Origin of the sequence: Pseudoalteromonas sp. KAN5 (assembly GCF_022846535.1) — a bacterium.
Taxonomy (GTDB): Bacteria; Pseudomonadota; Gammaproteobacteria; order Enterobacterales; family Alteromonadaceae; genus Pseudoalteromonas; species Pseudoalteromonas haloplanktis.
Map to the genome: position 1 here is coordinate 1960832 of NZ_AP025589.1, position 461373 is coordinate 2422204.

Here is a 461373-nt window from a genome sequence, read left to right on the forward strand (position 1 = left end):
TGAACGCCAATCTGCTAATTTAAATTGGCAACAACAGGAAGCATTAAACCAATTAATTCTCACTAGTTTTATCGGTACCCGTGTTTTGGCATTAACTCAAAATAGTGACGGTGCTGAACTTGAATACGATGATGAAGTTTATCATGATGTAAACGCATCACGTCTCCTTGCGAGACTTACAGGGTTTACCATCCCAATGGACAGGGCTGATGACTGGTTAAAAGGCACCGTTATTGATTCAAGCCTACAGGTTGATGAACTTGGTCGCGCAAAGAGCGTAACTTGGCATGCAGCGGATGGTGCTCAATGGCAAATCAATTACGCTGACTACCAACAATATGCCGGTTTTTGGCTGCCGAAAAAGCTGACTTTAAAACACCGCGATATTAAAATAAAAATTCAACTCTATGAGTGGCACTTTGACTAACATAAATAAACACACTATGACTTCATTTTCTTTACTCGCTCCGGCAAAACTGAATTTATTTTTACACATAAATGGTCGCCGTGATGATGGCTATCATGAGCTTGAAACCCTATTTACATTTTTAAATTATGGCGATCAACTCACCTTTACTTTGAGTGAAACAACAGAGATTGAAATCACAGGCGATACCTTTGATATCCCCCTGCAAGATAATTTAATCTATAAAGCGGCTGTTTTATTACAAAAACACACCAATTCTTCGCAGGGTGTAAAAATAAATTTAACTAAAATTTTGCCTATGGGTGGCGGTGTTGGCGGAGGTTCTTCCGATGCAGCAAGCACGCTTTTAGCGCTTAATAAATTATGGCACTGCCAATTATCGCTGCTTGAATTAGCAGAACTGGGGGTGCAGCTAGGTGCCGATGTGCCTGTATTTATAAATGGCAAAAGCGCTCTAGCTCAAGGTATTGGCGAGAAGTTGCTCGATGTTGAGCTGCCGTCAAAATGGTATTGTGTGGTTCATCCTAGTGAACATGTAAGCACAGCCAAAATATTTACTCACCCCGATTTAAAACGTGATACACCGAAGCTAAAAGGTGATTGGCAACAGCAAACATTAAGCAACGATTGTGAGCCTTTAGTCAAAAAGCTCTGCCCTGAGGTTGAAAAGACCCTCCAGTGGTTGCTAAAATACGCTCCGTCGAAGATGACTGGCACAGGTTCATGCTGTTTTGTTGAATTTGCCACGCAAAAAGAAGCACAACATGTTCTTGAAAATCTCCCCCATAATTGGGACGGTTTTATTGCCAGCAGCGTTAATATCTCTCCTGCCCATACGCAGTTGAACGCTATTCATTTAAGCAATGAAGTAACGTACAAGTAAATTAGTTTAAGTTAATAAGCAGTACTTTATGTATCACTTATTAGTCCAAAAATTCAGTGCCTGAGGAACCCTACCGTGCCTGACATGAAGCTCTTCGCTGGTAACGCAACACCTGAGTTAGCTCAAAAAGTTGCAAAACGTTTATATATTGAAGTAGGCGATGCTGTTGTTGGCCGTTTTAGCGACGGTGAGATCAGTGTTCAAATTAATGAAAATGTTCGTGGCTCGGATGTTTTTATTGTGCAATCAACCTGTGCCCCTACAAACGATAACTTGATGGAGCTTATCGTTATGGTTGATGCCTTACGTCGTGCATCTGCAGGTCGTATTACAGCCGTCATTCCTTATTTTGGTTATGCACGTCAAGACCGTCGAGTACGTTCTGCCCGTGTGCCAATCACAGCAAAAGTTGTTGCCGATTTCTTATCAAGTGTAGGTGTTGACCGTGTTCTTACGGTTGATTTACACGCTGAGCAAATCCAAGGCTTCTTTGATGTACCAGTTGATAACGTATTTGGTAGCCCAGTGCTACTTGATGATATGAAAGAGCGTCAGTTTGATGATGTTGTTGTTGTATCACCAGATATCGGCGGCGTAGTGCGTGCTCGTGCTATTGCTAAGCTTTTAAACGATACCGACCTTGCAATTATTGATAAACGTCGTCCACAAGCGAATGTTTCTCAAGTTATGCATATTATTGGTGACGTTGAAGGTCGTGACTGTATTATCGTTGATGATATGATCGACACTGGCGGTACTTTATGTAAAGCAGCTGAAGCACTTAAAGAACATGGCGCTAAGCGTGTATTTGCATACGCAACCCACCCTGTACTTTCTGGTAAAGCCGTAGAAAATATTCGTAACTCTGTTATTGATGAAGTAATTGTTACTGATTCAATTCCACTGTCTGCTGAATTAAAAGCAATTGATAAAATTAAAGTGTTAACACTTGCAGACATGTTAGCGGAAACGATTCGTCGTATTAGTAATGAAGAGTCAATCTCTGCGATGTTCGAACACTAAGCCGTGTAGTGACATTGTATACTGACTTATTAAAGCGCCTCATTGGCGCTTTTTTTATCTGTCGTGTTTCTTTTAATTGATGGTGGTGGTATGATAGCGCGCCTTTTGGCTAGGGACCTTGGTCGCAAAGGCCCTACACTATTTATTTATTGGAGACATCATGTCTAACGAAACATATACATTTAATGCAGAATTACGCACAGAAATAGGTACAGGTGCGAGCCGCCGCCTACGTCGTGAAGATAAAGTTCCTGCTATCCTTTACGGTGCTGACAAAGAAGCTGCATCACTTACTTTTGAACACAAAGACATTATCAAAGCACAAGAAAGTGAAGGTTTCTACACTCACATTCTTACTCTTGATATCGCTGGTGAAAAAGTTGAAGCTATCCTTAAAGATATCCAACGTCACCCGTTCAAGCCAAAAATCACTCACCTTGACTTCCAACGTGTAGATGCTGCTCACAAACTTCACACTAAAGTGCCAGTTCACTTCATCGGTGAAGACGTAGTAACTAAAGCAGGTAACACTGTAGTTCACCAATTAACTGAAATCGAAATCACGTGTCTTCCTAAGTCACTTCCTGAGTTCGTTGAAGTTAACGTATCTGGCCTAGTTGCTGGTGATTCACTACACATCTCTGACGTTAAACTTCCTGCAGGTGTTTCATCTGTTGATTTAGCGAAAGGTGCTGATCACGACCAGTCTATCGTAACTATCAAAGCTAACAAAGCTGCGCCAGTTGAAGACGAAGCTGCAGAATAATTTTTAAGGTTTGCACCTTGAATTCTATTCAAATGCTTGTGGGCCTGGCTAATCCAGGCCCCGAATACGCAAACACTCGCCACAATGCAGGTGCTTGGTTCATCGAGCAACTCGCTGCACGCTACAACTGTACGCTAAAACACGAGCCTAAGTATCACGGCCTTACAGGTAAAGTGATCATCCAAGGTCAAGAATTCAAATTACTGATCCCCACCACTTATATGAATTTAAGTGGTAAAGCAGTCGGTAGTTTAGCCAACTTTTTCAAAATCCCTGTTGAGAGCATTTTAGTTGCCCATGACGAAATGGATTTAGAACCCGGTGTTGCCAAATTAAAGAAAGGTGGCGGACACGGTGGCCATAATGGCTTAAAAGACATTATTGCAAAAATGGCAAATCAAAAAGATTTCATGCGTTTACGCGTTGGTATTGGTCATCCTGGACATCGTGAAATGGTCACCGGATGGGTGCTTGGAAAAGCAGCCAAAGAAGACCAAGAAAAAATGGATGCCGCAGTAGATGAAGCAGTTCGTTGTATGGAAATACTTGCAAAAGATGGTGTGTTAAAAGCACAAAACAGACTACATTCGTTTAAGCCATAATCGGTTAAGCGGATCTAAACAAGGTATCTTAACTATGGGTTTCAAATGTGGCATCGTCGGTTTGCCTAATGTTGGTAAATCAACACTTTTTAATGCATTAACCAAAGCGGGTATCGAAGCCGCTAACTTTCCTTTTTGTACCATTGAGCCGAACACGGGTGTGGTACCGGTACCAGATCCTCGTCTTGACGAACTTGCAAAAATTGTTAACCCGCAACGTATCCTAACCACCAGTATGGAATTTGTGGACATTGCAGGTCTAGTAAAAGGTGCATCAAAGGGTGAAGGCCTTGGTAATCAGTTTTTAGCTAATATTCGTGAAACCGATGCAATTGGTCACGTAGTTCGCTGCTTTGAAGATGAAAACGTCATTCATGTAGCGGGAACAATTGATCCTGCAGATGATATTGACGTGATCAATACCGAGCTAGTACTTGCCGATATGGATAGCGCTGACAAAGCAATTTTCCGTAATGCAAAAAAAGCCAAAGGTGGCGATAAAGACGCCAAAGAACAAAATGCTGTTCTTGAAAAAGTAAAAGCACACCTTGATGAAGGCCTAACGTTGCGCTCTTTAGCACTAACTAAAGAAGAAAAAGCAGCCATTAGTTCGGTTAACTTCTTAACGATTAAGCCAACAATGTATATTGCTAACGTTGCCGAAGATGGTTTTGAAAATAACCCGCACCTTGATCGCGTACGTGAAATTGCTGCTGCTGAAAATGCTGTTGTTGTACCAGTGTGTGCCGCAATAGAATCTGAGCTTTCTGAGCTTGATGAAGAAGATAAGCTAGAGTTTATGGCTGATCTTGGTCTTGAAGAGCCTGGCCTTAACCTTGTGATCCGCGGTGGTTATGAGCTACTGCAATTACAAACCTACTTCACAGCAGGTGTTAAAGAAGTACGTGCATGGACAATTCCTATTGGCGCAACGGCTCCACAGGCTGCCGGTAAGATTCATACTGATTTCGAGCGTGGCTTTATTCGTGCACAAACTATCGCCTTTGATGACTATATCACTTATAAAGGTGAAAGTGGTGCAAAAGAAGCAGGCAAGATGCGCCAAGAAGGTAAAGAATACATAGTTAAAGACGGCGATGTAATGAACTTCTTGTTCAATGTGTAACAACATGCCACTGTAACTTACCACTGTTAATAATTTTAAAGGCTCGTTTTTACGGGCCTTTTTTATTTCTCCTCTATCATTAAAAAAATAAGTCTCGTTAAATCAGTTAAAAAAACACCGTTTTTAATAAAAAATAGCCGGCTTAGCTTAATTTTCCTGCAAACAAACCCTGATAAGTGTTTTTTTGCAAAAAAGGTGTTGACGGATTTGGGTCATATCAGCATAATACGCCCCGCACTCAGCGATGAAGTGCTAACAAAAAAGATGGCTAAGTAGCTCAGCTGGTTAGAGCACATCACTCATAATGATGGGGTCACAGGTTCAAATCCCGTCTTAGCCACCATTTATTTTTTGTTGCTCAATGAAGAGTTTAAAATAACTACCATGTGTTTAATTACACATATGCAGAAGTGGCGGAATTAGCAGTGGTCTTGAATTAGACGCTTGATTTAGGTTCCAAAATATTAAAATCTGCATAAAGAACTGCGGGAGTGGCGGAATTGGTAGACGCGCTGGATTTAGGTTCCAGTAACTTCGGTTGTGAGAGTTCAAGTCTCTCCTTCCGCACCATGTTCTTGATAAGAACTAAAATTATCAATTGTTTTCTGTTGGGATATCGCCAAGCGGTAAGGCACCAGGTTTTGATCCTGGCATTCCCAGGTTCAAATCCTGGTATCCCAGCCAACAATGGCTAAGTAGCTCAGCTGGTTAGAGCACATCACTCATAATGATGGGGTCACAGGTTCAAATCCCGTCTTAGCCACCATTTCTTCTTTTAGAATTGGCTCTGCAAGAGTTAAATTGCACTCAATGAAGAGTTTAAAATAACTACCATTTCTTTGATTAATTCAAAGAGATAATGCGGGAGTGGCGGAATTGGCAGTGGTCTTGAATTAGACGCTGGATTTAGGTTCCAAAGCATTAAAATCTGCATTTAAAGAACTGCGGGAGTGGCGGAATTGGTAGACGCGCTGGATTTAGGTTCCAGTAACTTCGGTTGTGAGAGTTCAAGTCTCTCCTTCCGCACCATGTTCTTGATAAGAACTCAAACTATCAAACAATTCTTAGTTGGGATATCGCCAAGCGGTAAGGCACCAGGTTTTGATCCTGGCATTCCCAGGTTCAAATCCTGGTATCCCAGCCAACTTCTTCTACCAAAGAATGTTGCTAAAGAATAACTCTTTATGAGTATAAAAACTGTATGCGGGAGTGGCGGAATTGGCAGTTGTCTTGAATTAGGCGCTGGATTTAGGTTCCAAAACATTAAAATCTGCATTAAGGAACTGCGGGAGTGGCGGAATTGGTAGACGCGCTGGATTTAGGTTCCAGTAACTTCGGTTGTGAGAGTTCAAGTCTCTCCTTCCGCACCATGTTCTTGATAAGAACTCAAACTATCAAATAATTCTTAGTTGGGATATCGCCAAGCGGTAAGGCACCAGGTTTTGATCCTGGCATTCCCAGGTTCAAATCCTGGTATCCCAGCCAACTTCTTCTACCAAAGAGTGTTGTGAAAGAATAACTCTAGCTACGAGTATAAACAGCACCCCTATTGATGCGGGAGTGGCGGAATTGGCAGTGGTCTTGAATTAGACGCTGGATTTAGGTTCCAAAACATTGAAATCTGCATTAAAGAACTGCGGGAGTGGCGGAATTGGTAGACGCGCTGGATTTAGGTTCCAGTAACTTCGGTTGTGAGAGTTCAAGTCTCTCCTTCCGCACCATGTTCTTAATTAGAACTAAAACTCATCCAAATTTAGAGTTGGGATATCGCCAAGCGGTAAGGCACCAGGTTTTGATCCTGGCATTCCCAGGTTCAAATCCTGGTATCCCAGCCAACTTCCTAGAGAACCTTCTTTAATCTTTAATCTTTAATCTTTAATCTTTAATCTTTAATCAAATATTATTTGAGTGAGCCTTCACCCACTCTATCGATAATAGACGCTTTTTATACCAATCGTGTTAAGTTACTGACCATTTATAGCGACAGATAAATGGAGTGATAACAAGGCATAAATTTTGACATCTAGTTGTTCTCGGCAATTGCTCCTGCATTGCTCTACCTCCTGCATCCATGCAGTCGTACATGAAAAATTTATAACGCAGTTAGCGCTTTATTTAGCCCGCTAGAATGGTTAAATATTTAAGTCGATTGGTATTAGCCTACTTTGCCACTAATTGCATACTTTAATACCCAATTTTTTACCAGTCCGGTGTTATTTGCCATTTTTAAAAAGCGACTACGCGCCCATTGTAATGGTGTAACTTGGTTGGAGAAACCAAAATAACACGCATCCATCATGCTCATCATTAATAAGTTTGCTTTACGGCGTGTATGCTCATACTGTTGCAAATGTTGTGAAGCACCGATATCGTCAGCATTATTGAGTTTATCAGCAAGCGCGACAACATCTTGAAAACCTAAGTTAACGCCCTGCCCTGCAAGCGGGTTAATAGTGTGTGCTGCATCACCAACAAGCACTATACGCCCTTGTGAGTAATGGTTTGCATGTTGACGTGCCAAAGGAAAAACAGCATGTTCAATCACCTCAAAATCTCCTACAAGCGGGGGAAAGTTATCTAGGACTTGCTGTTTCAACTCTGCAGCAGGTAGTTTTTTTAAACCCTGTAATTTGCTGCTATCGTCATACCAAATAAGATTAGCGTATGGTGCCTGCATAGGTAAAAATGCAACGGGGCCGGTGGGCTTAAATTGCTGCCACGTTTTTACTTGTTGTGGAGCATCAAGTTTAATAAGCACGCCCATACAATGTTGGCCATACTGCCAACCTGTAACACCAATACCCGCTTTTTGGCGCAACATTGATTGCCCACCATCGGCTGCAACGACTAAGTCAGCACAAAACTGTTGTTCTGCGTAATGTAATGTTACTTGTTGATCATCTTGTTCAATCGCGGATAACGGGTGGCTAATCTCAAGCACCTCAATATCATGCGCTGGAAACTGTTGCCAGAGACTTGCTTGGATTAAGTTATTTTCAATTAAATGACCTAAATGAGTGGTATTAATATCAAGACAATCAAACAACAAACTATCACCCGAACGTTCAAATGCTTCGAGCTGTTGATAAGGTGCGTGACGATGCGCGCGCAATGAAGCCATGGCACCGAGTTCATCTAATAAATTTTCTGAAAAACGATTAATTGCCGATACGCGAATATCAACTTTGTCGCTAGCAAGAACCTCAGCGGCATTAATTACGCGCTGCTCAATCACCTTTACTTGGCATCCTTGTTTTGCAAGCTTTACTGCAGTAGCTGCACCGACCATCCCGCCGCCGACAACAATAACCTTATTTTTCATCATTTTTGCATCACTAATCTGGCTATTTTCAGTGTGTTTGATTGTATCGTACTTCTATTTGCAAGTGCGAGTGAGTTTCATCTTAATCGGCTATTAAAGACGCTTTGTTTGACATCAATCCACAAACATAAAAACTATACTTGGATCTGGGCGGGTATCCAGCTAAAATACGCGTCCTTTAAGTAAGCGAACGTGCCACTTATCCTGTTTAGCGCGCTATCGTGCCACTACCGAATTGAAAACGAGGCTATATTTCAATGAGTAAAAAGCTGCATATTAAAACCTGGGGTTGTCAGATGAATGAGTACGACTCTCAGAAAATGGCGGATCTCCTCGATGCAACCAACGGCTATCAGTTAACCGAAGAAGCTGAGGATGCCGATGTCATCCTACTCAATACCTGTTCAATTCGCGAAAAAGCACAGGAAAAAGTATTTCATCAACTAGGTCGTTGGAAATTATTGAAAGATGATAAACCCGATCTGATCATTGGTGTTGGCGGCTGTGTTGCATCGCAAGAAGGTGATTCTATTCGCCAACGTGCGCCATTTGTAGACGTGATTTTCGGCCCGCAAACTCTACACCGCTTACCTGAAATGATCAAACAAGTACAAGGCAATAAAGGCAGCTCTGTGGTTGATATTTCATTCCCAGAGATTGAAAAATTTGATCGCTTACCAGAACCAAAAGCTGATGGCCCAACAGCCTTCGTTTCAATTATGGAAGGCTGCTCAAAATACTGCACATTCTGCGTGGTACCTTACACCCGTGGTGAAGAAGTTAGCCGCCCGCTTGATGATGTTTTACTTGAAGTTGCTCAGCTTGCGGAACAAGGTGTTCGTGAAGTTAACCTACTAGGGCAGAACGTGAATGCTTATCGCGGTGAAACCCATGATGGTGAAATTTGTTATTTCTCTGACCTGATTCGTTATGTAGCAGCTATTGATGGTATTGACCGCATTCGTTACACCACATCACACCCTGTAGAGTTTACTCCTGATATCATCGACGCTTATGCTGATGTGCCTGAGCTTGTAGATCATTTACATTTACCAGTACAAAGTGGTTCAGATCGCATTTTGAATTTAATGAAGCGCGGCCATACTGCACTTGAGTACAAATCTACAATTCGTAAGTTACGTAAAATTCGTCCTAACTTAAGCATGTCGTCTGATTTTATCATAGGTTTCCCTGGCGAAAGCAAAATGGACTTTGAAGCCACCATGAACCTGATTAACGATATCGGTTTTGATATGAGCTTTAGCTTTATCTACAGCGCTCGCCCTGGCACCCCAGCGGCGGATTTACCTGACGATGTAAGCGAACAAGAAAAGAAAGAACGTTTATATCTGTTACAAAATCGTATTACCCAAATGGCTCAGCAAATTAGCCGCCAAATGTTTAATACTGAGCAACGTATCTTAGTTGAAGGGCCATCGAAGAAAAACCCGATGGAGTTACGTGGCCGAACTGAAAACAACCGTGTAGTAAACTTTATTGGCCCGCACACTGTGATCGGTCAGTTTGTTGATGTACGTATCACTGAAGCACTACCAAACTCTTTACGTGGTGACTTAATTCGTACAGAATCGCAAATGAACTTACGCCGCGCGGTTGCTCCTGCTGATATTTTGAGTAAAGCAGCACAGCCTGAACCACAAGCAACGCCAAATGAGATTGGTGTCGCTACATTCGTTCCGTAGGCGACACTTACTGTGCCAGCCTTGCTGGCACATAAAAATAGGAAGTAATTTTGAGTAATCAATTAAAAAAATTAGAGATTTATTTAGAACCCTCCGACAACAAACGTCTTTCATCTTTATGTGGCCCGTTTGACGAAAACATCAAGCACATTGAGCGCCGTTTAGGTGTTGAAATTACTCATCGCGACAACTATTTTAAAATCACCGGAAAAACCACCTGCGCGTTTGCCGCAATGGAAATTCTCAAAGACTTATACGTCGAGACTCAGCCGATTCGTGGTGTTATTACTGAAATTGAAGCTAATACAGTACACCTTGCTATCAGTGAATCAAATGCCCTTGAGCAAGATGAACTGAACGCTTATGGCAAAGAAGTTATGATCAAAACTCGCCGTGGTGTAATTAAACCGCGTAACGATAACCAAGGTCACTACGTATCAAATATCTTCCGTCACGATATCTCTTTTGGTATCGGGCCTGCTGGTACAGGTAAAACTTACCTTGCTGTTGCCGCGGCCGTTGATGCATTAGAGCGCCAAGAAATACGCCGGATTTTATTGACCCGTCCTGCCGTTGAAGCGGGTGAACGACTGGGCTTTCTACCCGGTGATTTAAGTCAAAAAATCGATCCTTATCTGCGTCCCTTATACGATGCATTGTTTGAAATGCTCGGCTTTGAAAAAGTTGAAAAACTACTCGAACAAAATGTAATTGAAGTTGCACCACTTGCCTTTATGCGTGGTCGCACACTAAACGACGCTTTTATTATTTTAGATGAAAGCCAAAACACCACGGTTGAACAGATGAAAATGTTCTTAACGCGGATTGGCTTTAATTCAAAAGCAGTGATCACCGGTGATATAACACAGGTTGACTTGCCGCGCGGTGCGCGGTCAGGGCTTCGTCACGCTATAGAAGTACTGAGTGATGTAGATGAAATAAGCTTTAACTTTTTTCAATCTCAAGACGTGGTACGCCACCCTGTGGTAGCGCGTATTGTTGAAGCGTATGAGCGCAACGATGAAGCAGAGCGACAAAAGCGCGCTGAAAAACAACGCGCTAAAGATTTGCTCGCTAATCAAGAGCAAACGCAAGCTGCGACTAAAGAGTAATAACGTGAACACTGAATTAGATTTACAAATAGCCTGTGAGTTTGACAACTTACCTAGCCTTGAGCAATTTGCACTATGGGCAAACAAAGCTCTGAGTCAATACCGTGATGAGTCAGAGTTGAGCATCGTCATTGCCGATGAGGCGCAAAGCCAACAACTCAATAATGACTACCGTGGTAAAAATAAGCCAACCAATGTGTTGTCGTTTGAATTCGAAGCGCCAGCAGGAATCGAATTGCCCTTAGTTGGCGATTTAGTGATATGTCCAGCCATTGTATTAGCTGAGTCAATAGAGCAAGAAAAGTCATTTCATGACCACTTTGCCCATATGGTGATCCACGGATGCTTGCATTTACTTGGATTTGACCATATAAAGGAGGAAGATGCGAAAGAGATGGAAAGCATTGAAAAGCAATTGCTTGCCGAGTTAGGCATAGCAGACCCATATCGGGACGATATTTAAATTTACGGAGCAAATAGACGCAATGAGCGACGATAACTCGCAGACTAGCCAGGGTTCTTCTGGCAAGACCTGGTTGGGTAGAATTACCCAAATGTTGCAAGGGGAACCCCAGAATAGAGAAGAGCTGGCTGAAGTAATTGCCGATGCGCAAGTTCGGGATGTCATTGATCCTGAAACCAAAGAGATGATCGAAGGTGTGCTCGGTGTGTCAGAGTTAAAAGTGCGAGACATCATGATCCCGCGCTCACAAATGATCACTCTCGAAGTAGACGCACCACTGGAGGAACTCATTCCAATGATGGTCGATTCAACACATTCACGTTTTCCTGTGGTATGTGAAGATAAGGACCACATTGAAGGCATTCTACTGGCAAAAGATCTACTACCACTTATTCTTAACAAAGATGAACTACTGCCGTCATTACGTAATTATTTACGCCCAGCAGTCGTTGTCCCAGAGAGTAAGCGTGTCGATACACTACTGAATGAATTTCGCCAACAGCGCTATCACATGGCATTAGTTATTGACGAGTACGGCGGTGTGTCAGGCTTAGTGACAATCGAAGATATACTTGAGCTTATCGTCGGTGAAATTGAAGATGAACACGACGAAGAAGATCAACAAGATATTCGTCAAGTTGCAAAACACGTGTTCGTTGTTCAAGCCCTTACACCCGTTGATGATTTTAACGAATACTTTAAAACCGGCTACAGCACACAAGAAGCAGATACCATAGGCGGTACTGTACTGCACGCCTTTGGTCACATGCCAAGTCGTGGTGAGCTTATTGAGATTGATGGCTTTCAATTTAAAGTAACTAATGCCGATAATCGCCGATTATTGCAATTACAAGTTACTGTGCCAAAGGCTGATGATAACGACAGTGAAGACATTTCTGACTAACTGCCTGAATTTAGCAAAAGACAAAAAAGCATGGCTCGCACTGGTTGCGGGCCTTCTTTTAACTTTCAGCTATGCTCCTTTTGAGGCTTGGCCCCTCACCTTTGCCTGCTTAGCACTGGCAATTTACACCACTCAAACGACAAAACCTAAACCACAATATGGTAAGTTAGCCAGCAAACGTGCCACTAAATATGGTTTTATATTTGGCCTTGGCTGGTTTGGCGCAGGCATAAGCTGGGTGCATGTTTCAATTGCCACCTTTGGCGGTATGCCATTGATTGCCTCAATATTACTAATGGTGTTGTTATGCGCTTATCTCGCCATTTACCCTGCACTGGCCTTTATGTTTGCCACACGCTTTGCCAGCGGCCCTAATAGCTATGGTTTATTGTTACTCAGCGGTTTTGCCATCACCGAGTATTTGCGTGGCGTGGTAATGACCGGTTTCCCTTGGCTAAGCTTTGGTTATACGCAAACCGATAGCCCATTAAATCAACTTGCCCCAGTGATTGGTGAATTTGGCTTAACCCTTGTTTGTATCGCTATTGGCTTTGCGCTCTACCGCCTGCTGTTTACTCGTGACTTCAAAGCAGCAGTAGCCAGTTTAGTGGCTCTCGCTTTATTGTTTGGTATTACTCATTATACGCGAACTAACAGCTACAGTAACAAAACCATTAGTACCTTATTGGTACAAGGCAATATCAAACAACACCTGCGTTTTGACCCAAGTGAATTTTGGACCACGATGAGTAAGTACCAAGATATGACTCGCCCGCATTGGGATGCAGACTTAATCGTTTGGCCAGAAGCCGCCGTGCCGGAAATAGAAGCCCTTGCAGATAGCTATTTAGCCGGTCTTGATAGCGCAGCTTCATTTAACAACACCGCCCTCATTACTGGTATAGTTGACTATCAACGCGACACTAAAGCTATCTTCAACACCTTGATTGTAGTTGGTAATAAAGAGCACGACGACGAGCATGGCCATTATCAATACCTAGGTAAAAACCGTTACCAAAAACACCAATTACTGCCTATTGGTGAGTTTGTGCCGTTTGAAGATATATTGCGCCCTATCGCTCCCTTATTTGATTTGCCCATGTCATCATTTTCTCGCGGCGACAAAGTGCAAAATAACTTACGCGCTAATGGCTTAAATATCTTACCGGCCATTTGCTATGAAATAGCTTTTGCTGATTTAGTGCGTGGTAATTACCACAATGATTCAGATATTTTATTTACCGTCAGTAACGATGCCTGGTTTGGTGCCTCCCACGGCCCTCACCAACATATGCAAATAGCCCGAATGCGCGCCCTTGAATTACAACGCCCGCTGATACGGGTTACAAACAATGGTATCAGTGGTGTTTACGACCCTATCAGTCAAACACAAGTCAGCATGCCACAGTTTGAAGCCGATACCTTAAAAGTGAACGTTAAGCTCATTCAAGGCGACAGCATCTATAGTCAATATGGCAACTTACCAGTGTGGATAGTCGTGGTATTGATGGGAGTTGTAGGGATAGCAATAAGCAATAAGCGGTAAGCGGTAAGCGGTAAGCGGTAAGCGGTAAGCGGTAAGCGGTAAGCGGTAAGCGGTAAGCGGTAAGCGGTAAGCGGTAACGAGTTTATTCGTAGGTTGGGTTGAGTGCAACGAAACCCAACAATTAAATGTATAATACTCAATCTTTTTCAAGGATAGAATAAATGTCACACATTAAAAAAGTTGCTCACAACTCCCATACCATATCCATGCTTATGTGCTGTACGCTGATGTTGGTTTTCATAGCTGCTTTTTCCCTAGTGCATTGATTGTTGATAATGAGCTTGGACTTAAACCTGAACATATTCTTTCAGCAATTATTAGCTTATTAATGTTTTTAATAACAATCGTTACTGGCTTGATTGCTTTTAAATCTTACCAAATAGCAAAGGCAGCAAATGAGTTAAGTGAGAGAATATTTACATCGCAATAAGAACAAATAGAATCTCAAGATTTTTCACGGCTATATGAAAGATTTGAAAAAAGAATTAATCTAATTGAAAAGCAAAAAAATGTTACTATTTATTGCGAAGGTTTAATTCAAGAATATTTCTCAGCCGGCAGATTCGTTAAGGGTAAATATGAACCTACTGAATTAGAATTGAAAAATGCGATAGAAATGAGTAAGCCTATTAACAGCTTTTACGAAGAAGTCTCAGATAGATGTAAAAACGTTAAAGCAAATATCCCAAACAAGTCATTAACTAAGGATTGGATAAATTCAACTTTTGGTCAGCTAAAAATAATAGGTAAAACGGACCCTATTTATGATTCCTTTATGAGTACTCCTGATGAAGACTTAGTGTCAATTATTAAAGATTGTCATCCAATTCCTGTGAAACGAACTAACCCTCTTTATTATGCTGAAATTCATCGCCTTATTATTTCATCATTATTAGTAACAATGAACCAGCATAAATTGGTAATACCAAACTTGAATAACGAAACAATAGATAATGATTTTTTGATTAAAATAGACGAACTTATTTGGGGACAATAAACGGAGAATAAATAAAACAACATTTAAATTTGTACAAAATATACAATTGTACTGACCATAAACGTAATAAAACCAGTAGAACCTTTACTTTGAGCGCTTCATTAGCTTTTTATACACTGCATCTTTATCTCGTTTGCCGATAGCGAGTACATATACTACAACTTCATCATCAATCACTTCATAGGCAAGCCTGTAGCCTGCTGTGCGCAATTTTATTTTATATACGCTATCAAAACCCCTCAGTTTCGATGCAGGTACATGAGGATTTTCCAAACGCTCTATGAGTTTCTTTTTAAACTGACTTTTTATCGGTGGAGCAAGCTTGTTCCACTCTTTTTGCGCTGCGGGTAAAAATTTGAGCTTATAAGTCATCAATATTAACTTCAACCGCCTCTGATAAGTCTGCTCTGCGACTTTCGACAATTTTTGCTAATTCGATATCGTCGATCAGTTCCATTAGGAACTCATACGTTTGCGCAGGTACTAAATAAGCTGCTGGTTTATTGTGATTTAGAATAGCTATCGCTGAACCATCAGCTTCATTTAATAACGCTGTCGGATTTTTCTTTAATTCTGAAATACTTGCTGAACAGTCTGCTAATATTTGTCTCATAACTCACCAAAAAGACCATAAATATGAGCTAACTTTAGACCTTTTTTAGTTTTATAGCTAGCGCTTTTTGTAGCCTTTTATTTCCTATACACGCTATTTCGTAAATAACTTTTCAAACAATCGCTTTGCATGTTTTAAGCCATCATCCGTAAGGATGACTGATTTGGCTTTACCTACCGGGTCGCCTATTAAACCTTTTTCATGCAGCCGATTGGTTACGTCCCAATCAATTTGTTTCCATGCACGGCAATGGTCGTGCAAGGTTAAATACATCAGTGCTAATGCAGCGTCGTCTATTTTATCTGTGTCTATTTGCATATGCTGATCCACTATTGACTAAAGTTTTACTTATATTGTCATTTTAAAAGTAGCCGTTCAACAGCCACCATTATAATTTACCCAGCTAAAAATCGTCACGCAGCTCAAATTCATACTTGTTACGCTTTATTTCACTGGTTTGTAATTAATCATTAGGTCATACCAAGATTACTTGAGACAATCACCACCGTCATTTTTAAATAGAGTTCATTATGAAACTATTAGTCAGAAATTTAGCACGCACCACTAGCGAACACGATATTCGCACACTATTTACCGTTCACGGTAAAGTTACTAACTGTAATTTAGTCCTAGATAAAGAAACTGGCCAATCAAAAGGCTTCGCGTTTGTTGAGATGCCAGACAATGCTGAAGCGAATGCAGCAATCACAGCGTTAAATCAAACCAGTGTTGATAAAAGCAAAATACGCGTAAAATTAGCCGATGCTTAATGTAAGGAGTTGATAAAACACTTACGCTTGTATAAACAATAATGGCTTGAATCTACAAGCCATTTTTATTACTTATGCATTACGCGTTTTTACGGTGCCGCTGGGTGCTCAACAACAAAGTCTCTGCTTTAGCACCTAAATACACATAAATCGCCAGTGCAATTAATAACCCAACGACTGCTAACATCATGTAAATAGCCGGTAATAAATATTGAGATTGACCCAGTGCTGCTTTAAACATGGTTAGTAAAGCTTCAATAGACACCGCAATCAAAATGGTCGAAATAAATCGCGTGATTGTTCGCCGTGTAGAGCTGTGCCTAAAGATGTCTTTATGCATCAGAATTTCTTCTTCTAGAATAGTTTTACCCAAATCGAATATTGCTAACGCTAAAGTAATAAAAATAATAATACTAAATGGCTCAAGCGGATCCTCTGCTAACGACGTGGTAAAGAGTAAATTATAAATATCGCCAAATACCCGATAAAGTAAAAATAATACTAAACAAAATAAGCAGCTAACAATAATGCCATAGCCAGCTTTAAAAAATGGCGTCATATTTGCGCGAGTACGATCCCCCATAATAAACTCAATTAATTGAGTTAAGCATACATCAATAACTAAATACGCTTGCTCGCCATGAGGGTGATCAAGCGCTTTAACTGCTGATATACATAAGTGATTTGTCGCTATCGAGATATAGGGCGCAGTAAAACGAGTTTGTGATTGCTGTTGAATATCTTGAAAATAAGGGCGTTCACTTAAATCTTGTGCGTCACCACGATTGTTTAAGGTTTTCATATACTGGCGTTTAAAACAAACATTGTTGCCCAACTGCACCCCGTTTTTATCTAAACAATACTGCAATTCCAAAAATGGATATTGAGCCACTAAATGACGGTTATCTTGTTGCTTTTTAACGCCATCGGCAAGGCTTGCTAAAATTGAATCGAGTAATTCATGAATAACAGGTTGATACTCTTGATAACGCTCAACACTACTGATGTAACTCATTCTGGCCATAATTGGAGCTCCTAACTACATTATTAGGATCCAAAGCAATTACAGAACCAACTTTAAAAAAACATAAAAATCAATGCACTATGTTATTTTATAAATAATAACAAACTATTTTGCACCACGTGCGTGCATAGTGCGGTGCAATAAATTTAGCTTGCAAAAAACTAAGGGAGCAAGGTTAGGGATTTTACACTTATCGTAGCTGTGCCGCCGTGCTCATCGGTTAGATCCGGCACTAAATAAATTGCATTGATATGTTCCAGTATCATACCTACATCAATTGATTCAACAGGTGTCCAACTAGGACGCGAAAAATCATCTAATGTAAAACACCGCGTTGTCCAATTATCAGCTGGCGCTAACTTATGTTGATAATGAGCATAACTTTTATCCCCCAGCCCACCATAATCTTGCTGTGACAATTTAACGACTAAGCCGGTACTGCTTTTATATTCCAGTGCAATAGTGGCCACCGCTGCCAATGATTTATTTGGTAAATCATAAATCAATTCAACCCATGAATTACTTTTAGCATTTAACCGTGGCACACGAGAAAACTGGATCCAAATATGATCATCATTAATCAGTTGTGATTTTGTTTGTACACTGCTACCAATGGCATCCGTTGCGTAATGCCAATCGTTTTGTACAACAGAGTTGACTTTCAAGCTCGTGGGGCAATTGTGTTGTGCACTTAGCGGTAATGACGTAGTAACTAGTACGCCACAACTATATAAAGCCACTAGTAGCGGGTAAAGCATATGCATCCTTTTTATTGTTTTTCTTATCCAGTCTTAGGGCTAGTTTGCAGTATTTTGATCGTAAAGTCTGTACCTATTAGGTTATTTTTGACACAAAAAATGGGCTATTCAGCCCATTCTTTAGTAAATCAATTACTTTTAAACTTCATCATCAAAATCTTGCACTTGACGTTGCGCAGCTCGCGCAATGATTTCAACATAGAAAGATTCTAAGCCTTGCTTTTCAATCTCGCTAATTGAATTACTGATTTCAGCAACATGTACTACTTGTGCATCTTCGGCCGTGTTGCCAAATTTACAATCAAATGCCCAGTAATCAGCATCAACTGGCAATGTTTTGTTACGCTCTCTTTTCAAATACTTTTTAACTTCATGCTTTGCAGCATCTACCATACGTGGGTATTTGATTTTCTCATGATTCAGCGTGAATGTTTTCTTCATTACGTTCCTAATTACCTTGATTTAATGATGATGACATTTACACCAAGTAAGTTGGAAATGCCATTTCGGTCATTATAGCAATTGCATTTAGTTTTTGGATGCTTTTTTTACCCGAAAGTAAATAAATCTGCTTGCTGATAATGATATCAGCCTAACATCACGCCTGTGCAAGGTGCAAGGGTTGATGGAGATCGTCATTATTAAGGCTATCGTAGAATGCAACTGCATCCATTTGTGGGTGATCTAATTGGCTTTCTTTATTTAAATGACGCTTGCGTACAACGGGTTCGCAGTTATCAATTACTAGCAGTGGAATATGGTTTTTATCATCGCGGATCACTAATGGCTCAGGTGTAAGGCATGAGCGTAAACGAATATCCGCCATCCCCCCTTGCTGTAATCGCTGCGCATTATGTTGCCCAATTAGCATATCAAATTGCGCAGGTGCCAGTGCTTGCTCAGGACCTGCCCCTAAGTATTTGCGTAATTGAGTTTCACTTTGTGTTGTCGCATGAGTATCAACGGACGTCTTAGGTAAATGAAACTGACTAAAATCGAGCGCATCATGTGAGAGCATTGCCAATAATAATGCAAACTCACCACGGCGTGATTCACTCACACTTTTGGCAAGACGATTATTAAGTTGACTCTCTGTGATTAACAAATCATCGATTTGCATAGACTTTAGCCGATTAAAGTAGGGAATAGATATTTATCGGCATTATTTGCTATTTCTTTAGCTTTTTTCTTTACTTAAATACTCACTTTGCTATTATCAGCGCCGTTGCATTGGAGGGGTTCCCGAGCGGCCAAAGGGATCAGACTGTAAATCTGACGGCTCAGCCTTCGCTGGTTCGAATCCAGCTCCCTCCACCACTTTTCTATCGCTCAGTTAAGTGGGGTCAAATGTAACAAAATTAGTGTGGAGGGGTTCCCGAGCGGCCAAAGGGATCAGACTGTAAATCTGACGGCTCAGCCTTCGCTGGTTCGAATCCAGCTCCCTCCACCACTTTTCTTCTCAAGTATTATCCTTATACCAATCGACTTAAATATTTAACCATTCTAGCGGGCTAAATAAAGCGCTATCTGCGTTATAAATTTTTCATGTAGAACAACTAGATGTCAAAATTTATGCCTTGTTATCACTCCATTTATCTGTAATAACCTAACGCTATTCAATCACCCATTGTAAACCCGCACCATGCTCTTTGAGCCAGGTTGTTGCTTGCTTATATTCAGGGTAAAACTCACCTACTCGCTGCCAAAACGCAGCACTATGATTTAAATACTTTAAATGGGCAAGTTCATGCACAATCACATAGTCAATAATCGTGTGAGGTGCACTAGCAAGTAACAAATTAAAGGTCAGCGCCCGTCGTCGATTACAACTCCCCCAACGACGTTTATAAGTATGAATACGAATACTGCTTGGTAATGCCTCTGCCATTTTTATACAATACTGTTGTACTCGCATTTCTATATAACTTTCTAGTTGCTCATGTAAAAAAGCTTCAATCAGGCTTTGATACATAGCGTGCTGGTGTTTAACACGTCGAGATAAATTTAACTGCAAAGTTGGCTGCACCTGATTATTATCTAAGCGCCACTCACAACGTGTTCCAGTGCCATACACCAGTGTTATAGGCTGATCAAAAACAAGAACTCTATTATCTTTTAAAAGATACTGGCGTGTATCAAGCAACTGACTTTGCTTATAGAGCTGCTCATTTATCCAGCCACTTTTACTCACTAACCAGCCCTCAAGCTCCTCAATAGCAACCCCTACAGGGGCATACACTGTCACACTCTGTTGCTGGACTTTAATAGCCACGGTTTTGCGGCGACGACTACGCTTTAACTTATATTCAAACAAACCTGACTCTTGTAACTGTTCGACAGTCATTTAACTAATTACAGGGTGGCTATATTACCTCGCGAAATAACTGCTAATCTATAACTAAGTGGAATTAAATAAAGCGACGTCACAGATGCCAGATAAGCCTTGTTGTAATTATACTTCTCCTGATGGCCATAATTGCCAAGAAACTGACATGGGTTCAGGCTTCTGCTTTTGGCATGATGGAAAGTTTGATAAGTCAGGTTTAGATCTCACCCAGAAATTAGAACGCTATGCAAAAAAGGAGGATTATTACAAGGGTTACAATTACAACGCGCCAACCTAACCGGACTTAGCTTAATAAAGCAGGATGATGAAGATGGCTTTGATTTATCCTACAGCAATTTTTATCGCGCAACGTTAACACACGCTCACCTATTTAATAATAAAATAGCTCACAGCTCGCTCATGAAAGCCACTTTACATGATGCCAGCCTACATTATTGTAATTTACAAGACACTAACCTGTTGGGTATAAAGCTCAACAACACTCGTATAGATAACATAGATTTAGGCACTGAATTATTACAAGAAAAACAAGCCAAAGCCGCGTTAAAAGATGCCGACCGTACTGCAGCACTTGACCTATTTGAACAATCTGAAGAGATATTTCGTAATTTACGAAAAGCATCTGAGCAGCAAGGGTTATTTGAATTGGCTGGCAATTTCACTTATAAAGAGCTAAGGATGCGGCATGCGCAATACCCTAAAGGCTCAAAAAAACGGTTGGCATCAAGCTTTATTGATATGTTATGCGGCTACGGCGAAAAGCCCGAAAACGTGATCCGCTTTAGTTTGTCACTAATCATCTGCTGTGCCCTGTGTTATTTTATCTTTGGCGTGATGGATGCCAGAGGATTAATGCAGCTAAATACTGGGGCATCATTGGGCGATAATTTATCAGCGCTGTTAAATAGCGTTTATTTTAGCGTGGTTACATTTACAACTTTAGGCTATGGCGATATAACACCTGTCGGTTTTTCGCGCTTAATTGCCGCAATAGAAGCATTTTGTGGTAGTTTTTCATTGGCGCTGTTCGTTGTGGTATTTGTGAAACGGATGACACGTTAACTGGTGACTATTTTACAAACAAAAAAATCACTAGTTAGTGATAAATAGTCGCTATAAAATTGGTTATAAATAGTGCTATCATTATGCCCAATAAAACTTAGTAACTTGATTTTACAAAGATTTTAATTTTGTTAAATTTTATAGTTGAAAATGTAAATAACAACTAAGCAACTCACATGCATTTAAACTTTTATCAACATAAATTTCAGATAGCGTTAAGCGCTGAAATAAACTAAATTGAGCCGTTATGCTTTCAGCTTTTTTTATTACAGATCAAGATCCTAGCCTTATTATCAATGGTGTATATGACCCGTTCCTAGTAACACTGTCTGTTTTAACTGCTATTTTTGCAGCATTTTTTGCAGCTTACCTAATTGATCTCGCTAAAGAAACACGCTTTAAAAGTTATCAAAGATTGGCCAACTCCACAGCTTCCTTAGTGTTAGCTGGCGGTATTTGGAGTATGCACTTTATTGGCATGCTCGCATTCTCACTCTGTACAAATATTAGTTATGATCCAATACTCACTTTATTCTCATTCATTCCTGCATTTTTCGCTTGCTTAGCAGCTGGATCATTACTTGTTAAAAGCAACAATACAATTGCTAGTTTAATAATACCATCTATCCTACTTGGCGCTGGCATCGGCACTATGCATTACAGCGGTATGGCTGCCATGCAATTAAGTCCTTTGTTACGCTACGACCCACTGACATTTGGGCTATCAATCATAGTCGCTGTAGTACTGGCATTCATTTCTTTATATTCGCGTTTTAATATCAGTAAGTACTTTCCATCTTTTACTGCTGCGCAAACACGATTGCTCAGTGCCACCATTTTAGGTTTTGCAGTTGCAGGCATGCATTACATGGGGATGGCCGCTACGCGATTTGTCGCAACTTCGCCATTAATTGGTGATGGTAGTGATAGCTCACAGCTTACTTTTGTTGCCATTAGTGTGGTATTTGCAACCATTATTTTAACTGCGGTTGTTGCGATTATTAATGGCATGGTGCGCTACCGCATGTTACTTGAAGAAAAAACGGGCAACGAATCTCGCTTAGAAGCGATTTTATCGACCGCCATAGATGGCATTGTAACCATTGATCATCGCGGTCACATTTTAAGCTTTAATAACGCAGCGCAAAATATTTTTGGCTGGCGCCAATCTGACGTACAAGGCAAAAATGTAAAAATGCTGATGGCAGATGACATTGCCGTCCATCATGATGAGTACCTTTCAAAGGCGGGTCACATCGATTTAGGAAAAGTCATTGGCATCAATCGAGATGTACTTGCAAAACACAAAGATGGCCATTTATTCCCTATTCGTTTAGGAATTGGCGAAGCAACCCAACCTGGTCAGGACTCAATATTTGTTGGCTTTATTACCGATTTAACCGAGCAGCGAAAACTACAAAAAAATCTCATCGAAAAAGAACAACAATACCGTTCGCTGATGGACAATATGCCAGGTGTGGTATTTCGCTGCGAGTTAAATAAAAACTGGAGTATGATTTTTATCAGCCCTAGCATTAATGAAGTAACAGGCTACGTACCTTCAGAGTTTATTAATAAGCATATAGAATTTGGTGATTTAATTTTCAAAGACGACACCGATCGTATCAATGAAGCAATCGCCCAAGCCGTTGCAGATAAATCACAATACTCAATTGAATATCGACTGCGCCACCGTAATGGCAAACTTATTTGGGTGCTTGAAAAAGGCAGCTTTGAGTTTAACAATCAAGGTGAAGCGGTTTGGATTGACGGCGTTATTGTTGATATTAGTGAACGTCGTGAATACGAAGATAAGCTAAAACTAGCCAAATTAGCGGCTGAAGAGGCAGCGCAAGCGAAGCAATCATTTATGGCAAATATGAGCCACGAAATTCGTACTCCAATGAACTCTATTATTGGTTTTAGTGACTTATTAATGGATACACCGCTTGATCAAGAGCAACAAAAGCATTTGATCACCGTCAACAATGCCGCTCGTTCGCTGCTGCGCCTATTAAACGAAATACTGGACTCGGCGAAACTAGAAAAAGGTAAGCTGACCATAGAACCAGTACATTTTAATCTTCAGCCCGTTCTTGATAGTATTATTTCCACCTTTTGGCTAGAAGCTAAAAAGAAAGATCTTGAACTAACACTAACTATTAAAGAGTCTGTTCACTCTGCTTACTATGGTGATCCGGATCGAATTCGCCAAGTGTTAACTAATTTAATTGGCAATGCGATTAAATTTACAGCACAAGGTTCTGTAAATGTAACGGTCAGTACAACCCAAAATAATTACTTATTTTTTGAAGTACAAGATACCGGTATTGGCATTGCTAAAGATCGCCTTAAAGCCGTATTTCAACCTTTTGTACAAGCTGATGGCACCACCACTCGCCGATTCGGTGGTACTGGACTGGGCACCACGATCAGTAAACAGCTCGTCGAACTGATGGGTGGCATAATCAATGTAGTAAGTGAAGAAGATAAAGGCAGTTGCTTTTACTTTTCATTACCTTTAGAGCCTAGTGATGAAACAAAGATCAACTACTTTGATGAGTTACACACTCAATTACCGCAACTGCGCATTTTAGTCGTTGACGATATAGAGCAAAATGTTGAGTTATTGCAACTACTATTATCGCGAGATCAACATATTATCAGCACTGCAAGCAATGGTTTAGAAGCACTTGCTATCTTTGAAAGCCAAGATTTTGATGTTATTTTGATGGATATCCACATGCCTGAGTGTGACGGTATTACTGCAACACATAGAATTCGTGAAATCGAACAGCAACGACAATTAAAGAACACACCAATCATTGCCCTTACTGCCAGTGTATTACAACAAGATAAGTTAACTGCGAAAAAAGCAGGCATGAATGGTTTTGCAAACAAACCTGTTGATATTAACCAATTGAATCAAGAAATTGCCCAAGTACTTGGTTTTGGCCTAAATAAAGAGACTCTGATTGCACAAAGTGACCCCACGGCACAGCATATTGACTTTAAAAAAGGGCAACAACTGTGGGGCAGTAAATGTAAACAATTGACCGAAATACACCGTTTTCTTAAAGAACAAAAAGAAGTATTTGAGGTCATTTTTAATGATGGATTAAATGCGTTAAAAGATTTTAAAGGCACATTACATACGCTTAAAGGACTTTCAGGTAATCTAGGTTTACCAACAATGATGAAATTATTCTCAGCATTAGAAAAAAGTGAGTCGGCGCAGCAACAAGTACAAGTAATTAAGCAATTAGAACTAGAATTCAATGCGGTAAGTGAGTTTTTGGCTGAAAAAACTCTAGCATGTATGCCCGCAACAAATGTTGAGCAAAGTAGCGAAACATTATCACTGAGTGCATTTAAGGTGATCTGTGAGCAACTACATAAAGATGCTGAAAATGCTGAACTAAACGATGAATTGCTCGCAAAAATCGAAGCTAATGCGCCAATTGTGTACCAAAGTGACGTGGTAGCATTGGTCGAATATTTTGACCAATTTGATTTTGATAGTGCGCAGAGTCACTTGGCAGCATTAATTGAATTACTCAATCAAACAGAAAACGTGGATGCATAATCATGGACTTAATCACTGAACGCCCTCGAATTCTTATTGTTGATGATGAACCTGCCAATCTTAAAGTTATGCGCGAAGTATTAGGCAATCAATATCGCCTTTCTTTCGCCAAATCAGGAGATGCGGCGCTTGCATTAGTCGAAAAAGAATTACCGAAACTCATTTTACTCGATATTATGATGCCTAATATGAGTGGGTTTGAAGTATGCCAACAACTTAAACAGAATCCAGTCACCCAACATATCCCCATTATTTTTGTCACCGCGCTGGCAGATGAAAGTGATGAATTTAAAGGTTTTGAAATTGGCGCGGTAGATTACATTACCAAACCTATCAGCCCAGCGATTGTACGTGCTCGTGTTAAAACCCATTTATCCTTGGTGCAAGCTGAGCAGTTAAAGCAAGCCCATGTCGATTTAGTTCATCGCTTAGGTTGTGCCGCAGAGTACAAAGATACAGATACTGGCGAACACATAATAAGAATGAGTAAATACAGTAAAATTTTAGCGCTGGCCTATGGGATGGATGAGCAGCACGCTGAACTTCTCAAACAAGCCGCCCCCATGCACGACATAGGCAAAATTGGCATTCCCGATGCAATTTTACTCAAGCCTGGAAAGTTAACCGACGAGGAATTTGCGCATATGAAAGAACATGCGCAAATAGGTGCAAAAATTTTAGCGAATTCAACCTCACCATTACTGCAATTAGCTCACCTACTTGCTATGGAACACCACGAAAAGTGGGATGGTACAGGCTACCCCAATGGTTTAAAAGCAGAACAAATATCTATAGAAGGGAGAATTGTGGCAATTGCAGATGTATTTGATGCATTGACATCTAAACGCCCTTATAAACAAGCTTGGAGCGTTGATGAAGCGATTTCTCATATGCGTACACAAGCGGGCAAACACTTTGATCCTCAACTGATTGCTTTATTTGAAGGTCAACTAGATGCAATTTTAGAGGTCTATTTAGCTTATCAAGATTGAGCTAAATATGAGCTGCTATATATAAATAGTCATGAGACGTTATTTCATGACTATTACCACTTAAATCTTGAAAGTAAACAGAGTACGTTACTTTATGATCCGCCACTACGGTTTTAACTCCTAAATCAGCAAAGTGTTTAAGCCAGGCAATAAACTGCTCTCCTGTCGCACCAAATGCAACACCTTTACTAGTCCCTTCTCGCTCAAATAATGCTAAACGAACGCTCGCAGCTGAGTCTTGTAATGTTAACGGCCCTTTACCTTCATCCCAAAAAGCCAACTCTGGCACAACATGAAACCCTAACACAGCTTTGTACCAAACGACGGCATCAGTTAAATTAACCACATTCAAATGGCAATGATCAATACCGGATAATGAAGGAAGCGTCATATTAGCCAATCTCAGATTTTAGCTGGGCGATAAATGCGTGCATATATTCAGTACGACGCGCAGCTTCTGCTTTTGCAGATGGCGTATTCATACTGTTTGCGATGTGTAACAGCTTGATGAAAAAGTGGTCAAGTGTATAAAGAGTATCATTAGGGGTTCGCTGCGCACAGAATGGGTCGACAGGATCATACAAATTACGCCCTATTGAGCCACCAACCTTCATACAGCGGCTAACTCCTATTGCCCCTAACGCATCCATACGATCGGCATCTTGTACAATTTGTGCCTCCACAGTTTCAATTGCAATATTAGCGCTGAAACTATGTGCTGCAATGGCGTGGTGAATTGCGTCAAAATAGTGTGAGTCATGGCCAATTGAAGTTAAGAATGTGATCGCCTTATCCGCGGCCATTGTCGACGCTTTAGCACGATCAGGATGGTTCTTCGCAACAGCAACACAATCATGTAACCATGCAGCTGGTAAAACAATATTCATATCAGCTTGCTCAGCAATACATAACTGCTTAGCAACTCTCACAACACGCTCAATATGGGTAATATCATGCGCTACATCAGCACTGACTAGCGACATAATAAAGTTACGGCAATGATTTTCTAATTGCTGCAATGAATCACTCAGCGCTAAAACGGGCAAAGATTGTTCCATAGTTCCTATAATTTCAAATTAATACATTGAATTATAGTTACTTTACCGCGGTTATAGGGGGCGATGCAAAACATTCATTGTATGTTCGAGCCTGCTTCACTAAAATACGCCCTTAATTTATCTGTAATGAGAAGCCTAATGTCATCTGCTATATACCTACAAGCTGGTCGTGAAAAATCACTGAAAAGAAAACACCCATGGTTGTTTTCAAAAGCCATCAAAAAAATAAAAGGTAAACCAAGTTTAGGTGACACAGTAACCATTCACGATAACGACGGTAAATTTTTAGCTACTGCAGCTTACAGCCCACATTCACAAATCCGCGCCCGAGTGTGGAGTTTTGATGAAAAAGAAGTGATCGACCAAGCATTTTTTGAACGTCGTTTACGCCGAGCGCTTGCTGCTCGCGAGCAAGTAATCACTGAAGGTGGTTTAACCGGTTTTCGTTTATGTGCTGCAGAATCAGACTTTTTACCTGGCGTTACTATTGATAAGTTTGACAATTTTTTAGTGTGCCAGTTATTAAGTGCTGGTGCAGAGCGCCATAAGGGCGAAATAGTCGGTGCTTTGCTCGCTATTTTCCCAGGCTGTGATGTCTATGAACGCTCTGATGTCGATGTACGAAGCAAAGAAGGTTTGGAGCCAACTATGGGCGTGTTATGGGGTAACAAACCAGAGCAACCCGTGTTAATAGAAGAAAATGGCTTTAAAATTGAAGTTGATATTCTTGAAGGCCATAAAACCGGTTTTTACCTTGATCAGCGCGATAGCCGAGCAGCACTAGAGCGTTTTGTAAAAAATAAAAAAGTGCTTAACTGCTTTAGCTACACAGGGACATTTTCATTATATGCACTACGCGGCGGCTGCGAACATGTCACTAACGTTGATGTATCACAACCCGCTCTTGATACCGCTAAGCGCAATGTTGAGCACAACGAGTTAGATTTAAACCGTGTTGATTTTATCAAACAAGATGTGTTTAAGTTATTACGTCAATACCGTGAAGAAGGCGTGCTATTTGACACGATTGTGATGGACCCACCAAAGTTTGCTGATAACAAAGCACAGCTTACAGGTGCATGCCGAGGCTATAAAGATATCAACATGATTGCCATGCAAATTTTAAAACCTGGCGGCACGTTACTCACATTCTCATGTTCAGGGTTAATGGATCAGAACTTATTTCAAAAAGTCGTCGCTGATGCTGCCCTCGATGCCGGTAAAGACTTATTGATCATGGAGCGTTTAAATCAAGCTGCTGATCACCCCATTGCAGGTAGCTATCCTGAAGGTTTTTACCTAAAAGGTCTGATCTGTAAAGTGTATTAAACTGACCGCAACGAATTAACCTGAGCTCATCAGGTTAATTGAACTGCATTATTTCTAGTCCTGCGGTCACCGTGCCATCACACTCTTTGCTAGCACGGATCACTTTGGCGGTTGCATCAAGTGGTGCAATCGCAGGGCTAGTTGAAGCTATGTTCACTTTAACAATGGTGCCCAATTCAAGTAATTCATCCAAATGAACTGATAATCCCGTTGCACTTAAATCAACACAGACTACATCAAATTGTTGGCCAGCAATTGGCTCAAGTGTCGTTAGTTTGGCATCTGCATTTAACTGCATTCGCCTAAAGTTACGTTTATCTTCATTGAGCATTTAGCCCCCTTACATCACCGTTTTTATTTTCTCTAACAACCCCACCACTGAAAAAGGTTTAACTACATAAGCATCGCAACCGGCATCAAACCCAGCCTGTTGTTCTTGCGCTGACTCTAAACCTGACACCATCACAATTGGAATATTGCGAGTTTCAGGGGTATTTTTCAACATTCTACAAGTATCATAGCCATCTAAGCCTGGCATACAGACATCTAACAAAATAGCATCCGGCGGATTTGCTATTGCCGATGACAAGCAGCTCTTACCTGATTCTGCATAACTGAGCTCAAAGTTAGTTGATAGAGCGACTTTAAGCATCTCAAAATTAAAATACTCGTCGTCTACAACTAGTAAACGCAAGGGTGTTTTAGCGGATGAGCGCATGGTTAATTTCGTTCCTTCTCATCTTCAAATTTTTCCTTTGAGCTAGGTCTAATAAATAACCCTAGCTCAATCAATTTCCTTTATAGCATTGAGCACACGTTTTGCTGAAATCGGATATGGTGTGCCTAATGTTTGTGCAAATAGTGAAACTCTTAGTTCCTGCTGCATCCAAAAAATATCCTGTAATTGTTGTGGTACAGGCATTCCTGGCGGTACTTTTTTCAACAGTTTTTGATACTCTTGAGCAACTTTATCTAATTCGAGTACACATAATCTGTCACGATTTGGGTCAACAGGCAACTTTTCTAAGCGTTTTTCTATCGCTTTTAAATAGCGAATTAAATCACTGAGCTTATCGGCTCCATGACTTGAAACAAACCCTTTAAATATTAAAGATTCGAGTTGGCTTTTTATATCACCGTGCGCGGTGATCATGGTTAAATCAACACGGCCTTTCATCTTTTTATGCAACGCATGAGCGATGCTAAGCACTTGTTCAACTTGTGTAGCAATCGCCACAACTGTATCACCAAGCTCCCCACGGATCTGCTCTTTAACCTTTTCAAACGCTTGCTCAGTTCGAACATCGCCAAGCGAAACTAATAAGCTATCAACCCCAGCGGCGATACAGTCATCAATTAAATCAGCCACTTTACCAAACGGATTAAAATATAGACCTAATTTTGCCTTATTGGGTAAATGTTGTTGTAAATATTTTATCGGCGATGGCACATTTAACAAGACTAAACGGCGTAACCCTTGTTGGTGAGCTGCTTGTGCTTTTATTTCATTATCAAATAGTTCAACAGCCGCAGAAGACTTTTTATCCACCAGCGCTGGGTACGCTTTGATCTCATACTGACCTTGTTTTTTAACATAGGATACGGGTAACTTACCAAAGTCCCATTGTATGAGCTCACTTTTCTCTATGCCTTTATCCGCAACCTTAGACAAAGTTTGCGTCACTTTACCTTGTAATTGTGCTTTGAGCTTCGCTAAATCCATGCCCCGTGCAAGCACATTATTCTTATCATCACGTACTTCAAACTGTAAGCGTAGATGAGTTGCCAGTGTGGTGAGATCCCACGCATCTGGCTCCACGCTTACCCCAGTCATTCGCAATAACCGCGTCGTTAACGCTTCAATAAAATTACCTTGCATTGGCTCAATAGCGGCCAATACGGCATCCGCATAATTTGGTGCAGGCACAAAGTTACGACGCAATGATTTTGGTAACGATTTAATTAAGCCGGTGATCAACTCATGACGAAATGCAGGGATATGCCAATCAAAACCAGTCTCTTCCACTTGGTTTAACAAAGCCACGGGAATGTGTACCGCCACCCCATCAACAGCTTGACCCGGATCAAAATGATAACTCAGAGGTAGCATTAGGTTACCTTGCTGCCATACATCAGGGTAATCAAACTCAGTAACGCTATCTGCGCCATGCTGCATTAAATCATCACGGGTCATATGCAAATAGTGTTTATCTTGTTGTTTTTGCGTTTTATACCATTTATTAAATGCTGCACGATTGTTTATTTGCGCAGGGATCTTCTTATCATAAAACTCATACAAGGTTTGCTCATCAACCAAAATATCCCGACGTCGACTTTTGTTTTCAAGGGTTTGGATATCTTCAATTAATTCACGATTAAATTGTAAAAAGCCTTCATTTTGACCTAAATCCTGCTCAACTAATGCGCTGCGAATAAACAACTCGCGGCTTACTTTTGGGTCTATATTGCTATAAACACAGCGGCGTTTAGACACAATTACAAGCCCGTATAACACTTGCTGTTCAAAAGCAATCACTGCCCCCGGCTTTTTCTCCCAATGAGGTTCACTGTAACTGCGTTTTACTAAATGCTGTGCAAGTGGTTCAACCCAATCGATATTAATTTTGGCATTAATACGTGCATACAGTTTACTGGTTTCAACTAATTCAGCCGACATCAACCATTTTGGACTTTTTTTGAATAACCCTGAACCTGGAAAAATATGAAACTGGCTATTGCGCGCGCCTTTATAAAGTTGTTTATCATCTTTAAAACCAATGTGACTTAGCATGCCACTAAGTAAGGCTTGATGAATTTTATCGCCATCAGCAACATTCGTGGTGGCTTTCATGCCCATCTCATTACACACAGTGCTCAACTGATAAACAATATCTTGCCACTCACGAATACGCATGTAGGCCAACATATCTTTTTGACACAATTTCCTAAACTGGCTATTACTCAATTCACTTTGTTGTTCTTCAAGGTAATTCCACAAATTTAAAAATGCGATAAAATCTGAATCAGGATCATCAAAGCGACCATGTTTTTCATTCGCCACAGCGCGTTTTTCTTGTGGGCGCTCTCGCGGATCTTGAATCGACAATGCCGCGACAATAATAATTACCTCGCGCAGCGCACCTATCTTTTGTGCTGTTAGCACCATTTTTGCTAACCGCGGGTCCACCGGCAAGCGACTGAGCTCTAGTCCCGATTTAGTAAGTTGAGTCGTGCTTTTGTGTCGTCCTGGTTTTACCGCTTCAAGTTCTTCAAGCAAAGTTAAACCATCGTTAATATTTCGGCTATCTGGGGCTTGCACAAACGGGAATTGCGCCATATCACCTAAACCTAGACCTAGCATTTTTAAAATTACAGACGCTAAATTTGTACGCAGTATTTCTGGATCGGTGAACTCTGGCCGTGAATTAAAATCTTCTTCTGAATAAAGACGAATACAAATACCCGCTTCAACACGACCACAGCGCCCTTTTCGTTGATTAGCACTAGCTTGAGAAATAGCTTCAATAGGCAAACGCTGCACCTTAGTGCGATAGCTATAACGGCTAATTCGCGCAGTACCCGGATCTATTACATAGCGAATACCGGGTACGGTCAGTGATGTTTCAGCAACGTTGGTTGATAAAATAATATGGCGACGGCTATGCGGGGCAAAAATTCGATTTTGCTCTGCATTTGATAATCGAGAATAAAGAGGTAATACGTCAGCCCCTTTTAAATTACGCTTACTAAGTGCATCAGCTGTGTCTCGGATCTCTCGCTCACCATTTAGGAAGATTAATATATCACCTGGCCCTTCTTGGCAGAGTTCGTCAACGGCATCGAATATCCCTTGCAACTGGTCGCCTTCGGCTTCCATGTCATTTTTATCAATGTCAACCAGCGGTCTATAGCGTACATCGACTGGAAATGTCCGCCCTGATACTTCAATGATTGGCGCATCATTAAAGTGCTTTGAAAAACGTTCTGGATCGATGGTTGCTGAGGTAATGATCACCTTTAAATCAGGGCGCTTTGGTAATAGGTTTTTGAGATAACCTAAAATAAAGTCAATGTTTAAACTACGCTCATGGGCTTCATCTATAATAATAGTATCGTATTGATTCAAAAATCGATCTTGTTGAATTTCAGCCAATAAAATACCGTCGGTCATTAATTTTATGTAGCTATTATCAGAAACTTGATCGCTAAAACGTATTTTAAAACCGACTTGCTGGCCAAGTTCACATTGCATCTCATGAGCGATACGATCCGCGACACTACGGGCTGCAAGTCGCCTAGGTTGCGTATGTCCAATATAACCATCAACACCACGGCCAAGTTCTAAGCACATTTTTGGAATTTGTGTCGTTTTACCAGAACCCGTTTCGCCTGCAATAATCACCACTTGGTTATGCGCTATTGCTTGTTTAATGTCGTCTTTTTTCTGACTAACAGGCAATTGCTCCGGGTAAGTTACTGTCGGCAATTGAGCTAAGCGCACTTCACGCAAATCTTGGCTGCGGGTAATATCCGCGGTGATTTTTTCAACAACGGCCGCTTGTTTTGTTTCATCGGTTATTTTTTTTATGCCATGAAGGCGTTTTTTAAAGATGAATTGATCTTTTCTTAGACACGTTTTTAGCTCACCAAACAATTGACCTAGGTTAACCACCCGCACTACCTTATAATATTTGAAAAAAGACGCACAATTATACCCAAGCTACCTCAAGATGCGAGCGTCGTTGAAATTAAAAGCGATTTTGACAAGACATTGAATACAGATTATGGCTACTCCTTTTTAAAATTAGTCACTTACAAAACTAGTGTAATGTTGACCTGATAAAAGGGAGTAGCGAAATAACCCAGCTAGTTATGCCAAGCGACTTAACTATTTAACTACTGAAGTAACCTAAATAAAGCACTAACTGCGTGAGTCATTTTCAAATGGAACAATAATTATCGTTACTTAATTGCTGCAACGACTGAAATTTCAACTAACAAGGCATCACGTGCCATTTTAGCTTCAACACAGGCGCGTGCTGGCGCATGCCCTTCAGGTACCCACGCATCCCACACCGCATTCATATCTGCAAAATATTCCATGCTTTTTACATAAATGGTGGCACTGAGCATGTGCTCTTTAGAGCTCCCCGCTTCATTAAGCAATACTTCAACTTTATCAAGCATGGTTTGTGTTTGTTCGGTGATATTCTTTTCTGCATCAGCGCACACTTGGCCGCATAAATAAACGGTGCCGTTGTGTTTAACGATGCGGCTCATTCGCGCACCTGTTTGCAGGCGTTCAATTGTCATAGTTAATCTCAGCTATAATTAGTGTGGCGCTAATTTAGCAAATTTTGACATGAACGCAAGGTTACATATGAGTTAGACTTCAACGTTGCTTGGAGCGTGAATACTGAGGTATTGGCTGCGTTGATTATTTTCGTCGTAACTTATCACCGCGACAGCCCCTGTATTAAAAATAGGCATGTTTCCGGTGCTGAGTTGATCAACTAAATAGCTAACTATTGGCATATGTGCCACCACTAACCAGGTATCACATTCAGGGTGCATGGCTATCAAAGTTTCCAAATAATCACCTGCAATTTGTGGATTACCTTCTGGTACTATGTCCGCACAGGTCTCCTCAAATAAAAAAGCATTATGCTTTTTTACGCCTGCAGCAGTTTGCTGGGCACGAATATATGGACTTACTAATAAGGCACTAGGGGCATGCGTTGCTTGCAACCACAAACCCATTTTTTCAGCCTGTTGTTGGCCAACCGAGGTCAAATTTCTACTAGCATCGTCGGCTTGCATTGGTGTCGCTTCGCCGTGGCGCATTATTAGGATTGTTTTCATAAAAAATCAACCAATTAAAGAATATAAAACAGTAGCCAGTTTGCCTGTTTGTCCGCTATATTAAAACAACGTCATACATTTTCGCTCATGATATTCAGGTAGAAATCGCTAGCCATTAAATCGTAATCCTGAAGCTATCATTGTTGTTAACGAGTAAACTTAACGTTTCAGGAGCATCATTTGAATATCAGCCGCAATGATAACAGAACATACCGTGCCCTTACACTGGACAATGGTCTAAAAGTACTGTTAGTGCAAGATAAAGATTCAACTAAAGCCGCCGCATCGATGGCAGTCAATGCAGGACATTTTGACGATCCGCTTGACAGACAAGGGCTCGCGCACTTTTTAGAGCATATGCTTTTTTTAGGAACAGATCAATTTCCTGAGTCTGGAGGCTTTGGCAATTTTGTTTCTCAAGCCGGTGGTAATACCAACGCATGGACGGGAACTGAACACACCTGTTACTTCTTTGATATTAATAATCAAGAGTTTGAGCATGCACTGCATCAATTCAGTCGGTTTTTCATTGCCCCATTACTCAATCCAGCTGAAACCGAAAAAGAGCGAAATGCTATTGATGCAGAATTTAAATTAAAAATAAAAGATGATGGCCGACGAATTTATCAAGCACATAAAGAAACCGTCAATCCCGCTCATCCGTTTGCTAAATTTTCCGTAGGCAATCAACAAACCTTAGCTGATCGCAATGGTTGTGTAAGCAAAGAGTTACGCCACTTTTTTGAAGAACATTATCAAGCGCAATGGATGAGCCTAGTGATCTGCTCCGATGCAGATATAGACACTATGGTGCAATGGGTTAATACCCTGTTTAGTGATATTAAAGGTCAAGCTAAGCCAAAACCTGTGATTGCAGCCTCTTTATATCGCCAACAAGATCTCTGTAAAGTGCTGCATATAGAGCCACATAAGCATATGCAAAAACTAATTGTAAGTTTTGCCATGCCTAATATTGATGAGTTTTATCGCCACAAAACGGTGAGTTTTATTGCCCACTTATTAGGTTACGAAGGGCAAGGCTCACTGTATTCGATTTTAAAAGCACAAGGCTGGATCAACGCACTTTCAGCTGGCGGCGGCATTAACGGCAGTAATTTTAAAGACTTTAATATCAGTATGGCATTGACTGATGAAGGGATTGAATACTATGAAGACATCGTTGAAATGGTGTTTGAGTATATTTGTTTAATTAACCAAAACATCGATAAATTACCACGCTTATACCAAGATAAAAAAAATCTATTGCAAATTGCCTTTGATAACCAAGAAAAAGCGCGATTAATAGACTGGGTTAGTAACCTAAGTATTAATATGCAGCACTACGATGAAGCCAACTATGTACAAGGTGACTACCTAATGGATGGCTTTAATCAAACCGCACACCAAACCGCTATGCAATGGTTAACACCTCATAATATGCGCTTGGTATTGATCCACCCTGATGTTGAGCCTGAACACACAACTCAGTGGTACCATACGCCATATCGAGTCGAGAGTATCTCAAGCTGCTGGCTTGAAGCACTGTGTGAAATCAATGCACCATTACCTGAAATGCTGTTACCCACAGCAAACCCTTATTTGAGCAAAGAAGTCTTACTCTATGATGTTGAACAGGCATATTCACACCCAAGATTGCTAGTCAAAGAGCCCGGATTCGATTTTTGGTTCAAGCAAGACAGCACCTTTCGAGTAGCCAAAGGCCATTTTTATTTAGCAATGGATTCCGACTTTGCTGTTAAAGACATCAAGCACATGGCACTGACGCGTTTATTTGCTGACTTATTTATGGACAGTGTTGCAGAGCAATTTTACCCCGCTGAACTTGCAGGATTAAGTTACCACTTAACATCACATCAAGGCGGCTTAACCTTACACACCGCCGGATTGTCATCTAGTCAATTGGAGTTGGTTGATGAACTACTCGAAGCATTGTTTAATGTCGATATTTGCGCCAAGCGCTTTGCAGAATATAAAAAGCAGCTAGTGCGCCACTGGCGTAACAGTAACCAAAATAAACCCGTCGGCGAACTATTTAGCGTACTTGGCGCAAAAATAATGCCCTGGAACCCTGAGCCAGAGCAACTTGCTGTGGCACTGAAAGATACCAGTTTCCAGCAATTTAATTGTTTTCGTCGCGAATTTTTTAATGCCTTGCATGTTGAGTCATTTTTACATGGTAATTGGCGCGAAAGTGATGCGACTGAGTTTCAAAAGAAAGTGGCTCACCATTTAGCCAAGTCAGCCACAATTGAAGATTTGGCTCGGCCATTATTTGAAATTGAACAAATCACCCGCTCAGCGCAGACCCTTAACTGTAACGATTATGCGATGGTTATTTACTATCAAGCGCAAACCGATGATGTCACTGAAAAAGTTAAAATGATGGCACTCAACCATCTTATTAATCAAGACTACTTTAACGAGTTACGCACCAAACAACAGCTAGGTTATTTAGTCGGTGCCGGTTACGCGCCCTTTAATACCCGTGCTGGGATTGCTTTTTATGTACAGTCGCCAAATTATTCAGCAAACGCGCTGCTTGAGCGCCACAATGCATTTATTGAGCATTATTTAGATTCATTACAACAACTCAACGAAGAGCAGTGGCAACAACAAAAGCATGGTTTAATCACCCATATTGCCGAAAAAGATAAAAACTTACGACTACGTTCGCAACGTTTATGGCTTGCTATTGGTAACCAAGATCATCATTTTCATATGCAACAAAAACTGCTGGAAGCACTCGACAGCCTCAGCTTAGCGCAAATAACAGCCTATATTCGCGAAACTTTTAGCGGATCTAGACCAAGATATGAACTAACAAGTGTGCCAAAAACAAGTAAGTCGACAAAAACAGTACTTTCTTCGCAATCTCTTTGACACAACAGCGTGCTTCTATTAGATTATCAGGTGCAAAAAACAGAAGTGCACAATGATAATAAAAAAAATAAAAGCCAACGCATCCATATTCGTCACATTATTACTGTGCTATAGCCCACTGAGCCATAGCACTGAGGTTGTCGATTTTCATACCATAATGGTGTACTTACCTAGTGCCTTTGTTGCACTGGTACTTCCGTATTTGTTGTTCACTATTCACAAGTTACGCCGCTCACGACAGCAATTAAGTATTTCTGAACGACGCTTAAAAAGCACCGTTGAAGGCAGTGGTGACACCCTTTGGGATTGGAATATAAAAACCGGTGAAGTGCTGCGCATAAACGATAAATATAGGATGGATAAAAATACCATCATTGACGTTCCCCCCAATAAAGCGCTGATCCACCCAAATGACATAGCGCAGGTAGAGCTACTTTTAAAACAGCATTTTGCAGAGCAAACGGCCTTTTTTGAAGCCAGTTACCGAATAAAAGACAGCTTTGATCGTTGGCACTGGGTACTCGATAGAGGCAAAATAATAGAAAAAGACGCCAACTTAAACCCGCTCCGTATGACCGGCACAGTGCGTGATATTACCCAATTAAAATCAACCGAGGCGCGACTCAATCTATTTGCTAAATGTGTTGAATCACTCACCGATGCACTGGCAATTTATGATAAAAACTTTAACTTGGTTGATCTTAACCCTAGCTTTTTGACCCAGTTTGGCGGTAATCGAGATAATTACTTAAATAAACCATTTACCCTCCCCGGCTACGAACAAAGTTATATTGATGATATTAAAGACACGGTACGTGCAACAGAACACTGGCAACAAGAAGTAAAATTACGCAATAGTGAGCGAAAACTACTCCCGATTGAGATCTCAATTGATGAAATTAAAAACGAACATAATCAAATTTGTAATTATGTAATTGTTTTTTCTGATTTAACCGAACGTAAAAAAGCAGAGTCGCAGCTACATAATTTATCAAACCGAGACCGCACAACCGGTTTGCCAAACCGTAATCTCTTTTTTACTGATTTAAAAAAGCTTGCAAAAAAAGACAACCACCATGCATTGCTGGTCTTTGATCTAGATAACTTTAAAAAGATTAATGACTCATTAGGCCACCAGTTGGGCGATAGCTTACTGGCTAAACTGGCAATGCGGTTAAACAAATTAACCCGTGAAAAGGATGTATTTTATCGTTTAGGGGGGATGAGTTTGCACTTGTTATGTCTGGCACTAACGATATCCATACCATCACCCGTATGGCAAAACAGTTTTTAGCAGCCATTGCTACGCCATTTAAAATGGCTGGTCATGAATTAGTGATCACCTCCAGTGTCGGTATCGTGTTATTCCCAGAAGACGGTAATACCCCTGAACTGTTGCTAAAAAATGCCGATACCGCGATGTATCATGCGAAAAAGAAAGGCAATAGCTACTTATTCTTCAACGACACCATGAACCGCCAAGCCGTGAAACGTTTACAGATTGAAAACCTGATGCGCTTTGGTTTAAAAGAAGATCACTTTGAAGTGTACTACCAACCAAAAATGAACATTCGCACGGGTAAATTCACCGGTATGGAAGCCCTTGTACGCTTTATTACCCCGAAAAAAGGTATTATCAGTCCGGGCGTGTTTATTCCTATTGCAGAAGAAACCGGGCAAATTATTGAAATTGGTGAAGTGGTACTCAATAAAGCGTGCCGCGATGTGAAAGCTTGGCTGGACGCGGGTTTATTTAATGGCCGTGTTGCCGTGAATTTATCTGCTAAGCAGTTCAGCCTACCAGATCTAACTACCCGTATTGATGTAATTTTGCAAAATCATGCTTTGCCATCATACTTTTTAGAACTTGAAATCACCGAAGGCACGGTAATGGACGACCCACAAGATGCGATTGCGATTATGCGTTCACTCAGCGCCCGTGGTATCCATTTAGCAATGGATGACTTTGGTACCGGTTACTCATCATTGGCATATTTAAAACAATTTCCATTGAATACTTTAAAAGTAGATAAAGCCTTTATCGATGATATGCAAACCGAGCGTGGACGCAATATGGTGGACTCTATTGTCACTATTGCCCATAACTTAGACTTACATGTTGTCGCTGAAGGGGTGGAACAGGCGGATCAAATTGCGATATTAGAAGAGCTAAATTGCGAAACAATGCAAGGCTATTATTATTCAAAACCGCTCTCACGAATTGAATTTACTGAATTTTTGCAAAAACAACAAAACCAAGCAGCGTTGAGTTTAGTACAACAAGCATAATGCCTTGTATCTTAAGCGCGCCAAGCACATGCACGGATACCCACACAGCGCAGTAATGCGCGACGATAATGTAAATTAAATAAACACCATGCAACGGGCCCTAACAGCCCACCAAGCACAACCCAGCGCTTAACTGGCATGCCTTTTTTAATCACTTCTAATACCAATCGTGTTAAGTTACTGACCATTTATAGCGACAGATAAATACAGTGATAACAAGGCCTAAATTTTGACATGTAGTTGTTCTACATGAAAAATTTATAACGCAGTTAGCGCTTTATTTAGCCCGCTAGAATGGTTAAATATTTAAGTCGATTGGTATAAATACATGATGGCAATAAATGCAGTGCAGATCAAAAAATACAAACGAGGCCCATTATACCAATCGTGTTAAGTTACTGACCATTTATAGCGACAGATAAATGGAGTGATAACAAGGCATAAATTTTGACATGTAGTTGTTCTACATGAAAAATTTATAACGCAGTTAGCGCTTTATTTAGCCCGCTAGAATGGTTAAATATTTAAGCCGATTGGTATTAGCTTATTAAAATCGAGCGCGCAGTGTAACGAAAGTATTGGCGAGTTTAAAGCCACATGGACAAATAGTGAACATAAATAATGGTGATATAAAAAACCGGCACTGATGCCGGTTTTTTATAAGTAAGCTATAAGCGCGATTACTTTTCAGCACGACCCATAAATTTATGCTCAGCCGTATTGATACGGATACGATCACCAGTAGAAATATGTTCAGGTACTTGAATCGTTAAACCTGTTGATAAACGAGCTGGTTTTGAGCGTGCGCTTGCTGAAGCACCTTTGATTGATGGATCTGTTTCTTCAACCACAAGTTCAACGCTTGACGGTAAATCTAAACCCACTGGCGCGCCATCAATGACAATAACGTGCACACCTTGTGTTTCTTCGTTTACAAATAAAATCTCTTCGCTGATCGCGTTTTTATTCAGGTTATATGGTGTGTAATCTTCGTTATCCATAAACACATATTCTTCACCGTCCACGTACGAGAACATTGCTTCGCGACGCGTTAAATCGGCTAATTTTAGCATGTCGCTGTCTTTGAATGTTTCATCTACTTTGCTGCCTGTGACAACATCGTACAAACGCATGCGATATAAGCTTCCACCAGCACGACCTTGTGGCACAGAGCGAACAATATCTTTAACCACTAAAACACGGCCATTGAACTCAATAGCAGTACCTTTTTTAACTTCACTTGCCTTTGGCATCAGTGTCTTCCTATAATTTATAAATCCCGTGAAACATACCACGAACTGGGTTTTCTTCAATAAGAAAATATCGCTTATCACAGTTTTTCTACTAGAGTCTGTATTTACTAATAAATTTTACCTATTGATCGATTTTTCATGACTAAACTACGAAAAAGCTGCTATGGTTAATTTACCATAAATGACTTCAAGGACTGGATCATGGATCAACACACAGCACATGAGTATTTATCTAAAAAACCTCTGGTTATGGTTACCCAACCATTTGGCCAAGAAGTTGATGTATATAAAGTAAACCATAAAATGTTTGCAACGTTGTCAGTTGGCAATGAAGGGCAAACAGATGAAGACGGTAATCCACTTTGGTGGATGAATTTGAAATGCGACCCTGATGAAGCGCAAGCTCTTCGGGACATGTTTCCTTCGGTTATACCTGGCTATCATATGAATAAACGGTTATGGAATACTGTTATTCTAGATGGCTCAATTCCACAAGGTGAAATTGAGCGTATGATCGATAATTCATTTAACTTAGTGGTTGCCAACATGCCTGATAAAGATCGTAAGGCAATTGAAATCCATATGTAACAACCCGTTGTACTGTTCAAAACACTTGAACAGTACAACCTACGTTTTACTTGTACAGTCTAACAAGTAATGGTGATCATCAATTAGCACGCCAGCAATTTCGTAGGCTAAAGGCTCAACGTTCACAAACTTAAAGCCACATTTTACGAGCACTTTCTCCGAGCCAATATTCCCTGCACTAACCACGGCTTTTATTGACTGAATATTAAACTCCCCTCTCGCCCATGTTAAAAATGCATCAAGAGCTTCCGTTGCATAGCCACGACCATAAAACGCTGGTAGTAATAGATAACCCACTTCCTGCGTCTGTGCCGTTTGCGATGCAGTAAACCCAGTTACGCCAACTGGCTTATTGCTGCATTTCTCATGAATAACCATACACAAGGGGCGACTTGAATTTGGCTGCCAAGGCTTTAAACGCTCATTAAATTTTGCGCGTATTTGCACCTCAGAGGGCTTATCGAAGCATTTTTCAATTACCTGAGCATCATTATGCAATGCAAAGAATAGCGGCCAATCGTCAGCCGTTAATAACTTTAGCGTTAGTCTAGGTGTGTTGAGTTGCATAAATAGTTTCTTAGTACTCCTTTGCTAACGACCACTTGGCGCAAGTATGTTATACCAATCGTGTTAAGTTACTGACCATTTATAGCGACAGATAAACGCCGTTAGCGCTTTATTTAGCCCGCTAGAATGGTTAAATATTTAAGTCGATTGGTATTATATCAATCAATAAGCATAAAAAAACGCACTTAAAGTGCGTTTTTATAACAAATAAAGCTCAAAGACTATTTCTTTTCTTTGCTGCTATCTGCAGTATCAGGTTCTGCCACTTCTTCGCTATCAGTTGCTAACACTGGTGTATTTTGTTCATCAAGCTGTTCATTATCCGTGTCATTGGATGTGACCGTAGGACTCTCTGTTGCAGTAACGTCGTCCTGCACTACCTCTTGTTGATTTGCAGGTTTAGCATGTTGAACAGGCGTGACTTGATAAAAGCTTGCGCCAGTATCCGCCATCGCAACTAATGGTGCACACGGGGCGAATACCGCATTATAGTTTGCAAAAGTGGCCATTTCTGAACTGACTTTATCCGCGCCCAACTTGTCCATATAACTAAATGGACCGCCTAAGAACGGCGGGAAGCCGATACCAAATATAGCACCAATATCACCATCACGCGGGCTGGCAATAATGCCTTCATCTAAACATCGAGCAGCTTCATTAAGCATTTGCGATACACAGCGTTTCGCAATTTCACTTTTGTTTAAACGTGGCGATGGGCTAACACCTAACAATTCATAGACTGATTCATCCACTTTTTTGCTCTTTTTATCATAAAGATAAAAACCGCGACCCGTTTTACGGCCTAAGCGTTTAGCATCAATCAAACGTGAAAATGCATCAGGGGCTTTAAAGCGATCGCCCAGTTCCTTTTCAAGTATTGGGGCAATTTTAGAGCCAATATCAATACCCACTTCGTCAAGTAAAGCAAGTGGTCCAACTGGGAAACCAAATTCAACAAGTGCCGCATCTATCTTCTCGATAGGCTCACCAGCAAGTAATAAGTTAGCCGCTTCATTCACATACGGGGCAAGAATACGGTTTACATAAAATCCTGCTTTGTCTTTTACCACTATCGGCGTTTTACCTTGCTTACGGGCAAAGTTTACAATCCGCGCGATGGTCTCTTGTGAAGTACCTTCGTGTGGGATGATTTCAACCAATGGCATTTTTTCAACCGGTGAGAAATAATGTAAGCCTATTACATTCTCTGGGCGGGCAGCTTCTGCTGCAATTTGTGAGATCGGCAATGATGAGGTGTTACTCGCAAAAATAGTGTTATCTTGGCATTCACGTTCAACATCCGCCACCATGCCTTGTTTAAGGCTTAAGTCTTCAAATACCGCTTCGATCACCAAATCAATGTGCTTAAAGCCACTGTAATTAGTAGTACCGGTAATTTTGCTCATGGTTTGTTGCAGGTCAGCTTTAGATAAAATGCGGCGTTTTTGCTTTTTATCTAAAATCTTATAGCTGTAATTCATGGCATTACTAATACCCTGCTCGGCTACATCTTTAATACGCACTGGCACACCGGCTTTAACGGCACTAACATGTGCAATACCAGCGCCCATTAAACCGCCACCCAGTACAGCTGTTTTGGTGATTGCAGGTGCATCCTCGTTACGCCATTCTTTTTTCATTTCGGTGGTAGCGAAAAAGATCCCACGTAATGACTTAGACTCACTGCTCATTACTAACGTAGCAAACCCTTCAGCCTCTGTTTTATAGGCTTTGAGTTCATCAAGCTCAACACTTGCACGTATTGCTTTGATGATCGCCAGTGGCGCAGGATAATGACCACCGGTTTTTTTCAGCACATTTTCTTGCGCTTTTTTAAAGATGATATTGCGACCAAATGGGTTTGACTCAAGCAATTGGCTTAAACGGTCAAGCTTTGGTTTACTCGCTTTAGCTTTGCCTTTTAAAGCAAACTCTTTAGCAACACGTAACAACACAGTTTGTGGTACGCAGTCATCAACTAAACCCGACTTTTTAGCCTGTTTAGCGCGTATTTGCTTACCTGTTAAGGTCCACTCTAAGGCTTTTTGCAAGCCAACTAGTTTAGGTAATCGTTGTGTACCCCCACCACCTGGTAACAAGCCAAGCTGTACTTCAGGCAAGCCTAGTTTGGTAATATCACTGTCGGTACATACGCGGTAATCACAGGCTAACGCGAACTCTAACCCACCGCCTAATGCTGGGCCATGAATAGCGCTTACAGTGGGAAACGGCAATTTTTTCATATCAAAAAAAGCACGGTGGCACAGCTCACTAATTGCTAATGCATCTTCACGCTTTTCAACATTATCGAGCATTTTTACATCAGCACCGGCGATAAAGTTATCACTTTTACCGCTAATAAATACCATGCCTTTTACTGATTGCTGCTTTGCATCAGTAAGCAATGCTTGCAAGTCATCTGCAAAGCTGTCGCGCAGGGTATTCATTTTTTCACCCGGCACGTCGATAGTTACAACAGCAAGTTTTTGCTCATCTATTTCTAAACTAAATACTGAATCTGTCATTACGCACTCTCCAATACAAAGGCTGCACCTAATCCACCAGCCGCACAGGCTGTTGTAAGGGCTAAACCACCGCCGCGACGGTTAAGTTCATGTAAACTTTGGGTGATAAGTCGTGCGCCGGTGGCCGCAAATGGGTGACCATAAGCAAGCGAGCCGCCCATCACGTTAAACTTATCCATGTTAATTTCACCAATGGCTTTATTACGGCCAAGCTTTTCTTGAGCAAACTTATCTGAGGCAAACATTTTCATGTTCGCCAAGGTTTGCGCGGCAAATGCTTCATGCATTTCAATTAAATCAAGATCTGCCAGTGTGATACCTGCTCTATCTAATGCAATAGGCGTTGAGTGTGCAGGTCCCATCAACATGTCTTCATGCACACCAATTGCAGAAAATGCAAAGCTACGTACGTAACCTAAAATGTTATAGCCTAACGCTTTTGCTTTGCTTTCGCTCATCATTAATACCGCTGCGGCACCATCTGTTAATGGTGTTGAGTTTGCAGCAGTTACAGAACCATGTTGACGGTCAAAAGCCGGCTTTAATTTAGCATAGCCTTCAACGGTTGAGTTATGGCGAATATTGTTATCTTGCTCGATAAAGCTTTTATACGGCGCCACATGCGCAGTCATTACTTCATTAGCAAGTTTACCATCAGCCCATGCTTGGCTAGCAAGCGTGTGCGAGCGATGTGCTAAAGCGTCTTGATCTTCACGGCTAATGTTATGGGTTTTTGCCATTTGCTCAGCTGTTTGCCCCATCGATAAACCGGTAGAATATTCTGCAACGGCTGGCGGTACAGGGAGTAAATCTTTTAAGCGCAGCTTTGAAAATATTTTTAAACGCTGACCTAAGGTACGTGCTTTATTTAAATCAACCAGACTACCTGCTAATTTTTTACTCACGCCAATGGGGAGTACAGATGACGAATCAGCGCCACCGGCGATACCCACTTGCACGGAGCCTGCCATGATTGACTCGGCCACATTGGCAATCGCTTGAAAACTAGTCGCACAAGCGCGTGATACTGAATACGCATCAACAGAAACCGGCATACCTGTCCCTAATACGATTTCACGGGCGATATTCGGTGCTTCTGGCATTTGCACCACTTGACCGAATACCAGTTGATCAATTTCAGATTTATCAAAATTAAGACGTTCAAGCATTTCGTTAACCACTAACTTACCCATATCAAGAGCCGGTACATGGTGAAATGCTGTCGCTTGCTTAGCGAACGGCGTACGTAAACCACTGACGATGGCGATACGATCGCCCTTTGCTGTTTTTAGTATGTTTTGCTCAGACATTAATGCTCTCCCGCTGACAGGTCTGACCTGTTTGTTTTCCTCGATTCTAAACAACCCGTGTACTAAAGCCAATAGCGAAATTGAAAATAGTATAATTAGTTACCAACAATAGGCTTTTTTTAACGTATTTACAAAAAATAGTGTGATTTGTGTGCTAGGGTAAAAATCGTTAAAAAATAACGAACTATTTTGTAAATTTAAGTCTAACACTTGTGTTATAGAACAATAATCCCAATAACCATTAAAGCTTTTTATAAACCTTGCTAATCAGGACAGTTTTTTTACTATGGCCACTAACGTATTTTCACAATTAAAAACTTATTTAGACAGCCAAATTATTGGCCAGCCAGAACTAACGCAAGCACTCCTTATCGCTATTTTAGCCGATGGCCACTTATTAGTAGAAGGTCCTCCTGGACTTGCTAAAACCCGAGCTGTTAATGCGCTAGCAAAAGGCGTAGAGGGTTCATTTCAACGCGTACAATTCACCCCAGACTTATTACCTGCTGACGTCACGGGTACTGATATTTATCGTCAACAGACCAGCGAATTCGTGTTTGAAAAAGGCCCTTTATTCCATAACCTCATCTTAGCCGATGAAATTAACCGTGCTCCTGCGAAAGTACAATCAGCATTATTAGAAGCCATGGCTGAACGTCAGGTTACCGTTGGCAAAAATACCTACCCACTGTCTGACTTATTTATGGTTATGGCTACTCAAAACCCGCTTGAACAAGAAGGGACTTACCCCCTTCCTGAAGCGCAATTAGACCGCTTTTTATTACACTTGAGCATTGACTACCCAGGCGCAGAACATGAGCTTGATATTTTACGCCTTACCCGCGGTGAAGCACTGAGCGAGCATCAAGCACCAGCACAACAAATTAGCCAAAGTGACTTATTTGCTTCACGCAAAGCAATTTTAGGCCTGCATTTAGCTGAGCCGCTTGAGCAATATTTAGTGCAATTGATCATTGCCACCCGTGAAGGGGCTAAATTGGATGCGCAACTGGGCAGCTGGATTGAGTATGGCGCAAGTCCACGTGCGACAATCGCGCTTGATAAATGTGCCCGTGCACATGCTTGGTTACAAGGCCGTGATTTTGTTGCCCCCGATGATATTCAAGCTGTACTACATAACGTGCTGCGCCATCGCATTATCTTAAGTTATGAAGCACAAGCTGATGGTGTTACTAAAGATCAGGTTATTAGCCGTATTCTAGAACTCGTTGCCGTACCATAAGCCATGCAAAAGCAATTAGATAATCAACAGTGGCTCCGTTTAAGTCATAGCCATGGGGTCGACTTAGGGTTAAAAGAGCTCATGTATTACAAAGCGAAAGCCCGCTTACTTGAGCTTGCTCCAAAAGTTAAGATCAGAAATAGTCTAACCGGTCAGTATCTTGCTCCCCATAAAGGTCGCGGTATGGAATTTGCCGAAGTACGCCATTATCAACACGGCGATGATATTCGCTCAATTGATTGGCGGGTTACAGCTCGCACCGGTGAAACCCACACAAAACTTTTTCAAGAAGAAAAAGAACGCCCTGTATTTGTGTTTACCGACTTTTCTAATTCCATGTTATTTGGTTCTAAACTGTTACTTAAATCTGTGCAGGCGGCACATATTAGTGCTTTAGTTGCATGGTCAGCATGCCAGCGTGGCGATCGCATTGGCGGTATTGTGTTTAATCAACACGGTCATTTAGAGCTAAAACCCAGCGCACGTGAAAAGGCGGTACTAAAACTGTGTCACAATTTATGTGATAGTCACCACCAAGCCCTGAGCCAAATTGACGACGTTGCCACTAATAAACTAAGCGATAACCTAAAACGCTTAAACCACTTAGCCAAACCGGGCAGCTTAGTGTATTTAGTCTCTGATTTTAGCGCCCTCGATGATGCCAGTTTTAAACAACTCGAAATACTCAGTCGGCACTGCGAGTTGATCGGCTGCCATATTAGCGATCCATTCGAACACCAGCTTCCAGCGTTTAAACAAACCGTTACGGTCAGCGCCAACGGCAGTGATTTTGCCCTGCCACTGATGGATAAAAGCTTTCGAGATAAGTTTGCTAAAACTGCTGCACAAGCCTTTGCTGCACGTTTAGAGCGCTTAACTAAGTCGGGTCTTAATTTAATATCATTCAATGCAGCCACACCACTTGAGCTGCAATTAGTGAGAAAGTAACATGCAAACCTCTCCTTTAGATGGCCTACATGATGTCATTGTCCCAACTCAGGTGTCTTGGTGGCCTTTGGCCCCCATTTGGTGGGTCATTATTGCCATACTGCTACTTACTATTAGCTTTACAGGTTATAAGTTGTATCAAACCTACCAATTTAAAAAAGCCAAGCGACACGCTGTGCTATTGAGTAATCAATATGATGACGATGCTCAACAGTTACATATTTTAATCAAGCGTTTGGTTTTACATTACTACGGTCAAAGCGCAGCATCACAAGGCACAAAGCAATGGTGTAAAACTATTAATAAGCTGACCGGACAACAATTTACTGAAGGTGAACTAATGAGCCTTTATCAAGCTAACAGTGAGCAGAGTGCGCTGGCAGATAAATTAAAACTCGCCATCTCACAATTTAAATTAAAGGAGCCACTGAATGTTTGAATTTAGCTGGCCTTGGCTCTTTGTATTATTACCACTACCTTGGTTATTGCGCTTTTTAAAGCCTGTTCACACTGAAGGAAATACCCGATTACGTATTCCAAGTTTTGCCAAACATAATTTAGCCACACAAGTCGCTCATCAACACACCCGCAGTATTAGCGCATTCGAGTGGCTGATCTGGGCTTTATTAGTGAGTGCACTGGCCAACCCAACTTGGCTTGACGAACCAATTACGTTACCTAATGAAGGCCGCGATATCATGCTCGCAGTAGATTTATCAGGATCTATGACCGAGCAAGATATGGCATATCAAGGCCAATATGTTGACCGTTTAACCATGGTAAAAGCAGTGTTAAGTGACTTTATTGAGCAGCGCCAAGGTGACCGTTTAGGACTGATTTTATTTGGCGATACGGCCTTTTTACAAACCCCACTAACACGGGATGTAAAAACAGTGAGCCAAATGCTCTCTGAAACGCAAATTGGCTTAGTTGGCCGTGCAACAGCTATCGGTGATGCCCTAGGTTTATCAGTAAAACGCTTTGCTAATAAAGATGAAAGTAACCGTATCGTGGTGCTATTAACCGATGGCCAAAATACAGCGGGCAATTTAGATCCAGAAGAAGCTCTATTACTTGCTCGTGAAGAAGGCATAAAAGTCTATACCATAGGGGTAGGCTCAGATAACCCTCGCGGTTTTAGCTTATTTAATATGGGTGGCATGAGCGGCGGCAGCCTAGATGAAAGATTATTAAAACGCATTGCAGAACAAACCGGTGGTCTGTATTTTCGTGCTAAAGACGTTGCGGGCTTACAACAAATTTACCAAGAGCTAGATAAACTAGAGCCCATCAGTGCTGACGAGCAAACGTTTCGCCCACAAAGCGCTTTATTCTATTTCCCTTTATTAATTGCACTGGGTTTGATTGCTTTACGCATTATGTTTATTAGCGCAAAAACACTAAGACAGGAGGCCTAATGGACTTTGAATTTATCCGACCAACCGTTTTGTGGCTATTAGTGCCTGTGTGTGTCGTATTTGCTATTGCAATGTTAAAACACAAAAATGCTAAGCAAGCTGAGTTAATTGCTCCTCATTTAGCAAAGTTTGTGATCAGCAACAATACTCAACAACATAGCCAACCTATGTGGCTAATTGCATTATTTGCAGTGTTAGCCGTTATTTTTAGCGCAGGTCCTAGTTTTGAAGAAAAACAAGTACCAGTATTTCAAAGTAAAAATGCCCGGGTGATTGTAATGGATATGTCGCTGTCTATGTACAGTACCGACATAGCGCCTAGTCGTTTAGTGCAAGCACGCTTTAAAGCACTGGATATGATTAAGTTATTCAAAGAAGGTGACACCGCTTTAGTTGCGTATGCGGGCACTGCGTATACGATTTCACCCTTAACCACCGATGCTACCACGCTCGAGAACCTGATCCCCAGCTTAAGCCCAGATATTATGCCCGATAAAGGCTCTAACGTACTGGCAGGCCTTGATACTGCCAAAGAGCTATTGACCCAAGCAGGTTACCTTGAAGGTGACATTATCTTAGTGACCGATGGGATTGAGCAAAGTGAACAAAATGACATTAGTCAATTTACCGGCAATAACCCGTATCGCTTAAATATTTATGGGGTTGGAACAGAGCAAGGTGCGCCAATCAAGCTTCCTGAGGGGGGATTTTTAAAAGACAGTTACGGGCAAATCGTGGTGCCAACTATCAATACAAGTTTACTTAATAGCTTGGCTAAAAATAGCGGTGGTAAGTTTACCACATACCAGACCAGCGCTCGGGATATTCAAACATTTGCACCCAGTGCAAATAGTGAAGTGCTTAAAAATGAAAAACAAAGCCAAGCATTATGGCGTATAGATGCTGGGATCTATGGCCTGTTCATATTGTTGCCAATGATGATGTGGATTTTTCGCCGTGGTGCATTTGCCGCTGCATTTTTAGTGGTGTGCTTTTTACCACAACAAAATGCGTATGCTGTAGCGCTTCCAACACTCTTTAAAAACCAAGATCAACGTGCCCTAGATGCATATCAACAAGGTGAATATGAACAAGCTGCGACTGCTGATTCAAGTCAATTAAAAGGCGCGGCACTGTATCAGCAAGGGAATTTTGATGCGGCATTAGCCCAATTTAGCGAGGATAAAAGCCCCACTGGTTTATATAATTACGGCAATGCCCTAGCCAAAGCTGGCAAACTAGAAGAAGCCATTAACGCCTACCAGCAAGCGCAACAGTTGCAAGATAACTTTACTCAAGCAAAGGAAAATCAAGCATTAGTTGAGCAACTACTGCAGCAGCAGGAGCAGCAACAACAGCAAGAAGGTCAAGACGGCGAACAAAATCAAGACCAAGACTCTCAAGATGGCGAGCAAGGCCAAGATCAGCAAAATAAAGATAAATCACAACAAGGTGAGCAAGCCGATCAGGATGAACAATCTCAACAAAATGATGAATCCCAGCAAAGTGATGAGCAACAAGATGGGAAACCATCAGGCCAGCAATCTGATGAACAAAATGACCCGCAAATGGAAGCTGAGCCTGAGCAAGCTGATGAGAATGACGCACAACAAACGGATGCTCAAAGCGAAGCAAAAGATGAACCCGAAAATGATGAACCACAAGCACAACTGAGTCCTGAACAACAGCAACAGGCTGAAGAAGCGGCCAAACAGCAAGCCATGCAAGCACACACCGCTGAGCTGACTAATGAAGAAAAAGAGAAAGCGCAACAATTGAGTCAGTTGTTGCGCAAAGTGCCCGATGATCCCGCTATTTTATTACGTAACAAAATGCAATTAGAAGCCCAAAAACGAAACTATCAACGCCGTCCACAAGGAGTCGAAAAATCATGGTAATGCGATTAATCTGTTGTTTATTGCTTATCAGCGCTATGCCCTCGTGGGCGATTACACAACTACAAGCCAGTGTTGATAAAAACCCCGTATTAGCGGGTGAATTTTTTATGCTCAGTATCAGTGCGGACGACAATATTAAAGATGACCAACCAGATACATCGGTGCTGTTAAAAGACTTTGTTGTTGGCCGAACGACTGTTAGCACTCGTACCAATATTATTAATGGCAGTATTTCAAAACAAACAAACTGGTCTGTTAAACTAATGACTCGCGATGCTGGGAATTATACTATCCCCGCATTCACTGTAGCCGGTGTCAGCTCTGATCCCATAGAGTTAAAAGTTGCCCAGCGTAGCCAAGATGCTGAGCAAAACAACGATATATTTATCAAAGCATCGCTTTCTAGCGACAGCTTATTCGTGCAAGAAGCCGGACTGTATACTGTAAAACTCTACCTCGCAAAAGAGTTGCTTGATGGTAATTTAAGCACCCCAACGATGCCTGATGCGCAGCTAAGCCAAATAGGTAAACAAGCTGAAGATTACGAACTAATTGATGGAAAACGTTACTTAGTCATCACGCGAGAGTATTTAGTACAACCACAAAAAAGTGGCAGCTACACAATTCAAGCACCCGCCTTTCAGGGGCGAATTCGCCAAGATTACCGCCAATTAGATGTCTCAGCATTGGGTGAAGATGTAAACGTTGAGATAAAACCAATTCCCAATGACTACCAAGGTGCTTGGTTACCAAGCGAGTTAGTCAGTTTAGATGAGCAATGGCAGCCAGAGGATGACACAGTAGAAGTTGGCACACCAATAACACGAACGCTGACATTAACCGCACTTGGCATCACCAAAGAGCAACTACCCGATATTGATTTACCTGAAATAAAAGGTATACGCAGCTATCCCGATGAAAAGGAAAACAACCACTTAGTCAGAGATGGCCGTGTTATTTCACAACAAACTGCATCGTATGCTCTACTACCACAATTGCCTGGCACCTATACATTGCCAGAAGTGAGCGTTCCTTGGTATAACACTAAAATTAACCGTATTAGCTATGCAACCTTGCCAGCGCGTACCATTACCGTAACGCCAAGCAGTAACGACGTAGTCCCCCCACCCCTGCGGCGCCGACCTCGGCATTACCAACATCCGAAGCGCCAAGCTCGCTAACTTCACAACCAATCCAGGTAAGCCATATCCCTATTTGGTTAGTTATTGTTAGCGTGATTGGTTATTTATTGTGGCTGATCACGTTAATTTTATGGTTACGAAGCCGTTCTGTACGCACAGCTGTTAGCAGTCAGCCTAAAGTACTAAAAAAAGATTCATCGACATCCCTGAATGAACTTAAGAAGGCTAGTAAAAACAATGATATAAATGCGTTTTATCAGGCATTGAACCGTTATGCGGTGCAGCAGACAAAACAATCGCATAGTGCGATAGACAAGTTAATGCTCGACGTTGATAATATTCAACTTAGTCAACATATTGCGAAACTGCAGTCAGCCCTCTATAGTCCTAATAGTACCGAGGTAGACTTGGCAGCCATTGTAAATCTGTTAGAAGAACAGCGTAATAGACAGAGTAAATCTCAACAAGCTGTATTAAAAGGACTTTATAAATAGAGTTTAAGTGCGTAGCAATTCTCCTCGCACTTGGACAGCGGATTACTTAAAATAAATAAAAAAGTGCTTATGCTTGGAAATAAAAACGCGAATAGTCAGGTCTTAGTTGATATGGCAGAGAAAAAAACACGCTATGAAAAACTAGTTCATGTTTATCATAGTGAATTATATCGTTTTGCCTATTGGCTATGCCGTGACCCTAATATTGCTGAAGATCTGGTCCAGGAAACGTTTTTACGTGCTTGGCGAGCGCTTGATTCATTATTAGATCAAAAAGCCGCAAAACCATGGCTACTGACGATTTTACGCCGGGAAAATGCCCGCCGTTTTGAACGCAAACAATTTGATTATAGCGATGTTGAAAACGATACCTTAGTTGATGATACAAGCGTCAGCTTAGATGACGAAATGGAGCAAACAGTGATCCAACGTCAAATCGCTAAGCTTACTGATGAATATCGAGAGCCATTACTATTACAGGTAGTGATGGGTTGCTCCGGTGAAGAGATAGCAGAAATATTAGATTTAAATAAAAATACCGTAATGACGCGTTTATACCGCGCCAGAAACCAGTTAAAAGAGGCTTTAAGCCGTGATGATGAACAACTTAAAGGGGCATCAAAATAATGGATGATCTCGAGTTTCGTCGCCGAGTTAGCGCACAGCCAAACAGCACAGAGAAGGAGCTTTTAGACTTTGCAGAGCAGCACCCTGAGCGACAAGCATTTATAGATGACATGCAAGCATTTGATACACAGCTTGCCGAGGCACTTGATATTCCTGTGCCAAAAGGTCTTGCTGAGCGTATTTTAGCAAATACCGCAGCCCATGCAGAAAACGAAGTACCCAATAGTGAATCGCAGTTTACAGCGCAAACTGATGCAAGTATGCAACAGCCAACTGATAATGTCATTGAGGCAAGCTCACGCTTTAAACTAGGTCGTTTGCCGCTTGCCATGGCAGCCTCTTTATTGGTGGCCGTAGGTGCATTTTTCTTTAGCAGTGAGCAAAATGTTTCATATGCCGCAGGGGAACATGCGCTTGCGCATGTTTACTATGAAATTAATTCGTTACAAAAAACTGAAGCAATCAGTTTAGAAACAGTCAACGAAAAGTTTGCTGTTCTTGGTGGCCACTTAGATGAGCTTCCCGGTAAAGTAACCTATTTGATGTTTTGTGACTTTAAAGGTCAAAAAGGCCTGCATCTGGTGTTTGAATCGGAGCACGGCCCCATGACGGTATTTATCGTGCCATCAAAGGATCAATCTTTTGGCATTGGCGCAGATGATTTTCAAGACGATCGCTTTGAAGGTCATATAAATCGAGGCCCAGAGGCTGATACTATTTTAGTTGCCAGTTTAGGGGTGCCGTTAGAACACTACAACGATCGCATTAACCATGCCATTCGCTGGTTAAATTAAGGATTAAATTGCATTGTCGTTGTAACGACGGCAATGCAATTTACACTTCCTCTCTCCCTTTATTAATTGCTTTAAAATTAGTCAACTATCAACGTTGATAAGCTATTTTAAGCTTAATTAACTTTGTCCCTATTTATCTATTTCTTGAACTGATTTAGAATCGCGCTTCTAATTTGTTTTAAGGAATTTCATGAAAAATCTGATAGTTATATTTTCATTACTTGCTTTGCTGTGCACTGCAAGCTTTGATGTTGAAGCACGTAAAAAATTCGGCAGTAAAAAGCGTGGTCAAACGCCAGAAACACAGCAAACTGCACAAAAACAACAAACAGATACCAACACACTCGCACCTGCTGCAAAGCCAAAATCAAGTAAAAAAGGCATGATGGCAGGTATTTTTGGTGGCTTATTAGCGGGAGGCTTAATTGCCTCGATGATGGGGGATGATTTTGAGGGAATGCAAATCTTCGAAATGATTTTAATGGCCGGTATTGCCTTTATCATCTTTAAACTGGTAATGGGTATTGTGCGCCGCAAAAGTGCCCCAGCGATGGCGCATTCGCAAGGCGGGTTCAATACTGGGCAGATGAAGCAAACTATCCCAGAGCACGCTACAGCAACGGGTTTTAATCACACCAATAGCGTACCATTTAACTTACCGCCTAATTTTGATATGAATGGCTTTTTACAAGGCGCTCGTAGCCATTACCACACTTTACAAACTGCGTGGAATAATGCTGATTATGTAACGATGGCTGAGTATTTAAGCCCCGAGTTGGTCGCTGAATTTAAGACTGAGCGTGAGGGCATTGAGAGCGTAGCTACTGAAGTAATGTTTATTGATGCTGAACTTGTTCGAGCGGATACACACCCTCAAAAATGGCAAGTCAGCGTGCGCTTCAAAGGTAAATACCGCGATCTTGGTGATAATAAAGAGGAGCCAATCTTAGAGATATGGCACTTAGAGCGTCTGACGACAGCTGATGCGCCTTGGTTAATTGTTGGCGTTGAAGACTTAATTGACAGTTAGAGCTAGATGCTAGGCAAAATAAAACCGCACAACAACAAGTGAGTGCGGTTTTTTTAGTCAATAAAACAATTAAATTGGATTATTTACAAACATCTGCAACGGCATTTGCAAAATAATCGATATTTGCTTGACTGATACCAGCTACGTTTACACGGCTAGAACCAACGATATAAATACCATACTCTTTTTGTAAGCGTGTAATTTGCTCTTTATTAATACCTAGGAAAGAGAACATGCCATTTTGACGATCAATAAATGAGAAGTCTTGAGCGATACCTTTTGCTGCTAAGCTATCTTTGATCAAAGTACGTAGGCCGTTAATGCGGTTACGCATTTCATCAAGCTCACTGTGCCACTGCTGTGTAAGCTCAGTGCTGCTTAAAATTGTATTTACAATATCAGCACCATGTGCAGGTGGCATTGAGTAAATACTACGAACCACACTTAACATTACTGAGTTTGAAATATCCGCTGTTGCGCTATCTTTTGCGATGATTGAACATGCACCAACACGCTCACGGTATAAACCAAAGTTTTTCGAGCAAGACGAACAAATAATTAGCTCTTCAACCGCATTCGCTAAAATGCGTAAGCCATTTGCATCTTCCTCAAGGCTTGAACCAAAACCTTGATATGCAATATCAACAAGTGGCGTAAAACCAACTTCTTTAGCCAGCTCTGCAACCGTGTTCCACTGTGTTTCGTTTAAGTCCATACCACTTGGGTTATGACAACATGCATGTACTAAAACAACATCACCTTTAGGCACTTGCTTAAGTGTGGCGATCATTTCATCAAATAATAGATCTTTATTTTCGTAGTCGTAGTACGGGTATTCTTTAACTGTCAGCCCAGCCGCTTCAAATAAGCTAATGTGGTTTGCCCACGTAGGGTTGGTTACCCAAATAGTCGCGTTTGGGTTACAACGAGCAATAAATTCAGCAGCAACACGAAGTGCGCCTGTACCACCTGGGGCTTGCGCCGTACGTACACGATTAGCAAGTAATGCTTGGTGCTCACCTAATAATAGGTTTTCCATTTTTTGACAAAAATCTAAGTTACCCGCTAAACCAATGTATGATTTGCTGGTTTCATTTTCTAAGCGAAATGCTTCTGCTTTTTTAACAGCACTTAGCACTGGCGTGTTGCCAAATTCATCTTTATAAACACCAACCCCTAAGTCAATCTTATTTGGGTTAGTATCTTGCTTATAGGCCGCCATAAGGCCAAGAATAGGATCAGTTGGTAATGGTTTTAATACTGAGAACATTGACTATCTCTTTCGTTATTTAGGGGTTAGCTGTTGCACTTAGCTTAACATAAAAGCTCACTAGATTGACTAGTGTTATTTACACTAAAAAGTGAGGAATTTTAATACAGCACGCAATTAATAGCGCTAATATTTTTTGATTGAAAAAATCGTTATTAAAGGCTTCGCCATCGACGATTCCAACGCAGCGATTTTCGCTATCAAAAAGCGGTAAACAGGCCTCGGATTTTACTTTCGGGTCGCAAGTATAGTACTCCCCACCCTTCGCTAAATATTGCTCAACGTTATTGATCACCCGACCTTTACTGCTCAGCGCCACTTGCACATTGTTACTACCGGCGGCAAATGCTTCAGTTAGGGGAAATAACGGCCTACTTGGTGCGCCAAAATAGGCAAGTTTAAGTAGTTGCTCACCCTCTGGTGTTGCAGTGCTTTGGTAGATGCCGTACCAATCTACATTGGTTTGTGCGACAACGTAATCAACAATCAACTGTAATTGAGCAAGTTTATGGCTGGTTTGCTGGTCTTGCTGTAAAAAATCAGTCAGTTTAAACGGCTCATCCTGTAAATAACCAAATAAGCTACACGCCCCACCCTCACCAAGTTCAGGGATTTGATACTGCCAACGAACAGCAGGAAGCGGGTGACTTGATAAATAATTTTCGAGCTTAATAAGCTCATCAGCGACTAACTGAGCAGGCACATCTAACTGTGCATGAGATAAATAAGAAGAAATCATTTAGCCATCCAAACATCTAAAAGAAGCAAATCATAGCATGGCTAAGCAACCACGACTAGCTTTGTTATTACTGTAATTTATAACACATTTCAATTTGGTTACCCGATGCGTTATAAGTCACCTGCTCTGCGATTTCTTCTAAAATAGAGAGGCCACGACCATGCTCTCGATTATTACTGGTAGCACTACTATCTGTGTTTGAAAAACCATTACCCGAATCACAAATAGTAAAATATAGGCTCAATGTTTCAGGGCAATAGCGTATATCGACAATGATCAGGGCATCCACTAACTTTGCCAGAGTGGCTTCTCTGAGTTGGTAATACTCAATAAAACCATCCTCTTTATTTTTAATCGCAGAATCAAGGCCTAACACGCCATGATCAAGCGCATTATTATAAGCCTCCGACAGCAACAAAAAAATATCTGAGCGATGCGCTTTAAGCCCGCCAACTTGCGACAAAACCTCGACAATTTCCAGCACCGGATCGGTTTGTTTTATTTGCTGAGAATTGAGTGTTAACGAAAAATTAAACGGTAATCGTGAGTACGGCTCTTGCTCTTCAGCCAAAGGAGGAACCGCAACACAATTAAACAACACTAAACTAAGATCATCTTGTTGTGCACTGCCATGAGCAAACTGTGTCACTTTAGCGATCACATCATGACTATTCACTTTCGCCTTACTGGCCAATGCCTCAATAAAACGCTGCTCGCCAAAAAATTCATCTTGCGCATTGGTGGTTTCAATTATGCCATCGGTAGCTAATACCAAGCGCATGCTCTCGTCTACTTCAAAATGAACTAATTCTCGCTCAAACTCATCGCTGTCTAAAACCCCCAATGCCATATGTTGTGACTCTAAGGTTTTTAGCACATTGCCATTTTGATCAATTAAATAAGCATCTGGTAGACCGCCAAGCCAGGCTGAAATACTTTTCCCTGAACTGCTTAACTCAATAATCGTCGCCGCACAAAACATATTACCTGGCAGTAATTGCGCTAGTATCGCATTAACTTCAGTGGCAATATCACTGACCGCCATGCCTTTATTAACCATAGTGTAAAAAACTTTAGACGCCGGTAACGCCCCCACAGCTGCTGCTAAGCCGTGGCCGGTAAAATCCCCCAGCATACAATACAAACTGCCAATCGGACTTTGCGCAATCAAGCACATATCACCATTAAACATCGAGGCGGGTGACAGATGAAAATCAATATTGTCAGTAAATTTATCTTGGTTCTCTAGCGCATTATTAAAAATATGCTCAACGATTTCGTGTTCGCGCTCGGTTTGATTGTAATGATATTCTAAAAGCTTATTTTGCTCGTGAGTTTTTAAGCTTAATTTGCGGGTACGGCTGTGGGCTTTTATTTTTGCGGTTAAAATAACTTTATCGAACGGTTTATGAATAAAGTCATCGCCCCCCACTTCTAAACAGCGCTCAAAACTACTTTGGTCTTCTAACGAGGTAATAAAAATAACCGGTAGGTGTACTTCATTATAACGCTGTTTAATTTTTGCAGCGGTTTCGTAGCCATCCATAATAGGCATAATGACATCGAGTAACACAATATCAATGCTTTGCTGCTCTAATATAGCTAGCGCCTCAACGCCATTCTCGGCAGTGGATACCTGATAATCTTGTTGATCCAACATCACTTTTAACAGCGTACAATTAAGAGGTTGATCATCAACAACAAGAATGTGCATCAATCAATATCAAACTTTTTATCAAATCGAGATATTTGTAGGATCTTCTTTAATTGTGGCTGACAATTACTAATTTGAATTGCATCAACAGAAGTGCCCAAAGTTTTTTTCATGTTTAATAGCATGCCAAGCGCCGAACTATCCATGTAATCGGTCTCACGCAGATCAATCACAATTTTAGCGGTTTTTTCGCTTATATCGGCATAGGCCTGTCGAAACGACTGCACTAAATTAAAGTCAAATTTCCCTTTAATTTGAATAGTGAGTGTCGCACCATCAGCTGAGGCACTCTTGCTTAAACTCATTAGTTAACTCCTGATCAGATTATCCATTCTTAATGAGTATTAAATATAACTGCTTAATGATAAATCAGCAAAAATAAAACCCGCCACACACAAATTTGTTATTAGATTTGTTATTATCTACTTCATTGTTTATTTAACTTTTTCAATGCAGGTTAAGCATGAGTGATAGTAATCTCGTTTATTCAACCGAAACAGGCCGGATCAGCCAACCCAAGCCAAGTAAAGAAGTGGCAAGTAAAGTATTTAAAGACGGCGCCCTGCGCATCGAACGCCAAACCAAAGGCCGTAAAGGCAAAGGTGTTATGTTAGTCACCGGCATCGACAGCGAACAACACGATCTAAAAAAACTCGCCAAAACAATCAAAAGTAAAATGGGCCAAGGCGGCGCAGTAAAAGACGGCATCATTGAAGTCCAAGGCGACGACCGCGAAAAACTCAAAGCCATCCTAGAAGCACTTAAATTCAAAGTAAAAATTGCCGGGGGCTAAGCCCCTCGGTTTTATAGTGTTTACGGGTATTTAATGAGTAATTCATGACAATCTGAGCGACGAGTTTGAGCGATAACCGGCCACTGAAAAATTAAATTTATTCCTGTGTTTTGAGTCGGAACCTAATTTTGTCCGATAACATTATTAAACGCCGCTTTGGTGTGTTCTAAACCATCACAATGGTGTTTAAAGCTGTTATGCGTGAAAGGAGCAGAAATTGAACAAAAGAGTAATGTTTCAAGTTATAAATGCTAAAGGTTTAGTGGATACATCAATAGGTCGAAAAACTATTGATGTTTTAGAACTAAAAGAACTTTATAAGAGTTTTGAAGTAATTCATTTTTTGCAGCCTATCTCATATGCTTACGAGACTATCGAGAGAAACGTTAAAGATCTGGAGAATTTCATTTGTCGAATATCTGACCCCAATAACGGATTAGTTGACGGTATTATGAATCATATGGAGGCTATCAGTTCGCTGGCTGAAGTTCAGCAAAGGTTTACTAACTTACTATCTTCAGGTAATGCATTTTTAAATCTCGCAGAAGCAAAATTAAAGTCAGAATTTGGAGAAAAATCGCAAAAATTATCAAGTTGGAATGCTTACAGAAGGAAACTCCATAAAGAGAATATAAGTTATCGTCTCATGTATGAACTGAGAAATTATGCGCTGCATTATGGTCTTCCTGTAACCTCACTGAAATTCGATATGAACAACCTTGCAAGTGCTCTTCCTCAAAAAAAGGTAAAGCTGAATCTTTCTAAGGTAAAAATACTTAACTCTAATTACAATTGGAGAAGCGTTAGAGTAGATATTGAGGCCCTAGAGGACGATGCAAATCTAACGGAGTTGATTTTTGGATATGCGGATATTATAAGTCGCATATACCAATTTTTATTAAAAGTATTTGATTCAGAATTGAGCGTTTGTAAAAATCGTATCCTAGCATTCTACGAAACGAATAATATTCCTTCCGAATGTACGGCACAGATTATTACGGACTGGAACGAAGGCGATGGTCTTTCGAATATCAAATATGAATATTTACCTGTAAATGAACTTGCATGGCTTGTGCGTGGCAATGCATAATAAAAGCTGCGCTCGGAAACATTTTATACTACTACAGCCATTTTTAGCCCCTTAGCAAAGCGTTACCAATGTCTGCAATTGGCACTTTGAAGACAATCGATAATTCTAATTCCTAGTTTACGTCAGGCACTGTTATTAGCTGTCAGCAATTAGCGTATATTTTATAATGCCCAAAGCGCGAGATAAACTCGCGCCTACAACATACTCTCCTAGCTCCTAGTTACCTTGTATCTACGGCCTTTAATTTAACACCGCGCAAACTGACAGCTTACGGCTAACCACTTACAGCTTATAGCTACTTACCGCTGCGCTCAAAACACCACCGCTTTGCCGCGCCCTGAGGCTTCTGAGCCGGCATCAAGCTTGCCATCGCGTTCGATGATCACGTGCATATCACCAAAACGGCGTTCATCAAGTGTATAACCCATTTTTTCAAGCGCTTTGACAACGCCGGCATCTAAACCTGGGTGATGACGAATAACGTTTTTAGGCCAAAGTTGATGATGAAAGCGTGGGCTGTTTACGACGTCATCAGCAGTCATATTAAATTCCACCGCGTTTAATATAGATTCATACACTGAGCTAATAATGGTGGTGCCACCTGGTGAGCCGGTGACCATTTTTACTTTATTATCTTTGAGTAAAATAGTTGGCGTCATTGAGCTAAGCATGCGCTTATGCGGCTGTATTTCGTTGGCTTTGCCGCCGAGCGCGCCAAATACGTTCATCACCCCAGGTTTTGCGCTAAAGTCATCCATTTCATCATTAAGCAAAAAACCTGCACCTGCGACCACTACGCCACTGCCGTAACCTAAGTTAATGGTAGTGGTATTTGATACTGCATTGCCCCATTTATCAACAATCGAAAAATGCGTGGTTTGTTCGCTTTCATATAGACCAGGTTTAATATCTTCGGTGGTCGATATTTTATCAAGGGTAATGGTACTACTGCGCTTTTTAAGGTAATCACTGGCGATTAACTCTGCTTTTGGTACATCGAAAAAGTCAGGATCGCCTAAGTACTCTGCTCTATCGGCAAATACCCGTTTACCAATTTCAGCTAATAAATGAATATAGCCAGTCGAGTTATGTTCAAGGCCGGCGGCAGGTTTAGTCAACTCATACATTTTTAACCATTGTACAATTGCAATGCCGCCTGAACTTGGTGGTGGTGATGTCAGTACTTCATAACCATTCCAAGTTGCTTTCATTGGTGTACGTGACTTTGCTTGATACGCTTTTAAATCAGCAGCAGTGATAATCCCACCATGCTCACTCATAAAGTCTGCAATGATCTTGGCTGTTTCGCCTTCATAAAAGCCTGCTTTACCTTGGTCGCGAATACGTTTTAAAGTAGCTGCAAGCTCTGGCTGCTTAAAGTTTTCATTGGCTTTGGCACTGGCGAAATAATCAGCAAAGTTAATCGTTACGTCTTTTTTGGCCATACGCGCAATATAGCGCTCAATGCTGTTGGCCAGTTTTGGATGGACGATAAAGCCCTGTTCGGCGAGCTTAACAGCGGGCTGTACAAGGGTTTTCCAGTCAAGCGTGCCGTGTTTTTGGTGGGCAAGCCACATACCAGCTACGCTGCCAGGTACGCCACTGGCGTGAATACCGTAAACCGATTTATTGGCAATCACATTGCCTTTATCATCCAAGTACATATCACGGTGCGCCGCACTGGGGGCAGTTTCACGATAATCAATAAAGTCGCCTTGCCCGTCTTTTTGGATCAGCATAAAACCACCGCCTCCAATATTACCCGCCTCAGGTAAAGTAACCGCTAACACAAACTGGGCTGCAATTGCCGCATCAACAGCGTTGCCACCCTGCTCTAAAATAGCTCTGGCGGTATCACTACTATAACTATCGGGCATAGCAACAGCGGCTTGCGCGGTTTTGCCCGCAGCCAGTACCGTTATTTGTACTTGCATAATAACAAGACTGAAAATCAGCAAATGCTTAGCGCCTGAAAACATATTAAATTCCTTGTTCTTTCTATTTTTAAAATTATTTTATTACACTCATTAATACACACTCTGCAAACCTAGGTCAAACAACTCTATGCTGATTTAAACAAACTTACGATATAACACGGCGGGTAACTCACCAAACTCATCGCTATGTGAGTAATGTTCAACAAACTGCATACCGAGTTTTTCCATGACTTTAATCGAGGCGCGATTAGCTTCTAATGCCGTAGCACTAAGTGTATGTATAGCGTTGTGCTTTATAACTGCATCAGCAACGGCAGCTGCTGCTTCACTGGCATAGCCTTTTCCCCAACTTGCCCGCTTGAAGCGCCAACCAATTTCGATATCACTATGATCCGGCTGATCTGTAAAAAATCCCATAGGTCGAATCAGCACCCAACCTATAAAGGAATTACTTTCTGTTAGGTTTACTTGCCAAAGCCCCCAGCCTAGTGATGGATTTCGATAAGCTTGCATCCGTGGCATAAATATCTCTTTGATGGTGTCTATGGTACTTACCTTGCCACGCGTTAAGTGTGCCATCACTTGTGGATCACTATCTAGTTCAAGTAATAAGGCACTGTCATTTTCATCCATTAATTTAAAGTGCAAGCGTGCTGTTCTAGGTACATTCATTTTATAGCCTGTATATTGCTTGTTTTGAGATTGTCATTAATACTGTACCTAAGGAAATACTCCTTAGTAAATCAATCCTTTTATTAGAGAACCAATATGAACAAATTAGTAAGCTTAGTTTTATTAGGATGTGTGGCGTTAACTGGCTGTGAAGATGCCGACGAAGTAAAAAAAGATGCAGCAGAAGCCAAAGCACAAGCTCAGCAAGCGCTCAATGATGCTTGGGATGAAGTGAAAGAAACCACCAATGAATTTAAAGGTGAAACACTTGAGGAATTACTACAGGAGAGTAAAAAACTTGGCCTTGATATGTACGACGATGGCAAAGAAGTGGCCCTTGATGCCTGGATTGAAAGTAAAGAAGCCGCTGGCGAATTAACAGAGAAAACCAAGCAAAAAGCGCAAGAACTCGCTGACGAGTTAAAAGCCGCACGCGAAGAGCGCGAACAAGAAAATAACAATTAATACTTATACTGTTAGGCTGTCATTGTGACAGCCTAACTAATTCATTATCATTAAAACACCATCCTACTTTCTTTTACCATCTATAGCGTCCCGCGTACTTTGTTAAACCTATAATTAAAAACACTAAATCAATGTAAATTTGTCGATAATTTACGTGTTTACTCCTATACTCCAGCTGAAATCAACATACAAAACTAGTAGGATACACAATGAAAAAACTGCCTATCGCAATTGCAATTTGCGCAGCCTGTTTATCTGCCCCCTCATATGCAGAAATACGTATAAATGGTTTTGCTTCCATCGTTGGCGGTAAAACACTGGATGATGATTCGTCACTGTATGGGTACGACAACGACATTTCATTTAAAAATGAGAGCGTGTTTGCTTTACAGTTATCAGCAGATCTGCAAGACAAACTCAGTGCGACAGCACAAATTGTTGCTCGCGGTGAAAATGATTTTGATGCCGAATTTGAATGGGCTTACTTAACATACGAGTTTACCGATGAGCTGCAACTCAGTGCGGGTAAAATGCGTGTGCCTTTTTATCGTTATTCTGACTTTTTGGATGTGGGTTATGCCTACCGCTGGGTAAGACCTCCTCAATCAGTTTATAACATTCCATTTTCTACCTATGAAGGTTTGAGCTTACTTCATACCTCACAACTCGGTGACTGGGACTCAACAGTGCAAGTTATTTACGGAGGCTATGACGGTACTATTGCGGTTGTATCTGTAAATGGTGACACAGAGCTTAATGATATTGCCGGTATTAACTGGACCTTGAGCTACGACTGGTTTAGTGCTCGCGCAGCCTATTTTGTAGCTGACACCTCTATTGCTATCGAAAATGATACGCCAACAGGGGTCGCCCTTAATGAATTAGAAGAAGCCCTTCGTAACGCGGGGTTTGTTGATCAAGCAAATAACATTGCTGTGGACGAAGACGACGGCTCTTTTCTTGCTTTAGGGGTTTCAATTGATTACAACAACTTGTTATTTGATGCCGAATACACGGAGTTTGAAGTTGATAACAGCGCTTTGGCGAAACAAACTCAGTATTATACCTCTGTGGGGTATCGAATGGATGAGTGGATCGTTCATTTAACTTACGAAAACAACGACGATAAACATGAAAGTAACCGCTATAACGCACTACCCGCTGTGCCACCACTTAATCAAGGCATTAATTTAGTGTTAGAAGGCTCAAAAGCTAAAAGTAACGTATACACTATTGGCACACGTTATGACTTCCATCCATCTGCAGCGCTAAAGGTTGATTTTAGTCGTTTTAAAGATGATATTTCTGATACTGAAACGGATGTGATTGCCGTTGCTGTTGATTTAGTTTTTTAAGGGGAATAGTCATGAAAAAACTAATTTTAGCAGGACTACTTTCTGTATGTTCGTTTAGCGTACTGGCCGATATTGCAGTGATCGTCAATGCAAATAATGGTAATGCTATAGACCAAACTGAGATCAAAAAAATCTACCTTGGTAAAAGCAAATCTTTCGCAGATGGTACGAAAGTAAATCCGGTCAATCAAAACGGCAATAACGTGGCTGATGAATTTAATGACAAAGTAGTTGGTAAATCAAGTAGCCAACTTAATGCCTATTGGTCAAAACTGGTGTTTACTGGTAAAGGCACGCCACCAGAAAAGTTAGATAATGATCAAGCTGTAATCGATTTTGTTAGCAGTAATGCTGATTCAATTGGCTATATTGATAGCAGCAAAGTAACTGATAGCGTAAAAGTTATCGCGACGTTTTAATCGTTTTAACGCTTTTTAACTCGAAAACAACGCCTTGTGGTTATAAATCATAAGGCGTTGTTTATTTTTTTGCGTAGTGAAAATAAAGTTTACTTACTCCACTTTGAATTTAGCGGTGGCATCTAATAAATTATCAGAGAGGTAATGAAGGTTTTTAGCAACATCACGCACAGCGGTAAGCGATGCCATGGTATCTTCAAACGACATATGCATATTAGAGACGTTTTCAACGACCATTGCCGCAACCGATGTTTGCTCCTCCGTGGCTGCTGCAATTTGCGAATTCATACCATTAATTTCAAGCATTTGCTCCGCAATTTTTTCAATTGATATACCCGTGTTTTCTGCTGCTTTTGCATTATTACCGGCCATATCGCGTGCAGTTGTCATGGCGCTGACCGATTCATTTGCAGCACTGGTTAGGGTATTTAATAACTCACGGATTTCGTTGGTTGATTTTGCAGTACGTGAAGCAAGCTCTCTTACTTCGTCTGCAACGACTGCGAAACCACGCCCTTGCTCACCCGCTCTTGCCGCCTCAATTGCTGCGTTAAGCGCTAATAGGTTTGTTTGTTCGGCAATTGCAGTGATCACATTGAGTATTTGCGTCACATTTTTTGTGTCATCCGCTAACTTATTAATTGTTGTAGCAGCACGATTAATTTCAGCACTTAAGGTTTGCGACTGTGATACCGATGTTTGAATTTGCGAACGGCTTTGCTCAACTTCTTGTTCAGCCATTTGTGCTGCACGTGACGCACTTGCCGCTGAATGTGAGATATCCCCTACACTTTGTTTCATTTCTTCCATTGACTGCTTAACTATCTCTGCATCCGCGGTTTGCTTGCTCGTCGCCTTTTCCGCTTGCTCCATCCCCTGTACTAAACGGGTTGAATTTTCCATTAGTGGTTCACACACTGCCATCACTTCTAATACTGATTCTTTAAGCAAAGCAATAAAGGTATTAAAATTAATCGAGACTTGGCCGATTTCATCTTCACTTCGCACCGTAAGCTGCGTGCTCAAAGAGCCTTTACCCTCGCCTAACAAGTGTAAATTTGCCGCGGCATCACTGGCTGCAGCGGCAATACCACGTGCAATCCAAATTGCCATAAATAATAGTAATAACAAGGAGACGGATGAAACAACTAACATTAAGGTTAATGCCTGATCTGAACGTGATTTGGTATTTTTTACTAATTCAAAAAAGCGATCATCGGCACGTTGCTGAGCGACTTTAAGGCTTTGCAACACGGAATTATACATATTCGTTTTAGCTTGAGCTTGTTGTTGGATTTTACTAAAGTCGGCTGTACCGCTGATCATATCATTAGCAATTTTTGATGAAATAGCAGCGTAGTCAGTTAATTGTTTGCGTGTTTGGCTGTCAATGTAGTTGCTATTAATATTGTTTATCGCATCAAGGTTTGCTGTTAGTAAAGTCAAGGTCTCTTTAGCTTTATCAACAAGATCCTGCTCACCAAATGTAACGGCTTGAGTATAAAGCTCGTCTAACTTCTCAAGTAACCCTACATTGGCAGAAGTTAGTTTTACTACTTGATAAGAGGTCTTTTCAAGTTCGTCCAATGAACCTCGATTGTCTTTCATAGCAATATAATTAATCAACACAATTACTATAAAAGCAATAACTGCAATGCATGTTATAGCGTGAATTTTTTTACTGATGCTTAGGTTTTGAAAAGACAAACTTGAAGCCATGCTATTTACCCTATTATTTTAACTGTGTGTATTATCGGCCTATTACCTGTAAGTGTTAACTATATTTTTAATTTATCTAGCTTTATTGCCCAAAAAGCATAAAAACAATAAAAAAGTAAAATGACACCTTGCCGAGCTAAAAACTTAATTATGAAATCAATCGCTTACTTTGTGATTTATAGACTATTATTTAAGCGTTGAATTATTTGCCACGTTTGGCAATATAATTACAGACCACCTCGATATATAACACCATATTGAGCTTGTTTAGCATACGTACCGGAAATACAAATGAAAGGAGTATCAACCTTGGCTATTAAACACTTTTTAAAACCTTTGCTATTAAGCGGCGCTTTAGCAGCTGTTTTAACCGGTTGTCAGCTTACACAACCGAGCTTACCCGCCATTAGCGATAGCGGCACTAAACAACTCGGGCACGTTGTTTGGCACGACTTAGTAACACCCGACCTAAAGCAATCACAAACTTTCTATCAAGCTGTATTCGATTGGCAGTTCCGAGCTGTTAATGATGATTACGTTTTAGTCAGTACAAATGGGCAAGTCATTGCTGGTATGGCTAAGTTAGATAACAAACAAAATAATAGCCACTGGCTTGCACTCGTGTCAGTTGCTGATGTTGATAGCGTGATCAATGCCACTCGCTCAGCAGGTGGTAAAACCTTAATTGGTAAAACAACGATTACAGGACGAGGAGATATTGCGGTACTTGAAGATCCACAAGGTGCTTTATTCTCTGTCATTAACACGATCAATGGCGATCCAAGCCTAACCATAAATAACAATAGTTGGATCTGGCAAGAAGTATGGAGTGATGATCCCGCTGCCAGCAGCGCATTTTATCAGCAGCTTGCAGGGTATAGCACGGCACAGAAAACACTGTTTGGAGCCAACTATTCGTTCTTAAAAATAAACAGCAGCCCTGCTTTTGGATTTGTAAAAAAACCAGACACTGAAATAGGTAATACGTGGGTTAACTATATTAAGGTAGCTGATGTTGATGCAACGATATTAAAAGTAACGGCCGCAGGCGGACAAGTGCTAATGGCCCCTAATGATGCAGTCCGTAATGGTACTGTTGCAATAATTCGTGATCCAGCAGGCGCTGGTTTAGTGATTCAGGAGACTACAAAATGAAAAAGCGATTAATAAAAATAGCCAGCATAAGCGCCATGACTCTTTTATTAGCTTCATGCAGCCCTTACGCAAGTTTAAATGTAAGCGCCCCTTTTAAAGTAGGCCCTGTGTACGTAAACCCAAGCATTGGGGTTGGTGGTTCATTGTAAAACAATAGGCACACTCATGTGTGCCTATATCAGATAATAGTTACACATTGATTTTACACTTTTTTAGTAATATAGTATTGGTTTTCAGGGAATGGAATCATTATGGACATCAATAAACTGTCACAGCACAATCAGGGCAATCTATCTTTTTATAACGACGGTAGTTTCTCGCCGTTATTTATTGTCTCAAAAGAATACAATGTACTCATGGTAAAGTACGCCACTCTTTCTACACTCTCTAGTCAAGAACAAATCGCTAATTTCATGCAGCTATCTGATTGCATATCCTTAGCTATTTTTGATGTACCAAAAGAAGAGTTTCCTAAAAGCTTGAAAGATTGGCCAAACCTCAAGGGGATTTTCTATCAAGATACGAACCTAACAGTTATTAATCAAGGTTTACAAGCGATAAACCAAGGTGAGTTGTGGTTTCCTCGTGCAATCACAGATAATTGGATGCGTGAATACTTAGCTAATGAAGAGCTTAGCAACGCAAAATCAGTTAATTTAACCACTAAAGAGCTCAAAGTATTAAATCTATTAAACAGTGGTTTAAGCAGTGTTGAAATCGCTGATAAACTATTTATAAGCGAAGGCACTGTTCGGGTTCACTTACATAAGATTTATACCAAACTCGCCGTTAAAAATAAGCAACAGGCAATTAAATGGTGCCAGCATAATAGCGATAAAATCAGTAGTGTAATGGGCTAATACTGATCCTAATTATATCTTCGTAACTTCCTGCGGGCCGTTTACTTATATCTTTTATCAACACTTTGAGTGGTAAAAATAGCTCCGCAGATGATGCCTCACTATTAATAGTCAGTCGCTGTGTTTTATTCAGCTCGTACCAGGTTTGATTTACATTGAGTTGATAATCAATCTGGTGCTGTTGTTTATAGATGGTATTTTGTAAAAAGCCAGCATTTTCAGAATCAATGGTCATTTGTACATCAGAGTTGGTAACCACTTTTAGAGTGGGTAAGTTTGTGTATTCTTGCCCAGTGTAAAGCTCACCTAATTGCACCGTATGGTCTGTACTATTGAAGCCTAATAGCGATAGGCTCACATTTGGTTCTACTAGGGTATTAACTGATATTTCTTGTACATCAAGCTCTTGCTGCTTGTCACTGAATAACCTAAATGTAAGCATGTCAGAATATGCACCAGCTTTTACAAATGTTCCGCTTTTTAATATTAAATTAATTGCTAGTTCTAATTGCGCTAGATTAAAAACAGGTTGTTTTACACTGCCAAGATTAGTTGCAGGCGATTCAATAAAAAATTCAAAACGATTAGCATCAGAGATAAAAAAGTTATGATTTTCACTTTCAACCATGACTTTAAGTTGGCATTCGTCATTGTTAATTACGTTAACCGAAAACTCTATTTTTGAATCATAAGACTGTGACTGCCGGTAGGCGGCTATGTCATCATTGTTTTGACTAATATTCGCAAAACGAGCGTCGCACTGGGCAACACTATTTAAACTGAACAAGGTTATAAGTAAAAGGCTTTTACTGTACATGGATCTCTCCTAAACGTTGTAGTTGTTCACCATCAACAATTGTTAATTTAAACTCTTTAAGCGTTTTGTCAGTCCAACTAATAACATAGTCACATGGGATCAGCCCTGTAATAGCAAATCGCCCTTTCTTATTTGTAAAAAATATTTTTTCTTTAAATTCAGGGTGTTCTGGACACGTAGCGGTGCCAACAGCTGCTGCTATTGGTAAACCATCTTTTGCGATAACTTTTGCAACAACGGTTATATTCGCATTCGATCCTATCGTTACTGTATAGCCTGACTTATAGCTTGATTTAAATGCTAAAATACCAGAGCCCAGATCGTAACCTGGCTCTAAGTCGTCTATATCAATCGCTAATGTTGTTTCATCGTACGAATTAATATCACTAAATAAGATGGGACCTAACTGATCATTTGCGGCTCGATAATACTCTTGGGAGCGCCCAAGCTTTATATTCTTATCTTGAATCGACTGATGAGCTTGTACTAAAGCAAAACTATCACTAATTGGTTTGCCAAATGCAACATCAGTCTCAGCGAATGCTAAAGCAGTCGAAAAGTTAACTCTAGATTGATGAATACCAGATTCGCCAAATTGCATGTAATCACTGGCATGATCAGCGCCAATTAAGAATCTATTAGCATTGTATTGAGCATTAAAATCAATAGCTGCTTGCTGGGAATCATTGTGCTCTAAGCCCAAACGAATAGTTTTAGAGTCCACGAACTGTTGGTTTCCAGTATAACTATAATCTAACCTTTGTTTATCATTACGCGAATCTAGAGCAAGGTTATAACGTGTATTTTGATCAAATCGATAATTAATAGATAACGCAAAATTTAGATCATCTTGTTCATTTAAGTTATCCCAGTTAGCCCGTATACTCCAGCGCCAGTCATTAGAGAATGGGCCACTTGTTGAAATGCCATATACTTGTGAAAACTCATCTTCTTGATATTTTTGTTGTAACCTAGCACTCAAGCCAAATTGCATCGACTCGCCAAAATAGTAGTTATAATTTCCCTGCAGAGTATGTTTTATAGTTTGCAAAGTTAGTAACGAATTCGGCTCAGCTTTTAAAGCTGTAAAATCTTCAGATAAATATTCATAACCCATACTGATATTATGGTTTGAACTACTACCATTAGTGAAGTTTTGATATACAAACCTAAATGCACTCCCTAGCTCCTCCGCATAACTGAGCGCGCCTTCAAATGATACTTGCCCAAGCTCAATGGCAACAATATTTTTAGCCGTTAACTGCTGTGTATAACTGTTTGCTTGCAGGCTTGCACCTACTGACCAGCTAGGCGATACACCATAATCAAAGTAACTACTTAAAAATGGCTCTTCATTTAAATATTCAAGCCCGTCAAATGCGAGTGTTGAGGGAATTCCCAGGTTAAACCGATACTCTAATTCTCCCTCGGCCAACAAGTCCAAACCAGTCGTTACATCAAAATCAACCACCCGGGTTATGCCCGCACTATCAGTAATGCGCAAACGGATCTGGTTACTGCCTTGCTCTATAGGAATGTCATTTAAAGAATACACGCCGGGTGATAAATTAAGTCTGTCGACAACAACACCAGAGACAATAATTTCGACTGAAGAAGAACTCTCTAAGATAAAGCTTTGTGATGCAGTGGGTTTTATTTGCCGATCCGACATCATAGAAAAATCCCTCGCCAATGCCAGCCCTAAAAATCGAACAGAAGACTGAAAGTAACTGCCAATACCATAGTTATCACCCAACGAGAGACGCGTTCCATACTCTGGTAAATCATAAATAATGCGTGACGATGTTCGTCTACCGTGAGCATCTGTGCTATTAGAACTAGAAAAATATTCAAATTCATTTTCAATAACTAAGTTTGAAATATTAACTACAGAGTCAAAACGTGAGTTTAATTGTTGATCAGTTTCAGCATTATCGGTTTTCTGGCGGATTGCATTCGCATACCAGTTTAAGTAACCGCTTATTTTAGCTTGTTTAGATACCTTTAAATTACGAGGTTTGCGTTTTAAACTAAGTGCTTGCGGTTTAATTAATGCAGAGGGTACACGCAAATATAAAGAGAAACTGGCCATATCAAAATCAACCATGATACCAAGATCCTGCAGTTGATCAGCCGTTATTCTTTGGTTTTTTACCAAGCTACGCAGTCCACTCACTTCATCATAGTACATAAATTTATCGAAGCTTGCTTCGAGCTCAAGCCATGGCATTGCAAACTCATCACTAGGAGAGATACTCAACGTTATTTGACCAATTGGTGCATTATTTATATAGCTTTCAACTGTAAGTTCAATCGTTTTATTACTGGGGTTAATCTTACTGTAGCCATCTATACTCACTAAAAGTAACAAGCAAAATAATATGTGTTTCATCAGGGGACCAAACGCAAATTATATGGTAACCCTTGTCGTGACTCAGTAAGAGAACTTGGAAGTGGTATCCTTACCTTGCTAATCGTCCCTGGCGCTAAAAACACTTCTATTCCTAATCGCTTTAATTGTTGTTTTTTGTAAAGAGTTATAAAAGAAGAGCTTTCTGTTAGCTCATCTTTTTTTGAAAACGCAATCTCATAATTACTCAATCTAGCATTGCCTTTGCCCATATTTTCTATAAGCGCGACAATTTCATTTTTTTCAATCCAACTTTTACGCAATAATAAATTCGCGTTTAGTGTTGGGTTTTCTAAATGAACAACTAGATTAAAGTTAAATAGCATTTTCACACTGTTTGCGGATAAATCAGTGGCAAGATCTTGTTCAACAAGTGTCACCATATAACTTTCGTCGTTCTCTGGCGGTATATTAGCTAGCCATTGGATCTGTACTTTTTGACTTTGGCCTTTTTTCAAAAATGCAGCTGGTGGAAAGATGAAAAAAGGTGGGTCTTCTTGTAACTCTAAAAAATGCCCATCAGCTAGAAAGTTAATTTTATAAACCTCAACATCAAAGGCAAAATCACGATTTAGCGTATTTGTAATAATACTGCTTGCACTAAATGGTCCGTTTTTAGCATCAATAGTAAGCACCATTGGTGATAACTCGATTGCATTAGCAGTATTGAATATAAAAAATAAACTTAAATATACAAACTTAGTTAGTTGTCGCATCCAGTTTTATCTCTAATTGACTGCGCGAAATATCAAATTTTTCAGGTACTTTAAGTGTTACTTTAAGTTTAGAGTTTGGCATCAGCAGCTTACCTATGAGCGCATCGCTGAGCTCCCTTCCCTCTAAAGTATAAACTTCACTATCTTGTTGAATTAGCCATTTTTCTTGTGCAAGCCTTACGTAGCGATTGCCTTTATTTTCAAGCTCAATTTCCCACACACCTTTAGAAACCATGGTTTTATTCATAATTTCAATATTCGGCCGTGCGCCTTCTGGAACAACATTAAATAAAGTTTGAAAACTCAGTGTCATACCAACACCCGACGTATTCATCTGCGCTAAATCAACGGCTACTTGGTCAACAATAATGCGATAGCTCTTAGACTCTGCGAGCATTGGCTCACCAATGTAACGGATTAATACTGATTGGCTTTTGCCTACAGGAATAACTGTCGTCATTGGCAGAATAAGAAAGTCATCTTCATTTTCAGTTAACAGTTCATTTCCTGCTGCATCTAATGTTAAGTTATTAGCGCTAATTTCAACTGTAAGTGGCTGTTTTGATGTATTAAGTATTCGCATTGTGCGTTGTGATTGTGAGCCTAAACTCTCCAATTCGGCAACCATAGGTTTTACTTGGAAGGCGGCTACGTTAAAGCAAGTGCATAAAAAAAGTGTGACAAGTAACAGTCTCATTGAAGAACCTTAAATATAAAAGGCAGCAACAAGCTGCCTTTAAAGGAGAAGAAAAGTTATTTAGCTGTTATAGCAATCTGTAACGTATCTGTGTAAGTACCTGCGAATACAGCTTCTTCAAGTAGCTCAAGTACTAAAGTGCCTGGTACGCCTTGTGCTAAAGCAACAGAACCTGGGCTTGTGCCTGTAACTGATAGATCATTATCACCATTAATCCAGTTTGTAGGGACTAAAGCAAAATCAAAATCACCCGCTTTAAAGGTAGCTTGGTATGCAATACCTTGATCTTCATGATCAGAACTTTCTAATAAGCCTTCTGTTGATTTAAGAGTGATTTCAGCACCATCAGAATCATTACATTGAACTGTAATGTTGTGTTGAGCGGTGTGACCAATTGCTAATGCACTAAAAGTATTAACAGAGTCAACGCCTGAAATTTGACAAACAGGCTCAACAACACCGCTTAGGCTAACACTTGCAGCCATTGCAGAACCTGTGAAAGCAGTCGCGATTGCAGTTAAAACGAGTAATTTTTTCATTTTATTATTCCTTAAATTTTTTAAAATAATCTTTGCCCTAACGGTTAAATGCCACCTATTAGTGCTGATGGAGTCACTTCTATGCGGAGTACATCATTGTATTCTCCAGCAAATAGCAGTGGCTTTTCTAACTGAAATTCTAATTGCGCTGTTGTATCGAAAAATATTTCATCTATAACGTATGACTTTTCCAGCATTAGGTCCTTCGCCTGCTCGGTGATATCCATATCACTACCTGGTAATTTCATTGTGAAGAAATATGCTTCAATTAAATTGCTTTGTTGATGACGCAAACCACCATTTTTTGACAGTAAAGCAATTTTTATTGGCGCATTACAATTTATAGTTAGTTCTGTGTTAGCAAAACCGGTGGCATCAAATAGAAGTGATTCGGCTGCAGTTGAAAATTCACATCGAGGCGTGATTTTTCCTGCTAGCCTTATGTTGACTTCATCGCTTGCACCACTCATAGGAATGTAACAAGCAAGAGAAAATAACATCGCTTTCATCATCCTTGTTAAACCCTAATCGCTGCCTTGCTAAGTTGGGTAGATAATAGGAGTAAAACTACCTATAGGGGAGTTGGTTTTTGTTTATTGTGGAATATGCAAATATAGCAACAGAGCTAAATACTCTAATTAAAGTTTATACAAATGTTTATATTTTAGGTGGGATTTTTTTCTTAGCGAATAAATACCAATCGACTTAAATATTTAATCATTCTAACAAGCTAAACAAAGCGCTAACTGCGGTATAAATTTTTCATATAAAACAACTATATGTCAAAGTTTATGCCTTATTATCACGCTATTTACCTGTCGTTATAAATGGTCAGTAACGTAACACAATTGATATAACAAGATTAAACAGCTTAGTAGAAAAACTAAACTAATATATTAAAACACTAAAAATAAAGAGCTTAATGGAGATAGAGATAAATAACTTACGCAGATAAATTTGCGCCTCAATTATTTAGATAACGTTCAGCTTGAAATGGAGTGAAAATAAAAAGCAAAAAGCCAGTAACATGACTGTTACTGGCTTTTCTAATATGGTGCGGTTGGGGGGACTTGAACCCCCACGCCCGAAAGCACTACCCCCTCAAGGTAGCGTGTCTACCAATTCCACCACAACCGCATTTTTTAAGCTTTCGCTAAATTGTTAAACTCAATGATTTATCTGAGGAGTATAAATCGTTTAACTATACCTTTTTCAAGTATTAATTTGGTACGTCAGATTGCTCTTTAGTTGATGTTACTGGAACATCATCAGCTGCAGGAGTGACTGTTTCAACTACCGGCGCTGCTTCTAGGTTTTCCCACTCATCAGTCTTTTTGATCTGACCTGCAGTTAAGTTACCTAATACAATGCTTAGCACAAAGAAAACACTGGCTAAGATAGTCGTTGTTTTAGTCATAAAGTTACCAGCACCAGATGAACCGAATACAGTTCCTGAGGCTCCAGCACCAAATGATGACCCCATATCTGCGCCTTTACCTTGTTGAATTAAAACCATACCAACAAGTGCTAAAGCGACAACTAAATAAACTACTAATAAAATTTCGTACATCTTATACGGTCCTTTTTGCACTATTGCAGATTGCAGTGAATGAATCTGCTTTTAGACTAGCACCGCCAATCAGGCCGCCGTCTATATCTGGTTGTGCAAATAATAATTCGCTATTTTTTTCATTCACGCTGCCACCGTAAAGAATGGTCAGCCCTTGTGCTAAATCACTATCTAAAGAAGCAATTTTATCACGGATAAATTTGTGCACATGCTGTGCTTGTTCAGGCGATGCAGTCTTACCTGTGCCAATGGCCCAAACGGGCTCGTATGCTACCACAGAATCTTTCAGTGCTGCTAGACCTAATTTATTAATTACTGCATCAATTTGTGCAGCAACGACTAATTCAGTTTGACCTTGTTCACGCTCTTGCTCACTTTCGCCTACACATAAAACAGGTGTTAAACCTACTTGCTGTGCACGTGCAAACTTAGCTGCCACAATGTCATTACTTTCGCCATATATACTACGGCGTTCAGAATGGCCAACTAATGTATATTCGCCACCTAAATCTTTAATTAATTGCGCATCAACTTCACCAGTAAATGCACCCGGTTCATTTTCAGAAACCGTTTGCGCTCCTGTTGCTACCCCGGTTGCCGTTAGCATTGGTAACAATGGATATGGTGGAAACACCACAACGTTGATCTCATCTGATTTTACGTTGTTGATTGCCTCAGATAATTGCTGTACTAACTCTTTAGAGCCGTTCATTTTCCAATTGCCTGCGACCATCGGCTTGCGTATTGCCATTTTCCCACTCCATATTAGAAAGCGGGCGAGATAGTAACTCGACTCGCCCAAAGTTACAAGAGGTTATTGTTATTAATCAGTTTGTTTGCTCATAGATTCGACAACTGCAGCAATTTTTTGTGCATTATCAAGTACTACTTTCTCTTCTTCGGCTTCAACCATGACACGAACAACCGGTTCAGTACCCGATTTACGTAATAATACACGGCCTTTTCCTGCAAGTTGCTCTTCTACTTGAGCAACTGCAGCAATAACTGCTGGGGCTTGTGTTGGATCAGTGCCTGCCTTATAACGCACATTAATCATCTTCATCGGGTATTTTACAAAGCCTGCACCTAAATCTTTAAGAGTGCGATTTTGTGCAACCATTGCAGCGAGTACTTGCAGACTTGAAATAATGCCGTCACCAGTACTTATCAGATCAAGGTTTAATACGTGACCAGAACTTTCGCCGCCAATCTTCCAACCTTTTTCTTGCAATAGTTCCATTACATAACGATCACCCACTTTACTACGTGCAAACTCAATGCCTTTTGCTTTGAGTGCATTTTCAAGGCCCATATTTGACATTACAGTTCCAACAACGCCACCACCTAGCATGTCATCGTTCGCTGCTTGGCAGGCAATAATGTAAACAATATCGTCGCCGTCAAATACACGCCCATTGTGATCAACCATCATTACGCGGTCCCCATCACCGTCGTAGGCAATACCGACGTCCGCGTTATGCTCTAATACTTTACGTTTTAGTGCATCAACATGAGTAGCACCACACTCTAGGTTGATATTTACGCCATTAGGCTCGCATGCATGACAAATTATCTCAGCGCCCAGCTCGCGCATCACTGAAGGTGCTATATGATAAGTTGCACCATTAGCGCAATCTAAAACTATTTTTAAGCCTTCTAACGATAAGCCTTGTGGGAACTGGCTTTTACAAAATTCAATATAGCGACCATCAGCACTTTCTAAACGACGAGCCTTACCCAATTTGTCAGACGCTACACACGTCATTGGCTCATCAAGCATCGCTTCAATTTGTTGTTCAACTTCATCAGCTAATTTTAAGCCTCGACCACAAAAGAACTTAATGCCATTATCATGATAAGGGTTATGAGAAGCACTGATCACAATACCCGCTTCAGCACGGAAGGTCTGCGTTAAATATGCAACAGCCGGTGTTGGCATAGGGCCAAGTAATACCACATCAATACCTGCAGCAATTAATCCTGCCTCAAGTGAGGTTTCTAACATATAGCCTGAAATACGGGTATCTTTGCCTATGATGACTTTTTTAGTGCCATTTTGTGACAAGACTCGGCCTGCCGCCCAGCCTAACTTAAGTGCAAATTCTGGGGTAATTGGGTATTCACCCACCATGCCACGTACACCATCGGTGCCAAAATATTTTCTTTCACTCATTGTTTAATTCCTTGTTCGCATGCTTGCCATACGCCAAGCACATCTGCGGTTTCTTTTACATCATGTACACGAATAATTTTTGCGCCGTTTTGCGCTGCTATTAATGCCCCTGCCAAACTTCCAGCAAGGCGTTCGTTTGTTTGTCTATTTAATAAGTTGCCAATCATTGACTTGCGCGAGAGCCCTGCCAGAACGGGTAAACCAAAGTGGTTAAATTCATCAAATCGTGCCAGTAATTGGTAGTTATGGCTGAGAGTTTTACCAAAGCCAAATCCGGGGTCTAGAATAAGTTGCCGCCGCTGAATCCCCGCTGTTTCGCATGCTTTGATCCGCTGCGTAAAAAAATCATTTATTTCACGGAATAAATCATCATACTGTGGAGCTGTCTGCATACTACGTGGCTGCCCTTGCATATGCATTAAGCACACAGCAACATCAGGGTGCTGTGCAACGGTTGCCAGCGCATTTAGCTCTTGAAGTGCACGTACATCATTAACTATATCTGCACCCGCGAAAATGGCTTGACGCATTACTTCACTTTTACTGGTATCAATCGAAATGATGCAATTATTAACGGTACTGTCACTGTGGCTACGAATTGCCTCAATTGCAGGGATAACTCTGGCTAATTCATCATCCAGACTTACATCTGGCGCGCCTGGACGCGTTGATTCACCGCCAATATCGAGTATGGTAGCGCCGTCGGCTAATAAGGTTTGAGCTTTTATGACAGCGCTGTCTGTTTGATAGTAGCGACCGCCGTCTGAGAAAGAATCAGGAGTGACATTTAAAATCCCCATTATGACTGGGGTAGTGAGGTGTAAACTGCGACCTCTTGGTAAATCAACTGTGGTCATCTATCACCTTCAATACATCCATTGCATTGATATTTATACTTTATTTATTCTGTAACAAAAAAAGCCCCGACAATCGGGGCTTTTCGTTCTGCTATTTTAACTGTTATTCAGCTTTATCATCAAGATTTGTTTCATCTTTTTGAGCTGATTTGTCGTCTTTTTCAGCAACTGGCTGCACTTTTGTCTCTTCAACGACAGGTTTTTTATCTGACGTATCACGACGGTCATGAGCATCGCGTGGCTCACGCACTGGCTGACGAGCCATTAGATCGTCAATTTGCTTCGCATCAATTGTTTCATATTTCATTAATGCATCTTTCATAGCATGTAAGATATCAATATGATCTTTTAAGATTTGCTCGGCACGCTGATAGTTTCGATCTGATAGCAAACGCACTTCCGCATCAATTTCTTTAGCCGTTTCATCTGACATGCTCATAGCACGGCTACTACCGCCGCCCATGTACATCTCATTTTGGTCTTCAGTGTACATTAACGGACCTAACTTCTCACTAAGGCCCCACTGAGTAACCATTTTACGGGCAATATCTGTTGCTCGTTCAATATCGTTACTTGCACCTGTAGTGACTTTATCTTCACCGTAAATAAGCGCTTCCGCGATTCGACCACCGTATAAACTTGAAATCATAGACTCCAATAGTTCTTTAGAGTGACTAACACGGTCTTGCTCAGGTAAGTACATAGTCACACCAAGAGCACGGCCACGTGGAATAATTGATACTTTATAAACAGGATCATGTTCCGGCACGATGCGACCAACGATTGCGTGACCTGCTTCATGGTACGCAGTCATTTCTTTTTCTTTCTCGCTCATCACCATGGTTTTGCGTTCGGCACCCATCATGATTTTATCTTTAGCGGCATCAAATTCAGCCATGCTAACAACACGTTTATTACCACGTGCAGCATAAAGCGCAGCTTCATTAACTAAGTTTGCTAAATCAGCGCCAGAGAAACCGGGTGTACCACGCGCAATAACTGAGGCTTCAACGTTGTCACCTAATGGTACTTTACGCATATGTACTTTAAGGATTTGTTCACGACCACGAATATCAGGTAAACCCACCACAACTTGACGGTCAAAACGACCAGGGCGAAGTAGCGCTGGATCAAGTACATCAGGACGGTTAGTCGCGGCAATCACGATAATCCCTTCGTTACCTTCAAAGCCATCCATCTCAACTAGCATTTGGTTAAGTGTTTGCTCACGCTCGTCGTGACCACCACCCATACCAGCGCCACGCTTGCGGCCAACAGCATCAATTTCATCGATAAAGATAATACACGGCGCTGCTTTTTTCGCTTGTTCGAACATATCACGAACACGGGATGCACCAACACCTACAAACATTTCTACGAAATCAGAACCTGAAATAGTAAAGAATGGGACTTTCGCTTCACCAGCAACGGCTTTAGCAAGCAAAGTTTTACCAGTACCAGGAGGACCTACCATCAGTACGCCTTTAGGAATACTGCCGCCGAGTTTTTGAAACTTCGATGGGTCACGTAAGAAATCAACCAGCTCTGTGACGTCTTCTTTTGCTTCATCGCAACCTGCTACATCGGCAAAGGTGGTTTTAATTTGATCTTCGCTCATTAGTCGCGCTTTACTCTTACCAAACGACATGGCTCCTTTGCCACCACCGCCTTGCATTTGGCGCATGAAGAAAATCCATACCCCAATCAGTAATAACATCGGGAACCATGAAATTAAGATGCTAGCTAAGAACGATTGCTCTTCAGGTTTAACACCTTTTACATCCGCACCATTTTTTATTAAATCGTTGAGAATGTATTCATCATAAATAGGCATGATGGTTTGAAAACGCTCACCATTTGATTTTACGCCTGTGATCGTACCTGTGGTTCTATCCATTGATACGTCTTGTATAGAGCCACTACGAGCCTCTTTTACAAATTGACTGTAACTAGTTTGACGATCTGCTTGATCGCCGCCATTAAAGCTCTGAAACACTGACATTAGCACAACTGCAATGACCAGCCAGAGTATTAGATTTTTCGCCATATCGCTCAAGGGGTTAACCTCTTGTATCCAATTAATTTAAATTCAACTAAACGCCTGACAACTGTACTACAGTTTGTAGCCTGTCGCTACTATATATACTTCACGCGATCGTGCACGCGAGGCGTCGGGTTTACGGATTTTTACAGTTTTAAAGCTATCACGCACTGTTTTTAAGAACTCATCAAAGCCTTCACCTTGGAATACTTTAACCACAAATGCACCATTTTTCTTTAAAACTTGACTACACATATCTAATGCTAATTCCACTAAATACATACTGCCAGCTTGGTCAACTGAGCTATTACCACTCATATTCGGTGCCATATCAGAGAGCACCACATCAACATTCTTACCATCAATGCGATTTAATAACGCATCTAAAACAGCTTCTTCTCGGAAATCTCCTTGTAAAAAATCAACGCCGGCCAGTGAGTCCATAGGCAAAATATCACAAGCAATAACTTGCCCTTTATCGCCTACTTTCTCAGCTAAATACTGTGACCAGCTTCCAGGGGCAGCTCCCAAATCAACCACCGTCATGGCTGGGCGTAGTAATTTATCTTTATTTTGGATCTCGTCGAGTTTAAAAATCGCACGAGAACGCCAACCTTTCTTTTGTGCCTCGTGAACATAAGGATCATCAAAATGTTCCTTCAACCATCGCTGTGAACTGGCCGAAAGTTTTTTATTCGTCATAAATTAACACGCAACTAATTAGTAATATTCTTTAGATGGCGTTAGAATACCCTTAATTCAAGCCATATTCAGCAAAATTTGTAACAACATGAAATTATCGAACAAACAAAAGCAGTTTTTAAAAGGTCAAGCACACTCTCTAAAACCTGTTGTACTACTAGGTTCTAACGGTTTAACAGAGGGTGTATTAGTTGAAATTCAAAGCGCCTTAGAAATTCACGAACTTATCAAGGTAAAAGTACCAACAGATGATCGTGAAACTAAAGCCCTGATTTTTGAAGCTATTATTCGTGAGACGGGTGCTGAGAAATTACAGTCAATCGGTCACACACTTGTACTTTATCGCCAAAGTGAAGAAAAGAAAATTCAATTACCACGTAATTAATTATTTCTCCATTTGAAAAAAAAACCAGCTTTCGCTGGTTTTTTTATGTCTGCGCTTAGCTACCAATAAATTGTAAAGAAATATATTGAGGTGCTTAAAAATTCATCTTCAAACTTCTTAACTGATAGCCTTGTTCCGCTTTTTGTAAGATAAAATAGCGATCAAATTCAGTTTCTGGCATTTTTTCAACAGGCACTTGCGCTATTAACTGCGCTAATTGTGGGGTGGTATTACTGTGCCCCACAATAACCACGATGCCGCTTTGGGCAAGTACCGTTTTTGTAAATTGAGCTAAATCACCTGGCTTATACGTGTTAACACTCAGGCCAAAATATTCTGCCAAAGGAGCGGCGGTCTCAATGGTACGATTATAATCTGTGCTATAGATGGTGCTTGGTTTTACCTCACCAAACAAATTGAACAAGCGTTCGGCTCTTTGCCTACCGGCCTCTGAAAGAGGTGGGTTTTTACCTGCTAACTTTTCACTATGGCGAAATAAAAAAATAGCGTCGGGTGCTGCGCTTATGTTAGCTGCAAATAAAAAGAGTAAACTTGCTAAAACATAATTCATTTATTTTCCTCTTGATACGCCGTAACTTGCTGCGCACGTTTGTAAGCTAATGCGCGATCAATAAACTCTGTGGTTAATTCATTAATAAGGCCAGTTTCGGCATTGAGGATCAAACTAAAGCCTATATTTAAGTGCGGAATTACAACAAGGTCGCTACGATACCCCTGTACCCAACCACTATGATAATAAAGCGTTTCGTTGTCATAATCATACACTCGCCACCCTAAACCATAATAGGCTTCAGTAAGATGTTTTTTCCATACTCTACGGCGTAACTCTTTTTTAGTATGTGTGTAAGGTCTTGTTTGCGTAGCTAACTCGTCGCTTGATAAGACGGTTGGAAAATAGCCTAATTGGGCTTTTAACCATATAGCCATATCACTCGCACTGGCATTAACCCCTGCGGCTGGCAGTACTTTATAATAATTTTTTTTCAATTTAGCGGTATGCCAACGTTTTCGTCCTCTTACATGGGGATAGGCATAGTTATCATCAATTACCATGGCTGCGTAGCCTAGGCTGGCATCTTTCATACGCAGCGGCGAGAAGATAAACTCATTTAGCCACCGCGAATAATCCATCTGTGTACTGGCTTGGATCACTTCATCAATTAGGCTAAACATCACATTTTGATAACCATAACATTGCCCTGGCTGACAAATTGGCTTAACACTTAGCAACTTTTCAACAATATCAGGGTAACTCATTCTTGACTCAATTAGATTGTCATACGCATTTGGCACCAATCCGCTAGAGTGACTCAATAAATGAAAGATTTTTAAATCATTTTTATATCCAGTATTGATAAAGGCAGGGATGTACTTACTTACCGGATCATCTAAAGAAAATTTGCCTTCAACAGCTAGCTTTGCACTAAGTGAGCCTGCAAATGTTTTAGAAACCGATGCTAAACGAAATCGAGTATGCGCATTAACTGGTAACCCTTTATTCAGCTTTGTAACACCAAAACCCTGCACATAGCTCTGATCTGGGCCATTAACAATCGATAAAGCAGCCCCTGGGATCCCCTTACTTTTTAACTTATGTTCAAGATGTTGATTATAATCTTTGATGAGTTCACGCCACTGTTGATCATCGGCATAAACCAGTGTCGGGAATAACACTAAACAGACAAGTAAAGAAAAAGCATATATAAACGGTACTAGGGTCTTCATTATTTTATTATTTTAATCTAAATTAAGACGTTTGTGGCTTCATAATACCATGAAGTTTTACTAAGACTAACGTACAATATCGTGATTATTGAGTTTTTAAAGGGTTTTACAGTGTTTATTCGTTATTTATCAATTGTATTTTTCACTTTCATTACAACAGCCTGTGTGACTGCGCCCCCCCCTGCTGCGCCTTTAGAAATGCCAGTCAAACCGCAATTAAAAAGCCAAAGCTATCAAGTTTCTTATGAAACGGAGCACGCTTCACCAAAAGTAAAATCTGTACAATTACCTGCCCATAAAATAACGCGTAATCAAACAGTGAAAGTCGTTGCTGATAAAGCGAGTGTGACAGATACTTTGTTCCAACAAATTACCGATGCATTAACAACGATGAATCTGCGCGTAATTGACCAAGGTGATAGTGATTACACACTTGCTATACACCAGTTAGAACTTAACTTTATCGAAGATACTAAATATAAAATTCAGCCACCGGTAAAACCCTATGCTTTATTTGATAACGTTGCCCAGCTATACCCTATTCAACAGTGCGCAACAATCAATGGTGAAGTTAGCATGCGACTTATTCATCGAGCCTCTGGTGATGTTGTGTGGTTTGGTAAGTCATCAATTGATAGCGCCAGTTTTCACCGTGAGCCACTCATCTATAGCTTTAGTGAAGAGCAAGTAATTAGTAATGAGTTAGAGGTAGCCACATTTGTCCATCAACAAAACACTGACCAAGCACGTTTAGCACGAGCAACTCAAGAAGTTGATATCCCTAAATATAAAACAATATCAAAAATGACCAGTTTAACGAAACTGCAAGGACCGTGTAATCGTACTGAAGTGAGTGCCCTAACGCCGATGATGCACTATTATTTAAGCAGTATTTTGATCGATAAAATTAAAGTACATTGAGCCAATGTTTAGATAACCACTACTGGCTACAATTTTTTACAGTTCAAGGGTACTCTTTGACAATATAATACAAGTTAATAACTGCTTAATTAATTTTGGATCATTGATGCAACGTAACCTACTCCCCCTACAGAAACTACTGTTATTATTGATCTGTGTGGGTGTATGGAGTACTGATAGTCATGCGAGTAACCGTTATTATGCCGATAATACCTTAGAGCCAACGTCAGGTTTCGCATGGGACTGGAGTGCTGGAACGGGCTATTACATTGAAGATTCTTATTTAGTTGGCATGGACTCGTACAGTGATGGTCTAGAACTTGATATTAACCTTGCCGTTTCCTACGAACGTTTTTACTTAGATATTGACCACAGCCAACTAAGCGGCGGTATTATTATTGGTTATAGCATAATCAATAAATATGATTGGGATCTAGATATTCTGGGCACTAATGTGCAAGCCGGATTTGATGAAACCGGACTCGACTTTTATAATACCGGGGTTGTACCAGAGCTAAAAGGAATACGTAGCCGTAAATATGATTTTGATACCGGCCTGCGACTCACCCGCCGTTTTGAAAACTCGCAAATTTCTTTCGAATATTTACATGATATTTCCAATGCACATAACGGTTGGGTCATAAATAGCTTTTTTAGCCATATCTTACCTTGGCAAAATTGGGAATTTCGTACAGGTGTTGGCTTAAGTGCTTACTCGGCTGATTTTACCAACTATTATTTTGGCATCACTGCAGATGAAGCAACCGCAACACGCCCCGTTTATCAAACGGATGATGCCGCTGTCAGTTTTATTTTTGAGTTTCATGCTGAATACCCACTAAATCAACATTGGGTGTTTCTTGGCGGCTGGCTATCTACTTGGTTTTCGGATGAAATAACCAACAGCCCTATCGTTTCACAAGGCTATCAGCACAAAGCCATGGTAGGCGTGCGTTATGTATTTTAAAGCTTCCGCCATCATCTGCTTATTACTAAGCGCTAAGCCAGTATTAGCCAATGATGAGCAGACTCAAGACTCGTCATTAATTGCTTTGCCCGATACCTGTGTAGCGCTGCGTGAGGGACGCAACTGTTATGCTGATATTGAGTTAAACTGGCAACAGGACGACATAGGTAACTACTGCTTACGTGACGCCACCTCTAAGCATATAATGCAATGTTGGCTCAGGCAAAAAAGCGGTCAACTAAATTATGCTTTTGACTCAGTTGAAAGTATTTCATTTGAATTAATTAACAGTGATAACGGTAAAACCATTGCTACAACACAAGTACAGTTGCAATGGGTTTATCAAAATCGCCAAAAGAAACGCCGCTGGCGCCTTTTTTAAAACGAGAATAGTATGAATAATTACGGCACAATATTACTTGTTGAAGATGACAGCTCGTTAGCTCAATGGGTGGCAGAGTATTTAACCGATCAAGGCTACACAACACATATTTGTGAGCGTGGCGATCAAGTGGTTAGTCATGTTAAAGAACTAAAACCAGACTTAATTTTACTCGACATTATGTTACCCGGCCAAGATGGTATAAGTGTTTGCCGCGAACTGCGTCAATTTTATCAACATCCAATTATCATGCTCACCGCCAGAGACGAAGAAATGGATGAAGTTATTGGTCTTGAAGTGGGTGCCAGCGATTATATTATGAAACCCGTACGACCACGCGCCTTACTAGCTCGTATAAAAGCAGCACTGCGCACAACAAACGACAACTCAGAGCCGACAACGGATGAAACAATTGTGCAGGTGGGCTCTTTAAAAATCGATACCCAGTCTCGCAATGTCTTTATTAATGACATTGAGCAAGGTGTTTCTAGCGCCGAATATTTATTGCTGCATTACTTAGCCTGTAATGCGGGACAAGTGGTCTCCCGCGATGCTGTGTTTAAAGCCACTAAAGGGCGAGAGTACGATGGACTTGATCGCAGCGTTGATGTGCTTATTTCAGCGCTGCGCAAAAAGTTTAACGATGATCCACAACACCCTGAAAAAATCAAAACAATTTGGGGCCGAGGCTATTTATTGGTCGCCAACGCATGGTAGTGACCACTAAAAAAGCTTGGTTCATCATACTATGAAAAAGTTTTATTTATCTTTACTAGGCAGTGCGTTACTTTCAATTGTGGTGTTAGGCTGGCTCATTGATGCATTTAGCCAACAAACCCATACCAGCCAAGATGAATTTGCACTGCAAAGCAAATTGCTAATGGGCTTTAGCCAACAAATTGCGGCTCAACCAGTACAACAAAGAGCTGAACATACGGCCATGCTTGCAGAGCAATTTTCATTAGGGTTGAGCTATCGGGCCACACAGTCATTAGCACTGCCACCTTCGTTATTAGAGCAAATCAATGCCGATGGCGGATTAACTCTAGAAGATCAAGAAGGCTTTTACCTGCTTTACAGTAATGATGCGCTCGCCCCTTTTCACCTAAAACTACGTCTAGAAAAGCCCCATGAACAAGACCAGCAAAATGATATGCTACTTACCCTGCTGTTTTATGCTGGCTTATGTGTGTTCATGGGATTTATTATCGCCCCTTTAGCGAAACGACTAGGAGTGGTCAACGAAGCCGCTAAAAAGTTTGCCAACGGCGATTTACATGCCCGCATTCGAGTATCACATTTTACCTATATAAAAGATGTTGAACTTACATTTAATCGCATGGCAAGTCAGATAGAAAAATTACTCGATGAAAACAAGCTTATGGCAACGAGCTTATCTCATGATATTCGCACACCTATTGCTTGCCTGCGGTTTGGTCTTGATGCAGCGCTGGATAGCCCTAACCAAGAGAAGATAAAACATTACCTACATCGTATGGAAGCTGACTTAGACCAAATGGAGTCCATGCTTAAAAGCTATTTAGCCTTTGCTACTTTAGAACAAAAAGCCAATCAGCTAACTTATTCAGATACCGAATCAAGTAGTTACTTAAACACTATAGTACAACAGCTGGAGCCCAAATTACTGCAACGACAGCTGGATTTGCAAGTGATTTGCGATAACAGCCAGATCCATGCTGATTTACATTGGCTGGCTCGTGCCATTACCAACTTATTATCTAATGCCTGTGACTTTGCAAAACACAAAATCATTTTAACCGCCTATAGCAAAGAACAAACGCTCATCATAACCGTTGAAGATGATGGCCCAGGTATCGCAGAAAAAAATTGGCATAAAGTGTTCAGCCCTTTCTTTCAAGAGCAAACTCACCGTAACCGAGCAGATAAAAGTTATGGCTTAGGTCTGGCTATTGTTGCTAAAGTGGTTGATTGGCATCACGGTGAAATCACGGTAAACCGCAGTAAAAAACTAGCAGGTGCGTGTTTTACGCTCAAAATACATAACGCACAGCAATTGTAACTTTAATGTTACAGTTTACAGTGGCTAACTTTGAATATATTAATATAAAACAAATGGATAGCGTGTTTTCATGGATACCACTCAATAGCGATCACTATTTATAAATTGCTATTGCATACAGTACCTTGAAAATCTACTCAATAAGAGCTTTTTATTTTTTAACAATTACAGTAGATTGTCAGCGCCGTCACAAAATAGAGAAGAATTAATAATTATGAGCGCAGTCAGAGGGGAGTTTAGCTCCCGTTTTGGATTCATTATGGCCGCAGCAGGTTCTGCTGTAGGGCTTGGTAATATTTGGGGCTTTCCAACCCAAACCGCGAGCAATGGGGGCGCCGCTTTTTTGATTGCGTACCTCATTTTAGCATTTTGTTTAGCGTATCCAGCATTGATGGCAGAACTTACAATTGGCCGTCACGGCCAAGCCAATGCGGTGAGTTCATTACGTAAAATTTCAAATTCATCAAGCCAAAAGCGGTTTGCGTTTATAGTTGGTTTTGGTGGTATTATTTGTGCCGGTTTGATTCTTAGCTTTTATGCTATTGTGGCTGGTTGGATGATCAGTGCAACCATTGAACCTATTGCCACGCTAGCAGGCAGCGAAACCGCTTCAACATGGTTAAGTGAACAATCACTATCAAGAAACCTCATATTTACAGCCGGGTTTATCATTCTCACTGTGGCAATTATTAGTCGCGGGGTTGAAAATGGCATAGAAAAGTGGTCAAAACGTTTAATGCCTGCGTTGTTATCAATTTTATTTGCATTGATTGTTTATGTCATGCTGCAAGAAGGGGCGATGACAGGCCTAAAAGCTTACTTAGTACCTGATTTTAAATCAATTTTAGACCCTGAGTTGCTAGTTAGTGCCCTTGGCCAAGCCTTTTTCTCATTATCGCTAGGCACCAGTGTAATGATTATTTACGGCTCTTATATTAGCAAAAAAGAAAACCTCGTCTCTCTTAGTGCCTATGTTACCCTTATTGATGTATTTATCGCCTTTGTTGCCGGCTTACTAATTATTCCTGCGATGTATGTTGCACAAGCGCAAGGAGTTGAAATATTCTCGGCCAACGGCAAGTTACTTTCTGAAGACACCTTAGTTTTTCAAGTATTACCTGCACTATTTGATGGCATGGGCATGATGGGCTTATTCGTTGCCTTTGCATTTTTTGCGTTGATGAGTATCGCCGCATTAACCTCGTCTATTTCAATGCTAGAAGCCCCAGTATCTTATGCAGTAGAACGTTTTGCGCTTGGTCGTGTTACTGCAACTTGGTTAATTGGTATTATCATTATGCTGATCAGCTTTAGCATCGTGCTTAACCTTGAAACATTATTTGGATTAGTTGTTTCGCTAACCACTAAATTTGGTCAGCCTATTCTAGGCTTGATGTGCTGTTTATTTGTCGGCTGGATCTGGTATCGCAATTCATTACTTAATGAAATTAAGCAAGGTTGCCCAGACGTAGCTAACAGCCTATTTTGGAAAATATGGCCATGGTATATTAAGTTTATTTGCCCTATCGCCATTGGTTTGGTATTTACCAGCTCACTGCTAGGCTAAATTAATCACAAACCACGCTGAACTAGAAAACCGCTCTACACTGAGCGGTTTTTTAAAATCATATCTTGATGTTCAATACCATCTTCTAAATAAGGCTCACCAGTACTCTGAAAGCCCAGAGACTGATAAAAACTCAGTAAATATGTTTGCGCACCTATGTATATGTCTTTACTTGGCCAATGAGTAAAGCAACACTGAATAGCTTCTTTAACCAACAATGCCGCAAATCCCTGTCCTCGCTGAGATTTTTCAATTAACACACGGCCAATCGCACTGTACTGCTCATTTTTATTATAACAACGGGCATAAGCACCTAACTGCTGCGACGCTATCCAATAAAGGTGCTGTGTGGTTGCCATACAATCAACATCGTCTAATTCAGGATAAGGGCACTGCTGCTCAACCACAAACACATCTACTCGAGTACGCATAATAGCAAACAGCTCAGGTGTATTAAGCTCTGAAAATACCTTAGCAACTAACTGCATAGAAACTCCTAACATAAAAAAGCCCAGTCAAAGCTGGGCTACCGATCAAATGAAAACTAATTAGCTATGCAAGTAAACGTTCTAACTGATCACATAAATGCGACAGGTTTACATGGTCATGCTCTATAGTTAAATCTACATAACCATCGCCACGAAAACCACGGTCAAGTTCAATTAACACGTGTGTTTTGTGAGCCTCTGGCACAAATGACAACTCAATTTCTTGAATGCCAAATAAGCTGCGGCTATTTGGTTTATATTCCAGCTCTTGGTAGCACCCAGAAACAGAGTTAAATGTGCTGGCACGTAAAAAGCCTTTTTCAACATCCGCTTTAAGCAAGCTAAAGCCCAATTTTTCCATTGCTTGCATAAACGTCGTTACTGCGTCATTTGGATAAATATGCAACGGGTCTTTATCTTTAGGATCGAGCGCTAAATCAATGTCCAACCCCGTTTCTAGCCAAACGTGTGAGTGATTATACCCTGCATTGATTTCGGTGATCGGAGTTTCAGAATGTAAGCGAGCTTCAAATGGAATATGTCTTTGCTGCCCCGGCTCAATAGTGCCTATCTCTGTAATACGCCACTTATCAATAATATGATTAGTAAAATAAGCACCGTCTTCACCTTCAACTTTGACTCGCGTCATTAGCGCTAGATCTAGACCTGTAATTTCTTGGCTTACATCCCCTGCGGTGATAACGATCTGGGCATTAAAAAGCTGCCCAGGCTGCAAATGCTCAGTCTCAAGCACTGTATCCACTTTAGCTGCACCAATACCGACTGATGCAAGAATCTTTTTAAACATATTTTTCTCCTTAAGCCTAATTCGCTTAACCCTAAATCACGCTTAAATTCCTTTGTTACTGCATCTTAACCATATTTAAAAGCTGCTGTCAGTGAAAAAATAGCTATTTATTGACTTTTTATATGAATAACTGACTAACTGCACATTTTTCATACACAACTCACCGCTATGGGTCTACTTTATACGCACAATATGCACGAATGATTTTCATAAATGCTGATATTTCGCTACACTGACACCCCAAATGAAGTGATACTAAGAATTATGGAACTATTATATTTTGCAGTCGCATTTGTGTGTGGCTTTGCCGTTTATCAACTGAAACTCCCCCCACTAATCGGCTTTCTAATTGCTGGCTTTGTGCTCAACCTATCAGGCTTTAAAACCACGGAGTTACTTAATACGATAGCTAATTTAGGGGTCACATTACTGCTATTTAGTATTGGTTTAAAACTAAAGGTAGGCCAGCTTATGAAACCCCAGGTTTGGGCGCCTGCCTCGTTGCATATTATTCTTAGTAGCGCTATTTTTTGCAGTTTAATGCTGCTACTTGGTGCTCTTTCATTACCATTATTTGTTGATCTTAGCTGGCAAAGTGCGTTACTTGTTGGTTTTGCTTTTAGCTTTTCCAGCACCGTATTTGCCGTTAAAGTACTTGAAGAGCGCGGCGAAATGGCCAGTCTACATGGTAAAATTGCCATTGGTATCTTGGTTATGCAAGATATCTTCGCCGTCATCTTTCTTGCTATCAGCACAGGTAAAACACCTAATGGTTGGGCCTTTGCTCTTTTAGTGGCCTTACCGTTATTAAGACCTGTCATGTTTTGGGTGTTAAATCGCTCTAAACACGGTGAGTTACTTCCACTATTTGGCTTTTTCTTTGCACTGGTAGTTGGTTACAACGCGTTTGAGTTTGCTGGCTTAAAAGGCGACTTAGGCGCGTTAATCATAGGGATGATTTTTGCTCCTCATAAAAAAGCCAGCGAACTTGCCAAATCATTACTTAACCTAAAGGAAATTCTCCTAGTCGGGTTTTTCTTAACCATAGGCTTAGGTGCAGAACTGACCATTAACTCTCTTATGATAGCGACTATCATTGTATTGGTTCTACCAATTAAAGTGGTTTTATATTATGTATTAACAAATGCCTTTAAATTACGCGCGCGGACTTCTTTATTAACCTCGTTTAGCCTTGCTAATTATAGTGAGTTTGGTCTTATCGTCTGCATGGTAGCAGCCAGTAGTGGTTTAATTACCGCAGAGTGGCTTGCAGTAATGGCGATTGCCGTATCTATCACCTTTATTGTCGCTTCTCCGCTGAATAAGCGCTCTAACGAAATTTATGTAAAAATAGAAGCGTGGTTGATGCGTTTTGAAAGTCCAACCCGTTTAGCTGAAGAACTCCCCGTAAATTTAAATGATACCAAAATAGTTATTTTTGGTATGGGTCGAATTGGCACTGGTGCGTACGAAACTATCCATATTACTCACCCAGGTGTTGTAGCTGGTGTAGACATCAAACCCGAAGTTGTTGAAAAACATGTTAGTCGCGGGCGCAAAGTACTATTAGCTGATGCCACCGATCCAGACTTCTGGCAGCGGGTAAACCATTCCCATGTAGAGATGATCATGCTGGCGATGCCAAAGCATATGCAAAATATTTTTGCCTTAGAGCAACTAAAAGCATCGGGCTATCAAGGTCAAGTTACAGCGATTGCCAACTACCCTGATCAACAAAAAGAACTGGAAGATATGGGCGTTGATTCCACCTATAACTTCTATTTAGAAGCTGGTAGTGGTTTTGCTGAACATATAAAACAAAAATTATTTTCTTAATGTAAATATCGTTCTCAGTATCAGGCTAGGTACTGAGAACTATTTTCATCTAATTATCATAACCTTACATCTAGACGTCTAAAACAACTCTTTAATGGTTCCTAAATAAGAGTCAAGCGCATTTACAAAGCTTTACATCCAGATTAGCATTTAGCCATGAAAAAAGAGTACACTGCGTTTGTTGGTTAATCCGTAAGTATCTCTTTTTAGCACAAAAATAACTTTGCCATGCTTTAACATACGTATTCATCAACACTTTACTCTTTGCTATTAAATAAGGTTTTTAGATGAAAAATAAGTTTGCTACAAAGTTTCAAGCCGTGGCGGATGATTTAACCAATCCAAAACTGGTTGAACTTCAAAATCGCCTTGATGAAATACAAAGAAATGGGATGACAGCGTTAACAATGCGCGCTGTATTATTCCAAAAAATGCTTGATGCGTACCAAGTACCAGAAGATCATTTTTTGCGTGACAGTGAAACTCCAAATCGCATTGATGATCCATCAATTATAAACAGACTCGAACAACTCGGATTTTCTAAAAAACAACAACATCAAATCCACTAGTAAATAATGAGGGCCTACTTCCCTCATTAAATAGGCTGTTTCATGCCCGTCACAGCCTATTTTCTTCCCCTCATTTGTAATACACTACTTACCTGAACTAGCAATCAAAGCCCTGTTATGGATCCCGAACTTTTAAAAATAGCGATCAATACTAAAATGCCATTTGGGAAATATGCTGGTCGTCCATTATTGTTATTACCTGAGCCATATTTAGTCTGGTTTAAGCAACAAGGTTTTCCTCATGGAACCTTAGGTGCACAATTAGCGATGATGTATGAAGTAAAGCTCAATGGTTTAGAAGAAATGCTGATGCCGTTATTAGAAAATAAAAAAAGAAATTAAAAAATTATGGAACTTAGCAACATTTAGCCGGTCTATTATATTGCTACTTGTTGATTTTGGTTTTAACCGTTGAAAAGCGCCTTGATGGCGCTTTTTTTTTCGCTATATCTTACTTAGGTAAGCTAATCGTAAATTTAGCCCCACCGAGCTGCGAATATGATAATTCGCAACTCCCTTGATGCCAAGAAACTATTTTTGCCACAATTGCTAAACCGAGCCCGAAGCCACCGGTTTTTTTATCGCGACTTTTATCAAGTCGGGCAAAGGGTTTAAATACCATATCCCACTGCTCTTGCTCTATGCCGGGACCATCATCTTCGACACTTATAATTACTTGCTGGGCATTTTCTATAAGGCTGACCCTTACCTCATGGCGGGCATATTTAAGTGCATTGCCTACTAAATTTTGTACACAACGAGCAATAAAATGACTATCACAAACGTATGTGCACTGTTGCGGTAGCTGTGTATTAAGTTGGATCTGGGTTGCAAAATCAAGCTTAGCAATAACACTTTCTAACAATTGCACTAGATTACATGTCTGTACTTTCAGATTTGGTTGTTGGCTATCAAGGCGAGCATAATCGAGCATTTCTTTAACTAGCGACTCTAACTCGATAATATCTTGTTGCATATTATCAATATAATCAAATGCTTTTTCATCAGTTACTCTATCTTCTAGCATAGCTAAAGCAAATTTTAAGCGGGCCAGTGGTGTTCTAAATTCATGTGAAACTGATGATGTCAGTTCTTGCTGCGCGGTTAATAAATGCTGTATGCGCTGCTGCATTGCATTTAACGTATCTGTGATTGGTAAGAAGAACGATTTAGAGGTCTCGCTCAATTCAAAATCTTGCGAACCATCAACAGCTTCACACGCCAAACGTAATTTGGCAAAGTCGCGCCATAGCAAAAAACTCCACAAACCGACTGGAATGCCTACTACACAAAGCAGTAACAAATATGGCCAAACCGATGGAAATACAGGCGAAGCGACAACAATTGGCCCCACCTGCAATAATTTCTCATCACTCAGTGTAATATACCAAATAGCACGTTGCTGCTGATCAAATACATAAATATAGTGGTTCTGGGTGAGTTCTTGCTGTTGCTCTGTAGGCAGCATGAGGTCTTGCTTTTGAACTATTTCGCTGTCAAATCGCAAAGCGATATTGTCAAGGCCTTCAGGACTTTGTGTTAATAGCCAAAGAGATTGGCCAAACTCATCGTCGAGTGAAAGCTGCTGTTGGGTATCTTCGTAAGGCCAAAGTTGTTCAATCACCCCACTGACTAAAAACAGGGAAACTATAATATACAAATATAAACTTGCGAATAGTTTCCCCATTAACAGTTACAAACCCCAAGCGTCGGAAACAAATAGATAGCCTTGCCCCCAAACCGTTTTTATGCGGTAAGGTTTATCGCTGTTATCACCGAGCTTCTTACGAATCCGCGATACACGAACGTCAACGGTACGATCTAAGCCATCATACTGGCGGCCTATCATGTGTTGATGTACATGTTCGCGACTCAATACTTCACCTGCATTTGAAGCTAATAACCAAAGTAGTTCAAATTCATGGGAAGTAAGTGTAATTTCGTTATTTTTTAATCGCACAATACGACTGGTTTTATCAATCGCTAAATCACCAAATTGTAGTTCTTCTGGCGCTTTTACTGAGGCTTGCCCGCGACGTAGAAGTGCGCTAATACGGGCTAGTAATACTCTTGGTTCCGCGGGCTTGATAACATAATCGTCTGCACCTAACTCTAAACCGATCACCTGGTCAAAGTCTTCACCTTTAGCAGTTAACATCAATATAGGGAGACTAAATTTGTCGCGCACTTGTCGGCAAACACTAAAGCCATCTTTACCAGGTAGCATAACGTCAAGGATCATTAAATCAACAGGATTGTTCTCTAGATAAGTAAATACTTCATCGCCACGGTCTAACACCGCCACTTCAAGGCCATTATTTTCAAGATAATCACGAGTTAATTGCTGTAACCCTAAATCATCTTCTACAAGTAAGATCTTTGCCATTTGCAGCTCCAAGATTAAAAAAAGCTCCACGGTGAACGTAATCTGCGCCGAGTGGTTTTAGCGCGAGTACTCTGTACTTCAATACGTGTTGTCGCCAGCAGTTCATCCGTGTGAGGATTAATTAGGGAGTATATTGTTTCAACCTGAACACGCGCTTTATGATTGAAGTGCTCTGTGGTAACTTGTTGCCAACATTGTATTTTTTGCTGTTCATGATACAAACATACATCCATTTTATAGGGTATATTTAGAGCAAATTTCAAATCAAGATCACAGAATTCTTGTTGTTCGGAAACCACACAGACTTTTGGGGATACTGTTAATATATCTTTTTTTGCGACCGCCTGCTTTGGCCAAGCTAGCAAAAAAACGATGCACACACCAAGTTGTAAATACTTCATATTAAAAAATATGATCGAATCCTATAAAGGCAGTCATGGAATACGTTTGCTCAAACAGCGGACTGTCATCTAAGGCCGAATAATCATAATAAGCCAAATGGAAACGCAAAGAGTTGGTGCCATTAAATGGCCAACGGGCATCTATTTTAGCATAAGGCTGCCAGCTACTACCAACCTCAATTGCACCCGTTGAAGACTCTTTTTCCTTTACACCATAAAAATACGTATTCAGTGCTGCCGATTTATACCAAATCCCTATACTTGGTTTAATAGCAAGTTCACCAATGTTGTTATGCATTTGCCATTGCAATGCTGCACGCCAGCCTTCATAAACACCAGATATATCTGCTAATGTCTGTACTGAAAAAACATGTTGCTGGTTCACATAATGATAGCTCACGCCTGCATCAAGTGCCCATTTACGTTTCTCTAACTGAGCAATTTCAAGTCGAGGCTGTTGAATTTGTAATTCATTATTACTCGTTGCTAATGAATTAGCAGACGTTAATGGAAAAATATTGCTAGGATGCCAATCTACAAAAAACCGCGTTTCTGGATTAAATTCACTTACGATATTAAATACATGCGAAGCATCTTCTGTCAGGCTATAACCTAGGCGACCGTTATCAAAAAAGAATTGTTCGCCATAATAAGCTACTTCAGGGATCACGACCAAAGGGAGATCATCTCCGCCGGATAACGGATTACTCATCACACCTAAGCCAAAATTAAGACTCAAATGCCACTGATCCGTAGTGATGTTTTGCACAGGGTCCGTTTCTGACTGCTGCGCAACACAAGGCGTAGCAAGCCAAAAAGACATGCAAAGTACAAAATGAGTATAAATATTCAACTTCATTATTATTATTTATGCCAAGAAAGCCCAAGCTAGTGGCCTATAATAGCAAGCTATTAATAACTAATCCCTAGCTGATTACAATCATTTACACTTTTGATACATGTGGGTTTATTTCAGGTAAACTCGACGGTTATCAGGCAAGCCTTTAAAGCATAAATCAATTACCTAAGCTATTGACATCTTTTAACGATTGCGCGATTTCCCACAACGCCTTTAATGCCGCGTCAGGTAATGCTTTATGTAACACAGCCAAACCAATTTCAAAACCGGGTGGCGCTTCTTTTTGATCGCTTAAAATCTGCACACGGTCTTTCAACGGGCTATTATCTAATACAATTTTTGGCACCATGGCAATACCTAAGCCTAAACTCACCATAGATACCATCGCTTCATGTCCTGCCACTTGTGCGTATATCTTGGCGTTAATACCATGTTTACGCCACCATTGCTCTAACCGCTGACGGGTAAACCCCTGCTCCGGTACTATAAACTCCAGTTCAGACCAATCAATTTTATCGCCAAACTGAGCCAGCTTTTGCGTGATCAATGATGCATTGCGCGGGGCTATAAACACCAAGGACGAATAACCAATACTCGCAAATGCAATTTGTGCAGGTAACTTATCGGGTTTCGCAGCAATTGCCATAGCTTCATGGCCATCCAGTACACGATTAATGGCAACAGCCGGATCGCCGGTATTGAGTTTTATTTCAATATGCTGATGTTGCAAACGCAATTGCTCTAACATGTGATGTAAAAAACTATAAGATGCCGTAACCGAGCAATAAATACTCACTTTTCCATAAATAGTCTGCTCCGGATCTTGTACATTCGAGCGAAAACGCTGCCAGTTAGTCAAGGTCGCATTTGCATAATCAATAAACGATTCTCCCTCGCGGGTTAACTTTACACTGCGATTATCACGGCTGAATAAGGTTACTCCCACTTCATCTTCGAGCTGTTTAATATTACGACTAAGTGTTGGCGCACTAATATGACAAAGTTCACTTGCCCGAGCAAAATGCAAAGTTTTCGCTAAAGCTAAAAAGTAATGTAAGCGTTTATGATCCATTCGACTCTCTCATTGGCATTCTAAAATCACCATGTTTCATTTTATGAAATACTCTAATGCAAATATATCATTTTACGCAAGGCTAAATTTTCCTTATGGTAGCTTTAAGCAAGGCAAAATGCTTTGCATCTAACAAAATATGAAATAGATAGGATACTAACAATGGCGAATTATTTTAATACTCTTCCTTTACGTGAGCAGCTAGCACAACTAGCACAATGTGAATTTATGGACCCGGCTGAATTTGCCGATGGCGTTGATGCACTTAAAGGTAAAAAGTTAGTGATTGTTGGTTGTGGCGCACAAGGTTTAAACCAAGGCCTTAACTTACGTGATTCGGGCTTAGATGTATCATACACATTACGTGATTCCGCGATTAGCGAACGTCGTCAATCATTTTTAAATGCATCAGAAAATGGTTTTACTGTTGGCACTTACGAAGAGTTGATTCCAACTGCTGATGTAGTTTTAAACCTAACACCTGATAAGCAACATACAGCCGTCGTAAATGCAATCATGCCTATGATGAAACAAGGCTCAACGCTTGCGTACTCACATGGTTTCAACATTGTTGAAGAAGGTATGCAAATACGCGAAGACATCACTGTTATTATGGTTGCCCCTAAGTGTCCAGGCTCTGAAGTACGTGAAGAATATAAACGCGGTTTTGGTGTACCAACACTAATCGCTGTTCATCCTGAAAATGACCCACAAGGGCATGGTTTAGCGCAAGCGAAAGCCTACGCTGCTGGCACCGGTGGCCACCGTGCAGGGGTATTAAAATCATCATTTATTGCTGAAGTTAAGTCTGATTTAATGGGCGAACAAACCATCCTTTGCGGTATGTTACAAACAGGCTCAATCTTATGTTTTGATAAAATGATTGAAAAAGGCATTGATGCAGGTTACGCGTCAAAACTTATTCAATATGGTTGGGAAGTGATCACCGAAGCACTTAAATATGGTGGTGTTACCAATATGCTTGACCGTCTATCAAACCCTGCAAAAGTGAAAGCGTTTGAATTAAGTGAAGAATTAAAAGTCATCATGCGTCCACTTTATAACAAACATCAGGACGACATCATCGACGGCACATTCTCTCGTGTAATGATGGAAGATTGGGCAAATGATGATGCAAACCTATTAAAATGGCGTGCTGAAACTGCTGAAACTAATTTTGAAAAGACCCCTGCTGGTGATGTTGAAATCACTGAGCAAGAGTTTTTCGATAACGGTATTCTAATGGTTGCAATGGTTAAAGCTGGTGTTGAACTTGCGTTTGAAACTATGACAGCTGCAGGCATTATTGCTGAATCTGCATATTATGAGTCACTGCATGAAACACCTTTAATTGCTAACACCATTGCACGTAAAAAATTATTCGAAATGAATCGTACCATTTCCGATACTGCTGAATATGGCTGTTACTTATATAACCATGCATGCTTACCACTGTTGCAAGACTTTATGCAAAATATCGACACCGATGTTATTGGTCGCGGTTTAGGTGAGCGTTGTAACCATGTTGATAACCAAACCTTAATTGCCATCAACAAATCGCTGCGTGAGCACCCGGTTGAAATCATTGGTACTAAGTTACGCGGCTATATGTCTGCGATGAAAAAGATTGTTTAATACCCTGGACAATAAAAGTTTCGCTTGTTAGAAACCAAGCCCACATGCTAAATGCAGTGGGCTTTTTCTATTGTGTTTACAATTAAACTAAAACCTTGATTAAGTTGCTTCGTGAGTTATTACTCTATTTGGTTATAGAACAATCAGCAAAAACCATGCTAAAATGTACCCAATAGTTTGTAACTTTAGTACCCACAATGTCTTATCAACGTCTTACTATCACCCGAAAAATCACGATGCTTGGGATCATAATTGCGTTATCTGTTGCCAGCTTAATCGGGATCACCGCACTGTTATCAGCCAAAACGATTATTGAACAACGCATGATCCAATCAGAACTCCCCAGTAAATTACAGGCGATCGATAATTACATTAGTCTAGAAATTAATAAATTACTCAGCGCTGCGGAGCAATTATCGAGTAACACGTTTATTTTAGAATGGGCAAAAAGTGGCAATAGCAATGATCAAACGTTAGTCACTGAGTTAAACCGAGTGGTAAAACAATACGACCTCGCTACAGCTTCGTGGGCTAATCGCGATACAGCACAGTATTGGAATCAAGAGGGCTTTTTACGTGTATTAGATCGCCAACAAGATAATTGGTTTTTTGATTTTAAAAATTCGCAACTCCCCTACTCTATTAGTCTGTACCAAGAACCTAATGGTGATATGAAAATGTTTGTTAATCATCAGCAAACAAATGGTATTGGCTTAACAGGGCTTGCGAAAAGTATTGATGATATGCAAGCGCTGCTAAATAAATTTACAATCGAGCAAACTGGTTTTGTATTTATAGCTGACAATGACGGCTCGATTAAACTCCACCAAGATGCCAACATTGTGGGCAAAACAAGCCTATATTCTTTGTATGGTACGCAAGTTAGTCGTCGGTTATTAACTAATAATGAGTTTAACTTACAAGAAGTTGAACTCAATGGCGATACATTTTTCATAGCAGCCAGCCCGATAAAAAATACACAGCTATATGTGATTGCTCAGGTGTCAAAAAATGAAGTATTTGCTGGGATCACAACCTTACAATGGCAAATTTTAAGTTTCGCCATTGTTATTGCACTACTTGCATGTGTGATCAGTTTTTTACTTGCCCGCTCCTTAGCTTCACCACTGTCAAAAATGGCAGAGTTATTCACCCGTTTAGGTTCTGGCGATGCGAATTTAGCCTATCGCTTACCACACAGTGAGCAACCAGAGCTAGCCGCGTTGGGAAATGGATTTAATCAGTTCATTAATAAAATTGAAACTGCAATTGCTCAAGTATCGCACGAGAGTTTAGAAATTCGTCAAAGCTCAGATCAGGTCTTTACTCAAGCTAAACGAAATTCTCAAGCGATGGACAATCAAAAAGTGCAAACAATTTCAGTTGCAGCGGCTATCAACGAAATGGGAGCCACGGTACAAGAAATTGCCCACAGCGCCGCAACCGCAGCAAAACTTACCGAAGACAGTAAAGCAACAACGTTACAAAGCCACCAGCAAGTAATGGAAAGCCAGCAAAGTATTACGGCGCTTGCCAGTGAAATAGATACAATTACAGGGCAAGTCAGCGAGCTTGCAAATAAAACCCAAACAATTGCGAGTATCGTTGACTCTATTCGCGGTATCTCAGAGCAAACAAATTTATTAGCACTTAATGCCGCTATTGAGTCTGCTCGGGCTGGAGAGCACGGTAGAGGCTTTGCTGTCGTCGCTGATGAAGTAAGGGCACTGGCTAATCGGACATCGCAGTCAACTACCGAAATTCAAACTATGATTGAAGAGCTGGCAACAACAGCAACAAATGTAGTAGAACACATTGCCCAGTCAAAAACCAAGGCACAACACAGCGTATCGGCGATGCAAAACTCTGTGCAGTTGCTTGATGAAATTACCAATACAGCTAATGAGATCAATGATATGGCCACATTAATTGCTACCGCCACTGAAGAGCAAAGTAGCGTAGTTGCAGATGTGGGACGTAATATTGAGCAAATTAGTGAGATAAGTGACATAGCAATGCGTGAGCAAATTGATACCGAACAAGCAATAAAAGGGCTCGCCACAAGTGCACAAACATTAGCGCGCTTAGTTGCCACCTTTGAAAAACACTGACACAGTTTGTAACAGTTAAAATCCACGCCAACTAAAAATAGACTAAACTTAATAAGTCAGTATTTAGTTGGGGTGTGATTATGACAACATTAACTAGCTCTTCTAAGTTAGCCGTTATTTGCGTATTGTGCTTTTTATCAGCTTGCACTAATACATCTAATATCCCATTACTCACTGCACCGATAGTGGCAAATAACCCATCCTTCACGGTCTACCCAGTAGAGAGCCATGCTGAAATATTCGCTTTAAACGATAAAATAACTCAACAGCTTGATTTAGCCTTTCCAAGTAATAAGCGCAATCTAAATAACACTAAGAAATTGTTAAACTTTTTACTAGAAAATGGTGATGCATCATTATCATATCAAGCTGGGGCGACCTTAACAGCCAATCAAGCATACAATGATTTAAACGCCAATTGTTTATCTTTATCAATTTTAGCTTATAGCATGGCGGAATATTTAGGCCTGCACGGACAATTTCAGACAGTGCATATTCCAGAGTATTGGGCAGTAAGTAACGGCTATAATTTATTAACTGGGCATATAAACTTAGTGGTTAAGCAGCAACGTAATACTTCTACCAGCAGCAATGTTACTTATCTTTATAATAATGAAAACTCACTCATTATTGACTTTGATCCCAACTCGCGTAGTGAGAAGTTTAAAACAACACCAATCACAAAGCAGCGAATTACAGCTATGTTTTATAATAACAAAGGCGCAACAGCGATGCTAAATGGTCTGTACGACTTAGCTTACAGCTATTATTTAGCCGCTACTAAAGTAGATGAAAGTTATTCAGGTGCTTGGGGGAACTTAGCGGTGTTGCTGCGCTTACATTCACAATACGCGAACGCCGAACTAGCCTATAACTTTGCAATAGCACTAAACCCTGACAATAACACTGCACTGGGCAATTTAGCACTGCTGTATCAACTTACCGAACGAGGTGAGCTTGCTGATGAGATTTTGACTAAGCTTGACTTAAAACGTCAAACTAATCCCTATTATCATGTTGCTTTAGGTAACGATGCGTACCTGATTAAAAACTATCAAGATGCTATTAAACACTTTAACAAAGCCAAACTTATTGATAGACAGATCCATGATAGCTACTTTGGTTTGGCACGTACCTATTATCAATTAGGTGATTTTAAGCAAGCATATATGCAACTGCGTTTTGCTAATAAGTACGCTGATTTTGATCACGACAAACAGCGTTATCAAAATAAACTACAGGCTCTCAGTGAAATGACTGCCAAGGTGGATAACCATTAAGCTAATTATTCTGATCCTGAGTATTCTATTTTCTGTTACCGCTTATGCAAACAATGCAAACCAGCAACTCATTTGTGACTTAAATTACCTAAGCTCAGCGGCCTTAAATGGCCGTAAAACTAATACGCCTGATGCCGTTGCCAGCGCTGAGTATATTAATCGACGCTTGCAGCAACTTGGCTATCAAAGTCAGTTACAACCGTTTAGCTATACCGCTGGTTTTTTTACTGAAATGTCAGGGCAGAATGTAGTGGCCACTTTAATGCCCTCACACCCCGTCAAAGCTCATGTGATACTCACAGCTCATTACGATCATTTAGGTAAGCAAGGTGATAGCTTATATGCTGGCGCCAATGACAATGCCAGTGGTGTTAGCGCGTTACTATTTTTAGCTGCACAGTTTGCTGAAACAATCCTACCCTTTCAAATTAGTTTTGTTGCAACCGATGCTGAGGAAAATGGCTTACATGGGGCAAAATTTTTTGTAAGCCAGTTACCCCCTGACGATTCCGTCACCATACTCAACATTAATTTAGATATGTTAGCCGTGAGTAGAGCAGATAAGACCTTGTACGCATTTACATCCTATGCACAGCGCCATGCATTACAAAGTCAATTATCTGCTATCACCAGCGATACGATAAAGATTAAAGTTACCAGTTCCGCTAATACGATGAACCGGCTCAATCAAGGAAGTAATATAGATTGGCGCCGAGCAAGCGACCATTATGCTTTTGCTAAAGCAGGGTTTGCTTATATCTACTTTGGGATGGGTTATGATCCGCATCACCACCAACGCTCTGATCTGCTAAGTAATATTGATCAAAACTTATACATTGAGGCGGTCAATTATATTACACAATTTATTCAGCAACTTGATATGACTAAACTGACGGAAGCTGCCCAGTAGCAACAAATTCGCGTTTTTGCGCTTTGCTTAATTGTTTAATTTTTATTTCAAGCTTTGTCGCCTCACTTCGAGAGCCCACTTCACATTGATAAATGAGTATCAACGGCCCTTTTCCTTTTAAGTTTTTGGCTCCCTTACCGGCCTGATGTGTAGCAAAACGTTTCGCTACATTTGTACTGATCCCTGTATACCAATGGCCGAAACGAGTTTGTACAATATAAAGCGACCAAATCGCGATATTGATTTGTGTACTATTTCTCGCGTTAGTTAAACTTTTAGCTGACTGCGAGGTCAAAATTATGCTCCAAACATCAATAGTTAAAATTAAGTCACAAACAATTGCCTAAAAGGGTTTTACCTTAAGTGACTAATCGGTATCATGCAGTTTATAAAAAATAAGGATCCAAACAAACAATGCAGTCGTTAAAAACTTTTTCTCTTTGGCTTATCGTTGCTCTCACATTAAGTGCAACCGCAGGTTGTTCTAGTTGGGTTTATCGTATCAATATCCCACAAGGTAACTTTTTAGAACAAAGCGATGTTGATAAACTTCGCGTCAGCATGACCCGAGAGCAAGTACTTTATGTATTAGGCAAACCCGTTGCTGAAGACGCTTTCGATAAAAACACGTGGCACTATTTATACTCTTTTAACCTTGGCCGTGATAATGAACAACGCAAATCACTGACGGTTGTATTTGAAAATGAAAAACTGCAGTCAATTAGCGGTGACTATGAACAACCAGCTGAGTTTAACACTCCGCTTGAACAGTAGTGCGAAAAGTGCACAAAATGATAACAAAAAGGTTAGCTACAGCTAACCTTTTTTAGTTTTATACCAATCGTGTTAAGTTACTGACCATTTATAGCGACAGATAAATGGAGTGATAACAAGGCATAAATTTTGACATGTAGTTGTTCTCGGCAATTGCTCCTGCATTGCTCTACCTCCTGCATCCATGCAGTCGTACATGAAAAATTTATAACGCAGTTAGCGCTTTATTTAGCCCGCTAGAATGGTTAAATATTTAAGTCGATTGGTATTATCACTTCGTTTTATCCAAAGGCCGCCCACCGGTGACTTTATTTGCACGACCTTCGTCTTTTGCTTTTTCAGCACGTTTACGCCTCGCGTCTTTAGGGTCTGCAATTAAAGGTCGATAAATTTCAATTCGGTCACCATCCTCAACCACTTGGTTAAGCTTACAGGTACGATTCCAAATACCTAAGGTAAGTGCTAAACCATCAATCTCTGGGCACTTAGCAAGAATACCTGATTGGATCACAGCCTCTTCAGCCGTTGTCCCTGCTGGCACTTCAACGAGTAAACTGGTTGCGGTTGTTGGCAACGCATATACTACTTCAACTTTTATCATCATCGTGGTCCATATACTTGTTTCGCTCGCTGAGTAAAGGCATTTACCATGTTTTTTGCAACATCATTAAATACTCTACCAAATGCCAGCTCAATAAGCTTACTGGCAAATTCAAACTCAAGCTGTAACTGAACTTTACAGGCATTATCATCTAACACTTGAAAATGCCAACGCCCTTGTAGCGCTTTAAATGGGCCATCCACTAAACGCAATATCACGGTATTTTCGTCTTCAAATGTGTTTTCTGTCGTAAACCATTTTTTTATGCCTGCTTTAGAGATTTCTAAACTGGCGGTCATGGTATTGTCTTGCAAAGCGATAACTTTCGCATCTGAGCAATGGGGTAAAAACTCAGGATAAGCATCCACATCATTGACTAAATCAAACATTTCTTTGCTGCTATACATTACTAGCGCACTTTTTTCTATTTGTGGCATACTCACTCCCAACTGTGTGGGCGAATTTTAGCAAGCTTTGCGTTTTTCCCCAAACTTTCCTGGCGCTTTATTTACAGACATTTTTTTACAGGCAAAAATAAAAAATCGATGTAAAAAGCAGAGCTTTACGTATAATATGGGCCACTATGGCTAAGAAAAATTCTAAATCGACAAGTAATACTATCGCGCTCAATAAAAAGGCGCGTCATGAGTATTTTTTACACGACAAGTTTGAGGCAGGTGTTGAACTGCAAGGCTGGGAAGTAAAAAGCATCCGAGCGGGCAAAGTAAACATCTCTGAAACGTACATTCACCTTAAAAATGGCGAAGCGTTTTTGCTTGGCAGTCAAATACAGCCACTCAATAGCGCTTCAACCCATGTTATTTGCGATCCATTACGTTATCGCAAGTTATTATTAAGCAGACGCGAGCTGGACCGTTTAGTTGGTGCAACTGAGCGTGACGGCTATTCATTGATCGCCACTGCCATGTATTGGAAAAAATGCTGGGTGAAACTAGAGTTCCACTTAGGTAAAGGTAAAAAAATGCATGACAAACGCGAAGACGGCAAAAACAAAGACTGGTCTCGCGAAAAAGAACGGTTAATGAAGCACAAAGTTTAATATACATCTTACCCCCTAAAAACGCCTAACTCAGTTAGGCGTTTTTATTTTCTTCCTTAAAAACTCTTAGTAACTGTATTGATTACAGCTCCAAATTTAAACAGCTTGATAACATAATAATTACATGATATTCATATTACCGGTTTCAGTACCAATTATAATTATCATGACAACAAGGATTTAAGGATGAAGAACAGAATACTCCCATTTAAACCAAAGCTCACCGCTTGTGTAACTCTGGCACTTTCAACAGCAGGTTATACTTCTCAATCACTTGCTGCTGACGAAGCAAAAACAGTTGAACGCATTGAAGTCACGGGCTCTCGAATAAAACGTACTGATATTGAAGGCCCTTCCCCAGTACAATCAATTAGCCGCGCCGATATTGATAATATGGGTTATGACAACCTACAACAGTTACTGGAAAGAATGCCTGTTGCTGGCAATGGCACATTCTCTACCCGCGGTAACAACCAAGATTCTACAGCCAATGGTTCTGCGGCAGTATCACTACGTGGTCTTGGCGCAGATGCAACGCTTGTGTTGATTAATGGTCGTCGAGTGGCTATCAGCGCATTTGCTGAGAGTATCACTAACTCATTTGTTGATATCAACAGCATCCCAGTTTCGGCTATTGAGCGTATTGATATTCTGAAAGACGGTGCCTCTGCAATTTATGGTTCCGATGCCGTTGCCGGTGTAGTGAATATTATCTTGAAAAAAGATATCGATGGTTTAGAAGTGAATTTAGGTTACGGCGGCACTGACGGCCCTAACTATGAAGAAACCTCGGCAAGTATTGTTTGGGGGACATCAAACGAAAAAAGCAGCGCGTCAGTGATCGTTGATTATTTTAAAAATACCTCTTTATCGTCAAGTGAAATGGGCCGCTTAGGCACAGCCGATCAAACAGCGAATGGTGGTGAAGACTTTCGATCATCTCGTGGCTTTCCTGGTTATTTCTACGTTGACGGCGTAAAGACTATCGACCCAGATTGTCCAGCTGAAAGTGCCACATCTAGTGGCAGTTGCTTATTCGATTACGGCCCATTTGGCTATATTGCCCCTGCTTCTGAGCGTGTTGGTGCTATTTCTCAGTTTGAATATAACTTTGATAACGGAATAACCGCTTTTATGGAAATGGCTGTTCAACATAATACTTCGATTGCAGCAGGTGCTCCAACACCACTGGATGAAGACGCAGGTTTAACAGTTCCGGGAAGTCACCCTAACAACCCGTTTGGCCAGGATATAGAAATAGGCCGTTACCGAACAGTAGATGCAGGTGCCCGTCAATGGGATATTGAATCTGATACATTGCGTTTTGTTGCAGGCCTTCGTGGCGAAATTAGCGATTGGAGTTGGGAAGCTGCAGTACAAAAAGGCCGTAGTAAATCTATGCAAACTGGCGATAGAACTCAAGGCTGGGTAAGAACTGATTTTTTACAGCAAGAAATAAATGCTGGTAACTACAACCCTTTTGGCGGCACTTATAATGATCCTGCCGTCATTGATCGTATTACCACTAGTTTAGTTCGCCGTGGTGAATCACATATGACTTCATTTGATGCCAACATTACCGGGGAAGCGTTTAGCTTTGGTGACAATATAGTTATGATGGCAGCCGGTATAGAGTACCGCGAAGAGGATGTCAGTGATATTCCAGATGATCAATTTCAACGCGGCCTAATTTTTGGTACTGAGTCCGTGTCTGCGGCCGCTGAGCGCGATCAGTACGCAGCCTATGTTGAGTTCTCTATTCCATTAGCGGATAGCTTAGAATTACAACTAGCTGGGCGTTACGATGATTATAGCGATTTTGGCACCACAACAAACCCTAAAGTAGCACTGCGCTGGGCTCCTAGCGATGAAATTACCGTTCGCGGCTCATGGGCACAAGGTTTTAGAGCCCCTTCACTAGCACAAATTGGCCTAGGTCCTTCAGAAGAAAGTCAGTTCTTCATTGATAGTTACCGCTGTGCTGCAACAGGAGAAGATTGTGGTGTTCTTGATTACAACATCCAATTTGCGGGTAACCCTGATTTACAAGCTGAAGAGTCTGAATCATGGAACGTTGGCTTTATTTGGGCGCCAATGGCTGAACTTGGCTTTAGCATTGATGTATGGAGTATTACTCAAGATAATAAAATCGATGAACAGGCATTCGGCCCAATTTATGATGCAGAATGTAACAACCAAAATAGTACCATCTGCGTTCGCCTGCCTCCGCAAGGTGGGCAAAGTTTAGGGGTGATCCAAAAAATTCACAGTACTTTTGAGAATGTCTCGTCGCAGGAAGTGTCTGGTGTTGATTTCTCAGCAAATTATAACCATTCATTAGATGATTTAGGTTTACTTAAGTTCAACTTAGAATGGGCATACCAAGATAAGTTTGAAAAAGATGACCGCGATTATACCGGTGAATATGGTTACCCTGAACATCGTTGGATGTTTTCAACTAATTGGGAGCTTGGCGAATTCAATACTAATGTAAATATCAGTTATATTGGTGAGTTTGAAGATACCCCAGATATTGATTTTGACGGCACGCTGGATTTTGATAGCAACACATCGAGAATGGTTGATTCGCAAGTTCTAGTTGACTTGCAAACGGCTTATCGTATTACCGAGTCAACCAAAATTTCGATTGGTGTAAATAACTTATTTGATGAAGAGCCACCATTTGCTATCGGTGATGGCGATAGTGATTTATATGGCTATGTATCGGCAGTACATAATCCGCGTGGTCGTTATATTTACACTAAAGTGTCGTTTTCTTTCTAGTTTTACTCGCTAACAAAAAAACCCGCCATTTGGCGGGTTTTTATTAAAAACAAGAGCCTAGATTATAGGTCGCCTTCGTTTTCAGAAAGGAACTTAGCAACGCCTGCAGGGCTTGCATCCATACCTTTTTTACCTTCAGTCCAACCAGCAGGACATACTTCACCGTGCTCGCTGTGGAACGCTAGCGCGTCAACCATGCGTAGCATCTCATCGATATTACGACCTAGCGGTAAGTCATTTACTACTTGGTGACGTACGTTACCTTCTTCATCAATTAAGAATGAGCCACGAAACGCAACGCCAGCTTCTGGATGCTCAACATCATACGCTTTACAGATTTCGTGTTTAACGTCTGCAACTAGTGCATATTTAACTGCGCCAATACCACCATCAGCAACAGCCGTGTTACGCCATGCGTTGTGTGAGAATTGTGAATCAATTGAAACACCAATTACTTCAACGCCACGCTTTTGGAATTCTTCATAACGCTTGTCAAAAGCAATTAATTCAGAAGGACATACGAAAGTGAAATCTAGTGGGTAAAAGAAGATAACTGCTTTTTTACCTTTGATTGTTTCGTGAAGATTGTAGCTATCTACGATCTCGCCGTTACCTAATACTGCTGCAGCGGTAAAGTCTGGTGCCTGGCGGCCTACTAATACACCCATTTTATTCTCCAAATATTTGAGTTTGCTTTTAATTGCTTACGCAATGCTTGCCTTTAATATGGGATCTAAAAATAAAATACCAAGGGCTGACATGCATAATTGTCAAAATATTTTAGAGACTAGTGACTTAAAAGAACAATCGTATTTTCCGATGTCGGCCATCGAAAATATAGAACATGGCGTGAAAGGATTAAAAAAGCCTGCTGAAGCAGGCTTTTTTAGCAGTGGGGATTACTAATCCATAATATTTTCGGGCATATCACCACGAATTTTTTGCCAAATCTCACCTGTTTGATGACCATATTTACGCATCATGGAAATAGCGCCATCATGTTCACGTTTTTCAGCAAGTATCGTTAAGTCTTTATAAAACTGGCGTGCTAGTTGGCGAGTGCCTGGATCTGAGAAGTAATGACAGCCAATTTTCGAGTAAAAACCTTTAAAACCATTGAGAATAAGCACATAAATACGATTATTTCCAGCAACCGCAAGCTCATGATGCACTTTGTAATCATAATCAGCAAATGCTTGTGCACTATCTTCGAGATCATCGCTTTGAGATAAAATTTCAATCACTCTATCAGGTGCCAGTTTAATTGCCGCCCGAGTATAAATAGCGCTAATATTAGTGCGGGCAGAAAGTAATTGGTCTGTCAGCTCTGGCATTTTATCTTCATCAAGACGCGCTAATGTTTCAAGAATATTAAGCCCTGATGTTTCCCAGAAGTTATTAACACGCGTTGGCTTGCCATGTTGAATTGTCAGCCAACCATCACGGGCTAAACGCTGCAATACTTCACGTAAGGTGGTTCGTGTAACACCTATTAATTCTGATAACTCGCGCTCAGCAGGAAGAATAGAACCCGGAGGGAAATCCCCATTCCAAATTGACTCAACAATATACTCTTCTGCAAATCCAGCTGGACTTTTCGCTTTAAAAATTCTCATTCAATTCCCACTCGAGTTATCACACTACTTCACTTAAAAACGATTAACTGACTGATTGTACCAGATGAAGCAAAACTAACAAGTAAAGTCACTTCATTAAATCATTAATGGCCACTGCGCAATATATGTCTGCCAGTATTTTTATAATTACTCTCCCCCTCACGTGCAGAAACAAACACTCCATCAAGCAAATAACTGAAACTTATTTACATAAACGTAATTAAACAGCCGCCATAAATATGCTTTTATAGTCACAAAGCATATTTACCCTTGCGCCTAGTTTAATGACTAAGTCATAATCTCATTGATATATTAATATTTGGAAATACTATGAATTGGTTAGCAAATTTAGCGCAACAACGCACACCTTGGGTTTTATTAGCAGTAACAGCATTTACATTTGAAGTGGTTGCTTTATTTTTTCAGTACCAAATGGGCTTAGAGCCATGCATTATGTGTATCTATCAACGAACCGCAATGTTAGGCCTACTCTTTGCAGGCATTATTGGCGCAATAAAGCCTACTAACATGATAATCCGTGTTAGCGCTTTATTAAGCTGGGCCGTTGCCAGTATTTGGGGTTATCTGATTGCTCGCCAACATATCGAGATGCAAACCACAACCGACCCTTTTGCATTTAGCTGTGAGTTTGAGCCAAATTTCCCAATCCCACTGCATGAATGGATCCCTCAGTTTTTTGCAGCTACCGGGGACTGTGGCAATATTGATTGGCAGTTTGCAGGTTTGAGTATGCCTGCTTGGATGGAAGTGATTTTTGGTGCATTTACATTGGTACTAATAAGCGTTGTCGCAAGCCGCTTAATCATTAAAAAGTCACTGTGATGATGACATTTTTTTCAAGCCAAGTGACGCCATTAAAACCATTTAAAATACGCCAACGTCAGCAAATTATTGCCTTAGCTTTAAGTCACTTAACGCCGATGCAAAAAATCAGTTTGCGTATTTTAAAGTTACTTTTATTGACCCCTGTATTTTTATCGTTAGCGTATATTGAAGGTTGGTTGCTGTTACCAGCATTACTACTAACCGGTGTAGCTTACCCTTTACTAACTACCCCTTTAGAGATCCAATTTGCTAAAGGTCATTTACAGCACGCGATTAAAGAGTTTACACAGGGCGAATAGTTCGCCCTGTTCTTAATGTTTAACTAATTAATATTTAACTGCTTAAAACTTAACTTTCCCTTCTAATTTAGCGACGAGTTTATCGCCAATTCCTTTCACCTGTGCCAAATCAGCAACTGATTTAAATTTACCTTGCTTAGTACGGTAGTCAACAATCGCTTGTGCTTTAGATTTACCTATACCCGGTAGCTGACTAAGTTGCTCAACGGTTGCTTGATTAACATTGATTAGCTGTGTTTTTCCTGCACTTTCGGTTGCCTCTACTTTACTCACAGCTGCATTACTAGGTAATGAAATAGCAAGACCGAATACAACGACTATTAAAGTTAAAAACTTCATGCTTTTCCTCCATGATATCCATACGTGGACTCAGTTAATAGTTGATAAAAGCGCCCTCACTTTTGGACTACATCCAAATAAAGTCATACTGAAAAAGTGCGGCTATTTAAATAAAGTAAAGTTGTACCCATTTGTCAATGTACCCAAAGTAAAAAAATAAAAATGTCTCCTTGCAAAAAGACCAACAAACCATTACTGTACATAAAAACAGTAATCAATCAAGGTGAAGGTATTATTCACCAAGCAAATTGGCAGGAGAAATCATGGCTGTTGTTGTTAAATATGTTGTAGAAAGAAACGGAGTCGAGCGTATGACGTTTACTACTAAAAAAGAAGCAGATGCATATGACAAGATGCTTGATATAGCAGAGTCACTTGAAGTAATGCTAGAAAAAGTAGATGTCCCTTTAAGTGAACAACAAATTGAATCGCTTGCTCTAGAGATTGCTAAGAGTAAAGACGATTTTATCAATGTTCTCAAAGGCGCAAAAGATATAGCCCCCGCTAAAGCAGCCCCGGCTAAAACAAAGAAAGCAGCTGAGAATGTATCTGACTTAAAAGCAAACACGGATAAGGCTGCCAGCTAAAATGGTTAAATATTTAAGTCGATTGGGATAAGTAGTACACACCTGATTGATAAAAAAAGGAGCTTACCTAAGCTCCTTTTTTTGTTATACCTGTTGTAGTTGTTAACTCAACGAGCCCTCAACTTCATCAAATAACTGTGTGATCGCTTTACTAGGAGGTGGTGTTGATAAGCTAACCACTATAATTGCGATACTTGATAAAATAAAGCCAGGAATAATTTCATAAATTATACTGCTTAGTGACTGACCGTTAATGGTTATAGGCGCATAAATCCAAACCAAAACAGTAGCAGCACCCACTACCATACCACTTATTGCACCCTGAAGGTTCATTCTTTTCCAATAAAGGCTAAGCAATACTAATGGGCCAAATGCAGCGCCAAAACCTGCCCAGGCATTACTCACTAAGTCTAAAATCGAACTATCGCGATCATAGGCCAAATAAATAGCGAATACGGCCACTAACAACACACTAATTCGGCCCACTAGAACTAATTCTGTTTGTGATGCACTGCGGTTTAAGTAGATTTTATAGAAATCTTCAGTCAGTGAGCTTGAACATACTAATAGCTGAGAGGAGATAGTACTCATGATCGCAGCTAAAATAGCTGCAAGTAAAAAACCAGCAATTAACGGATGAAATACTAATTCTGATAATACTAAAAAGATGGTTTCTTTGTCATCAATCAGCATTTGATTTTCAATCATATAAGCTGCACCAAACAATCCTGTTAACACTGCACCAATAGCCGAAAGCGTCATCCACGACATACCAATTCGACGCATCGTTGGCATATCTTTCACTGAACGTACAGACATAAAACGTACAATAATATGCGGTTGACCAAAATAACCTAAACCCCATGCTAGGGCTGAAATTATGGCGATAACTGAACCACCAGCAAACCAGTTAAGCATATCCAATGGTACTTGTTCACTTGGTTTCGGATTACTAAGCAATAGATCATAGGTTGCTGTAGAAAGCGTATCAACGACTGAGTTGTCTAACATGCTATAAGTTACTAAAGGCACGATTAACAAGGATAAAAACATAATACACCCTTGCACAAAGTCCGTCAGGCTTACAGCTAAAAAGCCGCCAAATAGCGTATAAACAACCACAACACCAGTGGTTACATACAAGCCCATTTCATAACTCATGCCAAACGAATTTTCAAATAATTTACCGCCAGCAACTACGCCTGATGAGGTGTATAAAGTAAAGAATAAAATGATTATGATTGCAGAAATAACACGAAGAATATTTTTATTATCTACAAAACGATTTGCGAAGTAATCCGGTATCGTAATTGAGTCATTTGCTTTTTCAGTATAAACACGTAATCGAGGGGCGACTAAAAAGTAATTAGCCCAAGCGCCGAGTACTAACCCTATAGCAATCCATACTTTACTCAAACCAAATAGATACATCGCACCGGGTAATCCCATAAGTAACCAACCACTCATGTCCGATGCACCGGCTGACAGCGCAGCTACGCTTGGAGATAAATTTCGTCCGCCCAGCATATAACCAGATACATCGGCAGTCGACTGCTTATATGCATATAAGCCAATACCTAGCATTACGATAAAATACGCAGCTAAAGAAATAATCATTCCAGTTTCCAAATTTGCCTCCAACTCTGAAGTTAAAATCTGGCTTTCAATCCTAATAATGACTCACAATTTTTTAAAGCCAATGTAATATAAAGTCATTATTGGTGTAAAAACCATCCTAGAAATTTACTATATCATGCCAAGGGTGAATAACTCCAATTGCTGCGCTCATCATACAACTGTAGCTGGTAAAGCTGTTTTTACGAGTTGAACAATAATTTAACTATTGAATATGGTAATTAATGCTTAATTACCCTAGGATTAGATCAATGATTACTTAAATAATCAATACTTTAGTATTTATATTGTGAAGATAATTAATGCTATTTATGCGGTTTTACCTTATATTGCCCAAGTACTCGTTTAACTGATGTGGATCCATTGTTTATGTATTTTTATGCTGCACGCCAACCAATTTTAGACCGAAACAAAGAACTTGTAGGTTATGAGTTACTCTTTCGTGACGGCGTTGATAATGTATTCCCTGATATAGATGGCGATGAGGCAACAACGAGGCTAATTGAAGGGAGTCAATTTAATTTTGGCTTGGAAGATCTCACCGATAATAAACCTGCGTATATCAATTTTACTCTTGAGACATTACAAAAAGGCTACCCAACCCTACTGGGTAAAGACCAAATTGTTGTAGAAATACTTGAAACAATTCAACCCGGTAAGCGTTTGCTCGCAATAGTTAAAGAATTAAAAGAAAAAGGCTACACATTGGCATTGGATGACTATATTCATCAACCTGTGTGGCGTCATTTTTACCCTTATATAGATATTATTAAAATAGATTTTCTAAGTTGCGAATTGGCTACCATTAATACCATCATCGAAGAAATTAAACCCTACCCGCATATAAAGTTATTAGCTGAAAAAGTAGAAACTTATGAAAAGTACCAATTAGCGTTAGACCTTGGCTTTACTTACTTTCAAGGTTTTTTCTTTTCCAAACCAGAAATGGTGCAAAGTAAAACCCTACCGCCATCTGAAATCGCGTTAGCAGAGCTACTTTATGAGACGTCTGTTGTTGAGATAAATTTAAAGAAAGTTACCGAAGTATTTGAGCGAGATGTCAATCTGTCTTATAAATTATTACGTTATAGTAATTCTGCAGCATTTACACGCAGAGCGGAGATCAGCACTATAAAACAGGCACTTATCGTATTAGGTGCACAAGAGATCAAAAAGTTCTTATCATTATTATTTGCCGCCCAAGTCGCGGGTGATAAACCAGCAGAATTAATACGGCTTTCCCTAACGAGGGCACGTTTTACTGAGCTATTAGCAATAAACCATAATAAACTAAAAGACACAGGAATGGCTTTTCTCACCGGGATGATGTCATTAATGGATGCAATCTTAGATGAGGACATGGCAAGCGTAATGAAAAAGCTGCCATTATCAAATGACATCAAGTTAGCATTATTAAATGATGAAGGCTTATTGGCCCAGTATTTACGGTTAGTGAAACAGTATGAGCAAGCTAATTGGCAAGGTGCAAATGCAATTCAAGCTGAGTTAGGCTTAGCCGCTGAAAAAGTACCTGATGCTTACCACGATGCTGTTAGCTGGGCGAATGAACAAATGAAAATACTGGGTAATAGTTAGCCCATAATGGTAGCTACCCCAAAACAGAATATAAAATGCCAGCTTGAAGCTGGCATTTTTAGTTATCACTTTCAGATTAAAGGCTTTCTAAAAAGTCTTCATCGAAATCTTTAGGCTCTTCTTCGATCGGTGGGTTCCCGTCATGTAATTCGTATAGCTGACGCTGGAAGTAAATATCCTTCATAAAAATATACGGATCGAGTGACTCATTTAGTAAACTTTCTTGCGGAATTAAAGATGCACGTGCTTCAACAGCTTTTAGTGCAAATACAAGTATGGTTTGCGGGGTTGTTAAGGCAATCTCGGGTAGCACAAAGTTATCAACCACATCACCGGTTAAGTTACGTGCTGTTGAAGGGCCCATGCCAGGCAGCATAAGGTAAGCACCATCACCAATTCCCCATACACCTAGTGTTTGTCCAAAGTCTTCGTCAACAATTGTTAAACCCAGTGAGGTAGCGACATCAAACAAGCCAAAAATACCCACGGTTGAATTAACTAAGAATCGCGCAACACTAATTCCTGCATTCGCGGGCTTACCTTGCAAGGTGGCATTAATAACATCCGTTGGCGCACTAATATTATCTGTAAAATTAACAACACTACGGCGCACCGGTGTCGGTGTTACAGCGACATAACCAACAGCGACAGGACGCAACACATATGCATCTAGCACATCCATATTAAAGTCATACATTGGACGGTTAAATGATTGTAACGGATCCCGTTCATCTATTTTTTCATCAGGGACTTGTGCGCATCCACCAAGCACAAGGAACCCCAATAAAACTAAACTCTGTCTTAACATCTTTGATCCTTTTAAGGTATTAATTCATTGATAAGTAAATCATAGGCCTTGGTCTGGCTGCGCTTTAATACAGCTGAACGCCCTTCTAACTCACCCGTTGAAGGCATCACCGAAGCATCTTTCGAAATACGAGCTGTTAAGGTTATTTCCTCAACACTTGAGAGGGTTAAACCCGCTACCATGGCATTGCTATCACTTAACTGTACTGTAATTGGAAAACGGTAATCTGTTAACTTTACGACCGCCAAAGGCATAGCTGGGCCACTCGCCGCTTTAGCAAATACGAACAAGGTCCCTTGCTCCGGTTGCTTATCAACTAATTGCGGATCAAGTTCAATCGTGATGTTAATAGCGCTCGTTGCAGCATTTGCATTATCTTTCTCCCCTTGCGCGTGAGGTTGTGCTACCGGTGTAAGTTGAGCGTTTTGTTCACTATTTTCAGCTGCTATCTTTTGTTCAATTTCAGTAACGCGCTGAGCAATCATGCTATAACGCGAGTCTTGCTCATCCATGCTATTTAACAGTACTTCAAAAGCCGCTTTTGCCTGAAGCCAATCATGACGCTCATAAGCAATTAACGCTAATAAGGAAATTGCATCTAGATTAGTTGGATCAGCTTTTAACACTTTTGAGAGCATTCCTGCTGCACGCGTCATATTCGCTTCACTACCGTCCAGTAAAAGCACTTGGCTATAACTGATTAGCACAGACATATTATCCGGATCCATACGCAACACTTTATCAAATGACTGCTGGGCCATGTCTAATTCGTTTAATGACATAGCAACCCGACCTAACAGCATCCACGCAACTTGATCATCACCGTTTTGCGCGAGCTTAGTTCTCAACCCTAAAGCAAATGCCTGTAATTCATTTTGTGTTAGTGGCTCACCTTGCTGCATTACGGCTCGCTCACCATAAGCAGGTAAATTATCCATGGCAGTGTGCCAATTTTGTAATTGCTGCTGCGATCCCGTTGCGGTATAGAAAATAGCCGTAAAGACCACTAGAAACGCACTTCCTGTGAATGCAAAAATACGGTTATTACCTTTACTCATCAATGATTTTTCAGGCGATAACTCATTAAGTAAACGGCGTTTAACTTCAACCACTGATTCATCATGATTAACTTGATCAATACGTTGGTTTGCTAACTCACCAGCTAACTCACCAAGACGCTGATGATAAATAGCAATAAGCTCAGAGTTAGCATTATAAGTAAGGCTTTGTACCCGCTCTTTACTTAAAAAAGGCAGAGCGACAAACGCCACAGCTAATAAGGTTAATAATGCAAAAGCAACCCACATTAGTATCATTTAAATCTGCTCCTGACGTTCATTTTGAGCGATAAGCTTGGCTAATAATGCCTCATCTTGTTCACTCCAAGTTTGTTTAACTGCGGCCTTTCGCTGACGAAAAATAATGGAGCTAAAACCAAATACCACAATCAAAACAGGTAATACCCATAACACTAGAGTCGCTGGTGTTACAGGAGGATCGTAATGAACAAAATAACCATAGCGGTCAATCATATATTCAATTACATCGTCTTTGGATTTACCTTCTTTCACTAAAGCTAACACTTTTTCGCGAAGATCTTTGGCAACCACGGCGTCTGAGTCGGCAATATTTTGATTTTGACACTTAGGGCAACGTAATTCTTTGGTCAACTCTGCAAAACGTTGTGCTTGTTCGTTATTATCGAACTGGTAACGATCTTGCTCAGCCATAACCATGCCGCTGATAAGTAACATTGAAACAACTAAAATATATTTCATGGCTGTAACTCCTGCATCAGAGGCGCAAATTTAGCGCGCCAAACTCGCGGGTTAATATCGCCAGTATGATGTAATAAAATAGTGCCTTTACTATCCACTAAAAAAGTCTCCGGTGCACCAGAGACACCTAAATCAAGTGCAAGCGTACGGTGTAAATCAAGCATGTTAAATTGATACGGATCACCGGCACGACTTAACATCGATGTTACTTCTTCGCGTAGTGCTGATATATCAAATTCACCATCAAAGTCAGCATCATAGCTCTGTACATAGTAAAGCCCGATAATTTTAACGCCCTGCTCACGTAGTTGAGTTAAATAATCCAATTCAGCTAAACAGGTCGGGCACCAAGTACCCCATACGTTAAGCAAATACACTTCACCTTTTAATTGGCTATCTTGCCAACGCTTTGAATCCTGCATTAGATCAGGTAAATCAAAAGCGGGCATTGGCTGACCTAAACGCCCCGTTTGAATTTCGCGTGGGTTAGAAAACAACCCCTGAAATAAAAACACACAAACTAAAACAAATGCCAACAAAGGTAGCAGCGCTAATAATTTACGATTCATATTAACTGCTCCTTTGATTTATCAGACTTCTTTTTACTCGTGCGGTAGCGTCTATCACCTAAAATCATAAAACCTGCCAATGAAATTAACACACCACCAATCCACATCCAGCGCACGAACGGTTTATGATAGATACGTAATGACCATCCGCCGTTACTTAGCTGTTCACCCAGCGCAAGGTATAAGTCACGGGTAAAGCCGGCATCTATCGCAGCCTCAGTCATAAACTGCATACCAATATCATAACGACGCTTTTCAGCATGCAATATAGTGACTAACTTATCATTTTTTAGCACGCTAACTTCTCCGGCATGGCCACTGTAGTTTGCCCCGCGAATTGTATTAACGCCTTCAAAGCGATATTGATACTGGTTTAATTGCACTATTTCACCCGGCTTCATTGAGACATCGCGCTCAACAGAGTACGCAGAAGTTAAGGTAACGCCTGCAATAACAAAAGCGATACCTACATGCCCTAATACCATGGCCCAATAACTCAACCCTAAGCGTCTCAAGCCTTGACTGAAACTAGTTTGTACACTTGCTTTTGTATATAGATCAACGCCTGTAGTAATAACAATCCAGGCCGCAAGTGTGGTTGCTAATAATGTAAGCGGGGCTACAACGGCATAACTTGAAAACAACCAAGCAGCGGTAATTACAATGCTCATAAGCGCTGCAATAAGTAATTTATTTTGTAAAAAAGCCCACTTATTTTGCTTCCAACGTAACAAGGGCCCTATGCCCATTAAAATGGCGAAAGGAACGAGTAAAATCGCAAACATTTTATTAAAGAATGGTTCACCAATAGAAATACTACCAAGCCCAAGTTCTTTATGCACCATAGGCAGTAAAGTCCCTAGTAGCACAATAAAGGTTGCTACCACTAAGAAGATATTATTTAGCCACAGTGATACTTCTCGTGACACTAATTTGTAACGTCCTTCACTGCGTACTTGCGCAACTCTAAAGGCATATAAAGTAAGTGCACCACCCACAACAATTGCTAAAAAGGCCAAAATAAACAAGCCGCGGTCAGGATCGGTGGCAAAAGCATGTACAGATACAATAATGCCTGAACGAACAATAAAAGTGCCCAATAAGCTCAGTGAAAATGCAGCAATGGCAAGTAGTACGGTCCAAGATTTAAACACACCTCGTTTTTCAGTCACTGACAGTGAATGTAACAACGCGGTCGCGACTAACCACGGCATAAGTGATGCGTTTTCAACTGGATCCCAGAACCACCAACCGCCCCAGCCAAGCTCGGCATAAGCCCACCAGCTACCAATTGTAATACCTAACGTTAAAAAGCCCCATGCGGTCATAGTCCACGGACGTGACCACTTTGCCCAAGTATTATCAAGCTTACCGGTTAATAGCGCGGCAATAGCGAATGAAAATGAAACAGATAACCCAACATAGCCCATATATAACAATGGCGGGTGAATGATCATACCTGGATCTTGCAATAACGGATTAAGATCGCGCCCTTCCACAGGGTAATAAGGCAACAATAGCTCAAATGGGTTCGACATCCAGAGGGTATAAAGCATAAAGCCAACCCCTAAAAAACCCAGTACGCCGAGAACACGAGCACGCAAAATCCAAGGCAATGAAGTAGAGCGCAGTGCAACCACCGCAGTCCAACCTGCTTGCATCACTAACCACAACAAAATAGCGCCTTCATGGCCGCCCCACGTTGAGGTGATTTTATAGTACCAAGGCAGGGTACTGCTTGAATGATATGCGACATACGCAACAGTAAAGTCATCCGTTAAACTTGCATAAATTAGCGCCGCAAACGAAATTAATACAAATACAAATTGCCCAACAGCTAATGAAGGCGCAGCCCGCATTAACCGTAAATTACCAGTATGGGCACCCCATAACGGAAAAATACATAATAAAACACTAAGCACCATGGCCAGTGTAAGGGAAAAATAACCGATTTCTGGGATCATCTTAATTGCCACTTTCTAAGTTGTATTTAGGTTTTTCATGTTTGATCCCTTTCACCGCTTCAGCAACTTCGGCTGGCATGTATTCTTCATCATGCTTTGCCAAAACCTCAAACGCTTCAATTACATTAGGTTCAACCAACACACCTTGAGCTACAATCCCTTGTCCCTCACGAAATAAGTCAGGCAAAATACCTTGGTATTTAATGGTCACCAAAGGGCCTGTATCAATTAACTTAAAGCTCACTTGTAAACTGGTTTCATCTCTTATCACAGAGCCCGGTACTACCATGCCACCAATACGTAATTTTTGACCAATATGGGGTTTTTCTTTATTTGGGCCTTTACCCTCGACTAATTCACTCGGGGTATAAAATAAATTGATATTCTCTTGTAACGCGTACAGCACCAAACCAATCACAGCGCCAACACCAAATACAATCGCTGTTACAGCTAACAAACGTTTTTTGCGTCTTGGGTTCATACCTGTTGCTCCTGTTTAGCCTGCTGAATACGTGCTTCACGTTCAGCTTGTTGCTGCACAGAAGCCATAATTCGCCTAGTATCGTTTAAAGAACTTAATAAAATACCCAATAAAATCAATGCACATGTACCAAAAGAAAGCCATACATAAAAGCCGTAACCGCCCATGGCAATAAAATCAGAAAAAGAATCAAACTGCATAATTAGCCCCTATTTAACAACTGACGCACCCAAGGGCGGTGCTTCTCACGTTGTAAAATTTCATTTTTAAGACGCATCAATGTCACCGTGCCAACAAAGCCAGCAAAGGCGACTATATTTACCATTAATGGCCAAAACATACTGGAATCAATGGCTTTCGTGTCAAACTTAGTAATCGTGGCACCTTGATGCAGGGTGTTCCACCACTCAACCGAAAAATGGATAATTGGCAGGTTTATAACCCCAACAATCGCCAAAATAGATGCAGCTCGACCCGCTGCTTTTTTATCTTCAAAGGCATGATAAAGAGACAACACACCTAAGTATAAAAACAATAGAATAAGCTCTGAAGTAAGCCGAGCATCCCAAACCCACCATGCGCCCCACATAGGTTTACCCCATGCAGCTCCAGTTATAAGTGCTATTGCTGTCACACATGCACCGACAGGTGCAATGGCTATTACTGCTAACTCGGCATTACGAAGTTGCCATACCAAGGCGATCACTGCGGCAATGGCCATTGATGAATAAGCCCCCATCGATAAAATAGCTGAAGGAACATGAATAAAGATAATGCGATAACTGTCTTTTTGCTGATAGTCGGCAGGCGCATAGGCTAACCCCCAGACCCAACCAACAAGCATGCAGACTACCGTTATCACGGCAAAATAAGGCAGTAACGTATTACATAATTGATATGCACGCTCTGCTTTAGCGTAGGGATGTAACCACTTCCACATATTAACTTACACTCACTTTCAATGCTGACGATATGGCGATTGGTGCGCTAATTACGGCAATAACGAGCATCGCACCAAGGATGGCAAGCTGCCCGCTATAATCCAGTGACATAGTACTGGTATCAATAGCCGACGTTGCAAAAATTAATACTGGGATATACAAAGGTAACACAAGCAGACTCATCAAAATTCCGCCTTTTTGTAACCCCACGGTAAGCCCTGCGCCTATGGCGCCGATAAAACTCAGTAATGGCGTACCTAACAACAAGGTAAGCACCGTTGCTAGCAATGCTTGATTATCTAAATTTAATAACAAAGCAAATAACGGCGTCATTAGCACCAAAGGCACACCCGTGATGATCCAGTGAGCGACAACTTTGCCAAGCACAGTCAAGGATAACGGGTATGATGAGGCGATCAGCTGCTCTAAACTGCCATCATTAAAATCTTCACGAAATAACTTATCCAGGCCCAGCATAGTAGATAGCAAAGCAGCGACCCAAATAATCCCAGGTGCCATACGCGCGAGTAGACCGGGCTCAGGGCCAATTGCTAACGGAAATAAGGTAATCACAATTAAGAAAAAAAGGAGAGGGTTTACTATTTCAGCGCGCTGACGAAATGCCAACTGTAAATCTTTTTTGCATACAGCACTAAACAGCTGCCAATATGAATGCTGACGTAACATCAGTGTCGGTACTCCAAAGTTACTGTTTGTAACTCATTAAAGTGTGTTGTTAAGTCTTGATGGGTGGTTAATAAAATTGCTCCACCTTGCGCTAAATGGGATAAAAAACGCTGCTGTAAAAATGCAATACCTGCTTTATCTAACGCTGTAAAAGGTTCATCAAGCACCCATAACTTGGCATTATTAAGCCATAACCTGATCAGCGCAACACGGCGTTGTTGCCCCGCAGATAAAGTACGAACCGGTACATCTTCAAGCCCTACTAAGCCTATTTTAGCCAATAGCGAGTAGAGATCTTGCTTTGTGTTATAACCTTGTATTTGTAACCAAAACCGTACATTTTCAATCGCACTCAGCTGACCATTCACGCCAGTTTTATGACCTATAAACAATAACTCACGGGCAAACTCATCATAATTTTTTGCAATAGATTCACCTTGCCAAATCACTTGTCCTTCATCGGGCGTAGAGAAACCCGCGATTATACGCAATAATGATGTTTTACCAGCCCCATTTGGGCCTGCCAATTGCATAATTTGACCTGATTTCAAACGGAAATTAAGATCCGCAAATAAACAACGGTCTTGCTTGATGCAGGTGACGGACTTAATGTGTAACAAGATGATGATTCTCTATACCCAAAATTAGGCGTTAGTCTAGCATAATGATAGGGTAATACGAATAATGCTTTGCACCGATTAGTGAAAAACTTGATTTAAAATAATGAATAAACCTACACAGATAACATTAGCAAATTCGCTTTCTGTCAGCCATTCGTCACACAATGCTACAGCACAGCAAATACCCGACCTGAGCGATCAAACGCTCAGTGCTAAAAATATTGTGTTTACTAAAGGCTCAGTACAAATGGAGGTGTACCTGGACAAGCATTGGCAAACCCTCCGCTTAGCCACCACTGAATCGCAAAGCAACCTTCCTAAAATTGCCAGTGCCGATATTCAGCTCAGCCAAGATGGAAAACAACTCTCCATTACCCCAAAACAAGTTGAAATTAGCCTGCGTCAGACTAACCAATTACAAAGTCTTTTAAACTTTATAAACACTGGTGAGCAGGTTGATAATAAACCTTTGCCATTACAGATCACGCTACAGCCCGTTGCAAAACTAGTATTAACTCAATTACAAGCCAGTGTACCTATTAATAAAGAAGTCGCGCAACTACTTCACAATGAACAAGGGCTAAAAGCCATTATTACCGCAAATCAGAGCAATTTTACTTTAAGTGTGGTTAATCGTTTTGCAGATACACTGCATCAACAACCTATAAGCCAAGCAAAACTTGTAGCTTGGTTGAGTAAATTAGTCCCACACGGGCAACTCACATTAAATAAGAACACCGCAGCACTTAGTTTTAATAACTATAATGGCAATATTAAGCTCGCAACGAAGGCACTGCAAAGTAATCTTCCCCTTGGGCAAAACCAACCTGATGTAATGGCACAAAAAGTTCAACTTACAGCACTTAATGAACAATTAATTATAAAAACCCAACAGCCAAAAATAACCTTGCAATTAAAAAACTCATTAGCGACGACGTTTAATTCTTTGCTGCAAAAAAGCCAACAGTTGGCGCCTTTAAGCACACAGACACACGCAACAATTATCAGCCCATCGCTGGCAAATAATAGTCCGATCAGCTCTTGGTTAAAGCATAGTTTTGCCGATTTAAAAACCCGGGTTACAGATGCGGTTCGCTATTTTGAAAGCAAACCATTTAACCATCTAAGTACAACCCACAAACAAAATGCAACAGCAACACCTCAGCCGCCACTTGAACAGCCTTTAACTACCAAAATGGCGCCTAGTTTATTACCTAAATCACTTACCCAAATAAACCTTTCTGCCATGGCAGCTCGCCAGGTTCAACCACTCGTAGCCGATATCAGTCAAGGCACGGCACTGCCGAAACATTTTCATCAGTCACCGCCTTTAGTACAGCTATTTCAGCAACTAAAGGCAGGGTTAGCGAGTATTACAACTCCTGTCCAGCCCGCTTTAAGTCTAACTGATGGCAAAGTACAGATAAATTCACCTATTAAAGACACACTTGCTTTTTCACCTATGCAACCAAGCCAGATTGACAAAAAAGTAGCCCAAGCAGCAACACAACCAAATACAGAAAAGCAAACAATTACAACGCAACCCCCCATGGCGAAACCCTCAGCCAATAGCAAATACACTCAACCAACCAGCTCTATACAGACTAATATAGATAAAACTATGCCTTTCGTTACTTCGCCAATGACCAAAGAGCAAACAACCCAAACGATAAGTAAACAAGCAGCAGCCTTATTGCAGTCACCACAGTCTGAGTTTTATAAAACAAGTAAACCTAGCGCTGAGCAGAGCGCCAGTCAAACAGCACCTAAAACTCGCATACCGCTTGCAGAGCACCAGCACATCCCTGCGCCAAAAATAACGGATTTAGAGAGCAAAACGCAAAAAGTGACAGGTGTCCTTCCTCTTAGCATAACGGCGCCTCCCCTAACTATGGGGGCGGTTAAAGCTCCTATAACCGATTTTCTACCAGCGAGCCAAATCAGCTTGCCTCTTGAGGCAAAATTGCTAGCCCCACTTTTAAGGATGCCCATAGAAAAACCACTGCCAAACTTTAAAGTAGCTACACATAACGATAAACAGCATATTGCTGCACAAATTGATAAGTTTGCGACGAGTAAAGTCAGCGAAAATATTGATTTAAACCGGCTTGTTAATCAGGCTTTTAGCCGCATGATTGATAGTCAATCGTTGCAACCGCTTACTATTCAACGAGAAATACTCAGCGTGTTGCGCCCTGAAAGCTTAAGCGCTAGTGCGCTGCAAAATAGTTTTAGCCAAGCGCTTGAACAGTTAACAGTGGGTATTTTAGCTGCGCCGAGTTTGGCACATATCAGTGCCTTACACTTTAATAGTCAAAGTTCTTTAGATGCGCTACTTCAGGTATTAGTACCAAATTTTAAAGCAACTAATTCGCAAAAACTGCAAGAGCAATTATTACAACCACAGTCGCAAGCATTAGCCGCAGAGCTGAGCCAAATAAAAACGGCAATCAGCCAAGTAAATAGTACGCCAATCAATCAGCAACCAGATACAAACCCGCTGGTACAATTCTTACTACCTATGCGCTTGCCGCCTGAAGCGGCACAAACTGAAATATCGTTAGGGCAATATAAAAAACCCAGTAAAGAAAAACTCGAAGGAAAAAATGTTTGGTTTGTGCGGCTTAATTTTGACTATGCTGAGCTTGGTCAGTTGCAGATCACCGCAGAGTTAATGGATAAAGCACTCGACTGCCAATTACTCGCGTCAAGTCAAGATGTCACCGCTTTGGCCCACCCTCACCTTGAGAGCCTGCGTCATAAACTAACCGCTCACGGCTTGCAAGTAGGCGAAATGACACTTAGTCAAGGCGCACCACAACACCAAGCTTTTTACCAATCCCATGCCATCATTAATATTAAGGTTTAGACTATGAGTGACAATTCTCAGCATAAATCTGCAATTGGCTTACTCTACGAAGCAGGCCGCGCACCAACGGTTACCAGTAAAGGCTTTGGTGAACTTGCGGAAGAAATTATCAGGGCGGCTGAAGAAAAAGGCATTTTGATCCATAAGGATGAGGCCTTAGCAAAAACATTATCGCATTTAGAGCTTGGTGAGGAGATCCCCAAAGAGCTGTACTATGTAATTGCCGAGTTAATTGCTTTTTCGTATGTGCTACGAGGGAAATTTCCACCGGGCTGGCAAGACTTTCAGGGCAAGTTAAATATTAAGGCGTAAATAGCTTTAAGTCAGCGGTAACAAAAAAGCGCTATCTCGCGCCTTTTTGATGGTGTAACGACATTAGTAATTCAGCTTCGGCACGTGGCAGCTCGCATTCACGAATGATTTCTTCGATATCTGCCCCTAATTCAACCATTTTTACTGCTCGCGAGTAAATTTTAGCATCAGGATCATCATATTTTTGCGCGTCTTGTAATTGCGCTAATTCCTGATTACGCTCTTCTACAGCAACTAACCGTTTGCCAATACTGAGCATACCGGTGCGCATTTCAGCAACTTCACTGCGTAAAATACTTAGCTGTTGTTGTGCTTCTTGTAGTTGCAGTGTTCTACTTTTTAACGCCGCAACCTGTTTATTGTTATTAATAAAAATTAGCCCCAAACATACTAAAACAAGTAATAATGAGGCGCCTAGCAACGAGTATAACAACATAGTTTTTCCGTAAGCGCTATAAGCCGCTCAGCTCGTCCCACTCTTCATCATTTAGCAATTTGTTTAAATCAACTAAAATCAATAATTCGCCATCACGGTTACTCACACCTTGAATAAACTTAGCACTTTCTTCTGTGCCAATATTCGGTGCGCTGTCAATTTCTGAACTACGTAAATAAACAACTTCTGCCACACTATCAGCAAGAATACCAATGACCTGCTCTTCAGCTTCAATGATCAAAACACGTGAATTATCAGTCGTTTCTGCTGACATTAAACCGAACCGTGCGCGGGTATCAATTACAGTAACAACGTTGCCACGTAAGTTTATGATCCCCAGTACATAGCTTGGCGCGCCAGGTACTGGCGCAATTTCAGTGTAACGCAAAATCTCTTGTACCTGCATTACATTCACGCCATAGGTTTCTGATTCCAATTTAAAAGTGACCCACTGCAACACTTTATCATTGCCATCGGTATTTTTACTGCTTGATAATAATCTTTGTTCACTCATGTTAGTACTCCGATAATCGTTACTGCTCGCGGCTATCTAAACCTTGCTCTAATAATTGATTTAAACTTTGTACATCAATTAAGGCACACATTTTTTCTTTAATTACACCTGCAAGCCAAGGCCGCTTGCCACTTTTAGCTCGCCATTTCACATCTTCACTACGCAGTGTGATGTTATTAACTAGCTTTTCCGCCAATAATCCCCACTGGCTATCACCTAAAGTAATTAAGTATTGGTAGTTTAATTTGTCTTCTAACTCTTGGGTATACTTTTCTGGCATAACCCAACGAGCGGTATCAACAACATTAAGGTTTTCTTCACGATTTAGCATAACCCCTTTAAACCATTTAGGTTTACCGAACAATTGATTCACTTCCCCTAACTGATGAATGCCACCAAGTGCCTTCAAGGGGACGGCAAGGGTCAATCCCGCAACTTCAAAAAATAACGCTTGGAATTCACCATCAAAGTAATCTTCTTGACGTTGAACTGGCGTTTTCGCCGCAACGCCATCAAGTGATGAACGCTCTTTAGCTATATCATTGATATTAGCTTGGATCTGTGGTTTCTCAAGGGAGGGAGGAGTTTGTTCGGTTATTTCTTGTTGAACATCTGTTGCAGGTTCGTTCAATGCGCTGGGTTGCACAATCGTTTGCTGCGATGCCTTCGCTGGCATGTCAGTGCTACTATTTGTTGGTGATACTTGTTCGAGTAATTTTGCAACCGGCTCTAAGTCCGTAGATTCTTCTTCGCACAATAAAGCCCCCAAGTACTGGGTCATTACTTTTTCATTAGCAAATAACTGCTTACTCATTCATTAACCTTGTTCAATTAAATAGTCGAGTAATGCGCGATAAGCATAAACACCTCTGGAGCGTGGGCAATATTGAACTGGCACTTGCTGAGCTAAACTTGCATCACGAAACTTTGTATCGACCGGTATGACCCCTGGCCACACCTTGTCTTGGTAGCTCTGCTGTAACGTTTTATATGCCTCAAGAGATGCATTGGTGCGTTTATCATACATTGTAGGGATAATGGTATATTGATACTGCTTTGATTGCGAGCTTTGCATTAACTCCATGGTCCGCATCATTCTATCAAGCCCTTTTAGTGCCAAAAACTCCGTTTGCACCGGCACTAAGATCCGTTCACTGGCCGCCAAAGCGTTTACCATTAAAACGCCCAACACAGGCGGACAATCTAATATCGCATAATCGTAATGCTCACTGATTTTAGTTAATGCTTTTTTTAAAATCAGCCCCATCCCTGTTTTATTTCCCATACTACGATCTAAGGTGGCAATTGCCATAGTAGCAGGCAAAATATCTAAATTATCAATATTTGATGGGCACAGTGCTTGTAAAATCTCTTCACTGGCCATGGTGTTACCCCGGGCAAAGATATCATAGACACTGACTTCTAAATCTTCAGAATCAATGCCAAAGTAATACGTTAACGATGCATGTGGATCAGTATCTATCAGTAATACTCGCTTTCCTTGCAGCGCTAATATGCCAGCTAAACTAACAGCCGTCGTGGTTTTACCTACTCCGCCTTTTTGATTCGCTACTGTCCAAATTTTCACATCACACCTTATTGTTTTTCATTGCGCGTTGTAATTCGAATACCGCCATGTGGGAGTTGGATCACTTTAATGCTGTTATCGTCACTTGGCAACTCAATTGGTTGTGGCTCTGGCGCTAATTGTTGCCTCTTCTGCTCCTCAGTGGCTTTAGGCTCCGGTGGCAAACCGTACTTAGATAAGGCCACCACCACCTTACGATTTTCCGCTCGGCCTTGCTCGGTATCATTGTCAGCAAAAGGTGAATATTGTCCATAGCCTTCAATAGCCATTCGAGCCGGATTAATTCCTAAGCTCTCAAGCTCTACTAGCATAGACGTTGCTCGAGCGACTGACAGCTCCCAATTAGACCGAAACATTTCATTTCGAATCGTTTCGTTATCAGTATAACCACGCACCCGTATATAATTATCAACTGGGGCTATAATATCTTTCACGAGTTTGATCACTTGTTTTGCACGTAAGTGTGCCACAGCACTACCACTTGAAAACAACATTCCTGAGCTCAATTCAATAATCAACCAATCTTGGTGTAATTCTAAACTGGCTTCGCCATCACGTATTTCATCAATTAACGCTGATTGCAGTTTAGTCAGTAAACTATCCAATGGTTTACCTAAATGCTTTTGCTTTATATTACTCGTATCGCTTTGACCATCGAGCAACTCTGGACCTACTTCTTGCTTTTGGATACTTTCCCCATACAGTAGCTCTTTTTCGGGGCTAACCCTATCAGTTAATAAGCCTGTTCCAGTTACGCCTTGGCCTTCTTGGGAATGCTGGCGAGCTGATTTATCAAACACTTGCTCTAGCGAGTCAGATAGAATTTGGAAGCTTTCTTCTTTATTGATAGCAATGGCATACATCACCACAAAAAATGCAAACATTATGGTCATGTAATCAGCATAGGAAACCAGCCAACGCTCAGTATGTTGGTTTTTATTTGACGAATGGCGAAGGCGGCGGCGTATCATTATGGTTGCAACTGAGTCGGTCGCTCAACACGATACGCTTCAAGTTTAAGCTCAATATTAGCTGGACTATCGCCTTGACTCATAGCGATAATCCCCTCTGCGAGCAGCTCGTGGTACAGCATTTTCTGTTCAATCTGTTGCTGTAGTTTGTTAGCCATAGGCAAAAATAATAAATTTGCCAAGCCAACACCATAAATAGTTGCTATAAATGCCGTTGCCACGCCCGCGCCTAATTTTTCAGGATCTGTGATAAACGACATTGCCTGAATAAGCCCAAGTACGGCCCCTAAAATACCAATAGTTGGGCTATAACCGCCTAGCGCTTCATAGACACGGCTGGCCTCAAGTAGACGTTCACGCTCCAGTAATAAATCAATTTCTAGCGTGTCTCTAAGTTTTTGTTCACTATTACCATCAATCAACAAACTGAGTCCTTTGGCAACATATGGATCAGGGTGCGTTAATGCAATCTCTTCTAAAGCCAAATAACCTTCTTGACGCGCTTTATGAGACCAACCTTTCACTTGCTCAATAGCCCCATCGATATCATGACGTGGTGGAAAGAACACCCAATGGCTGATCTTGAGTACTTTACTAAAGGTACTGGCTGGTGTTTGTAACATCACAGCCCCGAGTGTCCCACCGAGCACAATGATGAGCGCTGGACCATTAAACAACGCACTAACAACCCCGCCTTCCAATGAGTAGCCAAAGCCAATAGCACAAAGGGCCACTAATAGGCCTAAAAATGACAGCTTATCCACAACCAATCTCACGAACTAATCGAGTAGCAACATCGCTCAGTGCAATACTTGCTGATGATAGCCCCGCACTTGTAACCGCTTGCGGCATACCATAAACCACACTGGTTTTTTCATCTTGTGCCCAGATAGTGGCACCCGCTTGTTTCAGCATCCTCGCTCCATCACGGCCATCGGCTCCCATTCCTGTCAGAACAACAGCCAGTACATCACCTTGAAACGCTTTCGCTGTACTGGCAAAGGTAACGTCAACACTGGGTTTATATGTGATCCGCGCACTATCATCTTCAAATACTCTTAGCGTCCGGTTCCCCCCCTCGCCCTTCAATCAACATTTGTTGACCGCCTGGTGCCAAATAAGCCGTACCTGGCATTAATCTATCCCCCTGCTGAGCTTCTTTTACGTGTATTTTACACAAGCTATTTAAACGAGCAGCAAATGCAGGGGTAAAGGCTGCAGGCATATGCTGGATCAATAAAATAGGATGTGGAAAGTTAGCAGGTAATTGGGTCAAAATGGTTTGCAGTGCAACAGGACCACCAGTAGAGGTACCAATAGCGACAACTTGATATTTCTTCCCTGAAGCGCGAATAGAGGCGGTAGCACCAGCACTTGGTGCTGTATTTCGGTTGAAACTTCTATCCGGCTGAGTAATTGTAGAGCGCAGGGAAGTCGTAGCACCTGAAGGTGGCACTGCTGGCGTTGATGATACTGGCCGACTAAAACGTGATAATCGACGGCGGCCGATTTCTTTTACTTTATTTTGTAATAGCTTAATTGCGTCTTCATTATTACGGGCAATATCTTCAAACTTTTTCGGTAAGAAATCCAACGCCCCCGCATCAAGCGCATCTAAAGTGGCCGTTGCACCATCACGAGTAAGTGAAGAAAACATCAGGATTGGTGTTGGGTTAGCCGCCATGATCTGTTTTACAGCACTAATCCCATCAAGCACCGGCATTTCAACATCCATGGTGATTACATCAGGTCGTAATTGGTTTGCTTTATCCACAGCTTCTCGGCCATTTACCGCAAAACCAATAACTTCAATATCCTTATCTTGCTCGAGTATTTCGCTCACTCGACGGCGAAAAAAACTTGAATCATCAACAACTAAAACTTTAACTGCCATCGGCATACTCTTGTTAAATTTTATCTGTGAGAGCTAAATTAGCTCTCACGTTAAGATAAGAATGGACTAGGCGTAGTGCTTTAACAGGCTAGGCACATCTAAAATAAGCGCTATACCACCATCAGAGGTGATTGTTGCACCTGCCATACCCGGCGTACCTTGTAATAAAGCATCAAGCGGCTTGATCACCACCTCTTCTTGACCAATCAATGAATCAACAACAAAGCCAACTTGTTGTGTGCCTATTTGTACAATCACAACATGGCCTTGTGCTTTGCGCTGAGAACGATCGGCACCTTTAACTAACCAATGTTCTAAGTAAAACAATGGCAACGCTTTTTTACGCACTATGATAGTTAATTGACCATCAACAACATTGGTTTTAGTGAGATCAAGGTGAAATATTTCATTTACACCAGCCAGCGGTAATGCAAATGTCTGCTCGCCAACAACAACCATCAATGTTGGTAAGATTGCCAGCGTTAGCGGTACTTTAATTTCTAAAACTGTGCCTACACCCAGCTCAGACTGAATATTCACAGAGCCATTAAGCTGAGTAATTTTGGTTTTCACCACATCCATACCCACACCACGGCCAGAAATATCCGAGATCTGCTCTTTAGTAGAAAAGCCAGGAGCAAAGATTAAGTTATATGCTTCAGTATCAGATAAACGGGCTGCTTGTTCGTGATCAAGCACGCCTTTACTAATAGCAATCTTTTTCAGCTTTTCAGGATCCATACCCGCACCGTCATCACGGATGGTAAGTAAAATATGGTCACCTTCTTGGGATGCTGACAATGTCACAGTACCTGTACGTGATTTACCCGCCGCTTCACGCACATCAGGCATTTCGATACCATGATCCACTGAGTTACGCACTAAGTGAACAAGTGGATCCGCCAGTGCTTCAACTAAGTTTTTATCTAAATCAGTCTCTTCACCAACCAATAACAAGTTGATGTCTTTTTTCAAGCTACGTGCTAAATCACGGACTACACGAGGGAAACGACCAAACACTTTTTTGATCGGTTGCATGCGGGTTTTCATCACCGCACCTTGTAAATCTGCAGTTACCACATCAAGGTTGGAAATGGCTTTACCCATGGCCTCACTTTCAGTGTTAGTCGCAAGGCTTACGAGACGATTACGTACTAATACTAACTCGCCAACCATATTCATTATTTGATCGAGACGCTTAGTGTCAACACGTACTGTTGTATCAGCTTGTGCCGGTGGTGCTTTTTTCGCCGCTGCTGGTGTTGTTGTTGCAGGAGCCGTTGTCGATGTTACTGTAGGAGCCGGCTTTTCAACTTCTTTACTTACCTCTGTGCGAACTGGCTCTTTTGCTTCAGGCTTAGCGCTTGATGAAGTCGTTGGTGTGGATGCTGACACAGGTACTGATTCTGTCGCTTGGGGAGCACTCCCTTTACCATGCAATTCATCTAGCAGAGCTTCAAATTCATCATCGCTGATCTCATCCGAGCTTGAAGTTTTTGGCGCTTCAACCGGTGTTGAAGGTGAAGCTGCGGCTTGGCTACTGGTCGTATTACTAACGATACCAAAGCTACCAACACCGTGTAACTCATCTAACAGGCTATCAAATTCGTCATCTGTAATATCACTATTCGATGAATCATTACTTACCGAACTTGTTGTGGCTGCCGGGCTTTGCCCTTTACCATGTAGTTCATCAAGTAAACTTTCAAATTCATCTTCTGTAATTTCATCAATTTGCACTTCAGTCGTATCGTTTTCGACCTGACCATCAAATAAAACATCAAATGCAAATGGGTCGTCATCATCTAAAATCGCGTCAGCATCAACTTGTGGAGCTGGAGTACTGTCAATTGGTGATGCACTACTGATTTCATCTGCACTCGGAGGCAGACCAAGTTTGTGTAAAACGGCAAGTAATTCAGGATCTGCAGGCTCAGGCTTTTCTCTACTTTGAATAGTCGCAAACATTTCGTTAATTGTATCGAGTGCTTGTAGGATCACATCCATTAGCTCAGAATTAACTTTACGCACACCTTGGCGTAATAAATCAAATACGTTTTCAGCGCCATGACAAGCATCAACTAGCTCGGTCATACTTAAAAAACCAGCACCGCCTTTTACCGTATGAAAGCCACGGAAAATTGCATTGAGTAATTCGGTATCATCTGGGTTATTTTCAAGCTCCACCAGCTGTTCTGACAAAAGCTCAAGAATTTCTCCAGCCTCAACTAGAAAATCCTGTAAAATATCTTCATCGACTTCAAAGCTCATGCCGTTATCTCCTCTTAGAAGCCCAAACTTGATAATAAATCATCTACATCATCTTGCCCTGAGACAACATCATCACGAGATTCTTTATCAATAATTGGCCCTTCTGGGCCTGCAATTTTATTTTCAGCAGGCATTTTTTCAATGGCTGGTGCTACTATTTTTGTTTCTCGATCGTCTTGGCTACCAAATGCCGTTAACAAATGGATCAAGCTGTCTTCTACTTCTCTAACTAATTCGATCACTCGGCGGATCACTTGGCCAGTCAAATCTTGGAAGTCTTGCGCCATTAACACATTGGTCATTAGCCCTTGCAGTTCATCCGTTTTAGTTTGTGAGTTATTCATAAACTTATCTAAACTATGACAGAGAGTTTTAAACTCACCCAACTCAATTTCACGACTCATGAGGCGATCCCATGTTGGTTTGATGTGTGAAATCTCATCAGCGAGTTGTTGAGCAATAGGTAAACTTGCTTCTACCGCGTCCATGGTTTTATTAGCAGCGTTCTCTGTCATTTCCATAACATAGTTAAGGCGCTGCTTTGCATCAGGAATTGCTTCGGTAGTCAAATCAGCTAAACGTGTGTCGAGTTCAAAATTTTTCAACGCGTCATGCAGCTGACGTGTCAACTTACCTACTTCGGCGAATAATTCTGATTGCTCTTTTGACGCAGCATCAATAATTAATTGATCAGCTTTATCTTGTTCACCATTTTCAAGGTAAACTACAAGCTGACGGGCTTGCTCTAAACTGATCTGAGGCGCAGCTGGTGCTGACATAAGCCTCTCCTATTTATTTAACCTAAACGCTCAAACACTTTTTCCAATTTGGTCTTAAGTGTCGCAGCTGTAAATGGCTTAACGATATAACCGTTAACACCAGCCTGAGCAGCAGCAACAATTTGTTCTTTTTTAGCTTCTGCTGTGACCATCAAAACTGGAATATGTTTTAGGCTGTCATCAGCTCTAATGGCACGCAACAAGTCAATCCCTTGCATACCCGGCATATTCCAGTCTGTTACTACAAAATCAAATTCTTGATTTTGTAGCATTGGCAATGCTGTTGAGCCATCATCAGCTTCTTGTACATTTGTAAAACCTAAATCTCTTAACAGATTTTTGATAATACGTCTCATCGTCGAAAAATCATCAACAACAAGAATTTTCATGTTTTTATCCAAAACATCCTCCGGTGAGGTCTGAACCTATATTTACTTACTACTAATTTATCCAGTCATTGATTTTTGCTTTTAGCTTAATCATCGCCTGACCATGTATCTGACTCACACGCGATTCGCTTACATCGAGTATATGTCCAATCTCTTTTAAATTCATTTCATCGTTATAGTACAGCGATAATACTAGCCCATCTCGTTCAGGTAAGGATTGTATAGCTGCTAACAATGATTTATTAAAGCGTTCATTTTTAACATTATTAAAGGGCTTGTCTAGCGCTAAATCATGTCCTACTGGGGTAATAACATCTTCGTCAACCCCTAAATCTTCTATTCCTAGTACTTTGCTGGAGTTCACATCACTAAGAATATGATGGTACTCATCGAGTGTAATATCAAGTTTTTCAGCAACTTCAATATCTTTAGGCTCGCGATTAAGTTCACTTTCAAGTTCACTAATTGCCTCAGCTACTCTACGACTATTACGATGTACAGAACGAGGTGCCCAATCACCACGGCGCATTTCATCAAGCATTGCGCCACGAATACGAATACCTGCAAAGGTTTCAAAACTTGCACCTTTGCTTGCATCAAAATTTTTCGACGCTTCAATCAGCCCTATCATTCCCGATTGAATCAAATCATCGAGCTGCACACTCGCAGGTAAACGAGCGATTAAATGACACGCCACTTTTTTGACAAGTGAGGCATGTCGTTCAACAATCACATTTAGATTTTGTGTAGATTGATATCCCATCGCTTTATTCACCGATGCTGTCATAGTTAGCCGTTTACTAGTTTTTCTATGAAAAATTCTAAATGGCCAGAAGGTTGATTAGGTATAGGCCATTTAACTGCTTTTGTCGCTAATGTTTTAAATGCTATTGCTGCAGGGGAGTTAGGGAATAAGTCAACAATCACTTTTTGCCGACGTGTTGATTTACGCATATTCTCATCGTAAGGGACAGTGGCAACCAACTCCATCGATACATCCAAAAAGCGGTCTGTTACTTTTGAGAGTTTTGCAAATAACTCATGGCCTTCACGCATGCTGCGAACCATATTAGCCACGATTTTAAATTTATAAACACCATGCTCACGGCTTAATACCTTGATTAAGGCATAAGCATCGGTAATAGAAGTTGGTTCATCGCATACGACGACCATGACATCTTGGGCTGCGCGAGAAAAGCTTAACACCATGTCAGAAATACCAGCAGCAGTATCAACAATCAATATATCAAATTCGGTATTTAATTCGCTAAATGCGCGGATCAGACCAGCATGCTCAGAAGGTGAAAGTTCGACCATGCTTTGCGAACCAGACGTTGCTGGCACTATTTTTATTCCAGCAGGACCTTCCACCAAAATTTCGTCGAGTTCACATTCGCCTGATAATACATGAGAAAGGTTACGTTCTACTCGCAGTCCGAGCATTACATCGCAATTCGCCAAACCTAAATCGGCATCCAGTACTAATACTCGGTTTCCGAGTTGACCTAAGGCAATCGCAGTGTTTAGTGAGACGTTCGTTTTACCAACCCCACCTTTACCACCTGTGACAGCGATAACTTTAACGCCCTTATTATTGTTTTGACTCATTTTACGCAGGCCACTTGCTTGATCTAATACTGTGTTAATCATACATCCCTACTGTGCTTGACGCTACTGCTTGACGTCGTGAATGTTGCGCTTTTGTTCTTTTTAAATACAATTGTTCAGCTTTTTTTACTAATTTCTCTGCATTAGCGACCCGAATGTCTTCAGGCACACGCTGACCATTAGTAAGATACCCTATTGGGAGGCGATTTTGAATCGCTATACTAATAATCTCGCCTAAACTTAACGATTCGTCTAATTTAGTGAAAATACAGCCACTTAATTGTACTTTTTTAAAGTGCCTTACGGTTTCTTGCAATACATTAATTTGAGCTGTAGCACTGAGTACTAGATAGTTACGAATATCAACTCGTTGATTACGCATTAGCGTGTTCAATTGTTCGGTTAAACGTAAATCACGTTGACTCATGCCAGCGGTATCTATTAATACTAGACGCTTATTGCGTAAATGGTATAAAACTTCAGCTAATTCATTGGCATCTTTAACTTGTTTTACACCACAGCCAATAATACGGCCATAAGTAGCTAATTGCTCATAGGCACCAATGCGGTAAGTATCGGTGGTGATAAGTGCGACTTTATCAGCCCCATACTTTTGTGCCCCCAGAGCGGCAAGTTTAGCAACTGTGGTTGTTTTACCCACTCCCGTTGGGCCAACAAGTGCAAAAACGCCGCCTTGGCGTAGAATCTCGTTATTAGTGGTATGCATTTGGTTTTCAACCATTTGCAACAATGCTTGCCATGCTTGTTGACGCGATACATCATCAGGAATAAAGCACGCCATTTGTTCAGCCACTTCGCTATCAATCCCCATGCCAACTAAACGGTCAATCATACATGCACGCGTTGGATCGCGACGTGCTAAGTCTTGTTGCATTAAACCTGAAACTTGATACTCAAGTAATTGACGCATTGCAGCCATTTCATCACGCATCGCGCTGATTTCATCGGTTTTGGCTGCGTTTTTGCTTGGTATTGGGGCATCCAAATCATCAAAGCCACTTTCAAGTTCATCATCAAACCCTAAGCTATGTGCTTGGGTCTCTGGACGAGCTACACTCTGACGACGAGCAAAATCATTATGTGTTGGTTGCTCATGACGAGTTTGCTGTGCTTGTTGCTGTGGCTGATATTGGGTTGCGGTGTCAATTCCTGACTGACTAAACATTGAGGCAAGCTCAGGTGAGCGCGGACGAGGTGATTGGCGCTCTAATAATGCTTGTAAGCTATCTGCTACTGCAGCTTGCGGCTCCGGCTGGGTGCGTTGCGGCGCAGGTTTAACAAAGTGAGTATTTGTTTGTGCTGTTGTTGCCTGTGGCTGTGCCGGCGCTTTAGGGGCCGCTTTTTCATAATCAACGGCGGCAACAATTTCTACCCCATTGGCTAATTTTTTATTTGACATGATGACCGCATCAACACCGAGTTCATCTTTCACTTCTTTTAGTGCGGTACGCATATCTTTAGCAAAAAAACGTTTTATTTTCATGGTTCAACCCCTTTAAAATCCGATTATTGGCCTACTGAGCTGACAATCTTGATCTGTCTTTCATCTGGTACCTCTTGGTAAGACATCACCCGTAATCCTGGAATGGTGTACTTAACAAAACGAGATAACACAGTGCGTAACATTCCTGACGTTAGCAATATCGAAGGTTCACCGGCCATTTCTTGGTTTTGATGCGCTTCATTTAAAGATTGTTGAAGTCGCTCTGCAAGTCCTGGTTCTATTCCGGCCCCTTCGTCGCCTGCATTTTGCAGTGACTGATGCAACATCTGTTCCAACTCAGGCGCCAAGGTTATGACAGGGATTTCTGATGACATACCAACCGCGTCTTGAACTATCAGTCTGCGCAGTGAAATACGCACTGCTGCCGTTAGTACATCTGGGTCTTGACTACGTGGGCCATACTCAACGAGGGTTTGCACAATTGAGCGCATGTCACGAATAGCAACGCCTTCATTCAAGAGGTTTTGCAATACTTTTACAATAACCGTCAGTGGTAAAGTATCTGGCACTAGCCCTTCAACTAAACGTGGATGACTCTTGGCAAGCATATCAAGGAGGTTTTGCACTTCTTCATGGCCCAGTAACAATGCCGCACTATTGGTTAATAACTGGCTAATATGGGTTGCAACGACCGTTGCAGAATCAACTACGGTATACCCTAGCGATTGCGCTTCATCTTTTTGATCGGGCTTGATCCACACTGCATCTAAACCAAAGGCAGGATCTTTTGTTTCAATCCCTTTGATGGGGCCAAACACTTGTCCTGGGTTTATCGCCAGCTCATCACCATGTTTGAGCTCACCTTCACCAGTAGATACCCCCATCATAGTGATTCTGTATGCATTCGGGTCAAGCTCTAGATTATCGCGAATATGAACAGGGGGTACTAAAAACCCCAACTCTTGAGATAGTTTTTTTCGTACCCCTTTTATCCGGTTAAGTAACTCACCACCTTGTGATTGATCAACCAAAGGAATTAAACGATAGCCAACTTCAAGACCTATAACATCAACTTGCTGCACATCATCCCAGCCTAGCTCTTTTTGCTCTTGTTTATTTGCAACACCGGTGCCTGTAGCGCCTCCATTTGCAGCTTCAGCTTCTTTTGCGGCCGCTTCTTTTAGTTTGCTTTGCTGCGCGTAATAGGCAAGATAACCCAGTAGTGCACCCAAGCTTAAAAATGCAAAGTGGGGCATCCCTGGCACTAACCCCATCACAATTAAGATACCTGAAGCGATAAATAATGATTTTTCGTTACCAAGTTGCTTCTTGAATTGGTCGCCCATATTGAGCGATTCATTTTGACGAGTAACAACAATCGCTGTACCAATTGATAGAAGTAATGAAGGAAGTTGAGCCACTAGGCCATCACCAATAGTCAGTAAGGTATAAACTTCCATTGCCCGACTAAAACTTAAATCGTGTTGGATCATACCAACAAATAAACCACCGACGATATTGATAACCAAAATCACAATACCGGCAATCGCATCGCCTTTTACAAATTTACTGGCACCATCCATTGAACCATAAAAGTCGGCTTCGCGGGTTACTTCTTCACGGCGATCTCTCGCTTGCTCGGCACTGATAAAGCCCGCATTTAAGTCGGCGTCTATAGCCATTTGTTTACCTGGCATTGCATCTAAGGTAAAGCGCGCGGATACTTCCGAGATACGCCCAGCACCTTTGGTAATTACCACAAAGTTGATGATGATCAAGATTAAGAATACTACGAGGCCAACCGCATAGTTACCACCGATCACAACCGAGCCAAATGCTTCGATAACTTTACCAGCAGCGTCCCCGCCATTATGCCCTTCCAACAATACCACTCGGGTACTGGCAACGTTAAGTGCTAAACGCATAATGGTCGCAATCAATAGTACGGCTGGGAACATACCAAACTCGACGGGTTTCATGGTGTAGACAGTAACCAGTAAAACCACCAGTGCTAAAGCTATATTAAACGAAAAAAGAATGTCGAGTAAAAATGGCGGGAGTGGTAATATCACCATTCCCAGCGCTGCAAGCACTAATAAAGGCGTACCAACACCTTTCAAATACTCTTTTTTATCTTTATTAAGTTGTTGTAATACAGCTTTAAATTCCATAATTCTACAATTTCAAAAAATTGACACTACACGGAATTTGCAATAACTATTCCAAGTTATTGATTGCTTGATTAATACTTGTAGGCATCAGGAATGGGCAGTGTTTTATTCAATTTGGTTGGACGCTTTCCGCGACCTTTTTGGAATCGTTTAAGCTGAAATACATAAGCTAAAACTTGTGCCACCGCAGTAAAAAGTTGATCAGGGATTTGATCGCCCACCTCAGCGGTATGATACAGTGCGCGAGTCAGCATCGGGGATTCCACAACCGGTACTTCGTTACCAACGGCTATTTTTCTGATCTGCATCGCCATTTCATCAACGCCTTTGGCAACCACAATTGGCGCTCCTGCGCGTTCGGTATCGTACTTTAATGCAACTGAATAATGAGTTGGGTTGGTTACCACCACATCAGCATCAGGGACATCTTGCATCATTCTGCGCTGCGACATTTGTCTTTGCGTTTGCCTGATACGGGCTTTTATTTGTGGATCACCTTCAGAGTTTTTATATTCATCTTTCACTTCTTGCAAGGTCATTTTTAATTCTTTGTGGTGCTTATGACTTTGGTATGGCGCATCAATGGCCGCAATAATTGTTAAGGTGCAGGTCAACCCTAAAAACATCCATGCCAATATTTCTAAAGCGTGAATAATATTACCCGGCGCACTTTCTATACTTAAGTGGAGAATTTCATCAAAGAAGGTATTAATCAAAAAAACGGCAAAGCCTGCAACCACTGCAAACTTTAAAATAGATTTAACCAGTTCAACACCTGCCTGCGGACCAAGCATACGTTTAATGCCTTTGGCAGGCGACATTTTGCTGGCTTTTGGTGCAGCGGCCTGCCAACTAAAGTTAAAGCCGCCAAGTAATGTATTACCAATAATTCCTGCTAAAACAATGATCAGTACAAACATCGCCATAGGAAACACCAGCGCATCCGCCACCATTCCCCATACTGAGAACATTTTTGTCGTATCGTATGTTTCATTACGATTTAAGCTTAGGGTTCGCCCCATAATGTTATACAAACCTTTGCCAATCTCAGGCCCGTATAATAATAAAGAAATCGCAGAAAAAATAAGTACAAACATAGTGCCAAGCTCTTTTGAGCGGGCTATTTGGCCTTTCTTTTTCGATTCCTCAATTTTTTTCCCCGTGGGTTCTTCGGTTTTTTCTTGACCTGAATCTTCAGCCATCACTCTCTCCTACGGGGAACAACCAACTAAAGTACACATTAACTCAACCATTTTTAACCATTGAAATTCAAATTGAGTCACAAAGTTACCCAGCGTTGCCCAAATAATTACTAGCCCCGCAACTAAAGTAAACGGAAAACCGATCGAAAAGATATTTAACTGTGGTGCAGCTCGGGTCATCACGCCAAACGACATATTGATCACTAACATAGCTGTTAAAGGTGCCAGTGATAACACCAGTGCCGTGGTAAACATCCAGCCCCCCCACGTTACTATGTCCCAATAGTGATCCACCGCCCACCAATTACCGTCAATCGGCAAAACCTCGAAACTATGTACCACCATTTGAATCATCATTAAATGGCCATTAAAAACAAAGAAGAGTAACGTTGCTAAAATTAGATAAAACTGCCCCACCGCAGGTACGCTCATACCATTGGATGGATCAACAACCGAGGCGAAACCTAAGCCAGTTTGCATAGCAAGAATTTGACCCGCTAACACAAAAGTATTTAGCATTAGCAATGATGCAAAGCCAATTGCCACACCAATGAGCAGCTGTTGAATGACCACTAGAATCATTTCAAAGGAGAATAAGTTATTAAACGTGGCAGGTGGTAACACGGGCACCACTAAAAACGTAATCACCACGGCTAATCCCATTTTTATTCGTGTCGGCACATTTTTAGCACCTATGCCTGCCATCACCATGATCATTGAACTGATCCGTACCAGCGGCAGTAAAAAATCACTCAGCCACTGGATGATGACCGAAAAAGGGAATTCCATACTAGCCCGCAATCTCTGGGATGATCATGATTAGCCGTGTAAAAAAATCCATCAGCTCTTGGGTTAACCAATGGCCACCGACAATGAGCGCACTAATAGTAATTAATAAGCGCGGTAAAAAACTGAGTGTTTGTTCATTAATTGAAGTTGCGGCCTGAAACACCGCCACCACTAAGCCGACCAATAAACCAGGTACAACAATCGCGGAGACTAATTTAATCACTAAGAATAAGGCATCGCTGAGTATATCAACAAAAATTTCCGGTTCCATGTTGCGCTCCTAGCCGTGTTTTACACAGTGTTGTACAGCCATATCAAGTACCCAAACCAAAGCTTTTCGCTAAAGTACCCATGACTAAACTCCACCCATCAACCAGCACAAATAGCATGATTTTAAATGGTAACGATACGATCATCGGCGATAGCATCATCATACCCATCGCCATTAATACCGATGCCACTACTAAATCAACAATTAAAAACGGAATAAAAAACATAAAACCGATAATGAATGCGGTTTGTAATTCACTGGTCACAAAAGCTGGAATAAGCACGATGAGGGGGGTTGCTTCTGGGGAGTCTAACTGATCATAACCGGCAATTTTAGCGAATGTTTCTAAGTCCTTAATGCGTACCTGTGAAAGCATAAAGGCTTTCATGGGCTCTTTAGCAAGCTCCAGCGCTTGAACTGATGTGACCTGTTCACTCAAATACGGCTGTATAGCTTGCTCATTCACTTTTTGGTAAACCGGTGCCATGATGAAAATACTTAAAAATAATGACATACCTAATAGTATTTGGTTCGACGGTGTTTGTTGCAAACCAATGGCTTGACGTAAAATGGCCAATACCACAATGATACGGGTAAATGAGGTCATCATAATTACCGCCGCTGGAATAAAACTCAGCGCGGTCATAATAGCGAGTACTTGCAACGTCACCGAGTAATCTTGTGAACCATCGGGGTTGGTAGTAATGCTTAATGCTTCAATCCCTTCAGCATTAACTGAAGGGATAAAAACCAATGCAAACAATAGCAGCAGCCACTTAATCATATTATTTGTTCTTTTTAGTATGGTTAGTTTGTGGGTTTAAAAGTTTACCAAAGCGCTCAGCAAGAGCTGGCAACTCTTTTTCGCTCAATGGAGTTTCTAATTTATGCAGGTAGTTAATACTGTGAGGTGTAACACCTAATAAATGCTGGCAATTATCAATTTCGATAACCATCAACCGCTCTCGCGTACTTAACGGTAAACTACGAACAACTTTGAATTCATCCGAATTCGCTAAATTAGGGTTTAGCTTTTTAACCAAAAATGCCAGCACTACAATCAGTACTAGCACCATAATTAAAGACATCACCATTGACAATAAATCGCCCATCGGTGTCCCACTTGGGAGCGCAGCGCTGGCCGCGGTCGATAAAAACAGCCAACTGCTCATCGCAATTTTTTGATCCGTTCAACTTGGCTGATCACGTCAGTGAGACGGATACCAAATTTGTCATTCACCACAACAACTTCACCATGCGCAATCAGTGTTCCATTGACTAATACATCCAATGGCTCACCTGCCACGCGGTCAAGTTCAACTACTGAGCCTTGATTCAGTTGCAGTAAGTTACGAATATTGATTTTTGAACGCCCAACTTCCATAGAGATCGTCACGGGGATATCTAAAATGGTATCGAGTTTGCGCTTTTCTTCGCCACTCATTTCATGTTTAGTATCACTTAACTCATCAAGCTCAGTTACCTTAGGAGCATCAGAGTTATCACTTCCTTCAGCTTCAGCCAGTGCTGCTGCCCATTCGTCCATTGTATCTTGGTCATCACTCATACTATTAAACCTTTTTATTCTTTTACCAGTCTAAGTCCACACCTTCCGAGAGGTGTAAATCATCTTCTAGTTCAGCTAATTCCGCATCTGAATCCAGTTTTTTACCGCCTTTAGTAAAGACATGCAGTTCTGATTTAACTGATTCAGGACGTTTAATTTTTTCACTAATTTGCAGCGCAACATTATCACGAGAACGACCCATTTTAGCTCTAAATGTTGGCAATTCTTCAACGAATACCGTGATATGCTCAGGCATTTCAACAGGGATGATATCCCCTGCTTTTAATTCCATGATTTGCGCTAAGCTTAAATCAACTTCAAGTAATTGTGTTGATATTTCAACTTCCACATCCATGATTTCATCGCGTAGCGCTTTGCTCCAGCGTAGATCGGTGTCTTCGGTATCTGATTGCACACCCGCATCGAGCAACTCACGAATAGGCTCAAGCATTGAATAAGGTAATGCGATATGAAAATCTCCACCGCCGCCATCAAGTTCAATGTGGAATGAGCTGATCACCACCACTTCGGTTGGGCTAACAATATTTGCCATGGCAGGGTTTACTTCGGAGTCAAGGTATTCAAACGACACGTCCATTACCGGTGCCCATGCTTCTTTGTAATCTTCAAAGATTATTTTTAGTAGCATTTGCACTATACGTCGTTCGGTTGGCGTAAATTCGCGACCTTCTATTTTGGCATGATAACGACCATCACCGCCAAAAAAGTTATCAACTAGAATAAACACTAAACGTGCTTCCATAGTGATTAGGCCTGTGCCTTTGAGCGGACGAAAACGCACCATGTTAAGGCTGGTAGGAACAAATAAAGTATGGATATATTCACCAAACTTTATCATCTGTACGCCATTGATAGAGACTTCAGCAGTACGACGCATCATGTTAAACAAGCTGATGCGCATGTGCCTTGCAAAACGTTCGTTAACAATTTCCAAGGTCGGCATACGGCCACGTACAATACGATCTTGTGAAGAGAAATCATATTGCAGCGTACTGCCCCCATCATCATCGTCTTGTAAATCCTCCTCCTCGACTTCGTCGACACCATGTAAGAGGGCATCGATTTCATCTTGGGATAATAAATCACTCACGCTGACCCCTTATTGCATTACAAAGCCGGTAAACAACACCCGCTCAATTACTTTACTACCTTCTACGTCCGTTAGCGCTGCTTGCACTTTATCAAGCGCGGCTACTCGCAGTGTTTCTTTCCCTTCACTCGTGCCTAGTTCATCTGCAGTCGTCGTTGAGAATACGCCAAGTAATGTGCCTTCAATCAGTGGAATATGCTTTTTGGCTATTTCTTCATTCACATCGCCGCGTACTAATAATTGCACTTTAATTTGCACAATACGATCACGGCTAGCACCAGGCACATTGAAAATAAATGGTCGTGGCATAGCAACATATAAGGCACTCCCGATTTTTGCACTATCACCACTTGCGGTATCCTGCTCAGCAGATACAATAGACTCATCAGCAAGTGTTTCTGGTGCAGAATCAGAACCTGATAGTAAGAAAAACCACACTGCTCCAGCAATCACTAAAACGGCCACAGCAATAATGATGATCAACTTCTTTTTCTTTTTGCTACCGTCTTCAATTTCTAAATTTGCTTCTTCAGCCATGCCAATTTCCTTTATTCCTTGATAATAGTGATATTACGAGTGTCACTACCGCCCATCAAGTTATTTATTTTTATAGTCTTATAATAGCAGGTGTTAGGCATAGTAATCTATTGATGATGAAGATTGTTGCCCAGTTGCTACAGTTGATTGCTGAGTGGCGCTATCCTGCTGTTCATTTTGTTGCTGATTTGCCAGTTGGCCTTGGCCGTTGTGTTGTCCATCGCCCCCCTGCTGCGCTTGACCATGACCTTGCTGAATATTACTCTCCCCAAGCTCAATCCCTTGTTGCGCTAGTAACTCACGCAATCGTGGTAATGATTGCTCAAGTGCTTCTTTGGCTTGTTGATTTTGCACAACAAAATTAATATGAGCTTGCTCAGCATCACTACGGATACGAATTTGCATACTGCCCATTTCTGGTGGATCTAGGCGTATTTCAGCTTCTTTATTATTAATACTCAATAACGCACTTACACGCTCTTGTAATAACTTAGCGGCATCACTTTTCACAATATTCAACGCTTGTAATACCGTGGGATCTAAATTCACTTGTTTAGTAGCTGAAGTAGGGCTTGTTTGTTGTGCATGCATTACTTGCATATCAGCCAGTGCTTGCTGATAACTTTGCTCACTCCCGTCATATGCTGCCGTTGCTGTAAGTGCCGTTGTTAGTCCCGTAATCTGGCCAAATAGCTGATTAACACGGGTAATTGAGCTTTCTCGTAATTGGTTTTGCTCTAACTTTAGATGCTCAGCGAGCGGATCTATTTTTGGCTCACTTTTTGATACTCCCTGCTTAACCAATTGCACTTCACTGCCAACGTTGGTTTGTCCTATTTGCTGTTTATTATCAAACTGAACACCTGAAAAAGTACTGGCCTTAGTCGCTGTCGCTTGTGAGCTTTGCGTAGTCATCAGTTTATCACTACTTGTCGGCACCACTGTTGAGTTTGTATCAGCCACACCACTTATCACCGATTGCACACTCTGACTCTGGGCTTGATTGGGCTTTGCTACTGTATTCATTTGCGCAAGTTCATCTATCACAGTATTGATCTTGGCTAGTAGCGTTCCTTTAGGTTGCTCAGTTGCTACAAACTCCTGTAACTTTTGACTTAGCAATTGTTTTTGTTCGCTACTTAATAACGACAACTCTTTACCTAACTGAGTTAACTCAGTTATTTCTGTAGGCGCAGTTTGTGCCAAGGCAGCAGGTTGAGTTGCAGCTGTGCTATTTAAGGTGACAAATTCCGCCAGCGTTTGTTTTAAGCTCGCAACCTTCACTGCGCTTACGCCTTGCTCTTGAATAGTTGCCACTTGTATTTGCAATTGTTGACGTTGCGCTGGGGTTAAATTGCTTAATAATGGATCGGCATTTTTCTGCACTGTCGATTTTTCACTTAACAATAACTTGGTGGTTTGATCGAGCGCCGCGCTATTAGTTGCTGTCAACTGGTCTGTGCTCTGTTCGCTAGTAGACATCGCGCTACTAACATTGCTTAAGTGCTCTGTATTAACTGTTTGCTGCGACTTTGTATTAATTGTTTCAGCCGTCGTTAACGCGGTTTTAATTACTGTCGCATCGGCTGGTAATTCACCGTTATTTTGCTTAGTAGCAGTGCTTTGAATTGCAACTTTCGACTCATAACTTGCCTGTGTTTTTTCACCATCAGTGTCAGCCTCTGCTACTGATGCAGAACTAGCTGGCAGAACAGATTGCAAAGTCTGCGCTTGCTGAGCCATTGGCGTATCTTTTATGGCATGCGGCATATCTTTGGTAGTCAGTGACATCTCTTTTGATGGCAGCGGCATATCTTTTGTTGCCTGTACCGCGTCTTTTAAACTCTCTTTAGAGGTCAGCGGTATATCTTTCACTAGTTGCACATCATCACCAGCGGCATTACCATTGAATTGTAATTGTTTATCAATTGCTTCAGCAATAACACTTTTTTCAGTTTGTAGCGTGGGCTTTAGTTGCTTATCAACAGACTCATCTGCGTCAAAGGGCATATCAATAATTGGCGTGACTTTATCAATGGGGCGCGGTGTTTTGATATCAACAAGTTTATTTTCGTCAATTTCTTCTTGATAGCTACCGAATTGCGTTGTGCGTACAGAGTGAGTGGCTAAAGGGCTTTTTACGCTGGTATCCATATTATTGGCAGCTGTGATCTGTGCGAGCATAGCATCACCGGAATTTGTCGCGTCTTCTTCACTATCTATGTCTATTGTAGGTTCAGCTTTGCTTTGTGCTACAACTGATTCATTTGACGCGGCTTCAATGTCACTTTTTGGCTCTTTCGCAGGAGTTTCAACCGCATTGTGGGCAGTTTGTAATTGGCTAAGAAAATCACCATTTTGGTTGCTTGCACTTTCTGTTGCCGCACTGCCTTTGCTGCCGTCTTTTTTGCTTAACTGAACTTCCTTATCAGCTGAGATAAACACTGAAAGATCACTAATAGCCATAATTCACCTAGATTAAAAGTGGCAATTTGCCGCCGCAGTTTGCCAGAATAAATGCTTCAACTATTAAATAAGCAAGTAATATGCCTAAGCTGACTATTGTTAATAAACTACCGAATAAACTATAAAGCGCGCTGCCTTTGATAAAATTGATTTGCAGAGAATTCATCCAGCATTTTCTGTTCATTTTTCTGCGCTATCGCATTTGCTTTTAACTGTTGTTTTTCTATTAATTTTGCCACCGCTTTGGTTTTTATTTGCTGTTTCAGCCATAAGTTTTGTCGTTGCGAGACCACTTGTTTAGCGGTACTAACCGTATTCGCTTGCTGACGAATTGCCTCTTCAATTTTGCCAATAAAAGCGTGATATTGACTAAACCCAGCACTGCTTAATCCAGACTGCCCCTTCAAATGTAATTGCTGAGTATACTCTAGCCGAAAGTTATTTAACCCCTGCAACTTTTGTTGATTAACTTGCAGATTTTGCTGCGCTTGCAAAAAGTTCATACGTAACGACTCTTCTTTGTCGCTTTCTATTTTTAGCAATAAATTAAGCTTATTATTCGCCATTATGCTTGTCCTAATAATTGCGCAAGCCCTTGCAAGCCATCGTCATAACTGATCACATCTTTCATGCCTTGTTGTAAAAAGGCATTCACCCTCGGCATCATATTTATGGCCTGATCGAGCATTTGATCAGTGCCCTTTTGGTAAGCCCCTAAAGTGATCATATCTTTATTTTGCTGAAACATTGAATACACTTGTTTTAACACTCGTGCTTGCTGCATATGAGGCTCAGATACTACTTGTGGCATGACCCGTGAAATAGACTTTTCAATATCAATAGCAGGGTAATGACCACTGTCTGCAAGTTCACGCGATAACACAATATGACCGTCTAAAATTGCTCGCGCTGCATCAGCGATGGGATCTTGCATATCATCCCCTTCACTGAGCACAGTAAAAAATGCCGTAATAGAACCTTGCCCTTCACCACCATTACCAGCTCGCTCCACCAGCGCAGGTAATTTAGCAAATACTGAGGGCGGGTAGCCTTTTGTTGCCGGTGGTTCGCCCACGGCTAACGCTATTTCACGTTGTGCCATGGCATAACGGGTTACTGAATCTAATAATAATAGGACGTTTAAGCCTTGATCTCGGAAATATTCTGCGATGGTCACTGCGCTTTCACAACCTTTTAAACGCATTAAAGGAGAGGCATCCGCAGGAGCGGCCACGACTACAGAACGTTTACGCCCTTCTACGCCAAGTATTTCTTCAATAAACTCTTTAACCTCTCGACCCCGCTCACCAACAAGACCAACCACGATAACATCGGCTTCTGAGCCTCGGGTCATCATGCCTAATAATACTGACTTACCTACACCGGAACCTGCAAATAACCCCATCCGTTGACCTTGGCCTACGGTGATCACAGAGTTAATTGCGCGAACGCCAACATCCATAGGTTGGCTGATTGGCCGTCGAGATAATGGGTTAATGCTATTTTGTGCAAACTTTAAGTGGTGATCGGCCTTTATAGCTCCCAGTCCATCGAGAGGACGACCAAGTCCATCAACAACGCGGCCCAATAAGCTCATGCCAACAGGCAGTCCAGTGTCATTAACTTGTGGGATCACCCGCGCACCTGGTAGCACACCAGAGATATGATCGTTAGGCATTAAATACAATGTTTGATCGTTAAAACCAACAATTTCAGCATCAACAAAACCATGCATAGTTTCAATTTTACATTGACTGCCGACTGGCGCACGCAGGCCTTTAGCTTCTAAGGTTAACCCTACCACGCGAGTTAAAATTCCCGCAACAGCAGGGACAGGCCGATGAATATGTTGTTGATACTGTTGTAAGCGTTCACTTAATGGACGAGGTTGAGAGCTCATTACTCACCAAAAATAGCGTTAGATACCACTACTATGCAAAAAGCTATCCAATGTTTCTTTGACGCGGGTTTTGATCGTCATATCAATCGATGACTGTGGTGTTTTAACTTGGCAGCCACCACGCTCTAAGGTAGGCTCGGGCACCAATTGCCAGTGATTATCTGCTAAAGCAGTTTCACCATAACTGTTTTTTACCAATTCAATATCATCAGGATGTAAATGAATGCGCACACTTTGCTGTTCATTAGCTAAGACATCTATGCACTGCTTTAGGCTCTGTAAAACGATCTCTGGTGAGGTTTTTATTTCTTGATAAACAAGTGCTTCCGTTAGCATTACGGTCAATTGGACCAGTTGCTTTTCAGCATCTTCATCTACTTTTGCCAATGGTGCAGATAAACTATCTAATAGGCTTTTTAAACCGGTTAGTTGTTCTTCTATAAGTGGTTTTACATCTTCTTGACCTTGCGCTTTGCCAAGCTCAACGCCTTCTTTATAGCCAGCTTCTTTGCCTTCACCGACACCTTTTTCGAAGCCATCAATGTAACCTTGTTCATGGCCTTGCTTTAAACCTTCTTCATAAGCATCTTGGCGAATGCGTTCCAATTCCGCCATCGTCAATGCCGGTAACTCGGGCTCTTCCGGTTCTTGCTGCTGTTCATCTTCTTGAACTTCTTTGCGATAAAGATCAGCCAAAGGCGTGCCAAATGCAGTAGAGCGCCCTGCTAGTTTGCGGGTATCTTGAGTCACATCAGGTATTGGCCAGTTTTCTAATAACTCATCGACCGCTTCACTAGCATGTAAGGGGCGGCCTTGGAATTGAGTAGGTTTTGTCATGGTTTACAAGAACTCCTCGCCACCACCACCGCCAAGCATAATTTCACCCGAATCAGCTAAACGACGCGCAGTCGATAAAATCTCTTTTTGTGCAGCTTCGACTTCGCTGATCCGCACCGGTGCCATCGCCTCTAAATCGTCAGCAAGCATATCTGCAGCACGTTTTGACATGTTGCCTAAAATCTTCTCTTTGAGTGCATCATCGGTGCCTTTAATGGCTTTCATCAGTACATCTTGCTGGACTTCACGTAAAATAGCTTGAATACCACGATCATCAACATCCATCAGATTTTCAAATACAAACATTAAGTCTTGGATTTGTTGCGACATTTCTTCATCATGCTCGCGGATTGAATCCATTAACTGACCTTCAATATTAGTATCGAGGTAGTTCATAATATCTGCCGCTGCTTTTAAGCCGCCCATTTTCGCGGCCTGTGCACCTGCTTGACCGGCAAATTGTTTCTCCATGATCTCATTCAACTCTTGCAGAGCTGCCGGTTGCACTTCTTCAAGGTTGGCGATACGCATGGTTAAATCTAAGCGGACTTTTTCAGGAAATTGCGCCAAAATTTCTGCCGATTGCTCAGGCTCTAAATAGGATAAAACAATGGTCTGAATTTGTGGATGCTCATTGCGAATGATATTGGCAACTTGTTTTGAGTCCATCCACTTCAATGAATCAAGACCTTTAGCGCCCGATCCCATCACAATTTGGTCAATCAGGCTTGCTGCTTTATCTTCACCCAGCGCGGCAGTTAATGCTTTTTTAATAAAGTCTTCAGATTGGAAACCTATCGTACTAAAGCTTTGTATTTGCTCTATAAATAAGTTATGCACGGCGCTAATTTTGGCTTGCGATAGATCATCTATCGCCGCCATTGCCATACCCACTTTTTGCACCTGCTTTGGCTCAAGGTGCTTGAGTATTTGCGCTGCATCTTCTTCAGATAAGCTCAGCAATAAGATTGCCGCTTTATCTACACCGTCTAATTTATCAACATCAAACGCTGCTGGCAGTTGTTTTTGTTCTTGATCAGTCATCTTCAGTTAACCACGCTTTCACAACTTGTGAGGAGAGTTCCGGTTCATTCGCTACCAAGGCACGAACTGCTTTTAATAAGTCTTCATCGCCATGAAGGTCTGGTAACTGTAGTGTACCATCACTTGAGAAGCCAACCGAAGCAGAATCAAAATCTTTATTGAGCATATCGAGTGTATTATCACCGATATCTACCCCAGAGCTAAGCGCATCATCATCATACTCTTCAAGGGTATCATCAGGGTAAATTAGGCGTTTCAGCATAGGTTTAACCACAGCCATAATCAACACGATAATCACCAGTGCACCCAGTACTAAACGCACCACTTTCATAAACCAGTTTTGTTCCCACAATGGCACTTCGATTGCTAAATCCATCGGTTCACGTACAAACGGTACGGTTACAACTTCAAGCGCATCACCACGCTGCAAGTCAAAGCCAACGCCACCTTGTAATAAACGACGGATATTTGACAAAGCTTCAACAGAGCGCGGAACCATAGTGGTTTCACCATTTTCACCCACACTTGCTATGTAATCAACTGCCACCGATACACTAATACGACGGATCACACCACTTTGCTGGCGCTTATGTGAAATAGTGGTATCCAGTTCATAATTACGGGTTGCTTCTTTATGGCTGCGACTAGGCGATGTACTCGACCCTGCACCACCTTGGCCGGCTACTTCGGGAATATTTGAGTCCATTGGAGGCTGGTTCGTCAAAGCACCAGGAATACCAACGGCTAAGCCACCGATATTATTCTCTTCGAAGGTTGTTTCACTGCGTACTGCTGGCAAATCTGGGTTGAAGCGTTTCTGTGTTTCTTCAATTGCACTAAAGTCCATACTCAAATCAACTTGTGCAGTGTAATTCCCCAAGCCAAGCACAGGGATGAGGATACTGTCTATTTTATCTAAATATTCTTGTTCGCGCTTACGCTCAACTTCGTATTCTTTACGAGAACGTGCTGCTAATGAACTTTGTGAACCTGAGTTAAGTAATCGACCGTTCTGATCGGTTACAGTGACGCGTGCAGGCTCTAAACCTTGTACTGCTGAGCCGATGATATCAACAATTGCATCAACTTCTTCACCATCAAGTGTGCGGCCACGTTTTAATGTTAACACAACGGTAGCTGAGGGCTGTTTCTCACGACGTGCAAATACATTTTCTTTTGGAATTGCTAATAATACTTTGGCACGAGTCACATTTTGCAGCTCTTCGATGGTTCGCGCTAGTTGTTGCTCACGACCATGTTTTAAACGCTCACGCTCTAGCCTTTGGCTAACACCAAAGCCCATGTCTTGCATAATAATATCTGTGCCTGAGCTGGGAGCTTGCTCGATGCCTTCGCGGGTCATCAGTAACTTAATATTTTGATATTCATTTTCAGCAACTGACACAACATTGCCATCAAGCTGATACTCTATTTTTTGCGCATCTAAAAAGTCGAGCGTTTGAATAAGCTCTTCTGTTGGCATTTTCCCAAGTGGGCGCATATCTGGCTGACGAGCCCAAATAATCACAAAGATTGCAATGGCTAAACAGATAGCTAAAGCAACAATTAAGGTCACTTGACGCAATACATCAACGCCGTTTAAAGCACTTAAATAGCCTGACTTTTGTTCTTGTTGATCGTCATTATCACTTTGGTCGATGCCACCACCTGCTAAAGCAAGATCGGTTGATTGATTAGATTGCGCCACAATAATTCTCCACTACCTAGTTAAACAGGCATGTTCATAATTTCTTTATAGGCTTCTACAAGTTTGTTACGAACTTGCACTGTCGCTTCAAAAGCCACTGACGATTTTTGCGATGCAATCATCGCATCAGCTAATGACACATTACGATCACCCATTTCTACCGCTGTTACTTTTTGCTTCGCATCTGCCTGAATGTCATTAACAGTATTAAGTGCATTGCTGAGCAAATCACCAAATTGCGCACTTGAAGTCGGCTGGGCTTGAACTGGTAACTTATTGATGTGATTACTACGACCAGCTTCAAGGGCCATAGATTGCATTTCTTGAAATAATGCGCTGTTTTGAACTTTCATAATTGTCTCTGACGATGCAGTTTACTAATAACTTAATAAAGCACAAAGCATGCCAAAAATAAAACATTAAATATCAATGGTTTACTTATTTTTATATTGTCAGAGTTTTGACGAGCTTACGCTCAGCTTTGGCTGAGCGTAATTAAAACAGATGTGTGGTTTTATAAAGGGTAATACTTAAGCAGGTAAAGCAATACCTAAGTCACGCATTTGCGCTAATTTATAACGTAAAGTACGCGGGCTGATCCCTAATGTTTCAGCAACATCTTTACGTTTACCTTGGCAACGGTTGAGAGTTTCTAGAATAATGCGGTGCTCTTTATCCTTTAGTTCATCTTTATAACTACCTGATTCACTGGCTGGTAACTCAGCTAATGGCTTATTTTGCTCTGTACTTGTTTTAAGAGCCGGTGCTTGGCCATCGTAATAAGCGTCATTTGTTACACTGTCAATGGCAGTAGTCGTGCTTACAAAATGGGTTGATGAAGCTTGCGTTAGAGGAGATTCGGCTAAATTCTCGATAAAGATTGCATCCTCATCAATCATGTCCCCATGACGTAGAATCAATGCCCGCTGAATCACATTATCAAGCTCACGTACATTCCCCGGCCAAGCATGCGCTAATAATTTTTGCTCAGCCTGCTTAGTCAATTGCGCAATCGGCTCTTTACTTTTATTAAGGTGGCGCTCGATTAAATGCTTTGCCAATATGACAATATCACCCGGACGCTGGCAAAGCGGTCGCCACATTAACGGAAACACATTTAAACGATAATACAGATCTTCTCTAAACTGATTACTCGCGACCGCTTCTTTTAACTCACGGTTGCTTGTTGCTAAAATTCTCACATCTAACTTTATGGTTTTACGCCCACCCAATCGCTCGACTTCACGCTCTTGTAAAACACGCAATAACTTAGCTTGTAGACCTAAATCCATTTCAGTGATTTCGTCTAATAATATAGTACCGCCTTGTGCTTGCTCAAACTTCCCTGGACAAGCTTGAATTGCACCAGTAAAAGCGCCTTTCTCATAGCCAAACAAAGTAGCCTCAAGCATATTTTCAGGGATAGCTGCGCAGTTTATTGCAACAAAGGGCTGTTCTGATCGCTCAGATTTATCATGGATGAATCGTGCAAGCACTTCTTTACCGGAACCGCTGGGCCCCAGTACCATGACACTGGCATCAGATCTAGCAACACGACTGGCAAGCTCTAGTAACTTAATACTGCTGGGATCAGCAACTATCGGACCATCAGTTTCTTTTTCTGGCTCTGGTAGATAACGACTAACCATATTAAGCAATACTTCTGGCGCAAATGGTTTAGCCATGTAATCAATCGCACCCAAGCGCATTGCCTCAACGGCGTCATCAATCGTGGCATAGGCAGTCATCATGAGCACTGGTAAATCAGGGTGATTCAAGTTAATACTGCGCAATAAATCAAGGCCACTCATTGCTCCCATTTGCACATCACTGACAACCAATGAAAATGCTTCTTTCTTTAGTAATATCATAGCTTGCTCTGCGCTATCGGCAGCGACACAATCTATACCTGACATTTCTAACGTATCAATTAGGGCTTCGCGCAGCCCTGCATCATCTTCGACAACTAAAATCGTGTTATTCATGGTGCCTCCACTGATTTAGGCTCTGTACAAATAGGCAATAGTAAGCTGAAGCTTGCTCCCCCTTGGGCGTTGTTAGTTACTTCAACACGTCCTTGGTGTGCATTAGCCACTGAATTGACCACTGCAAGCCCTAAACCTGTACCTTGGCTTCGTGTGGTAAAGAATGGTTCGAATAACTTATCCGATTGGCTTAAATCAACACCTGGACCATTATCACTTACCGTGATGCGCACTAACTCAACATTATCATCACGCTGTGCACTTAACTGCACATGAGCTTGTGAGCCAATCACTTGAATGCTGTTGTGAATAAGGTTTTGAATCGCACTGGCAAGGGCCGTTTTATTACCCATAATTTCGATGTCTGGTTCCGGTAAACAAACGTCAAGTTGACTATTATTCAGTGCAACCATGGCATCCGCACCGGTTTTTACTTCAGTTAATAACTGTTGCATCGACACACGTTCTACCACTTGTTGATCGCCACTTTTAGCAAACAACAGCATATCGTTAACTTGGGTTTCAAGATCTTTTAAGCGAGACATCAATTTCGTATGAAAATTGCCTCTGGAACTCTCTGGTAAACGTTTAGAACCCAAATTGGCTGCATATAACATAGCGGCAGAAAGCGGTGTGCGTACTTGATGCGCTAGCGATGCTACCATCTTTCCAAGCGCGCTCAAGCGCTGCATATGCGCAACTCGCTTTTGTAAACGGCGTGTTTCAGTCAAGTCAGTCATTAAAATGAGCTGACCTGGCTCTGGCGCCAATGCTGTGATTTCTAGCTTGATGAGACGGCCATCTTTAAGTGAAACCTCATGACCATCATCTTGTTGGGGACGAAACGAGCGTTGGATCACATTAAACCACTTTTCCCCCTCCAGTGGCTCACCTAGCATATCTATTGCTATTTGGTTGGCTTTAGCGATCATACCGCGCGCATCGAGCACAACCACCCCGGCAGGCATGGTATCGACTAAATGACTTAACCAACTCGCTTGCTGGCGTAATTCACTTAGCTCACCAATATACTCTTCTTGCAGTAAGCATGGGTTATATTGAGTAGCTGTGATAAATTGTGGTTTTAAGACATTAGCTAAAGCCATAATGCATTCTCGTTTACAGGATCTAACTAGCTAAATGCACAAATTGTACCAATATTTATATCAATTAATTTCAAATGGTTAGCGTTAAAATAGCGCGACAGAAAAATGACGAACAACACTTTTAGAATAAGGATAAGCTATGAGTTCAACAAAACTGTGCCGTTGCCCTTGGCTCGATACCAGCAAAGATGATTATGTTGCCTACCACGATGATGAATGGGGAGTACCTGTTTATGATGACCAAACATTATTCGAGTTCATTACCCTTGAATCAGCACAAGCAGGGTTAAGTTGGTATACCATTTTAAAAAAGCGAGACGGTTATCGCCGAGCTTTTTTTAATTTTGATGTAGAAAAAGTAGCGCAAATGAATGAGCAGGATGTTGAACGATTAATGCTGGATGAAAGCATAATACGAAATCGCTTAAAAATTGCTGCCACTATTAATAACGCAAAGCGTTTTATAGAAGTTCAGCAAGAATTTGGCAGCTTTAGTCACTATCAATGGCAATTTGTTGGCGGTAAGCCATTAGTGAATGAGTTAGATAAACTCAGTGACTACCCTGCAATTACCGAGGCATCCACCGCGTTTGCCAAAGACTTAAAAAAACGAGGCTTTAAATTTTTAGGCCCCACCACAGTTTACGCTCATATGCAGGCCTGTGGCATGGTTAACGATCACAGTAATGATTGTTTTAGGAAACAAGAAATTATTGAGAAATATTAGGCATTAGGTGAAAGGTGAAATATTTTAACCTACCGCGAATTAATCTCGCGATAGGTTATATTTTTTCATTTTTTCAACTAGGGTTGTGCGGCGCACACCGAGTATTTCGGCGGCACGGGCAACCACATAATCATAGCGTTCTAAGGCCTGAGTAATTAGGCTTATTTCAAGTTCTGCTAAGTATTCTTTTAATTCAATGCCTTCATCAGGTAATAACCCTGAGTCAGGCGCGCCTATCTCAACTTCGGGCTCATCATCATAATCACTAAATCCCGAGCTAAAAATATCATTAAATGCATCACGCTCCATCAACTCCTCTGGATATTCAGGCTCATAAGCATCCACTTCAATATAGCGGTATTTAGCGGGTAGATCAGGAATATCCACGACTTTATCTGGCAACATGATCACCATGCGCTCAACCAGATTAGCTAACTCACGAATATTACCCGGCCACGTATGCTCTTTAAGACTATCAATAGCGCGCTCTGTGAATTTAGCTGTTGAACCACTTTGCTCGCTTATGCGACGCATTAACTCTTTTAATAAAAGTGGAATGTCATCTACACGCTGTGCAAGAGACGGATTTTCAATTGGAAACACATTAAGGCGATAATACAAATCCTCGCGGAAACTGCCCTGCTCTATCATCTGTTCAAGATCGCGGTGCGTCGCTGCAATCACCCGCACATCAGCCTGAATTGCTTTGGTACCGCCAACCCGCTCATAGCTGCGCTCTTGCAATACACGCAACAACTTCACTTGCATTTGCAGTGGCATGTCACCAATTTCATCTAAAAACAGCGTGCCACCTTGGGCTAGTTCAAAACGCCCTTTACGGGCAGAAATAGCGCCCGTAAACGCACCTTTTTCATGGCCAAACAATTCACTTTCTAACAGCTCGGCAGGAATAGCACCGCAGTTAACAGGCACAAACGGCCCAGCGTTTCGTTTAGAAAGTAAATGCACATTGCGGGCAACCACTTCTTTACCTGTGCCTGATTCACCTAAAATTAAGACGTTCGCATCGGTTTTCGCCACTTGCTCAATCAAAAAGCGTACATCTTTAACCGCTTCTGTTTCACCAACAAGGCCGTCAAAGGTTTTATGCGGTTTATGATGCTTATGTTCATTTGGCAGCATACGTTGGTATTGTTGGCAATCATGTAGCAGCTGAGTGGTTACATCATGATTAAATGGCTCACAGATCAAGCCAACAACATTAGCGATACTTAACAGCGGTTTCAGTGTTTCGCCAATTAACAAAAATGGGATCGTGGGATGACGTTTGATCACGTTTTCATGATCTAATTGTTGCAATGCGCCAAGGATGACAATGCATGATTGCTTTTGGTACTTATTACATTCTTGCTCAATACTGGCGTCATCCACAAGCTGAACGGCTTCACCAATAAAAGTCAACGCAGCATGTAAACCAATCGCACGGTTATTATTATTATCTAAAATCAAGATCATTATTTAGCGAACCACAGTTACCACCAGCCATTAATGAGTTAAATTGTAAGCGAGTTTGACAGGGATGCAAGCACAAAGCGGCAGTTTTTTGACATAGATGCCAAAAAACAGACGCATTGCTAATTATAAGTAATACTTAAGAATTAACAAACTAACGATTAAAAATAGTAGCCGCTAAGAACTGCCTATTTTCTGTTTTTACTAATTTCACAGTGTTTGCTATAACTAATCACAATAGATACTTTAGTTTTATATAGGTTTGCCGATAACATACAATCAACCATTGCATTTGGCATTATTATTGCTTTGTTTAACATAGTGATTTTTTAAGCAATATTTAACTAAATTTAGGATTTACTCATGGCCCATATATCTGTCAAAAAATACAGTCAAGTTAGTGTTAGCAACATAAACGAAATGACTCCTTATGAACAAATCAACCTGATATTTAGTAATATTTTAGGTCGTTTAGCTGCAACGAAAGGATTTATCGAGCGCAAAGAGATTGAAAAGAAAGGCGAAAATATTTCTAGCTGTATCCTTTTATTTGGTGCCTTGCAGGATGCTTTAAACTTTGAAGTAGAACAAGATCCTAGCATTTCTAATAACTTACTGTCGCTTTATGATTATTGCCAGCGTAAACTTGTTGAAGCTAATGTCAATAATGATATTGATGCCATCAACGAAGTAATTAATATCGTAAAAGAAGTAAAGGAAGGTTGGGATGCAATCCCGCTAGAAGAGCGTATTAAAAGCCAAGCACAAGAATAAGCACTAATGGATTATGAGCGACAACTCCTTGATATACTCACTTTACTTAACAATAAAGTGAGTGAAGGTGATGCTGAAAAAGCAAATACATTACACGCACAACTTAATGAGTATTTAATTCAATGGTGTGAAAGTGACTCACCACCGAGTCAAACTCAGCTTAAGAGTGTTCAAAAACATATTGCTGATATTACAAAATCAGCAGAAAGCGCTCGTAATGAGGTTCAAAAAAGCTTACTTGAACAGCGCAAATCCAAACAAGCAATTTCTAAATACAAATCAACAAAGCCATAAAAATTACATTTTTCGCAAGATAAATTCCTGCCTACGCTATATAGATCTTCGTAGCTACAATGTTACATCGTAATTTTCACTCAAAGGCTAAAATGAAAAAAGAAGAGTTTCCCCTTCTTTTTTCATATTTAAAGCTAATAGCTATATTACTTAGACTGTCTTACTACTCCAGGCATATTCTCTAGTTGCGCTTGAACATAACTGCTCGTTGAGTTTAATTGGGCTACAAGTAAATCCATACTGTTATACTGCGCATATAAACGTGACTCTAATGACTCCATTTTACGAGCAAAATCAATTCTTTCATCATCAATACTATTCAATTGATTTTGTTTACTATCGATACGATTTTGTACTACTCCATCGCTATCAGTATAAAAACTCATTAGTTCATCAAATGATTGTGCAAAACCGTCATCATCATTTTCACCTAAAAAGAATTCCTGCACTAAATCTACATTGCTTTCAATTTTCTCATCTAAGCGTTCAGAATCTAAGGTTAATTTACCATAACGATCAGCTTCTACACCGAGTTGCGACAACGATAATGCACTGCCATCACTTAAGCCGACTTCGTTGGTCAATTGCTGGCGAAGTTTTGACATAACACCGCGTAGCATAGAGTCACCAGCCATAACCCCGGCTCCACTTTCACCCGACTTACCAAGATTATTACTTAACGTTAATAATTCGTTATAGCTCTCGATAAAACTATTTAAGCCTGCTTTAATATTGCTATTATTTTCTTTGACTGTCAGGTTACTTTGATCATCATCGTCGCTATGAATTTTTTTCGCAGTGATATCAACACCATCAATCACATTAGTGAATTCATTGGTATTGCTTGTTACTGTTAAGGTGCCATCAATAGTTATTTGTGCGTTTTGCGCTGCATTAACTTCAGTTACATTCGTAATATGATTGGCAGGGTCTGCATCAGACACGTCATAAGCTAATCGAGAAAGACCACCTCCGTCAGTATTATTACCATCGCTATCTTGTACGGTTATTGTAATCGCGTTATCTTCACCGGTTTCTTTACTGGTCAACACTAAGTGCTGCCCGGCATCACTGGTTACTATCGTTGCTACAACAGAATCATTGGAGTCTGAACCTGTAAATGGGCCGTTATTAATTTGGTCTCTTAAATCTTCCAATGTATTAGTTGGAGATAACACTGTAGAAAAACTATTTTCGCCAGAGCCAATGGTAATAACCCCGCCGCCTATGGCTTCATCTGCAGCGAATGCCGCAGAGGATAATTTATGTGCCTGTGCTAAGGCATCCACTTTTACATTATAACTACCTGGCTGTGCGTCTTTATTAGATGTAAGCGATATAAAATCGTCATTACCTGACACTGACCGCTTTTGATAATTATCAACTTCGCCCAGCGCTTCCATCGAAGTTTGCAGTTTTTCAAGCGCTGATTTTAACGCCCCTGCCGCAGATATATCTGTAGTCAGTGTTGCTTCTTTTGTATTTAAACGTGACGTAAACGGTGCTTTTTCTGCATTTACCAAAGCATCGACAATATCTGATACTGCTAAACCAGAACCTAAACCATTAAATGAAATAGCCATATTACACCTTCTTAATTACACATCTAACTCAAAAATAGACACTTAAACAGTTTGATCAATTAACATACCTGCCGTTTCAGACAGTTTTGCAACTAAACTCAGTACTTCTTCTGACGGATACTGCTTAATTAACTCACCATTTGTTTTATCAATCACTTTGATGACATCTCGGCCTGACTCTTCATCTACTTGAAACTGTAAACTGCGATTCATTTCGCCCATAAAATCCTGCAATTGTTGCGCCACTTTCTCCAGTTGCTCATGGTTAAGCTGTTTATTAGTCATTTGCTCTTGCAAATTATTATCCGCCGATTTGGGACGCTCAGTTAAGCTGTTATTCGTTTTGTTAGGCTCATCAATGGCTGTTGCTGTAAGTTGCGGGCTTAGGGCAATTTTGTCTTCAGCTTTTTGTGGTGCCATCGCAAAATCAGAACTTTGGGTTATTGTACTCATAACGCATCCTTAATTTTTACCTTCTAGCTAATACAACAAAAGGAGATTAGCCTAAGCCAACCTCCTTTTCATTATTTAACTAATGCTGACTTAATCATTAGTCTAGCTAATCATTAACCTAAGCGCTATTAGCCAATTAAGCTAAGTGCTGCTTGTGGTAACTGATTCGCTTGCGACAAGATTGACGTACCCGCTTGTTGCAAGATTTGGTTTTTCGTCATTTGCGCTGTTTCGCTAGCAAAATCAGTATCTTGTATACGACTACGTGATGCAGATACGTTTTCAGAGATATTTGCAAGATTACTGATTGTATGACCAAAACGGTTTTGCACCGCACCTAAATCCGCGCGTTGCGCATCTATATCAGCCAGCGCAGCATCTATAACTGCTAACGCATCTTGAGAGCCTACAGCTGTCTTTAAATCAATTTTTGCTACATCATCTAATGTTGAATTACCTACAGTTGCAATCTCACCCGATCCCCCCACAGTAAACTTATCTGTTGAAGTAAGGTTTACCTGTGAGTCAACAACAACACCAGTAGCATCACCGACAGAACCATTTAAGCTTGCCGTGCTTGCAGCATCACCAACTAGCAACACACCTGCAACATCTGTTTCTTCGATTAAAATACTACCAGCATCAGCGTCATAAGTTGCATTTATACCTGCCTTACCAAGGTCTGAAGCTAAATCTGACAGACTACCATTATATCCTGACAAATCAAACTCTTTATCACCAACACTTAATGTGCCAGTATCCGCAGAAGTTAAACCCGTAATTGTTGCATTAACAGAAGTCTGAGCTTTTATACCAACTGCTGCCGTATTAATAGCATCAGCAGCTTCCTGAGCGTTCATTGCACTCAAATCAACTGTGGTATTACCATTCGGTCCAGATAAAACCACTGCATTTGAAGCTACGGTAGATTCAGAGTAGGTAGTAGCTGTTGCAGCTCCAACTGTATTATCAAATACAGTACCACCACCTTTAATTGCATGTTGTCCCAAGTTATCAGCTGATATATTTCCTAGGGATACATTAATGGTTTCGTTTGCGTTTGCACCAACTTGAAAAGATTTAGTGCCAAATGTACCATCTAATAACTGCTGACCACCGAATGAGGTGGTTTCTGCAATACGTGTTAACTCAGTTTGAAGTGCTGACACTTCCTTTTGGAGTGACTCTCTGTCTTCAGCTGAATTTGATCCATTAGCCGATTGTAGTGCAAGTTCACGCATACGCTGCAAAATACTGGTCGACTCTTGCATCGCACCTTCAGCAGTTTGTGCCATTGAAATGCCATCATTGGCGTTACGCTGTGCTACTGCTAAACCATTAACTTGAGAAGTTAAACGGTTTGAAATTTGTAGGCCAGCGGCATCATCTTTCGCGCTGTTGATACGCATACCTGAAGCTAAACGCTCCATAGATGTTGCTAAGCCTTGACTTGATTTGTTCAAGTTACGCTGAGCATTTAATGAAGATACATTTGTATTTACTGATAAAGCCATGATAAAACTCCTGATTACTTTCGTAATGTTGCTGTTTTGATTTAACCAAGAACTGTCACAATTGTATGTTCAAGCTCTGTACTGATTAAGTTAACGGCAGGTGAGAATTTATCTTTAGGCTTTTTTTAAAAAAAGTGGACTTTATTTGCAGAATTAAACTTAAAGCACTAATTTTAAACACCTTTTATTTTTATCTATTTTATAATTTTTGGCTAAAACCGTTTGATTACTACATTACAGTGGCAAACACAGCACCGTAAGCAAGATTTTATATCACGCTTTTCATTAAACATTCACACTTATTTCAGCTTTTTATTTTGGTTTTCTCTGTGTAACTCTGCGCATCTCGGTGGTGAAATTGATTTAGACATTAATTACCACAGAGGAGCAAGAGGCGCTGCGCGCTGCACCGAGAAATAAGAAATTTGAGATACAAGAGCGTTAAGTAAATTGCCGCCTACATGCTTTATTGTTACGCGATAAAAAAGCGCAACCTGTGCGCTTTTTTATATATAAAGCTATAACTTTAACTAACCACCTAACAAGCTAATTGCGGCTTGTGGTATTTGGTTTGCTTGCGACAAGATTGAGGTACCTGCTTGTTGTAAGATTTGGTTTTTCGTCATGGCAGCTGTTTCGGTTGCAAAGTCAGTATCTTGGATTCGGCTACGTGATGCAGACACATTTTCAGAGATGTTTGCAAGGTTACTAATGGTGTGCCCAAAACGGTTTTGAGCTGCACCCAAGTCGGCTCTATCTTCATCTATACTTGCCAAAGCTGCATCTATTACAGAAATTGAGCTTTGCGCCCCAACAGCTGTTCTTATATCTATATCAGCAACATTGTCAAGGGTAGAGCTTCCTACAGTTGCAATCTCACCCGATCCCCCCACAGTAAACTTATCTGTTGAAGTAAGGTTTACCTGTGAGTCAACAACAACACCAGTAGCATCACCGACAGAACCATTTAAGCTTGCCGTGCTTGCAGCATCACCAACTAGCAACACACCTGCAACATCTGTTTCTTCGATTAAAATACTACCAGCATCAGCGTCATAAGTTGCATTTATACCTGCCTTACCAAGGTCTGAAGCTAAATCTGACAGACTACCATTATATCCTGACAAATCAAACTCTTTATCACCAACACTTAATGTGCCAGTATCCGCAGAAGTTAAACCCGTAATTGTTGCATTAACAGAAGTCTGAGCTTTTATACCAACTGCTGCCGTATTAATAGCATCAGCAGCTTCCTGAGCGTTCATTGCACTCAAATCAACTGTGGTATTACCATTCGGTCCAGATAAAACCACTGCATTTGAAGCTACGGTAGATTCAGAGTAGGTAGTAGCTGTTGCAGCTCCAACTGTATTATCAAATACAGTACCACCACCTTTAATTGCATGTTGTCCCAAGTTATCAGCTGATATATTTCCTAGGGATACATTAATGGTTTCGTTTGCGTTTGCACCAACTTGAAAAGATTTAGTGCCAAATGTACCATCTAATAACTGCTGACCACCGAATGAGGTGGTTTCTGCAATACGTGTTAACTCAGTTTGAAGTGCTGACACTTCCTTTTGGAGTGACTCTCTGTCTTCAGCTGAATTTGATCCATTAGCCGATTGTAGTGCTAGCTCTCGCATGCGTTGCAAAATATTTGTTGATTCTTGCATTGCGCCTTCAGCTGTCTGCGCCATTGAAATGCCATCATTGGCGTTACGCTGTGCTACTGCTAAACCATTTATCTGTGAGGTTAAGCGGTTTGAAATTTGTAGGCCGGCGGCATCATCTTTAGCGCTATTAATCCGCATACCTGACGCTAGGCGCTCCATTGAGGTAGATAAGCCTTGGCTTGATTTATTTAAGTTGCGTTGTGCGTTGAGTGACGACACATTAGTATTGACTGTTAATGCCATTTTACCATCTCCAAGTTTTAAACAGGGCGTGGTTCAAAATGCCTTTGCAGGAACCACTACTAGATGGTTTTAACAATGCAGTTGTTGTGCCAACTTTAAAAAACACATAACCAACTGTTTATATTTAATAAATTTTATTTGGAAGTATTTTTTAAACTAAAAAATAAAAAAGCGACAATTTTTTGCCGCTTGTTTATCTGGTGAGTGGGGCAAGTTATTACCCTAGGATAAAACAAAAACCTCTAGCTTGGATGCGAATAGTAATGAGTTTATAAATAGTCGAATAATGAAAGGTTAGCTAAACGGCCAAAAGTTGCCTGCGATGCTTGTAATGCGGTTTCTTGTTTTGTGAGTTCACTGATAGCCTCTGCCATATCAACCTCAACAAGGCTGGCTTTATTGGCTTTATTATTTATATCAAGTGCGCTGTTTGAATCTGCTACTCGCTCAACCACAATCATACGAGCACCTAAGCTTGCTTGTGTAAATACCACTTGATCACTGGCATTTTGTAACTGTACTGAGCCATCGGCTAGTGCATCTTGTAGTGCATCACCTGTAAGGTCAGAATTCAAACTAGTAATGAGCCCTTGTAACGTATTAAGTATGTTTTCTTTCGCTGGCTTTTCAAGAGTAAACTCCATCGTGCCCGGTACATCACCTTCTAGCTTAAACTCCATGCCAGCGTATTCAATAGGCTCACCGGTATACTCACCTGTGACTGCTGGTGTGATTGGATTACCATAGCCATCATTTATAACATAGGTATCTGGATCACCGGCGACAAGTTCAACTTGAAAAGAATTATCTGCTACAGTCGCTGTGGGGCTTAAATCATAATTTTCTTTATGAAATTTATCAAAATCAGCTTGGTTTTTAACATATACAGTGCCATCAGTAATGCTGCCACCTAGCGTTCCTGAGTTTGATGCTACATTTAAACGTGCATTCACTTTTTCAAAGGTACTAAAGCCGTTATCACTTGATTTTACTTCAACCCCTTGAGCAATAGTGACCGCGTGTTGCCCTTGATCACCTTGGTATTCGTATTTACCCGTGCCACTATTAAAGCTATAACTTTGAGTACTGTCTTGATAACCAGAAAATATATATTTTCCATCTTCTGATTGGCTATTCATTAAATTGACTAACGATTTTTGCAACTCTTTAAGTTCACCTGCAATTGTCTCTAAATCAGTTTGGCTCATTGCACCATTACCGGCTCGAATAGTAAGCTCTTGCGCTGCTTGAATAGTGGTATTAATGCTTTGCAATATGCTTTCTTCGGTTTCAAGGCGACCATTGAGCTGATTAATATTTTTAGTATATTGCTCATTCATTTGTATTTTATTTGTATACAATGATGCCTGCGAATACGCAGAAGGGCTTTCTGAGGTACTTAAATATTTTTTGCCTGTGGTAACTCGCTCTTGCGCATTGGCAACACCTTGTTGGCCATCAAGTATTTTATTTATATTACTTTGGTACATTTGATTATTTGATAAACGCATAATTACCTCGCAGCACTTAATAAGGTGTCAAATATAGAACGAGCGGTAGACAAAACTTGCGCCGATGCGGCATACGATTGTTGGAAACGTAATAAATTTGCCGCTTCCTCGTCAAGATTAACCCCAGATAAAGATTCATACCAAGCTTCAGACTGCTCTGCCAACGCAGTAAACGCCGCCCCACTGGTTTGAGCTTGATGTGTAATTACGCCGATATCTGATACTAAACCTGTGTATGATTGATTTAAAGTTTTGTGGTTATTACTAGCGTTACCCACTACATTTTGCCTAACTATATTTGAGTTTTGGATATCGGATAACAACTGGCCATTCCGGTTATCGTCAAAACCATCTGCATTAGCCTCGATTGTGAATGAATCACCTAACGCTGGCGTCCCCTCGATGTTAAAATCAAAACCAATCTCCTCAGCTGAAAATGTTGTTATATCATCTAACACACCTGCTGTTTCAGCTTGTTGAATAACATTTTTTCCAGAAGAATCAATTGCAAAAGGATCCGTTGTATTAGTACCATCACTTAAGGTATACATATCTGGGTTTTCAGCGCTTTTTGTTAAGGTTAACGAGCCTGTGGATAATTGTAACGATGGGGTATCAGTAAAGTTTGATACATCAGATACGGTACCAGCTGAAATACTGGCTGCACCTGTATTATTGATATCATTTGCAGTTCGAACAGGCGAAGCAAGAGCTATATCTTCTGGGCGATTTGTTGCAAGCTCTAAGCTCGTTGATGCTTGAGAGTTGAGTTTGACCATAAATTGATCATCAATATTAGGTGTAGAAGACACATCCAATGTTAATTCTAACCCGAATAGATCTAACCCTGTGTTGTTTTGTGAATTAACTTTACCTGTAGCTGGGTCGACTGATGCCGTTGTAAAAAGATTGTTACCATTGGCATCTTTTATCATCTCCCCTTTATTATCAATAGGGTAAATTTCAACCTCATTCGTGTCACTGTACTTTACAATAAAATCACTTGCTGGCAATTCATTGCCTTTACCAGCTTCAACGGTTGCGGTCATGCTGCCGTTGCCCGTGTTTGCTTGATAAGCAAATGCCTGGACTTCAGGAATATTAAAAATGTCGCCCCCTAAATTGCCGTCAGCATCCATCCCTAAGTGGTTTTGCTGATTAAATGTATCAGCCAAAGCCAACCCCATTTGTCCTAGCTGGTTTTGCGCAGGGATTAATATGTCATCGCGAAATGCTAATAAGCCACCTATTTTGCCTTTTAATTTGTCAACATCTAATTCTAGCGGCACAGCTTTGCCGCCATTCACATCCAGTTTCAATTGTTTAAAATTAGGATCTGGATCGCCAGTCATCGAAAATAAATTAAAGGTGCCATTTTCCATAACCAACGCTTGCCCAGTGCCCATGTAAACTTGTTTTGAACCATTTGGGCCGTCAAGCGTTTCAACATCGATTAGCTCAGATAAATCTCGGATAGCTTTATCTCTTTCGTTATATAGACTACTTGAACCAGACTCTTGCGATGTGCCATCTACTGCAGCAATTTTATTATTAAGATCACTAATGTTTTGAATAAGGTTGTTTGCTTCATCAGAAAAAATTTCTAATTGCTCATTAACCACTGATTGCTGATCAACAACGATTCCTGATAGCCTATCCATTTGATCGATTAAATTCTGTGCGTCCGTCATCACTAGTGAACGTGCCACTGATGATGATGGCTGATTCAAACTTTCTTGAATATTACTAAAAAATGAATTGATACCGGTAGACAAACTATTTGACTCTTCTGAGAACAATGTATCAACACGATTTGCTTCAGTGACAAATTGGTCAAAAAAAGTTTTGCTTGAGGTGTCACGATTGAGCTGCTTTTGCGCAAACTCATTTAATAAGCGATACGTTTCGCCACGACCGACTTGATTATCGATCATGGTAGAAAACTCTGTACGCTCTCGTACATACCCTTCGGTATTTACATTGGCAATATTTTTACTTGCAGTTTGCAAAAGCTGCGAACTTGAATAAATTCCTGAGCTTGCTATGTCATAAAGATTAAACGACATCTTAATTTACTCCTTGGCGAACGAGTGTTGTCGCCAGTGTTTTAAGCTCAGTCCGATTAAGAACTTGCTTAATTTTGTCGGCATAGTTGGGGTCGGTGGCATAACCTGCTTTTTGTAATGAATCTAAGAATGCAGCAGGTTTTGCAGTATTTTGTAGTGCTTCTTGATAGCGCGGGTTGTCTGTTAAAAACTGCACAAAGTCATTCACGCTGTCTTTAATTGAATCGTAAGCCCGAAAGCTTGCTTGTTTTTTGACAGGGGTACCTTGCTCAAACTCGAGCGTCACTTTATTGGCTTTATCGCCTTGCCAGCTTTTATCTGATTTAATATTAAATAAGTTAAAGCTGCTATTGCCATCACTTTTATTAATCACATGTTTTCCCCAGCCGGTTTCCAGAGCCGCTTGGGCAACCATCACCGCTGGATTCAAACCAATTTTCTCAGCAGCCGTTTTAGCATGTTCCCAAACGGTACTAATAAAATCATCAGCATTTTCAAACAATGGCTTTTGCTGTGTGGATGACGTGGTATCGACACTGTCCGGTTGCGTTTTACTTGCTGTACTTTGCCCGTTTGCGCGGCGATCACTACTAAAGTTATCGACTGTGCGTAGCACTGAACTAGGTGTAAAGTTTTTAGCGTCAGGGGAGAGTTGCTGCACGATTAAATCGGCTAAACCCAGTGAGCCTTTTGATGACAGATCAACGGATAGTTGTTGATCATGCATTTCTTCAAAGAACTTTACGCCACTGGAATTAAACGGGCTGTCTTTATCTTCAAACGCTTCATTGGCTTTACGCATGCTTTTTAATAGCATTTGCGTAAAAATAGATTCAAATTGTGCCGCTGCTGCTTTTTTAATGCTTCTTTTGACGCTTCAGGCGAGGCATCACTTTTTAAGGCGTCTTGGCGTAACGTATTAAGATTGCCTAAATCAAAGAAGTTTTGTTTATCGAGATGATTAGTATCCATCAGCAATTTGACACAGTGATTAATAATGAAATTAACAATGCAATAATTGAGCCAAAGCGAGTTTGCAGGTTACTTATAAGGAGTGCCAGTTTGCCAAGATGATAGAGATAAGTTCGTTATACAAATAACATCCCCCTAAAGTTTAATCATAAACTTAGGGGGATATATTTTAAATAACAACAAGTTGACCGCTAATTGCGCCCGCTTCTTTTAATGCTTCAAGGATTGCCATTAAATCACCTGGTGCTGCACCCACTTCATTAATTGCCCGAACTAAATCGTCAAGACTTACTCCTGGGTTGAAAACAAATGCTCTTGAATCATCTTGGTCAACGTCAATAATACTTTGATTAGTCACTGTTGTTTCACCATCACTTAGCGCGTTTGGCTGCGATACATTTTGCTGTTCGGCAATCGTGACTGTTAATCCGCCATGAGTAACTGCGGCTGCTTGTAATTTGACATTTTTGCCAATCACTATAGTACCCGTACGAGAGTTAACAATTATTTTTGCAGACGTATCGGCGGGTTTAAACTCAAGATTTTCCAAAGTCGATAAATAAGCGACTCGTTGCGAAGCATCACGTGGAGCAATAACACGAATAGACGCCGCATCGATTGCTTGCGCACTTTGTGGGCCAACCAAATCATTAATTGTTTGCTCTAATCGTTTTGCGGTAGTGAAATCTGGGCGGTTTAAGTTAAAGGTAATATAGTCACCTTGCATAAAAGGGCTGTTAATCGCACGCTCGACTGTTGCCCCGTTAGGGATACGACCGACTGTCGGAGTATTCATCACGACTCGACTACCATCAGCCCCTTCAACGCCTAACCCGCCTACAATTAAGCTACCTTGCGCTATCGCGTAGGTATTACCATCAACCCCTTTTAAAAAAGTTTGCAGTAATGTACCACCGCGTAAACTGCCAGCACTCCCGATTGAAGAGACTGTGATATCAATCGTCTGTCCAGGCTTTCTAAAGGCTGGTAATTCGGCATGAACGGCAACCGCCGCTACATTTTTTATCTTAGGTTTTAAGCTTGCTTCCAATGTGATGCCAAAGCTGTTTAGCATAGCTTTAAAGCTTTGCTCGGTAAAACGACTTTGCTCACCGGTGCCAGGCAAACCGACAACAAGGCCATAACCGACCAATTGGTTTGAGCGAACGCCTTCAACCATAGAAACATCTTTTATACGCTCAGCGCTGGCAGTAAAGTGCCAACCCAACAAACCAATACATAGCAACACTTTTAGACTTTTCATCATCAACTTCCTTTAAAAAGGGAACAGAGCACTGCTAAAGAAGCGTGTTAACCATCCGCCACTTTGCGACTCTTGTATTTGCCCTTTACCAGAATATTGAATACGTGCATTGGCAATTCTGTTAGAGGTCACTGTATTATCTGACGTTACATCTTGCGGACGAACGAGTCCCTCCAGACGAATAAATTCTTCACCGGTGTTTAAAGTGAGCCACTTCTCACCACGGATCACTAAATTGCCGTTGGGTAATACACGCATTACATTCACTGAAATATCACCAAACAGGCTATTTGATTGATTGGACTTAGAATCACCTTTAAATGATGAATCACTACCAATACCAAACTGAATGCTGTCACCGCCAATATTGACAGGTAAGCCACCTAAACCAATCACAGGATCTAAATTAGCATCACTTTCTTTATCTGTTTCTGTTTTTGCTGCCTTACTAGCTTGGGTCGACTCTTGGAGCTTAACAGTGATAATGTCGCCCGTTCGCAACGCTTTTTTATCAGAATAGAGGTCGTTTGATAAGTAGCTATCAAATAACGAACCGGTTGGCACAACTTGCTCGGCAGCCGGCTCTGGGTACATTGGAGCGTAGTATGGATCATCTTGAACCACATGGAGATTTTGAGTAGTCATACAACCACTCAAGACACATGCACCCGCTAAAACTATGGATAAATTACGCATCACTTTACTCCAATAATTATTAAAGTTGTTGATTGATATAACTCATCATTTCATCTACTGCTGAAATAACTTTTGAGTTCATTTCATAGATGCGTTGAGTTTCAATCAAGTTCACCAACTCTTCTGTTACATTTACATTTGAGGTTTCAAGTGCCCCTTGCACCACAGTTCCTAAACCTTCGAGACCCGGATTCCCTTGTACTGGAGCACCACTTACAGCGGTCTCGGTATATAAGTTTTGTCCAACAGGCTCTAGACCCGATGGATTGATAAAATCGCTGATCGTCAACTGACCAATCACCACGTTATCTGGCTGGCCTGCAATGCGAACAGATACTTCACCATCTTGCGACACGGTAATTGATTGCGCATCATCAGGCACATTCATTTCTGGTTGCACAGGAAACCCCGCCCCCGCGGTTACAATACGGCCGTCTTCATCAGTAGTAAATTGCCCATTGCGCGAATAAGCAATATTGCCATCAGGTTGCAACACTTCAAAAAAACCAGGCCCTGAGATCATCCAATCAAGTGAATTCTCAGTGGTTAACATATTCCCTTGAGAAAAGTTCTTTTGGTTTGCAACCACTTTAGCACCGGCACCGAGCATTAAACCTGAAGGCATTTCAGTGTCTTGTGATGAGCGACCACCAGGCTGATTAATATTTTGATACAATAAGTCCTCAAACACCGCACGGCTTTTCTTATAACCAACAGTACTGGCATTGGCTAAATTATTTGAGATCACCGAAATATCGGTTTGTTGAGCATCAAGCCCTGTTTTACTTATCCACAATGCAGGATTCATAGTCGTGTCCTCTCAATAAAGTTAAACAATACGCAGCAATTGAGTATGACGTTCGTCAATTTCTTCAGCTGTTTTCATTAACTTAACTTGTAATTCAAATTGTCGTTGATGGCTTATCATATCCACCATCTCGTGTACCGGATTTACGTTTGACATCTCTAAGGTGCCACTCATTACTTTTACGTCAGTAGCAATATCGCAAAATCCACATATATCATTTACGAGTAGTTCTGGCTTAGGTCTAAACAGACCGTCATTGCCTTTTTCAAGCTCAGAGTTGTTTGCCTTGATCACTTTTAAACGATCAACGACCTCTAAAAAATTAGCAGGTGCGCCCTGTGGGCGAATTTGAATGGAACCATCTTCACTAAATTCAACTTTTTCAATTGGCAGTGGCAAAATGATTGGCCCACCCTCGCCAATAACTTGGCGCCCGTGACTTGTCATCAACGCCCCATCAGGACTGATATTGAGTGTGCCGACTTTTGTATAGGCTTCATTGCCAGCTGCATCTTGTACGGTAAGCCACCCTTTATCACTCATAGCAATATCTAAGTCGCGACCAGTTTCAATAATACCGCCAGAGGTCATATTAGAGCCGGGACGTTCTTGCATGGAAAACACCCGCGTAGGCAGGCCTTCACCAAACGCTTGCATTGAACGCGCTTGTGCGAAGTCAGCTTTAAAGCCTGTGGTATTGGCATTAGCTAAGTTATTTGCTTTAAGCGCAAGGCCCCGCAAACTTTGCTTAGCCCCAGACGCTGCAATGTAGACCATCTTGTCCATATCATCGACTCACGTTGAAAAATCTATAACGAGATAAATGCAAGATAAGTGCCACAATAAATTGACATAACGTTCAGTGTCATTGCATACACAACGACTAACCAACGTATTGAAATAAAAAAGGCTGCTAATGAGTAGCAGCCTAGGTGTCGGATTATAAAAAGTAGCGCCGAGATTATCGGATCTGCAAGATATTCTGTTGGAGTGTTGAGTTTACTTCCAATGCTCGAGAATTGGCTTGGAAGTTACGTTGTGCACTGATCAAATCAACTAACTCGTTTGTTAAGTTTACATTTGATTGCTCAAGTGCAGACGAGTTAATTGAGCCTAATGTACCTGAACCTGGCTCTCCAGCAATAGGCTCACCTGAGGTTAAACTTTTTTTCCAACCTGTATCACCCGCTTGTTGTAAACCTTGCGAGTTTGAAAAGCGTACCATCGCTACTTGACCTAAGAATGACGTATCACCATTGCTGTAAGATGCAACAATTTTACCATCTGTACCAATATCAATACCTGCTAAACGTCCTACTGTTGCGCCATCCTGATCTAAGGCTTTAACTTCAAAGCGACTTGCATATTGAGTAGGTACCTTATTTGCAGTGCCCGCTTCATCGCGCCAGTTAATATTTATATCTTCAGGGAAACTCGCGCCGTTTGATAATAAATCTGAAAGGCCAGTTGCGGCACCCGCACCACCTGGGATAGCTAATGGATTAAATGTAGTTCCAGTATTCGCAGTCCCATCAGTTGCTTGTGGTAGACCACTTGAATCAAATTGAAACGTTGAAATAGGAGTGTAAGGAGCGGCTGTTTCTTCAACACCAGCTGGGCTAAATGGCTTTTCATCTAAGGTTGCATAGGTTTGCCATTCATTATCATTACCTGTCACTGCCGAATCAGTTTTTACAAAGAAAAACTGTAATACATGCGGTTCGCCCAATGAGTCGTAAACCGTTGTTGAAGTCGAGCTGTTATATGACGCGCTCACTTCAGGATCAAACGTTGTTACTGAAGGACTGCTTGCTCGTGAATCTAGATTGAACGACGAGTAAACATTCGTGGTAGCACGTGGCGAGCCTGATGAATCAGGGATTTGTAATGCTGAAGAAGTACTTAAACTAACCGATGTTGTATCACCTGTCGCTTCATCAACGGGAAAGCCCTGTAGGTAGTTACCTTTAGCATCAACAATAAAGTTATCTTTATTTAACTTAAATGCACCAGCACGTGTATAAGTAAAATCTTGTGCACCTAAATCCTGGCTCATTGCAAAGTAACCTTCACCCGTGATCGCTAAATCAAGTGAATTTTGCGTAAATTTTAATGACCCTTGATGGAACTGCTGCGCAACCATAGTTGTTTGTACACCATCACCATTTTTAGTTTTACCTGAGCTAAACACCGATGACGCATAGACATCCGCAAACTCCGCTCTCGACTCTTTAAAACCTGTGGTATTTACGTTGGCGATGTTATTAGCTGTAACATCTAAATCTTTTTGTGCGGCAGCTATGCCTGTTAACGCAATATTGAAGCTCATAATTCACCTCTAACTCTGTCAATGTTTAGCCTAAGGCTAACGAATAATTAAATTTTTTACGCGATTTCTGCAACGTCAGTTAGCCTAACCGCACCTTCTTTGGTGTTAATAATAATGCCATTGGCACCGTTAATATTGACACTTTCGATATTCTTAAAAGTCGCAATAGGCAAGCTGGTATATTCGCCATTTAGCTGCCCTTCAGCCTTAATTTTATATTCACCAGGTGGTAAACGTTCCTCGTTATCATTCATGCCATCCCATTCAAAACGGATCGCACCGGCAGATTGTGCACCTAAATCAATACTGCGTACCAATTGCCCTGACGAATCTTCAATTCGTAAAAACAGGTTCTCAACAGGTTCTTGAGCAACCACTGTGCCTTTAGCTGTGCCTGACTCGTTAAGGTCTAAGCTATCTGATTCAAGTAACGCTTGCTTACCGACTAACGTAGATGCTTGTAATGCTGAATTGGAGGTCATCGATGCTGCTAATGATTGAAAGTTACTATTGAGGTTAGAAATACCTTCCGCCATAGTAAAGTTGGTCATTTGTGCAATCATCTGATCGTTGTCTGCAGGTTTGCTGGGATCCTGAAACGACAACTGCTGCGTTAACAACGAGAAGAAATCTTCTTGTGTTAGTGCATCACTTTTCTCTTCACTTGAGACTTGATTATCTTGCCACTTAAGTGAATCTAAATAAGTTGACGATGCGGTGCTGATATCGTTACTCATAATCTTTCCTCAATTACCGCTGCCCAAGCAACAGTGTTTTACTTAACATTTGCTTCGCTGCATCAGCAACTTGCACATTGGTTTGATAAGAGCGAGAGGCGGAAATCATATTAGCCATTTCTTCAACGACATTAACGTTAGGTTTATAGATATAACCATTTTCATCCGCACTTGGGTGATTTGGGTTATATTCAATTTGCAGCGGTTTATCACTCTCTACAATACCTAGTACTTTAACGCCAACAGACGACCCCTGATTATTATTACCTGTTGATTCTGATGCTTTCATCAGTTCAGCAGCAAACACAGGGTGACGCGCTCGGTATGTTTTGTCTTGGCTTGAGCTAATGGTATTCGCATTCGAAATATTACTTGCGGTTGTATTCAAGCGCACATTTTGTGCACTCATACCAGTACCTGAAATATCAAAAACGTTATATAAACTCATGCTTATGCTCCTTGACTACCGAGGGCTTTTTTAAGGCCTTTAATTTTACTACTCATAAATTGCAGGCTTGCCTGATACTCTAATGAGTTCTTTGTATACAAGTTTCGTTCCACTTGTATATCAACCGAGTTTCCATCACCTGTATCTGTTTGATTTGGCGAGCGAAACATTTCACTATTACCAACATAACGACTGCCACCGGCAATGTGATTTGCATCCGTAGTGACCATGCTATTGCCGCCTTGTTGGTGGCTTTTTGCCGCTTTTAACGCTGAGGCAAAATCGATGTCTTTCGCTTTATAGCCCGGCGTATCAGCATTAGCGATATTGGTTGCTAATAACTCTGCACGTTGCGAACGGATCAACATTGCATGAGGATGAACCCCAAATGCTTTATCAAAACTGATAGCCATAACCATCTCCAAAAAATTGACTTAGGATGATTAATGCAAAAGATGAGCCAACTGAATTAGAATTTCACGAAGTGTTTAATGGTTTGATTTAAAAAGAAAAACGATGTGGTAACACATCGTTTATAAGATTATTAACTCAGTTTTACTAGTAAAACGGTTGGAAATTTAGCATTTAATTTATGTCATGCGAAGGCATTATTTCTTTTGGTAAATAATGCCAGGATTACACCGCACCATATCAAACTCATCGCTTAAACCCGACATAGATTCAGAGGCACCTAAAAACAAATACCCTTTAGGGTTCAGTGCTTGGGAAAATTGAGCAATAATTTTCGCTTTCACTTCTGGCGAAAAGTAAATGAGCACATTACGGCAGAAAATAATATCGAACTTGCCCATCAGTGCATATGAATCTAATAAATTAAGATGCCGAAAACTAACCAACTTCTTAATCGACTCATTCACTTGCGCCATGCCATTACCACTGTCTTTAAAAAACTTTTTCCTGCGTTCTACCGACAACCCTCGGGCCAGAGCAAGTGAGTCATACTCCGCATGTTTACACATATCCAGCATAGTGTTAGAAATATCAGTGCCGATAATTTGCGCACCCATTTTTAACACACCAGGCTGTTTAGCCTGAAACTCTGCAACAGACATAGCAATAGAGTATGGCTCTTGGCCCGACGAACTTGCCGCGGACCAAATTTTTAGCGGCCGACGTAATTCTTTATGTTCAGGGAATAATTTGCTTTGTAAAAGCTCAAACGGATATTGGTCCCGAAACCATAATGTTTCATTAGTCGTCATAGCATCAACAACGGCGGCACGTAACTGCCGCTCATGTGGACTCAACGTTTTACTCACTAATTGTGATAAAGATGCGACATTAAAACGCACCATTAATGGTGCAAGTCTGCTTTTCACTAAATAAAGCTTATTATCACCTAACACAATGCCACATTGTTGTTCTAAAAAAGAACGAAACTGATCGTACTCACTTTGCTCTAAATGCTTATTTTCCAAAGTTACACCGCCTTTTCAGATTAGTCACAATGAACCCATTTTTTCACTGCTGTAGCTAATTCATCCGGGTTGAACTTAGCAATAAAGTCATCAGCGCCTACTTTCTCAATCATTGCCTGATTAAATACACCACTGAGCGATGTATGTAAAATCACATGCAGTGGAGCTAATTTAGGATCTGCTTTAATTTCTGCTGTTAAGGTATAACCGTCCATTTCAGGCATTTCAACATCGGAGATCAACAACCCTACTCGTTCGGTGATATTGTTTTTACAGTCTAGCTCGGCAATCTCTCGTAATCTTATTAACGCTTCTTTGCCATTTTTGGCAAGCTCTGTTTGTACGCCTAGTGGTTCAAGCGCGCGTTTGACTTGATTACGCGCAACCGCTGAATCATCGGCAATAAATACAATACGCTCACCTAAATCTTTTTGAATTTCACCATCATTAGCTATCTCTGCACTGACTTCAGTATTTACTGGACAAATTTCATTGAGGATTTTTTCAACATCGAGAATTTCGACCAGTTCATTTTCAATTTCAGTTACTGCTGTTAAATATGAATATCGACCAGCCCCTGATGGTGGCGGCATTATTTTTTCCCAATTCATATTAACGATTCGCTCAACACCACCGACTAAAAAGCCTTGTACAGAACGGTTATATTCAGCAATGATGATAAAACTATCTTTAATATTTTCGATCGCTGGGCCACCTACGGCCATCGATAAATCGATGACAGAAATAGTCTGTCCACGAATATGCGCGACGCCTCTTATATAGGGGTTTGATTTTGGCATGTTTGTTAAAGGAGGGCATTGCAGTACTTCTCTCACTTTAAACACATTAATACCAAAGCGCTGCCGCCCTCTGAGCTTGAATAATAATAATTCAAGGCGGTTTTGCCCAACCAACTGAGTACGTTGATTAACTGAGTCTAAAATGCCTGCCATTTCAATCTCCTAAAGAAAGCTAATAATAACGGAACAATAATTGCTTTCTTTCTGTAAAGCTACATAACTACACGGGAGCGTCTATTTATTGACGCTAAATATTTATACCCTGTTTTCAACCATAAGCATAGTCGAAACATTATGAGTTTGTTAAAAAAAAGCCGAAGATACAGTGTTTTTTATTTTCTTGCTAGCCTATGCCTAGTTACACCACTGACTGCGCAAACTTACAGTAAAGAGCAACTGCAAGAACTCGCTGTATCTTATATATACGATCAACTTGATCCCGCTACCGCCGATGATAAACAACTTAATGCATTAAGTTTAGACAGTCGCATTCCTGATCGCAGTTGCGAAAGTGCACCTTCTTATACTATTCCAACCGAGCCTCCTTTTAGTCGGCAGATCACCGTACAAATTAAGTGCAATGATTTAAATGGTTGGAGTCAGTATGTGCACGTACGCATGATTGAGCTTTCACCCGTTGTCGTCGCGAGTGAAAACCTAAGTCGCGGTGAAGTCATTGAAGCTCACCATTTAAGCTTGATCATGAAGCCAAAACATTTTGTTCGCGCCCAGTACTTACAAGACGAAGAACTATTAATTGGTAGTCGCAGTAAACGTAATATTCGCAGCGGTTATCCCGTTGCTTTAAATCAAATTTGTATGGTGTGCAAAGGAGATAATGTGACTATTTTTGCTGTAATTCGTGGGTTAAAAATAAAAACTTCCGGTTTAGCCCTAGAAGATGGTACTTTAGGCGAGCAAGTTAAAGTAAAAAATGCAAAATCAGGAAAAGTTTTAAATGCCCGTGTTGACGGTGTTGAGTCAGTGCAAGTAATTATCTAAACTTTTACTTTTATGCTAAAGTTTCTAATGTGTGTGCCGATAACTAGGCATAAGTTGGGTAACGTATAGGTTAAAATCATGGTAAGCCAAGTAAATAAAGGTCAGCAACAGGCTAATGTGTTGACCAATGCCAAACAGCAGAAAGTTGATTTACAAAACAATAATGCAAATACTGCACAAGCAAATGCGCCTAAAGCAGCTGCTGATTCAGTAAGTTTGACGCCGCAAGCTCAGCAATTAAAATCATTACAAGATAAGGCGCAACAATCTTCTGGTTTTGATAGTAATAAAGTTGCTGAACTTAAAAAGGCTATTAGTGAAGGTAAATATCAGATTGATGCTGAAAAGTTAGCCAAAAATATCGCTGCGTTTGAGTTTGATGTGTATGGCTGATCACAATCGTTTAATTTGCTCTAAACTTGTTATGCAATTAAATTGCTTAACATCACTTGCTGATATCTTGGATGATGAGTTAACCGCGATAGCCTCTCGTCGTGGTGAAGGCTTAAAAGATATTGCTAAGCAAAAACTGACCTTTTTAAGTAAAGTTCAAACGTTAGATAAAGAGCTCAAAGCATTACTTGCTAATAATGAAAGTGAGTCTGAAGAAGTATCAGACCTAATTGGTGATGTGCGCAAACTATTAGAATCATGTAAAAAGAAGAATGATGTCAATGCGCATGCAGCACATCAGGCACAATTAACGGTAAAACAGTTAAAAGATATTTTAATTGGTGTGCCAACTTCAACAACCTATGATCAAGGTGGTAGTGTTGTACATGGTAGCAGCAAAATAGTTCATAACTTAAAAGCTTAGCGCTGGCGCTTAAAAATATACTTTGCTCTCTTACTTTCCTAATTCTGATACTTTTTCCATATCTAGATGTATACCCAATAACCACTGCTATACTAATGAGTTGTTATACCAATCGTGTTAAGTTACTGACCATTTATAGCGACAGATAAATGGAGTGATAACAAGGCATAAATTTTGACATGTAGTTGTTCTACATGAAAAATTTATAACGCAGTTAGCGCTTTATTTAGCCCGCTAGAATGGTTAAATATTTAAGTCGATTGGTATTATACCAATCGACTTAACACGATTGGTATTAAAAACCACAAAATAAATACAATAAAGCGCGAGACAACCCGCGCTTTATTTTGCTCACCATGCGATCATTAGCTATCGATTTGGTTATTGCCGCTTTCTATTAGTTTCTTAATCATTTCCTCTGATTGATTTTGTACATCAAGCGCCGGCTCTGCTGATGTTGATGTATCACCATTGAAAGCAATACTGCTTTCTTCGCTCACAGAATCTAAGGCTAACAAATCAGTCTGTTCAACATCGCTCAATACATCATTGATTGTTAACTCAACTGGCTCAACAAGGTTACTGCTAGCGGCATCACTTTCTAATATATGGCTTAAATCGATGCTTTCAGCCATTACAACAGGCTCCGCCATTAGATTTGCTTGCGCGACTTCTGACTCAGTTTGTTGTTCCGCGATAAGTTCAATACCAAATGTATTCTCACTTTCTGGCGCTGTATTAGTCACCGCTAGCTCGGGCTCATTTCCTTGCTCTATAACATTGTTCAATATGTCCCTCACTAAGTAATTGCCAGCGTCATCCACTGTTACAAACCGATAATCTAACCAGGATCCCAAATCAAGCACAGAAAGTAACGCTGACCACTGACCTAAAGCATTGGGCTGGACCTCAAAACCACCTTCTAACACATCAATATCAAGTAAACCCAAACCAAGTAAATTTGCCCCTACTACATAAACACTACTGCCTTCTTCAACGGTTCCTTCTGCAGTAAGGCCAATACCTAATATTCCCCAGTAATAGTTAGTTACTTCAAAAGCGACAGGCGTAGTATCAACGATTAGGCCAGCAGCCGAAGCCGTACCTATATTCCCAGCTTCATCACTTACTTGCGCTATAACGGTATAATTAGCATCACTTAAGCTCACATTCGATGAGATACTCCAATTACCCGAACCATTGGTTGTTGTGGTCACTTCCACCTGGCTGGAGCCGTTATCAAATATTACCGTGATATCGGCATTAAACTCATTTGATGTACCCGTTATCAAAGGTGTTGTATCGGCGGTTAGAATTAATCCTCCAGTAATTGCAATAACAGGTTGAACCGTATCTATAATGCCTGTAGCTGTTGATGTTGTTGTATTACCCAGTGCATCGGCGGCACTTACTGCAACAGTATAATTACCATCACTCAATACTTTTGTTGCTTCAGCACTCCAACTACCATCAGCATTTGCCGTTGTTGTCAGGGTTTGCGAGCTGCCCGCACTATCAGTAATTAATATTGTCAATAAAGTAGCTAATGGTGCATTACTAATTGTGCCACTAATTAATGGTGTCCAATCATTGGTAATTACCGGCGCAGTTACTACAATAACCGGCCCTGTATAATCCATATTGAGTGTAATCGTATCATTACTACTGTTACCCGCTGTATCCGTTATCACAGCTGTAACCTGAGCATCACCTTCAGCAAGCGCTGAGGTTGCAGCAACACTCCAGCTACCATTAGCAAGGACTTGTGTTGATAAAACCTGTGTAGCACCGCTACTATCGACTATTGTTACCTCAACAACAGAGCCTAGAGATGCATCAACAGTAGTTCCTGAAATTAACGGTGTTGAATCAGCCGAAGATAATGCAGAAGTAATTTCAAGTATTGGTGCTGTTAAGTCAATAACAAGTGAAGCTGAACTTGATGACGTGAGTCCGGTCTCAGTAACACTGGCTGTTACGGTGTAAGTTCCTTCTAACAACACTTGAGGGACATCAATAGTCCACACACCTGCGTTTAAAGTTGTGGTAAAGCTTTGCACCTCACCACTTACATTACTGATCACCAAATTAATGATACTTGTATCTGGTGCGTCACTCGTGCCGCTAATTGTAGGTGTAGTATCGTTTGTAGCTGCTAATGGAGTGATGCCAATGCTAGGAGCACTGGTATTAAGCACCCCTGTCGCGCTTAGAGATACACCAATATTGCCAGCTAGATCAGTAACTGAGGCAACAACACTAATAACACCATCCGCTAAACTATCAGGAACACCAACAACCCAGCTACCATCTGCAAGCACTTCAGTTGTATAACTATAAACTTGAGAACTATCCGTTACTGTAACATTGATCACAGTACCTACTGGCTCATCACTGCTACCAGTAATTGTAGGTGTTGCGAGGTTTATTGTGCCTATTGCATTTACAGTCACAACTGGTGTTATCGTGTCTATCTCACCAGTTGTTGTCGCGCTTGACGTGAGCCCTGCAGCATCAATAATTGATGCCGTTACAGTGTAACCACCTTCAGGCAGCGTATTTGCCTGCACTTGCCAATCACCATTAATGTCAACCAACGCTGTTAAAGCATGAGTATCGCCATTACCATCAACAATTATGACTGAAACTGTACTACCCTGCGCTTCATCACTTGTTCCTGTGATTATTGGGGTGGCATCATTCGTAAGCCCTTGGCTGGTCACCGTAATATTTGGAGCGACTGTATCTATAGTGATACTGCCAGTACGAGTAACTGTGTTACCCGCTTGATCTGCTATCGTTGCAGTGACAGTATAAGTACCATCGATTAGTGTCCCAGCTGCCACTTGCCACAAACCAGTTGCTGCAACCGTTGCTGTTAAAGTTTGCCCGTCTATGGTTACAGTGACCTCGCCACCGGTTAAGTTGCTCGTGCCACTAATTAGTGGTGTATCATCACTGGTGATCGCTGTTGCATTAAGCACTAAGCTTGGTGCGGTGGTATCAATAACACCATTGGCCGTTTGCTCTGTTAGGTTACCAACTCCATCGCGAACACTCGCTTTAACGGTGTACTGTCCATCACCTAAACTTTGCGGTACATTAACCGACCAACTACCATTTGCTTGCACGGTCGCAGTAAAGGTTTGTGTCGCCACTCCTTGTCCAGTGACCAATAGTGTTACTTGTGCGCCTTCACCTAAATCAGTGGTACCGCTAATAGTTGGTGTGCTATCCATTGTTAATGTGGGGATAGATAACGTAAGTTCGGGCGCTGTATTATCAAAATCTAAAGTACTAATGGTGGTTGTATTTCCCGCAGCATCAGTTGCAGATGCTTCAACATGAGCAAGTGTCAGTAGTGATACAGATAAATTTAATACTCTCCAATCACCATTTGCGTCAACTGTTGCGGTATAAGGTAGGCCTATTACACCTCCAATTAAATGATTTGTTATGGTCACCACACTCCCTTGCGGTAGATCTGAAGTACCTGACAATGAAACCAAGTTACCAAGTAAAAATGAGGGGACAATCGCAAGTTCAGGCGGCGTAATATCTATTTCTCCCCCAGTCTTACTATCTTCTCCCTGATTACCTGCTATATCAGTGATCATTGCTTTCACTGAGTAAACACCTTCGGCTAAGGCCGTATTTGCAGCGGCTTGCCAATCACCTTGATCATCGGTAGTGACAGTTACAACATGCTTGATACCATCTGCATCTGTAAAAGTAACCTCAACACTGGCATTTGCTTCATCGGATGTACCACTAATAAGTGGTGTTGTATCTTGTGTTAAAACTAAACTACTTTGATTGATTGTGATCTCTGGGTTAATACTATCAATAACAGCGTTAGCCGTTTGTTGCCCAGCATTACCCGCAGTATCGGTGACCACTACAGTCACAGTAAAAGCCCCTTCAGCAAGAGTCTGAGCAGCTTCAACCTGCCATGTTAAGTCCGCAGCAAGTGTTGTATTGATTGTATGACTAGTGCCTTGTGCATCAACAAAAGTAACTGCAACTGTGTTTCCTGCCACGGCATCTAAGGCAGCCCCTGTAACAACTGGAGTTTTATCTGCTGTAGTAGTTAATGGATCAAGCAACACTGTCGGTGCGGTTAAATCTATTACACCTGTTGTTTGAGCTAAATTGCTATTACCAGCGATATCTGTGATTGTAGCTGCAATGCTGTAATTCCCCTCAGCAAGCTCACTGCCAAGCGCTACAGACCATGACCCATTGGCTTTGACTGTAGCCTGAGCTGATTGCTCTGTACCAGCACTGTCGGTGACCAACAACGCAACGACTGTGCCTTGCGCTGCATCTGATGTACCACTAATTAATGGCGTTGTATCATTGGTAATACTTGGTGTGTTAATGGCTAATGTTGGTGCGGTTAAGTCTATCGCTAAACTTGTACTAGATGAGCCAGTTAAGCCATCCTCACTAACACTAGCACTCACTGTGTAACTACCTTCAACAAGTGCATCATTTACCTCAATAGTCCATTGCCCGGCCGCAGCCTGAGTAGTCAATGTTTGTATCACAACACCTGCAGAAATAATCTCAATCGTTACATCAGTACCATCTCTGGCATCTGTGCTGCCAGAAATAGTCGGTGTGGTATCCATCGTCGGTTGTAAACTAACAATCGAAATAGTTGGCGCATTGGTATCTAATATTGCGTTACCAGTAGTCGAGGCTTGATTACCAGCAGCATCACTCACGTTAGCCGTAATAGTAATTGCACCATCATCTAAGGCGTCAATAATTTGTACTGACCAACTGCCATCCGCTTGTACAACGGCACTTAGTTGATAACTGTTTGAGTCATCACTGACATTGACCGTCACCGTTGCGCCGATTTCATCACTACTGCCAGAAATGATTGGCGTATTGTCATTAAATGTACCTAGTCCATCTAAAGTTAAAGTTGGATCTAATGTATCAACAGTGCCGTTACCTTGCGCTGTGCCGCTATTGTTAGCAGCATCAGTGATAGTTGCCGTGACAGTGTAATCACCATCAGCAATATCAGCGGCTGGACTTGCTGAGTAACTGCCATCGGCTTGCACTTGCGCTGTAAATTGCTGACTATCACCATTAGCATCAACCAGAACGATAACAACTTCAGTGCCTTGTGGCTCTGTTGAAGTACCTGAAATGGTCGGGGTTGCATCATTCGTTACACCGGGACCTGTCAGAGTCAATACCGGTGCGATGCTATCAATCGATAATGTGGCAGATGCCGTTTGTTGATTACCAGCAGCATCAGTAATGCTCACTTCGACAGGGTAATCACCATCACCCAATGCTGTTGGAATTGTGACCTGCCACGTTCCATCACTTGCAACCGTTGCTTGTAGAGTTTGCCCATTAACCACTACAGATACTTCACCACCAATTTCATTACTACTACCGGTGATAGTTGGTGTTGCATTAGCTGTTGGTTGTAGATTGTCTATCAGTAAACTCGGTGCGACACTATCAACTACGCCGGTGGTTTGCTCTGTTGTTAAATTACCAACGCCATCACGCACTGAGGCACTAACGGTGTAGGTTCCCTGTGCAATAGCTTGCGGCACTGATACAGACCAAGTTTGATCAGCTTGTACCACTGCGGTAAATACTTGACTGACATTATCACTATCAACCACAGTCAAGTTGATAACTGTGCCTTCGCCCATATCTGTGTCACCTGAAATGACTGGGGTTGTGTCATTACTCAATGCATCAACACTGACAGTTAAAGTAGGTGCAGTGTTATCAAAGTCGAGTGTACTGACCGTACTCGTATTCCCTGCTGCATCGGTTGCGCTGGCTGTCACATACGCAAGATTTAGTAATGGCACCGTTAGGTTAAGCAATTGCCAGTTACCATTTTCATCTGTGGTTGCTGTATAAGTTGCACCTATCAGCCCACCAACTAAATTCTCTGTGATGGTAATAGTACTGCCAGCGGGTAAATCTGAATCACCAGATAGCGACACCAAATTACCAAGCAAGAACGAAGGTATAATTCTCAGATCTGGGGCAACGGTATCCACCACGCCATTGTCAGTAGCGCTGCCAGTGTTGCCGGCTGCATCACTGAGGCTGGCGGTGACTGTGTAAGCGCCATCAAGCAATGGTTGCGCAGCTTCGGCGCTCCAATTGCCACTGCCATCGGTTTGCACTGTCACTGTATGGCTGCCATTGCTATCGGTGAAGGTAATCGCGATATCACTGTTCGCTAAATCCGATGTACCGGTCACTACTGGCGTATTGTCGTTGGTTAATGCCGGTGCATCAATGCTGACGGTTGGCGCTTGTGTGTCTATCATGCCAGTTGCGCTATCGCTGCCGATATTGCCTGCGGCGTCGGTGACACTCACATTGACTGTGTACTCACCTTCGGCTATCGCGTTACTGGCCTCCACGGACCAATTGCCTGCGGCATCCGTTGTCGCTGTCGCGCTTTGGACTGCCCCATTGGCGCCAATGAGTGTCACGCTCACTTGCGTGCCCGCTGGCACGCCACTGCTTTGGCCACTAATGAGCGGGGTCACATCACTGCTGTCTGCCAGCGCATTCACGCTAATAACTGGCGCAGTTAAATCGATGACTCCTGTTACACTTGCGCTGGCGGGGTTCCCTGCTTGATCTGAAACACTCGCTGTCACCGTGTACGTCCCTTCTGCTAATGCGTCCATGGCTGGAACTGACCAGGTGCCGTTTGGTGACATTTGTGTGGTGACTGTGTGTGAATTTCCTTCTGCATCATTAAACACCAGCGTGACGGTGCTCCCTTGTGGCGCACTGGCTGTGCCGCTGATGGTCGGGGTGGTATCGTTACTGTCTGCCGGTGGAGTGATCGTTATATCCGGCATCGTGGTATCGATGATCCCTGTCGCTGTGGCCGTGCCTTCATTACCCGCGATATCTGCCACGGTGGCGGTAACGCTAAAGTCGCCTTCGGCGAGCGCTGTATTCGCGGTAACACTCCACGTATTCCCTGAGACTGTGGTTTGCAGGGTCTCGGCGGGATTAATGCCGTCATTTATCACCACGGTGACAACACTGCCATCAGGTGCACTGCTGGTGCCATTTATGGTCGGTGTGGTGTCGTTGGTTTCGCCAATGACATTGATGGTAACACTCGGGGCTAAGGTGTTGAGTGTGAAGTTATCGGTGGCACTGTTGTTATTGCCTGCTGCATCGCTGACGCTGGCAACCACGGTATAATCATCATCAGCAAGCACCGGCGCGGTGACCGCCCACTCGCCATTACTATCAACCGTGGCACTGAGTGAGGTGACGGTGCCGCTGCTGTCGGTGACGGTGAGGCTGATCACTGTCCCTTGTGGCTCTGATGAAGTACCACTGAGTGTTGGGGTGTCATCATTGATTGCCCCAAGGTTATTAATGCTGATCAGCGGATCAAGGGTGTCTAAACGGCCGGTGCCGGTGTCACTGCCGGTGTTGCCCGCGGCATCCGTGATGCTGGCTGTCACGGTATAGCCGCCATCAGGTAAGCTTGGCGCTGTAACCTGCCATGAGCCATCTTCTTGAACGGTGGCGCTTAACCCATAACTGTCGCCATTGGCATCATCTATCCTGATACTGACCACGGTGCCCGCAGGCTCGGTTGAGGTGCCTGTGATTGTCGGCGTGGCGTTATTGCCCAGGCCATTATCATTAACAGTCACACCCGGCACTGACGTATCAATATTACCGGTTAAGGCAAGTTGCGTGTCATTTCCTGCCGCATCAGTGATGCTTGCATCCACGCTATAGTCGCCTTCACTGAGGCCATTAGGAACTTCAACTGACCATTGGCCATTGCTTTGTACTGTTGCAGTCAGGGTTTGTGCAACCCCGTTTGCATCTGTGACAACTAAGGTGACTGTGCCGCCGATTTCATTACTTGTGCCACTGAATACTGGGGTGACATCTTTACCATCTCCGACCCCTTGCACAGTGAGGCTCGGCGCGGCGGTGTCAATCACGCCGCTAATTGAGTCGCTGGTTTCGTTGCCGACCCCGTCGCTAACACTCACATCAATCGTAAATTCACCATCGGGTAATGGGGTGGTTGGGCTGATTGCCCACTCACCATTGGCATCCACTATGGCGGTGACGGTTTGCGTATTACCGTCTTTATCGGTGACTAACACGGTCACCGCAGCGCCTTGCCCCGCATCCGTTGTGCCGCTGACTTCTGGGGTATTATCGTTGCTAAGTGTATCCACATTCACGGTTAAAGTCGGCGGTGTACCATCAAAATCAAGCGAGTTAATCGTGCGTATATTACCTGCTTCATCGCTGGCACTGGCGGTCACGGAGGCCACACTCAGTAATGGAATGGTTAAACCGAGTAGACTCCAATCACCATTGGCATCGGTGGTTGTGGTGTAGGTTGCCCCAATACCGCCGCCGAGTAAGTTTTCGGTGATGGTGATTGTGCTACCCGCTGGTAAATCGGAAGTGCCGGTGAGGGTCACGAGTTGCCCAAGCAAGAAGGTGGGCACAAAGGCAAGCGCTGGCGGTATGGTATCCACCACGCCGTTGTCAGTAGCGCTGCCAGTGTTGCCGGCTGCATCGCTGAGGCTGGCGGTGACTGTGTAAGCGCCATCAAGCAATGGTTGCGCAGCTTCGGCGCTCCAATGACCACTGCCATCGGTTTGCACTGTCACTGTATGACTGCCATTGCTATCGCTGAAGGTAATGGCGATATCACTGTTCGCTAAATCCGATGTACCGGTTACTACTGGGGTATTGTCGTTGGTTAATGCCGGTGCATCGATGCTGACGGTTGGCGCTTGCGTGTCTATCATGCCCGTTGCGCTATCGCTGCCGGTGTTGCCTGCGGCGTCGGTGACACTCACATTGACTGTGTACTCACCTTCGGCTATCGCGTTACTGGCCTCTACGGACCAATTGCCTGCTGCATCCGTTGTCGCTGTCGCGCTTTGGACTGCCCCATTGGCGCCAATGAGCGTCACGCTCACTTGCGTGCCCGCTGGCACGCCACTGCTTTGGCCACTGATGAGCGGGGTCACATCACTGCTGTCTGCCAGCGCATTCACGCTGATAACTGGCGCAGTTAAATCGATGACTCCTGTTACACTTGCGCTGGCGGGGTTCCCTGCTTGATCTGAAACACTCGCTGTCACCGTGTACGTCCCTTCTGCTAATGCGTCCATGGCTGGAACTGACCAGGTGCCGTTTGGTGACATTTGTGTGGTGACTGTGTGTGAATTTCCTTCTGCATCATTAAACACCAGCGTGACGGTGCTCCCTTGTGGCGCACTGGCTGTGCCGCTGATGGTCGGGGTGGTATCGTTACTGTCTGCCGGTGGAGTGATCGTTATATCCGGCATCGTGGTATCGATGATCCCTGTCGCTGTGGCCGTGCCTTCATTACCCGCGATATCTGCCACGGTGGCGGTGACGCTAAAGTCGCCTTCGGCGAGCGCTGTATTCGCGGTAACACTCCACGTATTCCCTGAGACTGTGGTTTGCAGGGTCTCGGCGGGATTAATGCCGTCATTTATCACCACAGTGACAACACTGCCATCAGGTGCACTGCTGGTGCCATTTATGGTCGGGGTGGTGTCGTTGGTTTCGCCAATGACATTGATGGTAACACTCGGGGCTAAGGTGTTGAGTGTGAAGTTATCGGTGGCACTGTTGTTATTGCCTGCTGCATCGCTGACGCTGGCAACCACGGTATAATCATCATCAGCAAGCACCGGCGCGGTGACCGCCCACTCGCCATTACTATCAACCGTGGCACTGAGTGAGGTGACGGTGCCGCTGCTGTCGGTGACGGTGAGGCTGATCACTGTCCCTTGTGGCTCTGATGAAGTACCACTGAGTGTTGGGGTGTCATCATTGATTGCCCCAAGGTTATTAATGCTGATCAGCGGATCAAGGGTGTCTAAACGGCCGGTGCCGGTGTCACTGCCGGTGTTGCCCGCGGCATCCGTGATGCTGGCTGTCACGGTATATCCGCCATCAGGTAAGCTTGGCGCTGTAACCTGCCATGAGCCATCTTCTTGAACGGTGGCGCTTAACCCATAACTGTCGCCATTGGCATCATCTATCCTGATACTGACCACGGTGCCCGCGGGCTCGGTTGAGGTGCCTGTAATTGTCGGCGTGGCGTTATTGCCGAGGCCATTATCATTAACAGTCACACCCGGCACTGACGTATCAATATTACCGGTTAAGGCAAGTTGCGTGTCATTTCCTGCCGCATCAGTGATGCTTGCATCCACGCTATAGTCGCCTTCACTGAGGCCATTAGGAACTTCAACTGACCATTGGCCATTGCTTTGTACTGTTGCAGTCAGGGTTTGTGTCACCCCGTTTGCATCCGTGACCACTAAGGTGACTGTGCCGCCGATTTCATTGCTTGTGCCACTGAATACTGGGGTGACATCTTTACCATCTCCGACCCCTTGCACAGTGAGGCTCGGCGCGGCGGTGTCAATCACGCCGCTAATTGAATCGCTGGTTTCGTTGCCGACCCCGTCGCTAACACTCACATCAATCGTAAATTCACCATCGGGTAATGGGGTGGTTGGGCTGATTGCCCACTCACCATTGGCATCCACTATGGCGGTGACGGTTTGCGTATTACCGTCTTTATCGGTGACTAACACGGTCACCGCTGCGCCTTGCCCTGCATCCGTTGTGCCGCTGACTTCTGGGGTATTATCGTTGCTAAGTGTATCCACATTCACGGTTAAAGTCGGCGGTGTACCATCAAAATCAAGCGAGTTAATCGTGCGGATATTGCCTGCTTCATCGCTGGCACTGGCGGTCACGGAGGCCACACTCAGTAATGGAATGGTTAAACCGAGTAGACTCCAATCACCATTGGCATCGGTGGTTGTGGTGTAGGTTGCCCCAATACCGCCGCCGAGTAAGTTTTCGGTGATGGTGATTGTGCTACCCGCTGGTAAATCGGAAGTACCGGTGAGGGTCACGAGTTGCCCAAGCAAGAAGGTGGGCACAAAGGCAAGCGCTGGCGGTATGGTATCCACCACGCCATTGTCAGTAGCGCTGCCAGTGTTGCCGGCTGCATCACTGAGGCTGGCGGTGACTGTGTAAGCGCCATCAAGTAATGGTTGCGCAGCTTCGGCGCTCCAATGACCACTGCCATCGGTTTGCACTGTCACTGTATGGCTGCCATTGCTATCGGTGAAGGTAATCGCGATATCACTGTTCGCTAAATCCGATGTACCTGTTACTACTGGGGTATTGTCGTTGGTTAATGCCGGTGCATCGATGCTGACGGTTGGCGCTTGCGTGTCTATCATGCCCGTTGCGCTATCGCTGCCGGTGTTGCCTGCGGCGTCGGTGACACTCACATTGACTGTGTACTCACCTTCGGCTATCGCGTTACTGGCCTCCACGGACCAATTGCCTGCTGCATCCGTTGTCGCTGTCGCGCTTTGGACTGCCCCATTAGCGCCTATGAGTGTCACGCTCACTTGCGTGCCCGCTGGCACGCCACTGCTTTGGCCACTGATGAGCGGGGTCACATCACTGCTGTCTGCCAGCGCATTCACGCTGATAACTGGCGCTGTTAAATCGATGACTCCTGTTACACTTGCGCTGGCGGGGTTCCCTGCTTGATCTGAAACACTCGCTGTCACCGTGTACGTCCCTTCTGCTAATGCGTCCATGGCTGGAACTGACCAGATGCCGTTTGGTGACATTTGTGTGGTGACTGTGTGTGAATTTCCTTCTGCATCATTAAACACCAGCGTGACGGTGCTCCCTTGTGGCGCACTGGCTGTGCCGCTGATGGTCGGGGTGGTATCGTTACTGTCTGCCGGTGGAGTGATCGTTATATCCGGCATCGTGGTATCGATGATCCCTGTCGCTGTGGCCGTGCCTTCATTACCCGCGATATCTGCCACGGTGGCGGTAACGCTAAAGTCGCCTTCGGCGAGCGCTGTATTCGCGGTAACACTCCACGTATTCCCTGAGACTGTGGTTTGCAGGGTCTCGGCGGGATTAATGCCGTCATTTATCACCACAGTGACGACACTGCCATCAGGTGCACTGCTGGTGCCATTTATGGTCGGTGTGGTGTCGTTGGTTTCGCCAATGACATTGATGGTAACACTCGGGGCTAAGGTGTTGAGTGTGAAGTTATCGGTGGCACTGTTGTTATTGCCTGCTGCATCGCTGACGCTGGCAACCACGGTATAATCATCATCAGCAAGCACCGGCGCGGTGACCGCCCACTCGCCATTACTATCAACCGTGGCACTGAGTGAGGTGACGGTGCCGCTGCTGTCGGTGACGGTGAGGCTGATCACTGTCCCTTGTGGCTCTGATGAAGTACCACTGAGTGTTGGGGTGTCATCATTGATTGCCCCAAGGTTATTAATGCTGATCAGCGGATCAAGGGTGTCTAAACGGCCGGTGCCGGTGTCACTGCCGGTGTTGCCCGCGGCATCCGTGATGCTGGCTGTCACGGTATATCCGCCATCAGGTAAGCTTGGCGCTGTAACCTGCCATGAGCCATCTTCTTGAACGGTGGCGCTTAACCCATAACTGTCGCCATTGGCATCATCTATCCTGATACTGACCACGGTGCCCGCGGGCTCGGTTGAGGTGCCTGTAATTGTCGGCGTGGCGTTATTGCCGAGGCCATTATCATTAACAGTCACACCCGGCACTGACGTATCAATATTACCGGTTAAGGCAAGTTGCGTGTCATTTCCTGCCGCATCAGTGATGCTTGCATCCACGCTATAGTCGCCTTCACTGAGGCCATTAGGAACTTCAACTGACCATTGGCCATTGCTTTGTACTGTTGCAGTCAGGGTTTGTGTCACCCCGTTTGCATCCGTGACCACTAAGGTGACTGTGCCGCCGATTTCATTGCTTGTGCCACTGAATACTGGGGTGACATCTTTACCATCTCCGACCCCTTGCACAGTGAGGCTCGGCGCGGCGGTGTCAATCACGCCGCTAATTGAATCGCTGGTTTCGTTGCCGACCCCGTCGCTAACACTCACATCAATCGTAAATTCACCATCGGGTAATGGGGTGGTTGGGCTGATTGCCCACTCACCATTGGCATCCACTATGGCGGTGACGGTTTGCGTATTACCGTCTTTATCGGTGACTAACACGGTCACCGCTGCGCCTTGCCCTGCATCCGTTGTGCCGCTGACTTCTGGGGTATTATCGTTGCTAAGTGTATCCACATTCACGGTTAAAGTCGGCGGTGTACTATCAAAGTCTGTTGAGTTAATCGTGCGGATATTGCCTGCTTCATCGCTGGCACTGGCGGTCACGGAGGCCACACTCAGTAATGGAATGGTTAAACCGAGTAGACTCCAATCACCATTGGCATCGGTGGTTGTGGTGTAGGTTGCCCCAATACCGCCGCCGAGTAAGTTTTCGGTGATGGTGATTGTGCTACCCGCTGGTAAATCGGAAGTGCCGGTGAGGGTCACGAGTTGCCCAAGCAAGAAGGTGGGCACAAAGGCAAGCGCTGGCGGTATGGTATCCACCACACCATTGTCAGTAGCGCTGCCAGTGTTGCCAGCTGCATCGCTGAGGCTGGCGGTGACGGTGTAAGCGCCATCAAGCAATGGTTGCGCAGCTTCAGCGCTCCAATGACCACTGCCATCGGTTTGCACTGTCACTGTATGGCTGCCATTGCTATCGGTGAAGGTAATCGCGATATCACTGTTCGCTAAATCCGATGTACCTGTTACTACTGGGGTATTGTCGTTGGTTAATGCCGGTGCATCGATGCTGACGGTTGGCGCTTGCGTGTCTATCATGCCCGTTGCGCTATCGCTGCCGGTGTTGCCTGCGGCGTCGGTGACACTCACATTGACTGTGTACTCACCTTCGGCTATCGCGTTACTGGCCTCCACGGACCAATTGCCTGCTGCATCCGTTGTCGCTGTCGCGCTTTGGACTGCCCCATTAGCGCCTATGAGTGTCACGCTCACTTGCGTGCCCGCTGGCACGCCACTGCTTTGGCCACTGATGAGCGGGGTCACATCACTGCTGTCTGCCAGCGCATTCACGCTGATAACTGGCGCTGTTAAATCGATGACTCCTGTTACACTTGCGCTGGCGGGGTTCCCTGCTTGATCTGAAACACTCGCTGTCACCGTGTACGTCCCTTCTGCTAATGCGTCCATGGCTGGAACTGACCAGATGCCGTTTGGTGACATTTGTGTGGTGACTGTGTGTGAATTTCCTTCTGCATCATTAAACACCAGCGTGACGGTGCTCCCTTGTGGCGCACTGGCTGTGCCGCTGATGGTCGGGGTGGTATCGTTACTGTCTGCCGGTGGAGTGATCGTTATATCCGGCATCGTGGTATCGATGATCCCTGTCGCTGTGGCCGTGCCTTCATTACCCGCGATATCTGCCACGGTGGCGGTAACGCTAAAGTCGCCTTCGGCGAGCGCTGTATTCGCGGTAACACTCCACGTATTCCCTGAGACTGTGGTTTGCAGGGTCTCGGCGGGATTAATGCCGTCATTTATCACCACAGTGACGACACTGCCATCAGGTGCACTGCTGGTGCCATTTATGGTCGGTGTGGTGTCGTTGGTTTCGCCAATGACATTGATGGTAACACTCGGGGCTAAGGTGTTGAGTGTGAAGTTATCGGTGGCACTGTTGTTATTGCCTGCTGCATCGCTGACGCTGGCAACCACGGTATAATCATCATCAGCAAGCACCGGCGCGGTGACCGCCCACTCGCCATTACTATCAACCGTGGCACTGAGTGAGGTGACGGTGCCGCTGCTGTCGGTGACGGTGAGGCTGATCACTGTCCCTTGTGGCTCTGATGAAGTACCACTGAGTGTTGGGGTGTCATCATTGATTGCCCCAAGGTTATTAATGCTGATCAGCGGATCAAGGGTGTCTAAACGGCCGGTGCCGGTGTCACTGCCGGTGTTGCCCGCGGCATCCGTGATGCTGGCTGTCACGGTATATCCGCCATCAGGTAAGCTTGGCGCTGTAACCTGCCATGAGCCATCTTCTTGAACGGTGGCGCTTAACCCATAACTGTCGCCATTGGCATCATCTATCCTGATACTGACCACGGTGCCCGCGGGCTCGGTTGAGGTGCCTGTAATTGTCGGCGTGGCGTTATTGCCGAGGCCATTATCATTAACAGTCACACCCGGCACTGACGTATCAATATTACCGGTTAAGGCAAGTTGCGTGTCATTTCCTGCCGCATCAGTGATGCTTGCATCCACGCTATAGTCGCCTTCACTGAGGCCATTAGGAACTTCAACTGACCATTGGCCATTGCTTTGTACTGTTGCAGTCAGGGTTTGTGTCACCCCGTTTGCATCCGTGACCACTAAGGTGACTGTGCCGCCGATTTCATTGCTTGTGCCACTGAATACTGGGGTGACATCTTTACCATCTCCGACCCCTTGCACAGTGAGGCTCGGCGCGGCGGTGTCAATCACGCCGCTAATTGAATCGCTGGTTTCGTTGCCGACCCCGTCGCTAACACTCACATCAATCGTAAATTCACCATCGGGTAATGGGGTGGTTGGGCTGATTGCCCACTCACCATTGGCATCCACTATGGCGGTGACGGTTTGCGTATTACCGTCTTTATCGGTGACTAACACGGTCACCGCTGCGCCTTGCCCTGCATCCGTTGTGCCGCTGACTTCTGGGGTATTATCGTTGCTAAGTGTATCCACATTCACGGTTAAAGTCGGCGGTGTACCATCAAAATCAAGCGAGTTAATCGTGCGTATATTACCTGCTTCATCGCTGGCACTGGCGGTCACGGAGGCCACACTCAGTAATGGAATGGTTAAACCGAGTAGACTCCAATCACCATTGGCATCGGTGGTTGTGGTGTAGGTTGCCCCAATACCGCCGCCGAGTAAGTTTTCGGTGATGGTGATTGTGCTACCCGCTGGTAAATCGGAAGTGCCGGTGAGGGTCACGAGTTGCCCAAGCAAGAAGGTGGGCACAAAGGCAAGCGCTGGCGGTATGGTATCCACCACGCCGTTGTCAGTAGCGCTGCCAGTGTTGCCGGCTGCATCGCTGAGGCTGGCGGTGACTGTGTAAGCGCCATCAAGCAATGGTTGCGCAGCTTCGGCGCTCCAATGACCACTGCCATCGGTTTGCACTGTCACTGTATGACTGCCATTGCTATCGCTGAAGGTAATGGCGATATCACTGTTCGCTAAATCCGATGTACCGGTTACTACTGGGGTATTGTCGTTGGTTAATGCCGGTGCATCGATGCTGACGGTTGGCGCTTGCGTGTCTACTACGCCACCATTTTCACTATCCGTGGCTGTATTGCCTGCCGCATCGGTGATGCTGGCATCCACTTGGAATGCGCCTTCTGCAAGTGGTGTGGGTACATCCACCGCCCAAGTGCCATCGGCCAATACTGTCGCGGTTAAGATTTGCACCGCGCCAGTGGCATCGGTCACGGTTAGATTAACAACCCCACCAATTTCATCACTGCTACCGGTAATGGTAGGCGTGGTATCGCTTGTAGCTGCAAGCGGAGCAATATCAAAACTCGGCGCTTGAGTGTCTATTAAACCGCCATTTTCTGCGTCTGAACCTGTATTACCCGCGGCATCAGTTACTGAAGCTACAACCACAAAACTGCCTTCAGCTAATGCTGTTGTAGCCGATATTGACCAAGTGCCATTAGCCTTAACTGTGGTGGTGACTGTTTGATTTGCTCCATTTGCATCAGTGATCACTAACGTCACTTGTGCCCCAGCTCGCGCATCCGTTGTGCCGCTGATAGTAGGGGTTGTATCATTGGTTTCTGCAAGCTGATTGATCTCGATAACAGGTGCAATTGTATCTATTACCCCTTGTGTATTTGCAGTGCCTGTATTTCCTACCACTGTAACATCCGCTCTCACCGTAAAATCTCCTTCGGCAAGAGGTTGAGTAGCCGTTACAGACCAAACCCCAGCTAAGACTTGTGCAGTTAGGATCTCTGGTGCATTAACACCATCATCAATCGTTACTGTAACGAGTGTATTGTCAGGTGCATTACTTGTTCCTGAAATAATAGGTGTTGCGTCATTAGTATTACCAATCTCATTAATTGCAATACTGGGGGCTGTGGTATTGAGCGTGAATGAACTTTGCGCAGTTGTGGTATTTCCTGCTGTATCAGACACTGTAGCACTGACAGTATAATCATCTTCAGCGAGTGTAGGCGCAGTCACGGACCAATTACCGCTAGCATCTACTGTGGCTGATAGTACTGTGTCATTACCACTGCTATCTGTGACAACAAGATTAATAATCGTCCCTTGTGGCTCTGACGATGACCCATTAATACTGGGTGTTGCATCATTAATAGTGCCTAAATTATTGATTGTTAATAATGGTGCTTGAGTATCTATATTACCCGAACCTGAAGCGCTTCCCGTATTACCCGCTGCATCTGTAATACTAGCATTTACTGTGTATCCACCATCAGGTAGGCTCGGCGCTACTACTTGCCAACTACCACCTGCTTGCACGACTGCAATTAGTGAATAATTATCGCCATTACTATCAGTAATAATCACATTAACTAAGGTGTTTTCAGGCTCTGTTGATGAACCACTGATACTAGGCGTTGCATCATTACCAAGACCATTATCATTTACAGTAAGAACAGGCACTAAGGTATCTATGTTGCCAGTTAATGACAGTGACGTTTCATTACCCGCATCATCCGTAATAACCGCAACGACAGTGTAATCCCCTTCGGCAAGTCCATTGCGAACTTCAACTGACCAGCGGTTATCGGCACCTACGGTTGCCTCTAATGTTTGCTCAACACCATTCGCATCAGTCACCGTGAGTATAACTTTGCCCCCAACTTCGTTGCTGGTACCGCTAAATACAGGTGTAACATCTTTGCCATCCCCGACACCCTGAACAGTAAGTGTCGGCGCAACTGTATCAATCACCCCACTGACTGACTCAGTTGCTTCGTTACCCACACCATCTCTAACACTTACATCAACCGTAAACCCACCATCGGCTAAAGGAGTTGTTGGACTGATTACCCAGTCACCACTGGCATCTACAGTAGCTGTTAATACTTCGCTGTTACCATCTTTATCTGTGACCACTACAGTCACACTTGCCCCTTGCCCTGCATCCGTTGTGCCACTAATTGCTGGGGTATTATCATTACTAAGCGTATCAACGCTAACGGTTAAAGTCGGTGGCGTGCTATCAAAATCTGTTGAGTTAATCGTGCGTATATTGCCTGCTTCATCGCTGGCACTGGCGGTAATTGAGCTGAGTGTTAACAGTGGGATACTGAGACCTGCCAATGACCAGTTACCCGCCGCATCGGTGGTCGCTGTGTAATTGATCACCCCACCGCCGAGTAAGTTTTGAGTGACAGTAACAGTGCTGCCCGCTGGTAAATCGGAAGTACCGTTGAGGGTCACGAGTTGCCCTAGCAAGAAGGTGGGCACAAAGGCAAGCTCTGGCGGTATGGTATCCACCACACCATTGTCAGTAGCGCTGCCAGTGTTGCCTGCTGCATCACTAAGAGTGGCGGTTACTGTATAAGCGCCATCAAGTAATGGTTGCGCAGCTTCAGCGCTCCAATTACCACTGCCATCGGTTTGCACTGTCACTGTATGACTGCCATTGCTATCGCTGAAGGTAATGGCGATATCACTGTTCGCTAAATCCGATGTACCGGTCACTACTGGGGTATTGTCGTTGGTTAACGCCGGTGCATCAATGGTGACTGTTGGCGCTTGCGTGTCTACTACGCCACCATTTTCAGTGTCGCTGGCAGTATTGCCTGCTGCATCGGTGACACTGGCATCCACTTGGAAAGCGCCTTCTGCAAGAGGTGTGGGGACATCCACCGACCAAGTGCCATCAGCAAGCACAGTCGCCGTTAAAGTTTGCACCGCGCCATTCGCATCGGTCACGGTTAGATTAACAATACCGCCTATTTCATCACTGCTACCGGTGATGGTCGGTGTGGTATCGCTTGTATCAGTTAATGGATCAATATCAAAGCTCGGCGCTTGCGTGTCAATCACCCCACCATTTTCACTATCCGATGCAGTATTACCTGCCGCATCAGTGATGCTGGCATCCACTTGGAATGCGCCCTCAGCAAGTGGGGTGGGTACATCCACCGCCCAAGTGCCATCAGCAAGCACAGTCGCTGTTAAAGTTTGCACCGCGCCAGTGGCATCGGTCACGGTTAGATTAACAATACCGCCAATTTCATCACTGCTACCGGTGATGGTCGGTGTGGTATCGCTCGTAGCTGCAAGCGGATCAATATCAAAGCTCGGCGCTTGCGTATCGATTACCCCACCATTCTCAGTGTCGCTGGCAGTATTGCCCGCCGCATCGGTGATATTGGCATCCACTTGGAATGCACCTTCTGCAAGTGGTGTGGGTACATCCACCGCCCAAGTGCCATCGGCCAATACTGTCGCGGTTAAGGTTTGCACCGCGCCATTCGCATCTGTGACAGCAATTGTAACAATACCGCCAATTTCATCACTGCTACCGGTGATGGTAGGCGTGGTATCGCTTGTAGCTGCAAGCGGATCAATATCAAAACTCGGCGCTTGCGTGTCAATCACGCCACCATTTTCAGTGTCGCTTGCAATATTACCTGCCGCATCGGTGACGCTGGCATCCACTTGGAATGCGCCCTCAGCAAGGGGGGTGGGTACATCCACCGACCAAGTGCCATCAGCAAGCACAGTCGCCGTTAAAGTTTGCACCGCGCCATTCGCATCTGTGACAGCAATTGTAACAATACCGCCAATTTCATCACTGCTACCGGTGATGGTCGGTGTGGTATCGCTTGTAGCTGCAAGCGGATCAATATCAAAGCTCGGCGCTTGCGTGTCAATCACCCCGCCATTTTCACTATCCGATGCAGTATTACCTGCCGCATCAGTGATGCTGGCATCCACTTGGAATGCGCCCTCAGCAAGTGGGGTGGGTACATCCACCGACCAAGTGCCATCAGCAAACACAGTCGCCGTTAAAGTTTGCACCGCGCCATTCGCATCTGTGACAGCAATTGTAACAATACCACCAATTTCATCACTGCTACCGGTAATGGTAGGTGTGGTATCGCTTGTATCTGCCAATGGATCAATATCAAAGCTCGGCGCTTGCGTGTCAATCACCCCACCGTTTTCACTATCCGATGCTGTATTGCCCGCCGCATCGGTGACACTGGCATCCACTTGGAATGTGCCTTCTGCAAGGGGTGTTGGTACATCCACAGACCAAGTGCCATCGGCCAATACTGTCGCGGTTAAGGTTTGCACCGCGCCAGTGGCATCGGTCACGGTTAGATTAACAACCCCACCAATTTCATCACTGCTACCGGTGATGGTCGGTGTGGTATCGCTTGTAGCTGCAAGCGGATCAATATCAAAACTCGGCGCTTGCGTGTCAATCACCCCGCCATTTTCGCTATCCGATGCAGTATTACCCGCCGCATCGGTGACACTGGCATCCACTTGGAATGCGCCTTCTGCAAGTGGTGTGGGTACATCCACAGACCAAGTGCCATCAGCAAGCACAGTCGCTGTTAAAGTTTGCACCGCGCCAGTGGCATCGGTCACGGTTAGATTAACAACCCCACCAATTTCATCACTGCTACCGGTAATGGTAGGCGTGGTATCGCTTGTATCAGCTAATGGATCAATATCAAAACTCGGCGCTTGCGTGTCAATCACGCCACCATTTTCACTATCCGATGCAGTATTACCTGCCGCATCAGTGATGCTGGCATCCACTTGGAATGCGCCCTCAGCAAGTGGGGTGGGTACATCCACCGACCAAGTGCCATCGGCCAATACTGTCGCTGTGAGATTTTGTACTGTACCATTCGCATCTGTTACAGCAATTGTAACAACCCCACCAATTTCATCACTGCTACCGGTAATGGTAGGCGTGGTATCGCTTGTATCAGCTAATGGATCAATATCAAAACTCGGCGCTTGCGTGTCAATCACGCCACCATTTTCAGTGTCGCTTGCAGTATTACCTGCCGCATCCGTCACGCTGGCATCCACTTGGAATGCGCCTGCTGCAAGGGGGGTGGGCACATCCACCGACCAAGTGCCATCGGCCAATACTGTCGCTGTGAGATTTTGTACTGTACCATTCGCATCTGTGACAGCAATTGTAACAATTCCACCGATTTCATCACTGCTACCAGTGATAGTAGGCGTGGTATCGCTTGTATCTGCCAATGGATCAATATCAAAGCTTGGCGCTTGCGTGTCAATCACCCCGCCATTTTCACTATCCGTGGCTGTATTGCCTGCCGCATCAGTGATGCTGGCATCCACTTGGAATGCGCCCTCAGCAAGTGGGGTGGGTACATCCACCGACCAAGTGCCATCAGCAAGCACAGTCGCCGTTAAAGTTTGCACCGCGCCATTCGCATCTGTGACAGCAATTGTAACAATACCGCCAATTTCATCACTGCTACCGGTGATGGTCGGTGTGGTATCGCTCGTTTCAGCCAGTGGGTTAATATCAAAAACAGGAGCTTGGGTATCGATTACCCCGCCATTTTCGCTATCCGATGCTGTATTACCCGCCGCATCAGTGACACTGGCATCCACTTGGAATGCGCCTTCTGCAAGTGCTGTGGGTACATCCACCGACCAAGTGCCATCGGCCAATACTGTCGCTGTGAGATTTTGTACTGTACCATTCGCATCTGTTACAGCAATTGTAACAATTCCACCGATTTCATCACTGCTACCGGTAATGGTCGGTGTGGTATCGCTCGTAGCTGCAAGCGGATCAATATCAAAACTCGGCGCTTGCGTGTCTACTACGCCACCATTTTCAGTGTCGCTTGCAGTATTACCTGCCGCATCGGTGACACTGGCATCCACTTGGAATGCGCCCTCAGCAAGGGGGGTGGGTACATCCACCGACCAAGTGCCATCAGCAAGCACAGTCGCTGTTAAAGTTTGCACCGCGCCAGTGGCATCCGTCACGGTTAGGTTAACAATACCGCCAATTTCATCACTGCTACCGGTGATGGTCGGTGTGGTATCGCTTGTATCAGTTAATGGATCAATATCAAAACTCGGCGCTTGCGTGTCAATCACCCCACCGTTTTCACTATCCGTGGCTGTATTGCCTGCCGCATCGGTAACGCTGGCATCCACTTGGAATGCGCCTTCTGCAAGTGGTGTGGGTACATCCACCGCCCAAGTGCCATCAGCAAGCACAGTCGCCGTTAAAGTTTGCACCGCGCCAGTGGCATCCGTCACGGTTAGGTTAACAATACCGCCAATTTCATCACTGCTACCGGTGATGGTCGGTGTGGTATCGCTTGTAGCTGCAAGCGGATCAATATCAAAGCTCGGCGCTTGCGTGTCAATCACGCCACCATTTTCACTATCCGATGCAGTATTACCTGCCGCATCAGTGATGCTGGCATCCACTTGGAATGCGCCCTCAGCAAGTGGGGTGGGTACATCCACCGACCAAGTGCCATCAGCAAGCACAGTCGCCGTTAAAGTTTGCACCGCGCCATTCGCATCGGTCACGGTTAGATTAACCATACCACCAATTTCATCACTGCTACCGGTAATGGTAGGTGTGGTATCGCTTGTACCTGCCAATGGATCAATATCAAAACTCGGCGCTTGCGTGTCTACTACGCCACCATTTTCAGTGTCGCTTGCAATATTACCTGCCGCATCGGTGACACTGGCATCCACTTGGAATGCGCCCTCAGCAAGGGGGGTGGGGACATCCACCGACCAAGTGCCGTCGGCCAATACTGTCGCTGTGAGATTTTGTACTGTGCCATTCGCATCTGTTACAGCAATTGTAACAATACCACCGATTTCATCACTGCTACCGGTGATGGTCGGTGTGGTGTCGCTCGTTTCAGCCAGTGGGTTAATATCAAAGCTCGGCGCTTGCGTGTCGATTACCCCGATAGCTTGCGCATCACTTGTTAAACCATCAACGGTAACGCTTGCTGCTACAGTAAACTGCCCTTCTGCAACCGTATTTTGTGCTTCAACACTCCAAACACCTGCAGTGACTGTTGTGGTAAGAGTTTGGTTACTGTTATTACTATCAGTGATCACCACTGTAATAATGCTGCCATCTGGCGCATCGGATGCGCCACTAATAATTGGCGTTACATCATTACTATCTGCAATTGTATCTATGCTCAGACTCGGCGCATTATCATTTAAAATAAAACTGCTATTTGCCGTTGCCTGATTGCCCGCAGCATCAGTAATATTAGCAACAACAGCAATAGTGCCATTTTGCAATGCAGTAGGCACTTCCACCGACCAACTACCGTCCCCATTTACTATCGCGGTCAAGTTTTGTGAATTTGCACCATCATTTACAACCAAGTTTACAACACTGCCCACGGGCTCGCTTGTTTGGCCGCTGATTGTTGGGGTTGTATCATTCACTGTACCTAAATTATCAATAGTTAATGTTGGTGCTGTTGCATCAACAACCCCGGTAGCTGACACTGTACTTTGATTACCGAAAGTATCTGCAACGCTTGCTGTAACAGTAAAGTCACCATCAGATAGCGCGTTATCAGGACTAATAGACCAGCTACCATCAGCGCCTACAACGGCTAACAGCGTTTGTGTAATGCCACTGCTATCCGTTACTAATACTGTTACAACGCTGCCTGTATCAGTATCACTAGTACCGCTAATCAATGGGGTTGTATCACTGGTGAGTTGATCAAAATCCAACGTTAATACTGGACTTGTATTATCAAATGCACCTAATTCAGTATCTGTTCCTGTGTTTCCAGCAACGTCTGTTACAGATGCTGTGATAGTAAACTCACCTATCGCAACAGGAGTTGTTACAGCAAAGGACCAATTACCATTGGCATCAGTTGAAGCAGAATAGGTTTGACTATTGTTTTGTGAATCGGTGACAACAACTGTAACTATACTGCCTGATGCCGCACCTTGACTGGTTCCAGAAATCACTGGTGTAGCGTCATTAATATCCCCAACAGTGTCTATTAATATTATCGGTGCAGTAGTATCAACAATACCCGTAATAGCTGCATTGGCTGTATTACCAAAACTATCAGTTACCATCGCCGTAACGCTAAACTCACCTTCAGCTAAATCCAGTGATGGTGTAACAGACCAATTACCATTAGCATCAACTGAAGTTAACAGTGTTTCGGTTTGACCATTAATATCCGTAATAATAACTTGTACTTGATCGCCAGCAGCAGCATTTAATGTATTACCTGTCAGCTCTGGGGTGGTGTCATTTGTCTCACCAACAATATTTATGTTTATTGATAATAAACTGAGATCAATCAGTCCCGTAGTAGAGTCTGATGCTTGATTACCAGCCGTATCAGCAACCGTTGCCACAACTGAATATTGCCCTTGTGCTAAACTGTTTGGTACCTCAACCGCAAAGCTGCCATCATTTAAAGTTTGTGTTGCAAATGTTTGCTGCACACCATTAGCATCAACCACAACAATAGCCACCAGCGTGCCATTAGCAACACCTTGTACTTGACCTGTAATAATGGGGGTATCATCTGCCGAATCCACCAAGGTATCTAAATTTATGAGTGGAGCAGTTATATCAATTAAACCATCACTGGTGTCGCTGGCCTGATTACCCGCATTATCACTGACTGTTGCGGTAATAGTAAATTCACCTTCAGCCAAGGCTGTAGTTAGCTCAACTTGCCAAGTATTAGTTGTGTTTACAACTGCCGTTAGTATTTGTTGAACACCGTTATTGTCTACGACTGTAACTGTGATCGTGCTACCAATATCAACGCCTGATACCGTTCCTGTAATTACAGGTGTCGTATCATTACTATCTGCAAAAGCGTCAATATTAATTATAGGTGCAGTGATATCAACATCGCCTATTGCGCTATCTTGTGCTGAATTGCCTGCCGTATCTTGGGTTTGAGCGATAACATTAAACTGCCCTTGTGCGAGTGCATTTACTACCGATACGCTCCAACTACCATCACTCGCCGTTATAGTATTAAATACCTGTACTGCACCAGTACTGTCTGTCACTGTAACAGTAACGTTGCTACCTGCTGATAAGCCTTGACTGACCCCGGAAATATCTGGAGTTTGATCGTTTGTATCTGCAATAGCATTAATGCTAATCAAAGGTGGGGTTAAATCAATATTTCCCGTTGTTGTCGCCGTGCTGCTGTTACCTGCCTCATCACTTACACTTGCAGCAACAGTATAATCACCTTCAGCTAATGCAATACTAGGCTCTAGTTGCCAGTTTCCAGCCGCGTCAGTGACGGTAGTTAGTGTTTGTTGATCGCCATTACTATCAGTAATCACTAAGGTCACTGTCGTGCCAGCATTAACACCCAATGTCGTTCCACTTATAGTAGGTGTTGTATCGTTACTTTGTGCGAGTGCATTAATAGTAATAATCGGCGCAGTTGTATCTATTAAACCTACTTCTGTAGCACTTGCTGTATTACCTGCACTGTCTGCCACAGTTGCAGTTACAGTAAATTCACCCTCTACAAGCGTACCAGTTACCTCTGTAGACCAACTACCACCAGCTGTTACCGTCGCTGTTAAGGTTTGTGTTGCACCGTTACTTGCGACAACAGTTATTGATACAAGTGTACCGATGGCCACACCATTTACCGATCCAGTCAATGTAGGAGTAACATCATTGGTATCTGCAATAACATCAATCGCTATGATAGGGGCTGTTAAATCAATGGTGGCAGTGGCTTGCGCATTGCCTTCATTCCCAGCATCGTCAACAACACTAGCTTGGACATTATAAGGGCCCTCTGCTAGTGCTGCTGTTGTAATTGCCCAATTGCCTTGAGGATCAAGCTGGGTAATAAATGTTTGCACTTGCCCGGCGCTATCAGTCACCGTCAGTACCACATCATCGCCTGTATCTAAGCCCACAACAGAGCCTGTAATTGTTACTACAGGCGAAGCAGAGTCAGTTAATGTCGCAATACTGACCAGCGGCGCTGTGGTATCTATATTGGCTGTAATTGTGTCTGAAACTGGCTCACCATCAGGACCCGTTACTGTTACATCTACAACAATTGGGCCATCAGGTAATGGCTCAATTGTAGGTGAGGTAAACGTGCCATCTGGTTGTACAATCACTGTAATGGTTTGTACATTATCTAATGCATCTGTGATAGTGATTAATACTGTTTCACCGGCCAAGTTGCTCGATGTTCCTGAAATAACTGGCTGTGGATTATTTATTAGACCAAGCTCATTCAACGCTAAACTACCAATTAATGCGGTCTCTGGGAGCACCCCATCGGTGGTATCACGAACAGCGAAAATACCATCATTACTCGCCTCAAAACTATCATCAAAAGAAAGGCTATTTGGATCTACAGATTCAGCAATACGAGCTAATTCTACAAAGGAAGTACCACCACCAGAGCCAGCAGCAGCGTTACCACCCGCAGCAGTCGCTTCCAAGTTATCCAATATATCCCCGCCACTTTCAAGGGCATTTAAAAAATCACTAACATTATCAGTTAACGATGAAGCTTCTGTCGTTGACGTTGGATCCGGTTGGTTTAAACTTGCAATAGCATCATCAATACTATCATCGAAAATGGTGGTTTCTGAGCTATCTCTTGCGGCATCAGCAACCAAATCAGGTGTAATTTGCACTCGCTGATTAGCTGGAATAGCAAGCGATATTCCTTTTACATCAATCAATAATGACGAATTAGCTGCGGTGATCACAATATCGCCAACGGTAATTGTGTCCCCTAGTGACAACGCCTTAATAGAGCCGTCTTCTAAAACGATCCCAACAGAGCCCTGTATATCTATGATTAGTAATTGATTTGCGTCCATTTTGCTACCTGCATCATTCGAAATTAAACCTTTGTATGACTAAATTTAGAACAGCACAGTAAAAAGGACACTGGACTAAAGTACAGGTAACAAAACTTAAATTAATATTAAAAGCTTAAAGAACTGGTGAAAAATTTTTTTTATGCTAGGCAAAACTTCTATTTGCACTAATCAATTTCCTTGTCTAAAACTAATCTAAATGATCATCAACTTGGATCTAAGAGGACGAAATGGCTAGGAAAAATAACTTTACCCGCACTAGAGCTACAATTCTAATTGGTTTGGTTTTAGCTACAAATGGATTTACTGCTCATCTTCATGCTGAGCAAACTTCCCTCATGCCTTTGACTTATGTCGCCGACAAAGCAATAGCCAGTAACCCAGAAGTTCAACAAGCTTGGCATGCTTTTAAAGCATCAATTTATGGTATTGATGCTGCAAAATCAGGGTATAAACCTACATTAGATGCATCAATCAGTGCAGGTTATGAAAAACGTAACTACGGCGTAGAAGATGAATATAACCGCAATACCGCAGAGCTTACCTTAGGGCAAATGCTGTATGATGGCTTTCAAACATCAAATACCGTTAAACGATTTGAACGCATTCAACTTATTCGCTACTTTGAAATGCTCTCACAAGCTGAGCAAATAGCGCTACAAGCAAGCGTTGCTTATCTTGACGTGCAAAAATTCACCACCTTAGTAGAGCTGGCGCAGAAAAACCTAAGCGAGCATGAGTCGGTATATCAACAAATTGAACAAAGCGTAGGAGCCGGCGTAGCCAGAGCGGCTGACCTGGAGCAAATCAGTGGTCGCCTATCACTTGCTCAATCCAATGTAATGACCGAATACGCAAACCTACATGATGTTAGCGCACGCTACTTACGGATTGTGGGAGAGCTGCCTCAACAAGGCACGGTTGCAGCTAAGTTAAGTGAAGATAGCATCCCAATTTCTATTAACCAAGCGCTTGATATTGCTTATAAAAACAGTCCTAGCTTTTATGCATCTTTGTATAATATTGAAGCCCAACAAGCGAATGCGCAATCACAAAAAGCTGCGTTTCATCCTAAGGTTGATTTATCTGCGCGTTATGGCTCCCAAGACCGTGATGAACTTGGCTTTAATGAAACCAGAACAGAAGCCAGAGTTGGCATTGATGTGCGATACAACTTATACAATGGTGGTTTAGACAGCGCCAATCTTGATCAAGCATACCAAGAAGTCAATATAGCGAAATTCCAACGTGATCAATCGTGTATTGAAATACGTCAAAACCTGCAAGTTGCATATAACAATGTAAAAATCCTTGAGAGTAAGCTTCCTTCATTAGATCAACATCGTCGCTCATCTGACAAAGTGAAAATAGCCTACAAAGATCAATTTGATATTGGCCAACGTACTCTATTAGACGTACTCGATGCCGAAAATGAATCATTCCAATCTAACCGTTCATATACTGCAGCACTTTACGATCGTCAAGCAGCGATACTCGCCATGCTCGCAGAAATGGGCAAACTACTGCCAACCTTAAATGTAACCTCTGACAAATTTCCGAAAATCACGGAATTAACCGATGACCCTATTGCCCACAATGCCGAATTTATTTGCCCTAAATACGACGTGGCAGCCACCATCAGCCGTCAGGAGTTTTTACAAAAAAAAGCCCAGCAAGATAACGCCTACATGACCGTCACGGCAATGCCAAGCTATCTCAATGCGCCAGCGCTTTCGAGTACCTTTAGTGATGATGATAATGACGGTGTTGCAAACGAACAGGATGACTGTCCATCAACACCTGCTTTTACCGAGGTAGATGAAAAAGGCTGTACTAAATACAATAGTAATACCAGTAATGTAGAAATCGGCATTCCGTTTGCGGCTGACTCCAGTGTAGTACGTCCTGAGTACTTACAGGAAATAGCACGTCTTGCAGACTTTTTAAAATCTCACCCATCTAAAAATGTAGAAATACAAGGACATGCATCACTTGAAGGGCCTGCGCTTTACAATAAAAAGCTCTCTGAAAAACGCGCATTCTCAGTCGCAGAAATATTAATTCAACAGTATGGTGTATTGCCTAAGCGAGTTAAATCACTTGGCTATGGTATAGATAAACCTAGGATCAATGAAATATCCGTACGGGCTAATGCGGCAAACAGACGTATAGAAGCGGTGATCACCGATACCAATACAGGAAACAGTTTTGTCGCATCCAGTTACTAAGACGCACTTACTTTAGAAGTTAAGTGTACAGCTGTGTTTGGCTTTTAGGCGAAAGAAAACTTATCAGTGTAGTTATTCTTTTTAAATAGCAGTAACCACGCATAAATGCCAGCACATGCTGTCTGGATGGCTCTATTTATGGGCATGTTAAAGCGCTGTAAGTAAAAAAGCTTAATGTAATAACAAGGCTCCGCTCGATGCTTAACTAAAACCCATACGCATTAATCGTCCTTTGTTAACTCGATTTCAATCATAACAGAGTAATACGTCCCATTTTTAAATCGTTAAACTTAATGCAATAACAATGGAAGTTATATGGAAATAGATGATGTAGTCAGTCATGGTGGTATTTTAGTAGACTGTTTAGAAATTTTATGTCACTACCATGATCGTGAATTTTCCCGTGAGACTTTGCTTAATGGGCTTCCCCTTGAGCAAGGCAATCTCACGCCTTCTGGTTTTTCACGAGCAGCTAAACGTATTGGTTTTAAAACCAAAGTTGTTAATAAACAACTAACCAAAATCAATACCGCTTTACTTCCTGCTATTTTATTACTTGAGAATAACCAAGCTTGCGTAATTACAGCATTGGATCCACTCACACAAACCGTTGAAGTAATTTATCCAGAGCTAAGCGACTCAGCTGTAACGTTAAATGTGGCAGATCTCAGTCAAAACCCAACTGATGTTATTATTTATACACGTCCAGAATTCACTTTTGATGCACGCTCACCGGTGTTACAAAAATTATCTAAAGATGGCTGGTTTTGGGGGGTCATTAAAGAGTGCCGTTCCTTATATAAAGACGTCATTATTTCAGCCATTGCACTGGGTGTATTATCGATTGCAATGCCCTTGTTTGTCATGAACGTGTATGACCGAGTCGTACCCAATCAAGCGGTAGAAACCTTATGGGTATTAGCCATAGGCGTACTAATAGCACTGACCGCAGACTTTGCTTTGAGGTTAGTACGTAGTTATTTTGTCGAACTTGCTGCCAGTCGCATCGATGTAAAAGTCTCTGCGGTAATTATGGAACGAGTACTGGGAATGCAATTAAAAAACCGACCCACATCAGCAGGCTCATTTGCCAGCAATATCCAGTCTTTCGAAGCTGTGCGTGGCTTCTTTAGCTCCATTACCCTCATCGCATTGGTTGATTTACCTTTTGTATTTTTATACCTCACAGTCATCGCAATCATTGGTGTAGAGCTGAGTATTCCTATTATAGTCGGGGCAATAATATTGCTGTGTTATGCCTTAGCCGCCCACAGAAAGTTAGAAGCACTGTCAGAGCAAACGATGAAAGCCAGCTCTATGCGTAATGCTATTTTAGTTGAAAGCCTTACCAATATTGAAGATGTAAAAAGCTTTCATAGTGAATGTAAAACTCAAGCGGCATGGGAAAAATCAACAATTTACATTGCTCGCGTTAATGCGCAGAGTCGGCTTATATCTGGCTCAATAGCCAACTCTGCCACGTGGTTACAACAATGTGTTGGCGTGATTATAATGATCATTGGCGTGCATTTAGTCATCGCAGGTGATTTAACCCAAGGCGGCTTAATTGCAGCATATTTATTATCATCAAGAACTATGGGACCAATTGGTCAATCCGCTGCGGTACTTGCACAATTTCACCATGCGGCCATTGCAATGCATTCACTGAATGAGATCATGGAAAAAGAGGTTGAGCGCCCAGCTGGTAAACATTGGTTAAGTCACCCTGTTTTACGCGGAGATATAGAATTTCAAAACGTACATTTTAAATACTCAGATGAAAGTAACGAAGCGCTATCTGGAGTTTCGTTTAAAATTAAAGCCGGTGAAAAAGTTGCTATCTTAGGGCGTAATGGTTCAGGTAAAAGCACGCTAGAGAAACTCATTTTAGGGTTACATGATCCGACCTCGGGTTCTATTTTAATTGATAACACCGATATCCACCAAATAGATCCTGCAGAATTGCGCCATAATATTGGTTATGTCCCGCAAACAATCTCGCTATTTTTTGGCTCGCTGAAAGACAATATCACCTTAAGTGCATGGCACGCCAAAGATGAACAAATTATAAGTGCGTGCGAACGTAGCCAATTATTCGACTTAATTAACTCTCACCCTGATGGCTTTGATCTACAAGTTGGCGAACAAGGCCGGCTCCTCTCTGGTGGGCAGCGTCAAGCTGTTGGTATTGCTCGTGCTTTGATAAACGATCCGCCAATACTCATTCTTGATGAGCCAACCTCAGCACTGGATCACAATAGTGAAGCAAAAATCATCGCTAATTTAAAACAGTACAACCATGATAAAACCCTGCTGGTAGTAACACACCGAACATCGCTACTGGAGTTGGTTGATCGAATTATTGTCGTTGATAACGGTAAAATAATTGCCGATGGACCAAAAGCTCGGGTAATTGCCTCGTTGAGTAATCAAACTGTGGAGCGAGCATCATGAGTAAAAACAAACCCACACTAGAACAACGCTCTTTTGAATCTGTAGGACGTGCTATAGAAGCGACTAAAGGAAAAAAACCATCTATTTTTAATAACTTATTCAAAGGCTGGTTATCGCCACCAAACAGTCAAGATTGGGTGGTTGATGCACAATGGGAAAAAATGCAACAACAACCGGCAAGTGCCAAGTTATTGCTGTACTTAATTTGTTTTAGCATGATGTTGTTATTTATTTGGTCTGCGTTTGCTAATCTTGATGAAGTCGCTCGCGGTGAAGGTCGTGTTATACCGTCAAATAAATTACAACTGATTCAATCTTATGATGGCGGGATGGTCGAACAAATTAATGTACGTGAAGGACAAGTAGTCAGTACTGGTGATGTACTAATAAAAATTGATCCTACTCGGTATATTTCTAATTTTCGTGAAAATCAATCTAAAGTGCTGTCACTCAGTGCTAAAGTCGCGCGACTTGAAGCACTTACTAAAAAGCAGCCTTTAATTTTTGACCCTAAGCTCACCACTGATGCACCCGCGGTGGTAATGCACGAACAAGCACTTTACACCAGTAATAACCAAGAGCTTGAACAACAAGTCGCCATTCATAAACGTCAATTAGAGCAACGTCGTCAAGACCATATTGAAGCACAAGCAGCCCTGCAACAACATACCAATGCATTACGTTTAATAAACCGTGAATTACAAGTTACCCGGCCACTCCTTCGCTCAGGTGCAGTATCTGATATCGATATAATTCGCCTAGAACGCCAAGCCGTTGACTTAAATGGCGAGATAAATCGATCCAGAGCGGTCATCAACCGCAGTGTATCTGCAATCAATGAAGCAAAAAACAAAGTAGCCGAGGTTGAGCTATCCATGATCAATCGATGGAACAACGAGCTCTCAGAAGCACGATTGCGGTTAGATGCAATTAAAGAAACCGAATCAGGGTTGGCTGATAAAGTAGCCCAAACTGAAATTCGCTCGCCTGTTAATGGCACTGTACAGCGCTTAATGGTGAACACGGTTGGAGGGATTTTACAACCTGGTAGTGATGTTCTAGAAATTATACCGCTGGATGATCAATTGATAGTCGAGGCTAAGATCCCTCCCAAAGATATTGCATTCTTACGCCCAGGGCAAACAGCAATGATCAAATTTAGCGCCTATGATTTTGCTATTTACGGTGGCTTAAGTGCCGAGGTTATTCAAATTAGTGCCGATACGATAACCGATGAGCGCGATAACACGTTTTATTTAGTGCAACTTAAAACTAACAAAAATCAGTTTGCCGATAATCTCACTATTATTCCAGGCATGACGACTCAAGTGGATATTATTACTGGCAAAAAAACCGTGCTGGAATACCTATTAAAACCAGTATTACGAGCAACATCATTAGCAATGACAGAGCGTTAATTAATATTTTTTCAAACTTTTAAAATGGATTAATAATGCGCCAAAGTGTATTTATCACCGAAGCTGAACTTATTTCACCGCACTGGCAAGCCGCCTACCCTGAATGTGAAATTCGTGAACAGCAGCCACATAAGATCACAGCCGACACCATTTTATGGATTTTAGCTGGCAGTCCTGACTGGCTTAGTATTGTACAAAAATACAGCAAAAGTCGTATTCCAGTGATTGTGATGACCAAAGAGTTAAACATGGCAGAGTTATGTGCTGCATTACAAGTGGGCGCTCGCGGTTATGTTGAAGCTTTTGCTAGTCAAATAATCATAGAGCAAGTTGCAGAAACAATTATCAGTGGCGGTATTTGGTTACCGGGCCAGTTATTATCTAACTTGGTTGGTGTACTCTCAAAGCAAGCTATTAGCTATCAGCACGCCTGCGACCTAACGTTATTAACGAAGCGCGAGCGCCAAGTCGTTGATGTTGTTATTACTGGTGCCAGTAACAAAGCTGTAGCGAATCAATTAAATATCACAGAGCGTACAGTAAAAGAACATATGAGCTCAATATTTAATAAACTCCAAGTTCGTGACCGCATGCAGTTGATGCTAGCAATCAAAGGCAGCTAAACGTACGAAATTGTTACTTTGTGCGTTGATTCATAAAATATTTAAGCCCTTTCACGATGTGGAATGCAATAAACCCCGTCGCGGTATAAAACCTTGTAACCCAGTCGCGATGTAAAATCGCTGCTACACCATTTGTGGCTCCATGCCCGTCGGCTCGGGTTTACCCCATTTATTTCACATACAATACATCGCTTTGTATTTTATTCTATTAGGTCTTCCTGAGTATCATCAATCGGTTGTGATACATAGCCATCGAACCCTATTCCTTTTAATGTCTGCTGATCTTCAGGGCTCTTAACCCCCTCAGCAATCACTTTAATACCTATCGAATGCGCTAATGAACACAATCCTCTGAGGAAGGTCTGATTATCTTGGCTATAGCTTATATTGTGGCCATAAACGCTATCTATTTTAATCATCTCAAGACCAAGCTCATGAATTTTATCAATTTTACTGAAACCTTGGCCAACCCGCTTAAGCGCCACTTTGGCGCCCATGCTTTTCACTTGCATACAAAAGTCTTTAAAAATAGCCAATTCAGCAACCGCTAAACTTTCACGTATATCAAAACAAATATGCTCAGCTAATTTTGGATATGCGAGTAAATACGTCAATATTGCAGCAAGTGCTGCATCGTCTAACAACGTTTCTTGCGATAGCTCCACTGAAATAAGCTTTAAGTCTTCTCTTTGCTCAAATACCTTAACTAAGTATTTAACTAAGCCCCAATCTAAGCGAGCAAGTAGCTTTAATCTTTTTGCCCATTGTAAGTAATAACCGCTACGATACAGTTCACCATTAAGCAATAAGCTTAGACTTACTTGGTTTTGTAATAACTTGCCCGAAAAAGATTTAACGGGGTAAAGCAAAACATCTAAGTCATTATTATCTAGTGCATGCTCAATTGCTTCACGCCAACTATCAGCGTCTGCAAATAATTCATTGCGCTGCTTATTATTATTTACCTGTACCTGTTGTGTTGGCTCTGCTACTGCGGCTTTTAATAAATTATCAACCCGCTTTAACAGTGTAAAACGACTATCCTCACGCTCTATATAGCTACAACTATGAGGTATGGATAATTCAATATGGCTGTAATCATCAAGCAAGGCCTGATGCTGCTTAAATACCTGTGAACTTAGGTTTTCAATATCGTCTGTGTCATTCACCAATACGGCGAAGTCGGTATGAGAAATTCGCGCTATATGATTTTCAGAAAATCGATCCTCATTCGACTCTAAAAAAGCAACTAGAGTTTGCGTAAAACGACGTAAAAAAGTGACCATTTCAACGCGATTAATTTGTTCACTTATTTGATCAAGGTTAACAACTCGAAATAAAAATAATGCGCCATGGGCATGCTCTTTTGATTGCTGTAATTGTGCCTCTAAAGTTGCGCTAAAGTACTCTCTGTTTGCTAACCCTGTTAACTCATCATGTTGGCTTTTAAAACGAAACTCTTCTAAGCGTTTTTTGTCTTCTTTAACAATCCGGCTAAATCGCTTTGAAAGTAAATTCATCGAGCTCACTAACCGTGCAAATTCATAGGTTCTGGGTACTTTCGATCTAATAAAGCGTTTATCGCCTAAAGCATTCGCTTGTTGCACGACATCGTCCAAAGGACGTAATATTTTCCTTAAAAAGTAAGCACTTGCTATACAAGCTATAATCGCAACGATAAAAAAGCTAAAAAATAATCGTATGGCACTTTCCCATAGCGCTTGCTCAGTATATTGGCTGTGACTTTCTAAATATAAAGTACCGAACTGCTGCCAACCATCGCTCACTTGCGCCACCCCTGGCTGAACTTGTAAGTGATAAAAGTGATGAAACCACCCTGGCGCCGTTGTATCAAGCTTACCACTAAAAACGCGTTTTATAAGCGGCTCCCCTAATGGGTTTTGTAACTCTATGCGCTGATAGTGCCCAGTATCAAAAGTAGCTGAAATTAGTAGCTCTAATTCAACAGGATCTTTCTGCAACTGGCTTAGCATCAAAGCTAAGCTATTTGCATTATCGATATTCTTTAAATGTAACTGAGAAGAAAAATACTGTTTAGCAGTATAAGTACTAATTAATACACTACTCATAAAGCCTACTGCAATAATGACTAAAATCCCCAGCCATAACTCTTGCCGTAAAGTGATTTTACTTTTGCGTTTAAACAAGGACATAAATGACATCACCACATAATTCCTTCTTGTTGTGTTTGTTCGAGAATACGTCGCCAGCGAGATAATCTAGCAGTAGGGTTTGCAACACTTTGCGTTGAATTATTAGCCCATAAACCTTGGCTATTAAAACTAAAAACAGGGCTCAGATCTGTACGTTTAGCTGCGGGCAATACCTTTGCAATTAAACTATCTAAAATCAGTGGTTGCGCATTTGGCACAGCAAAGTAACCAAGCACCATATGCGCTTGAGTTTGTCTAGAGTTTGGCCCACCGATCTGTGCTTTTACATAAATAAGCCGTAACTTATCATCTGCAATACCTAGGGCGCGCAGACTGATATACTTAGCAATTGCATAATCTTCACAATCACCCAGCCCTTTCCCTAAAGTTTCAAGTGGAGTTGCCCAATAATCATTTTGTTGCCAAAGCTGCATATCGGTTCGGTAGCGCAAGTTACGAGCAAAAAAATCATTTACGATTAAAATTTTTTGTTGTTCAGTTTTGTTCTGTGACTGGACTAACATTGTTTGCCAATTACGAGCAACTGCCACACGTGAAGGACCAAACTGTTGGTGCATTTTTTCTAAAAAGGTAGTGAACTGAATCGATAGGCGATCGGCACACACAAAAGAGGTTGCAAATATAAGAGGCAGCAAAAAATGCAGTAACGGGCGATTACTCCATTTACTCAAAGGCACACTAACTGAGCGACACTCGCTCACAAAAGCAACCTTGAGTTGTACACTAAAAAACGCGTCAAACTTTTTCTTGCCACAATCTTTATTCAGTAAAAAACAGTAAATAAAGCATAGCACTGAAGCGTTAACAGTGAGATATTTTAGCCATTATTTTGTGACTATTTAACGCTCAATAATTAACTTTAGTAATAAGTGACTTTTTTAACTTCACGTGGCTTTATTTCGCCTATGTATAAGTCATGGACACGTTTCATATCAAGCTGTAACTCGGTAGCGTAAGTATCTCCAACTGCATAGCTTTTAATGACTTGCGCCCCTTTAATAATGCCTTGCACTTGGCTGTGTAATTGATCATTTTGCGCAATACTGCCTTGCACAGTGGTGCCGGCGGTAATCTTTTGCCCATATACTTGTTCTGCAAGCTCGCGGTACGCTTCAAGCTTAGATGCTTTAATTGCCATCAACGAGCGCTGTGACTGATTCTCCCCGGGCTGAGCACTAATTGGCGCATACCCGACCGCTTTTAAAACTGGGTAGTTATCTGGCTCTATGTACTTATATTCCACATGTTTATCAAAAATACTACTACAGCCTACTAAACCTAGACTCGCAAAAATGCAAATTGCAATCACACTACGCATGGCGTCTCTCACGCTTAAAAGAAGTCATAATGTCTAAACCGATGCACAATCAATGCCAAAATTAGTACTTACTGTCGTTTTAGATCAAAGTTGTCAAACAATTGGTATAGTCCTTGCTCTGTCACTGCATATAGCAGATGTTTATGTATAAGGTTTGGGTAATGAAGCATAGTTTATCAACAATCATGATCGCCACAAGTTGGCTAACAGCCAGCCTTTTTTCGCCTAATAGCTCAGCACAGTGGTATGAATCAACAGGCCATGCCAGTATCAAAAATGATGATGTGGCGGCGGCAAAATCTGCGGCCATAAAAGATGCAATCACCCAAGCGTTAGTGTTCTCAGGTGCCCGTGTGAGCTCAATGCAAACCTTAGTTGACGGCGTACTTACGCAAGATCAACTAAAAATAAACAGTCACGGCGAAATTCAAAAAATAGAAATGATCAGTGAAGATCGAAAGTCAGATCAATTTGCGATCACGCTACGCTTGGATATTTTCCCACAACAAGAGCACTGCCCCGCTAATGAGTTCACTAAGTTTGTTGCGATCACCCAAACGCAATTAGTCAATCGTGAACAGGCCATGATGGGTCAAATTTTTGACATCAATAAAGCCACTAGCGAAGCCCTGTATAAAACATTAAGCCAATCGGCAATGAATGCTAAGCCAACCGCTTATTTTAACTTTCCGATCCGCGTGAGCGAGTTTTTTAATCAACAATACGATTACAGTGATGCACTATTAGAAGAAATATCAAGCCGCAGCAACTCACAGTATGTACTGTTGAGTCAGATTGTTGATATTTCTAATAGTGATAAGCTCAATAATAGTTACGCATTCTGGCAAGACGAAACGTACCAACGCTCATACAAGGTGGACTTTGCTTTATTTGATGGCACCACGTATGAACGACTTTGGCAAAAAAGCTATCGCAGCCAAGGTATCTGGCCATTTGAAAAAACACAAATCATCGATGTATTCAGCGAAAAGTTCTGGAGCTCTGATTATGGTCAAAGTATTACTGATATAAACCAAACCGTCAGTTACGATCTACAAGCTGCAATGGCATGCTTAGAGACTCAAGGAAAAATTCTACATATTGAAAACAATAAATTGATCATCAACTTAGGTAAAGCACATGGCATTGAAAAAGGTCAACGCTTGAATATTGCTCATCATAACTATTTAACCGATGCAGCGGGTAATAAAATGCCGAACTTGATCACCACATTAAATCAAGTTCAGGTCGAACAGGTGTATCAGCAAAGTGCCGTTGCCGTGAGTGTTGATCAGCAACCTTTGCCTAATATTCAAATCAATGATGTAGTCGAGCTCACTAATTTAAAACCTTAGTCAATTGTTGGCGTAAACTCGGGTGCTCACTCAGCCAGTTTGCGAGTAACTCAATTCCAGCTAAATGTGGATAATGTTTACGACAAGCCAATACGACACGACGTTGCTGAGTAGGAAAGATTGGTAAATAACGGATCCCTATGCGCTCGCTGCAAGCGAGCTTTGGTACAAATGTAACACCATCATCCATAGCCACCAGTGCCAATAAAGTCTCCAGACTATTACCTTGGTACTCGTTTGATACATCCACCCCAGCAGCAAAACAAAACTGCTGCGCTTGGTCTTTAAAGCAATGACCATCGCTAAGCATCAACAAACTGCACGATTGCAGTTCATCCAAAGCAACTTTATCACGTTTAGCAAGGTTATTTTGATTTGACATTGCTACCAAGAAATCTTCTTTATATATATTAACTGTATGATAAAGCTTAAGTTCAGGCACATCTGCTAAGATTGCAATGTCTAACTCACCATTATCTAACGCAGTTAAAATATTAGCAGTTTGCATTTCAACAAAAGCAAACTGGCTATCAGCAAACGCCTCTTTCATAGACGTAAGCAAAGTAGGGAGTAAATACGGCGCAATCGTTGGAATAATGCCGATTTTTACCCTACCTTGTAGTGGTGCGCTAGAGGTTGCTGCTAGTTCTTTTAATATTTGGGTTTGCTCTAAGATCACTTTGATCTGTGTCAACAAACGTTCACCTTGCACCGTTAAAGTAACTTGCTTAGTGGAGCGATCAAATAAGGTCACTCCCAGCTCTTGTTCTAATTTTTTTACTTGGCCACTGAGAGTTGGCTGGCTGACATAACACGCATCGGCAGCTTTACGAAAATGCTTAAAGTGCGCAATTGCTTTTACATATTCAAGGTCTTTTAAATTCATTGCAAACCACAACTAATAGATAATAACTATCATATTAATACAAACAAACGATTGGAGCTATTATAACTTTCACGACATAATGGCTATCAACAAATCAAGAGGAACTAAAAAACATGTTAAAGAATATTGAAGGTCAAACAATTCCACAGGTTACATTTGCAACTCGCGTAAACGATGAGTGGAAATCAGTAACATCTGACGACATTTTTAAAGGTAAAACGGTTGTTGTATTTTCGCTACCAGGTGCATTTACACCAACGTGTTCATCAACGCATTTACCACGCTATAACGAACTAGCTGCAGTACTTAAGCAAAATGGCGTTGACGACATCGTGTGTGTATCAGTAAACGATACTTTCGTAATGAACGCTTGGGCACAAAACCAAGAAGCACAAAACATTACTTTATTACCAGATGGCAACGGTGAATTTACTGACGGTATGGGTATGTTAGTAGACAAAAATGACCTAGGCTTTGGTAAACGTAGCTGGCGCTATTCAATGTTAGTTAAAGATGGCGTAATTGAAAAAATGTTCATCGAACCAGATTTACCAGGCGACCCGTTTGAAGTATCAGACGCAGACACTATGCTTGATTACATCAACCCTAAGCAAGTAAAACCAGAGGCAGTCAGCATATTTACTAAACCAGGTTGCCCTTTCTGTACTAAAGCAAAAGCTTTACTTGAAGAAAAAGGCCTAGTGTACGAAGAAATCACCATGGGCGCAGGTGCATCATTAACGAGCCTTAAAGCAATCTCAGGCCGTGAAACCGTACCACAAGTATTTATTGGCGGAAAACACATTGGTGGCTCTGACGATTTAGCAAAATATTTTGCTTAATATTTAAACCCCCACGCAATTAAATACAGGGGCTTTTTAGCCCCTTTTTTATACTCATTTTATTAACTTATTTACACACCAATTGATTAATAAAATTGGTATTCTGGAGCAACATAATGAAAGAACTACAAACAGACGTTGTTGTAATTGGTGCTGGCACAGCAGGTTTAAGCGCTTATCGTAATGCAAAGCAACACACTCCCAATGTATTAATGATCGAATCAGGCCCGTATGGCACCACTTGCGCTCGTGTAGGTTGCATGCCAAGTAAATTACTCATTGCCGCCGCAGAAGCAGCCCATGCAATTGAAGCAGCCCCCGCTTTTGGTGTACATAGCTCAAAGCCAACAATTAACGGCGTGGAAGTAATGGCACGAGTACGTAACGAACGCGACCGCTTTGCAGGCTTTGTAGTAGAAGCCGTAGATGAATTACCCAACGAAGATAAAATTCGTGGTTATGCAAAATTTTTAGATGCCAACCGCGTGCAAATTGACGACCATACAATTATTACAGCAAAACGCTTTGTGATTGCCACCGGCTCTCGCCCAGCTTACCCAGGTGTATTTAATAACTTTGGCGACAGATTAATAATTAACGACGACGTATTTGATTGGCAGGACTTGCCAGAATCCGTTGCCGTATTTGGCCCAGGTGTTATTGGCCTTGAAATTGGCCAAGCGCTGCACCGTTTAGGCGTAAAGGTAAAACTGTTTGGTGTAGGTGGCGCTATCGGTCCTATTACCGACCCAGTTATAAAAGACTACGCAAACACTGTATTTGCAGAAGAATTTTTTGTTGATACTGATTCAAACGTATCTGATATGCAAAAAGTCGGTGATAAAGCCCAGCTTAGCTATATTGACAAAAACGGTCAGAAACAAACTGAACAATTTGATTACGTGCTAGCCGCTACTGGCCGCGTGCCAAATACAGATAAACTAGGCCTTGAAAACACCGGTATCGAACTTGATGAACGCGGTGTACCAGTGGCTGATAAGCACACTATGCAATGTGGCGACTCAACAATATTTATCGCAGGGGATGCCAGCAATATGATCCCACTACTGCATGAAGCCAGCGATCAAGGCACTATTGCCGGACAAAACGCCGGCCGCTTCCCAGATGTTCGTAACGGCCTGCGCCGCGCACCTATTGCAGCCGTTTTCAGCGACCCGCAAATAGCTATGGTGGGCGAAAGCTACAAGCAAATAACCGCGCGTTTTGGTGAATGTGGTTGCTTTGAAATTGGCGAAGTCAGCTTTGAAAACCAAGGCCGCAGCCGCGTAATGCTGAAAAATAAAGGCCACATGCGTTTATACGCAGAGCAAGGTACAGGCTTATTTTTAGGTGCTGAATTTATTGGCCCACAAGCTGAGCACATCGCCCACTTACTTGCATGGGCTGTGCAAAACAAAATGACCGTACCGCAAATGCTGGATATGCCATTTTATCATCCAGTGATAGAAGAAGGCCTACGTACCGCACTGCGTGATTTAAACGCCAAACTTAAATTCGGCCCAGATATTATTAACCAATGTATGGAATGTGGCCCGGGGAATTAGGGCTAGGTTGCTAGGATAAAATATAACTAATAATCAAGGAGGTCTAAGCCTCCTTGGTTATGATTGATTAACCCTATCACCATGACTTGGCGGCGTTGAAGTAACAATAAACTCAAGGTTAACTTCGCCATAATTACATAATTGATGCACCAACCCTGCTGGCACATGTAAGCCCTGCTGCGGGTTTAAAATATGGCTCACTGAGTCCACAATTAATGTAGCCTGCCCACTAAGCACAAAAAAGAACTGCTCAGCAAACTCATGCTTATGCGACTGTTCACAACAGCCCGACGGCACTCGCTCTTGGATCACACTCAATGCCGCACTTTTTACTAAATGCCAACCATCGCAGTCATCGCTCCATTTGTAATGTTCAGCGTTATCGACTGAAATAGGCCTTACCATATCTTCGTTATCCTTTAAAAGCTACTGCACAACAAGGTAAAACATCAGCGTTTAAAATGGTAGTAAATTTAATTCACATGAGATAACCACACTTATTCGCGCATAAAAATGTAGAAAAACCCATTTATTCGCGCATAAAAGTGTGAAAACTTGCATTTATTCGCGCAATAAAGTGTAATTAATCATCTAATGAGTAATGTGAGACCTGCCATGCAACGATTAATTTTAGAAAAGTTATTAGATTGGAAATCTAAACCAGCACGAAAACCATTATTAATTGATGGCGCTCGCCAAACTGGTAAAACTTATTTGTTACAAACTCTATTAGGCAGTACTTTTGCAAACGTGATTCGCATCGATTTCTTAGAATCCCCACAAATGAGCGAAGCATTCGCTGATTCGTTATCTCCCAATGACGTACTATCTAATATTGAGTTACTTACAGGAAAAACGTTTAACCCTAATACAGATCTACTGATCCTTGATGAAATAGGCGAATGCCCTAAAGCAGTCACATCTCTCAAATACTTTGCTGAACAAGCACCGTATATGCACATTGCTGCCAGTGGTTCTAATATCGGTTTATTAAACTCCTTTCCGGTTGGTAAGGTGGAACAACATAATCTACGCCCCCTCACATTTCGCGAATTTCTGATCGCCTCGCAAGAAACAGCTCTAATTAAGGCATTTGCAAGGCAAACAAACTCAAGTGCAGCACATAGTAAATTATTCTCAAAACTCACTGATTATTACTTTACTGGCGGTATGCCCGAAGCTGTAAGTACATGGTTTGATTTATCTGATCACAGTATCATTGACCGCGTTCAAGCTGTAACAGAGATCCATAAAAATTTAGTATTGGGATATCAACGAGACTTTGGCAAATACTCAGGAAAAGTAGATGCTGGATTAATTGAGGCTGTATTTAATAATATTCCAGCACAACTATCTTCAGTTGTGGATGAATCTGTTAATCGCTTTAAATTTAAAGGAATGCATGAAAAAAAATCTCGTTATGGTGACTTTGAAAGCGCAATTTCTTGGTTAAATAAGTGCCGCCTTGTACTCAAAAACCACCCTATTGATGGCACACCTAAAAGCCCATTAGCAGCATATAAAAAAGACAATATCGTTAAATTATTTCTTTTTGATGTTGGCTTATTAAATTATATGCTAAACATTGGGTATAAAGAGATAAAACAACAAGGCTATGAATACAAAGGCTTTGTGGCCGAAAATTTTGTACAACAGGAACTTGCTGCACAAGGCATTGACCCAACATATTCATGGGGTGATGCAAGAGCGGAGATCGAATTTGTAGTCTCTGATGACGAAGGCAACATACTGCCTATCGAAGTAAAAAGTGGTAAACGCACCAAAGCAAAATCACTGCAATCGTACATAAATAAATGCCAGCCCATCAAAACAATTAAACTCACAGGCACACAAGGCTCATCACCACTGGAAAAGGAATATATTGTCCTACCGCTCTACTATAGTGAATATGTAGTAAGCATACACCTGAGGCTGATGAATTGATAAAAGATAGACCTATCAAACTAGGCAGCAATTTAAACATTGTTGAGGAAACTGGCGAGTGCTTACAAAGCTATTACGATAGTGAACTGATACTCAAAGTAAAAGGCTTATGGGTCGCTGGTAAAGCCGTTTTTTTTTACAAGGTACTAGCACTAGGCACTATTCATAGAAGGTAGAAAAGGCATAACCAAAAGCTAATACCAAACATCAGTACAAAGCCAAAATCACCTTTAGCTCATCACTTGCCAGAATGGCAAGAAAGGTCTTACTTGGAGTTCTGTAAATAACTGTACTACGTATTAACTGTTATTCGACATATATACTCTAAATAAGTAGTATGTGAATATAGGAAAAAAATTATAAGGATGTATTTGTGAGTGTTTTAGAAACTGGTTCTATATTTTCACCTAAAGAAAATAAGCACTGTAATTATGAAATAGTTGACGATCCAGAATACGCACAAAAAATTGATGATACGTGGCAAACACATTCTCTTGAAAGGGTCTTTGAATTAAAAAAGGCATCAACAACGCTTGAAGACTTAAAATCAGCACTCACGTCAGAAAATATTTCAGATTTTCACTGGTGTTGGAATGATATAGTCAACAGTCAAAATTCAGAAGACTACATTCAAGTCACTTTCTATCTTACAGTTAATGGTATCCCTGAAGGAGCGCTGCATACATACTTCCCTAAAGAAACCCGCTTACATAAAGGTAAAAATCTAGTTTATATTGATAGAATTGCCACCGCTCCTTGGAATAGGCCTCACCAAACAATTAAACATTTTAGTGGTGTAGGAAGTATTCTTATATTATTTATTTGTAGATATAGCCGAGATAAAGGTTGCGAAGGGTGTATAGGTTTGCACTCATTACCCCAAGCAGAACCTTTTTATGATCATTTGGGTATGAAAAATTTAGGTATAGATTTAGCTTATGAAGGTCTTAAATACTTCGAGTTAGAAAAGCACCAAGCTTTATCATTGATAGCAGAGGAATTGTAATGAAGAGCTTTGATTTTAATAAATTAATTGAATTAGAAGACAGAACTTGCCTGAGCTCAGATTCTTCCTCTGCTGAAATTTCCAAGCCTCTAGACTTGATTTTTTGGATGGATAGTCAAAAAGCAGACATTCCATTAAACGAGTTACTGTCAAGAGGATTAGTTAAATCCGAAACGATTAAATCCGATACATTTAAGCTCCTTCAAAATAACATGAATATGAGTTCATCTTCTCTTTACAGGGCAGGGAACCTCAAATCAAATGAAAAGCGAGAGGTTGTTCTTCTAACTTGGCAAGCAATTATAAATAAAAAGGCTAAAGAAATAAGTTCCAATATATGTGAATTTCAAAGGGATAATATTACAAAGGAAACTATCAATAGCATAGCTAAACTGAGTAACGAACCTTGTAATATTAGCAACTTAAAAAAAGTATTAGGTAGCCTAGGCATCATACTTATAATAGAAAAAGCATTTCAAGGCTTAGGCATTGACGGGCTAGTATATCGAACTTCTCGCGGAAACCCAGTATTAGCCATGTCCTTAAGGTATGATAGATATGATAATTTTTGGTTTACTCTTTGTCATGAGCTAGCACATATACACCTCCACTACGAATTGTTGGATGATGTAATAATAGAAGACTTAGATGAAGATAATAAAAATGAAATTGAGAATGAAGCTGATTACCTCGCTAGTATAGCCATTGTAGATAGAAGAGCGTGGAGAAGCTTTAATTTAGCAAAATTCCCTACTGAAGAAAACCTATATAGAGCCTCTGAGGTCACAGGTATTCACCCAATAATACTTGCAGGTAAGCTGAGAAATGAACTAAAAAACTATAAACTATTTGTAAACTTAGTGCACAGTATAAAACCATCTGAGATCTTAGAATTATGAAATATTTTATTTTTTTAAAATCAAAAGCTGGTGACTTTAACTCAATTAAGCACTTAAATAATAAAAATACAGTACCTTTTTTTGACTTTATTGCTAACTCTATAATTTCTGATGAGGTTCAAAAAAAACAAAATAGCTTTATTGATAAAATTTGCCGTTTTTGGGATCCTAAATCTCGATTCTACATTGATCATTATGACTTAGACTCAAGAGCTAGATTACCGAACGGTTTACACCCATACTCAACATATGAAAATCTAATTCTTAAAGGATTCAATTTAGGTATTGTTACGGGAATAGATAGAGACTTAGAACACGATAAAGCCGTAGAGAAAATACTAAGTTCAAAGAAAGATATACCTGTAGTCATCAGGCTTAATCTTAAAGACTTAGTAGCCCCTAGGCTAGTTATTCAGGAAATCGAAGAGCTAATTGATGATCTTAAAAAATTTACAAGTATCATTGATTTAGTATTAGATTGCAGAGTTATTGAATCCGTTGAAAGTAAAGATAAAGCACTCAATATTTTAAAAAAGTTTATTTTAAATTATGAAAATTTGCGAAATGATAGCTTAGTCATAATAGCTTCCTCTTCAATCCCTATGACAATCAACGATATTCTTAAAACAGGGAATAGCATTGCAATTCAAAGATTGGAATATGAACTATGGGAAGATATTAAACTTTTAGATACTGAGTATTCAAGTTTAACTTATGGCGATTATGGAACTGTATCACCAGACTTTCAGGAACTTGATTCAAATGGTCGCCCTATTCCAATTGTCCCCAAAATAACATACACATTAAAAAATGTATTTTATATCAGTCGCGGAAAGTTAACGACACAACACCCTAGAGGCTTTAAACAGTTCAAAGATATTGCTAATGAAGTGATGCAAATTAATGGCTTTAGAGTAAATGCTTCTTTCGGTGATAAATACATAGAGCTAATTGCTGATCATAGTAATGATAAATCTGGTAATGCAACCACTTGGATAACAGCAACTATGAATCAGCATATAAACTATTTAAATGAAATTATATAAAACCTAGATTTAGCCATTTACTTTTCTTTCAAAAATAGTATCAACGAATATGCCCTCTGCTCTCTTTTTGGATACAGCTGACTGAACCTTGTCTACTAGCTCAGCCCTATTAAGTGATTTTTTGTAGGGCTCCTTTATTTCATTCAGTATACTTTTCAGCTCATCATTCCATAAAATACTTAACAAATTATTTGTTGTATCACTGGGATTAAACCTAGATTTTCTATAGTATTTTAATTTTACTTTTTCAGCTTCATATGAAGAAGCCACGATGATGCCCCACCAAGCTGGAACGATTTTTATAGCCTTTTGCAAGTGTTTATCTGTTGTAACTAATGTAACCTTTGGAAAGACCTCACTAAATATTTTAGACTGATTAATTAATCTTGATAACGAATCTACATCACTCTTTATTTCAAAACAATGGGGACGCTTATAAGCAACGACAACATCGGCTATAGCGATACCTCTTTTTACAGCCATCTCTTCAACAACTCTAACAGGTCTTTTAGAGGAAGAATTAAGCCTATCAATCAATTCAGTCCTGATTTTTTTATCATTTAACATTTTTGTCTTTCTAAATAAATCACTATGAAAATTATATCATTCAGATAGCTGGCTAGCATCCATAAACATATTTAAAAATAAATTGAAAAATAGTAAATATATTCTGGTAAAAATATAATATGAATGATTAATATTTATCGGTCACAAAATTACTAAACGGCATGCTACATATGTGCTACACAGAAAATTCGAAAGTGGAAAGCAAAATCATAACTTATTGATTTTGTTGGTAGCCCCTACAGGAATCGAACCTGTAACTGCCCCTTAGGAGGGGGCCGTTATATCCATTTAACTAAGAGGCCACATTCGAGCTTCGAGCTTCGAGCTTCGAGCTGATAGCTGATAGCTGATAGCTGATAGCTGATAGCTGATAGCTGATAGCTGATAGCAAAAGTATAACGGTTTATCCCATTTACAATCAAGCAGTTAAATAGGCTTGATTGACCTTAGTTAATACTCGCGCGTTGTAGGTGGATATCGGCGTTGTTGAGCACGTAATACGGCAGAGTTTTATTGCTGCTGGCGATAACGCGTTTACTGTTGATATCAATAATACGGGCGTTTACTTCTACACCGTTGCTGCGATAAATTAGTGTGCCTGATAACACATGGCTGGCAATGTGTTTATCAGCCAGTTGCTCTATATCACGAGAAAACACAAAATCACCGCGGGCGGTCATAGCTATGTGGTCGGTAGTTTTAAAATCGACAATGCCATAACCAAATTTTTGCAGTTGATGAATAAAGCTCTCTGATAACTGGTTGCCTAATTGGCTGCTGTTATTAAGGCTGGCATCTAAATCAACAAATGAGGTAACGGCAATTGATACATCTAGCTCAGTTTGCATGGTATCTACAAGATCTAGCGCCATTTGCTCAACATAATTAACTAAGGTTTTATGGTGTTTATTTGGCGTAAACTGGGCACCATTATCTATCGGTTCAGCATTGCTTGCTTGAGCCTGTTGCAGCATGTGAGTAAGGTCGTACTGGCTGGTGGTGCTTTGCACTGGCTCAACGGCTGTGCTGTCATTAACCGTACTGCATGCACTGAGAGTACTGAAAAGTACCCCTGTCGTTGCGATTAAAAATGCGCGATGTGTTAGCTTACTCATCATTAGCCTCACTTACTCACTTGTTTTAGCATGACGCCATCTGTGCGGTAGCTACTGTCGAGTGCATCCACCACTGATTGAGGAATAAACCCTTGCGCAGAGCCTACTACGGCTTTACTAGCTAAACCAATTATACGGGCATTAACCAACACACCACCTTGGTGGTTTACCATAGTGCCAGCCAGTACGTAGTTAAAGTTTTGATCTTGGCTAAGCTCTAAATAGTCGCGGCTAAAAACAAAATCACCCGTTGGCGTGACACGCATAAAGTCAGTGGTTTTAAAATCAATCACGGGCACACCAAAGCTGTGTAACTCATGCATAAAGCTTTCGGCAATTTGATTACCCAGTAAAGTAGCGTCGTTGTAGTTGTCATCTAAAAAAATAAAGCTCGACACGGCAAGTGGCGTTTTACTGTTTACGTATTGCAGATTTTCAGCCATATCTTGCATGATGCCGCGTACGTAGTGATTAATATTTTTACGCGTTGGCACGCTAACTTGGCTGCTGTCATTAATAACGGGGGCATTGCTTTGATACAAAGAATTAGTTTGCCCTGGCGCAGCGACAGCTCGTTGATCATTTACCAATTGTGGGGAGTTATTGGTCAGTTGTGCGCCACTGCTCGGTTCCATCACTTGTGCACACCCAAATCCCAGTGGCAAACATAAAGTTAATATTAAGCGTTTCATGAGAGCTCCTAATTAGTATTCGCTGCGGTAGATGTAACCGTCGCGCTGTTGTATTTTTTCATCACCCCACATAACGTTGATGGGGATCTCGGTGCTAGCGGCAGATACAACGCGGCTGTCCTGGGTATTTACCATGCGGGCATTAACTATATAGGCATGTTGTTGCCGTGTAAGTGTGCCGGTGATCACAAAGTCAATATTCTGACGTTGGCGTAATTTACTAATATCGCGACTTAGCATACCGTCAGCGTTACTGGCTAGGTTAAGGTGTTTTTCAAGGCGATATTCAATGGTGTTATAGCCTAGTTGAGTAAACTGGGTTAATAAACTTTCTTGAATTTGTTGACTCAGCCCAGCTCCCTGCCCTTGCGCCAGCTCAGTATCAAGCGCATCGGCTAAGTAAAAGCTAGTGACGGCAATCCGCGCGCTGCTTTTAAATGGCCCATTGACGTGGCTAAGCTGGGTGCTTAAATCGCTCACATACTGATGCACCGTATACGGTGCCATCGTCGCTTTTGGCGCTTCGGTGCTCGGTGCTGGTGGTTTTTCTTGCGTTAAGCTACACGCAGTTAAACTCAGCAATAATAAACATAACAAAAGGCGCATAATTGCCATCCTTACTAAACATGGCAATTACAAAGCAAGTATTATGCCTATTTATAGTTTTACTGGGTTATCTGTGTAGTAACTCACAATACAACTCACTTGCTGCTGTTTTAATTTGTCGCAATCAGCTTGGGCATTTTTTTGATACTGGTAAGCCCCAAGTTTTAAGCGATAGTAAGTTATGCCTTTTACATTTGCCGTTTCAACATTGGCGATAGTCGTTCCCGTCAGTAAACTTGGGGCTTTATGTTGCATGGCTTGCCAACTTGTTGCCAGTTGCGCTTGCTGAGTGACTGAGATAATTTGTAATGCAAATAACGCGGGGGGTATACGTTGTGGCTGAGCTACAGGTGCCTGTATTGGCGGCTGTGCTTGCGCGGTTATCGCAGTATTACTTTGAGCTGGCTCTTCATTGGCTATTGCTGTTAATTGGGTTATCAATAAATTTAAATCACTCTCAATCAATAACAACCTTTCAATATCAGGTTTTATTGCTTGCCACTGCGCTGAGCTTGTTTGTAGCTGTTGTAACTCTGATTTGGTTATTTTTACGTACTGCTCATTGTTTGTTTGCATTGTTTGCATTGTTTGCATTGTTTGCATGGTGCTACTGCAGCCAAAAAGTAATAAGCCAGATAATACAAATACGGCGCACTTAATCATGACAAGAGGTGGTGTAATATTCATTGGCATTCCTTTAATGAAGTATTGTTCGTTGTTCAAGCTTACAGTTTAAACCCTGTGCGATCAGCGACTGGCAGATAGTTGCAAACTCAGGTTGCGCCTGCTCAGCATACCCTAAAGCGAGTATATACTTATTTTGCTGTCGATCGTGAATATAGAATACATCCTGCTGCTGTAACCCAAGCCGTGGGCTTATTAAACGTAAATAGGCTTTTAACATCATTAACGATGAGAAGTTGCCCGCATTTACTATTGTGCCAGCCACTTGTTCTAGGGGTTTGAGGGTAAAATCAACACCAAGTAATACATCTCCCTTCGGGGATAAATTAACCTTAACATGTTGCGTATTTTTTAATGCTTTACGCTCTTTAAACTGCCCATCAATCACCGCCTGATATTGCCCTGGCCGCAAATCGGTAAAAAGATAATAACCATCAAAAGCGGCTTGTGTTTGGGCTACTTTTTTACCGTTTTCATCTAGTAACGCTATGTTGGCATACGGTTGTATTTGCGTATGTTCACCTTGTTGGGTGTATATCACCCCTTCAATTTCACTGGCATTGTTTAACGGGTAATCCATATACTCAATAAATCCGGCCCGTGGTGTGATTGAAAAACCATCGTGGGCGGGGATCATAAATGGATCTGCAAAACTATTTCTATCAAGTATGATATCAGTAGTACGGTTAGCGGGCATGCTGGTTAACAGCGCAATGCCTTGCTCATCTGTAATCGCTTGGCGATGATTTTGCACACCTTTGACTTTAATACCCGCGACCCCCTGCTCGTCAGGATCCATTATGCCGTTGTTATTCTGATCTAAAAATACTTTAACCAGTAAACTCCCCGTACTGGTTAAGCTTCGATTTGACATAAAAGCACGGTTATTTTCCCTATCATAACCAAAACTAAAGCGGCTATATAAGCTAAACAGCCAATTATCATTACTGTCGTAGTTAATAGTACTGCTTAAGTTAAAATCATCATTTTGCCAATTCAAGCCCAGATCTGCAGATTGAACGTTCTCATTTAGGGTATTTCTAAGTGTCAGCTCAGCTTGCAACTTTGCAGTAATACTGCGATTAAATTCGGCTTGGTAACTTAAAATATCACTCTCTGGTGATATTAAATAATCAACACCAAAACGGCTGTATACCCGTCCTATTCGCCCTTGAATGCGTGTTGCGCCATATACTTGGCTCTGTTCATTTACTTTTTGCCATTGTAAAAGGTTGTTTACCGAAAACCCTGAATAGCTATAATTAAATCGGTTATAGGCTTGCTGTAAATCACGACCTGCACTTGAGTGCTGTAATAAAAAGTTATTTTGATAATTAAGCCGACCATAATTATTATCCATCAATTCACCTGACATATCGAATTGATAGCTTTGAAAATCTTGCTGTTGTTCCGAACGGTCCGTTACAGTAAAAAGGAGTGATTGTTCTGCCAGTTGCGTTCTTGCTGTGAGCTCTAATTCATTTTGCTGTTGGTTGTTTTGCTCGTAGTCAACATTAAGCAACAGTCTTTCAAACAAGTTAATGTTGCTGCCAAAAGCGAATTGGTAAAAGTCATCATCTTCGCGCTTTTGCGCCATAGCGCCGGTGTAAATAGCAATATTATCTGTTAAGCCTCGTTCGTAACGCCCCGCAGCCAACCAACCACTTTGCTGTAGATTACTCTCGCTCCCTAATAATTGTTTACCTTGCTCTGAGATTGACACTTCGTATGTCGCTTCACCTTGGCCTAATTGGTTGCCGTCAATAAAGTAATATTCTGTTTTACGTTCAACTTGCCCTTGCGGGCCGTAAAAGATCAATTCAAAGTTATTTTCACCATACAATAAATCAACATCAGCAAAGACATAGCGGCCATCGGCAAGGCTTAACTGTTGTTCAATTAACAAACCATTACGGTAAAGTTCAACATCCCAGCCCGGCTGAATAGCACCGGTGAGGTTAATTCGATTATTATCTATATTGCGGTCTAACTGGTAATTAGAAAACTTAACACCACGTCCGTACTGACTATTATAGCGACTCCCGACTTGTGTCGCGGTGATATCACCAAAGCGTATTTCGCTTGCAGCAAAAGCACCGAGTAAGCTGCTATCTAATGCTTGTTTAGAGAATGTGAGTCGTGAGTCTGTTAATAGGTCTTGCTCTCGCCCGGCTAAAAAGTATTCCGCTGAAAGGTATGCAAAATCTTGCGCACCTAATAATGAATAACTAGTGCGGCTACTGTCATTATCTCGGCGGTAATTAAGTTGTAAATCAGCCACTGGGACAGAAATAACTTGATAAGGGCTTGCTTTCCAAGGCTGGGTAGGCTGATTATCCGTATGATGCTGGTTATTAAATTGACGGTTTTTTCTCTGCTGTTGAGCGACAACAGGAAATAACTCATCAGTGGTTACTTCGAGCGTTAAATTCGCGTAATCAGGGATGATCTCCACCATAAAAGCAGATTCTAAAACCGCGGCATCGATATAAATATCATCATCAATCAATAGTTGCTGTGAAAAAAGTACCACCTCTTGATTATTTACAACGAGTTTAGCGGGTTCAGTAGCACTGAGTGAAAATAAATTACCTTGCTCAATAAACCATCCTGCGGCAGAGCCGCTTGCCACATCAACATTAATAGCAAGTTGTAATATTTCGACTAACCCCGACAAACCAAGCAAGACCCCTTGCTCGCTTTTTATTGCAAACGCTTCACCAAGATACATATCGTTGAGCGATAAAGAAAAAAGTAAAAACTCACCAGCCGCAATACGCTGCGCAGCAGGCTGGCTGTGTTCGACTATAGCGGGCGGTGGCGCACTCACTGGTGAGTGAGATTGATTTAATTTAGCTTGAATGGCTTTAAGCGTGCGCAGCGCATCATTGGCCGGCACAGTGCTTGCAAAACAGTGCGCGCTTAACAACATAAGGCCTATGGCCAATACACGGGTCATTTTAATAACTTAATATCGCTTAAAGTTATTTCCCTATAGCCAAAGTGTAAGAGGCAAAATCAACCGCGTTATATTCTTCAGCCCCTTTGTAATCAATGAGTACATCGCCATTTGCAGGTAACTGTTTATCTTTAAATAAACTGAGCGTTGCTGTCACTGTATCAACTTCAGGGTAAACACTTAAATTGCTAATTTCAGCAATTTTCTCTTGCCCACCCGATGCATTTTTAACATAAGCACTGAGCTTGCCATAACTACTAAAGTTAGTATGTCGTTGCAATTGAACTTGAATTTGTGGCTTGGCTTGATCAGCACTTTTTACAATGCTTGCCTGCGTAATAGTCACCTTGGGCTGCTCTGCTTGCTCACGAAAAATCACGGGAATGCTAAAGCTCATAATCATATTGATCTGTATTCCTGACTTTTGCTCTGTATTTTCGTTAGGTAAAGCTTGAAATAATAAGTGCGAGCGATATTCGCCAGGCTGTAAACCTTTCGGTTTGCGAACTGCAATTTTAACCGTTTGTTTTTCGCCCGGTGCTAAAGTCACCTGTTTCGGGGATAAGCGTGTCATTGGCGATAAACTACCTTCACTCACCTGCTCTAGATTTTTATAACCGCCAGTGGGTAAAGCTTGTTTTTCACTCCAAACTACTCGATACGTACGTTGTTCATTCGAATTGTTGATCACCGTGACTTTAGCACTACGTTGACGCTCATCAAAGGTAACACGAGTAGGTGAAATCAATAAGTTTGCCACTGCCACTTGGCTAAAAAATGCTGTTAGCAGCACACACATCACTGTTAATTTATTGAACATGTCAATCCTTAGTAGTCAATCGAAATTTCTAAATTGGTCGTAGAGGAATAGTCGCCATCTGAGTAATTCTTACTGCTAGGTTTTGTTATTAAAGTGCCGCCAATAAACACTTTAGCTTCACCAAAGTCGTCGGTAATGACAGACATATTAGATAAACCATTTAGGCGTACTTCAAACTCGGCACTACTGCTGCCTTGGGTATTGTGCTGAACTTGTACAGGGCGAACCAATGTTATTTTCAGCTCTGTATGTGCAGGGTAATCGAGTAGTAAAAGCTCGGCTGGACGCCCTTTTTCAAGCACATAAATATTACCTAATGTATTTATGTCGCCGTCAGCTTTGATGATCACAGAGCTCGTATTTGTATTGCTTGGTATAACCAAAGTGCCAAAATCCAGCGACTGCTGCTCAATACTCTTAGCAAGATAATTAGGGCTGTAAATTAAAGCACTTACAGCCACTGCATACGAAAGTAGGCGCATTAAATATGATTAATACGCAACTTCGATTTGAAAAGTGCCGGCATAAACACCGTCAGCATACGTTTTGCTAGTTACTTTGTTAGATGTTTTTAACGTTGCGCCAATATTAAATGACACCGTGCCATCCTGCCCCACTTGTAGATTAGGTGTGCCAGGCGTATAGGGAGCGTTATTATTATCCCCACTGGTGATCACATAATTCCAATCGCCAATAGTAAAATCAGGACGGTCAGTATCTTGCCCATTCTCAAACTCTAAATTTGTTTTAATTGGATCAATAATTGTTAATACCGCACTTGGTACTGCTTCTGATACTGTAAAAGAGGCAGGCTCACCGTCTTCGATAATCGCAAATAATGCACTAGCAGTATTATTTTTACTCTCTGAAATAGGGCTTGCGTCAGGAGTAGCGCTTACCACAAGTTCAGCAATATCAGTACCTGCTGGATCGGCAACCGCACGAACGGTACCAAAATTTAAATCAGTATCTTTAGTTAATACAACGGCATTTTGTACCGTTACCTCTGCTCGAAACGTCTCGGTAGCAGATATCGCACTAAAAGGCACAGCTAAGATGCTTACAGCAAGTAATGGAAAAGATAATTTCATATTAAGTCCTTATAAGAATTGGGATATTACCGTATTTGGCCCCATCATAATTTTTATCGACACTTAGAACAATTACTTTAAGCTTAATTACTAAAAAATCAGATAAATAACTTATTTTATTACAAAAGCTGACCAACAAATGGGGCACTGATACACTTTTGCCCTAAATTTTGCGCTAAAGAACAAAACAGATTCGCCTCTGTATAATTTTTGAATGGCCCAACACGTAGCCCATATAAAGTAACGCCTTTATTTTGACGCTCAGTCATTACAAAATCTAATTGGCTAAATGCTTGAGGGTATTCACGCTGTAACCTTGCTATTTGTGTTCTTACTATTTCCGGCTTTAGATAAAGTCCGAGCTGAGCTCCAGGTAAAGAATCACTTGAATATGGCTGTTCATTACTTGCAGCTAATTGAGTTTGCTCTTTTGACTTGATATCAGCTCCAGGTGCTATGATATCATCCCGACTGTGCACGGCTGCGGTACTCGTTTGACGCAGTACTACTGGGTTTTCAGCTATTTCGGTGTTAGACGAAAGTGCCATTATTAGTAATTGTAAGTCTGCTTCCATTACAGCTAAACGCTCGATACTCTCTTGTTGTGAATGCCATTGCTGAACATACTCTTTGACTTGTTGATCTGATATTAATGCTGGTTTTTTTTCAGGCTCGTGCGCTTTGCTACTGCAGCCGTTTAGCAAAATAGTTATGGTGATCAATGCAGTTGTAGGCCAAGCTTGCTTTTTTAAACACATCATTTTTTGCACATCATGAAATAACAATGCTGTATTGTAAGCAAAGTAAGTGCCAGTTTCAGTATTTTAGATCATAAAAAAAGTGCCATACTGGCACTTTTTAAATTGGATTAGCTAAATGAACTCAAACTAAGGTTTTAATAAAGTCACTAAGCTCATCTTTAAATTCATCACGACGTAATGCAAATTCAATAGTCGCTTTTAAGTAACCTAACTTGCTGCCACAATCATGACTACGGCCTTTAATGGCGTATGCATCAACGGCTTCTTTGTCCATTAACATGGCAATAGCGTCGGTAAGTTGAATTTCATCACCTGCCCCAGCTGGGGTTTTCGCAAGTAATGGCCAAATGTTTTTACTTAAAACATAGCGTCCTACAACAGCTAGGTTTGATGGCGCCGAATGCACGGGGGTTTTTCCACCATATTTTTAATCGGTGCGCTATGCCCTTGTTCTAGCTTAGCTTCACCTAAGTCAACCACACCAAATTTATCAACATCTTGCATTGGTACTGGCTCAACCATAATTTGGCTGTGTGCGGTTTCATTAAAATGCGCGATCATTTCTGCAAGGTTGTCTTTATGCAGATCGCTTTCTACATCATCAATAATCACATCAGGTAAAATAACCACAAATGGCTCATTGCCAATAATAGGGGCCGCGCAGTTAATCGCATGACCTAAGCCTTTTGCTTCACCTTGGCGAACATGGATTATAGTCACGTCCTTAGGGCAAATAGCTTGTACTTCTGCAAGTAATTGGCGTTTTACGCGTTTTTCTAACGTCGCTTCAAGCTCAAAACTGGTATCAAAATGGTTTTCGATCGAGTTTTTACTAGAGTGAGTCACTAAAACGATTTCTTTAATACCTGCAGCAACGGCTTCATTTACTACATACTGGATCAGTGGTTTATCTACAACCGGTAACATTTCTTTTGGGATAGCTTTCGTTGCTGGCAACATGCGGGTACCAAGTCCTGCAACGGGGATCACTGCTTTCATAATATTTTTCCTTAAATAGTAACTATATTTAATGATTATACCGAAAATGGATATTTAATTGCGTCATGGCATTGGTAACCATGTACTTCAAAATCATCACGGGTTACCCAAGTCTCAATGTCTTCAAGTGATTTAATATCTGGGTTGATAGTCAGAGTCGGTGATGCAAATGGTTCGCGCTGTAACTGTACATCACGCATTAATTCAAGCTGATTTTCATAAATATGTGCATTCACAATTTTATGATAGGCCTTGCCCGCTTTATGTCCAGTAATTTGCGCGACTAAAGCAAGTAAAACAAAGCATTGAATTTGGTTGAAATTTAAGCCTAGCGGTACATCACAACTACGCTGATATGACGTTAAGTAAAGTGTATCACCAAGAAGTGAGAATGTATGAGTATGCATGCATGGACGCAAACAGCCTAAATCGAATTCTCCCGGATTATAAAAGGTGATAATTTCACCTCGGTCATCAACCCCATTTTTTAAATTATCAATAACCTTTTTTAACTGATCTAAAGGTGTGCCATCTGGACGCTGCCACTCTCGAGCTTGTACGCCATATACACGCCCCATGTCATCCTCACCTTTGCGGTTTGGATTATTTAACCAGGCTTGGTTTTCATTGGCATTAGCATCCCAAGTCATACAGCCAATGTCGCGAAATTGCGCGGCACTGCTATAACCACGCAAATAACCTAAAAGCTCAGCAATAGCGGCTTTGTAATAGCTTTTTCGGGTGGTGATCATCGGGAACTTGTTATTGGCTACATCGTATTCAAGCTCCGCATTAATAACCGTTAAGCAACGCGTTCCTGTCCGTTTATTTTCGACCCAGATACCTTCATCAACAATGCGCTGACATAACTCTAAATATTGTTTCATTTTTGACTTCTTTTTATGCTTTGGTTGCAACAGTAGGTTGTGGCTTTTTATACGCCCATATTATCAAACCAAGGCCTGCAATGACCATTGGCAATGACAATATTTGCCCCATAGAAATAAAGCCGCCAAACAAACCTAAATGAGCATCGGGTTCACGTACATATTCAACGCAGAATCTAAATACACCGTAACCGAGCAAAAATAATCCACCAACACTACCAGCTGGGCGCGGTTTTTTGGTAAATACATATAAAATAATAAACAGCACTAAGCCTTCTAAAAACGCTTCATACAATTGTGATGGGTGACGTGCAAGCGGCCCGCCAGTAGGAAACACCATACCCCAAGGTACGTCGGTTGTTCTGCCCCACAATTCACCGTTTATAAAATTGCCAATCCGTCCTGCCAATAAACCAACAGGCACGAGTGGTGCAACAAAATCGCCTACTGCTAATAATTGTTTTTTGCGGGTCCAAGCAAAAATACAAATGGCTGTGATAACCCCTAACGTACCGCCATGAAATGACATGCCACCTTGATCGATTCTGAATAAGTAAAGTGGATTTTCTATAAAATAACTAAACTGATAAAACAATACATAACCAACACGCCCACCAAGAATAACCCCCAGCATGCCGTAAAAAAGTAAATCACTGACTTCTTCTTTTGTCCAACCAGAGTTTGGTTTGGCTGCTTGTCTATTTGCCCACCACATTGCAAAGGCAAAACCAATTAAATACATTAAACCGTACCAACGTACGCTTAGAGGACCAACCGAAAAGATGACCGGATCGATCTCTGGGAATTCAAGAGCCATATAAATTAAACCTTAACTAAAAACCATTTGAAGCGCGATAATAACCAATAACACCGCGAACACTTTTTTTATCGTTGAAACGGGTAAATAATGCGTTGCTTTGGCCCCTACTGGCGCCATAAACCACGACGTTATTACTATACCTAATAATGCAGGTAAATACACAAAACCTGCAAAGCCATGTTGTAAATCGGTAACTTGCCAGCCCGCGCTGATGTAGCCAACAGATCCAAATAGCGCGATCACAATGCCGCACGCTGCCGCACAGCCTATGGCTTTTTTAATATCGACCGAAAAATAATGCAGTAACGGTACAATCAATGCGCCACCGCCAATTCCAATTAAGCCCGAGAGGCCCCCCATCAAGGCACTAACAGCGCCAAGAAGAGTGCGGCTTGGCATAGCTTTAGTAGCAACTGCTTTATTACGGGCAGATAACACCATACGGGCTGCGATAAACACGACACTGATAGCAAAGATGATACGTAATAGTTGTTCTGGAATTAAACTGGCTGCAAAACCGCTGATCAAAGCACCGACCCCAACACCCGTCATAACCCAAGGCGCGATGTCCCATGGCACATTATTGTTTTTATGATGAGCTAATGCAGATGACGTAGACGTGAATAAAATCGATGCGAGCGAGGTGGCAATAGCAGTTATGAGAACATGCTCAACCGCCACAACATCAAAATTCACGAGTAACGCACTGAGCACGGGCACAATAATCAAGCCACCACCAATGCCTAATAACCCCGCTAAAAACCCAACCACACAACCTAATAACGCGCAGCTGAGGATCAGTATGATTAAATCATGCATAGCAAACTCTTATATTTAAATTGTTATATGCATATACTAATCGATTATATCTAATCTTTACAGTACTCGTTTAGGTAACTAAGATGCCTGATTAGGGGTATAAAACAGCTCCCCTAATTGATGTTCAATCATAAAGTTACGTGTAAGCCTAAGCACTTGTTTTGCTGTAGATTGTGCTAAACACTCAGCTAGCAATACTTCCATATCACTGGCTTTTAAACGTCTTAACACCCACTTCACTTTACTTAAGGAAGAATAGTTCATACTCAAACGGCGATATCCCATAGCAATGAGTAATATTGCTCCCTCTGGATCACCACCTAATTCTCCACATAAACTAAATGACATTTCATTTTGCTGACACTCGGTAGCTACTTTTTGCAATACTCTTAATACTGCCGGATGATACGGATTAAATAAGTCAGCTACGCGGGCGTTAGAGCGATCAACGGCGAGTAAATATTGCGTTAAATCGTTACTCCCTACAGAACAAAAATCGACCTTATTAGCCCACTCTGGCAGCATAAATACACTTGATGGCACTTCTAGCATCACGCCAATTTCGGGACGCTCAATCGCTTGCTCTGGGTATTGCTCTGCAAGCTCAAAATAAGCCTGCTCTAATAGTGCTAAAGATTCATCGACTTCTTCTGTACCGCTGATCATAGGCAGCATTATTTTTAAATTGCCCAAACCTATATTGGCTTTTACCATTGCTTTGAGCTGATCTAAAAATAACTCAGGGTGATCTAAGGTAACGCGAATACCACGCCAGCCTAAAAATGGGTTTTCTTCTGTTATATCAAAGTAATCAAGTACTTTGTCTCCCCCAATGTCGAGGGTACGCATTACAACAGGCTCAGGGTGATAACTAGCTAAAACTTCGCGATACCAGTTTTCTTGTTCTATTTGTGACGGGAACTGGCCTTTTTGCATAAACCAAGCTTCGGTTCGGTATAAGCCTACGCCATCACACACTTTGGTGTTGGCTTTTTCAGTATTGAGATCCAAACCTGCATTGAGTAATAAACTAATATGTTCACCATCCAATGTCACCGCATCACACTCTTGTTCAGCTATAAATTTATCATTTAATAGACTTTCTTGGTGTTGCAGTTGTAAGTATTCAGCTTGTAACATTTGCGAGGGTGAAATATACAACCGCCCTGCATAGGCATCCAAAATCATTGCTTTGCCATCAAACTGCAACAGGGGTAAGTCTTCAATCCCCCAAATTGCAGGGATCCCCATAGCACGAGTTAAAATTGACGCATGACTATTTGCAGCACCGTTAACACTCACCACGCCAACCAAGTGCCCTTTTGGTACTTCAGCCAACATAGCTGGTGTTAAGGTATTAGCGATAAGTACCGTATCTTTGGGAAAACTTTTTACCGCATGCTCGGTATTAACAAGGTGATGTAATACTCGCAAACCAATGTCTTTCACATCAACAGCACGCTCTTTTATATAAGGGTCCTGCATAGCATTAAATTGCGAAATTAAACGTTCAATAACTATTTTTAGAGCGCTTTTTGCACACCAGCCTTCTTGCAGCTGCGCTTCAACATTCTGCCCCAAACTTCTAGCATCGAGTAGTTGCTGATACACATCAAAAACAGCCAGTGCTTCTTTAGGAATTGAGTCACTTAATGTCATTGATAAGGTATTAAACTCTTTACGAGTTGCAGCAACCGCTTGAGTAAATAAACGACGCTGCTCAGTGCTGTTTTCGTCTTTTTTTAACTCAATGGACTTAAAATCAAGTTTTGGAAGAACAACAAATGCTTGCCCAATCGCAATCCCTGGTGCACTAGAAACTCCTTTAAGAACAGAAGTTTGATGGGAAAATTCATCTTGGCGTAGTACTTCTTTAATTTCCGCATGCGCTAATTGTGAGGCAAGTTGAGCAGATAAAGTAATTAAAAATGACTCTTCGTCTTGGCTAAATACACGGGCAATTTTTTGCTGTACAACAATAACCCCCAGCACTTTCTTCTGATGTACTACAGGCACAGATAAAAATGCATTATAACCTTCTTCATTTACTTCAGGAGAGAGCTTAAAGCGCGGATGGGATTTAGCAAAAGCAATATTTATCGGCTCTTCACGTTGCGCCACTAAACCAACTAAGCCTTCAGTGAAACCGATTCTGAATTTGCCTACAGCATCAGGGTTTAGGCCCCTGGTTGCCATTAAAACGAAATTATCTTGGCTATAATCGGCAAAGTAAATGGAGCAGCACTCAGTCTTCATGGCATCTTTCACCATTTCAACAAAACATGCCAGCGCACTATCCAAATTCGCTTGTTGCGAAACGGATTCAGCGATAGCTCTGAGTGTAGCCAGCATAATACTGCTCCTTATATTATTTACCTTTGTGGCGCCATGTATCTTTTGGCTGTTCACGTTTATTAAAAGGCATCGCGAAAGGTGCAAACTCTTTCATTACACGACGATAAACATCGCGCTTGAACGAGACAACTTGCCTTACCGGATACCAATAACTAACCCATCGCCAATCATCAAACTCAGGATGATGTGTTTTTAGTAAATTTACGTCTTCGTCTTTACAACGAAGTTTAAGTAAAAACCATTTTTGTTTTTGCCCAATACACACCGGACTTGAGTCTCGGCGGATCAATCGCTTGGGTAATTTATAGCGTAACCAATGTTTTGAACTTGCAACAATTTCTACATCTTCAGGGCGTAAGCCAACTTCTTCGTGTAACTCACGAAACATTGTCTGCTCAGCGGTTTCACCGCTATCAACTCCCCCTTGCGGAAACTGCCAAGAGTGTTGACCATAACGTCTGGCCCAAAAGACCTGTCCCTGATTATTGCAAATTACAATTCCGACATTGGCACGAAAACCTTCGGCATCAATCACCTTAGTGCCTCATTTGTAAGTCGATTTTTAATGATTGTTCCACATTACCTGCGATACGGCAATCAATAATGGCAGTTTTACGCATCTTACTCACAGCTTGTGCATAACTTTAGTTTATACAGCTCATTTTGCAAACAAATCCACAATACTAGATCTTATAACTTGCCTTTTCCACAATTTCTGTGGATAACATTGTTCATAGTTGTGTATTTATCCCTGCAAGTTTTCATTCCACTTTTAGCCCCCGTTGCTAAAACAGATTAAAACCTATAAAATTCAACAACTTAACTGCATTCTATACTGATTTTAGTTTGCCTAAAAATACAACCAAGTCACCCTGGACAAAAAACGCCCAAACACAAAGATATCCACGGTTAAACTCTTTTGCTATCATAAGTGGTGAATTTATACAATTAAATAACGCCCTATGCGACCGATAAAACCACATTCAATCAATGAACTAATGCAACGTGTTAATAACATTGCAGGCCTCACTTTAGGTCAGTTAGCGAGTCAATATCAGTTTAAAACACCGGAACACTTATTAAAGGAAAAAGGCTGGACGGGGCAATTGATTGAATATGTATTAGGAGCAACGGCTGGTTCAAAACCCACGCCAGATTTTGAAGAACTGGGTATAGAGCTAAAAACCTTACCTATTTCATACAAAGGTAAACCGCTTGAGACTACTTTTGTATCAGTTACCCCACTTTTAAATGTTACAGGCATGATTTGGCAACAAAGCACTGTTCGCAAAAAACTTAATCATGTTTTGTGGCTGCCAATTTTAAGTGAGCGCGATATTGCTCCTTTTGATAGAACCATTGGCAGCGGCTTTTTATGGCAACCGACCGCTGAACAAGATGCGCAATTACAGCGTGATTGGGAAGAACAAATGGAGCTTATTGCATTAGGGCGTGTTGATGAAATTTCAGGGCACTTAGGAGATGTAATGCAAATTCGTCCAAAAGCTGCCAATAGTCGTATCGTTACCGACGCTATTGGCCCTAATGGGCAAATAATAAAAACCCTTCCCCGCGGCTTTTATTTAAAAACCAGTTTTACTGGCGAGATTTTAAGACAGCAATTTCAGCTTTAATGCCTGAAAATGCACGAGGTAAACAAAACAATCCAACAGATATAAAAAATCCCCGCTGTTGCGAGGATTCTTCTAAAGTTTAAATCAGATTTTTATAAAAAATTACTGACCTTTTACTTCTTTAAGACCTTTGTAAGGTGCTTTAGCGCCTAATTGCTCTTCGATACGTAGCAATTGGTTATACTTAGCAACACGGTCAGAACGGCTTAATGAACCCGTCTTAATTTGACCTGCCGCAGTACCTACAGCTAAATCAGCAATCGTTGCGTCTTCTGTTTCACCAGAGCGATGAGAGATAACAGCTGTAAAGCCTGCATCTTTCGCCATTTTGATTGCAGCTAACGTTTCAGTTAGTGAACCAATCTGGTTGAATTTAATTAAGATAGAGTTAGCAATACCGTTGTCGATACCACGCTTTAAGATCTTAGTATTAGTTACGAATAAATCGTCACCTACTAATTGGATCTTGTCGCCAAGTAGTTTTGTTTGGTGTGCAAAACCATCCCAATCAGACTCATCAAGACCATCTTCGATAGAAACGATTGGGTACTGCTCAGTCAGTTTTTGTAAGAATAAGTTAAATTCTTCAGATGTGAATTGCTTACCTTCACCTTTAAGATCATAGATATTCGCTTCTTTGTCGTAGAACTCAGATGCAGCACAATCAAGTGCAAGTGTAATATCTTTACCAAGCTCATAACCTGCGTTAGCAACCGCTACTTTAATTGCAGCAAGTGCAGCTTCATTTGACTCAAGGTTTGGTGCAAAACCACCTTCGTCACCCACTGCTGTTGAGTGGCCATCAGCTTTCAATACTTTTGCAAGGCTGTGGAACACTTCAGCACCCATGCGTAGTGCTTCACGGAAGTTAGCAGCGCCAACTGGTTGGATCATAAACTCTTGAATATCAACTGAGTTATCAGCATGCTCACCACCATTGATGATGTTCATCATTGGTAATGGCATAGAGTAAACGCCTGGCGTACCGTTTAGGTCTGCGATGTGCTCATAAAGCTCTACTTTTTTAGATTGAGCAGCGGCTTTTGCAGTTGCAAGTGAAACAGCTAGTATTGCGTTGGCACCTAGTTTTTCTTTATTTTCAGTACCATCTAAATCTAACATGATTTGGTCAACCGTGCTTTGCTCTAATGCACTTTGGCCTTCTAGCGCGCTATTGATTTCATTATTAATAAAACCAACCGCTTTTAATACACCTTTACCTAAATAACGTGCTTTATCACCATCACGTAATTCTAGTGCTTCGCGAGTACCTGTTGATGCACCAGAAGGTGCAGCAGCGCGGCCCCATGAACCGTCAGCTAAATGTACATCAGCTTCTACAGTTGGGTTACCACGCGAGTCCATAATTTCGCGACCGATCACTTTTACGATATTTGACATCTTGTTTCCTCTTTTCCCAAAATGGTGAGTTTACCGACTTTATTAATTTTCCTTAATGCCATCGGTTTTAAAAACAAATAAGCCGTGCATAGTGCACGGCTTATTCACATTATGATGACGCTTTTTGATGAGTATGAGCAGCTGCAACAAACCCTTCAAATAACGGGTGACCATCACGTGGTGTTGACGTGAATTCCGGATGGAATTGCGCGGCAATAAACCAAGGGTGATCTTTATTTTCGATAATTTCTACTAGCTTTTTATCTTCAGATAAACCAGTGAAACTCAAACCAGCTTGTTCAAGCTGTTCAACAAAGTTGTTATTTACTTCGTAACGATGACGATGACGTTCAACAATTTCATCACTGCCATAAACTTCGTGTACTTTAGAGCCTGGAGTTAAATGACACTTCTGTGCGCCTAAACGCATCGTGCCACCTAAATCTGATGCTTCATCACGTATTTCAATGTTACCGTCAGCATCTAACCATTCAGTAATTAGACCAACAACTGGTGCAGACGATTTTGCGTTAAACTCAGTTGAGTTTGCATCGCTAAGACCTGCCACGTTACGCGCGTATTCAATTAACGCAACTTGCATCCCTAAACAAATACCAAGGTAAGGAACTTTATTCTCACGAGCATACTGCGCCGCTAAAATCTTACCTTCAACACCACGGCCACCAAAGCCGCCTGGTACTAAAATAGCATCAAGGTGAGCTAGTAGTTCGGTACCTTTGCTTTCAATATCTTGTGAATCAACATATTCAATGTTTACTGTTAAACGATTTTTAAGACCTGCATGTTTAAGTGCTTCGTTTACAGATTTATAAGCATCTGGTAATTCAATGTATTTTCCAACCATACCAATGGTCACTTCACCCGTAGGGTTTGACTCTTGATATAATACTTGTTCCCACTCTACTAAGTCTGCTTCTGGGCATTCTAAGTGGAAACGACGGCATACAAAGTTATCAAGCTCTTGTGACTTTAATAGCGCAGGAATTTTATAAATGCTGTCTACATCTGGTAATGAAATAACCGCTTTTTCTTCAACGTTAGTGAAAAGTGCAATCTTCGCACGTTCGTTGTTTGGCAGTTTACGATCAGAACGACAAATAAGAATATCTGGCTGAATACCAATTGAGCGTAATTCTTTTACAGAATGCTGAGTTGGTTTAGTTTTCACTTCACCCGCTGGGCCTAAGAATGGCACTAAGGTTAAGTGAATAAACAATGCGCGCTCACGGCCGATTTCTGTGCCAAGCTGACGAATTGCTTCTAAGAATGGTTGTGACTCAATATCACCAACCGTGCCACCAATTTCAACGATTGCCACATCGTGGCCTTCAGCACCGTCATATACGCGTTGCTTAATATCGTTGGTAATATGTGGAATGACCTGAATTGTTGCACCAAGGTACTCACCACGACGCTCACGACGTAGCACATCTTCATATACACGACCTTGTGTGAAGTTGTTACGGCTTGTCATTTTGGTACGGATGAAACGCTCATAGTGACCTAAATCAAGGTCGGTTTCAGCACCGTCTTCGGTGACAAATACTTCACCATGTTGAATTGGGCTCATTGTGCCTGGGTCAACGTTGATATAAGGATCCAGCTTTAAAATGGTAACATTTAAACCGCGGGCCTCTAAAATAGCTGCCAACGATGCTGCTGCAATACCTTTACCCAACGAGGAAACAACCCCGCCGGTAACGAAGATAAATTTTGTACTCATGCGAACCCTAGAATATCAGGAATTAAAAGGAAAAATATAGAATCAAGACGGGGCGAAATTATAGCAAAGGCACTGCCATCAATCCAGTGAAAGTTAGCAATTCTCTGCACAAAAAACACACTCAGAGTCCATCCTTATTTACACCTGCTTTTTTATCGCCTCCCATGCATCATCCATTTGTTCTAGGGTGGCCGTGTCAAGAGACAGCCCATGTGCAGCTAAATATGCTTGCACTTTTTCAAACCGCGCCGAGAACTTATCATTCGCGGCACGCAATAATTGCTCAGGATCACGTTTAATATGGCGCGCTACATTAACGGTTGCAAAGAGTAGGTCGCCCACTTCTTCGGCGCTATGTGCCGAGTGCGGATCAACCGCGAGTGCTTCTTTTACTTCATCTACTTCTTCGGCCACTTTAGCTAATGCACCATGATAATTTGGCCAATCAAAGCCTAACCCTGCAACTCGCTGTTGAATTTTTTTAGCTTTAGTTAAACTCGGTAAGTGTAATGGAATATCTTGCCAAAGTGACGAACTAGCAGTTCCTGCTTTCGCTGCTCGCTCTTGCGTTTTAATTGCTTGCCACTGCTCGCTAAGTTGCTGCTCAGTCAATGCGTGTTGTTGCTTAAATACATGTGGATGTCGCCTTACTAGTTTATCATTTAGCCCCGCCATCACATCATTAAAGTCGAATAAGCCTTGCTCTTTTGCCAGTTGCGAATAAAAAATGATTTGAAAAAGTAAGTCACCAAGTTCATTTTTAAGCTCTGTTAAGTCATTTTTCTCAATGCAGTCTGCAACCTCGTACGCCTCTTCTAAGGTATGGGGCACAATTGATTTAAAATCTTGTTTTACATCCCACGGGCAGCCCGTTTCCGGATCACGTAATTTAGCCATAATGGCTAATAACTCAGTCAGCGTATCTGGTGAGATCTCGATTGTTTGACTCATTTACTTACCTACACTCATCTTAATGGCTGCGCTTGGCTTCATGTACGCCTTCGATTTGATCTAACTTTGATAATAATCGGTTAGTACTTGATAAGTCATGCACTTCAACTTGCATAGTAAATAATGCTAGTTGGCGGTCGTCCACAGTTTCCATGTTCATATTTAAAACATTTACTTTTTCATTGGCGAGTACCGAACTGATATCGCGAATAAGACCGGGCCTGTCGCTGGCTTCAATTTTAATTGCTAAGGCATATGAGCCGTTAATTTCATCAGACCAGCTCACCGCAATAACTCGCTCCGGATGCTGTGCTTTTAAATTACTGAACGAATCACAATCAACTCTGTGCACACCAATCCCACGCCCTTGGGTGATATAACCGATGATCTGTTCACCCGGCACTGGACGACAACACTTAGCCACATGGCTCATTAAACTGCCTACCCCATCAACCACAATCCCATTTTTATCACCACTAGTTTTAGTCGGGTTCTTAAAGCGGATCACCGGCTCATCATCTGAGCGGTCAGTGATAAAGTTCAGTAATTGATTTAAGCGCACATCCCCTGCACCAATCGCAACCATCAAGTCATCGAGCTCTTTAAAGTTATAACGCGAAATGGCTGGTTCTAAATGCTTGTAGGTAAGATCGAGCTTTTGTAATTCGTTATCAAGGATCTCTTTACCGGCACTGAGATTTTTATCACGGTCAAGTTGTTTAAACCAATGATGTATTTTTGCTCTAGCGCGAGATGATTTGATATAACCCAGTGATGGGTTTAACCAGTCACGACTCGGATTAGGTTGCTTTTGAGTTAAAATTTCAACCTGATCACCGGTGTGTAGTTGGTGGGTAAACGGCACAATTTTGCCAAATATCTTTGCTCCAATACACCGGTGACCCACGTTTGAATGAATGTAATAAGCAAAATCCAGCGGTGTAGCGCCAAGCGGTAAATCAAAAATGTCGCCACGGGGAGTAAAAACATATACTCGGTCTTCAACAACTTGATTTTTTAGTTCATCAGCTAAATCGCTGCCATCAACCACTTCTTCTTGCCATTGCAGTAATTTACGTAACCAGCTAATTTTTTGCTCATAGCCTGAGCCTCGCCCTGGTAATGCGCCTTCTTTATACATCCAGTGCGCAGCAACACCAAGCTCTGCATCTTGGTGCATTGCATGAGTACGGATTTGAATTTCAACGGTTTTGCCTTCTGGGCCAAACACCACGGTGTGAATAGATTGATAGCCATTTTGTTTAGGGGTGGCAATATAATCATCAAATTCTTTATTGAGGTGGCGCCAATTAGTATGCACGATACCCAAAGCACCGTAACAATCTTGTAATTCATCTACCACAATACGCATGGCGCGAATATCAAACAGCTGGTCAAACTCATAATTTTTTTGCGCCATTTTTTTATAAATGCTGTAGATATGTTTTGGTCGGCCATAAACTTCACCTTTAATGCCTGCTTGAGCAAGTTTACTTTTAACTTGTTCAACCATATCGACCATATAGGCTTCACGACCTAATCGCTTATCATCTAATTGCTTGGCAATATTTTTGTAAACATCAGGGTGTAAATAGCGAAACGCTAAATCTTCTAACTCCCACTTTAATTGGCCAATCCCTAAACGGTTAGCAAGTGGAGCAAAAATATCGGCGGTTTCTTTGGCGGCAATTACACGCTCTTCTTCACTGGCATTCTTAACATCACGTAGATGACACACTTGCTCTGCAAGTTTGATAACAACAGCACGAACATCTTCAACCATGGCTAATAGCATACGGCGGATATTGTCAACTTGAACAGTGCCTGTACCTTGATGTGCCAAAGTACTAATGGTTGCCATTTGTGCCACACCCGTTAATAAGGTTGCTACGTGGTTGCCCATCACATCAGTGACTTTTTCTATATCAATCAGCTCAGCTAAAAAACATGGCGTAATATACGCAGTAGCTAGGGTGTCTGCATCGAGGTTCATTTCTACCAAAATTTCGACCATTTCCATGGCAATATTTTGTTGTTGATGATTATGCAGCTCAGCGCAAAGGGCATTCGCCTTCGTTAAAAGCTCGCGTTTTTCTTGCGTTAAGTTCAGTAAACTAAGCCGTGTACTAAAATCACCCTGCTTGTCGTGTTGGTGTGATTGCCGAGTAGCTACCATAATGCGCTCTACCTCCTTTGAAATAACGCCATTGTTTCAATATGCCCAGTATGCGGAAACATATTCATTAGCCCAATTTTTTCAAGTGAAAATCTAGCTTGCGTAATAATTGCACTGTCACGGGCTAAAGTCACAGGATCGCAAGAGACATATAAAATCGTTTTAAATTGCTCAAGAGGCAGTTGCTCTAAAATAGCGAATGCACCTGTACGTGATGGATCGAGTACTAAAATATCCAACTCTGTACTAAACCACGGTGCTTGCTGCATGTTTTGTGTTAAATCAAAACAATGAAAATGAGCGTTGGCTATATGGTTAGTTTGCGCATTTTGCGTCGCCATTGCAACCGCAGAAGCCACTCCTTCGACCCCAACCACACTTTTTGCGTACTTTGCCAGCGCTAATGAGAAATTACCGATACCGCAAAATAGATCGAGTACTTGCTCCTTTACACTTAAGTTAAGCCAATCAACTGCTTGAGATAACATGGCCTGATTAACCTGCGCATTAACCTGAATAAAGTTTTCTAAACCAAATTCAAACTTTAAACCAAGCTCAGCTAACTGATAAAATGGCATGGGTAAATGTCCATGGTGAATTTGCTGGGTTTCCCCCTGCCATATAATCTGCCATTGATGACTCAACCCAAGTTGCTCAATTGTATTTTTTAATTTATCACTGATGGTTTTAGTATGGCGTATAACTACAAAGTTTTGTTCGTCTGCCTGGCATAATTGAAGATGACTCACACTTCGCAGCTCGCTATGTAGATTTAATACCTCATCAAAAACAGTAAAAATAGCCGAAAAAGCATCGCTTAGTACCGCACAGTGCTGCACACTGACAATTTGCTTGGAGCCTTGCGCCCGATACCCAACACGCATTTTTTTTGCAGTTTTATCGTACATTACCGCCAAACGTGCACTGCGGCGGTAATGTGTTGACTCGCTCAATAACGGATCTTGCCAGTTCAATGTATTAAGTTTTGCGAACTTGGCAAACAATTGGCTCACTGCCAATTGCTTTTCCACTAATTGTTGATCAAGACGCAAATGCTGCAGTTGGCAGCCTCCACATTGTTGGTAGTACTCACAAAATGGTTTTACTCTCGCATCACTAGCTTGTTCAACTTTTACTGTTTTAGCAGCACTATAACGGGCTTTATCTTCAATTAATTTGGCTTTCACCGTTTCGCCTGTAAGTGCCCCATTCACAAAACACACTTTATTATTGTGTTTAGCAATGCCCCGACCTTGATGATCCATGCCGGTAACGGCCAACGTTAACGACTGCCCTGAAAGGGTTTTCTTTTTTGCTTGGAAAAACTGCGCCATCGGGCAACACCTTAAATATTGATTCTACGAGGGTGATTGATTACTAGCTTATAAGTATATACTCTTTAACTAACTAATAATGATAACAACGTTCACTTATGACTAAACTTGGTTTGCGCGACTCAGTTTTAACGCTAACACTCATTCCCACAGTGATTATTGGATTACTCCTTGGCGGCTATTTTACAATAAATCGTTACATTGAGCTTGATGAAATTTTATATCAGCAAGGCACGACAATTTCCGAGCCACTTTCAATCGCCATTGAACAACCACTCTTAGCAAAAAATAAACAGCTACTAAACCGTTTGATCAGTCATGCCCATAATAAGCACTCCCCGGCAATTAAAACGATCGCTATTTTTGACGAGCACAATGAACTGGTATTAACCAGTAACTATCATCGTGACTTTGATGATCTAATGCATACCGAACAGTTACAAATGGGCAAAAGCACTAAAGTTGTCACGAGCAATCACCTTATTACTTTTTTCACACCAATCATCAACCACTCAACCCCAGATGCACAGTGGAACAACGCCGCCTTTCAGACATCTTTGGGGACTGTGGTAATTCAGCTCAATAAAGATCAAGCTATAATAGGCCAGCAGCAAGCATTGTTGATCAGCGGCATCGTGATCATTTTAGCCTTAGTATTAGCAGCTATTCTTGCCATTAGGCTTAGCCACATGTTTATGCACCCTTTAAATAAGTTAGTACTTGCTACCGACAAATTAATTGAAGGAAAAAGAGATACCGGGCTCACAGTGCCGATGATGGGAGAGTTTGAGTTATTGCGCCAAGGTCTCAACACTATTTCAGACACAATGGTGATGCAAAAAGATGAAATGCAAAAGCACATTGATCAAGCTACCAGCGATTTACGTGAATCATTAGAACTGTACGAAACACAAAACATTCAGCTTAGTATTGCGAAAACCGATGCTCAAGATGCGAACCGAGTAAAGTCTGACTTTTTAGCAAAAATGAGTCACGAACTGCGTACGCCACTCAATGGCGTTATCGGTTTCACCCGACAACTTCATAAAACTCCCTTGAATAAACATCAAAAAGACTACCTTGATACCATTGAGCTCTCAGCAAATAGTTTAATGACTATCATTAGTGATATTTTAGATTTTTCTAAGCTTGAAGCAGGCGCCATGGAACTTGAATCTATTCAGTTTCAGCTGCGCGATACTATAAATGAAGTACTCACTTTACTTGCGCCAAGTGCACATGAAAAACAACTTGAGCTATCAATTTATATCAATGCGCAAGTGCCAGATAACATTACTGGCGATCCTACTCGATTTAAACAAGTACTGATCAACCTGATCAGTAATGCCATAAAATTCACTGAAAAAGGCGCTATAAAAATTGATGTTGGTCACCGCTTACTTGATGAAGAGCGCACATCTATTTTGGTGTCTGTCACTGACACAGGTGTCGGTATCCCAATGGATAAACAAGATGCCTTGTTCACTCCATTTGGCCAAGCTGATTCTAGTATTACCCGTAAGTTCGGCGGCACAGGGTTAGGTCTTATCATTACTAAACACATTGTTGAAAACATGGGCGGCCGTATTACCCTAAATTCGGCGCCAGGCAGTGGCACCTGTTTTACTTTTAATAGCGTATTTAGATTACCAAGTCATACTTACACCAGTGATCTACCAAGTAAATCGCTTGCTAATAAACGTATTTTATATCTAGAGCCCCATGAGCATACTCACCATGCCGTGCTTTCATTACTGAATGAGTGGCAAACTCAAGTTACAGCCTGCTTTGATCAAGAAAGCTTTTTACAAGAGCTCAATAAAGAGTTTAATTACGATATTTGTATTATTGGTCACGTCGCTGCTGTTGATGAAATGCAGCGATTAAAAAGCTATATCAAAGCGGTGCGCGAATCAACTGACTACCTGTATTTAATGCTCAACTCAGTGTCGCATAATATGCGTGAAGCTTATATTGGCTGTGGCGCAGATGCGTGTTTAAGTAAGCCGCTCAATCACCGTAAACTCTGTGAAGTGTTAGCTGCACCATATCGACTTGATCACCCAGTGCATAATATTGAAGAGAGTGACGAGAAACTATTGCCACTAAAAGTATTAGTTGTTGATGATAACGATGCCAATTTAAAGCTGATCTGTACTTTACTCGAAGAGCAAATTGAAATTATTGATACTGCTCACAATGGTTCGCAAGCCTATAGCTTAAGTAAGAGCCATAAATACGACATTATTTTTATGGATATTCAGATGCCAATTATGGACGGTATCACCGCCTGTAAATTGATTAGAGAATCATCATTAAACGAAGATACCCCCATTATTGCAGTTACCGCCCATGCCTTAGCTGGTGAAAAAGAACAGCTCATTAAAGATGGTTTTAAAGGTTACTTAACCAAGCCGATTGATGAGGATATGCTGAAACAAATTATTAGTGATTACAGCCCACAGTCTCCCCTCAGACGTGACAAAAGTCGTAATGATTTAGTAACTCAAGAGCCGCCATTTACAAGCAGCTCATTAGATTGGTCTTTAGCGCTACAACGCGCCGGTGGCAAAAACGAGCTGGCACTAGAAATGCTAAATATGCTGCTGCTGAGCGTGCCTGAAACCTTACGCCTACTTGATGAAGCGATTAATAACCAAGATTGTGAACACTTATTGAGTATTATTCATAAGTTTCATGGTGCCTGCTGCTACACAGGCGTTCCTAAATTAAAAACGCTTGCTGAAGCATTAGAAACCGCATTAAAAGGTGATTGTGATTTAAGCTATATTGAGCCTGAATTATTTGAGCTGCAAGACGAGCTTAATAACCTAATGACCGATGCGGGCTTAGCTGAGTCTTAACGGCATTGTATTTCAAGCGGTTTACCTGTTCTTAAACTGCTGATCTGCCAAGTTACAGTTGCATCTTGTTGCGCCAACGTAACCTTAGCAATATCACTGACCATATAGTCACCAGGCACATTAAGCCTCGTTAAGTTGTTTGATAAGCGTTGCTGACAATACGGACCTGTGTCACCGTGGATCACTAAAACAGGCTTTTTTACCGTGCTTGCAAACTCTCTTAATGCATCTCGGTAAACTTTAAAACCATCGCACGCTTGCTGTACCTTTGCGCTACATTGCGGTTGCTCAGTTTGATGTGTATAAATATCAGCTTGAAAAGCAATAATATAGCCTTTCGCTGTTGGGGTTGCTTGCGCCAGCCATTGAAGATTATTAGCATCTCTTGCATCGGCTTGTTGATAAGCAAGTTGCTTATCACTTTTCAGTATCTGCCTACGGCCATTATGTGTGCCAGCAATATGTAGCGTCATAAACTCTACATCTGCAAACTGCCAACGGGCATTTTCAACCATGTTTGCTTGGTGGTTAAATTTCTCTAGTTGCTGGGCTTTTTTAAAGTAGGCACTGTCATACATCAACCCCTTTAAGTAGGCCAAACGCGCTAATTCATCATAGCGCGGCGATAAATTATCACGGTCGCAGTCTGTCCATTCATTATCACCGGGAGTATAAATGAATGGTTGAGCTGTTAACATGCTCAGCAACTGTTTGTTTTTTGTTAGTCGCTCATCAGTACAAGGTTCTGAACCCGATTTCATATCACCTACATGCAGTAAAAAAGCATGCTCCGTAGTATTTATTTTACGACCTAGAACGCCCTCTGGCGCTAAATTGAGCTCATCTATTGGCGTATATGGCATATCCCCCATTACCAAAAATGTATTGCTAGACAACGCCCAAGTTAACCCTATTAAACTCAACATCATCACCCCCCCAAATTACCAATAAAACAACAAGCTTACATTCGCATAGTAACAAATAAATGAATACTTAAAAAAACGGCTTTTTTTAGGCAAGCTTGCTAAAATGGCAACATAGTTACAGCAGAATTAATCAGCCATGTCATTTACGACCACTTATACATTAGATAAACCTTACTTTTATGAATGCTTTGATGAGTCGCTACCTTATAGCGCTCAAGCAAAACCTAAATATATTTTTTTAGTCTTACTTGTGAGCCTAGGACTCACTGCTATTTATGCCTTGGAGCAACACTACCTAGGCAACTTTTTAATTATGGCAGCAGTACTTGAATGTGTGGCATTTTATTATCGCAGGCCTTGGTGGGTCACGCGGCAAATGCTCAGCCGTGCATCGGGATCAGAAGCTACTTTAACAATTGATGATGAAGGCTTTAAAAGTGTAAATCCGCATAAAAACTATCAGCTAGCGTGGCAAGATATTGACGAGGTAATTTATACCTCACGCGGTATTATTTTAAAAAGCCGTCGCGGTATGCAGTACATTTCAAACAGTGTACTTAATGATGAGGTTATTGAATTCATAAAAAAAAGAGCCACTAAATAGTGGCTCTTTTATATCAATTGAATTGATTAAGTTAATTAAGCATTGCCCGGGTTCGGGTTAGACTTTTCAGCTTGAATACGCATGTAAATTTCTTCACGGTGCACTGAAACGTCTTTAGGTGCATTAACACCAATACGTACTTGATTTCCTTTAACACCTAGCACAGTGACAGTTACTTCATCACCAATCATTAGGGTTTCACCGACTCGACGAGTTAGTATTAGCATTCTCTTGCTCCCGTATTCCAATAAATTAAAAGATTCCGCGTTTGTATCTTAAAGAAAATAAAGCGTAAAAGTAAGTAAAAACTCTAAATCGATTCATTTTCTGTTAAAAAAACTGTTTGTAATGCGCCTATTGCCAAGTTTAAGTCTATTTCATCTATTCAAACTCATATTTTAATATTAGATATTAACTTAGTAAGTAAATAGGTTGACCTATGAACACACACTTAATGCACTAGGGTGTGATCCCGTACTCACTGCTAGATAAAGTTTTAGCAACTAAGTAACCACCAGAAATCTCTTTACACTTAATATAATGGTGATTATTGCTCAATACTTCAAGTCGCTACTAAAAATCTTTATCCGCACTACATAGCATAGTCTATTTTCAAAGTTATGATTAATCATAACTATTTTGACGCTCTGGGCAGCAAAAAGTTTCAAATTTAAAGGAAAGGTAATAAAAAGCCGAGAATGTGGGGAGCAAGCACCAGAGAAAACTCAATTGAGTCTTCTCTGGTGCTCCAGCAAAAGCACGATATGCGCTTTTAGGTACGTTCGGTTAACCAAGCCGCTACACTATCCAGTGCTGAGCTTAAATTTTGCGGCTGAGAACCACCAGCTTGAGCCATATCAGGACGACCGCCGCCTTTACCACCTACTTGCGAGGCCATGTGATTAACAAGCTCACCGGCTTTTACTTTGCCAGTTAAGTCTTTAGTTACACCAGCAATTAAGCTTACTTTGTCGCCATCAGCTACACCAAGTGCAATTACACCAGAGCCAATTTTGTTTTTCAGGTCATCAACCATACCGCGTAACGCTTTTGATTCAGTCCCTTCAACGTTCGCAACCAATAGCTTAACACCATTAATTTCAACCACTGAATCTAACAGTGACGCACCCGCAGCGCTTGCAAGTTTATCGTTAAGCTGAGCAATTTGTTTCTCAAGGCCTTTTGATTTTTCAAGCAAAGCCGTTACTTTTTCAAGAACCGATGCACTGTCACCTTTAACCAATGCCGCAACATCATTTAAGTGTTGTTCTTGCTCGCTAACGTAGGCAATCGCATCGGCACCCGTTACGGCTTCAATACGGCGCACACCAGCTGCAATACCGCTCTCTGATACGATTTTAAATAAACCAATATCACCAGCACGGTTTACGTGAGTACCACCACATAACTCGATAGAGTAATCACCAATAGTGACTACGCGCACTTCGTCATCGTACTTCTCACCAAATAACGCCATAGCGCCTTTTTCTTTGGCTTCATCGATTGCCATCAATTCAGTGTTAAGAGCAAAGTTACGACGAATTTCATTATTAACAACGCGCTCAATCTCACGCAGCTCGGCTTTTGTCACAGCTTCAAAGTGTGAAAAGTCAAAACGTAAACGCTCTGGATCAACCAATGAACCTTTTTGCGATACGTGCTCACCTAATAACTGACGCAATGCTTCGTGGAGAATATGCGTTGCTGTGTGGTTCTTTTTAACGCGATCGCGGCGCGCATCATCAATGGTCGCTTCAACTCTATCATTAACGCCAATACGGCCCATCACAGTACCATGATGAGCGAATGCATTACCGAGTTTGGTCGTATTAGTAACGCTGAACTCACCACCGGCTACAGTTAATGTGCCGGTATCGCCAACTTGACCACCCGATTCAGCGTAGAACGGTGTACGGTCAAGTACCACAATACCTTGTTGGCCATCTTCAAGCACTGATACCGCTTTACCTTCTGCAAACATTTCTATCACTGTGCCGCTGTAATGTGTTGCATCATAGCCTTTAAAGTCTGTGTGTTTATCAGACTTTAATTGTTGGTTGTAGTCGGCGCCAAACTTACCTGCTTGCTGAGCCGTTTTGCGCTGTACGTCCATGCACTCTTGGAAGCCTTTCTCGTCAATGGTCATAAAGCGTTCACGAGCAACGTCTGCGGTTAAATCGGCAGGGAAACCATAAGTATCATAAAGTTTAAAGACGAGCTCACCTGGGATAACATCACCGCTTAAGTTCGTTAAGCTGTCTTCTAAAATAGCTAAACCACGCTCAAGGGTTTTGCCAAACTGTTCTTCTTCGATACGTAGAACTTTTTCGATAATTTCTTGCTGCTTAGCTAGTTCAGGGTATGCTTGTCCCATTTGCTCAATTAACGCAGCCACTAATTTATAGAAAAACGCGCCCTGTGCGCCAAGCTTGTTACCATGGCGAACCGCACGGCGAATAATACGACGCAGTACATAACCACGGCCTTCATTTGACGGCATAACGCCATCAGAAATCAAAAATGCACATGAGCGAATATGATCAGCAACTACGCGCAGTGATTTATCATCCATATCTTGAGCATTGGTAACGTCTGCCGCGGCTTTAATTAAGCCTTGGAATAAATCGATTTCGTAGTTTGAATGCACGCCTTGTAAAATAGCAGCAATACGTTCTAGACCCATACCTGTATCAACAGACTGTTTAGGAAGCGGCTCCATAGTACCGTCGCTTTGACGGTTGTATTGCATAAATACTAGATTCCAAATCTCAATGAAACGGTCACCATCTTCTTCAGGAGAGCCTGGAGGCCCCCCCCAAATTTCTTCACCGTGATCATAAAAAATTTCAGAGCATGGACCACATGGACCAGTATCACCCATCGACCAAAAGTTATCACTGGTTGCAATACGAATAATGCGATCTTCAGGTAAACCAATTTCGTTAGACCAATAGCCAAACGCTTCTTCATCATCGTGATAGATAGTAACCAGCAGTTTTTCTTTAGGTAGCTTAACTACGTCAGTTAAAAACTCCCACGCAAACTTAATTGCATCTTGCTTAAAGTAATCACCAAAGCTGAAGTTACCTAACATTTCAAAAAAAGTGTGGTGGCGGGCTGTGTAGCCGACATTTTCTAAATCATTATGTTTACCACCGGCACGCACACAACGTTGTGAGCTAGTTGCGCGGTTATAAGGGCGGCTTTCTGCGCCTAAAAATACATCTTTAAATTGCACCATACCGGCATTATTAAATAATAACGTCGCATCGTTACCCGGAATAAGCGAGCTTGATGGAACAATTTGGTGTTGTTTAGAGGCAAAAAAGTCTAAAAACTGTTGCCTGATCTGTGCGGTAGTCATGTGCTGCATTTGAAAGTCTCACCCATTTTTACTGTGCTTGCATTGCAAAATCAATTTGTTCGTAACTGAACCCTCGATACATTAAGTAGCGCACGCGCTTAGCTTTTTCTTTGTGATCGAAGTCGTCCTGTGAATTTGAATATTTCTTTAAATACGCATCCTGCGCTAACTCAAACCAATCGATTTCGAATGATTCTATAACACTCTCTAGTAGTGTTCGGTCAATCCTTTTGCCCATGGCTTCACTTTGTATACGCTTTAAGCCATGCTTTTTAGCAATATGGCGACGCACAAACCCTTCAACATACCGTTGTTCATTAATAAAATTGTGTTCTTCACACCAATCTAATAAGGCTTCGATAAATTCAGGCGTCGCCTCTTTTTGCTGTAACTTTTGAGTTAACTCACGGCGCGAATATTCTTGGCGACCAAGTAACCAAAGTACGTAATTCTTTAATTTTTTTGTAGCGCTTCATCCATTTCACCAGCCATTATGCGTCAAAGCGACCGCTGTCGTCATTCTGCTGCGGTGCTATAGGCTTGGCATCAGCGGGCGGTACAATCGGCATAAAAATAGCTTGATAAGAAACAAAAAAGCTAATGTAGCAAATTGGCATTAAAACCAACAGAGGTAAGAACGATAAGAACATTGAAACCATCATCAAACCTGCTGCAATCGCGCCATATACACTCAGTGGTGCCATATTATGATAAAACACCATAAGTGAGCTTTTAAGTACCTCAAAAATTCGTCGTTGTTGATTAAAATAAACCAGCGGCACTGCATACGAAAAAGCAGTTAAATACACCGATAAGGCAATTAAAAACAACGCCACATTTGCCATGGAAATACTATCTATCACTTGCTGTAGAGCAATATTCGGGTCAACATTTGGATTACTCATAATTTCAATGGCTTCGGAAAATAAGCCACCTGCCAATAACGCCATCAACACACCCGCAGCCATTTGATAGAGTGCTAAGCGAAGTAATCCCATACGATTACCTTTGTTAGTAAACGGCTTTAGGATATCGGCGAGCATTATTTTTCCACCTTGCTGCTTGGTGATCACCGCTTGATAAAAACCGGCGGTTAAAAAGGGGGTAGCTAATGCAGCAATAATTTGTAAAAAAGGTAGAAATAACGATAACAGACCAATAATACCGATAAATAAATGCATAAAAATAAAGGTAAAAGGCTGAGTTTTAAAAATAAGCCAGCCTGCTTTAAACCATTTCAACCCAGCATCGGCTTTAAATACTCGTAATTCAATTGACATACTTGCTCTTAAATTAACAACAAAACACGCCGAGTATAACTCGGCGTTGGATCGGATAACATAGACGACAGCGTAAAATTAAGGTTTTTTAATCTTCTTTATGTCTAACATATGCGCGCCGTGCTTAATTTTTGTTTCTAGGTAGGACTGGTTGCCCGCCACACCCGCTTTGATATGTGCATGGGTGCCGATAACAGAATCAACCGCAATGCCGCCATCTTTTAACGCATTAAGCTTTTTAGGGTTATTCGTCATTAATTTAACGTGCTTTAATCCCAGCGCTTCTAACATCAGTACTGCGTCTGAAAAATCACGTAAATCGTCAGCAAAACCTAAATGGTTATTCGCTTCATAAGTATTCATACCTTGTGATTGCAATACATAGGCATCAATTTTATTGTATAAACCTATTCCTCGCCCTTCTTGGCGTAAATAAAGCAAAATACCGCCTTGTTCGTGCATCATTTCAATACACTCATTAAGCTGCTCACCACAATCACAACGAGATGAATGAAATACATCACCGGTTAAACACTCCGAATGCATACGAATAAGCGGCACAGGCTGCTCGCTATCGGCACGATTAAATACCAAAGCAACATGCTCTTGGCCATCTTTCAAATCGCGAAATGACACGATTTCTGCGGGAATATCACTGTTTTTGCCAACATTTAGCTGGACTCTAGCTCTTACTTGCGCCACGACACATCCAAATTATAAAGTAATGCGATACTGCAAATGTGATAATATCACAAAGACAAACTGCATTAAAAATAATACAACACCGCAATGAGTAGTAACTATATTGAGGCAGTTACTTGCAATTCAAGCATTATAACTCAGTTTAGCGTCGTGCTGAATCCACTGTAAGTGTTTTATAGTGTATTTCCTTTTTCAGAATGAAACTTAACTTTGCTTCCCTTAGTCGTAATGATCAATTAGGATGAATTGTTCGTAATAACACCTATACCTTGATTTAAGTAACCAACGTTTGAGGAGTTTTGATGAGTAACAACGAAAACTATACCCCACCAGCCGTGTGGCAATGGGATGCAGAAAATGGCGGTGAATGGGCCAAGACCAATCGACCCATTGCCGGCGCAACTCACCCTCAAGACCTGCCAGTTGGCGAACATGCTTTACAACTATACTCTTTAGCAACCCCGAACGGTCAAAAAGTCACTATCATGCTTGAAGAGCTATTAGAGTTAGGCATCTCTGCAGCTGAGTATGATGCATTTTTAATTAAAATTGCTGATGGCGATCAATTTGGCTCAGGTTTTGTGAGTGTTAACCCTAATTCGAAAATTCCAGCGTTAATGGATCACAGTACCAACCCTGTAACTCGAGTATTTGAATCTGGCGCTATTTTACAATACTTAGCTGAAAAGTTTGAGGTACTCGTACCAAGCGATCACACCAGTAAAACAGAGTGCCGTAACTGGCTGTTCTGGCAAATGGGCTCTGCACCTTATTTAGGTGGAGGCTTTGGTCATTTTTACGCTTATGCCCCCTTTAAAATGCAATACCCTATCGATCGTTTTACCATGGAAGTTAAACGGCAGCTAGACGTGTTAAATCGTCATTTAAGCGACCATGATTATATGGCAGGCAGTGAGTATTCAATTGCCGATATCGCTATTTGGCCTTGGTATGGCTCATTGGTTTTAGGCAACCTGTATGATGCAGCAGAGTTTTTAGATGTCGAGTCGTATACTCATGTATTACGCTGGGCAAAACAGATTGAACGCCGCCCTGCGGTACAGCGTGGTCGTCGCGTAAACCGTGTCTGGGGCCCTGAAGAAGAGCAACTCGCTGAACGACATAGTAAAAACGATTTTTAAACACTAACTAAAATTTACAAAAACGCGGTGAACGAAGGATCACCAAGCATTGTGCCACCGCGTTTTGGTTTATGGTTTTAGTTAACTGTAAATTTAGCGAATTACCTCTCAGCTGTGAGTGTATAAAGCTGTTGCCAAAAATACACCTCAAGACATTTCAGATAAAATACTCAAACCTGCTCACCTTGCTTATTGTATGTGCTCACTAAGGCAGTGCATTTTCACTCGAACTTAAGTTATCATAATGTTTTATAACAAAGGACTATCCATGAGAAAGCTCATTATTTTAGCAGCAACTGCCGCTGCATTATCAGGTTGTAGCACGTTAGTACAAATGCGTAATTTTGATGATAACTTAGTGCCACAAAATGCAAATAGAACACATACGCAAGAAAGTGTTGGGGAAGCAATTTTGCTCGCATGTAAACAACTTACTTGGAAATGCCGCATACAAGAAACAGGTAAAATATTAGGGGTGTTAGATATTCGTAAACATCAGCTGCGAGTTAATATTGACTATAATGAAGCGCAGTATGATATTGATTATAAAGACTCGATAAATCTAGACTATAACGGTGAAAAAATACATCGCCAATACGTAAATTGGGTAACTAACCTAACCCGCCACATCGATTCTGAATTAGCAAATTAATAAAGTTCTTAATAACTAAAAAATGCTCACTGATGACCGTTTTTTAGTTATTTAACCTCAGCTCAGGTTTTTATCCTTTATAAGCAAAACTCATTAGTCCCATTTAGCTTACACTCTGTATATATTTGGCTTTTATATTGCAACTGCTACAGTAACTAGCCTATTTCACGTTAAAAATGTGAAGGCTTTTCACAATCAGCGAAATTATTACAAAGGAGATGAATATGACGATTAAGAAATCAGCACTCTCACATTGGTCTGGTGATATAAAATCAGGTAAAGGCCAAATAAACACTGAAAGCGGAGCGTTAACAAACCAACCGTATGGCTTCAACACTCGCTTTGAAGATAAACAAGGGACTAACCCTGAAGAGCTTATCGCTGCTGCGCACAGTGCCTGTTTTAGTATGGCGCTTTCACTTGCACTAACAGAAGCTAATTATGTCGCCGATGATATCACCACGAGTGCGGTGGTTAGTTTAGATGAAGTAGATGACGGCTTTGAGGTGACTCATATTGCGTTACATGTTGAGGCAAAAATCGCTGGTATTTCTGAGCAGGAGTTTAATAAGCTTTGTGAACAAACCAAACAAGGCTGCCCTATTTCCAAATTAATGAATGCAGAGATCTCACTTTCTACGGCACTCAATTAGATTCAAAATGCATATACTCAAACTACCGTGAGGTAGTTTGAGTATAAATTAACTTACGTGTGCTCATGAGTTAAAAGTTAACATCTAACTTCAAATAGCCACGTCTGCCGAGTAAATCGTAGGTCATTACATCAGTATTTGCGTCATTCCATGAGGTTAAAAAGGGCGCTTTTTTATCAAAGATATTATCGATCCCTATCGCTAGTGATGTATTTTGCGTAATAAAATAACGACCTTGAATATCGTTATAAACAATACTCGGTACTGCACTGCCAATGGGCCCGCCGCCATTTACATCATCAGCGGTACCAATATAACGCATGGCATAATGTGCCGACCACGTAGCTGCTTTGACACTCACGCCTAAATTTGCGCGCCACTTGGTGTAACTTCCCTGATCTTCGGTTATATAACCTAATAAACTTTGTGTGGCTTGACCGGCAAAAGGAGTGTTTTCATGTTTTAGTAAACGTGTCGCATCCAGTTCAAATTGACTACTTAAACCAAATAAATCGGTATTGTAGCGGGTGTTAAAATCTATTCCACTGACTTTCTCAAAGGCTGCATTTACTGGCCGCTGGCTTAGGGAGTTAACTTGATCTGTCACAGGATGACGGGTAAATGTATCGCAGTAAGCACTATAAACATCAGGATCGGTATAACATAATTTGAGCGCATCTGAGCCATTTACCGAAGTAATTGCATCTTCCACTTCAATATCAAAATAATCAACGGTAGTAGATAAACCTTCAATAAAATTAGATTGCCATACCATGCCTAAAGTTAGTGTGTCTGCAGATTCTGGATTTACATCAGGATTGCCGCCAACAGAGGTGCGAATTGTAGTACCGTCTTGCACAAAATCAGCGGGTAAACCAGCCGCTAAGCAATTTGCTGCTATCTCACCTGTTGCGTTTTCACAGGGGTCAATAGTGCGAAGATTTTCAGCATTTGTACCACCAAAAAGCTCGGTTATCATCGGTGTTCTAAAGGCTGTTGATTTAACCCCACGCAGCATTAAACTATCAACAACTTGCCATGTTAGGCCTACTTTATAAGTCATCTTACTGCCAAACGTACTGTAATCTGAATACCGAGTCGCAACCTGCGCCTCAACGCTCTCAAGTACAGGGATAGCAAGCTCTATAAAACCTTCGGTTACTGAATAGCTGCCATCAATGGCATCTTCACCGCCATTTGCAAGTACCGTTGAATCAGGATTACGCCAGCCACTTTCATCTCGTTTTTCAAGCCCTGCAGCAAAGGCAAGTTCCCCTGCTGGCAACTCTAGTAAATCACCAGATAAATTAAAGGTCAGTGAACGTAATTCATTACCTCCATTACCTTCGCGACGATATTTTACGTAATCAATCACCTCAGGGGTTAATTCATCAACGCCAAACCAGTCGCCACATGGGATCGCGGCAGCACTTTCATAGCTACAAATAGTGTCATCAAGGGTATTTGCTACTTTGCTAATATCTTGATCAAACGTCCAGCCATCAGTACCGGTGTTGCGACCATAGTTATAAGCTAACTGCCAAGTCCAATTATTATTTAAAACCCCATCAAGGCCAACCACAATGCGCGCGGTATTGGTCTCTTGGAAAAAATACGGTGCACCTAGCTCAACATTACGTCGCCTTGTTAGTTCTAAGTCTTGCCCGGTAGGATTATAAGCAAAGTCTTTTGATACCATAATGCCACTGATACTACGCGGTGTTACAATCTGCTCTGATTGACGATTGCTGTACTGCGCTTCGGTAAATAAATTTAAGTTATCACTTAGCTCATAGGTAAAGTTGGTCGATACATTTATCCGCTCACTTGGGTTAACGGCATTTAAGTAACTGATATAATTAAAGCCATGTTTAGCTGAGTCATAAGCTTCATAGCTATTACCATCACCATTTGGGTCTTGATTAAACTGAACACTGCTACCATCCGCCAATAAAGCACGCCCACCTGCCGTTGTTGCGCTGCCAAAGCATGTTAACTGGCTACTGCCATCTTCATTAACCGTTTCACTTTTAGCGCAATCGATTCTATCTGACTGCCTGACTGCTTCGGTATTTATATAGCCTGCACTAAACACAAAATGGCCTCGTTCAAACTCCCCCCAACATTAAAACTAAATTCTTGGCTTTGCCCTTCACCATCGTCAGCTGCGCCTATTTGAGCGCTAAACTCTGCGCCATCTAGTTGTGTTTTAGTGATGATATTAACCACCCCTGCAACCGCATCAGCGCCATAAATAGCCGATGCACCATCTTTAAGTACTTCCACTCGCTCAATAATAGATGTGGGGATCATATTTAAATCAACTGAACTATTAGCTCCCGTACCACCATTGACAATACGGCGGCCATTGAGTAGCACAAGCGTGCGTTTAATCCCCATCCCTCTCAAATTGACTTGTGCTGTGCCATAACCCCCACTGGTCCAATAGGCATTAGTGGCATTACCTGCAACCCCAGCAGAAAACGACATACGCTGCAGCAAGTCTTCTACATTTACTATGCCCGTTTGGGCGATTTGTGCGGCATCAATAACCGTTACAGGGCTGGTACTTTCAAAATCAGTGCGCTTAATATGAGAGCCGGTGACATTAATGTGCTCGATATTATCGCCGCCGTCATTAGCAACAGTGTGTAAACTTGTTAGTGCAAGGGAAATGGCTGAAAATGCCAGGAGATTATTCATAAATACGGCCTATTAATGATTTTTATTGTAGAAATAGGCGCTTATGATAATGATTTATGTGTCACTGAGAATGTGACAAATTGTCGCAGGAGCAGGTTAACCTATCGAAACTGGCCACAGGTTAACCTATCGATTGTTTATGCTTTTACAGAAAGTAATGAGTCACTTTGTGATAGACCAAACTTCTCTTGCACGGATGCTAAAATAGACGCTTTATCTTCATCATTTAATTGATCTGAATAGTTGGTAAGCAACTCATCTAAGTAACTGACCATCTCTTGGGTGTTAACCTGCTCAGCACCACCTTGTGGTGGAGGGCCAGGCGGGCGACCACCTTCAGGGCGACCCATTTCTCCCACTTGCGCGGCATCAAAGCCTGCCTCAGCCATCAGCTCTTGCATTTCTTGACCAGGTTGAATACCCGCTTCTTGAAAAGCTGCAACAATAGACTGTGCGTCTGCTGTTGTTAAATTTTCTGGGTCAAATTGAGATAAGGTTTCGCTCATTAACTCTGTTTGTTCACTCGTTAGAGGCTGAGCTTTTGGGCGCTGCATTGGCTCAAAACTGGCGCCAGATGAAATACTATTGATCATGGTTGTTCCTTATCTTTGACGGTGCGGTGGTTTATGAGAGGTAAATTCTTCTTCGCTGATCTCACCATTTTGATCGGTATCTATCTGATTAAAAACTTCTTCGATATCATCTACGCCTGGTGGTAGCTCTTGAGCACTGAATTCTGATAGTTCTATAATGCCATTACCATCTACATCAATGGTTGAAAAATCAGGGCGTGGTGGGCGGTTTTCTCGGTTTTTAGCATCTACATGGGCTGTAAAGCCAACACATAATGTAGTTAATAAGGCGATTGCTGTTAACGATTTCATAATTCAACCTCTTGCAGGTATTAAGTAACTACCGACAAGAGTAAGTGTTAAAAGCGCAAACAATGTGCAAAAAATAAGGAAGTTTAAGGTTTTACAAAGCGATAACCAACGCCATAAACCGATTGAATAACACTGTCTTGTTCACACACTTCATCGAGTTTTTTACGTAATTTTTTAATATGACTATCAATAGTACGAAAGCTCACAATACGTTGATCAGTATACATATTAGCCATTAAGCTTTCACGGTTAAAAATGCGGTTAGGTTTTTCAAATAATGGTTTAAATAACTGAAATTCAACACTGGTAAGTTCTACTGAGCGCCCTTTATATTGCACACTAAAAGTATTTTCATCTAGATACATATCCGTATTTTGCTGTGGCTTTGCCAATTCACTACGCCTTAATAAGGATTTTACACGGGCAACAACTTCGGCATAACTAAACGGTTTACAAACATAGTCGTCCGCGCCGAGCTCCAAACCTAATAGGCGATCTATTTCTTCAACTTTGGCTGAAACCATTATGATTGGCACTGTTGAAAACTGTCTGATCTGTTTGCACAACTCAATACCACTTGTTCCTGGCAGCATCACATCAAGTAAAATGACATTAGGGTGATTTTCTTTGAGCCACGGCAGTACTTCATCACCATGATGGATTTGATGAGTAGCAAAATGTTGATTTAATAAAAAATCGCTCATTAAATTAGCAAGTTTAACTTCGTCTTCGACTATAAGTACTTTCGCTGGGGCTGCCATTTTAATACTCCATGGGTAATTTTATCATAATACCTAAACCGCCCAATGGGGCTCTCATCGCAGCGATTTCACCTTGATGGGCATGCACTATATGTTGACAAAGAGACAAGCCAAGTCCCGAACCACCTTGCTGGCGGTTGCGCGCATCATCTACGCGATATAAATACTCGAATAAATGCGCTAAATGTTCATCTTCAACTCCTATGCCGTTGTCTTCAATGTTGATAACAACATAGTTTTGGCTTATTGACGTGACTTTAGTGACTGCTATTTGTAATTTTGAACACTGAGCATAATGCACCGCGTTCATTAAAATATTACCAAATAACTGCATCAAACGGGTATTGTCAGCACTAATTGTTATTTCTTCGCTGAATTCAGTGATATTTAATTCAATTGCGTTATTTTTAAAAATAGTGGTGTATTTTTGTTTAACTGTAAGCAGTAACTCAGCAATTGATAATGGCTGCATCGTAAAATGCATACCGCCTAACTCTGCACTATTGAGCAAATGTAAGTCTTCAATCAAACGCTTTAAATGATGAGCTTCATCATTTGCAGAACGAATATTCTCAACAGATAAAGGGCGGACGCCAAGTTGCATTGCTTCAAGCTCCCCCATTAAAATCGCAATTGGAGTGCGTAGTTCATGCGATGTATTAGCAAGCCAACGTTTACGTACTTGCTCATTGTGGGCGAGTGTCAATGCTAGCGTGTTATAGTCTTCACTTAATTGACCAATTTCATCATGACGTTTGAGTTTTAGTTGATGCTCAAAGTTTCCTTGACTAAGCTGGTGCATACCTTTGGCTATTTGTTTAACTGGGCCGACTAAATTCCGTGCTAACAAAAATGTAATGAGTAAGGTACACGAAAGTGCGATTAAGCCAATCAACCATAGGTAACTGGTTTGTTGCTCTAAAAAGTCTAATTCGTAACCATCAACTAAACCTTTGCGTTTAGACACTGCAAGGTAACCTATTACTTTGTCATTGAGTTCAATAGGGATGTCAGTATACTTTAAATCACTTTTATAGTGCCCTACTATCACTTTTTTATGACTATCAAGTAGCGCATAATCTGCTGCGTGCCCGGGGGGTAATCTGTGCTCGGGGGGGACTGGTCTGTCTAAGGCCATAGAACGCTCAAGCCTTTGCCTATGAGGCTCTCTTTTACGAGGCGGTATATCTGGTACAAATTGGCTGTCTACTAGTTGCTGTATTACTAACCTGAAAAACTGTCGTTCATCACCTTCGAAGCTTCGCCACGATGAATCCCTTTGATAACGCTGTGCAAATTGACTCACTAACGGTTGTAACGCTTTGACTTCTTTTGCATTGACATAATCAATCATGCCTTGGCCTATGCTCCATTGCATCAGCAATACAAGGCTTGTGATCAGTAAAAAGCTGAAACTAAAGAGGATCAAAAATAATTTATTGTGTATTTTCATTTCTACCGCTTATAAAAAAGGTATCCCTACCTTTTGGGAAATATTAATCGTCGCTTGATGTTATCAAGTTACTTGTTTTTAGCTAACTTGGATAGCACTGGAAAGCTTTCAAATCGGTAAGTGATTAGCTCATCTACTTGATCGTTAATATATAAAGTAGCAACAATTTTTTTATCTTGCGCACTCCAATACATATGACCATGATTATTCAGTGTCACCGAAATGGTATTAATACCCGCACTAAACAACGTTGTAGGTAAATGGACATACTGCCCATAAACACGCTGAATTTTAACCCCATTAATATATAAATGAGCATGGCCTGCCAACATGCCTGTTTTTGGGTCTTGCTGTGCAGACATGAGAGCGTTCATACTGATACCCGCAGGTGGCGGTGTCAGTACATAATTTTGGGTATTAATTGTCAGGTTATACCCTGACATCGCATCTTGCTCAAGCGCTAAGCTCAGAGCAGGCACAGGGATCTCAGCGGGCACAGCAATTGGCAGATGTGAGTGATCCATTGCCATAGTTTGCACCTGAGCCACGCCAACACTCAACCTCAGCAAAAGCGTTAAACACACAGTAAAAATTATTACTTTCATCATAACTTCCTACGAACGTGGTGGCGGCCCCATGGTATCACCCGTACTACAACGGCCAATTGAATTCTCTGGTAGCTGACCTTTAAAACGCGGCCCTATTTGGTATGGAAATGACGGTTGCAATTTGCCATTACTATCAAGAGCAAGTGTAATATGGTAGTGATAGCCTTTACCATCATTGGTATCATGGCCGTTATGTTCATCAAGCTGAGCACCTGCTACAGCTTTTTGTGCATAGTAATAATCTTCAAAATAATAACCCGCATCTGCAGCTAATCTATTACCAGAAAGCGTAGTCACCAACTCGCCAATAGCAGGGCCTATCTCGGCACTTTCAACCCCTTGGCTAATATCGTATTGATCGATTAACACACAACTACGTTGACCTTCTGTAGCGCAACCAGCCTCACTTGTTGGCGCGCCATAATCACGTATTTGCCAACCACTGAGTGCTAATTCATCTTTGCTTTCATAAGGTCCATAAAGCGGATATCCATCCGCAGCAAAACCATAAATAGGCGAATGCGCTGAGCCATCATCATTTAACATGTCAGCTAAACAACGGGTATAAAAGTGATGATGATATTCACCATTAGCAGCATGGCCACCGCATACATCGACATCGTACTGCTCAGCAATGGGAGCAAGTGTGTACCAGACATTTTGGCCATAACTCATGCCATCACCCCAGTTAAAAATACTGGTGCCATTAACCATCAAACCAACCGTGCCTAAGCCCGTCTCACACACGTCTTCGTTGTCTGTGGGTTCAAGGGTAAAATAAGCATCAACAGCTTGCTCTGTTGGACAACCAGGACCTGGTGGCCAATAACCGGCCCCCCCGGTATCATTACAGTTTTCAGTACTGCTGTTATAACCGATATCTTCACCAAACAAGACCATTTGCCCCACTTGAGCCGAGGTAACACCATTGGCAAAATCGGTCGCAGCACGAGGACGGTTATTCAACCAGTCTATTTGCTCTTCACTCATAGTGACATCATAACGAGGCACCCCAGTGGCGTTAATATGCATATAATCAACATCAGCAATATTAACCACCTCAGCTAATTGCACATTTTCAGTGACGCCGGTGCTGCTATTTTGAATATAGGTTGAGTTAGTATCATTATTGATAATCCAACTCGATACTAAGCTGCTATCGTTGTTTTGTGCTACAGTGACTAAAACCTCTACGGTATCGCTTACGGCTGCATTTACGCCATCGTCTACCGTTAAAGTAAATACTAAGGTTTCATTGTCTGATAAGGTCGGTGCTATAAATTGTGTCGCCGTAGAGCTACCATCACTTAAGGTAACCTCTGTACCTGATTGCTGTGACCACAGTATAGATACATAGGCATCATCGTCATCAACACTGCCCATCAAATAAACTGTATCGCCACTGCTGACTTGTTGATCAACACCCGCATTTACCACTGGCGAGCTATTGACTACGTCAGTTGAAGTATCTGAATCACTGTTACAAGCCGCTAAACAAACACATAATATGCTGAGCGTAAATAAACTTGAAACTGATTTAAATGTAGACATTGCAAGACCCTTAGATTGAACTTTTAGTAAAAGTACCGTCAAAAAGTGCAAACAATGTGCAAAAATTAAGAAACAGCCAACAGCGCTTGTTATTACTTTACTATTGGTCGTGCAAGACTGAATAAATCGTTTGTTTGTACAAAATAATCACCGCCCATTTTACCCACAGTACTTAACGCTTGAGGGTCAATATAACCATCACGTAATACACTGTCAGCAACATAAATCCCAATAACATCAAGCAGCATTATTTGCCCACCAGCAGGCAATTCACTGATCGTAATAACTTCGCGCAGGGTACATTCGTAGCGTACTTTTGATGCTTTGACACTTAAAGGCTTTACTCGTTTACTCGCGGTTGATTCAATATTGGCAGCCTCAAATTCACTTACCGAATGTGAGTAATTTGCGCAACTTTGATTCATTTGTTCAACCTGCTGATGGCTGACAATATTGATCACGCATTCTTTGGTTGCGAGTAAATTGTTTAATGTGTCTTTGTTTTTATGATCAGCTGGGTTTACCTGAGTCACACTCAATACTGGCGGGTTTACACTGGCCACAGTAAAAAATGAGTAAGGCGCGATATTGCCAATGCCATCGGCACTTAAAGTACTTACCCAAGCAATCGGCCTTGGGGTAATACCACCAACTAGCTGACTATACACATTGATTTTATTGCCTTCCCGCGTTAAATCTAAGTACACCTTCGCTTCACCTCAGTTGTCATAAATGATTATAGATTTGCTCTTTTTAAACGTGTTTTAAGTTTATTATAAATAGGCCCTACATGTATGAGCAAAATGAGTTTACAGACGCTCTCTTCCAGTTCTTGCGCCAACTCAATTATGATAATAAAGTTATTAACAGAAAACAAAAATACTGCGAGCCTGAATAGATAATATAATACATCAGTGCAGTTACTTTTCTATTGACTCTAATAATGTGCATTACAACCTAGAAACACTATAAACAAGCTCATAGAGGGTAATAAACCTTTGTTATGGCCTCCAAAAGTAAGGTAACATCATTGTTATTATTAATAATAAATAGCAATAATTATCCTATAGGCGGTTTTTTAGGGTAAGCAAAAAAATTAAGGGATACTATGAATTGTACAAGTTGTGGTAAAGGTTTACTTAAACCTAGTTTTATTGAAGGCCAATTTCGCTCACACACATGCACCCATTGTAATGGCCACTGGGTACTAATCGAAGACTTTGCGGCTTGGAAAGAGCGTAACCCAAACTTTGCATTTGCTGACAACATCTCATTTGAAGCCGACGTCACAGACACTAAAAAAGCATTAATTTGCCCGGTATCAGGTGTCATCATGCGGAAATTTCGTATTTCATCATCAACTGACTACCGTATAGATTACAGCGCACCGGTAGGTGGGATCTGGTTAGATGCTGGTGAGTGGGAATTACTAAAAGAGGAAGGCTTAGCTGGTACATTGAATGCAGTAGTAACCCAACAATGGCAAAACCAAATTCGTGAACAAAGTACCAAACAAAACTTTAGTGATATATACGCTGACAAATTTGGTACAGACACGTACGCAAAAGTAAAAGAGCTCAGAGAATGGCTTAATGCACAGCCACAAAAAGCCGACTTAAGGGCCTACCTGATGGCCGAAGACCCATACTCAGCAGATAAGTAATGTTTTAATTGAGTAAAATTATACTGCCATATTTAAAAAATAAAGTATGGCAGTAGACTTTCTGTTCCCAAATCCAATGTCATACTGAAAACACACCGAGAAAGATTGCGAACAAACGCAACTAGCAATACAAGTAGCCAGATTTGATTATGCCAAGCAAAGCCTTATACGCTTATGGGTTAAACGCGCTTTTCTAACTGTTCAATAACATTTGGATCAATAAATATTTCTAATGTTATTGATGCTGTTTTTACCGCGATAGCAACCAATAAACCAGTAAGAAGGATCCCCGTCCAAGCGATAATAACGGCCAATACCTTGGATGGTTTCTTTAACGGTCGAATATCGCCATAGCCTACCGTCAGCGCCGTAATAAACGCCCAATAAATTGAATCAAACCGGCTCCAGGATTCTAATCGGCCGACAACCAAACCAAGCCCTATGATCACAAAGCACAATACGGCCAAAAGAGGTAAACCAAGATACACTCCAATAAAAAATAATTGAAAAAACGTAATCGAAAATTCCATACAACACAACCAACTTATTTTTAATTTTTCTTACCACTTATAGCGTGATTTTCTAAGCCTTTAACAAAGCGAGGCGTTTATAGAGCTCGCATACATCACTTAGCACTCCACGCAGTAATCAGTTTTTCAAACTGAGTATGCATATTGTTACTATTGATGCTCTTCGTTTGCTGATTAATTGCATTCACAAGCTCAGTAAATGATGCTTGGTTGTTATTACTACTGACCACTGCGGTCAACGCATTCACAGCCTCTTTGTTATCTAGTGATTGCACTATACTCTGAATTGCTTGTTTATTATCTAAGCTTTGTATATTCACACCAAGGCTTTGCAGTAACTGGCTATAATCGTGATTTAGATTGTTTTTAGTGAGTTTACCAGCAATCTCTTCCAGTGATTGGTGCAAATAACCCATTTGCTCCACCGCCATCATCACAGGACTGCCGGCTCCATCGAGTTTATTTAAACGTACAAAGTCACCTTTAATTTGACTAAAGCGCTGTTGCTCTGATTCGCTTAAGGTACCCCGCAGTTCCCCAAGTTTTAGTAAGTTCTCTTCAGAGCCTTTACTGAGTGTTTGCGCTTCACCACGATAATGATCGCAAATCAGGTTTTCTAGTTCTTCGTCATTCATGGCGGCGACGACTTTCTCCGCCATTTTATTCATATTACGGTAACTGCCTTGTAGTTTAAATGGCGGCTCAGTGCGGTAATTATTATCTTGCGCAGCTGAGGCAATATACTGGGCGTTCACTTTTAATACCGTATTACGAATCGTGATTAATCGTGTGAGGACCGCTTTGATTTCGTTAACTTCCGCTTGAGAATAGCCGTGCTCAAGCTCATTTAATGAAATATCTTCGCCTTGGCACATCCGCACTAATTTATATAGATCCTCCATATTGCGATTAGCCAATGGCGCTAATACTGCATTAGAGGTTAGCGCATTTTCTATAAAGCTCATGGCAAACTCTTGCTCACACCCGGCTAAGGTATCACCAAGATTATAAATATCGGCGCGGTTTGCCAACATATCAGGAATTTTAAAACTCTCGCCCGATTCCGTATACGGGTTACCTGCCATCACTACAGCAAACTTTTTACCACGTAAGTCATAAGTTTTACTTTTGCCATTCCATACTCCGTCTATTCGACGTGAGCCATCACACAATGAAATAAACTTTTGTAAAAATTCAGGATTAGTATGCTGAATATCATCCAAATAGAGCATCACGTTATTGCCCATTTCAAAACTTTGGTTGATTTTTGCAATCTCTTTTTCTGCAGTGGCGTTAATAGCTTGAGTAGGATCCAATGACACTTGATCGTGCCCTATAGACGGGCAGTTTACTTTTACAAAGGTCAATCCTAAACGGTTAGCAACGTATTCTACTAAGGTAGTTTTACCGTAACCCGGTGGCGAGATCAGTAATAACATGCCCATTAAGTCAGTGCGTTTGTTTTTACCTGCTGAACCAATTTGCTTAGCTAGGTTATCGCCAATAATTGGAAAGTACACTTTATTGATCAGCTGATTACGCACAAACGAGCTCAGTGGCCTAGCTTTAAATTCATCAAGCTGCAGGCGCTCTTTTTGCTCTGTCAAAATGTCACTACGCAATGCATGATATTGCTCAAAAGCTGGGACTTGCTCTGTGATGTATTTACGAGTTCTGGCATAAAACTCTGCATAATCAAGATTTAAAACTTGCTCTTGCACTCGCTTATGCTGTCCCATTAAACGCTCAACCTGGGTATTTGGGGTGACGTCTAGCACTGCGTATTTTAATGTTGTGGTGGCACTAAGATGCAAGTAGTTAGCCGCTTCCGCTTGCACCATTGCTGGCACTTTAGGGCTTTGCGAGCAATACGCATTAAGCCAACTTAAAAATAGCAATGCTCGCTCATCAGTTTGCTTTACATTTTCGCACGCCTGAGTCAGCTCGTTAATATAGCCTTTTGCTTTGGCGTCACTATTAAACTGCTCAGCTAAATTTTTAGCTTGTTGAGAAACAATAAATAGCTGTTGATCCGCCGCTTTTTGTTGTGCTAATTGTTGTACTAAATAAGCAGCGGCCAAATCAGTGGATAAATCAGCAAAGCGTGCTGATAATTTACTAATTTGTAGCAAAAAGTCGTTGATCTGTTCACTTAACTGCACGGTTAGCGTGGTGATAAAACTAGTCGCAGCAAAGTGTTTATCCATCAAAATAGCATTGCTCGCTTGATGGAAATATTCGTTCAGTTGTGTGGTTGACAATTGTGCACTAAATAACTGCGCAACAATACGACAACTAGGGGGATAAATAAGTAAGTCCAAACTACTTTTTTGCGTTAATAAGGTATCAATAATCGCACTGGCATCATAATCATGAATGCCTTTTTCATAACCTTCTTGGTAACGCGGTTCGGCAAATTTTTGCACCAGCTGTAATAACTGTTTATCTCGTTGCGCTTGCTCTAACTGTGTAAAAGTCAGCGAGTGCTCACTGTTTTCACATGCAAGTATTATTTGTGCTGCTAAATATTCAGCGCGATAAACGTAATCGTTTTCTGATACTAATGTTTGCTGCCACAAATGACGGCTTTGCTGTAACGTTGCAAGGTCTTGTTTATCAGTTATCGGCTCAAAATAATCTGTGCCGGTTAAGTGCAACATTAGCTGCTCATCACGCGGTAATAAGGTTAAATCGAGTAATTGCTTATTTACACTAAAGGCATGCTTACCAATGCTGACCGTATTGCCGCCGTCAGTGAAAATATCTTGCTTATCACGTAACGAACGGATGCCCTGATCTTTACTGGCTTTGAGTTTTGATTGAATATCATCGGCACGAATTTCGTCGCCTAACTCTTTAAGTTCAGTGGTAAGAACACGCAATTTACTGATCATAGGATCGGCAGCAAAATAAGTGTTTAACGCATCCAACTCAGTAAAACTTTGCGCACGACGGTTAACGCCTTGCAGTATTCGCTCAGCGGCATTGGCTAAATTCAATGCACGGCGCTGGCGGGTGTCAATTAAGCTTTGTTTATGTGCTTCAAAGCTTTCATATACGTCATCACGCTTGGCAATGATCTCTGTCAGGTACTCGTCAAAATCACTAAATTGTGATTCCAATTCTTCAAGCTGAATAAGCAAACGTGAAAGTTGATCATCACATGCTTCAGGCGTTTTGGCATTATTTAATGCATTGGTGATACTTTGTGAAAAGAGCTTAAAGCGTGCGGCAAATTCAGCTTTCGCTTCAACACTACCGAGGCTCTTTTGACGAATTTCAATACTGGCCTTTGCACGATTCACCAATGCATACACAGCGCTGATATCTTCGAGTATCTGTGTGCGCACACGGCTATCGTCTATGTCCAGGTCAAGCATAGTGTGGTTAAGTAAATCCAGCTCTACACTTTGCGCATCTAACTGCGCAATATAGGTTTTAAGCTCGCTCACGCTTTCACTTTTACTGCTGAGATCTTCAAGCTGTTTGAGTTTTTCGTGATACGGCGTCAGCGCGCTGTCTTGTTGTAAAAACGCTGCGGTTGCTTGGCTTACTTCCACCAGCCGCTCATCAATTTCACTTTGTAAGTTATTCAGTGCCGTAATATCAATATATTTAATGTCTTCAAGGCTTATTACTTGGCCTTTGAGTACTTTTAGAGCATCAAGACCTTGCACAAACTCTGGGGCGGTTTTAAAGTTATCTGGGCGCACTTCACGGGTTACGTCCGTGTAGTGCTTATTAATATCCACCAGCGCTTGCTTGGCTTTGTTTTGAATTTCGGTGACTTTTTCAAATTCATCAAGCACTTGCTCAGCGGTTTCATTAATGCTGTGCAAGTTTTGCGCGATTTCTGTAAATTCACTTTCGTTAAGCCAATGATAACGGTCAAAAATATTTCGGCTGAGGGCAATTAAATCTTCGTAATGAAATAAGCTCGGGCTTTGCTCGCTAATGGCTTTACTGACACTGTATAAATCAGAAATACCACGCACTAAATCAGGGTTACCAATTTTGCCAAAAAAGCTGGTAAGTGGTGGCGCATTAGCGGCAAACTCGGCCGAGACAAACGGGCTTTGCCAAATTTGAATGGGGTGTACTCGCTCCGCTTGGTCTTTATCAGCCTTAAAGGTGAGTGTTACACCATCGTTATAAATTGCGTAGCCGTGGCAATAAATCGGATTTTGTAGGTTTTTATCAATAATATTATAGGCAAAAAGTGCGTAACGGCCTTCGCTTGGCTCATAAAACACATATAACACATCTTCGCCATTGGGTGACTTTATATGCCGGTGAAATTCTAAATCATCTATTTGCTCTTCAAATGAACGAGCTTGTCCTGACTGTAAATAATAACCACCAGGGAAAATAATACCGTGATCTTCAGGCAAGGTAACACAGGCACTACCAATTGCATCTTGACGCATCACCAGCTGAGAACGGGTGTTATAAATAAAATAACGCCATGCTTTTTCACGGTATGGAAGAATTTTTAGCAGCACTAAGTCGCCTACTAAGGCGTACTCAACTTCGCCATCAGCAAGGGATTGGTTTTTATCATCAACCGTTTCTTGATAAATCCCTTCACCAGTGTCTGTGCTGTTTTCTATTTTAATGGTCAGTGAGCCACCAATGGTTTCGACAAACACTTTATCGGCAATGTTAATATGAGCGTGACGCCCTTCTACATGGTTACTTCTGTCAGTTTTGAGCCATTCAAAATCATAGTCATGGGCGTGTTGAATATCACGCTCACCGCGATTATCGATATAGTTAATGGTGTTATCTGGGTGAATTTCCCAGCGAAAAACCCGCACATCCGATAATTTGTCACCGATTTGGAATAACGCAAACAGCTTGCCGTTTTGTTGATATAAATGCTGTAAGCTGGTTTGTTTGTAATAAGTATACAATTCTTCAAAGTCACGGATAAAACGACTATCCGTTAAAAAGCGTGTTGTATCAGGGTACGGCTCTATTTCATAATGGTTGTCTTGCGCGACTAGTTTTTGTACACTAAATACGTCACTGATTGCCGTTTCTTTTTTTAAGCCCAAGAACACGTTGTAAGCAAAAATAACTTTGTCGCCAACGATCACGATATCACGCGGGGTACAATTTTGCTCTGTACGAACGCGAACACGTCCTTTAACTTGTAGTTCAGTACTGCCAAACTCGTTTATACGCTGTTTATTAATATCGTCTATTTGCGCTTTTAAATCAGCACCAAAATTATTTAAACGACGTTTAATTAAGTCGTACGAGCCTTGCTCTAGCGCTTGTTGAGTTACGTCCGTCATGAAACCTATCCTGAAATTTAATAAAAGTTAGCCGCAATAATCAACTATTGCGGCTAAAACGATAGAGCTTAGAAGCTAAACTAGTCTTTTGGATCTAGTTGAATTTTTTCATCTAATCCACCGCCTAAATTACCGCCTAACATGCTTAGTAATTGGCTTTTTTCAGCCGCAGACGTATTACTCAACTGCTTTAATAACTTACTCATGTTGAAGTTTTTAAGTGTTTCTGCGGAGCCATTTGCTCCAGCTAACACCCCTTTTAGGTCTTCGATTAAATTACGATCACCGTTTAAATGATCTTTAAACACGGTTTGTACAGTTTTACTTTCATCAACTAAGCCATCGATTGATTTACCTAAACTAATTGCACTCATAAATTGATTAAAGAACTGGCCATCACCGCCCATAATATTGATATCAGCATCACCTAAGGCTTTAGCCATAATATGTGCTTGGTGCTCGGCAATATCTCTGCTGGCGGAAATTTTTGCCAATACCAGCTCTTTTTGCTGATTAAGTTGTAGCGTAAAGCTTTCGTAATCGCGAGCATCTTGGTCCATCGCATTTAAGGCTTGTAGTTTCTCCTCTAGGCCTTTTGCTTCTGCACGCATTTTACGCTCAAGGTTAATCGCTTCTACTTCACCTTGTTTTTCATTCGCATCAGCCATCGCTGTTTGTACTTGTGCTTGAGATAAGCCAATTTCACGGTTACCTTGTGCTTCAGCTTCAAGTTTTTGACGCATTACCTTGGCATCAATCTCACCCTGAATTGCATTTGCCTCGGCTTTTGCTTTAATAACATCCGCTTCAGCAAGTCCTTTAGCAGCTGTTTCAACTTGTTGCGCATGCGCCAAAATTTTCTTCGACTCTGCTTGTTGATTAGCAATTCTAAGTTCAGCATTAGCCATTGTTTCAAGCTCACGGGCTTTATATTCTGCGGCTTGCTCTTGCGCTTTTGCAGCTTCGATGTCTTTTACTAATGACTCTTCAGCTTCAGCTTTAGCACGAATGATGATTGCATTTTTCTCACGCTCTGCGCCTGCGAGTACTTTCACATCTTTAATACGCTCTTCTTCTTCGGCTACTGATTTTTCAACAATGACGCGATCACGCACTACATCGGCAATTTCTTTACGCTCTACTTCCAGCGCTTTTTCTTTATTGATACGCAGGATTTCAGTTTCTCTTTCACGTTCTATCACTTCAATTTCACGTGAGCGGGCAACTTTCTCTTCTTCAATACCCAAAACGCGTAATCGGTTTTGCTCTGCAATATCCAATTCGCGTTGCTTATTTTGCTCGCTAATGCCAATGGCTTCTTCGGTTTGAATGCGGGCTTGCTCTGATTTTAAGCGCTCTTCTTGACGTACTTTTTCAGCTTCTGCATATTCGCGGGCTTTCACGGTTTCAATTTCACGTACTTGACGAGACATGGCATCTTGTTTTTGACGCTCAATTTCTAGTGACTTTTCAGTGGCTTCTTGATTTTGGATCTCAATTTTAGCGCGCTCATCACACTTTAATTGATTGGTAGACACATTTTGTAATGCTGTCATTTCTGTGATGCGGCGAATACCTTCAGCGTCAAGAATATTCTGCGGATCGAGCTTATCAATTGCCGTTTGTTCAAGGTAATCAATGGCAACATCTTCAAGGGTATAACCCGATAAATCTTGGCCTATTACCTCTTTGATATTATCGCGAAATTCATTTCGATGAGTAAATAACTCAACAAAATCCATACGCTTACCAACAGTTTTAAGCGCTTCTGAAAATTTCGCTTCAAATAACTCTTGCAGTGTGTCGTGCTCTGACGCACGGGCGCAGCCGACTTGCTTGGCAACACGTAAAATATCTTCTTTGTTTTCATTAACACGAATGTAAAAAGTAATAGCGATATCAGCGCGTATATTATCTTTACAGATCAAACCGCCTTTATCTTTGCGCTCAAGCACCATACGCTTAGTTGAGATATCCATTACTTCCATTTTATGGATCACAGGATAAACAATGCCACCTGTTGTGGTGACGTCCGGCTCGCTTTTCATTTTATTTATGATCAGTGCTTGGCCTTGCTCTACCTTGCGATAAAACTTGCCTATGATCAGCAAAATAGCAAAAATAACAGCGATTGCTATACCTACAAATGTCAATATAGGTATGAGGTTATCTAAAAATTCCATGTTATGTCCTAACGTGATTATCGATTTTATTATGTGTTACTTATCCCTCAATAAACGCGGGTATTACCAAGGCTTACTAGTAATAATGTAACAGTGTTGCTCTTTGAGATGTTCAAGCAACACTGCGGTGTCGCCTGATGTAAATAATTCGTCATTCTCAGCCCTGACTTCAATTAACTGCTCAGTGCCTTGAAATAGAACCCGTGCTTGGCCGAATTTGTTGGTTACCTTGCCAGTGACAATAATGCATTCTAAGCCTAGTAAATCTGAACTTTGCGAGGTTTCTGCACTACTAAAAAAGCGCTGTAAGGGGCGTGAAATAATAGCGGCAACGGGTATGGCTATTAATAAGCAAGTCAGTAGCATTAACACGCCAAAAATATAAAACCAGATACCGTCACCTAACAGGTTGGCAAAAAACTTATGGGCATAGATACTGATCAACCAGCTACTCATGACCACTAAGCTTATGGAGACAGTAATGGGAATGCCACCAAAACCCGTGCTAAACCATGAACTCAATCCTGAGCTTTGCGATGCATCGGCTTCAATGTCGAGATCAGACTCAAACATATCAATATCAGCAAAGCCAATTAGAGTTATTAGCCAAAACAACATCACAACTAACAACAGAGCTGAAAAAGATAACGGTGGGGAAAGTAAGCGCTAAGTTTAAAAATTCCATCATTACAACTATCCATTTATTTTAAACGCAGTAGGCGATAAAACTTTTTATCATTTAGTGGCTATGATGTTAAGCGTTTTAATGGAAAATTAACGTTTAAATATAAAATATTGTAAATGAACTACTACTTTTTTATGTTTTCTTTGTTTAATTAAAGACTTAGTGGTTAAATTTTTAGCATGCGGTAGCTATTAATCCCCCCTAAAAACTTATAGTATTCGCTCCTAGTTTTGTACCCCCGAAAAGTAAATTATATTAAAATCATTAAGAAAGGACACTTATGCGTTATTTACTACCAATTTCATTACTTGCGTTATCTTGCTCGGCGGCTGTTAGTGCGCAGCAATCAGAGACTCGACAATGGTTTAATAGCATTGAATATAACACGTTAGAAAATACAGACTGGGATTACGATTCAACCCAACTTTCGAGCCATTATTATTTTGCACCACAACAAAATACCGGCGTGTGGGATGATTATGGTTACCTAGATACTGACTCTAACATTGCTCTTCATTACTACGAGAGTAATGGTCATGATAATTTTTCTTTTAACGGTGAAGGCTTTTATGGCAACTGGTTTGTTAGCGCGGAATTACCTGATTTAAGCAATTTAGACAACTACTCTATAGGCGCAGGCTACTTATTTAACGATTCGCTTAAAGCCTCAGTACGGATGCAAGAGTTTGAATATGGAGATGAAATATTCTGGTTTAAAGCACAATATAATCATCAAATGAGTGACACTGACTATATAGGTTTTACTATAGAAACTGATGATGACGTAGATAACTGGAATACATCAGCGCGTTACTTTAGCCACCTTGGTGATGACCGTTATTTTAGCCTAGATGTAGATTATCAAGACTCTACCAATGCTTTATCAGCAATGGCTAATTACTACTTTAATCGTAATGTCGCGATTGGTGCAGGTGCCACTGACTCTGACTTACAACTTGAAGCTAAATATTTTATTAATAGTCAATATTACTTGACCGCAAATTTCACTGACTATGACAGTGGTGATTTATATACTGTGAAATTTGTCGCACAGTTTTAATAAGTGAAAAATAAAAACGCCGCTATTTAGCGGCGTTTTACTGCATAGCTAAATTACATATTACCCAGTTTTACCATCATTGCGGTGTACATTTTAAGGTTTAACTTAAGCTGTTCTACGGTAATAAACTCATGCTCTGAGTGGCCAGTATATTTTTTACCTGGCATTGAAGGGCCAAATGATACGGCGTTATCAAATAACTTGGCATTCGTGCCACCACCAATTGAGACAAACCCAGCCTCTTGATCACCAGTAAAATGTTTAAAAATATCAAGCAAAGCTTGCGCATGCGGTGCGCCATCAAGCAACATTGGTGTGCCAATAATCACCTGCGTATTTTTTAGCTTAACCTGATTATTAGCCTGCCAATTAGCCAGTGCGGTGTCGATTTGTTGCTTTAGCACGGCTTCATCTTTGCCAACTGGGCGGCGCATATTTACCGATAAGGTAATGTCATTACCATCTCGTTTTAATAACGTTGGCGAAACCGTCATCGGCCCCATAAAGTCATGTGCGTAAGCAATATCACCAAACTGCTTGCCATATAAATCAAGACCAATAAGCTGATTGATAAACTCAATGGCTTGGCCGTCGCTGTTATTTTCAAGTTCGATACCTTTAAATAATTCAGCCAGATGCGCTATCGCATTATGCCCTGATTCAGGCTCTGATGAATGCGCAGACATACCCTTTACTGAAACTTCAATTCCAGAGGTAAGCTCTGTGATAGCGACTTTAACATCACTAAGTTGTGCTACATTGCTATTTAATATAGCAATGTCTGCAGGCGTTGCATTATGCAATATGGCACTTGCGTCTTCAGGTATTTGGCTGACAAATGCGCCACCTTTTAAATTACTTACATACACACCGGTTTTTGCTGAACTGCCAACAAACGTTGGCGCAATTAAACTCCAGCCTTTTTCAGCCACGACAACGGGATATGAAGCATCAATTGTCACCGCATACTTTGGCTGTTGGTAAGTTTTCATAAATTCTTCAAGTGGGCCCCAATCAGACTCTTCCGCTAAATAAATCATCAACTCAATGCGATTATTCAACATGATGTTTTGATCTTTAATGGCTTTCATTGCATAAAGCGCGGTGGCAATTGCGCCTTTGTCGTCTTCCGTACCACGCGCAATCAGCTTACCTGGCTCTGAGGTGCTATCGATTTCAAATGGGCTGTTTTTCCACTTACTGGCATCCGCAGGTTGCACGTCGCCATGAGTCACAATGGTGACTTTTTCAGTTTGTTGACCCATACCTATTAATACGGTGTAACCTAAGTCTTGAAAGTCAAAACCAAGCTCAGCGGCTTTCATCTTTAAAAGCGCTTTAAAACCAATAAAATCAGGGTTATCTGGCGTATTGATCCCCTCTTTATTAACGGTCGGGTATGAGACTAAATTAGCTAAAGTATGAATTTGTGCATCTTGATACGTTTTTACTGCATAGTCTGCAGCAGCATCACTGCGACTATTGATATTGGCGTTGGCGTTAAGTGCTAATAATGCCAAACTGGCTAAAACGAACTGTTTCAAAGCAAATTCCTATTTTTTAAAAGACGAAGGGGTGGAAACACACGCTAATTGTAACGCTGTTGACCTTTACTAAGCCAGCACTGTACCTGCTACGTTCTGATTTTATAGCAGAATATTTAATTAGCTTATAGCTTCAATAACGCTGTATACTATGCCACCAATTTTAAGCGCGTGAAGATAAACCATGAACCGCAGAAAAAAGATCGTTACTAAATTTAATCAAAGAGATAAGCGCGCTAACGCTAAATTACACAAAAGTAATAAGCCCGCTTATGTATCAAAGGCTGAACGTGAAAAGCGAGCATTAGAAGCAGAGCAAGCTGCTGTACAAGAGCAATTAAGCGCTGAATAACCACTTAAGCAATTTGGGCTAGGGTAAAATTAGCGATACCGTTTATTACTTATATCGCCAGTGGTTACCAAATAGTGGTGAGGGTTTTAGAGACTTTCCGTGTTTTTTTCATTACTTCAACCTTATACATGAAGTTGATGAATGTGCTTTAATTACCGATATCTCCCTTCCAGTCAAGTAACTAAAACCGTGATAACAAGGCTATCACGGTTGTTGTTTACTAAAAGCTGTAGCTCATACCAATATTAACTGAACGCCCCTGCCCTGCAAGCTGGCTAAAGCCTTGACTCATATCAGCTTTAAACTCAGCAATACTCACTCCACCCAGTGGCTGCTGATAATATTCATCTAATAAGTTAGTAACGGCTAATTGCACTGTTAACTTATCCCAGGTTGCTTTAGTTTGCAGATTAAGCACACTATAACTTTGCGTTGAATTTTCAAGACGCCGTGGATCAACACGGGTTTTACTATCAACCCATTGCCAACTAAGTGAGTTTTGCCATTTACCAAATTGCTGGTCTATAGCAATTTTGCTGTGCAATGGCATTATTTGATAAAGAGGTTCATCGCTGTCGTCGCGTTCACCATGGGTTGCAGTAATAGCTGCGGTTAAATCCCAAGTACCAGCCTTTTTACTATCAACAACGCGAACAATGCTCTCTAGCTTGCCGCCATAGAGTGTGGCATCTAAATTAGTAAATTTTAATGTATTACGTTGTGTTAATGGCATATCAGTACGGTTTGTACTGCCAACAACTGTGCCATCAATATAATCATTCACCTGTGTATACCACGTATTAGCCGTTACTTGCCAAGTCCCATCTGTTGCTGATTTAGTATAACTGGCACTCACCGTATGCGCGGTTTCAGCGGCTAAATCTGGATCACCTATATAGCCATTACCATCGCCAAACCAGCCAATCATGCTGGTTGACATGGTACTCACTCCCCAACTGTAGCGTTCATATAAATTAGGGGCTCGATTTTTACGTGCTAAGCCAAATTCTAGCTCATCTTCATTTGTTATTTGATAGCGCACGAGTAGGCTTGCATCAACTAATGTATCGCTGCGTTCTCTATCCATAGCATTAAATGCCATTGCTGCATCTTGATTTGGATCATCCATCATCATGGCTGACATGTCGCCCATACCCGACATATCACCCATTGAATCCATACCTGACATATCGTCCATGCCGCCATCCATGGTCATATCGCTATAAGGTTGTACTTCGCCAGCATCCGTGTGCACATATTCAATTCGTGCGCCCGCTGATACCCACCACTTTTTATCTAGCTGCTTTTGTAACTCTGCAAAAGCAGTGTAGCGATCGCGTTCACCATCATTTATATTTACGTAATCATTCGGCCCCATCATCATTGAACCTTCAATCGCAGGCCACCAATCATCAATGCGATAACCAAAGTATTCTTGTCCTAATAATAATGTGGTGTCTTTGTCGAGTTCTAAACGCCAATTAAGTTGATAACTGATATCTTGGGCGTCGGTATTCATCGGCATCATGCCGGTTTTTTCAGCCGTGAAAAAACCCATTTCGTGCTTCACATCATTGTAGTTAATTTGTGCTTGGAACTCACCGCTTTCAAGAGTGCGTTTATATTGGCTGATCAACCCATAACTGGTGTTATCGGTCATATCCATGTATTGATTAGGAAAACCTTGGAAAGGAATTTTTTGATGGGTTAGCTTTACAACGAGTTGTTGTTTTTCATCACGAACCGCCGCTGTCAATGCGTGGTTTTGTACACGATAAAGTGTATCAAGTACTAAGTCACCATTGCCATCTTCATAGCTGTCAGCATCTTCAAATGACCCTTGATAGTTAATACTCACCGAATCACTTGCAAGTCTTGCACCGACTCCCACAGCTTGAGCATTATTACTACTGCGATATTGAGCAGATACATACCCCGAATGCCAATCAAACTCGGCCTTATCACTGTATTGTGGTGCTATTGAATTTACTTGAATAACCCCGGCAATATTGTCTCCTCCTGCACTAACCGGTGATACTCCAGCAACAACACGATAAGAAGCAACCTGATTGGCTGAAATATACGATAATGGTGGGTTCATTTGATTACCACACGCAGCTGTTATATCTGCACCATCAACCAAAATTTTTACTCGATCACCCATCATGCCATTTAAAATAGGTAAACTCGACACGCCACCCGCGGCAGAAAAATCAACGCCCAAGTCACTCAGCAATTGTTCAGCTGAGCCCAAACGTTCATGCGCATTTAGGTGCTGACCTTGAACTTCAATAAGTTCAATTGAATCGTCTGCCAGTGCATAAGGAGAAAGTAAACAGGCAATCCAAAGTGCAATTGGGTTTAATACATGCTTTGAATTTGAAAGTGACTGAGGGTTGTTCATTATGTTCTTTATTTACAACAAGTTTAGAATGAGCAAAGTATATCGTTTGGCAATAAAGCTGAACACGTGACAAATTGTCGCACCTAGGCTACTCATAGCAAGATAATAGCAATACGGGATAAATCGTGATTATTTAAAAGATCATGACAAGCGCTGATAAAATTAATAATGCCCCGTTACAGGGCACTATTAAACGAATATAACTAAATCGCTGTTAGCTGGGGGTTAATTTGCTCAATAAACTCATGAATACGCGCAGCATTTTTTCCTAAATCACTCTTTCCGACTCGCGACTTACTACGCACATCAACTAACGTGATACCTTGCTTGCTTTTGATTCGAATAACCACATCATCTTTAAAACCAAACCACGCAGTGGTGTCGGTCGCTTCAATAATACCTTGTGATGGATCGGCACTCACTAATTCCCATCCTAACTGCTCAACGGCATTTTTAGCCACGCCAAACACTGTTTTTGTATTATCCGTGTACTTCAAGGTAACTAGTTCAGGGTACGCTTTTAACTGCTGAGCTGCGGTTTCGGCACCTGCATATTCAACAGGGTTTGGGGCATCCACGCGTATTGCAGCAATTGCTACAAACTCTGGTGGTGCTGCAACATCCGTTGAAATATCATGAATTGGCGGTACGCCTTTGGCTTTATTCATTAAGCTCAATGGCATAGCCACTGCGACAATGGCAAAAACAGCACTCACAATTGTTGCTAACCAATTAATGTTTTTACGCATAAATAGTAGTTGCACAGCCAATAATACTAAACCGGCAACGCCTGCATACACACCAAAGCGAATACCTGTAAACGCGGTACTTAAATCCAATATATGCCATTTATATAAAGGCCCAGGTAACAGGACTAACAAAATAGCCAATGCACATACAAAACTAACAAGCGCTTTCATTTACGATCTCCGTACAACTATTGAAATGGTTTTAAATCTAAACACCACAATACCTGCTTTTTGTCACTAAAGATCATTTTTTATCACTGTTGAAAGTATTTATTTGCTAGCAAAAAGTTGCATTCCCCATGAAGTTGCTAAAACCAAACATTTATACACTTACTTTCAAACCGAACACTGGTAATACTGACTGCTTAAATGTAAAATTCCTCCATTAAAATTAGAACGTTCCTATTCGAGTAAGAACGCTTCAATCTAACACCATATTTTAAGATCTAAGTTCACCGTTTTTTGGATAAGACGCTGTCTTATTTTTATCATACAATTGCGGTTTAATTCATTCTTCAAAATTGTAGTTCTCAGCTTTTTATTAAATAAATCATTTACATTTTTATCGTCTATCTTTTTACAAGGGTTATCTATGTCAGCTGATATCAGCGCAGCCACTAATACGTTAAGTACGACCGCTATTTTGTTAGTACTTGCTCTGGGCACTTTTATTTTAGGGTTATCGGAGTTTTCGATGATGCCTATGTTGCCGTTATTCAGTGAAACATTTGCCGCAACGCCAGCACAAAGTGGTTATACCATTAGCGCCTATGCAATTGGCGTCGTGATTGGTGCCCCAGTATTTATGATCACTACAGCTAACATGCGAAAACGCAATGCCTTACTATTGTTTGTGTCGATGATGTTTGTATTTAACGGCTTAAGTGCATTTGCAAATTCATTAGAGCAACTTATATTATTTCGTTTTTTAAGCGGTTTACCCCATGGCGCTTATTTTGCCGTAGCTATTTTATTAGCTGCAGATATAGCACCTAGTAATAAACGTGCTAGTTTCATGTCTAAAGTATTTATGGGGCTGACCATCGCTACGATTGTTGGTGTGCCAATGGTCACCTTAATCGGGCAAAATTTTAGCTGGCGTTATTGTTTGGCTGGCACCGCAGTTTTGGCACTTGTTGCTTTAGTACTTATTGTAAAATATATCCCAAATACAAAAAATGCAGCTCCTTCGTCGTTATTAAGTGAGTTAAGTGTATTGAAGAACAAGCTTGTTTGGTCAATATTAGGCATCATTATTGTTGGCTTTGGGGGCGTATTTTGTATTTATACCTATATTGCAGATACAATTTTAGTAGTCACCCATACACCAGCCTACACCATCTCAATCGCAATGGTGATGTTTGGGGTTGGCTGTACGCTAGGAAATTATGTACTAGGTAAAGCAGCGGATCATTCCCCGCTTAAAACGACCGGTGCAGCATTAATAGGCGCTATTATTTTTGCTGTAAGTTACGTACTTGCAAGCCAGCATATTTGGCTACTTTATGCAGTCATATTTTTTATTGGCTTTAGTGTAGGATTGGGCACGGTTATCCAAACTATGTTAATGGACGTATCTCCACATGGCCACGCAATGATTGGCGCACTTGTACAATGCGCATTCAATACTGCAAATGCAATTGGTCCTTGGGTTGGTGGCTTAGCTATTGCACAAGGCGCTCTACCGAATCAAACCGGTTATGTGGCAGCTGCTTTATTTAGCGGTGGCTTTATCATGTGGTTACTCAGTGCATTACAAATGACTAAACGAAAACCGCAATTAGTTGCCCAATAAATAAACTACACTCTGCGTATTGGTCGTGCTTATGCTTCTTCATCTTGAAAAATATCTTCAATTGTTAATTTAAATAACCGAGCAGCTTTAAACGCAAGCGGTAAACTAGGATCAAACTTACCTTTTTCAATCGCATTAACCGTTTGCCTTGATACATCGAGTAACTCTGCTAGTTTTGCTTGCGTTAAATTATGCTCTGCACGTAACACTTTAAGGCGGTTTTTCATTCCTCTTCCTCTGTGCCAAGCTGTTTAGTCATTAGTACAACACACACGAAATAAGTTATCCCCATAAACATCACTAAGTGAGAAATACCTTGTCGTAACGAAATGACCCCACTCGTTTGCAATACCGAATAAGCTAAGCCGAAAACTAAACTGCCACCTAAGGTAATCGCCATCGCATTTAAATGTAGCCGTTGCTGCAATTCATCCAAGCCTGATAAATGACGTTTATTTGCCATAATCATCATTATCCCCGCGCATATATTTATTATCACCGCCACTATGCTAAATAATGTATTCGTTTCAGCCCATAATGATCCCGGCCCTATTGACGCCAGCGCCAACGTTAAAACCCATCCCAAAGTCCACTTTGCTAAATAAATTGTATTGAGTTTGTTGCGTTGCTTGAATGTCAATCCTGTTTGTTGCTTCATGATCCTACCTTCTTAGTCAAGTAAACTTGACCAAGTGTTGTCAATGCCAAACAAAAAGTCAAGCAAGCTTAACATAAAGTCATCTAAGTCATACATAAAGGTTTAATATAGCGAGTGAACATTAAACTCAGAACATTGTATTAACTTACTGCTTACAGTAGGATTAAACTAAACTATTAAGAACACCTCAATTTCAACAATAACAATAATGAGCCCAGCATGAGTAAATCTGTTTTCTTTGTTGGTGAATGGCAAGTAAATCCGGCCACCAATAGTCTAAGACGAGGCGCGCAACTCAAACAGCTTGAGCCCAAAGCGATGGATGTTTTATTGTTATTATGCGAAAAACAAGGAGAATTAGTTAGCAGTGAAGAGATCATTAATCACTGTTGGGCTACGGTCGCGGTAGGCGATAATCCCCTACACAAAGTCATCACGCAATTACGTAAAGCATTTGATGACAAAGCCAATGAGCCGCAATACATAGAGACAATCCGTAAACGCGGCTACCGCGTTATCGCCAAAATAGATTTCCCATTAAATGAAGAACAAAAAGCAACTCACGCAAAATGGCAAGGTAGCTCCCCCTTTGTTGGCTTAAGTGCATTTACACCCAATGAAGCGAAAGTATTTTTTGGTCGAACAAAACAAATTACCACGTTGCTACAACGCGTATCAGCACAAATAAGTTATGGCCGGGCTTTTAGTTTATTGCTTGGCGCTAGCGGCTCAGGTAAATCATCACTGGTCAATGCAGGTATTTTGCCCGCATTAATGAGTGAGTCAGGTTTTGATGGCTTTCGAGTTGAGTCATACTGTCAGCTTGATTTTGCTGATATAACTAAAGGCCGACTATTACTCGATTTAGCCTCTACCCTACTTGATTTAGAAATAAACGATGCTCCCGTTTTCAGCAACATGAGTGCCGAAACTCTGAGCGAGTTATTACAAAACACACCAGAGCACGTCATTAGCTACTGCCAAACGGCTTTAAGCCAGCAAAACAGCGATATTAAACCCTATTTGTTTTTATTTATTGACCGGTTAGAAGTATTACTTTCATCGCCCATTTTTAGTGAGTCAGAGCGCAGCCACTTTTTATCAATTATAGAGTTACTAGCAACCAGTAACTGCATGATTATATTTAGCGCCTGTCGAAATGACTTTTATCCACACGTGGTTAATCAACCCAGCTTAATGGCAGGCAAAGCCAATGGCGCCCACTTTGATTTACTGCCACCAACCCGCTCTGAGCTTAAGCAAATGATCCGCCTACCGGCTTTAGCCGCTGGGCTTAGTTGGCAGCTTGATCCTGAGCACCAAACACCACTGGATGAAACTCTCTGTAACGACACCGCCAATAACCCCGATGCCCTGCCAATGTTGCAATACACCTTGCAACAACTGTACTTACAACGCAGCGAAAACGATGAGCTATTAGTCTCTGAATATCAAGCATTAGGCAACATAGAGGGCGCAATTGGCCAAAAAGCTGAGCACGTATTTACGCAGCTGCCAAAACAACAGCAAGCACAGCTCAGCATGGTTTTATCAAAACTAATTACCCTGCATGTCGATGGTGAGACCCTCACTAGCCGCGCTGCACGTTGGGATGAGCTCACCGATCCTGCACAAATCCAGCTTGCACAAGCGATGGTCGATAGCCGCTTATTTGTATCTCACCTTAAAAATAACCAAGCCTGTTTTAGTTTGGCTCATGAAGCACTACTACGTCATTGGCAACGAGCAATCGACTGGGTAAAAGAGCACCAACAAAGCTTAGCCATTAAAAGTCGCTTACAAATCACCACCGTTCGCTGGTTAAACGAACAAAAGCACGGCGATTATTTATTAGCCCAAGGCAAACCACTGCAAGAAGCACAAAGCCTTGTTAATAATGCTATGTTTAGCCTCTCCCCTGACGAGCTTAGTTTGATCAAAGCATCAAATAGCCGAGCAAAACGTAAAAAAAGAGTGTTGCAAGCCACCGCAGTTGCACTTATTTTGCTTAGCTTTATTGCCAGTTTTATGAGCGTGCGCAGTTACCATGCAGAGCAAATAGCCCAACAAAAGCGTTTAGAGGCAGAAAGCCTACTCGGTTTTATGGTCGGAGAATTTGCCGATAAATTGCGTAGCGTTAAACGCATGGACTTACTTGATGGGATTAGTAATAAAGCGCTGGAATATTTTACTAACCAACAGGATAACGACTCGTTATTTAATTTCACCGATAACCAAGCTGACTTTAACAACCGCTTTCAATATGCACAAACCCTTGAGGCCATGGGCGAAGTGGCCTATTCCCGCGGAAAAACAGACGAAGCCTTTACCGCCTTTGAAAACGCCCGCATTCGCCTTGAAACATTATTAATAGCACAGCCAAACAATTTAGAGCTGCTAACCCTTGCAGGTGCCAATGCCTTTTGGTTGGGCCAGTTAAGTTATGATAAAAATGATTACGTTACCAGTGAGCCACTGTTTAAAAAATACCACGCTTACAGTGAGAAAATGTATTCATTAGCAGCCAATGATTTTAACTCCATTATGGAGCTGTCGTATTCCCATAACTCATTAGGCTCCCTGTATTTAAAGCAACTAAACTATACTGCTGCAAAGCAAAGTTTTACGAAATCGCTAACCCTGAAAAACAAAGCCCTTGAGCTTAAACCCAATAATAAAAACTTATTGCGAGATAAAGCAGATACGATTAGTTGGCTTGCCAGTATTGATGAAAGACTCGGTAATTTGAACGAGGCACTAGCAATGCTTGAACAAGCCAGTGATCAGCTAAATGCCTTACTTATACAAAAGCCTGATGATGCAAGTATCCTTAGCGACATATTTAATATTTACATGCAACAAAGTTATCTTTTAACTTATTTCACAGAACAAAATAACGCTTATTTAAATTCCGAAAAAGCAATGCTTACAATAAGCAAAGCACGTATACAAGACCCTGAAAATGAAAATTTCAAACGTAAATATTACACAGCGCTGTCATATCAATTAATGTTACTAGATATAAATAAGACAAGTAATAAAACGGATGAAATTATCAGTTATATTGATAGTAATGGCCTTTCAAACACAAGTGTTGTTAACATGCAAATCAGCTTAATACACTACTTTATCAATCGTGGTAACTTCGAGAAAGCTGAAAGCCTTTTATTTAAAATTGAAAATAACAGTTATTTTAACGAAGCAATTAATGATGCAGCAGAAATAGAAAACAACACTGACCTTATAAAAATATACTTAATAAAAGCAAAACTAGCGAAAGACAAACTAGCCAAACACGCTTTATGCCAAGAAATTATACACACTATAGAGAAAAATAATAATGGAAGCAAAAGCATAAAGTTAATCTACCCGCTCGTGCAAGCTTACAGCTGCTTAAACAAAGCCAATAATATCAGCAGCATCAAAAACAAATTAACCGAATTAGGTATAACTAACTTTGATCTATAAGAAATAATAAGAAGGTACTACATGATCGAAAGTCAAACTTACAATTTTACAGTAAATATTGTACTCGACAGCAATAATGAAGCGATATTTACTTACTTCCAAGATGGCCAACAAGTATCAGGTGGTGGCACAGTTAACGAAAGAAGCTGCCTAGGCATTTATACGTTAAATGAGACAACTTTTGAACAAGGTTTTAAGTTTACTAGAGCCAAGTTTACTAATATTGAAGGGGAATGTGCTCAAGATTTTAGCTATCTTGTAACTGACGCTGGTAAAACTATTCAAATTTCAGATTCAGATGAAAATAGCGGCACAGCTTGTATGATTTTCACTGCAAAGTATAACGGTGATAACTATGAAAGCGCCGATCCACAAATCAAAAATGAAGGGTAAAACTAATTTCGAGAGGCTTTGTCACAAAGCCTTTCAAATAAGCTATGTTAAGCAGCGCCATTCTAACAATGAATAAAATACTTCTACCTGTAAACATGCGAGCAGGAAGCAACACTAAAACAAGGCATTATTGCTCTGTAAGAGCGAAAAATTAAGCCTGAGCCCAGTCTGCAATCAACAAACCTAAACAAGCAAGATCCTTAGCGTTTGAATGTTTCAATATTTAAAATAAAACATTACAATTCAACATATTAAAACCAGAAGGTTACCAGAAGGTTTATTTGCATTTTTTTAAGTAAATTTATAGACACCAAAACGTATGCGAAAGCGAAGGATCAAACGTGTCTAAGCAAACAAACAACAATAACCAAATACTTAGTGTAATTAAGCAATCCGCAACAACTGGTAAAAGCCTTTCAACCTGCCTCTCTCATTTACAGTTTGGTGCTTTAATTGAATTATTCAACGACACCAGTGAAGGTATTTTTATCATCGATGAGCAAGGCACCTTTGAGTTTGTTAATCCGATGGCGGCACAACTTTTAGGTAACTCTCAGCAATCATTGATTGGGCAAAGCTTGCTACAGTTTTTACACGAAACTGATCGCGACAAATACATGTATACGTTACTAAACTGGTTAGATATAAAAGATACTCGCCTTAACTTTGGTCCTAATGAAGTAAAAATAAATAAAGCGGATGGCAGTATACTGGAAGCCGATTTATCTATTTCTAATATGCCAGAAAGTATAGCATCTGCACAAAAACTTTATGTCTGCATTCTACATGATTTAAGTATTCACAAAGCGACATATAACAAATTAAAAGTACAAGCATCTACAGATCATTTAACTGGGCTTGCTAATCGTTTCACATTAGATGAATCATTAAATAAATATTGGTCAGAAAGCATTCAAAGCCACCAGCCATTGAGTAGTATACTCATTGATGTTGATCACTTTAAAAAGTTTAATGATAGCTATGGTCATATTAAAGGCGATAAGTGTTTGCAAAAAATAGCTAAAGTGATTTTACAATGTATACCATCAAGAGACTGTTTAGCAGCTCGCTATGGCGGTGAAGAATTTGCGGTTATATTACCGCGTTGTAATCGTGACAGTGCCAGCGTTGTTGCTAAACATATTCAACAACAAATTAATGCCATGACATTTACAGATATTGGCTTACCGCCAGAAGTTAAGATTAGTGTTAGCCAAGGTATTGCCTGCGAATTTAATAATCAATATCGTACTTGTGAAGCGCTTATATGCGCTGCAGATACTGCATTATATAGAGCAAAGTCAGATGGCAGAAATAAAATTAGCATTAGTATTTAGTGCCAAATAGTAATTTAAATAAATCTTAGTGTTGCTGTAAGTTTGCTTTAAGCTGATTATAAAGCGTTAAATGGTGCGGGCGCAAATACGCGTGATCCACCGCTGCTAGCCACTTTATAGCCTGCTCATTATCTGCAGCTTGCCAATTCACCTGTGCCAACCTTAACTTATAGGTTGCCTTTATAATGTCATCGCTTGGGGTGACCATATTGCCTAATGCTGCAACATAGTATTTATTTGCTTGCTTATACTCTGAGAGCAACTGATAAGTACGAGCTAAATTGCCTTGCGCTACAATAATTTTATTTTGATGCTGTGTGGGGTAAATCCAGTCAAGTGCTTGCTTGCGGCTCTTTCTAGCATTTTCTAGGTCACCAAGAGCATGGTAAGCATTTGCCTTATTAGAGTGTAATTCAAAATTGAAAATGGGGTCTTTACTTTTACCAAATTTTCGTTCGGTTTTTAATAGCATTTGGAAAGCAGTTTCTTTATTACCAAATACATACTGTAAATTAGCCAACTCCAGTATCCGCATTGGATCTGAAAACGATTCATACATTTGTTGTATATCGTTAAAAGCTTTAGTTGCATATACTTTTGCGCGTTCATTATCATTGTAATAACGTAACATTTTGGCGTAATAAAAATACGTTTGCACTTTAAAAACTTTAGGTAAATCATTTCGATCTGCAAAGGGTTCAACAACAAGCTTTAAGCTTGCGTAGTCATTTTTGTCATAGTAATAATCAAATAAATAAGACTTAGCTTTATACCATTGGGTTGAGTGTAACGCCGATTGCTCGATGACTTCATTTATATAGGTTAAGCACTCTTTTTCGGGTTGCTGTAAGCAAAACTGTTCGTGATCGCTAAAGTGCTCAGATGCATTTATGCTGATTGAAAAGAGCCATATCAAAACAATAAGTACACGAAAAGTTTTTTTCATAGCTTAGATACACGTTTAACGTAGTAAAATAAACCTAGATTAAAACATACTTGCATAAAAAAATTAACAAATATTACTCTATAGAATAGTTTTACCATTATTATTCATAACAAAAACACTCGCCATGAATAAAATAAGCAATTACTAAAGCATAGTAATTGCCTAAATCAGTAAAAATTAATTAAGCTGGTACGTATAGCCAATACCTAAGTTTTGGTCAGAGCCGTAATCATTATTTTGAGTTGCACCAAATACTTTAATCTTTTGTTGTTTATCAATTTGATAACTCGCACCTAATGCAGCAAAGTAGCCAGAGTAATCATCAGAACCCATTGAATAGGCTGCAGCGGTGATAAGCGTCCAATTTCCTGCTAATGGTTTTAATGCAAAAGCTCCTAAATACCCGCCATTAGTTGCATTTGGAACCAACACCCAGCCATCGGTAGAGGGCATATCAATGATTGGGCACTGGTTAGTATCTAGCTCACAGGCTATATCACCTTCGGTGTGACTATATCCGCCCATAGCAAATATTTGCCAACCCATCGGCTCTATATCAAAGTAGCTCAACGGCATGAATGTGCCCACACTGTAACTGGTTTTTTCAGCACCATGATCAAAGGATTGCTTACCAAAGTTAAAATTAACGATGCCTATATCAAAAAGCCATGAGCCACCAAATCGCCACTCTTCACTTTCTAAGCTAATACTTGCATTTAACTTTCTAACTGGGTCTAAACTCAGTGAGCCACTGATTTGCACTTCATCAGTATAGGTTGCGCCCAGTTGTGTAACTACTTTTGTGGGATCTTCCGAAAGTTTGTTATCCTCAGCTACAGTACTGTAACTTGGTAGAGCTAACACTATAGCCGTTATTAACTTTGCCGTTAATTTTATACTCATCCTGTTTCCTTTCAACTTAATAATTAAAGTAATAATAGACTGCCTAACCCTAAGAATGTCACAAAGCCAACAATATCGGTTACAGTAGTTAAAATTACCGAGCCTGATAACGCCGGATCGATTTTCATTTTATCTAAAATCGATGGGATCACTACACCAGATAAAGAAGCTGCTATTAAATTGAGTAAAATAGCGACTGTAATAGTAATACTCAGCATCACATCACTAAACCACACATACGTAAGTACACCTATAACCATAGCCCATACACAGCCATTTACCGCACCAACTCGAAGCTCTTTTTTAAGTAAAGCTTTTCGGTTTGAATCTGTAACTTGGCCAAGTGCTAAACCACGTACAATAACGGTAAGTGTTTGACTGCCAGCAATCCCCCCCATTGAAGCTACCACAGGCATTAATACTGCAAGTGCAACAACTTGTTCAATTGTCGCACCAAACAAGCCAATAAACCACGACGCTAAAAATGCCGTGGCTAAATTAATACCTAGCCAAATCCCTCGGTTTTTAGCACTTTTGCGTACGCTGGCAAATAGATCTTCGTCTTCGCGTAAACCACCGGCTTTAGCTGCAGCTTCATCGGTTATTTCTTGACGTAGTTCGTAGGCTGAAGTGACTTTTAAGCGACCAAGTAATTTGTTATCGACATTCACTACAGGCATTGCCATTCTTTCACTGTGGATCACCACTTCCGCAGCTTCATACAAGTCATCATCAGCATGTAAAGATGCCACATCATGTTCAGCAAAACTAAGTAGTGTGTCCGAATCATTCGCTTTAAATAATGCATTGACTGACACCTGACCAATTAAGGTGCCTTTTCGACTCACCAAATAGATCACTTCAGTATATTGCGGTAAGCCTTTTTGTAATATTTTACGCGCTCCCGCAACAGTTAGCTTTTCTGATACTTTAATGGCATCAAAATCAAGCCAGTGACCCAATTGTTCTGGATTGTATTGCTGCGCTAATTCGTATTGCTTAGTTTGCACTTCATCGAGCTGTTGGCGAGCATATTCAACAAAGCGCTCCGGGATAACCTCTTCAAGCTCGAGTAATTCTTCAACACTGACTTCATCAAGTAATTTAAAACCCGCAGCTTCATCAAGAGACTGTAATAACCAACGACAGCTGTCTGCGCCTAAATTTATAAATATTTCGTGTTGGGTATCTTCATCTAATAGCTGCCAAATATCTAAACGCTGCTCTTTTGGCAATGCCTCAAACAATAATGATAAATGCTCAGTTGAGAGAATTTCTTTAGCATCGGCTAAAAGTTTGTTTTTGCGCTCTGTGGTATCGCATTGCAGAAGCTCATCAATAAGCTGAGGGAGTTGGTCAACTGGGTATTCAATCATGTTGAAGCCTTTGAATTTAACTACTTTGTAGTTAGTTTACCTCAGCTTGAAAAAATAGTTTGAGAAATTTGCAACCTATTCCCCACAACCAAATTAGTCGTGGGGAATAATTAATTATTTAAACCAGCCTTGTACTCGCTCCATCAATAAGTAATTAACGGGTACTAATAACAAGGTAATAAAAGTTGCGAAGATAATGCCAAAACCAAGGCTCACCGCCATCGGGATCAAAAACTGCGCTTGTGTGGCTTTTTCAAACAACAGTGGCATTAAGCCAATGAAGGTAGTTAAACTCGTTAGCATAACGGGGCGAAAACGGGCTGCACCAGCACGTTTGACCGCTTCAAGTAAATCACCACCTTCACTGCGCTTTTTGTTTATATAGTCAACCAATACCAGAGAGTCGTTCACGACAACACCAACCAGCGCAAGCATGCCAAGCATACTCATAATGGTTAAATCCATCCCCATGATCCAATGCCCCATCACAGCACCTATCATACCAAATGGGATCACGCTCATGACAATTAGCGGCTGCAAGTATGACTTAAACGGAATTGCTAGTAAGGCATAAATAATAAAGAACACAAACAACAAGCCCCAAGCAAGTGAGCCAAATGACTCGCGCTGCTCTTTCGCCTCCCCCTCTAAGGTGTAATTAACACCAGGATATTGCTGTACTAGCTCGTCTAAATACCCTTTAAGGTCAGCTTGAAGAACCGTCATATTGGTGTTGTTTTTCTCAACATCGGCGGTGACATTTAATGTTCGGTAACGATCAATGCGACGAATACTCGACGGACTCTCACCGGTTACTAACTTTGCAACATGGGATAACGGCACTGTGCCACCATCAGGTAAGTCAATTAAAATGTCAGTTAAATCTGCCACTGAGCGACGCTCATCCAATGGTAATCTCACCATCACACGGACATCGTCACGGCCACGCTGAATACGTTGTGCTTGCGAGCCAAAAAACGAATTACGAATTTGCTGTAATACATCAGTACGATTTAGGCCAAGTGCTAAACCTTGATCGGTCAGCTCAACTTGCAGCTCTTCTTTACCATCTGACAAACTATCTGCAATTTCAAATACTGTAGGATAAGTGGCTAAACGCAGTTTGATTTTCTCAGCGACGGTTTCCAGTGTTTCAATGGTACTGCCTGACAGTTGTACATTGATTGGATCTGAACTTCGGCCAATTTCAGCCCTAAAGGTCATGCTTTCAACCCCAGGGATCACACCAATTAAATCACGCCATTCACTCGATAACTGCTGCGATCCAATATCTGAGTCGCGCTCTTCAGCAGGCGTGATTTCAAAACGCACTGAACCTGTATTTGACGCACCACCACGCCCCCCGGTACTTGCCAAGATATTAAGAATTACACTCTCGCCGTCTTCATCACGGTATTTATCTTGTAACTCTTTAGCTTTATCTGACATCAGCACTATGTATTTGTTAGTCACTTCAAATGGTGTACCAGCTGGGAAAGTGATATTAGCTCGCACAGTTTCACTTGGGATCCGCGGGAAAAATACAAACTTAGTCCAACCACTCGATATAAGCGTTAAAATTATTAAAAATATGCCAACAAACGAGCTTACCGTTGCCAGCTTATTTTTCAGCGCCAAGTTCAAGATCGGCTGGTAGTACTTCATAATCGCCATTTCAAAACCATCTGCAAAACGCTGCTGTAGTCGTTCTAATTTAGACGGCTCAGATTTTTGGTTACGTAATTTGATGTATTTTAAATGCGCAGGTAGCACAAATTTAGATTCAATTAACGAGAACAGTAATACCGGAATAACCACTACAGGAATTTGTGCAAACAAAGCACCACGGCCACCTTCAATAAATGCTAACGGTAAAAATGCCGCTACCGTTGTTAAAACACCAAAGGTAACGGGCGTTGCAACTTCTTGCGTACCGCGAATTGCTGCTTGCTCACCCGACTCGGCGGTTTTTAAGTGAGTGTAGACATTTTCACCGGTGACAATCGCATCATCAACAACAATACCCAGTACTAAGATAAAACCAAATAAGCTCATTATATTGAGCGTTATACCAAACAACGGCATCGCTAAAAATGCGCCCATAAAGGATACAGGAATACCCACAAACACCCATATCGCAATAGCTGGGCGTAAAAATAGTGTCAGTAGTGCCAGTACTAAAATACCACCTTGAATCGCATTGGTTGTTAGTGTGGCAATACGACCTTTAACAATTTGCGAATCATCGTCCCAATAACTGAGCTGAAAGCCTTGTGGTAGGCTATCTTGCTGTTCATTAATGTAGTCTTTTACTGCATCAGCCACACCAATAGCACTTTGCGGGCCAATACGATAAACATCGATAAATGCAGCTTGTTTACCATTAAAACGGGTGCGTACAGGGGTTTCTTCAAAGTCATCAGTAATACTGGCAATATCACCTAAACGAATAATAGTGCCATCAGCTTGTTGTTTAACAACAATTTGAGCAAACTCATCTTTACGATAGGCCTGACCTTTTGAACGAATAAGTACTTCACCACCTTCGGTTTTTAAGTTACCCGCAGAGACATCAGTACTTGAACGAGAAATCGCAGATGAGATTTGCGCTAAGCTTAAATCATATTGACGTAATATATCTTGGCTTACTTCAACAGCAATTTCGTAATCACGCACCCCGCTTAGTTCAACTTGGGTAATTAACGGAATACGTAGCAAATCATCACGTACTTTTTCAGCATACTCGAGTGTTTCTTTTTCACCATATTCACTCGAAACCGTTACCGCTATTACTTCGCGTATACGTTGGTCAAGGGCAACAACGGGCTTTTCTGCATCCACTGGGAAAGTATTAATGGCATCAACTCGGCTTTTTATATCAGCCAATAAGTCTCGCGCATCGTAGCCTGTTTCAACCTCAATGGTCACTGACGAGGAGCCTTCAGAAGAGCTGCTAGAGATTTGCTCAATACCTTCCAAATCTTGTACCGCTTCTTCAATGCGGATAGTAACACCTTTTTCAACATCTTCAGGAGTGGAACCGCGCAAAGTTACTCTTACGCTAATCCGATCCGCTTCAAATGAAGGAAAGACTTCTAAAGGTATTTGGGTTGATAAACTAAATAGCCCAGCCAATACAATACTAATAAGCAATAGATTGGCGGCTACATGGTTTTTAGTAAACCAGGCTATCATTGCTTAGCTCCTTGGCCGCGAGCTTCGCGACGCTGCTTAATTAGCTCTTGAACTGAAATGCCTTGCTCTTTAGCCATAGCTTCCAGTTGCTCTTTAGTTGGGCGCTCACCTCGGCCTTGTTTATTACCACGCGTACTTTGGTAAGCTTGCTCACCCATAATATTTACTTGGGTACCTGAGCTCACTTGACCAAGCGGTGTAATAACTAAGTTGTCGCCTGCTTTTAGACCCGATGCAATAATTGCATCATTGGCATTTTGCCATCTTAAGGTGATGTCTTTACGTTTTAAGACACCTTGCTCTGCAATATACACATAACTGCCTTGGTAAATAGCACTGTTTGGAATGACGATAGCATCTTGTACTTCAACACCTTTAATTTGCGCCGTTATATATTGGCCAATTTTAATTGGGTATTGGTTATTAGCAGTTGCTTTGTATGGATCATTGATTTGACCAACGACATAAAGCTGCTGAGCCGATGAATCAATCGCGCCCTCAGTACGTACTACTTGCCCTTGCCATTGTTGCAAGCCAACCAGATCAGAACGAAAAACTACCGGTGAACCTTGCTCATTACTCACCCCATCACGAAATTGTTCCGGTAATTCAACAAAAGGTAAGTCTTTATTTTTAATCGGCAAACGAATTTCAACGCTGTCGATAGCATAGATAGATGCAAGCTCTGTATTATTATTAACGACTTGCCCTAAATCGACACTGCGACTTAACACTCTACCTGCATAAGGAGCGCTAATTTTTGTGCGTTCTAAATCAAGTTCAGCCTTTTCAAGTTGCGCTTGTGCTGATAACACCTCAGCTTGCGCTGCTGCTAATTGTGGCTGACGTAGCACTAACGAACTTGCTTGTTGGCCATTACCTAAGCGCTGCCAGTCCGTCTGTGCTTGATTGCCACGCGCTTCTTCTTCTAACAAAGCTTGTTGCGCACTTAGTAAATTAGCTTGTGCAGATTTGACCTCGGCACGATGATCTCTATCATCTAATTCAAGTAGCACTTCACCTTTATCAAAAAAGCCACCTTCACGAAATCGGTCACTAATTTTAATGATTTGCCCAGATGCTTGCGACACTAACATACTTTGTGTTCGCGGTTTTACAGTGCCAAAGCTATTGATCATTATTTGATACGGCTTAGCTTCTAGTGGAGAAACAGCCACAGTGACATTTGCTTTAGGAGCAGAGCCAAAACGTCTGGTTTCAGGTGGGTTACCTTTAATAACGACAATCAACGTCGCAGTAACTGCAATTATAATAGTTGGAATTAGAAATTTACGAAGTTTGCTGTTCATAATTATTGCTCTTCTGACTCTTGGTTAGGCTCGGAAAAATCGCCACCAAGGGCAATATGTAGCTTTATTCTATTTAGGATTAATTGGTTTTTGATATTGATCACTGAGTTTTGCGCAGTAAAGGAACGATCTTGCGCATCTAATACGGTTGTGTAATCAACTAAACCACTTTGATACTGTTCAAACGAGAGCTGCTCTGCTGTAATAGCATTGGTTTGTGCTTCGAGGGTTTTCTCGTATCGTTGCTGCAGTGACTGCTCTTGGGTAATCGCATTTTCCACATCACTAAACGCATCGTATAATGACTCAAGATAAACTTGCTCTTGACGTTTCACTGTCAAACGCGCCTGCTCTTCATTAGCAGCTAAGCGACCGCCATCAAATATTGGCATAGCAATGCTGCCCACTAGCGACCACGCTAAACTTGAAGGCGAAAATAAATCGCTAACCCTATCAGTGCTATCACCTAATGACGCAGTCAGATTTAAGCTAGGAAATCGTTGTTTGTGAGCATAAGCTAAACCAGCATCCGTGCTTAATAATTGATACCAACTTGCCATTAAACTTGGTTTACGAGTGATCAGCTCCGATGGCAGGCCGATAGGAATGGGGTTATCGAGTAAAGGTAAATCAGCATCAACGCTCAATGCCCCTTTCGGGTATTCACCAGTTAAACGCTCGAGTACACGAATTGATTCTGTTAAGGTTGCTTGCTGCTCGGCAATATTAGAGCGTTCAGTGTTGAGTTCATTACGAGTCAAATACACATCCAACGCTTCATTAAGCCCTTGGCGATAACCCGACTCAATAATCGAAAGATTTTGCTCTGCAATTTTTTCTCTTTGTTTATAGAGTTCTAATAATTGTTGAGCGGTGATCACATTGAACCAACCACTTACTACATCAGCAACAAGCTGTTGACGAGCTTGCTCAAAGCTTGCCTTCTCTGCCAAGTATTCTAAGTTTGCTTGTCGCTCTGCTGCTGAAAGCTTGCCCCATAAGTCAACTTCATAACTCAATCCAATATCCGCTGAACTTGCGTTGTTATAACTAACAGGGCGGTTATCTTTACTGCGGCTTGTACGTGCAGATAAGTCTAAGCTTGGCCAAAGCGCAGCACCCGTTGCTAGTAGCTGCTGTTGCTTTATTGCCACATCAAAACCTGCTTGCAATAGCGCTTGATTATATTTAAGCGCTTGCTCCACAAGTGCAAATACTTGTGGGTTTTCTAGTTGCTGCAACCAATTATCAGCAACAACCGCAACGATCTCTTTACTAGAATTTTGCTGCCAGTTACTTGGCAGTGTTTCGAGCTGTTGCACCCGCTCTTGTTGAGTTGGTGAGGTTGTGCATGCGCCAATAAACAACATAGATAATGCAACAATACTCGGCTTTAATTGCCCGTTCATGTTTTACCCTGAATACATCTTTTACTGAGTGTAATTCAATCACTCAAGCCTTAATAGCTCAACTGACTTTACATAACATTACAAACTCTTAGCATACAATGCGTTAAAGTGCTGGATTAGTAAGATAAAAGGTTAAAATTTCGGGTTTCGGGTTTCGGGTTTCGGGTTTCGGGTTTCGGGTTTCGGGTTTCGGGTTTCGGGTTTCGGGTTTTTCAAGATTAGAAAATAACTGTAAATCTGAAGCAACAGGTGAGGCTGTTTTTTTACTGTTAACTACCTTAGTGAAAAAACAAAAAAGCCCCGCATTTTCATGCAGGGCTTTAATATAAATGGTGCCTCGACGCGGAAAAAATTGTCAGGAACAATTTTTAACATCCGAAGGATGGCCCGCAGGGCAAAATACATGGATGTATTTTGTAACCGAACGTAGTTCGATGACGCATACACCTAAGTATCTAACAATAAATGGTGCCTCGACGCGGAATCGAACCACGGACACGAGGATTTTCAATCCTCTGCTCTACCGACTGAGCTATCGAGGCACATTAACTGTGCTGATTCACCGTGAGTTTAACAGTAAATCTAAATAAATGGTGCCGACTAACCGAGTCGAACGGATAACCTGAATGAATTACTGATTACAAGTCAGTTGCTCTTTTCAAATTATCTAAATAAATAGTGCCGACTAACCGAGTCGAACGGATAACCTGAATGAATTACTGATTACAAGTCAGTTGCTCTTTTCAAATTATCTAAAATAAATGGTGCCGACTAACCGAGTCGAACGGTTGACCTACTGATTACAAGTCAGTTGCTCTACCAGCTGAGCTAAGTCGGCACACTAAACTGTGTGCTAAGGCACGTATCAATTTTGAAGATTGATAAACTTAAATAAATGGTGCCTCGACGCGGAATCGAACCACGGACACGAGGATTTTCAATCCTCTGCTCTACCGACTGAGCTATCGAGGCACATTAACTGTGCTGATTCACCGTGAGTTTAACAGCAAATCTAAATAAATGGTGCCGACTAACCAAGTCGAGCGGATAACCTGAATGAATTACTGATTACGAGTCAGTGCTCTTTTTCAAATTATCTAAAATAAATGGGCCGACTAACCGAGTCGAACGGATAACCTGAATGAATTACTGATTACGAGTCAGTGCTCTTTTTCAAATTATCTAAAATAAATGGTGCCGACTAACCGAGTCGAACGGTTGACCTACTGATTACAAGTCAGTTGCTCTACCAGCTGAGCTAAGTCGGCACACTAAACTGTGTGCTAAGGCACGTGTAATAATGTTTTAATCATTTAATTTAAACACTATTACTAAAACAATGGTGCCCAGACGCGGAATCGAACCACGGACACGAGGATTTTCAATCCTCTGCTCTACCGACTGAGCTATCTGGGCGTGCGGCGTATTAAACTGGTTTTGCCCTTTCAAGTCAACTTTTTTTTATTCTTTATAACTGTTTGCACAGTTTTCAAACAAAGCGATTAATAAATATAAAGTACGCTGTTTTTTGCAGCAATAACTTTTTATTTTGGGCACTACATAGGTATTTCAATGATGCTTTGTTTATCTAGGCACTAAAAACGTAGTGAATTATTTCTGGTAAATGATAGGATTGATTTCAAGTACAGAAGCGACTGTTTAGATTGCGGTTGATAATAGACAAGTTGGATAATAAATGCAGAGTAAATTTTCTTCTCCTGTAAAAGGCCTGTTGCCTCTTTTTATAATTATAAACCTAGCAGTAACCGCACTCGCTGTAGTTGCGTACTCCTTTTACCCCACACAAAATGCTAACGCAGAGCAAAACTCCGTAAGCTTACTGCAGTTAGCCGAGCAACTAGATACACCTTTAGTAAACGCATTAACTCGCCCAGGGCAAGATAATGCAAACAAACTACTCGATTTAAGTGTCGCACTGAATGCTGAGTTTGATTATTACTTATATAGATATACTCCAACAACACAAGCACAATTAGTTTTCGCCAGTAATGAGTCAGTAATTGCAGCTGTGAAACTAAACCAACACTCAGTTGAACAAGGTATTATTCACCATCAACTAAACTTAAATGATCAACCCGTTGGTGAATTGATTATTAAACAAAAATCCAATTCATCAGCCGTGTTGCCCCAACACTCTTCAGTATTCTCAATGGCTATTGCTGGATTTGCTGTTGTCAGCTTATTTTTACTGGCACTGTTTTTTAATGCTTACCTCAATAATCGGATCCGCAAAAGCAGTGACATGCTTGCCCATGAATTAGAAAGCATTACAAAATCTAACAGCTACAACACCAAAGTCGATGAGCAACTAGATATTGGCCTTGATATTGTGGCAAAAAATATCAATCAGCTATTATTACAAGTACAAAACGCAATTAGTAATAATGATATCGCTCAACGAGATTTACAGAATCTACAAAGTAGCCTTGAAACGGAAGTACAAAACCGTACCTTAGCACTTGAAAATGCAAGCCAAAGAGCTGAACAAGCCAGCGAAGCAAAAACCACATTCTTAGCAACTATGAGCCATGAAATACGTACGCCAATGAACGGTGTTATCGGCACAATTGATTTATTAAGGCAAACCGAACTAAATGGCGCGCAACATCGCTTAACTACGATTATTCGTGAATCGGCCTTTTCTTTATTGGGGATTTTGGATGATATTTTAGACTTTTCAAAAATTGAAGCCGGTAAACTCAACATCGATCCAACGCCATTTTCAGTGTCAGATACAATCGAGGAAGTTGCTAGAGTATTATCATCTGTGGCTAAAAAGCGTCAATTAGAATTAGACCTCGCTATCGCTCCCGATATACCAGTTAATTTAATCGGTGATACGGTACGTGTCCGCCAAGTACTTTATAACTTATGCAGTAATGCAATTAAGTTTACCAGCAGCAATGATGACCGCGTAGGCTATGTGCGCATTTCGGTAGAAGTAGCACAAAATACCACAGATCACTTCACCTTACGTTTTACAGTAAGTGATAATGGTAAAGGCATGAGTCAAACTCAGCTTCGGGAAATATTTAATCCATTTATTCAAGCTGAAGGCTCTATCACCCGTGAATACGGTGGTACTGGTTTAGGCTTATCTATTTGTAAAAGTTTGACCGAGCTAATGCTCGGCTCAATCAGTGTTACTAGCAACATCGGGATTGGTAGTGATTTTGTTGTAGAGCTGCCATTTAGTACAGAAAACAAAATTAAATATGCTCATAAAAACACATTAAAAGATCACCGAGTTGTACTTGTTACTGAGCACCCAACCAGAAAGCAAACTTTAAATCGTTACTTATCATTTATGGGTGCTAGAACAATTACAGCACAAACGGTAGAAGAAATTGAACAGCATCAAGACACTCACGGTATTATTTGGGTGCTTGATGGTGTTGATACTATGGATAAGACCAACTCTTTGCTACGCCGATTATTGTATACGCTTGAAGATAATAACCAGCAAGTTGTGGTACTTAGTAAGTTAGACGAAACAGCTATTAACCATAAAAACATTTTTTACCTAAATGCCGCACCACTGTGTAAATCAAACTTTATGATGTCCCTGTTGGTTGCTGCTGGCCTTCACACACCTAGAGAAGTTAAACCAGTTAAAACCCTTAATAACTATTTAAATATTGAACAAGCTCGCGATGAAAACAAGCTCGTACTACTTGTTGAAGACAATATTTTAAATCAGCAAGTACTCACTGACCAATTACATTTACTCGGGTTTGGCGTAGAGGTTGCTGAAAATGGTGAAGAAGGCTTAAAAATGTGGCAAAGCGGCCATTACCCATTAATTTTAACTGATTTACACATGCCTAAAATGTCAGGCTATGACATGGTCGAAAAAATCCGTGATGAAGCCGCTCAGCTAGAAGATATAAATGCTCAACCTTATATTATCGCTGTAACAGCAAATGCCCTTAAAGGTGAAAAAGAACGCTGTTTAAACGTGGGAATTAATGACTTTATTACTAAACCGGTTGAATTAAATACACTAGAAGCAACCCTTAACAACTGGAGTAATGTAAGCAAGCAAGGACCTGTCGTAGCAACACAAAATAAGCCTACAGCACCGATTAACCTAGAGATGCTTGCCAAATACATTAACAATGATGAAGCAAAACAATTACGCTTCTTTAAAATGTACTTAGAGCAAAGTCACATTTTAGCTAAAGAAATTAATACTGGTGTGATGACTGCTGATTATGAAATAATTATCTCAGCTTGCCATCAGTTAAAATCAATATCGAAAACCATTGGTGCTGACAAAGTTGCCGAGCTCGCCAGTGACTTTGAGAGCCATTGTAAAGAGCAAGACTTAACCAGTGATCAATTAATTGAATTGCGTGATAATTTAGAAATTGAATACTCTCGAGTTGCGCAATATTTAAAAGAGCAAGTACGTAACGCCCAAGAGCAAGATGACCTGATTTAATAGCAAGCATTAAAAAAGGGCTTCAGTAGCCCTTTTTAACTATAAATTATTTCTCTGGTGGGCGATAACCTTCGATCTCCACCTCTTGGCCTTCGAATAAAAAGCCAACCATTTGCTCTTCTAGAAACGTGCGGTGCTCTGGATCCATCATGTTCAAATGCTTTTCATTGATCAACATAGTTTGTTTATGTTGCCACTGGCTCCATGCTTCCTTAGAAATATTATTAAAAATCTTTTCACCAAGTTCACCAGGGTATAGTTGATAACCAAGGCCTTCGGCTTCTTTTTGTAACTTTTGACAAAATACTGTACGTGACATAATTGATCTCTTATGCTGTATTAAAACGAAAGATATTAGCTAGTGTAAACCATTGTGCTAATTTGTTTAACCAGCTTTTTAGTCGGTGCAGCTAAACCGACTTCAATTGACTGATCTAACGGGTACCAAACTAACTGCCGCTCATTAACTACATCGGGGATTTTACTCATATTTAACACATGAGGGTTAATAGTTAGCTCAAAGTGTGAAAACACATGGGTAAATGGTGTTATTTCGGTGGTATTTAATCCAAGCCCCTGCTGTACCAAAAAAGCATCAAGTTGGCTTTTTTGTGTAAATTCAAAAAAGCTAAATAACCCGCCCCAAATCCCTGAGTTTGGCCTTTTTTCCATTAACACTTGGTCATCGCATTGAATAATCAGTTGATAACACTCTTTTTTAGGTACGATTTTTTTAGGTTTAGAGTGCGGAAACTGCTTAACCACTCCCTCATTAAATGCCCTGCAACGTGTACTCAATGGGCAAAGCTCACATTCGAACTTGCTACGTGAGCAAAGGCTTGCGCCTAAATCCATCATAGCTTGGTTAAACTCAATCACACTTTCTTTAGGTGTAAGCTGCTCTGTTAACTGCCATAATTGGTTCTCAACTTTTTTAACACCATACCAACCTTCGACCATAAAGTAGCGAGCAAGCACACGTTTTACATTACCATCTAAAATAGGATGATGTTGACCAAGTGATAACGATAACACCGCTCCAGCGGTGGAACGCCCTATTCCTGGCAGCGCGACAACTTCATCTAACGTTGTGGGAAACTTTCCCTGATATTGATCACGAATTATTTTAGCCGTTTTATGCAGATTTCGAGCTCGGGCGTAATAACCTAAACCAGTCCAGTGATGTAATACCACATCTTCATCTGCATCCGCTAAAGCAATAATATCGGGAAAGCTTGCCATAAATTTTTCAAAATAAGGAATAACTGTTACAACTTGAGTTTGCTGTAACATAACCTCAGACACCCATACTTTATAAGGCGTTTTATTCAGCTGCCATGGCAAGGTTTTACGGCCATGTAAGTGATACCAATCGACAACCTGCCCTGAAAACCAGTTTGCGTCACTGTTGTTTAACTTCAAAATAATTACTTTTATAACTCGACCCTTGATGGCAAGCAGTCTATTGCAGTGAGTTAAAATATCAAGTTCTGAACATACACAAAGGATAAAACCTTGTGATCAAGCCCGTGGTCAGGGATAATACGCCACCATTTTATGACATGTTGTTTTCATCAGGCCAAAATATATGAGTGATTCAAGTAACGATAACCTTGAGCAAGCAAAGCAAGAAGGTAAATATATTCGTACAATTCGCAGCTTTGTAAAACGCGAAGGTCGTTTAACCAAAGGACAAGCTGCTGCAATTGAAAAGTGCTGGCCAACAATGGGTCTTGAGCACAAAAATGGCATGCTTGATTTAGCGCAAGTATTTGGTAATGACAACGACGTTGTTTTAGAAATTGGTTTTGGTATGGGTAAATCATTAGTCGAGATGGCTAAAAACGCACCACACCTTAATTTTATCGGTATTGAAGTTCACCGCCCAGGTGTTGGCGCTTGTTTAATGGATGCCGATGAAGCAGGAATTAGTAACTTACGTATTTTTGAACATGATGCGGTTGAAGTATTTGCTGATTGCATTGCTGAAGGTAGCATTACCACAGTGCAGTTGTTCTTCCCTGATCCATGGCATAAAAAGCGTCATCATAAACGCCGTATAGTGCAACCAGCATTTGTTGAAAGCCTCCGTAGTAAATTAAAAATTGGCGGTGTTTTTCATATGGCTACTGATTGGGAAAATTACGCTGAACACATGCTTGAAGTCATGCAAGCAGCTGAGCACTTTACAAACCAATCACAGACAAACGACTATGTACCACGCCCAGATTTGCGCCCATTGACGAAATTTGAACAACGTGGCCACCGTTTAGGTCACGGTGTTTGGGACCTAATGTTTGAACGCATTAGTTAATAACATACTTAATCAAAGGCAAAGCCATTTATGAGCGCATTAACCAACCCTAGTTCATTATTACTTCGTAATAGCGAAAACCTCAAGGCAGACTCTATTTTAGTGGTTAATTTTGTCCAAGATGGTTTTTTGTCACAGCTTCAACAGCTAAACCCTAACAGTAGGATTAGTGCTTTTAGCTACAACCATGCAAATGGCGAGTTTGCAAAAAGCATCAAAGGTATTGATGTTTGCGTAAGCCATGAAATAGCGGCACACAATTTTGATTTAGTTATTTATTATTACCCTAAAGCCAAACCAGAAGCACTGATGACGCTGGATAATATCCGTGCAGTTATTAACCCTGAAGCCGAACTATTGGTGGTTGGTGAAAATAAAAGTGGTGTAAAATCAATTGAAAAGCAATTTAGCAGTTACTGTGAATACAGTAATAAAATTGACAGTGCTCGCCATTGTGCTTTGTATCTATTTACAGAAATAACTACATTAGCTGAATTTGCAATCACTCGTTACCACAAACAATTCAATGTTGATGTTGCTGGCTTGAGTTTTAATGCGATTAGCATTCCTGGCGTGTTCAACCACGGCGAACTTGATGGTGGCACTAAAATATTGCTTGAGAATGCACCAACTATTAAGTCAGGGAATGTACTCGATTTTGGTTGTGGCGCAGGTCTTATTGCCACTTTTTTGGGTTTGAAAAATCCAGCATTGAATTTTACTTGTACAGATGTCAGCGCCCTTGCCGCTTATGCAACGGAGCAAACACTAAAGCTTAATAATATCAGCGGCAAAGCTTTATTAAGTGATGGTTTAGCTAAGGTAAGCGGAAAGTTCGAACTAATTATTTCAAACCCGCCGTTTCATACCGGTATTGCGACTGATTATACCGTAGCAGAACAATTCTTAAGTGGCGCGAAACAGCATTTGACTAAACAAGGTAAATTAACAATTGTTGCAAACAGTTTCTTAAAATATCCACCTATTTTAGAAAGCCAATTTGGTGAGTATCAAACGGTGCATAAAACCAATAAGTTTGCAGTATATAGCAGCTAATTAAGCCGAAAGCTCAATACCGCAACGCGCTCAAAAAGCTGCTGAAAATAAAAATAGGTAGCTTTACAACAAACTTAGGATATTTTTTAGTTACTTTGATAGGTCTTTGCTAGACTTATGGTAATTCTATCCCAATTATATATTCGGCTTTCATCATAATAATGCCTAAATCAACGTCGCAAACAAGTATTCGTAAAGCTCTGATCAGCGCAGTGATGCTTGTTACAGCCTTGTCTTTATCATTATCAATTTCAATATCTACTTACCTTGATGTAAAAGAACAAAAACTTTTAATAATAAACAAACTCAATATTTTAGCTGAAATTATCGCATTTAATGCGCAAGTTACAGTATTGTTTGATGATAGAAAAACCGAAGAGCAACGACTTAAATCTTTTGAAAGCATTCCACTCGTTAAAAACATACACATTTATGCGATCGATGATATTTCAAACAAACCTGTATTTTTTACCAGTTTCAATGCCAAGAAAACCCCACCTGTGCCGCTGCGTGTAGATAACATTGAACAGCTGCAGCAACCAAAGATCACCGAAGATTATGTAGAGTTGATCAAACCGATCAACTACGAGGGCAATATTAAAGGCTACGTCTATATTCGTGGTGGACTAGAACGTCTCAATGCCTATATTAATAAAAAAATCCTTATCGATATTCTTTTAACATTATTCGTTTTAGTGTTGGTCTATTTTGTTGCAAAGCGCATTCAAAAACGTATTGCCGACCCAATAGACCAGTTAAGCACCTTACTGCAGGATGTCTCAAAAAATCATAATTATGACGCCAGAGCCAAAAAAACAAATATTTCCGAAATAAATACCCTTTCCAATAGTTTAAATATCATGCTGACTCGCACTCAAAACCAAATCGAGCGGCATAAAAATGATAAACAAGAAATTAAGCAATTAAACCAAAGTTTAGAAGAGAAAGTAAATCAACGTACCATCGCGCTCAGAGAAGCTAACCAAGAGCTACTAACAACGCTAGAGCGAATGCATCAATATCAAAATCAAATTGTTGAAAGCGAAAAAATGGCCTCTCTAGGACAAATGGTTGCCGGTGTTGCCCATGAGGTGAATACGCCCATAGGTTTGGGGATCACCGGCTCCACTTTACTACGTGATAAGCTGGCAGAAATAAGCCAAGGGTTTGATCAAAAAACGTTAACCTCAAGCCAGCTAAAACGTTTTATTGATAATGGCATAGAAAACTTAGATCTTATCTATCGAAATTTAAATCGTGCGGCTGAGCTGGTTTCCAGCTTTAAAAAAGTCGCTGTGAATCAAGACGGGGAACTAAGTTCGCTGATTAATATGCATGATTTGCTCAGCAATGTAATCGTTTCAATGCGTACAGAATTACTCGTAAAAAACCCTAACATTGTTATTCATTGTTCATCGCAACTAATGTTTGAAACCAAAGCTGGGCCACTGCAGCAAGTACTGCAACAATTATTAAGCAACTCTATCATCCATGGCTTTCGAGATAATCAAAACAATGAAATCGAAATTACAGTTGAGCGAAACGAAAGCAGCCTGACCATTAACTACTTTGATAATGGTGTTGGCGTTGATAAGAGTATTAAAAAACGTATTTTTGACCCCTTTGTTACAACAAAGCGTGGCGAAGGCGGTAGTGGCTTAGGTATGCATTTAGTTTACAATTTAGTCACTCAAGCCTTAGGCGGGAGTGTTTATTTTGATGACCAAAATTCAACTGGAACCCGTTTTATTATCACCTTGCCATTAACCGAGGCAAGTCGAATATGAAACTAAGCGGTTTACTCCTGGCTTTGATAATCGCTTTTCCATGCTTTGTACTGGCTAAATCACCAGAGCAAGTTAAGTCCGCCTTTTTATTTCAGATTGCAAAATTTGTAGAGTTCCCCCAAATTAGCAATAATCGGCCGGTGACTTTTTGTTTTTACAACATTAAAAAGGGGGTTGGCGAGTTATTAAAGAGTAATTCTAGCCTGAAAATTAACAATAGACCGATTGAAACTGTCTTAATTGATAAAAATCAGCAAATTTCTGAACTTTCTCGTGTTTGTGATATCACATACATTGATGAAACAATGGAAGATGATATAATTCCACTTTGGATCGATACCATTTCATTAAATACCTTAACAGTTGGTGAGAGTATTAATTTTTTAGAAAAAGGTGGCGTTATTTCTTTGATCCAAGAAGGGAATAAAATCCGACTGTATATCAATAAACAGCAGTTGTTGCGCAGTAGTTTTAAAGTGCAATCTCGGTTATTAGCTGTTTCTAAATTTCATCCGAATTGATTTTACTTGTTAACAATTGGATATACTCCTATAATCACTAGTATTCGGTTTTATAATACAATACCGAATTAATTGTAAATAAAATATTCCGAAAAAGGTTAATTAATAATGCAAACGCCAGTCATTCTGATTGTAGAGGATGAAGACGTAACTCGACTAAACCTCGTTAGTTTATTTGAAGCTGAAGGTTACAAAGTTATTGAAGCCATTGATGGCGATGACATGCATGACAAGCTTACAAATAATGATGATGTGAACCTTGTAGTTATGGACATCAACCTGCCAGGCAAAAACGGGCTAATTTTAGCGCGTGAATTACGTCAAAAGCGTAACGTTGGACTTATTTTCCTAACCGGTCGTGATAATGATGTAGACCGTATATTAGGCCTAGAAATTGGTGCGGACGACTATATTACTAAGCCGTTCAATCCTCGTGAACTAACTATTCGTGCTCGTAACTTGCTTTCTCGTACTGCTCTTGGCGGTGAAGAATCAAGCCTTGAAACAAATGGTGTGATCACCTTCAATGGCTGGGAACTTGACGAAAATAGCCGCTGTTTAACATCGCCAAATGGTGACGCTAAGCGTTTACCTAAAGGTGAATACAGAGCACTACGTTTAATGCTTGACTCTCCAGGCCGTATTTTTAGCCGCGAGCAACTGATCAAGCATATGACTGGTCGTGAACTTCGTGCAAATGACCGTACTGTTGACGTAACGATCCGTCGTATTCGTAAACATTTTGAAAGTGATAACAGCACATCTGAGCTGATCAGCACCATCCATGGTGAAGGTTATCGTTTCATTGGCAAAATTGATAGTTAATATCTTTTTTAGCAAATACCTGCAGCATTAACGTTCTAATTGCTGTAAGAATAAATGAAGGGCCTGCTGCCCTTCATTTATTTTATCTGCCAATATAGTTAGCCAATCTTTTAATTCTTCATCACTTTCCTCAATCGCACCGTGTTCCATTTTCTTAGCATGCAATTGCACATCATTTAGACCAACAGAGCCAGCTGCGCCTTTGAGTTTATGTGCTACGGATTTATATTCTTCACGATCTCCATCAGCTAATGATGCAGCTAATTCTTGCTGGTATTGCGGATTCAATTTTTCAAATAAACTACTGCTACGTTTAAAGATCACAATACCCATTGAGTTAACAAAGTCTTCAATGGTCTCAACATCCAATAACTCAACATTGATATTTACACTGGCTTCTTTACTCACTGTCAAACGCGTCTCAGCGCATTGGTGTTGCTGTTTTATATCAAATAGTTCCGCCAACATTTTATCAAGCTTAGTGGTATTGATCGGCTTAGCTAAAGCACCTTGAATTGAGATCCCTTGCAGCTCTTCTTCAGCACTGCGAACATTGGCCGTCAGCGCAACAATAGGTAACTTATCAAAATGACTATCGGCACGGATCTGGCGTGCAACTTCATCACCGTTAATATCTGGAAGTTGCATATCAAGTAATACAAGATCGAGATCATCTTCTGTTTCAACGAACGACAGCGCATCTTCACCTGTTTCAGCCCAGATCACTTCGTGGCCACGCTGTTCAAGTAAGTTAGTGGCGATTTCAGCATTAAGTGGCACATCTTCAACCAAAAGAATATTTAAACTACGGCCAACATAACTATGCTCAGCTGGCGCAATACATAGAGTCAACGGTATTTCTACTACAAAACAGCTACCCTCACCTTCTGTACTGCTAACATGTAACTGCCCTTTCATGGCAGTTACCAGCGCTTTAGTTACGGCTAAACCAATACCCGATCCAATTGCATTTGTGCCATTTAAGTCGGGGGCTTTATAGTACATATCAAAAATACGATGTAATTGTTCTTGTGGAATGCCTTGGCCGGTGTCGGTGACTTTCATTACCAACCACGCACCATCTGCTCGGTTCTCTCGGTTACACGCTAATTCCACCTTACCTTGTTGGGTAAATTTGACGGCATTGTTAATTAAGTTCCAAACAACTTGTCGTAAGCGTGTTGGATCTAACTGTGCGTAAATATCCAACATACCCTTGCGTTTAATTTCAAACTCTAGGCCTTTTTGCTCTGCTATTAGCCCTGCAAAGTTAACAACATCATTTATAAAGTCAGATACATTGATAGAATCAGTCACGATATCAAGCTGTTCGCGGTCAATTTTATCTAGATCAATAATATCGTTAAAAATATTGCCTAACGTTTCAGCGCTTGAAAAGACCGTATTACACCAGCTTCGTTGTTGCTTATCTAAGTCGGTATCAAGCAGCATTCGGGTTAAACCTACAATTCCGTTAAGTGGTGTACGTAATTCATGGCTCAAAGTGGCAATAAATTTCCCTTTATCTTTATACGCAGTTTCAAGTGCCTGCGCAGCTTCTTTACGACTGGTGATATCACGGCCAAACGCAAGCAAACCAATGTACTCACCATCATCATTAATAAACGGTAGTTTTCGCATTTCAAACCAACGCTTTTCATTGCCAACAGGGTATTCAACATCGAGGGTTAATGCTGCGTGGGTTTTTTCAACTTTATTATCTGTAATGAGTACTTCCGGTAAATATTGCGTTGGGTAAATTTCCTCTGCCGTTTTACCGATTAATTCCTCACTCGATTTCCCAATAACTTCCTCAAACATTTTATTACAGCCTGCAAACACGCCATTGTTGTCCCGGTAATAAAATAAGTCAGGTGAGGAATCGACTATAGATCGCAATAACATGCCCTGTTGTGCAAGTTCTTGTTGCGTTTTTTTACGTTCAACAATTTCTCGTCTAAGCTCTTCAATTGCACGATGCTTGGCATGAAAAGCCATTTTACGCTCGTCTATCTCAACATTTAGCCGATTAATATTATCTTTTAATGTTTGGTTTAATAGCTTTTCTTGTTTAGTGGCACTATCTAAATAGGCATATGAGGCATCTAACTGACGAATAGAGTTGATCAGGACGCTGATAATAATAGGAGACACAACCGCAGTAAAAAACATCACGGCAAGCACATCGACAAGCGTTACTGTGCCCACCGCAACATAATAAAACATACACGATAGTATTAATGCGAGCACTAATAGTAATGCATAACAAATAGTTGCGGTTTTGAATTCACCAAATCGAGTAATTAAACTGGAAAGTATTCGAGCCCATGGGCTCAAAGAGGAATCGATCATATAAATCTGTCTCTTAACTATACGTTTGTGTATATAAAAGTCAGCTGATTACACAGCTACACATAAAAAATTACTATTGCTATGATTTTAGCATTTTTGTATTAACTATTTTCATCTTCCGCGACGAAAACAGAAAATTTTCATCTACCACGTATTTTTAGATTTTTTCGTGTAAAATACCGCGCTTTACAATTGTCAATTACGAGATTTTTCATGCAAAGCAACATGCCCGATATAGCAGATACGGCTCCCGCCTTACAATCAGGTAAATTAGACTGGGTTGGTATGGCTGATATTGAACTGCCTTTTATATTCGAGTCTCGTGATCTTGCAGCAATTCATGTCAATGCTAAAGCCCGCGCTTTTGTTAACTTACATAAAGAAGACGCCAAAGGCATCCATATGTCACGGTTATTTTTAGCACTCGATACTTTATCCACTGAGCAACAGGTTAACCCGCTGACGATTGCCCAAGCGCTAGATACCTTTATCTCCAGTCATGAAGGGCTATCCGATCAAGCTAAAATTGAATTCAAATTTGAATTACCACTGCGCAGAAAATCACTGTTAAGCGGCAAGGCTGGCTGGAAAAGCTACCCGCTAACAATAGAGGCAAAAATTGACCGCGGTGTGCTAAGTTTTGAACTGAGCCTTGATGTAACTTATTCATCAACATGTCCTTGCTCTGCAGCATTAGCACGTCAGCTTATTCAACAAGCGTTTGCTGAAAAATTTAGTGGGCAAACATTAAATCATGAACATATACTCAACTGGCTTGGTAGTACTGACGGCATTGTGGCAACCCCTCATTCACAGCGCTCTATCGCCAATGTAAAAGTTAAACTTGCGAGCAATATCACTGAGTTTGATATTTTAAGCCTGATAGATACCCTAGAAGGTGAGCTTAAAACGCCAGTTCAAGCAGCTGTTAAACGCGAAGATGAGCAAGAGTTTGCTCGTTTAAATGGTCAGAATTTAATGTTCTGTGAAGATGCTGCTCGTAAAATAAAAGCAGTATTAGAAGATGCACAATACGCTGATTACTGGTTACAAATAAACCATTATGAATCACTTCACGCCCATGATGCCGTAGCGATTGCTGTAAAAGGAATTGATGGCGGATACCAGCCATAACTTAATGGTTATTAAAGTGTAACTTTGCACCAACTGGGCACGTAAATTGCTATTAGAATTACAGTGTCAATTTGTTGTTGTGGAGTTACCGTATGGAATTCGCTTTATTATCAATTTTAGTATTAGTAGTTGGGGCATCTGTTGTTGCGTCAAAGTTTACCGACGATGGCGGAAATCCTTACCCATTCACGCGTAAAACCAGTGTTTTTACGCAAGTTGAAAGTTCTTTCCTTAATCTTTTAGAGCGCGCTGTAGGCGACCAATTCAAAATTGTTAGCCGCGTGAAATTAATCGATATCATTGATTGTAAGAAAGGTTTGTCACCTAAAGCTAAACGTGCAGCAATCGCTAAAGCAAAAAACAAACAGCTTGACTATGTATTAATCGACAAAGAAAAAATGACCATTGTTGCGGCCGTTGATTTAGTTAATAACGCCAACAAAGATGGCCATAAAGCACAACGCGATTGGTTTGTTAACGGCGCACTAGAAGCCGCTGGGATCCCACATATTCGCATGAAAGTAAAATCTGGCTATCGCCCGAGTGAAGTACGCGAAGCAATTATGTTTAAGCTTGGTAAACCAGCGACGACAAGTTTACGCCCTACTCGTAATCGAGTTACTAAGCCTGCGGTACTCTCTCCTTCTCAAGCCAAAGCACATTCAACTGCTTTAGCTGAAATATAAGCTGCCTTAAACGATAAAATGCGAGCTTTATACGCTCGCATTTTTTGTTTGTTTTACCCTACTCTTATTTTTACAGTATAATCATGGCATTCAATTCGAGGAATTTAAAATTATGAATGTTGGTATTATTGGCGCAATGGAGCCAGAAGTTAAAATTTTGCGTGCAGCAATGCAAAATCCACAAGTGCTAACTAAAGCTGGTTTCACTTTCTACACTGGTGAGTTAGCTGGTAATACAGTAACTTTAGTGCAATCAGGTATTGGCAAAGTAGCCTCAAGTATCGCCACCACCTTATTGATCGATAACTTTCAACCTGATTGCGTGATCAACACAGGCTCTGCAGGTGGTTTTGAGCCATCACTAAATGTTGGTGATGTGGTTATTTCATCAGAAGTACGTCATCACGATGTTGATGTAACCGCATTCGGTTATGAAATTGGCCAAGTTCCGCAAATGCCAGCTGGGTTTGCCGCACACCCTAAATTAATTGACGCAGCTGAGCAAAGCATTGCCCAAATCGGCGATGTTAAAACTATGGTTGGCTTAATTTGTACGGGAGACTCATTTATGTGTGATCCAGTACGCATTGATAAAGCGCGTGCAGACTTTCCAACAATGCTTGCCGTTGAAATGGAAGGTGCTGCAATTGCACAAGTATGTTTTAGCTTAGAAACTCCTTTTGTTGTGATCCGTTCAATGTCTGACATTGCCGGCAAAGAATCACCACAGTCGTTTGAAGAATACCTAGAAACTGCTTCTATTAATTCATCTAAAATGGTTGTGGCATTACTAGAAAAACTAACATCGGTAACGCTATAAGGTGTTATCCAATTTAGTTCAACAACATGTGGACTTTATTGTATTTATATTAGCGCTCCTTGCTGAGCGCTTTTTGCCTTTAGTAAGCTGGTATCACCCAAACACATTTTTAGGCGCAGTATTTAACGCACTAGCCAAACGTGTTTATCGTAGTACAGAATCCACAAGTTACCAGTATTTATCCTCTTCGCTATGTTTCACTTTAGTCATTCTAGTGATCATGACCTTAGTGATCCTGCTGCTTGAATTTGCCTACTACCCCGAACTTTTAGCAGGATTAATCCTTTATCTAAGCCTAGAGTGGCGCACAGTAGAAAGCAAAACGCTACGAATTGCACGACTGCTCAAACAAAACCAAAAAGCCACTGCTCGCGAGTTATTAAAGCCCCTACTTGCCCGTCAAGTTAATACACTATCTAGCCCAGGGATTTGTAAAGCCGCTATGGAGACGTTGATCCTCAGAGTTGCTCGGCACTATTTTAGCGTAATATTTATTTACTTACTGTTTGGGCCAATGGCTGCCCTTGCTTATCGCTTACTTACTTTGATCCATCAAGCTTGGCGCAGAGATTTATTGCCTAATAGCCCTTTTCTAAAGTCACTTAGTGGCTTGTTGTTTATTATTGAGTGGCTACCCACTCGGCTACTCGCATTAACTATTGCAGCTAGTAAAGCGAGTAAATTGAGCATTCATTATATCAAACATTATGGCCGACACTTTTATCAAACCAACAGTGGCTGGTTGCTCAGTTGTTGCTCAGCCTCTATTGGCGTGCAACTAGGTGGCCCTGCTATATACCAAGGAGTTCGTTTTGATAAAATGCGCATCGGCACCGAACGCTTACCAAAAGCAGATGATATTCCGGTGTTGATCAATCGACTCAATCAAGCCCGTGGTTTTTGGCTACTGATAATACTTGGGGCAGAGATAGTTAAAACAATTGTATAGAACACAGAGAGAAAAAAACCAGCCGAAGCTGGTTTTTATTACTTAAATATCTAACTGAATTTTCATTCTTTATTCATTAAGCACAGGTAATGTTTGCGAATTTACGTTTACCAACTTGATAAATTGCCGTCGTGCCTTTTGCAATTTCTAGCTTAGTATCAGTGACTTTTTCTTCGCCATTGATTTTCACCGCACCTTGTTTGATCATTCGCATCGCTTCTGAAGTACTTGCCACTAAACCAGCTTCTTTAAGTAAGTTCGTGATAAATACCGTATCTTCATCTATGGTTACAGTCATATCAGGGATATCATCTGGTAACGCATTTTTTTGGAAACGTTTAATAAAGTCTTCATGCGCTTCTGTTGCCGCTTCATTACTATGAAAACGAGCAATCATTTCTTTTGCTAAATCAATTTTAATATCGCGCGGGTTGGTGCCTTGCGCAACGTTCTCTTTTAGTGCGGCAATTTCCTCAATTGATAAGCTGCTTAACAAATCATAATAACGCCACATCAGCTCATCACTGATAGACATAATTTTACCAAACATATCGTTCGGCGCATCTGTAATACCAATGTAGTTACCTAATGACTTAGACATTTTTTGCACACCGTCGGTGCCTTCTAATAGAGGCATCATTAATACAGTTTGCGGTTTTTGTCCTTCGTCTTTTTGCAGCTCACGACCCATTAGCAAGTTAAAGCGTTGATCCGTACCACCAAGCTCAACATCCGCTTCAAGTGCCACTGAATCCCAACCTTGTACTAAAGGATACAGAAACTCGTGAATGGCAATAGATTGTCCGCCTGCATAACGCTTTTTAAAATCATCGCGTTCCAGCATACGAGCAACCGTTTGCCGTGCTGCTAATTTGATCATACCTGCCGCGCCTAGGTTTTCCATCCAAGTAGAGTTAAACGCAACAGTTGTTTTAGCAGGGTCTAAAATCTTAAATACTTGTTCTTTATATGTTTCAGCATTCGCTAGTACATCATCACGGGTAAGCGGTTTACGAGTTACATTTTTTCCCGTAGGGTCACCTATCATGCCAGTGAAATCACCAATTAAGAAAATGACTTCATGACCTAAGTCTTGGAAGGTTTTCATTTTATTAATTAACACTGTGTGGCCTAAGTGTAAGTCAGGTGCGGTTGGATCAAAACCCGCTTTGATCTTTAGCTTTTTACCAGACTTCAGCTTTTCAACTAATTCGTCTTCAATTAATATTTCTTCTGCACCGCGTTTAATCTCTGCTAGAGCGGTTTGTAAATCCACTGTGTATTACTCCAAAAAATTCAGTCAACCTAGGGATTCTAGCGTAAATTAACGCCAGTTTAAATCTACAAAACACTGGTATTAACGCTTTATTAAGTATATCCTGCAATATTAGTGATTAATTATCTTGACAGCAGGAAAAGGCACGTTATGGTTCGCGTTGTGCACAAACTCCCAAAAAAACACAAATTGCTTATTCTAGGCTTAGTTTCTGCTATTGCTGCTTTAACACTCATACCTTCAGAAAAAGCAACTGCCTCTAAAGACAATAGCGCTGATGCACTAGAAATTGGTAAACGCTACGAATTACAAATTAAAGTTGATGACGTTGAACAATTAACTGAATTAAATTCGCAAGAAGACGCAGCAAAATTACCAGAATATGACCTAGTCGATTTTGAAGTAAAGAACGGTGACAATTTAGCACTTATCTTCAAGCGCGCTGGTTTTAACGCGCAAACCGTTCATAAATTACTTAATACTAATGCGGAAACACGTAAACTAACTAAAATTCATCCTGGTGAAGTGCTTAGTTTTGCCACCGCAGAGGACGGCTCTTTAGCGCAACTACGCTATGTGATCTCAAAAACAGATACTTTATTTGTAACCTTGAACGAAGAAGGTAATTACGATACTTCTATCGACAGTAAAGAGATCGAAACCCTCACTAAATCTACTGGTGGCGAAATTACCAATAGCTTTTGGACCTCTGGTATTGCAGCTGGTTTGAGCGAACGTCAAATTATGAACTTTGCAGATATTTTTGGTTGGGATGTGGATTTTGCTAACGATATTCGTAAAGGCGATCAATTCGGCTTAATTTACGAGTCGCACTATGTTGATGGCGAATTTATAGGCACAGGCAAAATTATTGCCGCAGAGTTTATTAACCAAGGCCAACGCTACGCGGCTATTCGCCATAGCGACGATACTTTTTATACCCCTGAAGGCCGTAGCATGAAAAAAGCCTTTTTACGTGCCCCGGTTAACTTTAAGTATATTAGCTCAAGCTTTAACCCACGCCGCTTGCACCCGGTTACTAAAACGGTAAAACCCCATAACGGTATTGATTACGCAGCACGCACAGGCACACCCGTTGTGTCATCAGGTAATGGTAAAGTAATTAAATCAGGTTACAGCAAGTACAATGGTAATTATGTATTTATTAGCCATGGTACTCAGTACGTAACTAAGTACTTACACTTAAATAAACGTATGGTTAAAACTGGTCAAAAGGTTAAGCAAGGCCAAAAAATTGGCACCGTCGGCGCAACAGGTCGAGTAACCGGAGCTCACTTACACTATGAGTTTTTGGTTAACGGCGTTCACCGTAACCCTAAAACGGTTAAACTACCTAAATCTGAGCCGTTACCACGCGACGAGCTTGCTAAGTTCAAGCCAATCGCAGATAACTTCTTAGCCCAGTTAGAGCGCAACAGAGAGCTACAGTTAGCGCTTAAGTAAGAGCGGTCAGCGGTCAGCGGTCAGAAAATATAAAACCGTTGCTATGCAAATAGCAACGGTTTTTTGTTGAGCAGTCAGTATCACTGCGCTATCTTCTGCAAGTCAAGACTCATATAGACATTTAGAGTTTTATTACCCCAAACACACTAACGAGCGACTTATTGCTCAAGATGCTTGTTTTACTATTTTTTCCTTATCCTGAGGTTCTGGTTGAGCTTGACGATTTACGTAATCCTAATTGTTTCAGCCGTAATAGCCTAAGGTCAATCAAAACAATAACAATTGACGCTTCAAAGAAAGCGCTTTTAAGAGACCAATTAAATATTTTAGGCGTCAACCATATGTCGATGTATCCTGGTACAGAAGGTGTAACTAAGCACATAATGAGCCCATACAAATAAGCAAGCAGTAGGCTATTCTACACATTATAACCCACTATTTTTATCCGCTTAATTCGGTATTTAAGCTGTACGATTATATTTTAAGAAAATAGCTGTTTTATTGGTTCCAAATATATTAATTAATAGCTTAGAATTAATTTTAGGATTTCGTTTTTTAATTGAATTTGGCTGCTGGATTAATTCTACAGCTTCGTTATTTCCTAATGCTAATGGTCGTCGTAATGCCCACCAATGGCGAAAATATATATGCACTCATCATCAAACTTATAAATTAACCGATCTTTTTGTGATATCCGCTTTGACCATAATCCTGATAAATTGTGCTTTAAAGGCTCTGGTTTACCTAAGCCTTTACTTGGATCTGAGCGCATCATTTCTTTTAGTATTTTGCATAAAGCTGTATGCAACTTTTTATCTTTCACTCGTAATTGTTCATAGGTGAGCCAAGTTTTCCCCTCAAAGGTTAATGATCTCATCTAGCTGCTCTTGTGTTGGTTTATAACCTGAATTGGCTGTGTGAGTTTTCATTGAGTCAGCGATTTGTTGCATTAAACTGCTACTCTGTAAAACATGTAAAGTTTCCTGCTCTCGTTCCCAGTCATCTGCACTCATTACTATAAATGCATCTCCTGCACGCCTAGTAACCTTTATAGGCTCATGATCACTAACGGTTTGTTCCACGTATGTTTTTAAGTTTTCTCTAAATTGATTGACACTGATGCTATCCATAATTAAAACCTCATTAATGTACGGTAATGTCGTACATTATAGTTTAAAAAATATATCAAGTCACTTAAAAGGCTTTGCCCAAAGTGAAGAAATAAAAACATTCGATAATGCATTTCTTTGATGCAGACTGAAAGGGTATTTTTTCGTTGGGTTTCGCGGTGCTCAACCCAACCTACGTAGCCTATTTTAACGCCGAGCAGCCTTAAAACTTACAGCTTACCGCTCCTAGCGGCTCTAAAACTGACGGCTCTAAAACTGACGGCTGACGGCTGACGGCTGACGGCTGACGGCTACGCTCTACCTCACCAACACATAAATCAACTGCACTATCAATGAAATCATCACTAATGGCCAAATATACTTGGCATATTTAGTCGCGCCATCTAGGCCCATTTTTGACTGGTACTTTTCAAGTAGTGGCACAAGAATGATGAGTGCAATAAACAGTGAAATTAAAATTACGAAAATATTCATATCAGTCCTTATTTATACCAATCGACTTAAATATTTAACCATTCTAGCGAGCTAAATAAATGGTCAGTAACTTAACACGATTGGTATTATTGAATATCCATCGAGTATACCCAAAAGGCGAGCAAAAAAAAGCGCAGTCTACACTGCGCCAGTCGGTTGGAAGTAAAAAGTTACTTACAGTTGCTCAACATAGTTAAGCAGCTTTGGTTGTCTGTTATTACCCTACTAAGGCGAGCAAAATACCGGCAGCTACGGCGCTACCAAGAACACCGGCAACGTTTGGCCCCATAGCATGCATTAACAAGAAGTTATGCGGATTACTCTCAAGACCCACTTTGTTTACTACTCGTGCAGCCATCGGAACAGCTGATACACCTGCAGCACCTACTAATGGATTAATAGGAGATTTGGAGAACTTATTCATACCTTTTGCCATGAATACACCTGAAGCCGTACCAATTGCAAAAGCCAAGGCACCGAGTACTAAAATACCAAGCGTCTCTACCGTTAAAAACTTATCAGCAGCCAACTTTGAGCCTACAGCTAAGCCTAAAAAGATGGTCGTGATATTTATGATCTCGTTTTGCGCGCTGTTACTTAAGCGGTCAACCACACCAGATTCACGCATTAAGTTACCTAAGCAGAACATACCGACTAACGGCGTAGCTGCGGGTAAAAATAGCATTGTTAATGTAAGCACCATTAATGGGAAAATAATTTTTTCCTTTTTCGATACTGTACGTAACTGTGGCATTTGAATCTTTCGCTCTTCTGCGGTCGTTAATGCACGCATAATTGGCGGCTGAATAATGGGCACCAACGCCATATAAGAATAGGCAGCTACCGCAATAGCCCCTAATAAATCAGGCGCTAACTTTGACGCTAAGAAGATAGCTGTAGGGCCATCTGCGCCGCCGATGATCGCTATAGCCGATGCATCTTGCAGAGTAAACTCAAAGCCAGGTACATAGTTAAGTAAAATTGCGCCAAATAAAGTCGCAAAAATACCAAACTGCGCCGCAGCTCCCAGTAATAACATACGCGGATTAGCAATTAATGCACTAAAGTCAGTTAATGCTCCTACACCCATAAATATTAATAGCGGGAAAACACCGGTATCAATACCAATATGGTATACGTAGTACAGTAAGCCACCAGGGTCTGACAAACCTGCTACTGGGATATTTGTTAATATCGCACCAAAACCTATAGGTAATAATAATAATGGCTCAAAATTACGGGCAATTGCGAGATACAGCAATAAGCACCCCACTGCGATCATAATAAGCGCAGGGAATGTAAAATTAGCAATACCTGTGGCCTGCCAGAGGTTTAATACAGCTTCCATCCTCTGTCTCCTAAGCTAACGAAATCATAGCATCACCCGTTGCCACTGAATCACCTTCAGCAACGAGAATTTCAGCAATAGTACCTGTGTGAGTAGCGCGGATTTCAGTTTCCATTTTCATCGCTTCCATGATGATCACAACATCGCCTTCGTTGACCGTTTGCCCTGTTTTCACCTTTATTTTAAAGATGTTACCAGCTAGAGGCGCGTTCAGTGTTTCACCAGAAGCAACCGACGCTGATTGTGGAATAAGCTCACTGTCTTTAAGTGTTACTTCTTTAAGTTCACCACCTTGTGCAACGACAACGTCATACACTTTACCGTCAACTTTTACGCTGTATTGTTCTGCTTTAACGGTATTGTTGTTGCTTGGTTGATTGTTTGCAGGTTGCTCTTTCTTCGCTGGCTCTGCACTTGGCACAGCTTCAAAAGCATCTGGATTATTACGATTTTTAATGAACTTCAAGCCAATCTGTGGGAATAAAGCATACGTTAATACATCATCAATCTGCTCATCAGCTAGGCTTAAACCCTGCTCTTTTGCAGCTGCTAATAATTCTGCTTGCAGGGTTTCAAGTTCTGGCTGCAATAAATCTGCTGGGCGACAGGTAATTACGTCTGCACCATCAAGTACACGCTCTTGTAGTTCTTTATTCATGGCTGCAGGTGTTGCACCATATTCACCTTTTAGAACACCGGCGGTTTCTTTAGTAATTGTTTTATAACGCTCACCTGTAAGTACATTTAATACTGCTTGTGTGCCGACAATTTGCGAAGTTGGCGTCACTAAAGGTAAGAAGCCTAAATCTTCACGAACACGCGGGATCTCTAATAACACTTCATTGAGTTTATCAGCTGCGCCTTGCTCTTTAAGCTGATTTTCCATATTTGTTAGCATGCCACCTGGCACTTGTGCTAATAAAATACGGCCATCAACGCCTTTTAAGCTGCCTTCAAATGCCGCATATTTCTTGCGAACATCACGAAAGTAAGCCGCAATTTCTTCTAACTGATTTAAATCAAGTTCAGTATCACGTTCAGTGCCTTCAACAATCGATACAATTGTCTCGGTTGCACTGTGACCATATGTCATACTCATCGAAGAAATCGCGGTATCAAGCATATCAATACCTGCATCGATCGCTTTTTGATAAGTGGCTGTACTTAAGCCCGTTGTTGCATGGCATTGCATTGCGATAGGAATAGAGACCGTTTCTTTTAAGCCTTTGATTAACTGCTCACAATCATACGGTTTAAGTAAACCTGCCATATCTTTAATACAAATTGAATGACAACCTAAATCTTCTAGCTGCTTAGCTAAAGTGAGCCACATATCTAGCGTATGTACTGGGCTAACTGTATATGAAATAGTACCTTGTGCATGAGCACCGACTTTTACTGCGGCTTTAATGGCTGTTTCAAGATTACGAACATCGTTCATGGCATCAAAAATACGGAATACATCAACGCCATTTTTGTGCGCTCGCTCGACAAACTTTTCAACCACATCATCTGCATAATGGCGGTAACCTAACAGGTTTTGACCACGTAATAGCATTTGTTGCTTGGTGTTTGGCATGGCTTTTTTCAAAGCACGGATCCGCTCCCAAGGATCTTCGCCTAAATAACGGATACATGAATCAAATGTTGCCCCACCCCATGACTCAATAGACCAATAGCCCGCATCATCTAATTTTTGTGCAATTGGCAGCATGTCATCTAAACGCATGCGCGTAGCTAATAATGATTGATGTGCGTCTCTAAGTACTAATTCGGTTAATTTTAATTTAGCCACAAGTCACCCCTTATAGTTTTTGTTTATTTTTGTACTGAGCAATCGCTGCACTGATCGCAGCAATGTGTGCACTTGGCACACCTGGTGCTTTGATTGACGGCGTACGCGTAGGCGCTGCAACCGGCTGTTCAAAACGGCTCGCTAATTTAGACATAATGATGATTGCTGAAATCAACAACGAAAGAAAAACAAATACGCCTACCATACCGGTGACCATTAAGTTTGCCGCTGTAGCTAGTAACTGACCTATATCCATGCTGCTCCCCTTGACTTCATTTACCCAACCTCGAGATTAGGTAAAAAATCACTTTATTTAAATAATTATGCACCAATGATAACAAAGAAACAGAGCAAGTCCAACACTTTGTAAATTGGTAAAACCAATTAATATAAAGCTAACATACTAACACTAAATTTAACACTCTACATTTTGCGATAATTTTACGAGAACTAGATAATAAAAATAGTGAATATAGCTATAAATTATAAGTGCAAGCCAAGATAAACCTCTGTGCAATGCGCCATCACAAGCATTTTTTGTATATGACTATTGCAATTAGTCGCACCAGATCAATTGGTCTTACCAAATAAATAGAGCTTTAAAGCAAATTTATATAGTCAGGAATAAGTTACAGGTAAAGTTGTAAATTATTCCCATCACTTTCATTTAGCCACATCATAAAAACTATAAACACATGATAATAAAGAGTTTATTCAATTGGCATGCAACTAGCATCATCTACTTCGAACAAATTAACAAACCAAGGAGACAACAATGTTACGCTGGACAATTACATTTCTAGTTATTGCACTCATTGCTGCAGTGTTAGGTTTTGGTGGTATCGCTGGTGCCGCAGCAGGAATTGCTAAGATTATATTTTTTATCTTTATAGTATTGTTAGTTATTTCACTTATTTCAGGCGCATTGCGCGGCAATGTTCCTAAGTGATCCAAATTAATCTCTAACATAATTAACAAAACATTATTTTTTACAAGGAATTACATTATGAAATCGACTACATTAAAAACAGCCGTTATCGCCCTTTTTGCTAGCTTTTTTATCATGGGTTGCGAAGACAACCACGCAGAAGAAGCAGGTGAGCGCATTGATGAAGCAGTTACTGATGTGCAAAACAAGGTTGAAGACGCCTGTGAAGAAGTGAAAGAAGGCGTAAATGCCGAAGAAACTAACTGTTAATATAGTTAGTTCTAAATAATAAAAAACGACTCATCTGAGTCGTTTTTGCTTTTAATCTGATCTCAAGCTCTTGCTTCTAGCATAAGCCGCTTCATATCACGCACGGCTTTATCTAAACCATCAATCGCAGCGCGCGCTATGATCGCATGGCCAATATTAAGTTCGTAAATCTCTTCCATCGCTGCTATTGGTTTTACATTGTGGTAATGCAAACCATGCCCTGCGTTTACTATCAAGCCTAAACTCGCTGCGTATTTTACGCCTTGACGAATGTGCTCAAGTTCTTCTTTCAGCTCTGCTTCAGTCTCAGCATCTGCATATGCGCCCGTATGTATCTCGACATAAGGGGCATTGCACGCTTTTGCTGCATCTAGCTGCGCTTTATCCGCATCGATAAATAACGACACTTTAATTCCAGCGTTACTTAGTTTTGCCGTTGCGGCTTTAATTTTATCTAAGTTACCAACCACATCTAGGCCACCTTCGGTGGTTAACTCTTCGCGTTTTTCTGGTACTAAGCAGACATAAGCAGGCTTTACATCTAGTGCGATATCGATCATTTCATCAGTGACGGCTATTTCTAGATTCATACGTGTTTGAATTGTTTTTGCCATCACATACACATCACGGTCTTGAATATGACGTCTGTCTTCACGTAAATGAATGGTAATGCCATCAGCACCTGCATGTTCTGCAACACTGGCTGCATGTGCAGGATCTGGATAACGGGTACCACGAGCTTGACGTAATGTAGCAATGTGATCAACATTTATACCCAAAAGTATATCTTTCATTGTTTTACCTATAAAAATAACGGTTCAATTCCGCACTAGAGTTAGGGTGAATATCCAAACTATTTGGATATAAAAAGCTCGCGGCTTTTTAATGGTTTTTTTCCTAGCAAAGGTTTCATTAAATGACGGCTTAATTGTTTTGCCATATATAACACATCCGGCGCGCTAAAGTCATGGGCTGCGATGGCGTTTAACTGCGCACCAGAAAAACCACTACCGGTTTGCTGCTGAACAACAAAGCCGTATTCAGCAAAATAACTATAAGTTTGCTTTAACGAAATAGGCTCTCCCGCCGCATCGAAACTAAAGTCAACGCCATAACCTAGCAATTCTAATAATTGAAATTCATAAGAGCGTAATACCGCTTGTAAATTCGGATGTTGATTTAGCTGCTGTAGGTGAGTTTGATACAATTGATAAACCTGTTCAACTGGTTCATTGATAGGAACGATACGATTAGTCAACTCATTGAGGTAAAAGCCACAATAAAGCTGATCTCCTACTAAAGTTGATTGTGTACCATGCAATTCAAAGCGCTGAATATATTTTAGATCGTGCCTGCCAGTGTAATTAACGAGTAGTGTTTGGAAGGGTTGTAGCTGGGCTTTATACTTAGTTGCTTGGCGACCACTGATACGAGCCAGCATACGGAGTTGGCCAACGCCCTCTACTAGCATATCAAGCATTACTTGTGAGTCGCTAAAAGGACGTCGATGTAATAAATATGCTGTGTAGAAGTCGCTATCCATTGGTTTTTCTTAGGCTATTAATCTTCACCATAGCCTAAGCTGCGTAATGCTCGCTCATCGTCAGCCCAGCCTGATTTAACCTTTACCCAGAGCTCTAAGAATACTTTGTTATCAAGCATCTCTTCGAGATCTTTACGTGCTTCACGGCCTATCACTTTAAGCTTTTCGCCTTTATTACCTATTACCATGCGCTTTTGCGTTTCACGCTCAACTAAGATCAAGCCATTGATGTGCCAAATACCATTGTCTTGCCACTTGAATTGCTCGATTTCAACAGTAACAGAATAAGGTAATTCTTCACCCATAAAGCGCATCAGTTTTTCACGAATAACTTCAGCCGCCATAAAACGCATTGAGCGGTCAGTGACATAATCTTCTGGGAAATAAAACTCACACGGTGGTAGGCGTTTAGTTACTTCATCTTTGATAAGGTTGATGTTCTTACCTTGTGTAGCCGACACAGGCATAATACCCACAAAGTCAAATTTTTCACCTAACCACTTCATATGTGGTAATACTAAGTCACGGTCTTTTACTTGATCAATTTTATTGATCACTAATAAAACGGGTTTACCATTTTGCTTAACTTTATTAAGCACCATTTCATCATCGGCATTCCAGTGAGTTCCCTCAACAACAAAAATAACCAACTCAACATCACCTAATGAACTCGATGCAGCACGGTTCATCAAACGGTTAATGGCACGCTTTTCTTCAACATGCAGACCAGGCGTATCAACATACACCGCTTGGTGTTTGCCTTCGGTATGAATCCCCATAATACGGTGACGTGTGGTTTGTGGCTTACGCGAGGTAATACTTACTTTTTGCTCAATAATTTCATTCAGCAAGGTCGATTTACCAACATTTGGGCGACCAACAATAGCGACCATGCCACAAAATGTATCAATATCACCGCTACGAGGTTGGATCAATGTATCAAGATTCATTTTTAAGTATCTTCAATGCTTTTTCAGCGGCTTTTTGTTCAGCTTTACGACGAGAGCTACCCACTGAGATAATGCTATCCATACCTTCAACAATACATTCAACCGTGAACGTTTGATTGTGAGCCTGACCTTTTGTATCGACTACAGTATAGCCTGGCAAAGGTAATTTGCGGGCTTGTAAGTATTCTTGTAATAAGGTTTTAGGATCTTTTTGATTTAAACCCGGTGAAATTGCATCTAAACGCGTTTCATACCAAGCTAAAATTAAATCACCACACACATCGATGCCGCTATCTAAAAAGACTGCACCTATGATTGCTTCAACAGCATCAGCTAAAGTTGACTCACGTCTAAAACCGCCGCTTTTAAGTTCACCAGGCCCTAAACGTAGGTAATCACCCAAACCAAACTCTAAACCAAACTCAGCTAGAGTTTGACCACGCACAAGCGTAGAGCGCATTCGACTCAAGTCACCCTCGCGTGCTTTAGGAAATTTGCTATATAAAGCATTAGCAATAACGAAACTTAAAATTGAATCACCTAAAAACTCTAAGCGCTCATTATGTTGGCCTTTATGGCTGCGATGGGTCATCGCCTGCTCAAGCAGCGCTTGCTCAGTAAAGGTATACCCTATTTTGCTATATAACTCTGTTACATTTTTTTTCATTGTTACTGAATATTACCTAGGCGTTCAAAACGAACACCAGTTGGAACCCAGCTTGGTAAAATGTCATCTGGGCCATTTTCAAATTCAAAACTCATCCATATAAAGACAGCTTTACCCACCAAGTTTTCTTTTGGCACAAAGCCCCATACGCGACTATCTTGGCTGTTATCGCGGTTGTCACCCATCATAAAGTAATGATCAGCCGGCACTACCCATTCGTCAGAACGTGTACCCGGTTGTTGATAGTAACGCCCTTTCATTTCCAGCGCTTCTGGGTTTATTAAAATATCATGTTTTAGCGTAGTTAAGTTCTCATTTAAACGCACTAAATCCATTGAACCTTGTTTAAATTCATCACGGTTTACGATTTCCATATCAATTTTATTAAATTCATTACACAGTAAATCACCTTGTTGTGCTTCTCCTTCTGCACAATTTGGTTGAATATATAAACGCTTGTCACGGTAAACAATTTTATCACCCGGTAGACCAATCGCACGCTTAATGTAATCGACTCGCTCATCTAAAGGGTATTTAAAAACCACAATATCCCCACGCTCAGGTTCCGCAACATCCACTAGTTGTGAACGCCACACAGGGTCTTTTATACCGTACGAATATTTTTGTACTAAAATAAAGTCACCCACCAACAGTGTTGGCATCATTGAACCTGATGGAATTTGAAACGGTTCAAATAAAAACGATCTAAAGATAGTAATGGCCGCTATCATCGGGAAAATTGATTTTGCCGTTTCCGTAATTGTTGGTTCAGGGGCAATCAATGCAGCAGTTTCTTCATCTAGCTCGCCGCCAGCAGAACTCTGCGCCAGCGCCAAGCGTTGCTGTCTTTTTGGTGCAAACACAAAGTGGTCAATTAACCAAATTAAGCCTGATCCCAGTGTCAGCAACACTAAAAATATTGAAAAATAACCTGCCATTCATTACATCCTTAATCTTACGTAATTAGATTACGAAATTTATTTACCAACTTTAAGAATTGCTAAAAATGCTTCTTGAGGCACTTCAACGTTTCCGAGTTGTTTCATTCGTTTTTTACCATCTTTTTGCTTTTGTAGAAGCTTTTTCTTACGACTTACATCTCCACCATAACACTTTGCAATTACATTTTTACGTAATTGTTTTACGGTTGTACGAGCAATAACATGTTGCCCAATTGCAGCTTGGATCGCAATATCAAACATTTGACGTGGGATTAAGTCCTTTAATGCATCCGCTAACTGACGACCACGTGACTGCGCACTGTCTCTATGTACAATAATAGCAAGTGCATCAACCCGCTCACCATTAATTAAGATATCAACTCGCACCATATCTGAGGTTTGGAAGTACTTAAAGTTATAATCAAGTGAAGCAAAACCACGACTCGTTGATTTTAACTTATCAAAAAAGTCCATTACCACTTCAGCCATCGGCAGTTCGTACGTAACAGCAACTTGTTTACCGTGGTAACTCATTTTCGTTTGCATACCGCGTTTTTCGATACACAATGTAATCACGCTGCCTAAATACTCTTGCGGTACAAGAATATTTGCCTCAACCATTGGCTCACGAATTTCTAAAATATCATTTACTGCTGGTAAATCAGACGGATTATCAATCTGAATAGTACCAGCCTTAGTAACTACTTCATAGATTACCGTTGGTGCGGTAGTGATTAGATCGATATCATATTCACGCTCTAAACGCTCTTGAATGATTTCCATGTGAAGCATGCCTAAGAAGCCGCAGCGGAAACCAAAACCGAGTGCCGTTGAGTTTTCAGGCTCAAAGAATAACGACGCATCGTTTAAACTTAATTTGTTTAGTGCATCACGAAAAGATTCATACTCATCAGAAGCAATCGGGAACATACCGGCATAAACCTGAGGTTTAATTTTTTGGAACCCTGGTAAACGCTGCGGCGCCGCATTTTTTTGATGGGTAATAGTATCCCCCACCGGCGCACCATGAATTTCTTTAATACCCGCAATCACAAAACCCACTTCACCTGTTTTTAAAATGCCAGTATTTGTTTGTTTTGGTGTGAAAATACCAACTTGATCAGCGGTATGAATATGCTCGTTCGACATGATTTTTATTTTATCGCCCGTACGTAGTTCACCGTGCTTAATACGCACAAGAGATACTACACCTTGATACGGGTCAAACCATGAATCAATAATCAATGCTTGAAGCGGTTCGTCTTTTTCACCAACCGGTGGCGGGATGTCTTTAACAATCATCTCTAGCACTTCGGCAATACCAACCCCTGTTTTGGCACTACATTGCACAGCATCTAGAGCATCAATACCAATAATATCTTCAATTTCTTCAGCTACACGAAGCGGATCCGCTTGCGGTAAATCGATTTTATTCAGTACCGGAATAACTTCTAAATCCATTTCAATTGCGGTATAGCAGTTTGCAAGTGTTTGCGCTTCCACGCCTTGCCCAGCATCAACAACTAACAATGCACCTTCACAAGCTGCCAGTGAACGCGATACTTCATATGTAAAGTCAACGTGTCCCGGGGTATCGATAAAGTTTAGTTGATAAGTTTCGCCATCATTGGCTTTATAATTTAGTGTTACACTTTGCGCTTTAATGGTGATCCCACGCTCGCGCTCAATGTCCATTGAATCCAATACTTGTTTTTGCATTTCACGGTCAGTTAAACCACCACAAACTTGGATCAAACGATCAGAAAGGGTCGATTTACCGTGGTCAATATGGGCGATGATCGAAAAATTACGGATATGCTTCATAAACTGGATTCTAAACTTCTATTTTAATGGATTGAGTGTATAAAGCCGCAATTTTACATTCAATTGGCCTTAATCACCATCTATTTGAGTTAAAGGAAGACTAATTGGGTGAATTTTTATTACTTTTATATCATGCCTGAGGCTCTTAACTCGGCTTTTAGCAATAGCAAAACCAGTAAAACCACCGCCTATAGCGGCAATGATTTGTAGCCACTCTGGTGCAGAAAAAACTCCAGCCGCCGTTAACGCAAAACCTAAACTTAACACTAGAGGTAACATATACACAACCAAAGCATGCTTTACCATGTGGCTATCATCTAATGCTAAGGTCACTCTTTGCCCTACAACCACAGGCACAGAAAATTGATAAGGGAAGGTTTTTTTAGCCGTGCCGAATAGCTTACTGAAAACTTGTGAGCCGCACCGGCCATTACAACCAGCACATGCTTGTTTTTGTTGGGCTTCTAAATGCGCAGTGGTGCCTTTAATCGACACCACCGTAAGAGTTTGTTCTATCATTATCTGCTTATTTTACAAAGGTCTTGCAACCGACTCAGCAATCGCCTTAGCTGTTGTTGCAGGTATATTCCCCACTACAGACACATCAAAACTGCCACTATTATGCACATAGACAGTTGTTGCACCAGATGACAAAGCACCACTTGGTCTGCGCCCTGGTAATGGCCGTTGTACAAACACCGAGACTTCTACAAAGCCATCTGAATAAAGGTAGTAGTCGGTCAACTCATTGTTTAAATCCAGTTTATGGCGATCTGATTTTAATAAACTAAATCCATCAGGTAACCAGCCAATTTGCCAATTGCTACTACTTGTATTGATGTCACTTTGAGATGTTGCCGTCGCAGGCAATGGGGTTGGAAATTCACGGCTTAGCATTTCCAGCAGTAGTGCAGCTGGCTCTTCTGTTACACTTATGTGGGTTAATTGTAACTGCTCCAACATCTCACCCGCTTGATTCACGTAGGCTGATTTAAGTAACAATGATGATTCAGCATCTAGCCACAGCCAGTAATTAAACTTGTGCTCATCTTTTGATTCGATACGAACAAGCTGAGCCGCTCGCCCTGCTATGCGACCTTTACCACCTAGCACAAAATCATAATGCTGACTTAAACGTTCAATATCTTTAAACAACACTTCTGGGATGGGACCCGCTATAGAATCGGTATCAATTGAGTAAGGCTCTGATTGTGGTTCGAAATAAGTAACTTGACTATCGATACGCACCATTTCCAGGCCGGCACCATTGAGCAAACTTAAATGCTCAAGTTCGGTGTCACCTTGCTTTGCATGTAACCAGCGGTATGGTTCCATTGATTTACCTTTAACGACCACAAAGGACGCGTCAAAGTTGCGGTTATGTACAGCGTCAGCCATTTTCAACAATAGCTGTTTTGCGGGGTTTTCGTCGTTAGCGAAGGCAGGGGCCATAAGCGCTAACGACAAAATAAAAGTGATTACTTTCATTTAATTAGTTTTTTTCCTCTTCGGCTTGCGCCTCAGTGTGAGCTTTTTCTAATGAATATGCAACACGTGCTTGGCGTTGGTGTTCTAAAACTAACGCGCCAATTCGTTGTTGTTGTAACTCACGTAAACCTTGTTCAGCATTTTGTAATGCAGGTTCTGATGAGTAACTAACAGGTGAAGCCATGCCTGTTACAGGTGTTGTTTGTAACATTGGAATTTCATTAGTTGGTGAGTTTTCACCTTGCGGCAAGGTTTGAATACCCACGATTGCAAACATAGCGACACTGGCTGCAATCGCCAGCTGCGCAACTGGTTTACGCCAGTTAAATGCCACAACATTATCAGTGCCCGTTGCCACAGTAACTGCTGATTGAGACTCTTTTTGAGTAAAGTCAGCATAAACAGGCTCACTTTCCAGCGCTTTTGCCACGCTATCACTAATATCAAAGACGAAGGCATCCTCAGACTCAGCACGCATTACATCACCGATTAGCGCATAACGTCCTAAGGTAGCTGCATCTTGCGGTGCAATGACCTCATCAGTTAATGATTGTTCGCCGTCAAGTAACGCGGATAAATGCTGATCATCCAACTTGTTAACGTGTGCTTTTGTCATATTAAGACTCGCCTATTAATGGGTTTAATTTGTTATCAATTGCTTCACGGGCACGGAAAATACGCGAACGCACCGTCCCGACTGGGCAATCCATCACTACGGCTATTTCTTCATAGCTCATCCCTTCAATTTCTCGTAGGGTGATCGCAGTTTTAAGATCTTCAGGCAAACTATCAATAGTGTTAAAAATCACTGCGCGAACTTCTTCGCTTAATAACACGTTCTCAGGTGATGCATTTGAACGCATTGCATCCGCACCATCATAAAATTCGGCATCGTCAGCATCGATATCATTTGCTGGCGGTTTACGCCCCTGAGCCACTAAGTAATTTTTAGCACAATTAACGGCGATACGGTATAACCAAGTATAAAAGGCACTGTCACCTCTAAAGTTTGGAAGTGCACGGTACGCTTTAATAAAAGCTTCTTGAGCAACATCAGCAATATCACCTTGATTTGAAACATAACGAGAAATCAAACTGGCTATTTTATTCTGATACTTCTTTACTAAAAGATTGAAGGCATTTTTATCGCCTTGCTGGACCCTTTTTACTAGCGCTAAATCCAAATCCTGCTCGCTCATTCGAGCCGGTACTCCTCTGTCTGATTATTGCTTGTCATTCATATCCTGCCATTGTTTACGAATACTCTGACTAGCGAATGAATGAAAAGTTCTGTTTAATATTATTTTTTTATAGAATAGACCATAAATTAACTCGCGAACGATGAAAATCACTAATAGTGTCGCGCCAAATATGATACATATACGCCTATCATAATATTATTTGCTCATTGCTATTTATAAGCGAGTAGTGGGCATTGTAACCGCAAAGAACACGGACATGAACCAAAATAAACACCACATCGCTGATGTCGCTATTATTGGTAGCGGCGCTGCCGGCCTTTCATTAGCACTTTCTTTAGCTAATCATTGTAACGTTACCGTGATCAGCAAAGGTGAATTAACGGAAGGTTCTACCCTTTATGCGCAAGGTGGTATTGCCGCCGTGTTCGATAAAAAGAATGACAGCATTGAATCACATGTGCAAGATACTTTAGACGCTGGCGGTGGTTTGTGTGATCGCGATGCCGTTCATTATACAGCAAGTAATGCTCCAAACTGTTTGCAATGGCTAATTGAGCAAGGCGTGCCTTTTGATATGGAATTTGATAGCAAAGGCAAAGAGCGCTTTCACTTAACTCGTGAAGGTGGTCACAGCCACCGTCGTATTTTACATGCTGCCGATGCAACAGGCCGTGCAGTACAAACAACCTTGATCAGCCAAGTTCAAGCACATGCCAATATCACTTTGCTTGAGCAATATAATGCGATCGATTTGATTGGCGATAAAAAACTAGCGCAAACTGGTAAGCATATTCATGGTATCTATATGTGGAACCGGTGTGCTAAACGTGTCGAGACTATTTCAGCTAAGTTTTTTGCACTGGCGACTGGTGGTGCCAGTAAAGTATATTTATATACCTCAAACCCAGATGTATCCAGTGGTGATGGCATAGCCATGGCTTGGCGGGCAGGCTGTCGAGTTGCTAATATGGAATTTAATCAATTTCACCCGACCAGTTTGTATCACCCTGAATTACAAAATTTCTTAATTACTGAAGCTATGCGTGGCGAAGGGGCATATTTAAAGCGTCCTGATGGGACACGCTTTATGAAAGACTTTGATGAACGAGAAGAACTTGCCCCGCGAGATATTGTAGCGCGTGCTATCGACTTTGAAATGAAACGTTTAGGCGCTAATTGTGTCTATCTAGACATCAGCCATAAAGATAAAGATTTTATTATTGAGCACTTCCCAACCATTTATGCAAAATGTTTAAGTGTAGGCCTTGATATTACAAAAGAGCCTATTCCTGTGGTGCCTGCGGCGCACTATACCTGTGGTGGGGTGATGACGGACTTTAATGGCAAAACTGATTTAGATAATCTATATGCAATTGGTGAAGTTGCTTATACTGGTCTGCATGGTGCTAATCGTATGGCCAGTAACTCTTTATTAGAATGTATTGTATTTGCCCATGCTGCAGCTAAAGATATTTTAGCAAAAATACAGCACAGCCCGGCACTCAAAGAGTTGCCTGTATGGGATGAAAGTCGCGTGACTAACTCAGACGAAGAAGTAGTGATCACCCATAACTGGCATGAGTTACGCTTATTTATGTGGGATTATGTCGGAATTGTCCGTTCAACTAAACGCTTAGAGCGCGCCCTACACCGTGTTGAATTATTACAGCAAGAAATTCGTGATTACTATGCAAACTTCCGTGTCTCAAATAACTTACTTGAGCTACGTAATTTAGTACAGGTCGCGGAGCTTATCATTCGTAGTGCGATGGAACGTAAAGAAAGCCGCGGTTTACATTACACCATTGACTATCCGCAATTAAATGACAACCCAACCCCCACTATTTTGACTCCCCACACTCACGACGAGCAGCCAAAGTAGCGCGTTTTAATCGAACAAAACTTTGTTTATCCACCCCACTGGCGTTAATTATTAGCCAGTGGGAGCTTGTAAAGCCCTCAATATAGAGCCATACACTGCGCTGATAAGCGCGGCTTTTGTTACTGATATGACCATTTATCTTAATGGTGTCGTTTTCAAAACGACACTGTTCAGAATCGAGTATAAACACGCCGTGTTCAGGGTGAGATTTGCTATACCATTGCCAACTAATAAAGCCACAAATCGCGCAACAAATCACACAAACTATTTGCGCATAGATAGTCGTTAAAAATAAGCTATAACATATTGCAAACAAGCTAAAATAGACCACAAAAGGCTTGTGGTCCGCTAGATTGTTTTCAATGATAAACCTATACACGAACTCGGTCTAAGATCAGTTGCACCATTTGCTTAAGCTCAGGATCTTTACATTCTTGATGCCCCATAAACCATGCAAATAGGTCCGGATCATCCGCTTCTAACAAACGTTGCAGTACTGCTTGCTGCTGTGCTGATAACGAATCAAATGCCTCATCTACAAATGGCATAAATAACACGTCTAGTTCTAACATGCCGCGACGACAAGCCCAGCGAATACGCGCTTTATTGTGAATTTCAGTCATTTTCTACCTCGAACTTAGTTGCTGTGCAGTTTAACAAATTGCACCTGAATAAACAGCTATTTATGCACCTATACCAGCAGCGCTAACTACGTTATTATATGTGCCTACATTTCTTGTCACGCAGGTTTTTATGTCAACAGTATACGCATGCCCTTTATCACATCAGCTGATCCGTATAAGCGGTGTTGATAAACTCGCCTACCTTCATGGCCAAATCACCCAAGATATTAATAAACTCAGTCAAACTAATTTTTTATGGACTGGGCACTGCAATGCCAAAGGCAAACTCTGGAGTGTTGCCAAACTTTTTGCATATCAAGAAAGTTACTACTTAGCCGCCTCTGCCGCTGAAGTTGCACAATCTCTAGCTGAGTTAAAAAAGTATGCGGTGTTTTCAAAAGTAGAAATACAGACTGATAACAACAAGCTAATTGGCCTTCTCGGTGATGATTTAACAGCAACATTAGCGGCATTAGAGATCCACTTTAATGAGCAAGACAGTGCATGTAATTTTAGTCATGGTAAAGCACTTAAATTAGCAGATAACCGTATATTACTTATGGTTAATGCCGACTTTTCTCTGCCTGACGATGTTATTGCCTTAGAAAACGATGCACTTTGGCAACAACATAGTATTTTAGCTGGCGAGCCTGAGCTTAACGAAGAAGCACTCGGTGAATACGTACCGCAAATGGTTAACCTGCAAGCAATTAACGGAATAAGCTTTCGTAAAGGCTGCTACACAGGCCAAGAAACCGTTGCGAGAATGAAATACCTTGGTAAAAACAAACGTGCAATGTATATCGTATCAGGACACAGTGATGGTGAGCTCGCGGAGCCAGAGCTTGAAACCCAAATGGGTGAAAACTGGCGTCGTGCTGGTAAATTAATCAGTCAAGCCTACAATCAACAAAGTAAAACCTTATTTGGCCTTGTTGTGTTGCCAAACGACAGTGAACCTAGTCAGTTGCTGCGTGCAAAACATGCCCCAACGGTAGAGTTATCAATTCTTCCTCTACCCTATTCTCTCGAAGACGCATAAATAGGAGTGACTATGATCATTGCAGCAAACAAAGTGGTAAAAATGCATTATTCAGTAATGGATAACGACAAAAACTCTATCGATAACTCATTTGATGGCGAACCACTCATCTTTATCGTTGGTACCGGTTACCTAATTCAAGGGCTAGAAGATGCGTTACAAGGCAAACAAGCTGGCGATACTCTAAGTGTCACAGTGCCACCAGAGCAAGGCTATGGTGAGCGCCATGATGAACTAATGCAAGCTGTACCAAAATCGATGTTTGAAGGAATGGAAATTGAAGTTGGCATGCAATTTAGAGCCTCAACAGATGACGGCGACCAATCGGTAATGATCATTGATATTCAAGAAGATGAAGTGATTGTTGATGGTAATAACCCACTAGCTGGTATTACTCTAAACTTTGATGTAGAAATACTTGAAGTACGCGATGCAACAGCTGACGAACTAGCTCATGGGCATGTTCACGGTGCAGGCGGTTGTGGTCACGATCACTAATATCGACAGTATTACCGATATAAAAAAGCGCTACGGCGCTTTTTTTATATTGCCCAAATTATACGGCTTCAATTTCTTCAGGCTGGCTAATTTTATCAGCTAAAGCGGCTAATAACCCAGCTTGATCATTGGTCCCTAATCGATATTGGCTACCATCTTTTAAAGTTAACTGTACTGCACTAAAACCTGACACTGTGTATACCCAGCCATCATGTGTAATACGTAGGCCTATACCATGTCGAAAAGAGTTTTCTACAGCTTTAGCTTCCACGATATCCGCTAATTGTAATGTATCACCGAAGACCCCAGGACCAAAACCCCAACTTATCTGGCTGTCATCCACTTTAATCGTTAAACCATGGAATAAAAAACCCACCAGCACTAAAATCGCAGCAAATACCATTAACGGCATATCTGCACCAATTAAATACCACGCTAAACCTACAAAGCTGGCTATCCAGCTTAAAATTACAAAAATGAACAGTGCAAATTGCTTATGTTGATACATACTACTCTCTAAAAACTATAAACTAATGTCGCACTTAGCTCTGAGTCAAACTTTAATTTGTCGTCTTCCGGTTTGGAGTTATAACGATACAAATAGGCGAACTTTAGGGATACTGAGCCCATAACTTGACTTATTAATGAGGTTTCTGACTTTAATCGCGAGTTGAGCCCTGATAAGGATTGCTCAATACTTAAATCTTGATTAAAGCGAGTGCGTGTTGATACTGTACGCTCCCACTGCAAGGCTAGGCGTAATAAATAACCGGTTTTGGTTTCATCTTCACCCTCTTCGAGTTCGGCATCATCCTCTGCCACAGAGCGATATAAGCCAGGCCCAATATCAAAATCCACTTGGTTCTTCACACCTTGATATAAACGATTACCGTAACCGGCAGCTAACGTACTTTTGAAATCAAGACCACTGAATTCATCTTCTTCATAATCACCATATATAAAGAAGGAGGCATTTTTTTCCCCTACTTTATAATTGCCTTGAGCAGAGAGAAAAATACGGTTAGCAGACACTTCATCATTGCCTGTAGTGTCATTTCGATCACGCTTATATAAGCTATCTATTTTAAATTGATTGCGCCACTTTTCGAGATCTTGATATAAATTACCTTTAAACTTCAAGCTCGTCGAATTGGTATTACCACGGCTAACAATAAAACCAAACTCAGTATCGCCGTATAAAAGCTCACCTTGGTGGATTTTATGGATCTCTTCATCCGAGAGTTGCCCATACTCATGGAAATCTTCAAAAGGATCAACGGCCCAAGCATTAACACTCAGCAAGCAGCTTATTAACAGTAATAACCTAATCACTGTACGCTCACTTGACTGATGCTTAAAACAGGGCGTCTTTCACACAAATACAACATCGATATTATTCGCTATCTTTCCACAAAATATGACAAAACGGGGCGTCTTTATCACGGCTGATCAAAATTTTCGCAAATAATATATCTTGATTGTCGAACTCAAGGCCAACCAAAACCTGTAGAAATAATTCCGGCTCTATTTCCAATGCCACAAAGTCATGCCATTGATCATCAGGTTCACCTTCCTCAATAAAGCCAAGCTCTTCACGGTGTTGATTAAAATCTTCAATATCTTGCTCGCTAAGGTTATCAGGGGCTAACTCTAGAAAGATATCGTAAGCTTGGTGTGTTACTTCTTCTTCGCTGTATAAACGTGGCCCGCTCATGATCTTCACCTGCTAATAATTAATTAGCTAGATAATATCAAACTCCAATTAATTTTTGTCAAAAAAAGTCAGGTTTCCCTGACTTTTCTCTGACTTTACTAGTAATATAAGCAGTTATTCTTCCGTTTGAGGCTGTCCCTTCGCTTTTTCACGCATGCTTTGTACTAACACATAGAATACAGGTACAAACAACGTCCCAAACAAAGTAGCAGCAATCATTCCAGACATGACGGTTGTACCCAGAGATATTCTACTCCCTGCTCCTGCCCCTGATGCTAAGACGAGTGGAAGCACCCCTAAAATAAACGAGAGAGCTGTCATTAATACAGCCCTAAAACGCTGTTTTGCAGCGGTGACTGCAGCATCATAAATACTATAGCCGGCTTCTCTGAGTTCCTTGGCAAACTCGACAATTAGAATTGCCGTTTTAGTTGACATACCCACGAGTAAAACAAAGCCTACTTGTGCATAAATACTGTTACTTAGGCCAACCACGTAAAGTGTAATTAGTGAGCCAAACATCGCAAGTGGCACTGCAGCAACGACGGATATAGGAATTGTCCAGCTTTCATATTGCGCGACTAAAAATAAGAACACAAATAATACTGACAACGCAAATAAAACCCCAGCGACATCTCCGGCCTCTATTTCTTGTCGCGTTTGACCGGCCCACTCAAAAACATAACCATCGGGTAAGTTATCAGATAATGTTTTCATTGCTGCAATCGCATCTCCCGATGAATAACCATCATTTGGCATCCCGGAAATAGACGCACTGCGATATAAATTAAAGTGCTCCATTCGAGTGGGGCCAAGTATTGGTTTTAATTTAGCTAACGTAGTTAGCGGAACCATATCTCCTTCTCCATTTCGTACATAAAAGTACTGCAAATCATCAGGCTTGGCACGGTATTGCGCGTCAGCTTGTATTAACACCTGATACGTTCGACCAAATTGATTAAAGTCATTGATATACAAAGACCCTAATTGTGCTTGCAAAGTAACAAAAATATCACTTAAGGCAATCTGCTGTGCTTTTGCTTTGTCGCGGTCAACTTCAAGGAAGTATTGCGGTGAGCCCGCTCGGTAGGTACTAAATACAGCTTTAAGTTCTGGCCGCTGGTTCGCTTCGTATATCAAGCCACTCATCACTTGTGCAAGTTCGGTTGCATCACGTCCTAACGTATCTTGCAGGCGATATTCAAACCCAGCACTATTACCTAAACCAGGCACTGGCGGTGCATTGAATACCATGATCTGTGCATCAGGCAAAGCCCATAATTCACCTTGTAAACGACTAATAACTTGCTCTGCTTGTAATTCTGGAGATTCACGTTCAGACCAATCATGTAAAACAACAATACCTAGGCCATTATTCGCGCCAGAGCCACTTAAGATACTAAAACTTGAGACTGCGATAAAATCGGATACAGCAGGGTCATTTAATACAATATCATTTACTTTTGCCATCACATCATCTGTTCGACTTAACGCGGCTGAGTCTGGCAATTGAACATCAATGAAGAAATAACCTTGATCTTCTGCAGGCACAAAACCTGTGGCAACATTTTGTGAAAGCCAACCAGTGCTAGCAAATAATACCAACACCAATATACCTACACGCCCAACCCGTTTAATTAAATAGCCCACAAAGCTTGTGTATTTTCCCGTTGTTCTCGTTATAACACGTTCAAAAGGTTGTAACCATTTTACTGGTTTTAGCTTCTCATGACTGAGCATAAGTGCGCAAAGTGCCGGACTTAAAGTTAATGCATTCACAGCCGAAATCACTACCGCACACGAAATCGTCACTGAAAATTGGCGATATAGTTCACCGGTGATCCCTGGCATAAATCCAACAGGCACAAATACCGCAAGTAAAATTAAGGTTGTAGCAATCACGGGACCTGTGATCTGCTCCATGGCTTTAGTAACTGCAGGAACAATTTCAAGTTGCTCCTCTTTCAGAATGCGCTCCACGTTCTCAATGACAATTATCGCATCGTCTACAACGATACCAATTGCTAACACTAAACCAAATAAAGTAATTAAGTTTATAGAAAACCCCATTGCCATCATACACGCAAAAGTACCTATAAGAGACACTGGGATGGCGATAGTAGGAATTAACGTTGCTCGCCAATTTTGTAAGAAAAAGAAGCACACTAATACAACTAAAATAATGGCCTCAAAAAGTGTGTCTTTCACTTCTTCAATTGAACGGTCGATAAACTCTGTGGTGTCGTACGGTATAGTGTAATTAAGCTTATCTGGAAACTCTTCTGATAAATTTGCCATCACTGCTTTTACATTAGCCGCCACTTGCGTTGCATTTGCATCTGGTAATTGATAAATCGCAATAAATGACGTGTCATTACCATTATACTTCGCTGTACCTTTATAGCTTTTTGAGCCTCGCTCAATGCGTGCGACATCTCTTAAGCGAACAAAGTTACCATCGAGCGCCGCACGTACAATAATATTTCCAAACTCCTCCTCTGTTACTAACCGACCTTGAGCCTGAATGGGGTATTCAAATTGCTGCCCTTCTGGCGAAGGCGCTGCCCCGAGCTTACCCGCAGCTACAACGGTGTTTTGTTCTGTTATTGCAGATTGTACCTCTGCAACTGTAACACCCAGTGCTGCCATTCGATCCGGCTTTAGCCAAACCCGCATAGAATATGACTTTTGACCTAGCACTAGAGCGGCAGAAACACCATCAATCCTAGCCAAAGGCTCAGTAATAAAGTTACTGGCATAATTACTTAAGTACATAGAATCAAAAGCTGGATCGTCAGCGATTAAGTTTATACCCATTAACATATTGCTGGAACGCTTAAAGACTTGTACACCTTGTGCTAATACATCAGCTGGTAGGAAAGGTTCGGCTAATGCCACCCGGTTTTGCACATTCACCTGTGCCATATCGGTGTCTGTGCCAACTTTGAAGTACACCGATATTGTTGCTTTGCCATCACTGTCAGCCTTGGACTCGATATACATCATGTCCTCAACCCCATTGACGGTTTTTTCTATTTGCCTTATCACCGTCTCTTCAAGGGTCGTTGCACTAGCCCCCGGAAACTTAGCTTGAATCATTATTTGCGGCGGCACTATTTGTGGATACATATTGACAGGTAATTGCATCATCGCAATTAAACCAGCAATTGTTATCACAATAGAAATAACCAGTGCCAACTTTGGCCGAGTAATAAACGTTTTACTGATCATGATAACTCCTATTGCGCAACAACTGATGTCATGCCAGTTACAGGATTAACTGTTTTCATGACAGGCTTTACCTTAGCACCGGCTTTTACCTTCTGTTGCCCCTCAAATATAATTCGCTCACCTTCTTCAAGCCCACCTTCTACCACCCACATTGCCTCTATACGACGACCTAACTTAACCGCTCGTTGTAACACTTTGTCATCACTGTCTAAAACCAATACAAACTTACCTTGCTGATTTTCTTGTACAGCAGCTTGAGGAATAAGAGCTTGCAATTCTTTTTTCTGACTCTCGAGCATTAAAGTCACAAACAAGCCAGGTACTACTACATCATTTGGATTTGCAAATGATGCCCTAAGCTCAACAGTGCCTGTACTTTGGTCAATTTTTGTATCAGCAAAATTTAATACCCCTTTAGAATCAAAGGCGGTATTATTTGGCAGACGAATACTAATATCCATAGAGAAGTTATCGATCCCTTGATGAGCCTGACGATAGCTAATGTAATCAGCCTCTTCGACTTGAAAAGTAACAAATATAGGATCAAAATCAGTTAGTGTTGCCAATGGGCCTGATGACAAGCCCACAATATTGCCTATGTCATAATTCACCTTGCCTATCTGACCATCAAATGGGGCATAAATTTGGGTATAACTTAAATTCAATTTGGCTTTTTCAAGGGAAGCCTCTGCCGATTTAACCGCGGCTCTAGCTTGATCAAAGTTAGTTGTTAGTTGATCAAGATCTGCTTGAGAGATAAAGCCATCTTGTGCGATTTCTTTGCCACGCTTTAAATCACGTTCAGCGGCATCTAAACCTACAACTTTACTTTTTAAATCAGCTTCAATTTCAGCAACTGAGGAACTAAATTCCTGCGGGTCGATAGTAAAAAGTAACTGTCCTTTTTCAACTTTAGTACCTTCATCAAAATGGCGTTCGATCAGTTCTCCTTCGACACGTGCGCGAATTGCGACTTCTTGAAAAGCTTCTGTTCGCGCAACAAACTCTCGGTAATTACCAATCTCTCGTAAATCTACTTTATAAACAGAAACGGCAGGGAATGGCGCTGCGGGGTTATTCTCTGTAGGTTCAGTACAACCAGATATAACACCAACCATACATGCCATTGAATAGAGTACTTTCCTTATTTTAGTCACTTTAACCTCGTTGAATTTAATAAAATTTCCAAATTTTACTCATCACCAGCACCACAAAAGCAAAGCAATGTTTTATATAAGCAAAGATAAGTGTAGTTTATAATAAACACATCACCGCAAATTACCTAATACAGGCACTACTATAACATTAATTTCTATCAATCAACTTTACTTAATCATCTATTATAAATAAGCTCAAGTAACAGGTCTGAGGAGTTAGCATGATAAACTTTGAAAAACGACAATCGATTGCGTATGTAACATTATCCCGAAAGGATAAGCAGAACGCGTTAAACTTTGATATGTTCAAACAGCTCGCAACAATGATTAAGCTAATTAAAAAAGACGCCTGTATCCGTGCTGTTGTCATTCAAGGAGACGGAGAACATTTTTGTGCCGGATTGGATGTATCAGCCGTGATGAAAAGTCCTGCTAATATTGCCAAGCTGCTGTTTAAGTGGTTACCTGGGAACTGTAATTTAGCTCAGCAAGTTGTTCTTGGCTGGCAATCGTTAAGTGTGCCAGTATTTGCGGTAATTCAAGGTAACTGCTTTGGTGGCGGGCTACAAATAGCACTTGGCGCTGATTATCGTATTGTTCATCCAGATGCTCAATTAGCGATTATGGAAGCACGCTGGGGACTTTGTCCTGATATGGGGGCGAATGTGATTTTACCCAGCTTAATAAAACGTGATGATGCCATGTGGCTTGCCAGTCATGCCGCGCCTATCAGTGCAGATAAAGCATTGCAATTGGGCTTAATTACGCAAGTAAGTGATGACCCCTCACAGTGTTGTTTAGCAATGATAGACACCTTGTTAGCTCGCTCACCCGATACATTGGCGGCAATCAAGCGTGTTACCCAACAAAGTTTTAGCTCCTCAAAAAGACAAATTTTGGCCAAAGAAACAATTAGCCAAATTCGCTTACTGATGAATGGCAATACCAAAAAAGCCATTGCTATAGCAAAAGGCGCCGATAACATTGAGTATCACAATAGCAAACGCTGGTAACAAAACGCGCGTAATATGACGACTCAACAATAAGTCGCATAGTGTTAAGTAACAAAACATGGTGAAGTAATACCCAAACAGCTATGAGTCAATAATTAATGGACGTTAAAACATCTTTGCCCATCAAGCTTCTCCCTTATTTGATCAGCAGTACATTAATTGTAGGCTGCTTAGCCGTTGCCAAGCTGATAATGAATTGGTTGCAAGGCAGTTTCCCCGCCCCATTATTAGGTATGTTGATCTTACTTACACTGCTTTTAACCAAAACAGTAAAAGAGCAGCATATCGCACCATCAGCTAAACCACTGTTAAACTTTATGCCATTATTTTTTATCCCTGCGGGGGTCGGCTTTATCGAGCACCTTGAACTCATCAAACAACAATGGCAGTTCTTAACCGCAACACTTATTTTGGTACCGTTAACTAGCTTATTATTAATCGCTTTTGTGATTGGCTTATTTAAAGGACGCGCTGAGCATGGATGAGCTCGGATGGCTTAGTACCATCGTCATTATCACGTTATTTTTAGGGTTAAAAAAACTGAATGCAATCATTAAGAACCCTTTGCTTAAAGCGCTAACTAACCCAGTTTTGATGACGATTATGTTACTTGCTTTATTATTAATCAGTTGCTCACTACCCTACTCACAACTTGCAAACGATAGTCAATTATTAACTAGCCTGTTGGAGCCGGCAATTGTTGCACTTGCATTACCTCTATACCAACAATTTATACATATACGGAACAACCTAATACTCATTTTGATCAGTTGTAGTATAGGGATAATCAATGCCACCGTCATGGCAACGCTGCTCAGTGCCGCATTTGATGCTCCTCCGCAATTGGCGGCATCTGTTGCCGCTTTATCAGTCACAACACCGATTACATTATTAGTAACCGAATCACTCGGTGGGATCCCTTCTTTAGCAGCTACAATGGTCATTTTTATAGGTATACTCGGCGCATTATTTGCTTTGATGATCTTGCGGTTAGTGGGCGTTCACAATCACCAAGCACAAGGCGTTGCAATTGGCACCACTTTCCATGCCATTGGCACTGCAGCGGTCTTAACTGAGCCTCAAAAAATCAGCGCTTTTGCGTCCGTTGCTATGGCATTAAGTGCATTACTTACGGCATTAATTGTGCCGCTACTTTATCCATTTTTAAGTCAAGCTCTGCTATGATGATCTGTAATATTCTAATCGAACTATTTATGGCAAAGAGATGATCAGCACAGAAATTCAGCAAGTCGAAAAATACTACACCATGATCAGTGAGTACCTCGTTAAATACAGCATGCAGTTAGTGGGTGCATTGTTGATATTAGTTTTTGGCTTATGGGTCGCACAGAAAATCTCAAAAATGGTTGCCGCTTTAATGACGCGCAATAACATTGACGTGACGCTCACCAACTTTATCAGTAATGTTGTGAAAGTTTTACTGATCGTGATTTTTGTCATTATTGCGTTAGGTAAAATAGGCATAAGTGTTACCCCTTTTGTTGCCGCTATTGGTGCTGCTTCCTTAGGTGCAGGTTTAGCGTTACAAGGTATGCTATCAAACTATGGCGCTGGCTTAGCCATTATTGCTACTCGCCCCTTTATTGTTGGTGACACGATTGAAGTTAAAAATGTCAGTGGTCAAGTCAAGACTATCGAACTGGGCTATACCATTTTAATTAACGAAGAAAAAGTCGAAATAACCATTCCCAATAAACATATTGTTGGAGAAATACTGCATAACTCGTTTAACTATTCATTAGTCAAAGGGGAGATTGATATAGCCTACAATGCCAATGCAGAGCATGCCATCGAGCTTATTGAAAAGGTTTTAAAAGTACATGAGTTAGTTGCTGATGAACCTAATGCGCAAGTGGGTATTGAGCGCTTTGCACAAAGCGGTGTAACCATTAGCTATCGATACTGGGTGCCAACAACAAAAATTATCGAAACTAAGCTGGCAATAAATGGCGGTGTTTATAACGCAATTCAGGGGGCAGATATTGAAATTCCATTCCCGCAACGTGTTATTACTATTAATAATCAAGAACGTGATAGTTGACCCTGATAATCTTTGGGGTTTAATTTTCTGTGCCGGTGGCAGGTTATCTACACGAATGTAAACAAGATGCGATAATCAACTCAAATTAATAAGGGAGCAAATAGCTCCCTTATTAATTACGCTATTTTTTAAAACTTATAACGAACATTCGCCGACACCGTACGACGTTGCCCATAAAAGCAGTCGCCGCGCGCCAAACACGAAGTAATAACCGTTTTATCAGTAATATTTTGTGCCTGTAGACTCAGGCTATACTTCTCAAAGTCATACCCTATCATGGCATCAAATAGAGTAAAATCATCCGTCTTGATCGGATCATTCAGTACCACATTATCTATACTGACATAAGCACTACCATCAGAGGTTTCTCCTACATAACGAGCACCAAACCCCACCTTAAGCCCATGCATATTCTCAGGTCGCCATGTTGTCCAAATTGAAGCTTGTTGTTCAGGTAAAGCAGCAAGTGTTGCGCCCTTTTCTCCTAGCGTATTACTTTGGCTCACATAACCATCGCTGTATGCATATGATGCATATACGTCAACACTTTGCCAGGCTAACTGCGCTTCAAGTTCAAGCCCTTTTACGGTAACTTCACCTTGCTGTACTTGGCCATTAGGATCAATAACGTTACTGTCTGTAGCTTGGTCTGCATTCAACGAGGTCGTACGGTTTTGCTCTACTATATGATACAACGCAGCCGTTAATAAATGCTCAGTTCCAGCGGGTTGATATTTAATACCAGCCTCGACTTGCTCACCTGTTTTTGGTACAAATGCATTACCAAACGCATCAGAACCTAATAAAGGTTCAAATGATTCACTGTAACTTGCGTATGGTGACACTCCACTATCAAATAAGTACATTAATCCAAGACGACCTGTTGTGGCATACTGTGATTCAGGCTCACCATTTTGTGGATTAGTGGTGGCTTTATCACGGCGCAATGCTGCTGATATGATCCATTGCTGCGCTATTTTCATACTATCTTGGATATATAAACCGGTTTGATAAGTTTTTGATGAATCATAATCAACAACATCTTCTAAGGTTGGTAAATTATCAACCTGTCCATATTCAGGGCTAAATAAGTCTAAAGTGCCGCCAACTCCATAAGCAGAGTCGTTGTCAGTATAGGCATTTTGATAGTCAAGACCGACGACTATTGAGTGCTCTATATTGCCAGTTACCACATTGCCATGAAACTGTGCGTCACTTGCAATAGCACGTGAATCAGCAGAGCTAATATAAGCTACTCGGCTAACTGTTCGACCATCATCAAGGTACTTTGGTGGCCAACCATAAATAGTATGATAATCAGCATGACTGTCTGTATAACGCGCTGCTAATTTAAATTGCCAGTCGGTATTAATATTTTGTTCTAAAATAGCGGTAACTGACGCTTGCTCAGTATCATAACGGTCAAAACCTGGTTCAGAAACAAATCGATTTGAAGGTATTTGACCGTTTTCATTTTCCAAAATCGTTCCCGAGTGAGGTAAAAAGGAGGTGCTTGTACCAGACTCATTTTTTTGCCAATTGGTTAACAAGGTTATTTTAGTATCTTGTGCGGCGTACCAAGTAAGTGATGGAGAAAACACCATGCTATTATCCGGGACATAATCTGTTTGCGTGTCACTATCACGCCATAAGCCAACAACCCGTCCCTGCAGTGACGCATCATCATTTAATGCACCTGTAATATCACCTGCAACTTGCTTACGAGAGTAATTACCCACTTGCCCCCAAAGCTGCCCTGACGTTTCAGCTTCTGGCTTTTTACTCACTAAGTTAACAATTCCACCAATTGAGCCTTGTCCATAAAGCACCGAACTTGGGCCTTTGAGAATTTCAATTTGTGATAAAGCATACGGGTTTGTACGAACATTATTGTAATAGCCATATAATGACTTTAAACCATCAAGATATTGCACCGGCGACACACCACGAATGACAGACCAATCACCACGTGTATCAACACCATAGGGACCATTATACAGACCTGCAACATAGCCGATTGCATCCTGAACGGTTAGTGCACCTAAATCTTCAATACGTTCTTGCGTTAAAACAGACACAGATAGTGGAGTTTCAATGATTGGCACATCTGATTTTGCACCAGACGCACTCATATATGAAATTAGACCCCGCTGGCTTTTGACCGTAATAACCTCTAAATCTTGATCTTCTTTCGTGATTACTTCATCGCGTGCGATAACTGTCGATGCATTAAAAAGTGTATATAAAGTCAGCGACAATACACTTAATCGCGTAGTTATTCTGTTTAACTGCATTACTATCTCTTAGTCGTAAATTGAAATTGCCTATAGTTTAATAGTACAATTACTCAAATACAATGGTAATGATAATAAATATCATTTAAATAGAGTTTAAAGATGGCAAAAATTAGCAAGCGGTTTTGGTTTCAATTACATGGGTGGTTCTCGTTACCTGTGTGGGTATTGTTCTGTTTTATTTGTTTAACTGGCACTATTTCAGTGATCAGTCATGAGCTAACATGGCTAACAAACCCACACGCGCGCGCTAGTAACCCTGACAACTTACCTGAGAAATCTAAACAATCGCTGATTAATAGCTTAACCAGTGAATACCCAACTGCTGATGTGATGAGTGTTGTTAGTTACGAACCTTATTTAGTTAATGCCATTATTTTTACTGATACCGATAAGCCATACGCAACAGCCTATGTAAATCAATACACAGGTGAAATACAAGCCATAAATCAAACAACATCGTTTATTGAATTCATGCGCACTTTACACGGCTGGTTATATTTTCCATGGCAAGCGGGCTATAGTGTAGGCTACTACCTAGTGAGCGCTATGGCATTAGTGATCTTCGGTGCCTTGGCAACTGGCTTAATAATCTATAAAAACTTCTGGCGTGCCTTTACTCAGCCAAAAATACGCTTTGGGCAAGGTAGTAAAACATTGCTAAAAGACTTACACACTGTGGCAGGTGTTTGGTCTATTTGGTTTATGGCCATTATGAGCTTAACTGGGCTTTGGTACTTAACTCAAGCCATTATGTGGCATAACGAGATCGATATTGAAGAGCATGCGCCGATAGTAAGCGAAGCCCAATTACCTAGCTCTAAAAACACACAAGCAATTGATTTAAATAGTGCTATTACAATAACTAAAAACCAGTTTAGCGAATTTACTCCGACTTACATCATGCTTCCTGAACACAACCGCGGTATGTATAGCATCATGGGGGCTGGCGATACGGTTTTTTATGATGGCTATTCATATTCTACATCTGTGAATCCTTGGACAGGCGAGATCGCAGCTAGCAAAAGTCCTGAAACCATGAGCACATTACAAACATTGTCACATATCGCAGATCCGTTACATTACGGCACAATTGGTGGTATTTGGACCAAAGTAATTTGGTTCCTTTTTGGCGTAATTTTAACGGGCATGTCTGTTACTGGTTTTATGATGTATTCAAAAAAGCTGGTTAAAGTGAAAAAGCCAAGCTCTGTCACACTGAATAATACTGCGGAGACAAACTAATGGCACGTTTACAACAAACCTGGTGGCAAGGTAACAAGTATTTACTCAATGCACTGATCTTGGTGTTGCCTTGTATCTATATTTATCAAGCGTTAAACCCTACTTTTCCTGAGCTATGGCAAGAACACACTGTAGGTGAGTTTAAAATAGCCCCTATGCCATTAAATATGGAACAACCATATTCGCATCATAACGAATATGTAAAAGACTTCTTTTTAGCATTTAACCAAGGTGAAATCAGTAATATTCGCCAAGCTTATTTAAATATAGGCCCGTATCCTTTGCCGCTAACTGAGTTAGCAAAGGGTGATGAAGGTATTATGCACGGCACCAATCATGGACAACACGCCCATGCTATAGCACCGTCAAGTATCAGCAAGGACGATAAGCTTTGGATCACCATTCAAACTTGGCAAGGTGAAGAACTCATTCAACACTGGGCGATCCCAAACCAATTAATACCGTAAACTATTCGCTTGGGGCACCTTGCCCTAAGCCTCTCCCTTCTTAGTGTGCTACTTAAAGTGTGCTCTCGTTTATAAAAACCAGCTTAAATCATTAGTTCATTAACTTTTATTGAACATTACAAAACAAACCCTTTACAAATATATTAATATAATAAAGTATTACAATTTATAAAGGCTAATTATCTGCCTTCGCTAATAATCTAATCCACACACAATAATTTGGAGACACTATGATATTTTCTAATAAAGTGATAGCCACTGCATGTATAGCTGTTGGTTTTTGTGCTAATAGTGCTGATGCAATTGATAACGGTGTTTACACTATTGAATCAAAATACAGCGCCAAACTTGTCGAAGTTAGTAGCGCACAAACCAATGATGGCGCAAATATAAGCCAGTGGACTGCAAATCAACATAATACTCAACGTTGGATCATTACCAATGTTGGAGGTAATAATTACTCTGTGATCAACTTAAACAGTGGTAAAGCGATGGAAGTGTACGACTGGGCCATAGCTGATGGTGCAAATGTCGCACAATATGAATATTCTGCAGTGGCTACACAACATTGGCAAATCAATGACAATGGCAACGGTTACGTGAGTTTCATTAATGCCAATAGCGGCAAAGCGCTCGATTTGTATGAGTTTAACGGTAGCGATGGCGCTAATATTAGTCAATGGACCTACAACGGCAGTGATGCTCAGCTTTGGCAACTCAATAAGCTGGCAAACGTAGAGTCTGCCCCGTTTGATCCTTCAACCACCAATGGTGCAACAAATCATTGGCCATTAACAGGTAGTTTAGTGACTCATGATCCGACCATTAGTTACGAAAATGGCACTTGGTGGATATTTCAAACCGGGCCTGGCATTGCCGGAAAATGGTCAGATAATGGAGTTACTTGGAATGATGCAGCAGCGATTTTCCCTAATGGTTTAAATTGGTGGTCTAACTATGTGCCTGAGCATGATGGCATCGATGTCTGGGCACCAGAGCTGAAAAGCTATAATGGCCGTAGTTGGCTTTACTATGCCGTATCCACCTTTGGTTCACGGGTTTCAGCTATTGGTTTAACGTCAGCCACTAGCGTGTCAGCCGGTAACTGGCGAGATGATGGTTTAGTTATTAATACCACCAACAGCAATAACTACAATGCCATTGACCCTGATCTCGTCATCGCTAAAGATGGCGCCCCTTGGTTAGTCTTCGGTTCATGGAATTCAGGCATCAAATTAATGCGTATTAATCCGATCACCATGAAACCATTTGGTGAGCTCTATTCATTAGCTAGTCGCTCTGGTGGGATTGAAGCACCAACTATTATTTATCGTCAAGGTTATTACTATTTATTTGTCTCCGTGGGTAAATGCTGCGCGGGAACCGACAGTACCTACCGTATCGCATATGGCCGTGCCAGTGATATCCGCGGCCCTTACTTAGATAAAAATGGCAACAACATGCTCTCTGCTGGCGGCAGTATTTTAGATGCTGGTAACAATCAATGGGTCGGCCCAGGTGGGCAAGATATCCTAAATACTGATGTGATGGTTCGCCATGCTTATGACGGCGGTGACAACGGTGTGCCAAAGTTACTGATCAGTACGCTTAATTGGGACTCAAATGGTTGGCCAAAATATTAAATAACCTTGTTAGCTTTTCATCAAGCTTATTTACGCGCTTGATGAAAAGCTGTTAACAGCCAAACCTGTTTGGGCACTGTTAAAATCATTCATAAGCAGTTAATTGCTGAAATGTTTCCATCGTACACAATTGCCTAATTGCACTTAATTAGTGTAGCGTAGGCGAGTTGGTCTAGGTTAATGGGGAATACATGCAAAGCAAACAACGAAATGTTATCAAGTATATTGCCATACTTATACTAATAGTGCTTTGTTGGTTAGAGCAATTTAATAGCTATATAATGGCTTTTCTTGATCAAGCTTTAGTCCAAGCCTCACTCGTGTACGCTTCTGCTCGCAGCGTAAACGGGATTATTTCGTTACTGCAATCGGCCGAAGTGGGCATCGGCATAGCCAGCATTGCGCCTGCACAATTACTTGATCCCGTTAACGATTTAGCCGAATACATTGCCGATGCAATGCGTATGTCATTAGGTTCATTATTTATCCAACGAATATTATTTAGCATCTCTTCAGGTGTCTTTTTCAGTAGCCTATTCACCGCCAGTGCTATTGGTTATCTACTCTGTGATTACTTTGGCTATTTTAAACAGCTCACAAGCAAACTACTCGCCAGTCTTGTTTTAGTGCGGTTTTTAATCCCACTGGTGGTGCTCACCACAGGTCTTGCCAGCCAAGCGTTTTTAGATGAAGAGATTAACTTTCAAAATCAATATGTTGAAAACACCGTTGACACGCTCAGTGCCAAAGCCAACACAACCTCAGCGTTATCAGCGCAGTTAAGCGCAAAAATTAATAGCCAAAAGCAAAGTAGCCTCGATGAACTGGAACTCATTGCTGTTCAACAACAGCAATTAAAGGCAATTATTACCGACAATAAACAACAACTTGATGAATTAGATAAACAAATTGAGGCTATTCAAACAACCCGTAGTTTAACCGAAAAACTCACCTTAACAGAGCTGCCACAAGCCAAACCATTATTAAAAAAACAGCGCGATCTAAGGCAACAGCAAGCGTCGCTCAACAACCAATTAGCGGCATTACATCTACAAAAAAATCAACAGCTGCAATTGTTACATGATTATAATGATCAACTAACGGGTAACTCGGGGAATTTAATTAGCAAAGTTGTTGATACTGTTAGCACTGGTATTGCTGAAATGGCCGATTCGTTGGAAGGATTATTTATTGAATTTTTAAACCTTGTGTCGCTGCTGATCATCAAATTATTTTTAATGCCTTTACTATTTTTATACTTATTTTGTAAGGCGTTTAAAGCTATTTGGCAACGCTCTGTATTACAGGCTTTAGCACAACTAAAATCACAAATAACCACCACTATCACAGACAAATAATGGCTTAGGGTCAAATCAGCTCACCCTGTATTTTATAGATAAAAGAGTCAATAACAACTCAAAACGCTAAATATAAATAAAATTAAAACAATGAGTTATATTATTTAAAGTGATACCTAGATAAAAATAATCAATTTAACCTTTGTGGTAAAAGTCTTAATTTTGTCACGGCTTTGTCATAAAAGTTATTTAGCTTGCACCGCATATCTGGCTAACTTAGGACTTACTTGTGCCAACACTTAAACCACTGGCTTATGCACTGAGCATAATTACATTCACAGCAACATTAGGCGCTTGCAGCAACCAAAATGTGCAACCCTCTGCGTCAGAGCACACTGCGCTCAAGCTAAATAGCACGCCATTTTGGCAACAAAATAATATTCAAGGCTCGCAAGCCGCTTGGCTTGTTGACGACTCATGGTTACTTGCGAGTGAGAGTCAGGGCCTAATTATCGTTTCAAAAAATGGCCAACACAGTGACATTATTAAGTCAGGTAATTTTGAAACATTATCAGTACGCACTATTGCTGAGAACACGTTTTTAGTGGCCAGTATAGATAACGAGCATGATCACGTTGCAATGTTCAAACTAACAAATACTAATGGTAATTGGCAACTTACAACACACTCTGCCATTATCACCCCGCAGGCAAAACCTGAAGCAGTATGCCTATTTAACAACCTCAATACTGGCAGTATTTCAGCATTTGTTGCCGATGTACGAGGTTTAATGACAGAAACCTTAGTGTACAATTTTGTCACAGGCAAAGCTCCAAACATTGCAGTACGTGAGTTTGCAGCGGTCAATGAAGCTGCTGGCTGTACAGTTAATGATAAAAATCAACAACTATTTATTAGTGAAGAAGAACTGGGGATTTGGCAAATGAATGCCAATGCAGAGTCAACGGCAGCTAAGCACCCTGTAGCCATGGTTACGCCATTTGGAGAGCTTGCCAGTGGTATTGGTGGATTAACCACCAGTGCTGATGGCAGCTTATGGTTTACCACCAGCAACGACAATAGCTTATACCGATACAATACCGAGCATAACTTGCAACAAAAATGGCAGCTAGCTGGCGATCACAGTATTGGTTCAGTGGCCGTGACAAATGACGTAGCCGGTACGCAAGCTATTATGTACGATGACGAGACTGGCGCGTACCTCAGCAGCCAACTAGTACTAGAGCCACTTAGTAGCACTTCGTCATCACCGAGCAACGTGACTAAAACAGCACATGTATATGCAAACCTACAAACTGCGCCAGTTGCGGCCTTTGGCGATGCCGCTGACGACCCCGCCATTTGGGTGCACCCAACTGATACCAGCAAAAGCCTGATCTTAGGGACCGATAAACGCCGCGGCCTTATGGTATACAACTTAGCGGGTGAGCAAACGCAAGCGTTGGAAGTGGGTAGAGTTAACAATGTTGATGTTCGCCAAAATCGTCGCATCAATAACCCTACTAATACCTTAATAGCAGCAAGTAACCGCAGTGAAAATAGCATTAGTTTATTCACCGTCGATCTACAAAATAACGTGCAACTGCTAGGCAGCGTAGCAACAAATTTAACTGAAATTTATGGTTTATGTATGTACTCTTCTCACTCTGGGAATTACGTATTTGTTAATGATAAATCAGGGCTATACCAGCAATATAAAATTACCAACCAACAACAAAAAGTGGCCGGTGAACTGGTGCGTGAATTTAATCTACCAAGTCAGCCCGAGGGCTGCAGTAGTGACGATAAGAATGGCGAACTTTTTGCCGGTGAAGAAGACGCTGGAATTTGGTTTATCAGTGCAGAGCCCGATACAAAACAGCAACCCATTTTACTGCAATCAATTAATGAAATGTTGATTGATGATGTCGAAGGGATGGAAATTTATCAAGGTACTAATGAGCGTTTACTCGTGGTATCAAGCCAAGGTGATAATAGCTATGTGGTATATAGGATAAACAAGGGTGAACATCACCCGACACTAGAATTTACCAGCAAATTTAATATTATTGCCAATTTAGCTCACGGCATTGATGGCGTGTCAGAAACGGATGGCTTAACAGTAACCGCTAAGCCTCTGCCAGGTTACCCACAAGGCGTGTTAATTGTGCAAGATGGCTATAACCGTATGCCTCAACAACCGCAGAATTTTAAACTGGTTGATTGGCGCCAGATACAAAACCTGAAATAAAAGTCGCCACTCAAGCCTTGTTATTGCCGCTTTTAGGCGGCTATAGCAAGGTTGTTATCCACCAAATAAGTAACACTAATAGCGTTAAGCCAATCACCGCTTTGGTTTTATGTTTTTTAATAACCCGCTCTGCTTGATTACCCGCAAAGTAAACCACCAACGCCAACCCAAAGTAGCGGATTGAACGCGCGATAGTCGTGGCAATTAAAAACATCACAAGTGAATATTTAGTCGCACCTGCAGCAAGCATGGCAATTTGAAAGGGGATGGGCACGATCCCTAACGTGATCACAAACCAAAAGCCTTGTGCCTGCATTTGCTGTTTTACTTGTTCAAACTGTTCAGGATTTGAAAAAGTATTAATTACCCAATCTCCAACCGCATCAAATAAATAATAACCCAGTGCATAACCAAATAGCGCACCAATGATACAGCCGACTGTCGCCATTAAGGCGATTAACCACAGCTTTTCACGGCGAGCTTGCATTAAAGGCACTAACACCGCTTCAAGTGGGATAGGAACGATTGTTGATTCTAAAAATGAAGCCGCTGTTATGCTGGTAAGCATATGTTTTGAATCAATCAATTGTCGCGTTTTCTGCTTTAAACGCTTAACAACAGTCATGGTAATCCTTTAGAAAATAAATTCATAATATCAATACACTGCAAGCTCAATACCAACCGCTTCAGTGAAATAAAGGCATTGTTTAATAATGATTTTTCTTAAAAAAGTTAATTAATTGGCCGGCTTGTCTGAATGAGGCCGTAAAAATCCCAGTCAAAATTGTAAATTTTACTGTAATCAATAGCTTAGATATTAAGCAAGGTTATATTGGTCTCGCCCACTGTTTTTAGCTTTATATAACGCCTGATCAGCACGCTTAACGACCTCAGTAAGCGATTCGTTGGCAGTCTTAAACGACACCCCAATACTCACTGTAACCTTACGTTGCTTATTCAACTCTATAGTTCGTGCAATTGCGAGTAACTGCTGGCTAAGCTCGATGGCAAATTGCTGATCATCGCCGGGCACAAATACAGCAAACTCCTCACCTCCTAAGCGAGCAAACACACATTCTTGACTAAATGCCTTGCTATATAATGCCGCCAGTTCAGTCAGAACCTTATCGCCCACATCATGACCAAATTCATCGTTAATCGATTTAAAAAAATCGATATCAATAATTATCAGGGTAAATCGCTGAGTTTGCACCTGCTGCATATGTTGATAAAAAAAGCGTCGATTAGCTATTTTAGTTAGATAGTCTGTGGTCAACTCTTTTGATAAGCGTTGCTGAGTGCGCTTTAAATCCGCCATTGTTAGCTTTAAACCATAACAGGTAAGCAACATGCCCGCAGTACGTAAAATATCTTCAACATAAATACCAATAAATAATGGCTGAGTTAAAATTTCATCAAGAAGATCAAAAGTTAATCCTGCTGTCCAAAGCGTCAAACCGAGACTCAAGTGAACATAAGCAGTCGTCGACAAATTGGCTTTTTGTACGATCACAAAAATAGCCACCACAATTAAAAAGTTAATAGCGTCAGTAAGTACACCGTTTAAAAATATATGCTCATCAAGATCAGGTAAAAAAATACAATATAAAACAACAATCAATACCAGTGACAATATAAACATCGACGCAAACGCTCGGTGTAGCCACTTTCTCTCAAGCTGCTGATTAAATTCATTTTCACAGTATGCCATACGCGATTATCACTGCTTAAATTATCACTTAATAACTAACCTTAGCACAAACACATGAACCTATACTGCAGCTAATGCATCACGCGTGTATTTAATAACTTAGTCACCACGATAGAAAAATTTTGACACCTGTGTTCCTAACTGTCGTTTAGAGCAACTTACTGTGCAGCCATGTTTTGCCTTACTCAATCAGGGTAAGGCTAATCTTCGTCAGGTGCTTGTGCAGCCTTTATTCGCGCTTGGTTCTCTTGCATTTGCTCAAATGCCGCTCTGATTTCATCAAGTACTGAGTCTACATTAGCGGCAGTATGATCATCTGCGATATCACCATAAAGCACGGTTTCAGGAGTTAATTCACCCGCTTGGTACAAAGCCCACATTTCTTCACCAAAACGGGTATCGAGTATTTCTGGTGCGTACTGTCCGTAATACAAACGCATATTACGTACGTCACGTAAAAACATCTCGTGGGCATTATTATTCGCCGCCGCATTAACCGCTTGCGGTAAATCAATCACAACTGGACCATAACTGTCGACTAACACATTAAATTCAGACAAATCACCATGCACAATCCCAGCACAGAGCATCAAGCGAATGTAATGAATCATAGTGGCGTGATCTTCGATGGCCTGCTCTGCAGTTAAACTGACATCGTTTAAACGCGGTGCAACATCACCTTCATTATCGGTCACTAAGTCCATGATCAGTACACCATCATAACAACCATAAGGCTGCGGTACTTTTACACCAACCCGAGCCAGCGTGAACAGCGCATCTACCTCTGCATTTTGCCAGACGTTCTCTTGTTCTTTACGCCCAAACTTCGAGCCTTTCTCCATCGCCCGACCACGACGGCTATTACGTACTTTACGCCCCTCTTGGTATTTTACGGCTTGTTTGAAGCTGCGATGCTGCACATCTTTATAGACTTTTGCACAGCGAATGTCATTGCCGCAACGGACAACATAAACCGACGCTTCTTTACCACTCATTAACTGGCTGATGACTTCATCAACGATACCGTCTTCGATTAACGGTAGGATCTGTTTTGGCGTTTTCATAACACGTTTATACCGAACTTAGGCATACCTTTTAATCTTCTCGCACACTATTTTATTTGACAGGCCCTTACGTTAAAGCAAAAGCACATGAAAACCAATGCTAATAAACACACTATCGAATTTATCAAACTGGTTAAATAACAAAAAACTTGACTAAATCAGCTAAATCCACAAACTGCGAGGTTAACAGCCTAAATTATACTTACTTTATATGAATTCAGAAATACGCTACCACTTCCAATCAGCTCAAATAGCAAATCGTTTTTTAAACGAATTAAAACACTGGCCTATCGCTCGGGTGAAAACAAAACTGCTTAATGGTGGCTTTGATGTAAAAGTAAGTTATCAATTTGATGGTGAAGGGTTTGACTACACGTGTGCTGAACTTGATGACTTAGCCGCAAAACATGGCGGCGAAGAAGTCAGCTAACTTTTGTTCAGTCACTGCGATTAATTTTGTTTGTTGTGCAGACAGCAATATACATTGTCAGCGCTCTCAGCTATGTTATTAAAAAACTAAATCATCAATAACATAAGGTACTGCAATGAATAACCCACATTCAGATCATATTCCTCAAGAAGCGTTTGATTGGTACGACGAATACGCCCATGGCAAAATGAACCGACGTACCTTTATGAAAAAACTAGGTGGCTTAGTCGCACTTGGTTACTCCATGACCGTACTCACTTCAGCACTATTACCTAATTACGCCCTCGCCGAACAAGTCTCATTTAATGACGAAGCAATCAAAGCCACTTACCAAACCTTTGATTCACCCGATGGCCACAGTAAAGGCCAAGGTTACTTGGTCATACCTACGGGCCTTACAGGTAAACGTCCCGTGGTACTAGTGATCCACGAGAACCGTGGCTTAAATCCATACATTAAAGATGTTGCCCGCCGTTTAGCTAAAGCGGGCTTTATTGCTTTTGCACCCGATGCACTATACCCACTTGGGGGTTACCCTGGCAATGATGATGAAGGGCGAGCAATGCAACGCTCTATGGACAAAGAAAAAATTCAAAATGATTTTGTCGCGGCCGCTAACTATTTAAAATCACACCCAAACAGTAATGGTAAACTCGGCGCTGTAGGCTTTTGTTTTGGTGGCTATATTGTCAATTATTTAGCGGCTGTGGAATCAACCTTATTAAATGCCGGTGTACCTTTTTACGGCACTCCTGCCAGCGAAGCACTGCGCAAAAATATAAAAGCTCCGTTGGTAATTCAACTTGCAGAGCTCGATGAGCGGGTAAATGCAACATGGCCTGATTATGAGCGTGACTTAAAAAGCCTCGGTGTAGATTACCAAATGCACATGTATCCCAAAACTAACCATGGTTTTCATAACGATTCAACGGGTCGTTACGATAAAGAAAACGCTGAACTTGCTTGGCAACGAACACTGGCATTTTTTAACGAAAAACTCGTATAACTTCAGTGCAGTGTTTAGTAACATAGCTAATAACAAGCTAAGCACTGCCACTTTCTCACTAAACTCATTTAAGAAATCACCGCCCTCATGAGCAAATTTTTCCTGTTAAAATACCTGACATTTTTTTTCGGTTGTATGAGTTGTTTTATTCTTCATACTCAGTTTGCTATTCCTGCTGTTATTGCATCTTGTTTAACTGGCCTCGTTGGTAGCTTTATTCCTTTTCCCAAGCAGTATGAATCTCACCCTTACGCAGCTATTTATGCAGGAAGTTTTGCCGGTATGTGCTCTCAAGGTTTGATCAGTAGTTACTGGGAACTTGCCATTATTTCTTTCATTGGCGCTACGTTATATGTACTGACTAGGAAAATGTTTACTGGCTTTGGTGGGAAACTAGGCAGTATTGCCTTTATCAGTGTTGCTTTATTTGTCCTTGCGAAAGGGATTGTACTATGAATTTAGCATCGATTTTATTGGCATTACTAGGCGCATTCTCGACTTTTTATTTGGCGAGACATCATCGTCTGGGTGCTATTAGAGCCTCTGCCATTTTGTCTATCCTTACTTACCTTATACTCCTGCCGACTGATTTTAACGCAGAGCTATACAGCACCCTCTTTTTTGGTGGCTCTTTTATTGGCATGAGTGCGCCAAAACGCTTTGGTATCTATACCCTATTTTCATCCAGTATTATGTTTGCAATGCTATTTGAAAACTTAATTCCGTATTTTAATAACTTTGGTGGCGCTTTAGGCGTCAGTGCATTTTTATCTGTATGTATTTGCCAAGTGGCAATTATACTTGGCGCGCCACGCAGTAAAAAGCACCACTAATCGTATTGATAAACTAAGGTGATTTAACGGGGATTAACCTTTACGCGTCTTCTTCTTTGCTAATTAAATCAGCCATACGTTGGCTTATTTCGTCTTCGCTAAGATCTTCTTTATGGGTGCCAATAGTCCAAACATGGCCAAATGGATCTTGTAATGTACCTGCTCTATCTCCGTAAAACTGATCGTGTACAGGGCGAATTTCTGTAGCGCCTCCTGCAATCGCGTTAGCAAACACGCTATCTACATCCTCAACGTACAACATTAAACTAACCGGTGTCCCCCCTAATTCATCAGGGCTTTTAAAATGTACCTCTGGGCACATATCTGAAAGCATAATATGCGAGTCACCTATTTTAATCTCCGCATGGGCAATACCGCCATCAGGTAAAGGCATTTGCATAATAAGCTGAGCATTGAATACCTGCACATAATACTCTATTGCTTTCGCTGCACCGTTAATTATCAAATAAGGAGTTATTGCATGATACCCCTTTGGAATAGCTGAAACCGTCATTTTATTCTCCAAATGTGTGTTCTTGCTCATAAAGATAGTCGATCTTAGCTGAAAGTCAGCTTTATAAAGTAATAATCGAGACATTCAATTACTGATCAAAACAATCGCAATAACGATTGCCCCTTTAAAAATAAAATTTCCCCCCAAGGTCTATGTGTACTGTAAGCAATTTAACTAGTTGATAAGGAGTTATGTATGAGTAAGACATTAATCATAGGCGCGAGTGGTCAAATTGGTAAATTAACAACGCAATTACTACTTAATGATCAGCAGCATGTGGTCGCACTGGTACGTGATAAAAACAAACTAAGCGAGTTAAACAGCCCTTACTTAACAGTGCTTGAGCAAGATCTTGAAGGGGACTTTAATCAAGCATTTACAGATTGTGATAAGGTTATTTTTGTAGCTGGCTCGGGCGGTAACACCGGTGCAGATAAAACCTTATTAATTGATTTATGGGCCGCAGTCAAAGCCGTTGACTATGCAAAGCAACATACTATTAAACACTTTATTATGGTCAGCTCAATCGGTGCAAATGACCCAGATGCGATTGAAAGTGACATAAAGCCTTACTTAGTTGCAAAGCATATGGCTGACGAACACTTAATCAATAGTGGCTTAAATTATACGATTGTACGCCCTGGTACACTTACTAACGACAGTGCCTCATTAAAAATTACCACACAACGACCCAGTGACCGTAAAGAGGCCAAAATTAGCCGAGGAAATGTTGCCAATGCATTATTACAAGTAGCTAAAAATGCCCCGAGTGAGAATCAAATTTTTGAATTATTTGATATGAACTAACTCCAAGCAGTGTAGATCGGGGCGTGTATACATGCTCCGATCTAAGCCCAAATTAAACTTCTGCGTTTTTCGCATACCTGCAATTGAAGCTACATTTACTTACAAAACATTACATTTTTAAGGTACAAAAATAGACGTGTCTCTCTAAACTAATTAGTAACTAACACATAAAAGGACTTAGTTATGCTAACTAGAATGCTCTGTATTGTAACCTTATCAAGCTTTATTAGTGCGTGTGATTCTGAAGATCTCGAAACTGCTAATTTTGGTTCTTCACTTTATAAAAATGATTACACGCTAATCAACGCGACGAATAGCGAAATTGATTTCCACATGGCAAATACCGAAATTGCAGGCGATGAACGAGACGTAAGCAGTAATAAGTACTATATTGAAACCCTAGCCAGTGGTGATGAGCCAACAACCATCCGCCACGAACATAATGTGGGCTATAAAATTTCTTTTTATGTGCAAGAGCACAGTAAAGCTAGCCGCCACCACAAAAAGCAATTTAAGGTAAAAAACGATCAGGATTATCATTTCATTGCTTGGCAAGAGCAAGATGCCTTGCGCTTAAGCTTAATGAAAAACCAAACAAACAATAAACCTGACTTTTTTGCAGTGAGATTTTTAGCCACAGAATCAATGACACTTATGGTGAACAAACAACCACTCATCATGGCCAAAGGAGAGATAAGCCTATGGCGCCATGTTGACGACTGTAATGATGATATTAAAATTAATGATGAAACACTCTCAATTTGTCACACATCTTATGGTAACTCTTATACATTCGTGATCGATAAAAGCGGCATTAAAGCAACCATTAACGAATGATAAACCTCGCATTAGTGATGTAAAACATACCTACATTTTTAAATAAAAATCCTTACACAGGGCAATATACTCATCACTATATTGCCCAGCTTCACCATGAATCGTTAAATGGGTCAGCTCACATAAACGAGCCTGATAGGCAAAACACATTAAGCTGCGACTTGGCGCTTTTGCTTTTGTTGTATTCACCAAACAATGGCGTACTAAATGCAAATCTTGCAGTTGTGCTTGTGTTATAAATTGCTGTGCTTCTGGACATGGTAAAATTACATTTAGAAATGACTTTTCATGGCTAAGTCGTTTAAATGCGCTGATAAGCTCACTAAAACTCAAACTATCAGTATGACGTGCTGTATTACGCGCTTGATCATCCCCTTTTAAACTGGCATTAAAATACGGAGGATTACTGATCACTACATCAAACTTAGTAATGCTGTTTACTTGCTGAATAGCTTTTTGCACCAGTGCAATATCGGGCCATGGACTATTGGCAAAGTTTTGCTGCGCATCAGCACACGCATTCTCATCAATTTCAACAGCACTAACGGCCATGCAGGGCTTGCGTTGCTTACACATCAATGCCAATAAGCCTGTTCCCGTGCCAACATCCAGCAACCGCTGTGCAGTGACTAAATCAGCCCAAGCGCCCAGTAAAATACCGTCCGTCGAGACCTTCATCGCGCTGCGCGTTTGCGCTACTTTAAATTGTTTAAACACAAAGCCTGACATTTTTTCACCTTTTCATTCACCAACTGGCGGATAGCGCGTATAATTAACGGCAATTGTCCTCTATTTTTGACACTCTATGCAATTTTCTGATTTTGATATTGATAACAAGCTACTGCAAGCCGTTGCTAAGATGGGTTACGAAACCCCAACGAGCATCCAACAACAAGCTATTCCTGAAGCGCTGCAAGGGCGAGACATTTTAGCTTCTGCACCTACCGGTACTGGTAAAACAGCTGCATTTTTGATCCCAGCTATTCAATACTTACTTGATTTTCCACGTCGGGAGCCAGGCTTCGCCCGTGTTTTGATCATGACGCCAACCCGTGAGTTAGCTTATCAAATTCATGAACAATGTGAACTACTTGCTAAAGGCACCAACCTTAAGATTGGGGTGGTAACTGGCGGTATTAACTACGGTACGCATAAAGAAATATTTGAAAAAAATAACGACATTCTAATCGCCACACCGGGGCGATTAATGGAATATTTAGAAACTGAAAACTTCCACGCCGAAAACGTCGAAATGCTTATTTTAGACGAAGCCGACCGCATGCTAGACATGGGCTTTCGTAAAGAAATGATGCGCATTTGTGAAGAAGCTAAAAATCGACGCCAATGCTTTTTGTTCTCAGCCACCCTTGAAGGCGACAGTGTTGAGCGTTTTGCTGAGCAAATATTAAATGACCCTGCGCTGCTTGAAGCTGAGTCATCACGAAAAGAAAAAGCCAAAATCCATCAATGGATCCATTTAGCCGATGACTACCATCATAAACTCGAGTTATTAGTTAATACACTAAATGGCCCTGATGTTAGCAAAGCGATTGTGTTTGTAAAAACCCGTGAACGCCTTGAAACCTTAATTGGTGAACTCACTAACAACGGTGTTAAAGCAGCATGGTTACGTGGTGAAATGCCACAAGACAAGCGTATGAAGGCAATGGAAAACTTCCACAGTGGCCGCACTAAAATACTCGTGGCGACTGATGTTGCAGCCCGAGGAATTGATGTGGCAGATATCAGCCATGTCATTAACTTTGATATGCCACGCACCGCAGATGTATATGTGCACCGTATTGGCCGTACTGGTCGCGCGGGTAAAAAAGGCATTGCGATTTCATTAGTGGAAGCCCACGATATTGCAATTGTAGCAAAAGTAGAACGTTACACAGAGCAAAAGCTTAAACGTCGTGTTATTAAAGGGCTCGAGCCAAAACATAAAGAAGCTAAGTTGCCAATTAAAAAACTCAAAGATCCGGCAAAAATTAAAGCCCGCAAAAAGGCGAAAGCTAAGAAAAAGAAGTAATCATTTTCTTTAATGTGTACAAAAGCCGAGACTGTTATAGCCTCGGCTTTTTAGTATAACTTACTGGCATTTACCTAAATCTTTCCATACCGCCCATGCAGATGAATTATCAGCAGGGTTGGCACCTTGTGTCCACCACTTAGCGCTGTAACGGTTGCCACTATAGGCGACTTCATTTCCTGCGGTGTAGGCCGTTGAGGCACTCCACGCAGCTAAACCACTGCAACCTGCTGGTGGCGTATCACCATCAGTTACTATCACTGTTTTTACTAAACTGTGATTGAGGCCTTGCGCATCACTTACTGTTAATTTTACTTCATAAGAGCCGGGAGCTTGATAAGTATGAGTTGGTGTTTTTGCATTGGCTGCATTACCGTCGCCAAACGTCCAGTTATAAGCCGTTACCGCTACATCATCGGTTGATGCGTTAGTAAAGCTCACCGCTAAACCAGTTACGCTAAAATCAAAGTTAGCTTTTGGCGCTTGATTTACAGCACCACCACCGCTACTTTGACAGTTACCTTGACGTGACCATACATTCGAAAAGACTGCCGGACTTGCACCCGTTGACCACCAAGTTGCTTTATATTTAGCTTGGTTATACTCAACTAAATCACCGACACGGTATGCTTTTGCTGCATCCCAACTTGCTAAACCATCACACCCACCTACCGGGGTCGATGAAACCGTCACCGTCTGACTGCGTTGATTTGTTTGCCCTATCGTATCCGTCACTTCTAAAACAACCGTGTAGTTACCTTCTGCTGCATAAGTATGAACAGGGTTTTGCGTGCTTGCAGTATTTCCATCACCAAAACTCCAGCTATAACTGCTAATGCCTTTATCATCAGTGGATGTATTACTGAATGTCACTTGTTTGTCATTTACCGAGGCACTAAAGCGCGCGACTGGTGCATTATCAACACCACTGCCATCACCACATTCAGATTGCGCTAAATAATCATAAGCATCTTTTGCTTTAACAATACCAAAGCCGTATGACGTATCACGCCCTGGTGTGCCTTTGTCTTGGGCTGTTACATTAAGTGCATCACGAATTTGTTGATTACTACAATTTGGAAAGTAACTCCATACTAGTGCTGCAACACCCGATACATGCGGTGTCGCCATTGAGGTACCACTAATACTTTTATAACCGCCGTTATTCCACGTTGAATTAGTGCCTACACCCGGCGCTGCAATTTCAACTTGTGAGTTATATTGTGAGAAGGAGGCTTTATTGCCATTACGATCAACCGCAGCCACCGATACCACAGAGTCATACGATGCCGGGTAGCTTAGCGAGCTATTTGCATCATTACCTGCCGCCGCAATATGTAACATGCCTTGCGCATAGCTATTGGCAAATGCTTGACGTTCAGCATTAGATGATTGTGGTCCCCCTAAGCTCATACTTGTCACACTTGCACCTGCTGACTGACACTGAGCAATTGCAGCAACAAGATCAGAGCCGTATGCCCAGTGACCTTGATCGTTAAATACCTTAACTATATGCAGCCCTAATTGACCCGATGAATTAACCCCAACAACGCCCAACCCATTACCGCCAAGTGCCGCAATGGTTCCCGCTACGTGAGTACCGTGACCATTACCATCGTTGTACCAATTCCCCGTATTATTAGCGCCATATCCATCACTACCTGTGATCCCTGTATTTGGTAAGTCAGGATGGTTAAGTGCATAACCGGTATCCATAATACATACTTTTTGATTACCAGTTAGATTGTCTGATAACTGTTGAGCTTGTACCATAGTGATCCCATAAGGCGTGCTCTCAGCCATTAAATAGCGCTTTGGATCTACTTCGATACTGGCTACATCCTCACTTTGCAACAATCGCGCTTTTTGCTCCGCCGTTAAAACCACCGCCATAGCATTAATATCTGGTAAACTTTGCAGCACTTCTACATTTGCTTGCAGAGCAATATCACTCATCAAATTCATTTTAATCGTATCAACGTGGGCTTTACTGCGCGCAAACGCAGTGTGTACCGCTGCTGTTTGCTCTGATAAATGCACGATAAAACGCGCTGATTCTACTTGCTCTGCCATTGCAGTGCTTGCAGTTGATAATAGAATCGCACTCGCTAATGCAGTTATTTTCAATGCGGGGGTTTTCGACGCTTTCATTTTAAAATCCTTGGATGTAAATTTAAATAAGCTATGAATTTACAATTAATTCACAACCCTTTAATGGAAACACCACAAGACAACGCTGTCAACTTAGTAATTGTAATCTATTAAAGTTTAAAATAGAGCAATTAATCTATTGTAATTTAAAGAGAATTATTTCATTTAAATATTTATCCCAAAACTCAGCTACACACCTTTAATTTATTAAGGAATGACATTTTCTGTAAATTAAATGTTACAAATAGCTATATACTGTATTAATCTAATAAAGCTAAAAAAGGAACAAATAAATCTAAAATAATGACCACTCATCGTATTTTTTACTCAGTAGAATGTAAAAAATTCTTAAGGTCACTATGAAAATATTAAATATCTTTAATTTACAATAGGTTAATTTTGGAATGGAATTTGTAACTAAGTAAATGTCATTCACTAAGCAAACTTGAGGGAAATCATGAACCGCTTTAAATTAACTGTATCATTAGTATCACTATGCTGTGTATTTTTACTCGCCTGTGCAACACAAGTCAGTGCAGCCACCAGCACGATTATGATCAGCAGCGTTTCTCCTCAGCCAACTTTACAACAAGCAATAATTGATAAACTACGCCGCAACCCAAACCTAAATCTTACACAACTGCAAGTGCATGTTGATGGCAACAAAATAGCCCTGTACGGCCAAGCTGCAACCGGTTTTGAACGCGCACTGGCACAAAAGTTTTTAGAAAACACCCAAGGTATCGCTATCATAGAAAATAAAATGCAAGTGAGAAATTAAAGAGCTTAGAGAGGCTAGGTTGGAGAATTTAATTGCTCGTTGTGTTTCTATTTAGTGCTTTATTAGTGCTGATTTTTATATTCACAAAAGTTCAACCCTCTTCAATATTGTAATGGCATGTAGTATCAAGTAAACAGTCAGTTCGAACTTAATGCCTGCCAATATAAAATTAATAGCACGAAGATAATTCATCATAATTATTTATGTCGGGCGTTTTTGCGGTTTTGGCATTCATTAAGAATATGCTGTTTTTGTTCTGGGTTGGCGCTGTGCCAAGCTAGGATTTCAGCTAGGGTTCTAAAGCAGCCGAGGCAAATATCATTGCCATCCAAACAGCAATGACGAATACATGGATTGTCGGGCTGCTTGGTGTTCAACTTATGACTATCCATTTTGAACCCCGCGTCGTTATTACTTACTAGACAGTAGCGGGGGTTTTTAGCTGTGTCTAATAAGTAATCTTAAAAAGCAGCACGCAATCATACAAAGCTAACTTTACTTACCTTGATGTTTTGCTAAGAATGGTTGTAGTCTTTCAAGCAGTAGGCCTTGTTTTAACTGCCCTTCTTGCATACCTAACTGCGCACCTATTTGCATTAGCTCTGGTGATTTAGCAAGAAACTTTTGCCCTGTGGGTGTTTCATAAAAGGCGATTAACTCATTGATTTCTTTTTCAGTAAAATTCTCAGAGTAGATTTCAACTAATTCTGTTAAAATTGCTTGTTGATCAAAATCATACTTAAACCAATCTCGGTAAATGTTTTTCAACTCTTCTTTCGCCGCGGCATCTAATTGTAACTGTACCGCCATTTGCTCAATAACTGGTAACATTGCTTCAAAACCACCATTCATCTGCTTATCCATGCCCATTACTGAGAACATTCTTTCAACTGAGCTGGTTGCCTGCTCTTGTGCATAGGTGGGATTGGTTAATATTAATAGTGAGAATGCGCATATTGATACTAGTTTTTTCATTGTAACTTCCTTATAGGGGATAAATAAACCTGTACTTATCTTACTCTTATTGCTGCTATTTCTCAGTAAAAAACTTAATACAGGAAATATGCGCAAAGCAAAATCCTATTGCCACCAGCATATATGTGTAAATTAGCACTATCAGCAAGTAAATATTACCTGCTGATACACTGACTCTAAAGCGAGTAATTACTCAGTCTGCTGTTGCTTTTCACTGATCATTGCATCGAGTTTTTCGCCGCCTTTGATACCAAAATCAAGGGTGCGAATTGGGAATGGAATACTAATATCAGCATCACTTAGTGCTTGCTTAACGGCTACAATTGCTTTGTGGCGTACTGTCATAAAGTCAGCCTCACCGGGGTATTTGATCCAAAACCACACCAGTAAGTTGACACTGCTGTCACCAAAACTGTCAGCATATACTGCGGTTTCCTGCTGTTTAATAACAAAATCAAATTCATTAATTTTTTTAACTATCACCTCAGCGGCAAGCTCAGGATCATCACCGTATGAAATACCCACCGGTACTTCAATACGGCGCACGCCTAAGGTACTGTAATTACGTAATACATTACGAAACAGTATTTTGTTAGGCACTAAAATTAATTGCCCGTAGAAGTTTTCCACCAAAGTGTTACGCAGGTTTATTGACTTAACAGTGCCAAACACATCATCGGTTTTAATGACATCACCTGTTTTAAAGGGCTTGCGGATCCCCATAGCAATACCGGCAATAAGGTTTTCGGTCATATCTTGAAAAGCAAAACCAATGGCAAGGCCCACAATCCCCGCACCGGCAAGCAGTGAGGTCACTGTGCCTTTGAGCCCCATAAAATCAAGTGCAACAAATAATCCCACGCACAATATTATCATTTTAAATATTGATGCCATCAAATCGGCAATTTGTTTAGAGTCCAAAGAGCGGCGTAATAAGTTACGCATCATCGAGCCTAAAAAGCGAGCGAGGATAGAAAATACAATGGCAATGATCACTGCCACTATAAAATTGGGAATGTGGCTTATGACAACATCAAACCAGCCACCGAGTTTCTCTTCTATTAACTTTTCAGCTTCACTGATAGAAGGTATTTTCAACATTATTTAACCCTAAGTATTCTTACATATACTCAAGGTACTGCAAAATAAGCGCCAAAACGTAAAAGCCATGCGGTGCATGGCTTTTTAAACTGAGCGATGTTTAAAAATTAATTTTGCTCGTCACGCATAAATACCGGCTCAAGTGCTTTTTGACTCGCTTCTTCACTGTAGTAGTAACCATCAACAGTAAACTTTTTCAGCTCACTTAACTGCGTGATTTTATTTTCAATAATGTAGCGTGCCATTAAGCCGCGGGCTTTTTTAGCGTAAAAGCTAATAATTTTATATTGGCCGTTTTTACAGTCTTTAAAGTGTGGAGTAATGATTTGCGCATTTAAGGTTTTTTTATCAACCGCTTTAAAATACTCGTTTGATGCAAGATTTACTAAATATTGGCTATCTTGCTCAGCGAGAACAGTATTGAGCTTATCGGCAATAATGCTGCCCCAAAACTCATATAAGTTTTTGCCACGGCTATTTTCAAGCTTAGTGCCCATTTCTAAGCGATACGCTTGCATTAAATCAAGCGGTTTTAATAACCCATAAAGGCCTGACAAAATACGTAAATGGCTTTGTGCGTAATCAAGTTGCCCAGCAGTTAAACTGTTTGCATCTAAACCACCGTATACATCGCCATTAAAAGCCATTACAGCTTGTTTGGCGTTGTCGGTAGTAAACGGTTGTGACCATTCGCTAAAGCGTGCAGCATTGAGGCCGGCAAGCTTATCGCTTATTTTCATTAAACTGCTAATCTGCGCCGGTGTTAACTCCCGACACACAGTCATTAACTCTTCGCTGTGCTCAAGTAACTCAGGTTGCGTGAATTTATCGGTACTTGCTTGGCTCTCGTAATCTAAATTTTTTGCAGGTGAAATAACAGTGATCATAGTTAGCTATTGACTTGGAAATTATTTAATGTCAATTTCAACATTAAATGAAACGAAAAGCACGTTTTGTTTGTATCAATCTTATGATACCTACCTTATTCGCATAGCAAATTAAACGATGCACCTTCGTTCTTTACTGATACGGACATAAGACCTATAAAGCACTGTCACAGTGTTGCAGTATAAGGTAGTTACAGTATTTTCTTTTAACTTGCTTGGAATGAGGAAAGCAAATGACTTCAGCTCTACAAAGGCTCAAACAACATTCATCTATCGTAGCGGACACTGGTGATATTGAAGCGATTAAGAAACACCAACCAGAAGATGCAACAACTAACCCTTCACTGCTATTAAAGGCTAGTGAGATTGCAGCCTACAAACCATATTTAGATAAAGCGTGGAGTTATGCTAAAGAAACCGAGCAAGACGCTGCAAAACAATTAGAGCTCGCGTGTGATTACTTTGCGGTATTACTTGGTAAAGAGATCAGTGAAATTGTACCTGGCTACATTTCTACCGAAGTTGATGCACGTTTATCGTTTGATACTCAGGCAACCATAGCTAAAGCGCATACTTTACTGAGCCTTTATGAAAAAGAAGGTGTCAACAAAGATAAAATTTTAATTAAAATAGCCTCAACATGGGAAGGTATTAAAGCCGCTGAACAACTTGAGAAAGAAGGTACTAAGTGTAACCTGACTTTATTGTTTAGTGATGCTCAGGCTCGTGCATGTGCCGATGCTAACGTATTTTTGATTTCACCATTTGTGGGCCGTATTCTTGATTGGCACGTTGCCAACGGCATGGAAAAGCCTACGGATCCATTGCAAGATCCTGGTGTGCAATCAGTACGTAGCATTTTTGAATTTTATAAACGCCATGATTACAAAACCGTGGTTATGGGTGCAAGCTTCCGTAACACCGGTGAAATCATCGCCTTAACGGGTTGTGACAAGCTAACGATCAGCCCTAACCTATTAGAAGAGTTAGGCAACCTTGAAGGCGCACAAGAGTATTTACTTGAAAGTGATATTGCTAAAGAGCCAAAGCCTGCGCCACTGACAGAAACACAATTTCGTTGGTTGCATAATCAAGATGCGATGGCGACTGAAAAACTAGCCGAAGGTATTCGCTCATTTGCAGACGCGCAAGAGCAGCTAGAAGCACGCTTTAAAGCAATGTAAACGGCTTTATCGACTCGTTAACTAATAAAAGATTAAACGTCGCATATGCGGCGTTTTTTTATGCAAAAATATAATCCCTATTCATTAATTTATCACTTATCTGTAACATAACCGTCACTTTTTTGTTCTATTTTAGTTTGGCCTGTGGTATAGGTATTTTCGAGGTTCAAAAAAATTCAATAGGAGAAGTTCATGGATAGCCTAGACGATATTTTAGAAATGTTAGAAGGTCCTGATACAACAAGAAAGACCTCTCAGAAAAATAAAAAGAGAAAATGGCGTGAGATCGAAGCTTTAAAAGATAAGCAACGTTTACGTAAAGAACTACAGGAACTAGATTTTTTTGCAGACAATATTGCGATTGATGAATTAGATTTTTAATTTAACTACGCAGTAAAACTAACCAACTAAAAAGGCCCTTGCTTAACTGCCAGGGCCTTTGTTTTATCGGTAAATATATATTGCGCGTTGCCTACCCCACGTAATTAAGACTTGTGTAGCAGCGATTTTACATCGCGACTGAATTTTATATTTGCGCGGGGTAAACCCGCGCCTACAATTCTTAAACTTGCCAATCGATCGCGGTTTTACCTTGCTGGGTTAATAACTGATTGGTTGTAGAAAAATGCTGACAACCAAAAAAGCCACGATGGGCAGACAACGGCGAAGGATGTGGGCCATTTAAAACATGATGACGGTTGCTATCAATGCCCTTCCCTTTTTTTTGCGCATGAGCACCCCATAAAATAAACACCACACCCTCGCAGTGTTGGTTAATATGGGCAATCACTTGATCAGTAAACTGCTCCCACCCCAAATGCTTATGCGAATGAGCTTGGCCTTGTTCAACCGTTAATACGGTATTGAGTAAAAACACCCCCTGCTCTGCCCAACGTTGTAAATAACCATGTGTTGGAATGCTGAAACCTAGAATATCAGCCGCCAGCTCTTTATAAATATTTTTTAATGACGGCGGCAGTTTACTGACTTCAGGCAACACAGAGAAACACAAACCATGCGCTTGGCCTTCGCCGTGATATGGATCTTGTCCTAAGATCACGACTTTTATTTCACTCAGCGGTGTTGCATCAAAAGCGCTAAATACCTGTGATTGAGGCGGATATACCGCGATGCCTTCGCTGCGCTTTTGTGCTACCGTATCAAGCGTCTGTTGCATATAAGGTTTTGCACATTCGGTTGTTAAAAAGTCTTGCCAATCACTCATTATGGCTCCTTAATTATTGCGCGTGAATCATCTATTTTAATACACATATCATCAAGGCCATCAATCATCCGTGTTGTAAAACGGTGTAATAAATCAGCATTTACACTAATAAACTGCTTATGCTTCACTGCGGGCACCTCTGGCCATTGCGACCAATCAATCACAGCTTGTTGCTGCTGTGATTTTTCGTCGGGTAATATAATCACTTCAGGCTTTGCCACCACAACATTTTCAATGCTGATCTGCGGGTAGTCAGTACGGCTGTTTGCAAATACATTGCGCCCTTGGCAAATATCGATTAGCTGATTGATCCAAGTATTTTTACCCACCGTCATCATTGGCTCAGGCCATAATTGATAAAATACTGCTACCTCTGTTTTATGTTGGTATTCAGCTCTGATAGCAGCAATTTTATCTGCAAATTCAATTGCAGCTTGCTCGGCAGCTTGCTCTCTCCCAGTCAGCATTCCTAAGCGGCGCAACTCATTTGGCACTTTATCGACTTCGCTGGCATCGCTGTAAGAAACGTCAATTCCAAAGCGCTCAATACGCGCTAAGTCTTCTGCTTTACTGCCTGTTTTCCAAGCTAAGACTAAATCGGGCTTAAGCGCTAATAGCTTTTCTAGCTGAATCCCTTGATGGCCACCAATGCGGGGGATATCGTTAGCTGCTGCTGGAAAGTCTGCATATTCAACTGTGCCAACTATTTGCTCGCCCGCACCTATGGTATAGAGGTTTTCAACAATATGGGGAGCAAGCGCGATAATTCTTAACTGCTGTTTGCTCGTAGCTGCAATAACGCTAAAGCTGTGTAAGATAACTAATAAAAAAAAGGCTAACCTAACCATTAGTAATCAAAGCCTATTTGCGCTTTAACGCCTGCGTCAAACGCATGCTTAACATTGCGTACTTCACTGACGGTATCGGCTAAATCAGTTAACTTACGATGCGCGCCACGACCTGTCACAATCACAGACTGCATTGGCGGACGATTAGCTATCACTTCAAGCGCTTCATCTAAATCAATATAGCCATAGGTGATCATATAGGTGATCTCATCAAGTAATACTAAGTTTATTGATTCATCTGCCAGCATACGTTTAGCTTCTTGCCACGTTGCTTGCGCCGCTGCGGTATCTGACTCTTTATTTTGCGTCTCCCAAGTAAATCCGGTATTCATAATAGCAAACTCAACCCCTGCACCTTGCAGTAAGTTGCGCTCGCCACAAGGCCAAGTGCCTTTTATAAACTGACATACAGCGGCTTTCATACCATGACCGACACAACGAGTTACTGTGCCAAACCCTGAGGTGGATTTTCCTTTACCGTTACCGGTGATCACCTGAAAAACGCCTTGCTCTGTCTGCGCTGCAGCAATGCGTTCATCTACCTTATCTTTTACTTTTTGTTGGCGTTGCTGGTGTTTATCGTTACTTGTGTCGCTCATAGATTACTTCCTTCCCAATCTTGGTAAATTTTTGTGATTTTTTCTAAATCTAAATGTTCTTTACACATTTCTGCTAAGCGCGTTAGTTGCTGCTCGCGATGTGTATCGATGTCTATTAATTGCGTAATACCACTATTGGGTAATACCCAATCAAGTATTAATTGCGTGGCTTCGCGGTTATCAAACAAGCCGTGTAAGTAAGTACCTGCTATACAGTTATCGACTGATATAAAACCGTCTTGCACAACATTATGTGGATGCTGCGTAAATTTTAAAAAAGGCTTATCGAGTGCCGGGCCTTGACTACTACCAGCATGAATTTCATAGCCTGTCACTTTAGCCTGCTGTCCTTGTAAAATGATCATCCCTTGTGCTTGGGTAAGTACTTTTTGCTGCCCAAGATGAGTCACAAAATCTGCAAAGCCTAAACCTTTACAATGAGTTTGCTTGGATTCAACTTCGTCAGGATCAAAAATATCAGAGCCCAACATTTGCAAACCGCCACAAATACCGAGCAATTTACCACCGTAGCGTAAATGGCGCTTAATTTGCTCCCCCCAGCCTTCATTTTTTAAAAAGGCCAAATCGCTGATCACATTTTTACTGCCCGGAATAATAATCAGATCAACATCTGGGATGGCTTGGGTATGGCGGACATAATTAATATCAATCTGCGGATTTAATCGCAGCGCATCAAAATCAGTATGATTACTAATATGCGGTAGCAGCAGTACTGCTATTTTTATTTTAGCTTGGGTTACTTGGTTATCAATCGCGACCGCATCTTCGGCATCTAAGGTTAGATCATGTAAATATGGTAATACACCTAACACAGGCTTCCCTGTGTATTCTTCAAGCCAATCGAGGCCACTTTGTAGTAATGCAATATCACCGCGAAAACGGTTAATTACAAACCCCTTTACTCGCGCTTGTTCAGATTCGCTTAACAGTGCCAAAGTACCAACTAAGTGCGCAAATACGCCGCCCTTGTCGATATCAGCAATGATGATAACAGGGCAATCAACCGCTTCGGCGTATCCCATATTAGCAATATCACCAGCACGTAGATTGATTTCAGCAGGGCTACCCGCCCCTTCAACCACTAGCAGCTCAAACTCTTCGCTTAAGCGTTGTTGCGAGGTGAGCACCGCATCCATCGCGACTTTTTTATAATCGTGGTACGCCTGTGCTTCCATATTGCTAATCGCTTTGCCGTGAATGATCACTTGTGCGCCAGTATCACTGTTTGGTTTGAGTAAAATAGGGTTAAAATCAACCCGTGGCGCAATTTTAGCGGCAATAGCTTGTAATGCCTGCGCACGACCTATCTCACCGCCATCTTCGGTTACCGCGCTATTTAAAGCCATATTTTGCGGTTTGAATGGCGCAACTTTAATGCCTTGCTCGACAAATACCCGACACAGTGCCGCCACTAAGGTACTTTTACCGGCGTCTGATGTTGTGCCCTGCACCATCAATGTTTTCATTGTGATTGCCCTTTAAGTGTTAAGGCAAGACCTGCCATTATAAATTCAACACGCGTAGCTTTTACTGCAATCGCTTGGTGCAACCAACCTGATTCATCCACAAATTGACGACTAAGCTCGCCAAGCGGCACAATGCCATGACCCACTTCATTACTGACAAAAATGACTTGCCCAGGTAAGTTATCAAGGGTATTTAGCAGTGCCGTTTTTTGTTCACTCCAGCAGCTATTGCTATGACATAAACAGTTACTTAGCCACAAGGTTAAACAATCAACTAAGATGCAGTTATCTTTGCTGCTATGTGCTTGCAGTGTTGCTGCTAAGGCAATGGGTTCTTCTATTAATTGCCAATCTGTAGGGCGCTGTTGCTGGTGATGCTTAATACGCGCTTGCATTTCTTTATCATGAGCTTGCCCTGTTGCAAGGTAAATAACAGGCTTATTAGTTTGTTGTGCAAGCTGCTCTGCAAAACGGCTTTTACCGCTGCGCGCACCGCCTAAAATAAGCGTGTGATTAACGTTCATAATAGACTCACTAAAGTTAAATAAATTGCAATTTCACTTAGCTGTTGTGCCGCACCGAGGCAGTCGCCGGTGTAGCCACCTAACTGGCGTTTGAACCAACTTATTAAAATCAATCTTAAAAGCAATAAAACAGCACTGATAATTAGCGCTGATTGCCATGAAATAATACCAAGTAAAATTAAACCAGCCAGTAAAGCGGCGGTGGTTAACAGTAAAATAGTTAAACTTGTAACCGATAAATGCATCGCCAGCGGTTTTACTTTTGAGGTGGCATCTTCACTGACGTAATCCATGCTCATAATTAAACTCGTTGCCACCATACGGCTTAAACATTGTCCGAGTAAAATTGCACTCAGCACACTTGATAATGATTCACTAAGAAAGAGTAGGCTCTGAAATTTAATTAGCAGTATGATAAATAATGCCGCCGCCCCGTATGTGCCAAGACGGCTGTCTTTCATAATGGCAAGTTTTTGTTCTACCTGCCAACCGCCACCAAAGCCATCCCAAACGTCAGCCCAACCATCTTCGTGAAAAGCTCCGGTTAACAGCAGCCCTATTGCCATCATTAATAGGATGCTAATTGATGGCGGAAACAGCAGCTGGAAAACACCATAACTAAGCGCTAATAATCCACCGAGTAACAAACCAACGAAAGCAAAATAACGACTTGCTTGGTTTAAATGCGCAGTACTAACATCAAAGCGTAATTTAACAGGTATGCGAGTTAAAAAGCTGATTGCTAATAATAGTAACTGCCATTGCGTAACGTTATTGTACACTGAGTTATTTTGCATTAACTAACAACCTGCTCTACACCAGCATCAGCAAAACTCGCCATTTGATTATAAAAACCCAGTGCAGCTTGCAGTAACGGGAGACTTAGCGCCGCACCTGTGCCCTCTCCCAAACGTAAATCGAGTTGTAGCAGTGGCTTAACATTTAGAGCCTCTAACATAAGCTGATGCCCTTGCTCATTTGAACAATGCGCAAATATTAAATACTCTTTAACTTCGGGGTTAATCGCGATAGCAACCATAGCTGCGGCGCTACAAATAAAGCCATCAACAACGACAACCATGCCTTTCTCGGCAGCACTAAGCATTGCACCTGTTATATGCACAATTTCAAACCCGCCTAACGCAGCAAGTAAAGTAATCGGATCAGCAAGGTGTGATTTATGTAATGCTAGCGCCTGCTCTACTACCGTTATTTTGCGCTTTACAATATCATCGCTCACCCCAGTGCCTTTACCTACACACTGCTGCGCGGGTAACTTTAGCATTGCCGCCATAATTGCTGCAGCACTGGTGGTGTTGCCTATACCCATTTCTCCAAATGCAACGGTATTACAACCGTTAAGATACAGCTGCTGGATAAGTTGCTTAGCATTATTAAAGCCTTGCTGCACTTGTGAGGTACTCATCGCCATTTCAGTATTTAATGGCTTGGTGATGCTACCTAAACGACAATTGTGCACACTCGCTGCTGTGACTGGATGCAAAGTGCCACAATCAACTACTTCAAGCTGCCAGCCAAGCTGTTGGCAAAATACATTGATGGCTGCACCACCGCTGACAAAGTTAGCAACCATTTGAGAGGTAACATCACTGGGTGCTATCGACACGCCTTGCGCTGCCACACCATGATCCCCTGCAAAAACCAATAAAGTAGGTTTGCTGATACTAGGCGTGAATGCTTTAAACGCGTGTTCCTCAGCCACATTTTGGCTAAACACTGTAACCAGTTGCATAGCACATTGCTCAAGCAGTCCAAGTGCGCCTAATGGTTTGGTTTTTTGATTTATTTTATCAGCGATTATGTAGCTAAATTGGTTCGTCATTGTGGGTATATTAAACATCGGTTAGCTCTCTCGCTTGCGAAAATAAAGTAACGATAAAAAGAACACACTACCAATTGCAGAGGTGATCACGCCAATAGGTAACTCTTGATTGGCAAGTAGAATACGCGACAACACATCAACCCATACCATAAATGTACCACCAACCAGTGCGGTCATCATTAAGCCACTGGGTGTGCCTTGGGAAATAAAAAAGCGCACAATATGCGGGATCATCAAACCAACAAAACCTATACCGCCACACATGGCGACTAATACAGCAGTGATCAAAGAGCTAAGTATCAACATTAATAGTCGAAAACGTTGCACTGGGATACCTAGCGTTACAGCACTTTCATCACCTAATAACATTGCATTGAGCTGACGGCGAAAACCCATCATTATCGCTGTACAACTTAAAATAACTAAAGCAGGTAACCAGAGTGTTTCCCAATGAGCACGAGCAAAGCTGCCTAACGTCCAAAATAAAATAGCGGTGATCGCCTGTGGATCGCTAAAGTACAACAATAAACTAGTAAATGCGCTAAATAAAAATGAGAGCGCCACCCCTGCTAATAACATGGTTTCAACTTGCCCACGACCTGCCCGCCCAGCAATAAAAACCAGTAATAACATAGTGCATAAGCTACCAACAAACGCTGCCGCAGACATGCTAATTCCAGCACTTACACCAGTGATGGTAATAAAGCACACCACGCCAAATGACGCGCCCGATGAAATACCAAATAAATAAGGATCGGCCAACGGGTTACGCGTCACTGTTTGTAAAATTAACCCAGCAATCGCTAAACCAGAACCAGCTAAAAAAGCCAATAAGGTACGCGGCATCCGTAATTGCCTGATGATTCTTTCAATAAAGGAGTCATGCCCTTGCCCTATAAGACTATGGTACACATCAATGAACTTACTGGGGGCAGCACCAAAGCTCAATGCAATAAAAATACTGACAACTGCCAATATTAATGCAGTGACAACAGCTAGAGAGTGATTATTTGCCATTAGTCACTCCCGTCTGATAACCATAAAAGTAGGTAATATGCGGAATCACCTTGTCTAATTGCTCGCTTTGAGGATGCGGGGATACCTCAGCGCACACGCCAAATACATCGCTGAGCATTTTTTCAGTGATCACTTGCTCTGGTGTGCCTGATGCAACTAATCGGCCTTTTTTGAGAACCAACAATTCATCACACATACTCGCAGCGAGATTCAGATCATGAAACGATGCTAAAACGGTCACATTAAGCGACTTAGCCAATTCCATTAGTTGAATTTGATATTTAATATCTAAATGACTAGTAGGCTCATCCATAATGAGTAATTTGGGGCCTTGTACAATAGAGCGCGCAATTAATGCCCGTTGCTTTTCGCCACCCGAAAGAGAATCAAACGATTGCTGACAATGATGGCTCAAGCCAACTTGTTCAATCGCCTGTAAAATTAGTTCTTTATCCGTTGTTGTGGTAGAACTAAATAAGCTTTTGTGGGGGGTAAGCCCAAGGCTTACAACATCATAAAGAGATAAGTTAAATTGCGAAGGTGTTTCCTGCAGTACAACGGCTACCTGTTTAGCATACTCATCCGCACTTAACTGCCAGATGTTCTGTCCGGCAAAGGCAACCTCGCCACTGCCTGGCTTGCTATAACGGTATAAACAACGCAGTAAGCTTGATTTACCTGCACCATTGGGGCCTAACAAACCGATGAACTGCCCTGCTTTTATCGAAAAATCGATACTTTGCAAAATAGTAGTACTGGCTACAGACCAAGATAAGTTGGTAACTTTAAGTAAAGGAGGTGGCGCTGCGTCAGGTGTATGCAATGTGTTGTTCTCTCTGGCGATAGCAAACCCACAGCACTACAACCCATAACATTTATGGTGAAAATAGAAGAGTTAACCCGCTCGTTGATTCAAATTAACGTATTTTGTATCTGACTTATCACCCAGGTGACTTACAGTTGCGGGTACAGTTGAGGACTTTCACCCCATTCCAAAATACATAAGGCTCTATTATGGGCAGGTGAATAAATATTTCAATGAATATCTTTCTAGACGGCTAGTAATCGTATTTAAAAAATAATTCTAGGCCATGCATGACCACTTTCATCAATAAAAACCTCAATGCACACATGCTTACCATAGCCGATGGAGAAAATATTTTGTTGCTGAGATTGTTTAGGTAACTGGCAAATTATCGCGAGCAGCTGTTTGATCACTCCTGCATGAGTGATCACCAACTGCGCTTGAGTGTTGGTTTTTGCAATATCAATTAGTAGAGTGTGCCACCATGTCGCAATCCGTTCATAAAATTCAGCCATGCGCTCGCCACCGGGCGGAGTAACATGCCATGGTTCTTGCCAAAAATCACCAATACTCGGACTATGTGTTTGTTGCCATAAAAATTCATATTTACAACCATCCCACTCGCCAAAGTTATACTCTCGGATTTGATCCGTTAACACTAGGGGGATTTGTTGGCGATTAGCAAGCTCAGTTGCAAATACGCTGCAACGTATTAGCGTAGAACTAATAATGCGTTCTATACCCGTAATTCCGGCAACGGCAGAGTTTAACTGTTCGACACCATTTTTGCTTAATGCAAAATCGGTATGTCCGGCCAAAACACCTTGCTCAACAAGTTCTCCATGACGTAATAAATAAACACGACTAGAAAATGGTGTCATAACATCCTTAGTAAAAATAATGAATCGAGCTTTGAATTATTAAGTAATACCAATCATATCAAGTTACTGACCATTTATAGCGACAGATAAATGGCGTGATAACAAGGCATAAATTTTGACATGTAGTTGTTCTCGGCAATTGCTTCTGCATTGCTCTACCTCCTGCATCCATGCAGTCATTTATACGCAGTTAGCGCTTTATTTAGCTCGCTAGAATGGTTAAATATTTAAGTTGATTGATATAAAGCACCGCTTAAGCTAAACGTATTAAACGCACATCAAAATGCAATACCGCATTAGCACCTATTTTACCGCCATTACCTTTGCGACCCCATGCCAGTTCAGGAGGAATAACAAACTCATAGCGAGAACCAACAGTCATCAATAGGATACCTTCTCGTAATCCTTCAATAGCCTCAGCTAATGCAAACACTTCCGGCATACCCGCTTTATAGCTGTCAGCTATAACACTACCATCTGCTAACATAATACGCTGATTAATTACCACAGTATCTGAATCAGTTACCTGCTCTGCAGACACTTCATCAATTACCTTATACATTAAACCAGAATCACACCGTTGAGTATCAGGGTGACTACTAAACTTTGCAATAAAACTTTCACTGTTTTTACGATTAAGCCCCGAAGAGCCTTTTGATTTTGTTGTCTTTTTCCGTGCCACCTAAGCTCACTTATTTATACTATAAATAAGGTGATTTATCGCATAAGTAGAACAATAAACGCAAGTGTTATAATAAGTTTCGAGTTTCGAGTTTTTCAAGATTAAAATGCAGGAGAGTTAAAGAGGCACCGTTTTAAAGGTGTATGTTGCGCTCTGAGGAGTTCGTGGCGTTCTTTAATCCGTGGGAGCCCTCAACCCACGCTGCGGTATCCAGGTTGACACTGTGCGGCTGATAGCTGACGGCTTAACGCTGACAGCTATACTTTACAACAAAAAACCCGTTACATCGCTGTAACGGGTTTCTATTATTTGGAGCCTGGCGATGACCTACTTTCACATAGCAAATGCTACACTATCATCGGCGCTGTTTCGTTTCACTACTGAGTTCGGCATGGGGTCAGGTGGGTCCAAAACGCTATTGTCACCAAGCAAATTTGGTGTCAGTTCGTATTTCTACGCACTAACTAAAATTTGAAAATGCTGATAATTGTTTTCTTACAACTTAAAGCTTATCGCTTACAGCTGCTAGTAAATCTACTTTAGTTGTCGCGATAAATCACGACCTACAATCTTAACTTCTGCGCTTAAACAGTCACATAAAAATCTGTCTGGAACAGATTTTAACGCACTTGTGCGGCTTTAGTCATTTACATGGACGTAAATGATAAAACGCGTTTGGCGTTGTATGGTTAAGCCTCACGGGTAATTAGTACAAGTTAGCTTAACATGTCACCATGCTTCCACATCTTGCCTATCAACGTTGTAGTCTTCAACGGCCCTTCAGAGACTTTAAAAGTCTAGTGAGAACTCATCTCGAGGCCTGCTTCGCGCTTAGATGCTTTCAGCGCTTATCAGTTCCGAACGTAGCTACCGGGCAATGCCATTGGCATGACAACCCGAACACCAGCGGTTCGTTCACTCCGGTCCTCTCGTACTAGGAGCAACCCCTCTCAATTCTCAAACGCCCACGGCAGATAGGGACCGAACTGTCTCACGACGTTCTAAACCCAGCTCGCGTACCACTTTAAATGGCGAACAGCCATACCCTTGGGACCGACTTCAGCCCCAGGATGTGATGAGCCGACATCGAGGTGCCAAACACCGCCGTCGATATGAACTCTTGGGCGGTATCAGCCTGTTATCCCCGGAGTACCTTTTATCCGTTGAGCGATGGCCCTTCCATTCAGAACCACCGGATCACTATGACCTACTTTCGTACCTGCTCGACGTGTCTGTCTCGCAGTTAAGCTGGCTTCTACCATTACACTAACCGTACGATGTCCGACCGTACTTAGCCAACCTTCGTGCTCCTCCGTTACTCTTTGGGAGGAGACCGCCCCAGTCAAACTACCCACCAGGCACTGTCCGTAACCCCGATTCAGGGGCCAACGTTAGAACATCAAAACTACAAGGGTGGTATTTCAAGGACGACTCCAACAAGACTAGCGTCTCATCTTCAAAGTCTCCCACCTATCCTACACATGTAGGTTCAATGTTCAGTGCCAAGCTGTAGTAAAGGTTCACGGGGTCTTTCCGTCTAGCCGCGGGTACACAGCATCTTCACTGCGATTTCAATTTCACTGAGTCTCGGGTGGAGACAGCGTGGCCATGGTTACACCATTCGTGCAGGTCGGAACTTACCCGACAAGGAATTTCGCTACCTTAGGACCGTTATAGTTACGGCCGCCGTTTACCGGGGCTTCGATCAAGAGCTTTGTCCGAAAACTAACCCCATCAATTAACCTTCCGGCACCGGGCAGGTGTCACACCGTATACGTCATCTTGCGATTTTGCACAGTGCTGTGTTTTTAATAAACAGTCCCAGCCACCTGGTCACTGCGGCTCCCGTCCGCTTAGAGAGTAAATCTCATCACAGATAGGAGCGTACCTTCTCCCGAAGTTACGGTACGATTTTGCCTAGTTCCTTCACCCGAGTTCTCTCAAGCGCCTTAGTATTCTCTACCTGACCACCTGTGTCGGTTTGGGGTACGATTCGGTATAATCTGAAGCTTAGAGGCTTTTCCTGGAAGTATGGCATCAGCAACTTCACCACCTTAGTGGCTCGTCTCGTGTCTCAGTCTTAGCAACCCGGATTTTCCTAAGTCACCAACCTACTCACTTTCACATGGACTACCAACGCCATGCTTGCTTAGCCTGCTCCGTCCCCCCATCGCAATTATACCAAGTACGGAAATATTAATCCGTTTCCCATCGACTACGCCTTTCGGCCTCGCCTTAGGGGTCGACTTACCCTACCCTGATTAACATGGGATAGGAACCCTTGGTCTTCCGGCGTGCGGGTTTTTCACCCGCATTATCGTTACTCATGTCAGCATTCGCACTTCTGATACCTCCAGCAACCCTCCCGGGTCACCTTCAACGGCTTACAGAACGCTCCCCTACCACTCAAAATAAATTTTGAATCCGCAGCTTCGGTGCATAGTTTAGCCCCGTTACATCTTCCGCGCAGACCGACTCGACCAGTGAGCTATTACGCTTTCTTTAAAGGATGGCTGCTTCTAAGCCAACCTCCTGGCTGTCTGGGCCTTTCCACATCGTTTCCCACTTAACTATGACTTTGGGACCTTAGCTGGCGGTCTGGGTTGTTTCCCTCTTCACGACGGACGTTAGCACCCGCCGTGTGTCTCCCGGATAGTACTTTACGGTATTCGGAGTTTGCAAAGGGTTGGTAAGTCGGGATGACCCCCTAGCCTTAACAGTGCTCTACCCCCGTAAGTATTCGTCCGAGGCTCTACCTAAATAGATTTCGGGGAGAACCAGCTATCTCCCGGTTTGATTAGCCTTTCACTCCTAGCCACAGGTCATCCCCTAACTTTTCAACGTTAGTGGGTTCGGTCCTCCAGTTGATGTTACTCAACCTTCAACCTGCCCATGGCTAGATCACCGGGTTTCGGGTCTATACCTTGCAACTATTCGCCCAGTTAAGACTCGGTTTCCCTACGGCTACCCTAATCGGTTAACCTCGCTACAAAATATAAGTCGCTGACCCATTATACAAAAGGTACGCAGTCACAGAACTAGTCTGCTCCTACTGCTTGTACGTACACGGTTTCAGGTTCTATTTCACTCCCCTCACAGGGGTTCTTTTCGCCTTTCCCTCACGGTACTGGTTCACTATCGGTCAGTTGGGAGTATTTAGCCTTAGATGATGGTCCACCTATATTCAGTCAAAGTTTCACGTGCTCCGACCTACTCGATTTCACTTAAAATGCATTTTCATGTACGGGACTATCACCCTGTATCGTGGCACTTTCCAGAGCCTTCCATTAACACATTATAAGCTTAAGGGCTGTTCCGGTTTCGCTCGCCGCTACTTCCGGAATCTCGGTTGATTTCTTTTCCTACGGGTACTTAGATGTTTCAGTTCTCCGCGTTCGCCTCGTTAACCTATGTATTCAGTTAACGATACCTGCAAGCAGGTGGGTTTCCCCATTCGGAAATCTTAGTCTCAAGTGCTTTTTACTAGCTCGACTAAGCTTATCGCAAGTTAATACGTCCTTCATCGCCTCCAACTGCCAAGGCATCCACCGTGTACGCTTAGTCACTTAACCATACAACCCAAACGGGTCTTTGTTTTGTGACAGTTTAACTTCGCCAGAAGTTAATATTGAATACTAAAGTAGATACCAATCAATCATTTCAAAGAAACAATTAAATGGCACTGAATGATACTGCTATCATTCTTTTTTACTTTTGAAAACTCTGTATAAATAACAATGTTATTCATACGAATTTTATTATCAGCTTTTCCAAATTTTTAAAGAGCATATTAATTAATAAACCTTGCGGCTTACTAACTAACAATCATCTGTGTGGACACTTCGAACAAATAAGTTCTAAATCGTATAAGGAGGTGATCCAGCCCCAGGTTCCCCTAGGGCTACCTTGTTACGACTTCACCCCAGTCATGAATCACTCCGTGGTAAACGTCCTCCCGAGGGTTAGACTATCTACTTCTGGAGCAACCCACTCCCATGGTGTGACGGGCGGTGTGTACAAGGCCCGGGAACGTATTCACCGCGTCATTCTGATACGCGATTACTAGCGATTCCGACTTCATGGAGTCGAGTTGCAGACTCCAATCCGGACTACGACGCACTTTAAGTGATTCGCTTACTCTCGCGAGTTCGCTGCACTCTGTATGCGCCATTGTAGCACGTGTGTAGCCCTACACGTAAGGGCCATGATGACTTGACGTCGTCCCCACCTTCCTCCGGTTTATCACCGGCAGTCTCCTTAGAGTTCTCAGCATGACCTGCTAGCAACTAAGGATAGGGGTTGCGCTCGTTGCGGGACTTAACCCAACATCTCACAACACGAGCTGACGACAGCCATGCAGCACCTGTATCAGAGTTCCCGAAGGCACCAAACCATCTCTGGTAAGTTCTCTGTATGTCAAGTGTAGGTAAGGTTCTTCGCGTTGCATCGAATTAAACCACATGCTCCACCGCTTGTGCGGGCCCCCGTCAATTCATTTGAGTTTTAACCTTGCGGCCGTACTCCCCAGGCGGTCTACTTAATGCGTTAGCTTTGAAAAACAGTTCCGAGGAACCGAGCTTCTAGTAGACATCGTTTACGGCGTGGACTACCAGGGTATCTAATCCTGTTTGCTCCCCACGCTTTCGTACATGAGCGTCAGTGTTGACCCAGGTGGCTGCCTTCGCCATCGGTATTCCTTCAGATCTCTACGCATTTCACCGCTACACCTGAAATTCTACCACCCTCTATCACACTCTAGTTTGCCAGTTCGAAATGCAGTTCCCAGGTTGAGCCCGGGGCTTTCACATCTCGCTTAACAAACCGCCTGCGTACGCTTTACGCCCAGTAATTCCGATTAACGCTCGCACCCTCCGTATTACCGCGGCTGCTGGCACGGAGTTAGCCGGTGCTTCTTCTGTAAGTAACGTCACAGCTAAGCTCTATTAAAACTTAACCTTTCCTCCTTACTGAAAGTGCTTTACAACCCGAAGGCCTTCTTCACACACGCGGCATGGCTGCATCAGGCTTGCGCCCATTGTGCAATATTCCCCACTGCTGCCTCCCGTAGGAGTCTGGGCCGTGTCTCAGTCCCAGTGTGGCTGATCATCCTCTCAAACCAGCTAGGGATCGTTGCCTTGGTGAGCCATTACCTTACCAACTAGCTAATCCCACTTGGGCTAATCTTTTGGCGTGAGGCCCGAAGGTCCCCCACTTTGGTCCGTAGACATCATGCGGTATTAGCAGTCGTTTCCAACTGTTGTCCCCCACCAAAAGGCATATTCCCAAGCATTACTCACCCGTCCGCCGCTCGTCATCTTCTAGCAAGCTAGAAATGTTACCGCTCGACTTGCATGTGTTAGGCCTGCCGCCAGCGTTCAATCTGAGCCATGATCAAACTCTTCAATTAAAAGTTTTTATGTTCCGTAGAACAGCTCAATGAATTCTGAATTTATTTAATATCTTTCGATATTGAATTGACTGTGCTGCAATAAATAAATTTATTGCTGTTGGTCACTCAGTTTCAATTGAGACTCTAAATTTGTTTGCGTTACTACCTAAGTAGCTTCGCTGTTAGAACTCAATCTGTACGAGTGCCCACACAGATGATTGCTTTATATTGTTAAAGAACGCTTGAGTTGCCTTGGCGACTCAAGGGAAGCGAATTTTACGCTTTCCTATTTTTTTGTCAACACTTAATTTTAAACTTTATTAAAAATCTAAACTCAAGTTTTACTCGACTTACTAAGTGACTTACTTGGCTCGCTATGCGTTGCCTGCTCTGCCGTCTCAGTGGGGTCGCATTATAGGGCGCCGCGAATTTTACGCAAGCGTTTTTTAATAGAAACATAAAAAAAAGCGAACTTCGCACAAAAAACGCACTAAGACACATAAAACATGTAGTTTACTGAATAAAAAACAGACAAACTTTTCTCGAGAGGATCTTAAGTATTACTTAGGTTTTGTATTTAGCAAGTTTTTAGTATAAAAAAACACCACAGTGGCGTGGTGCTTTTATTGTCTGCTACAAAACTTCCTTAATATAGTATGCTGTAGAGCTTTCTACGATATTTTGCGGCTAAGCTATCGCCATCAGGTAAAGACGCTATTACATCTAAAAAAGTAGGCTTTGCTTGAGCAAAATTTAAATCTTTTTTCAAAATGTTAAAAAGTAGCTCTAACGCTTCTTCTTTACGACCAGCCTGATTTAATGCGTCAGCAAGCTCGGCTTTAATTTCTAAATCATTCGGGTATTTTTCAACCTGAACTTGCAATGCTTTTATTTCTGGTGATTCTTGTGCTAAAAGAGCCTGCTCGCATTTTGCTTGAATATTTGTAAAGTAAGCATCACGCTCATTTTCTGCTACAGATGCCAGTAGTGCTTGCGCATCATCAAGCTTATGTATTTGTATACAGATATCTGCCAACACCAATTTAATTCGTGCATTGGTAGTGTCTAATTCGTAAGCTTGCTTTGCATAATTGAAGGCACTATTAAGATCTTGTGCTATTAAAGCCTGTTTAGCTTGCTCTAGCAGTAATTCGTGTTGTGCTGGTAAATGCTTAGCTAACACATCGCGTATTTGTTGCTCAGACTGTGCCCCCGCTAACATATCAACTGGCGCAGAATCTTTCAAAAACACAAGAGTTGGCAGTGTTTGCAAACCAATTTGTTGTGCTAATTGCGCAGCTAATTGCTGTTCAATATCACAATCTAACGTTGCAACGAGTAAATGCTCACCGTATTGGCTGACAATTTTTTCTAAAATGGCTGCTTGCGATTGACACTCAGGGCTCTGTGCAGAGTAAAAGCTAAGTAGTACCAGTTTTTGCTGTGAAGTTTCACCTAGTACTTGTTGCAGGTTTTGCGGATTAACATTGACCATATTATTCATTACGATTGATTGCCATATCAGACTATTTAGGGTTTTATATGGTGGCAGATACAATAATTACAAGCCCCGCTCACAAGCCATAAATCAAAAAGGTCTTTTATGAAATTTCACAAACTTTACGCCGCCCTACTTTTTATAAGTCCACTGGTCAGCGCCACGACGTTAGATCTCAAGCTAGATAAAACCATGCCTGCAATTGAAAAGTTTTACTTAGATTTACACCAGTCCCCCGAACTTTCTTACCACGAGCAACAAACAGGACAGAAAATAGCAAAACAACTCAAACAACTTGATTTTAAAGTCACTGACAATGTTGGTGGGTTTGGCGTAGTCGGAATTTATAAAAATGGTGATGGTCCAACAATTATGATCCGCACTGATACCGATGGTTTACCTATTATTGAGCAAACTGGCAAACCATATGCGTCTAAGGTCACTGTTACTAATGAGCATGGTGCGACTGTTGGTGTAATGCATGGCTGTGGCCACGATATTCATATGAGTTCATTCATTGGTACTGCTCAGCAGTTAGTGAAGCATAAAGATGCATGGCAAGGTACTTTAATGATGGTAGCACAACCTGCAGAAGAAGTGGGGGGTGGCGCAAAAGCAATGCTCAAAGAGGGGTTATTCTCTAAATTCCCCACTCCTGATCATGTTATTGCTCTGCATGTCAGTGCCAGCGTACCTGCAGGGAAAGTCAGTATGAAAAACGAGTACACCATGGCAAGTGTCGATTCTGTTGATATTACAGTCAAAGGAAAAGGCGGTCATGGTGCTTATCCACACACTACGATTGATCCTGTGGTCATTGCATCACGCATTGTATTAGCACTACAAACCATCACTAGCCGTGAGCTTTCACCGTTAGAGCCATCAGTAATAACTGTTGGCTCTATCCATGGTGGCTCTAAACATAATGTCATTTCTGATGAAGTGAAATTACAACTTACTTTACGCAGTTATAACCCCGAAGTGCGTTTACAACAAATTGCAGCAATCAAACGTATTTCACAAGGGATTGCATTAAGCGCTGGCTTAGAAGAATCGCTTATGCCAGAAGTGTTTGTGCATGAAGATGAATCAATTCCCTCAACTTATAATAACCCTGCACAAACAAATATTGTTCGTAGTGCAATTAGTGCTGCAATTGGTGCTAGTAATGTACTAGAAACAGAAGCGGTAATGGCTGGGGAAGATTTTGGCTTGTATGGTCGAACTGACAAAAATATTCCCATCACCTTGTTTTGGTTAGGTGGGGTTGAACAAGCTCAATACGCTGCGGCACAAAAATCAGGGACCACTTTACCATCATTGCATTCAAGTAAATTTGCACCTGATTATAAAGTAGCACTGCCAACAGGAATAAAAGCGATGAGTAATGCTGCCGTTGCGTTATTTAATCAGTAAATCCGCTAAGCCGATTTTGACTTGGCTTTTCTTTTAAAACGTCGCTTTGGCGGCGTTTTTGGTAAGTGCGCAAATACATTACTATCACAATTTTTGGCTAACTCAACAAACCCAGCTAAATCTGCCAATAAGGGATTTAAAAATTGCTGATAACTCATCTGCTGCTCTGCAATACTTCCCAAAGATGCTTCCCATTTTGCAGTTAAATCTGGACTGGCTAAACCATCAGGTAACGCAGTGATCAATGCTTTACCTGTATCAGTTGCTAAAATAAGTTTACCTTGGCGCTTTAAAAACTGTCTTTTAAATAGCAGCTCTAAAATCCCCGCTCTAGTGGCTTCGGTTCCTAAACCATCAGTTTCTTTTAATATTTTTTTGATTTCTGGATCTTTAACATAACGGCTAATGCCAGTCATCGCGCCAAGCAGTGTCGCGTCATTAAAATGGGCCGGTGGCGTGGTCATTTTATCGATAACTTCGCCCCGCCCACAATGTAACTTTTGCCCTTTGCTTAATGGCGGTAATGTCTGCTCATCTTTTAATGTGGTTTTTCCCATTAATGCTTTAAAGCCTAAACTGACATCTTGTTTTGCGTTGGCTTTAAAAACCCCACCATTAATTGTTATTTCCGCTTTTGTTTCATTGTAAATGTAATCTGGATAAAATTGGATCAGATAATGACGGCTGATCAATCCATACACTTTACTTTCCTCAGCATTCAAACTTACTGATTTCAACTGCTTAGCTGTCGGGATAATAGCGTGATGCGCCGCAACTTTAGCATCGTTAAAGCACTTACTGCGTTTGCCACTATCCGCACCTTGGCAATGCGCCTCACTTTGACCACCATTAATAGCAATAGCCTTTAATATACTCGCAGCTTCTTGGTGATGATCTTTGGGTAAATAACGATTATCTGAACGAGGATAAGTAATGAGTTTATGGCGTTCATATAAATTTTGGCAAATATCCAAGACTTTTTGTGCGGGCATAGAAAATGCTTTTGCAGCGTCAATTTGTAGTGCTGATAAATTATAGGGTAATGGGGCTTGTTGTTTTTTCTGTTTTTGCTCAAGCGCCGTCACTTCACCGGGTTGCTCAGTGATACGTGATGCAACATTTTCAGCAAGACCGCGATGCAGCACTCGCCCCTCTTCATCTTGATAAGGTTCACACGCTTTGCTTGGTTGCCATTTTGCAGTAAATGGCTCTTTATTTTCGGTGCTTAAATGGGCTAATACTTCATAAAAAGGTTTCGCGACAAAATTAGCAATTTCGTTATCACGCTGAACCACCAACCCTAATATTGGTGTTTGTACTCGCCCAACAGAAAGCACATTACCAAACCCTGCTTTTTGCCCAGCTAAGGTATAAGCACGCGTTAGATTCATGCCAAACAACCAATCAGCCCGAGAGCGCGCCAGTGCAGAAACACTTAGTGGAATAAAATCACGATTGGTACGCATACTCGCTAATGCTTTTTTAACTGCACTGACGTTTAAATCACTGATCAATAAGCGTTGAATACTGTGTTTTTTGGCCTGTGATAATTTTACTTGTTCAATGACTTCATCTACAAGCAATTGGCCTTCTCTATCCGGATCGCCAGCGTGAACAAGCTGTTCGGCTTGTTTGATTAACTTTTTAAGTACTGTAAGCTGTTTACGAGTTTTTGACTTTGCTTTTAACTGCCATTGCTGTGGCACTATAGGTAAATCATCAAAGCGCCATTTTTTATATTGCTCATTATAATCGTCAGGTTCGGCTTGCTCTAGCAGATGGCCAATACACCAAGAAACGCAATCACCATTGGCTACTTCAATATAGCCATCATGCTTTTTATGCGGCTTTGGGAGGGCATCGGCAATCGCACGACCAAGGGATGGTTTTTCAGCAATGTATAATTTCATAGCAAGCCACAACAACTGTTTATATAAACAGTAGTCTAGCACACATAAATTTACTGGGAAATATTAACCTTGTTTGACGTTTCCGATTTACGGGATAATAAGTAAATCAATGGTAGATAACACACCACCACTGTTGCAGTATTAATGATAGGTAGCAGTGTTTTATACATCATCGTGCTGTAGGAGAGATCCCACAAGTGACGATCAACCAAACGAAATAATTGTAATAAGGGTGCAGCTATAACTACAAGTTGGCCAATGACACTTTGCCAAAGGTACACCTTATCTTTAATTCCTAAGTAGGCAATCAAAGCCATCCACGCTAGATCGTTAAATGCCCAAACTACGTAACGCCAAATATAAGGGTCATCAAATTCTCTTAGGCTTGAATAAATCACGGCCCCATACGAAAAGAAAAAAGCTGTAATCAAGACGAATCGAAATGCCAGCCAATCCTTACGTAAATAAAATACAAAAATAGCTGGTAGTAAAAATAACACCCAGCTATATTCAAGCATAAAAATTACATTGTTCACCCAATTAGGCATTGGCGTTACTTAACATTCTTCTCTTCTTCATCGCCACCAGAACCATTGCCCGGCATATAGCTATATATATCAACCTTTTTCATACGTCACTCCGTTACACTTGTTAAAAAGTCACTTTAAGCTAAATTAGGTACTTTGCCAAGCATCATTGACGAACATCTATTGGATCAGATTCTTTTGCCTTCCCTTGCATGATTGATATTTCTACGCGGCGATTACGACGTCTATCTGCGTCAGTTTCATTAGGAACTAATGGCCGTGTTTCTGCATGGCCAACTACAACCATACGAGTTTTATCAAAGCCTTGTGCTTTTTGCATTTCGCTTGCTACCGCAACAGCTCGTTTTGATGACAAGTCCCAATTATTGGTATACAGCTCATTAGATACTTGAAAGTCATCAGTATGGCCCGAGACCGTAATTTCACCTGGCACATCTTTTAACAGCGTGGCTATATCACGAATAATAGGTTTGAATTTAGGCTGTAAAAAGGCACTGCCAGAAGGAAATGAACCATTTTCGCGAATACGAATAATAATTTGCTGACCTAACGATTCCAGTTCAATCGCCCCATCCATTATTTGCTGTTCTAATTGCTGCGCTATTTTTTTCACCAGCTCATTAACTTGCTCTTGATCGGCTGCAGCAATTGATTGCTCAGAGGCTTGTTGTTGCGCAGTACTTTGCGACTCACCACCGCGCTTGTTACCACGTTGTTCTTGACGCCCACCCGCAGAGCTTTCATCACCCGCCTGAAATTCTAACATTTGCTGGGTCATTTCCACAGTTTGCTGTTGAATGGTTTCTATCGGAGTAGGTTCAGGTTTACCTGGGGTGAATTCCATGGCAATCACCGATGTACCTTTGGGGATATCTTTTACTTCTATTTTATTTTGCACACCAAAAGCAAACTTCATCGAGCCCGCGATTTGTTTAAATTTCAGCACATCCATTTCTGAAAACGCGAGCAAAAGCACAAAAAAGCACATCAACAATGACATTAAATCCGCAAACGTCCCCATCCAAGCAGGAAGTCCTGGTGGTGGGCACTTGCACTCTTGCTCAGACATGCTTACTCCTCAGTATCGACTTTTCTTTTTGATTCAGCGAGGTAGTTTTTCAAAATGCCTTCGATAACTTTTGGATTCTGACCATCTTGAATACCTAACACAGCATCTAAAATCAAACGCTGGTTCATTGCTTCTTCGTCTTTACGTAGCTCTAATTTAACTTGAATTGGTATCGCCACTACGTTGGCTAAAAATGCACCATACAGGGTTGTTAAAAGTGCGACCGCCATTGCCGGGCCAATTGCTTTAGGGTCATCCATATTAGATAGCATTGCCACCAAACCTATAAGTGTACCAATCATGCCCATAGCAGGGGCAATATCGGCAAGCGCTTTAAATAAGCCAGCTCCCGATTCATGGCGAGTAGAAGTCAGTGCAATATCTTTTTGTAGTGTCGCTCTAACCACATCAGCATCATGACCATCGACAAGCATATCGACGCCCTTACGCATAAATGCATTTGGTATTTCAGCTTCTTCGAGTGCTAAAAACCCTCCTTTACGTGCTGAATCAGCAAGCTCAACGGCTTTTTCGATAAGCTCTTCGGGAGATTCGATTTTAAACATAAACGCTTTGGCAGCAACTTTACCAATGCCAAAAAACTGGCTCATTGTATAATTTGATAACACGATAAAAATCGAGCCACCAAATACAATCACTACAGACGGAGTATTGTAGAACATCGCCACTTCGCCGCTGCTACTCAAAAACATGGACATGACAATCAAGCCAATAGCGCCGAGAATACCTATAATGGTTGCTAAATCCACTTACCCCTCCAAAGGAACTCATGCTTTACTGCCCGCGACAGTAAATTTTTATTATTAACTGCTTATCGGCAATGTATTGAATTACTTAAACCATTTACTGAAAAAAATGAAATGAAAACGTTTAGCTCTATTTGGCATTTTAATCTACCACGCTTAACCTGCAAGGTTTAAATCTGAGTAAAAGCATTTAATCAGTGACAAGAATATAGTTTATTATTCAAAAAAAACGCATCAGCCTTTGACCTAGTTTAGCATTCCCCCTAAAATTGGCCTCACATTTCTATCATCTAAGTTGAATCCACTATGGCGACTAAAAAACCAGAGAACCTAAGCTTTGAGCAAGCGCTTGAAGAATTATCCTTAATCGTCACAGAAATGGAGCAAGGTGAGCTTTCGCTTGAACAATCATTAAAACAATTTGAACGCGGTATTGCTTTGGCTGGCGCATCATCTAGCAAGTTGCAACAAGCAGAACAAAAAGTCGCTATTTTGATGGGTAATGATAGTCAGTCACCGCTTACTAACTTTGATAATGATTTGGAATAACGAGTGTTAATAACAGAGCAAATAAAATGCGCTCAACGTGATGTTGAAGCCACTCTCAATCGGTATTTTGAGCAACCATTGGATACAGAGGATAGTATCAAACAGGCAACTCATTATAGTGTTTTAAATGGCGGTAAACGGCTACGACCATTTTTAGTATACGCCACAGGCAGAATGCTTGGTGCAAAGCATCAGGATTTAGATGTGTTAGCCGCCGCCATAGAATGCATTCATAGTTACTCGTTAGTCCATGATGACTTGCCTGCAATGGATGATGATGATTTACGCCGCGGTCGCCCTACTTGCCATATTGTGTATGGTGAAGCCCAGGCAATTTTAGCAGGAGATGCCCTGCAAACACTGGCATTTGATTTAATAGCCAATCATGTATTTGATGTTCCCGCTCAGCAGCAACTAAAAATGATTGCAACACTTGCCAAAGCATCGGGCATTGAAGGTATGGTTGGTGGTCAAGCATTGGATATTGTCGCAACAAACAAAGCGGTGAGTCTTGCTGAACTTGAGCGAATTCATCAACTAAAAACAGGGGCTTTGCTAAACTGCGCAATCACCTTAGGGGCACTGTGTGCAAAAGGGATTGAGCAAAAAACATTAATACAATTAAAACAGTTTGGTGATGCAATTGGACTGGCTTTTCAGGTACAAGACGATATCCTAGACATCGAAGGCGACACCCAAGTACTAGGAAAACCACAAGGCTCCGATGTTGCTGCCAATAAAGCAACCTACCCTGCACTACTTGGGCTAGCTGGTGCAAAACAAAAAGCTCAACTTTTACTTGAGCAAGCACTGCGTGCTTTAGCTGACATTGACGCAGATACCACAGAGCTTGAGCATTTAGCAAAATATATTGTTGAGCGAGAGTATTAAGCTAGATTCAGCATTTATTAGCAAATAATGATGTACAAAATAACTAAAAAACCAGAGTAACATTGCGTTATAATGATGCCTGGTTAGCGAAGGATGTATTAAAAATCATGACACTTGATAGTAGCAAGTATCCATTATTAGGTTTGGTTGACGAACCAGCCCAACTGCGTGATTTAGCGCAACAAAAATTACCTGCATTTAGCAATGAGCTGCGTGATTATTTACTTAACTCAGTGTCGCAAAGCAGTGGTCACCTTGCATCAGGCCTAGGTACTGTGGAGCTAACGGTTGCATTACACTATGTGTACAATACTCCTGAAGACCGTTTGGTATGGGATGTAGGTCATCAAGCTTACCCGCATAAAATCTTAACGGGTCGTCGCGATCAAATGCATACTATTCGCCAAAAAGATGGCTTACACCCTTTTCCATTTCGTGAAGAAAGCCAATACGATACCTTTAGCGTGGGCCACTCAAGCACTTCAATTTCTGCGGCTTTAGGCATGTCTATTGCTGCACAAAAAGAAGGCAAAGGTCGTAAAACAGTCGCCGTTATTGGCGATGGTGCAATCACCGCAGGCATGGCATTTGAAGCAATGAATCACTTAGGTGATGTAAAGTCGGATATGTTAATCATTTTAAATGATAACGAAATGTCGATTTCAGAAAATGTGGGAGCACTCACAAACCACTTTGCACGCATTTTATCAGGCAGTTTTTATACAAACATTCGTGAAGGCAGTAAAAAGCTACTCTCAGGTGTACCACCTGTAAAGCAATTAGCGAGTCGTATGGAAGAACATTTAAAAGGTATGGTTATTCCAGGCACTTTTTTTGAAGAGCTGGGCTTAAACTATATCGGTCCTATCGACGGTCACGATGTAAATATGTTGGTAGATACATTACGTAATATGCGTAATTTAAAAGGCCCACAGCTACTTCACATCAAAACGCAAAAAGGAAAAGGCTATAAACCTGCTGAAGCCGACCCTATTGGTTATCATGGTGTACCAAAGTTCGACCCTGCTATTTCAAGCTTACCAAAATCAACACCTGGCGCAGCCACCTTCTCTAAAGTATTTGGCGACTGGCTATGTGATATGGCAAGCCAAGATAGCAAATTGATGGCCATCACCCCTGCAATGCGTGAAGGCTCTGGAATGGTGCGTTTTTCGAAAGAATATCCTAAGCAGTACTTTGATGTTGCTATTGCTGAGCAACATGCGGTTACCTTAGCGGCTGGTTTTGCGTGTGAAGGCTTAAAACCCGTTGTTGCTATTTATTCTAGCTTTTTGCAACGCGCCTATGATCAGCTTATACATGATGTAGCACTGCAAAACTTACCAGTACTATTTGCCATTGACCGTGCTGGTATTGTGGGTGCCGATGGCGAGACCCACCAAGGTGCATACGATTTAAGTTTTATGCGCTGTATTCCAAACATGATCATCATGGCGCCAAGTGATACCAATGAATGCCGGCAAATGCTTTACACCGGTTATCGTTGTAACAGCCCTGTCGCTGTGCGCTATCCTCGTGGTAGTGCTGGTACCACCGAAATAAGCGAGCAAATGACTGAGCTTGAGATCGGTAAAGGCCGTGTAATTAAACAAGGTGCTAAAATCGCGATTTTATCTTTTGGTACTTTACTTGAAAATGCTCAATTAGCAGCAAAAGAGCTCAACGCCAGTCTCGTCGATATGCGTTTTGTTAAGCCACTAGATAGCGCATTAATCGACAGTTTATTAGCTGATCATGATGTGCTTGTAACACTTGAAGATAATGCCATAGTTGGCGGTGCAGGCTCTGCTGTGAATGAATATTTAGCCGCAATAAAAGCAAATGTCAGCATCCTAAATTTAGGGATTCCCGATGAATTCATCAAGCATGGCACACAAGAGCAAATGCACGATGAAATGGGCTTAGGTTCACAAGGCATACTCAACAGTATAACTAGTTTTATTACTGACTAAGCGATATAACGAGTAAATCACTCGAGAAAGTCTGGTTAAATAATAAAAAGGAGCATGGCTCCTTTTTTATTATAAAAATCATAACATTAAAAAAACTTCAAGTTATTTCCATTTTTTTGCATCCAATTATTTCTCTGCCACGTTTATTCACTGAGGTTAACTCGTGAGCAAAGCGTTCACGCTTTTATATAATACCAATCGACTTAAATATTTAGCCTTTCTAGCGTGCTAAATAAAGCGCTAACGGCGTTATAAATTTTTCATGTGGAACAACTACACATTAAAATTTATGCCTTGTTATCACTCTATTTATCCGTCGCTATAAATGACTAATAACTTAACACGATTGATATAAGCTGTTCTAAGCAAAACTCTTTGTATGTTCACATTTGATGGAATATTTAAGAAGGTACAAACTATGAAAACGTTTAAATCAGACGCAACAACTCAGTCTATCCACACTCAATCAATGGCAGGTAAACTCTGCTTATCGGCACTTACTTTAGCAATTGTGTTTAGTTTAACTGGCTGTGATGGTGACGACGGCAACGATGGTGTAGCAGGAGCTCAGGGTATAGCTGGAGTTGCAGGCACTAACGGAACAAATGGTACCGACGGCACAAATGGCAGTGACGGTACTGATGGGGCTGATGGCACCACAGGTTTTGCAGCGGCAACCTTTATCCTCGCTAATAATGGTACCGATAACGCAGGTACAGTAGACCTAATAGACCAAAATGCTGCGAAATTAAAAACATTTAATAGTGGTGCGAATGAAGGTGTTGCCTTTGATGGCTTAGGTAATTTAATACAAGCCAGTGACTCTGGTAATGGTGCTATTAGCACAGTTTGCCAAGTTTTGAGTCGTGCAGACGGCACAATGTTTGACAGCAACCGTGACCGCACTATTACGGGTAGTACTACTACCTTAGTCAACCCTAAAGGTATTCATGTATCGACTAAACGTGGACTTATTTTTGTCGCTGACTTTAATGCCATGCAGATCACTGTTTTTGGCGCTACCGCAGCGGGTGATGCAACACCTTTAGCAAGCACAGTCACAGACGCAAAACCGTGGGATGTTACTTATGATGATGTAAACGATCGTTTATATGTGGCGCTAACCAATGGTGATGTGGGTGTATACGACAATTATGTTGATGGTGGCTTTGTCGCAATGCCTACACGTACTATCACCCCAAGTAATGAAGCCGGTGAGAAAATATCAGTCAACATTCATGGTATTGCTTATGATGCTCACACCAATAAATTAGTGCTTTCTGATGTCGGTAGTGCCAGTGATGCAACCGATGGCGCTTTGTTTGTGATCAATAATGCCTCTCTTGCAGATGGTAATACCAGCGTTGCACGTAGCATTGCAGGCCCAGCAAGTATGCTTGGTAACCCTGTTGATATAAGCTTAACAGGCAGCGACCTGCGCGTCGCTGAGAAATCAAATGACGCGGTACTGGTATTTAGTAATATCTTTTCCGGCGCTAGCGGCGATATCAGTCCAGATAGTGTTACTGCGACTATTAAGCCAGAATCAATAACAGAAACAGTTATGCATAATGACATGGCGGACGTGTCGGATAGCTATATAGCTAATATGCCATTAATGGCTGTTGCCGTCAGCAGCAACCCTGGCACTGCCGGCCCTACAACTGGGCAAATATCACGTTTAAATGCGCCACTTACCAGTGAGTTAGGCAATTTTAATGCAAACCAAACAATTGAAAGCGTTACTTTTGATAAAGCAGGTAATAGTTATGCGACCTTTGATAACAGCACCACCTCTACCGGTGGAATTGTCATTGCAAATAAAGTCGCCATGCATCGTGATGGTGAGGTATTTACGCTCAGTCAAGATTCAATTATTAGTGGTTCAAATACAGGCCTAATCTCTCCTAAAGGTTTAGATGTAGCATCAGACAGTGGGTTAGTTTTTGTTGCTGAAAATAACGCCGCCACCCCCGGAATTTTAGTATTCTCTACTTGTACCACTGGTGATGCAAGCCCACTAATCACACTGACACCAAGTAACAGCGCACGCCCTTGGGATGTCGATTACGATGTTGTCACGGACCGAGCATTTGTTGCATTAACCAATGGTACTATTGCCGTATTCGATGAAGTAAAAAGAAAACTTATGGCAGGTATGAGTGTAATTACAGGGGAAGATCGCTTGATCACACCCGCAACCGCTGGCACAGCATTCCCTGCTCCAACGAATATTCATGGAATAGATTATGATCCACTCAGTGATTCGTTAATCGTATCGGATGTAGGCAGTGCAGCAGACGCCACTGATGGCAAGCTATTTGTATTAAATAATGCTGGTACTAGCTCTGGATTGAGCAATGTCAGTGTCAATATCGCAGGCCCGGCGACTATGCTTGGTAACCCTGTCGATATTATGTTTACAGGCAACCACCTTTATGTGGCCGAGAAATCAAATAGTTTAGTCATGCGCTTTGATAATATTTTAAATAGCCCAGGTGGTGATGTTGCTGCTAACTTAAGCTACTCATTCACAGCCCCTGAGTCAGTCGCTATTTTACCCGCTTGGTTAAACCACTAACCCATCAAGGGCAGCAACTTAACTGCCTTTAGTTGGCCTCCCAATGCCTTAACGTTATACGTTAGGGCATTTTTATTACTCTGTATTTTAACTAGCGCATCCATACTTTGATATCAGCTAACCCGTTGGCCTGCAAAACGCTCAACTGCTGCTCAATATTATTGGTTTGTTCAAATTCAAAGGCATCTAACTGCTCATCAAAAGTGATGTTTGCAACGCCATCGCCACCACGTTTTTTTACTTGATGCAGTGCAATATCCGCTAAGTTAACGGATGTTTCCCAACCAATTACTTGGCCACCAAGTAATGGCAATGGGTAAAATGAAAAGCCAATGGATGCTGTTAAGCTAATAGTGTCGCCACTAGGAAGCCTAAAGGAATGTTCTGCAATTACTTTACAAAGCTCTGCAACATAACTATCGATGGCGCTGCGTTTAAAGTCACGCAATAGCAGTAAAAACTCATCACCACTCCAACGCGCTACATAATCTGAACCCTGAGTTCGCGAGTTGAGTAAAGCAGCCATCTGCTGTAAGCAACTGTCGCCACCTAATGGGCCATGCGCGTCATTAATGCGGCTAAAATTATCAAAATTAATGATCAACAGCACTAAGGATTTTCCCTGCGCCTGCAGTGATTGCGAATTACGCTGGAAGTGCTCTATATCTTTTGGTAGCTGATCAAATAAGAATCGCCGACTTCTAAGCCCTGTTAACTCGTCAGAATGACTCATCAGCTTCAACTGTGAATTAACCTGATTAAGCTTATCATTTGCTTGGCGTAACTCACCGGTGCGTTCTGTGATCAGACTTTCAAGTGCCATTTGTTTACGGCGCTCTTGTCTTCTAAACGCCCAGAACACCAGGTAAAATAACAAAATAAAGCTACCAGTGATCAGCAACCTAAAATAAATTGTTTCATCAAAACGCCTTGGCACCACAAATGAATACTCTGTACGCTGTGCCTTTTGCCACCCTTCACCTTGGCGTTTAGCCTCAAGTTGAAATAAAAATGCCCCTGGTGGTAAGTTTGTATAAATCGCTTCACGACGGGTATTGGCATAACGCCAATCACTATCAAGGCCAGTTAAACGATAACGGAATTCAATACTGGTGGGAGCATAATAATCTATTGCCGTGTATTTTAAAGTGATATCACGCTCATCAGTTTCTAACTGAGGATTGCGCCCTAATGCCGCAGTGGCAAGCTTGCGTAACCCTGTATTTAAATTCTCAACTTTTGGTTGTAATGGTTTAATACCAAATAGTTCAATGTCCTTAGGAATTTCAACCACACCTTGCAAGCTTGGATACCAAATCGAATTACCCGACTCAGCCACCGCATCATGGCCAAGGCCGGTACAACATTGGCTTGCTTTACCATCAAGTTGACGATCGTATGATGAAATCACTTGCTCTACTTTTAGGCTTTCAATATCACCGCTAAATTGCTCAACAGGCATACGGTAAACGCCCTTCATGGTACTCACCCAAATGCGCTTAAGCTTCTCATCATAGCGTAAACTAAAAATAGAGCCATAAGGCAAGCCATTGGTTGCATCTAATTGACGCCAATGTCCTTGTCCACTGCGATAAAACAAACCATCATTTAATGAGCCGATCAAGATTCCGACCCCATCAATATTGAGAATACTGGTAACATAAGCGCTCTCAAGACTGGTTTGATCGCCAATTTTTTCAATCCCACGATCAGTAAAGTAATAAGCGCCTTTACTGGTGCCTATAAGGCCAAAATTAGCCTCATCAACAACATAGGTAATAAACTTACTGCCTAAAAAAGCGTTATATGCAAACGGTGTTAAACCACCGTAACTGAGTCGATACATTCCTCGCCCAGTACCAAGCCAAAAGCCGCCTTTACTAGAGCGGCTAATTGCAAACACCGGATTATCTCTTAAGGCACGTCCAGGGACTGCGAACAAGGTATTGTTTTCATAAAAATATACACCTCGACCGGTGGCGATATATAAGCGCGATCCATCAAACTGTAAATCATGCACAGCTGCACGACCATATTGATTACTGGGAATTTGATTAATGAAGTTTTTATCGAGGTCAAAATAACCTACTCCACTGCGATTTGCCACCCATAAACGCCCATCAGGGGCTTGGCTGATAGCCATTACCGCTTCGGTCATTTGCGATATTGCAGAGTGACGTTCAATACGCCCTTCATGGGCAAGCCATAAGCCTTCACTAAAACTGGCAAGCCAAATATTATTATCATTATCGCGAAATAAATCGGCAAACCAAATACTTTGGTCAAGTTGGCTGGGCTCAACCCATTGCCAATCACCTGAGTTATCACGAAATAATAATCGCCCATAGGTCGAAATCCATAAAGCGCCGTCAGAGTCGCTCATAAACTTATAAACCGCGGAGTTATTAGCATTCGGCAGTGGGAAAGGTCTTAATTCATCATCTAAATCTAAAAAGTAGGCACCGAGCTCTGAAGCCAAATATAAATTACCTTCAAGCCAAGCTAAATCATGGATTATGGTTTGCGCTAAGCGCTCTGGGAGCGATATTTTTGCAGTTAACTCTAAACGCAACTTAGCAAAATCAGAAGACGAGTTTGTCAAGCGTAGTAAGTAACGCTCGTTTACCAGCCAAATACCTTCTGGCGATAATGCCAACTGACTCACCGTACCAGCAATTTGTTTTACAGAACTGGCTGTTACTACAGGCGTGTAAGAGTCATATTTGCTATTGAGGTTGATTTGATTGCGAGACACAAAATATAAACCATTGGCTGCGATCCATAAGCTGCCTTTAGCGTCTTCTATAATATCGCGCACAGGGCCTTTTACAGCAAATTCTTGCGCCGCCATTGTGCTTGGATCAATAACGACAAGGCCATCTTTGGTCCCAATCCATAAATAGCCTTCACTATCGACCAGTAATTTATTGATACCATTACTGGGCAAAAAATGGCTATTTAAAGTGTTGTAGTTAGTGAATGTATTACCGTCAAAGCGACTGAGACCAAATTGAGTGCCTAACCACATATAGCCTTGCCCATCTTGCACCACACTTTTCAGTGATTGCGAAGGTAAGCCGTTTTGCATATTCCATTGCTTTACAACATAGTCAGTAATTGACGCCTTACTTGGCATACTGCATAACAGCACAATAATAACCAATAAAAACCGCATCATAACGTCAACACCTCGTTGCAAAACTAAGGTTAAAAGGGCAAATAACCCATTTTAAACAATGCCTGAACACAAATTAAAGAAAATATACCCGCTAAAACATCATCAGCCATAATACCTAAGCCGCCGTGTAAGCGTTTATCGAGTATTCTGATCGGCCCAGGTTTAACGATATCAAAAAAGCGAAACAGGACAAAACCAACTAATAAAGATTGCCAGCTGATCGCGGCACCTATCATGGTAATGTAAAAGCCGGCCACTTCGTCCCACACAATTGCAGGATGATCATGCACCCCAAGATCATCAGCGGTTTTTCCACACGCCCAAAGACCAAAAACACTGATCACCACTGCAAACACTATTTGTAACCACAGTGGAAAATACATAGTAGTAAAAATAAACGGCAGTGCTGCAAATGTACCAAATGTACCTGGTGCTTTAGGTGCCAGCCCTAAACCAAAGCCCAAACCAAAGAATTGGTGAGGGCGTTTTAAATTAAATAACGCGGGTTTATTCAAACCGACTCCTTGGTGAAGTGCTCAAAACCAGTATGTTCATATGCTAGCTTTTCGCCATCAAGCATTAGCTCAATTTGCCCTTCACCACTTTTTATTTGACCAATACAGGCGGCATCAACCCCATATTGCTGTAATTTCACTTCCAACATGCTTTTATTACTATCAGGCACAGTAAAAAGTAACTCATAGTCATCCCCATAATTGAGAATAAAAGGCAGTTGCTGATTTTTATCTAAAGTAGCACGCATTGCATCTGAGGTTGGTATTTTATTAACATCAATACACGCACTTACTTGAGACATTGCCAGTACATGCCCTAAGTCTGCAACCAGTCCATCAGAGATATCAATAGCCGCCGATGCTAAGCCACGTAATACTTGTCCTGCTGCAACACGCGGTGTTGGATAATCAAAGCGCTGATTCACATAACTTAAATACTCGGGAGCGACTTTGATCCCTTGTTTACGCGCCTCAATAGCTAGGCCAGCATCACCTAGTGGCCCTGTAACATAAACCCAATCACCTACTTTAGCGCCGCTACGACGCAGCGCTTTACCGTGCGGCACTGTGCCCTTTGCACAAATAGTGATTGTTAACGGTCCTTGTGTGGTATCACCACCGATAATTTGCACGTTAAAGTATTCAGCAATTTCGTGCATACCTTCGGTGAACTCTTCAAGCCACTCAACGTCAATGCTAGGTAAGGTTAATGCCACTGAAACCCATGTAGGTTCAGCCCCCATTGCGGCTAAATCACTTAAATTTACCGCTAATGCACGGTGTCCTAAAGCACGTGGTGCAATGTCATCGAAAAAGTGTACGCCTGCGACTAGTGTGTCCGTGGTGACGGCTAGTTGACAATTCTCAGGCACAGTAACCAAAGCACAGTCATCACCAATCCCTAAATTAACATCACGGCGACTAATACCGCGACCTTTAAAGTAGCGATTAATTAATTCAAATTCCTTCATACACAAAAAAGCCGGCCTATGCCGGCTCTCCTTTTACGGTGCACATTACTTACGTAACTGCTTTACCGCTTTATCAAGTACACCGTTAACAAATTTATGGCTATCTTCAGCGCCAAAAATCTTAGCAAGTTCAATACCTTCATTGATAGCCACTTTATATGGTACATCTTCACGGAATTTCAGCTCATAGCTGCTTAAACGTAAAATTGCTTTTTCAACCATATCTAACTCATCAAATGGACGCGTTAAATGTGGCGATACAGCTTCATCTAGTTGCTTATGATTTACCGCAACACCACGCGAAAGATCTTTAAAGTATTCAACATCAATTTTAGTCACATCGTTTTCGATCAACATTTGTTGTTCAATATCGGCAATTGCATTGCCGCTAAGTTGCCAAGAATAAACGGCTTGAAGTGCTAAGATACGTGCTTTACGTCTTGCTGCTGGTTTCACAAAAATTCCTTAAACTTAAATTTTATCTAACACATTAACCATTTCAAGTGCACCTAAAGCAGCTTCACCGCCTTTGTTGCCCATTTTAGTGCCCGCGCGTTCAATCGCTTGCTCAATGCTTTCTGTGGTTAATACGCCAAATGCAACTGGGATATCATACTCAAGCGACACTTGCGCTAAGCCTTTATTAGACTCGCCTGCGACAAGATCAAAGTGTGGTGTTCCACCTCGGATCACAACGCCTAGAGCAATAATTGCATCATACTCTTTTTTTGCTGCAACGCGTTTCGCTGCTAAAGGTAATTCAACGGCGCCCGGTACATAAACTACCGTTATATCATCATCTGATACACCACCAGTACGTTTCAATTCATCAACAGCACCAGCTAAAAGGCTGCTACCAATAAAGTCATTAAAGCGAGAAATTACGATAGCGAATTTCTTACCCGGAGCGTATTTATTACCTTCAATAATTTTCATTCGATAACCCTAAAAAATAAGTTCAAGCGGTTGCGATTGCGCAAAAATTGCTGCGTATCATACCATATAAATAAAATAATAGCCTAGTTTAAGCGTCGTGCTTATTGTGGTTCAACGTAGTCAACCACTTCCAGATGAAAACCTGATAGTGCATGGTACTTTTTAGGTAGACTCATTAAGCGCATTTTTTCGATGCCCAAGTCAGCCAAAATTTGTGAACCTACACCAACAGTGCGTGATGTTCCTTGGAACTTACGATGCGCCACTGTTTCACCAGCATCTTCTGCAGCAAAGGCTTTAACTGTCGCTTCTAATTCATCTGTACACTCTTGTTTACCAAGGATCACTAACACCCCTTGGTGTTTTGCGATATAAGCCATCGCATCTGATAAACCCCAGCTTCTATCGGCGCTGCGATCAGATAATAAAATGTCATTAAAGGTGCTTTGTAAATGTACGCGAACTAAGGTTGGTTCATTGGCTTTCACTTCGCCATTGAGCAATGCGTAATGCAATTGACCATCAATAGTGTCTTTATAAGTCACTAAATCAAACTCACCGTGCACAGTTGGCAATTTACACTTTGCCACTTGTTCAATCGTCGTTTCATTCATATTGCGGTATTCAATAAGGTCGGCAATAGTACCAATTTTGATATTATGCTGCTCGGCGAATACTTCTAAATCTGGACGGCGTGCCATCGTGCCATCGGCATTTAGGATTTCAACAATCACCGATGAAGGCTCTAAACCTGCTAAACGCGCTAAATCACAACCGGCTTCAGTATGCCCCGCACGAGTTAACACGCCACCTGGCTGTGCCATAATAGGAAAAATATGCCCTGGCTGTACGATATCACTTGGCACTGCACCTTTCGCAATGGCCGCTTGTACTGTACGTGCACGATCAGCAGCTGAAATACCTGTGGTCACCCCTTTAGAGGCTTCAATCGACATAGTAAAGTTAGTGGAAAATGCCGCACCATTATTTTTCACCATTAGTGGTAAATCGAGTTGTTCACAACGCTCTTGCGTCATGGTTAAGCAGATCAAACCACGGCCGTGAGTTGCCATAAAATTGATTGCTTCTGCACTGATATGTTCAGCGGCAATAATTAAATCACCTTCATTCTCTCTGTCTTCATCGTCCATCAATATAACCATTTTACCGGCTTTAATGTCATCAATAATTTCTTGTGCGCTGTGTAAATTCATAATCTGCTCGTGTAAGTTGTGGAGTTTATCAGGACTTAATAAAACCGGCTTGGGCGAGTAAGCTCATTGAAATATCAGAACTTGCTGGTTGCTCCGCCCCTTTGATCAAGCGCTCTAAATAGCGGGCAATTTGATCAACTTCGAGGTTCACTTGCGTGCCTACTTTAAAATCAGCAATCGTTGTTTGTTCGCTAGTATGCGGCACGATAGTCAATTTAAATTTATTATCTTCTACTGCATTAACCGTAAGGCTTATACCATCAATACAAACCGAGCCTTTGTAAGGTATGTATTTCATTAGTTGGGGATCGGTATTTAACCAGTACTCAGTCGCACGTGCATTGGCCGTAATAGCTGTAATGGTGGCAATTCCATCAACGTGCCCAGACACTAGATGCCCCCCCAGTCGCGACACCGGTTGCATCGCTTTTTCAAGGTTTACTTTTTGCCCTTGTTTATAATGGGCAAAGCCAGTTAACCCTATCGTTTCATTCGATAAGTCAGCGCTAAAGCCGTCGCTGTGCTTTGCCACTACGGTCAAGCACACACCATTTGTTGCAATGCTGTCACCTAAATTGACATCCGACATATCAAGGTTATTACTTTGAATGCGAATAGCTAAGTCGCCTTGTTTTTGCTGTAATTCGCTGATCGTGCCAGTCGCTTCGATGATCCCAGTAAACATAGTCGTTACTCTTTAAATAATTTGGTTAAGGCAATGCAACTCAACGCGGTATTGCAGTTATACGAATATCATTACCAATCAATACACATTCATTAATTGTTAAATCGACCGCGTTTTGCATAGAGGTTAGTTCAGCAAAGTTTAGTAAGCTTTTAGCGTCATTTCCTAACAGTTTCGGTGCCAGATAGATAATATATTCATCAATTAAATGACATTCAGCCATTTTACCCGCTAAGGTTGCCCCTGCTTCTAACCAAATATGGTTAAATTGTTGCTCTTGCGCCAATTGTCGTAAAGCGATCTTTAAATCAACTTTACAGTCTTTTTCAGGCACCACAATATGGCTTACGTAATGCGGCCATTGTACTGATTTATCAAGCTCAGTGGTGATAATTATTATCTCGCTTGCAATGCTAAATAAGGCTAAATCTGGCGTTAAACGATTTTGTGAATCGATAATGATACGCACAGGCTGACGAACCGGCAATTGAGTGGGTAATGGCTCAGGCAGCTCATCAACCCGCACATTAAGCTTTGCATCATCCATTAGGACGGTGTCTGCACCCGTTAAAATAGCGCAACTTTGGGCACGCTGTAATTGCACATCTTGGCGAGCAGGACTGCCCGTGATCCACTTGCTTTGGCCGTTTTTAAGGGCTGTTTTACCATCAAGACTTGCCGCCATTTTGCAGGTGATAAACGGCATCCCCTGTTCCATGCGTTTTAAAAAGCCACGGTTTAACAAGCGAGCTTCTGACTCTAACAAGCCAGATGCAACCTCAATGCCTGCATCAGCTAAAATGGCTAAACCTTTACCTGCCACTTGCGGATTAGGATCCACCATAGCGGCAATTACTTTTACCACACCTGCTGCTTTTAAACCTTCGGCACAAGGTGGTGTGCGGCCATAGTGGCTGCATGGCTCTAAGGTAACATAAGCAGTGGCACCTGTAGCTTGTGTACCTGCCATCAAAAGTGCATTTACTTCGGCGTGACCTTGGCCGGCAACTTGGTGAAAGCCTTCACCTACAATAGTTCCGTTTTTTACCAACACGCAACCTACATTAGGGTTGGGTGTTGTGGTAAAGCGCCCTTGCTTGGCAAGCGCGATCGCACGTGCCATATAAATATGATCTTGCTCAGTGAAATGTGATAGGGGCATTTTATTCTCCCAAGCGGGCGATCTCTTCACCAAATTCTCGGATATCTTCAAATGAGCGATATACGGAGGCAAACCTTACATAAGCAACTTTATCAAGCTTCTTCAGTGCTTCCATTATACATTCACCAATTAAGTGACTTGATATTTCTCGCTCGCCGGTGGCACGTAGTTGCGATTTTATAATGTTAACTACTTCATCTACTTGCTCTGTACTAACGGGGCGTTTTTCTAATGCGCGATGTAGACCATTAAGGAGTTTATCTTCATTAAACGGTTCACGGCTGCCATCTTGTTTGATCACTCTTGGCATTACCAACTCTGCCCCTTCAAAGGTAGTAAAGCGTTCATGGCATTCATTGCATTCACGACGACGTCTTACTTGGTGACCACCGCCAACAAGGCGCGAGTCAATCACTTTGGTATCTTTTGCGGTGCAAAATGGACAATGCATAAGTATTAGCTTCCGTTAAAAAACAAAAAAGGCCGCTTTTAAGCGGCCTTTATAATAGCAAAAAACAACGCTATTGTGATCTAAATTACTGCTAGCTTAACAATTAAGCGTAAACTGGTAATTTTTTACAGATTGCTTTAACTTTCTCTTTTACTTGTGCTTGCACAGACTCATCATTGATGTTGTCTAGTACATCACAGATCCAGCCAGCAAGCTCTTTTGATTCAGCTTCTTTAAAACCACGACGTGTGATTGCAGGAGAACCAATACGCAGACCTGACGTTACAAATGGTGAACGCGGATCATTAGGTACAGAGTTTTTATTTACTGTAATGTTTGCATTACCTAGTGCGGCGTCAGCGTCTTTACCAGTGATATCTTTATCGATTAAATCAAGTAAGAACAAGTGGTTTTCTGTTTTGTCAGAAACGATTTTGTAGCCGCGCTCTTGCATAACTGCAACCATAGCTTGCGCATTTTTAACAACTTGCGTTTGATATTCTTTAAACTCAGGTTGTAGTGCTTCTTTAAATGCTACTGCTTTTGCAGCAATGATGTGACATAAAGGACCACCTTGGCCACCTGGGAATACAGCGCTATTTAGCTTTTTGTAGATAGCTTCATCGCCACACGCAGAGATGATTAGACCGCCACGAGGACCCGCTAAAGTTTTGTGCGTAGTCGTGGTAACAACGTGCGCATGTGGTACTGGACTTGGGTAAACACCCGCAGCAATAAGACCTGCAACGTGAGCCATATCAACAAATAGGTAAGCACCTACTTTATCAGCGATTTCACGGAATTTAGCCCAATCAACAATACCTGAGTATGCAGAGAAACCACCGATAATCATTTTTGGCTTGTGCTCAAGCGCAAGCGCTTCAACTTGTGCGTAATCAATTTCGCCAGTCGCTTCATCTAATCCATATTGGATTGCATTGTAAAGCTTACCAGAGAAGCTTACATGTGAACCGTGCGTTAAGTGACCGCCATGCGCTAAGCTCATGCCAAGTACCGTATCACCTGCTTCTAATAATGCTAAGAATACAGCTGCATTAGCTTGTGAACCTGCATGAGGCTGTACGTTTGCATATTCAGAGCCAAATAGCTCATTAGCGCGGTCAATAGCAAGTTGCTCAACAACATCAACGTGCTCACAACCACCGTAGTAACGCTTGCCTGGGTAGCCTTCAGCATATTTGTTCGTTAACTGAGAACCCTGCGCTTCAAGTACCCGTGGGCTACAGTAGTTTTCAGATGCAATTAGCTCAATGTGTTCTTCTTGACGAGCAGTCTCTTTGTTGATTGCGTCAAATAACTCTGGATCAAAATCCGAAATATTCATGCTACGTTCTAACATGGGGGCTCCTAGGGCAACGTGTATGGTATTTTTTAAAGGCTGAATTATACGCTGAAAACGTCAATTTGCCTATGGTGTTAAGATGAACATATTTAAACAGGGATTGAATTTAATTCACAGTGTTTTTGTAATGATATTTTTTTATTAAAACATAAGTAAAACTAATAAATTAAAGTGTTCGACATTTATATTCTTAATGCTAAAGTTCTTTATATTTACCAGTTATTACACTAGGCTTGTATGAAATATAATCATGGATGATGAACTAATTTATTATGCTGGCTAAACCTATCTACGAATCAATTCCTTATTTTTATATCGCTTTTGGTAGCTTTTGCATGGTCGTTTCCAGCGCCTTACTGCCAACCGCATTAGGTGTGTTGCTATTTTTTAATGGTGCAAATATTTGGCGACTACGTTCTAATGCGCGACGAAAAGATCACCAAGTAAATCGTATCCGTGCTAATAAAAACTTTTACTATTATGAATTTAAGCCATTTCTACTACTTATAGTAGGCATACTAGTAATGCGCTGGATACCTTATAAATTTATATATCCTGCGGGTGTTGTGATCTGTTGTTGTGGGTTATTAATTTTATTTTTGCGTATTTTAAATCGCCGAACTCGTTCTCTAGTATAAATAAAAGAATGCTGTATCCAATACGTTCTAAAGATTAAAAAAAACGGTATGACAGATTGCCATACCGCTCATTTTTCAAACTTAGTTCTACAATCTAGTACTAGCCTAACTTGGCTAATAGAATGTCGCGTAAAACGTTATAGTCATCACTAATATCTTCAGCTAAACACGTTTTAGCTAGTGCATCTGCTAACGGTTTTGGCATTTCAAGTTCAATATCAAGTATTTCTTCAACACTTTCTTTGAATTTAGCAGGGTGTGCTGTAGCTAAGAAAATACCTGCAGAATCAGCAGCTAAGTTAGCTTTCAAGCCTTGATATGCAATCGCAGTATGAGGTTCAGCAATATAACCTGTTTGTTGAATTTTTTTCATCACTGCTTGTGTATCGTTTTCATCAACGCTAGTTGAATAAAAGTCATCATAACTAAACCAATTGTTATCAAGCATGGTTTGTACGCGAGGCCAATTATTAGGTTTGCTCACGTCCATTGCATTTGATAGCGATTCAATTGTTGCATTTGGTGCCCAGTTTTTATCAAGAATAAAACGCGGTACAGTATCATTCTGATTTGTTGTCGCACTAAGTTTACCAACTGGCATGCCGATAACAGCACCAATCATTGCGGCACATACATTACCAAAATTACCACTTGGCACTGAGATATGCGCGTTAGCGCGCTGATCTTTAGGTAACTGTGCTATCGCTTCAAAGTAATAACACACTTGAGCAACTAGGCGACTGATATTTATTGAGTTAGCTGAATTTAACCCTAAGCGCGATTTAACTTCATCATCTAAAAAGGCATTCTTAACCATCGCTTGGCAATCATCAAAGCTGCCTTCAACCGCATAGCAGTGAATGTTATTACCCAGTGTTGTGAACAGTTTTTGTTGCGCTAATGAAATTTTTCCTTTTGGATATAGGATAACAACATCGATATTTGGTTTATTATAAAAAGCATGCGCAACTGCGGCACCAGTGTCACCTGAGGTGGCCGTTAGTATTGTGGTTTTTTCACCTTGGCTAAATTGCGCTAAGCACTCAGCCATAAAGCGCCCACCAAAATCTTTAAACGCAAGGGTTGGTCCGTGGAACAGCTCTAAACAATAAATGTTCTTTTCAACTTCAACCAATTTGACTGGGAAATTAAAGGCATTTTTCACCATCTGTGCAACGGTATCCGCTGGTAATTCATCACCAATTAGGTGCGATAAAATCTTACTGCTACGCGTTACAAAGTCCATATCCAGCAACGCATCAATATCACCTATTGGTGCTAATGATTCAGGAAAGAATACTCCTTGATTGCGCCCTAAACCTGTTTTAACCGCTTCAACGAACGACACTTTTTGTGAATCATCTTTCAAATTATGTAATTGCATTATTAATTCCTTAAATTCTTATAACTGACGCGTGCCGGCGTTATCGAGCTTACAAATATGGCAAAAGCCTTGTTCATTGATATAGTTTTGTTCAAGCCACTGTGCACATTGCTGAGCCGCTGCAAGTGTTTTACACACAGTAAATAATGTCGGCCCTGCGCCTGAGATACTGACTATTTCCGCGCCTAAATCGGGTAATGCGAGTTTCGCTTCATTAAACCCAGCGATAAGCGGTGCGCGATAAGGTTCAGCTATTTCATCCCTCATTATTGATAATGCCTCATCAAAACGACTGGTTAGCAATAGTGTACTAAACGCAGATAAGCGCTGCGCAAATTCAACGCTGGCATGCATACTTAATTCTTTTGGCAACACTGAACGTGCTTTGGCAGTATTAAGTGAAAAGCCAGGGAAAGCGGCCACATAATACCAGCTTTCATCAACCGGCAAGGCGATTGATTTGTTTGGAATTAGATCACCCGTTAGCTGCAAACCACCTAAGTAACATGGTGTGATGTTATCGTAATGACGACCACCACTGACGATTGCTTCAAAGTCTGCCATTAACTCAATAAGTTGCACTTGGCTAAGTTTAGTGTCGGCAAATTTATCCAATGCAGCAAACGTTGCCACAACAGAGCAGGCACTTGAGCCTAAACCAGAACCTATTGGTAAATTCTTTTTCAACTCCAATTTTACGCTTGGCATGGTTGGCGCAACATGTTCACGAAAATGCACCAAACACTGATACGCTAAGTTTTCGCTGGCATCACTTGGCAGCTTGTGGGCGTATTCACCAGAGCAAATAAATTCATCGTTTTGTGCAGGACTTACCGCAACCACATCACCTAATAAAGTGCCATCAATAGGTGCAAGTGCTGCACCTAAGGCATCAAAACCGACTGCAAAGTTGCCTATTGAGGCCGGAGCATATACTTCAATCATACGATTCTCCTAGCGTGATAACGTTTTTAAGATATCAGCAAATACACCGGCTGCGGTAACCGCAGAGCCCGCTCCATAACCACGAATAACAAATGGACGTGGTTGATAGTACGCACTTAAAATTGCCAGCGCATTTTCACCATCACGAATAACTGAAAGTGCATGTTTGCTATCTACCGCTTCAATACCCACTTTACAGTGACCTTCTTTAATTGTGCCTACATAGCGCAGCACTTTCCCTTCATTGGCTGCACTTTCGATGCGATCGTTAAATGCGGCATCTAAACTCGGTAGTTTAGCCATAAACTCCTCAACACTGTCACCTTGTGCAAACCCACCAGGCAGTACTGATTCCACTTCAATATCGCTAAGCTCAAGTTTCATACCGGCTTCACGGGCAATGATTAATAGCTTACGAGCAACATCGGTGCCCGATAGGTCATCACGCGGATCAGGCTCTGTAAAACCGCTTTCTTTGGCTTTAATCGTTGCTTCAGATAATGATAAACCATCTTGTAGCGCACCAAACATATACGACAATGAACCAGATAAAATACCGCTAAACTCAAGTAACTCATCACCTGCACCGAAGAGTGATTGTAAATTATCAATAACAGGAAGACCGGCACCTACGTTAGTTTCGTATAAAAACTTACGATTGTTCTTACGTGTTGCTGCAATTAAGTCTTGATAATACACATACGAACTAGTGTTAGCCTTTTTATTTGCCGCTACCACATGGAAGCCTGCGTTTAAAAAGTCCACATATTGAGCGGCTAACGCATCCGACGACGTGCAATCAACCAGTACGGGGTTGATCAAATGGTTTTGCTTTACAAATTGTTCAACTAGTTTTAAGTCAAACGCTTGCTCAGATACAGCAAGCTTTTGCTGCCAGTCATCAAAAGCAATGCCCTCGCTATCAAGGTGTAACTGACGAGAGTTTGCTACGCCATATAAGTTAAGCTTAATGTTACGCTTTTCAAGCCATGCTTGCTGACGCTCTAGTTGTTGAATCAGTTCTTGACCAACTAGACCACAACCTAATAAAAATACATCGATAGATGGAATATGAGTGAAGAAGTTTTCATGACATACTTTTACTGCGTCATTGCATAATTCACCATCAATTACCGCTGAGATAGCACTTTCTGTTGAATCTTGCGCTATAGCAACTATATTCACTTGAGCTTGGGCAAGGGAAGCAAAAAACTTAGCCGCTAACCCTTTGTGAGCGCGCATATTGTCACCTACTAAAGTAACAATCGCTAAGTTTCGTTGTACATGTACAGGTTCAATCAGTCCCGCTTGCGACTCAAGTTCAAAAGCACTTTGTAATGCCTCTAGCGCCAGTGGCAAATCAGATTCATGAACACAAAAACTGATACTAAATTCACATGAAGACTGAGTGATCAACACTATTGATACATTATCATGAGCAAGGGCATTAAATACTTTTGACGCCATGCCCACTTTACCTTTCATACCAGGGCCTGACACCGTTAACATGGCAAGATTTTGTAAACTAGATAACGCTTTAACTGGCTCTGATGAGACATTATCGTTACTGATCAATGATCCCTGTGCATCTGGGTTGTGAGTATTCTTAATTTCACACGGTACGCCCGCTTTAGCACACGGTAGAATTGTTTTAGGGTGAAGAACTTTTGCACCAAAGTAGGATAACTCCATCGCTTCTTTATATGATAAAAAATCAACTTTAGTGGCTTTCTTAATATAACGAGGATCCGCGCTATACACACCATCAACATCAGTCCAGATCTGGCAGACCTCTGCATCTAAACAGGCTGCTGCAATCGCTGCTGAATAATCAGAGCCATTACGTCCTAACGTTGTTAACTGACCTTGCTCATTGCTCGCGGTAAAACCGGGCATGATATAAATAGTGGCAGGCGCCGCTTTTAGGGCAGCTTGAAAGCGCACTTTACTCGCAGCTAGATCCGCTTCAGCATCAATGAAGCCACCCGTTGAGGCGATACAATCTGTTGCTTCAAGGTAACGAGCATTATGTGAGCTAAGGAGGCTTTGCATTAATGACACGCTGATCCGCTCGCCAAAGCTGATCACATACGCACGTACCTGATCAGGACAGCATTTTATTAATTTAACACCAGCCAGTTTATTCTCTAATTCATTTAAATCAGGCCAGTTTTGTACTTCTCCAAAGTCAGCTGTAACAGCGGCTTTTAAACTATTGCAGCGCGTTACAAGTGCAGACCATTGTTCGCTATAATCAAGCCCCTGCTCTGCGGCACTGGCTAAAGCAACCAATGAATCGGTCATGCCACCAGGTGCTGATAACACCAATAACATTTCATCTTTTAATTGCGCTTTAACTAACTGAGCTACCTGTTGTAAACATGCAAAGTCGGCAAGCGACGACCCGCCAAATTTTAATACTCGCATTTTTTATGTTTCCTCATCCCATAAAACGAAAAAAGGCCTGTGTTCTTAGTGAACACAGGCCTTTAAATTTGTTGCACCGACCTATGCCACTATCCAGTTAGAATGGTGGTTGTAATAATAATGGTCAATACGTGATTATTTGTTTTCATAGCCTTTAGACTGCCTTAAATATGACTATAATGTCAACCCTTAATAAAAAGATAAATTATGCTTTTTGGTTATAAACAAATCTAATGAATGCCAAATTTATGCAGGATTTTATGTAATCTGGTTTTATCTATTGGTTTATCAATAAAGTCAATAGCTCCTAATTTTGCAACACGTTGCTTCATCGCATCTTGAATATCGGCAGAAATAACCAGCACAAAACATTCAATTTTCTGCGCCTTGATACTCTCAAGCACCTGCACCCCATCAATTTCAGGCATTGTTAAATCAAGACACAATAAGTCAAAATTATGCATTTGCAGTAATTCTAGGGCTTCTCGGCCATTTTTTGCTTGCATGATGTCTGCTGTAATACATTCATTTAAACAGCGCACAACTTGTTTGCGTGCTACTGTAGAATCATCACATACCAATACGGAAAAATTCATACTATTGACAACTAAAATACCGATAATAGATCATTAAGTGCAGCAAAACGTCACTCAAAAATCATAATGTTATAAAGTGAGTGTGATTTTATAGCACAAAAATTTAACAGCGATAAGCTTAAGTTTTTGCTAAAAAAAGAAAAGTTGGTAATGTTTGTGTGGTTAAATAAGATTATTTTATTTATTTTTAAACATTTATTAGCTAACTTTAGTATAGGATGTACTCGTTGCTAGGGTATGAATTAAGCTTTGTGTATAAAATAAAGGAGCTATGGGACACCCATGCTACAAAAAAGCCTGTCAAAGAAGCTACTTACCAGTGTGTTGTCCGTCTACTTTTTATTAACTTTTGTAGTGACGTGCGGGCAAGTAATTGCTGAATATATCAACACGAAAGACTATATCCGTGACGAATTAACAACCCTGCAAAAAACATTCAGCCGTAGTTTAACTCGTGCAATTTGGGAGCTTAACACCAAACAAACCATCACTACCGCTGAAGGTTTATTAGCGATCCCAATGATTGAAGGCATTATTGTCCGTGATGATAGCGGCGAGATTATTTCTCAACTTGGCCGCTCTTTGGATATTCGCGAGCTATACAGTCAGCAGTTAGTGCAAGAAGAAGCCATCATCGAAGACACCCCCTCGGGGCTATTTGGCTATACCTTTCCATTGATTTTTGAATTTTCAGGACGTGCCACTCAAGTGGGTGACGTAACGCTGTTTTCAAGCCGCGAGGTGGTATTTAGCCGGATAATGATCTCTATTTATTTTTTAATTGGAAATGCCATGATCAAGACAACTTTCTTGATTATTTTATTTCTAATGGCATTTAGGAAATTACTCACCGAACCTTTAGCACAACTGACCGAGCAAATTGAAGACCTTGAATTAAATGATCTTGAAGGCCAACATATCGAAATTGAAACCAGTGAGCACAACGAATTAAAAGTAATGGAGGAGTCTTTCAATAAACTAATCGATAAGGTCGTACAATACCGCAAGGAACTTGAACAGACACAAAAAAAATTGATAATCAGTAACGAAAAGCTGGATCAACAAAACCTGCAATTAGAGCAAGAAGTAGCACGAAAAACCTCAAACCTTAGTCAAGCGATGATGGATTTACAACAACAAAAATATGAACTAGAAAAACAAAAACTAACACTTACTGAAGAGATTGATTTACGCCGTCATACTGAACAAGAATTACTGACTAAACAAACCGAAATGCAGCGCTATGTCGATGAACTTAATATGGCGCAAGAGCGCCTAGTTGGCTCCGAAAAAATGGCAGCTTTAGGTGGGCTTGTAGCGGGCATTACTCACGATATTAATACCCCCGTTGGCATTGGTGTTACTGCGACCTCATTTTTACAAGAACGATTGCTACAAATAGAAGCTGCGTACCAAGATAAAACGCTTTCCCCAAAAGCATTGGAAGAATTTATTAATGATGCCAAACAAAGCACGAGCTTGCTTACCACCAATTTAGACAGAGCCTCAGAGCTGGTTGCCAGCTTTAAGCAAATAGCCGTCGACCAAGCCAGCGAAGCGGTGCGCACAATCAATTTTAAAGAATATTTGGGTGAGGTTATTCGTTCGCTGCATCCTAAAATTAAAAATACCAGTCATCACATTAATTTAGATTGCCCAACAGATTTAACTCTAAACTTGCCCGCTGGTGCCATTAGCCAAATATTCACAAACTTGATCATGAATTCATTGATCCACGGGTTTGATGGTATCAAAAATGGCATGATTGATATTACAATTAAAGATGAAGACGACCAGGTAATTATCGACTTTAAAGATAATGGCAATGGCGTTACTGAACAACAACTTGAAAAGCTGTTTGACCCGTTCTTCACCACTAAGCGCGATCAAGGCGGCAGTGGGCTCGGTACTCACATCACCTTTAATCTGGTCAAACAAACTCTCAGTGGTGAGATCGAGGTAACCAGTTCACCTGGTGAAGGCCTGCATTACCATATTAGTTTCCCTAAAGACATGCCCAAGCCTTTGTCGATATTTAATAACTAGCTGCACTGAATGTGCTTAAACTGTTTGCCTAACTCTTGGCTTAATTGCTAATCGTTTGGGCAATCAGTCATTTGCGCATCAGCTTTTTATTGTTATGATTGGGCAAATTTACCGAATGGATCAATCTCCCTATGTGGTTTAGTAACCTTATTTGTTACCGCTTTAAACAAGACGTTTCATATACCCAAGAAGACTTTGAAAAAGCATTAGAACAAGATTTGTTTCGTCCTTGTGGCAGCCAAGACTTAAATACTTTTGGCTGGACTAAAGCCTTTGGTAAACACGGTGACACCTTGTCACACTTCTCACAAAAAAGCATTTTAGTCTGTGCTAAGCGTGAAGAGAAAGTATTGCCAGCAGCTGTGGTCAACGACATGCTTGCTGAAAAAATAGAGCTTATCGAAGCTGAAGAAAACCGCCCAGTTAAGAAAAAAGAAAAAGATGAACTGAAAGAAAACATCTTACATACTTTATTACCGCAAGCTTTTAAAAAATCGAGCTTACAGTTTGCTTTTATCGATCAGGAAAATGGCTGGGTTGTTGTCAATAGCGGCAGCTTTAATAAAGCAGAAGAGCTATTAGCACTCTTACGTAAATCATTGGGGACATTACCTGTTGTTCCTGCGTTTGCGAACTATGATCTAGACGTATTTTTAACTGATTGGCTAACTAACTTTAGTACCCCTGAAGGCTTTGCTATTGGCTCTGACGCTGAGCTTGAAGAAGCTGATGACAGTGGTGCACAAGTGAAGCTCAAAGGCCATGATTTAGCCTGTGATGAAGTTAAATCACACCTAGAAAGCGGCAAGCGAGTAACTAAACTTGCGCTTGATTGGCAAGAACGTCTGAAGTTCATGTTGCAAAATGATGGTTCAATTAAACGCTTAAGTTACTCAGAAACCTTAAAAGAAGAAAATGCCGATATTCCTAAAGAAGATATGCTGGTAAAGCTTGATGCCGATTTTATTTTAGCCTCTGAAGAAATTAAGCTCATGCTTGAGGAATTAACAGCGGGTTTGGGTGACGTTGAAGATCTCGCTTAAAGCTATACTGAAACAACAAAAAAGCGCCGCGGCGCTTTTTTAAACTTATGCCAATCGACTTAAATATTTAACCATTCTAGCGAATTATAAATGGTCAGTAACTTAACACGATTGGTATTACTTAACTAAATACTGATTTCACATCATCAAGCACATCGTTATATTCATCCGTAGAGAAAATATCTAACGAAGAAATCACCCCTTTATCGATATAGGTTTGTAGCGCGGCTGATTTATCTGAAACCTGTAAGATACCTTCCATAATTGCTCCAATACGAATGAAGTCCACATAACTAATATGCTCAGGTCGATAATTAGGATTAGCCCAGCTCTCTGCTACCTCAATAAACTCATCAGTAAACTCCCACGCTCGCATAATTGCACCACCGACTTTACCACTGAGCTTTTGAATTGCGTGCGCTAAAAAGCTTGGATTCGCAAATACTTCAGGGTGGCGTTCTGCTTCAGTTAAAATAGGTAATACACCGATGTTATACACGAGTGAAGCTAGTGTGATGGTATCGCGATTGAGTGATGTTTTTTTATTTTCTTTTAAAAAGAACTCCATCAAGGTAATAGAATGACACGCTACTTTGAGTGTTTTTTGCCATGCTTTATCCATATACCCTTTGATCAATTCATTGTTTGAAACAAATAGTTGCTCCATCGCCATTGCTGTCGCAATATTCTTAATTTGACGCAAACCAATTCGGGTGACTGCTTGATTAAGGTTCGTAACTTTAACTGAGCGCCCCATAAAGGCACTGTTTGCAACTTTTATCATGCGTGCAGCTAATGCCGGATCATGGGAAATAACATCAGCCATTTGCGCTAAATTTACATCTGGATTATCGGCAGCTTGGCGTACACGCACCGCAACCTCAGGAAGGGTTGGTAAAACTAATGTGTCATTATTAATACGATCAACCAAAATGGTCAGTAGTGCGTTTTCTGTTGACATAGATGTGCCATCCTTTTGTATTGATTTGTTGAAATGCTCAAATCATGGATTCTTATAGATACAGTATTGTCTAAGTTACCGCTAAAGTTAAGAAAATTACAGAAATTAGTTTAGTTTATTTTGCTAATAAATTTTATATCTCAAACCTTAGCGCAACACAACCTAGGAAGCTTGCTATTTACGCACAAGATTTGTTTTAATGCTGGGATAACAAGGAAGCAGTAGTCCTTTGTACCTAGGGCATATATTCAACTCACTTTTATAACAGGCAACATAATGACTCTTAATAAAATAAGCCAAGCACTCTTTCTCAGCGGTGTCGTGTTTCTTAGCGCATGCTCTGAACCTGCTAACACTTCGAAAACATCGACTGACGTTACTGCTGCACCAGTAAAACAGCAACAAGATAGCGGCCCACAACTTATTAACACTGACGCTAGTCGCCTAGATATCTATACTGACTTTAGCTTAACCACCGATTTATCACATTTAAGCGACAATCAAAAAGCCCTAATAGCAAAACTTATCGATGCTTCAAAAATTATGGATGAGCTATTTTGGCGTCAAGCTTTTGGTGAAGATAAATCCGCTTTTTTAGCCAAAATTAACGATCCTAAAGTACAGAAATTCGCAGATATCAACTACGGCCCATGGGATAGACTCAACGGCGACCACGTGTTTTTATCTGGTTATGAAGAAAAAACAGCCGGTGCACAATTTTACCCAGCAGACATCAGCAAAGAAGAGTTAAACAACGCCGATGTAACTGATAAAAGCGGCCTTTATTCAGTTATCAAACGTGATGAAAATGGCAAACTTTATAGCGTAGCCTACTCGATTGAATACGCGCAAGCTCTTGAAAAAGCGGCAAACCTACTGCGTGAAGCAAGTAAACTGGCCGATGATAAAGAATTTGCTAACTACTTAAACCTTCGTGCCGACGCGCTACAAAGTGATGACTATCAAGCATCTGATTTTGCATGGATGGACATGAAAAACAACCCCATTGACGTGGTGATTGGTCCAATCGAAACCTATGAAGATCAATTGTTTGGTTATCGTGCAGCGTTTGAATCTTATGTACTAGTAAAAGATTTAGCCTGGAGTGAACGCCTAGCAAAGTTTGCTGCTTTTTTACCTGAGCTACAAAAAGGCTTACCAGTAGATGCGAAATACAAACAAGAAGTCCCAGGTTCAGACGCTGACCTAAATGCATATGACGTTGTTTATTATGCTGGTCACTCAAATGCGGGTAGCAAAACCATTGCTATTAACCTACCAAATGATGAGCAGGTACAACTTGAAAAAGGCACTCGCCGTTTACAACTTAAAAATGCGATGCGCGCCAAGTTCGATAAAATTTTAGTACCAATTGCCGAACAACTCATTGTGCCAGAGCAACGCAAGCATATTACCTTTGATGCATTTTTTGCCAATACAATGTTCCACGAAGTGGCGCACGGTTTAGGCATAAAAAACACTATTACAGATAAAGGCACAGTGCGCCAATCATTACAAGAGCACGCCAGTGCCCTTGAAGAAGGCAAAGCCGATATCTTAGGTTTGTATATGGTTGAACAGTTACTTAAAAAAGGTGAAATCACTGAAGGTACACTAGAAGATTACTATATTACCTTTATGGCTGGCATCTTCCGTTCGGTACGTTTTGGCGCATCAAGTGCTCATGGGAAAGCGAATATGATCCGTTTTAACTTTTTTGCACAAGAGGGTGCATTCTCTAAAAATGAGCAAGGTCTTTACAGCGTAAACATGGAAAAAATGGGTCAAGCAATGGAAAAATTATCACGCTTGATTTTAACCTTACAAGGAGATGGTGATTACCAAAAAAGTGGATCAACTGATTGCCACTCATGGTGATATAAAAGCCGAGCTTGCTCAAGATTTAGAAAAACTGAGCCAAGCGAATATTCCCGTCGATGTAACCTTTAAACAAGGCAAAGACGTGTTAGGCCTATAACGGCAACTTTAAAGTGTTACAGCCTAAGCTGTAACACTTTGCAATTTATGATTATTACAAAATCGCGATGAAGATCTCAAGCGACTCTACAATGAGAAGTAACTGCCATGCTTACACAAAGTTTTTCTTTAACAGCTCTATTTGATCTTGTGTATATGGCTTTGCCGTAAATTTACCCCACACAGGTGCAGGCCATGCAGCATCGCTTTTAAAGCGGGCAATATGATGAATATGTAACTGTGGCACCATATTACCAAGCGCAGCTACATTGAGTTTATCAGGGTTAAAAACATCTTTTAGTAATAGGCTTAGCTTGGCTGATTCTTGCATCAGGACCAATTGGTCTTGTTCGCTTAAATCGATACTTTCTTTTAGCCCAGCTTGGCGGGGAACTAAAATGAACCACGGGTATTGGCTATCGTTCATAAGTAACACTTTGCATAAAGGCCAATCCGCTACTTCTATGCAATCACGTGCCAGCTCTGGGGCTAAAGAAAATTCAGTCGTCATTTTTTATTCCTCACTCATTAGTGCTTTTTAGCTACTTTATAGCATTTAGTTGCAGTTGCCCACGCTTGCCTTTACCATCGTGGCAGTTTTTATTCGAGCGAAGGTAAACACGTGTTAAAAAAAATTAAACACCTCTCATGCTTACTTCCTTTGGTGGTAACAGCCATCACAGTGCAAGCACAACCACTTACGTTAGAACGTATTTTTGATGATCCTAGTTTAGCGGGTAAAGCGCCTGTGCAACTTAAGTTTTCACCTGATGGTAGTCGTGTTACCTATTTGCAAGGTAAAAGCGATGATTACAACCGCTATGATTTATGGGAATACAATTTAAAAGACAATAAGAATCGTATTTTAGTGGATTCTGCGCAGTTATTTTCTGGCCCAGAAAACCTTTCTGATGAAGAAAAAGCACGTCGCGAACGCCAACGTATTTTTGGTAAAGGTATTTTAGAGTACAAATGGTCAAAGGATGGTAAAGCGCTATTATTCCCGCTTAATGGTGACCTGTATTATTACGATCTATCATCAGCAAAAAGTCGCAAGTTAACGGACACAGCAGCATTTGAAACAGATGCCCGTTTTTCACCAAAAGGTAATTTTGTTTCATTTGTTCGTGAACAAAATTTATATGCGCTAAATCTCAAATCAGGTAAAGAAATCCAACTGAGTAAAGATGGCGGTGGCGTGATCAAAAACGGGATGGCTGAATTTGTAGCACAAGAAGAAATGGGCCGCATGACAGGTTACTGGTGGTCAGGTGATGAATCAAAAATTGCTTTCACCCGTATTGATGAAAGCCCAGTTAAAGAAGCTATACGCAACGAAATTTATGCTGAAGAAGTTAAATTATTCAACCAGCGTTACCCATTTACTGGTACTAACAATGTAAAAATTCAACTTGGCGTTGTGGCTATTAATGATCAAAGCGTTGATTGGGTCGATTTAGGTAAAGATGACGATATCTACATCGCTCGTGCAAAATGGTTAGAAGATAACAACACGCTATCATACCAATGGCAAGACCGCTCTCAGCACACACTAGAATTACGCTTTTATAACAGCGACACAAAAGAGCAAAAAGTTGCGTTAACTGAAACCAGTGATACCTGGATCAACCTCCATTTTGACTTACAATTTTTAAAAGACAAAAAACACTTTGTTTGGGCCTCAGAGCGTAATGGCTTTAAACACTTATACCTTTACCGCACTAATGGTAAATTAATCCGCCAAATCACTGACGGTGATTGGGTCATTGATAGCTTAAAGGGAATTGATGAGAAAAAAGGCATTGTCTATTTTGCTGGACGTAAAGATACTCCTCTTGAAAGCCACTTATACAGTGTCCCGCTATTTAAAAAGGGTGATATTAAGCGTATTACTGAGCAAGGCCAATACCACAATGTAGTGATTGCCAAAGACAGTAAAACATTTATTGATAACAGCTCGTCAGTAAATAAACCAGGCTCTGCTGCACTGCGTAAAATAAATGGCGAGTTTATTACTTGGCTTGAGGAAAATAAACTAGATAAAACTCACCCTTTAACACCTTACCTCACTGATTTGGCTGAGCCAGAATATGGCACAATCAAAGCTGATGATGGTCAAGTAATGCATTACCGCTTATTTAAACCTGCTACTATTGCTGATGGTAAAAAGCACCCTGTACTTGTCAATGTATATGGCGGCCCACACGCACAACGTGTGACTAACAGCTGGCGCAGCAAAAACTTATACTTTCAATACATGGCGCAACAAGGTTATGTGGTATTCCAACTTGACAATCGCGGCTCGTACAATCGCGGTAAAAAGTTTGAAGATGCCATTTACAAGCACTTAGGTGTAGTTGAAGTAGCCGATCAAATCAAAGGCGTAGAGTTTTTACGCACTCTTGATTACGTTGACCCACAACGCATTGGTATTTATGGCCACAGCTACGGCGGCTATATGGCTCTGATGACCATGTTTAAAGCGGGTGATTACTTTCAAGCAGGGGTATCTGGCGCACCAGTAACCGATTGGGCACTCTACGACACTCATTATACTGAACGCTATTTAGGTCATCCTGAGACTAACGGCAAAGGTTATACCGACAGTGCGGTGTTCCCATACGCTGAAGGCTTAAAGGGCCCATTAATGATTTATCACGGTATGGCGGACGATAATGTACTGTTCACACATGCCACTAAATTATTTAAGCAATTACAGGATAACGAGCAACAGTTCGAAATGATGACCTACCCAGGCTCAAAACATAGTTTACGTGGTAAAAATGTTCAAACGCATTTACATCAAACCATTACCAGTTTCTTCAACCGCCATTTTGACGTTGAATAACACTGTAAACTTATTTTAATTAACTCATAAAAGGCTAATTATATAATTAGCTTTTTTTTTGCACTTATAACCGCTTATTACCTAGATTTTTATACCTTTTTAGCTACGCTTAATGTTATTCGCGAACAATGCGAGCACACACAAAGGATCTTCTATGTCGTATCTCCGCCGTTTTACAATTTTTCAGCGTTTAGCAATGCTGGTCAGTGTAGTGGTAATTGGCTTACTTTTTTTAAGTATCACGAGTCTTACACAACAATACAGTTCTTTAAAAACTGAGCAATACACTAAAACAAAGAACTTGGTAGAAGCCGCTCATAGTATTATTAGCCACGCTTACTCATTAGAGCAAAATGGCACTCTCAACAAACAGCAAGCCCAACAACATGCCTTAGATACCATTGCTGCCATGCGTTATGACGAAAACAACTATTATTGGATCAATGATTATCAACCAAACATGGTGATGCACCCAATTAAACCTGCACTGAATGGTAAATCTTTAGCTAACAACAAAGATCCCGATGGCACGCTATTGTTTGTTGAAATGGTAAACATAGTAAAACAGCAAGGTAGCGGTTTTGTACCTTACAAATGGCCAAAGCCTGGCAAAGAGCAGCCTGTAGATAAAATTGCATTTGTGAAAGGCTTTACGCCGTGGCAGTGGATCATTGGTTCAGGAGTCTATTTAGATACGATTGATGAAGCTTTTTCGGATCTACAAACCCTAGTGATCATCAATGCTTGTATTATTCTATTACTATTCATTGTTTTAAGTTATCTGATTGCACGTAGCATATTATTACCTACACAACTTGCAGCCGATATGATGAAAGATATTTCTCAAGGTGAAGGTGATCTAACACAAGTGTTAGATGAAAGCGGTAATGATGAAGTATCGCGTTTATCGCGCTACTTTAATTTATACACCACAAAAATTCGTGAATCACTTAAGCAAGTGGCAACAAATGCTTATGATGTAAACCATCATGCGCAAACTGTGGATGATGCGAGTAAAACCAATCATTCTTTTATTGAACTGCAAAACGACAGCTCAACCCAAGTAGCAGCAGCAATGGAGCAAATGACCCATCAAATTCATGATGTAAGTCGTAATGCTGAAGCCGCCGAGCATGCAGCCGTTGATGCTGCAAGTAATGCCTCACAAGGTAAGGAAATCGTAGCAAAAACAATTAAAGCTATTGAAACTCTATCACAGAATATTGAAACCGTAAGCCAAGTAACAGCAGACTTAGCCCAAGAAAGTAACAATATTGGCTCAGTGCTTGATGTGATCAGAGGAATTGCGGAACAAACCAATTTACTCGCGCTCAATGCCGCAATTGAGGCGGCGCGCGCAGGTGAACAAGGCCGTGGTTTTGCCGTAGTTGCCGATGAAGTGCGTACACTGGCAAGTCGTACAGGTAAAAGTACTGATGAAATTCAAGCCATGATAGCTAAACTGCAAAAGGGTGCTCAAGCAGCTGTTGAAGCTGTTACTGCAAGCCAACAACTCTCCAGTAGCACCGTAGAGCAAGCTGGCACTGCCAACACCTCATTAACTGAGATTGAGCGACTCGTGTCGGTGATCACCGATATGAATGGTCAAATTGCCCGTGCGACTGAACAACAATCCAGTGCTGCCGATGAAGTTAATTTACGTATTAATGAATTGTCACAATCAACTGAGCATTCATTAGCAAATACAGCACAACTCTCTGGCGCCAGCGATAACTTAAAACACAGCAGCCAAGAATTAAGTGATGTAGTTAGTCGCTTTAAATTAGATTAATTAAAGTGACGGCACATGGATTTGATGTGCGGCACTCACCTATACAAAGAGTAAAGTTTGCCGTACCGTAGACATAAAAAAGGCTCCTCGATATAACTCAGAGCCTTTGGTCAACTTTGGAATTAACTCGGTTAACTTATAGCAAGTAAATGTGGTGTGAGATTTTGGTAATCAACTGCCATAGCAATGCTTAGCGCAGTAATATTAAGGATTGAAAACGCAAACACTTGGCGCGCCCAACCACTAATATCAATGTTACGGCGGTAGCCTCTAAGCGCCATTAACAACCACCAAAAACTAGTGGTACAAGCAACGGCTAAAAACGCCATTCCGGTATAACCACCAATGGTTAATAACATCACCACTAACGCATAGACTGCGATATACAACACAATATGATGCTTAGCTTTATCAATACCGTGCGCTACTGGCAGCACTGGAATGCGCGCAGCTTGGTAGTCTTTATAGCGAAAAATAGCAATCGCATAAGAGTGTGGCATTTGCCATAAACTAAACATTACCAATAAAATCAATGCACCTGTATCAAACTGTGCCGTCACGGCGCAATAACCAACGACTGGTGGTACAGCACCAGATAAGCTGCCTACAAATGTGCCATATACTGAGCGACGCTTCATATATAAGCTATAAACACCCACGTAAATAACATAACCAAACACAGCAAAAAACACTGCAATCCAGTTAGTAAAAATCACTAGTAGAGCAAAGCCAACTACGCCAAGTGCTGTACCATGCAGCAAAGCGGTCTTGGCAGACATCTCCCCCGTTACAGTTACCCGTGTTCGCGTGCGCGCCATGCGAATATCAATATCACGGTCAATCACGTTATTGATTACGCAACCAGAGGCTACTACCAGCGATAAACCAACCAATGTAGCAAGCATTAGCCAGCCATCAATATCACCACGCGAAGCAAGTAAAAAACCACCCGCAACCGAAATCACATTGCCCATAATAATACCGGGTTTAGTGACCTTTAAATAACGACGAAACATCTGCTGTCCCCTATTCTTTGCTTTTAACAATGTACTAGCTGGGGCTAGTACATCATCATGGCGTTCGATTCGTAAATGATCCATACCGACAGCCCTACTACCATCACGATGATCAGCGCACTGAAGATGAACGATAACGAACTGGCTTTACCGTCTTCGGTAGTAAAGTTAAGGTGCAAGAAGTATTTTAAGTGCACCCAAATTTGCACTATGGCCATTACCACGATACACGCAAAAGTCGTTGGTTTTGACAAAGTACCACTCATCACAGCCCAAAATGGTATAGCTGTCAGTACAATTGATAAAACAAAACCTATTAAATAATCTTTAACACTGCCGTGTGCGGCATCGCTATGGCTTTGCGTTTGTAACTCGTTTAATACATGTGATTCACTGTGGCTCATTACATCACCCCCATTAAGTAAACAACGGTAAATACGCAGATCCACACCACGTCTAAAAAGTGCCAGAACAAGCTTAAGCAGCTTAAGCGAGTAACCGTGGCAGGGTTTAAACCACGACGTGACACTTCAATCATCATCGTCGCCATCCAAATTAGGCCTGCGGTTACGTGCAGACCATGTAACCCTACTAATGAGAAGAACGAGGTCAAAAATGCACTACGCTGCGGGCCATTACCATGAGCAATTAAATGATGAAATTCATAGACTTCCATGGAGATAAACACAACTCCAAAAGCAAAAGTAATGGCCAGCCAAATTAAAGTTGTGGCTTTCTTTTGCGCATGAGCAGAGATCATCGCAAAACCAAAAGTGATACTACTCAGTAGTAGTGCTGCGGTCTCAACCGCAACAAAGTCCAGTTCAAAAATATCTTTACCCGACACACCACCGGCGGTGTTCATATAAAGCACAGCGTAGGTTGCAAAAAATGAAGCAAACAATAAGCAGTCGGTCATTAAATAAAGCCAAAAACCAAATACCGTATCGCCGCCTGTATCATGATGCTCGTGAGCATGAGCATCATGATTGATGATATTTATATCAGCAGGGATCGAACTCATGCGCTGAACTCCTTACCTTGGTTAAATGTTGTTGCACTGGCATTATGTGCACTTTCAATTTCAAGAATTTCTTCTGGTTGCACGTAGTAATCAACGTCACTGGTATAACAACGTTTAAAGAATACTGCGGCTCCAGCAATTACACCGACAATGGCCAGCCACCAAATATGCCAGATCATGGCAAAGCAAAATGTGGTAAAACAGGCACTCATCATCACCCCTGCCGCGGTATTTTTTGGCATATGGATAGGCGCATAACTCGATTTTTGCTGATATGCTTGGCCTTTCTCTTTCATGTCAGTCCAAGTATCGATATCGTGCACATGCGGTATCGTAGCGAAGTTATAGTATTGTGGCGGTGACGATGTTGACCACTCAAGCGTGTGACCATTCCACGGATCGCCAGTTGTATCTTTTAGTGCTTCACGGTTTTTAAAGCTCACCAACAGCTGCACAACTTGGAATAAGATACCGAACATAATGATCACTGCACCAACAAAAGCAATGTACAACCAAATATTCCAATCTGGATTATTTGTGTGGTTTAAGCGACGCGTCATACCTAAGAAGCCAAGTACGTATAACGGCATAAATGCAACAAAGAAACCGACTAACCAGCACCAGAATGATGCTCTTCCCCATCCTTCATGAAGTTTAAAGCCCATCGCTTTGGGGAACCAAAATGCAAAGCCAGCCAAATAACCAAATACCGCTCCACCAATAATAGTGTTATGAAAGTGAGCAATCAGGAATAAACTGTTGTGCAGAACATAATCAGCCCCGGGAATAGCTAGTAATACCCCTGTCATCCCGCCCACTGTAAAGGTCACCATAAAGCCTAACGTCCAAAGTACTGGCACCGTAAAACGTAAGCGGCCACGATAAATAGTGAATAGCCAGTTAAACAATTTCACACCGGTGGGCACCGCAATGACCATAGTCATTACACCAAAAAAAGCGTTTACATTGGCACTGGATCCCATAGTGAAAAAGTGATGTAGCCATACTACAAAGCCTAATATTGAAATTGCACCGCTGGCATAAACCATTGATTTATAACCAAACAAACGTTTTCCAGTAAAGGTAGAGATAACTTCAGAAAAAATACCAAACGCAGGTAAAATCAAAATATAAACCTCAGGATGACCCCAAGCCCAAAATAGATTGATATACATCATGGCGTTACCGCCTGCGGCATTAGTAAAAAAGTGAAAATCTAAATAACGGTCGAGGGTTAACATAGTCAACACTGCGGTTAAGATTGGGAATGATGCTGCAATTAAGATGTTTGCCCATGTACAAGTCCAAGTAAAAATAGGCATTTGCATTAATCGCATACCAGGGGCACGCATTTTAAATACGGTCACTAAAAAGTTTACCGCCGTTAATAACGTACCAATACCGGATATTTGCAGCGCCCAAATATAATAATCGACCCCGACTCCGGGGCTAAAAGACATCTCCGATAGCGGCGGATACGCCACCCAACCCGTTTTTGCAAACTCGCCACAAAACAATGAAATATTAATTAATATTGCACCACCAGCAGTTAACCAAAAACTTAAGTTATTTAAAAACGGAAATGCCACATCACGCGCACCAATTTGCAGTGGTAATACAATGTTCATTAAACCAATCATAAATGGCATTGCCATAAAAATGATCATGATCACCCCATGCGCGGTGAAGATTTGATCATAATGCTCTGGCGGTAAATAGCCTGATGCGCCACCTGTGGCTAACGCCAATTGTGCACGCATCATGATGGCATCGGAAAAGCCCCGAAACAGCATGATCAATGCAAGAATAATATACATCACGCCTAGGCGTTTATGATCAATAGAAGTGATCCAATCGTGCCATAGCACGCCCCATTTTTTATACTTTGTGATTAAGGCCGCAATCAATGCACCAACAATCACAACCACCGCTAATGTCACCATCAAAATAGGTTCATGAAACGGAATGGCATCGAATGATAATTTACCTAATAACGACATAATTATTCCTCACCCTCACTGTGCATTGTGTGATTTGCATGACCACTGTGCTGCGGCATGGCTTTGTGCATCTTGTTCATATCACCGTGAGCTTGCATGTACTTCATAACGATGGTGTGGAACAAGCCCTCTTCAACATCACCAAAATAAGTTACTGGGTTATTTTCACTCGGTAATGCCAATGCATCGTAATCAGCTTTTGCAAGCGTATTGGCTTGGCCCTTTACTTTGTTTACCCACTTGTCAAAATCAGCCTCAGTGGGTGTAGCGATGGCATTAAACTTCATACCGGTAAATCCTGCACCACTGTAATTAGCCGAAAAACCTTTAAACGTACCCGGCTCATTGGCAATTAAGTGCAATTTGGTTTCCATGCCCGCCATTGAGTAAATTTGACTACCAAGCTGAGGAATGAAAAACGAGTTCATAGTACTTTCTGAAGTAATTTTATATTCCACAGGTACATTGGCTGGGAAAACTAACTCATTTACCGTAGCAATACCTTGCTCAGGATAAATAAATAACCATTTCCAATTCAGCGACACCACTTCAACAGTTAGGTGCTTACCTTTGCCTTCAAGAGGTTTATAAGGATCAAGCTGTTGTGTTGATTGCCAAGTGATAACACCTAGAATAATCACTATTACAATAGGAATAGCCCAGACGGCAGCTTCAATTTTTCCTGAGTGTGCCCATTTGGGCGCATAAATTTGCTGATCTTGTCCATCACGATATTTCCACGCGAAGTACAAGGTCATGACAATGACGGGAATAACCACAATTAGCATTAGCACTGTGGCGATAATAATCAGATTTTTTTCATCTATCCCAATTTGCCCCTTTGGATCAAGCACGCCACCTTTACAGCCGGTTAGTGCGAGCACAACGGTGCCCAGAGCAATATTACAGAGGTTTCGAATTAACAAAGGACTATCCTACAACCTAAAATTTGACGTGTGCTGCCTTACCCAAGAATACCAAGGTCAAAACAACGGTTTAAACTATTCCTGATGCGGTTAAAACCTATAACAACAGCTTTAAACACTAAGGAAATTTAATAGGGGTGGCCGAATCGCAGACACACTGCGGCTAAGCATTATTAGTGAAGAAACGAAATTAGTAAGCGACTAACTCAGTCAAGCCATCAATAACGAGTAGCGTTCAACCAAGTACAAGAGGTGGAGCACGGCAGCCGTGAGCGCTGTGTACAACAAGTGATGCTTTAGGAGCACGAAAAGCAAAGGCTGCTTTACGTAAAATAACCCCAGCACGACGTGCTGGAAAAAAGTGAAAAATCAACCAACATAAACCAATTAACAACTGGCATGAAACAACTGGATACGCTAAAAAACTCAATACATTAATTAAAGACGACTCTGCAGCCCCTTCAGTTAACAAACTCTTTAACTCTGTTGCCTCTTCAACACTGCCATTTATCAACATAGCTGAATTAATTAATAAAATAACTAATGCAGAGAACAGTTCACGTCCGGCAAAAACTGTACGCGCACGCAGCTGCCAACGTGTAAACGTTGTTTGCAGTAGTGCTTTTGGACAATTTTTTGAGTTCAAACGTACTGGCCTTATAGATTTAGTATGCAGTAAGAAACAGCGCCTACGCTATTTCTTACTTTGTTAGTATGATCTACATCAATAAAGTTTCAGTAATTACTGAAATTTCGGGAGGATTATAGCAAAGTCAACACAAGCTACAAGTGAAAAACAGCGAAGTTGACTATTTTTTTAGCTAAGCGTTGGCTTTTAGCAAACCCCCGCTGATATTTCAGGAAAAAACTGATGCAATCTAGTCTGAATCCTATAAACAGCCTATTGACGGCTTTAGAGGGCAAGCACACTGTTTAGGCTCTACCTAGCTAACAAGCAAATACTGGCTTGGTTATATAAGGTGCTCAAAAATCAAACTACAAAGATAATCAGACCTTAGTAAAGCGCAAACAATGGGCGGCCATTCTCATCATATTTTACTTCCAAAGCACGTGCGTGACGGTTTGGATCATAAAGTGGATCTTTAACAATTTCAGCTAGTGGCCGCGTGTCAGTTTTTGGTACTACACTTGGTTCACCAATAGCACTTTCGTAATCACGTGCATGATAGATACATAACGGTGTTACATCATCTTCTGCCACTGTAAAACAGTTATGACCTGGGCCATAAATTTGCTTCTCAACGTCAGTTTCAAGCACCGGCATACGCGTTTTAGTCCAAGAGTTACGATCAAGTAGGTCAGCATTTTCGTCGGCTTCCATATAACCCATACAATAACATGCACCTGTGGCACTGGCTGAAAAAGCAATAAAGATTTTGCCATTGTGTTTTAATACGGCTGGCCCCTCGTTCACCCAAAAGTCAACGCGCTCCCAATCATAATCAGGAGTTGTTAGCATAAACTGCACGGTTTTTAGCTTAATAGGCGATTCCATTTCAGCTAAATACAAGTTAGATGCAGCAAATTGCCCTCCCGTTTTTTCAGCCCAACAAAAGTAACGTTTACCATTATTTTCAAAAATAGTCGCATCCAATGAAAAATCAGTGAAGGACTTATCATCGCCCTTAGCAGCTTGCATCATACCTAATTCAATCCACTCATCATTAAGTGGATCTTGGCCTTTACATTCAAGTACATAAGGGCGCAGCGCCCAAATATCTGTTTCTTCACTGGCAGCAAAATAGATATACCATTTACCATCTAAGTAATGTATTTCTGGAGCCCAAATATGGCGACTCATTGGGCCGTTGTCATGCTTAAACCAAATATCAAAGGTTTCAGCGCTTTTAAGACCAGTTAATGTTTTTGATTTTCTGAGCTCAATCCGATCATATGTTGGTACTGAACCTGTAAAATAATAAAAACCATCGCTGTGCTTATACACAAATGGGTCGGCCCGCTGCTCTACTAACGGACTATTTGTTTGTACTGTCATCATTCAACCTGATTATTAATTTCAATTTGTATTATTTTATTACTTTTTATATAAAACACAAATATAACATTATTTTTAATAATGTGAGAGTAATTATAAATCACAATAATGGGTGGTTAACCAACATAAAACCCCAGTAATTATGATAAAAACATGGACTAAATCCCCAACTTTTTGCACACATTACAACACGCCTAGGCCCTGAAATAATACTGCAAATATCGATTAACAATTCTTTATAAAATATTTTTTAGCTCAATCTATAGTTTTTGTCCCGTATATAGATAAATTAACTATTAAATATCAAGCAATTAAAAATTACCCACCCATAAAACCTAGTATATGACTGTTTATTTTCTTGCCTAATGCATTTGACAGCGCTGTCAGGCACGTGCTAATTTATTTTTATGTTAAAAAAATGATAATCAAAAGTTACATCAAATGTAATTAACCACTAATTGTCGCACTAAAATTATAAAGTAAGGAAAGTAAAATGAAGAGTCCCCTGATTGGGCGTAAACCCAGTAAAACTTTTATTGCTGTATCACTTGCCACCAGCGCTGTAGTATCAGGCAACGTTTTTGCCGCCAACTGTGATGCTATCAATACCTATCCTAACTTCCCCCAAGTAGACTGGCAGGGTAATCCAAGCCATGCAAATGGTGGTGACTTAATGCAACATGAAGGGAGTGCTTACAAGGCAAAGTGGTACACCAACTCTGTACCTGGTAGTGATGGTAGTTGGGCTTTTGAGCATCAGTGCGGTAATACAACGGATCCAACTGACCCAACAGATCCGACTGACCCTACCGACCCACCTGTGACAACTGATCCTAAGCTAGGTGAGATATGTAAAGACTATACGATTTGGAACCAAGGAACTGTCGCTAAAGCAGGCGATATACTGGTTAACGATGAGTATATTGCTTACACCGCGAAATGGGAAACATCTTCTCGTCCAGGTAGCGACGATACCTGGAATTGGAAAGTGAACTGTGACGGTACTGAGCAAGGTACTGCGCCCTTGCTTTCGCTACCGAATACAAGTGATCCGGTTAATCTAGAAATGCCTGGTTGGCCGAGCCACTTTGTGGTTGCAAGCCCATCATCACCAGCTCCTTTAACCACCACTGCAACGGTTTTAAATAGCACAGACTTAACTGATATCACTAAATTAACGGATGGCTTTGTAGCTCTGATCCAGCTTGCTACGCAAGCGGGGACTTCATCTGTCATTCTACAAAGCAACGTACTGGATAATATCACTCAAGATAAAGGGCTCTCTTTAGGTTCAATTAGTGTTAAACAAGCATTAACTGATGCACTAGCTACAACAAATACTCACAGCATCAATGTCGCAGATATTGACGCTTTAAGTGATGATGCTGCAGGGTGGGCTCAGGCGCAAAACTTAATTATGAGTGAGCTGGCACCCAATGCAACCTTTGGATGGTCATTAAGTATTGGTGATTTTGCTTACGACAACCACTCAGGTAAACGTTCCGTTTGGAATGCTGCGGCAAAAGCCACTGCCGACCTCCTCGATACGCTCACGCTTTATAAAGGCGCTGCAAAAGCTGACTTTATTGCTTTTACTAAATCAAGTAACTCTGCAAGTTTAACTGCTGATCAATGGCATAATGCTTTGGAATACGTTAAACAAGTCACTGATTTCGTGCAATCTCCGGCACTACTGTCTTCTGTACCAACAACACAGGCAACGACTTACTTTATGGGTAATACCCTAGGTGAAAGTCATATTCGTAAAGCCGCACATAACAATATTTTTGCGATTATTTTTGATACAGATAGCGCTGACTTAAGTAGTAAAATAAATCGTTATCAGAGTAATACCGTTCCACTTTACTATGTTGGCGCCCCAGCTAATGTTACTGCACTGACAAGTATTACATCACTAAACAATGACTTAACAAATGCTGAAACAGTCATGGATAGTGAAGTTTTCTTGTATGAAACACCTAATTCAACGTGGGTTCCATCAACTATCTATAAATGGGCAGACTTTTTAACAGGCCTAAACTCTATGCATAACGTAGGTGTAGCTGGCGAGAAATTCTGGTTAATTGATAGCAATGCCGACGACGCTACAAATGCTATTTACGCGAAAGTCGCTATTGCCGCGTTCTTATCACAAAGCATGCAAGAAACCATACGCTTTGATGCATGCGATGAAAACAATTGGTCTGAGGTAAAATACGGCGCGGCTGTCGATTATCCAATGACAGCCAGTTGTGGTCAGTTAGGTCAAAAATATGCTGATTATGGTGTGCATCCGATATCAGGAAAAGATCACCCTTATTCATGCCCTCGTGATGAAAAAATGGAACAAACAGCGACGACTCACGCTAAATGGTATGGCGCACCGGCCCCTATCTTTGTTGCCCCTGATGCCGTACTTGCTGAGCAAGGATTACTCGTTAACGGCAAAGTTGGTCGCTGGACCAACGCAGGGCACTGTAATACGGTTCCCACAGCCATTGATACTTCTAAACAAGTGTATGAGCGTGACGAATGTAAGCAATATGTAGGTCAAAAAGCTGGTAGTTTTATTTGGGATGGTAGTGACGAAAGTGTCCAAGGCTGTGGTTGGTGGGGCCGTGGTGTAATTCAAACTACAGGACGCCAAAATTTCGGTACTCTAAATCACTTCGTTGGCCGCTCACATGTTGACCCTGATACCATAGGCACAACGGTTGATGGTACAACGGTTGCTCCAGCACCTGAAAGCCCGTTATACGCTGACCTCGATTTATGCTCAAACCCTGGGCTTGTTTGTAGCTCAGAGGAACATAAAGAAATAAAATGGATTGCCGGTTTATTCTTTTGGGTAAATTCAGTGCAGGCTTACAGTAATGAAGGTGGCCCATACGCAGATTGGAACTATCACGCTGAGCTGAAAAAATATGTTGATGGTGGCTTGCAAGGCACAGCCTTTGTGGATGCGGTATCTGGTATAGTAAATCGTGGTTGCCCTGATGACCACTGCCCTGTTAGTGGTGAAGTACACGCGATTGCCGAGCGCCGCGCTAACTTTAAACTGGTACTACAAAAGCTAGGTTTAAACCCTCAGTAAAAACAAAAATTAGCATAATTAAATTATCAGCAAATCCGATAAATGCCTACTGGTTTTAACCTGTAGGCATTTTTATATCAAAAAACTATAAAATTAGATCGCTGATTTACACTAAGAACGCTGTATTCAGTAGAAACATTCAAGTCACTTTGACCAAGTGATCTCTGCTAATTGATTAGTCGCTGTTTGGTGAATAATTAGCCCTTTATTACCCATTCGCATATGCCTGATCAACCCGGAGTATACCCCTTCTTTACTGGGTATTTGCCAGCTTTGCATCGTTTCGCTTTCAAGGTCAAATCTAACTAAGGTTTCAGGTCGTTTTGCTGACTCATTAAACCAAATTGCATTATCTGCATATTCAATTGCGTACGGGTGACTATCTTCACCACTTGGGTTATCCCACTCGGTGATTTTCCCCGTTTTTGGATTAAAACGACCTAGTTTACCCATTCCTGAATTAACATAAAAAATCATATCATTAGGTGTTATAGCAAGTCGTCGAGTGTGTGTTTTAGCACCTGGTAACTTAATTTCGCTAAGCTTCATTGTGCCTTTATCTACCTTAACCAAACAATTACTACCATTACATGAAACCCAGGGAGTACCGGTTGAGTCAAGCTTTATACCGTAAGGACGAGAACCCTTAGTTGGTAAAGTAGCAAGCTGTATGTCACCACTTTTAGGATCAAGTTTACCGATCATATTACTGTGTTGCAGGGTAAACCAAAATATTCCCGCCTCATCAAATACACCGGTGTGCGGGTCACGGGCATTTTCATCAGGCATTTTATAAACTTTAAACTGCTCTGTGGCTAAATCTAAATACCCTACAGTGCCATTTTTATTACCTAGGAACCAAGGGGTTTGATTTTTATCAAGCGACACACTGTGCGCATAGGTGCCACGGGGTAAAGGGTATTCTTGCATAGCGCCAGTACTAGGATCTAATCGTCCTAAAATATTCCCCCATTGGCCAACCCACCAAATAATACCGTTTTTACCTTGTACAGGATCGCGTGCACGCTGCCCAAGTGTTGGTACTTGCCAATATTTAAACTGTAGCTTGATATCACCCTCTACAACGGTTGATCCGCGATGAGTATTTACAGGATAATGAGTTGCTAAATATTCACCTATATCTTCTTTTAAGTTGCTATTTTCCCCAGTATCAACCATGTAGCTAATAAGCGTTTGCCAGTCTTCCTTACTATAACCTGCGCTGCGCTTTAGATTGCTTAAACTATGACATGTAGAGCAAAGCTGCTCAACTAATTGACTTGATTGTTTATTTTCGGCTGATACAGCTGCTGCAAATACACTTAACACAGCCGTTGTGGCAATATACTTATTAAATAAAAACTTATAGTTACTCATAACGCCCCCCCTTGTTTTAATTATTAAAGCACAGAGAAAATGCCTTTGCTATGCTTTAATAATGCGCTTGTGAGAGAGCAAATATTTTTAATTATAGAAAAGTAAGCTGTAGGTTAAATAACCGACCCAATTACAATTGTGTTTGCTTAATTCAGTAAAGAGTCAGTCCCACTTTGCTATCACTATTACTGCATTTTTTGGTGTTGTATGAGTCGTAAAACGCTTTGCTTAACCTTAACCAAAGTTGGGGTCAACTATTGAATGCTAAATTTGATTGTAACTAGTTTATAGAGGCCAGCAGCACATTATGACAAGCACTTTTTTAAGTAAGCCACAACAAGTCGCACTACAACAAGCACTGAGCCGCACCAAGCTACTTAATAACGACAAACTAACTCATGAACACATCGTCAGTGCTGAACAAAAAGCCTATAGCTTAGTTGCAGTCATGTTATACCGTTTTAATTTACAAAAAATAAAATGGTCATCTTTTTTAAGTACAGCAATAAAGACGACAACCAATGTATGTCAATGGTTAGCCAACGAACTAACTCGCTGCCAACATGACTATAAGGCACAGCCTAATGAGGGAGTGATCAGTGAGCAAAGCGCATTTATGAATGGTATTTTTAGCGAGGAGCTCGCCTACATTGATGCCTTACTCGGCACAGAAACACAAGCAAACTAAAGATATCGGGCTTGTGCTTGTAGAAGTACTGGGGATATTAAAGAGGGTAACTTCCTCCACGCGCTTATCAATTGCCATTAAATTAGCGATCTAACGATAAAACACTAATCACAAAGCAAAAGCTATCACAATCCCACCATACTAAATGGTGGGATTGTTACGTATCGCTAAACTCTAAATACTATAAACAGTAACGTGCAAATAAACTGCTTAAGCCTGCAGCAGTAGGTTTACCATGCTGCCAATCGCCACCTTCAACACCGCTTCCAGCAATATCCATATGCACATATGGAATTGGCTGAGCAGAGTCGGTGCCATGTTTATCAAGGCCGCCGACAATCGCTAAGAAAGCCATTGGAAATTGATGTCCGCGAGCAGTTACCGCAGATGCCGCATTGTTACTTGATAGCACATCATCGGCGAGTGTACGTGGTTTGATAAAATCATAGTCTTCACGGCGACTACGAGATACTTCAGCACCATCTGCCCATAAATCGCCACAATCAGCTAATTTACGAGAGATATGAGCGGCACGTGCAGGACCATTTTCCACATATGCACTGTATGGTCCCATGGCGCGAGCAGCATGACCGGTTAATGTAGCAACCGTAAAAATCTCTGGATTAACTGCAGTTTTAGCAAGCTCTTTCATTTCACTGAGTAAATCGCCCATTGCTAAGCGACCTTCTGCATCGGTATTACCGATTCGCACACGTACACCTTCACGACTAGTGATAATTTCATCTGGTACAAAGCAATCAGAACCAATCGAGTTACGTACAACGGCTAAAAAGGCAATCACTTTGACGCCTTTAGGAGCAAAGTCCGCCACTGATTTCATAAACCCAGCAACTGAAGCTGCGCCGCCTTTATCACGGCTCATACCCGCCATAAAGCCACCGACTTTTAAGTCTGCGCCGCCGGTATCGTACACTAAGCCTTTTCCAACAAACATCAAGGTGCGCGTTACTTCACCCTCTGGCACATATTCAAGCTTTACAACGCGTGGATGATGACGCTCTACGGCATATGAAGCGCGAGCAACTGTACTCATCATTGGGTACTCTTTATCAATCGTCGCAATATCTGCAATCACTTCAACACTGACTTTAGAACCTTTAAATAAATCGACGCAGTAATCAGCAAAGCGCGGGGGAGCCATACGCTCAGGTTCAGTACCACATAAGTCACGCGCCGCGTATTGCCCAGCAGCAATCGCATTTACAGCTTTAATTGTTTGCTCATTGGCACCAAATAGCGCAATTTGGGTTATAGGCTCAATGCTTTCACCATGATGTTCACGCGCTTCAAGCGGCTGCCACAGCGCTTGGCATGCTCCTAAATAAGCCACTTCTAAGGCATACTGATAACGGCTGTCTTGGCTAGCTTGCGGTAAATAAATAGCAGGTTTAGTACTGCCTGATGCTTTCGCTTCGTTAATAGCAAGTTTAGCGGCATCAAAATAACGACGAACATCATCATAATCACGGTTTAACGGACCTGTTGGCGCTAAAATCACGCGCTTTGAGTCAACCACAAGGAATGTAACTTGTTTCCCGATACGTGCATCTACGGCCATTTGCGATTTAATCGCTTGGCTTAGATTTGGATCGTCTAATTCAGAAAAATTATCGGCAATAATAATAAGCGCATCATGTTTTGCGTTATCTAATTGCGGGGCTGCAACTGCGTGAGGATATGCCATAAAAAAGGTCCTGTTGTCGAAAAAACTAAGGACCTTATTATCATTGATTTAAATAGCTATTGCCAGCAAAGCACGACAAGCTAATATGCCGCTGGCAACTTGCAGTTACAGTGTGAAATAAATCGGCTATTCCTTACCCTGCGATTTATTTTCAGCGCGATGCTTTGCAATGACAGACCACGCTTCTAGCATCACCAATACACTAATGATTAAAACAATAATATCCAATGTCACTAATAACCAGTTACCTTGTTGGTAGTACTCGCCTAGTTTGATCACACCAGCAAAAAATGCCATCACTAACACAAAACTCATTGGAATAAGCGTGTACTTAGCTGGGCGGTTTGCTTTGATCAACATCACTGAAATAACTAATAAGGTAAGACTCGCTAAAATTTGATTTGTTGAACCAAACAACGGCCAAATGATCATGCCACCACTGCCATCTGCGCCACCAGCACCAAAGGCTAATAATAAACAACTTAGCACTGCAATAAGTGTGGCTATTACACCATTTTTAATCACTTTAATATTATAAATATCACCCCACTCTTGAATGATGTAACGCTGTAAACGCACGCCTGAGTCCATCGTCGTACCAGCAAACAGCACCACCATAACAGCCAATAAGGTTGACGCTATTTCGTTGGAAATGCCCCAACCAGTTTCGATGAGATTCGCGCCACCATTGACAAAAGCTGCGACACTACCGGCACCTAAATGGCTGTATATTTCATGCCATTCTTCGGGAGATACAGCAAGTGCAACCCCACTTACAGCAACCAAAGTGATCAGTGCTAACATGCCTTCGCCCACAGCACCTAAATACCCAACAAAACGGCCATCAGTTTCTTTATTGAGCTGCTTAGAGCTAGTACCCGATGATACAATGCCGTGAAACCCAGACACCGCGCCACAGGCAATCGTCACAAATAATAATGGAATAATACTCGGAGTATCTATCGCCGTTTGAGTGTTAAACGCAGGGGCGGTGATATCAGGCATAGAAACAAACACTGCACCATATAACAGTACTAAACCCACCAATAACTGCATGCCATTGATGAAATCTCGCGGTTGTAACAACATCCATACAGGTAACAAAGAGGCGATTGCTGCATAAACAAATAAGATCACAATCCAGTTAGCATTCGCGCTTAAACCAAATAACTCGTCAGGCAAAGTGATCGGCATGCTACTACCTAAATAGATGGTGTAATATAAAATCCCCACACCAATGAAACACAGCGGTATGAGAGAGACTTTTTTACGCAGCAATTGGCCAATCACTAACGCCACCACAATTGCAGCCCAAGCGGGGAAAACCGCATTCGGGCTACTAATAAATGATTTTGCAATCACCACCCCAAACACCGCATTAACCATTAGTAACACCAAAAAAACCACAATCATAAATAACGCACGAGTACGTTTACCAATCACGGTTTCGGAAAGTGCGCCCATTGATTTACCTTTATTTCGCGCACTGGCCCATAATGCGCCCATATCGTGCACACCGGCAAAAAAGATAGTGCCCAGTACAACCCATAACACGGCAGGCACCCAGCCCCAATAAACAGCAATCGCAGGACCAACAATCGGCGCAGCCCCCGCGACAGAGGTAAAATGATGCCCCCAAAGCACCACTTTATTGGTAGGCACAAAATCCTTACCATCTTCGAGTTCATGTGCTGGGGTGACAAAACTGTCATCCATTTTGAAAATCTTTTCGGCGATAAATTTAGAATAAACAAACCAACCAAAAAGCATTCCGACCATACCCAGCAGTACAATTACAACTGATTGCATAGCTCTCTCTCTTATTGTTAACCTAAGCTCTGGATAATAAATTTATTTCCAGCTGGAGACTGTGACTAATATTTATGAATTTAAATCAATATATTAGTAAACCTCTATCCAGAGTCCAGGTTGATTATATAAATGTGTGTTGTTCATTTTCTACACTAGCAAGGTTTGAGCAAAAAACACTCTAAACCTTTAGTCTAATATACTTAACTGAAGGTGCTGTTGCGGCTCGTTTTTTACACCAATCCCAATACCCAGTAATCGTACCGGTTGCTGCTGACCACGTTGATACGCTTTGCTTAACAGTTCAGTAAATATAGCCGTGTCAATTTGATGATAGGACTGATCTGCCGATGTCACCACAAAATTAGCAAATTTAACTTTCACACTGAGTTTATTGATACGCTGTTGTAATTGCTGTTTTGTTAACCGCCGAGTCAGTTCCTCTAGCAAAATAGGTAGCTGATCTAGGCACTCTTGTAAGCTGGTTTTATTGTATTCGTAGGTATGTTCAACACTTAAAGATTTACGCACTCGCTCCGTCGATACGGAGCCTATATATAAGCCCGCACATTTTTGATACAAGGAAACGCCAAAGTTACCAACATGCTGTTGCATCCAATTAACGCCTTTTTCGCACACATCTGCACCTGTATATAAGCCCTTTAAATTGAGTTTCTCTAAAGTGACTTTACCAACCCCTGGTATTTTACCTAAAGGTAATTGTGCTAAAAACTGATCAACTTGCTCAGGTAACACCACAAATTGACCATTTGGTTTATTTTCATCACTGGCAATTTTGGCAATAAACTTTATCGGCGCCACACCCGCCGATGCGGTTAAACCCGTTGCCGCAAAAATATCGGCACGTATTTGCTCAGCCATTAACGTGGCACTGCCTTTACATGCTGTGCTGTCGGTGACATCAAGGTAGGCTTCATCTAAGGAAAGGGGCTCAATTAAATCGGTATAACGCTGAAAAATGGCACGAATTTGTTGGGAGATTGCTTTATATACTTGCATGCGACCAGGCACAATCACTAAATCAGGACAGCGTTGTTTAGCATGATAGTTTGACATCGCCGAGCGCACACCGTATTCACGAGCAATATAATTAGCCGTCGACAATACGCCTCTTCGGCTATTACCACCTATAGCCAACGGTACATTAGCTAACGCTGGATTGTCGCGCATTTCTACCGCGGCATAAAAGCAATCCATGTCGATATGAATAAACTTTTTCATTTCCAAAACCAAACAACTGTATATATGAACAGTTATTATTAATTAACTTTACCCTATTAGCAAGTTATCAACTGGGGGATTGTTCTTCCATACTTTTTTTACGTGAAAATAATTTATGACCAAATAACCAAAATACTCCTTCAAAGACAAAACCAAGGATAACTAAAGCTATTGCTCCCGAGGCATTTCCCATTGCGTAGCAAGTAATTGCTAAACACAACAGTGCAAGCAGGGCCAACCACTTTGTAATTTTTGCTGCAACCACGTTCATAATTTGCTCCTTTAAATCATCAAAAAATATAGCCAAACTATATCTATCGTTTACGTAAGCGTGAACTACTAAAGTTAGCATGTTTTGGTGATTTTTCTAATTTTCTTGAGCTAAAAGCAGCATATTGCTAACCTGAGCGTTCATTACAGTAATCGAGTTTGTTTATGCAATCGTTTATAGAACAACACCCTATTCACACCAAAATTAATGTTGCTTGGGGTGAAATGGATGCCTTACAACACGTTAATAATGTCGTTTATTTCCGTTATTTTGAAACCGCCCGAATTGATTTTTTTAATCAAATTAATTTACTCGAAGATCTACAAAAAACCGGTGTAGGACCTGTGATCAGCGAAAACAACGCGCGTTATAAGCGCCCAGTTACTTTTCCAGATACAGTGCTGGTAGGCGTCACAATTAGCGACATTCAAGCTGATCGCTTTATGATGCATTACAACGTGTTTAGTCAAGCACAAAACGCGTTAACAACTATTGGCTCATCGCAAGTGGTGATGTTCAACTTTAAAACTGGCAAAAAAGCCAATTTAAGCGAGCCTCTTTTAGCAGCTCTTAAAACCTACTCGCAAAATTAAATAAGGAATCATTATGCGTTATAACCCTCTTGGTAGGAGTGGCATCAATGTGTCACGCGTGTGCTTAGGCAGCATGACGTGGGGCGTGCAAAATAATCAAGCTGACGCCGATGAGCAAATTGCCTATGCCCTAGATCAAGGCGTTAATTTTATTGATACCGCTGAAATGTATGCGATCCCCCCCACACCTGACACTTACGGCAAAACAGAGCAAATCATAGGGAACTGGTTATCGCGTAATTCAAATAAACGCAATGACATTGTACTGGCAACTAAAATAGCCGGTAATGGTCTATCTTGGGTGCGTGATGGTGGAGATATTACGCGTCAAGCCGTGATCAGCGCCGTTGATGAATCATTAAAACGCCTACAAACCGATGTCATTGATTTATACCAATTACATTGGCCAAATCGCCAATCCCCGCACTTTAGCAAGCAATGGCCAGGTATGATCCGCTTTAGTGATGCCAACACACAGCAGCAGACTGCAAGTATGTTAGACATTCTTGAAGGGTTAAATGACTGTGTTAAAGCAGGAAAAATTAAACATTGCGGCCTTTCTGATGACACTCCTTGGGGGATTAGCCAGTTTTTACGCTTAAGTGAGCAGCACAATTTACCGCGCATGGTATCGATTCAAAATGAGTTTAGCTTATTGCACGCCAAGGATTGGCCTTATTTAATCGAGCAATGTATTCATGAAGATATTGCCTATCTGCCATGGTCACCACTTGCAGGCGGTATGTTAACGGGTAAATACTTAAATGGCGCTCGCCCGCAAGGAAGCCGCTGGACCTTAGTGCAACGTAACGGTTTGTTCCGTGATACAGCACAATCGCAGCAAGCAATTAGTCACTACGTTGAAATTGCCAAACAATATCAATTAACCCCAGCACAGTTGGCGCTGGCATGGTGCGACCAAGTTGATGGTGTTACCTCATCAATTATAGGTGCAACCAGTTTAGCGCAATTAAAAGAAGACATTGACGCATTTAATATCGAATTAAGTGAGCAAGCACTCACTGATATTGATGCAATATTTAGACAATACCCAATGCCATTCTAAACAAAAAAGCCCAGCTTTTGGTTATTTACCCAAACTACCTCAAGATGCAGAATTTAGCGTTCCACAGGGGCTTAGGTATAAAGCTGGGCTGCAAGCAAAGCAAACAATAAAATAACCACTATTAAATAACTAGTTACTTTAGTAGCATGGTAATCAAATAGTTGTACATCTAAATAACGTATCAATATGCAAACAAATAACACTCTGTTGGCGAAATGGCATTTTATCAGCATATTCCTTATCTTCTTGGCAAGTGCTAACGCCGCAGCAAATAATACGGTTAGCGAAATCACTTGGCTGCAAAGCGATACAGCACCGTTCCATTTAAAGAAAAGTACACATGCACCAGATGGTGGTTTATGCGATTATTTAATTGAACAACTTATTGAAACATTACCCAATATAAAACATACCCGCTTATTGCTACCTCAAAAGCGTATCGGTAAGTATTTAGATGAAGGACAAATGGCTTGCTACCCATGTATGATCCACCGGGAAAAAAGCACTGACAGAGTAACCTACTCAATGCCAACGACGGTTTATCCGCCGTTCAATATAATAACAACCCCAGCAAACGCTGAGGCAATTAGCTTACGTCATGGTGATCCTGTACAACTCATTAATCTACTCACCGACACACACTTTATTTTTGGTCAAACCGCCGCAAGAAAGTTTACTCAGGAAATAAATGAAATAGCCCGCAATACTAAAAGCTACGAAAATGCTTCGTTGAGCTGGAGCAGCGAAAACGAAAGTAGAGCCGTGATTGCACGACTTAACCACGGCTATATTGATTACACAATTGACTATCCGTTTCTAGCTGATTATTACAACCGCTTTAGCGAGTTAAGTAATGTGGTTGCGTTACCCATTGCTAATCACCAAAGTAACTTAGTTTTAGGAGCTGTCGGCTGCTCTTCAAACGCGCCAAATAACTTTGCTAATAATGCGCTTCAGCAAATTAACCAAGTATTACAGCACACTATTTTACCATCAGTTCAATACCAAGCATCACAAAGACAGTGGCTTGAATCGACTTTTCCTGACTTTATCACCCACTATCAGCAGCAAATATTAAACGTTAATCGGCCAGCCAATGCTGCTCCAGCAGCCGTTGAGAATCCAAATAAAGCTGAACAATAAACTCACTGCCTTTGCTGACTTCACCAACCCCTTCTGGGGTGCCTGTCATTATAATATCGCCATCTTGCAAGGTCATAAATTGGCTAATTTCCGTTAGGATGGCATCTGCTTTATGGATCATTAACTCGCAATTACCTTGTTGCTGTATACGACCATCAATCATTAGTTTAAAACTAAATAATTGCTGTGCACTATTAATTGGCACAAACTCGCTAAATAATGCCGAACCGTCAAACGCTTTCGCTCGCTCCCATGGCAAGCCTTTCATTTTTAAATGTGTTTGCACTGCTCGTTTAGTTAAGTCTAAGCCAAGGCCTACAGCACTGAGTTGATTATTTTTAACAATAAAACACAGTTCAGTTTCAAAATGTAAGGTGTCTTGATTATGTTGACTATGCAACTGTTCACTAATAGCACTGTTTGGTTTTGTAAATAACAACATTTCACTAGGGGTTTCATTCCCCAGCTCAGCAATGTGTGCAGCATAATTCCGACCAATACAGATAATTTTATTGGGTATAACTCGTTGCCCAGCAACTTTAACAGTATTCATTTCAAATTTTCCTCATGCACGTATCGTGTCGCTAATAGTGGTAACAAATTAAGGTTATTAACAAGCATTATCATACAATAATCTCTATATTTGCCACTTAAACCGCAGCTGAACAGCTAATAAGCATACAATTATTGTTTAATATTTCTAATAATAACATAAACATACCAATTAACCGTGGGTACAAAAACTAATAACTATTGACGATTGTTTTACTTTCTACTAACTTAATGTAAGCGGTTACATAAATAAAATCGGGTTCGGCGGTTTTTTTTATAACTAAATGTAAGCGCTTACATTATACGCAACAATAAAAACCAGATCTGGAGATTTGCATGAACCACACACATTTCAAGAAAAAGCAGCTTGCTATTAGCCTGTCCATGGCTATGGGTTTAAGTGCGCTAATTCCCCATACAGCTGTTGCCGAAGAAGAGCCCACAGCAAAAACCGATATAGAAGTTATTCAAGTTTCAGGTATTCGCGGCAGTTTAGTGAAATCTATGGATATTAAGCGCCAATCGGCAGGTGTTGTAGACGCAATCACCTCAGAAGACATTGGTAAATTCCCTGATACTAACCTTGCTGAATCGCTGCAACGGATCACAGGTGTATCAATCGACCGTAGTAACGGTGAAGGCAGCAAAATTACTGTACGTGGTTTTGGCCCAGAGTTTAACTTAGTCACGTTAAATGGCCGCCAAATGCCAACTACCGGTGGCCGCTCATTCGACTTCGCAGACATCGCAACCGAGAGTGTGAGTGGTGTTGAGGTTTATAAAACAGCCCGCGCAGATATTCCAAGTGGTGGTATTGGCGCAACCGTTAATATCAGTACCGCAAAACCATTATCTAATCCAGGCTTACATGCTTCGGTTGGTGCCAAAGCAGTACACGACACGTCTAATGAAACTGGCAAAGATATTACTCCAGAATATTCAGGTATCTATAGCAACACATTTAATGATGACAAATTTGGTATTTTAATTTCAGGTTCAGTTCAAGAGCGCGACAACCGCGAGCAATCAATGGCAGTTGATAACTGGATCCCAAATGTGGATATTTCAGCATCACCAGGCTTATCACTCACCGATAATAACCAACGTGCGGATGGCACCACTTGGTATCCACAAAATGCCGGTTATGCATTTTCAGACAACACCCGTAAACGCACCAATGGTCAGCTAGTACTGCAATACGCCCCCTCTGAAAAACTTACCGCAACGCTTGATTACACTTATTCAAAACTTGAGTTTGAAAAAGATGGCCGCAGTTTTGGTGTGTGGTTCAATAACGGTGGTAACGTAAATTCAGCAAACATCAATGAAAATGGTACGTACACGCAAGTAAGTGAGTTTGGTGGTGACTATTCAACTAACTTAAATCGCGGTGCAACCACCAACGAAAATAAATCGTTAGGTTTAAACCTTGATTGGCAAGTGACTGACAATTTCAACATTGAGTTTGATGCCCATAACTCCTCTGCCGAAAGCGCAGGTGTTGGTATTGGCCACGATGCATTTATGATCATAGGTAACACATCATGTGATTGGTGTGAAAACCCAACAGTCAATATCGATGAAAAAATGGCAGACTTTAGCCAAGGCGAAATTCCACTTATCGATATGACTTTAACTAATGGTCAAGCAGAAATACTACCAAGTGATATGGGAACTTTGTTTGCTGGAGTTAATAAAGATACAAACACCAACGACCTTGATCAATATCAGCTTAAGAGTACTTGGTATAACGAAAACAGTGGCGCCCTTTCAAGCATTAATTTTGGTGTGTCACATACTAAAATTGAGTTTCGTACTACGCAATCCTACTCAGAGCAGTTAGCCGCTGGTTGGTGGCTAAACTCTGCAGATTGGTACGATGATAGCTTATTTACTCGTGTTGATAGTTCAGGTTTACTCGATGGCTTTTCAGGTGGTGGTAGCGACAAACTACTTAACTACTACTACGATGCTGATTTTAATGAGATTGTAGCCATTGCAGAAAGTATTGATTGCGACCACCCTGATGGCGGTATTGGTGCATGTAGCTGGCCTGCTGATGTAAATGGTCAAGTGCAATCTGGTCCAATTGATAATGATCACCGCGTTAGCGAGAAAACACTCTCATTTTACACGCAAGCAAACTTTGAAACAGAGTTTAACGATATGTACGTCACCATGGCGGTTGGCTTACGTTATGAGAAAACAGATGTTGAATCAAAAAGTTTAGAAAAACCAGCGGCAGGTATGACTTGGGTTAATGGTAACGAATGGTCATATAATTTTGGTGAACAAACGTTCTCAAATGGTGAAGGTAGCACCAGCGAATTCTTACCAAATTTAGATATAAATGTTGAAGTTGCGCAAGACGTGATGGCGCGCTTCTCTTATAGCCGCACACTGGCTCGTCCTCCAGTAAACTCTCTACGTTCAACGACTTCATTTTTAGGTAACCCTAAAGTCGGCCAGCGTAAAGTGGCTGTAGGTAACCCAGATTTAAAACCTTTTGTGTCTGATAACATCGATTTATCACTTGAGTATTATTATGGTGAAGGCAGCTATATGTCGGCGGGTTATTACCGTAAACAAGTTGAAAATTTCATTGTTAACGTAACAACTCAAGAAACCATGGGCGATATTCGTGACCCATTTATTGGTGAGCGCGCAGAGCAAGCACGTGAAGACTTAGCAGCCGAAGGGATCACACCGTCTGATCAAGCGATTCATGACAAAATCAATGAAAACCAAGGCACTGAACAAGGTACCGGCATCACAGGCACAGCGACGGATCCACTCGCTATTTTTGATGTTGCCCGCGATACCAATGTCGAAACAGGTAACTTATGGGGCTGGGAGCTTGCTGCACAGCATATGTTTGGCGATACCGGTTTTGGTTTAGTTGCTAATGCCACTTTCGTATTTGGTGATGTAGAAGCTGATCGTGATGCTGTCGGTTATCAATTCGCTTTACCTGGATTAAGTGATTCGGCTAACTTCTCTGCAATTTATGATTTAAACGGTTTATCTGCTCGCCTATCGTATAACTGGCGTGATGAGTTCTTAACTGGTTTTGATCAACATTCATCGCCTATCTTTACTGAGTCTTATGGTCAGTGGGATATCAATGTTAACTACGCAGTAAATGAGCAGTTAACGGTGTTTGTTGAAGGCCTTAACTTAACAGACGAAACACAACGAACGTATGTTCGTTACTCTGAGCAGTTGTTACGTGCTAACCAATACGGTGCTCGTTACAACATTGGCTTCCGCTACGCTTTCTAGCATTTTGTTGTCAAAAAGCCGCTGCAAAGCGGCTTTTTTTTCTTTAATATGTTAATTTCAATACATGAAATTTAAGTAACGAGTCGATCTAATGCGTAAAAACGACATAAACCACATCGTTATCATTGGCGGCGGCAGTGCAGGCTGGCTTAGCGCAGGGCTTATCGCGGCTCAAAGCCACCTAACTCACAATGCTAAAGTTACCCTTATTGAATCGCCCGATGTGGCCACTTTAGGCGTGGGTGAAGGTACTTGGCCGACCATGCGTAAAACCTTAAAAACCATTGGTATCAGTGAAACACAGTTCATACGTGAATGTGATGCCTCGTTTAAACAAGGTTCACGCTTTGATGGCTGGTGCGATGATCCAACGAGCAGTCAAAGTAACGAATACTACTATCATCCATTTAGCCTTCCCGTTGGCTATCAAAACATCAATATAGCGCCTTATTGGTTTGCTCAACACGAAGCGGTAAGTTTTAGCCATGCAGTAGCCAGTCAAACTTACTTTTGCGATCACCACAAAGCCCCAAAAACGCATTTACACAGCGATTATCAAGCACAAGCTAACTATGGTTATCATTTAGATGCTGGAAAATTCGCCCACCTATTAATGCGTCACTGTGTCGATAAACTCAATGTAACTCACCTGCTATGTCATGTTGATGAGGTGATTAACGATGACGATGGTTATATTAATGCAGTGAGTACTGGCGATCATGGCTTGATAAGTGGTGACTTATTTATTGATTGCTCAGGGCATCATAGCCGTTTAATTGATAAGCACTACAAAATTCCTTTGCAAACCCAAGATCATATTCTGTTTAATGATCGCGCTGTTGCCGTCCAGGTGCCATATGCTGATGACCAACAAGAAATAGTGTCATACACTAAAGCTACAGCACAAGATACAGGTTGGATTTGGGATATAGGCTTACAAACTCGCCGTGGTGTTGGCATGGTTTATTCAAGTGAATATGAATCAACCCAAGGGGCTAAAGATAAGCTAATTAGTTATTTAAAGACTACACAACATGAGCTTGATGTGAGCCAATTAACCATTCGTGAATTGAGCTTTAAACCTGGTTATCGCACACAGTTTTGGCATAAAAACTGTATTGCAATTGGTATGTCAGCAGGCTTTATCGAACCACTGGAAGCCTCTGCGCTGGTGATGGTAGAACTAAGCTTAAATACTTTATTGGCAAACTTTCCAACCCATCGCAATGCGATGCCTCAGCTGAGCAAGCGCTTTGATCAGCAATGCCATTATCGGTGGCAACGGATCATTGAATTTTTAAAGCTGCATTATGTGTTATCAAAACGCAGCAGCGACTATTGGCAAGCGCATAGAAATACCAATACAATACCACAATCCCTGCTTGATAACCTGGCTCTATGGCAATATCAAAGCCCTTGGTTGAATGATTTTGACCGTGCCCAAGAAGTGTTTTCAGCGGCGAGTTATCAATTTGTTTTATACGGCATGAAATACCTCCCCGAATTTCCTCAGATGAACATGCCAGCAGCCATTATTGAGCACTTTACAAATAATCAGCAAACGGCGAAGCAAGGGTTAGCCAATTTACCTACTAACCGCCAGTTACTTGAACATATTAAAAAATTTGGTTTACAGCCTATTTAACTTTAGGGTTTAACTGAACCAATTGAATTAACTATATTGAAGATCAGGAGGCCACATGGCCAACCATGTTTTACTTGATAATATTAGCCACAAAGCGTTAAAAGTGATCACCGAACGTGGAGCTAAATGGGGCGATAACATCAGCTGTACACCTATTTACCCGAGCGAATTCACTAAAGTGCAGGCGAATCAACCCATCGTATTTCGTAAGCATCCTCAATCGGGGCAGTTTGAAGCACTGGCCTTATTTGGCTTTGAAAATAGTGAAAACTTGCTACTTGATGCACAAGGTAGCTTAACGCTCAACTACTTGCCATTGAGTATGAAGCGCCAACCTTTTTTAATCGGCCAACAAACTCACTATAACCAAGGTATCCCTGAGCAATCTTTAGTGGTGCATATTGATTTAGACAGCCCTCGGATTAACCTAGAGCATGGTGAAGATATCTTTTTAGAGCATGGCGGCAATAGCGATTACTTAAGCCATATAGCCCAAGTATTGAATACCCTTCACCTTGAAAACCAAGCGCTGCCTGCATTTTTTGCACAACTCCTTGAGCTTAATTTAATTGAAGCATTTACAATTGAGTACCAACAAAAAAATGCTGATAAGGTCACTGTCGGTGGTTTTTATACGATTAATCAACAAACCTTAAATACCCTCACTAGTGAACAATTACAAACTTTACAGAGCAGTGGTTATTTACAGGCTATTTATATGGCGATTGCGTCACTTGAACAAATTCCTAGCTTACTTAATAAAAAGTGGGCACAGCAGTAATGCAAAGCGTGGCGCAACAAATAAAACAGCAAGTTAGGCAATGCCATATTGATGAAATTAACGACTTGCCTGCCTTTTTGGCTGAGCAAACTGCGCCTATTGTGATCAAGGACGTCTGTGCGCTCTGGCCTATGGTAAAACAAGCTAAACAAAGTAATCAGCAGGCATTAAGTTATTTAAAAAGCCTTGCTAGCAACTCACCAGTGCGAGCATTTTCAGCCCCAGCTCAAGAACAGGGGCGCTACTTTTACAATGCTCAAATGGATGGTTTTAACTTTAGCCAATATGTCAGTA

394 protein-coding genes, 19 tRNA genes, 3 rRNA genes, 8 pseudogenes and 1 riboswitch (2 of these 425 only partly in view) are annotated in these 461373 nt (G+C 41.4%); of the genes and pseudogenes, 159 read left to right on the forward strand and 265 right to left on the reverse strand.

The window, feature by feature from the left end; genetic code table 11:
• From lolB to KAN5_RS08780, 16 genes are all read left to right on the forward strand, one after another.
• Positions 1 to 427: the 3' portion of a lipoprotein insertase outer membrane protein LolB gene (lolB, locus tag KAN5_RS08705; RefSeq protein ID WP_029216074.1), read on the forward strand. Its footprint begins 161 nt before the window's first position; 427 of the gene's 588 nt are visible here — the last part of the coding sequence; the start codon falls outside the window, past its left edge; it ends in the stop codon at positions 425 to 427.
• Positions 428 to 443: 16 nt separating this feature from the next.
• Positions 444 to 1310 carry a 4-(cytidine 5'-diphospho)-2-C-methyl-D-erythritol kinase gene (gene ispE / locus KAN5_RS08710; protein ID WP_244389550.1) on the forward strand — a complete coding sequence of 289 codons (867 nt, stop codon included), beginning with the start codon at positions 444 to 446 and terminating at the stop codon, positions 1308 to 1310.
• 75 nt (positions 1311 to 1385) lie between these two features.
• Complete coding sequence (locus KAN5_RS08715) at positions 1386 to 2333, forward strand: ribose-phosphate pyrophosphokinase (RefSeq protein WP_016707905.1); 948 nt, start codon at positions 1386 to 1388, stop codon at positions 2331 to 2333.
• 160 nt (positions 2334 to 2493) lie between these two features.
• The gene (locus KAN5_RS08720; protein WP_244389551.1) at positions 2494 to 3099 is read left to right on the forward strand and encodes a 50S ribosomal protein L25/general stress protein Ctc; all 606 of its coding nucleotides are present in this window, start codon (positions 2494 to 2496) and stop codon (positions 3097 to 3099) included.
• A gap of 17 nt (positions 3100 to 3116) precedes the next feature.
• Positions 3117 to 3701, forward strand: coding sequence for an aminoacyl-tRNA hydrolase (gene pth, locus KAN5_RS08725; RefSeq protein WP_016707907.1), 585 nt, complete (start codon positions 3117 to 3119; stop codon positions 3699 to 3701).
• Between the two features lie 34 nt (positions 3702 to 3735).
• Entirely contained in the window at positions 3736 to 4827 is a 1092-nt protein-coding gene (gene ychF / locus KAN5_RS08730) for a redox-regulated ATPase YchF (protein WP_016707908.1), read from the forward strand.
• Positions 4828 to 5093: 266 nt separating this feature from the next.
• Positions 5094 to 5170, forward strand: a tRNA-Met gene (locus KAN5_RS08735).
• A 142-nt stretch (positions 5171 to 5312) separates the two neighbouring features.
• Positions 5313 to 5397 (forward strand) — tRNA-Leu (locus KAN5_RS08740).
• 39 nt (positions 5398 to 5436) lie between these two features.
• Positions 5437 to 5511: transfer RNA gene (locus KAN5_RS08745), tRNA-Gln, on the forward strand.
• A 5-nt stretch (positions 5512 to 5516) separates the two neighbouring features.
• Positions 5517 to 5593 (forward strand) — tRNA-Met (locus tag KAN5_RS08750).
• Positions 5594 to 5771: 178 nt separating this feature from the next.
• A tRNA-Leu gene (locus KAN5_RS08755) sits at positions 5772 to 5856 on the forward strand.
• A 40-nt stretch (positions 5857 to 5896) separates the two neighbouring features.
• A tRNA-Gln gene (locus tag KAN5_RS08760) sits at positions 5897 to 5971 on the forward strand.
• 141 nt (positions 5972 to 6112) lie between these two features.
• Positions 6113 to 6197: transfer RNA gene (locus KAN5_RS08765), tRNA-Leu, on the forward strand.
• 40 nt (positions 6198 to 6237) lie between these two features.
• Positions 6238 to 6312 (forward strand) — tRNA-Gln (locus tag KAN5_RS08770).
• Between the two features lie 151 nt (positions 6313 to 6463).
• A tRNA-Leu gene (locus tag KAN5_RS08775) sits at positions 6464 to 6548 on the forward strand.
• A 39-nt stretch (positions 6549 to 6587) separates the two neighbouring features.
• A tRNA-Gln gene (locus tag KAN5_RS08780) sits at positions 6588 to 6662 on the forward strand.
• 320 nt (positions 6663 to 6982) lie between these two features.
• Here KAN5_RS08780 and KAN5_RS08785 read toward each other — a convergent pair.
• Entirely contained in the window at positions 6983 to 8152 is a 1170-nt protein-coding gene (locus KAN5_RS08785) for an FAD-dependent oxidoreductase (protein WP_244389552.1), read from the reverse strand.
• 254 nt (positions 8153 to 8406) lie between these two features.
• Here KAN5_RS08785 and miaB point away from each other — a divergent pair, with 254 nt between their 5' ends.
• The 6 genes from miaB (at position 8407) to KAN5_RS08815 (ending at position 14874) form a co-directional block, all read left to right on the forward strand.
• Positions 8407 to 9852, forward strand: a complete 1446-nt coding sequence (miaB, locus tag KAN5_RS08790) for a tRNA (N6-isopentenyl adenosine(37)-C2)-methylthiotransferase MiaB (RefSeq protein ID WP_016707910.1) — start codon at positions 8407 to 8409, stop codon at positions 9850 to 9852.
• Between the two features lie 50 nt (positions 9853 to 9902).
• Positions 9903 to 10964 carry a PhoH family protein gene (locus KAN5_RS08795; RefSeq protein ID WP_244389553.1) on the forward strand — a complete coding sequence of 354 codons (1062 nt, stop codon included), beginning with the start codon at positions 9903 to 9905 and terminating at the stop codon, positions 10962 to 10964.
• A 4-nt stretch (positions 10965 to 10968) separates the two neighbouring features.
• The gene (gene ybeY, locus KAN5_RS08800) at positions 10969 to 11427 is read left to right on the forward strand and encodes an rRNA maturation RNase YbeY (protein ID WP_016707912.1); all 459 of its coding nucleotides are present in this window, start codon (positions 10969 to 10971) and stop codon (positions 11425 to 11427) included.
• Positions 11428 to 11449: 22 nt separating this feature from the next.
• Positions 11450 to 12331 carry a CNNM family magnesium/cobalt transport protein CorC gene (corC, locus tag KAN5_RS08805; protein WP_016707913.1) on the forward strand — a complete coding sequence of 294 codons (882 nt, stop codon included), beginning with the start codon at positions 11450 to 11452 and terminating at the stop codon, positions 12329 to 12331.
• Positions 12300 to 13877, forward strand: a complete 1578-nt coding sequence (lnt, locus tag KAN5_RS08810) for an apolipoprotein N-acyltransferase (protein ID WP_036980668.1) — start codon at positions 12300 to 12302, stop codon at positions 13875 to 13877. The genes corC and lnt overlap by 32 nt, the downstream gene beginning before the upstream one ends.
• Positions 13878 to 14493: 616 nt before the next feature.
• Entirely contained in the window at positions 14494 to 14874 is a 381-nt protein-coding gene (locus KAN5_RS08815; protein ID WP_244389554.1) for a hypothetical protein, read from the forward strand.
• An 84-nt stretch (positions 14875 to 14958) separates the two neighbouring features.
• On the opposite strand, the gene KAN5_RS08820 is transcribed toward KAN5_RS08815, so the two are convergent.
• The 3 genes from KAN5_RS08820 to KAN5_RS08830 all read right to left on the reverse strand — a co-directional run bounded on the left by KAN5_RS08820 (position 14959) and on the right by KAN5_RS08830 (position 15805).
• A complete protein-coding gene (locus KAN5_RS08820) occupies positions 14959 to 15246 on the reverse strand; it encodes a type II toxin-antitoxin system RelE/ParE family toxin (RefSeq protein WP_244389555.1) in 288 nt (95 codons plus the stop codon).
• The gene (locus KAN5_RS08825) at positions 15236 to 15487 is read right to left on the reverse strand and encodes a type II toxin-antitoxin system Phd/YefM family antitoxin (protein ID WP_016707918.1); all 252 of its coding nucleotides are present in this window, start codon (positions 15485 to 15487) and stop codon (positions 15236 to 15238) included. Before KAN5_RS08825 ends, KAN5_RS08820 begins: the two co-directional genes overlap by 11 nt.
• Positions 15488 to 15580: 93 nt before the next feature.
• Positions 15581 to 15805 (reverse strand): DUF6429 family protein, encoded by a 225-nt coding sequence (locus tag KAN5_RS08830; protein WP_138554687.1) that lies wholly within the window; start codon positions 15803 to 15805, stop codon positions 15581 to 15583.
• 212 nt (positions 15806 to 16017) lie between these two features.
• Here KAN5_RS08830 and KAN5_RS08835 point away from each other — a divergent pair, with 212 nt between their 5' ends.
• Positions 16018 to 16257: an RNA recognition motif family protein gene (locus KAN5_RS08835; protein ID WP_016707920.1), complete on the forward strand. Its 240-nt coding sequence runs from the start codon at positions 16018 to 16020 to the stop codon at positions 16255 to 16257.
• A gap of 79 nt (positions 16258 to 16336) precedes the next feature.
• Here KAN5_RS08835 and KAN5_RS08840 read toward each other — a convergent pair whose 3' ends face one another.
• The 4 genes from KAN5_RS08840 to KAN5_RS08855 form a co-directional block, all read right to left on the reverse strand.
• A complete protein-coding gene (locus KAN5_RS08840; protein ID WP_016707921.1) occupies positions 16337 to 17281 on the reverse strand; it encodes a hypothetical protein in 945 nt (314 codons plus the stop codon).
• 161 nt (positions 17282 to 17442) lie between these two features.
• Positions 17443 to 18039, reverse strand: a complete 597-nt coding sequence (locus KAN5_RS08845) for a hypothetical protein (RefSeq protein ID WP_244389556.1) — start codon at positions 18037 to 18039, stop codon at positions 17443 to 17445.
• 138 nt (positions 18040 to 18177) lie between these two features.
• Entirely contained in the window at positions 18178 to 18480 is a 303-nt protein-coding gene (locus KAN5_RS08850; protein ID WP_016707922.1) for a DUF6172 family protein, read from the reverse strand.
• Positions 18481 to 18637: 157 nt separating this feature from the next.
• Entirely contained in the window at positions 18638 to 19159 is a 522-nt protein-coding gene (locus tag KAN5_RS08855) for a VC2046/SO_2500 family protein (protein ID WP_016707923.1), read from the reverse strand.
• Positions 19160 to 19271: 112 nt separating this feature from the next.
• Between KAN5_RS08855 and KAN5_RS08860 the strand changes: the two genes are divergently transcribed.
• Both KAN5_RS08860 and KAN5_RS08865 read left to right on the forward strand, forming a co-directional pair.
• A tRNA-Tyr gene (locus KAN5_RS08860) sits at positions 19272 to 19356 on the forward strand.
• A 48-nt stretch (positions 19357 to 19404) separates the two neighbouring features.
• Positions 19405 to 19489, forward strand: a tRNA-Tyr gene (locus tag KAN5_RS08865).
• A 162-nt stretch (positions 19490 to 19651) separates the two neighbouring features.
• On the opposite strand, the gene KAN5_RS08870 is transcribed toward KAN5_RS08865, so the two are convergent.
• The gene (locus tag KAN5_RS08870) at positions 19652 to 20383 is read right to left on the reverse strand and encodes a SprT family zinc-dependent metalloprotease (RefSeq protein WP_244389557.1); all 732 of its coding nucleotides are present in this window, start codon (positions 20381 to 20383) and stop codon (positions 19652 to 19654) included.
• 85 nt (positions 20384 to 20468) lie between these two features.
• On the opposite strand from KAN5_RS08870, the pseudogene KAN5_RS08875 reads away from it, so the two are divergent.
• The 3 genes and pseudogenes from KAN5_RS08875 (at position 20469) to KAN5_RS08885 (ending at position 26026) form a co-directional block, all read left to right on the forward strand.
• A pseudogene (locus KAN5_RS08875) lies at positions 20469 to 21448 on the forward strand (ion channel).
• A 247-nt stretch (positions 21449 to 21695) separates the two neighbouring features.
• Positions 21696 to 25034: a PAS domain S-box protein gene (locus KAN5_RS08880; protein WP_244389559.1), complete on the forward strand. Its 3339-nt coding sequence runs from the start codon at positions 21696 to 21698 to the stop codon at positions 25032 to 25034.
• 2 nt (positions 25035 to 25036) lie between these two features.
• Positions 25037 to 26026: a two-component system response regulator gene (locus tag KAN5_RS08885; RefSeq protein WP_016707927.1), complete on the forward strand. Its 990-nt coding sequence runs from the start codon at positions 25037 to 25039 to the stop codon at positions 26024 to 26026.
• Between the two features lies 1 nt (position 26027).
• Here the strand turns inward: KAN5_RS08885 and KAN5_RS08890 are convergent, their stop codons facing one another.
• Positions 26028 to 26417: a VOC family protein gene (locus KAN5_RS08890; protein ID WP_138554684.1), complete on the reverse strand. Its 390-nt coding sequence runs from the start codon at positions 26415 to 26417 to the stop codon at positions 26028 to 26030.
• 1 nt (position 26418) lies between these two features.
• Entirely contained in the window at positions 26419 to 27084 is a 666-nt protein-coding gene (locus KAN5_RS08895) for an HD domain-containing protein (protein ID WP_016707929.1), read from the reverse strand.
• A gap of 138 nt (positions 27085 to 27222) precedes the next feature.
• Here KAN5_RS08895 and KAN5_RS08900 point away from each other — a divergent pair, with 138 nt between their 5' ends.
• Positions 27223 to 28413 carry a class I SAM-dependent methyltransferase gene (locus tag KAN5_RS08900; protein ID WP_029216076.1) on the forward strand — a complete coding sequence of 397 codons (1191 nt, stop codon included), beginning with the start codon at positions 27223 to 27225 and terminating at the stop codon, positions 28411 to 28413.
• Positions 28414 to 28447: 34 nt separating this feature from the next.
• Here KAN5_RS08900 and KAN5_RS08905 read toward each other — a convergent pair whose 3' ends face one another.
• From KAN5_RS08905 to sixA, 5 genes are all read right to left on the reverse strand, one after another.
• Positions 28448 to 28744, reverse strand: a complete 297-nt coding sequence (locus tag KAN5_RS08905; RefSeq protein WP_016707931.1) for a PilZ domain-containing protein — start codon at positions 28742 to 28744, stop codon at positions 28448 to 28450.
• A 9-nt stretch (positions 28745 to 28753) separates the two neighbouring features.
• Positions 28754 to 29131, reverse strand: coding sequence for a response regulator (locus KAN5_RS08910; RefSeq protein WP_244389560.1), 378 nt, complete (start codon positions 29129 to 29131; stop codon positions 28754 to 28756).
• A gap of 66 nt (positions 29132 to 29197) precedes the next feature.
• Positions 29198 to 33085, reverse strand: a complete 3888-nt coding sequence (gene hrpA / locus KAN5_RS08915) for an ATP-dependent RNA helicase HrpA (protein ID WP_138554683.1) — start codon at positions 33083 to 33085, stop codon at positions 29198 to 29200.
• 290 nt (positions 33086 to 33375) lie between these two features.
• The gene (locus KAN5_RS08920; RefSeq protein ID WP_016707934.1) at positions 33376 to 33726 is read right to left on the reverse strand and encodes a RidA family protein; all 351 of its coding nucleotides are present in this window, start codon (positions 33724 to 33726) and stop codon (positions 33376 to 33378) included.
• A gap of 72 nt (positions 33727 to 33798) precedes the next feature.
• The gene (gene sixA, locus KAN5_RS08925; protein ID WP_029216078.1) at positions 33799 to 34275 is read right to left on the reverse strand and encodes a phosphohistidine phosphatase SixA; all 477 of its coding nucleotides are present in this window, start codon (positions 34273 to 34275) and stop codon (positions 33799 to 33801) included.
• Positions 34276 to 34455: 180 nt separating this feature from the next.
• Here sixA and KAN5_RS08930 point away from each other — a divergent pair, with 180 nt between their 5' ends.
• Complete coding sequence (locus KAN5_RS08930) at positions 34456 to 37176, forward strand: insulinase family protein (protein ID WP_016707936.1); 2721 nt, start codon at positions 34456 to 34458, stop codon at positions 37174 to 37176.
• A 157-nt stretch (positions 37177 to 37333) separates the two neighbouring features.
• Positions 37334 to 39465 (forward strand): annotated as a pseudogene (locus KAN5_RS08935) (EAL domain-containing protein).
• A gap of 11 nt (positions 39466 to 39476) precedes the next feature.
• Here KAN5_RS08935 and KAN5_RS08940 read toward each other — a convergent pair.
• Together KAN5_RS08940 and yeiP are read right to left on the reverse strand one after the other, a co-directional pair.
• On the reverse strand, positions 39477 to 39653 hold the full coding sequence (locus KAN5_RS08940) for a hypothetical protein (protein ID WP_016707938.1): 177 nt from the start codon (positions 39651 to 39653) through the stop codon (positions 39477 to 39479).
• 492 nt (positions 39654 to 40145) lie between these two features.
• Complete coding sequence (gene yeiP, locus KAN5_RS08945) at positions 40146 to 40718, reverse strand: elongation factor P-like protein YeiP (protein WP_016707939.1); 573 nt, start codon at positions 40716 to 40718, stop codon at positions 40146 to 40148.
• Between the two features lie 201 nt (positions 40719 to 40919).
• Between yeiP and KAN5_RS08950 the strand changes: the two genes are divergently transcribed.
• Positions 40920 to 41306, forward strand: coding sequence for an MmcQ/YjbR family DNA-binding protein (locus tag KAN5_RS08950; RefSeq protein WP_244389561.1), 387 nt, complete (start codon positions 40920 to 40922; stop codon positions 41304 to 41306).
• Between the two features lie 39 nt (positions 41307 to 41345).
• Here the strand turns inward: KAN5_RS08950 and KAN5_RS08955 are convergent, their stop codons facing one another.
• The 3 genes from KAN5_RS08955 to fadI form a co-directional block, all read right to left on the reverse strand.
• A complete protein-coding gene (locus KAN5_RS08955) occupies positions 41346 to 41873 on the reverse strand; it encodes a GNAT family N-acetyltransferase (RefSeq protein WP_244389562.1) in 528 nt (175 codons plus the stop codon).
• A 221-nt stretch (positions 41874 to 42094) separates the two neighbouring features.
• Entirely contained in the window at positions 42095 to 44398 is a 2304-nt protein-coding gene (gene fadJ, locus KAN5_RS08960; protein WP_244389563.1) for a fatty acid oxidation complex subunit alpha FadJ, read from the reverse strand.
• A complete protein-coding gene (gene fadI / locus KAN5_RS08965) occupies positions 44398 to 45708 on the reverse strand; it encodes an acetyl-CoA C-acyltransferase FadI (RefSeq protein WP_016707943.1) in 1311 nt (436 codons plus the stop codon). Before fadI ends, fadJ begins: the two co-directional genes overlap by 1 nt.
• A 286-nt stretch (positions 45709 to 45994) precedes the next feature.
• On the opposite strand from fadI, the gene KAN5_RS08970 reads away from it, so the two are divergent.
• The 9 genes and pseudogenes from KAN5_RS08970 to KAN5_RS09010 all read left to right on the forward strand — a co-directional run bounded on the left by KAN5_RS08970 (position 45995) and on the right by KAN5_RS09010 (position 55302).
• Complete coding sequence (locus tag KAN5_RS08970; protein WP_016707944.1) at positions 45995 to 46951, forward strand: MoxR family ATPase; 957 nt, start codon at positions 45995 to 45997, stop codon at positions 46949 to 46951.
• A gap of 3 nt (positions 46952 to 46954) precedes the next feature.
• Positions 46955 to 47899 carry a DUF58 domain-containing protein gene (locus KAN5_RS08975; protein ID WP_016707945.1) on the forward strand — a complete coding sequence of 315 codons (945 nt, stop codon included), beginning with the start codon at positions 46955 to 46957 and terminating at the stop codon, positions 47897 to 47899.
• Between the two features lies 1 nt (position 47900).
• Positions 47901 to 48338: a DUF4381 domain-containing protein gene (locus tag KAN5_RS08980; protein ID WP_244389565.1), complete on the forward strand. Its 438-nt coding sequence runs from the start codon at positions 47901 to 47903 to the stop codon at positions 48336 to 48338.
• Positions 48331 to 49317: a VWA domain-containing protein gene (locus KAN5_RS08985; protein ID WP_016707947.1), complete on the forward strand. Its 987-nt coding sequence runs from the start codon at positions 48331 to 48333 to the stop codon at positions 49315 to 49317. Before KAN5_RS08980 ends, KAN5_RS08985 begins: the two co-directional genes overlap by 8 nt.
• Positions 49317 to 51215 (forward strand): VWA domain-containing protein, encoded by a 1899-nt coding sequence (locus KAN5_RS08990; protein WP_244389567.1) that lies wholly within the window; start codon positions 49317 to 49319, stop codon positions 51213 to 51215. The genes KAN5_RS08985 and KAN5_RS08990 overlap by 1 nt, the downstream gene beginning before the upstream one ends.
• Positions 51209 to 52851: pseudogene (locus tag KAN5_RS08995) on the forward strand (BatD family protein). The gene KAN5_RS08990 and the pseudogene KAN5_RS08995 overlap by 7 nt, the downstream one beginning before the upstream one ends.
• A 111-nt stretch (positions 52852 to 52962) precedes the next feature.
• Positions 52963 to 53478 (forward strand): sigma-70 family RNA polymerase sigma factor, encoded by a 516-nt coding sequence (locus KAN5_RS09000; RefSeq protein ID WP_029216080.1) that lies wholly within the window; start codon positions 52963 to 52965, stop codon positions 53476 to 53478.
• The gene (locus KAN5_RS09005; RefSeq protein WP_244389569.1) at positions 53478 to 54272 is read left to right on the forward strand and encodes a DUF3379 family protein; all 795 of its coding nucleotides are present in this window, start codon (positions 53478 to 53480) and stop codon (positions 54270 to 54272) included. The genes KAN5_RS09000 and KAN5_RS09005 overlap by 1 nt, the downstream gene beginning before the upstream one ends.
• A 190-nt stretch (positions 54273 to 54462) precedes the next feature.
• Positions 54463 to 55302, forward strand: coding sequence for a Tim44-like domain-containing protein (locus KAN5_RS09010; RefSeq protein WP_016707952.1), 840 nt, complete (start codon positions 54463 to 54465; stop codon positions 55300 to 55302).
• 79 nt (positions 55303 to 55381) lie between these two features.
• On the opposite strand, the gene KAN5_RS09015 is transcribed toward KAN5_RS09010, so the two are convergent.
• The 4 genes from KAN5_RS09015 to KAN5_RS09030 all read right to left on the reverse strand — a co-directional run bounded on the left by KAN5_RS09015 (position 55382) and on the right by KAN5_RS09030 (position 59330).
• The gene (locus KAN5_RS09015) at positions 55382 to 56572 is read right to left on the reverse strand and encodes an amino acid aminotransferase (RefSeq protein ID WP_016707953.1); all 1191 of its coding nucleotides are present in this window, start codon (positions 56570 to 56572) and stop codon (positions 55382 to 55384) included.
• A 79-nt stretch (positions 56573 to 56651) separates the two neighbouring features.
• The gene (locus KAN5_RS09020) at positions 56652 to 57311 is read right to left on the reverse strand and encodes a histidine kinase (RefSeq protein WP_244389570.1); all 660 of its coding nucleotides are present in this window, start codon (positions 57309 to 57311) and stop codon (positions 56652 to 56654) included.
• Positions 57312 to 57378: 67 nt separating this feature from the next.
• Entirely contained in the window at positions 57379 to 59025 is a 1647-nt protein-coding gene (locus KAN5_RS09025) for a fused response regulator/phosphatase (protein ID WP_244389571.1), read from the reverse strand.
• Entirely contained in the window at positions 59025 to 59330 is a 306-nt protein-coding gene (locus KAN5_RS09030) for an STAS domain-containing protein (RefSeq protein WP_016707956.1), read from the reverse strand. Before KAN5_RS09030 ends, KAN5_RS09025 begins: the two co-directional genes overlap by 1 nt.
• A gap of 158 nt (positions 59331 to 59488) precedes the next feature.
• Here KAN5_RS09030 and KAN5_RS09035 point away from each other — a divergent pair, with 158 nt between their 5' ends.
• Together KAN5_RS09035 and KAN5_RS09040 are read left to right on the forward strand one after the other, a co-directional pair.
• On the forward strand, positions 59489 to 59818 hold the full coding sequence (locus tag KAN5_RS09035) for a translation initiation factor (protein ID WP_016707957.1): 330 nt from the start codon (positions 59489 to 59491) through the stop codon (positions 59816 to 59818).
• 217 nt (positions 59819 to 60035) lie between these two features.
• Entirely contained in the window at positions 60036 to 60908 is an 873-nt protein-coding gene (locus KAN5_RS09040) for a hypothetical protein (RefSeq protein ID WP_244389572.1), read from the forward strand.
• A gap of 311 nt (positions 60909 to 61219) precedes the next feature.
• Here KAN5_RS09040 and ggt read toward each other — a convergent pair whose 3' ends face one another.
• Together ggt and KAN5_RS09050 are read right to left on the reverse strand one after the other, a co-directional pair.
• Positions 61220 to 62887 (reverse strand): gamma-glutamyltransferase, encoded by a 1668-nt coding sequence (gene ggt, locus KAN5_RS09045; RefSeq protein ID WP_244389573.1) that lies wholly within the window; start codon positions 62885 to 62887, stop codon positions 61220 to 61222.
• 93 nt (positions 62888 to 62980) lie between these two features.
• Complete coding sequence (locus tag KAN5_RS09050) at positions 62981 to 63517, reverse strand: GNAT family N-acetyltransferase (RefSeq protein ID WP_244389574.1); 537 nt, start codon at positions 63515 to 63517, stop codon at positions 62981 to 62983.
• Positions 63518 to 63613: 96 nt separating this feature from the next.
• Between KAN5_RS09050 and KAN5_RS09055 the strand changes: the two genes are divergently transcribed.
• From KAN5_RS09055 to KAN5_RS09065, 3 genes are all read left to right on the forward strand, one after another.
• Complete coding sequence (locus KAN5_RS09055; RefSeq protein WP_138554048.1) at positions 63614 to 63982, forward strand: hypothetical protein; 369 nt, start codon at positions 63614 to 63616, stop codon at positions 63980 to 63982.
• Positions 63983 to 64191: 209 nt separating this feature from the next.
• Positions 64192 to 65337, forward strand: coding sequence for a porin (locus KAN5_RS09060; RefSeq protein WP_016707963.1), 1146 nt, complete (start codon positions 64192 to 64194; stop codon positions 65335 to 65337).
• A gap of 11 nt (positions 65338 to 65348) precedes the next feature.
• The gene (locus tag KAN5_RS09065; RefSeq protein WP_016707964.1) at positions 65349 to 65756 is read left to right on the forward strand and encodes a phosphate ABC transporter substrate-binding protein; all 408 of its coding nucleotides are present in this window, start codon (positions 65349 to 65351) and stop codon (positions 65754 to 65756) included.
• Between the two features lie 93 nt (positions 65757 to 65849).
• Here KAN5_RS09065 and KAN5_RS09070 read toward each other — a convergent pair whose 3' ends face one another.
• A complete protein-coding gene (locus KAN5_RS09070) occupies positions 65850 to 67475 on the reverse strand; it encodes a methyl-accepting chemotaxis protein (protein ID WP_016707965.1) in 1626 nt (541 codons plus the stop codon).
• Positions 67476 to 67766: 291 nt separating this feature from the next.
• Here KAN5_RS09070 and KAN5_RS09075 point away from each other — a divergent pair, with 291 nt between their 5' ends.
• From KAN5_RS09075 to KAN5_RS09085, 3 genes are all read left to right on the forward strand, one after another.
• Complete coding sequence (locus KAN5_RS09075; protein WP_244389575.1) at positions 67767 to 68630, forward strand: VOC family protein; 864 nt, start codon at positions 67767 to 67769, stop codon at positions 68628 to 68630.
• Positions 68627 to 68779, forward strand: coding sequence for a hypothetical protein (locus KAN5_RS09080; RefSeq protein WP_016707967.1), 153 nt, complete (start codon positions 68627 to 68629; stop codon positions 68777 to 68779). Before KAN5_RS09075 ends, KAN5_RS09080 begins: the two co-directional genes overlap by 4 nt.
• 102 nt (positions 68780 to 68881) lie before the next feature.
• Entirely contained in the window at positions 68882 to 69490 is a 609-nt protein-coding gene (locus tag KAN5_RS09085) for a response regulator transcription factor (protein WP_244389576.1), read from the forward strand.
• On the opposite strand, the gene KAN5_RS09090 is transcribed toward KAN5_RS09085, so the two are convergent.
• The 13 genes from KAN5_RS09090 to rlmE all read right to left on the reverse strand — a co-directional run bounded on the left by KAN5_RS09090 (position 69471) and on the right by rlmE (position 82012).
• Entirely contained in the window at positions 69471 to 70307 is an 837-nt protein-coding gene (locus KAN5_RS09090; RefSeq protein WP_244389577.1) for a hypothetical protein, read from the reverse strand. The genes KAN5_RS09085 and KAN5_RS09090 overlap by 20 nt on opposite strands.
• The gene (locus KAN5_RS09095) at positions 70297 to 72699 is read right to left on the reverse strand and encodes a fimbria/pilus outer membrane usher protein (protein ID WP_244389578.1); all 2403 of its coding nucleotides are present in this window, start codon (positions 72697 to 72699) and stop codon (positions 70297 to 70299) included. The genes KAN5_RS09090 and KAN5_RS09095 overlap by 11 nt, the downstream gene beginning before the upstream one ends.
• Positions 72699 to 73433 (reverse strand): hypothetical protein, encoded by a 735-nt coding sequence (locus tag KAN5_RS09100; RefSeq protein WP_244389579.1) that lies wholly within the window; start codon positions 73431 to 73433, stop codon positions 72699 to 72701. The genes KAN5_RS09095 and KAN5_RS09100 overlap by 1 nt, the downstream gene beginning before the upstream one ends.
• On the reverse strand, positions 73417 to 74130 hold the full coding sequence (locus tag KAN5_RS09105) for a molecular chaperone (RefSeq protein WP_244389580.1): 714 nt from the start codon (positions 74128 to 74130) through the stop codon (positions 73417 to 73419). Before KAN5_RS09105 ends, KAN5_RS09100 begins: the two co-directional genes overlap by 17 nt.
• Before the next feature lie 56 nt (positions 74131 to 74186).
• Complete coding sequence (locus tag KAN5_RS09110; RefSeq protein WP_244389581.1) at positions 74187 to 74669, reverse strand: hypothetical protein; 483 nt, start codon at positions 74667 to 74669, stop codon at positions 74187 to 74189.
• Between the two features lie 44 nt (positions 74670 to 74713).
• Entirely contained in the window at positions 74714 to 75181 is a 468-nt protein-coding gene (locus tag KAN5_RS09115; RefSeq protein WP_244389582.1) for a hypothetical protein, read from the reverse strand.
• Positions 75182 to 75721: 540 nt separating this feature from the next.
• Positions 75722 to 75806 (reverse strand) — tRNA-Leu (locus KAN5_RS09120).
• Positions 75807 to 75888: 82 nt separating this feature from the next.
• Complete coding sequence (secG, locus tag KAN5_RS09125; protein ID WP_016707968.1) at positions 75889 to 76239, reverse strand: preprotein translocase subunit SecG; 351 nt, start codon at positions 76237 to 76239, stop codon at positions 75889 to 75891.
• Between the two features lies 1 nt (position 76240).
• On the reverse strand, positions 76241 to 76990 hold the full coding sequence (gene tpiA / locus KAN5_RS09130; RefSeq protein WP_016707969.1) for a triose-phosphate isomerase: 750 nt from the start codon (positions 76988 to 76990) through the stop codon (positions 76241 to 76243).
• Positions 76991 to 77062: 72 nt separating this feature from the next.
• A complete protein-coding gene (glmM, locus tag KAN5_RS09135) occupies positions 77063 to 78412 on the reverse strand; it encodes a phosphoglucosamine mutase (protein ID WP_016707970.1) in 1350 nt (449 codons plus the stop codon).
• The gene (folP, locus tag KAN5_RS09140; protein ID WP_244389583.1) at positions 78409 to 79269 is read right to left on the reverse strand and encodes a dihydropteroate synthase; all 861 of its coding nucleotides are present in this window, start codon (positions 79267 to 79269) and stop codon (positions 78409 to 78411) included. Before folP ends, glmM begins: the two co-directional genes overlap by 4 nt.
• A gap of 103 nt (positions 79270 to 79372) precedes the next feature.
• Positions 79373 to 81325, reverse strand: a complete 1953-nt coding sequence (ftsH, locus tag KAN5_RS09145; RefSeq protein ID WP_279612609.1) for an ATP-dependent zinc metalloprotease FtsH — start codon at positions 81323 to 81325, stop codon at positions 79373 to 79375.
• A 57-nt stretch (positions 81326 to 81382) separates the two neighbouring features.
• Positions 81383 to 82012: a 23S rRNA (uridine(2552)-2'-O)-methyltransferase RlmE gene (gene rlmE, locus KAN5_RS09150; protein ID WP_016707973.1), complete on the reverse strand. Its 630-nt coding sequence runs from the start codon at positions 82010 to 82012 to the stop codon at positions 81383 to 81385.
• 88 nt (positions 82013 to 82100) lie between these two features.
• Here rlmE and yhbY point away from each other — a divergent pair, with 88 nt between their 5' ends.
• Positions 82101 to 82397, forward strand: coding sequence for a ribosome assembly RNA-binding protein YhbY (yhbY, locus tag KAN5_RS09155; RefSeq protein WP_016707974.1), 297 nt, complete (start codon positions 82101 to 82103; stop codon positions 82395 to 82397).
• 94 nt (positions 82398 to 82491) lie between these two features.
• Here the strand turns inward: yhbY and KAN5_RS09160 are convergent, their stop codons facing one another.
• Together KAN5_RS09160 and KAN5_RS09165 are read right to left on the reverse strand one after the other, a co-directional pair.
• Positions 82492 to 82968 (reverse strand): histidine phosphatase family protein, encoded by a 477-nt coding sequence (locus tag KAN5_RS09160; RefSeq protein ID WP_244389585.1) that lies wholly within the window; start codon positions 82966 to 82968, stop codon positions 82492 to 82494.
• Positions 82965 to 84143: a serine hydrolase domain-containing protein gene (locus tag KAN5_RS09165; RefSeq protein WP_016707976.1), complete on the reverse strand. Its 1179-nt coding sequence runs from the start codon at positions 84141 to 84143 to the stop codon at positions 82965 to 82967. Before KAN5_RS09165 ends, KAN5_RS09160 begins: the two co-directional genes overlap by 4 nt.
• Positions 84144 to 84275: 132 nt before the next feature.
• Between KAN5_RS09165 and KAN5_RS09170 the strand changes: the two genes are divergently transcribed.
• The 6 genes from KAN5_RS09170 to KAN5_RS09195 all read left to right on the forward strand — a co-directional run bounded on the left by KAN5_RS09170 (position 84276) and on the right by KAN5_RS09195 (position 90021).
• Positions 84276 to 85064 carry a hypothetical protein gene (locus KAN5_RS09170; protein WP_232321836.1) on the forward strand — a complete coding sequence of 263 codons (789 nt, stop codon included), beginning with the start codon at positions 84276 to 84278 and terminating at the stop codon, positions 85062 to 85064.
• A gap of 106 nt (positions 85065 to 85170) precedes the next feature.
• Positions 85171 to 86031, forward strand: coding sequence for a MipA/OmpV family protein (locus KAN5_RS09175; RefSeq protein WP_016707978.1), 861 nt, complete (start codon positions 85171 to 85173; stop codon positions 86029 to 86031).
• A complete protein-coding gene (locus KAN5_RS09180) occupies positions 86021 to 86413 on the forward strand; it encodes a DUF3019 domain-containing protein (RefSeq protein WP_016707979.1) in 393 nt (130 codons plus the stop codon). Before KAN5_RS09175 ends, KAN5_RS09180 begins: the two co-directional genes overlap by 11 nt.
• 12 nt (positions 86414 to 86425) lie before the next feature.
• Positions 86426 to 87130, forward strand: coding sequence for a response regulator transcription factor (locus KAN5_RS09185; RefSeq protein ID WP_016707980.1), 705 nt, complete (start codon positions 86426 to 86428; stop codon positions 87128 to 87130).
• A gap of 31 nt (positions 87131 to 87161) precedes the next feature.
• Complete coding sequence (locus KAN5_RS09190) at positions 87162 to 88454, forward strand: ATP-binding protein (RefSeq protein ID WP_244389586.1); 1293 nt, start codon at positions 87162 to 87164, stop codon at positions 88452 to 88454.
• A 214-nt stretch (positions 88455 to 88668) separates the two neighbouring features.
• Complete coding sequence (locus KAN5_RS09195; RefSeq protein ID WP_244389587.1) at positions 88669 to 90021, forward strand: sodium-dependent transporter; 1353 nt, start codon at positions 88669 to 88671, stop codon at positions 90019 to 90021.
• Between the two features lie 35 nt (positions 90022 to 90056).
• On the opposite strand, the gene KAN5_RS09200 is transcribed toward KAN5_RS09195, so the two are convergent.
• Both KAN5_RS09200 and KAN5_RS09205 read right to left on the reverse strand, forming a co-directional pair.
• A complete protein-coding gene (locus KAN5_RS09200) occupies positions 90057 to 90509 on the reverse strand; it encodes a GNAT family N-acetyltransferase (protein WP_138554053.1) in 453 nt (150 codons plus the stop codon).
• Between the two features lie 64 nt (positions 90510 to 90573).
• On the reverse strand, positions 90574 to 91317 hold the full coding sequence (locus KAN5_RS09205) for a sporulation protein (protein WP_016707984.1): 744 nt from the start codon (positions 91315 to 91317) through the stop codon (positions 90574 to 90576).
• A 264-nt stretch (positions 91318 to 91581) separates the two neighbouring features.
• Here KAN5_RS09205 and KAN5_RS09210 point away from each other — a divergent pair, with 264 nt between their 5' ends.
• The 3 genes from KAN5_RS09210 (at position 91582) to KAN5_RS09220 (ending at position 94064) form a co-directional block, all read left to right on the forward strand.
• Positions 91582 to 93153 carry a cation:proton antiporter family protein gene (locus KAN5_RS09210; RefSeq protein ID WP_244389588.1) on the forward strand — a complete coding sequence of 524 codons (1572 nt, stop codon included), beginning with the start codon at positions 91582 to 91584 and terminating at the stop codon, positions 93151 to 93153.
• A 287-nt stretch (positions 93154 to 93440) separates the two neighbouring features.
• Positions 93441 to 93722: a hypothetical protein gene (locus KAN5_RS09215; RefSeq protein ID WP_016707986.1), complete on the forward strand. Its 282-nt coding sequence runs from the start codon at positions 93441 to 93443 to the stop codon at positions 93720 to 93722.
• 117 nt (positions 93723 to 93839) lie between these two features.
• Positions 93840 to 94064 carry a DUF3820 family protein gene (locus KAN5_RS09220; RefSeq protein WP_016707987.1) on the forward strand — a complete coding sequence of 75 codons (225 nt, stop codon included), beginning with the start codon at positions 93840 to 93842 and terminating at the stop codon, positions 94062 to 94064.
• Positions 94065 to 94173: 109 nt separating this feature from the next.
• On the opposite strand, the gene KAN5_RS09225 is transcribed toward KAN5_RS09220, so the two are convergent.
• The 5 genes from KAN5_RS09225 to ilvY form a co-directional block, all read right to left on the reverse strand.
• Entirely contained in the window at positions 94174 to 95409 is a 1236-nt protein-coding gene (locus KAN5_RS09225) for an ATP-binding protein (RefSeq protein WP_244389589.1), read from the reverse strand.
• Positions 95410 to 95415: 6 nt separating this feature from the next.
• A complete protein-coding gene (locus KAN5_RS09230) occupies positions 95416 to 96108 on the reverse strand; it encodes a response regulator (protein WP_244389590.1) in 693 nt (230 codons plus the stop codon).
• 14 nt (positions 96109 to 96122) lie between these two features.
• The gene (locus KAN5_RS09235) at positions 96123 to 96509 is read right to left on the reverse strand and encodes a DUF3019 domain-containing protein (RefSeq protein ID WP_244389591.1); all 387 of its coding nucleotides are present in this window, start codon (positions 96507 to 96509) and stop codon (positions 96123 to 96125) included.
• 1 nt (position 96510) lies between these two features.
• Positions 96511 to 97332: a MipA/OmpV family protein gene (locus KAN5_RS09240; RefSeq protein ID WP_244390941.1), complete on the reverse strand. Its 822-nt coding sequence runs from the start codon at positions 97330 to 97332 to the stop codon at positions 96511 to 96513.
• A 193-nt stretch (positions 97333 to 97525) separates the two neighbouring features.
• Complete coding sequence (ilvY, locus tag KAN5_RS09245; RefSeq protein WP_016707992.1) at positions 97526 to 98440, reverse strand: HTH-type transcriptional activator IlvY; 915 nt, start codon at positions 98438 to 98440, stop codon at positions 97526 to 97528.
• A 162-nt stretch (positions 98441 to 98602) separates the two neighbouring features.
• Here ilvY and ilvC point away from each other — a divergent pair, with 162 nt between their 5' ends.
• The 4 genes from ilvC (at position 98603) to KAN5_RS09265 (ending at position 104376) form a co-directional block, all read left to right on the forward strand.
• On the forward strand, positions 98603 to 100075 hold the full coding sequence (gene ilvC / locus KAN5_RS09250) for a ketol-acid reductoisomerase (protein ID WP_016707993.1): 1473 nt from the start codon (positions 98603 to 98605) through the stop codon (positions 100073 to 100075).
• A 197-nt stretch (positions 100076 to 100272) separates the two neighbouring features.
• The gene (locus tag KAN5_RS09255; RefSeq protein WP_244389592.1) at positions 100273 to 102186 is read left to right on the forward strand and encodes a methyl-accepting chemotaxis protein; all 1914 of its coding nucleotides are present in this window, start codon (positions 100273 to 100275) and stop codon (positions 102184 to 102186) included.
• A gap of 80 nt (positions 102187 to 102266) precedes the next feature.
• The gene (locus KAN5_RS09260) at positions 102267 to 103466 is read left to right on the forward strand and encodes a hypothetical protein (protein ID WP_016707995.1); all 1200 of its coding nucleotides are present in this window, start codon (positions 102267 to 102269) and stop codon (positions 103464 to 103466) included.
• A 166-nt stretch (positions 103467 to 103632) separates the two neighbouring features.
• Entirely contained in the window at positions 103633 to 104376 is a 744-nt protein-coding gene (locus tag KAN5_RS09265) for a M28 family peptidase (RefSeq protein WP_244389593.1), read from the forward strand.
• Here KAN5_RS09265 and KAN5_RS09270 read toward each other — a convergent pair.
• Positions 104351 to 104620: a GIY-YIG nuclease family protein gene (locus KAN5_RS09270; RefSeq protein WP_232321837.1), complete on the reverse strand. Its 270-nt coding sequence runs from the start codon at positions 104618 to 104620 to the stop codon at positions 104351 to 104353. The genes KAN5_RS09265 and KAN5_RS09270 overlap by 26 nt on opposite strands.
• Before the next feature lie 170 nt (positions 104621 to 104790).
• Here KAN5_RS09270 and bamE point away from each other — a divergent pair, with 170 nt between their 5' ends.
• The gene (bamE, locus tag KAN5_RS09275) at positions 104791 to 105150 is read left to right on the forward strand and encodes an outer membrane protein assembly factor BamE (protein ID WP_016707998.1); all 360 of its coding nucleotides are present in this window, start codon (positions 104791 to 104793) and stop codon (positions 105148 to 105150) included.
• A 271-nt stretch (positions 105151 to 105421) separates the two neighbouring features.
• On the opposite strand, the gene KAN5_RS09280 is transcribed toward bamE, so the two are convergent.
• Positions 105422 to 105751: an RnfH family protein gene (locus KAN5_RS09280; RefSeq protein WP_029216086.1), complete on the reverse strand. Its 330-nt coding sequence runs from the start codon at positions 105749 to 105751 to the stop codon at positions 105422 to 105424.
• Entirely contained in the window at positions 105751 to 106188 is a 438-nt protein-coding gene (locus KAN5_RS09285; protein WP_138554058.1) for a type II toxin-antitoxin system RatA family toxin, read from the reverse strand. The genes KAN5_RS09280 and KAN5_RS09285 overlap by 1 nt, the downstream gene beginning before the upstream one ends.
• A gap of 146 nt (positions 106189 to 106334) precedes the next feature.
• Here KAN5_RS09285 and smpB point away from each other — a divergent pair, with 146 nt between their 5' ends.
• Complete coding sequence (gene smpB, locus KAN5_RS09290) at positions 106335 to 106811, forward strand: SsrA-binding protein SmpB (protein WP_016708001.1); 477 nt, start codon at positions 106335 to 106337, stop codon at positions 106809 to 106811.
• 186 nt (positions 106812 to 106997) lie between these two features.
• Complete coding sequence (locus KAN5_RS09295; protein ID WP_244389594.1) at positions 106998 to 109595, forward strand: TonB-dependent receptor; 2598 nt, start codon at positions 106998 to 107000, stop codon at positions 109593 to 109595.
• 62 nt (positions 109596 to 109657) lie between these two features.
• Here the strand turns inward: KAN5_RS09295 and KAN5_RS09300 are convergent, their stop codons facing one another.
• Positions 109658 to 110263 carry a peroxiredoxin C gene (locus KAN5_RS09300; RefSeq protein WP_016708003.1) on the reverse strand — a complete coding sequence of 202 codons (606 nt, stop codon included), beginning with the start codon at positions 110261 to 110263 and terminating at the stop codon, positions 109658 to 109660.
• 91 nt (positions 110264 to 110354) lie between these two features.
• On the opposite strand from KAN5_RS09300, the gene KAN5_RS09305 reads away from it, so the two are divergent.
• Positions 110355 to 110501, forward strand: coding sequence for a hypothetical protein (locus KAN5_RS09305; RefSeq protein WP_157589013.1), 147 nt, complete (start codon positions 110355 to 110357; stop codon positions 110499 to 110501).
• Here KAN5_RS09305 and fadR read toward each other — a convergent pair.
• On the reverse strand, positions 110498 to 111211 hold the full coding sequence (gene fadR, locus KAN5_RS09310; protein WP_016708005.1) for a fatty acid metabolism transcriptional regulator FadR: 714 nt from the start codon (positions 111209 to 111211) through the stop codon (positions 110498 to 110500). The two genes, KAN5_RS09305 and fadR, sit on opposite strands and share 4 nt — an antisense overlap.
• Before the next feature lie 330 nt (positions 111212 to 111541).
• On the opposite strand from fadR, the gene dsbB reads away from it, so the two are divergent.
• Together dsbB and KAN5_RS09320 are read left to right on the forward strand one after the other, a co-directional pair.
• Positions 111542 to 112054, forward strand: a complete 513-nt coding sequence (gene dsbB / locus KAN5_RS09315; protein ID WP_016708006.1) for a disulfide bond formation protein DsbB — start codon at positions 111542 to 111544, stop codon at positions 112052 to 112054.
• On the forward strand, positions 112054 to 112356 hold the full coding sequence (locus KAN5_RS09320; protein ID WP_016708007.1) for a hypothetical protein: 303 nt from the start codon (positions 112054 to 112056) through the stop codon (positions 112354 to 112356). The genes dsbB and KAN5_RS09320 overlap by 1 nt, the downstream gene beginning before the upstream one ends.
• Before the next feature lie 42 nt (positions 112357 to 112398).
• Here the strand turns inward: KAN5_RS09320 and KAN5_RS09325 are convergent, their stop codons facing one another.
• The gene (locus KAN5_RS09325) at positions 112399 to 112695 is read right to left on the reverse strand and encodes a ComEA family DNA-binding protein (protein WP_016708008.1); all 297 of its coding nucleotides are present in this window, start codon (positions 112693 to 112695) and stop codon (positions 112399 to 112401) included.
• Between the two features lie 263 nt (positions 112696 to 112958).
• Here KAN5_RS09325 and KAN5_RS09330 point away from each other — a divergent pair, with 263 nt between their 5' ends.
• A complete protein-coding gene (locus tag KAN5_RS09330; protein WP_016708010.1) occupies positions 112959 to 113282 on the forward strand; it encodes a YebG family protein in 324 nt (107 codons plus the stop codon).
• 102 nt (positions 113283 to 113384) lie between these two features.
• Here the strand turns inward: KAN5_RS09330 and putP are convergent, their stop codons facing one another.
• Positions 113385 to 114899 (reverse strand): sodium/proline symporter PutP, encoded by a 1515-nt coding sequence (gene putP, locus KAN5_RS09335; RefSeq protein ID WP_029216087.1) that lies wholly within the window; start codon positions 114897 to 114899, stop codon positions 113385 to 113387.
• Between the two features lie 387 nt (positions 114900 to 115286).
• Here putP and KAN5_RS09340 point away from each other — a divergent pair, with 387 nt between their 5' ends.
• Entirely contained in the window at positions 115287 to 116513 is a 1227-nt protein-coding gene (locus tag KAN5_RS09340) for an HDOD domain-containing protein (RefSeq protein ID WP_138554060.1), read from the forward strand.
• A 76-nt stretch (positions 116514 to 116589) separates the two neighbouring features.
• On the opposite strand, the gene KAN5_RS09345 is transcribed toward KAN5_RS09340, so the two are convergent.
• The 10 genes from KAN5_RS09345 to ccmA are packed head-to-tail and all read right to left on the reverse strand — an operon-like array spanning position 116590 to position 124361.
• Positions 116590 to 117321 (reverse strand): VacJ family lipoprotein, encoded by a 732-nt coding sequence (locus tag KAN5_RS09345; protein WP_016708013.1) that lies wholly within the window; start codon positions 117319 to 117321, stop codon positions 116590 to 116592.
• Between the two features lie 11 nt (positions 117322 to 117332).
• Complete coding sequence (gene ccmI, locus KAN5_RS09350; RefSeq protein ID WP_138554061.1) at positions 117333 to 118637, reverse strand: c-type cytochrome biogenesis protein CcmI; 1305 nt, start codon at positions 118635 to 118637, stop codon at positions 117333 to 117335.
• Complete coding sequence (locus KAN5_RS09355; protein WP_244389595.1) at positions 118638 to 119099, reverse strand: cytochrome c-type biogenesis protein; 462 nt, start codon at positions 119097 to 119099, stop codon at positions 118638 to 118640.
• A complete protein-coding gene (locus KAN5_RS09360; protein ID WP_016708016.1) occupies positions 119096 to 119668 on the reverse strand; it encodes a DsbE family thiol:disulfide interchange protein in 573 nt (190 codons plus the stop codon). Before KAN5_RS09360 ends, KAN5_RS09355 begins: the two co-directional genes overlap by 4 nt.
• Entirely contained in the window at positions 119665 to 121632 is a 1968-nt protein-coding gene (locus tag KAN5_RS09365; RefSeq protein ID WP_244389596.1) for a heme lyase CcmF/NrfE family subunit, read from the reverse strand. The genes KAN5_RS09360 and KAN5_RS09365 overlap by 4 nt, the downstream gene beginning before the upstream one ends.
• Before the next feature lies 1 nt (position 121633).
• On the reverse strand, positions 121634 to 122113 hold the full coding sequence (gene ccmE / locus KAN5_RS09370; protein WP_016708019.1) for a cytochrome c maturation protein CcmE: 480 nt from the start codon (positions 122111 to 122113) through the stop codon (positions 121634 to 121636).
• Positions 122110 to 122313, reverse strand: a complete 204-nt coding sequence (gene ccmD, locus KAN5_RS09375; RefSeq protein WP_016708020.1) for a heme exporter protein CcmD — start codon at positions 122311 to 122313, stop codon at positions 122110 to 122112. The genes ccmE and ccmD overlap by 4 nt, the downstream gene beginning before the upstream one ends.
• A gap of 2 nt (positions 122314 to 122315) precedes the next feature.
• On the reverse strand, positions 122316 to 123053 hold the full coding sequence (locus tag KAN5_RS09380; RefSeq protein ID WP_016708021.1) for a heme ABC transporter permease: 738 nt from the start codon (positions 123051 to 123053) through the stop codon (positions 122316 to 122318).
• Between the two features lies 1 nt (position 123054).
• Positions 123055 to 123741 (reverse strand): heme exporter protein CcmB, encoded by a 687-nt coding sequence (ccmB, locus tag KAN5_RS09385; protein ID WP_016708022.1) that lies wholly within the window; start codon positions 123739 to 123741, stop codon positions 123055 to 123057.
• Entirely contained in the window at positions 123741 to 124361 is a 621-nt protein-coding gene (ccmA, locus tag KAN5_RS09390) for a cytochrome c biogenesis heme-transporting ATPase CcmA (protein WP_244389597.1), read from the reverse strand. The genes ccmB and ccmA overlap by 1 nt, the downstream gene beginning before the upstream one ends.
• 103 nt (positions 124362 to 124464) lie before the next feature.
• Here ccmA and KAN5_RS09395 point away from each other — a divergent pair, with 103 nt between their 5' ends.
• Positions 124465 to 127230, forward strand: coding sequence for a flagellar hook-length control protein FliK (locus KAN5_RS09395; protein ID WP_244389598.1), 2766 nt, complete (start codon positions 124465 to 124467; stop codon positions 127228 to 127230).
• A gap of 3 nt (positions 127231 to 127233) precedes the next feature.
• Positions 127234 to 127542 carry an EscU/YscU/HrcU family type III secretion system export apparatus switch protein gene (locus tag KAN5_RS09400; protein ID WP_016708025.1) on the forward strand — a complete coding sequence of 103 codons (309 nt, stop codon included), beginning with the start codon at positions 127234 to 127236 and terminating at the stop codon, positions 127540 to 127542.
• 31 nt (positions 127543 to 127573) lie between these two features.
• Here the strand turns inward: KAN5_RS09400 and KAN5_RS09405 are convergent, their stop codons facing one another.
• The 31 genes and pseudogenes from KAN5_RS09405 to KAN5_RS09555 form a co-directional block, all read right to left on the reverse strand.
• On the reverse strand, positions 127574 to 127978 hold the full coding sequence (locus KAN5_RS09405) for a DUF2802 domain-containing protein (RefSeq protein WP_016708026.1): 405 nt from the start codon (positions 127976 to 127978) through the stop codon (positions 127574 to 127576).
• Between the two features lie 16 nt (positions 127979 to 127994).
• On the reverse strand, positions 127995 to 128492 hold the full coding sequence (locus tag KAN5_RS09410) for a chemotaxis protein CheW (RefSeq protein ID WP_016708027.1): 498 nt from the start codon (positions 128490 to 128492) through the stop codon (positions 127995 to 127997).
• A gap of 19 nt (positions 128493 to 128511) precedes the next feature.
• Positions 128512 to 129306 carry a chemotaxis protein CheW gene (locus tag KAN5_RS09415; protein ID WP_244389599.1) on the reverse strand — a complete coding sequence of 265 codons (795 nt, stop codon included), beginning with the start codon at positions 129304 to 129306 and terminating at the stop codon, positions 128512 to 128514.
• A gap of 3 nt (positions 129307 to 129309) precedes the next feature.
• Positions 129310 to 130080 (reverse strand): ParA family protein, encoded by a 771-nt coding sequence (locus KAN5_RS09420; RefSeq protein ID WP_016708029.1) that lies wholly within the window; start codon positions 130078 to 130080, stop codon positions 129310 to 129312.
• Positions 130081 to 130088: 8 nt separating this feature from the next.
• Positions 130089 to 131051 (reverse strand): flagellar motor protein MotB, encoded by a 963-nt coding sequence (locus tag KAN5_RS09425; RefSeq protein WP_244389600.1) that lies wholly within the window; start codon positions 131049 to 131051, stop codon positions 130089 to 130091.
• The gene (locus KAN5_RS09430) at positions 131051 to 131815 is read right to left on the reverse strand and encodes a flagellar motor protein (protein WP_244389601.1); all 765 of its coding nucleotides are present in this window, start codon (positions 131813 to 131815) and stop codon (positions 131051 to 131053) included. Before KAN5_RS09430 ends, KAN5_RS09425 begins: the two co-directional genes overlap by 1 nt.
• A pseudogene (locus KAN5_RS09435) lies at positions 131808 to 132945 on the reverse strand (chemotaxis response regulator protein-glutamate methylesterase). The gene KAN5_RS09430 and the pseudogene KAN5_RS09435 overlap by 8 nt, the downstream one beginning before the upstream one ends.
• A gap of 66 nt (positions 132946 to 133011) precedes the next feature.
• Positions 133012 to 135216, reverse strand: coding sequence for a chemotaxis protein CheA (locus KAN5_RS09440; protein ID WP_016708033.1), 2205 nt, complete (start codon positions 135214 to 135216; stop codon positions 133012 to 133014).
• 14 nt (positions 135217 to 135230) lie between these two features.
• Positions 135231 to 135995, reverse strand: coding sequence for a protein phosphatase CheZ (locus KAN5_RS09445; RefSeq protein WP_138554068.1), 765 nt, complete (start codon positions 135993 to 135995; stop codon positions 135231 to 135233).
• Positions 135996 to 136012: 17 nt separating this feature from the next.
• Entirely contained in the window at positions 136013 to 136396 is a 384-nt protein-coding gene (cheY, locus tag KAN5_RS09450) for a chemotaxis response regulator CheY (RefSeq protein ID WP_016708035.1), read from the reverse strand.
• A 40-nt stretch (positions 136397 to 136436) separates the two neighbouring features.
• The gene (locus KAN5_RS09455; protein WP_029216090.1) at positions 136437 to 137147 is read right to left on the reverse strand and encodes an RNA polymerase sigma factor FliA; all 711 of its coding nucleotides are present in this window, start codon (positions 137145 to 137147) and stop codon (positions 136437 to 136439) included.
• Between the two features lie 26 nt (positions 137148 to 137173).
• Positions 137174 to 138034 carry a MinD/ParA family protein gene (locus KAN5_RS09460; protein WP_016708037.1) on the reverse strand — a complete coding sequence of 287 codons (861 nt, stop codon included), beginning with the start codon at positions 138032 to 138034 and terminating at the stop codon, positions 137174 to 137176.
• Positions 138027 to 139496 carry a flagellar biosynthesis protein FlhF gene (gene flhF, locus KAN5_RS09465; RefSeq protein WP_016708038.1) on the reverse strand — a complete coding sequence of 490 codons (1470 nt, stop codon included), beginning with the start codon at positions 139494 to 139496 and terminating at the stop codon, positions 138027 to 138029. The genes KAN5_RS09460 and flhF overlap by 8 nt, the downstream gene beginning before the upstream one ends.
• A 23-nt stretch (positions 139497 to 139519) precedes the next feature.
• Positions 139520 to 141628 (reverse strand): flagellar biosynthesis protein FlhA, encoded by a 2109-nt coding sequence (gene flhA, locus KAN5_RS09470; protein WP_016708039.1) that lies wholly within the window; start codon positions 141626 to 141628, stop codon positions 139520 to 139522.
• Between the two features lie 71 nt (positions 141629 to 141699).
• Entirely contained in the window at positions 141700 to 142830 is a 1131-nt protein-coding gene (gene flhB, locus KAN5_RS09475; protein WP_016708040.1) for a flagellar biosynthesis protein FlhB, read from the reverse strand.
• Between the two features lie 9 nt (positions 142831 to 142839).
• Positions 142840 to 143619, reverse strand: coding sequence for a flagellar biosynthetic protein FliR (gene fliR / locus KAN5_RS09480; RefSeq protein WP_016708041.1), 780 nt, complete (start codon positions 143617 to 143619; stop codon positions 142840 to 142842).
• A gap of 1 nt (position 143620) precedes the next feature.
• Entirely contained in the window at positions 143621 to 143890 is a 270-nt protein-coding gene (fliQ, locus tag KAN5_RS09485) for a flagellar biosynthesis protein FliQ (RefSeq protein ID WP_016708042.1), read from the reverse strand.
• Positions 143891 to 143933: 43 nt separating this feature from the next.
• The gene (fliP, locus tag KAN5_RS09490) at positions 143934 to 144674 is read right to left on the reverse strand and encodes a flagellar type III secretion system pore protein FliP (protein WP_016708043.1); all 741 of its coding nucleotides are present in this window, start codon (positions 144672 to 144674) and stop codon (positions 143934 to 143936) included.
• A 1-nt stretch (position 144675) separates the two neighbouring features.
• Complete coding sequence (gene fliO, locus KAN5_RS09495) at positions 144676 to 145062, reverse strand: flagellar biosynthetic protein FliO (protein WP_016708044.1); 387 nt, start codon at positions 145060 to 145062, stop codon at positions 144676 to 144678.
• Positions 145059 to 145457 (reverse strand): flagellar motor switch protein FliN, encoded by a 399-nt coding sequence (gene fliN, locus KAN5_RS09500; RefSeq protein ID WP_016708045.1) that lies wholly within the window; start codon positions 145455 to 145457, stop codon positions 145059 to 145061. The genes fliO and fliN overlap by 4 nt, the downstream gene beginning before the upstream one ends.
• Positions 145458 to 145479: 22 nt before the next feature.
• A complete protein-coding gene (fliM, locus tag KAN5_RS09505) occupies positions 145480 to 146568 on the reverse strand; it encodes a flagellar motor switch protein FliM (protein WP_016708046.1) in 1089 nt (362 codons plus the stop codon).
• 9 nt (positions 146569 to 146577) lie between these two features.
• Positions 146578 to 147105 (reverse strand): flagellar basal body-associated protein FliL, encoded by a 528-nt coding sequence (gene fliL, locus KAN5_RS09510; protein WP_244389602.1) that lies wholly within the window; start codon positions 147103 to 147105, stop codon positions 146578 to 146580.
• Positions 147106 to 147198: 93 nt separating this feature from the next.
• Entirely contained in the window at positions 147199 to 149571 is a 2373-nt protein-coding gene (locus KAN5_RS09515; protein WP_244389603.1) for a flagellar hook-length control protein FliK, read from the reverse strand.
• 119 nt (positions 149572 to 149690) lie between these two features.
• Positions 149691 to 150137, reverse strand: a complete 447-nt coding sequence (fliJ, locus tag KAN5_RS09520; protein ID WP_016708049.1) for a flagellar export protein FliJ — start codon at positions 150135 to 150137, stop codon at positions 149691 to 149693.
• Positions 150137 to 151471 (reverse strand): flagellar protein export ATPase FliI, encoded by a 1335-nt coding sequence (gene fliI / locus KAN5_RS09525; protein ID WP_016708050.1) that lies wholly within the window; start codon positions 151469 to 151471, stop codon positions 150137 to 150139. Before fliI ends, fliJ begins: the two co-directional genes overlap by 1 nt.
• An 18-nt stretch (positions 151472 to 151489) precedes the next feature.
• Complete coding sequence (gene fliH / locus KAN5_RS09530) at positions 151490 to 152308, reverse strand: flagellar assembly protein FliH (protein ID WP_016708051.1); 819 nt, start codon at positions 152306 to 152308, stop codon at positions 151490 to 151492.
• A 3-nt stretch (positions 152309 to 152311) separates the two neighbouring features.
• Positions 152312 to 153352, reverse strand: a complete 1041-nt coding sequence (gene fliG / locus KAN5_RS09535; protein WP_016708052.1) for a flagellar motor switch protein FliG — start codon at positions 153350 to 153352, stop codon at positions 152312 to 152314.
• The gene (gene fliF / locus KAN5_RS09540; RefSeq protein ID WP_016708053.1) at positions 153345 to 155060 is read right to left on the reverse strand and encodes a flagellar basal-body MS-ring/collar protein FliF; all 1716 of its coding nucleotides are present in this window, start codon (positions 155058 to 155060) and stop codon (positions 153345 to 153347) included. The genes fliG and fliF overlap by 8 nt, the downstream gene beginning before the upstream one ends.
• A 20-nt stretch (positions 155061 to 155080) precedes the next feature.
• Complete coding sequence (gene fliE / locus KAN5_RS09545) at positions 155081 to 155413, reverse strand: flagellar hook-basal body complex protein FliE (RefSeq protein WP_016708054.1); 333 nt, start codon at positions 155411 to 155413, stop codon at positions 155081 to 155083.
• A 177-nt stretch (positions 155414 to 155590) separates the two neighbouring features.
• On the reverse strand, positions 155591 to 157045 hold the full coding sequence (locus KAN5_RS09550) for a sigma-54 dependent transcriptional regulator (protein ID WP_244389604.1): 1455 nt from the start codon (positions 157043 to 157045) through the stop codon (positions 155591 to 155593).
• The gene (locus tag KAN5_RS09555; RefSeq protein ID WP_138554072.1) at positions 157042 to 158151 is read right to left on the reverse strand and encodes an ATP-binding protein; all 1110 of its coding nucleotides are present in this window, start codon (positions 158149 to 158151) and stop codon (positions 157042 to 157044) included. The genes KAN5_RS09550 and KAN5_RS09555 overlap by 4 nt, the downstream gene beginning before the upstream one ends.
• Positions 158152 to 158290: 139 nt before the next feature.
• On the opposite strand from KAN5_RS09555, the gene KAN5_RS09560 reads away from it, so the two are divergent.
• The gene (locus KAN5_RS09560) at positions 158291 to 158878 is read left to right on the forward strand and encodes a DNA-3-methyladenine glycosylase I (RefSeq protein ID WP_016708057.1); all 588 of its coding nucleotides are present in this window, start codon (positions 158291 to 158293) and stop codon (positions 158876 to 158878) included.
• Positions 158879 to 158917: 39 nt separating this feature from the next.
• On the opposite strand, the gene KAN5_RS09565 is transcribed toward KAN5_RS09560, so the two are convergent.
• A complete protein-coding gene (locus KAN5_RS09565) occupies positions 158918 to 160354 on the reverse strand; it encodes a sigma-54 dependent transcriptional regulator (RefSeq protein WP_138554073.1) in 1437 nt (478 codons plus the stop codon).
• A 360-nt stretch (positions 160355 to 160714) separates the two neighbouring features.
• On the opposite strand from KAN5_RS09565, the gene fliS reads away from it, so the two are divergent.
• Both fliS and KAN5_RS09575 read left to right on the forward strand, forming a co-directional pair.
• The gene (fliS, locus tag KAN5_RS09570; protein ID WP_016708059.1) at positions 160715 to 161125 is read left to right on the forward strand and encodes a flagellar export chaperone FliS; all 411 of its coding nucleotides are present in this window, start codon (positions 160715 to 160717) and stop codon (positions 161123 to 161125) included.
• Between the two features lie 6 nt (positions 161126 to 161131).
• Entirely contained in the window at positions 161132 to 161419 is a 288-nt protein-coding gene (locus KAN5_RS09575) for a hypothetical protein (protein ID WP_244389605.1), read from the forward strand.
• 146 nt (positions 161420 to 161565) lie between these two features.
• Here KAN5_RS09575 and fliD read toward each other — a convergent pair whose 3' ends face one another.
• The 17 genes and pseudogenes from fliD to KAN5_RS09660 form a co-directional block, all read right to left on the reverse strand.
• Positions 161566 to 163002 (reverse strand): flagellar filament capping protein FliD, encoded by a 1437-nt coding sequence (gene fliD / locus KAN5_RS09580; protein WP_244389606.1) that lies wholly within the window; start codon positions 163000 to 163002, stop codon positions 161566 to 161568.
• A gap of 42 nt (positions 163003 to 163044) precedes the next feature.
• The gene (locus KAN5_RS09585) at positions 163045 to 163455 is read right to left on the reverse strand and encodes a flagellar protein FlaG (RefSeq protein WP_016708062.1); all 411 of its coding nucleotides are present in this window, start codon (positions 163453 to 163455) and stop codon (positions 163045 to 163047) included.
• Between the two features lie 128 nt (positions 163456 to 163583).
• On the reverse strand, positions 163584 to 164969 hold the full coding sequence (locus KAN5_RS09590; RefSeq protein WP_244389607.1) for a flagellin: 1386 nt from the start codon (positions 164967 to 164969) through the stop codon (positions 163584 to 163586).
• 530 nt (positions 164970 to 165499) lie between these two features.
• Entirely contained in the window at positions 165500 to 166888 is a 1389-nt protein-coding gene (locus tag KAN5_RS09595; protein WP_244389608.1) for a flagellin, read from the reverse strand.
• 269 nt (positions 166889 to 167157) lie between these two features.
• Entirely contained in the window at positions 167158 to 168399 is a 1242-nt protein-coding gene (gene flgL, locus KAN5_RS09600; protein WP_244389609.1) for a flagellar hook-associated protein FlgL, read from the reverse strand.
• Positions 168400 to 168401: 2 nt separating this feature from the next.
• Positions 168402 to 170465, reverse strand: coding sequence for a flagellar hook-associated protein FlgK (gene flgK / locus KAN5_RS09605; protein ID WP_244389610.1), 2064 nt, complete (start codon positions 170463 to 170465; stop codon positions 168402 to 168404).
• Position 170466: 1 nt separating this feature from the next.
• Positions 170467 to 171437 (reverse strand): annotated as a pseudogene (gene flgJ, locus KAN5_RS09610) (flagellar assembly peptidoglycan hydrolase FlgJ).
• Between the two features lie 169 nt (positions 171438 to 171606).
• The gene (locus KAN5_RS09615; RefSeq protein WP_016710633.1) at positions 171607 to 172701 is read right to left on the reverse strand and encodes a flagellar basal body P-ring protein FlgI; all 1095 of its coding nucleotides are present in this window, start codon (positions 172699 to 172701) and stop codon (positions 171607 to 171609) included.
• A 12-nt stretch (positions 172702 to 172713) separates the two neighbouring features.
• The gene (gene flgH, locus KAN5_RS09620; protein ID WP_016710632.1) at positions 172714 to 173397 is read right to left on the reverse strand and encodes a flagellar basal body L-ring protein FlgH; all 684 of its coding nucleotides are present in this window, start codon (positions 173395 to 173397) and stop codon (positions 172714 to 172716) included.
• A 19-nt stretch (positions 173398 to 173416) separates the two neighbouring features.
• Positions 173417 to 174205, reverse strand: a complete 789-nt coding sequence (gene flgG / locus KAN5_RS09625; RefSeq protein WP_016710631.1) for a flagellar basal-body rod protein FlgG — start codon at positions 174203 to 174205, stop codon at positions 173417 to 173419.
• Positions 174206 to 174226: 21 nt separating this feature from the next.
• Positions 174227 to 174991, reverse strand: coding sequence for a flagellar basal body rod protein FlgF (locus tag KAN5_RS09630; RefSeq protein WP_016710630.1), 765 nt, complete (start codon positions 174989 to 174991; stop codon positions 174227 to 174229).
• Positions 174992 to 175166: 175 nt separating this feature from the next.
• Complete coding sequence (gene flgE / locus KAN5_RS09635; RefSeq protein ID WP_016710629.1) at positions 175167 to 176534, reverse strand: flagellar hook protein FlgE; 1368 nt, start codon at positions 176532 to 176534, stop codon at positions 175167 to 175169.
• 56 nt (positions 176535 to 176590) lie between these two features.
• The gene (locus KAN5_RS09640) at positions 176591 to 177271 is read right to left on the reverse strand and encodes a flagellar hook assembly protein FlgD (RefSeq protein ID WP_016710628.1); all 681 of its coding nucleotides are present in this window, start codon (positions 177269 to 177271) and stop codon (positions 176591 to 176593) included.
• Between the two features lie 13 nt (positions 177272 to 177284).
• Positions 177285 to 177719 (reverse strand): flagellar basal body rod protein FlgC, encoded by a 435-nt coding sequence (gene flgC / locus KAN5_RS09645; RefSeq protein WP_016710627.1) that lies wholly within the window; start codon positions 177717 to 177719, stop codon positions 177285 to 177287.
• A gap of 2 nt (positions 177720 to 177721) precedes the next feature.
• Entirely contained in the window at positions 177722 to 178132 is a 411-nt protein-coding gene (gene flgB, locus KAN5_RS09650; protein ID WP_016710626.1) for a flagellar basal body rod protein FlgB, read from the reverse strand.
• Between the two features lie 195 nt (positions 178133 to 178327).
• Positions 178328 to 179158, reverse strand: a complete 831-nt coding sequence (locus KAN5_RS09655; protein WP_016710625.1) for a protein-glutamate O-methyltransferase CheR — start codon at positions 179156 to 179158, stop codon at positions 178328 to 178330.
• 20 nt (positions 179159 to 179178) lie between these two features.
• Entirely contained in the window at positions 179179 to 180111 is a 933-nt protein-coding gene (locus KAN5_RS09660; RefSeq protein ID WP_016710624.1) for a chemotaxis protein CheV, read from the reverse strand.
• A gap of 141 nt (positions 180112 to 180252) precedes the next feature.
• Between KAN5_RS09660 and flgA the strand changes: the two genes are divergently transcribed.
• The 3 genes from flgA to KAN5_RS09675 all read left to right on the forward strand — a co-directional run bounded on the left by flgA (position 180253) and on the right by KAN5_RS09675 (position 181777).
• Positions 180253 to 180960, forward strand: a complete 708-nt coding sequence (gene flgA / locus KAN5_RS09665) for a flagellar basal body P-ring formation chaperone FlgA (RefSeq protein ID WP_138554098.1) — start codon at positions 180253 to 180255, stop codon at positions 180958 to 180960.
• Positions 180961 to 181038: 78 nt separating this feature from the next.
• On the forward strand, positions 181039 to 181353 hold the full coding sequence (gene flgM, locus KAN5_RS09670) for a flagellar biosynthesis anti-sigma factor FlgM (protein ID WP_016710622.1): 315 nt from the start codon (positions 181039 to 181041) through the stop codon (positions 181351 to 181353).
• Positions 181346 to 181777, forward strand: coding sequence for a flagellar protein FlgN (locus KAN5_RS09675; protein ID WP_016710621.1), 432 nt, complete (start codon positions 181346 to 181348; stop codon positions 181775 to 181777). The genes flgM and KAN5_RS09675 overlap by 8 nt, the downstream gene beginning before the upstream one ends.
• Positions 181778 to 182142: 365 nt before the next feature.
• Here the strand turns inward: KAN5_RS09675 and KAN5_RS09680 are convergent, their stop codons facing one another.
• Positions 182143 to 208671, reverse strand: coding sequence for an Ig-like domain-containing protein (locus KAN5_RS09680; RefSeq protein ID WP_244389611.1), 26529 nt, complete (start codon positions 208669 to 208671; stop codon positions 182143 to 182145).
• 230 nt (positions 208672 to 208901) lie between these two features.
• Here KAN5_RS09680 and KAN5_RS09685 point away from each other — a divergent pair, with 230 nt between their 5' ends.
• From KAN5_RS09685 to KAN5_RS09700, 4 genes are all read left to right on the forward strand, one after another.
• Positions 208902 to 210899 carry a TolC family outer membrane protein gene (locus KAN5_RS09685; protein ID WP_050901613.1) on the forward strand — a complete coding sequence of 666 codons (1998 nt, stop codon included), beginning with the start codon at positions 208902 to 208904 and terminating at the stop codon, positions 210897 to 210899.
• 315 nt (positions 210900 to 211214) lie between these two features.
• Positions 211215 to 213353 (forward strand): type I secretion system permease/ATPase, encoded by a 2139-nt coding sequence (locus KAN5_RS09690; RefSeq protein ID WP_016710598.1) that lies wholly within the window; start codon positions 211215 to 211217, stop codon positions 213351 to 213353.
• Positions 213350 to 214771, forward strand: a complete 1422-nt coding sequence (locus KAN5_RS09695; RefSeq protein WP_016710597.1) for an HlyD family type I secretion periplasmic adaptor subunit — start codon at positions 213350 to 213352, stop codon at positions 214769 to 214771. The genes KAN5_RS09690 and KAN5_RS09695 overlap by 4 nt, the downstream gene beginning before the upstream one ends.
• 35 nt (positions 214772 to 214806) lie before the next feature.
• Complete coding sequence (locus KAN5_RS09700; protein ID WP_244389612.1) at positions 214807 to 215394, forward strand: response regulator transcription factor; 588 nt, start codon at positions 214807 to 214809, stop codon at positions 215392 to 215394.
• 200 nt (positions 215395 to 215594) lie between these two features.
• On the opposite strand, the gene KAN5_RS09705 is transcribed toward KAN5_RS09700, so the two are convergent.
• From KAN5_RS09705 to KAN5_RS09715, 3 genes are all read right to left on the reverse strand, one after another.
• A complete protein-coding gene (locus KAN5_RS09705) occupies positions 215595 to 217577 on the reverse strand; it encodes a LapD/MoxY N-terminal periplasmic domain-containing protein (RefSeq protein WP_244389613.1) in 1983 nt (660 codons plus the stop codon).
• On the reverse strand, positions 217577 to 218290 hold the full coding sequence (locus KAN5_RS09710; RefSeq protein ID WP_016710594.1) for a transglutaminase-like cysteine peptidase: 714 nt from the start codon (positions 218288 to 218290) through the stop codon (positions 217577 to 217579). The genes KAN5_RS09705 and KAN5_RS09710 overlap by 1 nt, the downstream gene beginning before the upstream one ends.
• Positions 218291 to 218448: 158 nt before the next feature.
• Positions 218449 to 218907, reverse strand: coding sequence for an LPP20 family lipoprotein (locus KAN5_RS09715; RefSeq protein ID WP_016710593.1), 459 nt, complete (start codon positions 218905 to 218907; stop codon positions 218449 to 218451).
• Between the two features lie 161 nt (positions 218908 to 219068).
• On the opposite strand from KAN5_RS09715, the gene KAN5_RS09720 reads away from it, so the two are divergent.
• Positions 219069 to 220262 carry a flagellar assembly protein T N-terminal domain-containing protein gene (locus tag KAN5_RS09720; RefSeq protein WP_016710592.1) on the forward strand — a complete coding sequence of 398 codons (1194 nt, stop codon included), beginning with the start codon at positions 219069 to 219071 and terminating at the stop codon, positions 220260 to 220262.
• Here KAN5_RS09720 and KAN5_RS09725 read toward each other — a convergent pair.
• Complete coding sequence (locus tag KAN5_RS09725; RefSeq protein WP_138554897.1) at positions 220246 to 221148, reverse strand: LysR substrate-binding domain-containing protein; 903 nt, start codon at positions 221146 to 221148, stop codon at positions 220246 to 220248. The genes KAN5_RS09720 and KAN5_RS09725 overlap by 17 nt on opposite strands.
• A gap of 113 nt (positions 221149 to 221261) precedes the next feature.
• Between KAN5_RS09725 and KAN5_RS09730 the strand changes: the two genes are divergently transcribed.
• Both KAN5_RS09730 and KAN5_RS09735 read left to right on the forward strand, forming a co-directional pair.
• Positions 221262 to 221990: a glutathione peroxidase gene (locus KAN5_RS09730; RefSeq protein ID WP_016710590.1), complete on the forward strand. Its 729-nt coding sequence runs from the start codon at positions 221262 to 221264 to the stop codon at positions 221988 to 221990.
• A 116-nt stretch (positions 221991 to 222106) separates the two neighbouring features.
• Positions 222107 to 223555, forward strand: a complete 1449-nt coding sequence (locus KAN5_RS09735; RefSeq protein WP_138554898.1) for a dihydrolipoyl dehydrogenase — start codon at positions 222107 to 222109, stop codon at positions 223553 to 223555.
• Positions 223556 to 223612: 57 nt separating this feature from the next.
• Here the strand turns inward: KAN5_RS09735 and KAN5_RS09740 are convergent, their stop codons facing one another.
• Positions 223613 to 223960 carry a cupin domain-containing protein gene (locus tag KAN5_RS09740; RefSeq protein WP_244389614.1) on the reverse strand — a complete coding sequence of 116 codons (348 nt, stop codon included), beginning with the start codon at positions 223958 to 223960 and terminating at the stop codon, positions 223613 to 223615.
• 210 nt (positions 223961 to 224170) lie between these two features.
• Here KAN5_RS09740 and KAN5_RS09745 point away from each other — a divergent pair, with 210 nt between their 5' ends.
• The 4 genes from KAN5_RS09745 (at position 224171) to KAN5_RS09760 (ending at position 228450) form a co-directional block, all read left to right on the forward strand.
• Positions 224171 to 225499, forward strand: coding sequence for an AAA family ATPase (locus tag KAN5_RS09745; protein WP_244389615.1), 1329 nt, complete (start codon positions 224171 to 224173; stop codon positions 225497 to 225499).
• 373 nt (positions 225500 to 225872) lie between these two features.
• Positions 225873 to 226505, forward strand: coding sequence for a GNAT family N-acetyltransferase (locus tag KAN5_RS09750; RefSeq protein WP_244389616.1), 633 nt, complete (start codon positions 225873 to 225875; stop codon positions 226503 to 226505).
• Positions 226505 to 227404 carry an ImmA/IrrE family metallo-endopeptidase gene (locus tag KAN5_RS09755; RefSeq protein WP_244389617.1) on the forward strand — a complete coding sequence of 300 codons (900 nt, stop codon included), beginning with the start codon at positions 226505 to 226507 and terminating at the stop codon, positions 227402 to 227404. The genes KAN5_RS09750 and KAN5_RS09755 overlap by 1 nt, the downstream gene beginning before the upstream one ends.
• Positions 227401 to 228450 carry a beta family protein gene (locus KAN5_RS09760; RefSeq protein WP_244389618.1) on the forward strand — a complete coding sequence of 350 codons (1050 nt, stop codon included), beginning with the start codon at positions 227401 to 227403 and terminating at the stop codon, positions 228448 to 228450. The genes KAN5_RS09755 and KAN5_RS09760 overlap by 4 nt, the downstream gene beginning before the upstream one ends.
• Positions 228451 to 228459: 9 nt before the next feature.
• On the opposite strand, the gene KAN5_RS09765 is transcribed toward KAN5_RS09760, so the two are convergent.
• The 17 genes and pseudogenes from KAN5_RS09765 to rppH all read right to left on the reverse strand — a co-directional run bounded on the left by KAN5_RS09765 (position 228460) and on the right by rppH (position 244160).
• Positions 228460 to 229017 (reverse strand): sce7726 family protein, encoded by a 558-nt coding sequence (locus tag KAN5_RS09765; RefSeq protein ID WP_244389619.1) that lies wholly within the window; start codon positions 229015 to 229017, stop codon positions 228460 to 228462.
• 227 nt (positions 229018 to 229244) lie between these two features.
• Positions 229245 to 229319 (reverse strand) — tRNA-Arg (locus KAN5_RS09770).
• Positions 229320 to 229463: 144 nt separating this feature from the next.
• Positions 229464 to 230135, reverse strand: a complete 672-nt coding sequence (locus KAN5_RS09775; protein ID WP_244389620.1) for a FlgO family outer membrane protein — start codon at positions 230133 to 230135, stop codon at positions 229464 to 229466.
• Positions 230136 to 230140: 5 nt separating this feature from the next.
• Positions 230141 to 230824 carry a FlgO family outer membrane protein gene (locus KAN5_RS09780; protein ID WP_016709763.1) on the reverse strand — a complete coding sequence of 228 codons (684 nt, stop codon included), beginning with the start codon at positions 230822 to 230824 and terminating at the stop codon, positions 230141 to 230143.
• A 12-nt stretch (positions 230825 to 230836) separates the two neighbouring features.
• A complete protein-coding gene (locus tag KAN5_RS09785; protein WP_016709764.1) occupies positions 230837 to 231430 on the reverse strand; it encodes a FlgO family outer membrane protein in 594 nt (197 codons plus the stop codon).
• Between the two features lie 51 nt (positions 231431 to 231481).
• Positions 231482 to 232117 (reverse strand): SPOR domain-containing protein, encoded by a 636-nt coding sequence (locus KAN5_RS09790; RefSeq protein ID WP_244389621.1) that lies wholly within the window; start codon positions 232115 to 232117, stop codon positions 231482 to 231484.
• Between the two features lie 10 nt (positions 232118 to 232127).
• Positions 232128 to 235073, reverse strand: a complete 2946-nt coding sequence (locus KAN5_RS09795) for a hypothetical protein (protein WP_244389622.1) — start codon at positions 235071 to 235073, stop codon at positions 232128 to 232130.
• A 25-nt stretch (positions 235074 to 235098) separates the two neighbouring features.
• Positions 235099 to 235893, reverse strand: a complete 795-nt coding sequence (locus tag KAN5_RS09800; RefSeq protein WP_244389623.1) for a fimbria/pilus periplasmic chaperone — start codon at positions 235891 to 235893, stop codon at positions 235099 to 235101.
• An 8-nt stretch (positions 235894 to 235901) separates the two neighbouring features.
• Entirely contained in the window at positions 235902 to 236375 is a 474-nt protein-coding gene (locus KAN5_RS09805) for a DUF4402 domain-containing protein (RefSeq protein ID WP_016709768.1), read from the reverse strand.
• A gap of 9 nt (positions 236376 to 236384) precedes the next feature.
• Positions 236385 to 236984, reverse strand: coding sequence for a DUF4402 domain-containing protein (locus tag KAN5_RS09810; protein WP_016709769.1), 600 nt, complete (start codon positions 236982 to 236984; stop codon positions 236385 to 236387).
• Between the two features lie 119 nt (positions 236985 to 237103).
• The gene (locus tag KAN5_RS09815) at positions 237104 to 237745 is read right to left on the reverse strand and encodes an SPOR domain-containing protein (protein WP_244389624.1); all 642 of its coding nucleotides are present in this window, start codon (positions 237743 to 237745) and stop codon (positions 237104 to 237106) included.
• Positions 237746 to 237866: 121 nt separating this feature from the next.
• Positions 237867 to 238744: pseudogene (gene galU, locus KAN5_RS09820) on the reverse strand (UTP--glucose-1-phosphate uridylyltransferase GalU).
• A 35-nt stretch (positions 238745 to 238779) separates the two neighbouring features.
• A complete protein-coding gene (locus KAN5_RS09825) occupies positions 238780 to 239631 on the reverse strand; it encodes a thymidylate synthase (RefSeq protein WP_016709772.1) in 852 nt (283 codons plus the stop codon).
• A gap of 13 nt (positions 239632 to 239644) precedes the next feature.
• Positions 239645 to 240448, reverse strand: a complete 804-nt coding sequence (lgt, locus tag KAN5_RS09830; RefSeq protein WP_016709773.1) for a prolipoprotein diacylglyceryl transferase — start codon at positions 240446 to 240448, stop codon at positions 239645 to 239647.
• 12 nt (positions 240449 to 240460) lie between these two features.
• Positions 240461 to 241270, reverse strand: a complete 810-nt coding sequence (locus KAN5_RS09835) for a sulfite exporter TauE/SafE family protein (protein ID WP_138553767.1) — start codon at positions 241268 to 241270, stop codon at positions 240461 to 240463.
• A gap of 78 nt (positions 241271 to 241348) precedes the next feature.
• Positions 241349 to 243622, reverse strand: coding sequence for a phosphoenolpyruvate--protein phosphotransferase (ptsP, locus tag KAN5_RS09840; RefSeq protein WP_016709775.1), 2274 nt, complete (start codon positions 243620 to 243622; stop codon positions 241349 to 241351).
• Positions 243623 to 243638: 16 nt separating this feature from the next.
• Positions 243639 to 244160 (reverse strand): RNA pyrophosphohydrolase, encoded by a 522-nt coding sequence (rppH, locus tag KAN5_RS09845; RefSeq protein ID WP_016709776.1) that lies wholly within the window; start codon positions 244158 to 244160, stop codon positions 243639 to 243641.
• A gap of 427 nt (positions 244161 to 244587) precedes the next feature.
• On the opposite strand from rppH, the gene mutH reads away from it, so the two are divergent.
• On the forward strand, positions 244588 to 245259 hold the full coding sequence (mutH, locus tag KAN5_RS09850) for a DNA mismatch repair endonuclease MutH (protein ID WP_244389625.1): 672 nt from the start codon (positions 244588 to 244590) through the stop codon (positions 245257 to 245259).
• A gap of 102 nt (positions 245260 to 245361) precedes the next feature.
• Here mutH and eno read toward each other — a convergent pair whose 3' ends face one another.
• The 5 genes from eno to rlmD form a co-directional block, all read right to left on the reverse strand.
• Positions 245362 to 246660, reverse strand: coding sequence for a phosphopyruvate hydratase (gene eno / locus KAN5_RS09855; RefSeq protein WP_244389626.1), 1299 nt, complete (start codon positions 246658 to 246660; stop codon positions 245362 to 245364).
• A gap of 109 nt (positions 246661 to 246769) precedes the next feature.
• Positions 246770 to 248404: a CTP synthase gene (locus KAN5_RS09860; protein WP_016709779.1), complete on the reverse strand. Its 1635-nt coding sequence runs from the start codon at positions 248402 to 248404 to the stop codon at positions 246770 to 246772.
• A 138-nt stretch (positions 248405 to 248542) separates the two neighbouring features.
• Positions 248543 to 249355 carry a nucleoside triphosphate pyrophosphohydrolase gene (gene mazG, locus KAN5_RS09865; protein ID WP_138553770.1) on the reverse strand — a complete coding sequence of 271 codons (813 nt, stop codon included), beginning with the start codon at positions 249353 to 249355 and terminating at the stop codon, positions 248543 to 248545.
• Between the two features lie 19 nt (positions 249356 to 249374).
• Positions 249375 to 251531: a GTP diphosphokinase gene (relA, locus tag KAN5_RS09870; protein ID WP_016709781.1), complete on the reverse strand. Its 2157-nt coding sequence runs from the start codon at positions 251529 to 251531 to the stop codon at positions 249375 to 249377.
• Positions 251532 to 251539: 8 nt separating this feature from the next.
• Entirely contained in the window at positions 251540 to 252865 is a 1326-nt protein-coding gene (gene rlmD / locus KAN5_RS09875; RefSeq protein WP_016709782.1) for a 23S rRNA (uracil(1939)-C(5))-methyltransferase RlmD, read from the reverse strand.
• Between the two features lie 98 nt (positions 252866 to 252963).
• Between rlmD and barA the strand changes: the two genes are divergently transcribed.
• The gene (gene barA / locus KAN5_RS09880) at positions 252964 to 255729 is read left to right on the forward strand and encodes a two-component sensor histidine kinase BarA (RefSeq protein WP_244389627.1); all 2766 of its coding nucleotides are present in this window, start codon (positions 252964 to 252966) and stop codon (positions 255727 to 255729) included.
• Here the strand turns inward: barA and KAN5_RS09885 are convergent.
• Positions 255726 to 256658 carry a hypothetical protein gene (locus KAN5_RS09885; RefSeq protein ID WP_138973971.1) on the reverse strand — a complete coding sequence of 311 codons (933 nt, stop codon included), beginning with the start codon at positions 256656 to 256658 and terminating at the stop codon, positions 255726 to 255728. The two genes, barA and KAN5_RS09885, sit on opposite strands and share 4 nt — an antisense overlap.
• Before the next feature lie 133 nt (positions 256659 to 256791).
• Here KAN5_RS09885 and KAN5_RS09890 point away from each other — a divergent pair, with 133 nt between their 5' ends.
• Entirely contained in the window at positions 256792 to 257259 is a 468-nt protein-coding gene (locus KAN5_RS09890; protein WP_244389628.1) for a YcxB family protein, read from the forward strand.
• A gap of 35 nt (positions 257260 to 257294) precedes the next feature.
• On the opposite strand, the gene csrA is transcribed toward KAN5_RS09890, so the two are convergent.
• The 5 genes and pseudogenes from csrA to ribA form a co-directional block, all read right to left on the reverse strand.
• Positions 257295 to 257486 (reverse strand): carbon storage regulator CsrA, encoded by a 192-nt coding sequence (gene csrA, locus KAN5_RS09895; RefSeq protein ID WP_004587515.1) that lies wholly within the window; start codon positions 257484 to 257486, stop codon positions 257295 to 257297.
• Between the two features lie 545 nt (positions 257487 to 258031).
• The gene (gene alaS / locus KAN5_RS09900) at positions 258032 to 260632 is read right to left on the reverse strand and encodes an alanine--tRNA ligase (protein WP_138553773.1); all 2601 of its coding nucleotides are present in this window, start codon (positions 260630 to 260632) and stop codon (positions 258032 to 258034) included.
• 19 nt (positions 260633 to 260651) lie between these two features.
• Positions 260652 to 261086, reverse strand: a pseudogene (locus tag KAN5_RS09905) (regulatory protein RecX); the annotation flags it as partial.
• A gap of 28 nt (positions 261087 to 261114) precedes the next feature.
• A complete protein-coding gene (locus KAN5_RS09910) occupies positions 261115 to 261903 on the reverse strand; it encodes a BPSS1780 family membrane protein (RefSeq protein WP_016709788.1) in 789 nt (262 codons plus the stop codon).
• A gap of 78 nt (positions 261904 to 261981) precedes the next feature.
• Positions 261982 to 262605, reverse strand: coding sequence for a GTP cyclohydrolase II (gene ribA / locus KAN5_RS09915; RefSeq protein ID WP_244389629.1), 624 nt, complete (start codon positions 262603 to 262605; stop codon positions 261982 to 261984).
• A gap of 302 nt (positions 262606 to 262907) precedes the next feature.
• Here ribA and yghU point away from each other — a divergent pair, with 302 nt between their 5' ends.
• From yghU to KAN5_RS09930, 3 genes are all read left to right on the forward strand, one after another.
• Positions 262908 to 263747 carry a glutathione-dependent disulfide-bond oxidoreductase gene (gene yghU / locus KAN5_RS09920; protein ID WP_244389630.1) on the forward strand — a complete coding sequence of 280 codons (840 nt, stop codon included), beginning with the start codon at positions 262908 to 262910 and terminating at the stop codon, positions 263745 to 263747.
• A gap of 268 nt (positions 263748 to 264015) precedes the next feature.
• Complete coding sequence (locus KAN5_RS09925) at positions 264016 to 264399, forward strand: hypothetical protein (RefSeq protein ID WP_016709791.1); 384 nt, start codon at positions 264016 to 264018, stop codon at positions 264397 to 264399.
• A 224-nt stretch (positions 264400 to 264623) separates the two neighbouring features.
• Complete coding sequence (locus KAN5_RS09930) at positions 264624 to 265052, forward strand: OsmC family protein (RefSeq protein WP_244389631.1); 429 nt, start codon at positions 264624 to 264626, stop codon at positions 265050 to 265052.
• A 70-nt stretch (positions 265053 to 265122) separates the two neighbouring features.
• On the opposite strand, the gene KAN5_RS09935 is transcribed toward KAN5_RS09930, so the two are convergent.
• The 9 genes from KAN5_RS09935 to KAN5_RS09975 form a co-directional block, all read right to left on the reverse strand.
• Positions 265123 to 267147, reverse strand: a complete 2025-nt coding sequence (locus KAN5_RS09935; protein WP_244389632.1) for a TonB-dependent receptor — start codon at positions 267145 to 267147, stop codon at positions 265123 to 265125.
• Positions 267126 to 267755, reverse strand: coding sequence for a TonB-dependent receptor plug domain-containing protein (locus KAN5_RS09940; RefSeq protein ID WP_244389633.1), 630 nt, complete (start codon positions 267753 to 267755; stop codon positions 267126 to 267128). Before KAN5_RS09940 ends, KAN5_RS09935 begins: the two co-directional genes overlap by 22 nt.
• A 137-nt stretch (positions 267756 to 267892) precedes the next feature.
• A complete protein-coding gene (locus KAN5_RS09945) occupies positions 267893 to 268348 on the reverse strand; it encodes a hypothetical protein (RefSeq protein ID WP_016709794.1) in 456 nt (151 codons plus the stop codon).
• 9 nt (positions 268349 to 268357) lie between these two features.
• On the reverse strand, positions 268358 to 268639 hold the full coding sequence (locus tag KAN5_RS09950) for an EF-hand domain-containing protein (RefSeq protein WP_244389634.1): 282 nt from the start codon (positions 268637 to 268639) through the stop codon (positions 268358 to 268360).
• Between the two features lie 83 nt (positions 268640 to 268722).
• Positions 268723 to 269400, reverse strand: coding sequence for a response regulator (locus KAN5_RS09955; protein ID WP_016709796.1), 678 nt, complete (start codon positions 269398 to 269400; stop codon positions 268723 to 268725).
• 1 nt (position 269401) lies between these two features.
• The gene (locus tag KAN5_RS09960; protein ID WP_244389635.1) at positions 269402 to 270853 is read right to left on the reverse strand and encodes an ATP-binding protein; all 1452 of its coding nucleotides are present in this window, start codon (positions 270851 to 270853) and stop codon (positions 269402 to 269404) included.
• 68 nt (positions 270854 to 270921) lie between these two features.
• Complete coding sequence (locus tag KAN5_RS09965; protein WP_244389636.1) at positions 270922 to 271461, reverse strand: hypothetical protein; 540 nt, start codon at positions 271459 to 271461, stop codon at positions 270922 to 270924.
• A 6-nt stretch (positions 271462 to 271467) separates the two neighbouring features.
• Positions 271468 to 273012 (reverse strand): YHYH protein, encoded by a 1545-nt coding sequence (locus KAN5_RS09970; protein WP_244389637.1) that lies wholly within the window; start codon positions 273010 to 273012, stop codon positions 271468 to 271470.
• 92 nt (positions 273013 to 273104) lie between these two features.
• Entirely contained in the window at positions 273105 to 273719 is a 615-nt protein-coding gene (locus KAN5_RS09975) for a flavin reductase family protein (RefSeq protein WP_244389638.1), read from the reverse strand.
• Between the two features lie 401 nt (positions 273720 to 274120).
• Here KAN5_RS09975 and KAN5_RS09980 point away from each other — a divergent pair, with 401 nt between their 5' ends.
• The gene (locus KAN5_RS09980) at positions 274121 to 274675 is read left to right on the forward strand and encodes a zf-TFIIB domain-containing protein (protein ID WP_244389639.1); all 555 of its coding nucleotides are present in this window, start codon (positions 274121 to 274123) and stop codon (positions 274673 to 274675) included.
• A gap of 179 nt (positions 274676 to 274854) precedes the next feature.
• Here the strand turns inward: KAN5_RS09980 and KAN5_RS09985 are convergent, their stop codons facing one another.
• From KAN5_RS09985 to KAN5_RS10000, 4 genes are all read right to left on the reverse strand, one after another.
• Positions 274855 to 275205, reverse strand: coding sequence for a potassium channel family protein (locus tag KAN5_RS09985; RefSeq protein WP_244389640.1), 351 nt, complete (start codon positions 275203 to 275205; stop codon positions 274855 to 274857).
• 95 nt (positions 275206 to 275300) lie between these two features.
• Positions 275301 to 280505, reverse strand: a complete 5205-nt coding sequence (locus KAN5_RS09990; RefSeq protein ID WP_244389641.1) for a DNA repair ATPase — start codon at positions 280503 to 280505, stop codon at positions 275301 to 275303.
• Between the two features lie 80 nt (positions 280506 to 280585).
• Positions 280586 to 282688 (reverse strand): SPFH domain-containing protein, encoded by a 2103-nt coding sequence (locus tag KAN5_RS09995; RefSeq protein ID WP_016709804.1) that lies wholly within the window; start codon positions 282686 to 282688, stop codon positions 280586 to 280588.
• A 63-nt stretch (positions 282689 to 282751) separates the two neighbouring features.
• Positions 282752 to 283306 carry an OB-fold-containig protein gene (locus KAN5_RS10000; protein WP_244389642.1) on the reverse strand — a complete coding sequence of 185 codons (555 nt, stop codon included), beginning with the start codon at positions 283304 to 283306 and terminating at the stop codon, positions 282752 to 282754.
• A 347-nt stretch (positions 283307 to 283653) separates the two neighbouring features.
• Here KAN5_RS10000 and KAN5_RS10005 point away from each other — a divergent pair, with 347 nt between their 5' ends.
• A complete protein-coding gene (locus tag KAN5_RS10005) occupies positions 283654 to 284433 on the forward strand; it encodes a putative porin (RefSeq protein ID WP_244389643.1) in 780 nt (259 codons plus the stop codon).
• 53 nt (positions 284434 to 284486) lie between these two features.
• On the opposite strand, the gene KAN5_RS10010 is transcribed toward KAN5_RS10005, so the two are convergent.
• A complete protein-coding gene (locus KAN5_RS10010) occupies positions 284487 to 285977 on the reverse strand; it encodes a dipeptidase (protein ID WP_244389644.1) in 1491 nt (496 codons plus the stop codon).
• A gap of 184 nt (positions 285978 to 286161) precedes the next feature.
• On the opposite strand from KAN5_RS10010, the gene KAN5_RS10015 reads away from it, so the two are divergent.
• Entirely contained in the window at positions 286162 to 286329 is a 168-nt protein-coding gene (locus tag KAN5_RS10015) for a DUF2986 domain-containing protein (RefSeq protein ID WP_244389645.1), read from the forward strand.
• Between the two features lie 28 nt (positions 286330 to 286357).
• Entirely contained in the window at positions 286358 to 286510 is a 153-nt protein-coding gene (locus KAN5_RS10020) for a GyrI-like domain-containing protein (protein WP_244390943.1), read from the forward strand.
• Between the two features lie 39 nt (positions 286511 to 286549).
• Here KAN5_RS10020 and KAN5_RS10025 read toward each other — a convergent pair whose 3' ends face one another.
• Complete coding sequence (locus tag KAN5_RS10025; RefSeq protein ID WP_244389646.1) at positions 286550 to 288733, reverse strand: TonB-dependent receptor; 2184 nt, start codon at positions 288731 to 288733, stop codon at positions 286550 to 286552.
• Between the two features lie 203 nt (positions 288734 to 288936).
• The gene (locus KAN5_RS10030; RefSeq protein WP_244389647.1) at positions 288937 to 289653 is read right to left on the reverse strand and encodes a DUF1499 domain-containing protein; all 717 of its coding nucleotides are present in this window, start codon (positions 289651 to 289653) and stop codon (positions 288937 to 288939) included.
• Between the two features lie 421 nt (positions 289654 to 290074).
• Between KAN5_RS10030 and KAN5_RS10035 the strand changes: the two genes are divergently transcribed.
• A complete protein-coding gene (locus KAN5_RS10035; RefSeq protein ID WP_016709811.1) occupies positions 290075 to 291277 on the forward strand; it encodes an MFS transporter in 1203 nt (400 codons plus the stop codon).
• 29 nt (positions 291278 to 291306) lie between these two features.
• Here KAN5_RS10035 and KAN5_RS10040 read toward each other — a convergent pair whose 3' ends face one another.
• On the reverse strand, positions 291307 to 291504 hold the full coding sequence (locus KAN5_RS10040; protein WP_016709812.1) for a helix-turn-helix transcriptional regulator: 198 nt from the start codon (positions 291502 to 291504) through the stop codon (positions 291307 to 291309).
• Positions 291501 to 291935 carry a hypothetical protein gene (locus KAN5_RS10045; protein ID WP_016709813.1) on the reverse strand — a complete coding sequence of 145 codons (435 nt, stop codon included), beginning with the start codon at positions 291933 to 291935 and terminating at the stop codon, positions 291501 to 291503. Before KAN5_RS10045 ends, KAN5_RS10040 begins: the two co-directional genes overlap by 4 nt.
• A gap of 219 nt (positions 291936 to 292154) precedes the next feature.
• Between KAN5_RS10045 and KAN5_RS10050 the strand changes: the two genes are divergently transcribed.
• From KAN5_RS10050 to KAN5_RS10060, 3 genes are all read left to right on the forward strand, one after another.
• Positions 292155 to 295403: a winged helix-turn-helix domain-containing protein gene (locus tag KAN5_RS10050; protein ID WP_244389648.1), complete on the forward strand. Its 3249-nt coding sequence runs from the start codon at positions 292155 to 292157 to the stop codon at positions 295401 to 295403.
• A gap of 21 nt (positions 295404 to 295424) precedes the next feature.
• Entirely contained in the window at positions 295425 to 295796 is a 372-nt protein-coding gene (locus KAN5_RS10055) for a DP-EP family protein (protein ID WP_244389649.1), read from the forward strand.
• Positions 295797 to 296137: 341 nt separating this feature from the next.
• The gene (locus KAN5_RS10060; RefSeq protein ID WP_016709816.1) at positions 296138 to 297133 is read left to right on the forward strand and encodes a sensor domain-containing diguanylate cyclase; all 996 of its coding nucleotides are present in this window, start codon (positions 296138 to 296140) and stop codon (positions 297131 to 297133) included.
• A 25-nt stretch (positions 297134 to 297158) separates the two neighbouring features.
• On the opposite strand, the gene KAN5_RS10065 is transcribed toward KAN5_RS10060, so the two are convergent.
• From KAN5_RS10065 to KAN5_RS10115, 11 genes are all read right to left on the reverse strand, one after another.
• Positions 297159 to 298079 carry a tetratricopeptide repeat protein gene (locus KAN5_RS10065; protein ID WP_244389650.1) on the reverse strand — a complete coding sequence of 307 codons (921 nt, stop codon included), beginning with the start codon at positions 298077 to 298079 and terminating at the stop codon, positions 297159 to 297161.
• A 177-nt stretch (positions 298080 to 298256) separates the two neighbouring features.
• Positions 298257 to 298982: a hypothetical protein gene (locus KAN5_RS10070; RefSeq protein ID WP_244389651.1), complete on the reverse strand. Its 726-nt coding sequence runs from the start codon at positions 298980 to 298982 to the stop codon at positions 298257 to 298259.
• Positions 298983 to 299005: 23 nt separating this feature from the next.
• Positions 299006 to 300358: a magnesium transporter gene (locus KAN5_RS10075; protein ID WP_016709820.1), complete on the reverse strand. Its 1353-nt coding sequence runs from the start codon at positions 300356 to 300358 to the stop codon at positions 299006 to 299008.
• A gap of 114 nt (positions 300359 to 300472) precedes the next feature.
• A complete protein-coding gene (locus tag KAN5_RS10080; RefSeq protein WP_016709821.1) occupies positions 300473 to 303553 on the reverse strand; it encodes an efflux RND transporter permease subunit in 3081 nt (1026 codons plus the stop codon).
• Positions 303550 to 304863 (reverse strand): efflux RND transporter periplasmic adaptor subunit, encoded by a 1314-nt coding sequence (locus KAN5_RS10085; protein ID WP_244389652.1) that lies wholly within the window; start codon positions 304861 to 304863, stop codon positions 303550 to 303552. The genes KAN5_RS10080 and KAN5_RS10085 overlap by 4 nt, the downstream gene beginning before the upstream one ends.
• Before the next feature lie 2 nt (positions 304864 to 304865).
• Positions 304866 to 306272, reverse strand: coding sequence for an efflux transporter outer membrane subunit (locus tag KAN5_RS10090; protein ID WP_138553789.1), 1407 nt, complete (start codon positions 306270 to 306272; stop codon positions 304866 to 304868).
• A gap of 466 nt (positions 306273 to 306738) precedes the next feature.
• A tRNA-Phe gene (locus KAN5_RS10095) sits at positions 306739 to 306814 on the reverse strand.
• Between the two features lie 220 nt (positions 306815 to 307034).
• Positions 307035 to 307110: transfer RNA gene (locus KAN5_RS10100), tRNA-Thr, on the reverse strand.
• A 58-nt stretch (positions 307111 to 307168) separates the two neighbouring features.
• Positions 307169 to 307244: transfer RNA gene (locus tag KAN5_RS10105), tRNA-Phe, on the reverse strand.
• Between the two features lie 220 nt (positions 307245 to 307464).
• Positions 307465 to 307540: transfer RNA gene (locus KAN5_RS10110), tRNA-Thr, on the reverse strand.
• Between the two features lie 72 nt (positions 307541 to 307612).
• Positions 307613 to 307688, reverse strand: a tRNA-Phe gene (locus KAN5_RS10115).
• Positions 307689 to 307968: 280 nt separating this feature from the next.
• On the opposite strand from KAN5_RS10115, the gene KAN5_RS10120 reads away from it, so the two are divergent.
• Entirely contained in the window at positions 307969 to 310737 is a 2769-nt protein-coding gene (locus KAN5_RS10120; RefSeq protein ID WP_244389653.1) for a hybrid sensor histidine kinase/response regulator, read from the forward strand.
• Between the two features lie 46 nt (positions 310738 to 310783).
• On the opposite strand, the gene KAN5_RS10125 is transcribed toward KAN5_RS10120, so the two are convergent.
• Both KAN5_RS10125 and mutY read right to left on the reverse strand, forming a co-directional pair.
• The gene (locus KAN5_RS10125; RefSeq protein ID WP_016709827.1) at positions 310784 to 311056 is read right to left on the reverse strand and encodes an oxidative damage protection protein; all 273 of its coding nucleotides are present in this window, start codon (positions 311054 to 311056) and stop codon (positions 310784 to 310786) included.
• Positions 311057 to 311091: 35 nt separating this feature from the next.
• On the reverse strand, positions 311092 to 312162 hold the full coding sequence (gene mutY / locus KAN5_RS10130; RefSeq protein WP_244390944.1) for an A/G-specific adenine glycosylase: 1071 nt from the start codon (positions 312160 to 312162) through the stop codon (positions 311092 to 311094).
• Positions 312163 to 312325: 163 nt separating this feature from the next.
• Here mutY and trmB point away from each other — a divergent pair, with 163 nt between their 5' ends.
• The 5 genes from trmB to arcA all read left to right on the forward strand — a co-directional run bounded on the left by trmB (position 312326) and on the right by arcA (position 317240).
• Entirely contained in the window at positions 312326 to 313051 is a 726-nt protein-coding gene (trmB, locus tag KAN5_RS10135; RefSeq protein ID WP_016709829.1) for a tRNA (guanosine(46)-N7)-methyltransferase TrmB, read from the forward strand.
• Between the two features lie 30 nt (positions 313052 to 313081).
• Positions 313082 to 314107 carry a 16S rRNA (guanine(1207)-N(2))-methyltransferase RsmC gene (gene rsmC / locus KAN5_RS10140; protein WP_138553791.1) on the forward strand — a complete coding sequence of 342 codons (1026 nt, stop codon included), beginning with the start codon at positions 313082 to 313084 and terminating at the stop codon, positions 314105 to 314107.
• 161 nt (positions 314108 to 314268) lie between these two features.
• On the forward strand, positions 314269 to 315894 hold the full coding sequence (locus KAN5_RS10145; protein ID WP_016709831.1) for an ATP-binding protein: 1626 nt from the start codon (positions 314269 to 314271) through the stop codon (positions 315892 to 315894).
• On the forward strand, positions 315891 to 316415 hold the full coding sequence (locus tag KAN5_RS10150; RefSeq protein ID WP_016709832.1) for a YfiR family protein: 525 nt from the start codon (positions 315891 to 315893) through the stop codon (positions 316413 to 316415). Before KAN5_RS10145 ends, KAN5_RS10150 begins: the two co-directional genes overlap by 4 nt.
• Before the next feature lie 108 nt (positions 316416 to 316523).
• Positions 316524 to 317240 (forward strand): two-component system response regulator ArcA, encoded by a 717-nt coding sequence (gene arcA / locus KAN5_RS10155; protein WP_016709833.1) that lies wholly within the window; start codon positions 316524 to 316526, stop codon positions 317238 to 317240.
• 27 nt (positions 317241 to 317267) lie between these two features.
• On the opposite strand, the gene arcB is transcribed toward arcA, so the two are convergent.
• Positions 317268 to 319592 (reverse strand): aerobic respiration two-component sensor histidine kinase ArcB, encoded by a 2325-nt coding sequence (arcB, locus tag KAN5_RS10160; RefSeq protein WP_016709834.1) that lies wholly within the window; start codon positions 319590 to 319592, stop codon positions 317268 to 317270.
• A gap of 213 nt (positions 319593 to 319805) precedes the next feature.
• Between arcB and folE2 the strand changes: the two genes are divergently transcribed.
• The 4 genes from folE2 to KAN5_RS10180 all read left to right on the forward strand — a co-directional run bounded on the left by folE2 (position 319806) and on the right by KAN5_RS10180 (position 323181).
• A complete protein-coding gene (gene folE2, locus KAN5_RS10165) occupies positions 319806 to 320726 on the forward strand; it encodes a GTP cyclohydrolase FolE2 (RefSeq protein ID WP_244389654.1) in 921 nt (306 codons plus the stop codon).
• Between the two features lie 92 nt (positions 320727 to 320818).
• Positions 320819 to 321412, forward strand: a complete 594-nt coding sequence (locus KAN5_RS10170) for a DUF2726 domain-containing protein (protein WP_138553794.1) — start codon at positions 320819 to 320821, stop codon at positions 321410 to 321412.
• A gap of 112 nt (positions 321413 to 321524) precedes the next feature.
• Entirely contained in the window at positions 321525 to 322232 is a 708-nt protein-coding gene (mtnN, locus tag KAN5_RS10175; RefSeq protein ID WP_016709837.1) for a 5'-methylthioadenosine/S-adenosylhomocysteine nucleosidase, read from the forward strand.
• A 1-nt stretch (position 322233) separates the two neighbouring features.
• A complete protein-coding gene (locus KAN5_RS10180) occupies positions 322234 to 323181 on the forward strand; it encodes a cobalamin biosynthesis protein (protein WP_244389655.1) in 948 nt (315 codons plus the stop codon).
• Between the two features lie 76 nt (positions 323182 to 323257).
• Here the strand turns inward: KAN5_RS10180 and tyrS are convergent, their stop codons facing one another.
• The gene (gene tyrS, locus KAN5_RS10185; RefSeq protein ID WP_016709839.1) at positions 323258 to 324457 is read right to left on the reverse strand and encodes a tyrosine--tRNA ligase; all 1200 of its coding nucleotides are present in this window, start codon (positions 324455 to 324457) and stop codon (positions 323258 to 323260) included.
• Between the two features lie 150 nt (positions 324458 to 324607).
• Here tyrS and KAN5_RS10190 point away from each other — a divergent pair, with 150 nt between their 5' ends.
• Positions 324608 to 325921 (forward strand): peptidoglycan DD-metalloendopeptidase family protein, encoded by a 1314-nt coding sequence (locus tag KAN5_RS10190; RefSeq protein ID WP_016709840.1) that lies wholly within the window; start codon positions 324608 to 324610, stop codon positions 325919 to 325921.
• Positions 325922 to 326528: 607 nt separating this feature from the next.
• Here KAN5_RS10190 and KAN5_RS10195 read toward each other — a convergent pair.
• From KAN5_RS10195 to KAN5_RS10220, 6 genes are all read right to left on the reverse strand, one after another.
• Positions 326529 to 326798, reverse strand: coding sequence for a Txe/YoeB family addiction module toxin (locus KAN5_RS10195; RefSeq protein WP_138554578.1), 270 nt, complete (start codon positions 326796 to 326798; stop codon positions 326529 to 326531).
• A complete protein-coding gene (locus KAN5_RS10200) occupies positions 326779 to 327051 on the reverse strand; it encodes a type II toxin-antitoxin system Phd/YefM family antitoxin (protein ID WP_016709842.1) in 273 nt (90 codons plus the stop codon). The genes KAN5_RS10195 and KAN5_RS10200 overlap by 20 nt, the downstream gene beginning before the upstream one ends.
• Positions 327052 to 327348: 297 nt before the next feature.
• A complete protein-coding gene (locus KAN5_RS10205; RefSeq protein ID WP_016709843.1) occupies positions 327349 to 327525 on the reverse strand; it encodes a hypothetical protein in 177 nt (58 codons plus the stop codon).
• Positions 327526 to 327742: 217 nt separating this feature from the next.
• On the reverse strand, positions 327743 to 328873 hold the full coding sequence (locus KAN5_RS10210; protein WP_016709845.1) for a sodium ion-translocating decarboxylase subunit beta: 1131 nt from the start codon (positions 328871 to 328873) through the stop codon (positions 327743 to 327745).
• 10 nt (positions 328874 to 328883) lie between these two features.
• Entirely contained in the window at positions 328884 to 330668 is a 1785-nt protein-coding gene (gene oadA, locus KAN5_RS10215) for a sodium-extruding oxaloacetate decarboxylase subunit alpha (RefSeq protein ID WP_138554577.1), read from the reverse strand.
• Between the two features lie 10 nt (positions 330669 to 330678).
• Positions 330679 to 330924 carry an OadG family transporter subunit gene (locus KAN5_RS10220; RefSeq protein ID WP_016709847.1) on the reverse strand — a complete coding sequence of 82 codons (246 nt, stop codon included), beginning with the start codon at positions 330922 to 330924 and terminating at the stop codon, positions 330679 to 330681.
• A 519-nt stretch (positions 330925 to 331443) separates the two neighbouring features.
• Here KAN5_RS10220 and KAN5_RS10225 point away from each other — a divergent pair.
• A complete protein-coding gene (locus tag KAN5_RS10225; protein WP_016709848.1) occupies positions 331444 to 331617 on the forward strand; it encodes a DUF1328 family protein in 174 nt (57 codons plus the stop codon).
• Positions 331618 to 331674: 57 nt separating this feature from the next.
• Positions 331675 to 331866: a hypothetical protein gene (locus KAN5_RS10230; RefSeq protein ID WP_016709849.1), complete on the forward strand. Its 192-nt coding sequence runs from the start codon at positions 331675 to 331677 to the stop codon at positions 331864 to 331866.
• Between the two features lie 62 nt (positions 331867 to 331928).
• Here the strand turns inward: KAN5_RS10230 and pdxJ are convergent, their stop codons facing one another.
• From pdxJ to rpoE, 10 genes are all read right to left on the reverse strand, one after another.
• Positions 331929 to 332660, reverse strand: a complete 732-nt coding sequence (pdxJ, locus tag KAN5_RS10235) for a pyridoxine 5'-phosphate synthase (RefSeq protein WP_016709850.1) — start codon at positions 332658 to 332660, stop codon at positions 331929 to 331931.
• 59 nt (positions 332661 to 332719) lie between these two features.
• On the reverse strand, positions 332720 to 333409 hold the full coding sequence (gene recO / locus KAN5_RS10240) for a DNA repair protein RecO (protein WP_016709851.1): 690 nt from the start codon (positions 333407 to 333409) through the stop codon (positions 332720 to 332722).
• Between the two features lie 17 nt (positions 333410 to 333426).
• Positions 333427 to 334359: a GTPase Era gene (gene era / locus KAN5_RS10245; RefSeq protein ID WP_016709852.1), complete on the reverse strand. Its 933-nt coding sequence runs from the start codon at positions 334357 to 334359 to the stop codon at positions 333427 to 333429.
• Positions 334349 to 335026, reverse strand: coding sequence for a ribonuclease III (gene rnc, locus KAN5_RS10250; protein ID WP_016709853.1), 678 nt, complete (start codon positions 335024 to 335026; stop codon positions 334349 to 334351). The genes era and rnc overlap by 11 nt, the downstream gene beginning before the upstream one ends.
• 2 nt (positions 335027 to 335028) lie before the next feature.
• Positions 335029 to 335964, reverse strand: a complete 936-nt coding sequence (gene lepB, locus KAN5_RS10255) for a signal peptidase I (RefSeq protein WP_016709854.1) — start codon at positions 335962 to 335964, stop codon at positions 335029 to 335031.
• A 39-nt stretch (positions 335965 to 336003) separates the two neighbouring features.
• A complete protein-coding gene (lepA, locus tag KAN5_RS10260) occupies positions 336004 to 337791 on the reverse strand; it encodes a translation elongation factor 4 (RefSeq protein ID WP_016709855.1) in 1788 nt (595 codons plus the stop codon).
• Between the two features lie 69 nt (positions 337792 to 337860).
• On the reverse strand, positions 337861 to 338310 hold the full coding sequence (locus KAN5_RS10265; protein WP_016709856.1) for a SoxR reducing system RseC family protein: 450 nt from the start codon (positions 338308 to 338310) through the stop codon (positions 337861 to 337863).
• Positions 338311 to 338322: 12 nt separating this feature from the next.
• Positions 338323 to 339279, reverse strand: coding sequence for a MucB/RseB C-terminal domain-containing protein (locus KAN5_RS10270; protein ID WP_016709857.1), 957 nt, complete (start codon positions 339277 to 339279; stop codon positions 338323 to 338325).
• A gap of 4 nt (positions 339280 to 339283) precedes the next feature.
• The gene (locus tag KAN5_RS10275) at positions 339284 to 339895 is read right to left on the reverse strand and encodes an RseA family anti-sigma factor (protein ID WP_016709858.1); all 612 of its coding nucleotides are present in this window, start codon (positions 339893 to 339895) and stop codon (positions 339284 to 339286) included.
• A gap of 1 nt (position 339896) precedes the next feature.
• The gene (gene rpoE / locus KAN5_RS10280) at positions 339897 to 340478 is read right to left on the reverse strand and encodes an RNA polymerase sigma factor RpoE (RefSeq protein WP_016709859.1); all 582 of its coding nucleotides are present in this window, start codon (positions 340476 to 340478) and stop codon (positions 339897 to 339899) included.
• Between the two features lie 259 nt (positions 340479 to 340737).
• Here rpoE and nadB point away from each other — a divergent pair, with 259 nt between their 5' ends.
• A complete protein-coding gene (gene nadB / locus KAN5_RS10285; RefSeq protein ID WP_016709860.1) occupies positions 340738 to 342363 on the forward strand; it encodes an L-aspartate oxidase in 1626 nt (541 codons plus the stop codon).
• Here the strand turns inward: nadB and KAN5_RS10290 are convergent.
• Entirely contained in the window at positions 342323 to 342622 is a 300-nt protein-coding gene (locus KAN5_RS10290) for a hypothetical protein (RefSeq protein WP_232321866.1), read from the reverse strand. The two genes, nadB and KAN5_RS10290, sit on opposite strands and share 41 nt — an antisense overlap.
• A gap of 112 nt (positions 342623 to 342734) precedes the next feature.
• Entirely contained in the window at positions 342735 to 342986 is a 252-nt protein-coding gene (locus KAN5_RS10295) for a succinate dehydrogenase assembly factor 2 (RefSeq protein ID WP_016709862.1), read from the reverse strand.
• A gap of 130 nt (positions 342987 to 343116) precedes the next feature.
• Between KAN5_RS10295 and ygfZ the strand changes: the two genes are divergently transcribed.
• Together ygfZ and KAN5_RS10305 are read left to right on the forward strand one after the other, a co-directional pair.
• Positions 343117 to 344028 carry a tRNA-modifying protein YgfZ gene (ygfZ, locus tag KAN5_RS10300; protein WP_016709863.1) on the forward strand — a complete coding sequence of 304 codons (912 nt, stop codon included), beginning with the start codon at positions 343117 to 343119 and terminating at the stop codon, positions 344026 to 344028.
• Between the two features lie 12 nt (positions 344029 to 344040).
• Positions 344041 to 344526, forward strand: coding sequence for a peptidylprolyl isomerase (locus tag KAN5_RS10305; RefSeq protein ID WP_016709864.1), 486 nt, complete (start codon positions 344041 to 344043; stop codon positions 344524 to 344526).
• Positions 344527 to 344584: 58 nt separating this feature from the next.
• On the opposite strand, the gene KAN5_RS10310 is transcribed toward KAN5_RS10305, so the two are convergent.
• The 5 genes from KAN5_RS10310 to KAN5_RS10330 all read right to left on the reverse strand — a co-directional run bounded on the left by KAN5_RS10310 (position 344585) and on the right by KAN5_RS10330 (position 350628).
• Positions 344585 to 345034 carry a hypothetical protein gene (locus KAN5_RS10310; protein WP_016709865.1) on the reverse strand — a complete coding sequence of 150 codons (450 nt, stop codon included), beginning with the start codon at positions 345032 to 345034 and terminating at the stop codon, positions 344585 to 344587.
• A gap of 8 nt (positions 345035 to 345042) precedes the next feature.
• Positions 345043 to 345858 (reverse strand): DUF481 domain-containing protein, encoded by an 816-nt coding sequence (locus KAN5_RS10315; protein WP_244389656.1) that lies wholly within the window; start codon positions 345856 to 345858, stop codon positions 345043 to 345045.
• Positions 345859 to 345919: 61 nt separating this feature from the next.
• Positions 345920 to 346240: an HI1450 family dsDNA-mimic protein gene (locus KAN5_RS10320; protein WP_244389657.1), complete on the reverse strand. Its 321-nt coding sequence runs from the start codon at positions 346238 to 346240 to the stop codon at positions 345920 to 345922.
• Between the two features lie 114 nt (positions 346241 to 346354).
• Positions 346355 to 349471, reverse strand: a complete 3117-nt coding sequence (locus KAN5_RS10325; RefSeq protein WP_244389658.1) for a multidrug efflux RND transporter permease subunit — start codon at positions 349469 to 349471, stop codon at positions 346355 to 346357.
• Between the two features lie 8 nt (positions 349472 to 349479).
• Positions 349480 to 350628 carry an efflux RND transporter periplasmic adaptor subunit gene (locus KAN5_RS10330; RefSeq protein WP_244389659.1) on the reverse strand — a complete coding sequence of 383 codons (1149 nt, stop codon included), beginning with the start codon at positions 350626 to 350628 and terminating at the stop codon, positions 349480 to 349482.
• A 221-nt stretch (positions 350629 to 350849) separates the two neighbouring features.
• Between KAN5_RS10330 and KAN5_RS10335 the strand changes: the two genes are divergently transcribed.
• From KAN5_RS10335 to KAN5_RS10350, 4 genes are all read left to right on the forward strand, one after another.
• Positions 350850 to 351641, forward strand: coding sequence for a crotonase/enoyl-CoA hydratase family protein (locus KAN5_RS10335; RefSeq protein ID WP_016709870.1), 792 nt, complete (start codon positions 350850 to 350852; stop codon positions 351639 to 351641).
• Positions 351642 to 351739: 98 nt separating this feature from the next.
• Positions 351740 to 352126: a CidA/LrgA family protein gene (locus KAN5_RS10340; RefSeq protein WP_138554574.1), complete on the forward strand. Its 387-nt coding sequence runs from the start codon at positions 351740 to 351742 to the stop codon at positions 352124 to 352126.
• Positions 352119 to 352826 (forward strand): LrgB family protein, encoded by a 708-nt coding sequence (locus KAN5_RS10345; RefSeq protein ID WP_138554573.1) that lies wholly within the window; start codon positions 352119 to 352121, stop codon positions 352824 to 352826. The genes KAN5_RS10340 and KAN5_RS10345 overlap by 8 nt, the downstream gene beginning before the upstream one ends.
• A 40-nt stretch (positions 352827 to 352866) precedes the next feature.
• A complete protein-coding gene (locus tag KAN5_RS10350) occupies positions 352867 to 353703 on the forward strand; it encodes a mechanosensitive ion channel family protein (protein WP_016709873.1) in 837 nt (278 codons plus the stop codon).
• 128 nt (positions 353704 to 353831) lie between these two features.
• Here the strand turns inward: KAN5_RS10350 and KAN5_RS10355 are convergent, their stop codons facing one another.
• Positions 353832 to 355997, reverse strand: coding sequence for a TonB-dependent siderophore receptor (locus KAN5_RS10355; protein ID WP_244389660.1), 2166 nt, complete (start codon positions 355995 to 355997; stop codon positions 353832 to 353834).
• A gap of 102 nt (positions 355998 to 356099) precedes the next feature.
• Here KAN5_RS10355 and KAN5_RS10360 point away from each other — a divergent pair, with 102 nt between their 5' ends.
• The 5 genes from KAN5_RS10360 to KAN5_RS10380 all read left to right on the forward strand — a co-directional run bounded on the left by KAN5_RS10360 (position 356100) and on the right by KAN5_RS10380 (position 362901).
• Positions 356100 to 357242, forward strand: a complete 1143-nt coding sequence (locus KAN5_RS10360; RefSeq protein WP_244389661.1) for a PepSY-associated TM helix domain-containing protein — start codon at positions 356100 to 356102, stop codon at positions 357240 to 357242.
• Complete coding sequence (locus tag KAN5_RS10365; protein ID WP_244389662.1) at positions 357242 to 357709, forward strand: hypothetical protein; 468 nt, start codon at positions 357242 to 357244, stop codon at positions 357707 to 357709. The genes KAN5_RS10360 and KAN5_RS10365 overlap by 1 nt, the downstream gene beginning before the upstream one ends.
• A gap of 230 nt (positions 357710 to 357939) precedes the next feature.
• Entirely contained in the window at positions 357940 to 359352 is a 1413-nt protein-coding gene (locus KAN5_RS10370) for a family 43 glycosylhydrolase (RefSeq protein ID WP_244389663.1), read from the forward strand.
• 191 nt (positions 359353 to 359543) lie between these two features.
• Entirely contained in the window at positions 359544 to 360710 is a 1167-nt protein-coding gene (locus tag KAN5_RS10375; protein WP_244389664.1) for a hypothetical protein, read from the forward strand.
• A 229-nt stretch (positions 360711 to 360939) separates the two neighbouring features.
• A complete protein-coding gene (locus KAN5_RS10380; RefSeq protein ID WP_244389665.1) occupies positions 360940 to 362901 on the forward strand; it encodes a phytase in 1962 nt (653 codons plus the stop codon).
• 40 nt (positions 362902 to 362941) lie between these two features.
• Here KAN5_RS10380 and KAN5_RS10385 read toward each other — a convergent pair whose 3' ends face one another.
• The 3 genes from KAN5_RS10385 to KAN5_RS10395 form a co-directional block, all read right to left on the reverse strand.
• Positions 362942 to 363526, reverse strand: coding sequence for a VTT domain-containing protein (locus KAN5_RS10385; protein WP_016709880.1), 585 nt, complete (start codon positions 363524 to 363526; stop codon positions 362942 to 362944).
• Between the two features lie 192 nt (positions 363527 to 363718).
• Positions 363719 to 364612, reverse strand: a complete 894-nt coding sequence (locus tag KAN5_RS10390) for a GGDEF domain-containing protein (RefSeq protein WP_016709881.1) — start codon at positions 364610 to 364612, stop codon at positions 363719 to 363721.
• Between the two features lie 200 nt (positions 364613 to 364812).
• Positions 364813 to 365676: a PA4780 family RIO1-like protein kinase gene (locus tag KAN5_RS10395; RefSeq protein ID WP_016709882.1), complete on the reverse strand. Its 864-nt coding sequence runs from the start codon at positions 365674 to 365676 to the stop codon at positions 364813 to 364815.
• Positions 365677 to 365887: 211 nt separating this feature from the next.
• Here KAN5_RS10395 and KAN5_RS10400 point away from each other — a divergent pair, with 211 nt between their 5' ends.
• The 4 genes from KAN5_RS10400 (at position 365888) to KAN5_RS10415 (ending at position 367945) form a co-directional block, all read left to right on the forward strand.
• Positions 365888 to 366106: a hypothetical protein gene (locus KAN5_RS10400; RefSeq protein ID WP_016709883.1), complete on the forward strand. Its 219-nt coding sequence runs from the start codon at positions 365888 to 365890 to the stop codon at positions 366104 to 366106.
• Positions 366107 to 366221: 115 nt separating this feature from the next.
• Positions 366222 to 367112, forward strand: a complete 891-nt coding sequence (locus KAN5_RS10405) for a dienelactone hydrolase family protein (RefSeq protein WP_016709884.1) — start codon at positions 366222 to 366224, stop codon at positions 367110 to 367112.
• Between the two features lie 135 nt (positions 367113 to 367247).
• Positions 367248 to 367568 carry a hypothetical protein gene (locus KAN5_RS10410; protein ID WP_050901602.1) on the forward strand — a complete coding sequence of 107 codons (321 nt, stop codon included), beginning with the start codon at positions 367248 to 367250 and terminating at the stop codon, positions 367566 to 367568.
• Entirely contained in the window at positions 367565 to 367945 is a 381-nt protein-coding gene (locus KAN5_RS10415; RefSeq protein WP_016709886.1) for a hypothetical protein, read from the forward strand. Before KAN5_RS10410 ends, KAN5_RS10415 begins: the two co-directional genes overlap by 4 nt.
• A gap of 40 nt (positions 367946 to 367985) precedes the next feature.
• Here the strand turns inward: KAN5_RS10415 and KAN5_RS10420 are convergent, their stop codons facing one another.
• Entirely contained in the window at positions 367986 to 368459 is a 474-nt protein-coding gene (locus tag KAN5_RS10420; protein WP_016709887.1) for a VOC family protein, read from the reverse strand.
• Positions 368460 to 368654: 195 nt separating this feature from the next.
• On the opposite strand from KAN5_RS10420, the gene KAN5_RS10425 reads away from it, so the two are divergent.
• Complete coding sequence (locus KAN5_RS10425) at positions 368655 to 369266, forward strand: SDR family oxidoreductase (RefSeq protein ID WP_016709888.1); 612 nt, start codon at positions 368655 to 368657, stop codon at positions 369264 to 369266.
• Positions 369267 to 369449: 183 nt separating this feature from the next.
• Positions 369450 to 370103 (forward strand): hypothetical protein, encoded by a 654-nt coding sequence (locus KAN5_RS10430; RefSeq protein ID WP_016709889.1) that lies wholly within the window; start codon positions 369450 to 369452, stop codon positions 370101 to 370103.
• 30 nt (positions 370104 to 370133) lie between these two features.
• On the opposite strand, the gene KAN5_RS10435 is transcribed toward KAN5_RS10430, so the two are convergent.
• Complete coding sequence (locus KAN5_RS10435) at positions 370134 to 370832, reverse strand: methyltransferase (RefSeq protein WP_016709890.1); 699 nt, start codon at positions 370830 to 370832, stop codon at positions 370134 to 370136.
• Between the two features lie 76 nt (positions 370833 to 370908).
• Between KAN5_RS10435 and srmB the strand changes: the two genes are divergently transcribed.
• Positions 370909 to 372135 carry an ATP-dependent RNA helicase SrmB gene (srmB, locus tag KAN5_RS10440; protein ID WP_138554563.1) on the forward strand — a complete coding sequence of 409 codons (1227 nt, stop codon included), beginning with the start codon at positions 370909 to 370911 and terminating at the stop codon, positions 372133 to 372135.
• 60 nt (positions 372136 to 372195) lie between these two features.
• Here srmB and KAN5_RS10445 read toward each other — a convergent pair whose 3' ends face one another.
• Positions 372196 to 374286 (reverse strand): S8 family serine peptidase, encoded by a 2091-nt coding sequence (locus KAN5_RS10445; protein WP_244389666.1) that lies wholly within the window; start codon positions 374284 to 374286, stop codon positions 372196 to 372198.
• Between the two features lie 457 nt (positions 374287 to 374743).
• On the opposite strand from KAN5_RS10445, the gene KAN5_RS10450 reads away from it, so the two are divergent.
• On the forward strand, positions 374744 to 375067 hold the full coding sequence (locus tag KAN5_RS10450) for a BON domain-containing protein (RefSeq protein ID WP_016709893.1): 324 nt from the start codon (positions 374744 to 374746) through the stop codon (positions 375065 to 375067).
• A 197-nt stretch (positions 375068 to 375264) separates the two neighbouring features.
• Here the strand turns inward: KAN5_RS10450 and KAN5_RS10455 are convergent, their stop codons facing one another.
• The 4 genes from KAN5_RS10455 to yaaA form a co-directional block, all read right to left on the reverse strand.
• Positions 375265 to 375459 (reverse strand): DUF1289 domain-containing protein, encoded by a 195-nt coding sequence (locus KAN5_RS10455; RefSeq protein ID WP_080571552.1) that lies wholly within the window; start codon positions 375457 to 375459, stop codon positions 375265 to 375267.
• Between the two features lie 103 nt (positions 375460 to 375562).
• On the reverse strand, positions 375563 to 376042 hold the full coding sequence (locus tag KAN5_RS10460) for a DUF2059 domain-containing protein (RefSeq protein ID WP_016709894.1): 480 nt from the start codon (positions 376040 to 376042) through the stop codon (positions 375563 to 375565).
• 189 nt (positions 376043 to 376231) lie between these two features.
• Entirely contained in the window at positions 376232 to 377143 is a 912-nt protein-coding gene (locus KAN5_RS10465) for a mechanosensitive ion channel (protein WP_016709895.1), read from the reverse strand.
• A 107-nt stretch (positions 377144 to 377250) separates the two neighbouring features.
• Positions 377251 to 378030 (reverse strand): peroxide stress protein YaaA, encoded by a 780-nt coding sequence (gene yaaA / locus KAN5_RS10470; RefSeq protein ID WP_138554560.1) that lies wholly within the window; start codon positions 378028 to 378030, stop codon positions 377251 to 377253.
• A gap of 233 nt (positions 378031 to 378263) precedes the next feature.
• Between yaaA and tal the strand changes: the two genes are divergently transcribed.
• Positions 378264 to 379214: a transaldolase gene (tal, locus tag KAN5_RS10475; RefSeq protein WP_016709897.1), complete on the forward strand. Its 951-nt coding sequence runs from the start codon at positions 378264 to 378266 to the stop codon at positions 379212 to 379214.
• A gap of 192 nt (positions 379215 to 379406) precedes the next feature.
• Entirely contained in the window at positions 379407 to 379595 is a 189-nt protein-coding gene (locus tag KAN5_RS10480; RefSeq protein ID WP_016709898.1) for a DUF3545 family protein, read from the forward strand.
• A 181-nt stretch (positions 379596 to 379776) separates the two neighbouring features.
• Here the strand turns inward: KAN5_RS10480 and ung are convergent, their stop codons facing one another.
• The 15 genes from ung to KAN5_RS10555 all read right to left on the reverse strand — a co-directional run bounded on the left by ung (position 379777) and on the right by KAN5_RS10555 (position 396018).
• A complete protein-coding gene (gene ung, locus KAN5_RS10485) occupies positions 379777 to 380439 on the reverse strand; it encodes a uracil-DNA glycosylase (RefSeq protein WP_016709899.1) in 663 nt (220 codons plus the stop codon).
• Positions 380439 to 381287: a cobalamin-binding protein gene (locus KAN5_RS10490; protein ID WP_244389667.1), complete on the reverse strand. Its 849-nt coding sequence runs from the start codon at positions 381285 to 381287 to the stop codon at positions 380439 to 380441. Before KAN5_RS10490 ends, ung begins: the two co-directional genes overlap by 1 nt.
• On the reverse strand, positions 381287 to 381886 hold the full coding sequence (cobO, locus tag KAN5_RS10495; RefSeq protein WP_016709901.1) for a cob(I)yrinic acid a,c-diamide adenosyltransferase: 600 nt from the start codon (positions 381884 to 381886) through the stop codon (positions 381287 to 381289). Before cobO ends, KAN5_RS10490 begins: the two co-directional genes overlap by 1 nt.
• Positions 381883 to 383373, reverse strand: coding sequence for a cobyric acid synthase (locus tag KAN5_RS10500; protein ID WP_244389668.1), 1491 nt, complete (start codon positions 383371 to 383373; stop codon positions 381883 to 381885). The genes cobO and KAN5_RS10500 overlap by 4 nt, the downstream gene beginning before the upstream one ends.
• Positions 383370 to 383897 carry a bifunctional adenosylcobinamide kinase/adenosylcobinamide-phosphate guanylyltransferase gene (gene cobU / locus KAN5_RS10505; protein ID WP_244389669.1) on the reverse strand — a complete coding sequence of 176 codons (528 nt, stop codon included), beginning with the start codon at positions 383895 to 383897 and terminating at the stop codon, positions 383370 to 383372. The genes KAN5_RS10500 and cobU overlap by 4 nt, the downstream gene beginning before the upstream one ends.
• Entirely contained in the window at positions 383894 to 384694 is an 801-nt protein-coding gene (locus KAN5_RS10510; protein WP_244389670.1) for an adenosylcobinamide-GDP ribazoletransferase, read from the reverse strand. The genes cobU and KAN5_RS10510 overlap by 4 nt, the downstream gene beginning before the upstream one ends.
• Positions 384694 to 385758: a nicotinate-nucleotide--dimethylbenzimidazole phosphoribosyltransferase gene (cobT, locus tag KAN5_RS10515; RefSeq protein ID WP_244389671.1), complete on the reverse strand. Its 1065-nt coding sequence runs from the start codon at positions 385756 to 385758 to the stop codon at positions 384694 to 384696. The genes KAN5_RS10510 and cobT overlap by 1 nt, the downstream gene beginning before the upstream one ends.
• 3 nt (positions 385759 to 385761) lie before the next feature.
• The gene (locus KAN5_RS10520) at positions 385762 to 386757 is read right to left on the reverse strand and encodes an iron ABC transporter permease (protein WP_244389672.1); all 996 of its coding nucleotides are present in this window, start codon (positions 386755 to 386757) and stop codon (positions 385762 to 385764) included.
• A complete protein-coding gene (locus KAN5_RS10525) occupies positions 386747 to 387580 on the reverse strand; it encodes an ABC transporter ATP-binding protein (RefSeq protein WP_138554556.1) in 834 nt (277 codons plus the stop codon). The genes KAN5_RS10520 and KAN5_RS10525 overlap by 11 nt, the downstream gene beginning before the upstream one ends.
• A gap of 83 nt (positions 387581 to 387663) precedes the next feature.
• Positions 387664 to 387807: riboswitch (cobalamin riboswitch) on the reverse strand.
• A gap of 21 nt (positions 387808 to 387828) precedes the next feature.
• On the reverse strand, positions 387829 to 388443 hold the full coding sequence (locus KAN5_RS10530) for a histidine phosphatase family protein (protein WP_016709908.1): 615 nt from the start codon (positions 388441 to 388443) through the stop codon (positions 387829 to 387831).
• A 253-nt stretch (positions 388444 to 388696) separates the two neighbouring features.
• Complete coding sequence (locus tag KAN5_RS10535; protein WP_016709909.1) at positions 388697 to 389125, reverse strand: FKBP-type peptidyl-prolyl cis-trans isomerase; 429 nt, start codon at positions 389123 to 389125, stop codon at positions 388697 to 388699.
• 314 nt (positions 389126 to 389439) lie between these two features.
• Positions 389440 to 389554, reverse strand: a 5S ribosomal RNA gene (rrf, locus tag KAN5_RS10540).
• A gap of 256 nt (positions 389555 to 389810) precedes the next feature.
• A 23S ribosomal RNA gene (locus tag KAN5_RS10545) occupies positions 389811 to 392697 on the reverse strand.
• Between the two features lie 295 nt (positions 392698 to 392992).
• Positions 392993 to 394532: ribosomal RNA gene (locus tag KAN5_RS10550) — 16S ribosomal RNA — on the reverse strand.
• The 16S, 23S and 5S rRNA genes sit together here, the layout of an rRNA operon.
• 628 nt (positions 394533 to 395160) lie before the next feature.
• A complete protein-coding gene (locus KAN5_RS10555) occupies positions 395161 to 396018 on the reverse strand; it encodes a tetratricopeptide repeat protein (RefSeq protein ID WP_244389673.1) in 858 nt (285 codons plus the stop codon).
• A 99-nt stretch (positions 396019 to 396117) separates the two neighbouring features.
• Between KAN5_RS10555 and KAN5_RS10560 the strand changes: the two genes are divergently transcribed.
• A complete protein-coding gene (locus tag KAN5_RS10560; protein ID WP_016708065.1) occupies positions 396118 to 397428 on the forward strand; it encodes an amidohydrolase in 1311 nt (436 codons plus the stop codon).
• A gap of 5 nt (positions 397429 to 397433) precedes the next feature.
• Here KAN5_RS10560 and KAN5_RS10565 read toward each other — a convergent pair whose 3' ends face one another.
• The 4 genes from KAN5_RS10565 to pomA all read right to left on the reverse strand — a co-directional run bounded on the left by KAN5_RS10565 (position 397434) and on the right by pomA (position 401725).
• Complete coding sequence (locus KAN5_RS10565) at positions 397434 to 399338, reverse strand: DNA topoisomerase III (protein WP_016708066.1); 1905 nt, start codon at positions 399336 to 399338, stop codon at positions 397434 to 397436.
• Between the two features lie 50 nt (positions 399339 to 399388).
• Positions 399389 to 399886, reverse strand: a complete 498-nt coding sequence (locus tag KAN5_RS10570; RefSeq protein WP_016708067.1) for a hypothetical protein — start codon at positions 399884 to 399886, stop codon at positions 399389 to 399391.
• A 145-nt stretch (positions 399887 to 400031) separates the two neighbouring features.
• The gene (locus KAN5_RS10575; RefSeq protein WP_016708068.1) at positions 400032 to 400955 is read right to left on the reverse strand and encodes a flagellar motor protein MotB; all 924 of its coding nucleotides are present in this window, start codon (positions 400953 to 400955) and stop codon (positions 400032 to 400034) included.
• Positions 400956 to 400957: 2 nt separating this feature from the next.
• Positions 400958 to 401725 carry a flagellar motor protein PomA gene (pomA, locus tag KAN5_RS10580; protein ID WP_016708069.1) on the reverse strand — a complete coding sequence of 256 codons (768 nt, stop codon included), beginning with the start codon at positions 401723 to 401725 and terminating at the stop codon, positions 400958 to 400960.
• A gap of 303 nt (positions 401726 to 402028) precedes the next feature.
• On the opposite strand from pomA, the gene KAN5_RS10585 reads away from it, so the two are divergent.
• The 4 genes from KAN5_RS10585 (at position 402029) to KAN5_RS10600 (ending at position 407716) form a co-directional block, all read left to right on the forward strand.
• On the forward strand, positions 402029 to 402271 hold the full coding sequence (locus tag KAN5_RS10585) for an exodeoxyribonuclease VII small subunit (RefSeq protein ID WP_016708070.1): 243 nt from the start codon (positions 402029 to 402031) through the stop codon (positions 402269 to 402271).
• Between the two features lie 3 nt (positions 402272 to 402274).
• Positions 402275 to 403162, forward strand: a complete 888-nt coding sequence (ispA, locus tag KAN5_RS10590; protein ID WP_016708071.1) for a (2E,6E)-farnesyl diphosphate synthase — start codon at positions 402275 to 402277, stop codon at positions 403160 to 403162.
• A 107-nt stretch (positions 403163 to 403269) separates the two neighbouring features.
• Positions 403270 to 405135 (forward strand): 1-deoxy-D-xylulose-5-phosphate synthase, encoded by a 1866-nt coding sequence (gene dxs, locus KAN5_RS10595; RefSeq protein WP_244389674.1) that lies wholly within the window; start codon positions 403270 to 403272, stop codon positions 405133 to 405135.
• A gap of 469 nt (positions 405136 to 405604) precedes the next feature.
• Complete coding sequence (locus tag KAN5_RS10600; protein ID WP_244390945.1) at positions 405605 to 407716, forward strand: hypothetical protein; 2112 nt, start codon at positions 405605 to 405607, stop codon at positions 407714 to 407716.
• A 91-nt stretch (positions 407717 to 407807) separates the two neighbouring features.
• Here KAN5_RS10600 and KAN5_RS10605 read toward each other — a convergent pair whose 3' ends face one another.
• The 10 genes from KAN5_RS10605 to glyA all read right to left on the reverse strand — a co-directional run bounded on the left by KAN5_RS10605 (position 407808) and on the right by glyA (position 418188).
• Complete coding sequence (locus tag KAN5_RS10605) at positions 407808 to 410894, reverse strand: ligand-binding sensor domain-containing diguanylate cyclase (RefSeq protein WP_016708075.1); 3087 nt, start codon at positions 410892 to 410894, stop codon at positions 407808 to 407810.
• A 29-nt stretch (positions 410895 to 410923) separates the two neighbouring features.
• Positions 410924 to 411409 carry a phosphatidylglycerophosphatase A gene (locus tag KAN5_RS10610; RefSeq protein WP_016708076.1) on the reverse strand — a complete coding sequence of 162 codons (486 nt, stop codon included), beginning with the start codon at positions 411407 to 411409 and terminating at the stop codon, positions 410924 to 410926.
• Entirely contained in the window at positions 411406 to 412380 is a 975-nt protein-coding gene (thiL, locus tag KAN5_RS10615) for a thiamine-phosphate kinase (RefSeq protein ID WP_244389675.1), read from the reverse strand. The genes KAN5_RS10610 and thiL overlap by 4 nt, the downstream gene beginning before the upstream one ends.
• Before the next feature lie 45 nt (positions 412381 to 412425).
• Positions 412426 to 412836 carry a transcription antitermination factor NusB gene (gene nusB / locus KAN5_RS10620; RefSeq protein WP_016708078.1) on the reverse strand — a complete coding sequence of 137 codons (411 nt, stop codon included), beginning with the start codon at positions 412834 to 412836 and terminating at the stop codon, positions 412426 to 412428.
• 15 nt (positions 412837 to 412851) lie between these two features.
• Positions 412852 to 413316, reverse strand: a complete 465-nt coding sequence (gene ribE / locus KAN5_RS10625) for a 6,7-dimethyl-8-ribityllumazine synthase (protein WP_016708079.1) — start codon at positions 413314 to 413316, stop codon at positions 412852 to 412854.
• A 101-nt stretch (positions 413317 to 413417) separates the two neighbouring features.
• Complete coding sequence (gene ribBA, locus KAN5_RS10630; protein WP_016708080.1) at positions 413418 to 414530, reverse strand: bifunctional 3,4-dihydroxy-2-butanone-4-phosphate synthase/GTP cyclohydrolase II; 1113 nt, start codon at positions 414528 to 414530, stop codon at positions 413418 to 413420.
• A 28-nt stretch (positions 414531 to 414558) separates the two neighbouring features.
• On the reverse strand, positions 414559 to 415215 hold the full coding sequence (locus KAN5_RS10635) for a riboflavin synthase (RefSeq protein ID WP_016708081.1): 657 nt from the start codon (positions 415213 to 415215) through the stop codon (positions 414559 to 414561).
• A 40-nt stretch (positions 415216 to 415255) separates the two neighbouring features.
• The gene (ribD, locus tag KAN5_RS10640; protein ID WP_244389676.1) at positions 415256 to 416377 is read right to left on the reverse strand and encodes a bifunctional diaminohydroxyphosphoribosylaminopyrimidine deaminase/5-amino-6-(5-phosphoribosylamino)uracil reductase RibD; all 1122 of its coding nucleotides are present in this window, start codon (positions 416375 to 416377) and stop codon (positions 415256 to 415258) included.
• A gap of 1 nt (position 416378) precedes the next feature.
• Positions 416379 to 416828, reverse strand: a complete 450-nt coding sequence (gene nrdR, locus KAN5_RS10645) for a transcriptional regulator NrdR (RefSeq protein ID WP_016708083.1) — start codon at positions 416826 to 416828, stop codon at positions 416379 to 416381.
• Positions 416829 to 416931: 103 nt separating this feature from the next.
• Entirely contained in the window at positions 416932 to 418188 is a 1257-nt protein-coding gene (glyA, locus tag KAN5_RS10650; protein WP_016708084.1) for a serine hydroxymethyltransferase, read from the reverse strand.
• Positions 418189 to 418463: 275 nt separating this feature from the next.
• Here glyA and KAN5_RS10655 point away from each other — a divergent pair, with 275 nt between their 5' ends.
• Positions 418464 to 418829 (forward strand): hypothetical protein, encoded by a 366-nt coding sequence (locus KAN5_RS10655; protein WP_016708085.1) that lies wholly within the window; start codon positions 418464 to 418466, stop codon positions 418827 to 418829.
• Positions 418830 to 418929: 100 nt separating this feature from the next.
• On the opposite strand, the gene thrC is transcribed toward KAN5_RS10655, so the two are convergent.
• The 4 genes from thrC to KAN5_RS10675 form a co-directional block, all read right to left on the reverse strand.
• The gene (gene thrC / locus KAN5_RS10660; protein WP_244389677.1) at positions 418930 to 420213 is read right to left on the reverse strand and encodes a threonine synthase; all 1284 of its coding nucleotides are present in this window, start codon (positions 420211 to 420213) and stop codon (positions 418930 to 418932) included.
• A gap of 18 nt (positions 420214 to 420231) precedes the next feature.
• A complete protein-coding gene (gene thrB, locus KAN5_RS10665; RefSeq protein WP_244389678.1) occupies positions 420232 to 421158 on the reverse strand; it encodes a homoserine kinase in 927 nt (308 codons plus the stop codon).
• A 9-nt stretch (positions 421159 to 421167) separates the two neighbouring features.
• Positions 421168 to 423585 carry a bifunctional aspartate kinase/homoserine dehydrogenase I gene (gene thrA / locus KAN5_RS10670; protein ID WP_244389679.1) on the reverse strand — a complete coding sequence of 806 codons (2418 nt, stop codon included), beginning with the start codon at positions 423583 to 423585 and terminating at the stop codon, positions 421168 to 421170.
• 230 nt (positions 423586 to 423815) lie between these two features.
• On the reverse strand, positions 423816 to 424181 hold the full coding sequence (locus tag KAN5_RS10675; RefSeq protein ID WP_016708089.1) for a response regulator: 366 nt from the start codon (positions 424179 to 424181) through the stop codon (positions 423816 to 423818).
• Between the two features lie 282 nt (positions 424182 to 424463).
• On the opposite strand from KAN5_RS10675, the gene KAN5_RS10680 reads away from it, so the two are divergent.
• Together KAN5_RS10680 and rdgC are read left to right on the forward strand one after the other, a co-directional pair.
• Entirely contained in the window at positions 424464 to 426227 is a 1764-nt protein-coding gene (locus tag KAN5_RS10680) for a HAMP domain-containing sensor histidine kinase (protein WP_016708090.1), read from the forward strand.
• A gap of 131 nt (positions 426228 to 426358) precedes the next feature.
• Positions 426359 to 427270, forward strand: a complete 912-nt coding sequence (gene rdgC / locus KAN5_RS10685) for a recombination-associated protein RdgC (protein WP_016708091.1) — start codon at positions 426359 to 426361, stop codon at positions 427268 to 427270.
• A gap of 121 nt (positions 427271 to 427391) precedes the next feature.
• On the opposite strand, the gene KAN5_RS10690 is transcribed toward rdgC, so the two are convergent.
• Positions 427392 to 428231: an HDOD domain-containing protein gene (locus KAN5_RS10690; RefSeq protein WP_016708092.1), complete on the reverse strand. Its 840-nt coding sequence runs from the start codon at positions 428229 to 428231 to the stop codon at positions 427392 to 427394.
• A 276-nt stretch (positions 428232 to 428507) separates the two neighbouring features.
• Between KAN5_RS10690 and KAN5_RS10695 the strand changes: the two are divergent.
• Positions 428508 to 430209: pseudogene (locus KAN5_RS10695) on the forward strand (Zn-dependent hydrolase).
• A gap of 111 nt (positions 430210 to 430320) precedes the next feature.
• On the opposite strand, the gene KAN5_RS10700 reads toward KAN5_RS10695, so the two are convergent.
• Positions 430321 to 430719, reverse strand: a complete 399-nt coding sequence (locus KAN5_RS10700) for an HIT domain-containing protein (RefSeq protein ID WP_016708094.1) — start codon at positions 430717 to 430719, stop codon at positions 430321 to 430323.
• A 111-nt stretch (positions 430720 to 430830) separates the two neighbouring features.
• Between KAN5_RS10700 and KAN5_RS10705 the strand changes: the two genes are divergently transcribed.
• Together KAN5_RS10705 and KAN5_RS10710 are read left to right on the forward strand one after the other, a co-directional pair.
• Entirely contained in the window at positions 430831 to 433056 is a 2226-nt protein-coding gene (locus KAN5_RS10705; RefSeq protein WP_244389680.1) for a S9 family peptidase, read from the forward strand.
• Between the two features lie 154 nt (positions 433057 to 433210).
• On the forward strand, positions 433211 to 434848 hold the full coding sequence (locus KAN5_RS10710) for a methyl-accepting chemotaxis protein (protein WP_016708096.1): 1638 nt from the start codon (positions 433211 to 433213) through the stop codon (positions 434846 to 434848).
• 131 nt (positions 434849 to 434979) lie between these two features.
• Here KAN5_RS10710 and cyoE read toward each other — a convergent pair whose 3' ends face one another.
• The 7 genes from cyoE to KAN5_RS10745 all read right to left on the reverse strand — a co-directional run bounded on the left by cyoE (position 434980) and on the right by KAN5_RS10745 (position 441834).
• Positions 434980 to 435864, reverse strand: a complete 885-nt coding sequence (gene cyoE / locus KAN5_RS10715) for a heme o synthase (RefSeq protein WP_016708097.1) — start codon at positions 435862 to 435864, stop codon at positions 434980 to 434982.
• A 44-nt stretch (positions 435865 to 435908) separates the two neighbouring features.
• The gene (gene cyoD, locus KAN5_RS10720) at positions 435909 to 436268 is read right to left on the reverse strand and encodes a cytochrome o ubiquinol oxidase subunit IV (RefSeq protein WP_016708098.1); all 360 of its coding nucleotides are present in this window, start codon (positions 436266 to 436268) and stop codon (positions 435909 to 435911) included.
• On the reverse strand, positions 436268 to 436888 hold the full coding sequence (cyoC, locus tag KAN5_RS10725; RefSeq protein WP_016708099.1) for a cytochrome o ubiquinol oxidase subunit III: 621 nt from the start codon (positions 436886 to 436888) through the stop codon (positions 436268 to 436270). Before cyoC ends, cyoD begins: the two co-directional genes overlap by 1 nt.
• Complete coding sequence (gene cyoB, locus KAN5_RS10730; protein ID WP_244389681.1) at positions 436885 to 438888, reverse strand: cytochrome o ubiquinol oxidase subunit I; 2004 nt, start codon at positions 438886 to 438888, stop codon at positions 436885 to 436887. Before cyoB ends, cyoC begins: the two co-directional genes overlap by 4 nt.
• A gap of 2 nt (positions 438889 to 438890) precedes the next feature.
• The gene (gene cyoA, locus KAN5_RS10735) at positions 438891 to 439814 is read right to left on the reverse strand and encodes a ubiquinol oxidase subunit II (protein ID WP_016708101.1); all 924 of its coding nucleotides are present in this window, start codon (positions 439812 to 439814) and stop codon (positions 438891 to 438893) included.
• Positions 439815 to 440049: 235 nt separating this feature from the next.
• The gene (locus KAN5_RS10740) at positions 440050 to 440460 is read right to left on the reverse strand and encodes a hypothetical protein (protein WP_016708102.1); all 411 of its coding nucleotides are present in this window, start codon (positions 440458 to 440460) and stop codon (positions 440050 to 440052) included.
• Positions 440461 to 440829: 369 nt separating this feature from the next.
• Positions 440830 to 441834 (reverse strand): family 43 glycosylhydrolase, encoded by a 1005-nt coding sequence (locus KAN5_RS10745; RefSeq protein WP_232321870.1) that lies wholly within the window; start codon positions 441832 to 441834, stop codon positions 440830 to 440832.
• Positions 441835 to 442324: 490 nt separating this feature from the next.
• Here KAN5_RS10745 and KAN5_RS10750 point away from each other — a divergent pair, with 490 nt between their 5' ends.
• Positions 442325 to 444925, forward strand: a complete 2601-nt coding sequence (locus tag KAN5_RS10750; RefSeq protein WP_244389682.1) for a cellulose-binding domain-containing protein — start codon at positions 442325 to 442327, stop codon at positions 444923 to 444925.
• A gap of 144 nt (positions 444926 to 445069) precedes the next feature.
• On the opposite strand, the gene KAN5_RS10755 is transcribed toward KAN5_RS10750, so the two are convergent.
• Positions 445070 to 446302, reverse strand: coding sequence for a cytochrome C (locus tag KAN5_RS10755; protein ID WP_244389683.1), 1233 nt, complete (start codon positions 446300 to 446302; stop codon positions 445070 to 445072).
• Positions 446303 to 446609: 307 nt separating this feature from the next.
• On the opposite strand from KAN5_RS10755, the gene KAN5_RS10760 reads away from it, so the two are divergent.
• On the forward strand, positions 446610 to 446990 hold the full coding sequence (locus KAN5_RS10760) for a hypothetical protein (RefSeq protein ID WP_016708106.1): 381 nt from the start codon (positions 446610 to 446612) through the stop codon (positions 446988 to 446990).
• Between the two features lie 181 nt (positions 446991 to 447171).
• On the opposite strand, the gene KAN5_RS10765 is transcribed toward KAN5_RS10760, so the two are convergent.
• From KAN5_RS10765 to KAN5_RS10780, 4 genes are all read right to left on the reverse strand, one after another.
• Entirely contained in the window at positions 447172 to 448695 is a 1524-nt protein-coding gene (locus tag KAN5_RS10765; RefSeq protein WP_016708107.1) for a leucyl aminopeptidase family protein, read from the reverse strand.
• 126 nt (positions 448696 to 448821) lie between these two features.
• On the reverse strand, positions 448822 to 450504 hold the full coding sequence (locus KAN5_RS10770; protein ID WP_016708108.1) for a carbon starvation protein A: 1683 nt from the start codon (positions 450502 to 450504) through the stop codon (positions 448822 to 448824).
• Between the two features lie 189 nt (positions 450505 to 450693).
• Positions 450694 to 451746, reverse strand: a complete 1053-nt coding sequence (dinB, locus tag KAN5_RS10775; protein WP_016708109.1) for a DNA polymerase IV — start codon at positions 451744 to 451746, stop codon at positions 450694 to 450696.
• Between the two features lie 67 nt (positions 451747 to 451813).
• Positions 451814 to 452017 (reverse strand): hypothetical protein, encoded by a 204-nt coding sequence (locus tag KAN5_RS10780; RefSeq protein ID WP_244389684.1) that lies wholly within the window; start codon positions 452015 to 452017, stop codon positions 451814 to 451816.
• 164 nt (positions 452018 to 452181) lie between these two features.
• On the opposite strand from KAN5_RS10780, the gene KAN5_RS10785 reads away from it, so the two are divergent.
• From KAN5_RS10785 to KAN5_RS10795, 3 genes are all read left to right on the forward strand, one after another.
• Entirely contained in the window at positions 452182 to 452610 is a 429-nt protein-coding gene (locus KAN5_RS10785; protein ID WP_016708111.1) for a thioesterase family protein, read from the forward strand.
• A 13-nt stretch (positions 452611 to 452623) separates the two neighbouring features.
• Complete coding sequence (locus KAN5_RS10790) at positions 452624 to 453676, forward strand: aldo/keto reductase (RefSeq protein WP_016708112.1); 1053 nt, start codon at positions 452624 to 452626, stop codon at positions 453674 to 453676.
• A gap of 186 nt (positions 453677 to 453862) precedes the next feature.
• Complete coding sequence (locus KAN5_RS10795; RefSeq protein WP_016708114.1) at positions 453863 to 454819, forward strand: hypothetical protein; 957 nt, start codon at positions 453863 to 453865, stop codon at positions 454817 to 454819.
• Here KAN5_RS10795 and KAN5_RS10800 read toward each other — a convergent pair.
• On the reverse strand, positions 454758 to 455372 hold the full coding sequence (locus tag KAN5_RS10800) for a fumarylacetoacetate hydrolase family protein (protein ID WP_244389685.1): 615 nt from the start codon (positions 455370 to 455372) through the stop codon (positions 454758 to 454760). The two genes, KAN5_RS10795 and KAN5_RS10800, sit on opposite strands and share 62 nt — an antisense overlap.
• A 335-nt stretch (positions 455373 to 455707) precedes the next feature.
• On the opposite strand from KAN5_RS10800, the gene KAN5_RS10805 reads away from it, so the two are divergent.
• The 4 genes from KAN5_RS10805 to KAN5_RS10820 form a co-directional block, all read left to right on the forward strand.
• Positions 455708 to 458653: a TonB-dependent receptor gene (locus KAN5_RS10805; RefSeq protein WP_029216095.1), complete on the forward strand. Its 2946-nt coding sequence runs from the start codon at positions 455708 to 455710 to the stop codon at positions 458651 to 458653.
• A 91-nt stretch (positions 458654 to 458744) separates the two neighbouring features.
• The gene (locus KAN5_RS10810) at positions 458745 to 460298 is read left to right on the forward strand and encodes a tryptophan halogenase family protein (RefSeq protein WP_244389686.1); all 1554 of its coding nucleotides are present in this window, start codon (positions 458745 to 458747) and stop codon (positions 460296 to 460298) included.
• A gap of 55 nt (positions 460299 to 460353) precedes the next feature.
• Positions 460354 to 461079, forward strand: coding sequence for a SapC family protein (locus tag KAN5_RS10815; RefSeq protein ID WP_244389687.1), 726 nt, complete (start codon positions 460354 to 460356; stop codon positions 461077 to 461079).
• On the forward strand, positions 461079 to 461373 hold the beginning of the coding sequence (locus KAN5_RS10820) for a cupin-like domain-containing protein (protein ID WP_244389688.1). The gene runs 731 nt beyond the window's last position; the window shows 295 of its 1026 coding nt (coding positions 1–295); its start codon is at positions 461079 to 461081; its stop codon lies off the right edge, out of view. Before KAN5_RS10815 ends, KAN5_RS10820 begins: the two co-directional genes overlap by 1 nt.

Excerpts from the sequence above, each read along its gene's own strand:
- ispE (WP_244389550.1), top strand. The coding sequence starts at position 444 with ATGACTTCATTTTCTTTACTCGCTCCGGCAAAACTGAATTTATTTTTA.
- KAN5_RS08720 (WP_244389551.1), top strand. The coding sequence starts at position 2,494 with ATGTCTAACGAAACATATACATTTAATGCAGAATTACGCACAGAAATA.
- ychF (WP_016707908.1), top strand. The coding sequence starts at position 3,736 with ATGGGTTTCAAATGTGGCATCGTCGGTTTGCCTAATGTTGGTAAATCA.
- KAN5_RS08785 (WP_244389552.1), bottom strand. The coding sequence starts at position 8,152 with ATGATGAAAAATAAGGTTATTGTTGTCGGCGGCGGGATGGTCGGTGCA.
- miaB (WP_016707910.1), top strand. The coding sequence starts at position 8,407 with ATGAGTAAAAAGCTGCATATTAAAACCTGGGGTTGTCAGATGAATGAG.
- corC (WP_016707913.1), top strand. The coding sequence starts at position 11,450 with ATGAGCGACGATAACTCGCAGACTAGCCAGGGTTCTTCTGGCAAGACC.
- lnt (WP_036980668.1), top strand. The coding sequence starts at position 12,300 with ATGATAACGACAGTGAAGACATTTCTGACTAACTGCCTGAATTTAGCA.
- KAN5_RS08815 (WP_244389554.1), top strand. The coding sequence starts at position 14,494 with ATGAGTAAGCCTATTAACAGCTTTTACGAAGAAGTCTCAGATAGATGT.
- KAN5_RS08820 (WP_244389555.1), bottom strand. The coding sequence starts at position 15,246 with ATGACTTATAAGCTCAAATTTTTACCCGCAGCGCAAAAAGAGTGGAAC.
- KAN5_RS08825 (WP_016707918.1), bottom strand. The coding sequence starts at position 15,487 with ATGAGACAAATATTAGCAGACTGTTCAGCAAGTATTTCAGAATTAAAG.
- KAN5_RS08830 (WP_138554687.1), bottom strand. The coding sequence starts at position 15,805 with ATGCAAATAGACACAGATAAAATAGACGACGCTGCATTAGCACTGATG.
- KAN5_RS08835 (WP_016707920.1), top strand. The coding sequence starts at position 16,018 with ATGAAACTATTAGTCAGAAATTTAGCACGCACCACTAGCGAACACGAT.
- KAN5_RS08840 (WP_016707921.1), bottom strand. The coding sequence starts at position 17,281 with ATGGCCAGAATGAGTTACATCAGTAGTGTTGAGCGTTATCAAGAGTAT.
- KAN5_RS08845 (WP_244389556.1), bottom strand. The coding sequence starts at position 18,039 with ATGCTTTACCCGCTACTAGTGGCTTTATATAGTTGTGGCGTACTAGTT.
- KAN5_RS08850 (WP_016707922.1), bottom strand. The coding sequence starts at position 18,480 with ATGAAGAAAACATTCACGCTGAATCATGAGAAAATCAAATACCCACGT.
- KAN5_RS08855 (WP_016707923.1), bottom strand. The coding sequence starts at position 19,159 with ATGCAAATCGATGATTTGTTAATCACAGAGAGTCAACTTAATAATCGT.
- KAN5_RS08870 (WP_244389557.1), bottom strand. The coding sequence starts at position 20,383 with ATGACTGTCGAACAGTTACAAGAGTCAGGTTTGTTTGAATATAAGTTA.
- KAN5_RS08880 (WP_244389559.1), top strand. The coding sequence starts at position 21,696 with ATGCTTTCAGCTTTTTTTATTACAGATCAAGATCCTAGCCTTATTATC.
- KAN5_RS08885 (WP_016707927.1), top strand. The coding sequence starts at position 25,037 with ATGGACTTAATCACTGAACGCCCTCGAATTCTTATTGTTGATGATGAA.
- KAN5_RS08890 (WP_138554684.1), bottom strand. The coding sequence starts at position 26,417 with ATGACGCTTCCTTCATTATCCGGTATTGATCATTGCCATTTGAATGTG.
- KAN5_RS08895 (WP_016707929.1), bottom strand. The coding sequence starts at position 27,084 with ATGGAACAATCTTTGCCCGTTTTAGCGCTGAGTGATTCATTGCAGCAA.
- KAN5_RS08900 (WP_029216076.1), top strand. The coding sequence starts at position 27,223 with ATGTCATCTGCTATATACCTACAAGCTGGTCGTGAAAAATCACTGAAA.
- KAN5_RS08905 (WP_016707931.1), bottom strand. The coding sequence starts at position 28,744 with ATGCTCAATGAAGATAAACGTAACTTTAGGCGAATGCAGTTAAATGCA.
- KAN5_RS08910 (WP_244389560.1), bottom strand. The coding sequence starts at position 29,131 with ATGCGCTCATCCGCTAAAACACCCTTGCGTTTACTAGTTGTAGACGAC.
- KAN5_RS08920 (WP_016707934.1), bottom strand. The coding sequence starts at position 33,726 with ATGACAATTGAACGCCTGCAAACAGGTGCGCGAATGAGCCGCATCGTT.
- sixA (WP_029216078.1), bottom strand. The coding sequence starts at position 34,275 with ATGAAAACAATCCTAATAATGCGCCACGGCGAAGCGACACCAATGCAA.
- KAN5_RS08940 (WP_016707938.1), bottom strand. The coding sequence starts at position 39,653 with ATGGTCAGTAACTTAACACGATTGGTATTAGAAGTGATTAAAAAAGGC.
- yeiP (WP_016707939.1), bottom strand. The coding sequence starts at position 40,718 with ATGCCAAAGGCAAGTGAAGTTAAAAAAGGTACTGCTATTGAGTTCAAT.
- KAN5_RS08950 (WP_244389561.1), top strand. The coding sequence starts at position 40,920 with ATGGATCAACACACAGCACATGAGTATTTATCTAAAAAACCTCTGGTT.
- KAN5_RS08955 (WP_244389562.1), bottom strand. The coding sequence starts at position 41,873 with ATGCAACTCAACACACCTAGACTAACGCTAAAGTTATTAACGGCTGAC.
- fadJ (WP_244389563.1), bottom strand. The coding sequence starts at position 44,398 with ATGACAGATTCAGTATTTAGTTTAGAAATAGATGAGCAAAAACTTGCT.
- fadI (WP_016707943.1), bottom strand. The coding sequence starts at position 45,708 with ATGTCTGAGCAAAACATACTAAAAACAGCAAAGGGCGATCGTATCGCC.
- KAN5_RS08970 (WP_016707944.1), top strand. The coding sequence starts at position 45,995 with ATGGCCACTAACGTATTTTCACAATTAAAAACTTATTTAGACAGCCAA.
- KAN5_RS08975 (WP_016707945.1), top strand. The coding sequence starts at position 46,955 with ATGCAAAAGCAATTAGATAATCAACAGTGGCTCCGTTTAAGTCATAGC.
- KAN5_RS08980 (WP_244389565.1), top strand. The coding sequence starts at position 47,901 with ATGCAAACCTCTCCTTTAGATGGCCTACATGATGTCATTGTCCCAACT.
- KAN5_RS08985 (WP_016707947.1), top strand. The coding sequence starts at position 48,331 with ATGTTTGAATTTAGCTGGCCTTGGCTCTTTGTATTATTACCACTACCT.
- KAN5_RS08990 (WP_244389567.1), top strand. The coding sequence starts at position 49,317 with ATGGACTTTGAATTTATCCGACCAACCGTTTTGTGGCTATTAGTGCCT.
- KAN5_RS09000 (WP_029216080.1), top strand. The coding sequence starts at position 52,963 with ATGGCAGAGAAAAAAACACGCTATGAAAAACTAGTTCATGTTTATCAT.
- KAN5_RS09005 (WP_244389569.1), top strand. The coding sequence starts at position 53,478 with ATGGATGATCTCGAGTTTCGTCGCCGAGTTAGCGCACAGCCAAACAGC.
- KAN5_RS09010 (WP_016707952.1), top strand. The coding sequence starts at position 54,463 with ATGAAAAATCTGATAGTTATATTTTCATTACTTGCTTTGCTGTGCACT.
- KAN5_RS09015 (WP_016707953.1), bottom strand. The coding sequence starts at position 56,572 with ATGTTCTCAGTATTAAAACCATTACCAACTGATCCTATTCTTGGCCTT.
- KAN5_RS09020 (WP_244389570.1), bottom strand. The coding sequence starts at position 57,311 with ATGATTTCTTCTTATTTATCTCATGCACAGTTAGATGTGCCTGCTCAG.
- KAN5_RS09025 (WP_244389571.1), bottom strand. The coding sequence starts at position 59,025 with ATGCACATTCTTGTTGTTGATGATCAACCTCTTAATTGTACGCTGTTA.
- KAN5_RS09030 (WP_016707956.1), bottom strand. The coding sequence starts at position 59,330 with ATGAGTTTAAGCAAGAGTGCCTCAGCTGATGGTGCGACACTCACTATT.
- KAN5_RS09035 (WP_016707957.1), top strand. The coding sequence starts at position 59,489 with ATGAGTGATAGTAATCTCGTTTATTCAACCGAAACAGGCCGGATCAGC.
- ggt (WP_244389573.1), bottom strand. The coding sequence starts at position 62,887 with ATGTTTTCAGGCGCTAAGCATTTGCTGATTTTCAGTCTTGTTATTATG.
- KAN5_RS09050 (WP_244389574.1), bottom strand. The coding sequence starts at position 63,517 with ATGAATGTACCTAGAACAGCACGCTTGCACTTTAAATTAATGGATGAA.
- KAN5_RS09055 (WP_138554048.1), top strand. The coding sequence starts at position 63,614 with ATGAACAAATTAGTAAGCTTAGTTTTATTAGGATGTGTGGCGTTAACT.
- KAN5_RS09060 (WP_016707963.1), top strand. The coding sequence starts at position 64,192 with ATGAAAAAACTGCCTATCGCAATTGCAATTTGCGCAGCCTGTTTATCT.
- KAN5_RS09065 (WP_016707964.1), top strand. The coding sequence starts at position 65,349 with ATGAAAAAACTAATTTTAGCAGGACTACTTTCTGTATGTTCGTTTAGC.
- KAN5_RS09070 (WP_016707965.1), bottom strand. The coding sequence starts at position 67,475 with ATGGCTTCAAGTTTGTCTTTTCAAAACCTAAGCATCAGTAAAAAAATT.
- KAN5_RS09075 (WP_244389575.1), top strand. The coding sequence starts at position 67,767 with ATGAAAGGAGTATCAACCTTGGCTATTAAACACTTTTTAAAACCTTTG.
- KAN5_RS09080 (WP_016707967.1), top strand. The coding sequence starts at position 68,627 with ATGAAAAAGCGATTAATAAAAATAGCCAGCATAAGCGCCATGACTCTT.
- KAN5_RS09085 (WP_244389576.1), top strand. The coding sequence starts at position 68,882 with ATGGACATCAATAAACTGTCACAGCACAATCAGGGCAATCTATCTTTT.
- KAN5_RS09090 (WP_244389577.1), bottom strand. The coding sequence starts at position 70,307 with ATGTACAGTAAAAGCCTTTTACTTATAACCTTGTTCAGTTTAAATAGT.
- KAN5_RS09095 (WP_244389578.1), bottom strand. The coding sequence starts at position 72,699 with ATGAAACACATATTATTTTGCTTGTTACTTTTAGTGAGTATAGATGGC.
- KAN5_RS09100 (WP_244389579.1), bottom strand. The coding sequence starts at position 73,433 with ATGCGACAACTAACTAAGTTTGTATATTTAAGTTTATTTTTTATATTC.
- KAN5_RS09105 (WP_244389580.1), bottom strand. The coding sequence starts at position 74,130 with ATGAGACTGTTACTTGTCACACTTTTTTTATGCACTTGCTTTAACGTA.
- KAN5_RS09110 (WP_244389581.1), bottom strand. The coding sequence starts at position 74,669 with ATGAAAAAATTACTCGTTTTAACTGCAATCGCGACTGCTTTCACAGGT.
- KAN5_RS09115 (WP_244389582.1), bottom strand. The coding sequence starts at position 75,181 with ATGATGAAAGCGATGTTATTTTCTCTTGCTTGTTACATTCCTATGAGT.
- secG (WP_016707968.1), bottom strand. The coding sequence starts at position 76,239 with ATGTACGAAATTTTATTAGTAGTTTATTTAGTTGTCGCTTTAGCACTT.
- tpiA (WP_016707969.1), bottom strand. The coding sequence starts at position 76,990 with ATGGCAATACGCAAGCCGATGGTCGCAGGCAATTGGAAAATGAACGGC.
- glmM (WP_016707970.1), bottom strand. The coding sequence starts at position 78,412 with ATGAGTGAAAGAAAATATTTTGGCACCGATGGTGTACGTGGCATGGTG.
- folP (WP_244389583.1), bottom strand. The coding sequence starts at position 79,269 with ATGACCACAGTTGATTTACCAAGAGGTCGCAGTTTACACCTCACTACC.
- rlmE (WP_016707973.1), bottom strand. The coding sequence starts at position 82,012 with ATGACGAATAAAAAACTTTCGGCCAGTTCACAGCGATGGTTGAAGGAA.
- yhbY (WP_016707974.1), top strand. The coding sequence starts at position 82,101 with ATGAAATTATCGAACAAACAAAAGCAGTTTTTAAAAGGTCAAGCACAC.
- KAN5_RS09160 (WP_244389585.1), bottom strand. The coding sequence starts at position 82,968 with ATGAATTATGTTTTAGCAAGTTTACTCTTTTTATTTGCAGCTAACATA.
- KAN5_RS09165 (WP_016707976.1), bottom strand. The coding sequence starts at position 84,143 with ATGAAGACCCTAGTACCGTTTATATATGCTTTTTCTTTACTTGTCTGT.
- KAN5_RS09175 (WP_016707978.1), top strand. The coding sequence starts at position 85,171 with ATGCAACGTAACCTACTCCCCCTACAGAAACTACTGTTATTATTGATC.
- KAN5_RS09180 (WP_016707979.1), top strand. The coding sequence starts at position 86,021 with ATGTATTTTAAAGCTTCCGCCATCATCTGCTTATTACTAAGCGCTAAG.
- KAN5_RS09185 (WP_016707980.1), top strand. The coding sequence starts at position 86,426 with ATGAATAATTACGGCACAATATTACTTGTTGAAGATGACAGCTCGTTA.
- KAN5_RS09190 (WP_244389586.1), top strand. The coding sequence starts at position 87,162 with ATGAAAAAGTTTTATTTATCTTTACTAGGCAGTGCGTTACTTTCAATT.
- KAN5_RS09195 (WP_244389587.1), top strand. The coding sequence starts at position 88,669 with ATGAGCGCAGTCAGAGGGGAGTTTAGCTCCCGTTTTGGATTCATTATG.
- KAN5_RS09200 (WP_138554053.1), bottom strand. The coding sequence starts at position 90,509 with ATGCAGTTAGTTGCTAAGGTATTTTCAGAGCTTAATACACCTGAGCTG.
- KAN5_RS09205 (WP_016707984.1), bottom strand. The coding sequence starts at position 91,317 with ATGTTTAAAAAGATTCTTGCATCAGTCGGTATTGGTGCAGCTAAAGTG.
- KAN5_RS09210 (WP_244389588.1), top strand. The coding sequence starts at position 91,582 with ATGGAACTATTATATTTTGCAGTCGCATTTGTGTGTGGCTTTGCCGTT.
- KAN5_RS09215 (WP_016707986.1), top strand. The coding sequence starts at position 93,441 with ATGAAAAATAAGTTTGCTACAAAGTTTCAAGCCGTGGCGGATGATTTA.
- KAN5_RS09220 (WP_016707987.1), top strand. The coding sequence starts at position 93,840 with ATGGATCCCGAACTTTTAAAAATAGCGATCAATACTAAAATGCCATTT.
- KAN5_RS09225 (WP_244389589.1), bottom strand. The coding sequence starts at position 95,409 with ATGGGGAAACTATTCGCAAGTTTATATTTGTATATTATAGTTTCCCTG.
- KAN5_RS09230 (WP_244389590.1), bottom strand. The coding sequence starts at position 96,108 with ATGGCAAAGATCTTACTTGTAGAAGATGATTTAGGGTTACAGCAATTA.
- KAN5_RS09235 (WP_244389591.1), bottom strand. The coding sequence starts at position 96,509 with ATGAAGTATTTACAACTTGGTGTGTGCATCGTTTTTTTGCTAGCTTGG.
- KAN5_RS09240 (WP_244390941.1), bottom strand. The coding sequence starts at position 97,332 with ATGTCTTTTTGGCTTGCTACGCCTTGTGTTGCGCAGCAGTCAGAAACG.
- ilvY (WP_016707992.1), bottom strand. The coding sequence starts at position 98,440 with ATGGATCATAAACGCTTACATTACTTTTTAGCTTTAGCGAAAACTTTG.
- ilvC (WP_016707993.1), top strand. The coding sequence starts at position 98,603 with ATGGCGAATTATTTTAATACTCTTCCTTTACGTGAGCAGCTAGCACAA.
- KAN5_RS09255 (WP_244389592.1), top strand. The coding sequence starts at position 100,273 with ATGTCTTATCAACGTCTTACTATCACCCGAAAAATCACGATGCTTGGG.
- KAN5_RS09260 (WP_016707995.1), top strand. The coding sequence starts at position 102,267 with ATGACAACATTAACTAGCTCTTCTAAGTTAGCCGTTATTTGCGTATTG.
- bamE (WP_016707998.1), top strand. The coding sequence starts at position 104,791 with ATGCAGTCGTTAAAAACTTTTTCTCTTTGGCTTATCGTTGCTCTCACA.
- KAN5_RS09280 (WP_029216086.1), bottom strand. The coding sequence starts at position 105,751 with ATGATAAAAGTTGAAGTAGTATATGCGTTGCCAACAACCGCAACCAGT.
- KAN5_RS09285 (WP_138554058.1), bottom strand. The coding sequence starts at position 106,188 with ATGCCACAAATAGAAAAAAGTGCGCTAGTAATGTATAGCAGCAAAGAA.
- smpB (WP_016708001.1), top strand. The coding sequence starts at position 106,335 with ATGGCTAAGAAAAATTCTAAATCGACAAGTAATACTATCGCGCTCAAT.
- KAN5_RS09295 (WP_244389594.1), top strand. The coding sequence starts at position 106,998 with ATGAAGAACAGAATACTCCCATTTAAACCAAAGCTCACCGCTTGTGTA.
- KAN5_RS09300 (WP_016708003.1), bottom strand. The coding sequence starts at position 110,263 with ATGGGTGTATTAGTAGGCCGCCAGGCACCAGACTTTACCGCTGCAGCA.
- KAN5_RS09305 (WP_157589013.1), top strand. The coding sequence starts at position 110,355 with ATGCATAATTGTCAAAATATTTTAGAGACTAGTGACTTAAAAGAACAA.
- fadR (WP_016708005.1), bottom strand. The coding sequence starts at position 111,211 with ATGAGAATTTTTAAAGCGAAAAGTCCAGCTGGATTTGCAGAAGAGTAT.
- dsbB (WP_016708006.1), top strand. The coding sequence starts at position 111,542 with ATGAATTGGTTAGCAAATTTAGCGCAACAACGCACACCTTGGGTTTTA.
- KAN5_RS09320 (WP_016708007.1), top strand. The coding sequence starts at position 112,054 with ATGATGACATTTTTTTCAAGCCAAGTGACGCCATTAAAACCATTTAAA.
- KAN5_RS09325 (WP_016708008.1), bottom strand. The coding sequence starts at position 112,695 with ATGAAGTTTTTAACTTTAATAGTCGTTGTATTCGGTCTTGCTATTTCA.
- KAN5_RS09330 (WP_016708010.1), top strand. The coding sequence starts at position 112,959 with ATGGCTGTTGTTGTTAAATATGTTGTAGAAAGAAACGGAGTCGAGCGT.
- putP (WP_029216087.1), bottom strand. The coding sequence starts at position 114,899 with ATGATTATTTCTTTAGCTGCGTATTTTATCGTAATGCTAGGTATTGGC.
- KAN5_RS09340 (WP_138554060.1), top strand. The coding sequence starts at position 115,287 with ATGTATTTTTATGCTGCACGCCAACCAATTTTAGACCGAAACAAAGAA.
- KAN5_RS09345 (WP_016708013.1), bottom strand. The coding sequence starts at position 117,321 with ATGTTAAGACAGAGTTTAGTTTTATTGGGGTTCCTTGTGCTTGGTGGA.
- ccmI (WP_138554061.1), bottom strand. The coding sequence starts at position 118,637 with ATGATACTAATGTGGGTTGCTTTTGCATTATTAACCTTATTAGCTGTG.
- KAN5_RS09355 (WP_244389595.1), bottom strand. The coding sequence starts at position 119,099 with ATGAAATATATTTTAGTTGTTTCAATGTTACTTATCAGCGGCATGGTT.
- KAN5_RS09360 (WP_016708016.1), bottom strand. The coding sequence starts at position 119,668 with ATGAATCGTAAATTATTAGCGCTGCTACCTTTGTTGGCATTTGTTTTA.
- KAN5_RS09365 (WP_244389596.1), bottom strand. The coding sequence starts at position 121,632 with ATGATCCCAGAAATCGGTTATTTTTCCCTTACACTGGCCATGGTGCTT.
- ccmE (WP_016708019.1), bottom strand. The coding sequence starts at position 122,113 with ATGAACCCAAGACGCAAAAAACGTTTGTTAGCTGTAACAGCGATTGTA.
- ccmD (WP_016708020.1), bottom strand. The coding sequence starts at position 122,313 with ATGCAGTTTGATTCTTTTTCTGATTTTATTGCCATGGGCGGTTACGGC.
- KAN5_RS09380 (WP_016708021.1), bottom strand. The coding sequence starts at position 123,053 with ATGTGGAAGTGGTTACATCCCTACGCTAAAGCAGAGCGTGCATATCAA.
- ccmB (WP_016708022.1), bottom strand. The coding sequence starts at position 123,741 with ATGTTACGTCAGCATTCATATTGGCAGCTGTTTAGTGCTGTATGCAAA.
- KAN5_RS09395 (WP_244389598.1), top strand. The coding sequence starts at position 124,465 with ATGAATAAACCTACACAGATAACATTAGCAAATTCGCTTTCTGTCAGC.
- KAN5_RS09400 (WP_016708025.1), top strand. The coding sequence starts at position 127,234 with ATGAGTGACAATTCTCAGCATAAATCTGCAATTGGCTTACTCTACGAA.
- KAN5_RS09405 (WP_016708026.1), bottom strand. The coding sequence starts at position 127,978 with ATGTTGTTATACTCGTTGCTAGGCGCCTCATTATTACTTGTTTTAGTA.
- KAN5_RS09410 (WP_016708027.1), bottom strand. The coding sequence starts at position 128,492 with ATGAGTGAACAAAGATTATTATCAAGCAGTAAAAATACCGATGGCAAT.
- KAN5_RS09415 (WP_244389599.1), bottom strand. The coding sequence starts at position 129,306 with ATGAGTAAGCAGTTATTTGCTAATGAAAAAGTAATGACCCAGTACTTG.
- KAN5_RS09425 (WP_244389600.1), bottom strand. The coding sequence starts at position 131,051 with ATGATACGCCGCCGCCTTCGCCATTCGTCAAATAAAAACCAACATACT.
- KAN5_RS09440 (WP_016708033.1), bottom strand. The coding sequence starts at position 135,216 with ATGAGCTTTGAAGTCGATGAAGATATTTTACAGGATTTTCTAGTTGAG.
- KAN5_RS09445 (WP_138554068.1), bottom strand. The coding sequence starts at position 135,995 with ATGTCAGCACCAGCTGCGCCTCAGATCAGTTTAGAGCAAGCCCGTCAG.
- KAN5_RS09455 (WP_029216090.1), bottom strand. The coding sequence starts at position 137,147 with ATGGGATATCAATCTACACAAAATCTAAATGTGATTGTTGAACGACAT.
- KAN5_RS09460 (WP_016708037.1), bottom strand. The coding sequence starts at position 138,034 with ATGATTAACACAGTATTAGATCAAGCAAGTGGCCTGCGTAAAATGAGT.
- flhF (WP_016708038.1), bottom strand. The coding sequence starts at position 139,496 with ATGAAAATAAAACGTTTTTTTGCTAAAGATATGCGTACCGCACTAAAA.
- flhA (WP_016708039.1), bottom strand. The coding sequence starts at position 141,628 with ATGGAATTTAAAGCTGTATTACAACAACTTAATAAAGATAAAAAAGAG.
- flhB (WP_016708040.1), bottom strand. The coding sequence starts at position 142,830 with ATGGCTGAAGATTCAGGTCAAGAAAAAACCGAAGAACCCACGGGGAAA.
- fliR (WP_016708041.1), bottom strand. The coding sequence starts at position 143,619 with ATGGAATTCCCTTTTTCGGTCATCATCCAGTGGCTGAGTGATTTTTTA.
- fliQ (WP_016708042.1), bottom strand. The coding sequence starts at position 143,890 with ATGGAACCGGAAATTTTTGTTGATATACTCAGCGATGCCTTATTCTTA.
- fliP (WP_016708043.1), bottom strand. The coding sequence starts at position 144,674 with ATGATTAAGTGGCTGCTGCTATTGTTTGCATTGGTTTTTATCCCTTCA.
- fliO (WP_016708044.1), bottom strand. The coding sequence starts at position 145,062 with ATGAGCAGTTGGCTGTTTTTATCGACCGCGGCCAGCGCTGCGCTCCCA.
- fliN (WP_016708045.1), bottom strand. The coding sequence starts at position 145,457 with ATGAGTGATGACCAAGATACAATGGACGAATGGGCAGCAGCACTGGCT.
- fliL (WP_244389602.1), bottom strand. The coding sequence starts at position 147,105 with ATGGCTGAAGAAGCAAATTTAGAAATTGAAGACGGTAGCAAAAAGAAA.
- KAN5_RS09515 (WP_244389603.1), bottom strand. The coding sequence starts at position 149,571 with ATGGCTATTAGTGATCTTTCAGTGTTTATCTCAGCTGATAAGGAAGTT.
- fliJ (WP_016708049.1), bottom strand. The coding sequence starts at position 150,137 with ATGGCGAATAATAAGCTTAATTTATTGCTAAAAATAGAAAGCGACAAA.
- fliI (WP_016708050.1), bottom strand. The coding sequence starts at position 151,471 with ATGAGCTCTCAACCTCGTCCATTAAGTGAACGCTTACAACAGTATCAA.
- fliH (WP_016708051.1), bottom strand. The coding sequence starts at position 152,308 with ATGACAAAACCTACTCAATTCCAAGGCCGCCCCTTACATGCTAGTGAA.
- fliG (WP_016708052.1), bottom strand. The coding sequence starts at position 153,352 with ATGACTGATCAAGAACAAAAACAACTGCCAGCAGCGTTTGATGTTGAT.
- fliE (WP_016708054.1), bottom strand. The coding sequence starts at position 155,413 with ATGAAAGTTCAAAACAGCGCATTATTTCAAGAAATGCAATCTATGGCC.
- KAN5_RS09550 (WP_244389604.1), bottom strand. The coding sequence starts at position 157,045 with ATGAATAACACGATTTTAGTTGTCGAAGATGATGCAGGGCTGCGCGAA.
- KAN5_RS09555 (WP_138554072.1), bottom strand. The coding sequence starts at position 158,151 with ATGGCTTTAGCTAATGTCTTAAAACCACAATTTATCACAGCTACTCAA.
- KAN5_RS09560 (WP_016708057.1), top strand. The coding sequence starts at position 158,291 with ATGAGTTCAACAAAACTGTGCCGTTGCCCTTGGCTCGATACCAGCAAA.
- KAN5_RS09565 (WP_138554073.1), bottom strand. The coding sequence starts at position 160,354 with ATGATCTTGATTTTAGATAATAATAATAACCGTGCGATTGGTTTACAT.
- fliS (WP_016708059.1), top strand. The coding sequence starts at position 160,715 with ATGGCCCATATATCTGTCAAAAAATACAGTCAAGTTAGTGTTAGCAAC.
- KAN5_RS09575 (WP_244389605.1), top strand. The coding sequence starts at position 161,132 with ATGGATTATGAGCGACAACTCCTTGATATACTCACTTTACTTAACAAT.
- fliD (WP_244389606.1), bottom strand. The coding sequence starts at position 163,002 with ATGGCTATTTCATTTAATGGTTTAGGTTCTGGTTTAGCAGTATCAGAT.
- KAN5_RS09585 (WP_016708062.1), bottom strand. The coding sequence starts at position 163,455 with ATGAGTACAATAACCCAAAGTTCTGATTTTGCGATGGCACCACAAAAA.
- KAN5_RS09590 (WP_244389607.1), bottom strand. The coding sequence starts at position 164,969 with ATGGCTTTATCAGTAAATACAAATGTATCTTCATTAAATGCTCAGCGT.
- KAN5_RS09595 (WP_244389608.1), bottom strand. The coding sequence starts at position 166,888 with ATGGCATTAACAGTCAATACTAATGTGTCGTCACTCAACGCACAACGC.
- flgL (WP_244389609.1), bottom strand. The coding sequence starts at position 168,399 with ATGCGTTTATCAAATAATCAAATGTACCAAAGTAATATAAATAAAATA.
- flgK (WP_244389610.1), bottom strand. The coding sequence starts at position 170,465 with ATGTCGTTTAATCTTTATGACATAGCAAGCTCAGGAATTTATTCAAGT.
- KAN5_RS09615 (WP_016710633.1), bottom strand. The coding sequence starts at position 172,701 with ATGAAAAGTCTAAAAGTGTTGCTATGTATTGGTTTGTTGGGTTGGCAC.
- flgH (WP_016710632.1), bottom strand. The coding sequence starts at position 173,397 with ATGCGTAATTTATCCATAGTTTTAGCGGGTGCATGTGTCTTGAGTGGT.
- flgG (WP_016710631.1), bottom strand. The coding sequence starts at position 174,205 with ATGAATCCTGCATTGTGGATAAGTAAAACAGGGCTTGATGCTCAACAA.
- KAN5_RS09630 (WP_016710630.1), bottom strand. The coding sequence starts at position 174,991 with ATGGACAAGATGGTCTACATTGCAGCGTCTGGGGCTAAGCAAAGTTTG.
- flgE (WP_016710629.1), bottom strand. The coding sequence starts at position 176,534 with ATGAGCTTCAATATTGCGTTAACAGGCATAGCTGCCGCACAAAAAGAT.
- KAN5_RS09640 (WP_016710628.1), bottom strand. The coding sequence starts at position 177,271 with ATGAGTAACGATATCAGCACCGCATCGTCAACTTATTTAGATTCACTT.
- flgC (WP_016710627.1), bottom strand. The coding sequence starts at position 177,719 with ATGAGTTTATATAACGTTTTTGATATTTCAGGTACTGGTATGAGTGCA.
- flgB (WP_016710626.1), bottom strand. The coding sequence starts at position 178,132 with ATGGCTATCAGTTTTGATAAAGCATTTGGGGTTCATCCTCATGCAATG.
- KAN5_RS09660 (WP_016710624.1), bottom strand. The coding sequence starts at position 180,111 with ATGGCAGGCATTTTAGACTCAGTTAATCAACGTACTCAGTTGGTTGGG.
- flgA (WP_138554098.1), top strand. The coding sequence starts at position 180,253 with ATGAGTTTGTTAAAAAAAAGCCGAAGATACAGTGTTTTTTATTTTCTT.
- flgM (WP_016710622.1), top strand. The coding sequence starts at position 181,039 with ATGGTAAGCCAAGTAAATAAAGGTCAGCAACAGGCTAATGTGTTGACC.
- KAN5_RS09675 (WP_016710621.1), top strand. The coding sequence starts at position 181,346 with ATGGCTGATCACAATCGTTTAATTTGCTCTAAACTTGTTATGCAATTA.
- KAN5_RS09680 (WP_244389611.1), bottom strand. The coding sequence starts at position 208,671 with ATGGACGCAAATCAATTACTAATCATAGATATACAGGGCTCTGTTGGG.
- KAN5_RS09685 (WP_050901613.1), top strand. The coding sequence starts at position 208,902 with ATGGCTAGGAAAAATAACTTTACCCGCACTAGAGCTACAATTCTAATT.
- KAN5_RS09690 (WP_016710598.1), top strand. The coding sequence starts at position 211,215 with ATGGAAATAGATGATGTAGTCAGTCATGGTGGTATTTTAGTAGACTGT.
- KAN5_RS09695 (WP_016710597.1), top strand. The coding sequence starts at position 213,350 with ATGAGTAAAAACAAACCCACACTAGAACAACGCTCTTTTGAATCTGTA.
- KAN5_RS09700 (WP_244389612.1), top strand. The coding sequence starts at position 214,807 with ATGCGCCAAAGTGTATTTATCACCGAAGCTGAACTTATTTCACCGCAC.
- KAN5_RS09705 (WP_244389613.1), bottom strand. The coding sequence starts at position 217,577 with ATGTCATTTATGTCCTTGTTTAAACGCAAAAGTAAAATCACTTTACGG.
- KAN5_RS09715 (WP_016710593.1), bottom strand. The coding sequence starts at position 218,907 with ATGCGTAGTGTGATTGCAATTTGCATTTTTGCGAGTCTAGGTTTAGTA.
- KAN5_RS09720 (WP_016710592.1), top strand. The coding sequence starts at position 219,069 with ATGAAGCATAGTTTATCAACAATCATGATCGCCACAAGTTGGCTAACA.
- KAN5_RS09725 (WP_138554897.1), bottom strand. The coding sequence starts at position 221,148 with ATGAATTTAAAAGACCTTGAATATGTAAAAGCAATTGCGCACTTTAAG.
- KAN5_RS09730 (WP_016710590.1), top strand. The coding sequence starts at position 221,262 with ATGTTAAAGAATATTGAAGGTCAAACAATTCCACAGGTTACATTTGCA.
- KAN5_RS09735 (WP_138554898.1), top strand. The coding sequence starts at position 222,107 with ATGAAAGAACTACAAACAGACGTTGTTGTAATTGGTGCTGGCACAGCA.
- KAN5_RS09740 (WP_244389614.1), bottom strand. The coding sequence starts at position 223,960 with ATGGTAAGGCCTATTTCAGTCGATAACGCTGAACATTACAAATGGAGC.
- KAN5_RS09745 (WP_244389615.1), top strand. The coding sequence starts at position 224,171 with ATGCAACGATTAATTTTAGAAAAGTTATTAGATTGGAAATCTAAACCA.
- KAN5_RS09755 (WP_244389617.1), top strand. The coding sequence starts at position 226,505 with ATGAAGAGCTTTGATTTTAATAAATTAATTGAATTAGAAGACAGAACT.
- KAN5_RS09760 (WP_244389618.1), top strand. The coding sequence starts at position 227,401 with ATGAAATATTTTATTTTTTTAAAATCAAAAGCTGGTGACTTTAACTCA.
- KAN5_RS09765 (WP_244389619.1), bottom strand. The coding sequence starts at position 229,017 with ATGTTAAATGATAAAAAAATCAGGACTGAATTGATTGATAGGCTTAAT.
- KAN5_RS09775 (WP_244389620.1), bottom strand. The coding sequence starts at position 230,135 with ATGATGAGTAAGCTAACACATCGCGCATTTTTAATCGCAACGACAGGG.
- KAN5_RS09780 (WP_016709763.1), bottom strand. The coding sequence starts at position 230,824 with ATGAAACGCTTAATATTAACTTTATGTTTGCCACTGGGATTTGGGTGT.
- KAN5_RS09785 (WP_016709764.1), bottom strand. The coding sequence starts at position 231,430 with ATGCGCCTTTTGTTATGTTTATTATTGCTGAGTTTAACTGCGTGTAGC.
- KAN5_RS09790 (WP_244389621.1), bottom strand. The coding sequence starts at position 232,117 with ATGAATATTACACCACCTCTTGTCATGATTAAGTGCGCCGTATTTGTA.
- KAN5_RS09795 (WP_244389622.1), bottom strand. The coding sequence starts at position 235,073 with ATGACCCGTGTATTGGCCATAGGCCTTATGTTGTTAAGCGCGCACTGT.
- KAN5_RS09800 (WP_244389623.1), bottom strand. The coding sequence starts at position 235,893 with ATGTTCAATAAATTAACAGTGATGTGTGTGCTGCTAACAGCATTTTTT.
- KAN5_RS09805 (WP_016709768.1), bottom strand. The coding sequence starts at position 236,375 with ATGCGCCTACTTTCGTATGCAGTGGCTGTAAGTGCTTTAATTTACAGC.
- KAN5_RS09810 (WP_016709769.1), bottom strand. The coding sequence starts at position 236,984 with ATGAAATTATCTTTTCCATTACTTGCTGTAAGCATCTTAGCTGTGCCT.
- KAN5_RS09815 (WP_244389624.1), bottom strand. The coding sequence starts at position 237,745 with ATGATGTGTTTAAAAAAGCAAGCTTGGCCTACAACTGCATTGATCACC.
- KAN5_RS09825 (WP_016709772.1), bottom strand. The coding sequence starts at position 239,631 with ATGAAACAATATTTAGAGTTATGTCAGCGCATTGTTGATGAAGGTATC.
- lgt (WP_016709773.1), bottom strand. The coding sequence starts at position 240,448 with ATGGCTCTTGAATTCCCAGAGATCGATCCGGTCATCTTTTCGGTTGGT.
- KAN5_RS09835 (WP_138553767.1), bottom strand. The coding sequence starts at position 241,270 with ATGCATGATTTAATCATACTGATCCTCAGCTGCGCGTTATTAGGTTGT.
- ptsP (WP_016709775.1), bottom strand. The coding sequence starts at position 243,622 with ATGCTGGCTACACTCAGAGCTATCGCTGAATCCGTTTCGCAACAAGCG.
- mutH (WP_244389625.1), top strand. The coding sequence starts at position 244,588 with ATGCGACCGATAAAACCACATTCAATCAATGAACTAATGCAACGTGTT.
- eno (WP_244389626.1), bottom strand. The coding sequence starts at position 246,660 with ATGTCAAATATCGTAAAAGTGATCGGTCGCGAAATTATGGACTCGCGT.
- KAN5_RS09860 (WP_016709779.1), bottom strand. The coding sequence starts at position 248,404 with ATGAGTACAAAATTTATCTTCGTTACCGGCGGGGTTGTTTCCTCGTTG.
- mazG (WP_138553770.1), bottom strand. The coding sequence starts at position 249,355 with ATGAGTCAAACAATCGAGATCTCACCAGATACGCTGACTGAGTTATTA.
- relA (WP_016709781.1), bottom strand. The coding sequence starts at position 251,531 with ATGGTAGCTACTCGGCAATCACACCAACACGACAAGCAGGGTGATTTT.
- rlmD (WP_016709782.1), bottom strand. The coding sequence starts at position 252,865 with ATGGCGCAGTTTTTCCAAGCAAAAAAGAAAACCCTTTCAGGGCAGTCG.
- barA (WP_244389627.1), top strand. The coding sequence starts at position 252,964 with ATGACTAAACTTGGTTTGCGCGACTCAGTTTTAACGCTAACACTCATT.
- KAN5_RS09885 (WP_138973971.1), bottom strand. The coding sequence starts at position 256,658 with ATGATGTTGAGTTTAATAGGGTTAACTTGGGCGTTGTCTAGCAATACA.
- KAN5_RS09890 (WP_244389628.1), top strand. The coding sequence starts at position 256,792 with ATGTCATTTACGACCACTTATACATTAGATAAACCTTACTTTTATGAA.
- csrA (WP_004587515.1), bottom strand. The coding sequence starts at position 257,486 with ATGCTAATACTAACTCGTCGAGTCGGTGAAACCCTAATGATTGGTGAT.
- alaS (WP_138553773.1), bottom strand. The coding sequence starts at position 260,632 with ATGCAGCACATGACTACCGCACAGATCAGGCAACAGTTTTTAGACTTT.
- KAN5_RS09910 (WP_016709788.1), bottom strand. The coding sequence starts at position 261,903 with ATGTCAATTGAATTACGAGTATTTAAAGCCGATGCTGGGTTGAAATGG.
- yghU (WP_244389630.1), top strand. The coding sequence starts at position 262,908 with ATGAGTAACAACGAAAACTATACCCCACCAGCCGTGTGGCAATGGGAT.
- KAN5_RS09925 (WP_016709791.1), top strand. The coding sequence starts at position 264,016 with ATGAGAAAGCTCATTATTTTAGCAGCAACTGCCGCTGCATTATCAGGT.
- KAN5_RS09930 (WP_244389631.1), top strand. The coding sequence starts at position 264,624 with ATGACGATTAAGAAATCAGCACTCTCACATTGGTCTGGTGATATAAAA.
- KAN5_RS09940 (WP_244389633.1), bottom strand. The coding sequence starts at position 267,755 with ATGAATAATCTCCTGGCATTTTCAGCCATTTCCCTTGCACTAACAAGT.
- KAN5_RS09945 (WP_016709794.1), bottom strand. The coding sequence starts at position 268,348 with ATGATCAATAGTATTTCATCTGGCGCCAGTTTTGAGCCAATGCAGCGC.
- KAN5_RS09950 (WP_244389634.1), bottom strand. The coding sequence starts at position 268,639 with ATGAAATCGTTAACAGCAATCGCCTTATTAACTACATTATGTGTTGGC.
- KAN5_RS09955 (WP_016709796.1), bottom strand. The coding sequence starts at position 269,400 with ATGGCAGCCCCAGCGAAAGTACTTATAGTCGAAGACGAAGTTAAACTT.
- KAN5_RS09960 (WP_244389635.1), bottom strand. The coding sequence starts at position 270,853 with ATGAAAATACACAATAAATTATTTTTGATCCTCTTTAGTTTCAGCTTT.
- KAN5_RS09965 (WP_244389636.1), bottom strand. The coding sequence starts at position 271,461 with ATGATGAAAGTAATAATTTTTACTGTGTGTTTAACGCTTTTGCTGAGG.
- KAN5_RS09970 (WP_244389637.1), bottom strand. The coding sequence starts at position 273,012 with ATGTCTACATTTAAATCAGTTTCAAGTTTATTTACGCTCAGCATATTA.
- KAN5_RS09980 (WP_244389639.1), top strand. The coding sequence starts at position 274,121 with ATGAATTGTACAAGTTGTGGTAAAGGTTTACTTAAACCTAGTTTTATT.
- KAN5_RS09985 (WP_244389640.1), bottom strand. The coding sequence starts at position 275,205 with ATGGAATTTTCGATTACGTTTTTTCAATTATTTTTTATTGGAGTGTAT.
- KAN5_RS09990 (WP_244389641.1), bottom strand. The coding sequence starts at position 280,505 with ATGACGGACGTAACTCAACAAGCGCTAGAGCAAGGCTCGTACGACTTA.
- KAN5_RS09995 (WP_016709804.1), bottom strand. The coding sequence starts at position 282,688 with ATGGAATTTTTAGATAACCTCATACCTATATTGACATTTGTAGGTATA.
- KAN5_RS10000 (WP_244389642.1), bottom strand. The coding sequence starts at position 283,306 with ATGTTGTTTTGGCTAATAACTCTAATTGGCTTTGCTGATATTGATATG.
- KAN5_RS10005 (WP_244389643.1), top strand. The coding sequence starts at position 283,654 with ATGCGTTATTTACTACCAATTTCATTACTTGCGTTATCTTGCTCGGCG.
- KAN5_RS10015 (WP_244389645.1), top strand. The coding sequence starts at position 286,162 with ATGAACCGCAGAAAAAAGATCGTTACTAAATTTAATCAAAGAGATAAG.
- KAN5_RS10025 (WP_244389646.1), bottom strand. The coding sequence starts at position 288,733 with ATGAACAACCCTCAGTCACTTTCAAATTCAAAGCATGTATTAAACCCA.
- KAN5_RS10030 (WP_244389647.1), bottom strand. The coding sequence starts at position 289,653 with ATGAAAGCGCTTGTTAGTTTTGTATGTGCATTGGCTATTTTGTTAGTC.
- KAN5_RS10035 (WP_016709811.1), top strand. The coding sequence starts at position 290,075 with ATGTCAGCTGATATCAGCGCAGCCACTAATACGTTAAGTACGACCGCT.
- KAN5_RS10040 (WP_016709812.1), bottom strand. The coding sequence starts at position 291,504 with ATGAAAAACCGCCTTAAAGTGTTACGTGCAGAGCATAATTTAACGCAA.
- KAN5_RS10045 (WP_016709813.1), bottom strand. The coding sequence starts at position 291,935 with ATGAAGCAACAAACAGGATTGACATTCAAGCAACGCAACAAACTCAAT.
- KAN5_RS10050 (WP_244389648.1), top strand. The coding sequence starts at position 292,155 with ATGAGTAAATCTGTTTTCTTTGTTGGTGAATGGCAAGTAAATCCGGCC.
- KAN5_RS10055 (WP_244389649.1), top strand. The coding sequence starts at position 295,425 with ATGATCGAAAGTCAAACTTACAATTTTACAGTAAATATTGTACTCGAC.
- KAN5_RS10065 (WP_244389650.1), bottom strand. The coding sequence starts at position 298,079 with ATGAAAAAAACTTTTCGTGTACTTATTGTTTTGATATGGCTCTTTTCA.
- KAN5_RS10070 (WP_244389651.1), bottom strand. The coding sequence starts at position 298,982 with ATGAGTATAAAATTAACGGCAAAGTTAATAACGGCTATAGTGTTAGCT.
- KAN5_RS10075 (WP_016709820.1), bottom strand. The coding sequence starts at position 300,358 with ATGATTGAATACCCAGTTGACCAACTCCCTCAGCTTATTGATGAGCTT.
- KAN5_RS10080 (WP_016709821.1), bottom strand. The coding sequence starts at position 303,553 with ATGATAGCCTGGTTTACTAAAAACCATGTAGCCGCCAATCTATTGCTT.
- KAN5_RS10085 (WP_244389652.1), bottom strand. The coding sequence starts at position 304,863 with ATGAACAGCAAACTTCGTAAATTTCTAATTCCAACTATTATAATTGCA.
- KAN5_RS10090 (WP_138553789.1), bottom strand. The coding sequence starts at position 306,272 with ATGAACGGGCAATTAAAGCCGAGTATTGTTGCATTATCTATGTTGTTT.
- KAN5_RS10120 (WP_244389653.1), top strand. The coding sequence starts at position 307,969 with ATGCAGAGTAAATTTTCTTCTCCTGTAAAAGGCCTGTTGCCTCTTTTT.
- KAN5_RS10125 (WP_016709827.1), bottom strand. The coding sequence starts at position 311,056 with ATGTCACGTACAGTATTTTGTCAAAAGTTACAAAAAGAAGCCGAAGGC.
- trmB (WP_016709829.1), top strand. The coding sequence starts at position 312,326 with ATGAGTGATTCAAGTAACGATAACCTTGAGCAAGCAAAGCAAGAAGGT.
- rsmC (WP_138553791.1), top strand. The coding sequence starts at position 313,082 with ATGAGCGCATTAACCAACCCTAGTTCATTATTACTTCGTAATAGCGAA.
- KAN5_RS10145 (WP_016709831.1), top strand. The coding sequence starts at position 314,269 with ATGCCTAAATCAACGTCGCAAACAAGTATTCGTAAAGCTCTGATCAGC.
- KAN5_RS10150 (WP_016709832.1), top strand. The coding sequence starts at position 315,891 with ATGAAACTAAGCGGTTTACTCCTGGCTTTGATAATCGCTTTTCCATGC.
- arcA (WP_016709833.1), top strand. The coding sequence starts at position 316,524 with ATGCAAACGCCAGTCATTCTGATTGTAGAGGATGAAGACGTAACTCGA.
- arcB (WP_016709834.1), bottom strand. The coding sequence starts at position 319,592 with ATGATCGATTCCTCTTTGAGCCCATGGGCTCGAATACTTTCCAGTTTA.
- folE2 (WP_244389654.1), top strand. The coding sequence starts at position 319,806 with ATGCAAAGCAACATGCCCGATATAGCAGATACGGCTCCCGCCTTACAA.
- KAN5_RS10170 (WP_138553794.1), top strand. The coding sequence starts at position 320,819 with ATGGAATTCGCTTTATTATCAATTTTAGTATTAGTAGTTGGGGCATCT.
- mtnN (WP_016709837.1), top strand. The coding sequence starts at position 321,525 with ATGAATGTTGGTATTATTGGCGCAATGGAGCCAGAAGTTAAAATTTTG.
- KAN5_RS10190 (WP_016709840.1), top strand. The coding sequence starts at position 324,608 with ATGGTTCGCGTTGTGCACAAACTCCCAAAAAAACACAAATTGCTTATT.
- KAN5_RS10195 (WP_138554578.1), bottom strand. The coding sequence starts at position 326,798 with ATGAGATCATTAACCTTTGAGGGGAAAACTTGGCTCACCTATGAACAA.
- KAN5_RS10200 (WP_016709842.1), bottom strand. The coding sequence starts at position 327,051 with ATGGATAGCATCAGTGTCAATCAATTTAGAGAAAACTTAAAAACATAC.
- KAN5_RS10205 (WP_016709843.1), bottom strand. The coding sequence starts at position 327,525 with ATGAATATTTTCGTAATTTTAATTTCACTGTTTATTGCACTCATCATT.
- KAN5_RS10210 (WP_016709845.1), bottom strand. The coding sequence starts at position 328,873 with ATGGAAGCTGTATTAAACCTCTGGCAGGCCACAGGTATTGCTAATTTT.
- KAN5_RS10220 (WP_016709847.1), bottom strand. The coding sequence starts at position 330,924 with ATGGATATAGGTCAGTTACTAGCTACAGCGGCAAACTTAATGGTCACC.
- KAN5_RS10225 (WP_016709848.1), top strand. The coding sequence starts at position 331,444 with ATGTTACGCTGGACAATTACATTTCTAGTTATTGCACTCATTGCTGCA.
- KAN5_RS10230 (WP_016709849.1), top strand. The coding sequence starts at position 331,675 with ATGAAATCGACTACATTAAAAACAGCCGTTATCGCCCTTTTTGCTAGC.
- pdxJ (WP_016709850.1), bottom strand. The coding sequence starts at position 332,660 with ATGAAAGATATACTTTTGGGTATAAATGTTGATCACATTGCTACATTA.
- recO (WP_016709851.1), bottom strand. The coding sequence starts at position 333,409 with ATGGATAGCGACTTCTACACAGCATATTTATTACATCGACGTCCTTTT.
- era (WP_016709852.1), bottom strand. The coding sequence starts at position 334,359 with ATGAATCTTGATACATTGATCCAACCTCGTAGCGGTGATATTGATACA.
- rnc (WP_016709853.1), bottom strand. The coding sequence starts at position 335,026 with ATGAAAAAAAATGTAACAGAGTTATATAGCAAAATAGGGTATACCTTT.
- lepB (WP_016709854.1), bottom strand. The coding sequence starts at position 335,964 with ATGGCAGGTTATTTTTCAATATTTTTAGTGTTGCTGACACTGGGATCA.
- lepA (WP_016709855.1), bottom strand. The coding sequence starts at position 337,791 with ATGAAGCATATCCGTAATTTTTCGATCATCGCCCATATTGACCACGGT.
- KAN5_RS10265 (WP_016709856.1), bottom strand. The coding sequence starts at position 338,310 with ATGATAGAACAAACTCTTACGGTGGTGTCGATTAAAGGCACCACTGCG.
- KAN5_RS10270 (WP_016709857.1), bottom strand. The coding sequence starts at position 339,279 with ATGAAAGTAATCACTTTTATTTTGTCGTTAGCGCTTATGGCCCCTGCC.
- KAN5_RS10275 (WP_016709858.1), bottom strand. The coding sequence starts at position 339,895 with ATGACAAAAGCACACGTTAACAAGTTGGATGATCAGCATTTATCCGCG.
- rpoE (WP_016709859.1), bottom strand. The coding sequence starts at position 340,478 with ATGAGCGAGCAGGATTTGGATTTAGCGCTAGTAAAAAGGGTCCAGCAA.
- nadB (WP_016709860.1), top strand. The coding sequence starts at position 340,738 with ATGAACCAAAATAAACACCACATCGCTGATGTCGCTATTATTGGTAGC.
- KAN5_RS10295 (WP_016709862.1), bottom strand. The coding sequence starts at position 342,986 with ATGACTGAAATTCACAATAAAGCGCGTATTCGCTGGGCTTGTCGTCGC.
- ygfZ (WP_016709863.1), top strand. The coding sequence starts at position 343,117 with ATGTCAACAGTATACGCATGCCCTTTATCACATCAGCTGATCCGTATA.
- KAN5_RS10305 (WP_016709864.1), top strand. The coding sequence starts at position 344,041 with ATGATCATTGCAGCAAACAAAGTGGTAAAAATGCATTATTCAGTAATG.
- KAN5_RS10310 (WP_016709865.1), bottom strand. The coding sequence starts at position 345,034 with ATGTATCAACATAAGCAATTTGCACTGTTCATTTTTGTAATTTTAAGC.
- KAN5_RS10320 (WP_244389657.1), bottom strand. The coding sequence starts at position 346,240 with ATGAGCGGGCCACGTTTATACAGCGAAGAAGAAGTAACACACCAAGCT.
- KAN5_RS10325 (WP_244389658.1), bottom strand. The coding sequence starts at position 349,471 with ATGATCAGTAAAACGTTTATTACTCGGCCAAAGTTGGCACTGGTTATT.
- KAN5_RS10335 (WP_016709870.1), top strand. The coding sequence starts at position 350,850 with ATGATAAACTTTGAAAAACGACAATCGATTGCGTATGTAACATTATCC.
- KAN5_RS10340 (WP_138554574.1), top strand. The coding sequence starts at position 351,740 with ATGGACGTTAAAACATCTTTGCCCATCAAGCTTCTCCCTTATTTGATC.
- KAN5_RS10345 (WP_138554573.1), top strand. The coding sequence starts at position 352,119 with ATGGATGAGCTCGGATGGCTTAGTACCATCGTCATTATCACGTTATTT.
- KAN5_RS10350 (WP_016709873.1), top strand. The coding sequence starts at position 352,867 with ATGATCAGCACAGAAATTCAGCAAGTCGAAAAATACTACACCATGATC.
- KAN5_RS10355 (WP_244389660.1), bottom strand. The coding sequence starts at position 355,997 with ATGCAGTTAAACAGAATAACTACGCGATTAAGTGTATTGTCGCTGACT.
- KAN5_RS10360 (WP_244389661.1), top strand. The coding sequence starts at position 356,100 with ATGGCAAAAATTAGCAAGCGGTTTTGGTTTCAATTACATGGGTGGTTC.
- KAN5_RS10365 (WP_244389662.1), top strand. The coding sequence starts at position 357,242 with ATGGCACGTTTACAACAAACCTGGTGGCAAGGTAACAAGTATTTACTC.
- KAN5_RS10370 (WP_244389663.1), top strand. The coding sequence starts at position 357,940 with ATGATATTTTCTAATAAAGTGATAGCCACTGCATGTATAGCTGTTGGT.
- KAN5_RS10375 (WP_244389664.1), top strand. The coding sequence starts at position 359,544 with ATGCAAAGCAAACAACGAAATGTTATCAAGTATATTGCCATACTTATA.
- KAN5_RS10385 (WP_016709880.1), bottom strand. The coding sequence starts at position 363,526 with ATGACTGTTGTTAAGCGTTTAAAGCAGAAAACGCGACAATTGATTGAT.
- KAN5_RS10390 (WP_016709881.1), bottom strand. The coding sequence starts at position 364,612 with ATGGCATACTGTGAAAATGAATTTAATCAGCAGCTTGAGAGAAAGTGG.
- KAN5_RS10395 (WP_016709882.1), bottom strand. The coding sequence starts at position 365,676 with ATGAAAACGCCAAAACAGATCCTACCGTTAATCGAAGACGGTATCGTT.
- KAN5_RS10400 (WP_016709883.1), top strand. The coding sequence starts at position 365,888 with ATGAATTCAGAAATACGCTACCACTTCCAATCAGCTCAAATAGCAAAT.
- KAN5_RS10405 (WP_016709884.1), top strand. The coding sequence starts at position 366,222 with ATGAATAACCCACATTCAGATCATATTCCTCAAGAAGCGTTTGATTGG.
- KAN5_RS10410 (WP_050901602.1), top strand. The coding sequence starts at position 367,248 with ATGAGTTGTTTTATTCTTCATACTCAGTTTGCTATTCCTGCTGTTATT.
- KAN5_RS10415 (WP_016709886.1), top strand. The coding sequence starts at position 367,565 with ATGAATTTAGCATCGATTTTATTGGCATTACTAGGCGCATTCTCGACT.
- KAN5_RS10420 (WP_016709887.1), bottom strand. The coding sequence starts at position 368,459 with ATGACGGTTTCAGCTATTCCAAAGGGGTATCATGCAATAACTCCTTAT.
- KAN5_RS10425 (WP_016709888.1), top strand. The coding sequence starts at position 368,655 with ATGAGTAAGACATTAATCATAGGCGCGAGTGGTCAAATTGGTAAATTA.
- KAN5_RS10430 (WP_016709889.1), top strand. The coding sequence starts at position 369,450 with ATGCTAACTAGAATGCTCTGTATTGTAACCTTATCAAGCTTTATTAGT.
- KAN5_RS10435 (WP_016709890.1), bottom strand. The coding sequence starts at position 370,832 with ATGTCAGGCTTTGTGTTTAAACAATTTAAAGTAGCGCAAACGCGCAGC.
- srmB (WP_138554563.1), top strand. The coding sequence starts at position 370,909 with ATGCAATTTTCTGATTTTGATATTGATAACAAGCTACTGCAAGCCGTT.
- KAN5_RS10445 (WP_244389666.1), bottom strand. The coding sequence starts at position 374,286 with ATGAAAGCGTCGAAAACCCCCGCATTGAAAATAACTGCATTAGCGAGT.
- KAN5_RS10450 (WP_016709893.1), top strand. The coding sequence starts at position 374,744 with ATGAACCGCTTTAAATTAACTGTATCATTAGTATCACTATGCTGTGTA.
- KAN5_RS10455 (WP_080571552.1), bottom strand. The coding sequence starts at position 375,459 with ATGGATAGTCATAAGTTGAACACCAAGCAGCCCGACAATCCATGTATT.
- KAN5_RS10460 (WP_016709894.1), bottom strand. The coding sequence starts at position 376,042 with ATGAAAAAACTAGTATCAATATGCGCATTCTCACTATTAATATTAACC.
- KAN5_RS10465 (WP_016709895.1), bottom strand. The coding sequence starts at position 377,143 with ATGTTGAAAATACCTTCTATCAGTGAAGCTGAAAAGTTAATAGAAGAG.
- yaaA (WP_138554560.1), bottom strand. The coding sequence starts at position 378,030 with ATGATCACTGTTATTTCACCTGCAAAAAATTTAGATTACGAGAGCCAA.
- tal (WP_016709897.1), top strand. The coding sequence starts at position 378,264 with ATGACTTCAGCTCTACAAAGGCTCAAACAACATTCATCTATCGTAGCG.
- KAN5_RS10480 (WP_016709898.1), top strand. The coding sequence starts at position 379,407 with ATGGATAGCCTAGACGATATTTTAGAAATGTTAGAAGGTCCTGATACA.
- ung (WP_016709899.1), bottom strand. The coding sequence starts at position 380,439 with ATGAGTGATTGGCAAGACTTTTTAACAACCGAATGTGCAAAACCTTAT.
- KAN5_RS10490 (WP_244389667.1), bottom strand. The coding sequence starts at position 381,287 with ATGGTTAGGTTAGCCTTTTTTTTATTAGTTATCTTACACAGCTTTAGC.
- cobO (WP_016709901.1), bottom strand. The coding sequence starts at position 381,886 with ATGAGCGACACAAGTAACGATAAACACCAGCAACGCCAACAAAAAGTA.
- KAN5_RS10500 (WP_244389668.1), bottom strand. The coding sequence starts at position 383,373 with ATGAAAACATTGATGGTGCAGGGCACAACATCAGACGCCGGTAAAAGT.
- cobU (WP_244389669.1), bottom strand. The coding sequence starts at position 383,897 with ATGAACGTTAATCACACGCTTATTTTAGGCGGTGCGCGCAGCGGTAAA.
- KAN5_RS10510 (WP_244389670.1), bottom strand. The coding sequence starts at position 384,694 with ATGCAAAATAACTCAGTGTACAATAACGTTACGCAATGGCAGTTACTA.
- cobT (WP_244389671.1), bottom strand. The coding sequence starts at position 385,758 with ATGTTTAATATACCCACAATGACGAACCAATTTAGCTACATAATCGCT.
- KAN5_RS10520 (WP_244389672.1), bottom strand. The coding sequence starts at position 386,757 with ATGGCAAATAATCACTCTCTAGCTGTTGTCACTGCATTAATATTGGCA.
- KAN5_RS10530 (WP_016709908.1), bottom strand. The coding sequence starts at position 388,443 with ATGACACCATTTTCTAGTCGTGTTTATTTATTACGTCATGGAGAACTT.
- KAN5_RS10555 (WP_244389673.1), bottom strand. The coding sequence starts at position 396,018 with ATGAATAATATGGTCAATGTTAATCCGCAAAACCTGCAACAAGTACTA.
- KAN5_RS10560 (WP_016708065.1), top strand. The coding sequence starts at position 396,118 with ATGAAATTTCACAAACTTTACGCCGCCCTACTTTTTATAAGTCCACTG.
- KAN5_RS10565 (WP_016708066.1), bottom strand. The coding sequence starts at position 399,338 with ATGAAATTATACATTGCTGAAAAACCATCCCTTGGTCGTGCGATTGCC.
- KAN5_RS10570 (WP_016708067.1), bottom strand. The coding sequence starts at position 399,886 with ATGCCTAATTGGGTGAACAATGTAATTTTTATGCTTGAATATAGCTGG.
- KAN5_RS10575 (WP_016708068.1), bottom strand. The coding sequence starts at position 400,955 with ATGTCTGAGCAAGAGTGCAAGTGCCCACCACCAGGACTTCCTGCTTGG.
- KAN5_RS10585 (WP_016708070.1), top strand. The coding sequence starts at position 402,029 with ATGGCGACTAAAAAACCAGAGAACCTAAGCTTTGAGCAAGCGCTTGAA.
- dxs (WP_244389674.1), top strand. The coding sequence starts at position 403,270 with ATGACACTTGATAGTAGCAAGTATCCATTATTAGGTTTGGTTGACGAA.
- KAN5_RS10600 (WP_244390945.1), top strand. The coding sequence starts at position 405,605 with ATGGCAGGTAAACTCTGCTTATCGGCACTTACTTTAGCAATTGTGTTT.
- KAN5_RS10605 (WP_016708075.1), bottom strand. The coding sequence starts at position 410,894 with ATGATGCGGTTTTTATTGGTTATTATTGTGCTGTTATGCAGTATGCCA.
- thiL (WP_244389675.1), bottom strand. The coding sequence starts at position 412,380 with ATGAAGGAATTTGAATTAATTAATCGCTACTTTAAAGGTCGCGGTATT.
- ribE (WP_016708079.1), bottom strand. The coding sequence starts at position 413,316 with ATGAAAATTATTGAAGGTAATAAATACGCTCCGGGTAAGAAATTCGCT.
- ribBA (WP_016708080.1), bottom strand. The coding sequence starts at position 414,530 with ATGAATTTACACAGCGCACAAGAAATTATTGATGACATTAAAGCCGGT.
- KAN5_RS10635 (WP_016708081.1), bottom strand. The coding sequence starts at position 415,215 with ATGTTTACTGGGATCATCGAAGCGACTGGCACGATCAGCGAATTACAG.
- ribD (WP_244389676.1), bottom strand. The coding sequence starts at position 416,377 with ATGCCCCTATCACATTTCACTGAGCAAGATCATATTTATATGGCACGT.
- nrdR (WP_016708083.1), bottom strand. The coding sequence starts at position 416,828 with ATGCATTGTCCATTTTGCACCGCAAAAGATACCAAAGTGATTGACTCG.
- glyA (WP_016708084.1), bottom strand. The coding sequence starts at position 418,188 with ATGTTAGAACGTAGCATGAATATTTCGGATTTTGATCCAGAGTTATTT.
- KAN5_RS10655 (WP_016708085.1), top strand. The coding sequence starts at position 418,464 with ATGCTGGCTAAACCTATCTACGAATCAATTCCTTATTTTTATATCGCT.
- thrC (WP_244389677.1), bottom strand. The coding sequence starts at position 420,213 with ATGCAATTACATAATTTGAAAGATGATTCACAAAAAGTGTCGTTCGTT.
- thrB (WP_244389678.1), bottom strand. The coding sequence starts at position 421,158 with ATGATTGAAGTATATGCTCCGGCCTCAATAGGCAACTTTGCAGTCGGT.
- thrA (WP_244389679.1), bottom strand. The coding sequence starts at position 423,585 with ATGCGAGTATTAAAATTTGGCGGGTCGTCGCTTGCCGACTTTGCATGT.
- KAN5_RS10675 (WP_016708089.1), bottom strand. The coding sequence starts at position 424,181 with ATGAATTTTTCCGTATTGGTATGTGATGATTCTACAGTAGCACGCAAA.
- KAN5_RS10680 (WP_016708090.1), top strand. The coding sequence starts at position 424,464 with ATGCTACAAAAAAGCCTGTCAAAGAAGCTACTTACCAGTGTGTTGTCC.
- rdgC (WP_016708091.1), top strand. The coding sequence starts at position 426,359 with ATGTGGTTTAGTAACCTTATTTGTTACCGCTTTAAACAAGACGTTTCA.
- KAN5_RS10690 (WP_016708092.1), bottom strand. The coding sequence starts at position 428,231 with ATGTCAACAGAAAACGCACTACTGACCATTTTGGTTGATCGTATTAAT.
- KAN5_RS10700 (WP_016708094.1), bottom strand. The coding sequence starts at position 430,719 with ATGACGACTGAATTTTCTTTAGCCCCAGAGCTGGCACGTGATTGCATA.
- KAN5_RS10710 (WP_016708096.1), top strand. The coding sequence starts at position 433,211 with ATGTCGTATCTCCGCCGTTTTACAATTTTTCAGCGTTTAGCAATGCTG.
- cyoE (WP_016708097.1), bottom strand. The coding sequence starts at position 435,864 with ATGTTTCGTCGTTATTTAAAGGTCACTAAACCCGGTATTATTATGGGC.
- cyoD (WP_016708098.1), bottom strand. The coding sequence starts at position 436,268 with ATGAGCCACAGTGAATCACATGTATTAAACGAGTTACAAACGCAAAGC.
- cyoC (WP_016708099.1), bottom strand. The coding sequence starts at position 436,888 with ATGAGTTCGATCCCTGCTGATATAAATATCATCAATCATGATGCTCAT.
- cyoB (WP_244389681.1), bottom strand. The coding sequence starts at position 438,888 with ATGTCGTTATTAGGTAAATTATCATTCGATGCCATTCCGTTTCATGAA.
- KAN5_RS10745 (WP_232321870.1), bottom strand. The coding sequence starts at position 441,834 with ATGATGACAGTACAAACAAATAGTCCGTTAGTAGAGCAGCGGGCCGAC.
- KAN5_RS10750 (WP_244389682.1), top strand. The coding sequence starts at position 442,325 with ATGAAGAGTCCCCTGATTGGGCGTAAACCCAGTAAAACTTTTATTGCT.
- KAN5_RS10755 (WP_244389683.1), bottom strand. The coding sequence starts at position 446,302 with ATGAGTAACTATAAGTTTTTATTTAATAAGTATATTGCCACAACGGCT.
- KAN5_RS10760 (WP_016708106.1), top strand. The coding sequence starts at position 446,610 with ATGACAAGCACTTTTTTAAGTAAGCCACAACAAGTCGCACTACAACAA.
- KAN5_RS10765 (WP_016708107.1), bottom strand. The coding sequence starts at position 448,695 with ATGGCATATCCTCACGCAGTTGCAGCCCCGCAATTAGATAACGCAAAA.
- KAN5_RS10770 (WP_016708108.1), bottom strand. The coding sequence starts at position 450,504 with ATGCAATCAGTTGTAATTGTACTGCTGGGTATGGTCGGAATGCTTTTT.
- dinB (WP_016708109.1), bottom strand. The coding sequence starts at position 451,746 with ATGAAAAAGTTTATTCATATCGACATGGATTGCTTTTATGCCGCGGTA.
- KAN5_RS10780 (WP_244389684.1), bottom strand. The coding sequence starts at position 452,017 with ATGAACGTGGTTGCAGCAAAAATTACAAAGTGGTTGGCCCTGCTTGCA.
- KAN5_RS10785 (WP_016708111.1), top strand. The coding sequence starts at position 452,182 with ATGCAATCGTTTATAGAACAACACCCTATTCACACCAAAATTAATGTT.
- KAN5_RS10790 (WP_016708112.1), top strand. The coding sequence starts at position 452,624 with ATGCGTTATAACCCTCTTGGTAGGAGTGGCATCAATGTGTCACGCGTG.
- KAN5_RS10795 (WP_016708114.1), top strand. The coding sequence starts at position 453,863 with ATGCAAACAAATAACACTCTGTTGGCGAAATGGCATTTTATCAGCATA.
- KAN5_RS10800 (WP_244389685.1), bottom strand. The coding sequence starts at position 455,372 with ATGAATACTGTTAAAGTTGCTGGGCAACGAGTTATACCCAATAAAATT.
- KAN5_RS10805 (WP_029216095.1), top strand. The coding sequence starts at position 455,708 with ATGAACCACACACATTTCAAGAAAAAGCAGCTTGCTATTAGCCTGTCC.
- KAN5_RS10810 (WP_244389686.1), top strand. The coding sequence starts at position 458,745 with ATGCGTAAAAACGACATAAACCACATCGTTATCATTGGCGGCGGCAGT.
- KAN5_RS10815 (WP_244389687.1), top strand. The coding sequence starts at position 460,354 with ATGGCCAACCATGTTTTACTTGATAATATTAGCCACAAAGCGTTAAAA.